This window comes from Stenotrophomonas sp. RG-453 (assembly GCF_033843685.1).
GTDB classification, from domain to species: domain Bacteria; phylum Pseudomonadota; class Gammaproteobacteria; order Xanthomonadales; family Xanthomonadaceae; genus Stenotrophomonas; species Stenotrophomonas bentonitica_A.
In genome coordinates this window covers 1-385,121 of record NZ_JAMYED010000005.1, presented here as the reverse complement: position 1 = coordinate 385,121, position 385,121 = coordinate 1, and the positions used below count along the sequence as shown (strand labels likewise).

Genomic DNA, 385,121 nt, shown 5'->3' with positions numbered 1-385,121 from the left:
CTCCCTGGTGAAATTAGCGCTGTGGAACCACCCGATCCCATCCCGAACTCGGAAGTGAAACGCAGCTGCGCCGATGGTAGTGTGGCCTAAGCCATGCGAGAGTAGGTCATCGCCAGGGTTTTTACCCCGAAAACCCCGCTGCTCACGCAGCGGGGTTTTCTTTTATTGCAGGCACCTGGTTTTTGCAGGTATCTGTTTCTCGGAAGAGACCTCTGCTGAGCTGGCGCATCGCGCTGCTCCAACCGTCTCCCTGGTGAAATCAGCGCTGTGGCACCACCCGATCCCATCCCGAACTCGGAAGTGAAACGCAGCTGCGCCGATGGTAGTGTGGCCTAAGCCATGCGAGAGTAGGTCATCGCCAGGGTTTACACCCAAAACCCCGCTGCTCACGCAGCGGGGTTTTTTTGTCCTTCTCCCAACGGATGGGAGCGTCTCATTTCACGTGCCACAGCAGATGAGCACGGTCATGCAGTAGTGCGGCGGGTCTCGCTAAGCAGTAGTGCGGCGGGTCTCGCTGGGCAGTTCTGCGGTTTGGGAATGGTGGCGTCTCCGCTTGCATCTTCCGCGAGCGTAAGGCCCGCGTAGCGACCGGCAGGCCCCTCGGCAAATGTCCCCCGGCCGCCGCCTGACGGCGACGCCCCCCTCCTTGATTTTGCCCAGGCGCCTACCGGCCGCTACGGCGCTCCGCGTGCTGTGTGAGGACTGACAAATCAATCCACACTCGCTGATCGCGCTGCTGCTGTGCGGCGCCAGTGGTCTCCATACGTGGGTCGCGATGCCCTTGTGGGCGAACTCAAGGAGGAGGGGGCGGCCACAGGCCGATCCCGGGGGACATTCGCCGGCAAGGGTATCGCGTCCCAACGCCCGACCAACCCAGCCGCCGCCGCGCTCGGAAAGCTGCCGCACTTCATGCTCGCCCGGCGGAGAGGCAAAGACCCAAAAAAACGGCGCCCCGAAAGGCGCCGTTTTCATGAAACAGAGATCACATCAGCTAGAACGACCGCTCAGCGCGCAGACTCCGCGGCCGGCGCCTCAGCGCCCTTGCCCTTCATCATCGCATCGCGTGCCGCCTTGAACGGATTGCCTTCGTACCAGTTCGGCCAACGATCGCCGCCGGCCAGTTCCTTGCCAACCCCGTACAGCAGCTGCAGGTCCTCGACCGTGCCATCCAGCTTCCAGGTGGCCGGATCGAACTCATCCTTCGGGCCGTGGTAGCGGTTGCTGCCGTAGTCTTCAGCGGCCTTGCGGCCCGCCTCCACACCGCCCTCGCGCAGATCCTCACCACCGTCGGCATACAGCGCCGGCACACCGGCCTTGGCGAAGTTGAAGTGATCCGAACGGAAGTAGAAGCCGCTCTGCACCGCGGTCTCGCCGTGCAGGGTGCGCCCCTGATTGGCCGCCAGCGGCTTGAGAATGTCCTCCAGCTCGGAACTGCCGAAACCGGTCACGGTCATGTCCTTGGCACGGCCGGCCACCGACATCGCATCGATGTTGATCACACCGGCGATCTTGTCCAGCGGGAAGGTCGGGTGGCTGACGTAGTACTTCGAGCCCAGCAGGCCGGACTCTTCCAGCGTCACCGCCAGGAACACCACCGAACGCTCCGGTGCCGGCTGCTGGTGGACCATCGCGTCAGCGACTTCCAGGATGCCGGCCACGCCGGTCGCGTTGTCGACGGCACCGTTGTAGATGTTGTCGCCCTGCTCACCCTCGTGCTTGCCCAGGTGATCCCAGTGCGCCATGTACAGCACGGCCTCGTCGGCGCGCTTGCTGCCGGGCAGGACGCCGACCACGTTGCGCGACTTCTTCTCGGCGATGGTGCTCTTCAGGTCGAAGGAGACCTTGGCCTTCAGCGGGACCGGCTTGAAGCCGCGCTTGCTGGCATCCTTGTAGGCCTTGTCCAGGTCCAGGCCGGCCTCGGCGAACAGCTGACGCGCGGCCTCGGCGCTCAACCAGCCCTGTGCGGGCAGGCGCGCTTCCGGATCATCCTTGGCCGGCAGGTCGTACTGCGGGCCGGCCCACGAGTTCTTGACCACATCCCAGCCGTACGACGCACCGGCGGTGTCGTGCACGATCAGTGCGGCGGCGGCACCCTTGCGCGCGGCCTCTTCGAATTTGTACGTCCAGCGCCCGTAGTAGGTCATGCGCTTGCCGTCGAACAGCTTCTCGTCGTTGACGTGGAAGCCGGGGTCGTTGACGAACATCACGACGGTCTTGCCCTTCCAGTCCTGGCCGGCGTAGTCGTTCCACTTCTGCTCCGGTGCGTCCACGCCGTAGCCGACGAACACCAGATCGCTGTCCTGGACCTTCACCTCCGGCTGGCCGCTGCGGGTGCCGATCACCATGTCGGTGCCGAACGTCAGCTCGCGGGTCTTGCCGGCCTGGTCCAGCTTGAGCACGGTCGACTCATCGGCGGTGGTCTCGGTCATCGCCACGTCCTGGAACCAGCTGTCGCCGTTGCCCGGCTGCAGGCCGATGCGCTGCATCTGGTCGCGGATGTAATTGACGGTCAACTCTTCGCCCTTGCTGCCCGGCGAACGGCCTTCAAACTCATCCGAGGCCAGGGTCTTGACCAGCTCGGCGAAGTCGCCGGCATTGATCTCGGGCGAAAACGCATGGCCCGGCGCGGTCGGTGCCGCGTCGGTGGCGGGGGCCGCGGTGGGCGCGGCGGATTCGCCCTTGCACGCGGTCAACGCAGCGGCAGCGGCAAGGCACAACAGAAGTTTGCGGGGCATCATCGGTTCCTGGAACGGGAAAGGCGGGTGCGCGCGGCACCAGCAGCCACAATATCAATCCTGCGGTGCGGTGTCGGTATCGAAGGGAACAGCCACCGCGCCACTGACCGGTCCGACGCGGGCCGTGCGGTGCACGTACAGGGTGACCTCGCGCTCGAACTGCAGCGGTCCGTTGACCGACGCGTTCGGGCCGATGATCACGCGCGGCTTGCGGCCGGGCGTCAGCGACAGGTTGAAGTTCGGTTTCTTGACCTCGATCCCGCCCTCCACCTGCGAGCCCACGCCAACGGTGATGTCTCCGTTGACGGTCTCGATGCCGCGCGCCACGCGCGTTTCGACCAGGCCGATGCTGCCGTTGACGGTTTCAAGGCTGCCGTCGATCTGGGTACCACGGTCCAGGAAGATGCCGCCGTTGACGGTGTCCACGCCGCCGCTGGCAATCACTTCGCGTCCGACCCGCACGCTGCCATTAACCGTGGATATACCCCCGGTGCGCGCGCGATCAGCCACGCGGATGCCGCCGTTGACGGTTTCGATACGACCCGTCACAGCGCCTTCGGCGACCTTGATGCCGCCGTTGACGGTCTCCAGATTGCCGTAGGTCTGACCGGCTTCGGCGGAGATGCTGCCGTTGACCTTGCTGATGTTGTCGCTTGCCAAGGCCGGCGCACAGGGCAGCGTCAGGGCCAGCAGCAGCGGGAGCAGGGAGCGTTTCATGGGAACCTCGATGGTGGAGCGCGGCTGGCAGGCCGCCTGCAGGAATGTCACCATGCATCGTTGCAATCCGCATCTGCCTGAAGTCACTGGAAAGCCCTTGCGCCACAACGCCTTTTCCTCACGCCGGGATAACAATCCGACCGATGGACGCGGTCGCACGCAGTGGCTGAGCCCGGCGTTGCGTGCCCTCGTGCTGGCAGTGGCCGTGCTCGGCGCCAGCCCGCTGGCCGCGCAATCGTCCAAGGAGGCCGAGCGCAAGCTGCAGAAGCTGCGCAGCGAGCTCAAGGGCGTGGCCCAGGAACGGCGGACGCTGGAAGGCCAGCGTGGGCAGGCATCGCGCCAGCTGCGCGAAGCCGATGAGAAGGTAGCCCGCACCGGGCGCGTACTGGCCCAGACCGAAACCGCGCTGCAGCGCGAAACCCGCGCCATGAACGAACTGCAGGCCAAGCGCGATGCGCTGCAGGCCGGCTTGGAACAGCAGCGCACGGAGCTGGCCTCGCTGCTGCGCGCGGCCTATCGCATCGGCAACAACGCACCGCTGAAGCTGCTGCTGTCGCAGGACCGTGTTGCCGATGCGAACCGCAGCCTGGCCTACCACCGCTACCTGCAGCGCGAGCGCGCGCAGCGGATCCAGTCGCTGACGGCCGACCTCACCGAACTGCAGCGCGTGGAGACGGAGATCGTCGAACGGCGCAAGGCGCTGGAAGGTACCCGCCAACAGCAGAAACAGCAGGTGGCCACGTTGGCCGATGACCGCCGCGAGCGGGCGGCCACGGTTGCCACGCTGGATGAGCGCTACAAGGACCGCAGCGAGCGAGAGAAGGCGCTGGGCCAGGACGCCAAGGCACTGGAAACGCTGCTCGCGAATCTGCGTGCCGCCGCTGCACGTGCCGAGGCGGAACGTCGCGCTGCCGCGCGCCGGGCCGCCGCGGAAAAAGCCGCTGCCGAGAAGGCTGATCGCGCTGCTGCCGCCAGTGGCACGCGCCCGCCGCCGCGGGCGACCAAGACACCCCCTGCGGTCGCTTCCGCACCGGCCCCGAAGGTGGGCGGCCTGGGCTGGCCGTTGTCCGGCAATCTGCTCGCCCGCTATGGCGGCAAGCTGCCCGATGGCCGCACCAGCAGCGGCGTGCTGATCGGCGCGCCAGCGGGCAGCACGATCACCGCCGTCGCCGATGGCACCGTGGTGTTCTCCGACTGGATGACCGGCTACGGCATGATCCTGATCGTCGACCACGGCAACGGCTACATGAGCCTGTACGCCCACAACGACACCCTGCTGCGTGATGCGGGCGCCACGGTGAAGAAGGGCGAGGCCGTGGCCAAGGTCGGCAACTCGGGTGGGCAGGGCGTGACCGCGCTGTACTTCGAGCTGCGCCGCAATGGCCAGCCGGTCGACCCGGGCAGCTGGCTGCAGCGGCGATAAACCGCGCACAACAGCAACGCACCGCCAAGGGCGGGGTTCAACGGGAATTTATCGTCGCTTCGCGCATAATCGGGCGACGCACCACGGTGCGTGGCTCAACCGTCCCCCGCTCATCCTGGAGTGCTTCATGCGCGTAGCCCGTTCCGCCACCTTGCTGCTGGCTCTGTTGCCCGCGGTGTCCTGGGCGCAGCAGACCGCCGAAGCGCCGGCACGCGGGGCCGATGCGGCCACCACGGAAGAAGCGGTGACCTCACGGGTTCCGTTGGAAGAGATCCGCCGCTATGTGGCCGTGTACAACGCGGTGCGCGCCGCCTACGTCGACCCGGTCGATGACAAGAAGCTCATGCAGTCCGCCATCCGTGGCCTGCTGCTGGATCTGGATCCGCACAGCACCTATTTCGACAAGGAAGACGCCGAAGCCTTCGATGAGCAGGCTAACGGCGCCTACGACGGCATCGGCGTGGAGCTGCAGCAGCAGCCCGACAACAGCAGCCTGAAAGTGATCTCGCCGATCGACGACACCCCGGCCGCACGCGCGGGCATCCTTGCTGGCGACCTGATCATCGCCATCGACGGCAAGCCGATCAGTGCGATCGAGGCCACCGAGCCGCTGCGCGGCGTGGCCGGCACCAAGGTCGTGCTGACCCTGGTGCGCGAAGGCAAGCCCAAGCCGTTCGATGTCAGCGTCACCCGCGAGACCATCCGCGTGACCAGCGTGCGCAGCCGGATGCTTGAACCCGGTTACGGCTACATCCGCCTGAGCACCTTCCAGGCCGACACCGGTGCCGATTTCCAGAAGCACGTTGCCCAGTTGCAGCAGCAGGCCGGTGGCAAGCTCAAGGGGCTGGTGCTGGACCTGCGCAGCAACCCGGGGGGCCTGCTGACCGCCGCCGTGCAGGTGGCAGACGACCTGCTCGAGAAGGGCAACATCGTCAGTACCCGTGGCCGCATCTCGATCAGCGATGCCCGTTTCGATGCAACGCCGGGCGATCTGCTCAAGGGCGCGCCGGTCGTGGTGCTGGCCGACGCCGGCTCGGCCAGTGCCTCCGAGGTGCTGGCCGGCGCCCTGCGCGACAACGGCCGCGCGCGCGTGGTCGGCAGCCGCACCTTCGGCAAGGGCTCGGTGCAGACCGTACTGCCGCTGGACAACGGGGACTCGGTGAAACTCACCACCGCGCGGTATTTCACGCCGAGCGGCAAGTCGATCCAGGCCACCGGCATCATTCCCGATGTGCTGCTGCAGCCGGAAAAGCGTGCTGGCGATGACGACCTGCCGGCCAGCCTGACCGACTACAGCGAAGCCACGCTGCCCGGGCACCTGCGCGGTGACGAAGAAGGCACCGAAGGCTACAAGGCCGGTGACGTGTTGCCGGGCGATGGTCCGATCAACGATGCCCTGGCCGAGTTGAAGCAGCCCGGTTCGGTACTGGCCAGGCAGAAGGCGGAGGCGGCGAAGAAGCCGGCGGCAAAGTCGGCAGGGGCAGCGGTGGCAAAGCCTGCTGATGCAACGGTCAAGCCGGCAGAAACGAAACCTGCAGAGACCAAGCCGGCAGAGACAAAGCCGGCCGAACAGCCTGCGGCTGCACCGGCTACGCCCGCACCGGCCAAGCCGGAAGCCCCGGCCTCGACGGCACCGATCAAGCCCTGATCGGTAGTGCCGGCCGCTGGCCGGCTCTGCATGAAGCCCACCAGGTAGTGCCGGCCGCTGGCCGGCTCTGCTCGAATCCAACCCTGCGTGGAGCCGGCCAGCGGCCGGCACTACCCGTTGGCCGATCTGTCGGCCGACCCGCTTCCGGTCATGCCCTCAAAACCCGTGCCGCTTGCGCAGCCGCCGCGCGATCGCCGCACGCACATACACGCCATAGCCGAGCCCGAACACGAAGCCGGCGATGTGGGCCCACCAGGCGACCATGCCGAACGTCGGGCCGATGTAGGCGAAGACCACCTGCAGCGCCGCCCAGACACCGATCAGCAGATAGGCCGGCGCACGCACGAATTCCAGGAACAGGCCCAGCGGAATCACCACGCCCAGCCGCGCGCCCGGGAACAGCGCCAGATAGGCGCCGATCAGGGCCGACACCGCGCCGCTGGCCCCGATGATGATCTGGTCCGGGCTGCCCATGGTGTAGATCGCGGTCAGATTCGAGATCGCCCCGCCGACCAGGAACAGCAGCATCAGCCGCCATGGGCCCAGCACGCGCTCGGCCGGCAGCCCGAAGATCAGCAGGAACACCAGGTTGCCCAGCAGGTGCGACCAGTCCGCATGCAGAAACAGCGCGGTGAACAGCCGCAGCACGCTGCCGTCCTGCAGGGTCGCCCACCAGTCCAGCGGGTGGGTCAGGCCGGTGGAAAGCGCGCCCCAGTCCATCCACAGGCTGCGCCGGGCGTCGTCCGGCCGGGAGATCGACCACAGGAACGCGACCCACAGCGCCGCGAACAGCAGGGGGGTGGCCCAGCGGTAGGCGGCTTTCTTGCGGGAGGGGGTCGACACGAACATGCGGGCACTAGCCTAGCGCGGAGGCTGACCTGACGGGGATATGTCGTGTTCAGCATGAATAGCCACAAGGGCGACGCACGTTATTGTTTCATTAACCGCTCTCGGTATACTCGCATACGGCGTCGTATGTCGGGAGGGGAATCCGGCGCGTTGTCCTGACCCATCAAGGGGAGGGGCGGCGCAGGCGCGCGTTGCCAACATCACCGCTTTCCGGAGAGAACCAACAATGCATACCGCTTCCACTCTTGCCCGCGTCACCGCCCTGGCCGTCGGCATTGCCGGTGTCCTGGCCGTGGGCCACGTCCACGCTGCCGCCTTCCAGCTGAAGGAAAACAGCGCCAAGGGCCTCGGCCGCGCCTTCGCCGGCTCCGGCAGCGCCGCCGGCGACGCCTCGATCATGGCCGTCAACCCGGCCGGCATGCGCCAGCTCGAGGGCATGCAGGTTCAGGGCGACCTGAGCGCCATCAGCTTCTCGGCCAAGTTCAAGGGCACCGGCCGCAAGCCGACCGGCCAGCCGCAGACCGGCGGTGACGGCGGCGACGCCGGCATGATCGCCCCGGTTCCGGCCGCCTACTTCCATATGCCGATCGGCGAAAAGGCCCACTTCGGCGTCTCGCTGACCGCCCCGTTCGGCTTCAAGACCGATTACGACAATGGCTGGGTCGGCCGTTACAGCGGCCTGAAGACCGACATGAAGGCCATCGACCTGGGCTTCGCGGCTTCGTATGACGTCAACCCGTACGTGTCCTTCGGTGCGTCCGTGTTCGTCGAGCACCTGACCATCGAGCTGAGCAACCAGATCGACTTCGGCACCGCGCTGGCGCAGTCGCGCGTGCCGGGCTTCGCCCCGGGCAGCGCCGACGGCAAGTTGACCGTGGAAGGTGACAACAATGCCGTGGGCTGGACCGTCGGTGGCTTGTTCAGCCCCGATGAGAACACCCACATCGGCATCAGCTACCGTTCCAAGGTCGAGCACAAGATCACCGGCGGTGATGCCACCTTCGATGTGCCGCAGAACGCTGCTGCCGTGCTGGCCGTCGCCCAGCCGGGCCGCTTCGTGAGCACCTCGGGCAAGGCCACGCTGACCCTGCCGGCCTCGGCCACCCTGAGCGTCACCCACAACGTCAACGACCGCTGGACCGTGATGGGTGATGTCACCCGCACTGCCTGGTCGACCGCGTTCGACCAGGTCACCATCGACTTCGCGTCGGCGCAGCCTGATTCGGTGCTGGAGTTCGGCTACCGCGATACGACCTTCGTCTCGCTGGGTACCGATTACAAGCTGAGCGACACGGTGACCCTGCGTGGCGGTATCGCGCTGGACCAGACCCCGACCACCAACGCTCACCGCGACGTGCGCGTGCCCGATACCAGCCGCAAGTGGCTGTCGCTGGGCGTGGGCTGGACCCCGTCGGCGAACACCGAATACAACTTCGGTTACACCCACCTGTTCACCAAGGATCCGGACGTGATCATCGGTGGCACCACCAACAACCAGGGCAACTCGCTCAACGGCAAGTACAAGGTCCGTGGCGACGTGCTGGCCGCGTCGTTCAACTACAAGTTCTGATCGACGCAGCACTGAACGGTTGAACGCAGCAGCAGAAAACCCCGCGAAAGCGGGGTTTTTTGTTGGTCGCGTTGAGGCGCTTGCGGATCGACTGCCGCAGCACGGTGGGATCCGCGATCACGACGTACAATCCCCGCCCGGACTGCGCCCCTGCCGTCCCGTGTCTACTGACAAGGATCTGTATATGTCGTCTCTGCTGCTGCGCTCCACGCTTGCTCTTGGCCTGGCTGGTCTCTCGCTGCCCGCTATCGCCGCGCCGGAGTTCGCCGCCTGTTTTACCTTGACCCCGGGACTGTCGTGGTCCAGCAGCGATGAAACGCTGACCATCGAGAAGGCCACGTTCGCCGGGCAGGAGGCGATCAAGGTGAGCAGCGCCGGTGGTGGGGTTGGCACGGCCAGCTATTACGACGCCAGCGGGCGCCAGCTTCTCGGCCAGGAGCGCCTGGGCATTTCCGCCTGGGGTGGCGACGCGTCCAGGCCGGTGATGACCGACATCTTCAAGCCTGCGCCGACGTTCCCGCAGAGCGCCAAGCCAGGCGATCGGTTCGAGGTCAACGGCAAGGGCGAGCGCACAAACCATGTCGACGAGACGGTCGAGCCGATCGACTACGACGGCTTCTCCGATTACACCTTCGTCGGCTTCGAAGATCTGGAGACGGAAGTCGGCGACCAGCCGCGGACCTTCAAGGATACCTGCCATGTCACGGCGACCTTCGAAGACAACCGTATCGAGGCGTGGTACGCCGCCGGCTTCGGCCGCATCAAGTTCGAGCGCTACATGGGCAGCGAACTGCTGATGCGCGATGAGATCGAGTCCATCGAGCAGTAGTGCCGGCCGCTGGCCGGCAATCTATGCCAGCTTCCAGGCCACAAAAAACCCCGCTTTCGCGGGGTTTTTCGTTCCACACGGGACGCCGGGAATCAGTCGCCCAGGGTCAGCAGCGAGGCATTGCCGCCGGCTGCCGTGGTGTTCACGGTGACGGTCTTCTCGGTGGCGAAGCGCAGCAGGTAGTGCGGGCCGCCGGCCTTCGGGCCGGTGCCCGACAGGCCTTGGCCGCCGAACGGCTGCACGCCGACCACCGCGCCGATCTGGTTGCGGTTGACGTACACGTTGCCCACGTTGATGCGCGAGGAAATGCGGTCCACGGTTTCATCGATGCGCGAATGCACGCCCAGGGTGAGGCCGTAGCCGGTGGCGTTGATCTGGTCGATCACCGCATCGAGCTGGTCGCCCTTCCAGCGGATCACGTGCAGCACCGGTCCGAAGATCTCCTTGTGCAGCTGGTCCAGGTTCTTCAGCTCGTAAGCACGCGGTGCGAAGAAGGTGCCGTGTGCCGCTTCGTCGCTCAGCGAGGCGGCGGCGATCAGGCGCGCTTCCTTCTCCATGCGCACGGCATGGTCCTTGAGGATCTGCAGGGCATCGGCATCGATCACCGGGCCGACGTCCGTGGAGAGCAGGCCCGGGTCACCGACCTTCAGCTCGGCCATCGCGCCGGACAGCATGGTCATCACCTTGTCGGCGATGTCGTCCTGCACGAACAGCACGCGCGCGGCCGAGCAGCGCTGGCCGGCCGAGGTGAAGGCCGACCCGATCGCGTCCTTGACCAGCTGCTCCGGCAGCGCCGAGGAGTCGGCGATGAAGGCGTTCTGGCCGCCGGTTTCGGCGATCAGCACACCGATCGCGGCGTCGCGTGCGGCCATCGCACGGTTGATCGCACGGGCGGTGTCGGTCGAGCCGGTGAAGGCCACGCCGGCCACGCGTGGGTCGGCGGTCAGCGCGGCGCCGACGGTCGCACCGTCGCCCGGCAGGAACTGCACAACGCCTTCAGGCACGCCGGCGTCGAGCAGCAGCTTCACCGCGTAATAGCCGATCAGGTTGGTCTGCTCTGCCGGCTTGGCGATCACGCTGTTGCCGGCGGCGAGCGCGGCGCTGACCTGGCCCAGGAAGATCGCCAGCGGGAAGTTCCACGGGCTGATGCAGACGAACACGCCGCGGCCGTGCAGCTGCAGTTCGTTGGATTCACCGGTCGGGCTCGGCAGCTTTTCGGCATGACCGAACTGCTCGCGCGCCTGCTTGGCGTAGTAACGCAGGAAGTCGACGGCTTCGCGCACTTCGGCGATACCGTCGGGCAGGCTCTTGCCCGCTTCCTTGACGCACAGCGCCATGAATTCGGGCAGGCGTGCTTCCAGCTGATCGGCAGCGTGCTCCAGGATCGCGGCGCGGCTGGCGGCCGGGGTGCGGTTCCAGGCCGGCTGCGCGGCCACGGCGTTGGCCAGGGCCTTCTCCACGGTGGCACTGTCGGCCGGCTGCCACTGGCCGACGACCTGGCGGGTGTCGGCCGGGTTGGTCACGTTCAACAGCGCAGCGGTCGGGTTGGCACCGGGCACCAGCGGCGCGGCGTGCCACCCGCTCTTACCCGGCGCGGGCACGGCCGCGTTGAGCTGCTCGGCCAGAGCGCGCAGATCGTTGTCGTTGGCGAGATTGACGCCCATGGAGTTTTTCCTGTCATGGTTCTGGCTGCGCAGCAGATCGACCGGCAGCGGGATTTTCGGATGCGGGATGGACGCGAACGAAGAGACCACGTCCACCGGATCGCGGATCAGGTCGTCGATGGCCACGTTCTCGTCGGTGATGCGGTTGACGAAGCTGGAATTAGCGCCGTTTTCGAGCAGGCGGCGCACCAGGTACGGCAGCAGGTCTTCATGCGAACCGACCGGCGCGTACACGCGGCACGGCACGTTCAGACGGTCGGCCGGCACCACTTCGGCATACAGGTCATCGCCCATGCCGTGCAGCTTCTGGTGCTCGTACTGGCCGCCCTTGGCGATCGCCTGCACGGCCGCGATGGTGTGCGCGTTGTGGGTGGCGAACATCGGGTAGATCGCATCGCTGTGCGTGAACAGACGCTTGGCACAGGCCAGGTAGGATACGTCGGTGTTCTGCTTGCGGGTGAACACCGGGTACGCCGGCAGGCCCTCGATCTGCGCACGCTTGATTTCCGCATCCCAGTACGCGCCCTTGACCAGGCGTACCTGCAGGCGACGACCGATGCGGCGGGCCAGATCGGCCAGGTAGTCGATCGTGTACGGAGTGCGCTTCTGGTACGACTGCACGACCACGCCGAAGCCTTCCCAACCGGCGAGCGAGGCATCGCTGACCACCGTCTCAATGATGTCCAGCGACAGCTCCAGGCGGTCGGTTTCTTCGGCATCGACGGTGCAGCCGATCCCATAAGACTTGGCCAGCTGCGCCAGTTCCAGTACGCCCGGCACCAGGTCGGCCATCACGCGTGCGCGCTTGGCATGCTCGTAGCGCGGGTACAGCGCGGAGAGCTTGATCGAGATGCCCGGTGCCGAATTGACATCGCCGTCCGGGCGGCCGCCGCGTGCCTTGTGGTCACCGCCGATCGAGTGGATCGCGCGACGGTAATCCTCCAGGTAACGCTTGGCGTCCTTCATGGTCAGCGCGCCTTCGCCGAGCATGTCGAACGAATAGCGGTAGTTGGCGTTGTCGCCCTTGTGCGAGCGCGACAGCGCTTCGTCGATGGTGCGGCCCATGACGAACTGGTGGCCCATGATCTTCATCGCCTGGCGCACGGCCAGGCGGATCACCGGCTCACCCACGCGACCGATCAGGCGCTTGAACGCGCCCGGCACATCGGCGCGTGTGGCATCGTTGATCTGGACCAGGCGGCCGGTCAGCATCAGGCCCCAGGTGGAGGCGTTGACCAGCACCGAGTCGCTGCCGCCCATGTGCTTCTTCCAGTCCGCGTCGCCGAGCTTGTCGCGGATCAGCTTGTCGGCCGTCTCCTGGTCCGGAATGCGCAGCAACGCTTCGGCCACGCACATCAGCAGCACGCCTTCCTCGCTGCCCAGATCGTACTGGCGCATGAAGGCTTCGATCGCGCCCTGGTCCTGGGCACGCACGCGCACCCGCTTGACCAGGTCGGCGGCGGTGGCCTGCACCCTGGCCTGTTCGGCGGCAGGCAGGCGCGCCTGCTCCAGCAGCTCGCGCACATGGGTGGCCTCGTCCTTCAACCAGGCATCGGTGATCGCCTGGCGGAACGCGTTGGGAACGGCTGGCAGCTCAGGAGAGAGCAGCGGCGGGCGGGCGGCGCCGGACGATGCCGGGGCAGGGGGAAGGACAGAGGATGCAGTCATGCCGGTCGGCTCGTGGAGAACTTGACCATTTTAATCGTTTTTTGGGGGAGTCAAGTGCTTTCCGTGGCTGCGCCCATGCGGCGCATAGCCTTTCATACAGGGGGATTCGGCGGATTCGACCCGGCTGGTATTTATTGTGCCGATTTCGTCAAAACGGCCGCCGCAGCCGATGCTGTGTTGCAACATTCCTGAAACTGTGAATGGACCCTTGCTACTCGCTGGAGAGCGGGGCTACCATCGAGACGTTTCCCGCGGCAGGAAAAACGCGGTTGCGACATGATCGAGGTGCTCATCGCTCCGGACGGATCAGGGACGCAACTGCGGCTGCGTCCCCCACGGGCGCTCGATGCCCGGCAGTTCGTCCTGTTGTTTGCAGTGTTGGCGGGGGTGATGTGGCTGGCGGCCGGCCTGGGCTGGTTCACCGGCAACGTATTCGCCCCCGTGTTTGCTCTGCTGTACAGCGTGTTGCTGGCAGTGGCGCTGCGCACGGTGTGGCGCAGTGGAGAACGGCAGGAAGAGATCCGGGTAGTGCCGGCGTGCGTGGAAGTGATTCCCGCACCCGGGCATTCGCCGGTGTTCAGCGCCCACCCGCACTGGGTGAGGCTGATCGCCGACGAACGCAGAGTCCGGCTGGCATCCAGCGGTAGGCAGGTGGACGTGGGGAGCTTCCTCGCACCGGCCGAACGCCAGGTACTGGCTCAGAAACTAGAAGGCTTGCTCGCGGCCACTGACGGCCGCAACCGACGACGCTAAGGGTCTAGGCAATGAAGCAATGCAGAAAGTGGGGCAGGACGTTCGGGAAGTCAGTGTTGAGCGGGGCCGCGCTGCTGGCGCCGGCCATGGCGTGGGCCCAGGCGGCCGACCCCAAACCGTGGCAATTGAACATGGGCAAGGGGGTGACCCAGAGCTCGCGGTTGGCGTGGGAGTCCAACCTGTTTTCGCTGTGGGTCTGTACCGTGATCGGGGTGCTGGTATTCGGCGCGCTGTTCTACGCGATCTTCAAGTTCCGCAAATCCAAGGGCGCGGTCGCCGCCACCTTCAGCCACAACACCAAGGCCGAGGTCATCTGGACCGTGATCCCGGTGATCATCCTGGTGGTGATGGCCTGGCCGGCCACGGCCAATCTGATCAAGTTCTACGACACCCGCGATTCGGAAATGACCGTCAAGGTCACCGGATATCAGTGGATGTGGAAGTACGAATACCTCGGCGAGAACGTCAGCTTCACCAGCCGCCTGGACCGTGAGTCCGACCGTGTCCGCCAGAGTGGCGTGGTGCCGACCCGCGACAGCCATCCGCATTACCTGCTGGATGTCGACAACCGCCTGGTACTGCCGGTCGATACCAAGGTGCGCTTCGTAATCACCTCCGACGACGTCATCCATGCATGGTGGGTGCCGGCGCTGGGCTGGAAGCAGGATGCGATTCCCGGCTTCATCAACGAGGCCTGGACCAACATCGAGCAGCCCGGCGTGTACCGCGGTCAGTGCGCCGAACTGTGTGGCAAGGATCACGGCTTCATGCCGATCGTGGTCGAGGCGGTCTCCAAGGAGGATTACCAGAAATGGCTCGCCTCCAAGAAGCCTGCGCCGGCCCCTGCACCGGAGGCTGCCCCGGCACCGGCACCGGCGCCGGCCGTCCCGGCCGAGACCACTCCGTCACCGGCCAGCGAGCCGGCCGCGGCAGCAACAGACAGCAACGCCTGAAATCGAGCCGCGTCCGCCAGCCGGCGGATGCGGGTACCACCGGATACAGTGAGGTGTAGTTGCGATGGCGCATTCCGCAGTTGACCACGACGGGCATCACGGGCATCAGCAGGGGTTCTTCGAGCGTTGGTTCTTCTCGACCAACCACAAGGACATCGGCACGCTCTACCTGCTTTTCAGCTTCATCATGTTCATCATCGGTGCGGCGATGAGCGTGATCATCCGCGCTGAGCTGGCGCAACCGGGCCTGCAGTTCGTCAAGCCCGAGTTCTTCAACCAGATGACCACCGTGCATGCGCTGGTGATGATCTTCGGTGGCGTGATGCCGGCCTTCGTCGGCCTGGCCAACTGGATGATCCCGCTGCAGATCGGCGCGCCGGACATGGCGCTGCCGCGCATGAACAACTGGTCGTTCTGGCTGCTGCCGGTGGCCTTCAGCCTGCTGCTGCTGACCCTGTTCCTGCCCGGCGGCGCACCGGCCGGTGGCTGGACGTTGTATCCGCCGCTGTCGCTGCAGGGCGGCTACAACGTCGCCTTCAGCGTGTTCGCCATCCACGTGGCCGGCATCAGCTCGATCATGGGCGCGATCAACATCATCGCCACCGTGCTCAACATGCGCGCCCCCGGCATCGATCTGCTGAAGATGCCGATCTTCTGCTGGGCCTGGCTGATCACCGCGTTCCTGCTGATCGCGGTGATGCCGGTGCTCGCCGGCGCGGTGACGATGCTGCTCACCGACAAGTTCTTCGGCACCAGCTTCTTCAACGCCGCCGGTGGCGGTGACCCGGTGATGTACCAGCACATCTTCTGGTTCTTCGGGCACCCGGAGGTCTACATCATGATCCTGCCGGCGTTCGGCGTGGTCAGCGAGATCATCCCCACCTTCAGCCGCAAGCCGCTGTTCGGTTACCAGGCGATGGTCTACGCGATCGCCGCGATCGCCTTCCTGTCCTTCATCGTCTGGGCCCACCACATGTTCACCGTGGGCATGCCGCTGGGCGGCGAAATCTACTTCATGTTCGCCACGATGCTCATCTCCATCCCGACCGGGGTGAAGGTGTTCAACTGGGTCAGCACGATGTGGCGTGGCTCGCTCACGTTCGAAGCGCCAATGCTGTGGGCGGTGGCCTTCGTCATCCTGTTCACCATCGGTGGCTTCTCCGGCCTGATGCTGGCGATCGTGGTGGCCGACTTCCAGTACCACGACACTTACTTCGTCGTCGCGCACTTCCACTATGTACTGGTCACCGGCGCGGTGTTCGGGTTGATCGCTGCGGTGTACTACTGGTGGCCCAAGTGGACCGGGCGCATGTACAGCGAAACCTGGGCCAAGGTGCACTTCTGGTGGTCGATCGTGTTCGTGAACCTGCTGTTCTTCCCGCAGCATTTCCTCGGCCTGGCCGGCATGCCGCGGCGTATTCCGGATTACAGCGTGGCCTTCGCCGACTGGAACCTGATCAGTTCGATCGGTGCGTTCGGCATGTTCGTCACGCCCTTCATGATGGCCGCGATCCTGTGGCATTCGCTGCGCCACGGCGCTAAGGCCGCCGACCGTTGCTGGGAAGGAGCGCGTGGCCTGGAGTGGACGATCCCGTCGCCCGCGCCGGCCCATACGTTCACCACGCCGCCGACCATCCGTCCGGGTGATCTGGCCCATGACGACATCACCCATTGAGGCCGCTCATGACCACCACCACCCGCACGCCGGATGAGCAGGCCCTGCAACGTCGCCGCGCGCACCGCACCGCGTGGGCCGTCGGGATCGTCGCGGTGATGGTCTATGCCGGCTTCATCCTCAGCGGGGTGATCGGGCGATGAGCGATCCGCGCCCGGCACCGCCCGCACGTCATGCGGGCCTGCCCCGCCTGATCGGGGTGGCCCTGGCGGTGTTCGTGCTGACCTTCTCGCTGGTGCCGCTGTACCGCATCGCCTGCGAGAAGGTATTCGGCGTGCGCCTGGAACGGGGCCCGGGCGCGGCGGCGGGTACGGCGGCCGCCACCGGCAAGCGCACGGTGCGGGTGGAGTTCGATGGCGGTGTGAATTCCAAGCTGCCGTGGGCGTTCCATCCCGAACAGCTGACGATGGACGTGGTGCCCGGCGAGCTCAACGAAGCGCTGTATTACGCGCGCAATGACAGCGACCGCGCGCTGGTCGGCAGTGCGGTGCCGTCGGTGGCCCCGGCCAAGGCCTCGGGCTACTTCAGCAAGACCGAGTGTTTCTGCTTCACCGCGCAGACGCTGCAGGCCGGCGAGAAGCGCGACATGCCGGTGCGCTTCATCGTCGATCCCGACCTGCCGGCCAACATCACCACGATCACCCTGTCCTACACCTTCTACAAGAACGACGCTTTGTCCGCGCAGTTGGCCCCGGCCAGCCTGCCGACCGGCGCGCGTGCAGCTCCCTGATCCGGACCGGACCCAAGACCATGGCCCAGCAAAGCCCCGATGCGAACGTGTACTTCGTGCCCACGCACAGCAAATGGCCGTTCATCGGTTCCATCGCGATGATGGTGACGATGGTCGGCGTGGCCAGCTGGCTCAATGATTCCAGCTGGGGCAAGTGGACCTTCTACGCGGGCATCGCGATGCTGGTGCTGACCCTGTTCTGGTGGTTCAGCGACGTGGTGCGCGAATCGCAGGCCGGCAGCTACAACCGCCAGGTCGACGGCTCGTTCCGGATGGGGATGGTGTGGTTCATCTTCTCGGAAGTGATGTTCTTCGGCGCATTTTTCGGCGCACTGTTCTATACCCGCAACCTGGGCCTGCCGTGGCTGGGCGGTGCGGGCGACGGCGTGATGACCAACGAGCTGCTGTGGGATGGCTACTCGGCGGCGTGGCCCACCAACGGCCCCGGGGCCATCGGCGGGCATTTCCAGACCATTCCGGCCTGGGGCCTGCCGCTGATCAACACGCTGATCCTGCTGACCTCCGGTGTCACCCTGACCATCGCGCACCACGCGCTCAAGGCCGGGCATCGGCGCCAGCTGCTGGTCTGGCTGGGCATCACCGTGCTGCTCGGCCTGGGCTTCCTCACCCTGCAGGCGGAGGAGTACATCCACGCCTACAAGGAACTCAACCTCACGTTGGGCTCGGGCATCTACGGCTCGACGTTCTTCATGCTCACCGGCTTCCACGGCGTGCACGTGCTGCTCGGCACGATCATGTTGGCGGTGATGTGGCTGCGTTCCTCGAAGGGGCATTTCACCCGCGACAACCATTTCGGTTTCGAAGCCGCCGCGTGGTACTGGCACTTTGTCGACGTGGTGTGGCTGATGCTGTTCATGTTCGTCTACGTGCTGTAGCGTCGGTGCGACGTCCTGCCGCATCGACGCCGGTGCGGCTTCAGCCGCCGATGCCGTGGGGCTTGATCCAACCGCTGTAGATGCCGATGACCACCAGCACGATCAGCGCCACCGACACCGCGATGCGGCGGGTGAGGGCATTGACGGTGCGCTTGGTCTGGCCGCGATCGACCAGCAGGTAATACAGCCCGGCGCCCAGATTCCAGACGATGACGATCAGAAACGCGATTACCAGCAGGGTCTTCAACGAATCATTCATGCGCGGCTCGATGGCGTGGCGGGTGCGCCTATATCACCGCGTTTTGCCGGCGTTGTCATGATGCGCAAGCACACACGCCTGATCGGCTGGATCGCCGCGGTACTCGTCATCCTCGCGTTTTGCCAGCTCGGCCGCTGGCAACTGCAGCGCATGCATGAAAAAGAAGCGCTGCTGGCCCAGCAGGTGCCAGCGCGTGCGCAGTCACTCACGCTGCGCCAGGCGCTGGCGGCACCGCCGGTGCTGCGCTGGGTGGAGGACCGCGGCCGCTTCCTGCCGGGTACGCTGCTGCTCGACAACCAGACCCGCGATGGCCGGGCCGGGATCAAGGTCTACCAACCGTTCCAGAGTGATGACGGCGCACGGGTGCTGATCGACCTGGGTTGGCTGCCGATGCCGCCGGATCGTGTGATCCCGCCGATCACCCCGCATAGCGGCCCCACGGCCCTCAGCGGCCTGCTGGCGCCGCCGCCGGCTACCGGCCTGGCGCTGGGCCCGGTGCTGTCGCCCGCACCACAGCCGGGCGTATGGCTGGCCAGCCGGATGCCACCGGAAGAGATGGCGCGCGCGCTGTCGTTGCCGCCGGGCAGCCTGCAGGTGCGCGTGCTGCGGCTGGACCCTGCGCTGCCAGGCGGATATGCGCGGGATCTGGAGCTGCTGCCCAACACACTGCCGCCCAGTCGCCATCTGGGCTATGCCGTGCAATGGTTCGGGCTGGCGTTGACCGTGCTGGTGGTCGCGCTGGTCCTGGAATTCCGACGCCATCGCCGCCGGCGTGGCACTTCCCGGCGCTGACCGGCTCAACATGAGAAAATGCCGCCCATGAATGCCACTTCCCCGGCACGGCTGCCGTCCCGTTCGCGCGGCCGCTGGACCCTGATCGCCCTGTTCGGCGTGTTCTTCGGCGCCATGGCGTTGGCGGGCGTGCTGCGCTTCTCCGGCTGGCAGCCCACCGCGCACCGCAATACCGGGCAACTGCTGCAGCCGCCGGCGGACCTGCGCGCGCTGCCGCCGACCCTGGCCGACGGCCAGCCGTACCCGTGGAATCCCAACGAACGGACCTGGCGGATCCTGGTGGCCCCGTCTGCCAGCTGTACCAGCGAGTGCGTCACTTTGTCGCAGGGATTGGGCAAGGTGTGGCAGCTGTTCGGCCATAACGCCGATAATGTCGAGATCCTGTGGCTGGGCACGCCGCCGGCCGAGGTCCAGGGCATGCCCGCCCTTCGCGCGCTGCGCGCCCAACCGGACCTGCGTGCCGCTTTGCCCGCCGTGGATGACGCCGCCGGCACGCCTGTGTATGTGATCGATCCCAACGGTTTCGTGATCATGCGGTACGCGCCGGGATTCGATATGGCCGGTCTGCGCAAAGACCTGGCCACGCTGCTGAAACTGAAGTGAGTTCTGTTCGATGAGCCTCTCCGCACGCCCGGTGCTGCACCGCAATTTCCACCGTCTGGCGTGGTTTGCACTGATCATGACGGCCAGCACGATCATGTTCGGCTCGTTCGTGCGCTTGTCCGATGCGGGCCTGAGCTGCCCGGACTGGCCGACCTGCTATGGCCGTGTCACCTGGCCGCAGCACGCCGAGGAAGTGATCGGCCACGAGGCCGCCAAGATCCGCCCGCTGGAAACGCACAAGGCGTGGCGCGAGCAGGTGCACCGCTTCCTGGCCGGCGCACTCGGTATCGAGATCCTCACCCTGGCGCTGCTGGCTACGCGCCGCCGTCGCTGGGGCAGCACTGCGGTCATCACCGCCTGTGTGCTGGTGGCGACCGGGATACCGCTGTACATGATGGGCATGCACGTCCCAGCGAGCATCATCGCCCTGATCGGCGAGGCGATCCTGCTGATCGCCGCGTTGCGGTGGACCAATATCGACCTGGCCCGCGCCGCGTTGCTGACGTTGGCCGTGGTCATCTTCCAGGCGCTGCTCGGCATGTGGACGGTCACCTGGCTGCTCAAGCCGATCGTGGTGATGGGCCATCTGCTTGGCGGCATGCTGATGTTCGGCCTGCTGGTGTGGATGGCGTGGCGCGCCACGCACATGCCGATCACCCTGGCCGAAGCGCCCAAGCTGAAATGGCTGATCCGTGCCGGCGTGGCCGTGCTGGTCGCGCAGATCGCCCTCGGCGGCTGGGTCAGTGCCAACTACGCCGCACTCGCCTGCGGTGGCGGCAGCGCCTCGCTGGACAACTTCCCGCGCTGCGTCAGCCAGTGGTGGCCGCCGCATGACTTCAAGGAAGGCTTCACCCTGTGGCGCGGCATCGGCGTGGATTATGAAGGGGGCGTGCTGGATGGCGCCTCGCGCATCGCGATCCAGATGGCACACCGGATGATGGCGATCGTGGTGGCCGTGTACCTGCTGTGGCTCTCGGTGCGCCTGTTCCGCCTGCCGAGCATGCGCGGCTGGGCGAGCGCACTGGGCCTGCTGGTGGTGCTGCAGATCACCCTGGGCATCCTCAACGTGAAGCTGGCGGTGCCGCTGGAAGTGGCCGTCGCGCATAGCGGTGGCGCGGTGGCGCTGCTGTTCGTGCTGGTGACGCTGCTGGCGCGCCTGCGCGCGCCGGATGCCGAGGGCGGCAAGGCCGGCGCTGCCTCCCCTGCCGTGCAGGCGGGCTGACGGCATGGCCAGTTACCGTCAGTACTGGGATCTGACCAAGCCCAAGGTCGTCGCCCTGATCGTGTTCACCGCGCTGGTGGGCATGTTCCTGGCCATCCCCGGGCTGCCGACCGCGCAGCAGGCGCTGGACGGCGCGCTCGGCTTCCTAGGCATCTGGCTGGCCGCCTCGGCCGCCGCGGCGATCAACCAGCTGCTGGACGCGCGCATCGATGCACAGATGGCGCGCACCTCGTGGCGCCCACTGGTGGTGGGCAAGGTCAAGCCGTGGCAGGTGCTGGTGTTCGCCGGCCTGCTGATCGCGCTGTCGATGACGATCCTGGTGGTCTGGGTCAACGTCATCACCGCGGTGCTGACCTTTGCCTCGCTGATCGGGTACGCGGTGATCTACACCGTGTACCTCAAGCGCGCGACCTCGCAGAACATCGTCATCGGTGGCCTTGCCGGCGCTACCCCGCCGATGCTCGGCTGGGCCGCGATCACCGGCATGCAGGGCCCGTGGGACTGGGCCTACGCATCGCTGCTGGTGCTGATCATCTTCATCTGGACCCCACCGCACTTCTGGGCCCTGGCGATCTTCCGTCGCGAGGATTACGCCAAGGCGGAGATCCCGATGCTGCCGGTGACCCATGGCGTGGCGTACACACGCAAGTCGATCATGGTCTATTCGATCGCCCTGGCCATCGTCAGCATCCTGCCGGTCGTGTTCGGCATGAGTGGCATGTTCTACCTGGGCGGTGCGATCGTGCTCAATGCGGTCTTCCTCTGGTACGCCTGGCGCATGCTGAATCCGCCGGATGAGATCTTCTCGATGAAGATGTTCGGCTACTCCATCGTTTACCTGATGGCGCTGTTCGCCTTCCTGATGGTGGACCACTGGATGCTGCCCTGGTTGCAGTAACCGCCTTGAATCGGTGATTCGCCGTCGCCATTGCTTCTCTACCGAACAGGGAGTGACGGTATGAAGCGATGGCGTTGGATGGCAGGGTGGGTGATCGGGTTGGCGTTGGGTGCGGCCAATGCGGCACCGGCACCGGTAGCACCAGTGGAGGACACGGCTGCGCAGATCATCCAGCATGCAGGCGATGCGCGCCTGATCGTCCTCGGCGAGTACCACGGCACCGCTGAAACGCCGCGGCTCGTGGCCGATCTGGTGGAGCGCTACAGCCGCGACAACGCCGCGGTTCAGCTGGGACTGGAGATGCCGATGAGCGAGAACGTCGCGCTCGCGCGCTACCTGCGCTCCAACGGTGATCCTGATGCGCGTGAAGCACTGCGGACCACCCCGTTCTGGTCCGTCAAGGATAACCAGCATGACGGACGGCGAAGCCGGGACATGCTCGACCTGATCGAATCCATTCGATCGCTGCGCGCGCAGGGACGCAATGTCGGCGTCGCCGGCTATGACGTGGAGAGCGGAGCGTCCAACGGCAACGAGGCGCGCGACGCCGCCATGGCCACGCATCTGCACCAGCAGTTCAACGCGCTGCCGCCCGGCGCCCGGATGCTGATGCTGACCGGCAACGTGCATGCGATGCGCAGCCCGCCCGCAGATGCGCCACCGGAGATGCAGCAGCGCACGATGGCCTCCCACCTGCTGGATCTGCCGCTGTACAGCGTGCGCCTGGAGGCCTTGCGCGGTCATTTCTGGGCCTGCGTGCAGCCCTGCCGCGCGCTGCCGCTGATCGAGCGCGCACCACGTGATCCCGAACTCAGTACTGCGCAGGATCGGCAGTACGATCTGGTGGTGTTCCTGCCCGGACTCAGCGTCGGCACGCTGACGGCGCCCTAGGGCTGGCTCCGCGGCCTGCGTGACGAGGCCGCGCAGGCTGCAGTATTGCCGTCTCAGTCCTGCCGGGTGACGGGCGTCGGTTCCACTGGATCACGCGCATACCGCTGCGCGATCATCGCGCAGACGATCAGCTGGATCTGGTGATAGATCATGATCGGCAGCACGATCGCACCGAGGCTGCCCCCGGCGAACAGCACCTTGGCGATGGGCACGCCGGTGGCCAGGCTCTTCTTGGAGCCGCAGAACAGGATGGTGATCTCGTCTTCGCGGTTGAAGCCCAACCGGCGCGCGATGAAGCGGATCAGCGGCATCGCGATGCCGAGCAGTACTGCTGCCACCACGGCCACACTGAGCAGCGACAACAGCGGCGTCTTGCTCCACAGCCCTTCGCTCACCGCTTCGCCGAAGGCGGAATAGACCACCAGCAGGATCGTGCCCTGGTCGGTGTAGCGCAGCAGGGCGCGCTGCTTTTCGACCCAGCGGGCGATCCAGGGCCGCAGCAGGTGGCCGGCCACGAACGGCACCAGCAGCTGCAGCATGATGCTGACGATGGCCTGGCCGGGGTTGTGCATGCCGCCTTCGGTGCCGGCCAGCAGGGCCAGCAGCAGCGGGGTCAGGAACACGCCGAGGATGCTCGACAGCGAGGCGCTGCACACGGCCGCCGGGACGTTGCCACGGGCGATCGAGGTGAACGCGATCGAGGACTGCACGGTGGACGGCAGCGCGCACAGGAACAGCACGCCGATGTACAGCTCGGGGGTGAGCAGCCAGCCATCCAGCGGTTTGAACATCAGCCCCAGCAACGGGAACATCACGAAGGTGCAGGCCAGGATGGTCAGGTGCAGGCGCCAGTGCAGCAGGCCGGCGACGATCGACTCACGCGGCAGGCGTGCGCCGTGCAGGAAGAACAGTGCGGCGATGGCGACGTCGGTGACATCGTTCAGGACCATCGCGGCGGCGCCGTCCATCGGCAGGAAGGACGCCAGCAGCACGGTGCAGAGCAGGGCGAGGGTGAAGTTGTCCGGTCGCAGGCGCGACCACCAGCGGGTCATGGTGGGCAGGCTCCTGTAGAGCAGGGAAGTGGGCGGGAGAAGAAGAGCGGGGTCAACGCGCGGCGTCCTGCTCCAGCAGGACACGGGTCGGCGCTTCCAGCGAGGTCATGCCGGCCTCGCGGCCGAACTGCAGCGCCTGGTCCACCGAGGCACCGTCACGCGCCTCCAGCACGGCCAGCAATGCACCGGCGCGGTTGCCGGAGGCGCAGTGCAGCAGCACCGGGCCCTGGCTCTGCGCCAAGGCGGTACGCAGCGCCTGCGCGTTGGCGTCGGTCAGGCCGGCGGCACCCGCAACGGGAATGCGCACATAACGCAGGCCCAGGCGCTCGGCCGCGGCGGTTTCATCGAAGCCACGCGCCTCGTCGGGCTGGCGCAGGTCGATCACGGTGGTGATCCCGGCCGCGGCCGCCTGCTGCAGCTCGGCAGCGCTGGGTTGCCCGGCGGTGTACAGCTGCGGCCGTGGCTGTGCGAATGGCAGTTCCGCCGCCCAGGTGGGCAGGCACGGTGCGAACAGCGCGGCCATGACGCCAGCGCGGAGCCAGCGGACGATCGGTGCGGTGGAACGTGCGATGTGGGATGCCACGGCGGCTCCGTCGTCAGAAGCGGAGGGTGCTGCGCGCCTTGAGCAGTTCGCGCAGCTCGTACTTGTCAGTATCGTCCAGACCCTGCTGGCTCTGCTTTGCCTGAAGCTCATCCAGACGTTGCATCAGCAGCTGTTTCTCCAGCTGGGCCACGGCGTCATGCAGTTCCTGGGTCCACATTGCCTCGTCGCCGGGCAGGGTCTGTGCGGCCAGCTTGTGCAGCGCGTCCTGTTCCTCGCGCCCGTCGAAGTGCTCCAGCAGCGCGCCGGTGCTGATGTCCGGGCGCTGCTCGACCAGGGTCAGCAGTTCGGTCAGCAGTTCGATGCCGGGCAGGCGCAGGCCGGTGAAGTGGTGGCCTTCCAGGGTCATCGCCAGCGAGGGCTGCTGCAGCAGGATCGCGATGGCCGCACGCACCAGGCTGCGGCGCTGTGCCGGTGCGACCGCGCGCTGTGGCGGCCGCGAAGGAGCCGCGGATGCGCTGGGCTTGGCGCCCAGGCCGGTCAGCGTGGTCAGCTGCTGCTTCATCAGGTCGCCGAAGGCGCCATCGGGAATCTGCGCCAGCATCGGCTTGGCCCGTTCGGCCAGGCGTGCCTTGCCGTCGAGCGTGCCCATGTTGACCTCACGGGTGAGCTCGTCGAAGAAGAACTGCGACAGCGGCGTGGCCTGCTGCAGGCGGGCATCGAAGCCCTCGCGGCCTTCCTTGCGCACGATGGTGTCCGGGTCTTCGCCGTCGGGCAGGAACAGGAAGAAGGCCTGGCGACCGTCCTTCATGCGCGGCAGCACCGACTCCAGCGCACGCCAGCCGGCGCGACGGCCGGCGGCATCGCCGTCGAAGCAAAAGAACACGTCCGGCGCATTGCGGAACAGCAGCTCGGCATGGTCCGGCGTGGTCGCCGTGCCCAGCGTCGCCACCGCCTGGGTAACGCCGAACTGGAACAGCGAAACCACGTCCATGTAGCCCTCGACCACAATCAGCCGCTCGATCTTCTGGTTGGCCTGGCGCACCTGCCACAGGCCGTACAGCTCGCGGCCCTTGTGGAACAGCGCGGTCTCTGGCGAGTTGAGGTACTTCGGGCCGTCGTCCTTCTCCATGACCCGGCCGCCGTAGGCGATCACGCGGCCACGGCGGTCGAAGATCGGGAACATGACCCGGTCGCGGAACTTGTCGTAGACGTGGCCGCGATCGTTCTTGGAGAACAGGCCGGCGCGGTCGAGCAGCTTCATCCGCCGCTCGTCCTTGCCCAGCGCATCCTTCAGCGCGCTGTAGCCGTCCGGTGCGTAACCGATGGCGAAGCGCTCGCGGTTTTCTTCATCGACACCGCGCTGATCCAGGTAGGCGCGCGCCTTGTCGCTGCCCTTCAATGCGGTCTGGAAGAAGCGCGTGGCCGCGTCCAGTGCCGAGTACAGATCGCGGCTGTCGTCCTGCTGCTGGGCGGTGCGCGGCTGGGTATCGCGCGGCACCTCCATGCCCACGCGCTTGGCCAGCTCATCGACCGCGTCGAGAAACTCGAGGCGGTCGTAATTCATCAGGAAACTGATCGCCGTGCCATGCGCGCCGCAGCCGAAGCAGTGATAGAACTGCTTGGTTGGCGAGACCGTGAACGAGGCCGAGCGCTCGTCATGGAATGGGCAGCGCGCCGCGTATTCCTTGCCCTGGCGCTTCAACGGCACACGGCTGCCCACCACCTCGACAATGTCGGAGCGGGCCAGCAGGTCGTCGATGAATGCGTCGGGGATACGGGCCATGGGCAGCAGGCGGGGGCATGGCCGGTCACGGCCACGCGCGGAAGCGGGGGTACCGCTAGTCTACTAGCTGCTGGCCGGTTCGCCCGGTTTCGGTGGCTCCACGCCAGCCTCGGCAAGCACCGCATGGGCGCGCAGGCGCTCGTCGATCACCGAGGTCATCAGCGCGCCGACGAAGAACACCACGGTGGCGTAGTAGATCCACACCAGCGAGATCACCAGGGCGCCCATCGAGCCATACGCGCTGCCCGGTGCGACGGTGGCGATGTACAGGCCGATGCCATAACGGCCCAGCGCGAACAACGCCGAGGTGATCGCACCGCCGATGAAGGCCTGGCGCCACGCCACGCGGCGGTCGGGCAGGTAGTGGTAGAGGAAGGCGAAGCCCACCGTGTACAGCGCCAGGCTGGTGAGATAGCCGATCGCCGGCAGGACCGAGGGCAGGTGCGCGAAGACCACCTGCAGCATGGTGGTGGCGGTCATCGACAGGATCAGCAGGAAGCCCAGCGCCAGGACCACGCCGAAGGAGAACACGCGCTTGCGCAGCCACGCCACGATCCCATCCAGGCGCTCGCCGCTGGTGTTGAAGATCAGGTTCAGGGCGTTCTGCAGCTGGGCGAACACCGCCGTGGCGCCGATGAACAGCAACAAGGTGCTCCAGACCCCCGCCAGCGTGCCGATGTCCGGCTGGTTGTTGGCGTTGCTGAGCACGGTTTCGGCCACCGAGGCGGCACTGGTGCCGGCCACATCGTTGATCTGGCCCAGCAGCGCCTGCTGCGCCGGGGGATACAGCGAGGCCGTCAGCCACAGCAGCAGGACCAGCAGCGGCGCCATCGAGAGCAGGGCATAGAAGGCCAGCGCGGCGGCCTGGGTCATCACGTCCGCATCGATGAAACGGCGCACCAGTACGGCGGGAAAGCTCTTCTCCAGCCGCGCCATGTGCTTGCGGACCTTGGACAGGGAGGGGCTCGGTTGGTGCATGGACGGCGTCGGGTCGGGAGCGAGGCCCCTGTTCTAGCAAATGGCCGGGGTGCGCCGGGTGAAGCGGTCCGGTCACGGCGTGACCTTGACGGATATCGCGCTATCCTTTTTCCCGGTTTTCCACCTTCACAGCAGAAAGGACGCTTCATGAAAGGAATGGTCTACACGACGATGGCGCTGTTGGCGGCCGCAGGTCCGGCGATGGCCGCCGGGGCCTGCGACAAGGCCTTCAAGATGGTAGGGGACGCGCGCAACGGTGCGCTTTACATGGCCGATGTCACCGTACCGGGCCTGAAGGTGCAGAGCGCGCTGGACCAGTTGCGCAAGATTGGCGGCGATGACGAATTCGAAGTCGCTGGTCAGCTGGTGCAGGGCGATACCGGCGACCAGTACCTGATCCAGCGCAAAGGGCTGCGCACCCCGCTGGTACTGGTGGGCACCGCCGACCGTACCGGTCGGGTCACCCTGGCGACCAAGCTGGCCCGGGGCCAGTCGGTCGAGCCGGCGGCGGCCAAGCAGTCGATGTGCGGGATGCTGGACAAGCTCAAGGCGGGCAGCCAGGGCGACGCGGTTGCTGCAGCGGGACGCACCCAGTACCCCATGCCGGCCATGGAGGCCGTGGCGGCCCCGGATCTGTCCAAGATGATGGGCAAGGAAGTCAAAGACACGATGGCCCTGTACCGCAGTGCCGGTGCCTTCAAGGACCTGATGCTGGGTACCACCACCAACAAGGAAGACAAGGGCGACCGTTCGGCCACGTTCCTGCCGCTATACGCCAAGTATGTGGGGCGGCGCTACCAGATCGACGGCCAGATCTATACCGTCAATCCCAACACGTACTCGACCAAGCCTGGTGACATCGGCTCGATCAACTATCTGGTCACGCCAACCCGCGGCCTGCTGCGCGTCCGCCAGAGCGACAGCTACAACAACAACAACTACACCATCCGCTGCGAATTCGCGTCCGACCAGGCCGCCAACTTCACCATGCTGCGCGAGCGCGACTGGGCCAAGCTGGAAGGCGAGATCAGTTCGATCGAGGAAAGCTCGATGACACTGCGCAATTGCCGCCAGGCCTCCTGACAGCGGACCTGCTGAAACTGAAAAGGCCCGCGAAATGCGGGCCTTTTCATAGGCGGCGTGGCGGCGGGATCAGCCGGCCAGCTGCTGCTTGACCAGCTTGGACACCAGGCCCATGTCGGCCTGGCCGGCCAGACGCGGCTTGAGCGCGCCCATCAGCTTGCCGATGTCGGCGGGGGTGGTCGCGCCGGTTTCGGCGATGGCGGCCTGGATGGCGGCCACGATCTCGGCTTCGCCCAGCTTGGCCGGCAGGTACTGGTCGATGACCGCGATTTCCTCGCGCTCGATCACGGCCAGGTCTTCGCGACCGGCGGCCTCGAACTGGGTGACCGAGTCCTTGCGCTGCTTGACCATCTTTTCCAGCACGGCGAGCACGGCGGCGTCGTCCAGCTCGATGCGCTCATCGACTTCGCGCTGCTTGATCGCGGCGTTCATCAGGCGGATCACGCCCAGGCGGTGCTTCTCGCCGGCCTTCATGGCGGCCTTCATGTCATCGGTGAGCTGCTGCTTCAGGCTCATGGGAACACCTCGTGTCGGTGGAAATGGGAAGCGGGGCGCCGAAGCGCTGGAACGCAAAAAGCCGGTAACGCTCGCGCGTTCCGGCTTCGGCTCCGTCACGACAGGCCAGGGCCCGCCGTATCGAAGTTGCGTCCGATCAGTACAGGCGCTGACGCTTGGTAACGTCGCGCGACGAACGGCGCAGCTGACGCTTCACAGCAGCGGCAGCCTTACGCTTACGCTCCTGGGTCGGCTTTTCATAGAACTCGCGCTTGCGGGTTTCGGCCAGCACGCCGGCCTTTTCGCAAGTGCGCTTGAAGCGACGGAGCGCAAACTCGAAGGGCTCGTTCTCGCGGACTTTAACGCTGGGCATGGAATCTCCGGGACACAGTAGAACCGGGTCACGCCCGGTGAGAGCCGCACATTATAGCGGCGAGAAAAGAAGTTGCAACCCACCCCGGCGAACTTCTTGGCCACGGGTGATGCTGAGACAGGCCAGCGTACGTCTGCCGGGGCCTGAAGAGGTCCATAATACCCGTTATGCGAGTCCTTGGTATCGAATCTTCCTGCGATGAGACCGGCGTGGCGGTGTATGACACCTCCCTGTCCGGGATCGACGCCCTGCGCGCCCACGCGGTCTACAGCCAGATCGCCCTTCACGCCGAGTACGGCGGGGTGGTGCCCGAGCTGGCCAGCCGCGACCACGTGCGCAAGCTGCTGCCGCTGATCCGCCAGACCCTGGCCGACGCCGGCATGACCGTGGCCGACATCGACGGGGTGGCCTACACGGCCGGGCCCGGCCTGGTCGGCGCGCTGCTGGTCGGGGCGGGCGTGGCCCGTTCGTTGGCCTGGGCGCTGGAGGTGCCGGCGGTCGGGGTCCACCATATGGAAGGGCATCTGCTGGCCCCGCTGATGGAAGACGACCCGCCGCAGGCGCCGTTCGTGGCCCTGTTGGTGTCCGGCGGGCATACCCAGCTGGTGGCGGTGGACCGGGTCGGCCAGTACCGCCTGCTCGGCGAAACCCTGGACGACGCCGCCGGCGAGGCCTTCGACAAGACCGCCAAGCTGATGGGCCTGCCGTACCCCGGTGGCCCGCAGTTGGCGGCCCTGGCCGAGCGCGGCACGCCGGGCCGGTTCAAGTTCACCCGGCCGATGACCGACCGCCCCGGGCTGGATTTCAGCTTCTCCGGGTTGAAGACCCAGGTCCTGCTGGCCTGGCGCGACAGCGACCAGAGCGAGCAGACCCGCGCCGATATCGCGCGCGGTTTTGAAGATGCGGTGGTCGACACCCTGGCGATCAAGTGCGAACGCGCGCTGGATGCGGCGGGCACCGATGTGATCGTGGTGGCTGGCGGCGTCGGGGCCAACAAGCGCCTGCGCGCCAAGCTGCAGCAGATGGCCGCCCGCCGCGGTGGCCGCGCCTGCTTCCCGCGCCCGGCGCTGTGCACCGACAACGGCGCGATGATCGCCTTCGCCGGCGCCCTGCGTCTGGAAGCGGGCCAGCACACCCCGCCGCAGGTGCAGGTCACCCCACGTTGGGACATGGCGACGCTGCCGGCGGTGTGAGGTCAGCAGCGGCGCTGCTTCATCACACCGGCCGATCCAGCAGCAGCGGAGTCACCGCTTCATGGCCAGGCATCCACTCCGCCGTGGGTACGCACCGCCGTTCGACGACCCGCCGGATGGCGTCAACGTCGTCTGCAAGGGCGCGGGCGAAGATCGGCTCGTGATGGGCGATGCGATTGCGCAATCGCCGGATCTCCTCCAGATCGTCATGGATCTGCGCACGGGTGACATGCCACGGCGTTGACGCGTCCGCGCCGGGCAGGACGGCTGCCATGCAATGCGACCATAGCCGAGCATCAAAGCGCTGCGTGAATATCTTCTGCCAGAACACAAAGCCGAGTGCCGGAATGACGTCTGCCGCATCCCTGTTCAAGCGCAGGGTCACGCGCTGCAGCTCGTCTCATTTGGCGTAACCAATCATTGACTCCACTCGGCCCCGGACGTAGTTTTACCCCGCGCGCCACCGGGACTCGCGGATGGAACTCCCATCTCCGCCCGGGGACAAGCAGTAAGCAGAGGGCCCCGCAAGGGGCCCTTTGTCCTTCTCGGCGGACGCCCAACGCCCGATTCCCGGCACATTCCGGACAGCCCCGTTACCATGGTCGCCATCTTCCACGTGGCATGGCTATGGACAAGGTATTCATCGAGGGGCTCGAGATCGATGCCCTGATCGGGATCTACGACTGGGAACGGCGGATCCGCCAGACCCTGCGTTTCGATCTGGAAATGGGCTTCGACAACCGCCGTCCGGCGGCCAGCGACGACATCGCCGATACCCTCAATTACAAAGCCGTGAGCAAGCGCATCGAGCAGTTCGTGCGTGACTCGGACTATGGCCTGGTCGAAACCCTGGCCGAGCGCATCGCCGAGATCGTGCTGCGTGAATTCAAGGTGCAATGGCTGCGCCTGAAGCTCAGCAAGCCCGGCGCGGTGCGCGGTGCGCGCGCGGTGGGCGTGATCATCGAGCGCAGCGCGCAGGACCTGGCAACGCCCTGATACCCCGATTAGGAGATCGATACACGATGTTGGATGCGGTAGTGGCAACCCGATGGCTGGACAGTGTCCAGCAGACCCTCGAACCCTGGCCCTGGGCCTACACCCTGCTGGTGCTGGCAGCGCTGGCCCTGGCGGCCTGGCTGGCCAACTTCGTCACCAAGAAGATCCTGCTGCGCGGCCTGCGCAAGCTGGTCAGCCGCCTGCCTGGCCATAGCGCCGGCAATGAAGGCGGCAACAACCTGCGGGTGATTTCGCGGTTGTCCAACGTGGTGCCGAGCATGGTCATCGCCGCCGGCATCCGGATCGTGCCGGACCTGCCGCCGGAGCTGGTGGCGTTCGTGATCGGCGCCTGCCGGGCGTGGGCGGTGCTGACCGTGGCGCTGGCCGTCTCGCATGCGCTGGATGCCGCCAACGATCTGTACGAGCGGCGCCCGGATGCGCGCAACAAGCCGATCAAGGGCTACCTGCAGGTCGTGAAGATCATCGTCTTCGTGATCGCCGGCTTGTCGATCGTGGCGACCCTGCTGGGCGTGAAGCTCGGCCCGCTGGTGACCGGCCTGGGCGCGGCCACCGCGGTGCTGATGCTGATCTTCCAGGACACCATCCTCTCGTTGGTGGCCAGCGTGCAGATCAGCGGCGATGGCCGGGTGCGGCTGGGCGACTGGATCGAAATGCCGAGCCAGAACGCCGATGGTGATGTGATCGATATCGCGCTGCACACCATCACCGTGCAGAACTTCGACAAGACCATCACCACCATCCCGACCAAGAAGCTGGTGACCGAGTCGTTCAAGAACTGGCGTGGCATGCAGGAAGCGGGTGGGCGCCGGATCAAGCGCTCGCTGTACCTGGACCAGCACAGTGTCGGCTTCGTCGATGCGCCGATGCTGGCCGAGCTGGAGCAGTTCGCGGTGCTGGGCGATTACCTTCGCGGCAAGCAGGCCGAACTGCAGCAGTACAACGCCGACCTGCAGGCCAAGGGCGTCGCCGCCGTCAACGCGCGCCGGGTGACCAACCTGGGCACCTTCCGCGCCTATGTCGAGCGCTACCTGCAGCACCATCCGGGCATCCATACCGAAATGACCCTGCTGGTACGGCAGCTGCAGCCCACCACCCAGGGCCTGCCGCTGGAGATCTACTGCTTCACCCGCAGCACGGCGTGGGGCGAGTACGAGGGCGTGCAGTCGGACGTGTTCGATCACCTGCTGGCGATCCTCCCGGCCTTCGGGCTGCGGGTTTTCCAGGAATCCAGCGACGCCATGTTGATGGCGGGGCAGCAGCGCCTGGCCGCTGCGGAGTAAGCTCCTGTGCCCCTGTCGCTGCCCGTGCGGTGGCGGGGGTCTTCCCTCCGGGGAAGAAAAATGAACGCAAAAGTCATTCACAACGGCCTCGGGAACGCTAGAATCCCGGGCTTGTAAACGTTTTCATAAGGACAGCCGGTGGCCGCCGATCGTATCGAAACCCTCATTGCCCAGATGACCGTCGAAGAAAAAGTCGGCCAGCTGGGTGTGTTCGCCGACATGGTCCGCCCGTTCGCGCCGGATGTGAATCCGGAAGCCAACGTCAGCAATGCCGACCAGGTGCTGCAGCAGGTGCGCGAGGGCAAGGTGGGCTCGCTGTTCAATGGCGTGGGCGTGGAAGCCGGCCGCCGCATCCAGCAGGTCGCGCTGGAAGAAAGCCGCCTGAAGATTCCGGTGATCCTGGCCGCGGACGTGATCCACGGCATGCGCACCGTATTCCCGATCCCGCTGGGCGAGGCCGCCAGCTTCGAGCCGGACCTGGCCGAGCGCACCGCCCGCGCCACCGCGGTGGAAGCGACGGCAGCCGGCCTGCATTGGACCTATGCGCCGGCCGTGGATATCGCCCGCGACCAGCGCTGGGGCCGTGGCGCCGAGGGCGCCGGTGAAGACGTGGTGCTGGGCTGTGCGTTCGCCGCCGCCCGCGTGCGCGGTTTCCAGGGCCCGGACCTGCGCGCCGCCGATGCACTGCTGGCCACCCCGAAGCATTTCGCCGCCTACGGCGCGGTGATGGCCGGCATGGAATACAACATGGTCGACATCTCGCCGCAGACCCTGCGCGACGTGCACCTGCCGCCGTTCAAGGCCGCTTTCGAAGCCGGTGCCCTGACCGTGATGTCCTCCTTCAACGACATCAACGGCGTGCCGGCCAGCGCCAATGCCGAGCTGTTGACCGACATCCTGCGCGGGGAGTGGAAGTTCCCGGGCGTGGTGATCTCCGACTACACCGCCGACATGGAACTGGTCGCGCACGGCTACGCCGCCGATGACCGCGACGCCACCGCCAAGGCCTTCACCGCCGGCCTGGACCTGAGCATGCAGAGCGGCTTCTATGCCGAACACCTGCCGGGCCTGATCGAGAGCGGCGAAGTCCCGATGGCCACGCTGGACGAGTCGGTGCGCCGCATCCTGCGCCTGAAGGAAGCGATCGGCCTGTTCGACGACCCGTACCGTTCGCTGGATCTGGCGCGCGAAGCGGACACCTCGCATATCGCCGCGCATGACGAACTCTCGCGCGATGCCGCGCGCCGTTCGATCGTGCTGCTCAAGAACGCCGAGTCGGTGCTGCCGCTGAAGAAGGCCGGGCAGAAGATCGCGCTGATCGGGCCGTTCGTGCAGGATCGCGACAACATCGAAGGCTGCTGGACGCTGTTCGGCGACAAGTCGCGCTACGTCACCCTGGAAGCCGGCGTCCGCGCGGCGATCAGCGATGAAGCACTGCTGGAAATCGTGCCGGGCTGTGATCTGGAAGCGGCCGTGCAGGACGGTATCGAACAGGCCGTGGCCGCCGCGCTGCGTGCCGACGTGGTGGTGCTGGCCCTGGGCGAACCGCAGCGCTACAGCGGTGAGGCGCAGTCGCGCGTTGAGATCACCTTGCCGCCGGCGCAGCAGGCGCTGGCCGAAGCGGTGGCGATGACCGGCAAGCCGCTGGTCGTGCTGCTGCGCAATGGCCGCGCGCTGGCCCTGCAGGGCGCGGTGCGCAATGCCCATGCCGTGGCGATCACCTGGTACCTGGGCACCCAGACCGGGCACGCCGTGGCCGATGTGCTGTTCGGCGATTACAACCCGTCCGGCCGCCTGCCGGTGAGCTTCCCGCAGGTGTCGGGCCAGCAGCCGTATTTCTACAACCACCCGCGCACCGGTCGCCCGGAACTGCCGACCATGTCGGAGTTCAAGGCGCGCTGGCGCGAAATTCCGAACGAGCCGGCATACGCGTTCGGCCACGGCATGGGCTACACCACCTTCGCCTATGGCGTGCCGCAGCTGAGCAACGCGCAGCTGGGCTGGGACGACACCCTGACCATCACCACCACGCTGACCAATACCGGTGCGGTGGCAGGTGAGGAAGTGGTGCAGCTGTACATCCACGATCGCGTGGCCAGCCGCGTGCGGCCGGTGCGCGAGCTGAAGGGCTTCGACAAGATCGCGCTGCAGCCGGGACAGAGCACCGAGGTGACCTTCACCCTGGATCGCCATGCACTGGGCTTCACCGGCCGCGATGGCGTGTTCCGCGCCGAGCCGGGCCAGTTCGAGCTGTGGGTGTGCGCCTCGTCGGTCAGCGGCGAGCCGGTGATCTTCGAGCTGCTGGCCGCCTGAGCCGGCCTCGCTTCACCCGGTAGTGCCGGCCAGCGGCCGGCACTACCGTATCCATCATCGGCGGCTGACGTTCCGGCGGGTACGCTGGCTCCCCCGTGAACCCGATGGAGCCACCCATGCGCCTGTCCCGTACTCCTTTGTTGCTGGCCTTGGCCAGCCCGCTGTGGCTGGCCGCCTGCAGCCCGTCGTCGCCGCCGCCGGCTGACACCGCCGCTGCGGATCCCGCCCAAGGCCCGGCCACCGCCATTCCCGAAGGCCGCCCGACGCCGGGTGACACCGTGCCGTCCTCGGGCCTGTCGCCGGATGCGGTCACGGCCGGCAGCCCCGCGCCGGATGCCGACGCGCCTTCCGCTGGCGGTGCAACGACACCTGCTGCGGACGCCGCCGCCACACCTGCCGCGCCGACCAGCGCTGGCACCGGCGATGTCCGCCAGCGCATCGATCAGGTGCTTGGCGACGCGGCCCAGTACGAAGCTGTGTTCAATGCCTTCCAGAAGGCGGTCAACGGCGGCGATCGCGCGGCCGTGGTCGAGGAAGTGCGTTTCCCGTTGAACATCGCCAATGGCGCCAGGATCACCGGCCCCGGCGAGTTCCAGCGCAACTACGAGCGCATCCTGACCCCGGCCGTGCGCAAGGCCATCGCCGCGCAGAAGTTCGACGACGTCATGGTCAACCAGCAGGGCGTGATGATCGGCGACGGCCAGGTCTGGCTCAACGGCGCGTGCCTGGATCAGGCGTGCAACCGCACCGAAGTCAAGGTCGTGACCATCCAGTAAGCACGTGCAGCGCTTGAACGCACGTGAGGTGGGCAGGCTGCCGGCGATGCGCCGGCAGCCTGTCTGGCTCAGGCTTTCGGCGTGAGCTTGAGCAGCTTGCCGTTGCTGCCGTCTTCGAGCAGCCAGATCGCGCCATCCGGACCCTGTTCGATCTCGCGGATGCGCTCGCCCATGTCGAAGCGCTCGGCCTCGCGGGCGTTGTCGCCGTCGAAGGCCACGCGCACCAGCGCCTTGGAGGACAGGCCGCCAATGAAGCCACTGCCGTCCCACTTGGGGAACTGTTTGCCGTTGTAGATGATGAAACCGGCCGGCGAGATTACCGGGGTCCAGGTCACCTTGGGCGCGGCGAATTCCGGGCGGGTGGAATGGTCGGGAATGTCGCGGCCGTCGTAGTGATTGCCGTTGGAGACGATCGGATAGCCGTAGTTGGCCCCGCGCTCGATCAGATTCAGCTCATCGCCGCCGGCCGGGCCCATCTCATGCACCCACAGCTTGCCGCGCGCATCGAAGGCGATGCCCAGCGCATTGCGGTGGCCGAGCGACCACACCTGCGCGGCCACGCCGCCCTGCGAGGCGAACGGGTTGTCGGCGGGCACGCTGCCGTCGTCATTGAGGCGGACCAGCTTGCCGAGGTTGCCGCCCATGTCCTGGGCCGGATCGAACTTCTGGCGCTCGCTGGACGTGATCCACAGCTTGCCGTCCGGACCGAACGCGAGGCGATGGCCGTAATGCCCCTTGCCGCTCACTTTCGGGGTCTGGCGCCAGATCACCTTCAGGTCTTCCAGCGTGCCGCTGCCATCGGCCGCCAGCGCCAGCCGCGCACGTGCAACCGCAGCGCCACGGGTATCACCGTCGCCTTCTTCGGCGTAGCTGAGATAGATCCACTGGTTCTTCGCGAAGTCCGGGTGCGGCAGCACATCGCCGAAGCCGCCCTGGCCGCCGTAGGCGACGTCAGGGACGCCGGTGATGGTGGCGGTTTTGCGGGTCTGCACGTTGAAGTGCTTCAGCGCGCCTTTCTTCTCGGTGACCAGCAGGCTGCCGTCGGGCAGGAAACTCATCGCCCAGGGCTCGTTGAAGCGGGCGAATTCGGTGGCGGCGAACGGCCACTGCGCTTTTTCCACCGCCGGGGCGGCGGCCTTGTCGGCAGCAACACAGGCGGTGGTGAACAGGGCGGGGGTGAGGCTGATGGCGAGGGTAAGCAAGAGCTTGCGGGTCATGGAAGTCTCCGTCGGGGAGGCGATGGCCAACCCCTGTTGTACACCATGCCCATCAACGCCGCGTGGACCAGAGGTCCTGCCCACACGATAACGGCGACCCGAGGGCCGCCGCTGGAGGTGAATCGGGGAGTGCGCGTCAGGCGCCGCGCGGGACGCCCTTGTCCAAGTGCGCCTGGCGCAGCGCAGTGGACTCATCCCAGCCGCGGCGCACCGCATTGCGGGCCTGTTCCCAGCTCAGCTTGCTCTGGCCATGTTCCTGCGCCCAGCGGGCCTGCAGCTCGGCTTCCACTTCTTCATACGCGCGGATCATGTCGTCAGCGCGGGTGCGATGGCCGAGCTGGTACGCCGGCTCGTAGTCATCGAAGAACTGGTTGTTGTCATAGTACGGTTCGCTTGGAAAGCGCTCACGCCAGTAATCCGATACGGCCTGGCGCGGGACACCGTCTTCCGGCACCCGGCCGGGAATCTGATAGTCAGTGCTCATGTGTTGGCTCCGGTTGGGTGAGGCTTCACCGTACCCAAAGCCGGGTTAACGCCATGGACCGGCGAGGTGAATGACACATCAAGTGCCATTCACCTGCACACCTGCTCAGGCTTGGTGATCGCGGCGCGGGAATTTATAGATGACCGCGCCTACCGCGAAGGCGATGCCTGCCGCCGCGATGTTCTGCCAGCTCGCGCTGGCGAACAAGGCCAGGCACAACAGCAGTGCGAGGATCGGGATCAGCGGTCCGCCGGGCAGCTTCAACGCGCCAGGGCGATCACGGAACCGGCGCGCCAGCACCAGCACCGCCGCGGCCGTGCCGATGTAGGCGAACAGGCGCGTGGTCATCGACAGCAGCGCCAGCTGCACGAACGAACCGGACAAGGCCAGCGCCAGGGCGATCAGGCCCTGCGCGATGATCGCCGCCGCCGGGGTGCGGAAGCTCGGATGCACCTGCGCCAGGATCTTCGGTCCGTAGCCATCGCGCGCCAACGCAAACAGGAAGCGCGGACCCATCATCATCGTGTTGCTGTTGGTGCCGAGGATGGAGATCGTTGCGCCCACGGTGAGGATCAGGGCGAGGGTGAGCCCGCCGAAGCTGGCGGCGGCATCGGCCAGCGGCGTCGGCGAACTGGCCAGCCCGGCCAGCGTGCCCTGTGCGATGAACTGCACCGCGCCGTAAATCACGGTGACAGTGATGATCATGGTGATCAGGGCGAAGGGAATATCGCGGCGCGGGTTCTTGTACTCACCGGCAGCGGCCGGGATGTTTTCGAAACCGGCATAGGCATACAGCAGCAGGAGCGCTGCTTCGCCCATGCGCTGCAGATCGTGCGGGTCCGGGCGTACGCCGGAGAAGGCCAGGTCGGTATCCACGTAGAACGCGCCGATCGCCACGAACAGCACCAGCGGCAGCAGCTTGCCGATCACCAGGATCACACCGGTACGCGCGGCCGAGCGCACCCCGGCCACGTTCACCGCGGTGAGGAAGCCCAGCGATACCACGATGACCGCGATACGGCCGATGTCATGCCCGGCCCAGGGCCAGAAGCGCGCCACCGCATCGGCCAGTGCGTTGCTGAGCGCTGCCGCCGAGCTGATGCGGGTGAGCCAGATCATCCAGCCGATCTCGAACCCGGCAAACCGGCCGAATGCCTCGCGCGCATACAGATAGCTGCCGCCGGGCTCGTCGAAATAGCTGGCCGCCTGCGCATAGCAGAGCACCAGCAGGGCGACCACGATGCCGGCCGCGACCACCCCCCACAGGCTGAAAGGACCGAGCAGGGCAACGGTGGCGGCCGGCAGCAGGTAGATGCCACTGCCGATCACATCGTTGATCGAGAGCCCCACGATCTGCCAGCGGCTGACCGCGCGTTCGAGCTGCGGATCCGGCGGTGCGGTACTCACGGTACGCTCCCCGCCAGCACGGGCAGCTGCCACTCGGCCTGCAGGCGCTGGTACTCCGCGCGCGGCAACAGCACGAAGCGCGGCCGCGCGCTGGCGTCCAGCCACGCCAGCAGCGTGGTCATGCGCGCCGGGTCCATCGCGGTGCAGCCGGCGGTCGCCTCACCGGGTGTGCGCCACAGGTGGGCGAAGATGCAGCTGCCACGGCCGGGCGTCGCTTTCGGGTTGTGCTCGATGACGAAGCCTTCGCGGTAGCGCACGTCGCCCTTGTTGTGCAGGTCCAGCCGCATCGGTTCGGTCGAGCCTTCCACCGCATCGGCACCGACCACCTCGGCATCGACGATGCGGTTGTAGTACGGCGAGTCCGGCACATCCATGCAGTAACTGGTGTCGCGCATCGGCTGGTAGGGCAGGCCGCTGGTGACGCCGCGCGCATAGCCGAAGGCCGGGCCGATCGCGAAGATGCCGGCCGGGCTGCGGCCATCGCCTTCCTGCTTCCGTGGCGTCCCGGACTGGGCCGGGTGCAGCCCTTCGCCCCACGCGCTGCCGCTGCGGCCCACGGCGACATCGAAGGCGGCGCCCTGCGGCTGCCAGCCCTTCGCGGTGCGCTCGAAGGCCTGCAGCTTGCCCTGGGTGGCATCCCAGCCCTCGGTGGTGACCACGACCAGTTGTGTGCTGCCCTCCAGCGCGGCGGCGAACACGGGGGCGGCGATGACCAGCATCACGGCGGCGGTGACGGAGCGGAACAGCGGCATCATCGTGGCGGACTCCAGGATCAGCTGTCGATCAAATGTTCGATCCGTTCCAGGTTCACCCCGAGCTGGCGGTGGCGGTCCGGGTTGGCGTGGCACAGCAGGACGAAGACAACATCCAGCAGGGACTGCAATGAGGAACGGTACAGCAGTTGTGCCACGTGCGGCGCCGGGTCGTGGGCGCACAGCACCAGGCTGGCATCGGCGTGCGCGCGCAGCGGATTGGCGCTGTGGCGGGTGATCGAGACCACCTTGCCGCCCATGTCCTGGAACTGGCGCGACAGCTGGAACAACTGCGGCAGCTTGCCGAATTCGGAGAACACCAGCATCGCATCTCCGGGCCGCGCGGCCGAGAGGTTGGCCATCATCAGGATCGGGTCGGCGTGGTGCACGGTGAGCATGCCGAGCAGCGACAGCCGCATGGCGAACTCGCGCGCGTACAGGCCGTCATCGCCCAACCCGTAGACGAATACCTTGGGCGCCCCATCGATCAGCTGCACGATGGCTTCGATGTCGGCCTGGGGATTGGCCAGCCAGGTCTCTTCTTCGGCCGCGGCTTTGCTTGCGCGCAGGCGCTCGGCGATCTGGGTGAAACCGTCGGCCGCCTCGGGCGCCGGTGGCCGGCTGTGCGGGTCGTTGCCGGCGCGCGCGACGGCCTCGCCGATGGAGTACTTGAGATCGGGGTAGCCCTTGAAGCCCAGCTTCTGGCTGAACTTGACCACGCTGGACTGGCTGATCCCCAATGCACTGGCCAACTGCTGGGAGGAGTAATCGCGCAGGAGATGGGCGTTGTCGAGGATGAAGTCGGCGATGCGACGTTCGATCGCCGACATGTGGTCACGCTCGGAGCGGATTTTCACCAGGGGCGGCATGGGGAGGGCGTCAGATCCGGTAGAGCCACGCCGTGGGTGGCTGCGGCAGGTGGGATTGCGCGAACGGCAGCCACGCATGGCGTGGCTCTACCGTAGGCGACCGGCGAGGCGGACACAACGGTCACCACCGCCGCGGCGTGATCATCTCCAGCCCACGCACCTCGGTGATGCCCAACCCGGGCGCATCGCTGATGGTGATTTCCGATTCGTTGAAGTTGACCCCACCGGTGACCGGGTTGAACTGGCCCAGCGACGGCCCATCCAGATCCACCTTGGTGATGATCTCGCTCTTGGCGACGGCCAGGTGCACGGCGGCGGCCACGGAGATGCTCGATTCGATCATGCAGCCGATCATGCATGGCACGCCGTAGATCGCGGCGATATCGGCGATGCGGATTGCATTGGAGAGGCCACCGGTCTTCATCAGCTTGATGTTGATGATGTCGGCCGCGCGCTGCTGGATCAGGTCGAACACCTGGCCGGGATTGAACACGCTTTCATCGGCCATCACCGGGGTGTTGACCCGGTCGGTGACGTACTTCAGGCCGCTGATGTCGGCGGCCTTCACCGGCTGCTCCAGCAGTTCCAGCACCACGCCGGCCTCTTCCAGCGCCCGCATCGCGTGCACGGCCTGCTTGGCGGTCCAGCCCTGGTTGGCATCCAGGCGAAGCAGGGCGCGGCCCTGCACCGCAGCGTGGATCGCCTTGACCCGCTCGATATCCAGGCCGATGTCCTTGCCGACCTTGATCTTCAGCGACTCGAAGCCGCGCTCGATCGCCGAGAGCGAGTCGGCCACCATCTTGTCGATGTAGTCCACGCTGATGGTGATGTCGGTGGTGATCACCGGGTCGCCGCCACCCAGCATCCGGTACAGCGGCGCGTTGTGCAGCTGCGCCCACAGATCGTAGACCGCGATCTCCACCGCGGCCTTGGCGCTGGTGTTGCGCTCCATCGAGGTCTGGATCAGGCCGCAGAGCCGATTGAGGTTGGCCACGTCCTCGCCGATCAGGCGCGGTTTGATGAAGCCGTCGATGGCCTCGATGATCGAGCCGTGCGTGTCGCCGGTGATCACTGCCGTGGCCGGCGCTTCACCGTAGCCGGTATGGCCGCTGTCGGTGCGGATCAGCACGACCACGTCTTCGACAGTGTCCACGGTGCGCAGCGCGGTCTTGAACGGGGTCTTCAACGGCACGCGCAGCATGCCGAGTTCGATGTCGGTGATCTTCATTCAGGGGGTCTGTGGCCGAAGGCGCTGGATGTTGGTGATGCGGTCGATGTAGCTCACGGTATCGCTGGCCATCATCGGCTCCAGCGGAGTGACCGACACGCCGTTGAGGTGGGCCTGCACGCGCTTGCCATCCGCGCCGATCCAGCCACCGCCGGCGGTATCGTGGATCAGCCAGGTGCGGCCGTCGATGTGGCCGATCGCCATCATCACGTGGCCGGGGATGTAGACCAGGTCGCCGACCTGCAGCTGCTTGACGGCCGTGTCGCGCGTGGCTTTCCCGTCCTTCGCGCTGAAGGCGATGCGGTCCAGCGCCGGGCTGATCGCCTGTGCGCTGGTATTGCGCGGCATCAACACGCCGACGCTGCGGTAGATCTCAGATACGAAGCCACTGCAGTCCCGGGTGTCGTAGTCGTGGCCCCAGCCGTAGCGCTCGCCGAGGAACTTGAAGGCCTGGGTCAGCAGCGTCCGCGGGGTCAACGGCAGATAGTCGTCGGCGGTGTCCTGCGAGCGCGGCAGCAGTGCCGGCACCAGTGACAGGCGGCCATCAGCCTCGCGCACCGGCAACTGCACCACATGCGCGGCGTGGGCCTGCTGGCCGTTGACGGTCTTCTCCAGCGGCCAGTCGGCGATCACCGGCAGGCGCACGCCCATGTCCAGCTGCAGCCGCGACACGCGCGGCTCCTCCGGCGTGTAGGCAGTGAACGCGGTGGCCCCGGTGACCACACGATACGGGCCATGCTGGCCGTAGCCGAGCACGGTGTCGGCGTCGCCGATGCCGACGAAGCGCTTCTCGATCCACGCCGAGTAGCGTTCGCTGGTGATGAACAGCCAGCGCCCGTCAGCGCTTTCATGCAGCACCGCCACCGCGTCGCCGGGGAACAGCGCCGACTCCTGGAAGCGGTCGATGTCGGTGTCGCCCTGGCTGCTGAACACCCGCAGCGCGGTCGGGAACGCGCGCAGCGCGGCGCGATGGGTGACCAGGCCATACTGCAGCGGGCGCTGCGCCGGAACCGCGGCGAGTGCCAGGTTGGCCAGGGTCTCGCTGCGCTGCCGGTCGCTGATGGTCTTGCCATCCTGGCCGTACAAGGTGCGCTCGGGCCACTTGGAGAGCGATTGGATGCTGCCCAGCACCTGCTCGCGCGGCAGCTGCGCCGGCAACGCGCGCAGATCGTGGATCGAGGCGTCCTCGGCACGCATGCGGGCGTTCTGTGCGGCGATACCGGCGCGATCGAGGATCACGCGGTCCGGATTGGGCAGGCGGTCAGCCCAGAAGCCGGGCGCGAGATAGGCCTCGCGCAGGGCGATCACCCCGCCGAAGTCGGCGCCGGGTGCGGCACGCGGCGCCTCGGCCCAGGCAGGTGCCAGCGTGGCCGCAAGGACCGCCGCCAGCACGGCGCGCGACAACCAGCGGGACCGCACGGGGCGGTGGGGGGAAGCCTGGATTATCACGCGGTCACCCTCCTCGGAAGCGTCAGGAATATTTATTCCTTTTTTCGGCGAAAGCAAGAATAAATTATTGACCGGCTATCAGGCCCGTGTTACACAGCGATTACCCCACCCGCACCTGGGAAGTGTCGCCGTGGATCCTGTGATGCGCAAACCGCGATTGCCTCTGCCTGCTGTCTGGTGCCTGTGCGCTGGTCTGCTGGCGATGCCGTGGGGGCTGGCCGCCGCGCCGGTCGCGCTGCCGACCGTGATCGCCGGCATCGACCGCGGTGCGTTCGCGCAGGCCGAGGCCGACATCGCTACGGCGTTGCAGGATCCGAGCCTGTCGGATGCCGAGCGTCAGGCCTATGCCTTCGAACGCGAACGGATGCGCCGCATGCGACTGGACTTCACCCTGGACGCGGCGGCGGCCAAGGCGCAGCTGCGCAAGCAGATTCCCGACCTTCGCGATGACGAATTCGCGCGCTGGGATTCTGCCGGCCTGATCGAACACCTGGATATCGATGGCCAGCGCCGCTATTTCAAGCGCGCGCCGTCCAACCTGTTCCGGATCAGCGCCGAGGCGCGCGCCCGGCGGGCACCCGGGGCCCCGCTGCCGAAGGAGGGCCCCTATGAGCATCTGCACCCGCACCATGAGGAGATCGTCGCGGCCGCCCGCGCTACGGGCGCGACCAGCCTGGTGCCGCGCCGCATCGAGGTGACCCAGTCGCTGGTGGTCAAGCCCGATGCCGTGCCGGCCGGGGAAACCATCCGCGCATGGATTCCCTACCCGCGTGCCATCGCCGGCCAGCAGGAAGACATCACCTGGGTCGCGAGTACGCCTGCCGGCGCGCAGGTGGCGCCTGACAGTGCGCTGCAACGCACCGCCTACCTGGAACGCAAGGCGGTGGCCGGCACCCCGACCGAGTTCCAGATCCGCTACGCGGTCACCGTGTACGCGCGGCACATCACGATCGATCCTGCCAAGGTCCAGCCCACGCCGGACGATCCCGCGCTGAAGCCGTACCTCGCCGAGCAGGCGCCGCACGTGGTGTTCACCCCGGCGTTGCGCGCGTTCTCGCAGCAGGTGGTCGGCACCGAAACCGATCCCTACCAGATCGTCCAGAAGCTGTTCGACGCCGTGGACCGGATTCCATGGGCCGGCGCCCGCGAGTACGCCACGATCTCCAACATCAGCGACTACGCGCTGCACGCCGGTCACGCCGACTGCGGGCAGCAGACGCTGCTGCTGATTGCGCTGTTGCGCCTGAACGGCATCCCCGCGCGCTGGCAGTCGGGCATGGTCTATTCCGACGATGCGGTCGGCTACAACAACCTGCATGACTGGGGCGCGGTGTACCTGGCGCCCTACGGCTGGGTGCCGATGGATGTCACCACCGGGCGCCTGGACAGCCCGCAGCCCGCGCTGCGCGATTTCTATCTGGGTGGGCTGGATGCCTATCGCATCGCCTTCAACGACGACTACGCCCAGCCACTGGTGCCGGCCAAGCAGCACTTCCGTTCGGACACGGTGGATTCCCAGCGCGGCGAGGCCGAGTGGTCCGGCGGCAACCTGTATTTCGATCAATGGAACTACGACGTCCAGTCGCACGTGGTGCCACTGGAGGCCAAGCGGTAAACGGCGGTATCCACGATTCCACATCTGCAGGAGAGAGCAGGGAATGAACGTAAATCGATTCAAGCGGGCAGCGCTGTGCGTTGCGCTCGGGGCGTGTCTGGGCAGCCTGGTACCGATGAGTGCTTCGGCACAGAATGTCAGCGGTGCCGTCGCGGGGCGTGCCACTGCGGGTGACCAGGTCACCGTCGTCAGCAACGCGACCGGCCTGACCCGGACAGTGACGGCCAGCGCCGACGGCAGCTATCGCCTGGGCCAGCTGCCGGTGGGCGACTACCAGCTGCAGGTGAGCCGCGATGGCCAGAAGCTCGGCGAGCCGTTCGCGGTCAGTGTCGCGGTCGGCGGTACGACCACCGTCAACCTGGCCAGCAGTGGCGGCGTGGTCAACCTCGATGCGCTGCAGGTGGTCGGCACCCGCGTCGTCAATCGCGTGGACGTGTATTCCACGGAAACCTCGTTCAACGTGAACCGCCAGGAGCTCTCGCGCCTGCCGGTCGCGCAGGATCTGTCGGCGGTGGCGCTGCTGGCGCCGGGCGTGGTGGGCGGCAATTCTTCGTTCGGCGGCCTGTCCTTCGCCGGCTCCTCGGTGGCCGAGAACGCGGTCTTCATCAACGGCCTGAACGTCACCGACATGTATACCCGCCGCGGCTTCTCCAGCGCGCCATTCGGCTTCTTCAACGAATTCCAGGTCAAGACCGGCGGTTATTCGGTCGAATTCGGCCGCTCCACCGGCGGTGTGATCAATGCCGTCACCCGCTCGGGCACCAACGAGTTCCAGGGCGGTGTGGAGGTGACGGCCGAGCCCAGCGCATGGCGGTCCAGCCCGCGTGATCACTTCCACCGCGATGGCACCCCGCACTCCTACGCAAGCCGCGACAACAACTCGTTCCTGAAGACCAACGTGTGGGGGTCCGGTCCGATCATCAAGGACAAGCTGTTCCTGTTCGCGATGTATGAGGACCGCAACGACACCGGCCACAACACCTCCTCCGATGCGCTGAGCTGGTTCAAGAACAAGAGCGACAACGGCTTCTGGGGCGCCAAGCTGGACTGGAACATCAACGACAACCACAGCCTGGCACTGCTGGCCTTCTCCGACGAAGGCGAGATCACCAACGGCGCGTACAACTACGACTGGGATGACGACCAGATCGGCGCGTGGGGTGGTGATTCGGTCACCGAGACCGGCGGCAAGAACTGGTCGGCGACGTACACCGGTCACTTCGGCGAAAACTTCACCGCGCGCGCCATGGTGGGCGAGAACAACCAGCGGGCCTTCACCAACTCCTCGCTCGATGAGGCGTGCAGCCCGGTGTTCACCGATGCCAGCTATGCCTCCCGCCTGGGCAAGCTCAACGGCCTGCGCGCGGGCTGCCATCCTACCGGTGCCGCGGTTGCCGAGCGCGACGACACGCGCGAGGTGGCCCGCCTGGACTTCGAATGGCAGCTGGGCACGCATCTGCTGCGCTTCGGCGTGGACCGTGAGTTGATGACCACCGAGCAGTCCACCCGCTACCCGGGCCCGACCCAGCTCAGCTATACCGCCTACGTGGCCCGCCCGGGTGATGAGGTATGGGACGGCGCCAATGCCTATGTTCCCGCGGGCGTGACCGAGATGCTGCGCGCGCGCAACCGCGTCTCCGGTGGCACCTTCGAGACCGAGGCCAACGCCTTCTACCTGGAAGACATCTGGAACATCACCCCGAACCTGATGTTGAACCTCGGCGTGCGCTGGGACCGCTTCGAGAACCGCACCGCCGATGGCGACGCCTTCATCAAGATGGATGACCTGATCGCACCGCGCTTCGGCTTCTCCTGGGACATGAAGGGCGATGGCAGCACCAAGCTGTTCGGCAACGCCGGCCGTTACTACCTGCCGGTGACCAACAACATCAACGTCAACTTCGCCGGTGGCCTCACCGACGAGTACTCCTACTACGTGCTCAACGGCTGGCAGCAGCAGGCCAACCCGGTCACCGGCGCACCGTACATGGCCCCGGTCATCGGCCAGCAGATCGGCCCGGTCGATACCCGCATGAACACCGGCGCGGCCGACCTGCGGCAGAGCGTGGACAAGGACCTGAAGGCGGTCTACCAGGATGAGTACATCCTCGGCTTCCAGACCATGATCAACCAGGCGTGGTCGTGGGGCGTCAACGCGACCTACCGCAAGATGGACCGCGCGCTGGATGACATGCGCATCAACCACACCCCGTGCGGGCCGACCGGCACCACCCTGTGGCCGATCGCCAACCCGGGCGAGAGCCTGACGATCTGGGGCGACTCCAGCATCGGCTGCGCCACCGAGGGCTGGATCACCATCGATACCTCCAAGGATGGCTACCGCAAGGGCGGCAGCCTGGAGGTGGTCGGCTACTCCAAGCCCAAGCGCACCTACAAGGCCCTGGAGTTCCAGATCGATCGCGCGTGGGACGAGAAGTGGCTGTTCAACGCGTCCTACCTGTGGTCGCGCAGCGACGGCAACTTCGAAGGCCCGGTCAACTCGGACACCAACTACGGCGACACCGGCATGGTCCAGCATTGGGATCATCCGTCCAACAACCAGCGCTACGGGCCGTTGTTCAACGACTTCCGCCATCAGTTCAAGTTCCGCGCCGCCTATGCGCTGAACGAGCAGTGGTCGTTCGGCACCACGATGCAGGTGTTGTCCGGTGGCCCGATCACGGCGTTCGGCGTGATGTGGCCCAACGATACGGTCGCCGGTGGCAGCACTTCCAGCGAAGGCAGCGGCGGCGGTACGGGCTGGCTGTGCGTGGCGAACTGTTCGGGGCCGTATGACCAGCGCCAGTTCGAGTACAGCCCCCGTGGTGCCTTCGGTCGCCTGCCGTGGACGTGGACCATGGGCGCCAACGTCACCTGGCGCCTGCCGGTGGAGGGCATCGACCTGAGCGCACGCCTGTCGGTATACAACCTGTTCAACAACCAGACCGTCATCAACGTGCACCAGCGCTACGAGGCCCAGCCGGGCCAGGTGCGCGAGAACACCTTCAACACCGGCACCCGCTGGCAGGCACCGCGCTACACGCAGCTGATGGTGACCTGGAACTTCTGATCCGGCGCGTACGTGGCAGGTGCCGACAGTGGGTCGGCACCTGCCTTCCACGGGCGGCTTCGGTTGCACGCGCTCCGGTCATGACGAGGGACTCCATGCAGTCACGCACCTCACCGTGTATCCCATCCCGCCTCCTCACGCTTGGCCTGTCCTGCACCCTGGCCATCGCGCCCAGCGCATGGGCAGCCGATCCGGCCGACACCTTCAATCGGCTGCTCGATCAGGCTGTCACCCATGAACACCTGCCCGGCATCGCCATGGCCGTGGTCGAAGACGGGGAAGTTGTCTTCACCGGCACCCGTGGTGATCGCCAGGCCGGGCAGGGCGAGGCCATCAACCCGGACACCCTGTTCAAGATCGCCTCCAACAGCAAGGCGATGACCGCCGCGCTGCTGGCCCGGCTGGTCGACCGCGGTCTCCTGCGCTGGGACGACCCGGTCATCAAGTACCTGCCGCAGTTCCGCATGCATGACCCGTGGGTGACGCAGCAGATGCAGGTGCGCGACCTGCTGATCCACAACAGCGGCCTGGGCCTGGGGGCGGGCGATCTGATGCTGTGGCCCGAGCCGAACCGCTTTACCCGGCAGGACATCATCGCCGGGCTGGCCCACCTCAAGCCGGTCACCAGCTTCCGCAGCGGCTATGCCTACGACAACCTGATGTATGTGGTGGCGGGTGAAGTCGCTGCTGCCGCCGGCGGCAAGCCCTACGATCAACTGCTGCGCGAGGAGGTCTTCGTGCCGTTGGGGATGGATCGCTGCCAGGTCGGCGCGTGGTCGGTCACGGCGGTCGGCAATGTTGCCCAGCCGCATACACGGAAGGACGGTCGCAGCGTGGTGCGCGGTGCCGATGGCGACCTCAGCCCCGATCTGACTTCGATGGCCGCCGGCGGCATCCATTGCGGCCTGCGCGACATGACCCGCTGGATGCAGGTGCTGCTCGATCCCGCGCGCGTGCCCGGGTGGCTGGGCGCGGTGCAGCGCCGCGCGCTGTGGACCGCGCACATGCCGATGCCACTGGGCGAGCGGCAGCGCCGCTGGGACGACGCGCACGTCTCCGCCTATGGCTATGGCTGGCGCCTGTCGGACATGGACGGGCAGTGGAAGGTGGCCCATACCGGCACGCTGTCGGGCATGTACTCCTCGCTCGCGCTGCTGCCGGACCGCAAGGTGGGCGTGGTGATCCTGATCAACAGCGACGCCGAAGATGCACGCACCGCGCTGATGCAGGCGGCGTTGAAGCACTACACCGCGCCGGATGACGGTGCAGATGTGGAGCACTATCTGTCCCTGCTCGCGCAGGAGCGCGCCGGGCGCCGCGAGGCCGGGCAGGTGCGCCCGGATACCCGTGCGCGTCGTCCGGCCCCGCTTCGCACCACGGCGGCCGCGCAGGGCCGCTATCGCGATCCATGGCTGGGCGAGGCCCTGCTCTGCCCGCAGCAGGGCACGCTGCGCTTCAGCGTGGCCAAGTCGCCGAGGCTGCGTGGCCAGGTCATGCAGCTCGGCGCGCGCTGGCTGGTGCAGTGGGATACGCTCGGGGCCGATGCTGAGCCCTGGTTGCAGCTGCAGCCAGGTACGCCACCCACCCTGACCTTGGCCGCGATCGATCCGGAGATCGACTTCAGTTATGACTACCAGGACCTGCACTTCTCCCGCGTCGGCGATTGCCCGTAGCACGCTGCTGTTGGCGCTGCTGGCAGGCAGTGCCCACGCGGCGGCGGCGGCGGTCACCGTCTCGCCGGCCCGCGACGTGGCCGAGGCCGGGCTGGTCGATATCCGCACACTGGCACCGGCAATCGAGCAGGACATCCGCTACGCCGGCGTGGACAACTTCACCGGCCGGCGCGTGCCCGGCTATGACGCGCCCAAGTGCTATTTGGTCGCCCCGGCGGCCACCGCGCTGGCCCAGGTGGAGGCCGACCTGCGCGCCGAGGGCTTCGCGCTGCGCCTCTTTGATTGCTATCGCCCGGCCCACGCGGTGAAGGCCTTTGTCGCCTGGGCGCACGACCCGCACGAGCAGTCGCGCAAGGCCCTGCAGTATCCGGACATCGACAAGCCGGCCCTGCTGGGCGGTTACATCGCCGAGACTTCCGGCCACAGCCGCGCCGCCACCGTGGACCTGACCCTGCTCGATTGCCGCACGGGTCCCTGCGCCCCCATGGACATGGGCACCGACTTCGATTTCTTCGGCCCGCGTGCGCATACCGATGCGCCGGAGATCAGTGAGGTGCAGCGCCGCCACCGCCAGCAGCTGCGCCAGGCGATGGCCCGGCGCGGCTTCGCCAACTACCCGATGGAGTGGTGGCACTTCACCCTGCAGCCCGAGCCGGCGCCGACCACCGCCTACGACGTGCCGGTCCGCTGAGGCGCACCGCTACACTGTGCGCTGACCGCCTGATCGGACCACGATGAACCTGCCGCTGCATTTTGGATTGCTGGGAACGCTGGAAGCGGGCCTGATCGCGCTGCTGGTCGGGCTGCTGGTGTATGCGCTGTGGCATCGACTGTGCCGCTGGGCCGGGTGGACCGATGGGCACGCGATCGGCTGGGCCTGCGTGATCGCGGTCGTGGCCTCGGCCGGCATCGATGCGTGGAACCTGTTCTACATGGGCATGATGCGGCTGGAGTCGCCGCTGTACGCCCGGTTGTTCCTGGCCAGCATCCACGATCCGAACGAGCTGGGCTCACGCGTGGTGCTCGAAGTGGCCGGCGCGATCGGCGGTGTCGCACTGGGGTGGCTTTTGTTCAGTTCCCGCTCAGCCGGAAAAAACAGCAACGCCGCGTGAGATTGCGTTCGCATCCGGTTAAATCCGCCGCCGTTGAATGCCTGTGTTACCAACTGCTCACCTGCGGCTAACCACTGCGGTAATGCACGCGTTCGGGGAGGTGGTTAAGGCGGCGTGCGCAGTGCGATCAAGGGGCAATATCGATTCACAAACGGGGTGGCAGTGTGGGGCCGTGCGGAAACAACAGGCCGCGCAACACATAACCAAGGAGACCACCCCAATGACTACTCGCATCCGCAAGCCCCTGATCGCCCTGATCGTCGCCGCAGGCAGTGTGCTGGCCATTCCGGCGATGGCCCAGTCGGCGCAGCACAGTGCCGCGCAGGCCCAGAATCAGGCCGCCCAGGCACAGCAGGCGGCGGCGCAGGCCGGCGACGCAGCAGATACCGCTGCCAACGCCGCAGCGCAGGCCAACGGAGGCGGTGGCCAGACCTGGGCCAGCGTTGATACCGACGGCAACGGCACCATCAGCAAGGCCGAGGCACAGGTGAACGCGGGTCTTGCCCAGGTGTTCGACCAGGCCGACACCAACAAGGACGGCGAGCTCTCGCCGGATGAATACAAGGCGTACGTGGCTGCCCAGCAGGGCAAGGCCGCCGATACGGGCGCCCAGCAGAGCAGGTAAGGACCGGGTACACCGGTAGCGCAGTGAGGGGGAAAGGGCGGCTTCGGCCGCCCTTTCTTTATGCGCCGCCGGGGTGGGGCCGCTGCGCCGCTGTTGGTATCCTTGGCCGATGATGACTTCCCTGCCCACGCCGCAAGGCGCTATCGGCCTGGTTGGTTTTGACGGTGATGACACGCTGTGGAAGAGCGAGGATTACTACCGCAAGGCCGAGCAGGACTACCTCGACATCCTGTCGCGCTATATCGACGTGCACGACACCCAGACCGCGCGCCACCTGCTGGAAGTGCAGCAGCGCAATCTCGGCGTGTTCGGCTATGGGGTGAAGGGCATGACCCTGTCGATGGTCGAAGCGGCCATCGAGATCACCAACCAGACCATCAGCGCGCGCGACCTGCAGCAGATGCTCGATATCGGCCATGACACCCTGCGCCATCCGGTGGAGCTGATCGATGGCGTGCGTGAGTCGGTCACCGAGATCGCCCGCGAGTACCCGGTCGTGCTGATCACCAAGGGCGACCTGTTCCACCAGGAGGCCAAGATCAAGCTGGCCAACCTGCGCGACCTGTTCCCGCGCATCGAGATCGTCTCCGAGAAAGACCCGGAAACCTACGCCCGCGTGCTGGAGGAGTTCGATCTGCCGATCGAGCGCTTCGTGATGGTCGGCAATTCGCTGCGCTCGGACATCGAGCCGGTGATCACCCTGGGCGGCTGGGGCATCCACACCCCGTACGCGGTGACCTGGGCGCACGAAACCCAGCATGGCGTCGCCGACGATGAGCCGCGCATGGTCGATGCACCGACCGCCTTCGAGTGGCCGCAGGCGCTGCGCACCATCGAAGCCAAGGCGGCGCAGGCCGGATGATGCGCGCCGGGCTGCTCGCGCTGCTGTTGATGCTGCCCTGGGCGGCGGCGGCCGAGCAGACCCCGGAGAAGTCCGCCGCCTACGTGGTGGACACCGGGGATGCCTGGGTGGATACCCAACTGCAGGACATCAACCACTACGCCGAGCGCTACCCGGATAGCTTCCTGGATGAAGTCTCGCGCTACGCCGGGGTCTCGCGCGGCTACATCGCCGCGCTGATGCACACCCACGGCTGGCAGGCGGGCGACATCTACTTCGCCTGTTTCTGGGCCCACGTGATCGAACGTTCCTGCCGCGAGAGCGTGCTGCAATGGTCGCGCGCGGTGCCGGAGGAGGGCGAGGCCAAGCGCTGGGAAGCCGTGGTCGCCGAGCTTCCGGTCACGCCGACCAACCTGCACTGGCGCGCGCTGCGCCATGCCATCGTCGCCAGCCACGATCACTGGGATCGCCCGGTAACCCTTGATGCCACGCTGCAGCGCCAGCTCGGCAACCGCGAGCAGCGCCAGCGTGCGGCGGCCAATCCGGAACCGGCCGCAGCGACGCGCTGACGCAATGATGCACCGCGCAGCCACGCATGGCGTGGCGCTACCCTGTCGCTCACCTTTGCTGCTGTGCAGATCGCCGCGCGCCACCGCCTCGGCGACAATGGCCGACTGCTGTCCCTCCCCGTGATCCGTTGCCGAGTACGTCATGAGCGCCGACCGTTTCGTTTCACCCGACGATATCCGCAGCCTGTTCGCCCAGGCGATGTCCACCATGTACCGCACCGAAGTGCCGCTGTACGGCACGCTGGTCGACCTGGTGGCCGAGATCAACGACGCCGTGCTGACCGCCAACCCGGCGCTGGCCGAACAGCTGGACCGCACCGACGAACGCGCCCGCCTCGACCAGGAGCGCCATGGCGCGATCCGGGTCGGCACTGCCGGGGAACTGGCGACGCTGGGACGCCTGTTCGCGCTGATGGGCATGTACCCGGTGGGGTATTACGACCTCTCGGTGGCCGGCGTGCCGGTGCATTCCACCGCCTTCCGCCCACGCACCGCGCAGGCGCTGGCGCGCAACCCGTTCCGCGTGTTCACCTCGCTGCTGCGCCTGGAGCTGATCGAGAATGTCGCGCTGCGTGAGCAGTCCGCTGCCATCCTTGCCCAGCGCCGGATCTTCACCGATGCCGCGCTGGCCCTGATCGAACAGGCAGAACGCGAGGGTGGCCTGGATGAAGCCGATGCGCGCCGCTTCGTCATCGAAGCGCTGGAGACCTTCCGCTGGCATGGCGATGCGACGGTTTCGCTCGCCACCTACCACGCGCTGCACGACGCGCACCGGCTGATCGCCGATGTGGTCAGCTTCCGCGGCCCGCACATCAACCACCTGACCCCGCGCACGCTGGACATCGACGCTGCGCAGGCCGGCATGCTTGCACGCGGCATCGATGCCAAGGCCGTGATCGAAGGCCCGCCACCGCGCCGCTGCCCGATCCTGCTGCGCCAGACCAGCTTCAAGGCGCTGCAAGAAACCGTGCAGTTCCCCTCTGGCGATGCAGGCGACGCCGGCACGCATACCGCGCGTTTCGGTGAGATCGAACAGCGCGGCCTCGCGCTGACACCCAAGGGCCGCGCGCTGTATGACCAGCTGCTTGCACAGGCGCGCGACAGCGGCGGCGCCGGCAGTACCGGCCAGGACTATCCGACGCGTCTGGCCGAGGCCTTCACTGCTTTCCCGGACGACCACGACACCCTGCGTCGCGAGGGCCTGGGTTATTACCGCTACGCGCTGACCGACGCCGGTCGCGGCAACCCGGCCGCCGTCGGCGACCTACCGGCAGAAGCGCTGATCGCTGCCGGCCTGGCCAGCGCCGACCCGATCGTCTACGAGGATTTCCTGCCGGTCAGCGCCGCCGGCATCTTCCACTCCAACCTCGGCGGCGACGAACAGCGCGCTTACGCCGCACATGCCAACCGCGATGCCTTTGAGCAGGCGTTGGGCATCAAGGTGGAAGACGAGTTCGCGATCTACGAGCGGTTGCAGGCCGATTCGCTGGCGAGCCTGCGTACTGCCTGACGGAAGGTGCCGGCCAGCGGCCGGCACTACCCTTGGACGATTACGCCTTCATCGTCCCGGTATCCAGCCAGCGCTGGTGCCACGACAAGGCTTCCGGCAGCAGGTGCGGGGTGTGCTTGCCATAGCTCTCGCGGCTGGCGCGGTCGAAGTAGTCGTTCAACTGATCGCGGAAATCCGGATGCGCGCAGTTGTCGATCACCACCCGCGCCCGCTTGCGCGGGGTCAGCCCGCGCAGATCGGCCAGGCCCTGTTCGGTGACGATCACCGACACATCGTGCTCGGTGTGATCCACATGGCTGACCATCGGCACGATCGCCGAGATGCTGCCGTTCTTCGCCGTCGAAGGACTCAGGAACGCGGACAGGAAACCGTTGCGCGCGAAGTCGCCCGAGCCGCCGATACCGTTCATGATCCGGCTGCCCATCACGTGGGTCGAGTTGACGTTGCCGTACAGGTCGGCCTCGATCATCCCGTTCATGCCGATGCAGCCCAGGCGACGCACTAGCTCCGGATGGTTCGAGATTTCCTGTGTGCGCATGATGATGCGCTCGCGGTAGAAATCGATGTGTTCCTTGAAGGTCTCGTTCGCCTGCGGGCTCAGCGCGAAGCCGGTGCACGAGGCGTAGCTCAGCACGCCATCGCGCAGCAGATCGAGCATGCCGTCCTGGATCACCTCGGTGAACGCGCTCAGATCGCGGAAGCCGCTCTTGGCCAGCCCGGCCAGTACGGCGTTCGGAATGTTGCCCACGCCGCTCTGCAGCGGCAGCAGGTTGGCCGGCAGGCGGCCCTTGGCCACTTCGTGCTTGAGGAACTCGATCAGGTACTGCGCGATCTGCTCGCTGGTGGTGTCGATCGGGCTGAAGGGGCTGTTGCGGTCCGGGCCGTTGGTGCGCACCACGGCCACGATCTTGTCCGGGTCGCAGCGCAGCGCGGTCTCGCCGATGCGGTCGTTGGCGTGCACCAGCGGGATCGGCTTGCGGTGCGGCGGCAGTGCGGTGCCGTAGTAAATGTCATGCATGCCGTCCACGCCGGCCGGCTGCCATTCGTTGACCTCGACGATCACCTTCTTGGCCAGGTCCAGCCAGGTCTTGTTGTTGCCGACCGAGGTGGAGGGCACCAGCGAGCCGTCCTCGCGGATCGCCGAGACCTCGATCACCGCTGTGTCGATATCGCCGTAGAAGCCGAACCACACGTGCTGGGCGACATGGCTGAGGTGGATGTCGATGTAATCCAGCTTGCCCTCGTTGATGCGGTTGCGCGCATCCGGGTCGCTCTGGAAGGGCATGCGCATCGCGATGCCATCGGCCTTGGCCAGCGCACCATCCAGCTCCGGCGCGGTCGAGGCACCGGTCATCAGGCTGATCTGGAAGGGCAGGCCCTGGGCGTGCACCGCCTCGATGCGCTGCGCCAGCGCGACCGGCACCGCCTTGGGGTAGCCTGAACCGGTAAAGCCGCTCATGGCGACGGTTTCACCCGGCTGGATCAGGGCGGCGGCAGCTTCGGCGGAGACAACGCGGTCACGCAGATGCGCGTTTGCAATGCGATCGACAGACATGACGACAACGTTTTTGGGGGGATCTCCATTATCGGCGATCCGCGCAGTGGCAGGGGTTCTACCTTGGTGGGATGGCGTTTTCACGCCACTGCCTCCCTGTTCAGGTATTCCACCTTCTTCTGTACCCGCAAGTATTGTTTTGCAGTGCAGCGTGCAAGTTCGTCGCCGACCCTAGAAGATCGACCTGCATCCCGACGTGGGGGAGGGAGCAGAGCCCGCTGGCAGTTCGCTGCAAGCGGGCTTTTTTATGTCTCGCCTCCGGAGTACCGGGGTGCCGATGGGGTCTCCCGTGTCGACACGCGACCGGCATAATCCCCCCATGCCGATTTCCGACCTTGCCGCGCCCGCGCGCGTCCCCGACGCCCTTGTTCCCCTGGTTGATCGCGCCCTGGCCCGCCTGGCCCTGTCGCTGACCGATGGCGGCCACTGGCCGCCCCCGGCGCCGGTACTCGACACCGTGCGCGCGCTGGCCGTCACCAGCGATTTCGCCATCGACACCCTGTGCCGCCAGCCGGCCCTGTTGTCGCATCTCACCCAGGACGGCTGCCCCCCGCTGCCGCTGCCGGAACTGGATCCACTGCAGCCCAGCGAATGGCAGCAGCGCCTGCGCCGCTATCGCACCGCCGCCTCCACCCGCCTGATCTGGCGCGACCTGACCGGGCTGGATGACGTTCCGGCCACGCTCGCCGGTGCCACCCGCCTGGCGGAGGAATGCCTGCAGCTCGCGCTTTCCGCGCTGGAGCAGGAATTCACCGGCCGCCATGGCGTGGTCCGCGCGGCCGACGGCAGCGCGCAGCAACTCGTGGTGTTCGGGCTGGGCAAGCTCGGTGGCGGCGAACTCAATTTCAGTTCGGATGTCGATCTGGTCTACGCCTACCCGCAGGGCGGTGAATCCGATGGCGCGCGCCCGCTCGCGGCCGAGGAGTATTTCGCACGCCTTGGCCAGCGTCTGGCGCGGTTGCTGGATGACACCACCGTGGATGGCTTCAGCCACCGCGTCGATCTGCGCCTGCGCCCGTTCGGCAATGCCGGGCGGGTCGCGCTGTCGTTCGCCGGCATGGACCAGTACTTCCAGCGCGAAGGCCGTGACTGGGAGCGCTATGCCTGGCTGAAGGCGCGCGCCGTCGCCGGTGATATCGCGGCGGGCGAAGCGTGGCTGCAGACGTTGCGCCCATTCGTGTACCGCCGCTATCTGGATTTCACCGCGCTTGATGGTCTGCGCGAGATGAAGGCCGCGATCACCGCCGAGGTCTCGCGCCGCGAGATGCACGATGACATCAAGCGCGGCCCCGGTGGCATCCGAGAGATCGAATTCCTCGCGCAGGCCCTGCAGCTGATCCGCGGCGGCCGCGAAGCGCCGCTGCGCGAGCGTCGCCTGCTGCACGCGCTGCCGGCGCTGGTTGCCTCCGGCCAGATGGCCGAGCAGGACGGCGCCGACCTGCTGCATGCCTACGGTTTCCTGCGTCGCCTGGAAAACCGCCTGCAGATGCTGCGCGACGCACAGACCCACGCGCTGCCTACCGACGCCACCGACCGCCTGCGCATTGCCAGTGGACTCGGTTACGACGACTGGGACGCGCTGGTCGCCGCGCTGGATGTGCAGCGCGAGCGGGTCAGCACCGAGTTCGCCGCGCTGCTCGCACCGCGCCGTGGTCAGGCAGCGCCGGATGCGCTGGCCAGCTACTGGCGTGGGCTGCCCGACAACGGCAGTGCCGAGGTGCTGGCCGAGGCCGGCTTCTTCGACGCCGGCAGCGCCGATCAATCGCTGCGTGATTTCGCGCAGAGCTCCGGGGTGAAGTCGCTGTCCGACGCCGCGCGTGCGCGCCTGGACCGCGTGCTGCCGGCGCTGCTGCACGCAGCCACGCGCTCACCGCAGCCGGATGCCGCGCTCAAGCGCGTACTCGGTCTGCTGCAGGCGATCCTGCGCCGCACCAGCTATCTCGCCCTGCTCGATGAACAACCCAGTGCATTGGCGCGCCTGGTCGACGTGCTTGCACGCAGTGCACTGCTGGCCGAGCGTCTGGCAGCCTATCCGCTGCTGCTTGATGAACTGCTGGACGTACGTGTCTCCGGCCCGATGCCGGATGCGGCGGGCATGCAGGCCGAGTGCGCTGTCGCGCTGACCATCGACGATCCCGAAGCCGCGCTGCGCCTGCTCAACGAGACGCGGCTGGCGCTGAGCTTCCGCATGGCGATGGCCACGCTGGATGGCCGCCAGCGCGCTGTCGATACGACCCGGCAACTGGCCGAACTCGCCCAAGCTGTCGTCGTCACCGTGCTCGCGCTGGTGCAGGCCGACATGCAGCGCCAGCACGGCGGCATTCCCGGCGGACGTTTCGCCATCATCGGTTACGGCAGCCTGGGCGGACTGGAGCTGGGCTTCGGCTCGGACCTGGATTTGGTCTTCCTGCACGATCACCCGGCCGATCAGGACAGCAGCGACGGCCCACGCCCGCTGGATTCCGGCCGTTGGTACGCGCGCCTGGCGCAGAAGGTGATGGCGATGCTCGGCGCGGTCACCGCCGCCGGCCGCCTGTACGACATCGACGTGCGGCTGCGCCCCGATGGCGGCAAAGGCGCGCTGGTGTCCTCACTGGCCAGCTACACCGAATACCAGCGCGAACGCGCCTGGACCTGGGAGCATCAGGCACTGGTGCGTGCCCGCGCCATTGCCGGCGATGACTCGCTGTTGGCCGACTTCGAACGTGTGCGCGCGCAGACGCTGGCGCGCCCGCGCGACAACGCGGTGCTCTACACCGACGTGCTCAAGATGCGGGCGCGCATGCGTGCCGAACTGGACCGCAGCGATGCCGCACGGCTCGATCTCAAGCAGGGCGCCGGTGGCATTGTCGATCTCGAATTCCTGCTGCAGACCGGCGTGCTCGACAGCGCCGTTACGCATCCGCAGGTGGTGCAACCGCGCGATACCCCCAGCCTGATCGACGCGCTGGCCGACATCGCCTGGCTGCCCGGCGGCACCCGCGACGGCCTGCACGAGGCGCATGCGGCGCTGCTGGATGTGGGCCTGGCCTGCACGCTGGACCGCCGCCCGCGCCTGGCGCCACCGACACCGGCATTGGAAGCGGCGCGCGCGATGATCACCGCGGCGAGCGATGCGGCGGGGTTGCCGTTCCAGGTGCGGATCGACGTTGTGAGCTGACGGCGGTTTGTCCGGGCATGGCCTCGCGGTGCTCTGGCACCGGTAGTGGGCGATCGGCGCCCAATGTCACACCGGGCGCGGTGCCATCTTCCATAGCAGCGCGCGGAACGGCGCCAGCAGGAACACGCCGATCATCAACTTCACCGCCAGATCGCCCAGCGCCCAGCTCACCCACGGCAGGCTGGAACCGGCGAAGGCGATGCTCCAGAAAATCGTCGTATCCAGCGTTGCGCTGCAGGTGGTCGCCACCATCGGCGCGCGCCACCAGTGCCCACGGCGCAGCCGGTCGAACACGGTGATGTCCAGCAGCTGCGCGGCGATGAAGGCGACGCACGAGGCCACCGCGATCCGCGGCGTGGCGATCCAGATCGACAGCAGTACCGCCAGCGCAAAGCCCGCCCAGGCCACCTTGCGCGCGGCCTGCGGCCCGAAGCGGCGATTGATCAGGTTGCTCACCAGGAACGCCACCGGATAGCTGAAAGCGCCCCAGGTCAGCCAATCGTTGATCGGGTACTGCACCAGCACGTTCGAGCCCAGCACCACCGCGCCCATGGCCAGCACCGCCAGCAGCAGCGAGCGCGGGGTCAACGGGGCAAAGGCAATGGCAGGACGCGCGGACATGGCGAGCCGGAGGAATAGGGGGAAGCGGCGGATTATCCGGGCTTGGCCACCCCAGGGCCAGCCCGGGCCGGTTTGCCTACCAGCGTTCGCTCAGGTTGCTGGCGGCAGCGTCGGTGGTCGGCAGGAAGGCCAAGGCCGCGCCGTCGACCGCAGTCACGGTCCAGCCGGCACCGGCCGGCGTCGGCTCGAAGGCCAGCACATCGCCGACTGCCACCGCGGGCGCGGACGTGTCGCTGCGGGCCGGCCACTGCAGTAGTGCCAGGTCGTCTGGTGCGTCGGGGTTTTTCAGCGCCACCTGGAAGCCGCCATCGGCCTGGGGCTCGATCCGCTCCACGGTCAGCGGCGGCAGCGGGCCGGCCTTTTCCGCGCGGGCGACGCGCGCCCGGCTGCGTTGGACCGATCCGTCGTGCAGCTTGCCGATCCCGGCCGAGGTCAGCCAGATCGGCGCGGTGACGACAACCAGACTCACCACCGAAGTCACGGCCAAGCTGCTGGCGACCGGGTGGCGGTAGACGGAATACTGCGCCTGGGCCGGCAGGCTGGCGGCGAACAGTGCCACGACCAGTGCCGGGGCGATGACGCGCGGTGAGAGCTGTTTCATCTGATCACTCCGTTCACAGAAAGGGGAGAAGGCTACGGGCGCTTACCAGCGCTCGCTGGAGTGCCCGGCGGCCGCGTCCGGCGTCGGCAGGAAGGCCAGCGCCGCACCGTCAGCGGCCGTGACGGTCCAACCCGCACCGACCTCGGTCGGCTCGAAATGCAGCACGTCGCCCACCTTGAGCGTCGCGGCCGGATTGTCCGCGCGTGCCGGCCAGTCGATCAGCGCGGTCGCATCGGGGGCGTCAGGCCGCTGCAGCGCAACGTGGAAACCCCCGTCGGGCTGGCGATCAATCTGCTGCACGGCCATCGGTGGCAGCGGCACGGCCTTGCCGGTATCAGGCTTGGTGCGCTTGGAACCTTCGCGGACGCTCTGCGACCCCTTGGCCACCAGCAACACCGGCGAGGCTGCAATGAACGAGACGGTGTAGACGCTGATCACCGCGCTCACGCCCGAGGCCTGATTGCCGTTGAGATTGCCGGCCGATGCAGGGAGCACGGTAAGCGCAGACACAGCGAGCAGGCCCGCACAGAGAAGGGATTTCGTCATGACGCAGGTCCTGGAGAGGGAAGGGGATGATGCGCTCATGGTTTCGGCGCCGCGGCGCCGTCCACCGGTACGTGGGCCACGGTGAGCTCCTGCTGCAGCGCGTGACGCTGTGCAAGGAAATCAAACACGGACTCGACGGTCACCACCGAGTAATTGCCCGAGATACGTTCGCTGGCTGGATGATCGGTCACCGCAGCATTTGGCACGAAGAAGCGCGCGCCCAGCCGCTTGGCCACACCGATATGCAACGTGCTGGGGCGATAGTCGCGCTCCTTCAGCCAGGCCTGCGCCTGAGCACGCTTGATCAGCAATGTCCCGTCGTCCTCATGCGCCAGTGCAGCGGCCAGCACCTCAAGCACCCACTGATTGGAATTCTGGTACTCGTCGCGGAACGGGTAGGCAACCACGCTGTAGCGTGGCTCATGCAGCGCACGCGCCTGGATGGCAGGCGGGGTGAGCATCGCGATCAACGCCTTGCGAACCGCCGGCGTCGGCACCCCGATGCGCAGATCGGTATGGCTGCCACTTTCGCCGATGAAGGTACTCAGTCCTTCCCGGAACAGCTCGGACTGCGGTGATTTGCAGTGGTTGAGCAGGTGCACCGCGCGCCAGTTGCCATCGGCCTCACGCAACAGGAAGGCCAGGTGGCTATGGCGCAGACCGTACTTGCTGAGGTCCTGGCCACCGCGGGCGATGATCACCACGTCCACGCTGTCCAGCGCGTCGAGTGTTTCCCCGGCGGTCAATGCCACATCGAACATCGCCGCCAACGATTGCGGGGTGGGATGACGCTCCTCGCACTGCGGTTCGGCCTGCGCGGTCAGCGCAGCGCCAAGCAGGGCGCCACACAGCAAAAGCGGGCGCAGGCGTTTGATCTGGGCAGCGAAAGGTACATCCATGTCACACAGTCTCCGGCGGCACCGGCCGCGGCCGCATCATAGCGCTGTGCGACAGCGTCAGGCCTGAATCCCCAACCGCGCACGTACTTCATCGGCAACGCGCGTTGTCTCGCGCAGCGGCTCGATGCGGCCCTGCGTCTGCCAATCCAGCCAACGCGGCTGCAACCGGCCCCGTTCGCGCAGCGCGTGCTGGAAGTGCGCCAGCCGCCCCTGCGCCTGGTCGGCCAGGGCTACGGCGACCGGCATGCGCGTCGCGCACGCTTCAGAGAGCAGGTTCACCGAATCCGGCGAGACCACCACACGGTTGGCCCAGCCGAGCAGCCCGGCATAGGGATTCACGCCGTCGCCGCCATCGCCCCAGATCACATTCGGCACATCGGCGAACGCACTGCGCAACGCTCCGACCAAGGCTGGTGGCGTGCGTCGCGAGGTGGTGGCCAACAGGCTGCCTCCCTCTGCGCGTAGTTGTGAGGCGAGCTGCTGGAACACCTGCACCATGTCCGGTTCGTGCCACGGTGCGTGCGGGGTCGGCCCACCGACCAGCAACGCGGTGCGCGGGCCGGGCAGGGCGCTGAACGCTGCAAAGGCCGCACGGCCACAAGCCAGCCAGTCATCGTTGACCGGATTGAGACTGCCGAGCAGGGTGAGCACGTTGCTGCCGCGCAGGCGATCATGCTCGGGCACCACCAGCAGGTCCCAGTGGCGTGGGCTGAGGCGAGGGTCGAGGATCTGGACCACCTTGGTGCCACGGCGGCGCAGTTCGCGCAGCGCACCGGCCGCCTGGCGGCCACAGCCAATGGCCAGCTCGGGTACCTCGGCGGCAAGCGTGGCGAAGGCCTCGCCGTAGCCGTTGGCCGCACCCGGTAACCACCGCGGTGCCAGCCAGCGCCAGGGCGCGCGCGGGGTGAGCACCAGCGGGCGATGCGCCCCCAGCCTCACTGCCGTGGCCAGGGCCACCGCCTGCCGCACATTGCCGGCACGGCCGTCAGTGATCGTCCAGGGCGGACTCCATCGTTTCACGTATGGCATTAATTCGTTTCAGTCAGGCTGGGTGTTGCAACTGTCGCGACACTCTACACTGCCAGCCTTCGCCGTTCGCGCGGTCGCCCTGCAACGGTAGCCGATGCGCGAACGATTCCCCTTATTTCCGGAGGCTTCATGTCCCACGTCCTTGACGATGCTGCGCTCGATCAGTTGTTCCGTACCGCCCGCACCCAGAACGCCTTCCTTGATAAGCCGGTGGAAGACAGCCAGCTGCAGGCGCTGTACGAGCTGCTGAAGTGGGGGCCGACCGCCGCCAACGGCAGCCCGGCGCGCTTCGTATTCGTGAAATCCCCGGAAGCCAAGGCCAAGCTCGCTCCGGCCCTGTCCGAAGGCAACCACGACAAGACCCTGGCCGCCCCCGTCACGGTGATCGTCGCCTTCGACGAAGACTTCCACGAGAAGCTGCCGTTCCTGTTCCCGCACACCGACGCCAAGGCGTGGTTCGACGGCCCGCGTGAAGGCCGTACCGAAGGCGCGTTCCGCAATGGCAGCCTGCAGGGCGCCTACCTGATCCTGGCCGCCCGCGCGCTGGGTCTGGATGCCGGCCCGATGTCCGGCTTCGACAACGCCAAGGTCGACGAAGCCTTCTTCAAGGGCACCGCGATCAAGTCGAATTTCCTCGTCAACCTGGGGTACGGTGACGCCTCGGGCCTGTTCCCGCGGCTGCCTCGCCTGTCCTTCGACGAAGCCGCCCGCATCGCATAAGTGTTACCGCCGGATCGTGGCCCGTCCGTGCGGATGGGCTGCGTGAGCTTTGCTTCTTTTCCCTTCGATTCGAGAGAGACCTGACATGACCGTGACCCGCAAACTGCTGCTGCCGCTCGCCCTGACCCTGGCCATCGCCGCCTGCTCCAAGCCGGCCGACGAAGCCGCTGCTCCGGCCGCTGACGCGCCGGCCGCCACCGAAACCGCCGCCCCGGCTGCGGACGCTGCCGCTGCCGCCCCGGCCGCCGAGGCGATCCAGATCGCTTCGGGCACCTACAAGCTCGACCCGACCCACACCGACGTGCTGGTCCAGTGGAGCCACTTCGGCTTCTCCCACCCGACCGCCCATTTCGGCAGCGCCGAAGGCACCCTGGTGTATGACGCCGCTGACGTGACCAAGTCCACCGTGGAAGTGAAGCTGCCGCTGACCGGCCTGAACAGCTTCACCGCCAAGTTCGACGAGCACCTGAAGAGCGCCGATTTCTTCGACGCCGCCAAGTTCCCGGCCGCCACCTTCAAGAGCACCAAGGTGGAAGCCAACGGCACCAACAAGCTGACCGTCACTGGCGACCTGACCATCAAGGACATCACCAAGCCGGTGACCCTGGATGTCACCATCAACGGCGGCGGCGAGCACCCGATGGCCAAGGTGCCGGCAGCGGGCTTCGATGCCACCACCACCATCAAGCGCAGCGATTTCGGCGTCGGCGCGTACGCCCCGAACGTCAGCGATGAAGTGAACATCCGCATCACCACCGAGGCGACTGGCGAAAAGCCGGCGGCCTGAGTTTCTCCTCACTCGTCGTGAGAAGGCAGAAAGCCCGCCAATTGGCGGGCTTTCTTTTAGGGCGAGCCGGCCAGCGGCCGGCACTACCGTTTCGGGTCAACCCGCCGCCACTTGCGCGATTACCTTGCCCAGCCACAGCGTGGTGAAATCGGTCGGCGTGCGCCGTGCCGGGGCGGTCAAGCCGCTCTCACGCAGGAAGGCATGGGTGGCCTGCGCATAGGCCTGGCGGGCCAGCAACGCGGCCTGCTTCACCGAGGCCTGCTGCTTGCGCAGCTGCACGATCTGCAGGCTCGGCTTACCGGGCATCGCGTACTTCTGATAACGGCGCAGCTCATCGGCGACCAGGTCGATATCGATGTTCGCCTGCACCAGCGCCGCCTGCGCACGGGCCAATGGCACCAGGGCGGTGCGCAGCGGGGCGATGTTCTCGCCCACGGAAGGCGCCAGCGCCGCCAGGGCGGCATCCAGCGCGGGATCGGCGCGTTCGGCGCGGTCGATCATATCGGTCAGTGCCGAAAGAGGAGAGGCTTGCATGAAAGGCACCGGCACAAAACGCGATTGTCGCATTCGCGGCCGGTGCCCGTCGCGGGCTCAGTCGTCGTGGTGCTCGCTGCCGTGCGCCTTCCAGTAGCCGGTGGAGCGGATCCAGTCCTTGGGCACGCCCAGGTGGCCCTCGATGTACTTGCGCATCATCCGGGCCCGGCGCGATTCGGCCGCGATCCAGTAGAAGGTGTCGCCGTCCGGTTCCTCGAAATCGGTCAGCACGTCTTCCAGCAGGGTGCTGGTGGCGGCGTCGAAGCCGTTGCGCTCCAGCCACGAGATGCGGATGCGGTCGTTCTCCGGCAACTCCTGGCGATCACCGGATTCCGGGATCTCGATGTAGACATCGGCATTGGCGCCGTCCGGCAGCGTCTCCAGCCAGCGGCCGATGGCCGGCAGCGCGGTCTCATCGCCGATCAGCACATAGGTGTCGAAGTCATCGGCGGTCATGTGCGAGCCACGCGGGCCGCCGACGGCGATCGCATCGCCCGGCTGCGCGTTGGCGGCCCAGGTCGAGGCCAGGCCGTCGCCATGCATGACGAAATCCAGCGCCAGCTCGTTGCTCTCCAGATCCCACCAGCGGGGGGTGTAATCGCGCGAGGGGGAGGGCGTCTGCCCTTCCGGGTAGCGCGGGCCTTCCGGGGTCATCGTCGGGACCACGAACTGGCCCTCGGCATTGGGGAAGAACAGCTTGACGTGGTCGTCCGGCGAGGGCGAATCGAAGCCGTCCAGCGCCTGGCCACCGACGATCACCCGGCGCATGCACGGGCTGATCTCTTCGGTGCGCAGCACCTGCAGCGGGCGGAACTTCACGGTATGACGGAGCAGTCGGTTTTCATGCAGAGCCATGGGAATACCTGGATCAGTGCCGCAGCGCGGCGTTGAGAGAGAAGGACCTGGCGGGCGGTGGCTGGCTGGGTCTGAAACGAAGAAGGGAGGTCAGCGGCCCTGCGCACGGATCCGCGCGGCGGCCTCGCGCAGCGCCTCGGCCACGGCAGCGGCGTTGTCGTCCTGCCAGCGGCCGTGGCACAGGCCCAGCGCGTGCTTGAGCTCGCGCAGTGCATCGCGCACGGACGGCGGCAGGTTGGCCTTGGTGATCGTGCGCGCGCTGTCGCGTACCCGGTGTACCGCTGCATCGACCTCATCGCGCTGTGCTTCCAGCTCGGCCTGGCCCAGCGCGCTGAGTGCGTAGCGCTTGCGCCCCCCGTCCTCGACCGCGCCGACCCAGCCGGCGGCCTCGAACTGCGCCAGCACCGGGTAGATCGAGCCGGCGCTGGGCGTGTAGACCCGCACGAACATGTCACTGATCAGCTGGATCAGCTCATAGCCGTGGCGCGGCTGGTCGGCAAGCAGGGACAGCACCAGCAGGCGCAGGTCGCCGCGGCTGAGGGGCCGGGCGGTCAGCGGGCGGGCAGGGCGGTCGAGGTCGCGCGGAGAGGTCATTTCGATATATCGAATGCAGTGGCGGAACGATATATCGAAAACTCCGGTTCGGCCAGCCGTGGCGCACGCATGGCAGGGATGCGTTCAGGTGAATCCAGCGTGCGACGGTGCGTGCTTGTGATGGAACACTGCACTCGGTTGCCGCCTCCCAACGGTACCGATGATCCACGCCGATGCGCGTTCAAACGCCCCGGCGTCGCGCACGATCCACGCCAATCGCCTGCGCCGCAGCGCCTGCGCTGTCCATCGGTGTCCTGCTGACGCGCCGGTGTCATCGCCGCCGGGCAGGCTGAAATGCAGCGTGGAACCTTCCGGCGCGGCCCTCGCGCTGTCGCCTGCTGTCCTTCCGGACACGCCTGGATGGTTCCATACGCAACCGTAGCGAAGTAAGCAAACCCCTTGGTGCGCTACACTTTGCGGCTAGAAATCTAAAACAGTCGCGCGCGTGCGTGCGGTCATGGGAGCGCAAATGAACTGGTTGAACGAGGTGCTGAACAACGACCCGAATCCTGTGGAAACCCAGGAATGGATCGAGTCGCTGAAGGCCGTTATTGATGTCGAGGGCCCCGAGCGCGCGCATCAGCTGTTGGAAGGCATGGTTGAACTCACCCGTCGTTCGGGCGCGTACCTGCCGTTCTCTCCCACCACCGAATACGTGAACACCATCGCGCCGACCCTGGAGGCCAAGAGCCCGGGCAACGCCGAACTGGAATGGCGCATTCGTTCCATCATCCGCTGGAACGCGATGGCCACCGTGGTGCGCGCCAACCGCAAGCCCGGCGACCTGGGCGGCCACATCGCCTCCTTCGCCTCCGGCGCCACGCTGTATGACGTGGGCTTCAACCACTTCTGGCGCGCCCCCAGCGACAACCACCCCGGCGACCTGCTCTTCATCCAGGGCCACAGCGCCCCGGGCATCTATGCGCGTTCCTTCCTGGAAGGCCGCATCGACGAAGCCCAGCTGGACAAGTTCCGCATGGAAGTGGACGGCGGTGGCCTCTCCAGCTACCCGCACCCGTGGCTGATGCCCGATTACTGGCAGACCCCCACCGTGTCGATGGGCCTGGGCCCGCTGGCCGCCATCTACCAGGCGCAGTTCCTGCGTTACCTGGAAAACCGTGGCTTGATCGAGAAGTCCGACCGCAAGGTGTGGTGCTTCATCGGCGACGGCGAGAGCGACGAGCCGGAAACCCTCGGCGCCATCGCCCTGGCCGGCCGCGAAGGCCTGGACAACCTGATCTTCGTGGTCAACTGCAACCTGCAGCGCCTCGACGGCCCGGTGCGTGGCAACGGCAAGATCATCCAGGAACTGGAAGGCGTCTTCCGTGGCGGCGGCTGGAACGTGATCAAGCTGCTGTGGGGCGGTTACTGGGATGCCCTGCTGGCCAAGGACACCAACGGCGTCCTGCGCAAGCTGATGATGGAAACCGTCGACGGCGAATACCAGAACTGCAAGGCCTTCGGTGGCGCGTATACCCGCGAGCATTTCTTCGGCAAGTACCCGGAGACCGCCGCGATGGTCGCCGGCTTGAGCGACGATGACATCTGGCGCCTCAACCGTGGCGGCCACGACCCGCACAAGGTGTATGCCGCGTACCACGAAGCGGTGAACACCAAGGGCATGCCCACCGTGATCCTGGCCAAGACGGTCAAGGGCTACGGCATGGGCAGCGCGGGTGAAGCACTGAACCCGACCCACCAGACCAAGAAGCTGGACGACGACGCCGTTCGCCACTTCCGCGACCGCTTCAACATCCCGGTGACCGACGCCCAGCTGGCCGACGGCCAGGTGCCGTTCTACCACCCGGGCCCGGATTCGCCGGAAGTGAAGTACCTGCAGGAACGCCGCGCCGCCCTGGGTGGTTACCTGCCGCAGCGCCGTCGCAAGGCCGAAAAGAGCTTCGTGGCGCCCAAGCTGGAAAGCTACGAGCGCCTGCTCAAGAGCAGCGGCGAGCGCAGCTACTCCACCACCATGGCCTTCGTGCAGAGCCTGAACATCACCCTGCGCGACAAGGAACTTGGCCCGCACATCGTGCCGATCGTGGCCGACGAAGCCCGTACCTTCGGCATGGAAGGCCTGTTCCGCCAGATCGGCATCTACGCCCCGTTCGGCCAGAAGTACAAGCCGGTTGATGCCGACCAGCTCATGTTCTACCGCGAAGACCAGAGCGGCCAGGTGCTGCAGCAGGGCATCAGCGAGCCGGGCGCCATCGCCTCGTGGATGGCCGCCGGTACCAGCTACTCGGTCAGCAACGTGCCGATGCTGCCGTTCTACATCTACTACAGCATGTTCGGCTTCCAGCGCGTGGGCGACCTTGCCTGGCAGGCCGCCGACATGCGTACCCGTGGCTTCCTGCTGGGCGGCACCGCCGGCCGCACCACGCTGAACGGTGAAGGCCTGCAGCACGAAGATGGCTTCAGCCATATCGTGGCCGGTGGCATTCCGAACGTGCGCAGCTATGACCCGACCTTCGGCTTCGAAGTGACGGTGATCCTGCAGCACGGCACCAAGGCCATGATGGAAGATCAGATTGATGAGTACTACTACATCACCCTGATGAACGAAAACTACACCCACCCGGAAATGCCGGAAGGCGCGGCCGACGGCATCGTCAAGGGCATGTACCTGCTCACCGACGCCGGCAAGCCGAAGAAGGGCGAGCTGCGCGTGCAGCTGCTGGGGTCGGGCACCATCCTGCGCGAAGCCATTGCTGCGGCCGAGCTGCTGGACAAGGACTTCGGCGTGACCGCCGACATCTGGAGCTGCCCGAGCTTCAACGAACTGCGCCGCGACGGCTTCGACGTGGAGCGCTACAACCGCTTCCACCCGGAAGGTGAGCAGCGCAAGGCGTTCGTGACCGAACTGCTGGAAGGCCGCCAGGGCCCGGCCATTGCCGCCACCGACTACGTGCGTGCGTACGCGGACCAGATCCGCTCGTTCGTGCCGATGTCGTACACGGTGCTGGGTACCGATGGTTTCGGCCGTTCGGACACGCGTGCCAACCTGCGTCGCTTCTTCGAGGTTGACCGGTACTACATCGCGCATGCCGCGATTGCGGCGCTGGCCAAGGAAGGGAAGATGACGGCTAAGGATGTGGCAAGGGCGATCAAGCAGTACAAGATTGATCCTGAGAAGGCTAATCCTGTCGGGGTTTAACGGTTAACTGTGTTGTTCCAAAGGGGTGGCCGTAAGGTCACCCTTTTTTTTGTGTAACAGCCCAAGAGCAAGCCATGGACGCAATTGCCACGAACTACTACGCACTCTGGAACGCAGGGTGGAAGCCCGTCGCGCACATCACAATCGTCGCCGGAGAGAATGGATCTGGGAAAAGCTCGCTCTTAAGAACAATCGCGCAAAACACGCTTAAGGCAAGGCGATCGGTATTGGCGTTGTCTGGAACCAGTCACGACAAGTTTCGGGGGCTGCGTCTTGGAAGCGCGCTTCTATCTCCAATGCAGAAGAGCTCGCAACCAGAGCAGGTGATGAAGCGCACCATTTCGCACTTTGTTGAAAAAGATAGCGTTCAGCTCCGTGTTGTCTCGAGAGTGCTGCGCCACTGCGGATACGCCCCAACGGTCGGGATCGAAGTGTTAATGCCGAGCGAAAGGAAAGCTATACCGTCGAGCATACTTTCTGACTTTGAAGCAAAAATGGCGGGTGAGGGCGAAAACATCTTGGCCCTTATTCTCATGCTACAAAGCAAGCGATGGGACCAGATCCAGTGGATGGACTTCGACGACTACCGCTTCGATCATTCAGTGAACAGTAACTTGGTTGGGATCGTTCGCTGGGAGCACATCCTAAAAAAACTGGGGGTCATCACTGGGATACGCCTGCATCTTCAAGGAAAGCGGGGAATCCTTCGCTTAGACAAGGCAAGCTCGGGGGAGCTCACGCTGATAACAATGCTTTCCTTTGTTGCAGCCATGTCAAAAGAAAAAGACATTATTCTGATAGACGAACCAGAAAATAGCCTGCATCCGAGATGGCAACGGGAGTATCTGGAGCTCCTGATGGGATCTGTAGGGTACTCTGAGGCAAAGATCGTGATCGCCAGTCATTCGCCCATTCTGGTGATGGCTGCAAGTGAGCTAAATATCAACGTCCAGACGCTGGTACTCTCCGATGTTTTCAATAGCCAAATTGAACTGAACGCTGCAGGTCTAGAAGAGGTCATGGCAGAGGTCTTTCATACTTACACGCCTCGGAACCACTACCTGAGCAAAACCTTAGTTCGTTTGATGGACCGAGTTGAGAAAGGGGATCTCACCGCAGCTCAGGCTACAAGTCAGATTGCGGAAATAGAGAGATCCGGAGTCGATTCGCGCCAATCGGGAGCATTGGCTGCTGTCTCGGCGATAGTTGAGAAGATGGAAGAGATCAAGTGAGCTATCTCGATCTTCAGTTCTCAGTCGATGAGGCTCGACTAATAGAACTAGCTTGGAATAATGGCGTGCTTAACTGGAGCAGTCCTGATCTGCTGCCTGTTCGAATGAAAGTTCGAAATCATCATCGCCTGATTCAGCATGACAAGTGCTGTTACTGTAGAAAATCATTCCTACAGGGTCATCCGCTGGAAGTGGATGTAGAGCACATTCTTCCCCGGGTGAAGTATCAAGCACTAGCAGTTGCTCTCGTAAATCTAACTATCGCCTGCAAGAGATGTAACATGCAGGTAAAGAAAGAGCGGAATGACTTTATCGTTGGGCCGCTCGAGTTTTATGACGATTGTGACGTTTCAGACAGTTCAAGATACAAAATAATTCATCCAAATTTGGACGTTTATTCAGAGCATATAAATGCCATATTTGTAGATGTGGATAATATCGTTCTTCGACGCTATATGATCCTTGGCGGTTCAAGTAAAGGTCAGGCTACAGTTCAGTACTTCCTCCTGCGCCACCTTGAGGAGGATACTTTGGACGAAATTCAGGGCTTGGGCGAATCCACGGGAGTTGAGCGCGCGGGTGGAATTCGTGCTCTGCTGGGACTGTGATGCTGCTAGTTTTTTGCTTGCTGAACTAGTTTGGCCTTTGATTCGGGGGTAACAGGGGGGGTAATAAGGCAAGGCGGCTAGACCTGGTCGCCGTCTTTAATTGCCGCTAGCTGTAGCGACCTCTTGAAAAGTCTATCGCTGCTTGGCCTGAGGTGTATTGCTTGGCCTGAGGTGTATTCTGCAATAATGCAAACCACGAGTTACCGTCTCATGCTTTCAGCGAGGCACTCTATGACCTTCTTTCCATCATTATATGCGCGCGCCGCTTCAGCGAACGTTGACTTAGCGCGGATGCGGCCCTCATGTGCGAAATCATTGCGCCAAGTAATAAGGTTATCATATGAGGACGTGATCTCTCTTTGATTGGTTTGGAGATAGAGTGTTCCTGTTCTTTTAAGGTTATTGTTGAATTTTTTAAGATACTTTTCGCCAAATTTCCTAACATAATCGTTTCTAATTGTTTCAATCTTTATTCTCCCATTTATTCTGTTGAAGTGAGATTCTGTAAAGGCGCCTAGCACTTTGTGTTTTGACTGGGCGAAAGAAATAAAGATGCTCTTTACTGCCAGTTCGTATGTTGTCACGGCGGCAACTGTAAGAAATCCAGTATATCTGGCCTCAAGTAATGGATTCTTCGCGCCGGTAACTAACGGCGTAAGATGTTCAATGATGTCATCTGCATGCTGAAAGTGCCGGGCGTAATCCATTATTTTTCCAGGAGGGTCTTCTGGACAAGAGATAGCCTGTCATGAACAGTTTTGACATCAGTAGTATTGATTTTTGTCAAGGTCATGAAGTCGTGATTTTTTACCAGCTTCTTGTACGCGGTGCTTAGGTCGATTTTATTTAGCTTTGAGGAGTTATCGACAAGTGCGCACATTATTGATTCTAGCGCCGCGACATTGATGGGGCCTCTAAGGCGGAACGGTTTCTCGCCAAGCTCAGAGGCCGCCTTCTTTGTTGCTGCAGGAAAGCTCTTCAAGAAATTCTTTACCTTCTGGCTAGTCCCATTTCTATGTTCCTTCATGGAGACGTTCATGAACTCTCTGAGTGGCTTTTCGTAGTTCTCAACGCCTCCTTTCGAGAGCGAGAATATTCTAAGAATCAGCTCGACGTCCTTCTGGTGCCTGTCAACATGATTCTTTCCTAGCAGTTTTCTCCAATTCCCATCTCGATTCAGCTCTCGGAGCTGTTTGGAGAACTCGCCGATGAATACAGAATTTCGTATTTCCTGAGGCTTTAATGGAGTTCCTCCCGTATTGAGTCGCTCAAATATATGATAGGCGCTCGTGCTCTCGCCTTTTGGGTTGAGCTGTTTTATGTTTATCGCGCGTAGTATTGACTGCTTTAGCTTTCGTTGATCTGCCTCGGTTAGGTCGACAAATTTTTTGTTGAAGTATGGGCTGTTCTTGGCGAGTCCAGACAATCTGAACACTTGCCGGTTCCCCAAGTGATTCTCTTTGCCGAAGTATCCATCTATGTAGAAGACGATTGTCAATATTCTCTGCTGGCCATCTATGACGATGCTTCGGTTGTTCTCGTCGACATACAGGAAGACATTGGGGACCGGCAGTCCGCATAGGAAAGAGTCAATGAGGAGAGACGACTGCTTGATCGTCCACACAAATTCTCTTTGGTAGTCTGGAATTTTGATGTCGCCATCTTTCCATAGCTGTGAAATTCCAGACAACGTGAGGTCGGACGGGTAAGAAGCTATGTCATAAGACATAGAGACAGAGTCATCGTCGATTTCCTCATCGATCTCAATATCATCTTCAATCATACTGGTTGCTCCTCGATCAGTTCCTATGGGGCACCGATGCATACTCTGCATAAGAGACTTGTAGGCTAGTTCTATTATCTAAATCAACTAACTTGAGATGCTCTAATCTCTGTAATCGAGCTCTGAATTGGGCTTAGTGCTAGCTTCCGCAGCGAAATCCAGCAATCCTCCTTCTTTGCCCACTCGCTGATCATCTTGCCCTTGGCTGAAGAGTGGAGGGCCAAGTTTACCTCTTTAGCCCATACCCGGATCTGATCCTTGAAGCCATCAGAGAGACCCTGTTGCTCCCACACTCGCATCAGATCGATGTTTGATCCGTGCTGATGGGACAACAATGCGACCAGGTAGATGGCAACATTGCCTTGGAATGCAGGAAATAGAGGACGTACGAGCGACTGAACTTGCTTAAATATGATGACTTTGGCAATCATCTGCTTGAACCCGGTTGCATCCGGGACCACAGATTCTCCACGTTCTTCCCGTTCTTTCACGTCGTCCATGAATCGGGCGAAGTTCTTCTGACCGCCGAGACTGGCTTGGTCTGGTCGCCCCTCCCAACAGTTCAGGAACTTGGCGAGGTCTGTCTTGACCAAGCGCCGGGCCGGAGGAATAACTGTGGTCTTGAGGGCTCGGTACTTGGCGGGCGTACTGCCTTCGCGTGCGAGCTTAGTGTTGTAACTGCCTGAGGCACGTTCATAGAACCAGCGGCCGACACCATCTGGGAGGTAGACGGTATCAGACAATTTCTCTAGTTCAACGTGGAACGGTGAGTTTGCAGACAGATCCGACTGTTTGACGGTGTTCTGACTGTTCGCGAACCGCGAGATGTCGCTGATAAGCGCTTCTTCCGCAGCAGAGTTTTCCGTCTTGAGGATTACTACCTTCGCCGGAACCTGTACCTTGGACAGGTCGGTGTCTGCAAACTTCTTCTTGGTGAAGTAGATGGATGCGGTCGTCTGACCACCGTTGACGATTTGCATTCCCTTGAGCCATGCAATGCCTGGTCCACCATCGCTGGTCTTCCCAAGGCTGACCTCGTCGGCGACCACCACGATGCCATTGTTGTAGGCGACAAATTTCTCTGGCTCTGAGCGCAGCGTGGCCTGGATGCCTTTGTTGACCTTTCCGGTTGCACTCAGGAATGACCGCACATTTGCCTCAAGAAGTCGGGCGCCGTACTTGTCATACAGATGGCGAAGGACGTCGGCCGGGAATACGGTCATCGCGTAGTCATAGCTGTCCTCCTCGCCCCGGATGTAGACGCACGGGAGCGGGGTGCCTGCCACTTCCGTAAAATTGACTACCAGTTCGTCCCTCGGCTTTCCCTCTGACAGGTGGCGGTTGAGCCTCTCGATGTCCATCACCTCAAGTCGTACGGTCCGGCCTCCAACCTCCTGCGACTTGAAGTTCTTGGTCTTCACCTGGCCATCGGTCAGCACGTAGATCCGGATCTCCTCGAAGTCCCGATAGCCACGTTCAATATGCACCGCGAGTTCGTAAGCATCGTTCGATGGATCGAGCGTCTTCGTCATCTTTCCCTGGGCAGATTGCGAAAGAAATCGGAAGCAGTACTCCGCGGCTTGCTTTGCTTCAGAGTCCGGAACGGCCTGGACCTTGTCCGAATCCTTGTAGGACGTCACGAACAGGTCAAGGCGTTCCCCGTCCTCAGAGATGGAGTATCCGCTTAGCCTGATGTTTCCGACATGGACGCGCGTATCAACGTGGCAGACCTGTGGCTCATACGTCATGCCCACTTCTTCCATGTGGCGCATCGTAATCTCGGCGAAAACCAGCTCCGGATAGGGATACGCGGCCCCCGAAACGGACATGCGATCCTCTATTTCATCCTGTACTTCCGCGCGAATCTGCGAAAGGAAATCGGTCAATTCCATTGATTCTTCACTCCAAGACTAGTCGAAATATCAGCGTAAGTAGACGCCGCAATCGGAAATGCATCCAGATCGAGCGAGTAACGTGCCTCATGGATTGCTGCGGGCACGCTGGAACGAGTGAGGCGAGGCGAGTCAGCGCATACGATTCGATATGTGAGCTCACTGGACCGGAAGCGCCTTGTGTACTCGGCTCGAGTCATGTCCATGTAGCCAGCCGAGACGAGCCGACTGTTCAGCAAGGCAGATGCGCCAGGATCGTGGATTCGTCCAGCCACTTGGTCAATTAGGTCGGGAAGGGTTGATCCCTCACTCAGTTGAACCAGACGAACCGCCGCAACAAAGAGGGGCTGGTGCAGGCTGTCATCCAACTGATCAAGGTTGGAAATCCTTGCGATAAATCCTGCTGGTGCCAGGGTTGTCTTCACTTCGATTGCACCATCACCAAGCAGGAAGTCGTGTAGCCCGTCGTCAGGCCCGGCCCAGCTGTCGAGAGCGTCGAATTCTGAAACTCCATCGTCCAGAAGGTTTTGAAGAACCAAGAGTTCTCCAAAGAGCCCAATCTCTTCCTCCGTGGAAAGTACGCCATCACTGTCGCGCTTCATGAAGGCTTGCCAGGCACGGATCCTGGAAATCATTGCACTATGAATCCGTAAGCCGTCCTGAGCGGACGTGCTCTCCATCAGGTTCACCAGATCTACCGCCACTTTGGTAAAGAGCTCAAGCGATCCCGACTCCTGTCGAACCAGGGCAAACCACGAATGGCCTGCAGGGTGGCCCTGAAGCTCTGTGCTTATGAGGCTGAACCCCTGGCCGCGTGGCAGCTGAAATGGTTGGGATGGCACGTTTCCCTTGACGCCGACCAAGACGCTCTCTTCATTCCGCGCACCACGACGGCCTGCCATGACGCAGCAGTTGCCGATGCTGAAAAGCTCGATAACCTTCCAGCCATCCCCTGTGGCAAGGCCGCTCAAGGCGCGCCACGCGGCGACCAGCTCTGTGTCACTGCTGGAGCTGAGCATTCATATCCTCCCAGCCGATGCTGTTGATGACGTACTCGGGGATGTCGGAATACTCGCTCTCCCAACCGACGTTGTTCACCTTGTAGGGAACCTTGATATCCGAGCTGCTTCCAGGGAAGCTCACGGCAAATGCCAAGACGGGTGGGGCGCCTGCAAGGTTCTTCGGGCGCTCCCAATCTGCCCCTATCTTGGCGCCCGCACGAGCTGGATCAAGAACATACAGAATCAGCAGGCCCTTCTCTGGCTCCGCCGTCACGGTCGAAGTTCCCTTGCCTCGAACTCGGCGCAGCGCCACGCCACTGGGGGTGTCCGGAGCCGAAGCACTTTTCTTCTCCTCCTTCTTCTCCCAAGTGGACACGGTGAGCGCGAGCGCGGCGTCCCATTGATCCTGGCTCACGTCAATTGACTCGTCGGTCGGATCAAGGAGGACGCCAATCGAGTACCGGCTCCCCTCCATCGAATCCGCCTTTCTGCGCGCCATGCCAACACTAATCCCTGGAGCAAGCTCATAGGGCTCACCCGATTGAGTCCCCAGAACAGCCACTGTCCACTCCGTGAGCTCGTTTGTTTCCGCCATCTTGCGGATGAACTGAGCAAGCACGTTGCTGTTCACCCGGTGGGCGGCTGACAGTGTGCTGTAGCTGTCAAGGAAGTCGACTACGGTTGTGAAGTCGACACCTCGCCAGAGATGCCCCTGCCATTCCTTGGAGCCCCCTTGGAATGCCGCCTTTATGGGGTTGCTCTCCTCAGGCTTTCCCATTTGCACGGCAAGCCGATTACCTGCATCCAGGTTTCGATTCAGAGTCGGTTGATCAGTCGGGAAGCTGACTGTCTGAACAAGCTCTCCACTGTACGAAAGGTGCAGTGTCTTCGCGCTCCGCATCTTGATCTGCGACGTAACCATCATCTCGGGATGCGACTGGACCTTCAGCCCAAACTCCCTCGGCGTGGCCCCAGAATTGGCCATGAGATCGAACTCTTCTCTCAGCTCTGCTGATGCATCAGAGATATGCTTGAACCAGCGGATGAGGTCCGGGGATGTATAGAGACGGCAGAGATCAAGGTAGCCCGGACGGTATCCGAACCACCGACCCATCTGCATCAGCGTGTCGTACATCTTTGATGCGCGCAGGAAGTAGCTGGTGCAGAGGCCTTCCAGCGTAAGGCCGCGTGCAAGCTTGTCGCCACCGATAGCGATGACTTTGAGGCCTCGATCCTTGTTCTGCTCGTAATCCAAGGCATCCTTGGCAGTTCCGTTGATCATTCGCACTTCGATGTCATCGAGTACTCCCGGCAGCGCAGACGCGATGTCTTGCCAAGTAGCATCTGCACTGGGAAGGTCACCCAACCCAAGCTCACGAACCGCGGCAGAAGCAGGAAGGAAGTCACGATTCCACAGCTCCTGCAGACTGGATAGAACGTCGGCGTGGTCGATCCCGCGCCCAATCGCCTGTCGGGCATGCTTGACGTAATCGTCAATGTCAGCCTTTACCACCTTCTGGACGTTGTTGAATCGTGTGACGTGAACGAGCATCGAGCTATGCTTCTTTCCTTGGCCACGGAGCTTCCTGACAGTGCATGCCAGGATAAAGGAGTCGACTGCCTCTCTTAGACTTGGTGGCAGCGCGTGCTCATTGCTCCACACCGGAACATGATCGATCTTGTGGCCCGTCGGCATCCATCCCGTTGTCTTGTCGTCTGACTGGTAGTCGCCCACCGGTTGGGTCAGAGGAAGCTGTCCCTTGCGACCCTCCGGGGACGCGCGCCCAAACATCGTCGTAGGGCCAACGTAATTGTCCGGTGCCGCCAGGTTCTGGATGAAGGCGGATGGGAAGAGATCAGGACCTTCGTTGCGTGTCTCACCGCGTTCATGAATGAAGATGTTTGCGAAAGGCGTGGCGGTGTAGCCCACGTACGCTGAGCGCGAGAATGAATTCAGTATGCGCCGGATCAGTTTGTTGATCGCTGTTGGATCATGTTCCTCATCGGGCTTTCCTTCTTCGTCGACTACCTCTTCACCAGTGTCAACTGAGGCATTGTCAGCTTCGTCATCAATGATGAGCAATGGGAACTTGGTCGCCCTTCTGGCCACGATGGGGAGCTCTTTCGTGTTCGAGGAGGCGGGCTCCGCGCCTGGAACAGGAGCGTCCGCGACGTGCGTCTGAATCCACCTGAGAAGCCTGGCAAGTACCGATTTGTTCTTCTTGACGACAAACAGCCAAGGCCGCTGTTCGGGGCTGATCGAAAACTGCTTTCCAGCTGACTCACCAAAATCACCGTTGTCAGCTCGTGTTGTAGTGCAATTGGGCTTGATGGACAGGTCACTGTCGATCAAGCCGACGCCCACGCGCTTGAGCACATCATGCGTAGAGTTGGTCTCATACCCGAGGAAGCCTTCCTCTAGGCGTATCTGGGTCTGGGATCGCAGGTTTTTATGTAGGCCGGCGAGGACGATGATTATCTTGTACTGCGCATCCGCCGCCTTGCATACAAGGCCGGTGTAGCTCGCTGTCTTGCCTGACTGCACGTGCCCGACAACAAGCCCCCGGCGACTCCACTGGCCTTCACGCAGAGGATCCTCAAGCATCCCTAGAATCTTGTCAGTTGATTTGTCCAGGTTGTCAGCGATATCCCAGGACAAGTCCTTCTCGATCATCTCCCGATACCGCTGCCAGTAGCGCCAGTCCTCTTTCCTGGAGGAGTCGAGCCAGGGTTCATGGCCACGATCGTCGGAGAGACTGATGTCATCACCGATCCATACACTGAATCGTCGGATGAGCTCGTCCGTAACAGCGTCACGATCAAGATCGGCTGCCCACTTTCGATTCATCATCAGCACCAGGCTGATCTTCTCGTCAATCAACGTGGGAGTGATAGGTCCTGAATCCTTCTCGCCAGCCAGAAGCTCCTGGACAATCTTGATAACGCTGCTTTCGCTTGAGTCACTCATGGTTCTCTCTTCAGTCCTTGGAGATGTTGTCCGGCAAATTTTTGACCAGCTCTGAGTGGAGATCGAAGGGTTCGGTTCTTAGAAGCTGCCGCTTTGCCATGCTCGGCGACATGCCCTTCTTCTCCACCAGGCTCCGGTAGATCACATTGAGAACCTCTCGAACTGAGTCGTCGGGCTCCCCTGTGAATCCCCCCTTTGCATGCTCTCCGCCTTCCGCAGCTTCAAGCCAGATTCTCTGCACGGGGATAGTTTCTTCGAGGACACGCAGCATCGCTTCAACCTTGGTGCCGTACGCTGCGTCATCCAGCAGTTCTTTCACCGCTGCATGCGTACGGTCGACACGGTAGCGTCGCCCTGTCACCGTCTCTCTCGACTGCCACACGGGTACAACCTCGTCGCGGCGGCCCAGCGATGAATTCGAATGCGCCCGATGCAGGAATACCTTGCGCGCCCTGTCGCGCGCGTCTTCGGCCAAGCGGTAGAGCTGATCCCGCAGTGCAGCGGGAGGATGAGCGGATGACTTGCGGATGTCGATCTTCCATTGCGCATCAAGATCGTTGGGCAGGTCCAGCCGGATGCGTGCGAGCCTGTGAGCCTCGTCCTTGGACCAGGAGCGTCCACGTCCCAGGCCGAGCCAGCTGCCTGCAACCAAAAGTCTCCGTCCACGATAGATGTAGAAGCCTTGCTGACTCGACCATCCCTCGATTCCGCCCGCTTCAGCGTAGGCCTTGTCGTTGAGGCGGTCCTTGTGGGGCAGCACGAAGGCCTGGCTGGTGATTCTCAGACCACCTTCGCCAACGCTCGACTCGGGGGACCTCCAGGTTGCCGGATTTGACGACAGGAATGGGTCCCATGGTCTAACTGCCTTCCCGTTGAGCCGCAGCTCAATGCCGGGGCCGCTGCCGTCAAGATAGCGGTGGAAGATCATTGCGAGGTGGCGCTCCACGTCGTCAATGAGGTCAAGGAAATGCCTGCTTGTGAAGCCTTCAGTGACAATCCGATCGAGTTGTTCCCACAGGACTACTGTCCCTGATGACTGGGCAGTGTGCGTTACCAGGCGTGGCTCTGAGGATGACTCGGGTCCATCAAGAAGGTGCCACTCGCCATCAGGATCTGAAGCAAGGACATCCAGATCCCAGCGCAGGCAGCTCGATTGACCATCCTTGATGCTCAGAACGGTCAGCCTTCTGGCTTGTGAAAAGGATGCTGTCTTCAATCCCAGGCCAAAGCGACCCAAGTCCGATGCCCCCCGTGCGTCCAATGGGTTGCGGTCGCCGAGGCGCATCGCGCTGAAGAGCTCAGCATCGTTCATGCCTCTACCGTCATCGGCAATGGATATCCAGCTGTCTACTCCATACCAATTGAACCCGATCTCCACTTGGCTGGCGCCAGCAGAGATGCTGTTGTCCACCAAGTCTGCTAGTGCCGTGGCCGTCGTGTAGCCCAGGCCTCGCAGGGCCTCAACCATGGCGTCAGCCCTGGGGGGAGCATTTCGGCCTTGCGGCCTACCTTTACTGTTCTGCTGCATCGTCAGCCTCCGGCTTTCCATTGACCAACTCCCTGAGGCGTCGCGATGGGTGGCGCATCAGTCTTAGCGCCTTGGACTCAATCTGACGTATCCGCTCTCGAGTCACGCCAAAGATCTGGCCGACTTCCTCCAATGTCTTGTCGTTGCCGTCGATCAATCCAAACCGATGTCGGATGACTTCAGCTTCTCTTGAACCAAGCGCACCTAGGCAGTCATCGATCGCTCGCCTACGCAGATATCCATCAGTGACTTCCTCAGGCGGCTGAAAGGTATCTGGAGTGGCGAGGACCAAATCTGCTGTCTCATCCTGCTGGTCCCAAGAGACCGCGTCGTGCGCCACATTCAGCAACTTTGCTACATCTCCAACTGATAGATCGCAGACCTTGGCGATGTCATCGGCGCGCACGTCATCGAATGAGTCTTCACGAAGGACTCTGACTGCCTTCGAAACCTTGTTGACCTTTTCCATGACGTGTATGGGCAACCTTATGACACGCGCTGTGTCTCCGATGGCCCGTCCAACGGACTGTTTCAACCACCACATTGCATACGTAGAAAATTTGTTGCCCCTTGCGTAATCGAATCTGTCGATAGCCTTGAGCAGGCCTATCAGGCACTCCTGAATGCGATCCATGCGTGGCAGCGTGCTCCACGCGTGGCTGTCTGCCACGTGCACTGCGAGTCGAACGTTTGCATGGAACATCTCGAGCTCGAGGCGCGACAGACGCTGCACCGCTCTACGCAGTAGTACGCTTGTGCACCCAGCTGCCCTGAACTCCTTGTCAAACCGTTTAACGGTCGATGAGGTCAGCTCCAGCGCAGATACTGCGGTCAATGCATCCCTAGCAAGACCTTGGTTGTCTGGATTTTCCTGGAAGGCGAAACATCCGCAGCGTGCGCTTTCCAGCATGTCGCTCAGGTTGAGTCCACTGACGGGCCGGGCCGGGGCTGGATCATCATCGGCGTCATCCGAGGCGTCGAGAAGATCGCTGGCGCGCTCATCGTCTTCGCTGCTGATGTGGCTGATTTGGCCGACTGAGACGCGACCCCGCTCAAAGTCTGTGGCTAGGCCTGCTATCGACGCGACAGCATGGGGGCTCTCTGCGATGGCGCGATACGCATCCTTGAGGGACAAGTCCAGCAGAAGCCCCATTCGTTCTTCGCCCGTACGGTCAAGCAGGACAGACGACTGGGCAATCTTTGCGAAGTGGAAGTAGGGATCGTTCGTCATGGACGCGAGATCCTGCATGAACTGCTCCGATTCACCGATATCGCTGTCTGATGTTGGTTCGCTCTCCTGTTCTAGATGCAGAGGAGGTAGCCACTCATCATCGACTTCCGGTACGGCGTCAATCTGGCCCATAAGGACAGTGAGCTGGCGAAGTACATCGCCCCTCTCATCGCCTTCAATCTCACGGGAGATGACCTCAAGGTCAAGAGGATTGAAGTTGCCCTCCATCTGGGCGCGATGAACTAGCGCTTCGAAGAGTCCATGTGTCGAGCTGTGATTGAGCTCCCGCACCAGTGAAATTTCGGCGTGACTTGGGAGTAGCTTCGCGAGGTCATTCCAGTCCTCATCGTTATCGACAATTACGTGCTTGGAAATGACCTCCTGCACGACCTGTATTGTCGATCGAAGCGAGGGATCCTCCAGCGGCGCTTCGGTCGCGACTTCTTCCTCCCAAGTGGCAAAGAACTCGGATTCGAATTCAGCACCGTCGGGAGAGGAGTTCTGTCTGGAGTCAGTGGCTCGCGTTTGAGCAGATTCCTCGGCCTCACCATCACCTTCATTGCTCCAGAGGCCGTCCAGCGTGGCTGGTGAATCGTCAGCCTTCTGGACTGCAAGCCGCTGAACTTCGAGAGCATGCTCCGAAATCAGGCGGCAGAGATCCAGATGCCCTTTGGATGCGGCAAGCATATGTAGTGTCCGCCCCTGCTGGTCGCGTGCTTCTACGTCACCCCCGAGTTGAAGGTAGCGCAGAACATGCTCCGCATCGCCGCGAAGCGCGGCGAGTCGAAGGAGCGGCTTCAGCGATGATTGCCGCTTGTCCCCGGCGCTGGCTTCACTGCCAGCCCGGGTACCTGTAGAGCCCAGGGACTCCATTTCCCCTTGATTCATTGGTTCCCCCTGTTGAACCCTTCGCCTAGCTGAGTATCGACCACACGACTCGGGCGATCTGTCTGGCAATCAAAGGCGGAACTGCATTTCCGACCTGTACAAATTGTTGAGTCCTATTGCCGAGGAAAACATAGTCGTCCGGGAACGACTGTAGCCGGGCAGCCTCTCTGACCGTGAGACTTCGGCACTGGCGAGGATCCCAATGGATGAACGCGTGACCATCTCTCGAAAGGTGGCTGGTCACCGTATTTGAAGGCTTGCCCTTGAGCTGAACGCGGAAGCGATCCGAGAACGAACCACTTTCCCAGTTCAAGTGATCAGGCGCGAGCTTCTTTGGGAAGTCACGGCTGGTCGGTGATCTGTCGTGCTCGCGCGCGAATGCCGCGCAGAAGAGGTAGCGCCCGAGGTCGGATTTCATGTGCCCCCGAGTCTCATGGTTGAGCACGGAGTGCTGCGAGTCGCTCTTGAGCTGCTTGACGTAAGGGTTGCTGTCCTGGGTGTACTTGATCGAGCCGCGCGGAAGCCCGCCGGATGGAACAATCGAGCTGAGCTTCTCGATCAGCTCTGGATGGGATTTGCCCAGAATCCGGACCAAGCGATCCCTCTCCGATTCCATGGCCTTCCGCCATTCTTCGGGATCGTCCTGTTTGCGGCTCAGTCCGCTTCTCAGCCTGGGAAGCCCCTCGAGGGCTTTCTTTACACTGACCGGCTCTGCGGCATTGAGGCCGGGCAAGTCCTCGATTCCATCGGGAAGAAGATCTTCCCGGACACCCATGATAATGACCCGGTGTCTCGCCTGTGGAATTCCGTGGTTCTCACACTTGATGATGAATGCAGACGGATCCTCCGCGACAAGTTCGCTGGTCCGCTTCTGATTCTCCTCAACGTGGATAGGAAGAAGCACATAGCGATACCCGTTCTTTCCCCCCTTCTTTTCCCTTTTCAGGGCTGTAGCAGGGTCGGAGAGATCGCGCATGATTGCAGCGAACATCTCCTTGTTGCCAACCTTGGAAGTCAGGATTCCCTTGACGTTCTCCATGATGAAGACAGCGGGTGAGAACTCGTCAAGAAGACCCAGGTATTGCTTGTAGAGGAAATGCTTCTTGTCGCCCTTTGAGGAGAACCCCTCCACATGCCGCTGGCGAGCCCGGCCTACGACGGAGTAAGCCTGGCACGGGGGGCCTCCGATGAGGATCATCTTCTCGTACTGATCCTTGACCTCGTTGATCCGTGAATAGAGGGCCTGATTGTCCCGCTCTTCTCCCAGGGTGAGGTTGAGCGCTTCTCGCTCGGCTTCAGCCCACAGGTCGCTCCATCGACCGTGTCCGAAGTGTGTTGCCGGAGGAAGGGCGTCGCCCTTCGCAGTTTCATCCAGATAGTCGTAGTACTCTTGCGGGACCTGGCCTTCCTGCCGGATGAGAAGGCGATAGAAGGCCCTGAGACGGAGAGTCGAATGCGCAGACTTCTCCATTTCAGCGGATACCGCGAGTTCGAAGGGGTACTTGGCACCTTCTTCGGGCTTGAAGCTGCTGAACCCTTCGCCCAGGCCACCGGGGCCGGCAAAGATATCAATTACACCGATGGGCTTACGTACTGCGGTCAAGACGGAGTCTCTGCTAGATGGTTGATGTGATGAGCCCGGCTGTTCGGTCAGCACTGATGTCGAGAATCAGGGCTAGGAACACTAAGCCGGAGGTCACTGTCCGAAGGCAACTTTGGGCGCGTGGGTTCCGCTTTCGACTTCATGCGAAGGGCCTCGCAGGAAAGCCTGACCTTGTGCTTCCAAAATGGAAGGCCGCGGTGTTCGTACACGGATGCTTCTGGCATCGCCATGAGGGTTGCCCTCTCTTCAGACTGCCGAAGACACGAGCAGACTTCTGGGATGCAAAACTCTCCGCCAATCGACAGCGCGACCTGGCGGTAGTCAGGTCGCTTCTGGACATGAGCTGGCGCGTGGCAGTTGTATGGGAGTGCGCTATCCGACTCGACTCCAGTGCCGCGAGTGATTGCCTTTCTGAATGGATATCCAGTAGCCGAAAGGGAATAGAGATCCGGGCCAGCGACGGCACAGTAATCTGTGGAGACTTGGATGGTGGTCAATCGTGAAAAATCCATCTGTCTACGATCATTCCCTTGTTCATTTTCGCGTTCAAAAAGGGCGCCGCTCCTGATCCAGGATGTCGGCCCCAATCTGTCTGCGGCAGGGTTCAGTGCTCCACTCTGAATGCCTGAGCCGCGCCCCCCGACGCATGCCGGGATCATACCAGGGTAGAAGCCCCTGTCGCTGATTCTTTAGTCGCGCCGGGTGCCCATAGGAGCAATTGCCTAATGCCTGAGCCGCTGGAGTCAGCCGCTGAGCCGCTTGGCGTCGACACACTCATGCCGCCGAACTTGCTGCGCCACAGATAGTACGAAGCCTCGCTGAAGCCTTGCTGGCGGCACAGGACTTTGATGGCCATGCGCGCCTCAACTTCGCGCAGGAAGCCGATGATCTGTTCCTCGGAAAGGCGTTCTTCACGTCCGATCTCCCTGTCATTGAGGATTGGACTCCAAATTGTTGCGCTACTCAAACTCGGGCGCGTCGGCCCTTGCAATCATCGTGGCCGGTAGCACTAGCAGCGGCAGCAGTGCTTACCGGTTCCCTCTTCACTGGCATCAGCGTAATAGCAGTAGTCAGCGTCGGCGATCCTGCCTTCTTCCCGAAGCACAAGCGCTCTTCAGCTGACACCAGCTTCATGCTGCATGGCAGCCGCGGCCCCGTCCTGGCGACTACATGGCCTGTGGCTGCACCCACCCTCCCGCCCTGCTACCATTCCCCCGCAAACCCAGCCAGCCCACCCAGCGCAGACAGATGCGGGGCCGGCCGTCACACGTACGGCCCAGCGAGCCAGGACACCCTCCCGTGCCTCTTCAAGGAAGCTCGCATGCTCTGCAATTCCGTAATCCGCTCGGCCGCCCTGGCCTTCGCCATCTCCCTGAGCCTTGGCGCCCCGTCCGCGTTCGCCGCCGAACAGACCACCGCATCCGCCAGCACCGCCGCTGTCCAGCGCAAAGCGGTCGCTCAAGGCCTCTATGAGCTGGCCTTCAGCCCCAAGCAGAACGCCGTGTTCGTTGCCTCCTCGGGCGGCTTCGGCGACGCCGCCGGTCCGTCCCAGGTGCTGCGCCTGAATCCGGAAACCCTGGCCGTCGAAACCGCCATCCCGCTGGAGCGCAAGGCGTTCGGTGTGGTGCTGGACGATGCCAACGACCGCCTGTACGTCGGCAACACCGTCGATACCTCGGTCACCGTGGTCGACACTGCCACCAATAAATCGGTCGGCATCGTGCAGTTGATGGAGAAGAAGGTCGGCAAGGACGGCAAGGCCGCCTACACCCACGATCTGCGCGAGCTGGTCGTTGATGGCGCCAACAACCGGCTGTACGTCACCGGTCACTCGGGTGAGGGCAGCGTGCTGTTCGTAGTGGACACGCAGTCGCTGAAGGTCATCAACACCATTCCGGGTCTGGGCAACGCCAAGGCACCGGGTCTGGCGCTGGATGCCAAGGCCAAGCGCGTCTACACCTCCAACCTGCTGGCCGAGCTCGTCACCGTCGGCACCGATAGCGGCAAGGTCGAGCAGCGCTTCAAGGTCAGTGCCGAGCAGCCGATGAACATCGCGCTGGATCCGGCCGGCAAGCGCCTGTTCGTGACCGACCAGGGCTCGGAAATGATCCGCAAGTACCAGGCCAGCAGCTCGGGCTTCGAATCGAAGCATCCGGGCCAGCGTGTGCTGGTGCTGGACCGCACCACCGGCAAGGAACTGGCCAGCATTCCGACCGATGCCGGCCCGCTGGGCATCCTGCTGGATGCACCACGCAAGCGCCTGTACGTGACCAACCGCGATGGCGGCACCGTCACCGCATACAACAGCGACACCTACAAGCAGGTGGCGACGTACGCGGTGCCGACGCACCCGAACAGCTTGGCGCTGGATGCAAACAAGAACGTGCTGTACGTGACCGTCAAGAACGGCGACAGCGAGCCGAAGGGCAGCGAAGAGTCTGTTGCCCGCATTGCGCTGTAACGCACTGCAGCTGGAACAGGGACCGGCCGCCTGGGGCGGCCGGTTTCTTATGCGTTGCATTGGATGGACTGTTCCCGCGTAGGCCATGATGCGAGACTGGCGCGACGCCCGCGGTATTCGTACGCATGAACAGATCAAGGATGGCAGTTAGACGTATCTCGACGCACGAGATAGACGTGGTCAGGCGCGCTGTGCAGTCCGCGCCGGTGAAAGGCATACAGCTCCCTTCATTGGAAAATTTGGAATCCCTCAACGTAGTCAGCCGTTGTGGCTGCGGTTGCGCATCCGTGGACTTCAGGCTCCTAGGAGCGGGAGAGATCGCCGAGGTGGTTGCCGACGCAATCGGCGAGACATCCAGCGGCGAAGAGGTGGGCGTGCTTGTCTTTGGCCTCAACGGCCGTATTACCGGCCTGGAGATCGTGGGGTACTCGGATTCTCCGGCGGACCTGCCCATTGCGTCGACGGTGCGTCGTCAGATTGGATTTGACGACCAACGTCAATGAATCGTGGCATGAGCACTTTCTGAGACGCCTAGCTGTGCGACGCCTTGTCTACGGAACCGCACGGCCACGAAGCAACACATAGCTGGCGCAGCTCGCACAACGCTCGGTCAACGGGGTCTGCCGCAGTGCAGCGCTCAGCGCCGCGCGGGATGCAGGGTGCCCACCCAGGCCATGCAGCAGCAGGGTGATGGCCAGCCCGCAGCAAGCGCCCTCGGCAGGGCCGGGCAGCCCGGCTGGCGTGCCGGTATCAGCCTCAGGCGTGATCTCATGACAATCCATGTACCGGCTCCCACCCTCGACGATGCCCCATCGCAACTATCGTCCTGAGATGTCGCAGATCCTGAGATCGTGGCCTCTGATTCCTCCCTCTCACCTGTGAACACCCCGGCCGGCATCAGTCAGCCCTGTGCACGTCACGTCAGCGACATCGCGCTTTCTTTCACGGCTCACCCAACCCCCTCTCCCTAGGATCGAACTTTCCTTCCTCATCGCTCCAAGGAGTTCCCATGGCTGCTTCCCGCGTTCGCCTGCACGTTGAAGATTCCGGTGGTACCGGTCGCCCGGTGGTCCTGATCCATGGCTGGCCGCTGTCGGCCGAATCGTGGAAGGCCCAGGTCCCCGCACTGCGTGATGCGGGCTACCGCGTGGTGGCCTACGACCGCCGTGGCTTCGGGCGTTCGGACAAGCCGGCCGACGGCTACGAGTACGACACGCTCGCCGATGATCTGGCCGGTGTGCTCGAGGATCTGGATCTGAAGGACGCCACCCTGGTCGGCTTCTCCATGGGCGGTGGTGAAGTGGCGCGCTATGTCGCCAAGCACGGCGAGTCGCGCCTGCACAGCGTGGTGTTCGCCTCGGCGGTGCCGCCCTACATGCTCAAGACCAGCGACAACCCCGAGGGCCCGCTGACCCAGGAAAAGGCCGATGAAATGCGCGAAGGCCTGGAGAAGGACCGTGACACCTTCTTCGATGGCTTCACCAAGGATTTCTTCAGCGCCAACGGCGAGCTCAAGGTCAGCGAGGAAGAGCGCCAGGCCGCCATCAAGCTCTGCCTGCAGTCCGACCAGACCGCCGCGCTGGGCTGCATGAAGGCCTTCGGCACGACCGATTTCCGCGGCGACCTCAAGAAGGTCACGGTGCCGACCCTGGTGCTGCACGGCGACAGCGATGGCACGGTCCCGTTCGAGGGCTCGGGCAAGCGCACCCATGCGGCCATCGCGGGCAGTGAGGTGGTGGTGCTGAAGGACGCGCCGCACGGCTGCAATGCCAGCCATGCCGATGCGTTCAACAAGGCATTGTTGGACTTCCTGAAGAAGTAAGTCGCAGCTCGTTCGCAGATCGCGCCCGGCACGTTGCGATGACGTGTCGGGCGTTCTTGTACGCTGTATCGGCCAAGCGAAAGTGCAGCGATACGCCACACGAGACCACCCATGCGCCAGTCCCAGACACCGCCCTGGAAGAAGCCCAGTCCCAACGGGAAGAAGAAATCGCAGCCGCTCTCCGAGGCGCAGAAGGATGCGGCACGTCAGCGTGCCGAGGAAAACGGGCGACGTTATCCCAATCTGGTCGACAACATGTGGGCGGCCAAACTGCCACGCGGCAGTTGACCAGCCCCTTGCTCAGCGCTTGACCGCGAGCACCCCATCCATTGCCAGCTCGGCCTTGAAGCCTGCCTTTTCGAGCCGCTTGGCGACCTCGCGCGGCACATCGCGGCCGCTGGTCAGTTTGTTCGGCGCACCGGTGTAGTGGAACATCCGGCCGCCCTTGCGGATGACGCGTGCGAGCTGGTCGTAGAACACCTGTGAGTACAGCTCGCCAGCGATGCCGAAGCGCGGCGGATCGTGCAGAATCGCGTCGACCGAGGCGGTCTCCAGCCCTTCGATTTCCTGCGACACGTCACCCTGGCTCAGCGCCAGCCGACCGCCGCTGCTGTCCGCGTCCGGATCGGGCGACCACGGATTGAGCGTGCGCAGCCACAGCACATCCGGATTCTTCTCGAACGAGCGGATGCGGGTGACCCCACCTTCCAGGCAGCACGCCGCGAAGTAGCCCAGGCCGCCGCAGGTATCCAGCACCGTCTTGCCAGCCGGCGCGATCAGCGCGACCTTGCGGCGGGCATCCTCGAACGGGGAGACCTGTGCGCTGGGCAGCATCTTGATGCCGTCGATCTCGAAGGTCGGCGCGTCCCAGTCGGTCGGCACCAGCTTGATCAGCGCCGAGCCGAAGCGCGAGATCGCCAGGAATTCTTCGCCGTCCCAGTAATACAGGGTGCGGTCCTTGGTCTTGCCGGGATAGGCGTAGGTCTCACCCTTCCACTGCCAGTGGTCGGCCGCCAGCGTGGCGGTGCCGGTGGAGCGGCCGAGGTCGAGCGAGCCGGTCCATTCCCCGGTGCCGGCATCGCGGGCGCGGGTCAGGCTCTCGGCGAGCGGGCGGGTCAGCAGGGGGCCGGTGTAATGGGGCACGGGATCCAGGGCCGCGGCGCAGGCGCCAGGCGGTATGTCAGTCAGGGGTGGGCATCGTACCTGAGAAGGTGGAGACGCCGCCTGACTGGACGTCCGCCTTGCATTCCGTTGCCACATCAACCTTCAGTGGGCCGCCAACCAGGTCGGGTCAAGAGGCGACTTGGACGCCCAGTCGGGGTAGCTATCGATAGCGCTTGTTGCCCCCTGACGTTATGCAGTATCGACCTCCCCTCGGCCCAAAGCAGTTGTTGGAAGAGGAACAGGGGCAACCGCTCCCGGAAGAGAATGATGTCCTTGAGGCACTGGGCGCCGGACCTGCATCCCTTGCGCTGCGAGAGGCGCGCGCGGGCGTCTTGCTAGCGCAACCGGGAGCAGCGCACAGGCGTTCAGACGAGACCCACTTCATCGGCTTCCCGTCGGCTGATATGCGTACCCACGAAGCATCTTGACCATGCACCGTGACGCTGTCCGAGCGTCTGAGTTTTCCCACCACTTTCCCGTTTGGTGACGAACGAACGTTGAGAGCGTCGGCATCAACATATCGCTCTTCCAGGTCGGGTTCGGCAGCGACTGGCAATTGAGAAACTGCAATTGACTGCTGCGGTTCCGAAAGCTGTCGCGGTCCGTCTTCACTCTTGCGGCTGCAAAGCCCGACCAGCACCGCGAAGAACGCAACGACTACGAATCCTGGCCCGTTTCCAGATCGCTTCCTTGTCATTTGACTTCCTCTTCCTTGCCTCGTGGCGTCAAAGTGCCAGCTGCCACCGATGCCACCGTGGACCCGTTCACATGCGGGCCTGTCCAGAACCCTCGTCCTGGGACGAGACCTGCAGTGTGTGCCAGCAACCCGGCGGCTAAAGACGGAACTTGGACGACTGTGTTGTGGACACAATTCTGACCCACTTTCCCGTATGTGGAGGACCATAGCCTGTACAGTGGGCTGATCGCCACCCGTGGTGAGGCCACCCACACTGGAGCCATGTCCTACGACCACCTCCTCTGGCCTACCGGCACCGCCTACTTCTTCAGCGCGCACCTGCGCGATCGCAGCAGCAGCTTGCTGGTGGAACAGGCGCAGACCCTGCGGCTGGCGTTCCGGGTGGCGCAGCAGGCGCGGCCGTTCCGGATCAACGCGATCGTGGTGCTGCCGGACCATCTGCATGGGGTGTGGACATTGCCGGAGGGCGATGAGGAGGGTCATCGCCGTTGGGCGCAGGTCCAGGCGATCTTCGACCGGCAGTTGCCGATGGTTGATCCGCGGCTGCAGCTGCGGCGGGACCGCAGCCTGCGGCCCCTATGGCACAACGGCTTCCGCGAGCACCGGATCGTTGACGCCGAGGACCTGCAACGGCACGTGGCCTATGTGCACCACAACCCGGTCAAGCACGGGCACGTGAGGGATGCGACGCAATGGCCGTACAGCTCGATCCACCGCGGTCGCCGCGAGCCGGAGGAGCCAGGCTGAGGGTTGGAGATGGGGATGGGGTTCCCGCCTGTGTACGACCGCGGGCGGGGATGTTGGGGATGGGTGTCGCGGACCGGGCCACCGGTGCGGGCGGGCGGTTGCCGCCCGTATCAGTGGCCCGGTGGGCGGGATCCGGAAACCTTGCCCATCATGGGCACTTCACCGGAAACACCGGGCCGGCGCCGATCAGCACCAGCGCCATGTAGTCGCTGTCCTTGGCCTTGCCCTTGAGCGTGGCGCCTGGGTTGAACTTGAAGATGCCGAAGCCGCCACCGGGGCGGACCAGCGCTTTGTTGATCTGGTCGGCATCGTCGCGGAAGAACTGGGCGATCTCGGCGCGGCTGGATTCCTGTAGCGGCGTGGCATCGCGCTGCCATTGCTCATCGCGGTTGAAGGACACGTAGTACTGGCCGCTCTGCTGCTCGATGCGGAATTCGGCCGGCTTGCGCGCGTGGGTGGCATAGCAGCCGAGCATCGGATCGGAGGAGAACACGCCGGCGCTGTTGTCCTTGCCGCAGCCGGTCAACAGCAGCGGCGACAGGAAGAGCAGGCTGGGCAGTACACGCATGGCAGATCCTTGGCGGCGGGTGTGGGAGCATTGTCCAACACGGCGTGAAAAGATGCCGTCTGCGTGCCCCGTGCCCCGTGCCCCGTCGTCGGCAGGCAATGGTGTACGGTGACGCGATTCTCAGGAGACCCCTCGTGCCGCCAGATTCTCCGCAAGCGCCGCGCCCATCGTCTGTCGCACCCATGTCGGCTCAACGGCTACCGCTGCTTGGCCTGGTCAGCTTCCTCGGCCTTCCCGTCGGGGCGGCCGCCGCGCATATCGCCACGGCCGCCAACCACGGGGTCACCGCCGGCGCCAGCACCACCGGCGTCTCGATCGGCGTACTTGCTTCAGCAGCCGTGGGCCTGATCGCCACGGTCGGCTCGCGCGTCCGTCAGGAGCGCTGGCCGTGGCTGGGCATCGTCGGTGCGGTGCTCAGTGCGGCGCCGCTGGTGCTGTTCCTGGTCGGGATGATGTTCAAGCACTGAGCCGGGCCGTCCGCTCAATGCCGGTGCCGCCGCCAGGCATTCCACACATGCGTGCTGGCCAGCAGCAGGCTGCCGACCACGGTCATCGGGGTCTCGGCGTCGTGGCTCGGCCATCCCATGGCGCCGGCCAGCAGCAACAGGAGTCCGATCGCCGCGCCGGCCATCGCCAGCACGGGCAGGCGATGCTGGCGGTGGGCGCGCCACAACGCGAAGCCGGTCACCGGCGCGGCGATGGCCACGAACAGGGCATGCACCCACTCGGCCTGGGCCCACACGCCCATCAGCGGGAGCATCGCCGCGAGCAGCGGCAGGGCCAGGCAGTGCAGCAGGCATAGGCCGGAAAGCGCAATGGCGCCGGCATCCAACAGGGCAGAGGATCGCTTCATGGGGCGTCGGGCCTTGGTCAGTGAATGTTATATAGTAACATTTCATTCCCCTTCCTGACCTGCTCTGCCATGACTGCCTCTGCCTCCTTTGATTCGCGTCTGCCGGTCACCGTGCTGTCCGGCTTCCTGGGCGCCGGCAAGACCACCCTGCTCAATCAGCTGCTGCGCAACCGCGAGGGCCGCCGGGTCGCGGTGATCGTCAACGACATGAGCGAGATCAACGTCGATGCGCAGTTGGTGCGCGAGGGTGGCGCTGCGTTGAGCCGCACCGAGGAGACGCTGGTGGAGTTCAGCAACGGCTGCATCTGCTGCACGCTGCGCGATGACCTGCTGCAGGAGGTGCGCCGGCTCGCGGCGGAGGGGCGCTACGACTACCTGCTGATCGAGTCGACCGGGATCGCCGAGCCGATGCCGGTCGCGGCAACCTTCTCGGTGCGCGATGAGGATGGCTTCAGCCTCAGCGACATCGCGCGGCTGGATACGCTGGTGACGGTGGTCGATGGCGCGCGGTTCCTGCACGACTTCGGCTCAAGTGACCGGCTGACCGACCGCGGCCAGCAGGCCGGTGAGGACGACGACCGCGGTGTCGTGAATCTGCTCGCCGAGCAGATCGAGTTCGCCAACGTGATCGTGGTGAGCAAGTGCGATCTGATCGACGATGACACGCTGCAGTCCACGCTCGCCGTGCTGCGTGCCATGAACCGCGATGCGCGGCTGGTGCTGTCCGAGCAGGGCAATGTGCCGCTGCACGAGGTGCTTGATACCGGCCGCTACGATTTCGTCAAAGCGCAGTTGGCGCCGGGCTGGATGCAGGCGCTGCGTGGCCAGCACACGCCCGAGACCGAGGAGTACGGCATCACCAGCTTCGTCTACCGCTCGCGCCGGCCGTTCCACCCGCAGCGTTTCGCACGGCTGCTGGAGACCGGGCTGGGCAGTGTGATCCGCAGTAAGGGTTTCTTCTGGCTGGCCAACCGCATGGACTGGGTGGGCGAGCTCTCCAGTGTCGGTGCGGCCACGCAGACCTCGGTCGCGGGGGTCTGGTACGCCTCGCGCGAGCGCATGGAGGCGGGCTTGGAGAACACCGTGCCCGAGCTGTCACCCACGCGCGTGCCCTACACGGATATCGGCTGGGCCCGCCAACAGACGGCGTGCTGGACCGCGCCGCTGCCCAGCGTGGAGCAGGTCGGCGATGCCGGTGAGTACCAGGCGATGCGCAGGCTGTGGCATCCGTGGTGGGGCGACCGCCGCCAGGAACTGGCGGTGATCGGCGTGGCGATGGACGAGCACGCGGTGCGTGCCGAGCTGGATGCCTGCCTGCTCAACGATGAAGAACTGCGCGCCGGCCCGCTGTTGTGGCAGTTGTTGCCGGACGCTTTCCCGGCGTGGGCGCGCGCGTAGCCGCCGGCGCTACACCGGCGTCAGCTGCCAGCCCTGATCAGATGCGCGCAGGGTATGGCTCAAGCCGACCGCCTCCAGCAGCGCGGCATCGTGCGAGACGATCATCAACGTGCCGGTGTACTGACCGAGCATCTGCTCCAGCGCGCCCAGCGAGGGCAGGTCGAGGTGATTGCCGGGTTCGTCGAGCAGCAGCAGCTGCGGCGGCGTCCGGGCGTACAGCACCGATGCCAGCGCCGCTTTCAACCGCTCGCCGCCGCTGAGCGTGGCCACGGGCCGCAGGCTGCGCTCGGCATCCAGGCCGAGCAGGGCCAGCTGCGTGCGCAGCGTGCCTTCGTCGGCCAACGGATGCGCGCGCTGCAGTAGTGACAAGGCCGAGGCGTCGTCCGGCAGCAGCGTGAGTGACTGGTCGAGCAGGGCGACGCTGGCCGCTACCTCGACCTGCCCCGAGAGCGGTGCCAGTGTGCCGGCGAGCAGCCGCAGCAGCGTGGATTTGCCGCTGCCGTTGCGGCCCTGCACGCCGATTCGCTGGCCGCGCTGCACGGTGAGATCCAGCGTGTTCCAGGGTGCTTGCACCCATGGCAGTTCGGCGGCGATGAGCTCGGCCACGCGCTGCGGCCCGGGCTGTTGGATCACCGGGGCGAGCAGGGCGATCTCGATGTCCTGCTCCACCTCGCCGGCAGCCTCGCGCACCCGCGCATCCAGTTCGGTACGGCGCTCGTTCTGCTGTGCCTGCCAGCGGCCGGCAGTGTGCTCGCTGCGGTTCTTCATGCCACCGAGCAGGATCGGTGCCTGGTTGGCGGTGCGTGCATCGCGTGTAGCGCGCGCCTGCCGATGCGCCATCTTCTCGCGCTGATCGCGCAGCTCGGTCTGCTGATGGCGGCGCTCGCGCTTGCGCAGGGCCAGCTCGGCCTGGGCACTGCGCCGCTCGCCGTGTTTCTGTTCGGCGTAGAGATCGTAGTTGCCGCCGTACTGGCGCAGCCCGCTTGGCGACAGTTCGACGATGCGCGTCATGTGCCGCAGCAGCGTACGGTCGTGGCTGATCACGATCAGGCCGCCGTGCCAGCGCTGCAGCGCGTCGATCAGGCGCTCGCGATGGTCGGCATCAAGATGGTTGCTGGGTTCATCCAGGATCAGCCCCTCGGCACCGGACAGGAACGCACCGGCCAGTGCGACCTGCATCGCTTGGCCACCGCTGAGCGTCGCTGCCGGCTGCAGGGGATCGAGCGCAGGCAGCCCGAGCAGGTGCCACTGTGCCTGCAGCTGCTCGCGTAGATCCCAGCGCTCACCCACGCAGCTGAAATCGTCGGGATCGACGCTGCCGGCTTCGATGCGGAGCAGGGCATCGAGCACCGCACCGACCCCGGCCAGGTCGGCGATGCGGCCCTCGGGTACGCCGCTGTGCTGGGTGAGCAGGTGCACCGGCCCACTGCGCGGGATGCGGCCGGAGGTGGGCGCGAGATCGCCGCTGAGCAAGCGTGCGAGCACGCTTTTGCCCACGCCGTTGCGCCCGACCAGACCGGTCGGGGTGCCGTCGAACGCGGCGGACAGTTCGGAAAACAGGACCCGGCCGTCGGGCAGGGTATGCGTCACGCGGTCGAGCGTGAGAGCGAATGCGGTCATGCGACCTCCATTGGATGCCAAGGACTCCCCTCCTGCGGAACAGGTGGGTGGAGACGGGCCGTCAGACGACGGCGGCATCAATGGCGCATGTAGGCTTACCTCGGCAACAAAGGCGGCTGGCTGCCGCGCGGCCAGTATAGAACCGCGCGGCGGCGGGCCGATGAACGCGGCCTGCTCAGCAGCTGCTCAGCAGCTCACGCCGGTCAGCCGCGCGCTGATGAAATCGATGAAGACCCGCAGCTTGGGCAGCACATGGCGGCCGGAGGGCCACAGCAGGTAGAAGGTGCCGCAGGCATGGATGCGGTCGGCCATCACCCGCTGCAGCCGACCGTCGGCCAGTGCCTCGCGCACCGAGTGCTCGGGGATGTAGGCGATGCCGCGCCCGGCCAGCGCGAAGGCCAGCCGCGCTTCGATGGTGTTGCTGACCATCGAGACCGGCAGTGCCAGTGGCGCAGCGCCTGGCGTCTGCGGCAGCGGCCACGGTTCGAGCTTGCCGCTGCTGGGGAAGCGGTAGTGCAGGCAGTCGTGGTGCAGCAGGTCCTCGGGCACGCGAGGCGCACCGCGGCGGGCCAGGTAGTCCGGCGAGGCCACCAGGTAGCGCGGAAACACGCCGAGCTGCCGGGCGCTGAGGCGCGAGTCGGTCGGCGCGCTGACCCGCAGCACGGCGTCGAAGCCTTCCTCGATCACATCGACCAGCCGGTCATCGAAATCCAGCTCCAGGCGGATGCCGGGATAAGCCGCCATGAACTCGGTGAGCAGCGGCAGCGAGATGTCGCCGACCAGCGGCAGGCTGACCCGCAGCACCCCCGTGGGTGCCTCGGTCTGCTGGACCAGCTCGTCACGGGCGGCGTCACGCTCATCCAGGATGCGCCGGCATCGGACCAGGAAGCGCTCTCCCTCGGCGGTGAGGGTGACGCTGCGGGTGCTGCGATGGAACAACCGCACGCCGAGTGTCTGCTCCAGACGCGACACGGTCTTGCCGGCGGCCGAGGCGGAGATGCCGAGCATGCGGCCGGTCTCGACGAAGCTGCGGGTGTCGGCGACCTGCACGAAGGTCTGCAGGTTGCCGAGGTTGTCCAGGGCTGACATGGGTGGGGGCATGGGGAGGAAAGCGGGCACTGTAACCGTCGGCAGGGCCTGCGGGGCGGGAGGTGCAGCCATCGGCCCGCAACACTGCGGTGCGCCAGGGGCTGGTTGGGGTGAAAGACCTTGCGGGGAGGGCGCTTCACCGATTGCGGCCCTGCAGGTCCGGAATGTGCGGAACGCCAACCGGCTGTTTCGGCAGGCGCTCGCGGCCTACGGTGGCGCTCCCTCACCTCCCGGCGCCGCCATGTCCTCCTTCCCTGACCTCCGCGACCCCACGCGCCCGCTGGATGCGGCCCCTACCCGGGGGCACCCATGAGCGGTCACGCGGTCGATACCAGCGCCGTGCCGCTGCCCAACGCGGCCACCCGATTGCCTTTCGGCGGTCTGCTGGCGCTGGCCTGCGCGGGCTTCATCACCATCCTCACCGAGGCATTGCCGGCGGGCCTGCTGTCACCGATGAGCGCCGATCTGGGCGTCAGCCGCGCGCTGGTCGGGCAGCTGGTCACCATCTACGCCCTGGGCTCGCTGGTTGCCGCACTGCCGATGACCGCATTGACGCGGCGCTGGCCACGCCGCCCGCTGCTGCTCACCGCGATCGCCGGTTTCGTGGTGGTCAATACCATCACCGCGATGACACACCACTACGGCCTGATGCTGGTCGCACGCTTCTGCGCCGGCATCAGCGCGGGCCTGCTGTGGTCGCTGGTGGCGGGGTACGCCAGCCGCATGGTGGTGCCGCAGCTGCAGGGCCGGGCGATCGCGGTGGCGATGGTCGGCACGCCGCTGGCGCTGTCGCTGGGCATCCCGGCCGGTACGCTGCTCGGCCAGACCATCGGCTGGCGCTGGGCGTTCGGGTTGATGTCGCTGCTCAGCGTGGGCCTGCTGGTGTGGGCGCGGCTGGCGCTGCCGTCGTTGCCGGCCCCGGGCGCGGCGGCCCAGCAGTCGTTGGGCAACGTGCTGCGCCTGCGCGGCATGCGCACCGCGCTGATGACGATGTTCCTCTACGTGTTGGCGCACAACGTGCTCTACACCTACATCGAGCCCTTCGCGGCGCTGTCCGGCGCGGCGGCATGGCTGGATCGCCTGTTGCTGGTGTTCGGGGTGGCCGCGCTGGTCGGCATCTGGATCACCGGACTGCTGGTGGATCGCTGGCTGCGCGCGCTGGTGATCGCAAGCACCGTGGCCTTCGCACTCTCGGCAGTGGCGTTCGGCCTGTGGCCCGGCTCGCCGTGGGTGCTGGTGATCGGGACGGTAGTGTGGGGCATTTCCTTCGGTGGCGTTCCCACGCTGTTCCAGACCGCGGTGGCGCGCCGTGCGGACGAGGCCGGGGACATCGCGCAGTCCTTCGTGGTGACCGGCTGGAACCTGGCGATCGCACTGGCGGGCATCCTCGGCGGCGTGATGCTGGAAACCGTCGGCGAACGCTGGCTGCCAGCGGTGCTGCTGGTGCTGCTGCTGGCCACGTTGATGGTGGTGTTGCGCCAGCCGCGCGCCTGGGCACCGATCACGCACTGAGCCCAGCCGCCGCACCCGGCAAGATGGACCGTGATGCCCGGCGCTATGCTGGGGCCGGGTATCGCGATGGGAGCAGCGGGTGCGCAAGGGAGTTCTTCGAAGTGCTGTGCTGGCACTACTGTGCCTGGCCGGCATCGCCCACGCGGCGGCGCCGGAGCGGCGCATCGCACTGACCATCGATGATCTGCCCTGGCAGCGCCTGGACGAACGCGCCGAGCCCGAGCTTGCCGCCTGGCACGCGCGGCTGATCGCGGCCCTGAAGCGGGCCGACGTGCCGGTGGTGGGCTTCGTCAACGAGGTCAAACTGGAGGTGGACGGGCAGGTGCAACCCGCACGGGTGCAGATGCTGCGTGACTGGCGGGATGCCGGGTTCGAACTGGGCAACCACACCTTCGGCCATGTCGATCTGCATGCGATCGGGCTGGCCGCCTACGAGCAGGACATCCTGCGCGGTGAAACCACGCTGCGTCCGTTGCTGGCCGAGACCGGGCAGGCGCCGCGCTGGTTCCGGCATCCTTACCTGCGTGCCGGGCAGTCGCCGCACGAACGCGCGGCGCTCGGGGAGTTCCTGCAGCAGCACGGGTATCGGGTCGCACCGGTCACGGTCGACAACAGCGAGTGGATCTGGGCGTTCGCCTACGATCATGTGCGCGATACCGACACCGATCCTGTCTCGCGCGAGGCGCGCCTGCGCCAGCTGCGCCGTGGCTACGTGCCGTACATGCTCAAGAAACTGGACTACTACGAGCAGCAGGGCCAGCAGCTGCTGGGCCGGCTGCCGGCGCAGGTGTGGCTGATCCATGCCAACGCGCTCAGTGCCGACTGCGTGGAGGAGCTGGTCGCGGCCACGCGCCGGCGTGGCTATCGCTTCATCTCGCTGGAGGCCGCCTTGCAGGATCCGGCCTATCAGCATCCCGATGGCTACAACGGCGCCGGTGGCATCAGCTGGATCCAGCGCTGGGCGATGGCGGAAAACAAACCGAAGGCCTTCTACGCAGGCGAGCCGCCGGTGCCGGCATGGGTGATGACGCTGGCCGGGCTCGAGGGGGAATGATGCGCCGGCTCAGGCCACGGTGTCGCTGTTGGGGTTCTGCATGTTTTCGCGTGCCTGGCCGTACTGCTGCTTGCGCTGCTGGTGGAAGGCCATGAACTCGGCCGGGGCCAGCGCCTTGGAGAACAGCCAGCCCTGCCCGAACTCCACCTGGCGCGCCTGCAGATAGGCCAGCTGCGCCGGGGTTTCCACGCCTTCGGCCACGGTGAACAGGCCCAGGGTCTTGGCCATGTCGATGATGTGCGAGGTGACCGGGCTGGTCGCGCTGTCGGTGCCGATCGCATCGATGAAGGATTTGTCGATCTTCAATGCATCCAGCGGCAGCTGCTGCAGGTACTGCAGGCTGGAGTAACCGACACCGAAATCATCGATCGCCACGCAGTGCCCCAGCCGCCGCGCATTGGCCAGGCTGGTGCGGGCGCGGCGGACGTCGATGAAGCCACGCTCGGTGGCCTCCAGCCAGATCTGCTGCGGGTGGATGCCGGTGCCGTGCAGCTTGCTGGAGAGCACCTTCAGCGCCCGGCCGCTGCTGACATCCTCGGCGGCCAGGTTGATCGCGATGTGGGCGGTGCGGTCCTGCACCAGCAGCTCGCGCATGTCGGTGATCACATGGTCGATGACCTGGTCGGTCAGCGCTTCGATCAGGCCGGCCTCTTCGGCCAGCGGAATGAACAGGTCCGGCCGCACCAGCGTGCCGTCGGCACGGCGCCAGCGCACCAGCGATTCGGCGCCCACGCAGATGCCGGTGTCCAGTTCGATGATGGGCTGGTAGTGCATGAAGAACTCACGCCGGCGCACCGCCGTGGCCAGCTCGCCCCGCAGTGACAGCCGCCGCCGCGACAGCCACACCACGCCGACGATCATCGCCAGCGCGCCGAGCACGCCCAACGGGATGAACTGCCCGATCTGGTGGCGGAACGCGGCGACCAGATCGGTCCGCGGCGCCATGGCGATCGCCAGCCACTCCTGGTCCTGCGCGCTGGCATACAGCGTCTGGCCTTCCAAGCCGCTGGCCGGTTCACGCAGCAGGCGCTGCAGCAAGGCCTCGTCGGGGATGTCCTGCTGGGCGATCAGGCGCCCATCGGGGCTGGCCACCGCCAGGCGCACGTTCGGGTCGACGATCACGTCGACCAGCCGGGCCGGGTCCATGAGGATGTCGTAGCGTCCCAGTTGCAGGGCCAGCAGCGGTTGCTGGGGAGTGCCTGCCAGCGGCCGCACGTCCAGCGTGATGCCCGCGCCTTCGGCGGTGACATAGGCCGGTGGGCGCTGGATGATCTGCGCGTCCATCGGGCCCCAGGACGTGCAGGCCAGCCGGCCGTTCTCGAAATAGCCCACCTGTTCGGCCGAGTGGGTGCGTATCACCAGGCTGCGCATCAGCTGCAGGTGCTCGGGTGAGCACGGTGCCAACGTGCTCTGGTTGAGCTCGCGCAGGGTGGCCAGCGCCGTCTCGTAGGCGCGGTGCGCGCGCTGCAGGGTGCGCTCGGCGGTGGTCTGCAGCCGCACCTGCTCGGATTCGCTGGCGCGGCTCCAGGTGAAATAGAACACGGTGGCGATCGGCACCAGGGCGCCGAGCAGGGCAAGCACTACGGTGGCGGCAATGATCCTGGCGCGGTTCAAGCAGACCTCGATGCCCTGGCGGAGCCCTATATGACCATCAGCGGGCAGGGATTGGAACCATCCGGCCGGGGCGCAATCGTCCTGCCGGCATCACGCGCGGTGGAGCGAGGTGAATCCGTCACATCATCGCCCCGGGCAGTGCCCGGCCACGGCCCCCGCGAACGGCCCGATGGCGACTGGCGCAACGCCTCGCGGAGGTCTATGTTCGGACGCTTCGCCCCTGCCGACGCTGCCCCATGACCGATCCTGCCGTCCCGCCGGAATACCTCCGGCGCAGCCTCTCCAACCGCCACCTGCAGCTGATCGCCATCGGCGGTGCCATCGGCACCGGTCTGTTCATGGGCTCGGGCAAGACCATCAGCCTGGCCGGCCCGTCCATCGTGCTGGTGTACCTGATCATCGGCGCGATGCTGTTCTTCGTCATGCGCGCGATGGGCGAGCTGCTGCTTTCCAACCTGCAGTACAAATCCTTCATCGACTTCTCCACCGACCTGCTCGGGCCGTGGGCCGGGTTCTTCTGCGGGTGGACGTACTGGTTCTGCTGGATCATCACCGCCATCGCCGATGTGATCGCCATCGCCGCGTATGCGCAGTTCTGGTTCCCCGAGCTGGCACCGTGGATACCGGCGCTGCTATGCGTGATCCTGCTGCTCAGCCTCAACCTGGTCACGGTGAAGCTGTTCGGTGAAATGGAATTCTGGTTCGCGCTGATCAAGATCATCGCCATCTGCGCGCTGATCATCACCGGCTTCGGGCTGGTCGCCTGGGGGTTCACCGCCCCCTCCGGGCACGTGGCGTCGTTCTCCAACCTGTGGAACGACGGTGGCGTGTTCCCGATGGGCATGGCCGGTTTCTTCGCCGGCTTCCAGATCGCGGTGTTCGCCTTCGTCGGCATCGAACTGGTCGGTACCACCGCGGCCGAAACCGCTGATCCGGAGCGCAACCTGCCCAAGGCGATCAACTCGATCCCGGTGCGCATCCTGGTGTTCTACGTGCTGGCGCTGATCGCGATCATGGCCGTCACCCCATGGCGTGAGGTGGTGCCCGGCAAGAGCCCCTTCGTGGAACTGTTCGTGCTGGCCGGCATTCCCGCCGCGGCCAGCCTGATCAACTTCGTGGTGCTGACCTCGGCCACGTCGTCGGCCAACAGCGGCATCTTCTCAACCAGCCGGATGATGTATGGCCTGGCCGAAGAGGGGCACGCACCGAGCGCGTTCCGGCGCCTGTCGCGCGCGGCGGTGCCGGCGTTGGGGCTGGTGTTTTCCTGCGTGTGCCTGTTGCTGGGCGCCATGCTGATCTATCTGATCCCGAACCTGGTGACCGCGTTCACCCTGGTCACCACGCTGGCCGCGGTGTTGTTCATGTTCGTGTGGTCGTTGATCCTGTGCTCGTACATCGTCTACCGCCGCAAGCGCCCGCACCTGCACGCCGCTTCGGCGTTCAAGATGCCCGGTGGCGTGCTGATGTGCGGGGTGTGCCTGGCCTTCTTCGCCTTCGTGCTGGTGCTGCTGACCCTGCAGCCGGACACGCTGTACGCGCTGGCGATCAGCCCGCTGTGGTTCGCCCTGCTCGGCCTGGGCTACGCCGGCAAGCGGCTGCTGGCCCGCCGCCACTGAGTCAGCGCCCGGCCTGCCAGCGCGGCAGGCCCGGTATTCACCTTCGGTTCGCGCCCCCGGCCGGATGATCGCGCCGCACCCTTCCGTGCCCCGATCCGAGCCCGATGAATCCGACCCTGCCTGCCGCGTTGGCCCTGTTGTCGTTGCTGCTGCCTGGCCTGGCATCGGCGCGCACGGTCTATCGCTGCGTGCAGAGCAACACGGTCAGTCTGGCCACGGCACCCGAGCCCGGCTCCAGGTGCACCCCGCAGCAGATCGACGACAACGCCGTGCAGACCCCCAACCTGTGGGGCAACATGGGCGTCTTCAGCGGCACCCTGTACGAACGTGAGCAGGACGGTGCACTGGTCTACTCGACCCGCAACCTGCCGGGCTCGCGCGTGTTCCTGAAGTTCACCGTGGCCACCCCACCGGGCGAACCGGCGCACGAAGGGCTGGGCAAGGTCGGCACGCCGCAGTTGAACCGACATGCCAAGCAGTTCAAGGCGGCGGCCAAGGCCACCGGCGTGGACGATGCCTGGCTGCGTGCGATCGCCCATGCCGAAAGCGGTTTCGATGCCGGCGCGATCTCACCCAAGGGCGCGCAGGGCGTGATGCAGCTGATGCCCGATACCGCCACCGAATACGGCGTGGCCGATCCGCTCTCGGCCGAGCAGTCGATCAGCGGGGGCGCGCGCTACATGAAGGCGTTGTTGCGCCGGTACAACGGCGACCGCGTGCTGGCGGCCGCCGCGTACAACGCCGGGATCGGTGCGGTGACCCGCTACAAGGGCGTGCCGCCGTATGCGGAAACGCTGGCCTACGTGGAGAAGGTCAGCGCGCTGTATGTGCGCTATCGCGAAGCGATGGGGTTCAAGGTGGAGACGCCGGCGAAGTAGGCGCTGCTCCGGGGCGAAACGTCACGCGCTGTACCGCGCATGGGTCGCCACGCGGCCCAGCGTGTTCACCGCCGCCTTGACCTCGGCACGCTGCGTGGGCGGCTGCCAGCGCGCGTGGACCATCAGCGCTCCCGGCGTGCAGGGTTTGCAGGCACGCCACGAGCGGCTAAGGTCGTGTCCCGAACAGCAGCAAGGACAGCGATGACGCGCGGACGATGGACGATGGTGGTGCTGATCGCCGCTCTGATGGCGGCAGCGCTGGTTTGGACCTTCCTGCGTGAACCGGCCGCGCCGGCGCCGCCACCGGGCCCGGTGGCGACGGCCCTGGGCTGGACGCCGACAATCAGCGTGCTGGCCGGCGACGGCGTGGGCGGCAGTACGGAAGGCCCCGCAGCCCAGGCGCGCTTCGCCGATCCGTACGGCCTGGCCGTGGACACACATGGCGTGGTCTACATCGCCGATGCCGGCGACAACAACCGCATCCGCCGCGTTCATCCCGACGGTCGCGTGGACACGCTGGCCGGGCAGGGCGAGGGTTGGCGCGATGGCGCCGCCCTGCGGGCGCAGTTCAACACGCCCTCCGGGATCGCACTGGATGCGGGCGGCAATGTCTATGTTGCCGATACCGGCAACCACGTGATCCGCCGCATTGCGGTGGATGGCACGGTAAGCACGCTGGCCGGTGATGGTCAGCGGGGGTTCGTCGATGGCCCGGCCGCCCAGGCGCGCTTCGATGGGCCGATGGGCGTGGCGGTGGATGCGGGCGGCCGCGTCTTCGTGGCCGATACCTACAACGACCGCATCCGCGTCATCGAACCCGATGGACGGGTGCACACCGTCGCCGGTGGCGAGCGTCCGGGCCTGGTCGATGGCATCGGGGCGGCCACCCGCCTGGATACGCCGGTGGCGCTGGCACTGGATCCGCACGGCAACCTGCTGATCGCCGATCTGTTCAACAACGCGATCCGCCAACTCGCCCCGGATGGCACGCTGGGCACCCGGGTCGCCGATGGCGGCCTGCTCAGCGGACCGATGGCGCTGGCGGTGACCCATGACGGGGTGATCTACGCCAGCGACATCAACGGCAAGGTGGTGCAGATCTCGGCCCAGGGCCATCAGCTGGCACTGGCCGGGGTACCGCCGCAGCCCCGCTTTGCGCGGCCCACCGCACTCGCGCTGGATGCCGAGGGCGGCCTCTATCTGGCCGATGCCGCCTCCTACCGTGTGCACCGGCTGCGTGCCCTCGGGCCTGGGCAGACGGCGCCGCCGGCGTTGATCGGCCCGGCACCGGACGCTCCTTTGCCCGACACCGCCGGCCGGTGGCCACTGGCCCCGCAGGACGGGTGGCACGAAGTGGTGGGCACGTTGGGTGAGGTGCGCGGGGACTTCAAAGGCGAGAGTCGGCACCATCTGCATGGCGGGTTCGATATCCGCGGCGATGTCGGCCAGCCGGTGTTGGCGATCGCCGATGGCAAGGTCGATACGCCGTTCGCGGCGTGGTCGGTCGGCGGCCAGGCCGAAGGCCTTTCGCTGGGCCGGCTCAAATACATCCATATGAAGGTTGGCCGCGATCCGCGCGATCGGCCGTTCGATGCGCGCTGGCAGCAGGTGTCCGGTGAGGACGGCAAGCTCGAACGCATCCGCGTGCGTCGCGGCACCCGGTTCGCCGCCGGCGAAGCCCTGGGTAGCATCAACCGGATGGCGCATGTCCACCTGAGCGTGGGCGCCAGTGGTTTCGAGCGCAATGCGGTGGCACTGGGCTTCACCGGTTACGCCGATACGTTCGCGCCGCGCATCACCGAGGTCGCCGTGCTGGACGACCTGGACCAGCCGGTCAAGGCGGGTGCCGACGGGCGCGTCGCGATCCCGCGCCAGGGGCCGGGCGTGCAGATCGTGGTGGAGGCGTGGGACCAGGTGGACCGCAATCTGCCACGGCGCCGGTTGGGCCTGTACCAGGTCGGCTACCAGGTCCTGGATGCGCAGGGCCAGCCGCTGGCCGGGTACGAGCAGCCGCGCTTCAACATCGTGTTCAACCGGATGCCGCGCGAAGACAGCGCCACCCGCGTGGCCTACGCGCCGGACAGCGGCATCACCGTGCATGGCAGCGCGGTCACCCGGTTCCGCTACCTGGTCACCAACACGGTGCGCGATGGGCTGGTCGAGACCGGACGCTGGCAACCGGATGCATTGCCGGCCGGCGAGTACATCCTGCGGGCCAGTGCGCGCGACTACAGCGGCAATGAGGCCATCGGCCCGCGCGATCTGAAGATCACGCTGTTGCCTTGAGCGGTGTCAGGCGCCGACGCGCACGCGTTCGGCGTCCATGTCGGCCAGCGGGCGTACCTCGATGCTGCCGAAGCGCGACCACGGGAACTGCTGCGCAATGCGCATCGCCTCGGCGTGGTCGGGCGCGTTGATCAGGTTGAAGCCGGCCAGCAGTTCGTGGGTTTCGGCGAACGGGCCATCGGTGATGCGGGTCTGGCCCTGGCGCACGCGCAACGTGCGCGCGCTGTCCACCGGTTCCAGCTTCTGGGCGAGCACCAGGGTACCCTCGGCCTGCAGGCGGTCGGCGTGGTGCAGGCAGTCATGCATCAGGCGGTCGTATTCGTCGCCGGGCAGGGCCTGCAACAGGCCCTCGTCGATATAGATCAGCAGAAGAAATTGCATGGCCGGACCAGGGTGGGCGGGGAAACCGCATGATGCCCCAGCCCGCGGTCATGGCGTGTTGCAGCGCCGCAGCGCGGCCCCGTTCAGCGACGAAAAAATAGTTCGTCGTGCGTGTCGATTTCCATCCCCTTGGCACGTTGTATCCAGTGAACGGCCCGGGTTCCGGGCTGGCACACAGGAGCACCCCGTGAAAGTCATGGTACTGGTCAAGGCAACCGCCGCCACCGAGGCCGGTCAATTGCCGACCGAGCAGGAAATCCGCGCGATGGGCGCGTACAACGAGCAGTTGGTCCAGGCCGGGATCATGCTGGCCGGCGAGGGCCTGCACCCGACCTCGCGCGCCCGCCGCGTGGCCTTTGGCAGCGAGCCGCCGCGGGTGATCGATGGGCCGTTCGCCGAAACCCGCGAGCTGGTCTGCGGGTTCTGGCTGTGGCAGGTGCGCTCGCTGGACGAGGCCTCCGAATGGCTCAAGCGCGCACCGTTCGCTGCCGGGGATGTGGTCGAGCTGCGGCCGATCCTCAGTGCCGAGGATTTCGGCGCGGCCTTCACTCCCGAATTGCAGGCGCAGGAACAGCGTCTGCGCGACCAGATCGGCACCGCCGATTGATTCCCCCCCGCACCCCTGGAGCACTCCCATGAAACTGATTCCGTTCCTCGGCTTCAACGGCAAGACCCATGACGCCATGGCCTTCTACGCGCAGGTACTCGGCGGCAAGGTCACCTCTGAAATGAAGTACCGCGACATGCCACCCATGGAAAGCCAGGAGGGCTGTGGCGAGATGCCGCCGGAGACACTGGACCACGTCGCGCACAGCCAGCTGGAGGTGGGGTCGGCGATCCTGATGGCCGCCGATGGCCCGTCTTCCGACGGGCAGGGCAGTACCACGATCAACATCGATGTGGATTCGATCGAGGAGGCCGAGCGCGTGTTCAACGCGCTGGCCGACGGTGGCGAGATCAAGATGCCGATCACCGAAACCTTCTGGGCCCACCGCTGGGGTTTTCTGATCGACCGTTACGGCAAGCCGTGGATGGTCAACTGCATGAAGCAGCCCTGAATCTTTCGTTCAACAGGAACCATCCACATGACCAACGCTACGCAGCAGATGATCTTCGTGAACCTCCCGGTGCGCGACCTGGAGGCGTCCAAGACGTTCTTCGCCGCCCTGGGATACACCTTCAACCCGACCTTCACCGATGAGAACGCAGCCTGCATGATCATCAGCGACAGCATCTTCGTGATGTTGCTGGTGGAGACGTTCTTCGCGCAGTTCACGACCCAGCCGATCAGTGATGCGCGCCGCCAGACCGAGGTGATCACCTGCCTGTCGGCGCAGAGCCGCCAGGCGGTCGACGGGCTGGTGGACAAGGCGCTGAAGGCCGGTGCCCGCGAGCCGCAGCCGGCGCGCGATTACGGTTTCATGTACCAGCGGGGCTTCCAGGACCTGGATGGGCACCTGTGGGAGATCGCGCACATGGACGGCGAACCGGGGTGATGGCACGCCGCGGTGCGGCTTGTGCGCCGGCCGCACCGGTGCTCTGATCAGCCGCATGGACACGGCACTGACGCAACGACTGGAGACGATCTGGCGCATGGAGTCGCCAGTGGTGACCGCCCGCCTGACCCGCCTGCTCGGCGGCGATGTCGGCCGTGCCGAAGAGCTGGTCCAGGACACCTGGCTGGCCGCGCTGGAGCGCTGGCCCAGCCAGGGTGTGCCGGACAATCCCGGAGCGTGGCTGATGACCACTGCGCGCAACCGCGCCATCGATGTGCTGCGCCAGCACCAGCGCGTCGCCGGCCAGCACGCGCAGTTCACTAGTGCGCTGGCGCCGCTGCCGTTGCCGGCGCCGGACGACAGCGATGCGCTGGAAGACGACATCGGCGATGACCTGCTGCGGCTGATGTTCGTTGCCTGTCATCCGGTGCTGGCCGCCGACGCGCGTGTCGCGCTGACGCTACGACTGCTCGGCGGCCTGACCACCGATGAGATCGCACGCGCGTTCCTCGCGCCGGAGCCCACCATTGCCCAGCGCATCGTGCGCGCCAAGCGCACGCTGGCGCACAAGCAGGTGCCATTCGAAGTGCCGCGCCAGGCGGCGTTGCCGGAGCGCCTGGCCTCGGTGCTGGAGGTGGTCTACCTGATCTTCAACGAAGGCTATGCGGCCAGTGCCGGCGATGACTGGATGCGCCCGGCCCTGTGCGACGAAGCGCTGCGGCTGGGCCGCGTGCTCGCCAGTCGGTTGCCGACCTGGCCGCAGGTGCAGGGGCTGCTCGCCCTGATGGAACTGCAGGCCTCGCGCACCGCCGCCCGCACCGATGCCACCGGTACGCCGATCCTGTTGCCTGACCAGGACCGCACGCGCTGGGACTGGTTGCAGATCGCCCGTGGCCAGGCCGCCCTGCAGCAGGCGGTGGCGCTCGGTGGCGGTGACGATCCCTATGCATTGCAGGCGGCCATCGCCGAGTGCCACGCACGCGCGCGCCGTGCCGACGACACCGACTGGGCGCGGATGACCGCGCTGTACGCACGGCTGGCACAGCGCCAGCCCTCGCCGGTGGTGGCGTTGAACCATGCGGTGGCGCTGTCGCGGGCCAAGGGCGCGGCGGCCGCGTGGCCGCTGGTCGATGCGCTCGGTGACGATGCGCGGCTGCGCGACTATGCGCCGCTGGCTGCGGTGCAGGGCGACCTGCTGGCCCAGCTGGGGCGGCACGCCGAAGCACGGGCGGCATTCCAGCATGCGGCCGCGCTGACCGCCAATGCGCGTGAGAAGGCGATGCTGCTGGCCCGTGCGGCAGCCGTGTAGACCGGCACTGCACTGCGCGGCGGCTCTGGCCTACACTCGGGCGATTGTCGGTCAGTCATGAGGTGCAGCGTGAAGCGTGTGGTAATCAGCCTGTTGGCGTTGTCGGTGTCGTCGGCCTTGATGGCCGCCACCCCCAAATTCGATGGCGCGCGGATCTCCGCCGACGTCAAGGAACTGGCGTCGGACGCCTACGAAGGCCGCTCGCCGGCCACTGCCGGTGAAGAGAAGACCATCGCCTTCCTGAGCAAGCAGTTCGCAGCGGCGGGCCTGCAGCCGGGCGGCGACCTCAAGGACGGCAAGCGCCTGTGGACCCAGGCCGTGCCGCTGCTCAAGGGCGATATCGTCGGCACCCCGAGCCTGTCGTTGAGCAGCAAGGACAAGCCCCAGACGCTGAGCCAGGGCAAGGAAATCGCTGTACGCGCCGCGATGAACGGGGCCAGCGCGGTGGACATCAAGAACGCGCCGCTGGTCTTCCTCGGCTACGGCGTCAAGGCCGCCGAGCGCAACTGGGACGATTTCAAGGGCGTGGACCTGAAGGGCAAGATCGCCGTCGTGCTGATCAACGACCCGGACTTCGAAACCGGCCAGGGCGACTTCGACGGCAAGGGCATGACCTACTACGGTCGCTGGACCTACAAGTACGAGGAAGGCGCGCGCCAGGGCGCCCTCGGCGTGCTGATCGTGCACGAGACCGCGCCGGCCTCGTACGGCTGGGCCACCGTGGCCGGCTCCAACACCAACACCATGTTCGACGTGGTCCGCGACAACCCGGCCGAGGCGCATCCGCTGCTGGAAGGCTGGATCCAGCGCGATCTGGCGGTGGAGCTGTTCAAGCGTTCGGGCCTGGATTTCGAGGCGCTCAAGAAGCAGGCGCAGACCCGTGATTTCAAGCCGGTGGAGCTGAAGGGCGAGACCTTCTCGGCCAAGTACGCGGTCAAGACCGAGGTGATCACCTCGCACAACGTGGCCGCGCGCCTGGAAGGCAGCAAGCATCCCGACGAGACGGTGATCTACAGCGCCCACTGGGACCACATCGGCGTGGGCAAGCCGGACGCGAACGGTGACACCATCTTCAACGGCGCGCTGGACAACGCCAGCGGCACCGCCTCGCTGATCGAACTGGCCCGTGGCTTCGCCAAGGGCAAGCGCCCGGAGCGGTCGGTGCTGTTCCTGGCCGTGACCGCCGAGGAAAAGGGCCTGCTCGGCTCGGAGTACTACGCCACCCACCCGCTGTACCCGCTGGGCAAGACCGTTGCGCTGATCAACATGGACGGCATGGCGCCTTTCAGCCCCTCGCGTGACTTCGGCATCTACGGCTCGGCCAAGCTGGAACTGCTGGACCAGCTCAAGGACGTCGCCAAGGGCTGGGACATCCGCTACACGCCGGACCCGAAGCCGGAAGCCGGCCTGTTCTTCCGCTCCGATCACTTCCCGTTCGCCAAGCGTGGCGTGCCGGCAGTGTCGTACTCGGCGGGCCAGGATTGGGTGGAGGGGGGCGTGGCGGCCGGCAAGGCCGCTTCGGATGACTACACCGCCAAGCGCTATCACCAGCAGGGCGACGAGTGGCAGCCGGACTGGACCTTCGCCGGTGCCTCGCGCGATCTGGAAGTGCTGTACACGCTGGGCAACCAGCTGGCCAACTCGCGCGCCTGGCCGAACTGGAGCGAAGACTCCCAGTTCCGCGCCCCGCGTGACGCCAGCGCCGCCGAGCGGAAATAAGGCGCGTCCGGCCGGCACGCCGGCCGGACCCCCGCCGTAGAGCCACGCCATGCGTGGCTTCGCGGTCTCGAACCCAGACGTAGAGCCACGCCATGCGTGGCTCGCGGTCTCGAACCCAGACGTAGAGCCACGCCATGCGTGGCTTCGCGGTTCCGGAAGAAAGCCAGCCACCCATGGGGTGGCTCTACACCGCTTCGTCCCACCATTCCCTGCCTTCGTCGCATGCCGCTTGTTACCGCTGGCGGCGGGGCTATGCTCGCCTCACTCCCTATGTGATGACGCCGCCGTGTTCGCCAGCCTCTCCCTGATCTTCCGCATCCTGTTGGCCTGGGCCGCCGCCATCGTGGTGGCGGGGTTCGTCTGGAGTGGCTTCTTCCATGGCATGGACGAAGGCCCCGGCTGGGTGTTCGGCCTGCTGGCCCTGTTCGTGATGGTGACCGCCCTGGGCAGCTGCATCGCCCATATCCGGCGCGTGCAGCACGTCGCCGGACGCCTGGACGCGGCCACCCTGTCCAGCCGCCAGCGCCGCCAGATCGAGGTGCCGATGGACGCCGGCCCGGCCTTCGCCTTGGTCGAGGCCGCCATCGCCGAGCTGCCACGCGTGGAAGACATCGAAAGTGCGCCCGGCAGCCTGCAGGTCCGTGCCTATGTGCGCCGCGTGGATCCCTACAACGGCCGCCCGCCGTCCCGCTGGAACCTGCCTGCGCGGCTGGCGATCAAGCGCAACAGCGTGCTCGCCACGGTCACGCCGGGGCAGGGCACCAGCAGCGTGACCCTGCTGTTCGAGCCCGATGCCGGGGTCTGGGCCGATCTGCTGGCGGTCGACGAAGGCAGCAACCACGAGAACGCCGAAGCGGTCGGCCGTGCGATCACTCGCCGGGTGGCCGAGCAGCGCCGCGACGAGCAGGCCGCCGCCGAGCAGACCGCGACCGAGAAGGAACTGTCGGTGGCCAAGCTCAACCTGCTGCACGCCCAGGTCGAGCCGCACTTCCTCTACAACACGCTGGCCAACGCGCAGGTGCTGACCCGCACCGATCCGCCGCGCGCCGACCAGATGCTCGGGCACCTGATCCAGTACCTGCGCAGCTCGCTGCCCAGCGTGGAGGAATCGATGTCGACCCTGGGCGTGGAGCTGGAGCGCACCCAGGCCTACCTGGAAATCCTCAAGATCCGCATGGGCGCCCGCTTGGCCCTGCAGGTGGACGTGCCCCCGGCCCTGCTCAGCCTGCCGCTGCCCTCGATGGCGCTGCAGACCCTGGTCGAGAACGCGATCAAACACGGCCTGGAACCCAAACCCGGCGGCGGCACGGTGTGGATCATCGCGCGCGCCTTCGAGGACCATGTCACCCTCACCGTGGCCGACGACGGCCTCGGGTTCGGGCAGGGCACCAGTGGTACCGGGATCGGCCTGAAGAACCTGCGCGAACGCCTGCGCCTGACCTGCGGTGAGCACGCTGGCGTGGCGATCGTGTCCAATTTCCCCACCGGCGTGGCAGCGACGATCACCCTGCCGCGCGATGCCCGCGAGGCGATCCATGCAGCTTGACGCCCTCATTGCCGAAGACGAAGACCTGCTGCGCCAGTCGCTAGTGGCACAGCTGCAGCGGTTGTGGCCGGAACTGCGGCTGGTGGCCGAATGCGAGGATGGTGCCAGTGCGCTGGAGCGCCTGGCCGAGCTGAAGCCGGACCTGGCCCTGCTCGACATCCGCATGCCCGGCATCACCGGTATCGAGGTGGCCCGCGCGCTGCCCGAGATCAGCCCGCGCACCCAGGTGGTGTTCGTCACCGCCTACGACCAGTATGCGATCGACGCCTTCGAACAGGGCGCGATCGACTACCTGCTCAAGCCGGTCAGCGATGAGCGCCTGCTGGCCACGCGCGAGCGGATCCTGGCCCGCATGCAGCTCGGCCGCCCGGACAGCGGCATGCTCGAGCAGCTGCTGCAGCGCCTCGGCAATCAGCCCGCCGCCGCCTCAAGCGCGCCGCCTTTGGCCTGGATCACCGCCAGCAACGGCCGCGACACGCAGCTGATCATGCTCGAAGATGTGATCTACTTCCGTGCGGACAGCAAATACACCACGGTGGTGACCGAGCAGGGCGAAAGCCTGCTGCGCACCTCGCTGCGTGAGCTACTGGATGCGCTCGATCCGCAACGGTTCCGCCAGATCCACCGCTCCACCATCGTGAACATGAAGGCGGTCGCCGCGGTCACCCGCGATGACACCGGCCGCGGCCAGCTGCGCTTGAAGCACCGCACCGAAGTGCTCAACGTCAGCCAGCCCTTCATGAGCCTGTTCCGCGGGATGTAACGCGCCTTTCCTTTCGTCTGGAGCCTGCCATGCGTACCGCCGTTGTCGCCAGTCTCTGCGTGTTGATGCTGGCGGCCTGCCAGCAATCGAACAACACCTCCGTCACCCGCATCCGCGCCAACGGCGTGGATACGCTGTACAGCAAAACCACGGTCGACAACGGCGTGGCCAGCTTCGACTGCATCGCCAGCAGCAGCGGCCGCTGCCATTACCTGGTGCTGGATGCGCGCTGCACGAAGGACACCGACTGCCCCTATTTGCCGCTGCACCGGTTGGCGGTGGCGGTGGGCAAGACGGAGCAGATGGCCGGGCTCCCGGCCGGCTTCCAGCACTGCGTCAGCGCCGTCCAGAAAGAACAATGCCACCGTGAGTGATCACGGTGGCATCGTGGCTCCCCCCGCTTTTCAGTAGGGTCAGAACGCGGGCTGCAGATGCAGGTTGGTGCCGTTGGGCTGCTCGCCGACATGATTGAGCTGGCCCACCAGTTCGGTGTGCTGCTTCATCCGGCCGATCTCGCGCATGATGCGGATGTCCTCGTGGCGCAGCTCGCGCTTGGCGCTCACCGCCTGCTTGTAATCCAGGACTTCCGGATAGTGCTGGGCCATGTCCAGCGCCTCGGCCACGCATTCGACCGTATCGGCATCGGAGGTGATCCGGGCGCGGCTGTTGAAGGCCTTCATCCAGCGCTCGAAGCCGGCGGTGTGATCGAACATGTTGGCCATGAACCAGATCACGAACAGGATCGACACCCACGAACCGAACACGATCACCACGCGGGTGAAGGTGATATGGAAGTCATCCTTCCACAGGTAGTTGCTGATCAGGCCGAGGATGAGCAGGGAGGACGCCTGCCAGCCCACGATCGAGGCCATCAGCCATTGGCCCTTGGCTTTGGCGAGCACCGCGACTTCTTCGCGGATCTGCTGTTCACTCTTGTTACGCCAATGCGCGACCTGTTTTTCGAACGGGCTGCTGTACAGCTCGTTGTCCTGCAACAGCAGACCCAAACCTTTGAACAAAGCGATCATGACGAGCTCCTTCTGGAACGTGCGGCAGCGCATTGGACGACGTTGTGGCGTATCCAGTTCTAGCACTTTCACGGCGCTTGGCAATGGGCAAAGCGCAAAGATCCGGCGCCATTTCTGCCTGAATGGGCAAACCCGCAGCGGATTTGCGCACTGCGGCACGTAAATCACCGGGTAAATACGGCTTGGACGGCGGCTCCCATGCTGCATCTGCACAATGCGCAGGCCCTGGCAGGCACCCGCCTCGCCAGCCCCACCGGTATCACGCAGAATTGACGCATCCGCGCGAAATGCCGGTCCGCTCGCCCTCGGTACTGCTGATGTCCTCCCTGCTGCGTTCGCTTGCCCGCCCTGCCACCGCCCCGATCCGACGCTGGGTACTGGGCGCCTTCCCCCGCGGCCAGAGCGGGATCGACTACGACCACCCGCTGGGCGACCCGGGCTGGTTCGGCCCCGACAGCATCACCTGGCGGGTGCATGCCGAGTTTCCCGGCATGCTCGCCGGCGGGCTGTGCGCCCTGATGCTGCAGACCCTGCATCCGCTGGCCCTGGCCGGCGTGTACGACCACTCCAACTTCCGCGATGACCTGGTCGGCCGCCTGCGCCGCACCACCGCGTTCGTCGCGGGAACGACCTACGCACCCACCGCGGAAGTGGAGGCGCTGATCGCCAAGGTGACCCGCATCCATGCACAGGTACGCGGACACACCGCCGATGGCCGCGCGTATTCCGCCGACGATCCCGCGCTGCTCACCTGGGTGCACGTCACTGAAGCGTACGGCTTCCTGCAGGGCTGCCGACGCTATTGCCGCGACGTGCCTACGGCGGTCGCCGACCAGTACTACCGTGAGTACAAGCGCGTGGCCGAGGCGCTTGGCGCTGTAGACGTTCCCGCGTCGGAAGCGGAGGTCGACGGGTACTTCGCGCGCCAGCAATCGCAGCTGGTGTTCGATGCGCGCTCGCGCGAGGTGCTGGCAGTACTGTCAGGCATCCGCCTGCCGGTGCCGATGGCAGGTCTCTCGCGCGAGCTGTTCCTCGGTGCAGGTGCAGCGCTGCTGCCGGACTGGGCGACCGCGATGATCCAGCGCACGCCGATGCAGCGTGCGCAGTGGCGGGCATCGGCGGTGATGCTCAAAGGCATGGCGCCATTGTTCCGGCGCGCGCTGCAGGATGGGCTGGCGACGCGGGCGTGCACGCGGATGGGTGTGTCGGCTGGGGTGCTTGCTGATTGGCCTTGAAGCGGCAAGTGCCCTGTGTCCGCTGGTTGGGTCGGGCACGCACAGGCTTCCGGGACCCGCTGCTCTACAGCGAAAAAAAAACGGGCGCCGAAGCGCCCGTTCTCTCATTTCAGCAACGTGCGATGACGCACCTCACCACACCTTGACCCGCTTCTCCGGCGCCAGGTACAGCTTCTGGCCTTCCTTCACCTCGAAGGCCGGATACCACGCATCCAGATTGCGCACCGTCAACGCACGGAACTGGCCCGGCGCATGCACATTGGTCAACAGCGAATTGCGCAGCGCCTGCTCACGCGCCTTGCTCCGCCATGCCTGCGCAAACCCCAGGAAGAACCGCTGATCCGGCGTGAAGCCTTCCAGCGTCTGGCCCGGCTTGCCCTGCAGCGACAACTGATACGCATCGTAGGCCGTCGAAAGACCTGCCACGTCCGCAATGTTCTCGCCCAGCGTCAGACGACCATTCACCGATACCCCCGGGAACGGTGTGTAGCTGCTGAACTGCGCCGCCAGTGCATCGCCGGCCGCGTTGAACTTCTTCAGATCTTCGGGCGTCCACCAGTTCTGCAGCTTGCCCGTCTCATCGAACAGCGCACCGGCATTGTCGAAACCGTGGCTGATCTCATGGCCGATCACCGCACCGATCGCGCCGTAGTTCACCGCATCATCGGCCGCGCCGTCGAAGAACGGCGGCTGCAGGATCGCGGCCGGGAACACCAGGCGGTTTTCCAGTGGCACGTTCATCGCATTGATGGTCTGCGGCAGCATCGCCCACTCGCTGTGATCCACCGGCTTGCCCAGCTTGGCGATGTTGCGGCGGTACTCGAACAGCTCCGCACGCTCGGCATTGCCCAACGCGTCATCGCGCTTGATCTCAAGACCGGCGTAGTCGCGCCACTTGTCCGGGTAGCCCATGCCCACGGTCAGGCCATCCACCTTGGCCTTGGCACGCGCCTTGGTCTGCGGCGACATCCACTCCAGCGCATCGATGCGCTTGGCGAACGCGGCGATGATGTTCTTGGCCATCGCGTCCGCGCGCGCCTTGGTGGCCGGATCGAAATGACGTTCGACGTACAGCTTGCCGATCGCTTCGCCGACGGCATGGTTGCTGTCATCCACCGCACGCTTCCAGCGCTCGCTCTGCTGCGGGGTGCCGTTGAGCGTGGTGCCGTGGAAGGCGAAGCGCGCATCGGCAAACGACTTGGGCAGGTACGGCGCGGCGCGGTCCAGCGCATGGAAGGCCAGGTAGTCCTTCCAGACCTCCAGCGGCTCGGTGGCGACCAGGCGCGAGATGCCCGCGACGGCCTTGGGCTGCCACACGATGAAGTCCTGCTGGGCGTCCAGCCCGGCCGAGGCCAGGAACGCGTTCCAGTCCATGCCCGGTGCCTTGGCGCTCAGGTCGGTCTGCTTCCAGGCGTTGGCGCCCTTGGCGACGTCGTTGGTGTCTTCCTGGGTGGCGTGGACCTGGGCGATCCTGGTCTCCAGCGCGAGGATGCGCTGCGCCTTGGCGGCCGGATCGGCGACGCCGGCCAGCTGCAGGACCTGGGCGATGTAGGCCTGGTACTGCTTGCGGATCTCGGCCATGCGGCCACCCTGCAGGTAGAAATCACGGTCCGGCAGGCCCAGACCGCCCTGCACCAGGTACGGCGCGGTGCGGTCCGGCTGCAGCAGATCCACCGAGACCCACACGCCGAACAGGCGGTCGGTGTAGAAGTTGGTGGCGTTGAGCAGGTCCACGTCGGCGCGCAGCGTGCCGCCGAGCGCGGTGGCCAGCGCGGCCTTGTCGTTGATGCCGGCGATGGCGTCCAGTTCCGGTTTGACCGGGGCGACGCCACGCGACTCGATGCCGCTCTCGTCCATGAAGGCGGCGTAGTAATCGCCGATCAGCTTGGCCTCGCCCTCGGCCTTTGTGTCGGCCGCAGCGCCTTCGAGGATCGCGCGTGTGTCGGCCAGGGTTTTTTCGGAGATGACATTGAAGCTGCCGTAGCTGGAGCGGTCGGCCGGGATCTCGGTGTTCTTGACCCAGGTGCCGTTGGCGAAGCCGAAGAAGTCATCGCCGGCGGCGACGCTGCGGTCCATGCCGGCGGCGTCGAAGCCGAAGCTGCCCAGCTGCGGCTTGGGCGCGGCCGGTTCGGCCGGGGTGGTCTCGGGGGCGGACGCGGCCGGTGCAGTGGCCTCGCGGTCGCAGGCGGCCAGGCTCAGCGACAGGCTGGCGGCAATGGCGAGCATCAGGGTGGGGCGGCGCAGCTTGGACATTGAGCTTCTCAGCAACGGAAACACCCAAGTCTAATCCCGTACCGGGCGCGCGGTTATGCCGGCTTCGGCGGCATCGGGTACCGGGTGTGCCGGTCTTCCGGGTTCACGGATGTGAACCCTGGCCGCGGTGCTTCCCGTGCCGTACGCGCTGGTGCATGCTGGGGCCTGCACGGATTCCGCGGGCGCCGGCTGGCGCCGGTGTGACGAGCAAGGCGTCAAGAATCCCGGGCAGCGGCCGCTCAGGTTTGGGGAAACCAGGAAGCGTTTACAGATGAAGTCAGCCTGTCGTTCGGGAAAAGGGTTGCGATGCCCGCGTTGAACCGTGCCCTGGCACGGCCACTGCGGACGTTCGTGTGGCTCGGGGTATCCCTGGGCGTGCTGCTGGGCGCCGGGCTGGTGGCGACGCTGCTCAATGACTGCCAGCGCCGACAGGAAGCCGCGCAGCGCCAGAGCTCGGCGCTGGCCACCGGCGCCCAGCGCCTGCTGCGGCTGGAACTGCGCAACCTGGAGCGGGTGATGCAGGGCATCTCCCGCGATGGCGCGCTGCTCTTCCAGCGGGTGCCGGCGCAGGCACCGGACCTGCTCGATGCCAGCATCGCCGGGGCGCTGCAGCGGCATGCCGAACTGCACAGCATCGTGGTGGTCGACCAGTACGGGCGGGCCCTGACCAGTGGCAGTGGCGACCTGCAGTTGCCGCTCTGGGCGGTGGATGACAACCGCGGCCTGGGCAGCCAGGTTTTCCTCGGGCCGCCGCAGGCGCTGGATGCCGCGCACTGGATCCTGCCGCTGGCGCTGCCGATGGGCGGTGACCGCTGGCTGTTGGCACGGCTGCGCACGGCGGAACTGCAGGCCATCATCGGCGGCATGGATACCGGCGATGCCGGGGTGATCTCGATCACCGACCCGCGGGGCTACGTGCTGGCGCGCAGCCCCGATCCGGTCGGCGTGGTGGGGCGCCGCTTCGGCCTGGCCAGGCGCGAGCTGCTGCGCCGCGATGCCCTGACCCCATTGGGGACCGAGACCAGTGCAGTCGATGGCGTCGAGCGCATCTCCAGCCTCAGCACGCTGGCCCAGTACCCGCTGGCGGTGTACGCCGGGTTGGGCCGGCGCGACGTGCTGGCGGCCTGGTGGCCGTATGTGCAGGCCTCGGTCGGGGTCTACCTGCTGTACTGGGCGCTGTTTGCCGCGGTCTATGTCAGCCTGCGCTGCGCCACCCGCGACCAGGACAGCCTGAGCGAGGAGCTGCGTACCGGCCACGCCGAACTGCGCATGGCCCACCAGGTCGGCAAGGTGTGTACCTGGTACGTGGACGAGGATGCTTGCCTGCTGCGCTGGTCGCCGCTGGCCCGAGAGATTTTCGGCATCGACATCGAAAGCCTGCCCGTCGCGGATTTCTTCGCGCGCGTGCACCACGACGATACCGCGCGCATGCAGCAGGCCTTCGATGCCGCCTTTGCCGGCAGCGGCGTGCTCGATGAGATGTTCCGCCTGGTGCTGCCGGGTGGCGCGACCCGCTGGGTCGCCGCGCGCGGCCAGCGCGTGGCGGTGGTGGACCGCCAGCGCCGCATGATCGGTGCGTTGACCGATGTCAGCGAGCGGGTCGATGCGCTGGCCCGGGTGCAGCAGGCCGAGCGCCAGTTCCGGCTGCTGTTCGACCGCAATCCGGCCCCGTTCTGGGTGTTCGATCCGGACACGCTGCGCTTTCTGGAGGTCAACGAAGCGGCGGTGCGCCAGTACGGCTACAGCCGCGATGAGTTCCTGGCGATGAGCATCCTGGACATCCGCCCGCGCGAGGGTTGGGAGGAGATCCGCGGGGCGATCGCGCAGGCGCGCATCGGCGACGTGCAGGATGCGCAGGTCCGCCTGCACCAGCGCAAGGACGGCAGCGTCTTTGAAGTGCGTGCGCATCTGGCGCGGCTGGATTTCGACGGCCGCCAGGCCTGCCTGGTACTGGCCGAGGACGTCAGCGAGCGTTTGGCTTACGAGCGCGATCTGGCGTACCACGCCACCCACAACCCGGCGACCGGTCTGCTCAATACGCGCGCGCTGGCCGCGCAGCTGGATGAAGAGGGGGGCGCCTACACGATCGCCTACGTGCAGTTCCGCGGCCTGCAGCTGGTGTCGGACACGCTCGGCCGCGAGGTCGGCGACGTGGTGCTGCAGGCGATGGCCAAGCGCCTGGGCGGGCTCGGCGTGCGCTACGGGCTGCTGGCGTTCCAGCCCGCCGAGGATTTCATCTTCGCGATCCGCGACGACCATCAGCGCCAGACCGCGCTGGACACCCTGGTGCAGACCGTGTCCGAACCGGTGCGTGGGCAGGACTGGCTCCACCAGTTCGAGCCGCGCATCGGTGTCGCCGTGAAGGCCGGCGACGATGCCAGCACCGCCGAACAGGTGATCGGCATGGCCGCGCAGGCCGCCCACGCGGCGCGCGACGAAGGCAATGTCATCGCCTGGTACGACGCGACCGTCAGTTCGCGCCTGGCCGAGCGGCTGCGCCTGGCCGGGCGCATCCACAGTGCGATCGACACCGAGTTCGAGCTGTATTACCAGCCGATCTGCCACGCCGGCGACAGCAGCCCGGCCGCGCTGGAAGCCCTGCTGCGCTGGCCGCAGGCGGATGGCAGCTTCATTCCCCCGGGCGAGTTCATCCAGCTGTGCGAAGACACCGGGCTGATCCTCGCGCTTGGCCGCTGGGTGATCCGCGCCGCGGCGCAGGCGCAGCGGCAGCTGGTCGACGCGGGCTGGGACCTGCCGATCGCGGTGAATGTCTCGGCGGTGCAGTTCTTCAACAGCGACCTGGTGGCCGAGTTCACCCGCGCCAGCCACGAATTCGGGCTGGCCCGCGGTGCGCTGCAGGTCGAGCTGACCGAAAGCAGCCTGATGCGCAAGCCGGGCCAGGCCAAACAGACCATGCAGCGCCTGCACGAGCAGGGCATCTGCATTTCGCTGGATGATTTCGGCACCGGCTATTCCAACATGTCCTACCTGCAGCACCTGCCACTGGACATCCTCAAGATCGACCGCAGCTTCGTGGCCGACGTGGAAACCAACCCGCGCAACGCCTCGATCTGCCGCGCGCTGTTGTCACTGGGGCACAGCATGGGCCTGACCATCATCGCCGAGGGCGTGGAAACGCCCGGTCAGCTGCAGTGGCTGGCCGCGCATGGCTGCGACCAGGTGCAGGGCTATCTGCTCGGCCGGCCGATGCCGCTGGCACGGCTCATCGGGCAGCTGGAATCGGTGGAGGCATAGCGGCGCGCGCCATCACGCCAGGGCCTGGGCCAGGTAGTCGATGAAACTGCGCACCTTCGGGGCCAGGTGGCTGCGGCTGGTGTACACCGCATGGATGCCCACGCCCGGCACCTGCCACTCGGGCAGCACGCGCTCCAGCCGCCCATCGGCCAGCGCCTCGGCGACCAGGAAATCCGGCTGCACGATGATGCCCATGCCGGCGATCGCGGCCTCGCGCAGCACATCGCCGTTGTTGGCGCGGACACCGCCATGCACCGGCACCGAGACCTCCCCACGTGGTCCCTGCAGTTGCCATGCATCGCCACCGGCCCAGTAGCTGTAGCTCAGGCACTCGTGCGCGGACAGGTCTTCCGGCTGCTGCGGGCGCCCGTGCGCGTCCAGGTACGACGGCGCTGCGCACAGGCTGATCTGCGCTTCGCCCAGCTTGCGCGCGATCAAGGCCGGGCTGGGCTGGCGGGTGATGCGGATGGCCACGTCATAGCCTTCTTCGACCATGTCCACCAGACGGTCGGACAGCGACAGGTCCAGTTCCACCTGCGGGTAGCGCGCGCGGTAACCAGCCAGCAGCGGGCCCAGGCGGGCAATGCCATAGCTGACCGGCGCGTTGATCCGCAGCCGCCCAGACGGCTCCAGCGCCTGCGCGCTGATGCCGGCTTCCAGCGCGTCGAACTCGGCCAGCAGCCGCACGCACTCGGCGTAATAGGCCGCGCCCGTGCTCGTGGGGCTCACGCGGCGGGTCGTACGGTTGAGCAGCCGGGTCGAGAGGCGCTTTTCCAGCGCCGCGATCTGCCGGGTCACCCCGGCGGTGGACAGGTCCAGGGCCTGCGCGGCGGCACTGAAGCCATTGCGCTCGACCACGGCGACAAACACACGCATGGCGTCCAGAGTGTCCATTGTTTCTTTTTCCGAAATAAACAGCGTCGATGCATCGTATTTATTGGCCGATCTGTCCGCAATACGCTGATCTGCAGATCGACCCGTTGGGTCCTGCCATTGGAGTCCGTGATGCCCCGCTTGCCGTCCCTTTATATCTCCCATGGCTCGCCGATGACCGCACTCCATCCCGGTCTGGTGGGCGAGCGCCTGGCCGCGCTGGCGGCGCGCCTGCCGCGCCCGCGCGCGATCGTGATGGCCTCGGCGCACTGGCTGACCCATCAGCCGGCGGTGGGTGGACATGCCGAGCCGCCCACCCTTCACGATTTCGGCGGTTTCCCGCAGGCACTGTTCGACCTGCAGTATCCGGCCCCGGGCGAGCCCGCGCTGGCGCAGGAGGTCGCGCAGCGGCTGGGCGCTGCCGGTCTGCCGACCGCGATCGATCCACAGCGCGGTCTCGATCACGGTGCATGGGTGCCGCTGCGGTTCCTGTATCCGCAGGCGGACATCCCGGTCGTGCCGCTGGCGATCCAGCCACTGCTCGGGCCGGCCCACCAGTTCGCGCTGGGGCGCGCGCTGGCGCCGCTGCGCGAGCAGGGTGTGCTGTTGATCGGCTCGGGCAGCATCACCCACAACCTGCACGATTGGCGCAGCTACGCGGATGGCAAGGAGGCCCCTTATGTGCGGCCCTTCATCGAATGGGTCGAGCAGCGCCTGGCCGCCGATGACAGCGCCGCGTTGATCGATTACCGCCGCCAGGCCCCGCACGCGGTGCAGGCGCACCCCAGCGACGAGCACCTGCAGCCGCTGCACTTTGCGATGGGCGCCGCCGGTGGCGAAGCGCTCGGTGCGCAGCGCATCGATGCCGGGATCGATGCCGGCTTCCTGGCGATGGACATCTATCGCTTCGATGGCGCCGACGCGCAGCAGCGCGCCGCATGAGGGGCCGGCTGTCCGCCGACTGAGCCTGCCGCGCCCCGCGCATTCGCGTGGCGGCGCACGTGTGGTACGTTTTTTCCTGTTTCCGGCGCCGGCTGTCCGCAGCCTCCCCCGCGCTGCTTACTGGAAAATGCATGCATACCATTGAAGTCGTTCTGGCGATGCTGGTGGCGGTGGTCGCCAGCGGCTACCTGGTCCGCGTATTGCCGTTGTCGCTGCCGTTGCCGCTGGTGCAGATCGGGCTGGGCGCGGTCATTGCCGGGGTGTTCAACCGCGGCCACGCGCTCGAGCCGGAGATGTTCTTCCTGCTGTTCCTGCCGCCGCTGCTGTTCCTGGATGGCTGGCGCATCCCCAAGCAGGGCCTGTTCCGCGACAAGGGCGTAATCCTGGAACTGGCCTTCGGGCTGGTCGTGTTCACCGTGATCGGTGCCGGTTTCCTGATCCACTGGATGATCCCGGTGATGCCGCTGGCGGTGGCCTTCGCGCTGGCGGCGATCATCTCCCCGACCGACCCGGTGGCGGTCAGCTCGATCGCCTCGCGCGCGCCGATTCCCAAGCGGCTGATGCACATCCTGGAAGGCGAGTCGCTGCTCAACGATGCGTCCGGCCTGGTCTGTTTCCGCTTCGCAGTGGCGGCGGTGATGACCGGGACCTTCTCGCTGGCGAACGCCTCGCTGACCTTCCTGTGGGTGGCGGTGGCCGGACTGGCGATCGGCGTGGCGGTGACGCTGGGCGTGTCCACCTTCCAGCGCTGGCTGTGGCGGCGCTTCGGCGAGGAGCCGGGTGCGGCGCTGCTGGTCAACCTGCTGATTCCGTTCGCGGCCTACCTGCTGGCCGAAGAACTCAATGCGTCGGGCATCCTCTCGGCGGTCGCCGCGGGGGTCACGATGAGCTACGTGGAGCTTACCGGCCGCGTCTCGGGCAGCATGCGCGTGCAGCGCACGGCGGTCTGGAACATGCTGCAGTTCAGCTTCAACGGGATCATGTTCGTGCTGCTGGGCGAGCAGTTGCCGGGCATCGTGGAACGCGCGATCAAGACCGTCAGCGAGAGCGGGCACCACAGTGCGTGGTGGCTGCTGGTCTATGTGGTGGTGATCAACCTGGCGCTGGTGCTGCTGCGCCTGGCCTGGGTGTGGCTGTCGCTGCGCTGGAGCCTGCTGCGTGCGCGCCATCGGGGCGAGGCCCGGCAGGGCACCTCCTGGCGGATCGTGGTGGCGACCTCGGTGGCGGGCGTGCGCGGTGCGATCACCCTGGCCGGCGTGCTGACCCTGCCGTTGTTCCTGCCCGACGGCAGTGCCTTCCCGGCACGCGACCTGGTGATTTTCCTGGCCGCGGCGGTGATCCTGATCTCGCTGGTCGGTGCCAGCATCGCGCTGCCGCGCCTGCTCAAAGGCCTGGAACTGCCGGCCGATTCGGGCGAGCGCAAGGAAGAGGACCTGGCCCGCAAGCTGGCCGCCAAGGCGGCGCTGGCCGGCGTGGAGCGCACGCGCCAGCAGCTGGTGCAGAACCAGACCACCGAGAACGTGCAGCTCTACAACGACGCCGCCTCGCGGGTCAGCCTGCTGTACCAGCGCAACCTGGAGAAGGAAGCCGGGCCGGATGCGGATCCGGAGAAGGTCAAGCGCATGGAGCAGGGCTATCGCCAGCTGCGCACCGCGGGGCTGACCGCCGAGCGTGAAGAGCTGTTCCGCCTGACCCGGCGGGGCAAGATCTCCGATGAGATCTCGCGCAGGCTGATCCGCAATCTGGATCTGCTGGAGACGCGGCAACGCGATTGAGGCCGCACCGTGCCACGGGTAGAGCCACCCCATGGGTGGCTGCGCTTCGTCCCTGACGCGAGGGTTCCAATGGGTCCGCGCAGCCACCCGTGGGGTGGCTCTACCCCGCCACACGTGGATCAGACGTCTCCGGCAGACGTCGGATCAGGCGTCCGGCTTCTGATCCAGGAAGTAGGCCACCACGGTGCCCTTGACCTTGATCGTCATCGGGTTGCCGCGGCGGTCGCGGGCCTTGCCGGCCTGCACGCGGATCCAGCCTTCGCTGACCGAATATTCTTCAACGTTGTCGCGCTCGACGTCGTTGAAGCGGATGCCCACGCCGCGCTCCAGCGCAGCGGCATCGTGGAAGGGGCTGGCCGGGTTGATCGCCAGGTGATCGGGAGGGGTATCGCTCATGGTCACAGGATGCTGACGACCACCAAGGCCGTCTTCTGCCGCACAGGATAAACCGCGGCGGGCCCCGCGCCGAATTTCGCTTCCTGCCAACGCCCTTGCACGGCAGAATGCGCCCCTGTCTCCAGGATTACCGGCCATGCCCGACAACAGCGATTATTTCGACTTCGAAGAAGAAGAGCGCGATTTCGACGAGGACGATTTCGAGGCGCGGATCTGGAATCTGTTCGTGCTGATCAACCCGGGCGATGAAGAACTGGCGCTGCAGCAGTTCAACCGCTGGCGCGAAGCGCTGCTGGAAAGCGGCGAGGGCATCGATGAGGACGCCGACTGGCTGCCGCCGATGATGGCTGCGATTGCCTGGCAGTCCGGGTTCGAGGTGGAGCGGGGCGATGCCGATGCGCTGATGTCGGCGGTGAACGAGCTGTCCGCGCGCTGGAACCTGCAGATCGACTGGGGCGGCGACCTGGACGATGAGGACTTCGCGGCGGAGGTGGATGCGCCGATGTTGATGACCACCGCCCACGACCGCCTGCGCGAGCACAACTACGCGCTGTGGAGCGTGGATACCGGCAATGACACGCTGGCCGGCTGGATGGCGCTCAACCGCGATGACGATGCGATGCTGGCGCTGTGCTCGCTGCTGGGCGTGGAAGTACGGCCGGGCAGCGATCCGTTCTGAGGGCGCGATTGCGGCCTGCGCATGCCGACCCACGGTCGGCAGCTACGCCTGATACTGGCTTCTTGCGTTGGCGATCACGGCTTTGACCCGTTCGCGGTCCGTATGTCGTGAGATGGCCTGTGCGCCCAGCGCGATGGCCTGCAGGCGCAGCGGGGCGGGCACGTCGTAGTGCGCGCCGCTGCGGCGGTTCTGGAACGCCCGCCGTGGAATCCCGAGCTGCGCCGCCATGGCGTGCAGCTCGGGCAGGGTGTCGGCCATCAGATGCGCCCAGCGCTCGCCGCGCCAGGGATGTACCGCATCGTCGATATAGACCGTCACCGGATCGCCGTGGCTCAGGCCTGCGGCTTGTCGTCGCTGGCGGCCGGGGCGGCGACGGCGGCGGCATCGGTGCCGGCCTCGTCTGCCACCTTGGCGTCGTCGCCGGCGTCGGCAGCGGTTTCGGCGTCTTCGCCTTCCTCGCCTTCCTCGCCTTCCACACCTTCAAACTCGGAGACCAGCTGGGCCAGGTACTCGTCGGCGGTCTTGCCTTCGTCGGCGGCCAGGTCGTCGATCAGCTGCTGCAGCTGGGTCGAGTACTCCAGGTTGACCTTGCGGCCTTCCTTTTCCTGGACGTTGGACAGGTGCTTGAGCATGGCCAGCATCGGCACCGGGTTGTCGGCGTTGCCCATGGTCTGGCCGCCGATGGCCAGCAGCCACTCGGTGCCCTGCAGGCCGATCGCGGCGACGACCTGGCCTTCTTCGTTGGTCAGCACGGCATGGTTCTGCACCGGCTGCTGGGCGTTGAGGCGGTTGATCGGGCGCTTGGGCTGCTGCTTCTTGCGCTTGTCGCGCTTGGCCTTGGACTGCTTGGACATGGGTGCGGTCTATCTACAAAAGGAAAGACCCATTGTAGTGCCGGCCGCTGGCCGGCTCCACGGATTCCTTACAGGCGTTCGTCAGCACCGGCCGCTGGCCGGCTCCACGGATTCCCTGAATTCCCTCTGCTGCCGCCTTCGTCGCGTCCCTTACGGCGCGACAGCCGGCGCGAGCGTTGCCTGGATATCGGCGTCGGCAGCGGTGGGCGACAGCGCCACTTCCTGCCCGGCGCCGGCCAACGCCGCCGCTTCGGCCGCCTTGGTCATCACCACGATACTGATCCGGCGGTTGATGGGGTTGTCCGGCTGCGTGCGGTCGAACAGCACCGAGGAGGACAGCCCGACCACCCGGGTTACCTTGTCCTCGGTCATGCCGCCATCAAGCAGCGCCCGCCGGGCGGCATTGGCGCGGTCGGCGCTGAGCTCCCAGTTGCTGTAGCCGTGGGCCGCGTTGTAGGCGGTGGTGTCGGTATGGCCGGTGATGCTGATCCGGTTCGGCACGTGGTTGATGAACTGCGACAGCTCGCGAAGGATCGCGCGCGTGTAGGGCTTGAGCGAGGCGCTGCCCATGTCGAACATCGGCCGGTTCTGCTTGTCCACGATCTGGATGCGCAGGCCTTCCGGGGTGAGGTCGAGCAGCAGCTGATCCTTGAACGGTTCCAGCGCCTGGCTCTTGCTGATCGCTTCTTCCAGCTCCTGCTTGAGCGCTTCAAGCTGGCGTTTCTCGCGCTCGCGCTCGTCCTGCTGCGGCACGGGCCGGGAGGCCTGCTGGTTCTGGAAGGGATCGTTGCTGTTGCCGCGCGAGATGTCGGTGGCGCCGCCCAGCTTGATCATCGAGGTGCTGGCGCCGCCCGGTCCGGCCATGCCCGGGGCCGGGGTGGAGCTGCTGCCGGCCAGCGGGCTGGGGTTGCGGAAGTATTCGGAGATCGCCGCGCGCTCGGGCTTGCTGGTGGCGGCCATCAGCCACAGCACCAGGAAGAAGGCCATCATCGCGGTCACGAAGTCGGCGTAGGCCACTTTCCAGGCACCGCCATGGTGCGCGGCATGACCGGCCTTCTTGACCCGGCGGACGATGACGGTGGGTTTGGTCTCGGCCATGGCGCTGCCTTACTTGACCGTCTTGAGGTGCTGTTCGAACTCGCTGAAGCCCGGGCGCACGTTGGACGGCAGGGTCTTGCGGGCGAATTCCAGGGCGATCTTCGGGTTGTAGCCGCGCAGGCAGGCCAGCAGGGCGGTCTTGACCGATTCGTAGATGCGTGCGTCCTGTTCGGCGCGCGCTTCCACGGCCGAGGCCAGCGGGCCGACGAAGCCATAGGCCAGCAGGATGCCCAGGAAGGTGCCGACCAGCGCGCCGGCGACGTGTGCGCCGACTTCCGTGATTTCCCCGCCGATCGAGCCCATGGTGATCACGATGCCCAGCACCGCGGCGACGATGCCGAAGCCGGGCAGGCCGTCGGCGACCTTGTTGAGCACCGCGGCCGGCTGCATCGCCTCGCCATGGTGCTTCTCCAGTTCCAGCTCCAGCAGCGGCTCCAGCTCGTGCGGCTCGATGTTGCTGCCGATCATCAGGCGCAGGCAGTCGGTGATGAAGTCGACCAGGTGGTGGTCGGCCTGCACCTTGGGGTAGTTGGCGAAGATGCTGCTTTCGGCCGGGCGCTCGACGTGGTCTTCCAGCGCCATGAATCCTTCGCGGCGGGCCTTGTTGAGCAGCTCATAGAGCAGGCTGAGGACGTCGATGTAGTCCTGCTGCTTGTAGCGTGGCCCCTTGAACACGCCCACGGTGGCCGCCAGGGTCTGCTTCACGGTTTTGACCGGCGTGCCAACCAGGAACGCACCCAGCGCCGCACCGCCGATGATCACCAGTTCATAGGGCTGCCACAGCGCGCCGAGTTTGCCGTGCGCCCCGACGTAACCGCCGAGCACGCTGAGGATGACGACAAGAAGTCCAACGATGATGAGCATGGGGCCGACGCGGGAAGGGGATACCTCCATGTCGGCCCCTTCACACCCTTTCTGAAGGGGGGCGTTCGCTCGACGTCACACTTTCCCGGATTCAGCCTGCCGGGCCAGCCTCGGCACCACCGCGTTGCAGCGGGTCCGGATAGGCCTGCCCATTGGGGGTGAACGACAACGAGACCGAGTTCAGGCAGTGGCGTTCATGGGTCGGCGGCGGGCCATCGGGGAAGACATGGCCGAGATGGCTGTCACACCGCGCACAGACGATTTCGGTGCGGACCATGCCATGGCTGGCATCGCGGATCTCGCGGACATGGGCCGGATCGAAGGGGGCAAAGAAGCTCGGCCAGCCGGTGCCGGAGTCGAATTTGGTGCTGGAGCGGAACAGCGGAAGGCCGCACAACCGGCAGCCGTAGACCCCGTCCTGCTTGTTGTCCAGGAACACCCCGCAGAACGGCGCCTCGGTGCCGTGGTGCAGGAGGACACGCTGCTCATCGGCGCTGAGGCCGGCCACCAGGGCTTGGCGCTGGGCGTCGGTAGGTGGGGACAGGTCAAAAGCCGTCATAAAGGTTCCCTATTGGTATGGCAGTTAGATTGGGCTTTTGCCTCTCAAGGTACAAGCCGGCGTTCATGGTGCTGATACCCGTGCAGGTGCATGGTGAAGACCTGAACCGCCGCCGGGAGATCACCATGTACCGCCCACGCCGCCTTGCCGCTGCCCTGCTGGCGTTGCTCCCATTGGGCGCGGCCGCGCAGATCGGGCCGCCACCCAGCCCCACCGCGACCCGCCCGGTCGTGGCCCCGCCGCCGACCCCCGCGCCCCTGCCGATCCCCGCGCAGCCGGCCCCGGCCGACAGCCTGTCCGGGCAGATGGCGCCGGTGAAATCGTCCTCGCAGACCCAACAGCAGCTGCGCACGCACCCGATCCAGAGCAAAGGCCCGTCGCAGCCGGCGCCGATGCGGGGGCCGGCCGTGCAGAGCAAGGTCTACGACCGAAACGGCCGGATCATTCCGGGGGTCAAGCAGGTGGGCCCCAACCGCGTGCTCGATACCCGCACGGGGCGTTACTACGACGCGGTGCCCAGTGGCGATGGCCAGCAGATAAAACCGTGAGGGCTGCGGCGCTGGGACGCGGAGCATGAATGGTTTACATCGGGCTGCCCGCAGTCATCGCCGTCAACGCACCACCTCACTGTTTTTTCGCCTGTGATTAACCGGATCGGCGGGACCCTGTACCCGCGCCGCAACCCAGCGCATCCCCCGAGGTTTTTCGAGAAGAGTGCAATCATGGCTAACCAGCAGAACCGCAGTCCCGGCAAATCGCCGCAGGAGCAGCAGGGCAGTCAGCAGCAGAACCAGAAGCCCGGCCAGCAGAACCAGCAGCAGTGGGACCAGCAGAATCAGAAGGGCGGCAAGCAGCAGGACCAGAAGCACCAGGACCAGAAGCAGCAGCGCTGATGCGCTTGACGCAATGAACGAAGGCGGTGCGCACACGCGCGCCGCCTTTCTGCGTTATCGGGCCGACATCAATCCGGGATCGGCAGGGTCAGGGTTTCCTTGACCTCTTCCATCACGATGTAGCTCTTGGATTCACGCACGTGCGGCAAGGTCAGCAACGTGCTGCCGAGCAGCTTGCGGTAAGAGGCCATCTCACTGATGCGTGCCTTGAGCAGATAGTCGAAATCGCCCGACACCAAGTGGCACTCCAGCACGTTGGGCAGCTTCAGCGCCGCGCGCCTGAACTCCTCGAAGATATCGCCGGATTTGTAGGCCAGGCTGATCTCTACGAATACCAGCAGGCTGGCCTTGAGGTAATGCGGATCCAGCTTGGCGTAATAGCCGGTGATCGCGCCGTCGCGCTCCAGCCGCCGCACGCGCTCGGTGCAGGGCGTCGTCGACAGCCCGACCCGCTCGCCCAGTTCGGTGAAGGAAATGCGACCCTCGTCCTGCAGGATGCGCAGGATCTTGCGGTCGATCTTGTCCAGTTCACGGGCACGCGTGGCCATCGGCGTCAGCCTCTCGAGGATGTTGGCGGGACAATATCCTGCCTGATGCAGGAAAAACAGGCGAATTGATTGGTTGCGGCTGACTATACTTCCTCAATTATGGTCCCAGCGTGCTCCTGCGCAGGGAATGATCGGGTTGGAGAGGTGTCATGCGCGTTCTAGTCCTTGGCAGCGGTGTGATCGGCACGACCAGTGCCTGGTACCTGCGGCAGGCCGGGTTTGAAGTCACGGTCGTCGACCGCCAGCCTGGTCCGGCGCTGGAAACCAGTTTTGCCAACGCAGGGCAGCTGTCGTTCGGCTATACCTCGCCGTGGGCCGCCCCCGGCGTGCCGCTCAAAGCGGTCAAATGGCTGTTCTCCGAGCATGCGCCGCTGGCGATCCGCCCGGGCCTGGACTGGCACCAGTACCGCTGGCTGGCGCAGATGCTGCGCAACTGCACGCACGAGCGCTACGCGATCAACAAGGCGCGCATGGTGCGCATGTCCGAGTACAGCCGCGACTGCCTCAACGAGCTGCGCCGCGAGACCGGCATCGAGTTCGAGGGCCGCGACCTGGGCACCACCCAGTTGTTCCGCACCCAGCAGCAGCTGGATGCCTCCGCGCAGGACATCGAAGTGCTGGCCCAGTACGGCGTGCCGTACCAGGTGCTCGACCGCGCGGGCATCATCGCCCATGAGCCGGCGCTGGCCGGCGTGGCCGACAAGCTGGTCGGCGCGTTGCGCCTGCCGCGCGACCAGACCGGTGATTGCCAGCTGTTCACCCGTCGCCTGGCGCAGATGTGCGTCGATGCCGGGGTGGAGTTCCGCTTCGACCAGGACATCGCCGGCCTGCAGAGCGAGGGCGACCGCATCACCGGTGTACGCATCGATGGCAAGCTGGAAACCGCCGATCACTACGTGGTCGCGCTGGGCAGTTACTCGCCGTCGCTGGTCGCACCGCTGGGCATGCAGCTGCCGGTGTACCCGCTCAAGGGCTACTCGCTGACGCTGCCCATCACCGATCCGGCAATGGCGCCGACCTCGACCATCCTGGATGAAAGCTACAAGGTGGCCGTGACCCGCTTTGACGACCGCATCCGCGTGGGTGGCATGGCCGAAGTGGGCGGGTTCGACCTGTCGCTCTCGCCGCGCCGCCGCGCCACGCTGGAGAAGGTGGTGCGCGATCTGTACCCGGAGGGCGGCGACCTGTCGCGCGCCGAGTTCTGGACCGGCCTGCGCCCGGCCACGCCGGATGGCACCCCGGTGGTCGGCGCTACGCCGTACCGCAACCTGTTCCTCAATACCGGCCACGGCACCCTGGGCTGGACCATGGCCTGCGGCTCCGGCCGCTACCTGGCCGACCTGATGGATGCCCGCCAGCCGCAGATCAGCACCGAAGGCCTGGATATCTTCCGTTACACCCACCATGCCGCCTCTGTCCGTTACCGTGAGCCGAGTTCATGCGCCCAGCCCGTGCGTTGATTGATCTGGACGCGCTGCGCAGCAATTACCGGCTGGCGCGCGAACTGGGGGGCGGCAAGGCCGTTGCGGTGATCAAGGCCGATGCCTACGGGCACGGCGCGGTGCGCTGCGCCCGCGCGCTGCAGGCCGAGGCCGATGCCTTTGGCGTGGCCTGCATCGAGGAAGCGCTGGAGCTGCGCGCGGCCGGCATCACCGGCCCGATCCTGCTGCTGGAAGGCTTTTTCGACGCCAGTGAGCTGCCGCTGATCGTGCAGCACGACCTGTGGTTCGCGGTCGGCGCGCCGTGGCAGGTCGAGGCGGTGGCCGCGTTCCAGACCACCGCCACGCTCACCGTGTGGTTGAAGCTGGACAGCGGCATGCATCGCCTGGGCCTGTGGCCGGACGAGTTCCGTGCCGCGCACGCCACGTTGAGCGCGTTGGCGCATGTCGGGCCGATGGTGCTGATGACCCACATGGCGCGGGCCGACGAACTGGACAGCCCGCGCACCCGCGAACAGGCCGACGTCTTCGCGGCCACCATCGACGGCTTGGCCGGGCAGACCAGCCTGTGCAACTCGCCAGCGCTGCTGGGGTGGCCGGACGTACGCAGCGACTGGGTGCGCCCGGGCCTGATGCTGTACGGGATCAACCCGATGCCGGCGCATACCGCGCTGACCGGGCGCCTGCGGCCGGTGATGAGCATGCGTTCGAAGATCTTCGCCGTCCGTGACATCGCGGTGGGCGAGCCGGTCGGTTACGGCGCGCGCTTCGTCGCGCAGCGCCCGACCCGGGTTGGCGTGGTCGCGCTCGGTTACGCCGACGGTTACCCGCAGTTCGCGCCGAACGGCACCCCGGTGCGGATCGACGATCAGCCGGGCATCGTGATCGGCCGGGTCTCGATGGACATGCTCACCGTGGACCTGACCCACCTGCCGCAGGCCGGCATCGGCAGCACGGTGACGCTGTGGGGCGATGCCCCCCGCATCGAGGCGCTGGCACCGCTGTGCGGGGTCAGTGCTTACCAGCTGCCGTGTGGGGTGAAGCGGGTCGTGCGCGAGTACGTCGACGGCTGAACCGCCACCGGCGATACCGCGTGCATGAAAAAAGGCGGCGCTGATGCGCCGCCTTTCTCATGTGGGCCCAAGGGCTCAGGTGCTGGCCGTGGCCTCGTTGCGCAGGTCGCGCCGGATCCAGTCATCCAGCAGGCGCTTCTCATAGCGCAGCGGGTCGGTGTCGCTCTGTCGCCCGATGTTGTGCAGGTAGCCGGTGTCCTGCAGCTTGCGTTCCCCTTCGCTGATCACCTGGCCCTGCGCATCCTTCAGGGTGTAGGTCAGGGTCACGCGCGGGGGGTAGATATCGCGCATCACCCGGATGTCGTTGGCGCGAGGGCCATGCCAAGGCTCGTAATCGCCGGCGCGCTTGATATCGGTAAAGGTGACCTGCAGCGTCTGGCCGGGCTGCAGCGCCTTGCTGGCCGTGGTCTGCACATACTTGGCCAGTTGCTGCACCCAGTCGCCGCGTTCGGCCTCGAAGCGGTTGTTGCTCAGCCGGATCTCGGTGAACTGTGCCGGGTCGGTCCAGGTCACCTGGACAGGGCCTTCGGTCTTGAGCGCGCGCGGGGCCTGCGGGTCGGTCACGGTACGCGGGGCGGCCGCGGCGCTGCCGATGAGCAGCAGCCCGGCCAGGGCCCCGGCGATCAGGGAGGTGCGGTTCATGACAATGCCTGGGTCGCGATCACAAGTGGGATCAGGTACCAGTGTGATCCCGATCCGGGTGGCGGACAATCCACGCGTGTATGCTCCGCGTCTGCGGTTGGCGCCAATTCACCCAGGCCCGCCCCAGACCCCCGGCGCTTGACGCTGCGAATACGCGCGTTGGCCGATCCTGTCCTCCTCTGTTTCGCCAGTTGCCTCATTGACGCCCTTGCCCAGCCTGCCCACTTCGACGTTGGAACGCGCCTCTTTCCTGGCTTCATCGCCGGATCCGGCCCTGTATCGCACGGTCCTTGAGCGCCTGAATGCGGGGTTCTGCATCATCGAGGTGATCTTCGACGATGCCGGGGTGGGCGTGGATTACCGGTTCGTGGAGGTCAACGAGGCGTTTTCGCGCAATACCGGCTTGAGCAATGTCTGCGGGCAGCGGATGACCAGCCTGCAGCCCGGCCATGAGACGGACTGGTACCGCACCTATGGCGAGGTGGCACTGAGCGGCCAGGCCCGGCAGTTCGAGATGGAAGCACGCGCGCTGAACCGGTGGTATTCGGTCGAGGCGGTCAGCGTTGGCGAACCGGACGAGCATCTGGTGGCCGTAGTGTTCTTCGACATCACCAACCGCAAGCACATCGAGGTGGAGCTGGCCGAAAGCGAGGCGCGCTTCAGTGCGCTGGCCGATGGCCTGCCGATGCCGGTGTGGGTCCTGGATGAGCGCGGGCATTCGCGCTTCGTCAACAGTGCCTTCAGCGAGTTCTTCGGCGGCGACGAGCAGCGCGTACCGGACGATGTGTGGCGTGGCCTGGTGCATCCCGACGATGCTTCGGTGTTCGATTACGAACTGCAGGAGGCACTGAAGTCGCAGCGCTCCATGCATGCACTGGTGCGCGGCCGTCGCGCCGACGGGCAATGGCGCTGGCTGGAAATGAACGCGCGGCCCCGCTTTTCCAGGATGGGCCGTTTCATCGGCCTGGCCGGCAGCAGCCCGGATGTGACCGAGCGTCGCGAAATCGAAATGGCGCGCGAAGAACTGCTGCAGTCCGAGCGTGCCGCGCGCAGCGCCGCCGAGAACATGGCGCGGCTGAAGGATGAGTTCCTGGCCACGCTTTCGCACGAGCTGCGCACCCCGCTCACCACCATCCTGGGCTGGAGCGAACTGCTGCTGCAGCGTATCGACAACACCAGCCCGATGTACAAGGGGCTGGGCGTGATCGCCAACAGTGCGATGGCGCAGAAGCGGCTGATCTCGGACATGCTGGACCTGAGCAGCATGCTGCTGGGCAAGGTCCAGCTGGAAGTGGAAATGCTGGATCTGCGTGCGCAGCTGGAAGAGGCCATGCGTGCACAGGAGCTGGTCGCCGAAGGCAAAGCGCTCTCGATGGAACTGGTGATGCCCGACGAGCCGTGCCTGGTGCTCGGCGATGCCACGCGCCTGCAGCAGGTGCTGTGGAACCTGCTGTCCAACGCCATCAAATTCACCCCGGCCGAAGGGCGCGTGGTGCTCACCCTGGCCGCCGATGGCGGGCACTGGTCGATCACCGTGACCGACTCCGGCGACGGCATCGCGCCGGAGTTCCTGCGCCATCTGTTCAGCCGCTTCCGCCAGGCCGACGGCACCACCACGCGTCGCCATGGCGGCCTGGGGCTGGGGCTGGCGATCGTCCAGCAGCTGGTGGAACTGCATGGTGGCGTGGTTGCGGCCAGCAGCGAAGGCCACGGCCAGGGTGCCAGCTTCAACGTGCGCCTGCCGCGCTATCAGCCGCAGGCCGATGGCCGCCCGCTGCGCGAAGTGTTCAGTGGGCCGATCACCGAACAGATCATCGAGCCGTATCCGCTCAAGGGCCTGCACCTGCTGGCCGTGGAAGACCAGCCCGAGGTGCTGGAGTACCTGCGGCGGCTGTTGGAAGAGCAGGGCGCTTCGGTCACCACGGCGTCCTCCGCCGGCGAAGCGCTGGCACTGCTCAACGAAAACGGCCACAGCGGTATCGATGCCCTGCTGACCGACATCGGCATGCCCGGCATGGATGGGTACGGCCTGGTACGCACATTGCGCGACAACATGGGCGTCGAGCCAGAGGCGCTGCCGGCGGTGGCGGTGACGGCGCTGGCGCGTGCGGACGACCGCAAGCGCGCATTGGCGTCAGGCTTCCAGGAGCACGTGGCCAAGCCGTATTCGGTCGCCCAGCTGGTGGCCGCGGTGCGGGGCGTACTCGCCAGCCGCTGAGCCGGCGCCGCTGCCGGCAGCCGTTGGCAATGTGTTGACGCCGCGGCGGGCACACTGAGGGCGTACGCCACAGGAGTTGCCATGTCACGTTACGCCCCCCGCATCCACACCGATCCGGCCGCCATCGCGGCCCTGGAAGCGCTGCTGCCGCAGCTGCACGGCCAGACCCAGGTCGAGCTCACGCTTGATGACGGCAGCCGCCTGCTGGGCACCGTGGCAGTGCAGCCGACGCTGCAGCAGTACCGCGATGCCGACGAACATGAAGGCAGCAACGGCCAGCTGCGATTGGACGATCTGGATACGCCGGTCCAGCAGCACCTCATCTGGCTCGATCAGATCAGGGCCATCCGGCAGCTGCCCTACCGCGAGTGATCGCGGCGGGCAGCGCCTCGGCGTCGGCTCAGTGGGTGAATTCGCTGGGCTCGGCTTCGAAGCGACGCGCGTAGGCTCGCTCATCGGCGATCCGCGCCACCTCTTCATCGGCCATGTCCGGCGCCCCATAGACCGCATAGGCCACGTTGCCATCGGAGGTCTTGCCGATCTGGTGCAGGCGGTAGCGCGAATGGCCGCCGCCGGTGTCTTCGGGGTAGTGCACCGGTGGTTGGCTGCCCTCCATGTCCATTTCGCTGTTGTCGACTACGCCACCGACGAACAATGCACGCATGAGCCATCTCCACGGGAAGTGAGGCTCCACCCTGCCGGTTTGGATGTTGTCAGGGCATCAACAGGACGTTGAATAAACGCAAATCCGGGTCCGGCGGGGCGAACCGGTAGAATGGCGGCCTCTTTTCAAGATGTGCCCCCGCATGGCTGCCCAGCACGACGCTCCCCTGGAAACCCTGTTCCTGCCCTTCGCCAGTGGCGCACTGTCCTGGCCGGCCGGCCCCGTGCTGTTCCTGCGCGCCCGCGACGGCGCGCCGCTGCGCGAGCACGCCCAGCCGGCCCAGCTGGTCTGCGAGCAGAGCTTCCGCCCGTTCGCCGATGCGCTGGAAGCCAGTGGCTGGACCGTACGCGACGAGCAGCAGCTGGCCAGCGACGCCACCCGCTACGCCGTGGTGCTGGTCCTGCCGCCGCGCCAGCGCGAGGAGGCCAAGGCCCTGTTCGCCCGTGCGCTGGCGCTGGCCGCGCCCGGCGGCATCGTGGTGGCCTGCCAGCACAACAACGAAGGTGCCCGCTCCGGCGAAGGCGACCTGCAGCAGTTGGCCGGCCTGGGCGGCAAGCTGACCAAGAACCACTGCCGCGCCTACTGGACCGCGCCGCTCAATGGCCAGCACGACGCCGCGCTGGCGCAGCGCTGGGCGTCGCTGGACGCGCCGCGCGGGATCCTGGGCGGCCGCTTCCAGAGCCGCCCCGGCATCTTCGCCTGGGACCGCATCGACCCGGCCTCGGCGCTGCTGGTGGAGCAGCTGCCGGCCGACCTGGCCGGCCGTGGCGCTGACCTGGGGGCCGGCTTCGGCTACCTGTCCGCTGAAGTGCTGGCCCGCTGCCCGAACGTGAGCGCGCTGGACCTGTACGAGGCCGAAGGCCGCGCCCTGGCCCTGGCCCGCGAGAACCTTGCCGCGCTGGGCAAGCCGGCGGCGCTGGGCTTCCACTGGCAGGACGTCACCGCCGGGATCGAGGGCGAGTACGACTTCATCGTGACCAACCCGCCGTTCCACACGCCCTCGCGCGCCGACCGTCCCGACATCGGCCAGCGCTTCATCGCCGTGGCCGCGCAGGCGCTGCGCCCGGGCGGGCGGATGTGGCTGGTGGCCAACCGCCATCTGCCGTACGAGCAGATCCTCAACGAAAGCTTCGGCCAGGTCCGCGTGGCCGCCGAGCGCGATGGCTTCAAGCTGATCGAAGCGACCAAGGCGAGCAAGAGCGCCACCCCGGCCCGTGCCCCGCGCAGCACCGAGCCGAAGTGGGGCCGCGGAGGCCGCGCATGAAGCTGGTCAAGCTGTTGGCCAACCTGGGCTATGGCAGCCGCAAGCAGGTGCAGGGGATGTTCCGCGCTGGCCTGATCACCGATGCCGACGGCGAGGTGCTGTACGCCGACGACGCGGTCGCACATGAGGCGATCCGGGTCGAGGGCGAGCCGCTGGACCCGCCGCAGGGGCTGACCCTGATGCTGCACAAGCCGCGCGGTTATACCTGTTCGACCAAGGACAAAGGCCGGCTGATCTACGACCTGCTGCCGCCGCGTTACCGCGAGCGTGCGCCGGTGCTGTCCTCGGTGGGCCGCCTGGACCGCGACACCAGCGGCCTGCTGCTGATGACCGATGACGGCGCGCTGCTGCACCGGATCGTGTCGCCGAAGTCGCGCCTGGACAAGGCCTACGAGGTCACCCTGGCCGAGGACCTGCGCGGCGATGAAACCGCGCGTTTCGCCAGCGGCGGGCTGATGCTGGAATCGGACGACAAGCCGTTGCTGCCGGCCGAGCTGCACGTGAACGGCCCGCGCCAGGCGCAGCTGGTCCTGCACGAGGGCCGCTACCACCAGGCGCGCCGGATGTTCGCGGCGGTCGGCAACCACGTCGAGGCGCTGCACCGCAGCCGCATCGGCGGGCTCTCGCTGGGCGATCTGCCGGAAGGCGAGTGGCGCACGCTGGACGCGGCCGATCTCGAGACACTGTTCAACGTCCCATGAGTGCTTTCGCCGCGCTGCCGTTCCTGCCCGACGCCGTCATCTTCGACATGGACGGCCTGATGATCGACAGCGAGCGGGTCTCGATCGCGTGCTGGTCGCAGGCGGCGCAGGAACTGGCGCTGCCGTTCCCTGAGGGGTTCTGGCTGCGCATGGTGGGCCTGGGTGACCGCGACTGCGAGCGCCTGCTGCTGCAGACGGTGAATGCCGAGCAGGTCGCTGCGCTGTTCGCGCGCTGCCATGACCTGTATGAAGCGCGCACGCAGCAGGGCCTGCCGCTGCGCCCGGGCATCCTGGAGATCCTGCAGCTGCTGCACGATCACGGTGTGCCGCGCGCGGTCGCAACCTCCACGCGCCAGCCGCGCGCCTCGCGCAAGTTGGCCGCCGCCGGCCTGCTGCCGTTCTTCGAGGTGGTGGTGACCAGCAGTGACGTGTCGCGTCCCAAGCCGGCGCCGGACATCTACCTGCTCGCGGCGCAGAAGCTGGGCAAGGACCCGGCGCGCTGCCTGGCGCTGGAAGATTCCCCGGCCGGCATCCGCGCGGCGGTGGGTGCGGGCATGACCGCGATCCAGGTGCCGGACCTGGTGCACCCGGATGAGGAACTGCGTGCGCTGGGGCATCGCATCGTGGGTTCGCTGCTGGATGCGCGGGCGTTGTTGATGCCGTTGCTGCCTCCTCCTTGAGTTTGCCCAACGGCCTGCCAGCGGCAGCGGGGCTCGGCTCGCCGATATACCGGCATAAAAAAGCCCGGCACATGGCCGGGCTTTTTCGTGTACGTCGCCGCTGCAATCAGATGCGGCTGAACACCAGCGCTGCGTTCGTGCCACCAAAGCCGAAGCTGTTGGACATCACGGTGTTCAGCTGTGCCGGCTGCGTCTCGCGCACGATCGGGAAGCCTTCCACCAGCGGGTCCAGCTCGCCGATGTTGGCCGAGCCGGCGATGAAGCCGTCACGCATCATCAGCAGGCAGTAGATCGCTTCGTGCACGCTTGCCGCGCCCAGCGAGTGGCCGGACAGCGCCTTGGTCGAGGACAGCGGCGGGATGGTCTCGCCGAACACTTCACGGACCGCCTTCAGCTCGGTGACATCGCCCAGCGGGGTCGAGGTGCCGTGCGTGTTGAGGTAGTCGATCGGGCCGGTGAGGTGCTCCATCGCCATGTTCATGCAGCGCACCGCCCCTTCACCGGAGGGGGCGACCATGTCGGCACCGTCGGAGGTGACGCCGTAGCCGACCAGCTCGGCGTAGATGCGCGCACCACGGGCCACGGCGTGGTCGTAATCCTCCAGCACCAGCATGCCGCCGCCACCGGCGATGACGAAGCCGTCGCGGTCCTTGTCGTACGGGCGCGACGCCGAGGCCGGGGTCTCGTTGAAACGGGTCGACAGCGCGCCCATCGCATCGAACATCACGCTCATCGACCAGTGCAGGTCTTCACCGCCACCGGCGAACATCACATCCTGCGCGCCATGACGGATCAGGTCCGCGGCGGCGCCGATGCAGTGGGCGGAGGTGGCGCAAGCGGCCGACAGCGAGTAGCTCAGGCCCTTGATCTGGAACGCGGTGGCCAGGCAGGCCGACACAGTGGAGCACATCGTGCGCGGCACCATGTACGGGCCGACCTTGCGCACGCCACGGGCGCGCAGGATGTCGGCAGATTCCACCTGCCACTGGCTGGAGCCGCCGCCGGAGCCGGCGATCAGGCCGGTACGCGGGTTGGCGACCTGCGCCTCGTCCAGACCGGCATCGGCGATGGCGTCGCGCATGGCGATGTAGGCGTAGGCCGAGGCGTCGCTCATGAAGCGCTTCACCTTGCGGTCGATCTGCGCGTCCAGGTCCAGCTCGATGTTGCCGCCAACGTGGCTGCGCAGGCCGGCTTCGGCGTGATCAGGCAGGTGGCGGATGCCGGCGCGGCCTTCACGCAGTGCCGAGGACACGGTGTCCAGATCGTTGCCCAGGCACGAGGTGATGCCCATTCCGGTAATGACGACGCGACGCATCAGAAGTTCTCAGTGGAAGTGAACAGACCTACACGCAGGTCTTTGGCAGCGTAGATTTCGCGGCCATCGACGAGCATGCGGGCGTCGGACTGGGCCATCACCAGCTTGCGGTTGATGACGCGCGAGATATCGATTTCGTAAGTGACCCGCTTGGCGTTCGGCAGCACCTGCCCGGTGAACTTCACTTCACCGCAACCCAGGGCGCGGCCACGGCCGGGCGCACCGATCCAGGTCAGGAAGAAGCCGGTCAGCTGCCACATGGCATCCAGGCCGAGGCAGCCGGGCATGACCGGGTCGCCGAGGAAATGGCAGTCGAAGAACCACAGGTCAGGGCGGATATCCAGTTCGGCGCGTACCATGCCTTTGCCGTGCGGGCCGCCGTCCTCGCGGATATCGGTGATGCGATCGAACATCAGCATCGGATCATTGGGCAGGCGACCGCTGCCCGGGCCGAACAGTTCACCGCGGGCGCTGGCCAGCAGCTGGTCGCGCGAGAACGCGTTGAGACGAGTCATGGAAAACGCAATCCTGAAGAAGTTGTCGTCGGGGTGAGCCGACCACAGGTCGACTGCTCTTGCATGAAGCAAGTGCTCAAGAGTGCATGAGAAAAAGTGATTCAATCAAACGTTTTAACCGTACGCCGCCGTAGTGTTTTCAGGTTCAAAAACGCATGTTGTTGTTATCCAACAACCATACTGCGGCGTGTGGCTGTAATCTTGTTCATCTGAATCCGAGTGCCCACGCCCGTGTCCCGCCCCCGCAAGATCATTCACGTCGACATGGATGCGTTTTACGCGTCCGTGGAGCAGCGCGACGATCCCTCGTTGCGGGGCAAACCGGTGGTGGTGGCGTGGCGCGGCATGCGCTCGGTGGTGTGCGCGGCCTCCTACGAAGCGCGCGTGTTCGGCGTGCGCTCGGCGATGCCCGCGGTACGCGCGGAGCGGCTGTGTCCGGATGCGGTGTTCGTGCCCCCGGATTTCGTCCGTTACAAGGCGGTGTCCCGCCAGGTGCGCGAGATTTTCCTGCGGCATACGGAGCTGGTGGAGCCGTTGTCGCTGGATGAGGCGTATCTCGATGTGACCGAGCACAAGGGCGGCATGACGGTGGCGACGGAGATTGCACAGATCATCCGCGCGCAGATCCGCGAGGAGACGCAGCTGACGGCGTCGGCGGGGATCGCGCCGAACAAGTTCCTGGCCAAGATCGCCTCGGATTGGCGCAAGCCGGATGGGCAGTTCGTGGTGCCGCCGCATCGCATCGAGCAGTTCCTGACGCCGTTGCCGGTGAACCGCGTGCCAGGCGTGGGCAAGGTGATGGCGGCCAAGCTGGCCGAGCTGGGCATCGCGACGGTGGGCGATCTGCGTTCGCTGCCGCTGGAGGAACTGGAGGCGCGCTTCGGAACGTTCGGCGGGCGCTTGTTCAATCGTGCGCGCGGCATCGATGAGCGACCGGTGGAGCCGGATCAGCCGGTGCAGTCGATTTCGTCGGAAGACACGTTCGCGGAGGATCTGCTGCTGGAGGATCTGGCGCCGGCGATCGTGCAGTTGGCGGAGAAGACGTGGCAGGCGACGCGCAAGACCGATCGGGTGGGGCATACGGTGGTGTTGAAGTTGAAGACCTCGCAGTTCCGGATCATTACGCGCAGTTTCACGCCGGAGTCGCCGCCGGATTCGATGGAGGAACTGCGGGATATTGCGCTGGGGTTGCGGGCGCGGGTGGAGCTGCCGCTGGAGACGCGGTATCGGTTGGTGGGGGTGGGGTTGGGGGGATTCCGGGAGCGGGAGGTGGTGCGCCAGCCGGGGTTGTTTGATCACCTGGGTGATGGCTGACGGTTTTTCTGTTTGCGGTGACGGCAACGGCAACGGCAACGGCTGAGGCGCTGGGGTCCGGGTGATGAGGGTTTGGGACGACGCGGGTGGGGTAGCGGGACCCGCTGCAAGTACGTCCCTGTAAGCTCGTGTGTTGCCATCCATGGCAACACACGGTCCCGATACCCCACCCGCGCCGTCCCTCCGACACTGGGTCGGTGCGCAGAGAGGAAACGCGTCGCGCGTTTCGAGATTCGCGAATGACGTCTGGTTTCTACGGATGCGTCATTACGGCCACTGCATTTCACCCTTGGCTACTTTTGCGCTCAGTTCCAGCGAGCTCTCGCCCGCCAGGGTCGGATAGCGTTTTTTCATCGCGGCAATCAGTGCGTTGGCGTCGTTGCTCCGTGCCGTTTCTTCGTCGAAGGCGCGGATGTAGTCGGCGGTGAAATCCACGGCGCTGATGTCCAGGGCGGCACCCGTTGCGTAGTGGCCCGGTATGACGCGCGTCGGCTTCAGGGCCTTGATGGTGGCCAGGGTCTGCAGCCAGTGCGCGTGCGATTGGGCGCTTTGGGTGTCGGCCATCCAGACGTGTTCGCCGGCGACGATGGGGATGCCGCCGAGGACGGTGCGCAGGGCGGGGATCCACAGGACGGTGCGGTCCGGGGTGGGGCCGGTGAGGCCGATGATCTTGATCGGTTGGCCTTCAAGGGTGAGGGTGTCGCCGTCCAGGGGGGGCGGGATGACGATGCGGCTGGGCTTGGCTGCGCCCATCTGCGGGCCCCAGTACGCGAGTTTGGCGGCCTGGGTGGCGTTGATGTGGGCAACGGTTGCGGGGGTGGCGAGGACTTGGGCGTCGGGGAAGGCGTCCTGCAGGGTGGCCAGGCCGAAGTAGTAGTCGGGGTCGCCGTGGCTGATGTAGATCGTGGTCAGCCGTTTGCCCGAGGCGCGGATGCGCTGCACCAGCTGGGCGGCGTCGGATGCGGCGAACTGGGCGTCGACCAGGATGGCGTCGTGGCGGCCGGTGATCAGGGTGGACGCGACCGAAAACAGCGCCTCGTCGCCGGGGTGGTAGGGCTGCACCTGCAGCACGTGGGCTTCGGCGGTGGCCGCAGCGGCGTGGCTGATGGCCGGTGGGCTGACGGCGAGCGCGGTACCGAGCGCCAACGCCAAGGCCAGGGTCGTGCGGGAAACGTTCTGCATTTCAAGAAGTCCTGTGCAGCGCGGCCCCGGCATCACACCGGGGCGGGACGGCCCCGACATGGCACCGGGGGGAACGGCCCCCGACATGACACCGGGGGGGGGGACGGCCCCGACATGACACCGGGGGGAACGGCCCCGACATGACACCGGGGCCGGTAGAGCCGACCGTTGGTCGGCTGCTTCACATCGGCGGCCTGGTCAGTACGCAACCGTGGCGATCTGCCGCACGTACTGCGGGGTTTCGATCTCGCTGACGAAGGCGTCGGCGTAGTCGGCGTAGCTGATCCGGCTGTGTCCGTCGGCACCGACCAGGAAATTCTTCGCCTGGCTGCGGAAGCCGCCGCGCTGCGGGCCGGGGCCGATCTCGGCGGCGGGCGAGTAGAAGGTCCAGTCCAGGTCATCGACGGCCTGCAGCTGCTTCAGCGTCTCGCGCGCGGCCAGGGCGACCGGCTTGTAGGCATCCGGGAAGCCCTCGGTGTCCACCAGTTGCACGCCCGGGGCGACTTCCAGGCTGCCCGCACCGCCGACCATGATGAAGCGCGGTACGCCGGCCTGGCGGGCTGCCTTGACCAGCGCGGCGCTGGTGGTGGTCACGGTGCTCGGCGCATCACCCGGGCGCGGGCCGAAGGCGCTGGCCAGCACGTCGTGGCCGGCGATCACGGCGGCCAGGGCATCGGTATCGTCCAGCGCGGCGACGGCCAGCTGGGCGCCCTCCAGTTCGGCCGGCAGGTCGGTCTCGCGGCGCACGATGGCGGTGACCTGATGGCCGCGGGCGAGGGCCTGGCGGGTGATTTCACGGCCGATATTGCCGGTGGCACCAACAAGCGCGATTTTCATGGGGCAGGTCCGTTGAGGAAGGAAGGCCAGCGTATGCCTCTGGAATCGAACGAAAAACCGCGTATAACGGCCTAATTTGTTGCACGGATCGATCAAATGGACCGGATGACCGCCATGAACGTGTTCGTCGAGGTCGCCGAGCGCGGCAGCCTGACCGCAGCGGCCGAGGCACTGGAAATGTCGCGGGCGATGGTGACCCGTTATCTGGCCGAGGTGGAGCGCTGGCTGGGCGCGCGGCTGCTGCACCGGACCACGCGCCGGATCAGCCTGACCGGGCCGGGCGAAGCCGCGCTGCTGCGGTTCCGGCAGATGCTGGCGATCGGTGATGAGCTGCGTGGTGAGCTGGCCACGGACAACCCCGAGCCGCACGGGCTGCTGCGGGTCACCGCGAGTGTCTCCTTCGGGCAGATCCACCTGGCGGCGGCGGTGGCGGCGTTCGTCAAACGGCATCCGCTCACGCGCGTGGAACTGCTGCTGGTGGATCGGGTGGTGAATCTGGTCGAAGAGCGCGTGGACATCGCGGTGCGCATTTCGCGCGCGATCGATCCGAGTCTGATCGCGCGGCCGTTGGCGCCGTGCCGTTCGGTGCTGTGCGCGTCGCCGTCGTACCTGACCGAGCACGGCACGCCGACCACCGCCGATGCACTGGCCGCGCACAACTGCCTGACGCACCACTATGTCGGCAAGAGCGTGTGGCACCTGCAACGCGACGGACGGAAGATCGCGGTGGCGGTAGGCGGCAACATCAGTGCCAATGAAGCGTCGCTGCTGCTCGAAGCGGTGCGTGCCGGCGCCGGCATCGCGATGTTGCCGACGTACCAGATCGCCCCGTTGCTCCGCAGTGGCGAGCTGATCGAGGTGCTGCCTGATTACGAAGTGGAAGGCTTGGGTATCCACGCGGTATATGCGTCACGCCGGCAGCTGCCGACAATCATGCGCAGCTTCCTGGATTTCCTGGTGGAACGTTTTGCCAGCCCGGCATTCCTGGCGCAGCTGTAAACGCGGCGCTACCCGGGCGTGCATCGGCATCACACACGCACCTCCGTACAATGGCCCTTCCCTGCTGTGGAAGTGAGCATTGCCTTGTCGTACCCGTATCCGTTGGTGGTGTTCGATCTGGATGGCACGCTGGTGGACAGCGCCGCCGATATCGCCGAGGCGTTGAACCGCACGCTGGAGGACTGGCAGTTGCCGCGCGTGCCCGAGGCCACCGTGCTGACCTGGATCGGCGATGGTGTGCGCCGATTGGTGGAGCAGGCATTCGATGCGGCTGGCAGCGCCGTCGAACTGGACAAGGTGATGCCCGGTTTCATGCGGCACTACGAGGCGTGCCTGTTGCGCAGCCCACGTCTGTTTGATGGTGTGACCGACACGTTGGCCGCATTGCGCGAACGCGCGGTGACGCTGGCGATCTGCACCAACAAGCCGTCGGCGCTGGTGGCGCCGTTGCTGCAGCATTTCGGGTTGCAGGATCAGTTCGCGCTGGTGCTGGGCGGAGATTCGCTGCCGGAACGCAAGCCCAGTGGTGCGCCGTTGCGGCATATCGCGGCGCACTTCGAGGTGGCCGTCGAGGCGGCCCTGATGGTGGGTGATTCGATCACCGATTACCGCGCCGCGGTGGATGCGGGCATGCCGGTGGCGCTGGTGCGCTATGGGTATCCGCGCGGGCTCGATCTAAACAACGTCGCGGCGGTGGCGGTGATGGACGATCTGCGGGAACTGCTGGCGCTCTAATGCGCGTGTGCCGACCAACGGTCGGCACCTACCAGGGTCAACGATTGTGCCGACCAATGGTCGGCAGCTGCCGAGGGTGGGACGGCAGCGGTGCCGCCGTCCCGCACGCTTATTTCGGCTGGTAACGCACGCTCAGGCGGTACTCGCGGCCCGGCTGGTTGTACCAGGCAACGGTTTCGTAATCGCGGTCGAAGACATTGCTGACGCGGCCCAGCACCGACCAGTCGCGGCTCAGTGCGTATTCCAGGCGCAGGTCCACGGTGCCATAGCCACCCAGGCGCACGGTGTTGGCCGCATCGTCGTAACGCTTGCCGGCGCCGTTGGCGGTGAGGCCGGTGCGGAAGTCACCGAAGCGGCGATCGACGTCCAGGCGCGCGGTGTTCTGGGCGCGGCGGGCCAGCCAGTTGTCGAACTGCGCGCTGCCGTCGGTGCGGTTGCGCGGGTCGGTGTGGCTGAGCTGTGCATTGAGGTCGAACCCGGCCACGGTGATCGCACCGGTCAGTTCGGCGCCGCGGATGCGGGCCTTCTCGACCTGCGACATCATGAAGGTCGTCGCGTCGTAGGTGATCAGGTCATCGATGCGCGTTTCGTACACATCCAGACCCCAGCGCCAGCCCTCACCCTGCTGGGCAATGCCGACGTTCGCGCTCTTGGATTTTTCCGGGTCCAGGGTCGGCACGCCGCTCCACGGGTCGTACAGATCGCTGAAGGTCGGGGCCTTGAACGCGGTGCCGTAGCTGGCGTTGAGGCGGAAGCCGCTGCCCAGCTCCAGCCCCCAGCCGAGGCTGCCGGTGGTGTGGTTGCCGAACTGCTCGTTGTCGTCGTTGCGCACGCTGGCCTGCAGGTGGTGCGCGCCGAAGCGGCCCTGGTACTGCACGAACACGCCGGTGTTGTCGCGGCTGTCGACCAGATAGCCGGCGCTGCTGCCGTCCAGGTTGTCCTGGCTCCAGTCCACGCCGGCGCTCAGCAGCTGGCCATCGGCGATGCCGATATCGGCCTGCACCGAGGCGCTGTCACGGTGGGTCTGCGCGTTGCCCAGCCAGGCATCACCGTTGTAGTTGTCCGATTCGTTGTCGGCCCGGCCGACATTGACGGTCAGGTTGAAGCGCGCGCTGGGCGTGTAGCGCAGCTTGCCACCGAGCACCTGCTGCAGGGTCTCGGAGTAGTTGTAGTAGCCGTCGTAGTGGTTCTCGCCTTCGGCGCGCAGCGCGGTGCCTTCCAGGCTCAGCGTATCGGTCAGCGCATAGCCGCCGCGCAGGCTCATCGACAGGTTGCGGTAGCCATCGCGGTCGGGCTCATTGGCGCCACAGCCGGCGAACGGCGAGACGGAGCCGCGGCAGGCGTTGATGCCGTCGGTGTGCTGGTAGGCGATGTCGGTGCCGAACCAGCCACGCTCGCCACTGCCACCGAAGCCACCGCTGGCCTCGCGCAGGCCGTTGCTGCCGCCGCCGAGCTGCAGGTGTGGCGCGAACTGGCCGGCATTGCGGCGGGTGAAGATCTGGATCACGCCACCGATCGCGTCGGCGCCGTACAGGCTGGACTGCGGGCCACGCACGATCTCGATGCGCTCGATCTGCGCCAGCGGCAGGTCCTGGATCATGGCCAGGCCGAGGTCACCGGTGTTGATGCGCACGCCGTCGATCAGCACCAGGGTGTGGGCCGAGTTGGTGCCGCGCAGGAACAGCGAGCTCTGCTTGCCCAGGCCACCGCTGTTGTTGAGGTTGATGCCGGCCCGGCCGCGCAGCAGCTCCTGCAGCGACGGTGCCTGGCTGCGCTCGATCTCGGCGCGGTCGATCACCTGCGCTGGCGAGATGCTGTCCTGCAGGGCGATCGGGGTGCGGGTGGCGGTGACCAGTACCTGGTCCAGCGCGGTCGCCTCGTCCTGGGCCGACGCCAGCAGGGGCAGGGCCGACAACACGGCCAGGGAAAGGACTTGGATCTGCAGCTTCATCGATGACTCCATGCACCGCGCACGCCCGCGCGGCAAGGGGTGGGGATGATCGCGCTGCAGGGATGGATCGACGGTTGGCGGACGCGCACGGCGCCGCTTGCCGCCGCCATGCCCGCCGCATCGCAACCAGTCGTCTTCCAGGCCGGTCTCCGGGCTTGCGGGTCGATGGCGGTGCCATCGTGCCAGGCGCCTTCCCATGCCGGAGCACAGTGGCGTGTTGCCTGGTGTTTCCTCGCTTACCGTTGCGGGGGCAGCGCCGGAGTGGCGGCGGGGCACGAGGCCTGACGCGTCACCGGCTTCCCGTTTCAACCTGGCGGCATTGCAGCCCCGGGTCACCTGAAAGTGGGCGCAGTCTAAGCCATCGGCCGGGCCGGTGGAGCGCACCGGTTAGAATGCGCCTCGCTTTTTCGATGTGATCTCCATGACCCCGACGTGGTTGCAGCACCCCGGTACCGACGCCCGTGACCCTCACCGGCCGGCCGCAGCGGGCAGCAGAGGGGGCCCGGCATGATCCTCGACCTGATCCGCCACGCCAGCACCGGCCGCGACGACCATCTCGATGGCCGTACCGATCCACCGCTGCATGAGGGCGCCACCGACGCGCTGTGCGCGCGCTACGCGGCGCTGTCCTGGGAGCGCGTGCTGTGCTCGCCGCGGCAGCGCGCCGTGCGCACCGCCGAAGCGCTGGCGGCCCCGCTCGGGCGGGGGGTGGACACTGACGAGGAATGGGAAGAGCTGGATTTCGGCGACTGGGATGGTGCCGCGCTGGAGGCGCTGCCGATGGACGCGCTGTCGGCGTTCCATCTGGACCCGCACGCCAACCCGCCGCCGCACGGCGAAAGCTGGGGCCACTTCGAGCGCCGCATCGCGCGTGGGCTGCACCGGCTGCTGGATGATCCGGACCCGGTGCCGACCCTGATCGTCAGTCATGGCGGGCCGCTGCGCATGGTGCTGTCGCAGGTCTGCGGGTTGCCGATGGCGATGTGCTGGGCGCTGCGCATCGACCACGGCACGCGGCTGCGGCTGCGCGTGGAGCGCGAAGACGATCAACTCTGGGGCGAGCTGCTGGAACTGCAGCAGGTATGAAGCGCGCAGGACCGACGATGCGTCGGTCCGTGCGGATCAGCGAGGCTCGTCGTCGCTCTCGAACGGCGATGCCTCATCGCCCTCATCATCGCGATGCTCGACCGTGCGGTCGTAGACCGGGCCGGACGCGGGCGGCGCCTTCTTCAGCGGCTGCTCGGCGATGATGGCCTCGTACTCGGCCACCAGCACGGTACGGCGTGCTTCCGGCAGTTCCTGCCAGTGGCAGTCCTGCAGCGCGCCTTCCAGCGAATAGAGCAGGTTCAGGCTCGGTTTGAAGCCGGCACGGCGCACCTTGACGAAGGCACCCACGGCGCCGACCGCCACCAGGTCTTCCGGCGTACGCAGACCGACCTGGCGCAGCCATGCTGCGCTCTTCGGGCCGATGTTGCGCAGCTTGGCGCCACTCATCCCAGGGCCTCGACGAACACCGCGGCGATCGCTTCAAGGCCGGCCTGGTCCTCGGCGTCGAAGCGCGCCAGCGACGGGCTGTCCAGATCGAATACACCGACCAGGTTGCCGTTGTGGACCAGCGGCACCACCAGCTCCGAGCGCGAGGCCGAGTCGCAGGCGATGTGGCCCGGGAAGGCGTCCACGTCTTCGATGCGCTGGGTAACCCGCTGCGAGGCGGCGGCGCCACACACGCCCTTGTCGAGCGGAATGCGCACGCAGGCGGGCAGGCCCTGGAACGGGCCGACGACCAGCTCGTTGCCGTCGAAGAAGTAGAAGCCGACCCAGTTCAGGTGCGGCAGGGCGTGGTAGACGAGCGCCGACAGGTTGGCCGCATTGGCGATGCGGTCGCGCTCGCCATGCACCAGGGCACGGGCCTGGGCCAGCAGCTGGCCGTACTGTTCCGGCTTGCTGCCGGTAAGCGTGGAGGTATCGAACATGGCCGCAGTCTACCAAGCCGCACGCCCGCCTGCGCCGGGGCCGGCGGAACGCAGCAGACCGCAGCGCGGCGTTGCCGGGACGGCGGATAATGACGCGTTTCCAGCCCTGGTCGTCTTTCATGTCCCTGCCTGCGCCGTTGCCCGCCGCTTTGTTCGTCACCGGTACCGATACCGGCATCGGCAAGACCTTCAGCAGCTGCGTGCTGCTGCATGCCCTGCGCCGGCATGGCGGCACGGCCGTGGGCATGAAGCCGGTCGCCAGCGGCTGTGAGCGCACCCCGCAGGGCCTGCGCAACGAGGACGCCACCGCCCTGCTGGCTGCCAGCGTGCCGACGCCCGGGTACGACGACCTGAACCCCTTCGCGCTGGAGCAGCCGCTCGCGCCGGAGATCGCGGCGGCAGAAGCGGGCGTGCAACTGTCGCTGGCGCCGATCGAAGCTGCCTTCGCGCGCCTGCGTGCCAGCGCGGACACGGTGGTGGTGGAGGGCGTCGGCGGCTGGCTGGCGCCGCTGTCGGCCACGCTGGACCAGAGTGATCTGGTGCAGGCGCTGAAGCTGCCGGTGGTGATGGTGGTCGGGCTGCGGCTGGGTTGCCTCAACCACGCACGGCTGACCGCCGAGGCGATCGCGGCCCGCGGCGCGCACTGCATCGGTTGGATCGCCAACGAGGTGGACCCGGCGATGGCGCGCCGCGATGAGAATGTCGCGTTGCTCAAGGCGCGGTTGCCGATGCCGTGCTGGGGTCGCCTGCCGTATGCGCCGGGTGCGGATCCGGCGAGCCTGGCAGACCGCCTGGTGTTCTGAGCGTCAGCCGCCTGCGCGCACCTGCAGCGCGCTGGCGAGCCGGCCGACCGTGGCAATCGCGCTGGCGAAGCGCTCGTCCAGTTCCTGGCAGCACGACAGGCGCAGGCAATGCCGGTAGCGGGCACCGCGCGAGTACACCTGGCCGGGCATGAACACCACGCCCTCGGCCAAGGCCTGCTCGAACAGCTCCCCGGCATCGATCGCCGGGGGCAGCTCCACCCACAGAAGGAACCCACCGGTCGGCTGGGTGGCCGAGGTGCCGGGCGGAAAATGCTGGGCGATCAGCCCACGCACGTGGCTCACCTGGTCGCTGTAGAGCCGGCGCAGCCCACGCAGGTGGTGTTCGTAGTTTCCGGCCTCCAGGAATGCCGCCACCGCATCGCCGAGCAGGCGTGATTCGGCGCCGGAGGAATGGAATTTCAGCAGCTGGATATCGGCAGCGAAGCGACCCCCATCGAGCCAGCCGATCCGGTAATCCGGCGCCAGCGTCTTGGAGAAACCACTGCAGACCATGATCCAGCCATCGCGATCGAAGCTCTTGGCCAGCGGTTCCAGCGGCTCCTTGAACTGCAGCTCGGCGTAGACCGCATCTTCGATCAACGGCACCTGGTAATGGTTCACCAGCTCGGCCAGGCGCTGCTTGTTCGGCACGGGCATGCTGCCGCCGAGTGGATTGTGCACGGTCGGCATGACCATGATCGCGGCGATGCCGCCGGCGGCGAGCAGCGCTTCCAGTGCTTCCAGATCGAGGCCGTCCCTCGGATGGGTGGGCAGCTCGATCGCGCGCAGGCCCAGGCTGCGCAGCAGCGGGTAGATGTTGAAATACGAGGGCGCTTCGATCGCGACCGCATCGCCGGGTTGGGTCACCACGCGCAGCGCCAGCTGCAGGGCTTCCATCGCGCCATGGGTGAGCACCAGCCGGTCGGTGGTGGTGTGCAGCCCCAGCCGTGGCCCTCGCTGCACGATCTGCGTCAACAGCCGTGCCGCACCGTTGGGACGTGCGTAGGTCTCCACCGTGGTGGCAGCCCGGCGCAGTACCTGCGCGGTGATGCGGGCCAGCTGCGCACCGGGATAGAAGCGCTTGCCGCGCGGCCCGGCGAAGGCCAGGTCGACGATGCCCGGTTGCTGCTGTGCGGCCAGCACGCGCGCCATCATCGCCTGCTGTGCCGGTGCGGTGGGCGGAGACGGCGCCTGCCGCAGCGACTGCGTCGGTTCGGGCAGACGCGGGCTGACCACGAAGCCGGCCTTGGGCCGCGGCAGCACCAGCCCGGCATCCTCCAGCTGCCGATACGCGGCGATCACCGTGTTGAGGCTGAGGCTGCGCTGTGTCGCCAGGCCGCGCAGCGACGGCAGCCGGGTGCCGACCGGCAAGCGCCCACTGCGGATCGCGTCGGCCATTTCATCGGCCAGGGACTGGTAGAGGTTGGTCGCCATCGGCATCTGCATCCACGGGTATCTGTAACCGTGCGGATGCCAGTCATCTGCATCTGTATCCGCGTTGGGACGCAGCCTACCATGGGCGTGACGACTTCTCTCGCGCACGGCAGAGCGGTGTGTGCCGTGCGTCTTTTCTTCTGGTTCGCCGCGTGATCAGCGCGCCGAAATGGAGGTACTCACCAGGCGCGGCTGCTCGCGGTACAGCGCCGGATACTGCTGCTTCAGCGCGGCCACCTTGGGCAGGTCGTTGATCCGGATATACAGCGATTCCGGATGCAGCGTGAGGTAGTTCTGGTGATAGCCCTCGGCGGCGAAGAACGGCTTGCCACCCTCGACCTGGGTCACCACCGGCGCGGCGTAGGTCCTGGCCTGCTGCAGCTGGGCGATGTAGGCGCGGGTGGCATCGCGCTGCGCGGCGTCGTCGGCATAGACCGCCGAGCGGTACTGGGTGCCGCGGTCCGGGCCCTGCCGGTTGAGCTGGGTCGGATCATGCGCCACCGAGAAGAACACCTGCATCAGCTGGCCATAGCTGACCTGGGCCGGATCGTAGGTGACCTGTACCGCCTCGGCATGGCCGGTACCACCGCCGCCGACGCGCGGGTAGGTGGCGTTCGCCGCACTGCCGCCGATGTAGCCGGAGAGCGCATTGTCCACGCCCTTGATGTGCTGGAACACGCCCTGCACGCCCCAGAAGCAGCCACCGGCGAACACCACCTGCGCGCGCTTCACGCCGGGTTGGCGCAGGTCCGCCTTGCCGGCAGGGGGAGGCAAGGCCACGGTCGTGGCGGCCGCGGCAGCGTGTGCCGGCCGATCAAGACCGACCACCACCACGCTGGCGGTGAGTGCCGCGATGGCGACAGCGATGCCGCCTGCAACGAGTTTGTCGAACGCGATCTTCATGCGATAGCTCCTCAACCAAACGTAAAGGCGTAGGCGTGCACGCCCGGATCGAGGAACTCGATCTCGAAGGTGCGCTCCTGCACGGTGCCGGACTGGCGGATCAGCTGATACAGACGGTTTTCATCCACGCGGCCGTCGCCATCGGCGGTGATGTCACCGCCGGCCGCTGCGCCCGGCGCCTGCCCGTCGATGCGCACGCGGAAGCGGACCGGCTTGCCGTCCTCGCCCGGGGCCAGCACCAGGTGCAGGTCGCGCGCATGGAAGCGGAAGGCGATACGGCCGCCATCCGTCTCCAGCCGGGCGTCTTCGTTGCCCACCGTCCAGCGTCCTGCCAATGCCCACTGGTTGTGTTGAAGGGTGGCAGGGACGGTGTAGTCGGCAGGCTGGTCCTGGCGCTGGCCACCGGGCGAGGCGAAGTTCTCGGCGCGAGCGTGACCCAGGTAGGTCTCCGGCGATTTGAGGTTGTCCATGTCGGCCTGGCGCGCCACGCCATCCAGCGCCATCGCCACCGGTGCGTCATCACCGGGGAGGGTGTTGCCGGCCTCGCGCAGCAGCTGGCGGATGATCTGCTCGGACTGCGCATAGTTGCCTTCACCGAAGTGATGCGCACGGATCTGGCCCTGCGCATCGATGAAGTAGTGCGCCGGCCAGTACTTGTTGTTGAAGCCGCGCCAGATGGCGAAGTCGTTGTCGATCGCCACCGGGTAGGTCACCTTCAGGTCCTTCACCGCGCGCTGCACGTTGGCCAGGTTGCGCTCGAAGGCGAACTCCGGTGCGTGCACGCCGATCACCACCAGCCCGTGGTCGCGATAGCGCTCGGCCCACTCGCGCACGTACGGCATCGCGCGCAGGCAGTTGATGCAGGAGTAGGTCCAGAAATCGACCAGCACCACCTTGCCGCGCAGCGGCGGTGCATCCAAGGGCGGGCTGTTGAGCCACCCGGTGGCACCGGCCAGCGAGGGCAGGGTGCCTTCCACCGGCAGTGGCTGCCCGGGCGTGCTCGCAGCGGCGCGCATCATCGCCGCGCCGGCGGCCGGTTCCTGTGCTGGCAGCACGTCGAGCAGGCCCTGTTCCAGCTTGGCGGTGCTGACCATGGAGAGCCGGGTCAGTACGCCGGTATCCCAGCCCATCGCGATGGCGACCACCGCCAACAATGCGGCGATGCCCAGCCCACGGCGCACCCACTCGCCCACGCCGAGGCGACGCTTGAGCGCGGCGAACACGCGCCCGCCGATCCAGATCGCCAGCGCCAGCGAGGTCGCCGCGCCCAGTGCATAGGCGAGCAACAGCCCGCTGGTGCCGACACTGGCGCCCTGCAACGCCGCGCCGGTGAGGATCAGGCCGAGGATCGGCCCCGCGCACGGTGCCCACAGCAGGCCGGTGGCGATGCCGATCAGCAGCGAGGTACCCACGCCCCCCCGGCCCGCGTCACTGGCCGCATCGGCCGAGGCGCTCAGCCGCGCCCCCAGCCGCTGGAACGGCGACAGCAGGCGGTCGGCCAGCGCCGGCCACAGCAGCGCCAGCGCGAACACCGCCATCACCACCAGTGCGATCCAGCGCCCGATCTGGTTGGCCTGCGCCACCCATTGGCTGCTCACCGCCGCCAGGCTGGCGACCACGGCGAACATCAACGCCATGCCGATCAGCAGCGGCAGCCCACTGCGCAGGAAAGGGCGGTCGGACCGTGCGAACACGAACGGCAGCACCGGCAGGATGCAGGGGCTGAGGATGGTGAGCACGCCACCGAGGTAGGCCAGCACGAGCAGAAGCATGGAGAGGTCCTTCTATGACGCAGGGAGTGCGGCGCTCAGGCCGCGACGAAATTCATGGCCACGCCGTTCATGCAATAGCGCAGTCCGGTCGGGCGCGGGCCATCGTCGAACACGTGGCCGAGGTGGCCACCGCAACGCCGGCAGTGCGCCTCGACCCGGACCATGCCCAGCGTGGTGTCGCGGTCTTCGCCGACGGCATCGTGCAGCGGCGCCCAGAAGCTGGGCCAGCCGGTACCGCTGTCGAACTTGGTGGAGGAGGAGAACAGCGGCAGCGCGCACCCCGCACAGGTGAAGGTGCCGCGCCGGTGTTCCTTGTTGAGCGGGCTGCTGAACGGCCGCTCGGTGCCCTGCCGGCGCAGCACGCTGTACTGGGCCGGGGTGAGCTGCTCGCGCCACTGCGCATCGCTGCGCATGACCTCGAACTGGCGCGCAGGCGCGGCGGGAGCTGCCGGGGCGGGCCCGCTGCAGGCGGTCAGTCCGAACAGGCCGGCCGCGGCAGCCATGCCACCCATTCCAAGCACATTGCGACGTGTGTAACGCATGGCCGATCTCCGGGCACGGGGACGATGCGGCCATGCTGCGCCCGGCCCGGTCAACGAATCCTCACGCAGGGTTAAATTTTCCGTGACACATTCAGGTCGCGATCCGTCGACAATGCCGCCATGCCCTCCTGCCGCCCCCTGAGCCGATGAGCAGTGCCAAGCGCGTCCTGATCGTCGAAGACGATGTCCACATCGCCAACCTGCTGCGCATGCACCTGCGCGATGAAGGTTATGAGGTCACCCATGCCGCCACCGGCGACGAGGGCCTGGCCCTGCTGGAGGCGCAGCCGTGGAGCGCGCTGGTGCTGGACCTGATGCTGCCCGGTGTGGACGGCCTGGAGATCTGCAAGCGCGCCCGTGCGATGACGCGCTACACGCCGATCATCATCACCAGTGCGCGCGCCAGTGAAGTGCACCGCATTCTCGGCCTGGAGCTGGGCGCAGACGATTACCTGGCCAAGCCCTTCTCGATGCTGGAACTGGTGGCACGCGTGAAAGCGCTGCTGCGCCGGGTGGAAGCGATGGCCCAGAACGCACGCATCGATGCCGGTGAGATCGAGGTGGCCGGGCTGCGCATCGACCCGGTCGCCCGCACGGCGCTGGTGGAGGGACGACCGCTGGAGTTGACTCCGCGCGAGTTCGACCTGCTGTACTTCTTCGCCCGTCATCCCGGCCAGGTGTATTCGCGCATGGACCTGCTCAACCAGGTGTGGGGCTACCAGCACGACGGCTACGAGCACACCGTCAACACCCACATCAACCGGCTGCGCAACAAGATCGAGCGCGATGCGGCCAATCCGCAGCGCATCCAGACGGTCTGGGGACGGGGCTACAAACTGGTCGATGGCAACGAAGGGGGCGGCGCATGATCCGGCTCACGTTGTCGCAGCGCCTGTCCGCGGTGTTCTTCGCGCTGCTGCTGTTGTGCTGTGGCGCGCTGGTGTGGATCCAGATGCGCAGCACCACGGTGCATGAGCAGGAAACCGTACAGCGCCTCTCGCGCGGGCTGGCCGAACACATCGCGCGCAGTGGCGAGTTGATGGATGGCCGCGGCATGCGCAACGGCGAAGTGCGCGCGCTGTTCGGCAAGCTGATGGCGGTCAACCCGAGCGTGGAGGTATACCTGCTCGACGACCAGGGCCGCATCCTCGGCCACGATGCTCCGGACGGTCATCTCAAGCGCAGCCGGGTCGATCTGGCACCGGTAAAGGCGCTGCTGCGCGACGAGCCGCTGCCGATCCTCGGCGATGACCCGCGCAGCGCCACCGGCCGCAAGGTGTTCAACGCGGCGCCGCTGTGGGTGCAGGGGCATCAGGCCGGCTACATCTACGTGGTGCTGGTCGGTGAACAGCGAGAAGCACTGGCGGCCAACATCGCCGCAAACAGTACGCTGCGCACCACGCTGTGGTCGTTGGCGATCGTCGCGGTGGTGGGCCTGCTGGCCGGCCTGGTCGCGTTCCGTTGGGTCACCCGCCCGCTGCGCCAGCTGACCCGGCGCATCCAGTCCTTCGATGTCGATGCCGCCACTCCCGATGCCGCCCCGCCGCCGGCGCCGCTGCGCAGCGGCGAGCGCGATGAACTGGCCATCCTGCAGCACAGCTTTGGTCACATGGCCCAGCGCCTGGGCGAGCAATGGCAACAGTTGCGCCAACAGGACCTGCAGCGGCGCGAGCTGGTGGCCAATATCTCCCACGACCTGCGCACGCCGCTGTCCTCGCTGCACGGGTATCTGGAAACGCTGGCCCTCAAAGACGCCACGCTGGGCGCCGACGAGCGCCAGCGCTATCTCTCGATCGCGCTGTCGCAGAGCCACAAGGTCGGGCGCCTGGCCCAGGCGTTGTTCGAGCTGGCCCGGCTCGAACACGGCGGTGTCGTACTGGACCGCCAGGCGTTCTCGCTGCCGGATCTGATCCAGGATGTGTTCCAGAAATTCGAGCTGGCGGCCGAGTCCCGCCGGCAGACACTCAGCGCCGACATTCCGCCGGGTATCCCGCCGGTGATCGCGGACCTGGCATTGATCGAGCGGGTGCTAACCAACCTGCTCGACAACGCGATCCGCCATACGCCGGAAGGCGGGCGCATCACGGTCACCCTGCGCGCGGCCGATGGCCAGGTGCAGGTCAGCGTGGCCGATACCGGCCCGGGCATTGCCGCCGAACGCCGCGCCACCCTGTTTACCGCGATGCCGGCGTTGAGCAGCCAGCGGCCGGACAGCGGTGGGCTGGGCCTGCTGATCGTGCATCGCATCGTGCAGCTGCACGGGCGTGAGATCCGCCTGCTGGAGAGCCGGGAAGGGGCGTTGTTCGTGTTCTCGTTGCCGGCAGCGCGGTAACAGCGCCCAAAAAAAAGACCCGACAGAGGGAGGGTTCTGTCGGGTCTGGGATTGCGTGGGGGGAGGGACCCACGCAAATTCGATGTTGTCCGGCTCAGCCGCGGGTCTTGCCTGCGCTGGGCGTGGCGGCCGCGAACGGCTGCCGGGCGAGTTCGCTGAAGGCTTCGGAGGCCTTCAACCCCATGCCGGCCACTTCCTGGCTGGCGCTGGACCAACGGGCGAGGTTGTCACGCGCCAGTTGCGCGCCTTTGGGCAGCAGCAACTGCAGCGTGCCAGCATCCTGTGACTGCACGATTTCACCGAAGAACCCGCTGGTGGCGGTGATGTTCTTCTCCAGCGTCTTCAACTGCACCCCGAACATGCTTTCGGCATTTTCCAGCGCGAGCCGGTTGGCACGCGTGGCCGTGGCGGCCAGCTGGCGGGTGTAGTCGCTGAAGGAATCGGTGAACGCGGACGCCATGGTCAGGACGGCTCGAGAACGTTGATGCAATGCAGCATACGCCGAAAATATTGCATTGCAACATTCCATCGCCAGTGGTGGCCCGGTTTTAGTTGAACCGGTTTCCAATCAATGGGTTGCGAAGGCTTGCGTGCGATGATGATGGGGTGGGAGCCGACCAACGGTCGGCTCTACCGCGCGCTGCCGGGTCAGCCGCGGTAGCGGCAGCCGGAGGTGCAGGTTTCGTGCACGGTGACTTCGCTCAGCTCGGGCAGGGCCGGCTTGAGTTCGTCCCAGATCCACATCGCCAGGCGCTCGCTGGTCGGGTTCTCCAAGCCGGGGATGTCGTTGAGGTAGTGGTGGTCCAGACGGTCGTAGATCGGCTGGAAAGCGGCTTTGACGTCGCCGAAATCCATGATCCAGCCGGTCTGCTCGCCGGGCTCGCCTTCCACTTTGAGTTCCACCCGGAAGGAGTGGCCGTGCAGGCGCGCGCACTTGTGGCCCGGCGGCACGTTGGGGAGGTGGTGAGCGGCCTCGAGGGTAAAGACTTTGAAGATTTCCATGGCCGCATTGTAGCGGTGGGCTGGGGCTCCAGCAGGGGTCGGGCGTTAATTGTTGCTAACGAAAACATTTCCATCCGGATGAAGAGATGTTAGTTTCTCTTATATCCGTATGAAGAGATGTTATTGGCCGCGGTTCAGCCAGGCATGGACTACTGCGGAACTTGTCGTCCACCACCCCACTGAAGTTCATGCCCAAGCACACTCTTCTTGTAGCGGCGCTGTCCGTCGCTCTGGCAACGCCTTTGACCGCGTTTGCCGACGCCGCCCCCGATGCCGCCGCCGCCGGCGACAGCAAGACCCTTGCCGCCGTGCGGGTCACCGGGTCCAACATCAAGCGCACCGATACCGAGTCGGCCAACCCGGTGCAGGTGATCGAGCGCCAGCAGCTGGAGGAGACCGGCAAGGCCACCGTCGCCGACCTGCTGCGCTCGATCTCGGCCAACACCGGCAACGCCAACAACGAGACCACCAACAACGGCTGGGCCTCCGGTTCGGCCGGCATCGGCCTGCGCGGCCTGTCGCAGAAGAACACGCTGGTGCTGCTCAACGGCCGTCGCCTGGCCAACTACGGCTTCCCGGCCGGCGGCCTGTCGGACACCTTCGTCAACCTCAACGCGCTGCCGCTGGTGGCCGTGGAACGCATCGAAGTGCTCAAGGACGGCGCCTCGGCGGTGTACGGCTCGGACGCGGTGGCCGGCGTGGTCAACATCATCACCCGGCAGAATTTCCAGGGCGCCGAACTCGGTGGCAGCCTCGGCACCGCCGACCAGGGCGGGTTGGACGAGCAGAACCTGAAGTTCATCGGCGGCATCGGTGATCTGGACACGGATGGCTACAACATCCTGGTCAGCCTGGAAGGCTACAACCGTGAGCGCCTGGACCAGGACCAGCGCGACCTGACCAAGTCGGGCATCTACACCGACAAGCCCGGCGGCCGCTGGAACGGCTGGTCGGCCAAGGGCGCGCGGTATCTGGTCAACGGCACCTCGGTGCCGATGCTCGATGCCAACGGCAACTGCCCGGAGGGCACCACCCTGGTCGCCAGCGCGCCGATCGATGGCCTGGCCGGCAACACCTGCGGCTTCAACCAGGCGCCGTACACCACGCTGATCCCCTCGACCAAGCGTTACCAGGCCTACGTCAACGGCACCTTCCGGGTGAATGACAACGTCGAAGCCTTCGGTGAAGTGCTCTACAGCGACATCAAGGGCGTCTCCTGGTTCGGCAGCAGCCCGTTCTTCACCCTGGAAAGCGGCCGCTTCGCGCTCAACGCCGATACCGGGCTGGCCGAGCCGGTCTCCTCCAATCTGCCGGCGAGCAGCCCGTACAACCCCTACGGCCGCGCCGTGCCGATCGAGTACACCTTCTTCAACCTCGGTGCGACCATCAAGACCAACCGCTCGCAGGCCTACCGCGGCCTGGTCGGGCTGCGCGGCAGCCTGCAGAACTGGGACTGGGAAGTGGGTGCATTCGGTGCGCGCAGCAGTGAGAGCGAGACCGTCTCCGGCGGCTTTGCCAACCGCTATGCGCTGGCCGATGCGCTGGCCACCGGCAGCTACAACCTGCTCAATCCCGCGGCCACCCCGCAGGACGTGCTCAACGCGATCAACATCAGCACGCTGCGCCCGGCCGAGTCGGTGCTGCAGGGCGTGGATGCCAAGATCTCCGGTGCGCTGGGCCACACCTGGGCCGGCGAGATCGGCTTTGCCGCCGGTGCCGAGTGGCGCCGCGAGAAACTCGATTCCAACAATCCCTGGCAGATCGATGCGGGCCTGCAGATCCGCCCGGCGATCGCCGAGGTGCACGGTGAGCGCAAGGTGACCGCGGCCTATGCCGAAGTGAACGTGCCGCTGGCCGAGCGCCTGGAGCTGCAGGCCGCTGCGCGCGCCGATCATTACAGCGATTTTGGCGATGCCTTCTCGCCCAAGCTGAGCCTGCGCTGGCAGCCGTGGGACATCCTGCTGGTGCGCGCGGCCGCCTCCAAGGGCTTCCGTGCGCCGTCGCTGTCGGAGAATTCCAACAGCACCAGCATCGCCTACGGCAGCGTGATCGATCCGCGCGATCCGGATGTGCCGGGCTCGCGGCAGAACCCGACCTTCTTCACCGTGGGCAACAACGACCTCAAGCCGGAGCGTACCAAGAGCTTCAATGCCGGCATCGTGCTTTCGCCGTGGTCCAACACCAGCCTGAGCGTGGACTACTACCGCATCGAGCTGGAAAACCTGGTAGGCACCAACAACACCCAGACTCTGGTCACCGATGACGTGCCCGGCGCGGTGCTGCGCGATGAGCGTGGCAAGCTGCTGGCGGTCTACAACCGCTATCAGAACCTGAGCGAGCTGAAGACCTCCGGCTTCGATGTCGAACTGCGCCAGCGCTTCCCCACCGAGCGTGCCGGCGACTTCGGCCTGAGCACCGCCTTCACCCACGTGCGCGACTACAGCCGCCCCACCGTGGTCGGTGGTCCGCTGGTGGATTACGCCGGCAGCAACCTCGGCGCCACCCTGCCCAAGAACAAGGCGACCACCACCTTCGATTGGAGCTATGGCGATTTCCGCACCGCGCTGACCTGGTACTACACCAGCGGCTACGACCAGAAGGCCAGCGCCGCGGCCACCGCCGTGCAGGACCGCGTGGATGCCTACAACCAGTTCGACCTGTACCTGGGCTACACCGGCATCGACAAGCTGACCCTGTACGCGAAGATCCAGAACCTGGCCGATGAGGAACCGCCGTACGACGCCTCGTTCCCGGGTATCCGCGCGCCGTACGACTTCAGTCAGTACGATCTGCGCGGCCGCTACTTCACGGTCGGCTTCGACTACCGCTTCTGAACCTGCGGGCCGGTTGCCTTTGCGCCGGCCCGGCACCTGGCTGCACCGGAGCGTGCGCATCCAACGGGGCCGGCGGAGATGCCGGCCCGCTTCATGGGGAACTGCTGTGTCTTTGCATCGTGTCGTGTCACGTCCCATCACCTGGCTGATGGGCGCGTTGTGGTTGCTGGCCGCGCCAGCGTTCGCGCAGAGCGCGTACTTCTTCCCGCAGGGCGGCGAGTTCGATCCGTCCATTCCCACCCCGCAGCAGTTCCTCGGCTATGAGATCGGCAGCCGCTACACGCGGCACGACCAGCTGGTGGCCTACTTCAACGAACTGGCCAAACACTCGGACGAGATCAAGGTCGAAGAGATCGGCCGCAGTTACGAGGGCCGCCCGCTGCTGATCGCCACGGTGACCTCGGCACAGAACCTGCAGAACCTGGAGGCGCTGCGGCGCCAGCACGTCACCCTGGCCGATCCGGCGCAGCCGCTCTCGGCCGCCGGCAGCAGCCCGGTGGTGGTGTGGCTGGGCTACAGCGTGCACGGCAATGAAACCTCCAGCGGTGAAGCCGCGATGCTGACCGCCTACTACCTGGTCGCCAACCGCAGTGCGGAAACCGCGCAGTGGCTGCAGCAGGCGGTGGTGCTGTTCGATCCGGCGCAGAACCCGGACGGGCGCGACCGCGCGGCGAGCTGGCACAACGCGTATGCGTCCTCGCCGGCCTCGGCCGATCCGGCCGACAAGGAACATGTCGAACCGTTCCCGCAGGGCCGCACCAATCACTACTTCACCGACCTCAACCGCGACTGGCTGGCGCTGACCCAGCAGGACACGCGGCCGAAGATCGCCTACTTCCACCAGTGGTATCCCAACGTCCAGATCGATTTCCACGAGATGGGCAAGGACAGCACCTACTACTTCGAACCGTCGCCGGCCAGCATGCACAGCCCGCTCATCCCGGCCTCGTCGTATGCGTTCAACAAGACCCTGGCCAAGTACCACGCACAGTCGCTGGATGCACTGGGCTCGCTGTACTACACCGGGGAGAACTTCGATAATTTCTCGCCGGTCTATGGCTCGACCTACCCGGACTTCCACGGTGCGGTGGGGGTGACCGTGGAGCAGGCCAGCTCGCGCGGCCGCGTGCAGGAATCGGTCAACGGCCTGCTGACCTTCGGCTTCACCATCCGCAACCAGGTGGCCACCGGCCTGGGCACCGTGCGCGGCGCGGTCACCGAGCGCGACGGGCTGCTGAAGCTGCAGAAGGATTTCTTCCAGTCGGCCCTGAAGCAGGCCAACCAGCAGCCGGTGAAGTCGTTCGTGTTCGGCGACGCGGCCGATCCGGGCCTGACCCGGCGCCTGCTGGATCTGCTGCTGCAGCACCAGATCGCCGTGCAGGCATTGAGCGCCCCGGTGACGGTGGACGGCCAACGCTTCGAGCCGGGCAGCGCCTACGTGGTCCAGGCCGCGCAGCCGCAGTTCCGCCTCGTCCATTCGATCTTCGCCGACACCCCGCCGATCAAGGGCGATGTGTTCTACGGCAGCACCTCCTATGCGATCGCACCAGCCTACGGCGTCGCATTCGCCGCCAGCCGCAGTCGGATTGCCGGTGGCGAGCGCGTGGCCAGCGTGCCGGACGCGAACGGCGGCGTGGTCGGTGGCCAGGCGGGCTATGCCTACGTGTTTGACTGGCGCGATTACAACGCCAGCCGCGCGCTGTACGCGCTGCAGGCCAAGGGCCTGCTGACCCGCGCGGCCTTCCAGCCGTTCACGGCAGCCACCGCGCAGGGCGAGCCGTCGTTCGGCTACGGCAGCGTGGTGGTGCCGGTGGCGGGCCAGCCGCTGGCCGGTGCCGAACTGCTTGCGGCGGTCGACACGGCCGCACGCAGCAGTGGCGTGCATATCCAGGCGCTGTCCAGTGGGCAGAGCCGTGGGGGTATCGATCTGGGCAGCGACAGTCTCAAGGCACTGCGCAAGCCGGCGGTCGCGCTGGTGATGGGCGAGGGCGTGAGTGCCACCGAGATCGGCTCGGCCTGGTTCCTGCTTGATCAGCACCTGCAACTGCCGGCCAGCAAGATCGATCCGGCCCAGCTCGGCAAGGTCGCTCTGGATCGCTACACCACGATTGTCCTGGCCGGGGGCACCTACGGTGGCGTCGATGCCACCGCCGTGGCCGCGCTCAAGCGCTGGATCAATGCTGGCGGCACGTTGATCACCTATGGCACCGCCGCGCGCTGGGCGATCGAGCAGAAGCTCAGCGACGAAGTGCTGGGGCCGGAGGAGAAGGAACCGGAGGCGGCACGACGCGCCTTTGGCGATCAGCGCGACATCGCCGCGATCGAACGCGTGAGCGGCAACATCCTCAGCGCCGACGTTGACACCACGCATCCGCTGGGCTTCGGCGTGCCGCGCCGGCAGCTGGCGGTGAACAAGGAAAACGGCCTGAGCTTCCAGCCCAGCCGCAACCCGTTCTCCACGGTGGTACGCATCGACGAAGCGCCCAAGGTCAACGGGTATCTGTCCGAGCGCAACCGCAGCCGCGTCGCTGGTGCGGCCTGGCTGCTGGTCTCGCCGCAGGGGCAGGGCAACGTGGTGCTGTTCGCCGATGACCCGGCGCATCGCAAGTACTGGCACGGCACCGAGCGCCTGCTGTTGAACGCGATCTTCTTCGGCAACCAGCTCAACCCGACCAAGCCGCGCGGCTGACGCCTTCGGCAGCGGTAGTGCCGGCCGCTGGCCGGCTCCCGACCACACCCGGGGTGACACGCCGGCCTCCCCCCCTATGTGTCCGACACAGCCGACCAACGTCGGCTGTTTTCGGTTGCTGGACACCATCACACCCCATGTGAAAATTCCGTATTGCGAATCATTCGCAATAAGAATAGGATGGCGCCCGCCGGGATCGCCCGGCTGTTTCCGCGAGAAGCCGCCCACCTGATCGCTGCGCGTCCACGTTGTCGAACCGTAACCGTCCTTTCTCCAGGGGAACCACCATGAAGATCGTCCCGCTCACCGCGGCCCTGCTGGCACTGGTGCTGGCGCCGGCCGCCCATGCACAACCGGCCACCAAGGCCCCCCCTGTGTCCCCGACCGCGGCCGCCTTCCTGGCGCAGTTCGCCACCGAAGGGACCGACAGCGTCAGCTGGGCCCAGTTCGAGGCCTTCCGCAAGCAGCGTTACACCGACACCGACCGCAACCAGGACGGCCACGTTGACGAACAGGAATACGTCGATGAGTACCTGCAGCGCTTCGATGTGCGCCTGGCCGACGCGCGCGCTGGCCACCTGCGCCAGACCGACACCCGTTTCAAGGCACTGGATCGCGACGGAAACGGGGCGATCAGCCGCGCCGAGTACGATGCCGCCGGCGAACGCACCTGGGCCGGCTACGAGACGTCGCAGAACGCCTCGCAGGAGACCGCCGGAGCGTCTTCGCGCGATCCGCTGAAGATGCCGACCTCGCACACCGCCAACGGCATGCTGGAGCTGTACGACCGCAACCAGGATGGCGCGGTGGGTCGCGAAGAGTTCGACGCAGTGCGTGCCGCGGGCTTCGCCGCCACCGATGCCGACGGCAACGGTACGCTGTCGCTGGCCGAATACACCGCCGAGTTCAGCGGCCGCCTGGAGCAGCAGCGCCAGCGTGTCCGTGCCGATGCCGCGCGCCAGGCCCGCGTGCGCTTCGCCTCGCTGGACAACGACACCGATGGCCGCATGACCTTTGCCGAGTACCAGCTCTCGGGCAAGCGCATGTTCGACCGCGCCGACAGCAATGGCGACGGCGTCGTCGATGCACGCGATCCCGAGCCGGTCGCCGGCGCGCATTCGGCCAACGGCAACCGCTAGCGGCCGGGACGTGCCCTGCACGTCGCACGCCTGCACCCACGGATGAACCCGGCGCGCGCCCCCTGCGCGCCCTTGCCCCCCAGCCCCGCTCGATCCACCGATCGCCGCAGCCAGGAACGGCCCGCCGCCACCGCGGCCTCACGCCATTTCCTTCCCCTCCTGCGGAGCTTGATCATGAAGTCGTCCCTCACCCTGCTGGCGCTGGCGGTTGGCGCCAGCCTTTCCGTCACCGTGCATGCTGAAACCGCTGCCGATGCCAGCACGCTCGATACCGTGCGCGTGCAGGCCGAGCGCGCCAAGAAAACCCGTTCGACCAACCAGAACGTCACCGTCCTTACCGCGGCCGATCTCGACAACGAGATGGCCAACACGATGGAAGAAGCGATCCGCTACATCCCCGGTGTCAGCATCGTGGACATGGGCCGCTTCGGCGACAACGGCTTCAATATCCGCGGCCTGGAAAGCGACCGCGTCGCGATCACCGTCGATGGTCTGAGCCTGGGCGAATCGGTGGAAACCGCGCGTTCCTACGAGTTCTTCCGCGGTGGCCGCGGCGATGTGGACATCGATACCCTCAAAAGCCTGGCCGTGATCAAGGGCGCCGACTCGATCAGCGCCGGCAGCGGTGCGCTGGGGGGTGCGGTGGTGTTCACCACCAAGGACCCGGCCGACTACCTCACGCGCACCGGCAACGACACCCACCTGGGCTTCAAGGCGGGTTACTCGGGTGCCAATGACGAAACCATGGGCACGCTGACCTTTGCCAACCGTACCGGCATCGTCGAATCGATGCTGGTCTACACCCGCCGCGAAGGCCATGAATCCGAGTCGTGGTATGACACCACCAACGACCGCATCGGGGTCGGTCGCCGCACACCGGATCCGGTGGACAGCACCCGCGACAACCTGCTGGGCAAGCTCGACCTGCAGCTTGACGAGGCCAACACGCTGGGCTTCCTCTACGAGCGTGGCCGCGCCACCAACGACGTGGACAACCTCTCGCGCGTCTACGCGCCGGGTTACCTGTCGCGCAAAGGCCATGACACCAACGACCGTGACCGCTACGGGGTGAACTACCAGTGGCGCGCTGACAACGCGCTGTTCGATACGCTGGATGCACAGCTGGACCGCCAGGTCACCGACAGCCGTGGCATCACCACCATCGTGGCCGGCAGCGGTTGCCCCGGCGGCACGACGCCATGCCTGCGCAGCGAGAACCGCTCGACCAAGCAGACCCTGGACCGCGCCGCGGCCGACTTCAGCAAGGTCTTCGCCACTGCCGGCGCGCGCCATGACGTGGTCTACGGCCTGGCCTGGCAGCAGCGCGACATCGATTTCACTGCGGTTGATACGCGCTGGAATGCGGCCGGCGCGGTCGCCTCGGTGGAGATCGACCCGCGGCAGGTGCCCAAGACCGACGTGACTGCCTGGAACCTGTACCTGCGCGACAGCGTGCAGCTGCTGGACGAACGGCTGACGCTCAGCGCCGGTGCGCGCTACGACCGTTACGATTACTCACCGCAGGTGGATGCCACTTTCGTGGACCGCACCGGCACCGTGCGCGATGTGAGCTTCGCTTCGCCGAGCTGGCAGCTGGGCGCCGAGTACCGCTTCCTGCCCGATCACGCGCTGTGGGCCCAGGTGGGTCGTGGCTTCCGCGCACCGACCGTGGCGGACATGTATTCGCCGACCAGCGCCACCCAGGTCATCAACGCGCAGAACGGCCAGCCGCTGCTGCTCAACGACACCGTGTCCAACCCGGACCTGGAGGCGGAGAAGAGCCTGAATCTGGAGTTCGGTTACCGCTGGAGCACCGATCACGCGCAGCTGGGCCTGTCGGTGTTCCGCGACCGCTACGAGAACTTCATCGAGTACACCAACCTGGTCCAGTCGGTACCCGGCGGCTTCCGCACCACCGCCACCGGCCCGGTGCTGTATTCGCGCAACTACACGATGCCGACCAACGCGGGCGAAGTGACGGTGAAGGGCGTAGAGCTGGAAGGGCGCTGGCAGATCAGCGACGCCTGGTCCTCGCGCCTGGCGGCCTCCTACAGCGAAGGCGAGAAGCGCAACGGCGACCCGCTGGAGAGCATCGTGCCGGCCAGTGCGGTACTGGGCGTGCGCTACGCGCCGTCGCCGGTGTGGAACCTCACCGCCAGCGTGACCCACGCCGTGGCCAAGAAAGCGAAGGACGCCTACACCACCGACGCCACCGGCAAGGTCATCACGCCCGCCTTCGTCGACAAGGCCGATGGCTACACCGTGCTGGATCTGTACGGCACCTGGAACGTCACCCCGCAGTGGAAGCTCAGCGCCGGTATCTACAACCTGACCAATGAGGAGTACTACCTCTGGCAGCGCGTGCGCAACATCAACAAGGGCACCAACACGCTGTACGGCTACGTCAACGATGAGGGCATCGGCCGCTACAGCGAGCCCGGCCGCAATGCGCGGATCACGGTGGCCTACAGCTTCTGAGTCGGGGCGCCGAGCCACTGCCGGACAGGCGCCAACGACCGGGCCGGTAGTGCCGGCCGCTGGCCGGCTCCCGAGACACACAAAAAAAGGGCGACGCAGATGCGTCGCCCTTTTTGCGTTTCAGCGATGCCCGTAGGAATCAGCTGGCGCGACCGCCGCCGCCACCCTGGCTGCGACCGGCACCGCCACGGCGCTGGCCCTGCGGCTGGCCACCGCGCGGTGCACCGCGACCGGCGCCATCACGCTGGCCGCCACCGGCCTTCTTCGGGCCGGCATGGGCGTGGCGCGGGGCCTCGCTGTGCGGACGACGCGCATGCTTGCGCGGCGAACGATCGCCACCCGGCACTTCGGCCTTGCCCGGCGCACTGTTGCCCCAGCGGATCGGGGTCTGCGGCTCGAAGCCCGGCACGTCGCGGATGTCCATGTCCTTGTCGAGCAGGCGCACGATCTGGCGCAGCAGCTTGGCTTCGTCCTGGGCCACCAGCGAAATCGCCTGGCCGGTCGAACCGTTACGGCCGGTACGGCCGATGCGGTGCACGTAATCCTCGGCCACCATCGGCAGGTCGTAGTTGATGACCTTCGGCAGTTCGTTGATGTCGATACCGCGTGCGGCGATGTCGGTGGCCACCAGCACGGTCACGCGGCCGGCCTTGAAGTCACCCAGGGCACGCAGGCGCTGGCCCTGGCTCTTGTTGCCGTGGATCGCCGCGGTCTTGATGCCGGACTTGTCCAGGAACATCGCCAGCTTGTCGCAGCCATGCTTGGTACGGCCGAACACCAGGGTCTGCTCACGGCTGTCCTGCGCCAGCAGGTGCAGCAGCAGTTCGCGCTTGCGCGCGCCATCGACCGGATGCACGCGGTGGGTGATGGTCTCGGCGACGGTGTTCTTCGGGGTCACCTGGATCTGCGCCGGATCGCGCATGAATTCCAGGGCCAGCTGCTTGATGCTCTCTTCGAAGGTGGCCGAGAACAGCAGGGTCTGGCGGTTCTGGCGCGGCAGCTTGGCGAGGATCTTCTTGATCGACGGCAGGAAGCCCATGTCGAGCATGCGGTCGGCTTCGTCCAGGACCAGGATCTCGATGCCGGACAGGTCGACGCTGCGACGCTCGATGTGATCGATCAGGCGGCCCGGGCAGGCGACCAGCAGGTCCACGCCACGGCGCAGCACGTCGAACTGGTTGCCCATGCCGACGCCGCCGTAGATGCAGGCGCTCGGGATGCGCAGGTACTTGCTGTAGCCCCGCAGGCTGTCATGTACCTGGGTGGCCAGTTCGCGGGTGGGGGCGAGCACCAGTGCACGCGGCTTGCGCGGGCCATTGACGGCCTGCGGGTTGGTACCCAGGTGCTGCAGCAGCGGCAGGCCGAAGGCGGCGGTCTTGCCGGTACCGGTCTGTGCGCCGGCCAGCAGGTCGCGACCTTCCAGGGCGAGCGGGATGGCCTGCTCCTGGATCGGCGTGGGGGTATCGTAGCCCTGCTCGGTCAACGCGCGCAGCAGGAACGGGGCAAGGCCCAAGGATTCAAAAGACATCGGGTGGAAGCTCCAAAGACAAAGTAACGCCAGGCCGAATGGCCGGACGCGAGGCAGATCAATGTGATCGGCTGACTCGGAGCGTTCCCGTGAACCGCGCTGCGAGAATTGGGTGCAGTCGACGCGGTGCGAAGACTGGAATGCATGACGAATGGCGTCGGAGTGGGGGCGGGCGACGGATCGTTGATCCATATCGCCGGCGATCCCGAAGGGAAACGGACGGCCGCTGCAGACCCGGATAGTCTAACGGATGTTTGAGACCCATACCAAACCCCCCTGTTCAGTTTGGGAGGAGGAGGGCGGAACGGTAGAGCCACGCCATGCGGGGCTGCTCCTGCGCGTAGGCAATGCATTACGGTAAGGCGATGCGGCGGTGCAGCTGGTCGGTCCGCCAAGCATTTGATTACACTTGAAACCTATTTTCGCGATCCCGGATATCCACCCATGAAGCTTGGTTCTTTGAAGGAAGGCGGCCGCGACGGCACCCTGATCGTGGTCTCGCGCGATCTGCGCCAGGGCGTGCGCGCCACCGGCATCGCCGCGACCCTGCAGCAGGCCCTGGAAGACTGGAGCCACCTGGCCCCGCGCCTGAATGCCCTGTACGAATCGCTGAACGACGGTGACGCCGACGGCGTGTTCGATATCGACCTGCAGGCGCTGGCTGCGCCGCTGCCGCGTGCCTATGAATTCGTCGATGGCAGCGCCTACCTGCCGCACGTGGCCCGCGTGCGCCGCGCCCGTGGCGCCGAAGTGCCGGAGAGCTTCTATACCGACCCGCTGATGTACCAGGCCACCAGTGCCGGTTTTTACGGCCCGCGCGACGCGGTCAAGGTGATCAGCGAGGTGTACGGCATCGATCTGGAAGCCGAGCTGGTGGTGATCACCGACGACGTGCCGATGGCGGTGACGCCGGAGCAGGCTGCCGGCCATATCCAGCTGATCGGCCTGGTCAACGATGTCTCGCTGCGCAACCTGATCCCGGGCGAGCTGGCCAAGGGCTTCGGTTTCCTGCAGTCCAAGCCGCGCTCGGCGCTGTCACCGGTGTTCGTCACCCCCGATGAGCTGGGTGACGCCTGGCAGGACAGCAAGGTCCACCTGCCGCTGCTCACCCATATCAATGGGGAATGGTTCGGCGCGCCGGAAGCCGGCGTGGACATGCAGTTCAACTTCGCCCAGCTGGTCGCGCACGCCGCCAAGACCCGCCCGCTGGGCGCCGGTGCGATCGTCGGTTCGGGCACCATCGCCAACGAAGACACCAGCAAGGGCGCCTCCTGCTTCGCCGAGCAGCGCACGGTGGAAACCCTGCGCGACGGCAAGCCGAGCACGCCGTTCATGTCCTTCGGCGATGTGGTGCGGATCGAGATGTTCGACGCGGCCGGCGAGAGCATCTTCGGTGCGATCGAACAGCGCATCGAGCAGGCGGCCAAGCCCTGAGCAACGGCCGGGAGACCGCCATGGAACCGATCGAGCTGTTCAGTTACTGGCGCTCCAGCGCAGCCTACCGCGTGCGCATCGGGCTGAATCTCAAGGGCCTGCCGCACCGGATCACCCCGGTGCACCTGGTCCGCGAGGGGGGCGAGCAGCACGGCGCGGCCTATGCCGCGCTCAACCCGCAGGAGCTGGTGCCGACCCTGCGCCATGGCGAGCGCGTGCTGCAGCAGTCGATGGCGATCCTGGAGTATCTGGACGAGGTGTTTCCGGCCCCGCCGTTGCTGCCCGCCGATGCGGAGGGCAGGGCACGGGTGCGTGCGCTGGCGCAGCTGGTGGCCTGCGACATCCACCCGCTCAACAACCTGCGGGTGATGCAGTATCTGGAGCGCACGCTGCAGGCCAGCGCCGAGGCGCGCACCCAGTGGACGCTGCACTGGATGGCGGAGGGGTTCGCGGCGATGGAAACGCTGTTGGCCGGCGATGCCAGGACGGGCACGTTCTGCCAGGGCGACCAGCCCGGCCTGGCCGATGCCTGCCTGGTGCCGCAGCTGTACAACGCGCACCGGTTCGGGCTGGATCTGGCGCCGTACCCGACGCTGCAGCGGATCGAAGCCGCGTGCCTGGCCCTGCCGGCATTCGATGCAGCCAGGCCGGAGCATCAGATCGACGCAGGATGACGGTGGGCATCGACAGATCGACGCGGGGAGACGGGTAGGCATCGACCGTTGGTCGATGCGCCGTGTCAGATGCCCCCACCAACGGTGGGGAACCGCTAGAACCCGTGCGTGATCGCCGGTGCGGAGGCAGCCGAGTAATCCGCGTACGGATCGTGTTCGCTGCCGCCTTCGGACAGCCGGAATTTCAACGCCAGGCCATCGCGCGAGTCGGCCGCGCGCAGCGCCTCCTCCTGCTCGATGATGCCGTTCTTGGCCATCCGGAACAGGCACTGGTCGAAGCTCTCCATGCCTTCTTCCAGCGAGGCCTCCATCGCCGCCTTGATCTCGTGCACCTGGCCGCGGCGCAGCAGGTCGCGGATCATCGGCGTGTTGATCAGCACTTCGGTGGCCGGCAGGCGGCGCCCGTCCTTGCCCTTGACCAGGCGCTGGGAGACGACCGCACGCAGGTTCAGCGAGAGGTTCATCAGCACGTTGCGGTGCGCGCTCTCGGGGAAGAAGTTGAGGATGCGCTCGATGGTCTGGTCGGCGTTGTTGGAGTGCAGGGTGGCCAGGCACAGGTGCCCGGTTTCAGCGAACGCGATGGCCGCCTCCATGGTTTCCGCATCCAGGATCTCGCCGATCAGGATCACGTCGGGCGCTTCACGCATCGCGTTCTTCAACGCGTCGTGGAAGGTGTGCGTGTCCAGCCCGACCTCGCGCTGGTTCACGATCGACATCTTGTGTTTGTGCAGGTACTCGATCGGGTCCTCGATGGTGAGGATGTGCCCGGTCGTGGTGCTGTTGCGGTGGTCGATCATCGAGGCCAGCGAGGTCGACTTGCCCGAGCCGGTCGAGCCGACCACCAGCACCAGCCCGCGCGGGGTCATGATGACGTCCTTCAGGACCTGGGGCAGGTTGAGTTCTTCGATGCTGGGGATCTTGCTGCGGATCGCGCGGATCACCATGCCGACCTCGCCGCGCTGCTTGAACACGTTGACGCGGAAGCGCCCGGCGTCGGGCAGGGCAATGGCCATGTTGAGCTCGAGCTCGCGCTCGAACTGCGGGGCCTGGCCCTCATCCATCAACGAGTAGGCGATCTTCTTGACCATCCCGGGCGGCAGCCCGGTATTGCCCAGCGGATAGAGTTTCCCCTCGATCTTGATGTATACCGGTGCTCCGGTCGTCAAGAACATGTCCGACGCGTTCTTTTCGGTCATCAGCTTCAGGAAATAGCCGATATCCATGCGAAATGTTTCCCCAACAATCAGCGGCTTGCCATTGCAAGCGCACCGCAGGCTTCCGACAATGGCCGCGCACACAACTCTGGCGACGGCACCCCCAATGAAACCTAGCTTCGCACAAATACGACGGGCCCTGTATGTGACGGTGTGCGCATTCGCGCTCTCTGGTGCCGCACAAGCGCAGGATGGCGCCCTGGAGCTGATGCAGGCCCAGCAGGCGGTCGACAAGGCCACCCAGGCCGATGCCGACCAGTACGCCCCGGACCTGATCGCCGTGGCCCGCCAGGGCCTGGAGCAGGCCCAGCGTGCCGCTGGCGACCGCCGCGAGCGCAAGAACGCGCCGATACTGGCCGTTCGCGCCACGGTCGATGCCGACCTGGCCCGCGCCCGCAGCGAAGAAGCCACCGCCACCGCGCAGCTGCAGCTGCGCCGCAATGAAGTCAGCCAGCTGCAGCGCCAGTTGGCCACCGGGGAAGATCGCTGATGATGTCCACCAAGATGCGCATGCCCTGCCTGCTGCTGGCCGCCAGCCTCAGCCTGCCGCTGATGGTCCAGGCCGCCGATGACCCGGCCGTGGCCCAGCTGACCCAGCGTCTGATGGCGATCCAGTCCAACCCGGATGCGGCCCAGCTGGCCGCCTTCGAGCGCTTGCAGGCCCAGCAGGCCGTGGCCGATCTGGCCAAGGCCAAGCGCCGCGACCAGGACCAGGCCCGTTACCTGGCCGAGCGCCGGGTCGAGATCGCCGAGACCAGTGTCCGTGCCGCGCTGGCCCAGCGTGAGGTGGATCAGCTTGAACGCACCCGCAGCGAGCTGCTGATCGAAGCCAGCCGCCGCGATGCCCAGCGTGCCCGCCAGGAAGCCGAGCGCCTGCGCGTGCAGGCCCAGATCCAGGCCGAGGAAAGCGAGCGCCTGCGCCAGGCGGCCGAGCAGGAAGCGCTGGCCCGCCAGGATGCCGAAACCGCGCTGACCAGCGTGGCTGGCAAGCAGACCGCGCGACTGAGCGCCGCCCAGCAGAACGCGGCCAAGCTGGCCCGTGAGGAAGCCGAGCTGGTGGCGGGCAGCAAGCTGCCGGGCTCCAAGTTCGACAGCCGCGGCGAAGTGTTCACCTTCAACGGCGATGCTTTCGCGGCCGGCAAGGGCAGCCTGTCCGGCGGTGCCAAGGGCCAGGCCAAGGCCTTGGCCGAGTACCTGAACATCGGCAAGAAGGGCCGGGTCCGGATCGAGGCGTACGACGCCGCGGCCGGTGTCGGCCAGCAGCGCGCCGAGGCCCTGCGCGATGCGCTCGTGGCGGCTGGTGTCAGTGCCAGCCGGTTGCAGGTCAGCGGCAAGAAGGCCGCCGCGACCAAGGCCCGCTCGGCCGAGGTCATCATCGCGCCCTGATGCCGGACCGGTGCTGCGTCGCGCAGGGGTCATGACGCAACTGGTTGTTTTTGTTTAATTTTCGTTGTTCTGCGCGTTCAGCCTGAACCCCGCTTAGGCGGGGTCGACGATATCGTTTGAAAGGGTTGAACCGGCCCCGAAGCAAGCGTAGGGTCAGTTGTCCGGGTCGCCTTCCGCGTCCCGGACGATAGGAGGGCCGGCAATGCACCAGCGCCACGAATCACAGCAGTCCGAGGTCCAGTCTCTACTGGCCGCCGCTGCGGGTTCGCAGGTCAGGGTTGTCCGGCACTCCGCCCCAAGCAGCGCCCCGTGCCGTCAGGCCGGGGCGTTCTTGTTTCTACAGAAGCGATAGGAGGTTCATCATGTTTGAAGGTCAGCCCCAGAGCGATATCGACGCACGGCGCAAGCAGGATCCTGAATTCAAGGCGCTCTACGAACGGCACCAGAAGTTGAACAAGAAGTGCATGGATGCCGAGCTGGGTGTGCTTCCGATAGACAGCCTCACCCTGGGACAGATGAAGCGTGAAAAGCTGCTGGCCAAGCAGAAACTGGAACGGATGTACGCCTCCCCCGTGCACTGACCCCCCTTGCTGCCCTACGTCGCGGGCGGTTCCGGTCTCCTCGTCGACCGGTGCCGTCCGCGCCGCTTGATGAACGCGGCAACCTGACTTTCGCCGCCAACCGTCGGATAATCACCGGTCCGGCCGCATTGCGGCGCGAATCGATGTGAACCGATGGCAATCCACTCCTCCGTACTCGAACTCATTGGCCAGACCCCGATCGTCAAGGCCCAGCGCCTGGATACCGGTGTCTGCGAGCTTTACCTGAAGCTCGAGAGTGCCAATCCCGGAGGATCGATCAAGGACCGCATCGGCCTGTCGATGATCGAAGCCGCCGAGCAGCGTGGCGACCTCAAGCCGGGCGCGACCCTGGTCGAGGGCACCGCCGGCAACACCGGCCTGGGCCTGGCGCTGGTCGCCCAGCAGAAGGGCTACAAGCTGATCCTGGTCGTGCCGGACAAGATGAGCCGCGAGAAGATCTTCAACCTCAAGGCGATGGGCGCCGAAGTGCGCCTGACCCGTTCGGATGTGGCCAAGGGGCACCCCGAGTACTACCAGGACATGGCCAAGCGCGTGGCCGAGGAAACCCCCGGCGCGTACTTCATCAACCAGTTCGGCAACCCGGACAACCCGGCCGCGCATGAGTTCGGCACCGGCCCGGAAATCCTGGCGCAGATGGACGGCGACCTGGACGCGATCGTGTTCGGCTGTGGCAGCTCCGGCACCATGACCGGCCTGTCGCGCGCCTTCTCCACCCTCTCGCCGAAGACCGAACTGGTCCTGGCCGACCCGGTCGGCTCGATCCTCGCCGAGTACATCAATGACGGCGTGCTCAACGACAAGTCGGGCAGCTGGCTGGTGGAAGGCATCGGCGAGGACTTCCTGCCCTCGATCGCCGATTTCAGCCGCGTCACCAAGGCCTACGCGATCAGCGATGCCGAGAGCTTCCATACCGCGCGCGAGCTGCTGGGCAAGGAAGGCATCCTCGGCGGCTCGTCCACCGGTACCCTGCTGGCCGCGGCGCTGAAGTACTGCAAAGAGCAGACCACCCCGAAGAAGGTGCTGGTGCTGGTCTGCGACACCGGCAACAAGTACCTGTCCAAGATGTACAACGACTACTGGATGCTGGACAACGGCTTCCTGGAGCGTCCGCAGTCCGGCGACCTGCGCGACCTGATCCTGCGCCCGTACGGCCAGCGCGATACCGTGGTGATCGGCCCGAACGATCTGCTGACCACCGCCTACCAGCGCATGAAGCTGTACGACGTGTCGCAGCTGCCGGTGATGGACGGCGACCAGTTGGTCGGCATCGTGGATGAAAGCGACGTCCTGCTGCATGTCTACGGCGACGAAGCCCGCTTCCGCGACCCGGTCGCCACCGCGATGGTCAGCAAGCTGGACCGCCTGGACGTGAAATCCCCGATCGAGGCCCTGCTGCCGGTGTTCGACCGTGGCCAGGTCGCCATCGTCATGGATGGCGCCAACTTCCTCGGCCTGATCACCCGCATCGACCTGCTGAACTACCTGCGCCGGCGCGTACAGTAAGCGTCTGTGTCGCAATGAACCCATGTTTATCCGCGTCAACGGCCGATTAAGCCACCGCTGATAGACTTCCGCTCCTTTTGCGGGGCCCCCCATGGGGGCTCCTCTTGCTGGGAAACAACATGTCCGATCACGCTTCTTCCGGGCACGGCGACCGCTCGCTCGCCCTGGCTACCCTGGCCATCCACGGCGGCCAATCGCCGGATCCGAGCACCGGCGCGGTGATGCCGCCGATCTATGCGACCTCCACCTACGCCCAGTCCAGCCCCGGCGAGCACCAGGGCTTCGAGTACTCGCGTACCCACAATCCCACCCGCTTCGCCTACGAACGTTGCGTGGCCTCCCTGGAAGGCGGTAGCCGCGGTTACGCGTTCGCCTCGGGCATGGCCGCCAGCTCCACGGTGATGGAGCTGCTGGATGCCGGCAGCCACGTGGTGGCGATGGACGATATCTATGGCGGCACCTTCCGCCTGTTCGAGCGCGTGCGTAAGCGCACTGCCGGCCTGCAGTTCAGCTTCGTCGACCTGACCGACCTGGCCGCGTTCGAGGCCTCGATCACCCCGCAGACGAAGATGGTCTGGATCGAGACCCCGACCAACCCGATGCTGAAGATCGTGGACATCGCCGCAGTCGCTGCGATCGCCAAGCGCCACAACCTGCTGGTGGTGGTCGACAACACCTTCGCCTCGCCGATGCTGCAGCGCCCGCTGGAGCAGGGCGCGGATCTGGTCCTGCACTCGGCCACCAAGTACCTCAACGGGCACTCGGACATGGTCGGCGGCATGGTGGTGGTCGGTGACAACGCCGAACTGGCCGAGCAGATGGCCTTCCTGCAGAACTCCATCGGCGCCGTGCAGGGGCCGTTCGACAGCTTCCTGGCCCTGCGTGGCCTGAAGACCCTGCCGCTGCGCATGAAGGCGCACTGCGCCAACGCCCTGGCCCTGGCCCAGTGGCTGGAAAAGCACCCGGCCGTGGAGAAGGTCATCTATCCCGGCCTGACTTCGCACCCGCAACACGAGCTGGCGACCCGCCAGATGAACGGCTACGGCGGCATTGTTTCGATCGTGATCAAGGGCGGTTTCGAGGCGGCCAAGCGTTTCTGCGAGAAGACCGAACTGTTCACCCTGGCCGAGTCGCTGGGGGGCGTGGAAAGCCTGGTCAACCATCCTGCGGTGATGACGCATGCTTCGATTCCGGTGGAACGCCGGGAAAAGCTGGGCATCAGTGATGCGCTGGTGCGGCTGAGCGTGGGCGTGGAAGACCTGGGTGATCTCCAGGTGGATCTGGAAGGGGCGTTGGCGTGAGCAGTGGTCTGGACAAGAACGCGCCGGGACTCGTTCCCTACGCCGCGTCGCGTCGTCGGCCGCTGGCCGGTTTCCTGCGCTCGCCGATCGAGCACCGTCAGCTCATCTTTCGCCTCATCCAGCGTGAGATTGTGGGTCGCTACCGGGGCTCGTTCGCCGGTCTCGCATGGTCGTTCATCACGCCGCTGATCATGCTGGTGCTCTACACCTTCGTTTTCTCAATCGTTTTCAAGGCCAAGTGGAAGGATTTCGACACCAGCGGCGGTTTTGCTCTGATTCTGTTCTCAGGCCTGATCGTGCATGGCGTTGTCGCTGAATGCATCAACCGATCGCCGGTGCTGATCACTGGCAACCCGAACTATGTGAAAAAAGTGGTGTTCCCCCTCGAAGTGTATGCATGGGTGACCCTCGGTTCCGCCGTGTTCCATGCGTTCATCAGCTGGATGGTGCTGACCATCGCGCAGCTTTGCATGGGCGTACCCCTGCCTTGGACGGCGATCCTGTTCCCGCTGGTGATGCTTCCGCTGCTGCTGGGCTGTTTAGGGATTTCATGGTTTCTGGCCGCGATCGGCGTCTATTTCCGCGATGTCGCGCAGATCACCGGCACGCTGGCAACGCTGTTGCTCTTCCTGTCGCCGGTTTTCTATGCGCTTGATTCGATTCCCGCGCATTATCGTCCGCTGATCCAGGCCAATCCACTGACCTGGGTGTTGGAGGCTGCCCGCAAAGTGCTGATGTTTGGAGACATTCCGTCTCCTGCCTATTTTGGTGTAGGCATTTTGATCGGCTTGGTCATGGCCGTAGCCGGCTATGCCTTCTTCCAGAAATCGAGGGATGGATTCGCTGATGTCATCTGATCCAGTCGTACTCAAGGTCGCCGGTGTCTCCAAGCACTATCAGGTCTACGGCTCGCCGCAGGATCGCTTGAAGGAGGCGCTGTTCTCGCGTGCAGCGCGTGCCGTTGGGCGTGACGGAAGGTCCTACAGTCGCCGCTTCAGCGCGCTCCAGGACGTTTCCTTCGAAATCCGCAAGGGTGAAACGGTCGGCATCATCGGCCGGAATGGGTCGGGTAAGTCCACCTTGCTGCAGCTGCTCAGCGGAACACTTTCTCCGTCGGAAGGACAGATTCTGGTGGATGGCCGGGTGGCCCCACTACTTGAGCTTGGTGCCGGTTTCAATCCGGATTTCACCGGGCGCGAGAATGTCTTCTTCAATGGCGCCCTTCTCGGGTTGTCAGACGAGCAGTTGCGCAGCAAGTACGATTCCATCGTGGAATTCGCCGACATCGGGGATTTCATCGATCAGCCGGTCAAGACCTACTCCAGCGGCATGTTCGTCCGCCTCGCTTTTGCGGTCATTGCCCACGTCGACGCGGACATTCTGGTGATTGATGAGGCATTGAGCGTCGGCGATGCCTTCTTCGTCCAGAAATGCATGCGCTTCCTGCGCACGTTCATGCAGAACGGCACTGTCGTGTTTGTATCGCATGACACTGCCGCAGTAATCAACCTGTGCGACCGCGTGGTCTGGCTTTCCCATGGAAAGGTGGTGGCCGACGGCCCACCCAAGGAAGTCACTGCCAAGTATCTTGAAGATCTCTATGCGGTCGAGATGATCAATGCGGGTCCTGCACCGGAGTCGGTTGCTGCAGTTGAGTCGGTCATGGCCGATCCCCTGTCGATGGGTGCTGCGAGCGTTGTCAGTGCTGTCGATGCGAACCATGACGGCATGGCACCCCGGGATTTCCGCCAGGATCTGATCAACGCCAGCGAGCATCGCCACGAGATCCGTGTTTTCGAGTTCAACTCGGACAAGGGATTCGGGCAGGGCGGGGCACAGGTCCAGTCGGCCGCGTTCGTGGATAGCGACGGCAATCCGCTCTCGTGGGTGGTGGGCGGTGAGCCGGTGCGGCTGCAGATTCGTTGTCGTGTCAATCAACCGTTGGTTTCGCCGATCATCGGGTTCGAAGTTTATGACCGGCTTGGGCAGACGTTATTTGCGGACAATACCTTTGTCGCCTCACTGGACGTTCCGCCCGCTGCCGACGCGGGGCAGTTGCTGACGGCGTCATTCGACTTCCGTATGCCGGTCCTTCGCGAGGGGGACTACACAATGAGTGCGGCCATCGCCGATGGCAATCAGGAGCACCATGTCCAGCACCACTGGCTGCATGATGCGCTCGCCTTCCATGTTCATGCGCGTGGCATCTGCCTGGGCCTGTTCGGCGCGCCCATGCAGCGCGTTCGTTTGGTAGTCGAGCAGGAAGATTTCGTTTCCGGGTGATCCGGGCTTAACCGCATTCACGTATCGAGGTGTCCCATGGCAACCCAGGTTGAAGAGCACACAGAGGATCTGGCATTTACCGGCGAACGGTTCATGCCCGAGGTTGCGGGCCAGATCGCATTTGAGCATCTGCACCGGTATCACTTTGCTGCCAGGTTCTGCGCAGGCAAGCAGGTGTTGGACGTGGCCTGCGGTGAGGGCTACGGCAGTCAGATCCTGTCCACGGTGGCGACATCTGTTATCGGCATCGATATTTCTGCCGAAGCCGTCGAGCACGCGTCACTAAGGTACGGTTCGGACCATCTGCGCTTTGTCGAGGCATCGGCCGCATTGTTGCCGCTCGCCGACGACTCGTTGGACGTGGTGGTCAGCTTCGAAACAATCGAGCACCACGATCAGCATGAGGAGATGCTCTCTGAAATCCGGCGGGTGCTGCGGCCCGGTGGATTGATGATCATGTCCAGCCCGAACAAGCAGTATTACTCAATCGAGACGGGCTATTCAAACCCGTACCATGTCAAAGAGCTTTTCCGCCACGAGTTGGTGGAATTGGTCGGGCGCTATTTTCCGCAGCAGGAGGTCTATTCGCAGCGTGTGGTCCATGGGTCGTTGTTGGTGGCAGATGGCGCCGCTGCGTTTGATTCCATCCAAGTCACCGGGCCCGAAACCAGCGAATGGTCTCATGGCCTGAGCCGTCCTCTTTATGACCTGGTCATTGCCAGTGACGGTGCACTGCCGCAGCAGCTGTCCACATTTTTCGAGCTGAAGGTTCACGAGCTCGACGCCGCCACTTTCTACGGGGTGCACCTGCCCGAGCGAGTGCAGCAGGGCGACGTGGAGCTGCTACGTCTGCGTGCGGAGATCACCGCGCTGAAGGGTGAGCTGGAGCAGCACGAGGACCACAAGGCCGCCGTTCTGACGGAGGCCGAGGATGAGCTGCGCCGGACCCGCGAGGCGCACATGGCAGAGATCGAGAGTCTGCGCGACAGCCGCAACGAAGTGCTGTCGTCGTTGTCCGTCCTGGGCTCGCTGGTGGATGATGTGCGCCGCGAGGGTAGCCATGATCGGCTCGTCCAGGAACGTCGGTTTGAGAGCCTGCAAAGCGCCTTCGACCAGAACCGCGCGTTGCTTGCCGAAGCCACCAGCAGCCAATCATCGGACATCGGGCAGTTCCGGTCGCAGTTGGCCGAGGTGCGTCAGCAGCTTTCAGAGGCGATCGCCACCGAGGAGCGCGTCCGCTCGCTTGAGCGCATGTTGGCCGAGTCGCAGGAAATGGTTCTGGGCCACATCACCGCCGCCGGGGCATTGCGCGGTGAATCCGAGACCCTGCGCAATGAGATTTCATCGCTGCGCTCTGACCTGGCAGCTGCAAACGCCCAGCGCGATCTGGCCCAGCGCGACGTTCAGCAGCTGCAGTTGGCGGTCACCGAACAACGCATCATCAGTGAACATCGCGAAAGGGACGTGGAACTGCTCAAGGCATCCCGGAGTTGGCGTTACACTGGGTGGCTGAGGAAATTGTCTGGAAGTGCCAGGAGGCACCTGTAAAACGATGCAAAAGGATCAGAAAGCGGGAAAACTGGGGGCAGCTGCGCGCCGTATTTATATGGCGGTGCCGGGTTGGAATACACGGCTCGCACTGAAGGATTTCCTGTTTCGGAATTTCGGTGTCGTTTTTTCCGGTACCAACGCATACCGTCGTTGGAAGACCTTCGGCGCCGGGCAGGAGTTCGCGGTGGCCACCGGTGGCGCGCAGTCGCCGCCTGCGGCCACGGCCGCGATCGTCGCCGAAACGGTGAAGGTGTCCGCCGTCTCGCGTATCTATGCGGATGGTTTTGATACGGCCTCTGGCGTGCGCGGGCCTGAATACGTTGAATTGCCGACTTCGCTGCAACCGCCGGCCAGCCTCCGATTCAAAACGATCGCCTTCTATCTGCCGCAGTTCCATCCATTCGATGAGAACGATGCGTGGTGGGGTCGTGGTTTTACGGAGTGGACCAACGTCAGCAAGGCCGTACCCCAATTCCAGGGTCATCGCCAGCCGCACCTGCCTGGAGAGCTGGGCTTCTATGACCTGCGCCTGATGGATGTCATGCAGCGTCAGGCTGAGCTGGCCAAGCTCTACGGTGTACACGGCTTTTGTTTCCATCATTACTGGTTCTCCGGCCATCGCCTGATGGAACGTCCGGTTGACCAGTTGCTTGCGCACCCGGAAATCGACCTGCCGTTCTGCATCTGCTGGGCCAATGAGAACTGGACCCGCCGCTGGGATGGGCACGAGAACGACGTGCTCATCGGTCAGAACTACACCGCCGACAATGATATTGCGTTCATCCGGGACGCGATGCCGTACCTGTCCGATGCGCGCTACATCCGCATTGACGGCCGGCCATTGCTGATCATCTACCGTCCATCACTGCTTCCGGATGCGCGCAAGTCGCTGGAGGTGTGGAGGACGTACGCACGCGAGCAGGGTCTGGGCGAGCTGTTCATCGCGATGGTCCAGTTTGACGTGGACGATCCGCGCACCTATGGCTTTGACGCGGCGCTGGAATTTCCGCCGCATAAAGTCGCGCGTGGTCTGTCGAGCATCAACCATACGTTGGAGATCGCCAATCCGCGATATGAAGGTTATGTCGTCGATTATCGCGAGATGGCCGAGCGCTCCAGGACCTGGCCTGATGAAGACTACCCGCTGTTCAAGGGCGTCACTCCTCGATGGGACAACGAGGCCCGCAAGCCGGGTCGTGGCTACACGTTCGCGCATTCCTCGCCCAGCGAGTACCAGCGCTGGCTGGAGTCTGCCGGTGAGTTCGCGCTGGCCAAGCCTGTGCGCGGCGAAAGCGTTGTCTTCATCAACGCCTGGAACGAATGGGCGGAGGGCGCGCACCTTGAGCCGGACCGCCATTATGGCTATGCGTTCCTCCAGGCAACACGCAACGTCACGGCGGGAACGGACCGACCGCGCATCGCGCTGATCTCGCATGACGCGCACCCCCATGGCGCGCAATATCTGGCGCTGAACATGGCCAGGAAGCTGGCGTCCGGTCTTGGTCTGGATGTCCATGTCATCCTGCTCGAGGACGGGCGCCTGCGCGATCAGTTCGCCGAATGCGCAACCGTGCACCTGCTCGGTGACGGTGACCCGCGCATGTTGGCCCAGGAACTGCGCCAGTTGGGTGTGCGCTCGGTACTGGCCAATACCGCGGTCAGTGGGCGGGTCGTCAAGGCGCTCAGTGATGCCGGTCTTCCAGTCGTTTCGTTGATCCATGAGCTTCCCGGGGTCATCAAGAGCTACGGTCTGGAACCGGCATTGGCCGATATCTCGAGCGTGGCCCGCCGCATCGTGGTGGCCTCCGACGCGGTAAGGGACGGATTGCAGCCGTTCCTTGACGAAGCGGGCAATTCGAAGGTCGTCAAACTGCCGCAGGGCTTGTTTGCTGCCAACCGGCATCGCGGCCGCCGCGATCGGAGCGCGGCCAGGTTGGCGATACGCCAGCGGCTGGGGCTCAAGCCTGCCGACCGTCTGGTGCTCTCGGTGGGCTACGCCGACGCACGCAAGGGTGTGGATCTGCTTGCAGAGGCCGTTGCCAGCGCATTTTCGCAGCGCCCCGATGTTCATGTTGTCTGGGTGGGACATCGCGAAGAAGCGGCGTGCGAGGCAGCCGAGAAGGTGCTGCGTCGTCATGGCATGCTGGAGCGGTTCCACTTCGCGGGCCTGGATTTCGACACGGACGACTATTACGCGGGCGCCGATGTCTATGCACTGGCATCAAGGGAAGATCCGTTCCCCTCCGTCGTGCTGGAAGCGTTGTCTGTCGAGTTGCCGGTGGTGGCGTTCGCTGGAACCGGCGGTGGCGCCGACCTCGTTGCGCAGCACCAGGCGGGACTCGTGGTGCCTCCCCTGGATGCAACTGCCTATGGTGCCGCGCTCGCGCGTCTGATGGACGATCCGGGCCTGCGCTCCACCACAGGCGCGGCCGGTCGTCGCCTTGTCAATGCCGAGTTCTCTTTCCGCAGTTACCTGCTCGACCTGCTCGATCTGGCTGGGCACCGGATTCCCCGCGTTTCGGTCATCGTCCCCAACTACAACTATGCCCATTACCTCGAAGAGCGTCTGGCCTCGGTGTATGGGCAGGACTTCCCGCTGTATGAGGTGATCATCCTCGACGATGCTTCCTCCGATGGCAGCATGGAAGAGCTCGAGCGTCTGTGGCCCCAGCTTGATCCCGAGCCGCGGCTTGAGGCGTCGACTGATAACAGCGGCTCGGTGTTCCGGCAGTGGATGAAGGGCGTGAGCCTGGCCCGGGGCGAGTACGTCTGGATCGCAGAGGCCGATGACCTCTCCAAACCCGGTTTCCTGCGTTCGCTGGTTGACCTGCTGGAATCCAATCCGCGCTCGGTACTCGCCTACTCCCAGTCCGAGCAGATCGATGAATTTGCGGAAGTCATGGCGGGCGACTACCTGGAGTACACCAACGATCTTTCCCGGGACCGCTGGCGGGCCAGCTACTCCGCGATGGGCGCCGAAGAGGTCGAGGCTGGCCTGGCGGTGAAGAACACGCTGCCCAACGTCAGTGCTGTTCTGTTCCGTCGGGAGCCGCTGTTGCAGGTCATGCAGTCGCATATCGAGGAAATCACCCAGTATCGGATTGCCGGTGACTGGCTGGTCTACCTGTTGCTGCTGCGTGAGGGGGGCCTGAGCTTCAATGCCGAGTCGCTCAACCAGCACCGCCGGCATGGCAATAGCGTGACCTTGGGCTCCAAGGCGCAAGGGCATCTGGACGAGATTCGCAGCCTGCATGCCCACGCACAGCGTTTGTTCCCCCTCAGTGCCGCCACCCGTGCAGCGGCGGCGAGCTACGAAGACAAGCTGCGCACCCATTTCGGGCTGCGCAACGCCCCGGTGGATGCGGAGTAATGCCATGAGCGTGCTGGTTATCGGCGGTAATGGTTTCATCGGTTCGCGACTGGTGAGCGCGCTGCGTTCACGTGGGGATGAGGTGGTCGTGCTGGATCGATATCCGGCGCGGCCCGACATGGACTGGAGCGGGGTTACCTATCACGTCGGCAATTTCCATGATGCAGCGGCACTCGATCAGGTGCTGTCCGGTGTCGACGCCGTCTACCACCTGGCCAGCTGCACGGTTCCCAGTACGGCCGATGCCGATCCACTGGCGGACATCCAGGGCAACTTGGCCGGTACGCATCATCTGCTTGCCGCGATGCGGAGCCGCGGGATCCGTCGGTTCTGCTATTTCTCATCGGGGGGCACGGTGTATGGGAATCCGGACGTCGTGCCGGTGCCGGAAACCCATCCGCTGCGTCCCATTTCGTCGTATGGGATCGTCAAGGTTGCAATCGAGCACTACCTGGCGGTGTTTGAACGCCAGGGCTGGCTGGATCCTGTGGTCATCCGCCCTTCCAACCCGTATGGCCCTGGTCAGGCCACTGGCGGCATCCAGGGGGCAGTGGCTGTGTTCCTGGGAAAGGCACTCGCCGGCGAAGGGGTCCAGATCTGGGGGGGTGGGGAGACCATTCGTGACTACATCTTCATTGATGACCTGATCGACCTCACGCTGCGCGCGTGTGATTCAGGACGCAATGCGGTGTTCAATGCCGGGTCGGGCAAGGGCATCAGTCTCAACGAGCTGTGCGCCTGTATCCGGCAGGTGACTGGTAGTGAACTGCCGGCAGCGTACCAAGATGGACGCGCCTTCGACGTGCGTGAGGTTGTCCTCGACGTCACTCTGGCCTGCAGAGAGCTCGGGTGGACACCTCATACTGACATCCATGCCGGCATTCAACGGACTTGGCGGGCGATGAAGGCTCATGAGGCTCACCAAGCCGGAATGGATGGATGAGCCCCTCTCAGGGAGATCGCCATGTATCCGCAATCGACGTGGTTCGACACCGTTGACGCACTGACGGATGCCGTTGCAGATTCACTTGGAACGATGCGGGTAATCGACGCCGGAATCGCCGCAGGCGCTGCCATTGACGGCTACTGTGTGCATTGCGAGCGCGTTTGCCTGCTCCAGGTGAACGGCGGCGCGTTGTTCGGGGAAGATGTCAATCTTCGAGAGGGATTGGTGTGCCAGTCCTGCGGGCTGAACTCCCGGTCGCGCCAGCTGTACCTTGCGGCCCGCAGAGCGTTCCCGCACGGTAGCCGCCTTGCGCTGTTGGAGGCCTTTTCACCGCTTGCGCGCTACGCCGAGGCGGCGTGGCCGGGAATCCAGCTGTCCGAGTTCCATGATTCCTCTGCACGCAGTGGACAGACTTACGAATTCCCCGACAACGAGGGCGGCCATCGCCGGGCCTTCCATCAGGACATGCAGCGTATGTCCTTCGCCGACCAGTCGCTTGATGGCATCCTGCACAACGACGTGCTGGAGCACGTGCCCGATGCGCTGGCAGGCCTCCAGGAATGCCATCGGGTGCTGGTCGACGGGGGCACTGCCCTGTTCACCATGCCATGGTTCCCTTGGCTCCCTTCGACGCTTGTCAGGGGGCGTCTGGATGAGCAGGGCGCCTTGCTGGAACTGCTCCCCACGGAACTCCATGGTGACGGGCTACGGCCCGAAGGCATCTACACGTTCTACAACTTTGGTGCCGATTTCGCCGATCTTCTGGGCCGGGCCGGATTCTCCAAGATCGCGTTCGGGTGTTGTTATGACCCCTTCGCAGGATTCGTAACAAACAACTACCGTTATGGGGACGACTTCCTTATGCTACCCACGGTCATCCGCGCAACAAAGGCTGCCTGAGCCTGTTTCGGGGGTGCGGTCAGGCCGGGAGCTGATGGTTGCGATATCACGCCCAACTGAAGCGCAAGGTTTATGTCGCACCCGTGGATCAATGTGGCCGGAGTGAGCTTCACGGTGCAGTGAGTAAGTATTTGTATCGGACGGGTTTTGTATGAAGCTGATCTTTCCATGTTCCTCAAGTCGGCTTCAGCGAAGCGTGCGTCCAAGCCAGAACCCTGATTTATCAAACATCTCGAGAATAATTCGATGAAAAGAAAAATTTCTTACCCGGGCATCGTCACAAGTGTGCTGTGTCTCTCTCTCTCTTTGGTCGGCTGTAGCAATGAGACGCAAGTCGAGAACGCACCACAATCGGTAGCCGACGCGTCGCCTGCGCCCGCAGCGAAGCCTTCCATCGGCCAAGCGCCCGTAGAGTTCAATGAAGCCCAGCGACAAGTTACTCGCGCTTCATTCAATAATTGTAATTTGGAGGCGCTGGATAGCACTGCATTTGCAAGTGAGCCTGATTACACTCCCGCTGATAAGAACAGCGTGGTTCTCGGTGGGTGGCTCGGGAGAAATGGCGGGGCCGGTGTGCCAGCCGAGCCAAATCTACTGTTGATGCTCAACGAGCGTGTATGGAGTCTTCCGATTTCCTACAACGTTGACCGACCTGATGTCGCCGCGCACACTGGTGATGCTGAATTGCTGCATTCTGGTTTCAGCATTAGCGTTGACGTATCTTCGCTGCCGAACGGCGTATATCGCGTGCTCCTGGCGGACGGTGCCAATTCTTACTGCGATAACGGGCGTCGTCTCAAAATCTGACGCTTTCTATTCAGCCACCCATTGCAGCTGCAATGGGCGGTAATTTCAGGCAGGACCTTTGAATGAAGATTGCAAACACCCGCGGCGCGCCATTCGGTGGAACTTTGGAGGCGGCTGTTTCAGTCATTGCGTTGGATTGTCGGATGAAGGCACTACCTGCGTTGCATGATGAATTCGGATGCGACCCGTTTTCGACGGTCCAGTCAATTCATGGCTTGGAAGAGCAGTGAACACGACCGCTCGAGCCATAGATGTTTCCCTGCCGATCGTTGCGCTCTTTGTCGCCGTTGTTGGTGTGGTGGTATACATCGCCACTGCAATGGTCGCGCCTCTGAATGGTGAGGACTTTGCGCTGACCCGAGAGATGCTCGGGGCGAGTGCTTACGATAGGCTGCACTGGATGGGTGAGCGCTCATTTGTCCAAATAACACAGTGGAATGCCCGTTTGGGTGAGCAGCTTGCGATTTTTTGGCTGAGTGTTCCAAGGATTTACTATGTATTTGCGTCAATCCTGTCATTTGTAATCTACGCTGGACTTGTCGGAATTTGGTCTCGTGATGAAGGACAGTCGAGTTCGTTCAGTCGATCTGTGATCTACGCACTTGCGCTGATATGGTTGTTTTGGCCTAGCTATGAGGTGTTTTTCTGGATAACAGCGCAGAGCGCCTACTTCCAGCCGATGATTCTTGTGGTAATTCTGCTTCTTATGTACAGGACGCCGAATGCGATAGATGGTCTGAAACAGTCAGGACTTAAATTCGTATCGGCGCTGTGCCTTGCCGCGCTGGTTGGCGTTTCATTTGAGAATGTACCGCCTGCCCTCGGTGCTTCACTTGGGCTCGTGTTGCTCTTGCGTGGTCGTCAATATTGGACATTCAGGACGATGCTCCCGATTGTAGCGCTCGCCATCACTTGGGCTTCACTGATGCTCGCGCCATCTACTGGAATTCGACGCGCAGCATACGCCCTTATGTATCCTGGCGATCCCAGTGTCATGCATTACGCAATGCGCGCGAAAAATGTAGCCGCCCAGTTGTTTGGGACAAGTGGATACTTGATATTGGCCGCGTTGGCTTCAAGTGTGTATCTGTGGCGCGTCCATCAGTGGAGGCAGCAAGTTGTGCTGGGCTGGTCAGTCTCAGTTCTGACCGTCGCAACAGTCGTGGCCGCGCCATATACAGAGCCCCGTGCTTTCATTGTGCCGTGGGCACTGTGGTTCATGTTTGTAATCGCTGCCGCTGTAAGGCTCGACATTCGTCCTGCAGCGCGCACAGTGTTGGCGCTGCTATCTATCTCGAGCCTGTGGTTTCCGTTTCAGGCGCATATGGCGTATGTGGATTTCGCCCGCAGTCTCGACGAGCGGGATGCATACATACGCATTATCGGGCGAACTGATCGCTGCAACAGTGGAATAGTCGTTGGTCACACTGATCGTCAGTACCCATACAAGTATCTAAATAATCGAGAGCAATGGTATGTCGCCAATCCGGCGTACGTAAGCGGGTACTATCGTTGCAGAGTAACGGTGCAATGACTTGCAGGTCGATTAAAGAGTTGATGCGGTATGCCGTGACCGGCGGATTGAACACGCTTATTCATTGGAGTGTGTTCGGGTTGATGCTGCTGGTCGGAAGCTCTCAGGCGCTGGCGAATCTCGTTGCATTCGTTGTTGCAGTCACGTTTTCATTCTTTATCAATGCTAGGTGGACGTTCCGCGTTAAACCCAGTCTAAGCAGATACTTAACGATGGTTGTTTCCATGGGTGCTCTCAGTTATGTGGTGGGTAGGCTGGCGGATCATATTGGCTTGCACCCTGTCTTGACATTGATCTCATTTTCTGTATTTAGTTTGGCGGCAGGGTTTCTGGTCGCCAGGTTCGTGGTGTTTAGGGAGGTCCGTTGAAAATTAGCCTTGTCGTGCCCGTCTTCAATGAGGAGGAGGCCGCCCCCATATTTCATAGAGAGTTGCAGGCGATTCCGGGTTTGGAGGCGCATAGTTTAGAGATCATCTTCGTCAATGATGGCAGTCGAGATCAGACCGAAGCTGTGATCGCTGATCTTGCAATCCGTGACCCGCGGATTATTTTGATAAACTTCTCAAGAAACTTTGGAAAGGAGCCTGCACTCCTTGCTGGTATAGAGGCTGCGACTGGCGACGTTGTGATTCCAATGGATGTGGATTTGCAAGATCCATTGGAGCTGCTGCCTGCAATGATCGAGAAGTATGAGAGTGGAGCCCAAGTTGTTTTGGCGCGCCGGGTTGATCGCGGAAATGACGGGTTCTTGAAACGAAATAGCGCCAGTTACTTCTATCGCATCATTAACGCAATCTCTGACAGCCCGGTGGAAGCTAATGTCGGCGATTTCCGTCTTATGTCGCGGCCTGTTGTGGATGCGATCAAGCGCCTCCCCGAGAACCGGCTTTTCATGAAGGGATTGCTTAGTTGGGTGGGCTTCCGAACAGAAATAGTGGACTATTCACGCCCTGCAAGATCGGTTGGCGTGTCGAAGTTCAATGGCTGGAAACTCTGGAACTTCGCGCTTGAAGGAATCACGTCTTTCAGTAGTGCGCCGTTACGCGTCTGGACTTATATTGGCAGCACCATTGGTGCGTTTTCCATTATTTACGCGGTTTGGATCGTCATGGTCAAGGTGATCTACGGAAACCCCGTTCCAGGCTACTCATCTCTGTTCGCCGCTATTCTCTTCCTGGGAGCGGTTCAGCTGATAGGTATCGGAGTGCTAGGAGAGTACATAGGGCGCATCTACTCAGAGGTTAAGCGTCGTCCGCGCTACATCGTACGCAGTCGCTTCACGAGCAACTCGGAGAACTTAGGTGAGTAATCGATTGCGATTTTCGTTGATGGCAATGGTGGTGAGTTGCGCCGCCGCAGTTTCCGCATGCGCCGAGCGCGTTCCCGAAGCCACTGTTCCTGCCGCGCTGGTGGGGGCCGGTGGAATGACTGACCCCTCTCCCTCAGCCGCGTTGTTAGAGGATTGCAACGTAGAGAGGGTGGATGGGCGTCCAGCGTCGGTCGGTGAAAGAAGTTCGTCGCGTCGAATTCTGATTGAAGGCTGGGTTGCGGGCAGCTTAAATGTCTCTGGCGAGCTCGTAGGGAAGCCTTCAGTCAGGCTCGTGCGCATTCAAGGCAGTGAGCCTGTTGAAGAGATCGAGTTCCCTGCGCAGGCTGTGGCTGGGCGGGATGATGTAGCTCAAGCACTTGGAAAACCAGGTCTAGCAAGGGCCGGCTTTCAAGTGAATGCGGATATCTCCAATTTGGCACCTGGCCGTTACACTGTTGCGCCAAAGCGCGGTGCATTCACCTGCGCCAATGTATTCGAGCTGCAAAAATCCTGATGCCCGCACGCGCAAGTAACTGCAAAGGTTGCATTGAATAGTCACGCAACTGCGTCAGGTGCAATCTTTTCCCGGCGAAGTCGTTTATAGAGATTTTGTCCTGGCACTTCTATGTACCGGTATGTAAGCCCGGCTACCAGTATCACGCAAGCCAGGGTGAGCAAGACGCCAGCAATGAACGCTAGGTCGTTACGCCCAATTGATCTGTAAATGGCTTCGTAGATTCCGGATCTTTGCAGTACTCGATGATCGGAAACTGAACAAGACAGGTGCTGTAGCTTATGAGTCCAAGCCATCGTGTAAAGCGATTGTCCAGCCAAGATGGGAAGCCGGCAATCGAGAGCGCCACCATCAAGGGGGCGGCGATGGAAAGCAGGATCTCTTCGGGAAGCAGGTTGGGGTGCCGAAGTGCGTAGAGTGTTGTTGCGAGAGTTGCTGTAAATGCGAGGCCACAGAGTTGACGTTGCTGATTGCTCTTGGCAAGGGGCAGTCCTGCATTGGTTAGATGCAGAATAAGGAAGCCGAGCACGAAGTAGTGGGCGTGCGAAAGAAGGTATAGTGCGCCGAACTCACCAAGCTGGCTATCGAAGCTCTGTTGATAGTAGGTTTTGCCCAGAATGGCGATCGGACATAGAATGATCCATGCAATAACGGCACTTGGGATGTTGCGGATAAGTGCAAGCATCATCGGGAACAGAAAGTAGAAAAGCCACTCGATGCCGATTGACCATCCGCCGCCGACCAATCCACTTTGTTTCCCCGGTACTAAGGTGAACAGAAACGTTCCGGAAAGCATGAAGTCAAATAGTGCCGGCATTGGTTGCGCCATTGCCAAGCGAAAAATGACACCTATCAGCGCCATAAAGTAGAACAGGGGCGCGATTCGGAAGAAACGCTTCAAGTAGAATGCGCGCACTGAATCGGCATTCCCCATTCGATTGTAGTAGGCGTTTGCAATTGCGAACGCGCTCAATACAAAGAACACGCGAACGAAAAAGTCCATCCGTCCAGTCAGCGCTGCGGCGCCCTCGTGGACGGGAATGCCGGAAAGATAGAGAACGTGAAACAGTACTACGCCCAGCGCCGCGAGCCCGCGGACCACGTCCGGACCGTGAATACGACCCTGCGTTTGATCACTCATATCAAATAGCACCAGTGCTAATGTGGAGCGGGCCGGTACGAATACACGGCCCGCCTCTCCCTTCTTCAGGTGCTGAAAGGCCTACAACGCCTTCTCTAGTTCCGGCAGCAGTGTGAACAAGTCCCCTATCAGACCAATATCGGCGATCTCAAAGATCGGCGAATCCGGATCCTTATTAATGGCGACGATCGTACCAGCATCCTTGATCCCGGTCAGGTGCTGGATCGCGCCGCTGATGCCCACGGCCACATACAGCTCCGGCGAGATGATCTTGCCGGTCTGGCCAACCTGCAGGTCGCTGGGCACGTAGCCGGCATCGACCGCCGCACGCGAGGCGCCGACGGCGGCGCCGAGCTTGTCGGCCAGCTGGAAGATGATCTTGAAGTTCTCTTCCGAGCCGACGCCACGGCCGCCGGAGACCACGCGCTTGGCGCTCTGCAGATCCGGGCGGTCGGTCGCGCCAGCGGCCAGGCCGACGAAGCGGGTGTGGGTCGGCAGGGCCGCATCCACGCTGACCGCTTCCACAGCAGCGCTGCCGCCCTTGGCCGCTTCCGGCCAGGAGGCCGCACGCACGGTCGCGACCACGATCTGGTCGGCCGGCACCTCCACGGTGATGATGGCGTTGCCGGCGTAGATCGGGCGCTTGAAGCTGTGGCTGCCTTCGACGGTCATCAGGTCGGAGACCTGGTTGACGCCCAGCAGGGCGGCCACGCACGGCATCAGGTCCTTGCCGAAGGTGGTCGAGGGGCCGAATACGTGGGTGTAGCCGGTGGCCAGCTGCGCGATCTGCGGGGCCAGCACCTGGGCCAGCGCCTGGGCATTGGCGGCGTTGGTCACGGTCAGCACCTTGGCGACGCCGGCCAGCTGGGCGGCCTCGGCAGCCACGGCGGCCGGATCGGCGGCCAGCACCAGCACATCAATGCTGGCGCCGCTGATCGCGGCGGCCGCACTGACGGTCTTGGCGGTGGCGGCATTGAGCTTGCCATCGTGGTGTTCAGCGACAACGAGGATCTTGGTCATTACAGCAACCCCTTCTGCTTGAGTGCGGCGACCAGTTCGGCCGCGTCCTTGACCATCACGCCCTTGCTGCGCTTGACCGGCGCGGCGTACTGGGTGGTCTTGAAGGTATCAGCGGCATCCACGCCGAGGTCGGCCAGCTGCAGGGTCTCCAGCGGCTTGGCCTTGGCCTTCATGATGTCCGGCAGCTTGATGAAGCGCGGCTCGTTCAGGCGCAGATCGGTGGTGACCACGGCCGGCAGGTCGACTTCCAGCGTTTCCAGGCCGGCATCGACTTCACGGGTGACCGTGGCCTTGCCGTCGGCGATGTGCAGCTTGCTGGCGAAGGTCGCCTGCGGGCGGCCCCACAGCGTGGCCAGCATCTGGCCGGTCTGGTTGGCATCGTCATCGATGGCCTGCTTGCCCAGGATCACCAGGTCCGGCTGTTCCTTCTCGACCAGCTTGAGCAGGGCGCGCGCAGCGGTCAGCGGCTGGATGGCCTGGTCGGTCACGACATGGATGGCGCGGTTGGCGCCCATGGCCAGGCCGTTGCGCAGGTGCGCCTGGGCATCGGCCGGTGCGATCGTGGCAACCACGACCTCGGTGGCGATGCCCTTGTCGCGCAGGCGCAGCGCTTCTTCCAGGGCGATTTCATCGAACGGGTTGGGGGACAGCTTGACGCCGTCGGTGACCACGCCGGAACCGTCCGGCTTGACCTGAATGCGGACGTTGTAGTCCACCACGCGCTTGTACGCGACGAGGATTTTCATCTGGAGCTGGATCCTTCAATAACGGGGAAACGTCCGGTTCTTCGTCCCAGCAACCGGTTCGGGGGTGGGATCGCGATTCTAACTGGCCCGGGCCTACCATGCGAATGCGTATGGTGGCGCGAGCCCATGTTGCGCTGCGGCATCCGCAAGGGTCCGTTCAACTCGAAACGGGTCGAAATCGACGTCCCGTTGTATCCTGTGCAGCTAATCAGGTGGCCGTAATGCGCGCCTCAGCATGGATACGGAACAGGAGAACGGGTAGTGCCCACATGGCTTGTCACCGGCGGAGCCGGATTCATTGGCGGTAACTTTGTCCTCGAGGCAGTCGCTAAAGGGGTGCGCGTCATCAACCTTGATGCGCTGACCTACGCGGGAAATCTGAAGACGCTTTCGTCGCTTGATGGAAACCCGGATCACGTCTTCGTCGAGGGTGATATCGGCGATGGTGCACTGGTCTCGCGTCTGCTGGCCGAACATCAGCCGGATGCCGTGCTGAACTTCGCTGCGGAGAGCCACGTGGACCGCTCCATCGATGGCCCCGGCGCGTTCATCCAGACCAACGTGGTCGGCACCCTGGCCTTGCTTGAAGCCGTGCGCGATTACTGGAAGGCGCTGCCGGCCGACAAGGGCCAGGCGTTCCGCTTCCTGCACGTGTCCACGGATGAGGTGTACGGCACCCTCGGCGAGACCGGCAAGTTCAGCGAAACCACCCCGTATGCCCCCAACTCGCCGTACTCGGCGTCCAAGGCGGCCTCGGACCATCTGGTGCGCGCGTTCCACCACACCTACGGGTTGCCGGTGCTGACCACCAACTGCTCCAACAACTACGGCCCGTATCACTTCCCCGAGAAGCTGATCCCGCTGGTGATCGCCAAGGCGCTGGCCGGGGAGCCACTGCCGGTGTATGGCGACGGCAAGCAGGTGCGCGACTGGCTGTTCGTGTCCGACCACTGCGAAGCAATCCGCACCGTGCTGGCCAAGGGCCAGGTGGGCGAGACCTACAACGTCGGCGGCAACTCCGAAAAAGAGAATATCGAAGTGGTGCACGCCATCTGCGCGCTGCTCGATGCGCGACGCCCGCGCGAGGATGGCCAGCCGCGCAGCAGCCAGATCACCTACGTCGCCGATCGTCCGGGGCATGACCGCCGCTACGCGATCGACGCCTCCAAGTTGAAGGACCAACTGGGCTGGGAGCCGAAGTACACCTTCGAGCAGGGCATCGGCTTCACGGTGGACTGGTATCTGGACAATCAGGACTGGGTCAACGGCGTGCTCGACGGCAGTTACCGTTTGCAGCGCATCGGCACCGTAGTCTGAATCAAGGAAGACATCCAATGACTCAACGCAAAGGCATCATCCTGGCCGGTGGCTCCGGCACGCGGCTGTATCCGATCACCAAGGGCGTCAGCAAGCAGCTGTTGCCGGTGTACGACAAGCCGATGATCTATTACCCGCTCAGCGTGCTGATGCTGGCGGGGATCCGTGAAGTGCTGATCATCAATACGCCGCACGAGCAGGCCTTGTTCCAGCAGCTGCTGGGCGATGGGTCGCAGTGGGGCATGGACATCCAGTACGCCGCCCAGCCGAGTCCCGACGGGCTGGCGCAGGCCTATCTGATTGGCCGCGAGTTCCTTGACGGAAAGCCGAGCTGCCTCGTTCTGGGCGACAACGTGTTTTATGGCCATGGCCTGACCGACGTGCTCAAGCGTGCCGATGCCCGCGAGAGCGGCGCCACGGTGTTCGGCTACTGGGTCAACGACCCCGAGCGCTATGGCGTGGCCGAGTTCGACAAGGATGGCAAGGTTGTCGGTCTGGTCGAGAAGCCTGCCGAGCCCCGTTCCAACTACGCGGTGACCGGCCTGTACTTCTACGATGGCAAGGCCAGCGACTACGCGGCTGAACTCAAGCCGTCGCCACGCGGTGAGCTGGAAATCACGGATCTCAACCAGCGCTACCTGGATGAAGGCGCGCTGCAGCTGGAGCCGCTCGGCCGTGGTTACGCCTGGCTGGATACCGGCACGCACCAGTCGCTGCTGGAGGCCTCCAACTTCATCGAGACGATCCAGACCCGTCAGGGCCTGCAGGTCTGCTGCCCGGAAGAAATCGCCTTTGGTCAGGGCTGGATCACCGCCGAGCAGCTGGAAGCGCTGGCAGCGCCGCTGATCAAGAATGGGTACGGCCAGTATCTTCATAAACTGGCTGTGCGAGGAGTCGTGCCGTGAAGATCATTGAAACCAAGCTGCCGGGCTGTGTTGTGATCGAGCCGGCGGTGTTCGGCGACGAGCGCGGCTTCTTCTTCGAGACGTGGAACGCGGCCCGCTTCGGTGAACATGGACTGCCGACGAAGTTCGTGCAAAGCAACGTGTCAAGTTCGGCAAAGGGTGTGCTGCGCGGCTTGCATTACCAGTGGCCGCGGCCGCAGGGCAAACTGGTCAGCGTGCTGGAAGGCGAGGTCTACGACGTTGCGGTGGATATCCGTCGCGGCTCGCCGACCTTCGGCCAGTGGGCCGCGGTGGTGCTGAGTGCGGAGAACAAGAAGCAGTTCTGGATTCCGGAAGGCTTCGCGCATGGTTTTGCCGTGCTCTCCGAGCGGGCGATTTTCAGCTACCTGTGCACCGAGGTGTACCTGAAGGACTTCGACGCCGGCGTGCGCTGGAACGACGCCGACATCGCGGTTGACTGGCCGATCAGTGCACCGACGCTCTCGGGCAAGGATGAGGTCGCGCCGTTCCTGAAGGACATCGCCGAGGACCGCCTGCCGGTCTACCAGCCGTGACGATCCTGCTGCTGGGGGCCAATGGCCAGCTCGGCCAGGAACTGCAACGCGCGCTGGCCCCGCTGGGTACGATCGTAGCGACCACGCGCAGCGGCGCGCTGCCCGATGGCAGCGCGTGCGAAGTGGCCGACTTCGATCAGCCCGCCTCGCTGGCCGCACTGCTGGACCGCGTCCAGCCGACGGTGGTGGTCAATGCCGCCGCTTACACGGCGGTCGACCGCGCCGAGGGCGACCGCGATGCCGCGTTCCGCGCCAATGCTGAAGCGCCGGGCGTGCTGGCGCAGTGGTGCGCGCGGGCCGGCGTCCCATTGGTGCATTACTCCACCGATTACGTGTTCGACGGGCAGGGCACGCGCCCGTACCGGGAAGACGATGCGACCGCCCCGCTGGGCGTGTATGGCGCCAGCAAGCTGGCCGGTGAGCAGGCCATCCGTGCGGCCGGTGGACGCCACCTGATCTTCCGCACGGCCTGGGTATACGCCTCGCACAGCGCCAACTTCCTGCGCACGATGCTGCGGGTGGGGGCCGAGCGCGACGTCCTGCGTGTGGTGGCTGATCAGGTCGGTACGCCGACGCCGGCAGCGTTGATTGCCGATGTGACCGCGCAGGCGCTGCAGCACGACGGCGCACTGTCGGGCACGTGGCATCTGACCGCCAAGGGCGAGACCAGCTGGCACGGCTTTGCCGAAGCGATCTTTGCGGAGGCGGTGGCAACAGGCGTGCTGCCGCGGGCGCCGAAAGTCGAGGCGATCACTACGGCCGAGTACCCGACGCCGGCCAAGCGCCCCGCCTATTCGCACCTGGATGTGGCGAAGCTGGAGCAGGACTTCGGCGTCGTGCTGCCGAGCTGGCAGGACGGCCTGACGCGGGTCATCGCGGACGGTTGACCCAGGCGTAGAGCCACGCCATGCGTGGCTGACGCGGTGTCAGGATCCCAGGCAGGGCAGCCACGCATGGCGTGGCTCTGCCCGCAATAAAAAAACCCGGCCTTGGCCGGGTTTTCTGTTTATCTGCCTACCGTCGATCAGGTACGGCCGTAGGTATCTTCAAACCGCACGATGTCGTCCTCGCCCAGATAGCTGCCGGACTGCACTTCAATCAGTTCCAGCGGCAGCTTGCCCGGGTTCTTCAGGCGATGGGTCACGCCCAGCGGAATGTACGTGCTCTGGTTCTCGGTGAGCAGCAGCACTTCCTCGCCGCGGGTCACTTCGGCCGTCCCGCTGACCACGATCCAGTGCTCGGCACGGTGGTGGTGCATCTGCAGGCTCAGCGTTGCACCCGGCTTGACGGTGATGCGCTTGACCTGGAAGCGGGCACCGTTGTCGATCGAGTCGTACGCGCCCCAGGGGCGGTACACCTTGCGGTGCCAGGTTGCTTCGGGGCGCCCATCGGCCTTGATCTGGGCGACCACCTGCTTGATCTCCTGCATGCGGTCGCTCTTGCCGACCATCACCGCATCATCGGTTTCCACCACGATCACATCGTCCAGGCCGACCAGGGCGATCAGCCGCTCGCCGTAGGCGAAGGTGTTGCGGCAGTCGATCGCGATCACATCGCCGTGGTGCGCGTTGCCATCCCCATCCTGTTCGGATACATCACGCAGCGCGGTCCACGAGCCCACGTCGTTCCAGCCGGCATCCAGCGGCACGACCACGGCATCAGCGGTCTTTTCCATCACTGCATAGTCGATGGAATCCGAGGGCACGGCGGCGAAGGCGTCCTTGTCCAGGCGGGTGAAATCGCTGTCACGACGTGCCTGCTGCCAGGCGGTGCGGCTGCCGGCGAGCATGGCGGGGTGGAACGTCTCCAGCTCGGCCAGGAATCGGGACGCCTTGAACAGGAACATGCCGCTGTTCCAGAAGTACTCGCCCGACTGCACGTAAGCGGTCGCGGTCTGTGCATCCGGCTTCTCGACAAACCGGTCCACGGCGCGGACATCGCCGCCGGAGGCCGCCTTGATGTAGCCATAGCCGGTTTCCGGGCCGGTCGGCACGATGCCGAAGGTCACCAGCTTGCCGGACTCCGCGGCCGACACCGCACGCAGCACCGCAGCGCGGAACGCATTCTCGTCGGCAATCACGTGGTCTGAAGGAAGCACCAGCAGCAGCGCATCATCACCGTCACGGGTCGCTTCCAGTGCCGCCACCGCGATGGCAGGTGCGGTATTGCGGCCGATCGGCTCCAGCAGGATCGCTTGCGGCTGCACGCCCAGCTGCTGCAACTGCTCGGCGGCCACGAAGCGGTGTTCCTCGTTGGCGACGATCAGCGGCGCGCGCCCAGCGATCGCTGCTACGCGCTGCCAGGTCGCCTGCAGCATGGTCTGTTCGCCGGCCAGGGCCAGGAACTGCTTGGGGTAGGACTCGCGCGACAGCGGCCACAGGCGGGTGCCGGAACCACCGGAAAGGATGACGGGAAGAAGGTTCTGCATGGTGGGGTATTCGCCTCAGGCGTCCTTGAGCAACTGGGAAATTTCGTCGGTGCGTGCGCGCAGCAGCGCTGCGTCGCCGCGGGTTTCAACATTCAGGCGCAGCAGCGGCTCGGTATTGGAGCTGCGCAGGTTGAAGCGCCAGTCGCCGAAATCGGCGCTGATGCCATCGGTGTGGTCCAGCGACGGCGCCTGCGCGGCGTAGTGCTCCATCACGCGGGCGACGGAACGCTTGGCGTCGGCCACCTTGAAGTTGATCTCGCCGCTGCACGGGAACTTCTGCATGCGCGCCTCGACCAGGTCGGCCAGCGAGCGGCCGGACTCGGAGACCAGCGCGGCGATCAGCAGCCACGGGATCATCCCGGAATCGGCGTAGGCGAACTCGCGGAAATAGTGATGCGCGCTCATCTCGCCGCCATAGACGGCATTTTCCGAGCGCATCTTCTCCTTGATGAAGGCATGGCCGCTCTTGCACTGCACCGGCTGGCCACCGGCTTCCTCGACCATTTCCACCGTGTTCCAGGTCAGGCGCGGGTCGTGCACGATCTTGCCGCCGGGCTGGCGCGCCAGGATCGCCTGGGCGAGCAGGCCGACCAGGTAATAGCCTTCGATGAAGCGGCCATTGTGGTCGAAGAAGAAGCAGCGGTCGAAATCGCCATCCCAGGCGATGCCGAAGTCCGCGCCATGCTCGCGCACGGCCTGCGCGGTGAGCTCGCGGTTCTCCGGCAGCAGCGGGTTGGGGATGCCGTTGGGGAAGCTGCCGTCGGGTTCATGGCAGATGCGGATGAACTCCAGCGGCAGGTGCGGGGCGAGCAGATCCACGATCGTGCCGGCGCCGCCGTTGCCGGCATTGACCACCAGCTTCAGCGGCTTGAGCGCCTTGGGCTCGATGTAGCTCAGCAGGTGGGCGATGTAGGCGCTCTTGTCCGGATGCGACTGCAGGCCGGCGCTCGGCTCGGCTGCGGGGGCCTGGTCGGCCTCGACCGCGTCGGAGATCGCGAACAGGCCGGTATCGGAGCTGATCGGACGGGCCTGCTCCTTGACCAGCTTCATGCCGTTGTAATCCATCGGATTATGGCTGGCGGTGACCATCACCCCGCCGGCCGCCTTCAGGTGGTCGACCTGGAAATAGACTTCTTCGGTCCCGCACAGCCCGATGTCGAGCACCTCGCGGCCGGCGCCGCGCAGGCCGGCTGCCAGGGCATCCTGCAGGGCCCCGCTGGTGAGGCGGACATCGTGGCCCACCACCACCGTGCCGGGCGACAGCTGGGCGGCCAGGGCCACGCCGATGCGGCGGGCCAGATCTTCGTTCAGTTCATCCGGAACCCGGCCGCGGATGTCGTACGCCTTGAATGCGGGGAGCGTCATCTATTCAGTCCTTCTGACAGTCAGCGCACTAGTTTAGCCGCTGCCGTGTATGGGAATCGTTTTCACCGGCGCGGGCCGGGTCGACGCCGGACCCATGGGGCAGGGAAAGCCCCGGGCAATGGCTACAATGGCCGCTTACATCAACGAGGTGAGGGCGTAGATGAGCAAGTCCCCAGACAACGCCGGGCGACGTGGCAAGCAGTACGCCAGTGCGGCTGAAGCGCTGCAAGGCGCCATCGCCGATGGCCAGACCCTGGCGGTCGGCGGGTTCGGCCTGTGCGGTATTCCCGAGGCCCTGATCGCCGCGCTGCGCGATACCGGTGCCAAGGACCTGACCGTGATCTCCAACAATGCGGGTGTGGATGGCTTCGGCCTCGGCCAGCTGCTGGCGACCCGCCAGATCCGCAAGATGATCTCCTCCTACGTGGGCGAGAACAAGGAGTTCGAGCGTCAGTACCTGGCCGGCGAGCTGGAGCTGGAGTTCAACCCGCAGGGCACCCTGGCCGAGCGGCTGCGCGCCGGCGGTGCGGGCATTCCGGCCTTCTTCACCGCGACCGGCTACGGCACGGTGGTGGCCGAAGGCAAGGAAACCCGCGAGTTCGACGGCAAGCACTACGTGATGGAGACCGCGCTGCGCGCCGACATCGCGCTGGTCAAGGCGTGGAAGGCCGACGAGCCCGGCAACCTGGTGTTCCGAAAGACCGCGCGCAACTTCAACCCGGCCTGCGCGATGGCCGGCAAGCTGTGCATCGTGGAAGTGGAAGAGGTGGTGCCGGTGGGCAGCATCGACCCGGACCAGGTGCATCTGCCGGGCATCTACGTGCACCGCATCGTGCACAACCCGCACCCCGAGAAGCGTATCGAACAGCGTACCGTGCGCCAGGAGGCGAACTGAGATGGCCTGGACCCGTGATGAAATGGCACAGCGCGCCGCGCGCGAGCTGACCGACGGTGCGTACGTGAACCTGGGCATCGGTCTGCCGACCCTGGTGGCCAACCATATTCCCGACGGCGTCGACGTGTGGTTGCAGTCCGAGAATGGGCTGCTGGGCATCGGCCCGTTCCCGACCGAAGCCGAAGTGGATGCCGACCTGATCAACGCCGGCAAGCAGACGGTGACCGCACGCGCGGGCGCCAGCTACTTTGGCAGCCACGACAGCTTCGCGATGATCCGTGGCGGTCATATCAACCTGGCCATCCTCGGCGCGATGCAGGTCACCGACAAGGGCGATCTGGCCAACTGGATGGTGCCCGGCAAGATGGTCAAGGGCATGGGCGGGGCGATGGATCTGGTCGCCGGCGTGCAGCGCGTGGTGGTGCTGATGGAGCACACCGCCAAGAACGGCGAGCACAAGATTCTGTCCGAGTGCAATCTGCCGCTGACCGGGGTTGGCGTGGTCGATCGCATCATCACCGACCTGGCCGTGTTCGATGTCACCGACAAGGGCCTGGTGCTGATCGAGTCCGCGCCGGGCGTGGGTATCGATGAGCTGAAGGAAAAGACCGGCGTGGCCTTCGGCCAGGCCTGATCGCTGTCGCCGCCGTGGTGCCCGTGCGACGGGCACCACGATAGTCGTTGAGGATTCCATGGATCTGCATCTGCGCGAGGCCGAGGTGAGTTGGCACCGCCACTGGCTGCCCCGCGACGCCGCCGACACCCTCCAGCGCACGCTGCGCGAGGATGTCCCGTGGGAGGTGCACAGGATCCGCATGTTCGGCCGCCAGGTCGATTCCCCGCGGCTGAGCTGCTGGATGGGCGACCCGGCCGCCCGCTACCGCTATTCCGGTACCGAGTTCGTGCCGCAGCCGTGGCATCCGGCGCTGCTGCCGCTTCGGGATCAGCTGGCCGCATTCTGTGGCCACGCGTTCAACAGCGTGCTGCTCAACCGTTACCGCGATGGTGATGACGGGATGGGCTGGCACAGTGACAACGAGCCCGAGCTCGGGCCGGCGCCGGTGATCGCGTCACTGAGCCTGGGCGCGGGGCGGCGGTTCCTGCTGCGGCGCCGGGACGACCATGCGAAAAAGGCCGAGGTCCTGCTGGACCATGGCGATCTGCTGGTGATGGGGGGGCAGACCCAGCGCCATTACCAGCATTCCCTGCCCAAAAGCGCGCGACCGCTGGCCGAGCGCCTCAATCTCACGTTCCGCTGGATCAACGCACCCGGGCAGGGGTAACCGCGCTGCGGGCGTGATCCTGCTCGCCGGTCACCAGCGTCCAGCCCACCACGTTCGTGGTCAGTGTCTGCAGCCCCTGTTCCAGCGCGGCGGTGACCTGGGCGACGTCGGTGCTGCCGACCGGGTTTTCCTGGCGGAAGGTGCGGTCGGCGACCACGCGCTGGTCGATCACGTGGATCAGTTTGGCGTTCACTTCGATCAGCGCGGTCGGCGTGGCCTGGCCGCGGTAATCGGCTTCGAAACGGCGCACGTCCATGGCCAGTTTGTAGTCGGCGCGGATGCCGGTGGTGACCCGGGCCACGCCGTTGATGCGGCCGGAATCCTCGAAGCCGCGCACCAGCGCGTCGTCGAGCATGTCGGTGGCCGGCTGGGCCCAGCTCACGCCCTTGTAGACCTCCAGCTCGGAGGGGGTCGGACGGACGTTGATGCGCGGGCTGTCGACCACGCGGGCGGCGCTGGGCTTGACCAGCACCAGCTGCCAATCGACGGTCGGCCAGCTCGGGTCGGCCTGGATGCGCACCACGGGCGAATAGATCGTCACCGCGCTGCGTTCGTTGCTGCCCAGCAGCGAGCAGCCGCCAAGCGCGGCGATCAGGGCGATCGGCAGCAGGGGCCGGAAGAAGGTCGCGTGGCTCATTTGGGTTCGAACTCCTTGGGTGCGTCACGGCCGAGCAGATAGCGTGCCGGGTTGTTGTCCAGGCGGTCGCTGACCCGGCGCAGGTCGCGGATCAGGCCGCGCAGCTCGGTCAGGGTCGGGCCGAGCTGGGCCAGGCCATCATTGGCGAAGCTGTTGATCGCGGCACGGTTCTCGCCAAGGATCGAATCGGCATTGCCGGCCGCCGAGTCCAGCTTGCTCAGCGTGGTTTCCAGCTTGTCCAGGATCGGCGGCAGCTGCTGCACCAGATTCTTGTCCAGCCGCTGGATGGTGCCGTTGGTGCTCTTGAGGGTCACATCCAGGCTGCGGGCGGCATCACGCGCGCTCAGCAGCAGCGCCTGGGTACCCTGGTCGCGGTCGGCCAGGCCGCCGCTGATGGTTTCCAGGTTGGCCAGGGTGGCGTTGATGCTGGCCACGTTGCGGTCGCTGAGCACCTGGTCCATGCGCTCGACGATGCGGTTGGCCACGTCGGTGATGTTCTGCAGCGCCGAGGGGGTGGTCGGGATGATCGGGGCCGGATCCTTGTTGACCGCGGTCAGCGCGGGCGACTGCGGCGTGCCGCCACTGAGCTGGATGATCGACGGGCCGGTCAGGCTGGTGATCGCCAGCTTGGCGCGGGTGTCGGTCTTGACCGGCGTATTGGAGTTCAGGCGGATCCGTGCGACCACCTGGCGCGGATCGTCCGGTACCAGGTTCAGTTCGGTGATCGAGCCGACCGCGATGCCGTTGTACTGCACCGGGCTGCCGACCGACAGGCCGGTGACGGCCTCGCGGAACACCACGCGGTACTCGGTCCAGGTGCGGTCGGAGGAGTACTTGGCGGCCCACAGGCCGAAGGCCAGCAGCGCCAGGCCCACTATCAGGGTGAAGGCGCCGATCAGGACGTAATTGGCTTTGGTTTCCATGGCTTACTCGCTCTCGTGCTTTGCATCGCGCGCAGCACGCGCGCGCGGTCCGTGGAAGTACTCCTGGATCCACGGGTGGTCCAGTTGTTCGATCTCGTGGAGCGGGGCATTGGCGATGACTTTCTTGTCGGCCAGCACCGCCACCCGGTCACAGATCGCATACAGCGTGTCCAGATCATGTGTGATCAGGAAGACCGTCAGGCCCAGCGCTTCCTGCAGGGTCTTGATCAGGCGGTCGAAGGCGGCCGCGCCGATCGGATCCAGCCCGGCGGTAGGCTCGTCCAGGAACAGCAGCGGCGGGTCCAGCGCCAGCGCCCGGGCCAGGCCGGCGCGCTTGCGCATGCCGCCGGACAGCTGCGAGGGCAGCTTGTTGATCGCATCGGCCGGCAGGCCGGCCAGCTTCACCTTGAGCAGGGCCAGCTCGTAATGCCAGCGCTCGGGCAACTCGCCGTGGTGTTCCTTCAGCGGCACCTGTACGTTCTCGCCCACGGTGAGCGAGGAGAACAGGGCGCCATCCTGGAACAACACGCCGGTATTGCGTTCGATATGCAGGCGGTTGGCCGGGTCGCTGGAACGGGCGTCGACGCCGAGTACCTCGATCTGGCCGTCATCGGGCGTGCGCAGGCCGAGGATGCTGCGCATCAACACCGACTTGCCGGTACCCGAGCCGCCGACCACGCCGAGAATCTCGCCGCGGCGCACGTCCAGGTCCAGCCCGTCGTGCACGACCTGCGCGCCGAAACGGTTGGTCAGCCCGCGCACGCGGATCAGCAGTTCACCATCACCGGTGGCGGCGTCGTCGCGGTCCATGGCCGGAGCGGTATCGGTGCTCATCGGTTACCAGCCCATCTTCATGAACCACAGCGCGGCGAACGCGTCGAGGATGATCACCAGCGAAATGGCCTGCACCACGCTCGAGGTGGTGCGCTCGCCGACCGACTGCGCGGTGCCTTCAACCTTGAGGCCTTCCAGGCAGCCGATCAGGCCGATCACCAGCGCGAACACCGGGGCCTTCGACAGGCCGACCAGCATGTTGCGCACTTCCATGGTGTCGTGCATCCGCGCGATGTACATCTGCGGCGGGATGTCCAGATCGAACGCGCCGACGGTGATGCCACCGGCCAGGCCGGCGACCATCGCGATGAAGGTCAGCAGCGGCAGGGTGATCAGCAGGGCGATCAGGCGCGGCAGCACCAGCAGGTCGACCGGGTCCAGGCCGAGCGTCTTCATCGCGTCGATTTCTTCGCGGGCCTTCATCGCGCCGATCTGCGCGGTGAACGCACTGGCGGTGCGGCCGGCCAGCACGATGGCGGTCAACAGCACCGCGAACTCGCGCAGGAAGGCGATGCTGACCAGTTCGACTACATAGATCTCCGCGCCAAAGTCGCGCAGGATCGTGGAGCCGAGGAAGGCGATCACCGCGCCGACCAGATACGACAGCAGGGCCACCAGCGGCACCGCGTCCAGGCCGACCTGCTCCATCTGCGCGACGGTAGCAGTGAGACGGAAGCGGCGCGGTTCCTTGATCAGGCGCGCGCCCTTGACCAGGTTCTCGCCCAGGAAACTGGCCAGCGCCACGATGTTGTGGCCCATGCCGTGCACGCTGACACCGAGCCGCTCCAGCGCGGCCAGCACGCCGAAGTCGCGTTTGGCCTTGGGCCGGTCGTCGGCGACTTCCTCGATGGTGGAGACCAGCGCGCGATGCTCCTCGCGGAACGTCACCGCGTCCTCGCCCAGGTCGGCGCGGTGCGCGACACGCAGCAGCTGCAGCACACCGGCTGAATCGAGCAGGGTAATGCCGCTGGCGTCCAGGCCGGTCACTTTCTCCGGAAGGCCGCGCAGCACTTCGGCCGCGTCCAGCGCGGTGCGTAATGTCCAATGGCCAGACAACCGGATCAGGCCGGGGTCCTGGGCATCCTGCTCGAGATGGGGGGCTTGGTCTGAGGTCATGTAGGCGTCCTGCGCGCAGCATACCCTGTCCGGGTGCATGGCTCGCGTATGCGCCGGACCGGTCCGTACACGCCGCTCGGCACTGCCGGGCATGCGCGCGCCAGCATCATGACACCGGGATTCTTCAGGCCGGGGCGTGTTCGGGTAATACTACGGCGCATGTCTGCCGACGCCCCCACCATCGTTGCACCACCGGCCACCTACGCTCAGCGCGTGGCCTTCGTTTCGGAAATGGCCGGGCGCCTGCACAGCTATGGCACCACCGCGCAGCGGCTGGAGGCGGCGGTGGTCGCCCTGGCGCAGCGGCTGGACCTGGATTGCGAGCCGTGGTCGAACCCGACCGGCCTGATCCTGAGTTTCAGCGACCCCACCAAGGCTATCGGTTCGTCGGACATCACCCGCGTGATCCGCCTGGCCCCCGGCGAAAACGATCTGCATAAACTCAGCATCGCCGACCAGATCACCGATGCGGTGGCCAACGGCACCATGAGCATCGCGCAGGGGCATACCGCGCTGCGGCAGCTGGACAAGGACCCCGGGCGCTGGGGCAAGGTCCGCACGATTCTCTCCTACAGCCTCGGCGCGGCCGGCGTGGCCGGGCTGTGGAAACTGCCGTGGCTGGATATCGCCACCGCCGGCGTGATCGGCCTGCTGATCGGCGTCATGGGCATGTACACCGACCGCCGCCCGGCCACGCGCGAGGCCAACGAAGCCCTGGCGGCGCTGCTTGCCGGTTCGGTGGCAACGCTGGTGGCCTCGTTCATCGGCGCGCTCAACCTCAATACGGTGATCATCGCCTCGCTGGTGGTGCTGCTGCCCGGGATGTCGCTGACCAATGCGGTCAACGAACTGGCCAGCCAGCACTGGGTCTCGGGGACGGCACGCTTCGCCGGTGCGGTGACCACGATTCTGAAACTGACGGTGGGCGCGGTGATCGCGGTGACCCTGTCCGGCATCGTCGGGCTGGAACCACTGGTGCGCGCGTCGCGTCCACAGGCCGATTGGGTCGAGTGGGGTGCGTTGCTGCTGGCCGCCTTCGCGTTCGCGATGCTGTTCAAAGCCAACCGGCGCGATTTTCCGTGGGTGATGGCCGCGGCGGTGGCCGGCTATGCGATTTCAAAATTCGCGGGCCAGGCGTGGGGCATACCGGCCGGCATTTTCATGTCGGCGATGCTGCTCACGGCCGCAGGCAACCTGTTTGGTCGCCTGGCGCAGCGCCCGGGCGCGATCATCCGCTTGCCCGGCATCATCATGCTGGTGCCCGGCAGTACCAGCCTGCGTGGCGTGCTGACCCTGGTCCAGCAGCAGGACATGAGCGCCGGCCAGACCGTGCTGATGACCGTGCTCAACGTGGTGATGGCACTGGTGGCCGGGCTGCTGTTCGGCAATCTGCTGATCCCGGCACGCAAGAATCTTTGACCGCCGCGGCCATCGCGCAGGTGTGCACCAGGAACGAAAACGCCGGCGCGAGGCCGGCGTGTCCATGTGCGTCAGTAACTGACCGGCTTACTTCTTGATCAGGAACTCTTCGACCTTCTTGCCCTTGGCGGTATGCGCGGCCAGCCAGCGCGGCTGCTTGCCACGGCCGGTCCAGGTTTCCTTCGGGTTGGCCGGATTGCGGTACTTCGGGGCCACCTTGCCAAGCTTGCGCACGGCCTTGGCCGGGGCCTTGGTCGCTTTGCCCGCGGCACGACCGCGTGCGGCCGGGGCGGCGCCGCCGAACAGTTCTTCCACCGAATAGCCCTGGGCCTTGGCCAGCTTGGTCAGCTGCGCGCGGACCTTGCTGATCGCCGGACGCTTGGCCACGATGGTCTGCTGCTTCTTGGCGTTCTTGATCAGCGCGCCCAGCTCTTTGGCGGACAGGCCGCTCAGGTCAATGCTCATCTACTACTCCGCAATATATTAAGGACAGGGTGAGCCGGTCCTTGGCATCGGAAACAGCATACATTCTCTTTTGCGAAATACACAAACAAACCGGAGATATTGAAACCGGGTCCGCCATTGAAAAGGCCGGGTTATTCACCCGGCCTTTGTCATTACTGCGTCAACTTCGCCAGCAGTGCGTCCTTGTCCAGGACTTCCGCTTCGGCCGCGCTGCGCGCGCGGTACTCGAACGTGCCGGCGGCGACACCGCGTTCGGACACCACGATCCGGTGCGGCACGCCGATCAGTTCCATGTCGGCAAACATCGCGCCCGGGCGCAGGCCGCGGTCGTCCAGGGCCACGTCCAGGCCGGCGGCCTGCAGCTGTGCAAGCAGCTCGGCGGCAGTGGCCGACACGGTCTCGTCCTGCTTCGGGTTGATCATGCAGACCACTACCTGCCACGGCGCCATCGCGTCGGGCCAGATAATGCCGGCGTCGTCATGATTCTGTTCAATCGCCGCAGCCACGATGCGCGAAATGCCGATGCCGTAGCAGCCCATCGCCAATACCGCAGCCTTGCCGTTCTCGTCGAGCACGGTCGCATTCAACGCCTGCGCATACTGGCGGCCGAGCTGGAACACGTGGCCGACCTCGATGCCGCGCGCGATTTTCAGCTCACCCCCATCGGCGGCGCGATCACCGGCCTTGGCGTTGCGGATGTCCGCCACTTCCGGTTCGGGCAGGTCACGGCCCCAGTTGACGCCGGCGATGTGGAAACCGGCTTCGTTGGCGCCGACGACGAAATCGGCCAGCGCGGCGACGTCGCGGTCGGCGACGATGCGGATCGGCTGGGCCGGATTGAGCGGGCCGAGGAAACCGGGCTGGCTGCCCAGGTGCGTGGCGATCTCCGCCTCGCTGGCCATGCGGTAGCCCTGCAGGCCCTCGACTTTACCGAGTTTGATTTCATTGACGTCGTGATCGCCACGCACCAGCGCCAGCACGAAGCCGCCCTCGCTCATGATCGCGATCGACTTGACCGTGCGCTCCAGGCCCAGGCCGAGCAGGGCGGCCACCGCTTCACAGGTTTTCTGCGTGGGCGTGTCGACCTTGCGCAGTGCTTCGCTGGCGGCCGGGCGCTCGCCCGGGGCCGCGGCGATGGCCGCTTCCATGTTCGCGGCGTAATCCGAGCCGGTGGAAAACACCAGCGCGTCTTCGCCGGACTCGGCGATCACGTGGAATTCCTGCGAGGCGTCGCCACCGATCGCGCCGGAGTCGGCCTGCACCATGCGGAAATCCAGGCCGAGGCGGGTGAAGATGCGGGCATAGGCCGACTTCATGTTTTCGTACTCGCGCACCAGGCACTCATCGTGCAGGTGGAAGGAGTACGCATCCTTCATCAGGAACTCGCGCGCGCGCATCACGCCGAAACGCGGGCGGATCTCGTCGCGGAACTTGGTCTGGATCTGGAAGAAATTGACCGGCAGCTGCTTGTAGCTGGACAGCTCCTGGCGCGCGAAATCGGCAGCGGCCTCTTCGGCAGTCGGGCTGTAGCAGAAGACCTGCTCCTTGCGGTCCTTGATCTTCAGCAGCTGCGGGCCGAACTTTTCCCAGCGGCCGGTGGCTTCCCACAGTTCCTTGGGCTGGAGGGTCGGAATCTGGAATTCCACCGCGCCGGCACGCTCCATTTCCTCACGCACGATGCGCTCGACCTTGCGCAGCACGCGCAGGCCCAGCGGCGACCAGGTGTACAGCCCCGAGGCCAGCTTGCGGATCATGCCCGCGCGCAGCATCAAGCGGTGGCTGGTCAGCTCCGCGTCGCTGGGGGTTTCCTTGGTGGTGTGCAGGTGGAACTGGGAGAGGCGCATCGTCGGCTTCGCTGAACGGCAGAAGCCGATATTCTGCCAGTCCGGCCGCCGCGATGGGTGCTGGCGGTGGTTTTTGGCCCTTGCGGGGACCGGCGGCTCAGGCCTTGGGCGTGCAGTACGCCTGGATGGCGGCCTCGGCCAGGGTCCTCTGGGCGCTGCGCTGCGCGTCGGTCAGGGCGGTATCGGCCTTGCCGTCGCCATCGGTGTCCTGCATGACCTTGCCTGGCCCATCGAGCAGGACGATATTGCCGCGGGCGGTGGTGCAGTCGCTGTTCTCGGCCGGGGCGGCCGCCGCCTCGCGCGGGGCCGGGTCGCGGTGTTGGACCTGGCGGGCCTCGTATTTCTGCCCGGTGGGCGGCTTCTCCGAATACTGGGTCACGCCATGGGCGTCTTTCCACTTATAGACGTTGCCGGCACTGGCCGTCGCACTGGCGAGCAGCAGCAGGGCGCTCAGACGGGACAGGGCACGCATGGCGACTCCGGAGACGGGGCAGAAGCGCGATTGCAGCACCCCGGGCCGGCGCTGGCAAGCCGATCACGGCAGCAATGGCAGGGCGCGGCGCGCTGGCACTGCCCCAAAGGGCACCGCAGCCACTAAACTGGCCGCATGGATCAACTGAAACCCCCGCCGCGCTCGCGCAGCATCTACCTGCTGCCCAACCTGTTCACCACCGCAGGCCTGTTCGCCGGCTTCTACGCGATCATCGCCGCGGCCAACGGCGACTTCGTCAATGCCGCCATCGCCGTGTTCGTCGCGGCGGTCATGGACGGCCTGGACGGCCGCGTGGCCCGGCTGACCGGGACCAGCAGCGAATTCGGCGTGCAGTACGACTCGCTGGCCGACCTGGTCAGCTTCGGCATGGCCCCGGCCCTGGTGATGTACCACTGGTCGCTGTCCTGGCTGAAGTTCGACGACCCGGTACTCGGCCGCGTCGGCTGGGCGGTCGCCTTCCTGTATGCCGCCTGCGCCGCGTTGCGCCTGGCCCGCTTCAATACCCAGGTCACGGTGGTCGACAAGCGCTGGTTCATCGGGCTGGCCAGCCCGGCTGCCGCCGGCCTGATGATGTCCTTCGTCTGGGCCTTCGCCGATGGCAACCTGGGCTGGGACGGCAACCAGCTGCGCTACGTCGCCCTCGGCGTGACCCTGGTCTCGGCCCTGCTGATGGTCAGCCGGATCCGCTTCTGGAGCTTCAAGGGCAGTGGCGAGAAAGGGCCGCGCGCGGACCGCGTGCCGTTCCTGGCGCTGGCCCTGGTGCCGATCGCCATCGCGATCATGGTCATCGATCTGCCGCGCGTGCTGTTCGCGGTGGGCCTGGTGTATGCCCTGTCCGGCCCGTGCTACTGGGTGTGGCAACGCACCCGCAGGCCGGTCGAGCCGAACGCGTGAGCGGGCAGGCGCTGCCGCCATTGTGGTCGCCGGCGCAGCAGTCCTGGCTGCAGGCCATGGGCTACACGGTGTTCGTCGACGGCAGTGTCGCGCCCGAGGCGGTGGTGATGCCGGAGATCGAGCTGCGCGCGGCCCCGGTGGCCGAGCCGCCGGTGCCCGTACGCCCCGCACGGCCGGCGCCATCGGCGGACGCGCCCGCACCGGTACGGCGCAGTGCCCCGCGCACGGTGGAAGCAGGCGCGCCCAGCAGCCCGCCGGCCGCGACACCCGTGCGCGCGAGCGGTGGCCGCCGCGCCGCGGTGCGGATGCCTGATCGCCTGCAGATCGCGCTGCTGCGTGCCTCCGGCTGCAACCCTGCCGAACCGGATACCCAGGCCTTGATGGCCAGCTGGAACCTGGATGAACTGCGCGGCAGTGCGGCCGCCAAGCGTGCGTTGTGGCCGCAGTTGCGTGCCCTGCGCAGGAAGAACCGCCCGTGAGCGCGGTGAGCTCGCCACGGCCGTTGTCGCTGCGCGCGCTGCGCGAAAGCGACCTCAATGCGGTGATGGCGATCGAGGTGCGCGGGTATCCGTACCCGTGGACCCGCGGCATCTTCCAGGATTGCCTGCGTGCCGGTTATCCCGGCCTGGCGATGGAAGAGGACGGCCTGCTGATGGGCTACGGCCTGCTCAGCATCGCCGCCGATGAAGCCCATATCCTCAATATCTGCGTGGACCCGCTGTGCCAGTCGCGCGGCCACGGCCGGCATCTGCTGCGCGCGCTGGTGAAGCTGGCCCGCGACCACGGCGCGCACCGCGTGTTCCTGGAAGTGCGCCCGTCCAATGCCCCGGCGGTGGCGCTGTACCACAGCGAGGGCTTCAACGAGATCGGCCGCCGGCCGCGCTATTACCCCGCCCGCGAGGGGCGCGAGGACGCGCTGGTGATGGCCATCGAACTGGTCGACGACGATATCCAGGTGATGCCGCCGCTCTGACGTCCCGATGTAGAGCCACCCCATGGGTGGCTGCTGTTCGATCCGGCCCGTACGGGGTGTGGCTGTCGGAGACAGGCGCAGCCACCCATGGGGTGGCTCTACGTGATCCGCAGCACCACTGCCCCGAGCACGATCAGGCCGGCGGCGATCCAGCGTTGGCGGGTGACCCGTTCGTGCAGGATCCAGGCCGAGATCAGGATGCCGAACAGGATCGAGGTTTCGCGCAGCGCGGAGATCATCGCGATCGGCGCGACCGTCATGGCCCACAGCGCCAGTCCGTAGGAGACCAGCGTGCCGATGCCACCGATGATGCCGTAGCCCCAGTTGCGGCGGGCATAGTCGCGCAGCGCGCTGGCCCGGGTGCACAGCGCCCACAGTGGCAAGGGCAGGCCGGAGAGCAGGAACAGCCACAGCGTGTAGCTCACCGCAGCGCCGGAGTGGCGTGCACCCCAGCCGTCAACCAGCGTGTAGGTGGCGATGACACCGGCATTGAGCAGCGGCAACCACAGATGTTGGCGCGAGGTGCCGCGTGTCATGCACAGGATGCCCAGGCAGATCAGCCCGATGCCGGCCCAGGCGACCCACTCAAGGCGCTCACCGAGGAACAGTGTGCTGACCAGCGCGACGAGGATGGGCGCGCAGCCCCGCATCAGCGGGTAGGACGCGCTCATCTCGGTCAGCTGGTAGGTGCGGGCGACCAGCAGGTAATACCCGACCTGGAGCAGTGTGGAGGTCGCCAGCCACGGCCAGCTCTGCGGCGCGGGTACGGGCAGGAACGGCAGGCCGATCGCGGCGATCACCGCCGCCGAGCCGGTGACCAGCAGCGTGGTCATCAGCTTGTCCGTGCCGCGTTTGACGATCGCGTTCCAGCTGGCATGCAGCAGGGCGGCGAACAGCACGATGCAGAAGATGGACAGCGACATCATCGGCCCAAGGTGGAGCCACCCATGGGTGGCTGCGCGTCATCCCGCCCCGGAAGGCAGCCACGCATGGCGTGGCACTACCTCCCCCCAGCGCTTACAGCTTCGCGCGCTGCGAGCGCAGGCCATCCAGCTGGGCGGTCCATTCGACCAGGCGCACGCGCTCCTGCTCGACCACGGCCGCCGGCACCTTGTCGGTGAACTTGGCCAGCTTGGTCTCGCTCTTTTCCTTCTCCGATTCCACCCGGGCGATTTCCTTGTCCAGGCGCGCGCGTTCGGCGCCCAGATCGACCAGGCCCTCCAGCGGCACCAGCAGGGTGAGATCGCCCACGATCGCAGCGGCGGCCGGCGGCGTGTCGCTGCCGTTGGCCAGCCATTCGATGCGCTCCAGCTTGAGCAGGAACGACAGCGACGAGGTGAAACGGGTCATGCGCGCGCGGTCGTCGTCGTTGCCACCCTGCAGCAGCAGCGGCACCAGCTTGGACGGCGGCACGTTCAACTCGCTGCGCACGCGGCGCAGCGCGTTGACCATCGACTTCAGCCATTCCACGTCGGCTTCGGCACGGGCGAAATCACCCGCGAACTCCTCGGCGGTCGGGTACGGACGCAGCGAGATGGTGTCGCCGGTGATGCCCAGGCGCGGGGCGACCTGGCGCCACAACTGCTCGGTGACGAACGGGGTCAGCGGGTGCAGCAGGCGCAGCAGCGCTTCGAGCACGTACAGCAGGGTGTGGCGGGTGCTGTTGGCGTCATCGGCGTCGGCACCGTTGAGGGCCGGCTTGGTCAGTTCCAGGAACCAATCGCAGAACTCGTTCCAGGCGAATTCGTACAGGCACTGCGCCAGCAGATCGAAGCGGTAGTTGGCGTAATGCGTCTGGGCTTCGGCCGAGACCGCGGCCAGGCGCGCCAGAATCCAGCGCTCGGCATCGGTACGCGGCTGCGGCACGCCGGTGAAGCTGCTGCCCTCGGTGTTCATCAGGGTGAAGCGGCTGGCGTTCCACAGCTTGTTGCAGAAGTTCTTGTAGCCCTCGGCGCGGTTCATGTCGAACTTGATATCGCGGCCGTGGGTGGCCAGCGCGGCGATGGTGAAGCGCAGCGCATCGGCACCGTGGGCGATGATGCCCTCGGGGAATTCGCGGCGGGTCGCCTTCTCGATCTTCGGCGCGTCCTTGGGCTTCATCAGGCCGGTGGTGCGCTTGGCGACCAGGTCCTCGATGGAGATGCCATCGATGATGTCCAGCGGGTCGAGCACGTTGCCCTTGGACTTGGACATCTTCTGGCCCTGCGCATCGCGGATCAGGCCGGTGATGTAGACGTCCTTGAACGGAATCTTCCCGGTGAAGCTGTCGGTGGCCATGATCATGCGGGCCACCCAGAAGAAGATGATGTCGAACCCGGTGATCAGCACCGACGACGGCAGGTAGCGCTCGAAACCGCGCGCGTCCATCGCCTGCTCGTTCGGCCAGCCCAGCGTGGAGAACGGCCACAGCTGCGAGGAGAACCAGGTCTCCAGCACGTCGCTGTCCTGGTGCAGGGCGACATCGGCGGCAAGATTGTTCTTCGCGCGGGCCTCGGCTTCATCACGGCCGACATAGCAGTTGCCCGCGTCGTCGAACCACGCCGGAATGCGGTGGCCCCACCACAGCTGGCGGCTGATGCACCAATCCTGGATGTTCTCCATCCAGTGGCGGTAGGTGTTGATCCAGTTGGCCGGGACGAACTGGATGCCGCCGTTCTCGACCAGCTCCAGGCCGCGCTTGGCCAGCACGTCCATCTTCACGAACCACTGGTCGGTCAGGTACGGCTCGATCACCTGCTGGGTGCGATCGCCACGCGGCACCTGCAGCTTGTGTGCACGGGTCTCGACCAGGATGCCCAGGTCTTCCAGCTCGGCCAGGATCACCTTGCGCGCCTCGTAACGGTCCAGCCCGCGGTACTTCTCCGGGGCGTTGTCGTTGATCGCCGCGTCCGGGGTGAACAGGTTGATCATCGGCAGGTTGTGGCGCAGGCCGACCTGGTAATCGTTGAAATCGTGGGCGGGGGTCACCTTGACCACGCCGGTACCGAACTCGCGGTCGACGTAATCATCGGCGATCACCGGAATCTCGCGATCGGTCAGCGGCAGCTTCACCTTCTTGCCGATCAGGTGCGCGTAGCGCTCATCGTCCGGGTGCACCATCACCGCGGTGTCGCCCAGCATGGTTTCCGGGCGGGTGGTGGCCACGGTCAGGGTGCCGCTGCCATCGGCCAGCGGGTAGCTGATCGACCACAGGAAGCCGTCTTCCTCCACGCTCTCCACTTCCAGATCGGAAATGGCGGTCTTCAGCACCGGATCCCAGTTGACCAGGCGCTGGCCACGGTAGATCAGGCCCTGCTCGTGCCAGCGCACGAAGGCCTCGATCACCGCTTCGGACGGCTGCGGGTCCATGGTGAAGGTGCTGCGCGACCAGTCGCTGGAGGTGCCCAGGCGGCGCATCTGGCGTTCGATGGTGTCACCGGACTGCGCCTTCCACTCCCACACCTTTTCGATGAAGCCGTCGCGGCCCAGCGAATCGCGGGTTTCGCCCTGGCCGGCCAGCGCCAGGTTGCGCGACACCACCATTTCGGTGGCGATGCCGGCGTGGTCGGTACCCACCTGCCACAAGGTGTCGTAGCCGCGCATGCGGTGGTAGCGCACCAGCGCATCCATCAGGGTCTGCTGGAAGGCATGGCCCATGTGCAGCGTACCGGTCACGTTCGGCGGCGGCAGCAGGATGGTGTACGGCTCGCCCTTGCCGGACGGCTTGAAATGGCCGGCCTTCTCCCACGCGTCGTACAACGCGGTTTCAAAGGTTTTCGGGTCGTAGCTGGAGGCGAGTTGGGTCATGCGGGAACCAGGATCGAATACGGAAGGTGGGGGTGCCGGAAGCTCAGCGCCCTAAGGCGCGACGGATCTTCTGGCCGGTATGGAACGGTGAGACCGCGCAGGCGGCCCAGATCGCGGCGGGCCGCCAGCCAGACAGGGACAGCCGACTGACAGTCGGCGCTACCTTCGAGACGTTGAGGATGCCTGCGATCGGGCGGCCGATGGTGAAGAAGGCGGACCAGGGAAAGATCAGGGCGATCAACAGGCGCATCAAGGGTCTCCGGGGGCGGCGGCGACCGGACGGACGCCACGCGGGTTACATGTCGTACTTGTTCAGCTCAAAGCCCAGCGCCTTGTACTGGCGCCAGCGCTCGCGCAGCGGTTCGCGCGCTTCCGGGTCGGCCGGGACCACCTCCAGCACGCGGTCGCAGGCGGCCAGGTAAGGATCGTCACGCAGGTTGATGACCAGCGGCCGGGCCGGGGCCTCGGTACCGGGAACGGCGATCAGCACCAGCGCCTCTTCCTCGTCCATGTCTTCGCCGGCGATCTGGTGCGGGATGTAGGCATCGTTGTCGAACGCCCACAGCAGTTCGTCCAGTTCTTCGGCCTGGGCCTGGTCGCGTGCCAGCACCAGGGTGAACAGCCCGGCGTCGTTGGCCTTGCGGGCCAGCTCACAGACCAGCCGCAAGGGCTCGGTCAGGAAGCGGGGCTTGGCGATCAGGTAAAAATCAGCACGGGACATGGCAGGGCCTGGAGCGAAGGGAGAACCCGGCGCCAGGCCGGGCGGGATCGCGGCTACCGATGGGCGGCCGCGATCGGGCAGGGCATCAGGCGCGGGCGACCTGGTCCAGCAGCCACTGGCTCAGCAGGCCGACCGGGCGACCCGTGGCCATGCCGCGCTTGCCTTCATCGCTGGCCACGCCGGCGATGTCCAGATGGGCCCAGCGCTGGCCTTCGGTGAAGCGCGACAGGAAGCAGCCGGCGGTGATCGCACCGGCCCAGCGGCCGCCGATGTTGTAGATGTCGGCGAAGCTGGAATCCAGCATCGGCTGGTACTCGTCCCACAGCGGCAGGCGCCAGGCGCGGTCGAACACGTGCTCGCCGGCGGCCAGCAGCTCGTTGGCCAGATCGTCGTGCTTGCTCATCAGGCCGGCGGTCTGGTGGCCCAGGGCGACCAGGCAGGCACCGGTCAGGGTGGCCACGTCGATCAGCGCGGCCGGCTCGAAGCGCTGCGCGTAGGTCAGCGCGTCGCACAGGATCAGGCGGCCTTCGGCGTCGGTGTTGCCGACTTCGATGGTCTTGCCCGACATCGAGGTGATCACGTCCGACGGGCGGTAGGCATTGCCGTCGATGGCGTTTTCCACCGCCGGCACCACCACCACCAGGTTCAACGGCAGCTTGGCCGTGACGGCCGCGACGAAGGTGCCGATGACGTTGGCGCCACCGCACATGTCGTACTTCATCTCTTCGATGCCGCCCTGGGTCTTCAGGTTGACGCCACCGGTATCGAAGGTGATGCCCTTGCCGACCAGCACGTAGGGCTTGGCGTCGCCGCCGTTGCTCCACTTCAGCACCACCAGGCGCGGGCGGTTGGCCGAGCCACGGGCCACGGCCAGCAGCGAGCCCATGCCCAGCGCTTCCATCTGCTGCTCGTCCAGGATCTCCGCTTCGGCGCCGTCATGGGCCTGGGCGAAGGCGACCGAGGACTCGGCCAGGTAGGCCGGGGTGCAGACGTTCGGCGGCAGGTTGCCCAGTTCGCGGGCGTACTGCACGCCGGCGGCGATCGCCTGGCCCTGGGCCAGCGCCTGGGTGTCGGTGCCGGCGATGGCCAGCGTGGTCAGGCCGGGTTCGTCGGCCTTCTTCTTGCCCAGCGTGGCGCTGTAGCGGTAGGCGGCGTGGTCGGCGGTGATGATGGCCTGGCGGATGTTCCAGGCGGCATCGCGGCCCTTGACCTCGATCTCGGTCAGGGTGAACAGCGCGTGGTGGTTGACCCCGCTCTTCAGGGCGCGGCTGGCATCGCCCACGGCCTTGAGGTACTGCGGCACGCCGAACTTGGCCGGCTCACCGAGCCCGACCACCAGCACGCGTGCGGCGGTGACGCCGGGCAGATCGTGCAGCAGGGTCGTGTTACCGGTCTTGCCGCCCACGTCGCCGCGGGCGATCAGGGCCGACAGGCGGCCACCGGACGCTGTGTCCAGGGCCTGTGCCGCCGGGCTCAGGGTCTGGTCGGCATAGGCGCCGACGATGACGCAATCGCACTCGGCCGAGGCCGGTGCTGCGTGGTTCAGGGTGAATTCCAGGGCCATTGATCAGATTCCGTTGGCAAATCCGTACAATCGCGAGCTGTTTACGTCCCGTCAGTAGACTGGGCAGCACCGCGAACGAATCCGAGAGTTTAAACCACCGCCCCATGTCGAAGCTCGATCGCTATCTCCTGCGTGATTTCGTCCAGAGTTTCCTGGCCACCCTGATCGTGTTGCTGGTGGTGAGCGTCGGTGGTGTCCTGGTGGACATCCTCGGCAACATCGCCGACGGCCGCCTGCCTGCCCGCCTGCTGTTCTCCCAGCTGGGCCTGCAGTTCATCGTCTATATGCCGCTGATCCTGCCGCTGGCGCTGATGCTGGGCCTGCTGCTGGCCACGGCCCGGCTGTACCGGGACTCGGAAATGGCGGTCATCACCGCCATCGGGGTCGGCCCCAAGCGCCTGCTGCGCCCGGTGCTGATGCTGGTGGTGCCGGTGGTCGGGCTGATCGCCCTGTGCTCGCTGTGGCTGGGCCCCTGGGCCGACCGCACCGGCGAGACGATGATCGACGAGGCCAACCGCAGCGTGGTCATGGCCGGCCTGGAGGCGGGCAAGTTCACCCCGCTGCCCAATGGCGGCGTGGTCTACCTCTCCTCGGTCTCCCCGGACGGCACCCAGCTGGGCAAGGTCTTCCTGCAGCGCCAGAAGGAGGACCGCCTCGAGGTGATCTCCGCCGATCACGGCCGGATGTACTTCGAAGGCGCCAAGCAGCGCTATCTGGAACTGGACGATGGCCACCAGGTGGAAGGCCCGGCCAATGGTGCGCTGGACTACAAGCTGATGACCTTCGCGCGCAACGACGTGGCCATGCCCGACGGTGCCGAGACCCGCAAGGACGATGACCCCGAGCTGCTGCGCACCACCCAGCTGTTCGGCGATGAACGCCCCGAGGCCCAGGCCCAGCTGCACTCGCGTATCGCCCCGCCGCTGATCGCGCTGGCCTTCGCCCTGATGACCCTGCCGCTGGCCCGCAGCTCGCCGCGCCAGCAGCGCTACGGCCGGATGATGCTGGCCTTCCTGGCCTACATGGTCGGCATGAACCTGATGTTCATCGGCACCCGCTGGATCGCCGATGGCAAGATCCCCGCCGTGGCGGGCCTGTGGTGGCTGACCCTGCCGCTGCTGTTCCTGGCCCTGTGGATGTATTTCCGCGACGGCAAACTGTCGCGCCCCCGGAGGACCGCATGAACGTGTTGCGCCCCATGCGGTTTGATCTGTACCTGGGCCGTGCCGTTTTCGGCACCGTCCTGCTGACCTGGGCGGTGCTGGTCGGCCTGGACGTGGTGATGGCCTTCTCCGGCGAGTTCAAGGATGTCGGCAAGGGCAGCTATACCCTTGGCCACGCCGCCGCCTGGGTGCTGTACACCGTGCCCCGCCGTGCCTACACCTTCTTCCCGACCGCCGCCGTGATCGGCGCGCTGATGGGGCTGGGCCAGCTGGCCGCCACCTCCGAACTGACCGCGCTGCGTGCGCTGGGCCTGTCGCGCAAGCGGCTGAGCGTTTCGGTGGCGATCGCGCTGTCGCTGATGACCGCGGTGATGGTGTTCAGCGGCGAAACGCTGGGCCCTTGGGGCCAGAGCAAGGCCGACGACATCAAGATCAGCGCCAAGTGGGGCAGCAGCCTCAGCGCAGCCCGCTATTCGGGCGTATGGGCGCGCGAAGGCGACACCTTCCTCAATGCCCAGAGCGGCGATGAGCAGTTGCAGGCCGGCGGTGGCACGCGCCTGATCCTGCACGACGTGCGCCTGTACAAGATCGCCGACGACGGCCGCCTGGCCTCGCTCACCTATGCGACTACCGCCGAGCACGGCGCCGACGGCTGGGTGTTGAACAAAGTCCGCCGCGACACGTTCGGTGAGCGTTCGGCCACCCGCGAGACGGCCGAGTCCGAGCCGTGGGATTCACGCCTGGATGCGGCGGCGCTGGCCAGCGGCATTTCCAAGCCGCGCAACCTGACGGCGATGGATCTGCGCACCAGCATCGAGTACCGCAAGCGCAATGGGCTGGACGCGCGCGATTACGAGGATGTGTACTGGAGCCGCTGGTTCTATCCGATCAATGTGCTGGCGCTGTGCCTGGCGGCGGTGCCGTTCGCGTTCGGTTCGCTGCGCAGCGGTGGCATGGGCAAGCGCTTGTTCCTGGGCATTCTGTTCGCGCTGGGCTTCTGGTTGCTGCAGTTGTTCTTCGGGCGCATGGCAGGTGCGTTGAAGTTCGATTACCGGATTGCGTATGCGCTGCCCCCGATCGTGATGATGGTGGTATCCGGGTTGTTGTTCCGACGAAAGTCGGGCTGATTTTTCTGCTCGAGCGGAAGATGTCAAACGCTGCAAGAGCCAAAGACCAAAGCCAAAGACCAAAGCCAAAGCGGCCACCATGATCTCTCAGGCAGGCGCGACGGGCTCACCATTCCGGGACCCGCCGCAAGTCCCGCTCCGCGGCCGGCCCAGCTGCTGGCGGCTGTGCGTTCGACCGGATGCGAGGCAGTGCCTCGCGAGCCATCCGCTCTCACCCATGTAGGCTCGTGTGCTGCCATCCATGGCAGCACACGGTCCCGGCCTGGTAATCCCGCCGCGCCTCCGACAGTGTGCTGGTGGGGGAGGGAGAGCAGCCGGGCATGGCCCGGCTCTACCGTCCTGATGGGTTGGCGCAGTGCTTCGGTAACCGAACAACCCGCGTCCCGCTGGCCCGGTCATGCCAGGTCAACCGCTGCCGATCCACCAGCGCCCACCAGAACCCCAGGCCGGCCGTCAGCACCGACAGGGACCCCACCGCATACCGCAGCCACAACTGCCTGCGCGTCGGCCCTGTGTCGTCCAGCGACACCACCCGCAACCGCCACGGCCGCATCCCCAGCGTCTGCCCGCCGCGGCGCCAACTCATCGTCGCGTACAGGCCTGTCACGACCCAGCAGCATGCCCACAACGCCCACTGCCACGCGCTGAACGGGGCGATGTTCTCCCGCGCTGCGTGACCGCTGATCGTGTAGACCGCCACGAACACCGCCCCCAGCAGCATCCACAGCGCCAGGGCGGGGAAGAAGTCGTACAACAGTGACAACAGACGCCACAGCAGCAACGATGCAGGGCGATCAGCAGCGGGGGACGACAGCGCGGTATCGGTCATGACCCGGAGCATACCCGGCCCGCTGCCCGCGTTCGATGGCCCACGCACGGCCTGCTCCGTATGCTGTGCGCATGTCCGATGCCACCACCCCCGCACTGCGCCGCCAGCTCATCCAGCACCTGCCCGAGCTGCGCGACGACGACAACGTCCGCATCCAGCGCTTCCTCGACACGGCCTGGGCCGAACACGGCCTCGCGCGTGCCAGTCTGGACAGCTACCGGCGCGATCTGGAAGGTCTCGCGCGCTGGCGCGATGGCGCGGCCGGGGGGCTGGCCGGTCTCGATCGCGCCGGGCTGTTCGACTACCTGGCCTGGCGCTCCCGCCATGGCTGGTCGCCGCGCAGCAATGCCCGCCTGCTTTCCGCGCTGCGGGCCTTCTTCGCCGATGCGGTCCGCCGCGGCGAGCGCAGCGATGACCCCAGTGCGTTGCTCGATCCGCCGAAGCTGCCGCGGCTGCTGCCCAAGGCGCTGGCCGAAAGCCAGATCGATGCGCTGTTGGCCAGTCCCGACATCGACACGCCGCTTGGGCTGCGCGACCGCGCCATGCTGGAGTTGATGTATGCCGCGGGCCTGCGCGTCAGCGAACTGGTCAACCTGCCGGCCAATGCCGTGAATCTGCGCCAAGGTGTGCTGCGCGTGACCGGCAAGGGCAGCAAGGAACGGCTGGTTCCGCTGGGGGAAGAATCCCAGCACTGGCTCGAACGTTATCTGGCCGAATCGCGCCCGCAGCTCACCGGCAAGCGCAACGTGCCGACGCCACAGGACGGCGCTGTGCCGATGTTTTTGGAGCCCTCCCTGCATCCCTTGAGCCGCCAGCAGTTCTGGGGGCTGGTGAAGAAGTACGCGGTGCTGGCCCGGATCGACCCCGCCCGGATCAGTCCCCATGGCCTGCGCCACAGCTTCGCCACCCACCTGCTCAACCGGGGCGCCGATCTGCGCGCCCTGCAGATGCTGCTCGGCCACAGTTCGCTGTCCACCACCCAGATTTACACGCTGGTGGCCCGCGAGCACCTGCAGAAGCTGCACGCCAAGCACCACCCGCGCGGCTGAGGCGGGGCCAAACGCGGCCGCGCCTCACCGTTCCACTGCGGTCCAGCTGCGTGAGCAGGCAGCTGTGCGAGAATCCAGCCTGACCTCTTACACCGGAATGCTCGATGCTCCGTGTTGCCATTGCGGCGCTCTTCGGCGCGCTCAGCCTGTCTGCCTGCGCGCAGCAACCGTCCGCTCCGGCGGCCAAGACCACTGCCGCCACCCCGGCCACTGCCGGTGATGCCGACCAGCGCGTGCGCACCGCGCTGCAGCAGCTGGACCCCACCTTCCAGCCTGATTTCATCGGGGCCGCGCCGTTTGCCGGTTTCCGCGAGGTGCTGGTCGGTGGCCAGGTGCTGTACGTCTCTGATGACGGCCGCTACCTGATGCAGTCCCAGCCGTACGACATCCAGAACAAGGCGCCGGTCAGCAGCCAGGGCCTGCTCAGCTACCGCCGCAAGCTGCTCGATGGCGTGCCGCACAACGAGCGCATCGTGTTTGCCGCGCCGAATGCCAAGTACACCGTCAGCGTCTTCACCGACATCGAGTGCGGCTACTGCCGCAAGCTGCACCAGGACATCGCCGAGCTCAACCGCAACGGCATCACCGTGGAATACCTGGCCTTCCCGCGCATGGGCCTGGGCAGCCAGGACTACACCGACATGATCTCGGTCTGGTGCGCTGCCGACCGCAAGCAGGCCCTGACCGCCGCCAAGACCGGCAAGGCCGTCACCCCGAAGAACTGCACCAATCCGGTGGCCATGCAGTACAAGCTCGGCCAGCAGATGGGCGTCAACGGCACCCCGGCGATCTTCGCCGCCGATGGAACCCAGCTCGGTGGCTACCTGCCGCCGGCGCAGCTCAAGGCCGCGCTGGAACGTGTCTCGGCAGGCGGCAGCCGCTGAAGACAGAACGCCCCGGCCAGGCCGGGGCGTTTTCGTTGTTGCGATCAACGCGGCGCGTCCCTGCGGGATCCGCGAGGCAGCGCCCCGTGTCAGGCGGGCTTACTTCAAGCCGTCACTGATCGCCTTGGTCAGGGTGCCCTGCGCATCATCGCCGCTGAACTCCCAGAAGAATGCACCGCCCAGGCCCTGTGCTTTCACATAGCCCATCTTCTCGGTGACCATCGCGGGCGTATCCAGACTCCAGAACGTGGTGCCGTTGGAGATCCACGTGGCCTTGGCGACGTTGTCGGTGTACACCGGCCAGTTGAGGGTCTTCAGCACCTTCCAATCTTCGATACCGGCTTCGTACGTGCCCGGTGCCGCGCCGCTGGCGCTCTTGTAGAGCCCATTGTTGCCGCTGGCCACGCCGGTCCAGCCACGCCCGTAGTAGCCGATGCCCAGGTTCAACTTGCTGGCCGGTACCCCGCGGCTGAGGAAGGCTTCCATCGCATCGTTGCTGTTGTAGAGCTTCTGGTCGCCGGTGGAGGGATCAGCCGGTGAATCGAACAGGGCCGAGTGATGGTTGGTCTGCGGATCCCATGCGCCGTGGAAGTCGTAGGTCATCACGTTGATGAAATCCAGGTACGGGTGGTAGCTGGCCGGATCGGTCACCCGGATCTTGTCCACGCCTGCGCCCACGGCCACCGTCAGCAGCAGCCCGGGCCGCACTGCGTCGAGCTGGCGGCGGAATTCGGCCAGCAGGGCGGTGAAGTTGGCATTGTCGGCCGGTGTGCCGCAGCTCAACCCGCAGGCCACCGGGTACTCCCAGTCGATGTCGATGCCATCGAACACGCCGAGTGCCGCACCCGCGCCGCCGGCACCATCGGCGACCGGCAGGTTGCCCTTGATGTAGGCATCGATGCACGAGGCCACGAACGCCTGCCGGTTGGCCGGCTGCGCTGCGCTGGAGAACCCGCGCGACCAGGTCCAGCCGCCGAGCGAGATCAGCACCTTGATGTTCGGGTGTTTGGCCTTGAGCTGCTTGAGCTGGTTCCAGTTGCCACGCAGCGGCTGGTCCCAGGTATCGCCGACGCCACTCACGCTGGCCCCGGCAGCGAAGGATTTGCCGTAATCAGCGTACGCATCGCCGCCCACGCCGGTGTTCGGGTCGGAGGCCTGGGTCACGCCCACTTCGCAGCGGTTGTTGCGCACGTTGCCGAAGGCGTAGTTGATGTGGGTCAGCTTCGCTGCCGAGCCGCTGGTATCGATGTTCTTGACCTGGTAGTTGCGGCCGTAGATGCCCCATTGGGTGAAGTAGCCGATCACCCGCTTGTTGCCGCCGCCCCCGCCATCGGCGGCCGTGGTCACGCTGATCGAACTGCTCTGCGCCGACGCATTCCCGGCGTTGTCACGCGCGCGCGCCGTGTAGGTGTAGGCCGTGCTCGCGGTGAGGCCGCCGTCGGTGTACTGGGTGGCACTCGGCGAGCCGACCAGGCTGCCGTTGCGGTACACGTCGTAGCCGGCCACGCCGCTGCCGCCGCTGTTGTCGGTGGCGGCATTCCAGGCCAGGTTCACCGTGGTGGCGGTCCTGGAAGGTGAAGCCAGCCCACCCGGCACGCTGGGCGGCGTGGTGTCGTTGCTGGCTGCGGTGACGGTCACGCTGACCGTGGCCGAGGAGGTCACCGCATTGTTGTTGTCGGTGGCCACCGCCTTGAAGGTGTGGCTGCCCGCCGAGGCATTGCTCCAGACCACGCTGTACGGCGCGCTGGTGTCGATGCCCAGCGAGGTGCCGCCGCGGAAGAATTCCACCTTGCTGACGCTGCCGTCGGTATCGCTGGCGTTGGCGCTCACGGTGATGTTGCTGCCGGCGGTGAAGCTGGCCCCGGCGGTGGGCGAGGTCAGGCTGACGGTGGGCGGTTGGTTGCTGCCGCTGCCATCGCAGGCGCCCAGGTTGGTGTAGTAGGGCGCGCCGGCCGGGTGGTCCGGCGGTGCGTTCCAGATGTCCTGGTTGGCGCGGTACAGCACGCCTCCCTTCTGCAGGGTCTGGCCGGCCAGATAAATGGCCGCGCCGTTCCATTCGGGCGCCCCGGTACAGTTCGCGGCCTGCACCAGGGTGGGCGTGCCGGCCGCAGCGGCCAAGGCCAGGGCCAGCAGCCAGCGCCGCGGACGCAGGGTGGGGGCTGGGGAGGTAGACGATGTCACTGCACGGCGCGCAATCGGGTCTGGCATGGTCGGTCTCCGATCAGGTGGTGTGCGCATGCCGCCGGGATGGCGGCATGCGTGCAGCAGTTCCGGACGCCGGTGAGAGAGGCCGGCAACGACATGGGGGACGGACGGCACCTGGCCGTGGGCCAGGTGGTGATAACGTTGTCATGTAATCGGCGGCCAATCCGTGAACCAGTGCATGGTTCGGGTGTGAACTGGGCTGGGCACCGCCTGGGCCTGCCGATCCCCGGGGCCGGGCCGCGGCGGCCGAGTTGGGTACAATAGTGGGCCCCGTTCCCAACCACGGTTCCCCGGACATGATGGTCCTCGAGGGCGCATCCGCCCTTTCGCCGTTCCGCCGCGAACGCCTTGAATCCCGCCTGCAGTCCCTGGCCGCCGATCTGCGCATCACCGGTGCCTGGCATGTCTACTTCATCCAGACCGAGGGCGATGCGGCCCCGGACCCGGCGATCCTGAGCCGGATCCTGGAAGCCCAGCCCGCGCTGGCCGGGCGTGAGGACGGGGCGGTATCGCGCTTCGTGGTGCCGCGGTTGGGCACGCTGTCGCCGTGGTCGAGCAAGGCCACCGAGCTGGTCCGCGGTGCCGGGCAGCCGATCCGCCGGGTCGAACGTGGCCTGCGTATCGATCTGGCCGGATGGCCGGCCGACGCGGCCGCGCAGGAAGCGGTGATCCGCGCGCTGCACGACCCGATGACCCAGTCCGTGCTGGCCGAGACCGCGCAGGCGCAGGCGCTGTTCAGCGCCCCGGCCCGCGGTGAGCTGGAACGGATCGCGCTGGATGACCTGGAAGCGGCCAACACCCGCCTCGGCCTGGCGATGGCCCAGGACGAGATCGACTACCTGCGCCAGCGCTTCGGCGAACTGGGCCGCAAGCCGTCGGACGTGGAACTGATGATGTTCGCGCAGGCCAACTCCGAGCACTGCCGCCACAAGATCTTCAATGCCAGCTGGACCATCGACGGTGCCGAGCAGTCGCACTCGTTGTTCCGGATGATCAAGAACACCCACCAGCAGACCCCGCAGCACACGCTGAGCGCCTACAGCGACAACGCCGCGGTGGTCGCCCGCGCTATCGCCCGGACCCGGCCAGCGGCCAGTACCGCAGCGAGGCCGTGGTCGATTCGGCGTTCTGCATCAAGGTGGAAACGCACAACCACCCGACCGCGATCGCCCCGTTCCCGGGTGCGGCCACCGGTGCGGGCGGCGAAATCCGCGATGAAGGTGCGACCGGCCGCGGCGGCAAGCCCAAGGCCGGCCTGACCGGCTTCTCGGTCTCGCATCTGCGCATCCCGACCCTGCCGCAGCCGTGGGAAGCGCCGCGCGCGCTGAACCCGCGCATGGCACCGGCGCTGGACATCATGCTGGACGGCCCGCTCGGCGGCGCCGCCTTCAACAACGAGTTCGGCCGCCCGAACCTGCTCGGTTACTTCCGCAGCTTCGAACTGCCCGAAGGGCAGGGCCTGACCCGCGCTTATGACAAGCCGATCATGCTGGCTGGTGGCCTGGGCGCGATCGACCAGAACCAGGTCGAGAAGCTGCGCCTGCAGCCCGGCGACGCGGTGATCGTGCTCGGCGGCCCGGCGATGCTGATCGGCCTGGGCGGTGGTGCCGCCAGCTCGGTGGCCTCCGGTGAGAGCGCCGAAGACCTCGATTTCGCCAGCGTGCAGCGCGACAACCCGGAAATGGAACGTCGCTGCCAGGAAGTGATCGACCGCTGCGTCGCGCTCGGCCTGGACAATCCGATCCGCTGGTTCCATGACGTCGGCGCCGGTGGCCTGTCCAACGCGATTCCCGAACTGCTGCACGACTCCGGCGTGGGTGGCGTGATCGATCTGGGCAAGGTGCCCGCCGATGACCCGTCGCTGTCGCCGATGCAGTTGTGGTGCAACGAATCGCAGGAACGTTATGTACTCGGCGTGCCGCAGGCGCGTCTGGCCGAGTTCGCCGCGCTGTGTGCGCGCGAACGTTGCCCGTTCGCCGCCGTTGGCGTCGCCACGGCTGAAGAGCGGCTCGTCGTGGCGTACGGCGCTACCGTGGGCAATACCCCGGTGGATGCCCCGATCGATCTGCCGATGGACGTGCTGTTCGGCAAGGCGCCGAAGATGCACCGCGACACCGTGCACCCGTCGGCGCCGCGCTGGCCGGCGCTGAAGACCGCGGGGCTGGACCTGCACGAAGCGGGTCTGCGCGTGCTGGCCCATCCCTCGGTGGCCTCGAAGAACTTCTTGGTCACCATCGGTGACCGCAGCGTCGGTGGCCTGACCGCACGCGAACAGATGATCGGCCCGTGGCAGCTGCCGCTGGCCAACGTCGCCATCACCTTGGCCGGTTTCGACACCGTGGCCGGCGAAGCGATGTCGATCGGCGAGCGCACCCCGCTGGCGCTGCTGGATGCGGCCGCGTCGGCGCGCATGGCGGTCGGTGAAGCGATCACCAACCTGTGTGCGGCGCCGGTGGATGCACTGGAAACGGTGAAGCTGTCGGCCAACTGGATGGCCGCGGCGGGCCATCACGGCGAAGACGCGCTGCTGTATGACGCGGTGCGTGCGGTCGGCATGGAGCTGTGCCCGCAGCTGGACCTGAGCATTCCGGTCGGCAAGGACTCGCTTTCCATGCAGGCGCAGTGGCAGGACAACGGGCAGGCGCACAAGTCGGTGTCGCCGGTGTCGCTGGTGATCTCGGCGTTCGCGCCGGTTGCCGATGCGACCGGCCAGCTGACCCCGCTGCTGGACCGTGACGCCGACAGCGAGCTGTGGCTGATCGGCCTGGGCGCTGGCAAGCAGCGTCTGGGCGGCTCGATCCTGGCCCAGGTGCACGCCGACCATTCCGCGCTGCCGGCCTTCGCCGGTGCCGTGCCGGATCTGGACGATGCACAGCGCCTGCGCGCGTTCTTCGAACTGATCCGCGATGCGCGCCAGGCCGGCCTGCTGTTGGCATACCACGACCGCAGCGATGGCGGTGCGTTTGCCGCGCTGTGCGAGATGGCCTTCGCCTCGCGCCTGGGCCTGGACATCACCCTGGATGCCTGGGGCGATGATCCGTTCCGCAGCCTGTTCAATGAAGAGCTGGGTGCGGTGGTGCAGATCGCCAAGGAAGACCGCGCCGCGTTTGCTGATCTGGTCGAACGCCATGCACTGACCGAATGCGCGCAGCGCATCGCGCGTCCGACCACCGCCCCGGTGGTGCGTGTCTCGCTGCAGGGCGAAAGCCTGGTCGAGTGGCGCTGGGAAGCGCTGTTCGATGCCTGGTGGTCGGTCACCCACGCCATGCAGAAGCTGCGCGACAACCCGGACAACGCCGACCAGGAGCGTGCGATCGCGCGCAACTTCAACGCGCCGGGCCTGAAGCCCAAGCTGACCTTCGATATCAACGAAGATGTGGCGTCGCCTTTCATCAACACCGGCGCACGTCCGCGCGTGGCGGTGCTGCGCGAGCAGGGTGTCAACGGCCAGATCGAAATGGCGAACGTCTTCGAACGTGCCGGCTTCAGTTCGTTCGATGTGCATATGAGCGACCTGATCGAAGGCCGTGTCGCGCTGTCCGATTTCACCGGCCTGGTGGCCTGTGGCGGCTTCAGCTACGGCGACGTGCTCGGTGCCGGCCGCGGCTGGGCCACCTCGGTGCTGGAGCGCAGCGCGCTGCGCGATGCCTTCGCGGCGTTCTTCGCCCGCGAAGACAGCTTCGCGCTGGGTGTGTGCAACGGCTGCCAGATGATGAGCCAGCTCAAGGACATCATCCCCGGTGCCGAGCACTGGCCGCAGTTCCGCCGCAACCGCAGCGAGCAGTTCGAAGCGCGCACCGCGCTGCTGGAAGTGGTGGAATCGCCGTCGATCCTGCTGCGTGGCATGGCCGGTTCACGCCTGCCGGTCGCGGTGGCACATGGCGAAGGCCAGGCGGTGTTCGCCAATGCGGTCGATCAGGCGGCGGCGCGCGTGTCGCTGCGTTACATCGATGGCGACGGCAACGTAGCCACCCAGTACCCGCTGAATCCGAACGGCTCGCCCGACGGCATCACCGGCCTGACCACCACCGATGGCCGCACTACGATCATGATGCCGCACCCGGAACGCACCCCGCGTGCGATCAACCACAGCTGGCATCCGCAGGACTGGAACGGCGATTCGCCGTGGCTGCGGATGTTCCGCAACGCAAGAGTATGGTGCGGCTGATACTGCGCATCGCCTCCCATTCGAGGCAGTGAAAACCGCGTGAAGAAACCGCCGGCTTGCCCGGCGGTTTTCTTTTGTACGCCCCACAACATGATCGGCAGCAATGAGTTACATCGCGTTACAACGTGAAATGACGTTATCGCCGTTACTCACATGTATCTAACAAAATCCTTCAATAACGCGTGGTTTTTGTGACGCACTTCGCGGTCATATGAATTTCAATGTCAAAGTCTTGACGTTGTTCAAACTGTACGTTAACACTGCATCCTCATTTCGACAGCGTTCAGTTCCACAGTAACCGCATGGATGGCGTGCACGCTGTAGGTATCTGCCAGCCATTGCGCACAACGCAGTAAATCAAGCGAAAAAACGCCCCCAGGGGACGTTGGACCACGCGGTCCGGCGTTGGCGTCGCTTTGCCTAAAACCAGCCTAATCAGGAGCCGCATCGATGAATCGGATTTATCGCAAGGTCTGGAACAAAGCACTGGGGCAGATGGTCGTCGCCTCGGAATTGGCCAGCAGCCAGTCCTCGGGTGTCGTCATCGATCAGCGCCGAACCTCTGGCGGACGCAACACCGCACTGCTCTGCGCCGCCATCGCGTTGACGCTGGGAGTGGGCATGGCAGGCGGCGCGCAGACAGCGCGTGCGCAGTCGGTGGAGGTGGGTGGGAACGCGAACTGCGTGGTTCTGAACAGCACGGTCATCGACAGCTGTGTCGTTGATGGCAATGCCACCGCCTCGGGCACCAATGCGGTGGCGATCGGCAGCAACAGCACGGCCTCCGGGGCGAACAGCGTGGCGCTGGGCGCCGGCTCGAAGACCAACCGCGCCAACACGGTATCGGTGGGTGATGCGGGCAAGGAACGGCAGGTTACCAACGTGGCCGCCGGCACCGCCGCCACGGATGCGGTGAACAAGGCACAGCTGGACAAGGTTGCAGTGGCAGCCGAAGGCGCGACCCGCTATTTCAAGGCCGACGGTGACGGCAACGATGCCGACGCGGCGAAGATCGATGGCGAAGGTGCACTGGCCGCAGGGGCGAGCGCCAACGCGGACGGTGACGGCGCAACGGCGCTGGGCCACAGCAGCCAGGCCATCGGCAATGCGACCACCGCAGTGGGCAGCGAAGCACTCGCGGTCGGCCTCGGGGCAAGTTCGTTCGGCCAGGGCAGCCTGGCCTTCGGTGATGCGAGCATCGCGCTCGGCCAGAGCGCTGCGGCGTTCGGTCTGGGCGATGTCGCGCTCGGTGCATCGGCAGTGGCGGCCAGTGAAAACGGCGCGGCCACCGCGATTGGCGGTCTTGCCGAAGCCAGCGCCGATGGCGCGACCGCGATTGGTGGCGGCGCACTCGCCATCGGCCCGGGCAGCACCTCGCTGGGCCGCGGCGCGGCCAGTGCCGGCGAAGCGTCGGTGGCGGTCGGTGCGTTCAGCGTCGCGGTCGCCGATTTCAGTGCGACGCTCGGTGCGAATTCCGCTGCGGTTGCGGTAGGCAGCGTGGCGCTCGGCGCCGGCTCGTACGCCGATCGCGTCGACACGGTGTCGGTCGGCAATGCGCAGAACGGCCTGCGCCGCCAGATCACCAATCTCGCCGACGGCACCGATGACAGCGATGCGGTGAACAAGGCGCAGCTCGATGCCGTCGGCGGCGTCGCCGCCAACACGGACAAGTACTTCCAGGCCACCGGCAGCAGCGACAGCGATGCCGGTGCCTTCGCGGCAGGCGACAACGCTACGGCGATCGGTGAAGCATCCAACGCGCTGGCCGACGGTGCGACCGCGCTCGGCAGCGGCGCCACGGTGACCGCGCAGAACGCAACGGCGGTCGGTTACAACGCCAGCGCCACCGGCCAGAACAGCGCGGCCTTCGGCACCAATGCGCAGGCCAATGGCCCGGGCAGCGTGGCGGTCGGCGGTGCTGCGGTGGATGCCGATGGCAATCCGCTGATCACCAATGGCGGCGTACCGGTCGATACCGGCGCGACCAGCGCCGGCGTGGGCGGCACGGCGGTCGGTGCAAGTGCGGAAGCCTCCGGGTTCGCTGCGTCGTCCTACGGCGTCGGCGCGTACGCGGCCGGTGCACAGGCGTCGGCCTTCGGCGCGGTGGCCAACGCCACCGGCGACTATTCCACTGCGGTCGGGACGCAGAGCGTGGCGACCGGCAACAGCAGCACGGCCATCGGTGGCCCGGCGGATCTGCTGCCGGGGCTGGGCTTCTTCGTGCAGACCCAGGCCAGCGGCGAAGCCGCCACGGCCGTCGGCGCAGGTGCGATCGCCAGCGGTGATTACGCCGTGGCCAACGGCACCCTGAGCGAAGCCTCGGGCACTGAAGCCACCGCCGTGGGCTACTTCGCCTATGCCCCGGGTGAGGGCGCCACTGCACTCGGCGCGGAGACCTGGGCCAGCGGGGAACTGAGCACGGCGGTCGGTTTCTACAGCACCGCGCGCGGCGCCAACAGCGTTGCCCTCGGCGCCAACTCCACCGCCACCCGTGACAACACGGTCTCGGTCGGTGACGTCGGCAACGAGCGCCAGATCACCAGCGTCGCAGCCGGTACCGAAGCCACGGACGCGGTCAACAAGGCACAGCTTGATGCCGTCGCGACGTCGGCCTCGGCGACCTCGGCGCAGTTCAAGGCGAACGGTGCGGCCGGCGGTGTGGTCGGTGCCTTCGCCGAGGGTGAGGATGCGCTGGCGGCCGGTGAGGCCAGCAATGCGCTGGGTGCCGGTGCCACGGCGGTCGGCGGCGGCGCGACCGCGGTCGGCGATGACACTGTCGCGCTGGGCCGCAACAGCAGCGCCACCGGCAATGGCAGTGTCGCCATCGGTGGGCTGGGCCAGGCCTATGACGAATACAACCAGCCGCTGGTCGATGACCAGGGCAATGCGATCCTGATCGGTGCGACCGCGGCGCCGGACAGCGTGGCGGTCGGTGCCGGTGCTCAAGCTACCGGCACCACCAGCAACGCCTTCGGCAGCGGCGCGCAGGCCACCGGCAGCAACAGCCTGGCCAGCGGCTACAAGGCCCGCGCGACCGGCGATTACAGCGTGGCGCAGGGCGACAATGCCTTCGCCAGTGGCGAAGAAACCACGGCCACCGGTGCCTATGCATGGGCCACTGCCGATGGCGCCACCGCCTTCGGTTCCAGTGCATGGGCGACCGAAGCCAACGCGACCGCAGTCGGCCAGTCGGCCTGGGCCAGCGGCACTGGATCGACCTCGATCGGCTACAACAGCTGGGCGCGCGGCAGCAGTTCCACCGCGCTCGGCCGTGGTGCCTTCGGCTACGGCGACAACAGCGTAGCCGTAGGATTCCAGGCCCTGGGCAACAGCATCAACACCATCGCCATCGGCACCAATGTGGTGGCCGGCGGTGAAAGCGCGATCGGTATCGGCGCCGGCAGCAATGCCAGTGCGTCCAACAGCGTGGCGCTCGGCGCGGGTGCGGTCGCTGATCGTGCCTACACCGTCTCGGTCGGCAACGATGGCCGGCAGCGCCAGATCACCCAGGTCGCCGCCGGTACCGAAGGCAGTGATGCGGTCAATCTCGATCAGCTGAGCGCAGCCACCGATCAGTTCCAGGCCAGCGGTGATGGTGTTGCCGTCGCCGGTGGCGAGGAGAGTGTGGCCGCCGGCGCGAACGCGGCGACTGATGGCAACTACGCCACTGCCGTGGGCTCGAGCAGCTTCGCGGCCGGTACCGGCGCATCGGCTGTCGGCAGTGGTGCCTTTGCCTTGGCCGACAACGCCAGTGCCCTCGGCTTCAACGCCGTTGCCAGCGGTGCCAACGCAAGCGCAACCGGTGCCAACGCACAGGCGAGCGCCGAATACGCAACGGCCAGCGGCGCCGAAAGCCTGGCCTCGGGTGAGCAGAGCACCGCGACCGGTGCGGCCAGCGTCGCCTCTGGTGCCGGCAGTCTGGCCGGTGGCGCGCTGTCCGACGCGGCGGGTGAAGAGTCGGTGGCCCTGGGCTACTTCAGCAGCGCCAGCGGTGAGGGTGCGACGGCCGTCGGCGCGGAAAGCGTGGTCAGCGGCACCCTCTCGGCGGGTTACGGGTTCGCCTCCGAAGCGACCGCCAACTACACCACCGCGATCGGCGGGTATGCCGTGGCCTCGGCTTTCAACGCCACCGCGCTGGGCAGCTTCGCGCAGGCGACCGGCTCCAACAGCGTGGCCCTCGGTGGTGATGCTGAAGCCTCCGGAGCCTACAGCACCGCCACCGGCCAGGGCAGCCTGGCCAGTGGCATCAACAGCGTGGCCGTCGGTGGTGCGCTGTTCGGCCTGCTGCCTACCGAAGCGTCGGGCAATTACTCCACGGCTGTCGGTGGTGGAGCATGGTCGCCCGGCGTGAACAGCACCGCGCTCGGCAACGCAGCAACCTCCACCGGGGCCAACAGCGTTGCGCTGGGCGCGGACTCGATCGCCGACCGCGATGACAGCGTCTCGGTCGGCAGCGCCGATGCGCAGCGCCAGATCACCCACGTCGCCGCCGGTACCGACGGCACCGATGCGGTGAACGTGAACCAGTTGAATGCGGTGGCCGATGCGGCCGCCACCACTAGCAAGTTCTTCCAGGCCAGTGGCAGTGCCGACAGCGATGCCGGTGCCTACGTGGAAGGCGACAACGCGCTGGCTGCCGGTGAGGCCGCCAATGCCATCGGCAACGGCGCCACCGCGCTGGGCAGTGGCAGCACCGTGATCGCCAATGAATCCACCGCCCTGGGCTTCAATGCCACGGTCACCGGGGACAACGCCGTGGCGATCGGCAGCAACGCCAGCAGCAGTGCTGCCGGGGCAGTCGCCATCGGCGATCTGAGCGCGGCGTCCGGTGCGGCGTCCGTCGCCATCGGCGGTGGTTCGCTGTCGCAGGGCTTCGGTGCGGTCGCGATCGGCGCTGGCTCGGAGGCGGCAGGCCTGGCCGCGACGGCGGTCGGGTACGGTGCGTGGGCGCTGGGCCGCGAGTCCACCGCGATCGGCAACTTCGCCACCGCCGACGGCTGGCAGGCCAGCGCGTTCGGCGCCAATGCCAGTGCCGCCTTCTTCGGCACCGCGCTGGGCAGCAATGCGCAGGCGGGCGAGGTCGCCACGGCGGTCGGCCAGGGCACGCGTGCGGACATCGCCGGCGCCGCCTTCGGCGTGCAGGCCAACGCCGGCCAGTATGGTGTGGCGGTCGGCAACAACGCCGCCACCGCCGAGGACGGCGTGGCCGTAGGCTTCAACGCGTTGGCCGGTGCGGATGCGGGCAGCGTCACCCAGGGCATCCAGACCACGGCCATCGGCAGCGAAGCCTGGGCAACCGAAGACGGTGCCACCGTGGTGGGCTACAACAGCTACGCGCAGGCGCTGAACTCCACCGTGGTCGGCAGCAACACGTGGACCACCAAGGACGCCGACAACAGCGTCGCGCTCGGTGCCGGTTCGCTGGCCGACCGTGCCAACGCCGTGTCGGTCGGCGCCGCAGAAGCCTGGACAGACGCCGCGGGCGTGGTGCATGCGGCCATCGACCGGCAGATCACCAATGTCGGTGCCGGTACCGAAGACACCGATGCGGTCAACCTTGCGCAGTTGAAGGAGGTGGCGGCCACCGCCGAAGCCACCAGCAAGTACTTCCAGGCCAGCGGCAGCGACGACAGCGACGCCGGTGCCTACGTGGAAGGCGACAATGCGCTGGCTGCCGGTGAGGCCGCCAACGCCATCGGCAACGGCGCCAGCGCACTCGGCAGCGGCGCCACCGCCATCGCGGACAACGCCACGGCCGTCGGTTTCAATGCCCTGGCCAGCGCTGACGGCGCCGCGGCCCTGGGCAGTGACGCGCAGGCGACCGGCGAAGACAGCGTGGCGATCGGCAACGGCGCCAGTGCCAGCGAGATCGGTGCGAGCGCCACCGGCGCCGGTGCACAGGCCGGTGGTGCATACGCCACAGCGACCGGCAGCCAGTCCACGGCGGCCGGCCAGCAGGCCACCGCCAATGGCTTCCGCGCCAATGCCTCCGAAGCCGGTGCATCGGCCTTCGGCAGTTACAGCGAAGCGACCGGCCAGCTCTCGTCCGCGCTGGGCTACGGGGCGGTCGCCTCCAACGCCTACGCCGTGGCGGTGGGTGCGGCCTCGACGGCCTCCGGCGCTGGTGCGGTGGCGATGGGTGAGTACTCCGAAGCCACCGGCGATGAGAGCGTGGCGATCGGTGGCACGACCTTCTTCGGTCTGCTGCCGTCGCGCGCATCGGGTACCGGTGCCTCGGCCTTCGGTGCGGGCGCGTGGGCAACCGATGATTACGCCACGGCGATCGGCTGGAACTCGTGGGCCGATGCGGGCAATGCCACGGCACTGGGTGCCAGTGCCAGCGCGGAAGGCGTGAACAGTGTTGCGCTCGGCGCCGGTTCCACCGCGGATCGCGACAACTCGGTCTCGGTCGGCACCGCCACCGCGCAGCGGCAGATCACCAACGTCGCCGCTGGTACGGAAGGCACCGACGCGGTGAACGTCGATCAGCTCAGTGCGGTCGCCGATGTGGCCGAAACCACCAGCCGGTTCTTCCAGGCCTCGGGCAGCGGCAACGGCGATGACGTCGGCAGCTTCGTCGACGGGGCGTATGCCACTGCGGCGGGTGAGGCGGCCAATGCGTTCGGTACCGGGGCCTCGGCCTACGGCAGCGGCGCGCTGGCGTCGGGGCGCAATGCCTCTGCGTCGGGCTTCAACGCCTCGGCCACGGCCGACTCGGCGACCGCCATCGGTGGTGCGTTGTATTACGAAGATGAGAACGGCAACGTGTTGCTCGACAAGGCCACCAGCGCCAGCGCCGTCGGTGCCACCGCGCTCGGTGCGGGGGCGCAGGCCGACGGAAGCTTCAGCACCGCGACCGGTGCCGGTGCCACGGCGGCCGGGCTGCAGTCCTCTGCTTTCGGCTACAGCGCCGAAGCCGGCAGCGACTACAGCACCGCCGTCGGTACGTTCAGCGCGGCCAGCGGCGTGCGCACCACGGCGTTGGGCTACGGGGCCGAAGCCAGTGGCGATTACGCCTCCGCACTGGGCTGGGGCAGCGCCGCCTCGGGCAGCTACGCCAATGCGATCGGCTACGCATCACAGGCCAGCGGCGACAACAGTGTGGCTGCCGGTTCCAACGCCTGGGCAACCGCGGCACGCACCACGGCGGTCGGGCAGCTGGCCTGGGCGACCTCGCAGGGGTCCACCGCCATCGGCCAGGACAGCTATGCCTACAGCGGCATCAATGCCACCGCACTGGGCACCAGTTCGTCGGCCAGTGGTGCCGGCAGCGTCGCGCTCGGCGCCGGTGCCCGCACCAGTGAAGCCAACGTGGTCTCGGTCGGTGGCGGTAACGGCACCACCGGCCCGGCGACGCGGCGCATCACCAATGTCGGGGATGCGGTCAATGCCAGTGACGCGGTGACCAAGTCGCAGCTGGATTCGGTCGCTGCCACGGCCGATGCGGTCGGCAAGCACTTCCAGGCCAGCGGCAGCGGCGTGGCCACGGCCAGCGGCAGTGATGCACTCGCCGCCGGTTCCGGCGCCACCGCCAGCGCAACCCGCAGCAGTGCACTGGGTACCGCGGCGGTCGCCTCGGCCACCGGTGCCACGGCCGTCGGTGCCGATGCCTCGGCACGCGGTGCCAACAGCACCGTGATTGGTCGCCAGGCCTCGACCAATGCGACCAACGGCGTGGCGATCGGCAACGGTGCGTTCGCCAGCAACGGGGCCAACAGCATCGCGATCGGGTCGGCGGCAGGCGTCTCCGGTGCCAACGCGGTGGCATTGGGCGCCGGCTCGCGCGCGGTCGAAGCCAATGTGGTCTCGGTCGGTGGCGGCAACGGCACCGATGGCCCGGCGACACGCCGCATCGTCAATGTGGGTGCCGGTCGCATCGCGGCGGGCAGCACCGATGCGGTGACCGGCGGCCAGCTCAACACCACCAACCAGCGCGTGGGTGCGGTGGAAACCCAGGTCGGTGATATCGACACCCGGATCGGCTCGGTCGAGAACGTCACCGCCAATGCGCTGACCTACGACGACAGCAGCCGCGACACGCTCACCCTCTCGGGTCTGCAGGGCACCACGCTGGACAACGTCGGCAGCGGTTCGATCGCATCCGGCAGCCGCCAGGCGATCAACGGCGGGCAGTTGTTCCAGTCGCTCACCGATGTCGCCACCTTCCTCGGCGGCGGGGCCAGTGTCGGCATGCAGGGCGTGTTCGTTGCGCCGAACTATGTGATCCAGGGCGCGACGTACAGCAACGTAGGTGATGCACTGGGTGCGCTGGACCGCAAGGTCAGCGACCTCGATCAGCGTGTCGCCGGTGGCAGCAGTGGCAGTGCACGTGCACGGACTGCCTCGCTGGCGACTGCCAGCGTCGCAGCGGACACCAGCGCTGTGCAGGAGGCCAGCGTCATCAGCGCTGCCAGCGAAACCGTCGTCGCCAACGTGCAAGGCGCGCCGACCGCTGCAAGTGTCGGCAGCAGTCAGCCAATCAACGCGCCGGCGGCCGCACCTGCCGCCGTCAACGCGGTGGCGATGGGTGACGGTGCCGTCGCAAGCGGGGCCTCGGCCACGGCCATCGGCCAGGGCGCGACCGCCTCGGCGGCCAACTCGGTGGCGCTGGGCCAGGGCTCGGTCGCCGATCGTGCCGACACCGTCTCGGTCGGCAGCGTCGGCAACGAGCGACAGGTCGCCAACGTCGCGGCCGGTACGCAGGCCACTGATGCTGTCAACAAAGGCCAGCTGGATGGCGGCATCGCGACCGCCAACAGCTACACCGACCAGCGCTTCACCTCGATGGCCGACAGCTTCGACATCTACAAGGGCGAGATCGACCAGCGCCTGCGTCACCAGGACCGCCGCATCGATCGCCAGGGCGCGATGAGCGCGGCCATGCTCAACATGGCCACCAGCGCCGCCGGCGTGCGCACCCAGAACCGCGTCGGTGTCGGCGTCGGTTTCCAGGGCGGCGAATCGGCCCTGTCGCTGGGCTACCAGCGTGCGCTCAGCGAGCGCGCCACGGTGACCCTGGGCGGTGCCTTCAGCAGTGATGACAGCTCGGTCGGCGTGGGTGCCGGCTTTGGCTGGTAAGCCGTTTCAACGCGGGGCCGTGCGCGGCCCCGCCGCAACGCAATGCAAGGCCTGAGGGGGCGGGTCACGGGAACCCTGGCCAGGGCCGGCCAGGGAGCTCGCATGGAGTGTTGGCCTGAACAGTCGTTTGATCCATGACCTTGAAGAGGACGTCAACGTGACCAGTAAGCAGAACCTTCGCATCAATGTGCTGGCAGCCGCCGTGCTGTCGTTGTCCGCAGGCGCCAGCGCCTATGCCGCGGGCCTGCCGGCCAAGGAGCCGGTGCGCCAGCCGGCTGCCGCCCAGGGCGCAGAGCGCATCATCGTCAAGTACCGCCCCGGCAGTGCCGCGGCCACGGATCGTTCGGCCAAGCTGACGGCCGTGCAGTCGGCGGTCGCCCGCGCCAGTGTCGGTGGCTCCGCCGCCGGGCGTGCCAGCGCGGTGAACCCGCAGATCGTGCGCAAGCTCGGTGTCGGTGCCGATCTGATCCGCCTGCAGGGCCGCTTGAGCCCGGCCGAACTGCAGAAGGTGCTGGCCGAGATCAAGGCCGATCCTTCCGTGCAGTACGCCGAAGTGGACGTGAAGCTGCAGCGCACCGATGTGCGCCCGCGCGACGCGACCCCGCAGCTGGTGCCGAACGATCCGTACTACGCGCAGTACCAGTGGCATCTGAACAGCGCTACCGGCGGCATCAATGCGCCGGCCGCGTGGGACATCGCCCAGGGCGAAGGCGTAGTGGTGGCGGTGCTCGATACCGGCATCCTGCCGCAGCATCCGGACTTCTCCGGCAATCTGCTGGAAGGCTACGACTTCATCAGCGACGCGGAGACCTCCCGCCGCGCCACCGATGACCGCGTGCCCGGCGCGCTGGATTACGGTGACTGGGTGGAGAACGACAACGAGTGCTATGCCGGCTCGCTGGCCGATGACAGTTCCTGGCACGGCACCCACGTGGCCGGCACCATCGCCGAATCCACCAACAATGGCGTCGGCATGGCAGGCGTCGCGTACAAGGCCCGCGTGCTGCCGGTGCGCGTGCTCGGCAAGTGCGGCGGCTACCTCTCCGACATCGCCGATGCGATCACCTGGGCCTCCGGCGGCACCGTTGCCGGGGTTCCGGCCAATGCCAACCCGGCCGAGGTCATCAACATGAGCCTGGGCGGTGGCGGCGCATGCGATGCGCTCTACCAGGACGCCATCAACGGTGCGGTATCGCGGGGCACCACCGTGGTGGTCGCCGCCGGCAACTCGGCCTCCAACGCGGCCAACTTCCGGCCGGCCAGCTGCGCCAACGTGGTGGCGGTCGGTGCCACCCGCATCACCGGCGGCATCGCCTACTACTCCAACTTCGGCCCGGTGGTGGATCTGTCCGGCCCGGGCGGCGGCGGCAGCGTAGACGGCAACCCGGGCGGTTACGTGTGGCAGTCCGGCTACAACGGCCTGACCACGCCGACCTCCGGTGCCTACAGCTACATGGGCATGGCGGGTACGTCGATGGCCTCTCCGCACGTTGCGGCGGTGGCGGCGCTGGTGCAGGGCGCGGTCGCCGCGGCCGGCAAGGATCCGCTCACCCCGGCCGCGCTGGAAGCACTGCTCAAGCAGACCGCGCGGGCGTTCCCGGTGACCATCCCGACCGCCACCCCGATCGGCACCGGCATCGTCGATGCCAAGGCGGCCCTGGACAAGGCGCTGGAAGAAGAGTGCACCGAGAACTGCGGCCCGGTGGCGACCCCGCTGACCAACAAGGTCGCCGTGGGTGGCCTGAGCGGCGCCGGTGGCAGCGAAGTGCTTTACAGCTTCGAGGCGCAGGCCGGCAAGGTACTGAGCCTGCTCACCTATGGCGGCAGCGGCAACGTCTCGGTGTATGTGAGCCAGGGCAAGGAGCCGACCGCGACCGCGTTCGATGCCAAGTCCACGCGGCCGGGCAACAGTGAAACCGTGCGCTTCACCGCACCGGTGGCCGGAACGTATTACATCAAGGTGGTGGGCGAGTCCGCGTTCAGCGGCGTGAGCATTCTCGCCAACCAGTAATACGGGTCAAACGCCACGGGAGTCCGTCATGTGACGGGCTCCCGTTTTTACATCTGGACGGTGTGGAATCCCGCGTACGATCGCGGTGAACTGCTAAAGTCGCAGCGGTTGCCAGGAGAAGCTTCTTGAACGCGGTTGCCCAGGACCCCACTGCAGAATCCACCGCTGAATCCCGCATCGTCGGGGTATTGCTGGAGAAAGGCCGGCTCAAGGACAGCGATCTGGCCCGCGCGCGTCCGCTGCACCGTGAATCCGGTGGCAGCCTGCTCGGCCTGCTGGTCCGCCTGGGGCTGGTATCAGAGCGCGACCATGCACAGACCTGCGCCGAGGTTCTCGGCCTGCCGCTGCTCGACGCCAAGGCCGTGCCGGAATCGCCGCCCGAAGCGCTGCTGGACGGGCTGCCGCTGACGGTGCGATTCCTCAAGCAGTTCCATGTCTGCCCCCTCGCATTGCAGGACGACGCGCTGGATCTGTGGCTGTCCGATCCACAGGACCCGTATGCGGCCGATGCCGTGCAGCTGGCGATGGCGCTGCCGGTCCGCCTGCATGTCGGCCTGCGCTCGGAAATCGATGATCTGATCGAGCGCTGGTTCGGCCAGGGCCGCAGCGCGATGGGCGCGATCATCGAAACCGCGGACGGTGAAGGTGCGGCGGTCGACGACATCGAACACCTGCGCGACCTGGCGTCCGAAGCGCCGGTGATCCGGCTGGTCAACCTCGTGATCCAGCGGGCGGTGGAACTGCGCGCCTCCGATATTCATATCGAACCGTTCGAGAATCGCCTGAAGGTGCGCTACCGCGTAGACGGCGTGCTGATCGAAGGGGAAAGCCCGCCGGTGAATCTCACCGCTGCGGTGATCAGCCGCATCAAGATCATGGCGCGGCTCAACATCGCCGAACGTCGCCTGCCGCAGGACGGCCGCATCATGCTGCGCGTGCAGGGCAAGGAACTGGACCTGCGCGTGAGCAGCGTACCGACCGCGCACGGCGAAAGCGTGGTCATGCGTCTGCTCGACCGCGACACCGTTGTGTTCGATTTCCATCGATTGGGGTTCACCGAGGCGTTCCTGCCGCAGTTCCGCAAGGTGCTGGAACAGCCACACGGCATCCTGCTGGTCACCGGCCCGACCGGTTCGGGCAAGACCACCACGCTGTACACCGCGCTGAGCCAGCTCAATACCGCCGACGTCAAGATCATCACCGTCGAAGATCCGGTGGAGTACCAGATCGAAGGCATCAACCAGATCCAGGCCAAGCCGCAGATCGGGCTGGATTTCGCCAATGCGCTGCGCAGCATCGTGCGCCAGGACCCGGACATCATCATGATCGGTGAAATGCGCGACCTGGAAACCGCGCGCATCGCGATCCAGTCCGCGCTCACCGGCCACCTGGTGCTGTCCACGCTGCACACCAACAACGCCGCAGGCGGCATCACCCGCCTGCTCGACATGGGCGTGGAAGATTATCTGCTCACCTCCACCATCAATGGCATCCTGGCCCAGCGCCTGGTGCGCAGGCTGGAGCCCCAGCACGCCCAGCGCTATCGCGCATCGCCCGAAGAGATCGATAAATTCGGCCTGCGCCGGCTGCAGCCGGAGGGTGAGATTTTCCTGTATCGCGCGCAGCCCTCGGCGATCGCACCGACCGGGTACCTGGGCCGGACCACCATCGTGGAATTCCTGGTGATGAACGATGCGCTGCGCAGTGCGGTGATGCGTCGGGCCGGGATGGGCGAGATCGAGCAGATCGCGCGTGCCGCGGGCATGCGCACCATGTACGAAGACGGGCTGTCCAAAGCCCTGCAGGGCCACACCACGCTGGAAGAAGTGCTGCGCGTGACGGAGGATGCCTGATGCGTGCCTGCGGCCAATACCGGGTGGGTGGCTGAGCATGCCCCAGTACCGCTACAAGGCGCTCAATGCCCACGGCGAACTGTTCGATGGCCAGATGGAGGCAGCCAGCGAAGCGGAGGTCGCCGCGCGGCTGCAGGACCAGGGCCACATGCCGATGGAGGCACGTCTGGCCAGCGAGGGTGTCGCTGGGGCGTCGTCGTGGCTGGCGCTGCTGCGCCGCAAGCCGTTCGATGGCGGCGCGCTGGTGCAGTTCACCCAGCAGCTGGCCACGCTGCTCGGTGCCGGCCAGCCGCTGGACCGCGCGCTGAGCATCCTGCTGGAACTGCCCGAAGACGAGCGTACCCGCCGCGTCATCACCGACATCCGCGACATCGTGCGCGGTGGCGCACCACTCTCGACCGCGCTGGAACGCCAGCACGGATTGTTCTCCCGGCTGTACATCAACATGGTGCGCGCCGGTGAGGCCGGCGGCAGCCTGCACGACACCCTGCAGCGACTCTCGGATTACCTCGAGCGCAGCGCCGAGCTGAAAGGGCGCGTGATCAACGCGCTGATCTACCCGGCGATCCTGTTGGTGGTGGTCGGCGGTGCGCTGCTGTTCCTGCTGGGTTACGTCGTGCCGCAGTTCGCGCTGATGTACGAGAGCCTGGATGTCGCGCTGCCCTGGTTCACCCAGTGGGTGCTCACCGCCGGGCTGGTGGTGCGCGAAGGCTGGGTCATCATGATCGTGGTGCCGGCCGTGATCGCGCTGGTAGTGGAACGGCGGCTGCGGCAACCGGCCGCGCGCCTGGCCGTGGATGGCTGGCTGCTGCAGCGCAAAGGCATCGGCCCGCTGCTGGGCAAGCTGGAGACCGCACGCCTGGCCCGCACGCTGGGCACGCTGCTGCGCAACGGCGTGCCACTGCTGTCCGGCCTGGGCATCGCGCGCAATGTGTTGAGCAACCGCGCGCTGGCTGCCGACGTGGATGCCGCCAGCGACGAGGTCAAGAATGGCAACGGGCTGTCGGCCTCGCTGTCGCGGGGCAAGCGGTTTCCGCGGCTGGCACTGCAGATGATCCAGGTCGGCGAGGAATCCGGTGCGCTGGATACGATGCTGCTCAAGACCGCCGATACGTTCGAGCAGGAAAGCGCGCGCGCGATCGACCGTCTGCTGTCGGCACTGGTGCCGGTGATCACCCTGGTGCTGGCCTCGGTGGTCGGCCTGGTGATCGTGGCCGTGCTGGTGCCGCTGTACGACCTGACCAATGCCATCGGCTGACCGGCCGCTGGTCAACACCTCTACGATTCGATGCAAGGAGCCTGCCACATGCAACGCCGCCGCCTGACCCGCTTCTCTTCCGCGCGCCACCAGTCCGGCATGAGCCTGCTGGAAATCATCATCGTCATCGTGCTGATCGGCGCGGTGCTGACCCTGGTCGGCAGCCGAGTGCTCGGCGGCGCCGACCGCGGCAAGGCCAACATCGCCAAGGCGCAGGTGCAGACCATGGCCGGCAAGATCGACAACTACCAGCTGGACACCGGCAAGCTGCCGGCCAAGCTGGAGGATCTGGTCACCCAGCCCAGCGGCAGTGCCGGCTGGCTCGGTCCGTACGCCAAGCCGGCCGATCTCAACGACCCGTGGGGCCACGCGCTGGAGTACCGCGTCCCGGGCGAAGGCCAGCCGTACGACCTGATCAGCCTGGGCAAGGATGGCAAGGTGGGCGGCAGCAGTTACGACGCGGACATCCGGTACGAGTAATCGGCATTGCGAGCACTGTGGTCCATGCCGAGCAGACCGCCGCGCCGCGTGCCCACGGGCATGCATGCGCGTGGCCTGTCGTTGCTGGAAATGCTGCTGGTGGTCGCGCTGATCGCCATCATCGGCGTGGTCACCGCCACCGCGATGAACGGCGGCATCGACGGCATGCGCCTGCGCAATGCCGGCAAGGAAATCGCCACCCAGCTGCGTTACACGCGTACCCAGGCGATCGCTACCGGGCAGACCCAGCGCTTCGTGATCGACCCGCGTGCGCGGACGTGGCAGGCGGCCAACGGCCGCCACGGGCAGATTCCGGCGGCGTTGGATGTACGGTTCCGTGGCGCCGGCCAGCTCGGTGCCGCACCCGGGCAGGGCGCGATCGCCTTCTTCGCCGACGGCGCCGCCAGTGGCGGCACCATCGAAGTGAGCACGCGGGGCGCAGCCTGGGACATCCACGTGGGCTGGATCACCGGCGAAGTGCGTGCCGGCCCGCGCCGGGAGGGCCGATGAGGCGCCAGCGTGGGTATTCGCTGCTGGAGGTGATCATCGCCTTCGCGCTGCTGGCGCTTGCGCTGACCCTGCTGCTGGGCAGCCTGTCCGGCGCGGCGCGCCAGGTCGGGCAGGCCGACGTGCGCAGCCGCGCGACACTGTATGCGCAATCATTGCTGGCCAGCACGGGGGTGGAAAGCCCCTTGCAGGAAGGCAGCACGCAGGGAGAGTGGGAGCAGGGCAGGTACCGCTGGCAACTGCAGGTGGCGCCCTACCAGGAGCCCCGCAGCGCTACCGGTCCGGTCACGGTGGACGTTGGCGGCCCGACCCTGGCACAGATCACCCTGCAGGTACGCTGGGGCGAGGGCAATGGCGAGCAGCTGCAATGGCGCAGCCTGCGCCTGTTGCCGCCGGTGCCGGGCGCACCACGATGACAGCACGCGCACGCCGGGCCGCCGGCTTCACCCTGATCGAAATCCTGCTGGCGACCGCCTTGCTCGTCGGCGGCCTGGCGTTGGCCTTCGCCACCGTGCGCTCGGCCATGGCGATCAGCCAACGCGGCGAGCGCATGGCCGCGCAGAACGAGCGCATGCGCGCGGTGGAAGGTTTCCTGCGGCGGCGCCTGTCCACCGCACTGGTGATCGCGACCACCCCGCCGGACCCGACCCGCGATCCGGTGTATTTCATGGGCGAGCCGCAGCGCATGCTGTTCGTCTCGGATCTGCCGGGCTATCTGGGTCGCGGCGGGCCGTATGCACACGAGCTGCAGGTCCGCCACGCCGCGGGCGCCGAGCAGCTGGAGGTCGCGCTGACCCTGCTGCAGAACGGCGAGGCGATCGAGGAAGATCCGCCACGCCCGCCGGAAATGCTGGCCGATCAGCTGCGCGAGGTGCGCTTCCGTTATCGCGGCACCGACCCGCGCACTGGTCAGTTGACGCCGTGGCTGGACCGCTGGGATGACACCCGCCGCCTGCCGTTGCTGGTCTCGATCGAGATCGTGCCGCTGCAGGGGCCGGCCTGGCCGCCGATGATCGCCGCGCTGCCACCGTCACGTGGGGATCGCCCATGAGGCCGGTACGTGGCGCCGCGCTCGTCCTGGTGTTGTGGCTGATCGCCCTGCTGACCGCGGTGGTCGGCGCGTTCGCCCTGAGCGCGCGCGTGGAGCACATGCAGCAGCGCGTGATCGGTGACGATGCCATCGGGCAGGAGTACGCGCGCGCAGGGCTGGAGTACGCGCTGCACCGCCTGCAGCCGCGCGCCGCCCAGCCGGCCTGGGTTGCCGATGGCCGCCGCTACCGGTGGACGTTCGATACGCGCCGGATCGATCTGACGATCCTCGATGAGAACGGCAAGATCAATCTGAACCTGGCCGACGTGAGCCTGCTCAACGCGTTCCTGCGTGCGATGGGGGAGGAGCCCGGGCGCGCCCAGCAGTTGGCCGGCGCCATCGTCGACTGGCGTGACGCGGACAGCCTCAAACAGCCCGGTGGCGGCGCGGAGACGCCCGATTACCTCGCCGCCGGGCTGCCCTACGGCGCACGCAACGCGCGCTATGAGACGGTCGGCGAGCTGCAGCGCGTGCTCGGCATGGAGGCGGACCTGTATGCGCGGATCGAGCCGATGCTGACCCTGTACAGCCGCCAGGCACGGCCTGACCCGCGCGTTGCCGCGGGCCCGGTGCTGACCGCACTGGGGCTGGATGCAGAGCGCCTGCTGGCCGAACGCGAACGCGCGGCCGCCGCTGATGAAGCTGGATTGCCGGTCGCGCCGCTTGCAGGTGGCAGTGGCACCTATAGTATCGAGAGTCGCGCCACGGACGAACGCGGCCGGGTATCGGTACTGCGCGCCGTGGTGCGGATGGGGTCGGCAGGCACGCCGGGAACGGCTTACACAGTACTTCGCTGGGAACAGGGAATGGCAGCAAGATGACGGCATGGCGTGACAGTCTGGTGCGGGCCCGCGGGCGCGTGTCGCCCGGCGTGGGCAGCAGCCTGCGCTGGTGGCGGCAGTCGTTGCTGGCCTGGCTGCCGGTTCGGTGGCAATGGGCGATGGGCTGGTCGCGTTCGCGCCTGCTGCTGCTGCGCGAGGGCGAGGTACTGCGCCTGCAGCGACAGACCGGCGAGCAGATCGAGGCCATCGCGGAGCTGCCGTGGCCCGTCCCGCCCGCCGCGCTCGATGGCGTGCTCGATGCGCGCCTGCGCAGCCTGCCCCGGCACTGGTTGCTGCCGGTCGGGAGCGTGCTGCGCCGTCCGCTGCGCTTGCCGGCGGCCGCCGCCGAGCGGCTGCGCGATGTGGTCGGATTCGAAATCGATCGGCAGACCCCGTTCGATGCCAGCCAGGTCAGCTATGACGTGCGCGAGCTCGGGGCCTTGCCGGATGGCCAGCTGCAGGTCGAGCTGGTGGTGATCCCGCGCGCGCAGCTGGACCAGTGGGCGCAGCAGGCCGGGCCATGGGCACAGGCGGTGGCCGGCGTCGATGCAGTGGATGCCGCTGACCGGCCGCTCGACGTCAACCTGCTGCCGCTGGCGCAGCGGCAGCCCTGTCGCGACCCGATGGCCCGCTGGAACTGGCTCCTGGCCGCGAGCACGATCGTGCTGCTCGCGCTGGCCGGCCACCAGCTGCTGGACAACCGCCAGGCCGCGGCGGACCAGCTGCGCGCACAGGTGGATGACGCCGCGCGTGATGCGCGCCGGGTCGCGGCCGAGCGCCAGCAGTTGCAGAGCCTGGTCGAAGGCGCCGCGTTCCTGGAAGGCCGGCGCGGCGAGCACGCTAGTACCGTGGAACTGTGGAACGAGCTGACCCGCCTGCTGCCCGATGGCACCTATCTGGAAAAACTCTCGATCGAAGGCAACACACTGCAGTTGATCGGGCTCAGCCGCGAAGCCTCGCAGTTGGTGCCGCTGCTGCAGGACTCGCCGCTGTGGCGCAAGGTCAACCTGACCGGCGTGCTGCAGGCCGATGGGGCAACCAGCGGCCGCGACCGTTTCACGCTGACGGCCGAGCTGCAGCCGCTGCCCGGTGCGGCCCCGCCCGCGAAGGAGGTTGCCGATGGCAGCACAACCGACGCGCCGTGATCGCTGGCTCGCGCTTGGCCTGCTGCTGGCGGTGATCGCCGTGGCGTACCTGCTGCTCGTGCACCCGTGGTTGACCCGCCCCCTGCTGGCGATCAATGCCGACATCGCCGCCGTGCAGGAGCGCCAACAGCGCGTGGATGCGCAGCTGGCGCAGCGCGGGCAGATCGCCACCCAACTGCGCGAGGTGCAGGCCGCCCTCGAGGGCCGCCCTGGCTTCCTGCGCGAGGCCACTGCCGAATCGGCCGCCGCGGCGCTCTCCAGCCGCCTGCAGGATGCGGTGGCGTCGGCCAGCCCGGGCAACCGCAGCTGCACGATCAGCAATCGCACCCCGCTGCCCGATGCCAACCGCGAGGCTGCCTTCCCGCGTGTGGCCCTGCAGGTGCGCCTGCGCTGCGGCGTGCCGGAAATGGCGGCCGTGCTGCACACGCTGGAGACCGGCAGCCCGCGCCTGTTCGTGGAGAACCTCAACCTGCTCGCGCAGCGCTTCCAGCAGTCGCCCAGCGAAACCGGCACCGGCCTGGATGTGTCCTTCGAACTGGTCGGTCATCTGCGCCCCGGCGCAGCGCTGGCGCCTGACGCGCCCGCGCCGGCCCCACTGCCACCGCCGTCCGGGCAGGATGCCGGGCAGGACGGCGGCCCGGATGCGGCCCCGCCCAGCGATGCAGCCGAGCCCGCGCCCGCACCGGACGCTGCCGGGGAGGCCCAGCATGAAGCTTGAAGCAGCTGGCCTGCGGACCTGGTGGCTGGGCGGCATCGCCCTGTGGGCGCTGGCGATCTGGATCGCCACGCTGTTCGGCCTGGGCCAGCGCATCGCGCCGGCCACGGACGGCGATATGGGCCCTGCGCCGCTGCCCCACCTGGCTCCCGCCGCGCCCGAGCGGATGAGCTCGGCCAGCACCTATGCCCAGATCGGCGCCCGCCCGCTGTTCGCCGAAGATCGCCAACCGCGCCCGTACCTGCTCGGTGGCACCGAACAGGGCACCGCCAGCAGCGTGTCACTGACCGGCGTGCTGCTTACACCGGGTTTCGGGATGGCGATCCTGACCACCGACCAGCGCCAGTCGCTGCGACTGCGGCTGAATGGTGAAGCGGTGAACGGCTGGCAGCTGCTGGCGCTGGAACCGCGTCGCGCCACCGTCAGTGGCCCCGGTGGCACGCAGGTCCTGGAATTGCCGGTGTTCAATGGGCAAGGCGGTGAACCACCGACGGTGCTGGGCGCTACGCCGCTCACCGCGGTGCCTCCGGCCGGTGCCGGCGCGCGCCCGATCAATGGCGCCGCAGCGATGCCCGCACCGGCGCCGGGCGCATCACCTGCGCCGCAGGCAGCGACGCCATCGAATGCGGGGGCCCCCGCGCAGAACGCGCAGGGTCCCAGCGAAGCCGACATGAAGGCGATCCGCGAGCGCATCCAGGCGCGTCGCCAGCAATTGCAGCAGCAACAGCAGCAGTCGCAGCAACCGCCCGCGGGCGGCTCCGGCCACAACCCTTAGAGTGACAGCATGACCCTGCGCCTTTTTCCCGTGTCTTTCCTTGTCGCCCTGCTGGTGGGCTGCACCACCGTGCCCGCGCCCGAGGTACGCCGCGATGCGGTGCTCGACATCCACCAGGTGGTCGCCGGTGACGGATCCCGTGAAGGCGTCGAGGCCGAGCCGCTGGGCAGCGCCGGCACCCCGCAGGCGGTGATCCGCCGTGGCACCGGCACCATGATCAACCGCAGTGCCGCGGCCGCGCCGCAACCGTCGCTGGGCAATGCCTCCACCGGCAACGCCACCTTCAACTTCGAAGGCGAATCGGTGCACGCGGTGGTCAAGGCGATCCTCGGTGACTTCCTGGGCCAGAACTACGTGATCGCGCCGGGCGTGCAGGGCACCGTGACCCTGGCCACGCCCAAGCCGGTCTCCTCGGCGCAGGCATTGAACCTGCTGGAAATGGTGCTGGGCTGGAACAACGCGCGCATGGTCTACAGCGCCGGCCGCTACAACATCGTGCCCGCCGACCAGGCACTGGCCGGTACGGTCTCGCCGAGCACGGCGTCGCCGGCCAATGCGCGCGGCTTCGAAGTGCGCGTGGTGCCGCTGCAGTACATCTCGGCCACCGAAATGAAGAAGGTGCTGGAGCCCTACGCGCGCCCGAATGCCATCGTCAACGTCGACAACGGCCGCAATGTGATCACCCTCGGCGGCACCCGTAGCGAGCTGGAGAACTACCTGCGCACGGTGGAGATCTTCGACGTGGACTGGCTCTCGGGCATGTCCGTGGGCGTGTTCCCGATCCAGTCCGGCAAGGCCGAACAGGTTGCCGCCGATCTGGAGAAAGTGTTCGGCGAGGAGAGCAAGACGCCCAGCGCCGGCATGTTCCGCTTCCTGCCGCTGGAGAATGCCAATGCGGTGCTGGTGATCACCCCGCAGGCGCGCTACCTGGACCAGATCCAGCAGTGGCTGGACCGCATCGATACCGCCGGCGGCAATGCGCGGCTGTTCTCCTATGAACTGCGTTACGTCAAGGCCAAGGACCTGGCCGAACGCCTGGCCGAAGCCTTCGCCAACGAGAATGGCCGCAGTGGCCGTGGCAGCAGTTCGCTGGCGCCGGGCGCCTCGCCGATGGATATCGGCAGCCGCGATGGCAACAACAACACCAACGGCAATTTTTCCAACACCGGCAGCAGCACGGGGAGCAGCCGCGGCGGGCTGGGCGATGGCACGATGAACCTGCCGCAGCGCCAGTCCGGCAACGCCAGCTTCAGCCTGGAAGTGCAGGGCGATACGGTCGGCGTCTCGGCCGTGGAGGAAACCAACACCCTGCTGGTGCGCTCCACCCCGCAGGCCTGGCGTTCGATCCGCGAAGTGATCGAGAAGCTCGACGTGATGCCGATGCAGGTGCACATCGAAGCGCAGGTTGCCGAGGTCGCGCTGACCGGCGACCTCAGCTACGGCGTGAACTGGTTCTTCGAACAGGCCGTGACCACCGGCAAGACCGAGAGTGGCATCGACCTGCCCAGTGCTCTGGGTCGCTCGATCTGGGGCAGCATCTCCGGCACCGTCGGCGATGGCGGGGTGGGCTGGACCTTCCTCGGCAAGAATGCCGCCGCCGTGGTCAGCGCACTGGACAAGGTCAGCAACCTGCGGCTGCTGCAGACGCCGTCGCTGTTCGTGCGCAACAACGCCGAAGCCACCCTCAACGTCGGCACCCAGATCCCGATCAACTCGGTCTCGGTCAATACCGGCATCGGCGGCGACAACACCTACAGCCAGGTCCAGTACCTGGACACCGGCGTGATCCTCAAGGTGCGCCCGCGCATCACCCGCGATGGCGTGGTGTTTCTGGATATCGTGCAGGAGGTGAGTTCGGCCGGCGCGATCCCGAGCGGCTGCGACCCGACCCGCACCACCTGCAACCCGCCGATCAATACCCGCAAGATCTCCACCGAAGCGGCCGTGCAGAGTGGCGACACCATCATGCTTGCCGGGCTGATCACCAACTCCGACGATGATGGCGCCAATGGTGTGCCTGGCCTGAGCAGGATCCCGGTCATCGGGGCGCTGTTCGGCAGCAAGACGAAGAAGTCCGGGCGTTCCGAAGTGATCGTGCTGCTGACCCCGACCATCGTGCGCAACGCGCAGGAGTCGCGCAACCTGACCGACGAGTACAGCAGCCGCTTCCGCGCGATGGAGCCGTTCCCCGAGCACAAGGGCAAGCGCTGAGTGCTGCCCGGCCCCGGCTGTCACCGCAGGGGCCGATCTTGCTACGCTGGCCCCGCCCAGGGGAGCCCGCGATGACACAGCGACACGGCGAAGACGGCAGTACGCAGAGGTCCGCATGAGCACGGTCGTCCTGCTGCCGATCGGGGTCGACGATGCCGCGCTGGACCGTTGCCTGGCTGCCCTGGACGCCGGTACCGCGCCGGGGACCGCCATCTGGCTGGCCGATGATGGCCAGGCCGGGCCGCGGGCCCAGGCCGTGATCGAGCACTGGCTCACGCACACCCCGCTGCAGGCCGAGTACACCCGCCGTGCCCGCGCCATCGGCGAAGTGGCCCATCTGGATGAAATGCTGGCTGCCTGCGCCGGGGCCGATGTGGTGGTGCTGGCGCCGGACGCGATTCCGGCACCGGGCTGGCTGCAGCAGCTGCAGGCCTGCCTGGCCCGCGATGCCTCGATCGGCTCGGCCACGCCGTGGTGCAACGCCGGCGAGACGGCGGCCTGGCCGCGCCTGGGGGAAATCAACCCATTACCGGGTGACCTGGATCTGGCCCCGTTGGCGCAGGCCTGCGCGGCGATGCCGCCGCTGCATCCGGAGTTGCCGTGTGCCGTGACCCATGCAGTGCTGTTGCGCGGCAATGCGCGGCGCAGGGCCGGCGGGCTGGACATGCACAGCTATGCCTCGTGGAATGCCGCGCTGATCGACCTGAGCCTGCGCATGGCCGGGCTTGGCTGGCGCAACGCGCTGTGCGAGACCGCCTTCGTCGCCCGCGTGGCCGAAGGCGTGACCGGCGAGGGCGACATGGACGCGCTCGCCACGCGCTGGCCCGGTTGGCCGCCGCGGTTGGCGGGCTTCCTGATGGCCGACCCACTGCAGCAGGCACGCCACGATCTGCAGCAGCATCACCGGCAGGCGATAATGCCCAAGGCGCAGGGCGATCTGTTCGCGCCGCCTGTCACTGCCGCCCCGGAGCCGCCCGTTTGAGTCCTGCCATCGCCGCCATCATCGTCAGCTACCAGAGCGCCAGCACGCTGGATGCCTGCCTGCTGCGCCTGCGCGAGGCGCGCGACATCGCCGAGATCCGCGTGGTCGACAACGATTCCACCGATGGCACCCTGGAGATCGTGCAGCGCCACGCCAGCGCCGATCCGCGGGTGCGCTTCATTGCCAACCCGGACAACCCCGGATTCGCCGCCGCCAACAACCAGGGCGTGGCCGACAGCCAGGCACCGTGGTTGGCCTTCATCAATCCGGACCTGATGGTCGGTCCCGATACCCTGGCCCTGTTGCGCGAACGCGGGATGCCGCTGGGCGACTGCCTGCTGGGCGTGGAACAGGTCGACGAAGACGGCCGCCCCGACGATGCGGTGCGCCGCCGTGACCCGGATTTCGCCGCGATGCTGCGCAACCCCGGGCAGGGCGGAAAGCTGGCGATCCCGGTTGACCGCAGCCAGCCGCTGCAGGTCGTGCTGGCCCTGTCCGGCGCCCTGCTGTTGATGCCGCGCGCGCTGTTCGACCGGATCGGCGGCTGGGATGCGGGCTATCGCCTGCACGCCGAGGATCTGGACCTGTGCCGGCGCGCACGCGAGGCCGGCGCGGTGATCGCGATCGCCAACGACCTGCAGGTCACCCATGTACGCGGTGTCTCCAGCCGCTCACGGCCGTTCTTCGTGGAATGGCACAAGCACCGGGGGCTGTGGCGCTACTTCCGGAAATTCGAGGCGCCGCAACGCGCCTGGCCGGTGCGCTGTGCCGTGTGGGGCGCGATCTGGGCGCATGCGCTGGCGCAGGTGCCGCGTCTGCTCCGCCGCCGGTAGAGGCCCGCGCACTCGCTTCGGCACCGGGGCGATACCTGCCGTGAACGCATTCCACGCTGCGGGCACCGGCCGTTGGTCGTACCCGGTGGCGGGCGCATAATCCCCAGCATGATCATCCAGTCCCTGCTCGACACCGACCTGTACAAATTCACCATGATGCAGGCGGTGCTGCATCAGTACCCCGGCGCGCAGGTGCAGTACCGGTTCAAGTGCCGGACCCCGGGCATCGACCTGGCGCAGTTCATCGACCAGATCAACGCCGAGATCGACCACCTGTGCAGCCTGCGATTCAGTGCCGAAGAGCTGGACTACGTGCGCGGCCTGCGTTTCGTCAAACCGGACTTCGCCGATTTCCTCGGCCTGTTCCACCTGGACCGCAAGTACATCGCGCTGCGCCCCTCGGCCACCGTCCCGGGTGAGATCGAGCTGGACATCACCGGCCCCTGGCTGCACACCATCCTGTTCGAGGTGCCGCTGCTGGCGATCATCAACGAGGTCTGGTTCCGCAATACCACCGATTCGGACTTCAGCGAGGGCGAGCGCCGCCTGCAGGCCAAGACCGCGCTGCTGCGCGATACGCCCGGTTTCGAGCTGTGCCGGATCGCCGATTACGGCAGCCGCCGGCGCTACTCGCGCGAGTGGCACGGGCGCATGCTGCCGATGCTGCGCGATGCGCTGGGCGCGCAGTTCGTGGGCACCAGCAACGTGCACTTCGCCCGCCTGTACGGCATGACCCCGCACGGCACCATGGCCCACGAGTACCTGCAGGCCTTCCAGGCGCTTGGCCCGCGGCTGCGCGATTCGCAGGTGGCGGCGCTGGAATCGTGGGCACGCGAGTACCGCGGTGACCTGGGCATCGCGCTGTCCGATGTGGTCGGCCTGGAGGCGTTCCTGCGCGACTTCGACATGTATTTCTGCAAGCTGTTCGATGGCGTCCGGCATGATTCCGGCGACCCCTTCACCTGGGGCGACCGCATGCTGGCGCACTTCCACAGCCGCCGCGTGGACCCGCGCAGCAAGGTGCTGGTCTTCAGCGACGGGCTGAATATCGAAAAGGTCATGCAGCTGTTCGACTACTTCCGCGGCCGCTGCCAGGTGGCCTTCGGGGTGGGCACCCACCTGACCAACGACCTGGGCCCGACCCCGCTCAACATCGTGATCAAGATGGTCCGCTGCAACGGCCAGCCGGTCGCCAAGCTGAGCGATTCGCCCGGCAAGAGCATGTGCGATGACCCGGGGTATCTGGCCTACCTGCGGCAGGTGTTCGAGCTGCCGGCCGAGGCCTGACCCCGGCAACGGGTGGCACGCTTGGCCGCCGTCCGGCTCCGGCGCCGGGGCGGCCCGGTACGCACATCCGTTCAGCGAAGCGGTGGCGGGTGACGCGGCGGGTCAGGAAGCGACGCAGGGCGCTCGCTATGCAGGAAAGCCAGATGTGCCACAATATTGTGAGGCGTAGTTCACACTTTTGACCGACATCGATGCCGGTAATTGCCCGTATACCGCCTCTGCATCGTGGTTCGTCTAGGCTTTCCACATGAAGTCATCAGCATTGCTCGATTACTACCGGACCCACGCGTGCTCACGCCAGTGGCGCGGCTTCCTGCTGGCGCTCTGCGAAGAGTTCGACAGTGCGTTGCCCGATGCCGAACTGTCGCGGTTGATGGCGCGTATCGGTGAGCGCTTCGGCCGTGACCATGCGCTGCCGGCGGTCGCCACACTGGATGAACTGCAGCAGGCGGCCAATGCGGTGTGGTCCTCGACGGAATGGGGGCAGGTCGTGTTCGAGGAAGCCCCCGAACAGGTCCGCATCCACCACGCCGCCTCGCCGCTGTCAGCCGTCCTCGGCGCCCGGGCCGGGTGGGACACTGGGTTTCTGGAAGGTGTGTACCGCCAGTGGTTCCGGGCCGCCGGGATGATGTCGGTGCTGGATGTGCGCTATCTGCAGAGTGATCATCCCGATGTAGCTACCTACACGCTGTCGCGTGTGTTCTGACCCTCTCCCCCTTTCGATGGTGCCATGAGCAAGTTTCAGCAACCTGCCGATGCCGAGAGCCACGACGACGTGGCTGGTCTCTTCAACCGCCTGGGGGCTCGCGATGACACGCGTGCTTACCGGGATTTTTCCCACAGCCAGTCCCGCGTGAGCACGGTGGCCAAGCCGCGCGATGAGGTGCCGCCGCCGGTTCCGGCCGCGACGAACCTGCCGCCCGCGGTCACTCTCGCGCCGGTGACCACGCCGGTCCAGGCGACCACCGTGGAGACGCCGGCCACGGCCGCACCGGGGCGCAAGACACCGCTGGAGCAGTTGTTCCAGCGCCTGGCGGAGGCACGTAGCGCCACGCCGGGGCACAGCCCACTGAGCCGTCTGCGCCAGGGTTGAAACGTAGTCGGTGATCGTCCGTCGCGCCCAGCCGGGTGCGGCAACGGGATCGGCTGATGCAAGGGGATGCCGCGATCTGCGGCCGTGTTGGGGGAACATCATGAGCAAGTCATCCACCCCGAGAGGGGATGCCATTCTGGCCCGCCTGGCGCTGCTCGCGCTGGCGGTCGGCGGCGCCGTGCTGCTGGCCTTTGTGGTTACCGTCCCGATGGAGATCGGCCAGCAGTTCCTGTTCTCGGCCGTGGTGTTCCTGATCGCCCTGTGCCTGCGCAACCGCGAGAACCGGTTGATCCCGCTGGTGCTGATGGGGCTGTCGCTGGTGATGTCCACGCGCTACATGTACTGGCGCCTGACCGACACCATGGGCATGAGCAGCTTCGTCGACCTTACCCTGGGCCTGGGCCTGGTGGCCGCCGAGGTGTACTCCTTCATCGTGCTGGTGCTGGGCTACTTCCAGGTGGCATGGCCACTGCACCGCAAGCCGATGCCGCTGCCCGAAGACCAGTCGCTGTGGCCGAGCGTGGACGTATTGATCCCCACCTATAACGAGCCGCTTTCGGTGGTGCGTACCACCGTGCTCGCCGCGACCGTGCTGGACTGGCCGGCCGACAAGCTCAACATCTACCTGCTCGATGACGGCCGCCGCGATGAGTTCCGCGCGTTCTGCGAAGAAGTCGGGGTGCAGTACATCACCCGTACCAACAACAACCACGCCAAGGCCGGCAACATCAATGCGGCGTTGAAGAAGACCAGTGGCGAGTACGTGGCGATCTTCGACTGCGACCACATGCCGACCCGCTCGTTCCTGCAGATGTCGATGGGCTGGTTCCTGCACGACGAGAAGATGGCGGTGGTGCAGACCCCGCACTACTTCTTCTCGGCCGATCCGTTCGAACGCAACCTGGGCAACTTCGGCCGCGTGCCCAACGAAGGCGAGCTGTTCTACGGCCTGCTGCAGGACGGCAACGACCAGTGGAATGCGACCTTCTTCTGCGGCTCCTGCGCCGTGATCAAGCGTGCTCCGCTGGAGGAAGTGGGCGGTGTGGCGATCGAGACGGTGACCGAGGATGCGCATACCGCCATCCGCCTGCACCGTGCCGGCTACCGCAGCGCCTACATCCCGGTGCCGCAGGCGGCCGGCCTGGCCACCGAGAGCCTGTCGGCGCACGTCGGCCAGCGCATCCGCTGGGCGCGCGGCATGGCGCAGATCCTGCGGGTGGACAACCCGATGTTCGGCAAGGGCCTGAGCTTCGTGCAGCGGCTGTGCTACACCAACGCGATGCTGCACTTCTTCTATGGCCTGCCACGGATCATCTTCCTGACCGCGCCGCTGGCCTTCCTGTTCTTCGGCGCCCATGTCATCCACGCCTCGGCGCTGATGATCCTCGCCTACGCGCTGCCGCACATCGTGATGGCCAACCTGACCAACCTGCGTGTGCAGGGCAAGCATCGCCATCTGCTGTGGAACGAGGTGTACGAGACCACGCTGGCCTGGTACATCCTGCGCCCGACCCTGATGGCGGTGATCAACCCCAAGCTGGGCAAGTTCAACGTCACCGCCAAGGGCGGCCTGGTCCAGCGCAGCTACTTCGATGCGCAGATCGCCCGCCCGTACCTGTTGCTGCTGCTGTTGAACCTGGCCGGCGTGATCGCCGGCATCGTGCGGATGGTGATGGCCGAGACCAGCGGCGAGGTCAATACGATCTGGTTGAACCTGGGCTGGACCGTCTACAACATGATCATGCTTGGCGCGGTCATCGCCACCTCCAGCGAACAGCGCCAGATCCGCCGCGCGCACCGCGTGCCGCTGAACATGCGCGCCGTGCTGCATCTGCCTGATGGCCAGGCGCTGCCATGCCGCACGCTGAACTTCTCCACCGGTGGCATGGCGATCCGCCTGGACCAGGTGCAGCCGGTACAGCCGGGCACCCGCGTGGAGGTCGAGCTGGCTCATCGCCAGCGCAGCCAGCGGCTGCCGGCCGAAGTGCGGCATGACCGCGACGACCAGGGCATCAGCATCCAGTTCGGTGAGCTGAGCCTGGAGCAGGAGCGCTGGCTGGTCACGTCCACCTTCGCCCGTGCCGACATCTGGGTGAAGCTGTGGGGCCGCCACGACCGCGACACCTTCCTGCGTTCCACCACTGACGTCCTCAAGGCCAGCATGCGCGGCTTCCACCGCCTGGGCCAGTTCGTTTTCGCGGGCGGCCGCAAGGATGCCCCCACGCCGCCGCGCACCGGAGATTCCGCATGACCCGTCGTCACCGTTCCCTGTTCCGCCCGGTGCGCCTGCCGCGCCCGTCCGCCGCAGCGGTGGCGTTCACCCTGACCCTGCTGTGCGGGGCGGTCTATGCGCAGAGCCCGCCCGTGCCCGCGACAGCGCCCGCTGCCTTGCCAGCGACCACCCCGGCAGACGCCGCGCCGGCGGCGGTGATGCCCGCCACGCCGGCTGCAGGGACCCGGCAGAGCCGCTCCACGCTCAAGCAGCTCGGCATCGACTATGAGATCACCCTGCGCGGCATCCAGGGCACGGCCGGCGTGCCGTTCTCGATCCGCAACGACCAGGTGGTGGACCGCGCATCGCTGCATCTGAAATACAGCTATTCGCCAGCGCTGCTGCCAGACCTGTCGCACCTGAAGGTGACCGTCAATGACGTCACCGTGGCGACCCTGCCGACGCCGGTGGACCAGGCCGGCCGGATGATCGAGCGCGATATCGATATCGACCCGCGCATGATCATCGACTACAACCGCATCAACCTGCAGTTGATCGGCCACTACACACGCGAGTGCGAAGATCCCGATCACACCAGCCTGTGGGCCAACATCGACAGCGCCAGCTACCTGGAGCTGGGCTGGGCGCCGCTGCAGCTGACCAATGATCTGTCGCTGCTGCCGGTGCCGTTCTTCGACGCACGCGACACCAACCGGCTGGAACTCCCGTTCGTGTTCACCGGCCAGCCGGGGCAGGGCCTGCTGCAGTCGGCCGGCATCGTGTCGTCGTGGTTCGGCGCACTGGCCGGTTACCGTGGCGCGCTGTTCCCGGCCTCGATCGATACGGTGCCGATGGAAGGCAATGCGGTGGTCGTGGCCACCCCGCGCAATCCGCCGGCCGGCCTGGTGCTGCCCGACATCAGCGGGCCGACCCTGGCCGTGATCGCCAACCCCAACGATGCCAACGGCAAGCTGCTGCTGGTGCTGGGTCGCGATGATGCCGAACTGCGCATCGCCGCCACCGCGTTGACCTTGGGCGCGCCGCTGTCCGGCCCGACCGCAAGCATCGGGGACTTCAAGGAGATCGCGCCGCGCAAGCCGTACGACGCGCCGAACTGGATTCCCAGCGACCGGCCCGTGCGCGTGTCCGAACTGGTGCGGCAGACCAGCGAGTTGAACGTCGTCGGCTACCACCCGGACCTGATCCGCATCGGCCTGCAGCTGCCGCCGGATCTGTTCGTGTGGCGCCGCGACGGCATTCCACTGGACCTGCGTTACCGCTATACGCTGCCCGAAGGGGCGGACAAGTCAGCGCTGAACATCAGCATCAACGACGCCTTCGTTACCACCCTTCCGTTGAACGGTCGGCCGGCACCGCGCTCGGTCTCGGACATGGTGTGGAACAAGCTCAAGGCACCCGGCGCGATGCCGATCCAGCAGAAGGTGATGCTGCCGACCGGCCCGTTCTCGTCCAACAGCCAGCTGCGCTTCCACTTCTTCTTCGACCGCCCGCAGGCAGCCGAGTGCAAGAACACCTTCCCGGATGTCTCCGCGGCGATCGATGGCGACACCAGCATCGACCTGAGCGGTTTCGACCATTACATGGCGATGCCCAACCTGGCCGCCTTTGGCAACGCCGGTTACCCGTTCACGCGCCTGGCCGATCTGTCCGAGACCGTGCTGGTACTGCCGGACAACCCCAACGCCGATGACGTCGGCAATGTGCTGACCCTGCTCGGCCGCATGGGTGCCTCGACCGGCTACCCGGCGCTGCGCAACCGCATCATCGCCGCGCGCCAGGTCGGCGAGCACGCCGACCAGGACCTGGTGGTGCTGGGCTCGCGCCGCAGCCAGCCGCTGTTCGGCGAATGGGCGGCGCACCTGCCGATCGGCGAGGCGGGGCAGTCGCGCCGCGTGCAGCTCTCGGACTGGGTGTTTGAACGCATGCCCTCGTTCCTGTCGCCGGATGCGCGCCGCACCGATCTGCCCACCACGGCCGAAGTCTCCGTGCGTCCCGATGCCGGCGACGTCGTGTTGATGGGCTTCGAGTCGCCCCTGCGCAAGGGCCGCAGTGTGATCGCGGTGATGGCCGACGACCCGGCCCAGGTCAACCGGCTGTTCGAAGCATGGTTTGATCCGGACCGCCTGCGCGATTTCCAGGGCAGCGTGGTGCTGCTGCAGAAGGACAAGGTGCGCAGCCTGGCCGGCAACCAGAGTTACTACGTCGGCCACCTGCCGCCGCTGACCTGGCTGCGCTGGTACTTCTCGCAGAGCCCGCTGCTGCTCGGCGCCCTCGTCGGCCTGGCCTGCCTGTTGTTGGCGCTGATCGCGCGCTGGCTGCTCAAGCGCAACGCCAGGGCACGCATCGGGATGTCCGGCTGAGCATGCGCGACCCGTCCGTCCCCGCGCCGGCGCCTGCGCGCCGTCGCTTCCTGCAGGCGATGGCGGCCGCTGGTGCTGCCGCCGTGCTGCCGCTCGACGTTCTGGCACAGGCCTGCGGTACGCCGTGGCGTGAGTGGCGTGCGTTTGTCGATCGGCATATCGAGCCGGATGGCCGCGTGGTCGATCATCTCAATACCGACCTGCGCAGCACCTCCGAATCGCAGTCCTACGGATTGTTCTTCGCACTGGTGGACAACGATCCAGTGCTGTTCGACCGTATCCTGGCCTGGACCCGCCGCCACCTGTGCCGCGGCCGTGCCGACCTCAATCTGCCTGCGTGGTTGTGGGGGCGTGCCGCCGATGGCCAGTTCCGCGTGCTCGACCCCAACACCGCCGCTGACGGCGAGCTGTGGATCGCCTACGCGCTGCTTGAAGCGGGCCGCTTGTGGAAACGGCCGGGGCTGGTCGAAGCCGGCCGGCAGACGCTGGCGCTGATGCGCACGGCTGAAGTCGTCGAGCTGCCCGGCTTCGGCCCGATGCTGCTGCCCGGCAACCGCGGGTTCGTGCAGGCCGACCGCTGGACGCTCAACCCGAGTTACCTGCCGTTGTTCGTGCTGCGTCGTTTTGCCGCCGTCGATGCACGTGGCCCGTGGGCGCGGCTGGCCGAACGCAGCGTGGCGATGACGCGTGCCAGTGCGCCGGTCGGATTCGCGCCGGACTGGATCGCCTGGAACGGCAAGGCCTTCGTAGCCGACCCGGGCAAGGGCGCGATCGGCAGCTACGACGCGATCCGCTGCTATCTGTGGGCAGGCATGACCGATCCGGCCGATCCGTTGCGGCGCACCTTGCTTGATGGCCTGTCTGGGCCGGCATCGATGTTGCGCGCGCAGAGCGGCTTTGCCGAAAAGATCGACACACGGCTTGGGGTGGGCACCGGTACGCCGTCAACGGGCTTTGCCGCCGCCCTGCTGCCGTATCTCAGTGCACTTGGCCAGCCCGCATTGGCCAAAGCGCAGCTGGCGCGGATTCCCGCCGCCGGCACCCTCAACTATTACGATCGTGCCCTGGTGCTGTTCGGCAAGGGCTGGATGGATCGCCGCTACCGTTTTTCTGCCGATGGGCGACTGCTGCCCGCGTGGAGTTCGCCATGTTCCGCAAGACCCTGACACCTCTTTGCCTGGTTGGCCTGTGCGTGCTGACCGTGCCGGCCTTCGCGCAGAACGCGTCGTCGACGCAGCAACTGGTCAGCCAAGGCAACTACTGGCAGGACCAGGGCCGCGAGGATCTGGCCGCCGATGCCTGGCGCAAGCTGCTGGCCACCGATCCCAACCAGGCCGATGCACTGCTCGGCCTGGGCCTGATCGACCTCAACCAGGGCCGCCGTGCCGAGGCGCAGAAGCGACTGCAGCAGCTGCAGGCGCGTCATCCGTCCTCGGCGCAGACCACGCGCCTGCGCATGGCGCTCGGCGGTGGCGGTGGGGGGAACCAGCTGCAGACCGCGCGTCGCGCGGCGGCGGCCGGTCGCTATGTCGAAGCGGTACGTGCCTATGACGAGGCCTTCGGCGCAGGCGGTCCGCCCAATGATCTGGCGCTGGAGTACTACCAGGTGCTGGCCGGTACGCCGGAAGGCTGGACGCGCGCGCGCGATGGCCTGCGCCGCATCGCCACCGGCAACAACAACCCGGCCAAGTTGGCGCTGGCCCAGGTGCTGACCTACCGCGAGCCCACCCGCCGCGAGGGCATCGCCCAGCTGCGTACGCTCAGCCAGGCCACCGATACCGCCGGCCCCGCGCGTGCGGCCTGGCGCCAGGCGCTGCTGTGGCTCAACGCCACCACCGCCGATGCACCGCTGTACCAGGCCTTCCTGGACGTGGTGCCGAATGATCGCGAGGTGGCGGCCAAGCAGGCGCAGCTGCGTGAACAGGCCATCGCCAACCGCCCGGTGCCGCAGGACCCGAACCAGCGGCTGCTGGGCGAGGGCTTCCGTGCCCTGGACAGCAACAACCTGGCCCAGGCCGAAGCCCGTTTCGCCCAGGTGCTGCGCGCGCGTCCGCGCGATGCCGAGGCACTCGGTGGCCTGGGCTCTGTGCGTCTGCGCCAGGAGCGCTTCGGCGAAGCCAATGAACTGCTGCGCCCGGCGGCTGCGATCAACGGCAAATGGCGCAGCGCGGCCGATGCCGCGCGCTACTGGCTGACCCTGCAGGAGGTGCGTCGCCAGCCCAGCGGCGATGCCATCGCCCGGGTGCAGCAGGTCATCGCGCTGCAGCCGAAGGAGCCTGCGGGTTACGTCGCGCTGGCCGACCTGCAGAGCGGGAGCGATCCGGCCGCGGCCGAACGCAGCTACCGCAAGGCACTGGAACTGGATGCCGGCAATGCCGGTGCGCTGCAGGGCCTGGTCGGCCTGCTTGGTCGTCTTGGCCGCGCCGATGAAGCGGCCGCCCTGTTCGACCGGCTGACCCCGGCCCAGCAGGAAAGTGCCGGTGGCCAGTCGGTGCTGCGTGCCAACCTGGCGCGTGCCCGCGCGCAGCAGGCGCTGGCCGAGGGCAGCATCGAAATGGCGCAGATCGAGCTGGAAGATGCATTGCTGGTGCAGCCGCGTGACCCATGGCTGCGGTTGGAACTGGCGCGCCTGTACACGCGCGCGGGTCGTCCGGACCAGGCCAACGGTGTCATCGAAGGGCTGCGCGCGCTGGACGACAGCTCGGCGACCTCGCTGTATGCGCAGGCCCTGTTCGCTCAGGAGAACAGCGACTGGCCGCGCGCGTATGCGTTGCTGGAACGCATTCCCACCGCGTCGCGTGATTCGGAAATGACCGCGTTGCACGACACCGCGTGGGTGCAGGTGCAGGCCGCCCAGGCGCGCTCGCTCATGCAGCGCCAGCGCAGCGGCGAAGCGCAGCTGTTGCTGGCCCGCGCCGAAGCCGCACTCGGCGACCGGGTCAAGAACCCGGCCATCGTGGCCGCGTTGGCCGGTGCCTACGCCGACATCGGCAGCCAGCAGCGCGCCCTCGTGCTCGCGCAGCGCCTGATCGAAGGCGGTTCGCCCAGCGTCGACAACCGCCTGGAATATGCCTCGGTGCTGCTGCGCGCCGGTCGCGATGGCGAGGTCGCCGCGATCCTGCGCCAGCTCGCCGACGTGCCGCTCTCGGCCAGCCAGCAGACCCGCTTGAACGATCTGCGCAGCGGTTACGTGCTGCGCCAGGTCGATGCCCTGCGGGAGCTTGGCAATCTTGAAGGCGCATACGCGGTGTTGGCCCCGGCATTGGCCGAGCGCCCGCAGGACCCGCGCAACATCGCCGCGCTGGCACGGCTGTATGCCGCCGCGGGCGACAACGGCCAGGCCCTGGCGCTGTACCAGCAGCAGCTGCAGTTGGCACCGGGCGATCTGGATGCAATGGTTGCCGCCGCGGGCAGTGCCGCGGCGATGCGTGACATGGATCTGGCCGAACAGTATCTGGAGCGCGCGCTGAAGCAGGCCCCGGAATCGCCGGATGTGTTGGCGGCGGCAGGGCGCGTGTATCGCGCGGCCGGCAAGAACCGCCGCGCCGAAAGCTACTTCCGCGCGTCGCTGGCCGCCGCCGCGAAGGGCAGCGGCCAACTCGACAATGGCTACCCGCAGGCCAGCACCGCGATGCTGGCCAGCGGTGGCAGCTTCAATCCGTTCGCCGGTCTCAACCGTGGCGGTGGCACCCGTAACGCAGCGCTGCGCGATGGTGGTCTGCCACTGCCGGCCGCGACTGCCCGCCTGGCTGCCCAACCCCTGCCGATGGACGCCGGCCCGGCGATGGGCATGAGCCTGGGCCCGGCAAGCGTCACCCCGGTAATCGATGCCGATGGCCTGCCGGAACCGGTCATGGCCACGGCTGCGGCCAGCGGCGGTGTCGCCCTGCCGTTGCCGGTGCCCGGCTCGCGCCAGGTGCCCAGCCAGGCGAGTGCGCCGCGCGCCTCGCGCAATACCGCGCTTGGTCCGCTGCCGCCAGCCACCACCGGCAACGGCGTGCTCGACGAACTGCGCGCGCTCAAGGCCGAGAACAGCAGCAGCCTGGCGGTCGGCGCGGCGTATCGCACCCGCGCTGGCGAAGCCGGCATGGGCCAGCTCGATGACCTGCAGGTGCCGCTGGAAGGGCAGTTCGCGGTCGGCGATGGCAAGCTCAAGGTGGCAATCACCCCGACCGTGCTCGATGCCGGGCGCCCCGATCCGGAATACACCAGTGCCAGCCGCTTCGGCGGTGGCCCGCAGGCCGCTTTGGCCGGTGCACTGGCCGCTGACCGCACACCGGTCGATGACTTGGTCGGCTCGTCGCTGTACCAGACGCTGCTGACCCGTGGCGAGAGCAACGCGACCCGCAATCTGATCTACGACCGCGCGCTGGACAACGGTCGTTACCAGGAACTGTTCAACCAGACCGACGGTTCGCTCACCCAGGCCGAACGGGCCGCTGCCGCACGTGCGCTGCTGTTCGCCGATCCGCTGCCGAGTTACATCCTCAGCCGTGATCTGGCCAATACCTCGATCAGCGACATCGCCACCCAGGTGCTGGGCAATGCCGGCCTGGTGCGCGGGCTGAGCGCGGCCGAGCAGGCCCAGCTCAAGACGCTGGCCCAGGGCGGCGGTGGCTCACAGACACCGCAGGCGTTCCAGGACACTTTGTACGCGATGGTGGCCAATGCCGCCGGCGCGCGCCGCATGAGTTCCCAGGATGCCAGCGGCGCCGGTGTCTCGGTGGGCTATGAGCGGGGTGGCTTCCGCGCCGATGTCGGCAGCACGCCGCTCGGCTTCGATGACACGCAGATCGTCGGCGGCATCGGCTACCGCGGTCAGATCGGCGATGCGCTGACCTGGTCCGGCGAAGCCTCGCGCCGCGCGGTGACCGACAGCCTGCTGTCCTTCGCCGGCGTGGAAGACGGGCGCAACGGGCTGCGCTGGGGCGGGGTGACCGCGAGCGGCGCCAAGCTCACCGCGACCGTCGACAACGGTCAGTTGGGCGGCTACGCCAGCGCGTCCTGGCATCGCCTGGAAGGCGAGAACGTGGCCGACAACGATCGCCAGGAAGTCGGCGTGGGCGTCTACGTGCACGCCCTGGAGACCGACAACCAGTCGCTGACCGCCGGCCTCAACCTGACCGCGATGCAGTACGACCGCAACCTCAGCGGCTTCACCTACGGACATGGCGGTTACTTCAGTCCGCAGCGCTATCTGGATGTCGGCTTCCCGGTGCACTGGAACGGGCGTACTTCCAGCGGCCGCGTGGCGTGGCAGCTGGATACCAGCGTCGGCGTACAGCACTTCAAGGAAGACGCCGCGCCGTACTTCCCGACCGATCCGGCGATGCAGCAGGCTGCCTACGAGGCCGCCTCGATGGCCGCGTTGCTGGGACTGACCACCGAGTACGTGGACCCGGTCTATACCGGCCAGACCAAGACCGGCGTGTCCTACAACCTCAGCGCCGCCGCCGAATGGCAGCTGTCTTCGCAGCTGTTCCTGGGCGGGCGCATGGAGTTCAACAACGCGCGTGACTACCGGCAGTTCGGCACCAGCCTGTACCTGCGCTTCCTGCTCGACCGCCTCGGCGCCGGGCTGGGCAAGCAGCCGCAGCCGCTGCGCTCGCCGTACGCGTCGGGTGAATGATTACCGTCATGCGTTGATGACCGGCCCGCTGCCAGGCTTTACCTGGCCGCGGGCGTCCCGCAGGCTTGCCAGGTTCCTGCTGCGAAGAGGCTGATGTCCGTGACTGAGTCCCCATCGTTCCATCGGATGCGCCGCCGTCTGCTGCAGGCGCTGGCCGTTACTCCGCTGCTGGCCTGCTCGGCCAACGGCCCGGCGCGCGGGCCTGGCCCGTGGACGGCCTGGCAGGTGATGCGTGCCTCCAGCGTGACCCCGGACGGGCGCATGGTCGACCACAACAACGCCGACCAGCGTTCGACCTCCGAAGGCCAGTCCTACGCGCTGTTTTTCGCGCTGGTGGACAACGACCAGCCGCTGTTCGATCGCCTGCTGCGCTGGACGGAGGACAACCTCGCCGGCGGCAGCATGGCCCAGCGCCTGCCGGCCTGGCTATGGGGGCGCGACACCACGGCCAATGCATGGAAGGTGCTCGACGACAATCCCGCCAGCGACTCGGATGTCTGGCTGGCCTATACCCTGCACGAGGCAGCGCGGTTGTGGAAACGGCCGGCGCTGCGGCAGACCGCCGAGGCGATGCTGGCGGCGATCCAGGTGCAGGAGCTGGTCGATGTGCCGGGCCTGGGCACGATGTTGATGCCTGGGCCCAAAGGATTTGCGACGGAAGACACGTGGCGGTTCAACCCCAGCTACCTGCCGTTGCCGCTGCTGCGCCGCTTCGCCGCGCTTGATCCGAGCGGGCCGTGGACCACCGTGATCGGCAACGGCGTTCGCCTGCTGCGCGATACCGCACCCCACGGCTTTGCGCCGGACTGGACCGCGTGGCGCGACGGCGGCTTCATCGCTGATCCGGACAAGGGTCCGCTCGGCAGTTACGACGCCATCCGCTGTTATCTGTGGGCAGGCATGACCGCCGTGAACGATCCCAGTTTCCGCTCGGTTCTGGATGCACTGCACGGCCCGCTGAGCACCCTGCGCGAGGGCCAGCCGATGCCGGAGAAGGTCAACACGCTCACCGGCATACGCGAAGGCACCGGCAACTACGGTTTCCAGGCGGCCCTGGTGCCGTACCTGCAGGCGCAGGGCGAGGCCGAACGCACCAAGGCAATGGTCGCTGCGCTGCCGACACCGGAGCAGCAGCGCGCCGCGCCGCCGCGCTATTACGAGCAGGTGCTCAGTCTGTTTGCCCTGGGCTGGTACGAAGGCCGCTATCGCTTTGCCGCCGACGGCCAACTGCGCCCAGCCTGGGCCTGACCAGCACCAGCACCGGCACACGGCCGGTGCCCGTCGATCACTCCAGCGCGTAGCGCAGCACGAACAACCCGGCCACCAGCCACACCGCCGGATGCACGTCGCGCCAGCGCCCGGTGCCGGCCTTGAGCACCGCATAGGCGATGAAGCCGAAGGCCAGGCCGTTGGCAATGGAGTAGGTGAACGGCATCGCCAGCGCGCACAGCGCGGCCGGCACCGATTCGGTCAGGTCGCCCCAGTCCACATCGACCAGCTCGCGCAGCATCAACCCGGCCACGAACAGCAGGGCAGGGGCGGTGGCATAGCCGGGCACCATCGCCGCCAGGGGCGAGAACAGCAGCGCCGCCAGGAACAATGCCGCCACCACCAGCGCGGTCAGACCAGTACGGCCACCGGCCTGCACGCCCGAGGCGCTTTCAGCGAAGGCGGTGGTGCTGCTGGTCCCGAGCAGCGAACCGGCCACGATCGCGGTGCTGTCGGCCAACAAGGCACGGCCGAACCGCTTCTGCGCGCCGGGCAGTTTCAACAGGCCCGCACGCCCGACCACGCCGTACAGCGTGCCGGTGGCATCGAACACTTCCACCAGCACGAACACCAGCACCACCTGCAGCAGCACCGCGATCGGCGCGCCACCGTCGTGGTGCAGCAGGCCCGGCAGGTCCAGCTGCAGGAACGTCGGCGCCAGGCTCGGCGGCAGCGAGATCAGGCCATGGAACTGCACCTCTCCGAGCAGCCAGGCCGCCCCGGTCACCGCCAGGATGCCGATCAGGATCGCGCCGCGCACCTTGCGTGCCTCCAGGATCGCGATCAGCAGGAAGCCGGCCAGGGCCAGCAGCGGCGGGGCGGTGTTGAGCGGCCCGAGTGCGACCAGGGTGTCGGTGTTGGCGATGATCACGCCGGATTTCTGCAGCGCGATGATCGCCAGGAACAGGCCGATGCCGGCCACGATCGCCGCGCGCAGCGAAGCGGGGATACCCGCCACCAGCCAGGCGCGTACGCCGGTCAGTGACAGCACCAGAAAGACCAGGCCGGAGATGAACACCGCCGCCAGCGCCTGCTGCCACGGCAGGCCGGCCGCGCCCACCACGGTGAAGGCGAAGAACGCATTCAAGCCCATGCCCGGGGCCATGCCGACCGGGAAGTTGGCCGCGAACGCCATCACCAGCGAGCCCAGCGCGGCGGCCAGGCAGGTGGCGACGAACACCGCGCCCGGGTCCATGCCGGTGGTGGCCAGGATGTCCGGGTTGACGAAGACGATGTAGGACATCGTCAGGAACGTGGTCAGGCCGGCCAGCAGTTCGGTACGCACGGAGGTGCCGTGCTGCTGCAGCTGGAACAGGCGTTCGGGGAGGGACATCGCGAAATCTCAAACCGTTGGTGGTGGGTACCGACCGTTGGTCGGTACGCTTCAAAGCATCACCACCAACGGTGGTGACCTACCGAAATGAGAAAGGCCGCGCGAGCGCGGCCTTTCCGGTTGCCTTATTTCAGCGCCTTGAAGCGCAGGCGCTTCGGCGCAGCGTCGTCGCCCATGCGGCGGCGCTTGTCTTCTTCGTACTCGCGGTAGTTGCCCTGGAAGAACTCCACGTGCGAATCGCCTTCGAACGCCAGGATGTGGGTCGCGATGCGATCCAGGAACCAGCGGTCATGCGAAATCACGAAGGTGTTGCCCGGGAACTCCAGCAGCGCATCTTCCAGCGCACGCAGGGTTTCGATGTCCAGATCGTTGGACGGTTCATCGAGCAGCAGCACGTTGCCACCCTGCAGCAGGGTCTTGGCCATGTGCAGGCGGCCACGCTCACCACCGGACAGCGAACCAACCAGCTTCTGCTGATCCTGGCCCTTGAAGTTGAAGCGGCCGATATAGGCGCGCGACTGGATCTCGATGCCGTTGATGTTGAGGATGTCCAGGCCGCCGGCGATTTCCTGGAAGACGTTGTGGTTGCCTTCCAGCGCGTCGCGGCTCTGGTCCACGTAGGACAGCTTGACGGTCGGGCCGACGGTGATTTCGCCAGAATCCGGCTTTTCCTGGCCGGTGATCATCTTGAACAGGGTCGACTTACCGGCACCGTTGGGGCCGATGATGCCCACGATCGCACCGGCCGGCACCAGGAAGCTCAGTTCGTCGAACAGCAGGCGGTCGCCGAACTTCTTGGAGACGTTCTTGAACTCCATCACCGAGTTGCCCAGGCGCTCGCCCGGCGGGATGAAGATTTCATTGGTCTCGTTGCGCTTCTGGTAATCCACCGACTGCAGTTCTTCCAGGCGGGCCAGACGGGCCTTGCCCTTGGTGCGGCCGCCCTTGGCGTTCTGGCGCGACCACTCCAGTTCCTTCTGGATCGCCTTCTGGCGGGATTTTTCCTGGTTGTCTTCCTGCTTCAGGCGCTCGTCCTTCTGCATCAGCCAATCGGTGTAGTTGCCCTTCCACGGAATGCCGCGGCCGCGATCCAGTTCCAGGATCCACTCGGCGGCGTTGTCCAGGAAGTAGCGATCATGGGTGACCGCCACGACGGTGCCGGTGTAGCGCGCCAGGAACTGTTCCAGCCACTCGACGGACTCGGCGTCCAGATGGTTGGTCGGTTCGTCGAGCAGCAGCATGTCCGGCTTCTGCAGCAGCAGGCGGCACAGTGCCACGCGGCGCTTTTCACCACCGGAGAGCTTGCCGATCACCGCATCCCACGGCGGCAGGCGCAGCGCATCGGCGGCCACGTCCAGCTGGTTTTCCAGGGTGTGCGCATCGCCGGCGGCGAGGATCGCCTCCAGGCGCTCCTGTTCCTTGGCCAGCTTGTCGAAGTCGGCGCCTTCCTCGGCATAGGCCAGGTAGACCGCGTCCAGCTGGGCCTGGGCCTGCAGCACTTCGCCGACGCCTTCCTCGACCGCTTCACGCACGGTCTTGGTCGGGTCCAGCTCCGGTTCCTGGGCCAGGTAGCCGACCTTGATGCCGGGCTGCGGGCGGGCTTCGCCCTCGAAATCGGTGTCCACGCCGGCCATGATCTTGAGCACCGTGGACTTGCCGGCACCGTTCAGGCCCAGCAGGCCGATCTTGGCACCCGGGAAGAACGACAGCGAGATGTCCTTGATGATCTGCCGCTTGGGCGGGACCACCTTGCTGACGCGGTTCATGGTGTAGATGTATTGCGAGGACATGAGCTCTCCGAAGGCGCAACCCTGCGCCCGTTCCGGACGGAACAGGAACAGAGGAAGAAAAGGATGCCCCGATTATAGCCGGAAGCGATCAATGCCGCCGGGAGCCAAGGGCGCCGGGGCTTGCCGCCGCCTGAATGCGGGGTCAAAGCCCTTGAATTGGAAACCGTTTCCAGCCGGAGACCGTTCAGATGGGGTGCGCATGATGGAGCCATCAACCCAACAAGCGAGGCCAATCATGCGCATGAATCGATTTGTGGTCGGGGCCGTTGCCTCGCTGCTGGCCTTGGGCACCGTGGCCCCGGCCTTTGCCGATGACCACCGTGGCGCGGTCACGACCGCCGCGAGTGGCGTGATGACCGCCGTGACAACCGCCACGATCGCCATGACCGGCACGATCGTCATGACCGTCGCGAAGTCCGCCACGACCGCCGTTACGACCGCCGCTATGACAACCGCGGCTACTACCGCCCGGGCCCGCCGCCGCCGCGGGTGGTCTATCGCCCGGCGCCGGGCTATGGCTCCTACGGCTGGGCCCGCGGCCACCGCTACCGTGAGTACTACGGTGGCCCGGTCTATGTGGTCAACGATTACAGCCGCTACTCGGTGCGCCGCCCGCCGCGCGACCATCACTGGATCCGGGACGACCGCGGCAACCTGCTGCTGGTCGCCATCGCCACCGGGATCATTGCCGACTACGTGATCAACAACCGGTAAGACCGGGTCCAATCGCGGCGGTACCTCACACGGACGGCGTCCTTCGGGGCGCCGTTCTGGTTTCCACGGCGGGCCGCTGCGGCTGGCGCCCTGGGCAGCATGCGGTGGTGCCGGCGATCGGCGGCACAATTGGTCAGCCCCGCGCCCGGGGACTACAATCCAAGGCTCGCGCTGTACCCCCTCTGCCTGCCTGGAGTAACCGATGTTCCCGCGTGACGTCCGCATCGAAACCTACGATCCCGAACTGGCCAAGGCCATCGCCGCCGAAACCCAGCGCCAGGAAGACCATGTCGAGCTGATCGCCAGCGAGAACTACACCAGCCCGGCCGTGATGGAGGCCCAGGGCAGCCAGCTGACCAACAAGTACGCCGAAGGCTATCCGGGCAAGCGCTACTACGGTGGCTGCGAATACGTGGACATCGCCGAACAGCTGGCGATCGACCGCCTCAAGCAGCTGTTCGACGCCGACTACGCCAACGTGCAGCCGCACAGCGGTTCGCAGGCCAACCAGGCGGTGTACTTCGCGCTGCTGCAGCCGGGTGACACCATCCTGGGCATGAGCCTGGCCCACGGCGGTCACCTGACCCACGGTGCCAAGGTCAATGCCTCGGGCAAGCTGTTCAACGCCATCCAGTACGGGGTCGACGAAGCCGGCCTGATCGACTATGACGAGGTCGAGCGCCTGGCCCTGGAGCACAAGCCGAAGATGGTCGTGGCCGGCTTCTCGGCCTACTCGCAGGTGGTGGACTGGGCACGCTTCCGCGCCATTGCCGACAAGGTCGGTGCCTACCTGTTCGTGGACATGGCGCACGTGGCCGGCCTGGTCGCCGCCGGCGTCTACCCGAGCCCGCTGCCGCACGCCCACGTGGTCACCTCGACCACCCACAAGACCCTGCGCGGCCCGCGTGGCGGCATCATCATCGCCAAGGGCGCCAGCGAAGAACTGCAGAAGAAACTGCAGTCCATCGTGTTCCCGGGCATCCAGGGCGGTCCGCTGATGCACGTCATCGCCGGCAAGGCCGTGGCCTTCAAGGAAGCGCTGGAGCCGGGCTTCAAGGCCTACCAGCAGCAGGTGGTCAAGAACGCCCAGGCGATGGCCAACACGCTGATCGCGCGTGGCTACAAGATCGTGTCCGGCGGCACCCAGAACCACCTGATGCTGGTCGACATGATCGGCAAGGATGTCTCGGGCAAGGATGCCGAAGCCGCGCTCGGCCTGGCCCACATCACCGTCAACAAGAACTCGGTGCCCAACGACCCGCGTTCGCCGTTCGTGACCTCGGGCCTGCGCCTGGGCACCCCGGCGGTCACCACGCGCGGTTACGTGGAACAGGACTGCGTGGACCTGGCCAACTGGATCGCCGACGTGCTCGATGCCCCGGCTGACGAGGCCGTGATCGCCCGCGTGCGCGATGCGGTCAGCGCGCAGTGCCGCAAGTACCCGGTCTACGGTTGACATGGACGAGGGCCGGCAACGGCGTATCTACGCCGTGCTGGCCCTGGTCTGCGGCATCGTGGGGATGGCTGGCGGTGGCACCTTCGCCGCCATTGGGGTCTGGGTCGCGTTCGTCGAGCCGGCCTATCTGGACCGGGCCTCGCGCCTGGTGATCGGCGGCTGGGGGGTGGCCGGCCTGATCGGGATCGTGGGCTGGCTGTGGTTGAGTGGCCGCTATCTCCGAAAGGGACGCACCGGCCTGCGCGATGCCGGGCCTTGGCCGTGGGCTGCATTGGGCCTTGGCGTCCTTGCCGCCCTGGCGGTGGTCGGCATGGCATTCTGGCAGGCCGCCGCGAGTCCGATGGCACTGGTTCTGCTGCTGGCCGGGCCGCCGATGCTCTCCTGCGCGGCGCACCTGCTGTGGCTGCGCTGGCAGCCGGCCTAGGCTGGGCTGGCCTCTGCCCCCTGCCATTTGCTGTTGCCTGTCTCTCTCAGGTACCGTTGCGACGCTGCCGTGACCGCGGCATGACGTTTTCCCGATGCAAGGCGTTCCATGTACTGTCCGTTCTGCCAGCATGCCGATACCCGTGTGATCGATTCGCGCGTCTCTGAAGACGGCGCGACGATCCGGCGTCGCCGCGAGTGCGAGGCCTGCAACGAGCGCTTCAGCACCCTGGAAACCATCGAACTGAAACTGCCGGCGATCGTCAAAAGCGACGGCAGCCGCGAGGCCTTCGATGCGCGCAAGGTCCGCAGCGGCTTTGATCGCGCGCTGCAGAAGCGTCCGGTGCCTGAAGACAAGATCGAGCTGGCGGTGCGCGCGGTGATGCAGCAGGCGCGCATCTGTGGCGAACGCGAAATCCCCTCGATCAAGGTCGGCGAGTTCGTGATGAACGAACTGCGCAAGCTGGACCATGTGGGTTACGTGCGCTTTGCCTCGGTGTACCGCAGCTTCGAAGACGTGGCCGATTTCCGCGAGGAGATCGAGAAGCTCGAACGCGAGCTGCCCTCCAGCACCGAGCAGTTGCAGTTGCTCGGCGATGTGATCGCGCTGACCAAGAAGAAAAAGGGCTGAGCCCCGGCCGCATCGCGGCCACCCCGGCTGGGCTACCATCGCGGCTGCACGCCGCCAGATGATCCCCGCCATGACCGATTTCTCCGCTCTCGACCATCAGCACATGGCGCACGCGCTGCGCCTGGCCGAACGTGCCGCGTACACCGCGCGGCCCAATCCCATGGTGGGGTGCGTGATTGCCCGCGATGGGGTCGTGGTGGGCGAGGGCTGGCACCAGCGCACTGGCGGCCCGCACGCCGAAGTGTTCGCGCTGCGCCAGGCCGGTGAGCAGGCCCGCGGTGCCACCGCCTACGTGACCCTGGAGCCATGCGCGCACCACGGTCGCACGCCGCCGTGTGCACTGGCCTTGATCGAGGCAGGGGTGACACGCGTGGTGGCGGCGATGCGCGATCCTTTCCCGAAGGTCGATGGGGGGGGCTTCGTGCTGCTCCGCGACGCCGGCATCGAGGTCGCCGAAGGGTTGATGGCTGCGCAGGCGCGCGAGCTCAACCACGGGTTCCTGTCACGCATCGAGCGCGGCCGCCCGTGGGTGCGGGTGAAGCTCGCGGCCAGTCTGGACGGGCGTACGGCGATGGCCGATGGCCGCTCCAAATGGATCACCGGTGCGGCCGCCCGCGACGATGTGCAGTACTGGCGTGCGCGTGCCGGTGCGATTCTCACCGGCGCGGCCACCGTGTTGGCCGATGACCCGGTGTTGACCGTGCGGCTGGCCGATACCGAGGTATTGCCGCCCTTGCGGGTGGTACTCGATGCACGCCTGCGCTCGCTGGAGTGCGCGCGGGTGCGCGAGGGCGGGGCGCCGACCTTGTACGTGCATGACGCCGCGGTCAGCCCGCCGGACGCCGCCGATGCGGAGTTCGCCAGCGTGCCCAGCCATGACGGTCGTCTGGATCTGGGCGCGGTGTTGGCGCTGCTCGCCGAGCGCGGCATCAATGACGTGCATACCGAGGCCGGCGCCACCTTGGCCGGCGCGTTGCTGGCCGGCGGCTGGGTCGACGAACTGTTGCTGTATCAGGCGCCCACGTTGCTCGGTGAGCATGGGCTGCCGCTGCTGTCCGGCCTGGGTATCCACGCGATGGAACAGCAGCGCCGGCTGCGCGTGGTGGACAGGCGCCAGGTGGGTGAGGACCTCCGCCTGTTGCTGCGCCCATAAAAAACGGGCCCCTTGCGGGACCCGTTCGATCATGGCGCGGCGCGGACGCCGCAGCCCGATCAGTAACCGACGTGTGTGCCCTCCTATCCACGGGGCGCAGCACTCAGCGGAATAGCTTAACACTTATTTAACTTAAAGCCCCCAGTCAGGGTGCCCTGTTACACTAGCGGCGCCGGTTCGCCGGTACACAAACGTCTTCAGGGCGGGGTGCGATTCCCCACCGGCGGTAGGTGCGCAAGCACGAGCCCGCGAGCGCTTCCCGGTCCTCGGGAAGGTCAGCAGATCCGGTCCGATGCCGGAGCCGACGGTATAGTCCGGATGAAAGAAGACGGTGCGGCCGGGCCTTGGTGCTCGGCGTGCACCTATATGCCTTGCGGCGTTTTTCGCTCACTTTCCGCGGAGAACGTTCCTTGTTTACTGGAATCATCGAAGGCGTCGGCCGTCTGGCCGCACGCGACACCCTTGGCGGCGATGTCCGCTTTACCTTTGACGTGGGCACCCTGCCGTTCGAGAACGTGCAGATGGGCGAGAGCATCGCCATCAACGGGGTCTGCCTCACTGTCATCGCTTATGACGCCACCCGCTTCCAGGCCGACGCCTCGACCGAGACGTTGGGCCTGACCACGCTGGGGCAGCTGGCCGACGGCGCCGTCATCAATCTCGAACGCGCGATGCGCCCGACCGATCGCCTGGGGGGTCATCTGGTCAGCGGCCATGTCGATGGCCTGGGCCAGGTGTTGTCGGTGCATGACGATGCGCGTGCCCAGCGCTGGCGCTTCGCCGCGCCGGCCGCGTTGCTGCGCTACATCGCCAAGAAAGGCTCGATCTGCGTGGACGGAGTCAGCCTGACCGTCAACGAGGTGGACGAGCAGGGCTTCGAGGTCGCCCTCATCCCGCACACCGTGGCCAACACCGCCTTCGCCGCAACGGCCGTGGGCAGTGCGGTCAATCTTGAAATCGATCTGGTCGCCCGTTACGTCGAACGTTTGTTGGGTGCAGGAGCACGCGCATGAATTTCGCCCCCATTCCCGAGATTCTCGAGGACATCCGCCTTGGCCGCATGGTCGTCATCGTCGATGACGAAGACCGCGAGAACGAAGGCGACCTGATCATGGCCGCCGAGCTGGTCAAGCCGTCGGACATCAACTTCATGGTCACCCATGGCCGTGGCCTGGTGTGCCTGCCGCTGACCCGTGAGCGCGCTGCCGATCTCGGCCTGGCGCCGATGGTCCAGGCCAACACCGCGCAGTTCCAGACCAACTTCACCGTCAGCATCGAAGCGGCCGAGGGTGTCACCACCGGCATCTCGGCCTATGACCGCGCCCACACCATCCGCACGGCGGTGAAGCCGGACGCCAAGCCGGCCGACCTGCACCAGCCGGGCCACATCTTCCCGCTGATCGCCCAGCCGGGCGGCGTGCTGACCCGCGCCGGGCATACCGAAGCGGGCGTGGATCTGGCCATGCTGGCAGGCCTGGAGCCGGCTGGCGTGCTGGTGGAGATCCTCAACCCCGACGGCAGCATGGCGCGCCGCCCGGAGCTGGAGGTGTTCGCCCGCGAGCACGGCCTGAAGATGGGCTCGATCGCCGACCTGATCGCCTACCGCCTGGCCACCGAGAAGACGGTCGAGCGCGTGGACGAGCGCGAGATCGACACCGAGTTCGGTCCCTTCAAGCTGGTCACCTACCGCGACCGCATCGCCCACGACCTGCATTTCGCCCTGGTCCGCGGCACCCCGGATGCCGAGCCCACGCTGGTCCGCGTGCAGGTGGAAAACCCGCTGGCCGACCTGCTGCACTGGCGCCGCGACGATTTCGGCGTGGCCTCCACCGACGCCCTGCGCGCCATTGCCGCCGCCGAGCGCGGGGTGATGGTGGTGCTGTCGGCGCCACGCGACACCAACACCCTGCTGGCCCGCCTGCGCCAGCAGCCGGCCCCGGTGACCCCGGGCAAGGACAAGGATGTGAGCCAGTGGCGCCGCAACGGCGCCGGTGCGCAGATCCTGTCCGACCTCGGCCTGGGCAAGCTGCGCGTGCTGGGCACCCCCCGCCGCCAGATCGGCCTGGCCGGCTACGGCCTGGAAGTAGTGGAAACGGTCACCCCCTGACCGCCCGCCCGACCGCCCACCCTCCCGTAGAGCCGGGCAGAGCCCGGCGCTACGTGGCCATGGCCGCCGGCCCGTGTCCGGCGTAACCGGCCCGCCCGCGTTAAACTAGTCAACCTTTTGGACCCCACGCCGAACATGAGCCACTACGAAGGCGACCTCCGTACTCCGGAAAAGGCCCGTTTCGCCATCCTCGCCAGCCGCTGGAATGCCCGCATCACCGACGTACTGGTCGCTGGCGCGCGGCAGAGCCTGGCCGGCAACGGCATCGACGAAGCCGCCATCGACGTGATCCGTGTGCCCGGCGCATGGGAACTGCCGCTGGTGGCCGCCCGCCTGGCCGCCGCGCATGAACATGCCGCGATCATCGCCCTGGGCTGTGTGATCCGCGGCGACACCCGCCACTACGAACACGTGGCCGATGGCTGCGCCGAAGGCCTGATGCGCGTGCAGCTGGATTTCGGCGTGCCGGTGCTCAATGGCGTGCTCGCCGTGGAACGCGCCGAGGATGCCGAGGCCCGTGCCGGTGGCAGCCATGGCAACAAGGGTGAGGAAGCCGCACTGACGGCGTTGGAAATGGTCAATCTTCTGGAGCAGTTGCCGTGAACAAGTCGAACCCGGGCAAGCCCTCCGGTAAACCCGTCCGCCGTGATGGCATCGACCCCGTGCTGCGCTCGCGCGCGCGCCGTCGTGCCCTGCAGGCGATCTATGCGTGGCAGATTTCCGGTGGCAACGCGCAGACCGTGATTGCCCAGTTTGCCCACGAGCAGGCGCGTGAAATCGCCGATCTGGCCTATTTTGAAGCGCTGATCCACGGCGTGCTGGACAACCGCAAGGACCTGGACGAGGCACTGACCCCGTACCTGGATCGCAGCATCGACGAAGTGGACGCCATCGAACGCGCCGCGCTGCGCGTGGCCGCCTTCGAAATGCGCTACCGCCTGGACGTGCCGTACCGCGTGGTGATCAACGAAGCGATCGAATCGGCCAAGCGCTTCGGCTCCGAGCATGGTCACACCTACGTCAACGGCGTGCTGGACCGCGCGGCCGTGGAATGGCGCAAGGTCGAATCGGGTCACTGACCCGCCGGTGGCAATGAGCCGCCGGCGGTAATGACCCGTCTGGTAGTGCCGGCCGCTGGCCGGCAACCACCGGGCGTCTGAGGTTGCCGGCCAGCGGCCGGCACTACCGACAACCGCACGCCGCGCGGCACGTACAACCGCCCCACCGCGCACTGCGCGGCACGCACAACCGCGGGAGCGCCCCATGTCCCTTGCCGAATTCGCCCTGATCGACCGCATCCGTGCCCGCACCGCCGAGCGCGACGACGTGGTGCTCGGCATCGGCGATGACGCCGCGCTGCTGCAGCCGCGCCCGAACGAACAGCTGGTGGTCACCGCCGACACGCTCAACAGCGGCGTGCATTTCCCGGCCGAGACCATGCCCTTCGACATCGGCTGGAAGACCCTGGCGGTCAACCTGTCCGACCTGGCTGCCATGGGCGCACGCCCGGCCTGGTGCACGCTGGCGTTGTCGCTGCCCGACGCGCACCCGGACTGGATCGAATCCTTCGCCGACGGCTTCTTCGCGCTGGCCGACGAACACGCCATCGCGTTGATCGGCGGCGACACCACGCGTGGCCCGCTGTCGCTGTCGGTCACGGCGATGGGGCAGGTGGCACGCGGCCAGGCGCTGCGCCGCGACCGCGCCCAGGTGGGCGATGACATCTGGGTGAGCGGCACACTCGGCGACGCCGCCGGTGCCCTGCAGCTGTGGCAGCGCGGTGAGTTGAACATCGCCACCGCCACCGTGCTGGGTGATTACGAAACACTGCGCCTGCGCCTGCTGCGGCCGACCCCACGGGTGACGCTGGGCCTGCGCCTGCGTGCCTTCGCGCATGCTGCCGTGGATATCTCTGACGGCCTGCTGGCCGACCTGGGCCACATCACCACGCGCAGTGGCGTGCGTGCCGAAGTGGATGCCGACGCCGTGCCGCTGTCACCGGCCCTGCGTGCGGTGCTTGGCCGCGACGCCGCGCGTGCGTGTGCCCTGCGCGGCGGCGACGATTACGAACTGTGTTTCACCGCCGCCGCCGACCAGCGCGAGGCGCTGCATGCCGTGGCCGAATCGCTGCGCCTGCCGCTCACCCGCATCGGCCGCATCGTGGAAGGGCAGGGCGTGCAGTGCGAAGGCGAAACCGGGCCCGGCGGCTACCAGCACTTCGCGGAGTGAGCAGCCGGCAGAGCCCGGCGCCACGGTCGCGAGGCGGGTGTTACGGGATGCTCACGGTCGCCTGCTGGTCCCGCGGCGTGCCGTAGTCGTCCAGCCACTGGAACGTCACCTTCGCCGGCATCGGGGCACCCGCCGGCAGCGCGTAGCGCACCTGCTGGCCCGGGGCGATCATGTCCACCTCCACCTTGCGGCCGTCCGCCAGCGTCAGCGTGCTCAGGGTGACGTGGTAGGCGGTAGGGTTGGTGACCTGCAAGGCATTGCCCGCACCGGTCCATACCAGCGCAGCCGCGGCATCGCGGGCGTTGCCGGGCAACCCTGCGGGACGGTGAAACAGCTTCACACGCGTGCGCACGGCGAATTGCAGCAGATTCTTGCCTGCGGCATCGGTCGGCTTGGGCGGAATGTCCAGCAGGTTGAAATAGAACACCGATTCGCGGTCGGTTGGCAGCGGTGCCTCCGACGGGCGCGGTGCATAGGTGATGCGATAGGCCTGGCCCTGATGCGCCTGCAGCAGGCGCGGGTCGGCCGGGGTAAGCCGGAACGGCGTGCGCACGTTCTCCGGCCGGGCATGACTATCGCCCGCGTCCACCCACACCTGCACCATGGCCGGCTGGTCGCCACCGTTGCTTGCCTTCACTGTGACGTCGCGACCCTTGCCTGCGTCGTGCACGATGCGGGTGCCTTGCAGCGTAACCGCGGCCAGCGAGGCATGGCTCGCCAGCAGCAGCGTCACCAGGGCGAACGCCCGGGATGTAATGCGCATGTTCATTGCTCACCTGCTCCAGAAGAAAGTGCCGTACCTGCCGCACGTGCGGCAGGTACGGCGAAAGGGCGTTGAGTTACTTGTAGAGCACCACGAAATCACCGGATGCATCGGCCTTGCCGGCCGTTGCGTCCTGGCCCGGCGAGGCGTACCACGCGCTGTAGTCCAGCTGGCCTTTGCCGTCGGCAGGAATGACCACCCACTGCGTGGGATCTTCACCGATCTTCTGGTGCGCACCGGCGGCGTCGTACAGCGCAACGCCCACGTTCTGCGCGCCGCCCGGAGCGACACCCAGGTTGCCGGTGCTGCCATGCGGCGTGCCGCCAAAGCGCACACCCACCTCCTGGGAACTGCCCGAACCGGAGCAGTCCAGGCCGATGCTGAAGTTCTTCTGGCCGGCACGGGTGTTGGCGTTGACCGACTTCAGGTCGACCTGGCCCATGGCCACTGTGATGGTGCCGCCGGTGGAGTCCACCGCGCAGGTGGAGGTCATCAGCTCGCCGGTGATCTCCAGCTTCTCGGCCATGGCCGACGGTGCGGCCGTGGCAGCCAGCAGGGAAATGATCGCTACATTCAATTTGTTCAACATGATCTGCACTCGGGTTGGAAAATACGAGGAGCGCAGTGTCGTTCCAGACATATCTCGGAACCATGCAATAAGTTGCAAACGATAGGCGGTGTCTTAAATGGCCGCCGTTTGTACAGGTGGCGTTCAATGCACGGCGCACCGTGCCCGCGCGTGACACCTATAGGGAATCCGCCGCATTTCAAAAACTGCAGATCGGGTGACGCTGAAAATGAATGCGCTTGAAACTTAGATAGGCAAAATCTCTCTAGTTCTAAGGGTTGCATTGAGCATTGCAACTAATTGCATGGGATGACGCGCGGTAGACCCCTACGCTGCGACCCCTCATCCACAGGGAGATGTCGGTTTCAGCCGACGTCGAATGATCGTCGCCATGAATGCATGCTCGCCAGTCTTCGCTCCGCCTCGTCGTCGCACGCGCCACTGCTTGGCAACGGCTATCGCCGTCTCGCTGGCATTGGGTATGGTCGCGCCAAGCCGGGCCGATCCGCTCGACGGCCTGCAGTTCAGCGAGGGGTTCCTGATCGGCGGCGAGGCCATCGACCTGCAGCGCTACGCGCAGGGCAATCCGATGGCGCCAGGCGTGTACCCGCTGGACCTGGTGGTCAACGGGGCGTTCCGCGAAAGCCGCGACATCACCTTCGTGCCGGGCGAACAGGGCGCCGTGCCGTGCCTGCCGGTGGCACTGGTGCGCGAACTGGGTCTGAAGGATGCCTACCTGACGCCACTGGGTGATGATGCGTCGGCCTGTGTCGACCTGGTGGCCATCGTGCCGGGCGCCACGGTCAGCTTCGACAGCGGCGCGTTGCAGCTGCTGGTGACGGTTCCGCAGGCCGCACAGGTCAGCACCGCGCGTGGCTACGTGGCACCGGCGCAGCGCGACTATGGCGTCACGGCAGGATTCTTCGACTACAACGTCAACCACAATCGCAGCCAAGGGCAGGACAACACCTACGCCAGCGTCAATGCGGGCATCAATCTGGGTGCCTGGCGGTTGCGCCATCGCGCGTCGTTCAGCCAGGGCACGCACGGTTCGCGACACGATGTGATCAGCAGCCACCTGCAGCGCGACCTGCCGTGGCTCAACAGCCAGTTGCTGATCGGCCAGAGCAGCACCGGCGGCGAGTTGTTTGAAAGCGTGGCCTTCAGCGGTGCACGCGTGGCCACCGACGAGCGCATGCTGCCCGATTCGCTGCGCGGCTTTGCCCCGGTGGTGCAGGGCATTGCCGAGGGCAACGCGGTGGTCACCATCCGCCAGAACAGCCATGTCATCCATGAGGTGACCGTCGCGCCGGGGCCGTTCTCCATCGAGGATCTGTACCCCACCAACTTCGGCGGCGACCTGGACGTGACTGTCACCGAAGCCGACGGCCGGACCCAGCGCTTCAAGGTCAGCTTCTCGGCGGTGCCGCAGGCGCTGCGCCCCGGCGCCAGCCGCTTCAGCGCCACCGCTGGTGAACTGCGCGCCTCCCGTCGCGGCGGTGAAGACCTGCGCTTTGCCGAAGGCACCTACGCACGCGGCATCAGCAACCGCTTCACCGCATTGGGCGGCGTACAGGCCAGTGAAGGTTTCCAGGCGGCATTGGTCGGCGGTGCGGTGAACACGCCGATCGGCGCGTTCGGTGCCGACATCACCCATTCGCGCGCACGCCTGAGCAACGGCGAGCAGGTGACCGGCAACAGTGTGCGGCTCAACTTCCAGCGCTATGTTGCCGCCACCGGCACCAACTTCGGCCTGGCCGCGCACCGCTACAGCACGCAGGGCTATCTCACCCTGACCGACTTCGCCGACGCACGCAGCGACGACTGGGGCTATGGCCGCCGTGCGCGCCAGCGCTACCAGGTGAACTTCTCGCAGCGAGTGGGCGAGCGCAGCACGCTGTCGCTGAGCGGGGGCCATGTGAGCTACTGGGACAGCGCCGACCGCCAGAACGATTTCCAGCTGCGCTTCCAGAGCACCTGGGGCCGCGCCAACTACGGCATCTCCGCGATGCGCTACCAGTTGGGCAACGGCCGCCAGGACACCCGCTATGCATTCAACGTGAGCGTGCCGCTGGGCCGCAGCCCGAGTGCGCCGCGCCTGAGCAGCCAGGTCGGGCAGTCCGCTGCCGGTCACCAGGCGCAGCTGGGCATCAACGGCACGCTGGGTGAGGACCGCGCACTGAGTTACAGCCTGTCGGCCAGCGATGCCAGCAACGGCCAGCGCAGTACCAGTGCCTACACCACCTACCAGGGCGGACGTGGCACCTTCAGCGCGGGGTATACCCGTTCCGGCGACTACAGCGCGGTGTCGGCCAGCGCGGCCGGCAGCGTGGTGCTGCATGGCGGCGGCGTCAACCTCGGCGCCCCGGTGGGCGACGGCTTTGCGTTGATCCAGGCCGAGGGTGCGCATGGGGCAAAGGTCGGGTACGGAAGCGATACCCGGGTGGCGCGCAATGGCTATGCGTTGCTGCCGCACGTCAGCCCCTACCGCTGGAACCAGATCGACCTGGACCCGTCCGGCCTGCCGCTGGATGTGGAACTGCTGCAGACCTCGCAGCGTGTCGCCCCCACCGCCGGCAGCATCGTGCGGGTGGCCTTCAACGCCAAGCGCGAGCGCACGCTGTTCATCGATGCCACCGACGCGCTGGGCCAGCCCCTGCCGTTCGCCGCCCGCGTTGAAGACGAGGCCGGCCGCGCATTCGGTGCGGTCGGGCAGGGCGGGGTGATCCAGTTGCGCGGCGCGCCCGAACACGGCCAGTTGATCGTCGATCCCGATGGTCCACAGCGCTGTCGCCTGCACTACACCACGCCCGATGCCCCGGATGCCTACGGGCTGTCCTGGAGCCAGGCGGTCTGCACACCGCTGCCCGCGCCCAGCCCGGGTCTGCAGGCCGCTCTGGATGTGTCCAGCGCAGCGTCGTTCTGAGTCTTTCTTTCCTTTCCCTATCTGGAGTTCTGCATGAATCTGTTCAACCGCTTGACCCTGTGCACCGCTCTGTTGGCCGTGGCGCCGCTGGCCATGGCCGACAGCGCCACCCTCACCATCAGCGGCCGGGTGCTGCCCGGCACCTGCACGCTTACGGATGCGCGGATCGATCTGGACCCGGTCAAAACCAGCGACCTCACCCCCGGCACGGACAGCCAGATCAAGGCCGGCGCGCTGGAGTTCAACGGCTGCGTGGGCGTGAGCAAGGCGGTGCTGTCCTTCGCCGGCACCGCTGCCGACGGCGATGCGACGCGCTGGAAGAACACCGAAGCTACCGACCCGGCCGGTGGCGTGTCGATTTCGCTGCTGTCGGGTACCACCGGCAGCACCTATCTCAAGGACGGCGACACCGGCATCGATGTGCCGGTGACCGGCACCAGCGCGCGTTACGACCTGAGAGCGGCGTACTACCTGCCTCCCGCAGGCGTGCCCGAAGCCGGTGGGGTTTCCACGGAGATCGTGGTGACGGCGGACTACGAATGAGAACGAATGTACCCACGCCGACCAGAAGCATGATCAGCGCCGCGCGCCAAATCAGGCGGGCAAGGCACTCCGGACTGCGCATGGCGATCGGCTTGCTGTGTTCACTTGGCTTCTGCGCGACTGCAGTTGCGTGTACGACAAGCCGGGGTTACCCGATGAACTTCGACAAGACCTACAGCTCCTCGCCGCCCTCCGAGGGACGGTTCATGGATTACGGCGGTGCCGTTGCCAACTTCAGCGCATGCAGTGTCCCCGGCCTCTATGATATGGCGCTCACGCTGGATATGCCTGGACTCAGGCCGGCAGGTACCATCAGCTATGACGGAATGACGCTGCCCGTTTACGACTTTGCGGATGATTCGCCGTTGATCGGCTTTGCGTTCATGCAGGTCATAGGATGGTCTGCTCAACCCGTCACTCCGGGTAGTACCACACCGTATGTCATGGATATAGCGGCAACGGAGAGCCCCAAAGCCGATTTCAATTTTCGCGCCTACGCTTTCTCACGGGGAACTCCCATGCGCACCTATGAGATGTCAGGCAGCCTCAAGATCGATGCGCCTGATTTTCCTTCGCTGGGACTCACGATTCCGCTCAGGATCAACCTGAAATTCCCACACGTCACGTGCCCGCTGCTGGACGCGGCGGAGGACCTGCGGGATGTCGATTTCGCCGAGTTGTCCGCACCAGGCAGCACGGCAGGAGAGAAAGTGGTGGCCATTCGGATGGATTGCGGCGCGGATACGCCCCGGGCCAGGATCTCGTTGCATGATGCTGCAGACCCTGGCAATACCGGAAGCCAGCTGACACCCAGTGCGGGTTCGGATGCCGGCGGTGTCCGTGTGCAGCTGATGCGTGCAGGCAGCGAGGTCCAGTTCGGCCAGCAGTGGGATTTCGACCCGGGGGTGGGCGGCATGCATAACCACGAGTTCACGGCGCGCTACATCCGCACCACGGAGACACTCACGCCCGGCATCATCAAGGGGGAGGCGGTGTTGAACGTCGATTACTGGTAGCGGCGATGTCGGGAGTTTCGCCAGCGTCGCAGGCGGATCTGACCGGCTACACCGCTACCGGCCGCGTGCGTGGTACTGCCGCTGGGTGTTTATGGCACCTGGTTGCAGGATGGCGAGGGCACTCACGGCGCCTATATGGATACGAACGTGCAGTACGGCGGTTTCGACAACCGCGTGAGGGGTATCGGCCTGGAGCCGGAGCAATACGATTCGCGGATGGCCAGGGCGTCGCTGGAGGCCGGTTACACGTTCAACGTCTGGCAGGGTGCGTCGAGCCAGCTGTATCTGCAGCCGCAGCTGTCGTATGTCGACTTCGACGCTGATCGCCATGGAACACAACTGCACGGCGATCGATCGTGCCGATGCCGGTGGCCTGAACGGGCGCCCGGGCTGTGCGCGTGTTCGGTCATGGCGCTGCAGCTGGCACGTACCTGGGGGGGAACTGGCTGCGCGGCAGCGGCACCAGCGCCTTGCAGTTCAACGGTGACACGCTGGGTGCGGATGTGCCGCGCAACCGCTATGAAATGCAGGCCGGTGCCGAGTTGAAGCTGGGCCAGCGCTGGGGCGCATGGGGTGGCCTGACCGTGCAGCGGGGTGACCACGGTTACCGCAATGTGGGTGGCCAGGTGGGCCTGCGCATGGCCTGGTAAGCGACAGTGCCGGGGTCGGAGCCCATTGCTTGGCAATGGGATCCGACCCCGGGTAACCGGTAGCGCCGGGCCATGCCCGGCGGGTGTCACCCCGGCGGCAGCACCTTGCCTGGGTTGAGGATGCCATCCGGATCCAGCGCGGCCTTGATCGCGCGCATCGTTGCCAGCGTGGCCGCGCTGAACGCCTTGGCCATGAAGTCGCGCTTGGCCAGGCCGATGCCATGCTCGCCCGACAACGTGCCGCCCAACGCCAGCGTCAGTTCGAAGATCTTCGGCAGCGCCGCATGCGCGCGTGCGTTTTCGTCGGCGTCGTCGGGGTGGTAGAGGATGTTGACGTGCAGGTTGCCGTTGCCGGCATGGCCGAAGGTGACGATGGTGAGCGCGTATTCGCGCGCCAGCGCCTGCACGCCGGCCACCAGGTCGGGGATGCGCGACACCGGCACCACCACGTCTTCGTTGATCTTGCCCGGGGCGATGCTGCGCAGCGCGGGCGACAGCGCCTTGCGCGCGGCCCACAGTTTTTCGCGCGCGGCCCCTTCCATCGCCACGTCCAACGCGATCATGCCGTCGCCCTCGGCGGCGGTGGCCAGTGCCTGCAGCAGGTAGGGCAGGGTGTCGTGGTCGCCGTCGGCTTCCACCAGCAACATCGCGCCGGCCTCGGGCACGTCGGCGCCATTGCGACGCAGCAGCTCCAGGCTGCGCGCGTCCATGAATTCCAGCCGCGTGGGCACCACCGGTTGCGCCATCAGCCGCGACACGGCCGCCGCGGCCGCATCGGCATCGCGATACAACACGCGCAGCCCGGCCTGGGCGACCGGAAGCGGGGTGAGCTTCAGCGTGGCTTCCACGATCAGCGCCAGGGTGCCTTCGCTGCCCACCAGCAGGTGGGTAAGGTCGTAGCCGGTGGCGTCCTTGGTGTAGGCGCCGCCGCAGTGGATGAGGTCGCCTGCGCCGGTCACCGCCACCAGCCCGAGCACGTTGTCGCGGCTGGTGCCGTACTTCACCGCGCGCGGGCCACCGGCATTGCACGCCAGGTTGCCGCCGATGCTGCAGATGTCGGCGCTGGACGGGTCCGGTGCCCAGAACAGGCCGTGCGGCATCAGCGCCTGCTGCAGGTCGCCGTTGAGCACACCCGGTTCGACCACCGCGCAGCGGTTGCCAGGCTGGATGTCGAGGATGCGCGCCATGCGCGCGAACGACAGCACGATGCTGCCGTTGACCGGTACCGCCGCGCCGGTGGTGCCGGTGCCCGCGCCGCGCGCCACCACGGCCACATGGTGCGTGCGGCAGGCGCGGACCAGCGCCACCACCTGCTCGCGGTCACGCGGAAACGCCACGCCGAGCGGCAACTGGCTGCGCCAGGAGTTGTCCTGCGCGTGGGCGGCCAGCACGGCGTCATCGGTGCGCCAGCCGTCGTCGCCCAGCAGGGCATGCACGGTGGACAAGAAGGCGGCGGGCAGGGCGGGGGTGGTCGACATCAGGCGTTCCGGGAATTCACAGGGGCGCGTTGGATCAGCCTCCAGCCGATCACGGCGGCGGCCAGCGGCAACCACACCCAACGCAGTTCAGATACAACAGTGGCCAGCCCGCGCGCGCTGAAGAACTGCCCGGCGAACGGCGACACACGGATCGGGCGCCACGGTGCGAACAACCGCTCGCCACTCCATGGCCACCACAGGGCAACACCCAGCCCGCCGGAGGTGAGCGCGTCCAGCAGCGGGTGCGACAGCGCACTGATGCCAACGAACGCGGCGGCCTGCACTGCACTGGCGCGCAGGCGCGTATGCAGTACCGCAGCGAGCACGGCCAGCACCGCAGCGAACACGATCGAATGACTGGCCCCACGGTGGCCGAAGCTGTCGGCATAGGGAATGTGCAGCGCGAAGGCCAGCACATCGGCGTCGGGCAGCATCGCCGCGACCACGCCCGCGGCCAGCAACGGCGCGGCGATGCGACCGCGATCCGCGGCGCACCACAGCGCCAGCGGAATGGCGGCGTGGGTGAAGATGGAGGGCATCAGCAGTCGTCCAGCCGGAACGCGTCGCGCAGCCAGTTCAGCTGCGGCGGCTCGCCACTGGCTTCAACCACGTCGAAGCGGCAGGGCTGCTCGGCCAGCCAGGGATGCGATTGCAGGAACAACTGCGCGGCGATCACCAGCTTGCGTCGCTTGCGCAGGTCCACCGAGGCCGCGCCGCCGCCAAAGCGGGCACTGGCGCGGTAGCGCACTTCCACGAACACGACGACATCGCCGTCGCGCATGATCAGGTCGATCTCACCGCGGCGATAACGCGCGTTGGTGGTGACCGGGCGCAGCCCGGCCTCACGGAGATGGTGCTGCGCGGCGGCTTCCACCGCCGCGCCACGTAGCGCGCGCCCTGTCGGCACGCCGATCAGTTGCTGCTGGCGATCGGCATCGGCCGGCCGCCGCTGAAGGTCGACCACGCCGGTACCCGCAACACGTTGCCGTTGCTGTCCAGGAACAGGGTGCCGGTGGCGCCGGCCAGGCCGCCTTCGGTGGCGACCTTGTCCAGGTAGGCGCTGATCTTCCAGGCGTCGAAACCAAACGCGAACAGCCGACCGGAGGCGCCACGTGCCGAGGGCAGGATCTGCCCGGCGGTGGACGCGGCTGGCAGGCCGGGCACGCCGCGCACGTTCCAGGCTTCGTTCGGGTAGACGATGCCGTCCAGCGCCATGTCTTCTTCGGGCTTGCCGGCGCCGACGGTGAGCTGGGAGGTGCCGACGCGGGTGGCGCCGCCGGCACCGGCCAGTGCGAGTTGCGGCGTCAGCGCACGCGCCTGTGGTGCCTTGACCGCCAGCAGCACGCCGTCGATGGCACCGGCGGCACGCACCTGCGCGCCGATATCACCGACGGTGTCGCTGACGCCGATCGTCGCCACCACCTGGCCACCACGCTGCGCGAAGCGCTCGCGGAAGGCGGCAGCGGCACGGCGGCCGTTGTCATCGTTGCTGTGGATCACCAGCACCTTGCTGCGTTCGCGGCCGCGAAGATACTCGGCGGCGATGATGCCGTCGTCTTCCGGGGCCAGCGAGAAACCGGCGCTACCGGCCGGCGGGGTGTCCTTGCCGCGGTTCAGCGCCAGCACCGGCACCGGAAGCTCGCGGCGGCCGAACACGGCATCCACTTCGTCGCGGCCGAGCGGGCCGACGATGAAATCGGCGCCGGCGGTCACGGCCTTGTCGTAGGCCGCCACGGCCCCGGCCGCGGTGCCGGCGGTATCGATGAACTGGATGTCCGGGCGGCGGCGGGTTTCACCGTAGTAACCGCTGAGCAGGCCATCGCGGACCGGCTGCGCGGCGGTGGCCAGGCGGCCACTGAGCGGCAGCAGCACGGCCATCTTCACGGGCGGACGATAGCCATCGCTCATCGCCGGCGGGCGCTTGCTGGTATCGAACTGCGAGGCGCCTTCGCGATCGAACGGACGCGGCAGCGGCAGGCCCCGGGCGATCAGCGCACGGCCGGCGAAGTTGTACAGCGGCTCGTTGGCCGGCAGTGCCGCCGCGCGGGCGCGCAGGGTGGCATCGTCCAGCGTGCCGAGCAGGCCGGCGATGGCCTGCTGGTTGTCGGTACGCGCTTTGCCGGTCAGCGCGGCGTGCGCACGGGCGCGCTCGAGCGCGGCACCGAGGTTGTCGCCGGTGGCCTGCAGTGCGTTGGCGCGCGCCAACTGCCAGCGGGTACGCAGCGATGGGGTGACCGCCTCGGCCGATTCTTTCAGTGCGGCCAGCGCCTGCGCCGGCTGCTTGTCGGCCAGGGCCAGCTCGGCGGTGGTCAGCTGATACCGCTGCAGGCTGGCGCCGCTGAGCTGGCGCGCAGTGACCTGGGCCAGCAGCGTGCGGGCGCGGGTGGCATCGCCGGCTTCGTGCCAGGCGAAGGCGGCATCGGCCAGCGCGGCGCTGCGGGCACTGCCGCGCAGGGTGTTGGCCAGGGCTTCCAGCTGGACCGCCGCATCGCGCGGCTTGCCCTGCTCGATCAGCGCCAAGGCCTGGCTCTGGGCCGGCGAATCCGGCGCACTGGTGAAGCTGGTCGTGGCGCAGCCGGCAAGCAGCATCAGCGACAACGAAAGGGCGGAGATCCGTACGACGGGCTTGTTCATGATCAGGTCCATTCGATGGGGGCAGCGGCCGTGGCCGGGGAACGGTACGATTCTACCCTTGACCACGGAAGAGCCGCTGATGAGTGCTGTCCCCACGCTGTATGTCGTTGCCACCCCGATCGGCAACCTCGCCGATCTGACCCCGCGGGCACAGGACGTGCTGCGTTCGGTGGCCGCGATCTGCGCCGAGGACACCCGCCGCAGCGGCCAGCTGCTGGCCCACTTCGGCATCCAGCAGCCACTGGTGGCGCTGCACGATCACAATGAGGAAGCGCTGTCGCAGCGGATCGTGGCGCGCCTGCTGGCCGGTGAGTCGCTGGCGCTGGTCAGCGACGCCGGCACCCCGCTGGTGAGCGACCCGGGCTATCGCCTGGTCCGCGCCGCGCGCGAAGCCGGGATCAGGGTCAGCCCGGTGCCCGGCGCCTGCGCCGCGATTGCCGCACTGAGCGTGGCCGGCCTGCCCAGCGACCGCTTCACCTTCGAAGGCTTTCTGCCGGCCAAGGCCTCCGGCCGTCGTGAGCGCCTCAACGCACTGGCCGGTGAAACCCGCACGCTGGTGTTCTATGAATCCTCGCACCGGATCACCGAATCGCTGGCGGACATGATGGCTGCGTTCGGGCCCGAGCGGCCGGCGGTGCTGGCGCGCGAACTGACCAAGCTGTTCGAGACCGTGCTGGACGGCGACCTGGCCTCGCTGCTGCAGCAGGTCGAGGCGGACGACAACCAGCGCAAGGGCGAGTTCGTGGTGATGGTGCAGGGCGCGGCCGACGATGAGGAGGCTCAGTTGGCCGCCGGCCGCCGCATGTACGCCAAGCTCAGCGAACACCTCCCGCCGTCCACCGCAGCCAAGCTCGCCGCCGAACTCACCGGTGCCCCCAGAAAAGCCCTGTACGGCGGTTGATCGGCCGGTCGCGCCACCCCACGGGTGGCTGCACGCGGTGCCAAAGAAGGTAGCCACCCCATGGGTGGCTGCACGCGGTGCCAGAACGTGAGGCAGCCACCCATGGGGTGGTTCTACCGCGCGTGCAGATTGAATGCCGGCCCACGCCAACCGTCTGGATGCACAGCCCCCTTTGGTAAAGGGGGGCGCGGCGACAGCCGCGGGGAACTGGGCGCTGGTGGCCCGGGGCCCCAGGTTTGCGCTGCAAACCCTGGGGCTTTTTCGTCATGACGAAAAAAGCGGCGGAGCCGGCCGATAAGCCGGGTTTTGTCGTGGACAGTCATTCTTCTAGGCGCTGCGTCACCGCAGCGCTCAAGCAACCTACCCGGACCCGACGCGGGCCACGCCATTAGGTCCCTATTTGGTCTTGCTCCAGGTGGGGTTTGCCGTGCCGGTCTGTTGCCAGACTCGCGGTGCGCTCTTACCGCACCATTTCACCCTTACCGGCTTCCCGAAGGAAACGTAGGCGGTATCTTTCTGTTGCACTTTCCGTCGGCTCGCGCCGCCCAGGCGTTACCTGGCACCTTGCCCTGTGGAGCCCGGACTTTCCTCGGCATCCGCAAGGGATGACGCGACTGTCTGGCCGACTCCGCCGTGCGCATTGTCCCACATTCACGTCACCTCGGCGCAGACAGCTGCGTGGTCGTCAGCCGGGTCTCGCCGATGCAGACACCCTCCGCATCGAACCGGCGCTCGGCGATGAAGCCGTGGCCATTGGCGTCCAGCGCGATGATCGTGCTGGCGCGGGTGCCGTACTCGGGGCTGCGGATGAAGGCGGAGGACAGCCAGCGCTCGCGCGCCAGGCCGATGCCGGTGTCGGGCAGGGCGCGGTCGTCGGCGCGGGTCTCATCGCGCAGGGCGTCCCACAGCGGGGTCAGGTCCTCGCTGCCGGCGTCCACCCACGCGCGCAGCGCTGCGTTCAATGTCACGGTTTTCGGCCACGGCGCGTCCAGCGGCCCGTTGGACACGCCATGGATGCCCGGGGCCAGCGGTTGGCGGTGCAGGGGGTGGTTGCCCAGGAACTGGCAGCTGCCGCGGTCGGCCAGCACCAGGTTGAAGGGGGCGAACTCGACCGCGCGTGCGGCGAGCTGGTCGGCGAAGACGGCCGCCGGCGCATCGTCGCGCAGGTAGCCGGCCACCAGGGCGCCGCGCGAGGGGCCGGTCTGCCGGGCCAGCGGGTCGCGGACATTGGTCACCACCGCCATCCGACCCTGCGCGCCGATCCCGGCCCAGGTCCCGCCCGAGCGCAGGTCGCGGCCGGCGGCCACGGCCTCATCCGGCGGAGGCCAGCGCGCCAGCGCGGCGGTGGGCCGCGCGTGGAACTCATCGCGGTTGCCGGCCATCACCAGCTGCCAGAGGGGGTGTGTTTTCCATGCGAGGGCGAGCAGACACATGCCTCACATTGTGCAGGTTCTGCGCAGCGGCGAGACGATGCCGACCGCGTCAGGACTGAATACGCGGCGATGTTTCACGCGGTCTCCACAGGCCTGAACTTCGGCGAAATCTCAAAAAATGAGACGAAACAGCAACTTGTGGATAAGCCTTGAACAAGTCTCTAAACATTGCTGCAAGCCCTTGATGTTCAAAGTGATTTCCCCTTCGCAAAGTTGTTGACAACCCAATCGGCACTGCTAAGGTGGGCATGAGAGGGGAAACCGGGTTTTTTGTGGTTTTTCGTGGTTCAATGTTTCACCAGGCGAAGGAAAGGTGAAAACGTCGTGTTTCAAGGCGAGACGGCCATCACTGTTGACGACAAAGGGCGCATGGCGGTTCCGACCGCGCATCGCGACCTTGTCGCGCGTGTGAGCAACAACCGTCTGGTCCTGACCTACAACCCGTTCGAGTCCGGCTGCCTCTGGCTGTACGCCGAACAGGAATGGGAACGCGTCCGTGATGACGTCATGTCCAAGCCCAACACACAGCGCGTCGTGCGCCTCCTGCAACAGAAGCTGGTCGGTTCGGCCGCGCATCTGGAGCTGGACGGCAATGGCCGCATCAGTATTCCCGCCAGCCACCGTGGTGCCGTTGGCATTGAAAAGAAGGCGGTGCTGCTCGGTATGGGCGACAAATTCGAATTGTGGAGCGAGCAGGCTCATCGCGCGTTGATCCAGCAGACGTTGTCTGACGAGGATCTCGGCGATGGGTTGCTCGACCTGAAGTTGTGAGCCGGGGTGCCCGGATGCGCGGAGCAGCGCAGACCGGTCACCTTCCGGTGTCGCAGTCGCCGGCAGGCCACCTGCCGGTCCTGTACACGCAGGTCCTGGATGGCCTGAAGGTGATCGAAAACGGAGTGTATCTCGATGGCACGTTCGGTCGTGGCGGTCACGCCCGCGGCGTGCTCGAGCAACTCGGTCCCGGAGGCCGGCTGCTGGTCATGGACAAGGATCCGGAGGCGATTGCGGTAGCCGAGCGTGATTTCGCGCCGGACCCGCGCGTCTCGATCTTCCGTGGCAGCTTCGCCGATCTGCTGCACTGGGAGGCCACGGCGCAGGGCCTGGATGGCGTGCTGTTCGACCTGGGCGTGTCCTCGCCCCAGCTGGATGTCGCCGAGCGTGGCTTCAGCTTCGGCAAGGACGGCCCGCTGGACATGCGCATGGACCCGGACAGCGGCGAAAGCGCGGCGCAGTGGCTCAACCGCGTTGAAGAGCGCGAGTTGATGGACGTGCTGTGGACCTACGGCGAAGAACGCCAGGGCCGCCGCATCGCCAAGGCCATCGTCGCCCGCCGCCACAAGCAACCCTTCACCCGCACCGCCGAGCTGGCGGAGGTGATCGCCTCGGTGATGCCGCGTGGCAAGGACAAGATCAACCCGGCCACGCGCAGCTTCCAGGCGATCCGCATCCACATCAACCGCGAACTGGCCGACCTCGAGGCCGGCCTGGATGCCGCCCTGGCGCGCCTCAAGCCCGGTGGCCGCCTGGCCGTGATCAGCTTCCATTCGCTGGAAGACCGCATCGTCAAGCAGTTCATGAACCGCCATGCCAAGGCCCCGCCGAGCAACCGCCGGGTGCCCGAGGCGCAGCCGTTCGTGCCGACCCTGCTGCTGCACGGCGGCGCCATCAAGGCCGACGATGACGAGCTGGCGGTCAATCCGCGCTCGCGCAGCGCCGTGCTGCGCGTCGCCGAGAAGTGCGAGGTGGCCGGATGAGCCGCCTGCTGTTGATCGTGCTGCTGGCCTGCACCGTCGCCTCGGCGATCGGCGTGGTGTTCATGCGCCATCGCCACCGCCAGACCTTCGTGGAGCTGTCCCGGGTCGAGCGGGCGCGCGATGAGATCAACATCGAGTTCGGTCGCCTGCAGCTCGAGCAGGCCACCCTGGCCGAGGCCACCCGGGTCGACCGCGTCGCCCGCGAGCGCCTGGGCATGAAGTTCCCCGAAGCGGCCGATGTCGTGGTGATCCGGCCATGAACAAGTCCGGGCGCAACCGTGCGCGCAACAGCTTCAACCTCCGCCAGCGCCTGAAGTGGGTGGGGCTGGCGCTCGGCTTGTGCTCGGTCTCGCTGGTCGGTCGCGCTGCCTACGTGCAGATCATCAACAGCGAGTTCTACCAGCGCCAGGGCGAAGCCCGTTACCTGCGCGAGCTGCCGATCAATACCTCGCGCGGCATGATCACCGACCGCAACGGCGAGCCGGTGGCGGTCTCCACGCCGGTCGCCTCGATCTGGGTCAACCCGCAGGAACTGCTGCGCGCCCCGGACCGCATCCCGGAGCTGGCCACCGCGCTGGGCATGCCGCTGGACGAGCTGACCTCCAAGCTCTCGCAGAAGGCGGACAAGGAATTCATGTACCTGCGCCGCCGGATCAATCCGGACGACGCGGAGAAGGTGGTCGCGCTGAAGATCCCGGGCGTGGCCTCGCAGCGCGAGTTCCGCCGCTTCTACCCGCAGGGTGAGGCGATGGCGCACGTGCTGGGCTTCACCAACATCGACGACCGCGGCCAGGAAGGGCTGGAACTGGCCTTCGACGAATGGCTGCGCGGCAAGGCCGGTGCCAAGCGCGTGATCCGCAACCGCAAGGGCGACACCGTCGAGAGCGATCTGCTGCGCGCCGCCGAGCCGGGCAAGGACCTTACCCTCAGCATCGACCGCCGCATCCAGTTCCTGGCCTTCAAGGAGCTGCGCAACGCGCTGATCGCCAACAAGGCGGCCGGCGGCTCGATGGTGATCATGGACGTGGCCACCGGTGAAGTGCTGGCCATGGTCAACCTGCCGACCTACAACCCCAACGCCGTCGGCGGCGCGGCACCGGACACCCGTCGCAACCGCGCGGTGACCGATCTGGTCGAGCCGGGTTCGACCATGAAGCCGCTGACCATCGCCTCGGCGCTGCAGTCCGGCGTGGTCACCAAGGACACCACGGTGGATACCAACCCGGGCTACATGGCCGTCGGGCGTTTCACCATCAAGGACGTGCCGCGCAACAACGGCGTGCTCAACGTCACCGGCGTGATCACCCGCAGCTCCAACATCGGCGCGGCCAAGATCGCGGCCAAGATGCCGGACCAGGTCTTCTACGACCACGTGCACAGCTTCGGCTACGGCGTGTCGCCGCACAGCGGCTTCCCCGGCGAATCGGCCGGCGTGCTGCCGCGCCCGGCACGCTGGAGCGGCTCGTCCAAGACCACCATGTCCTACGGCTACGGCCTGAATGTCACCCCGCTGCAGATCGCCACGGCGTACTCGGCGCTGGGCAACGGCGGCAAGTTGATCGCGCCGACCTTCGTCAAGGGCCAGCGCAACGAAGGCAAGCAGATCATCGATGAGAGCATCGCCAAGGAAGTGGTGGCGATGATGGAAACCGTGGTCACCCAGGGCGGCGCCAAGCAGGCCGCGGTGCTGGGCTACCACGTGGCCGGCAAGACCGGTACGGCCCGAAAGGCCGGCCCGGGCGGGTACGAGCGCGGGCATTACAACGCGCTGTTCGCCGGTGTGGTGCCGGCCACCAACCCGCGCTTTGCCACGGTGATCGTCATCAACGACCCGCAGGCCGGCAAGTACTACGGCGGCCTGGTGTCCGCACCGGTGTTCCACAACGTGATGGAAGGCGCCCTGCGCCTGATGGACGTGCCGCCGGACGACATCGAGTCGTGGCTGGCCGCCCAGCAGTCCGGAAAGATGGGCCACTCGGCCTCGGTGCTGCCGATGCCGCCGCCGGAAACGGTGATCGCCCCCGACGCCGCCGCAGAATTCGATGCCGCGCTGCCCAGCGCGCACGCCACGGTGCCGCCCGCGCAGGGAGGCACCCAATGAGCCAGACGATGTTGCTTTCGCAGTTGCTTCCCGATGTGGCGCTGAGCCACGATCCGACCCTCACCGGCCTGGTGCTGGACAGCCGCGCGGTGCGCCCGGGCAACGCCTTCGTGGCGATCGCCGGTTTCGGCGCGCACGGGCTGGGCTTTGTCGACCAGGCGCGCGCCAATGGCGCTGCAGCGATCCTGTTCGACCCGCCGGCCCCGGCCGAACTGCCGGCGCCGGCCGATGCGATCGCCGTGCCGGGCCTGCGCAACCGCATGGGTGCGATGGCCGACCAGTTCCACGGCCATCCCTCGCGCGCGATGACGATGGTCGGCGTGACCGGCACCAACGGCAAGACCTCCACCGTGCAGCTGCTGGCCCAGGCCTGGCACCTGCTCGGCACCGCCAGTGGCAGCATCGGCACGCTGGGCGTGGGTCTGTACGGCGACGTCGTGCCGACCGGGTTCACCACGCCGCTGGTGCTGCAGATGCATGAGGTGCTGGCGCAGCTGCGCGATGCCGGCGCCCAGGCCGTGGCGATGGAAGTCAGCTCGCACGCGCTCGACCAGGGCCGCGTGGACGCCGTGCATTACGACGTGGCGGTGTTCACCAATCTCACCCGCGACCATCTCGACTATCACGGCGACATGGCGCAGTACGGTGCGGCCAAGGCCAGGCTGTTCCACCGCGATGGCCTGAAGGCTGCCGTGGTCAACCTCGATGACAGCTTCGGCAGCGAGCTGCTGCGCACCATCGGCGAGAGCGTCCGCCCGATCGGCGTCAGCTCGCGCGGTGCCGCACAGGCCACCCTGCGTGCCGATTCGCTCACCCTGGATGGGCGCGGCATCGCCTTCGACCTGGTGGTCGACGGCCAGCGCCATCCGGTGCAGTCGCCGCTGCTCGGCCGTTTCAACGTGGACAACCTGCTGGCCGTGGCCGGTGCGCTGTATGCGCTGGACCACACCCCGGCCGCGATCGCCGCGCTGCTCTCGCAGCTGCAGCCGATTGCCGGCCGCATGAACCGCCTGGGCGGCGAGGGTGGGCTGCCCACCGTGGTGGTCGATTACGCCCACACCCCGGATGCACTGGAACAGGCCTTGACCAGCGTGCAGGGCCATCTGGCCGGCCGCCTGGTCTGCGTGTTCGGCTGCGGCGGCGAGCGCGATACCGGCAAGCGCCCGCAGATGGCCGCCATCGCCGAACAGCATGCCGACGTGGTGATCGTCACCGACGACAATCCGCGCGGCGAAGACGGCGACGTGATCGTGGCCGACATCCTCAAGGGATTTGACGCACCCGCGGCGGTCACCGTGCAGCGCGACCGTGCCGCCGCGATTGCTGCTGCGATCGGCCAGGCCGGCACGGGCGACATCGTGCTGATCGCCGGCAAGGGACATGAGCCCTACCAGGAGATCCACGGGGTCAAGCACGCCTTCGACGACACCGAGGTTGCCGGCCGAGTGCTGGCCGCGCGTGTGGACAACGTGGGCACGCTGCGCAGGGAGGCCCCATGAAGCGCACACCGCTGTCGCTGATCGCCCATTGGGCCGGTGGCGAGATCCATGGCGAAGACACCGCCATCGATGCGATCAGCAATGACACCCGCACGCTTGCCCCGGGCAGCCTGTACGTGGCGCTGCGCGGCGAGCGTTTCGATGGTCATGATTTCGCAGCCGACGCCCTGGCGCGCGGTGCTTCGGCGATGCTGGTCGAGCGCCTGCTGGATGTGGCCCTGCCGCAGATCGTGGTTGCCGACAGTGAGCACGCCCTGGGCCGCATCGCCGCCGGCATGCAGCGCGACCGCGGCACCGAGGTGTTCGCGATCACCGGCAGCAACGGCAAGACCAGCGTCAAGAGCCTGCTGCTGGCGATTCTGGAGCAGGTGGCACGGGACGACCGCAAGGTGGTCTACGCCAACCCGGGCAACCGCAACAACGAGATCGGCCTGCCGCTGGCGGTGCTCGATGCGCCGGAAGATGCCGACTACGCCGTCTACGAGATGGGCGCCGGCAAGCCGGGCGATATCGCCTACCTCACCGAGATCGTGCGCCCGCACTACGCGCTGGTGAACAACATCGCGCCGGCGCATCTGGAGCGCATGGGCAGCCTGCAGGGCGTGGCCACCACCAAGGGTGCGATCTACGCGGCGCTGCCCTCCGATGGCGTGGCTGTGATCAATGCCGATGACGCCTTCGGGATCTGGTTCGAACAGCACATCGTCGGCCAGCCGTCGCGCTGCCGCGTGCTGCGCTACGGCCTGGACCACAGCGCCGATGTCACCGCACGTGCGATCCGTCCGGCCGCGCAGGGCAGCCAGTTCGTGCTGTCCACGCCGCAGGGCGATGCAGAGATCACGCTGGGCCTGCCGGGCCGGCACAACATCAGCAATGCCCTGGCCGCTGCCTCGCTGGCGTTGGCCGCAGGCCTTCCGGTGGCGCAGATCGCCGCCGGCCTGGCCCGCGCCGAGCCGGTCCCCGGCCGCCAGATCGCGCACCAGCTGCCCAATGGCGCGGTGCTGATCGATGACAGTTACAACGCCAACCCCGGCTCGTTGGCCGCGGCCATCGATGCCCTGGCAGGCACGAAGGAAGAAGGCTGGCTGGTGCTTGGCGACATGCGCGAACTCGGCCCGGACGGCGAGGCGCTGCATGCGCAGGCCGGCCGCCGTGCGCGCGAGGCTGGCCTGGCGCGGCTGTACACGCTCGGTCCGCTGAGCGCCGCCGCCTCGACCGCCTTCGGTGAAGGCGGCCAGCATTTCCAGAGCCACCAGGCCCTGGCCGCCGCGCTCGCCACCGAACTGCATGCCGGCGTGCGCTGCCTGGTCAAGGGCTCGCGTGGCAGCGCCATGGACACGATCGTCAAAGCGCTGCTCGCGCAAGGAGAGGAAACCCCCAATGTTGCTTGAACTGGCCCGATGGCTGCAGCAGTTGGAGAGCCTGTTCGGGCTGTTCGGCTACCTGACCCTGCGCGGCATCCTCGCGGCGCTGACCGCCCTGTTCCTGTCGCTGTGGCTCGGCCCGGCGATGATCCGCAAGCTTGCCCAGTTCAAGGGCGGCCAGCCGATCCGCAAGGACGGGCCGCAGACCCATTTCTCCAAGGCCGGCACGCCGACCATGGGCGGTTCGCTGATCCTGCTGACGATCACGCTGTCGGTGCTGCTGTGGGCCGACCTGCGCAATCGCTACGTCTGGCTGGTGCTGGCGGTGATGCTGTGCTTCGGTGCGATCGGCTGGTACGACGACTGGATCAAGATCGTCCGTCGTGATCCCAACGGCCTGAAGTCGCGCTGGAAGTACCTGCTGCAGTCGATCTTCGGCCTCGCGGCCGGTCTGTTCCTGTTCTACACCGCCGATGTCCCGGCGGCGATGACGTTCTACATCCCGATGTTCAAGTCGATCGCGCTGCCGCTGGCCGGCATCAGCTTCGTGGCCATCGCCTACTTCTGGATCGTCGGCTTCTCCAACGCGGTCAACCTGACCGACGGCCTGGACGGGCTGGCGATCATGCCGACGGTGCTGGTCGCCTGCGCGCTGGGCGTGTTCGCCTACGCCTCGGGCAACGTGGTGTTCTCCAGCTACCTGCAGATCCCGCAGATCCCGGGCGCCGGTGAGCTGGTCATCATCTGCGCGGCGATCGCCGGCGCAGGGCTGGGCTTCCTCTGGTTCAACACCTATCCGGCCATGGTCTTCATGGGCGACATCGGCGCGCTGGCGCTGGGCGCGGTGCTGGGCACGATCGCGGTGATCACCCGCCAGGAACTGGTGCTGGTGGTGATGGGTGGCGTGTTCGTGATCGAGACGCTGTCGGTGATGATCCAGGTCGCCTCGTTCAAGCTGACCGGCAAGCGCGTGTTCCGCATGGCGCCGATCCACCACCACTTCGAACTGAAGGGCTGGCCGGAGCCGCGCGTGATCGTGCGCTTCTGGATCATCTCGGTCGTGCTGGTCCTGATCGGCCTGGCCACGTTGAAGGTCCGCTGATGAACGACCTCTCGCGCCAAGCCACCCGCCTGGAAGCCATCGGAGGCCACTTCGACAAGTGGCTGCTGGGCGCGATCATCGCGCTCACCGGGCTGGGCGTGGTGATGGTCGCGTCGAGCTCGATCGCGTTGATGAGCAGCCCGTTCTACTACCTCAACCGCCACCTGATCTTCCTGGCGGTGGGTATCGGCCTGGCGATCATCGCCATGCGCACCGAGCTCAAGAGCATCGAGCAGTACAACCAGATCCTGCTGCTGGGCTGCTTCGCGCTGCTGGTGGTGGTGTTCATCCCGGGCCTGGGCAGCAGCGTCAACGGTGCCCGCCGCTGGATCAACCTGGGCATCTCCAAGTTCCAGACCGTCGAAGCGGTGAAGGTGCTCTACATCGTGTGGCTGTCCAGCTACCTGGTCCGCTTCCGCGATGAGGTCAATGCCACCTGGCCGGCGATGCTCAAGCCGCTCGGCGTGGCCGGCGCGCTGGTGGTGCTGTTGCTGCTGCAGCCGGACTTCGGCTCGTCCACGCTGCTGCTGGCGATCACCGCCGGCATGCTGGTGCTGGGCGGGGTCAACATGCCGCGCATGTCCATGCCGGTGATCATCGGCATGGTCGGCATGAGCGCGCTGGCGATCATCGAACCGTACCGCATGCGCCGCATCACCTCCTTCCTGGACCCGTGGGCCGACCAGCAGGGCGACGGCTACCAGCTGTCCAACGCGCTGATGGCCGTGGGCCGCGGCGAGTGGACCGGCGTGGGCCTGGGCAACTCGGTGCAGAAGCTCTATTACCTGCCCGAAGCGCATACCGACTTCATCTTCTCGGTCACCGCCGAAGAGCTGGGCTTCCTCGGCACCTGCCTGATCATCGCGCTGTACGCACTGCTGGTTGGCCGCACCTTCTGGCTGGGCATGCGCTGCGTGGAAATGAAGCGTCACTTCTCCGGCTACATCGCCTTCGGCATCGGCCTGTGGATCAGCATGCAGAGCTTCGTCTCGATCGGGGTCAACCTGGGCATCCTGCCGACCAAGGGGCTGACCCTGCCGCTGATTTCCTCGGGCGGCTCGAGCGTGCTGATGACCTGCGTGGCGATGGGCCTGCTGCTGCGCGTCTCCTACGAACTGGATCGCGCCGAGCGCCGCCAGGCCGTGCGCATGGGTGCCGACCAGGAGGGGCCGCTGCCGGGGGATACGCCCAGGGCCGAGAGCGCCAGTGCGGTCGCCGCAGCGATGCAGGACAGCGGCAACCGCGATGCGGCACCGCGCGACAGTTCCACCCGTGGCACCAGCCGCATGCAGCAGCGCATCGAGCCGACGCTGGGGAGGATGGGATGAGCACGCCTCGTCTCGATCCGTCCCGTCGCCCGGTCATGATCATGGCCGGTGGTACCGGGGGGCACATCTTCCCGGGCCTGGCCGTGGCCAAGGTGCTGCGCGAGCGCGGCGTGCCGGTGACCTGGCTGGGGGCCGATGGCGCGATGGAAACGCGCCTGGTGCCGCAGCACGACATCCCCATCGACACGCTGGCCATCGGCGGCCTGCGCGGCAAGGGCAAACTGGCCCTGCTCGGCGCGCCGCTGCGGCTGCTGCGTGCGATCCGCGCGGCCGGCTTCCTGATCCGCGATCGCCAGCCGCGTGCGGTGATCGCCTTCGGTGGCTTCGCCTCCGGCCCCGGCGGCATCGCCGCGCGCTTGCATGGCCTGCCGCTGCTGGTGCACGAACAGAACCGCGCCCCGGGCATGACCAACCGCGTGCTGTCGCGCGTCGCGCGCCGCGTGCTGGCCGGCTTCCCGGGCAGCTTCGCGAAGCGGGAGGAGGCGGTCGGCAATCCGGTGCGTGCCGAGATCGCCGCGATCACGCCGCCGGATCTGCGCCTGGCCAATCGCCATGGCCCGTTGCACCTGCTGGTGCTCGGTGGCAGCCAGGGCGCACGCGTGCTCAACAACGCGGTGCCCAAGGCGTTGGCCGCACTGGGCGCCGGCATGCCGGTGCAGGTGCGTCACCAGAGCGGCGAGAAGCTGCATGCCGAAGCGCTGCAGGCCTATGCCGATGCCGGCGTGCAGGCAAGCGTGGAACCCTTCATCGCCGATATGGCCGAGGCGTTCGCCTGGGCCGATCTGGTCGTGTGCCGTTCCGGTGCCTCCACCCTGGCCGAGCTCTGCGCGGTCGGTGTGGGCAGTGTGCTGGTGCCGTTCGCGGCGGCCGTCGACGATCACCAGACCCGCAATGCGGAGTATCTGGTCGAGCGCGGCGCGGCCGTGTTGCTGAAGCAGGATGAAACGCTGGCGACGCAGCTGGAAGGCGTGCTGCGCGATCTGTCCGAAAATTCCGCCCGACGCATGCAGATGGCCAACGCCGCGCGTGCCCTGGCCAAGGTCGATGCCGCTGAGCGCATCGCCGACATCATTCTCGAGGAATCCAAATGAACACCGCTACGCGCGCCAGCCTGGCGCGAGGCCGCGCATGATCCGCCGCCTCCACGACACCAACGACCTGGTACGTGCGTTCCCGCGCGTGCACTTCGTCGGCATCGGCGGCACCGGCATGAGCGGCATCGCCGAAGTGATGCTGACGCTGGGCTATGAAGTGTCCGGTTCGGACAACGCCGACAACGCCGCGACCCGTCGCCTGGCCGGCCTGGGTGCGCGCGTGATGCGTGGCCATTCGGCTGCCAACGTGCTCGGCACCGACTGCGTGGTGGTCTCCAGCGCGATCCGCGATGACAACCCCGAGCTGATGGAAGCGCGCAGCCAGCGCATTCCGATCATGCCGCGCGCGGCGATGCTGGCCGAACTGATGCGCTTCCGCCGCGGCATCGCGGTGGCCGGCACGCACGGCAAGACCACCACCACCAGCCTGACGGCCGCGGTGCTGAGCGAAGGCGGGCTGGACCCGACCTTCGTGATCGGCGGCCAGCTGCTCGCTGCCGGTGCCAACGCCAAGCTCGGCAGTGGCCAGTGGCTGGTGGCCGAAGCCGATGAAAGCGATGGCAGCTTCCTGCGCCTGAACCCGCTGGTCTCGGTGATCACCAACATCGATTCGGACCACCTGGAAAACTACGGCAACGATTTCGCCCGGGTCCAGGCTGCGTTCGCCGAGTTCCTGCAGCGCCTGCCGTTCTACGGCCTGGCGGTGCTGTGCATCGATGATCCGGAAGTGGCCGCGCTGGCCGCGCAGACGCCGCGCCATGTCATGAGCTATGGCATGAGCAGCAACGCCGACGTGCGCGCCGAGGATGTGGTCCAGGATGGCCCGCGCATGCGCTTCACCCTGCGCCTGCCCGAAGGCAGCAGCCACCCGGTGACGCTGGCCCTGCCGGGCGCACACAACGTACTCAACGCCCTGGCCGCCGCGGCCGTGGGCTGGCAGCTGGGCGTGGCGCCGGAGGCAATCGCACGCGCGCTGGAAAGCTTTGCCGGCATCGGCCGCCGCTTCAACGCTCTGGGCATCGTCACCACGCACACCGGTGCCAAGGTGCGCGTGATCGATGATTACGGCCACCACCCGCGCGAACTGGCCGCCGTGTTCGCCGCCGCCCGCGGCGGCTGGCCGAGCCAGCGCCTGGTCGTGGCGTTCCAGCCACACCGTTACAGCCGTACCCGCGATCAGTTCGACGCCTTCGCGGCGGTCCTCTCCGAAGTGGACGCACTGGTGCTGAGCGAGGTCTATCCGGCCGGCGAGGCGCCGATCCCGGGGGCCGATTCGCGTTCGCTGGCGCGCGCCATCCGCGCGCGTGGCCGCAGCGAGCCGGTCGTGGTCGGCAACGCCGCCGAACTGGCGCACGTGCTGCCCGACGTCCTGCAGGACGGTGACCTGCTGCTGATGATGGGCGCAGGCGACATCGGCTACATCGCCCAGCAGATCGCCGGCGAAGGCTTCCAGGAGGCCCCGGCGGCATGAACGCGCTGACCTTCCCGCCACTGCGCCTCACCGACCCGGCCATGTTCGGCCGCGTCGCCGTGCTGCTCGGTGGCACCTCCAGCGAGCGCAACGTCTCGCTGGATTCGGGCCGCAACGTGATCGAAGCGCTGCGCGCGCGCGGCGTCGATGCGATCGCCGTCGATGGCATCCCGGCCCTGGCGCTGGCGCTGGTCGAGAAGCGTTTCGACCGCGTCTTCAACATCCTCCACGGCCACAACGGCGGTGGTGAGGACGGCATCGTGCAGGGCCTGATGGAGGCCTTCGGCGTGCCGTACACCGGCTCGGACGTGCTCGGCTCGGCGCTGAGCATGGACAAGATCCGCACCAAGCAGGTGTGGATCTCGCACGGCCTGCCGACCCCGCGCTTCATCGCGCTGGACCAGGCCTCCGATGTCCATGCCGCCGCGGCCGAGCTCGGCCTGCCGGTGGTGGTCAAGCCGGCCAACGAAGGCTCCAGCGTCGGCATCAGCCGCGTGGTGGAAGAGGCCGGCCTGGATGAGGCGGTCGCACTGGCGGTGCGCTATGACGGCCAGCTGCTGATGGAGCAGATGGTGGTCGGCGACGAGTTGACCGTGGCGATCCTGGGCGACCAGGCACTGCCGTCGATCCGCATCGTGCCCAAGGGCCAGTGGTACGACTACAACGCCAAGTACATCGCCGAGGACACCCAGTACCTGTGCCCGGGGCTGGAAGGCGAGGACGAGATCGAGATCCGCCGCCTTGCACTGGCCGCGTTCCGCGCTGCCGGTTGCCGCGGCTGGGGCCGGGTGGACGTGATGCGCGACCGCGGCACGGGCCGCTTCTACCTGCTGGAAGTGAACACCGCGCCGGGCATGACCAGCCATTCGCTGGTGCCCAAGTCGGCCAGCCAGGCCGGGATCGGCTTTGAAGAGCTGGTCTGGCGCGTACTGGAACAGACCCTGCCGGGTCACGCAGCGCAGGAGAACCGCCACGCATGAACGCGGTGCTGCGCATCTTCGTCTGGTTGCTGGCCCTGTCGGTCGTGGCACTGCCCGTGGTGGCGGTGCTCAACGGTTGGGTCGGTGCCGAGCGGTGGCCGTTGGCCAAGCTGCGTGTGCACGGTGAGTTCAAGCGGGTGCCGGCCGAGCAGCTGCAGCAGGTGGTGCTGCCGTATGCGAAGTCCGGCTTCTTCGCGGTCAAGCTGCAGGATGCGCAGGACGCCATCGAAACGCTGCCGTGGGTGGAAAGCGCGCAGGTCCGCAAGCAGTGGCCCGACGTGCTGGAAATCACCCTGGTCGAGCACAAGCCGTTCGCGCGCTGGGGCCATGACCGCCTGCTCTCCGAGCAGGGCAAGCTGTTCGCCACGCCCAAGAAACTGCAGGACCTGGAACTGCCCGACCTGGATGGTCCGGACAGCCAGACCGAAGAAGTGGTGGCGCTCTACAACGATGCGCGCGCGCTGTTCGCGCCGGCCGGGGTGGACGTCAAGCGGGTCACCATGGACGCACGCGGCAGCTGGTCGCTGGTGCTGAGCAACGGCACCGAAGTGGTCGTGGGCCGCGACGATGCCCGCTCGCGCCTGCAGCGCTTCGTGCGCGTGCTGCCGCAGCTGGCCAACCAGGCGGCGCCGATCGAGCGCGCCGACCTCCGATATACCAATGGTTTCACACTGAGCTGGGGTACCCCGGCTCCGGCGACGCCGGCCGCACCGGCCGCGCCGGCCAATGTGGCGCACAGGACGCAGGACAGGACATGAATCGCAAGGGTGACAAATCACTGATCGTCGGTCTGGACATCGGCACCTCCAAGGTGGTGGCGCTGGTCGGCGAGTATTCGCCGGGCAATCCGATCGAGGTCATCGGCATCGGCTCGCACGAATCGCGCGGTCTCAAGCGCGGCGTGGTGGTGGATATCGAATCGACCGTGCAGTCCATCCAGCGTGCGGTCGAAGAGGCCGAGCTGATGGCCGGCTGCGAGATCCGCTCGGTGTACGCCTCGATCTCCGGCAACCACGTGCAGTGCAAGAACTCGCCCGGCATCGTGCCGATCCGCGACGGCGAAGTGACCTGGGGCGACCTGGATCGCGTGCTGGACGCGGCCAAGGCGGTGGCGATCCCGGCGGACCAGAAGATCCTGCATGCGATCCCGCGCGAGTACGTGCTGGACGATTCGCAGGAAGGCATCCGCAATCCGGTCGGCATGACCGGCGTGCGCCTGGAAGTGCACGCCCACCTGGTGGTGTGCGCACAGTCGGCCGCCGCCAACATCTCCAAGTGCGTGCAGCGCTGCGGCCTGCAGGTCGATGACCTGGTGCTGTCCTCGCTGGCCTCCAGCGTGGCCGTGCTGACCGCCGACGAGCGCGAGCTGGGCGTGGTGCTGGTCGACATGGGCGCGGGTACCACCGACCTGGCCGTGTTCGTGCAGGGCGCGATCTGCCACACCGCCTCGCTGCCGATCGCCGGCGACCACGTCACCAACGACATCGCGCACATGCTGCGCACGCCGACCCCGGAAGCCGAGCAGATCAAGGTGCGCTACGCCTGCGCCCTGGCCCAGCTGGCCACCGCCGAGGAAAGCATCCAGGTGCCCAGCGTCGGCGATCGTCCGCCGCGCCGGATGCCGCGCCATGCACTCGCCCAGGCGGTGCAGGGCCGCTACGAAGAGATCTTCGAGATGGTGCAGGCCGAACTGCGCCGCTCCGGTTTCGAGGAACTGGTGCGCGCCGGCATGGTGCTCACCGGCGGCGCTTCGAAGATGGAAGGCGTGGTCGAACTGGCCGAGGAAATGCTGCAGATGCCGGTACGCGTGGGCATCCCGCAGCACGTCACCGGCCTGGGCGAAGTGGTGGGCAACCCGGTGCATGCCACCGGCGTGGGCCTGCTGCTGATGGGCAGCCAGATCGAACACCCGCGTCGCCCGTCGCTGCCGACCGGCCGCGCCGGCAGCATGTTCAAGAAGCTCAAAACCTGGTTCCGCGGCGAGTTCTGACGCGGCCCGCGGTAGAGCCGACCGTTGGTCGGCTGCATCACCTGCACCCCCGCACCACTGCAACGCAACGCACCACTGCAACGCAACGCACCACTGCAACGCAACGCACCACCGCAACACGGCAGCACCGGCAACACACAACCCACACAGCCGCAACGGCAACATGACGCGCGAAAGGCAGGAGGCCTGACCGCCCATGCCACCGAAAGCGGATACAACGAGGACACGGACATGGCGCATTTCGAACTGATTGAAAAGATGGCACCCAATGCGGTGATCAAGGTGATCGGCGTGGGCGGCGGCGGCGGTAACGCCGTGGCGCACATGGTCAGCACCAGTGTGGACGGCGTGGAATTCATCACCGCCAACACCGATTCGCAGGCCATCAAGAATTGCGGTGCCAAGCTGCAGCTGCAGCTGGGTACCAACGTCACCAAGGGCCTGGGCGCAGGCGCGAACCCGGAAGTCGGCCGCCAGGCCGCGCTGGAAGACCGTGAGCGCATCATGGATGCCCTTCAGGGTGCGGACATGGTGTTCATCACCGCCGGCATGGGCGGCGGCACCGGCACCGGTGCAGCCCCGGTCGTGGCGCAGCTGGCCAAGGAGATGGGCATCCTGACCGTCGCCGTGGTCACCAAGCCGTTCCCGTTCGAAGGCCGTCGCCGCATGCAGGTCGCGCTGAAGGGCATCGAAGAGCTGAGCCAGCATTGCGATTCGCTGATCACGATCCCGAACGAAAAGCTGATCACCGTGCTGGGCCGCAACGCCACCATGATCCAGGCCTTCCGTGCCGCCAACGACGTGCTGCAGGGCGCCGTGCAGGGCATCGCCGATCTGATCGTGCGTCCGGGCCTGATCAACGTCGACTTCGCCGACGTGCGCACCGTCATGTCCGAAATGGGCTTGGCGATGATGGGCACCGGCACCGCGCGTGGCGATGACCGCGCCCAGGCCGCGGCCGAAGCCGCCATCCAGAACCCGCTGCTGGACGATGTGAACCTGGCCGGTGCCAACGGCATCCTGGTCAACATCACCGCCGGCGCCGACTTCACGATGGCCGAGTTCGACGAGATCGGCCGCACCATCGATGGCTTCGCCTCCGAAGATGCCACCGTGGTCGTGGGTACCGTGCTGGACCCGGACATGCAGGACGAAGTCCGCGTGACCGTGGTCGCCACCGGCCTGAACCGTGCCGTCACCGCCAAGACCCAGCGTCCGGGCGAGCGCGCACCGATCAAGCTGGTCCGCAACGCCACCACCGGCCAGCCGGAGTTCGGCGAATTCGACAACGGCGGCGATGCGGTCTCCAAGGCCGTCGGCGGGATGGGCATGGGCATGGGCCTGCGTCGTCCCAGCGCCGACACCGTGGCACCGTCGGCTCCGAGCGCTTCGGGTCCGGCCGCCGCTGAGCTGCCCAACGATTACCTGGACATCCCGGCGTTCCTGCGCCGCCAGGCGGACTGAGTAACGCTGGCCGGGGCCTTGTCCTCCCCGGTAAGCACCTCCATGTCCCATGCTGCCGGGCCAGGATCGGCCCGGCAGTCTGACCGCCGTCGTGCATCGCGCACGTCCGGGCAGTGCTGTCGACGCACCACGGTTCACGGAAGGGACAGCGGTAGTGCGTGTTATTCTTGTTTGTCACAGCCGCGCTGACCGCGCGCTTTCTGGTCCTGCCCCCCGATGATCCCGCAACGCACCCTCAAGAACACGATCCGCGCCACCGGCGTCGGCCTTCACAGCGGTGACAAGGTCTACATGACCCTGCGCCCGGCCCCGGTCAACCATGGCATCGTGTTCCGCCGCGTCGATATGGACCCGGTGGTGGAAGTGCCCGCGCGTGCGGACCTGGTCACCGAAGTCACGCTGTGCACCGGCCTGACCTACCACGAGGCCAAGATCCAGACCGTCGAACACCTGATGTCGGCCCTGGCCGGCCTGGGTGTGGACAACATCATCGTGGAGCTGTCCTCGGCCGAGCTGCCGATCATGGACGGTTCCTCCGGCCCGTTCGTGTTCCTGCTGCAGTCGGCGGGCATCGCCGAACAGGACGCGCCGAAACGCTTCATCCGCATTCTCAAGACGGTGGAAGTCACCGATGGCGACAAGGTCGCCCGCTTCGAGCCGTACGAAGGCTACAAGCTCGGCTTCACCATCCAGTTCAACCACCCGATGATCCCGGCCAAGCAGTCGCGCGCGGAAATCGAGTTCTCGACCCTGGCCTACACCAAGGAAATCTCCCGCGCCCGGACCTTCGGCTTCATGCGGGATCTGGAATACATGCGCGAGCGCAACCTGGGCCTGGGCGGTTCGATGGACAACGCCATCGTGCTCGACGAGTTCCGCGTGCTCAACGACGACGGCCTGCGCTACGCCGACGAGTTCGTGCGCCACAAGATCCTCGACGCGATCGGCGATCTGTACCTGGCCGGTGGCCAGGTGCTCGGCGCTTACGAGGGCTTCAAGTCCGGCCATGCGCTCAACAACAAGCTGGTACGCGCCCTGCTGGCCGATGCCAGCGCGTGGGAGTGGGTCAGCTACGAGTCGCCTACGGTCGAGGCCCCCGTCGTCTATGGTCTGCCGGCCTACGCCTGAGCCAGGTTCTGGCCAACCCATTGATCTGAAAGAAAATAGAACGGCGCCCACGGCGCCGTTTCTGTTTCAGGGGGTCAGGACGGGCTCAACGCCGCGTGATCTTGACGTCAATGAACCGTAGGGGTGCACAGCGCACAGATTTGTGAACCTCATCAAGGTTTGTGCCGAATTTAACGTTAATTTAATAAAACACTAACGACTGGCGGCACCGACGCCGCTACAGTGCAGACCGGCTCCCAGCCAAAGTTCACGTGATCGTGACGCGGCCGGGAAGGGGCGGGATGCCCCGATGGCTTCACGACTTGGAGGAATCCACGTCGCGCAGACAAGCCAACGCGTCGCGTAGCCCTTTGTGCGTGGCGGCTGAAACAGCGTGGGGGCCATTCCTGTTGTCGATCGCTGGGGAGCGTGGGGGAGGGGCGGACGCTGTTTTGACGGTCACCTTGGTGACCTTCAGCCCGATGGACCGGGCCGCGTCGATCAACTGTGCTTCGGCAAGCCGGACCTTGGCGTGCCACACGGGAGATTCGACGAGAAAAACGAGGTGCTCGCCGTTTACATTCGCCAGCCGGCAACGGGTGGCCAGTGCAGGCGGCAAATGGGGGCGCAATTGACGGTCCAGCGCGTCGAGCCACAAGGCACGACGCAGCGGGTTACCGGCTTTGTCCGCCATGACCGCATCCAGCGCCGGCTTCGGCGTGGATGGGGAACGGGCACTGGATTTCGGCTCAGACATGAAAACTCACTGATGGCATTCAAAAAGATCGTAATCAAAACGCGTGAAGGACAGGCCAAGACGCCGCTGGCGCGTTTGCGTTTCTACTTCGAAGATTCCCCCCGTGCCCTGCTGGGCAGTGTGCTGGGGGTGGGCTGCCTGATCGGCTTCGGTGCCGGTATCGGTGGCAGCATGTTCAACGATTCCCGGCTCCACGCCAAGGTCGCACAGCAGGAACGCGAACTGGCGCAGGCCCAGAAGGACGCTCAGACCCAGGTCAACGCGCTGGCAGCGCGGATGGGCGAGCTGCAGGCGCAGGCCACCCGTCTCAACGCCCTGGGCGAACGACTCACCCAGATGGGCAAGCTGGAAGACGGCGAATTCGACTTCAACGAGACCCCCGGCCTCGGTGAAGGCGAGCCCGGCCCGACCCAGGACATCCCGGTCAGCGCGGTCAACGCCGACTTACAGGTGCTGGAGCAGCGCTTTGCTGCTTCAGGCCGCCAGCTGTCGGTGATGGAATCGCTGATGTTCGACCACCAGCTCGAACAGAATGCCGTGCCCTCGCGCATGCCGATCCGCAACACCTACATCACCTCCAACTTCGGTACCCGCAGCGATCCGTTCGGTCGCGGTGCGGCCACCCACAAGGGCATGGATTTCCACGCCAAGGTCGGTGACCCGGTGATGTCGGTGGCCGATGGCGTGGTCAGCTTCGCCGGTGTGAAGGGCGGTTACGGCAACGTGGTCGATGTGGACCATGGCAACGGCTATGTGACCCGCTATGCGCACAATTCGCGCCTGGTGGTGAAGCCGGGCGATCTGGTCCGGGCCGGCCAGGAAGTGGCCAAGGCCGGTTCCACGGGCCGTTCCACCGGTGCCCACGTGCACTTCGAGGTCTGGGAACGCGGCCAGGTGGTCAATCCGCGCAAGTTCCTCGGTGATGGCGGCAACACCCCGGTCGGCCGCGTTTCGCGGGGCTGATCACGGTAACGAACTTGAACGGGGGTGCTTGAAACGCCGGACCCCCGTCCCAAGCTACAATGGGTGTTGCCATAGACAGGGCGCGGTGCGCCCTGTTTCGTTTGCGGCGTGCGCATCCCCCGGGGAGAGCGCCGCCGTTGGGGCGTCTCATTCCAACCGGTTCCTTCAATGATCAACAGCCTGCTTACCCGCGTCTTCGGCAGTCGTAATGAACGACAGCTGCGCCAGCTCAACCGCATCGTCGCCAAGGTCAATGCGTTGGAGCCGGAAATCGAAAAGCTCTCCGACGAGCAGCTCAAGGCCAAGACCCCGGAGTTCAAGCAGCGCATCGCTGACGGTGAAGCCCTGGACAAGGTGCTGCCCGAAGCGTTCGCGGTCTGCCGTGAAGCCAGCCGCCGCGTGCTCGGCATGCGCCATTACGACGTCCAGCTGATCGGCGGCATGGTCCTGCACCTGGGCAAGATCGCCGAAATGCGCACCGGTGAAGGCAAGACCCTGGTCGCCACGCTGCCGGTCTACCTCAACGCGTTGGAAGGCAAGGGCGTCCACGTGGTCACCGTGAACGACTACCTGGCCCGCCGTGACTCGGCGCAGATGGGCAAGCTCTACAACTGGCTGGGCCTGAGCGTGGGCGTGGTCTACCCGGGCATGCCGCACGGCGACAAGCGCGAGGCGTACGCCAGCGACATCACCTACGGCACCAACAACGAGTTCGGCTTTGACTACCTGCGCGACAACATGGCGCTTTCCCGTGCGGACCGCTACCAGCGCGGCCTGCACTACGCCATCGTCGACGAAGTCGACTCCATCCTGATCGACGAAGCCCGTACCCCGCTGATCATCTCCGGCCCGGCCGATGACTCCCCGGAGCTGTACATCCGCGTCAATCGCGTCGTCCCGCACCTGATCAAGCAGGATGCCGAGGAAGGCGAGGGCGATTTCTGGGTGGACGAGAAGGGCAAGCAGGTCCATCTGTCCGAAGCGGGCATGGAGCATGCCGAGGCGCTGCTGGTCGAAGCCGGCATCCTCAATGCCGAAACCGAGGGCCTGTACGCCGCGCAGAACCTGACCGTGGTGCATCACCTCAATGCCGCCCTGCGCGCGCATGCCATCTACCAGCGCGACGTGGATTACATCGTGCGCGATGGCGAAGTGGTGATCGTCGATGAATTCACCGGCCGTACCCTGGCCGGCCGCCGCTGGTCCGATGGCCTGCACCAGGCGGTGGAAGCGAAGGAAGGCGTGCCGGTCCAGCGCGAGAACCAGACCCTGGCGAGCATCACCTTCCAGAACCTGTTCCGCATGTACAAGAAGCTGTCCGGCATGACCGGTACGGCCGATACGGAAGCCTACGAATTCCAGAGCATCTACAACCTGGAAGTGGTGGTGATCCCGACCAACCGGCCGACCATCCGCAAGGACGGTTCGGACCAGGTGTTCCTCAACCGCAACGGCAAGTTCAACGCCGTGCTGGCCGATATCCAGGCCTGCAACGAGCGCGGCCAGCCGGTGCTGGTGGGTACCACCTCGATCGAAACCTCGGAGATGCTGTCCGAGCACCTGACCAAGGCCGGTGTGCACCACGAAGTCCTCAACGCCAAGCAGCACGACCGCGAAGCGACCATCATCGCCAACGCCGGCATGCCGGGCGCGGTGACCATCGCCACCAACATGGCCGGCCGTGGTACCGATATCGTGCTCGGTGGTTCGCTGGAAGCGCAGCTGCATGAGCTGGGCGAAGACGCCACCGACGAGCAGCGCGCCCAGGTCAAGGCCGAGTGGCAGAAGCGCCACGACGCGGTCAAGGCGGCCGGTGGCCTGCACATCGTCGGTACCGAGCGCCACGAATCGCGCCGTATCGACAACCAGCTGCGTGGCCGTTCGGGCCGCCAGGGCGATCCGGGTTCGTCCCGTTTCTACCTGTCGCTGGAAGACAACCTGATGCGCATCTTCGCCTCGGACTGGGTCCAGAAGGCGATGCGCATGATGGGCATGAAGGAAGACGACGTCATCGAGGATCGTCTGGTCAGCCGCCAGATCGAGAAGGCGCAGCGCAAGGTCGAAGCGCACAACTTCGACATCCGCAAGAACCTGCTGGACTTCGACGACGTCAACAACGATCAGCGCAAGGTGATCTACAGCCAGCGCGACGAACTGCTGGATGCGGAGTCGGTGAAGGAGAACGTCGACGGCATCCGCGGCGACGTGATCTTCGATGTGGTGGCGCGCTTCGTGCCGCCGAACTCGATCGATGAGCAGTGGGACCTGCAGGGTCTGGAAGCGACGCTGGCCTCGGACTTCGGCATCGACATGTCGCTGACCGAGCTGGTCAAGGCACACGAGGAGCTGGACGCCGAAGGCATCGCCGAGAAGGTGCAGGCCAAGGTCGACGAGCACTTCGCCGCGAAGGAAGCCGGCGTGGGCGACGAGACCATGCGCGCGCTGGAAAAGCACGTGATGCTGACCGTGCTGGACCAGAGCTGGAAGGAGCACCTGGCGCGCATGGATTACCTGCGCCAGGGCATCTACCTGCGCGGTTATGCGCAGAAGCAGCCGAAGCAGGAGTACAAGAAGGAAGCCTTCGAGCTGTTCTCGGAAATGCTGGAGAACGTGAAGCGCGAAGTGGTGACGTTGCTGGCGCGCGTGCGCATCCGCAGCGAAGAGGAAGTGGCGGCACTGGAGCAGGCCGAGCGTCAGCAGGCCGAAGCACGCCTGCTGCAGTCGCAGTTCCAGCACCAGGACGCCGGCGGCTACGGTGCAGACGAAGAGGCCGCGCAGGTGGAGGCCGCCCAGAACGGCGTGCCGCAGGTCACCCGTGATGAGCCGAAGGTCGGCCGCAACGATCCGTGCCCGTGCGGCAGCGGCAAGAAGTACAAGCACTGCCATGGTCAGCTGAGTTGATCGGCTGATTGGACGTGCCGAAGAAGCCCTGCCTTGTGCGGGGCTTTTTTTTGGTTCTTCTTCCATCCGCGTGGCAGGTATGTGGTGCGCGTTGACCCTTCCAGGCACGGCGGTCGATGGGTCGGGCGCTGGGGCGCGATGCCCTTGTCGGCGAATGTCCCCCGGTGCCGGCCTGCGGCCGTCCCCTCCTCCTTGATTTCGCCCACAAGGGCATCGCGCCCCACGTATCGAGACTACTGGCGCCCAACAGCAAGGTCCGCTTTTCCGCACTCCTACCGCGCGCGAGCCCCGTAGCGGCCGGCAGGCTCCTGGGCAAAATCAAGGAGGAGGCCGTCGCCGCCAGGCGGCGGCCGGGGGACATTTGCCGAGGGGCCTGCCGGTCGCTGCGGGGCCCTTACGCTCGCGGCAGCTTCGAGCGGAGACGCCACCACGAGCCACAACGAGCCCCTACAACTACCCGCAGGGGCATTGCGTCACGGGCCCCGGTTTGGGCATCCTCGGGGTATGTCATCTCCCCTTCGTTCGATCCATGTCGTGGCCGGCGTCATCACCGATGCCCGCGGCCGCATCCTGCTCAACCGTCGTACCGAGAACCGCGATATGGCCGGCCTGTGGGAGTTCCCGGGCGGCAAGCGGGAGCCCGGCGAGACCTCCGAGCAGGCCCTGGTGCGGGAACTGCGCGAGGAGCTGGGGATCGAGGCGGAGGTCGGTGAGTGGATCATGGACGTGCCGCAGATCTACCCGGACAAGCGGCTCCGCCTGGAGGTGCGCCGGATCCAGGGCTGGAAGGGCTCGCCGCGTGGGCGGGAAGGGCAGGCGATCACCTGGGTGGCCCCGGACAAACTGCACCGGTACTCGATGCCGCCGGCAGACCTGCCGGTGGTGGCGGCGTTGCGCCAGCCGGATCGGTATCTGATTACCCCGGAGCTGGAGGGCGAGGAGGACAGTGTCCACCAGGCTTGGCTGGGGCGCCTGGCGCAGGCGCTGGAGAGTGGCGTGCGCCGGGTGCAGCTGCGCACGCCATCCAGTCCGGCGCGGGTGGCGCTGGCCGAGCGCGTGATCCAGCAGCATGGGCCGCGCACGCAGTGGCTGGTGAACCGGGATATCGACCTGGCCGGGCGGCTGGGCGTCGGGGTGCATCTGGGCAGTGAGCAGCTGCTGGCGCTGGGCGAGCGGCCGCTGCCGGCCGGTCAGCTGGTGGCGGCCTCCTGCCACGATCTGGCGCAGCTGCAGGCGGCGCAGCGGCTGGGCTGTGATTTTGCGGTGCTGGGACCGGTGCACACGACGGACAGCCATCCCGGCATCGCGCCGCTGGGCTGGGACGCGTTCGAAGCGCTGCGCGAGCAGGTCTCGCTGCCGCTGTACGCGCTGGGCGGGATGACCCCCGGCGATATCGAGCAGGCGCGCCGCCACGGCGCGCAGGGCATCGCGGCGATCCGCTCGCTGTGGCCAGCTACAGCGTGATCCAGAAGCAGCCGTACTGACGCCGCAGGCCGAACACGGTCCGGGCCGGGGTGGCGGTGCTGCCCAGGGTCTGTTCGATGCGCAGTCCGATGGGGCGGGGGCGCGAAGGCGCCGATTCAGGACCTGCAGCGGCAAGCGCCGGGTCCACCATCACCGGCGCGCTTTCGGGGTAGACCGGGGCGATGTCGACCAGGGGGCGCTGCACCACCGATTCCAGCCGCCCGATGATGTGGTTCGCGGTGGCGTTGGAGACGTTGCTCCACAGGTAGATCGAGGACAACCGGTTCACGTCCTGCGCGCTGACCGCGTCGCGGATCTGGCCGGTCAGCTCGCTGAGCCGGCGCGCGCAGCCGGCGCGATAGATGCCGGTGTTGCCCACGCTCGCGGTGCGCGGGGGCAAGCGCGACGTAGCACCCACTGCATCGCAGCGGCGGTCGGTGAAGACGGTTTCGCCCTGCGCGTTGGTACAGCGGTTCACGCGCTGCGGCGCCTGCGCCAGGACGGGCAGCGAGGGCAGGCACAGCGCACACAGCAGGAGCCACACGAGCGGTTTCATCGCAGCAGCGTAGCGGCGCCGGCGTTATCTGCAAGCGATGCGCAACCGCCTCAGCTGCGCAGCAGTTTCAGCACCTGGGTGGTCGGCTTGGCCAGGTTGAGCGTATAGAAGTGCAGGCCCGGGGCGCCGCCGGCGACCAGGCGTTCGCACAGGCTGGCCACCACCTCGGCACCGAACGCGCGGACCGATTCGGCATCGTCGCCATAGGCCTGCATGCGTTTGCCGATCCAGCGCGGGATTTCCGCACCGCACTGCTCGGAGAAGCGGCGCAGCTGGCTGAAATTGGAGATCGGCATGATGCCCGGCACGATCGGCACGGTTACACCCAGCGCGCGCACGGCATCGACGAAGTGGAAGTAGGCGTCGGCGTTGAAGAAGTACTGGGTGATCGCCGCATCGGCGCCCGCGTCGATCTTGGTCTTGAAGTGCTTCAGGTCGAGCAGGGCGTCGCTGGCCTGCGGATGGGTCTCCGGATACGCGCCCACTTCAATGCGGAACGCATCGCCATGCTCGGCACGGATGAAACTGATCAGTTCGGAGGCATAGCGCAGGTCGCCGGGATGGCCCATGCCGGAGGGCAGGTCACCGCGCAGGGCGACGATCCGCCGGCAGCCGATAGCGCGGTACAGCTTGAGCAGCTCGCGGATCTCCTCGCGGCTGCCACCGACGCAGGACAGGTGCGGGGCGGCTTCGAAACCATGGTGCTGCTTGAGGTGGCGGACCGTCTCGGAGGTGTAGCTGAGCGTGGAACCGCCGGCACCGAACGTACACGACACGTACTCCGGCGCGAACACCTTCAGCTTGGCCGCGGTCCGGTCCAGCTGGGCGCGCTGCTCGTCGGTCTTGGGCGGGTAGAACTCGAAGCTGATGGCGGTCATGGGCGGGATGCGTCGGCGGGTGTGGTCCAATCATATCTCTTCATCGCGATGAATGTGAAGTGCATGGTATGTCGCGTGCACATCGCGGCGCGTACAGTGGCCCAGACCTCAACGGAGCAACCGTCATGCAGATTCTCGTCACCGGCGGCACCGGCTTCATCGGGCGTCGCCTGTGCACGCGCCTGCTGGCCGAGGGCCACGACCCCATCGTCCTGACCCGCCGGCCCGGCCGGAACCCGCAGCCGGGGATCCGCAGCGTTGCCACGCTGGACGAGGTCGGCCCGGTCCAGGCGGTGGTCAACCTGGCCGGCGAGCCGCTGATGGACGGCCGTTGGAGCGATGCGCGCAAGCAGGCGCTGCGCGACTCCCGGATCGGCACCACCCAGGCGCTGCTCGCCTGGATCGCTGCGCTGCCCGAACGGCCCCGGGTGCTGGTGTCCGGTTCGGCGATCGGCTGGTACGGCCCGCGTGACAGCACACCCCTGGATGAAACCGCCTCGCCCGGGCATGACTTCGCGGCGATGCTGTGCCGGCAATGGGAAGCGGAGGCCCTGAAGGCGGAAGACCTCGGCGTGCGTACCTGCGTGCTGCGAACCGGTATCGTGCTCGACCGGGACGGCGGGGCCCTGCTGAAGATGCTGCCCCCGTTCCGGATGGGCGTGGGCGGCCCGATGGGCGACGGCCGGCAGTGGATGAGCTGGATCCACCGCGAGGACCTGGTCGGCATGATCCTGTGGCTGCTGGGCAACGGGCAGGCGCGCGGTGCCTACAATGGGACCGCGCCGGGTACCGTCACCAACCGCGTGTTCGCCACCACGCTGGGCGAAGCGCTGCATCGTCCTGCGCGGCTGACCACCCCGGCCTTCGCGCTCAAGGTGGCGTTCGGCGAGATGGCCGGGCTGCTGTTGACCGGGCAGAACGTGCAGCCGGTACACGCGCTGGCCGAAGGCTTCACGTTCCAGTACCCCTCGCTGCCGGGCGCCCTGCAGGCCATCGTGGGCGCGCCGGAGCACTGAGGTCGCATTTCCATCCCCGCCTGGCGACCGCTCATGGCCCGCTGCGGCCGCTGCTCATGTCATCGCCCCGGCCGTGCCTGCATGCGGCAGTCTGCAGGCTCACCCCAGCCGGAGCCTGCCATGTCGACCCGCCGCAACCGCCGCATCCACTCCCTTGCGCCATTGGCCGCACTCGCGCTCACCGCCTGGGCCACCTTGGTCAGCCCCGCCCACGCAGCGACCGAAGCGTTCCAGGTTCTGCAGGTCGAGGTGATCGGCACCGGCCGGCCGGTGCTTATGATCCCCGGCCTCAACAGCGGCGCGCAGGTCTGGCGCGAGACCTGCGCCGCGCTGCAGCCGCAGGTGCAATGCCACCTGATCCAGCTGCCCGGCTTCGCCGGTGCGCCCGCCGTGGCCAGCGATGATTTCCTCAGCGCCATGCGGGACCGCCTGCTGGCCTACAGCGCCGACCGCAAGCTCGATCATCCGGCGGTGATCGGCCACAGCCTCGGCGGCGTCCTGGCCCTGCAGATGGCGATCGCGGCGCCGCAGAAGATCGGCCCACTGGTGATCGTCGATGCCTTGCCCTACTTCGGCGCGGTGCAGAACCCGGCGGCGACACCGGCTACGCTCAAGCCGATGGCCGAGCAGATGCGGGCCGGCATGCTCGCCGCCGACGCCACCCGGTACGCGGCGCAGACCGATGCCGCGGTGGCCGGGATGGCGCATGCACCAGAACGTGTTGCAACGTTGAAGCAATGGGGACGCGACAGTGACCGCGCCACTACCGCCAACGCGATGTATTCGATGACCATGACCGACCTGCGCCAGCCGATCGCCGGCATCACCGCCCCGGTGATGGTGCTCGGTGCCTGGGCGGCTTACCAGCCGTTCGGTGCGACCGAAGCCAGCACGCGCCAAGTGTTCGCGACGCAGTACGCCGCGCTGCCCGGGGTGCGGATCGAGATGAGCCGCGCCGGCTACCACTTCCTGATGTGGGATGATCCGCGCTGGCTGCAGACGCAGATTCGGGACGTCCTCGATCTGCCTGCGGCGCCCTGATCGATAGCGGCATGGAGATGATGAGCACGACGCAGGCAGCACGCAGTTCCGGCTTCTGGTGGGCCAACGCGGGGCTATGGTCCGGCTACCTTGGCTTGAGCCTGGGAATGGGCATCGCCTACCGGGGCAACTGGTCGGGCGGGACGCTGATCTATGTGACGGTCGCGCTAGGCCTGTTCGTCGGCAGTGCATCGATACGCAGCTGGGCACTCCGTCATGCATGGCTGCAGCGTGATCTGCTCGGGTTGACGTGGCGGATGGCGCAGGCTGTGATGATCGTCGCGGCCGCCATCCAGCTCTTCACCGCCGCAGTGCTGCTTCCCGCGCTTGCGTGGGATTGGGTGGCGCTGCCGGGCCAGCGCGCCTATTACAGGCCGATCGACACGTTCAACTATTGGCTCAGCACCGCCATCGTCCTGAGCGTGTGGTGCGCACTGTGGACCGGCCGCCGCGCGCTGCAGCGGGCCCGGCACAGTGAAATGGCACAGCTGCGCGCCGAAGCACAGCGGGCGACGCTGGAGCACCAGGCACTGCGTGCGCGGCTCAATCCCCACTTCGTGTTCAACGCGCTCAACAACCTGCGTGCACTGATCAATGAAGACCCGGCGCGCGCACGCGACATGGTCACCCATCTGTCCAGCACGCTGCGCCACGCCCTGGTGCATACCGATGGCGATTGGGTCACCGTGGCCGAGGAGTGGCGCGTGGTGCAGGACTACCTCGCGGTGGAGGCGATCCACTACGAAGACCGCCTGCGGGTGCGCACCGATATCGACCCCGCCGCGCTGTCCGCACGGCTGCCGCCGATGGCCCTGCAGCTGCTGGTGGAGAACGCGATCAAACACGGCATCGCGGTCCACCCGGGCGGTGGCGAGCTGACGATCCGCGTGCACCTCGATGGCGGCTGGCTGCGGGTGGAGGTGGACAATCCCGCCCCGCACGACGCCAGCAGCGCAGGCCACGGTATCGGGTTGACGTATCTGCGCGCCCAGCTCGGCCTGGACGAGTCGCGTTCCGCATCCGGCCGCGGCACGTTCCTGCTGGAGCGTCAGGGTGAGCACATGATGGCCCGATTGCAGGTGCGGCAATGAGCCCCTCCCTGCGCGTGCTGATCGTGGACGATGCGCGGCTGGCGCGCAGTGAACTGCGCACGCTGCTGGCGGCGATCCCGTGGGTGGACTGTGTCGGTGAGGCGGACGATGTACCCGCCGCGCGCGATGCGATCCTGCGTGAGCAGCCCGACCTGGTGCTGCTGGATGTACAGATGCCCTCGGGTGAGGGGTTCGATGTGCTGGATGGACTGGAGACCGTGCCGATGGTGGTGTTCGTGACCGCCTACGACCAGTACGCCGTGCGCGCCTTCGACACCAATGCGCTCGATTATCTGGTCAAGCCGGTGGAGGCCGACCGCCTTCGGGCGGCGCTGGAACGCGGCCGGGCGCGCCTCCCGGTGCCGGCCGCGCCTGTAGCGCCGCACGCCACGCGTGACCTGCTGGGCGCCGACGATCAGGTGTTCCTGCGCGATGGCGAGCGCTGCTGGTTCGTGGCACTGGGCGAGATCCGCAAGATCGTGGTCGACGGCAACCATGCCCGGCTCTGGTTCCGTGACCAGAACGCGGTGCTGGCACGAAGCCTCAGTACCCTGGAAGCACGACTGTCGCCGGCGATGTTCTTCCGCGCCAACCGCAACACCCTGGTCAACCTGCGCCGCGTGCGGGCGATCGAACCATCGCTCGGCGATGGCTACGACCTGACCCTCGACGACGGCAGCCAGGTCGAGGTCTCGCGGCGCCAGGCGCGCGAGCTGCGTGAGCGGTTGGCGCTGTAGGGCACGCGTCGCACACGCTACCCTGTATGGGATCTCCACCGCCTGACTGTGCCCATGTCCATCGTCCTCACTGCATTCGCCCGTCCCCGCCTGTTCCCCCGCGTGCCGCGCGGCAACACCATCCAGGACTGCAGCGCCGAGCAGTTCGAACAGCACCTCAACACGCACGCGCCGTTCAAGGTGCTCGATGGCTACGCGCCGTTCTGCAAGCTGCACGTGTATGAGAACTGGACCTCCACGCGCTGCCTGACCGTGCCGATCACCGAGGCCAACCGTCACCAGCTGCGCAGTGGTTATGAAGCGCGCAACCGCGAGGAGCTGCCGGTGCTGGTGCGCTGGTTCGAAGGCGTGGAATCCCCGCGCGCGAACTACCTGGTGGTGATCCTGTACAGCGCCGAGCAGTTGGCCAAAGAGGGCTCCCCCATCGATGCGGACTGGGGCATCGTGGGCTGCATTTACACCGCCGAGCCGGAGGAAGTGCCGATGGCCCCGATCACCATGATGCGCAATGCGCTGGGCGTGGAAGAAGGCGGCTCGGGTGTGCCGCTGGATCGCGACGCTTATGCGCGCGCGGTGGCGTTCTGGGAGAGCAACGCCAACTGGCGTCCCTGAGGCGCCCAGACTCGCTGCACGCCTCCCCTGTAGAGCCACCCCATGGGTGGCTGCACGCGGACCGGGGCGAACGCAGCCACGCATGGCGTGGCTCTACAGGTCCATGAAGCGTCCGGCTGGATGCCCATGCGCCGAAGCGTCGCGCCAGTACGATGTGCAGCGGCGATGCAATCACGCATGCGTTGGGGTTCCCTCCACGGTGGGACGCGTTGGTTTCCACTCCCACCACGGGTAGTGATACTCGCGGTCGGTGGCCAGCCAGTGCGTTGCGCAGTCCACGCAGGTGACGGCATGCGCCTCGCCCCAGCCGTCCTCGGCTTCCCCCACGGCATCGATGACCACATGCCCGCGCGTGGCTTCCCGACGCGGATCGAAGAACGGGTAGTGCGGGTAAAGCGCACACAGGCAGCCGGTCCGGTCCCGCCAGAAGCGCAGCCGGCGCAGGGCGAACTGCAGGTGATGGTTGTTGGCGAACAGGGCGCCACCCAGCGCGATGTGCGCGGTGGCGCGCTCGATCCGTTCGACCCACGGCGAAAGCGCGTCCAGTTCGGCCGGATCACGGAGCTGGGCGATGGCGCAGGCTGCGCTGTAGATGCGGTCAGGCTCGGATGACAGCAGCGCCTGCAGGTGCTGCGCGCCAGGTCCCTCGGTGGGGGCGACTGAGTCCCGGTTGAAAGGCCAGCGCATCACCGGGCCTTGCCGATGGCGGCATAGCATCCGCCGGTGAGCCGCAGCAGATCGGCCGGTGCCAGCGCCACCTCCAGCCCACGCCTACCCGCACTGACATGCACGGTCGGCAAGGCCTGCGCGCTGGCATCAAGAAAGGTGCGGTGCTTTTTCTTCTGCCCCAGTGGGCTGATCCCGCCGACCAGGTAACCGGTCGCGCGCTGCGCCGCTTCGGCGTTGGCCATCCCGCACTTCCGGCAGCCGGCCGCGGCGGCGAGTGCCTTGAGGTCCAGGGTGCCGCTCACCGGCACGATCGCCACCAGCAGCTCATGTGTCTCGGTGTTTGCCAGCAAGGTCTTGAACACCTGGGCCGGATCCAGTCCGAGCTGCTGCACGGCCTCGCCACCGTAGGATTCGGCGGCGGCGTCATGGTGATAGGACAGCACGGTGTGGGCGATGCCTGATTGCTTCAGCAGGTTGATGGCGGGCGTCATGGCGGCATCGTAGCGGGGTGCGTACCGGCTGACTTGACCGAGGCTACTGCGGTCGCTGCGATAATGGCGGCGTTCCCGTCTGGAAAGATCCCATGCGCCTCTCTGGCCAATTCAACGCGCTCACCTTCGACAGTGATGTGGCGCGCGGACCGTATCCCCCTCAGGGGTTTGTATCGATCGCGGAAGGCGCGCTCGGCAACGGCGATTGTTTCGGGCTGTACTGGCCGTTGGGGCGTGAGGGAGATGCGCCCTTCGTCTGCGAGATGTTCCATGACGAGTGGCGTATGGAACTGCGCCATTCCTCGGTGCAGGTGTTTTCGCAGTGGCTGGAACTGAACGAAGGCGAGTATGGCGAGCTTGAGGTCGAAGATCCCGGTTCGCCAACCGGGCAGTTGGAGCAGGCGCGCGCGCAGGTGCTGGCGGGGCAGGTCGAGCAGGCGATTGAACTGCTGCGCGCAGCATGCACCGCCTTCCCGGAGCTTCAGCAGGGCTGGGCGCTGCTGGCAAGCCAGTACATGCGGCAGGGGCAGCGCGATGCGGCGATCGATGCAGCACGTTCGGCCGTGATTGCCAACTGGGCGTTTGGCGTTCCCGAGGCCGGCGTGCTGCGCATTCTGCGCGCTGCCCCGGCCAGCGCTGACCCGGTGATCGCGTTGGTACAGCGGATGGGCTTCGCCTTTGGCGGCGCCAAGACCAATCCGGATTACGCGCTGATGCAGGCCTGCATCGATGACTGCTGGGCCGCCGGTGACGCGCTGACCGCGCTGCGACTGTCGCAGAACCGCTGCTACGTGCTTGCGGGCGAAACGGTGTCGTTCCAGGAACGGGAAGGGTTCGCGCTGTCGCGCTGGCAAGCGGACTTCGCCGCGCAGTGTCAGGCCGTCCTGAACGACGACCGCAGGTGTTTCGGCCAGGACTGAAGGGTTTTCCGCCACGAAAACGGGCGCCTTTCGGCGCCCGTCTGTTTTCAACGCAACTGGACCGGCAGGCCGATCAGTAGCGGTAATGCTCCGGCTTGAACGGACCATCCACCGGCACGCCGATGTAATCGGCCTGTTCCTGGCTCAGGGTGGTCAGCTTCACGCCGATCTTTTCCAGGTGCAGACGCGCCACTTCCTCGTCCAGCTTCTTCGGCAGCAGGTACACCTTCTTCTCGTAGCTGTCCTTGTTCGCCCACAGGTCGATCTGTGCGAGCGTCTGGTTGGCGAACGAGTTGGACATCACGAAGCTCGGGTGGCCGGTGGCGCAGCCCAGGTTCACCAGGCGGCCTTCGGCCAGCAGGAAGATCGCGTTGCCGTTCGGGAAGACGTACTTGTCCACCTGCGGCTTGATGTTGATGTGCTGCACGCCCGGGAAGCCGACCAGCGCATCGACCTGGATCTCGTTGTCGAAGTGGCCGATGTTGCAGACGATGGCCTGGTCCTTCATCGCGCTCAGGTGCTCGATGCGGATGATGTCCTTGTTGCCGGTGGTGGTGACGTACAGGTCGGCACGGCCCAGGGTGGATTCGATGGTGTTGACCTCGAAGCCTTCCATCGCGGCCTGCAGGGCGCAGATCGGGTCGATCTCGGTGACCACCACGCGCGCGCCGTAGGCACGCAGCGAAGCGGCGCAGCCCTTGCCCACGTCACCGTAGCCGCAGACCACGGCGACCTTGCCGGCCAGCATCACGTCCATCGCGCGCTTGAGGCCATCGGCCAGCGACTCGCGGCAGCCGTACAGGTTGTCGAACTTGCTCTTGGTGACCGAGTCGTTGACGTTGATCGCCGGGATCAGCAGGGTGCCGGCCTGGGCCAGCTGGTACAGGCGATGCACGCCGGTGGTGGTCTCTTCGGAGACGCCCTTCCAGTCCTTGACCACGCGGCCCCAGTAACCCGGGCGCTCGGTGGCCACGCGCTTGAGCAGGTTCTTGATGACCTGCTCTTCGTGCGAGGCGGCTTTTTCATTGACCCAGTTGCTGCCGTTCTCGAGCTCGTAGCCCTTGTGGATCAGCAGGGTCACGTCGCCGCCATCGTCCACCACCAGCTCCGGGCCGGTCAGGGTGCCGTCGGGCAGGGTGAAGGTCAGTGCATCCAGGGTGCAGTCCCAGTATTCCTCCAGCGACTCACCCTTCCAGGCGAACACCGGGGTGCCGGACTTGGCGATCGCGGCGGCAGCGTGGTCCTGGGTCGAGAAGATGTTGCACGAGGCCCAGCGCACGTCGGCGCCGATGTCCTTCAGGGTCTCGATCAGCACCGCGGTCTGGATGGTCATGTGCAGCGAGCCGGTCACGCGCACGCCCTTCAGCGGCAGGGTGGCGGCGTGCTTGCGGCGGATCGACATCAGGCCCGGCATTTCATGCTCGGCGATGTCCAGCTCCTTGCGGCCCCAATCGGCCAGGGAGATGTCGGCAATCTTGTAATCGCCTTCGGTGGAGAAGGTCTTGGCAACAGCGTTCATTCAAAGCTCCGGTGTAATGACGAGTCGGTACTCGTGTTCGCCGGGCGCCGTTGGAACCAATCCTGGCCACCGAGCCTGGCCGCCCCCGGAAAGGTCCGGAACGGTCGCAGCGCCCCTCGGTGGAGGGTCGCCCATTATATCGCGGCCCGCTGCGTTGGCATGAATCGGTCCCCGCCCCCAACCATCGGCAGGGGGGCGATCGGCGCCCGGCTGTTAAGGTCGGGGGTTTGTATCAGCATAGGGACGGAACATGACACGCAACCATGGTCGACGCGCACCGCAATGGCGCCATACCTTGATCCTCGGCCTGGCCCTGCTGGCGGTGCCGCCGTTGGCGCTGGCCGCCGCGCCGGCCGCGAAGACCTCTGCGCAGGCCGTGGCCGCCGCCAAGGGCGACCCGAGCGGCTATGAGCTGCCCTCGCCGGCGCTGCAGGCGGTGGTCGACGCGCCGCGTGCCCCGACCCTGAGCCTGTCCCCGCGCCGTGACCTGGCCGCGCTGCTGCAGACCCCGCCGCTGCCGTCGATCAACGACGTCGCCCAGCCCGAACTGAAGCTGGCCGGCCTGCGCATCAACCCGGCCACGCATTCGGCCAGCCGCTTCAGCTTCGCCGACAAGCTGTGGCTGATGAGCGTCGCCGATGGCAAGGAGCGCCAGATCAGCGGGTTGCCGCAGCCGTTGTCGATCGCCACCTTTGCCTGGTCGCCGGACCAGAAGTACATCGCCTTCAACCAGGTGCACGCGGCCACCCGCACCAATGAGCTGTGGATCGTTGATGTGGACGCCGGTTCGGCACGGCGCCTGGTCGGCGATCTGAACACGGTGATGGGCGATGGCTACAGCTGGCAGCCCGACAGCCGGGGCCTGCTGGTGATGCAGCAGCTCAAGGGCCAGGGGCCGGCACCGTCCGCCGGCGGCATTCCGACCGGCCCGGCGATCCAGCAGACCGAGGCCGACGCCGGTGTGCGCACCATCCGCACCTACCAGGACATGCTCAAGAACGAGGCCGATGCCCGCCTCTTTGACTACTACGCCAGCGCGCAGCCGGCCAAGGTCGCGCTCGACGGCGTGACCACGCCGCTGACCACCGGTGGGGTGTACTGGGATGTCACCCTCTCCCCGGATGGCCGTTACCTGCTGAGCGAGCGGGTGGTGCGTCCGTATTCCTATCTGGTGCCGGCCGGCGCGTTCGCGCGTCGCATCGAAGTGCTGTCCGCCGTGGACGGCAAGCTGGAGCACACCGTAGCCAACCTGCCGTTGAAGGAAGGCCTGCCGACCGGCAACGATGCGGTGGCCACCGGCGTGCGCCGGATCGACTGGCGCGCCGATGCCCCGGCGACCTTGGTCTGGGCCGAGGCGCAGGATGGTGGCGACCCGAACCGCGAGGCCAAGGTGCGCGATGCGGTGCTGATGCAGGCCGCCCCCTTCGACAAGCCGCCGGTGACCCTGGCGCAGCTGGGCAGCCGCTATGCCGGCATCCAATGGGGCCGTGGTGATCTGGCGCTGCTCAATGAATCGTGGTGGAAGAACCGCGAGGTCAAGCAGTGGCGGATCGCGCCCGACCAGCCGGAGAAGGCAGCTGAACTGCTGTCCGCACGTTCCTCGCAGGACCGCTACAACGATCCCGGTCGCCCGGGCCTGGTGCGCGACGTCAACGGGCGCGCGCGCCTGCAGGTGAGTGCCGATGGCCGCAGCATCTTCCTGTACGGGCTGGGCGCCTCGCCGGAAGGCGATCGTCCGTTCGTGGACCGCTTCGATCTGGACAGCAAGCAGACCACGCGCCTGTTCCACTCGCAGGCCCCGTCCTATGCCGCGCCGGTGGCGCTGCTCGACCAGGAAGGCACCTCGCTGCTGTTGACCCGTGAATCGCCCGATGAGCCGGCCAACTTCTACGTGCAGTCGCTGGGTGATGCCACGGCTGCACCGAAGGCGCTGACCCACTTCCAGCACCCGCTGCCGCAGCTGCGTGGGGTGAGCAAGGAGCAGATCCGCTACAAGCGCAACGACGGCGTCGACCTGACCGCCACGCTGATGCTGCCGCCGGGTTACAACGCGAAGAAGGACGGTCCGTTGCCGCTGCTGATGTGGGCCTACCCGGGGGAGTTCAAGACCGCCGAAGCCGCCAGCCAGGTCACCGATTCGCCGTACCGCTTCAACGCGATCAGCTACTGGGGTCCGCAGGCGTTCCTGGCCAAGGGCTACGCGGTGCTGGTCAGCCCGTCGATGCCGATCATCGGTGAGGGCGACAAGGAACCGAACGACACCTACCTGCCGCAGCTGATCGCCAATGCCGAGGCCGCCGTGAATGAAGTGGTGCGGCGTGGCGTGACCGACCGCGAGCACATCGCGATCGGTGGTCACTCCTACGGTGCGTTCATGACCGCCAACCTGCTCGCGCATACCCGCCTGTTCAAGGCTGGCATCGCGCGCAGCGGCGCCTACAACCGCACGCTGACCCCGTTCGGCTTCCAGGCCGAAGAGCGCAACTACTGGCAGGCGCAGGACGTCTACCAGAAGATGTCGCCGTTCAACTATGCCGACAAGATCAAGGACCCGATCCTCTTCATCCACGGCGTGGACGACAACAATTCCGGCACGTTCCCGATCCAGAGCGAGCGCATGTTCGCCGCGGTGAAGGGGCTGGGCGGTACCTCGCGCCTGGTGATGCTGCCCAACGAATCGCATGCTTACCGCGCGCGCGAATCGATCATGACCATGCTGGCCGAAAGCGAGCGGTGGCTGGAGCAGACCGTAGGCGAGGGCAAGCCGGTCAAGAAGAAGCGCTGATCGGCCCTGGCCGGCACCCATCGTGATGGGGCCGGCCACGATCCGATGCGGATCCTGGTCGTTGATGCCGGCGGTTGGCCGGCACGGAAAATGACAGGTAGGTACCGGCCGTTGCCGGTACGAAAAATGACGGGTAGGTACCGGCCGTTGGCCGGTACGAAAAATGATCGGCAAGCGCCGGCCAGCGGCCGGCACTACCAGATGTAACTATTTGCGCGACGCAGCAACGACGCGATTGTGGGTTAGGCTTGAGCGGATTCCGTTCCCGAGGCCAGTGCGTCGCAGATGAACGAGTACCGTAGCAGCATCGTTTTTGCCACTCCCGATATTCCCCTGCGCGACGATGTACGCCGACTCGGCGCACTGGTCGGCGACCTGCTCGCCGAGCAGGTCTCCACGCAGTTTTTCGATGATGTGGAACAGGTGCGTACGCGCGCCATCGCCCGCCGCGAAAGCGACGCCCCCCTGTCCGATCTCAATGATGCGCTGACCGGCCTGCCACCGGCACGCGCCGAAGCGATGGTGCGTGCGTTCAGTACCTATTTCCAGGTGGTGAACATCGCCGAGCGGGTGCACCGCATCCGCCGCCGCCGCGACTACCAGCGCGCCGGTACCGCCACGCCGCAGCCCGATGGCCTGCAGGACGCACTGGTCAACCTCAAGGCACAGGGCGTCACCCTGGACGAACTGGCCGAGTGGCTGCCGCGCATCGACATCGAGCCGGTGTTCACCGCGCACCCGACCGAAGCGGTCCGCCGCGCGCTGCTGGAGAAAGAGCAGTTGATGGTGGCCAGCCTGGTCGACAACCTCGACGGCCAGCGCACGCCGGGTGAAGCGGCCGCCGACGCCGCGCGTTTCCGCATGGCGCTGACCGCCTCGTGGCAGACCACCGATTCCTCGCCCGTGCGCCCGACCGTGGAAGACGAGCGCGAGCATGTCGGCTTCTATCTGGTGCAGGTGCTGTACCGGGTGATTCCGGTGCTGTACGAATCGCTGCAGCAGGCACTGCTGGATACCTATGGCCAGGAACTGCCGCTGCCGCGCCTGCTGCGTTTCGGCACGTGGGTAGGCGGCGACATGGATGGCAATCCGAACGTGGATGCCGGCACCATCCGCAACACCCTGGATGCGCAGCGCCAGGCCGTGCTCGGCCGCTACCAGAAAGACCTGCTGCAGTTGGCCAGCCTGCTCAGCCAGTCCACCGAGCGCGTGGCGGTCAGTGATGAACTGCAGGCCCGCGTGGACCATTACAAGGCGTTGCTGCCCAAGGTCACCTCGCGCCCGCGTCATGCCGACATGCCGTACCGTCTGCTCAATGACCGCATGCGCGCACGCGTGCAGGCGACGATGGACGATGCGGAAGGCGCATACGTGTCGCCGCAGGAACTCACCGACGACATCGAGCTGATCCTGCGCAGCCTGCACGAGAACAAGGGCGACCATGCCGGCGGCTTCGCGGTGCGTCGCCTGCTGTGGCGGGTGCGCACCTTCGGCTTCCATCTGGCGCGGTTGGATGTGCGCCAGGAGTCCAGCGTGCACGGCCGGGCGCTGGCCAGCGTGCTGGATGGGCAGGAGGCCTGGGACGCCGCTGATGCGGTCACCCGCGCGGCGCGCCTGGCCCCGTTCGCCAGTGGCGAGCGGGCGCTGCCGGCGAGCGATGAGGAGGGCGGTGAGCGGCTGGATGCAGTGTTCGCGGCACTGGCCGATGCACGCCGGCGACACGGTGCCGATGCGCTGGGCAGCTACATCATCTCGATGGCGCACGACCGCAGCGATGTGCTCGCCGTACTCGCGCTGGCGCGCCGCGGCGGCCTGGTGGATGACGCCGGCGCGGTGCCGCTGGACATCGCGCCGTTGTTCGAAACCGTGGATGACCTCAAGCGCGGTACCGACACCCTGCGCGATCTGCTGGCCGACCCGGTCTACCGCACGCACCTGGCCTCGCGCGGTGATGTGCAGATGGTGATGCTCGGCTATTCGGACAGTGGCAAGGACGGTGGTATCGCGGCCTCGCGCTGGGGGCTGCAGCGCGCCCAGGTGGAACTGCTGGACGTCGCCGCCGAGAACGACATCCGGCTGACCTTCTTCCACGGCCGTGGCGGCTCGATCAGCCGCGGGGGTGGCAAGACCACGCACGCCGTGGATGCCTCGCCGCGCGGCAGCATCGACGGCCGTCTGCGCGTGACCGAGCAGGGCGAAGTGATCCATCGCAAGTACGGCATCCGTGCACTGGCGCTGCGCTCGCTGGAGCAGTCCACCGGTGCGGTGCTGCGCTCCAGCCTGCGCCCGCGCGCAGCGGAACCGCGCGAGGAACAGTGGCGCCCGGTGATGGACCTGATCGCGCAGAAGAGTGCGGAGGCGTACCGCGCCTTCGTCGGCCAGAAAGACTTCATGCAGTACTTCCGCCTGGCCACGCCGATCGACGTGATCGAGCGGATGACCTTGGGCTCACGCCCTTCGCGCCGGCTGGGCGAGGATGCCGCACTGACCAACCTGCGCGCGATTCCATGGGTGTTTGCGTGGAGCCAGGCGCGTGCCGTGATCCCGGGCTGGTATGGCGTCGGCAGTGGCCTGCAGGCGGCGATCGATGCCGGTCACGAAGGCCTCCTGAAAGAGATGGCGCGCGACTGGCCGTTCTTCAGCACCTTCCTGGACGACATCGCGATGGTGATGTCCAAGGGCGACCTGACCATCGCCGAGCAGTTCTCGCAGCTGTCCGGTGCATTGCATGGGCGCTTCTTCCCGCAGATCCAGGGGGAGCTCGACCTCACCTCACAGTGGATCCTGGCACTGACCGGGCAGGACACGCTGCTGCAGCACGATCAGCGCTTGGCGCTGTCGATCCGCCTGCGCAATCCCTACATCGATCCGATCAGCGTGCTGCAGGTGGACCTGCTGCGCCGCTGGCGGGAGAGCGGTGGCGAAGACGATGACGTGCTGCGCGCGCTGGTGGCGTGCGTGAACGGTGTTTCGCAGGGCGTACAGAACACCGGGTAGGCCATGAAGGGGGAGTGCCGGCCGCTGGCCGGCAGCGCTTCTCAGACCCGCTCGACCAGATCACCTGGTGCAGGCGGATTGGATGCCAGCAGCTCCAGGTGGCGCTGCTCCATCTCCTCGCGCAGCTGGCGGCGGATCAACGCGGCGGCATGCCGGCGGCGTTCGTCGGCAGTTTCCAGCACCAACGGCGGCACCGGGGTCGGCTTGCCGTCGTCATCCACCGCGACCATGGTGAAGAAGCAGCTGTTGGCGTGGCGCACGCTGCGCTTGAGGATGTCCTCGGCCACCACCTTGACCCCGATTTCCATCGAGGAGGTGCCGGTGTAGTTCACCGAGGCCAGGAAGGTGACCAGCTCGCCGACCGCGATCGGCTGGCGGAACATCACCTGGTCCACCGACAGGGTGACCACGTAGCTGCCGGCATAGCGGCTGGCGCAGGCGTAGGCGACCTGGTCGAGCAGGCGCAGCACCGCACCGCCGTGCACCTTGCCGGAGAAGTTGGCCATGTCCGGCGACATCAGCACCGTCATGGAGAGCTGGTTGGATTTGAATTCGGGCATGGCTGGAGTGTAGCGCCGCTTGACCCATTGGTAGAGCTGACCGTTGGTCGGCTGGTCGCGCGCGGCGCGACGATGGGTCAAGGCGCCAAAACGACGACGGGCCGCTTTCGCGGCCCGCCGTTTGTTTCGCCGATCATTGCCGCGCTGCGCGCGGCCAGCCGACCAACGGTCGGCTCTACCCGCCGCCAGCCGACCAACGGTCGGCTCCACCCGTAAGAAAAGGGCCGCTTTCGCGGCCCGTTTCTTACTTCAACTTTGCATCCGCGCGCAGGGCGGCGGCGCGATCGGTCTTCTCCCAGGAGAAGGCGGTCGCATTGACCTGTTCGCCAGCACCGTTGGTGTAGCTGAACTCCTTGGCCTTGCGGCCGAAGTGGCCGTAGGCCGCGGTCTGCTGGTACATCGGGTGGATCAGGTCCAGCATCTGGATGATGCCGTACGGGCGCAGGTCGAAATGCTTGCGGATCAACTTTTCGATCTTGTCATCGCTGATCTTGCCGGTGCCGAAGGTGGTGACCGAGATCGAGGTCGGCTCGGCCACGCCGATGGCGTAGGAGACCTGCACTTCGCAACGGTCGGCCAGGCCGGCGGCCACGACGTTCTTGGCGACGTAACGGGCAGCATAGGCAGCCGAACGGTCCACCTTGGACGGATCCTTGCCCGAGAACGCACCACCACCGTGACGGGCCCAGCCGCCGTAGGTGTCGACGATGATCTTGCGGCCGGTCAGGCCACAGTCGCCCACCGGGCCGCCGATCTCGAACTTGCCGGTCGGGTTGATGTGGAACTTGGTGCCCTTGTGCAGCCACTTGGCCGGCAGCACCGGCTTGATGATCTCTTCGCGGACGGCCTCGATGAGGTCCTTCTGCTTCACGCCCGGGGCGTGCTGGGTCGACAGCACCACCGCGTCGATGGCCGAGACGGCGCCGTTTTCATAGCGCAGGGTGACCTGGCTCTTGGCATCCGGGCGCAGCCAGGACAGCGGCGAGTTCTTCTTCTTGCGGATCTTGGCCTGCTGCTCGACCAGGCGGTGCGACAGGTGGATCGCGGCCGGCATGTAGCTGTCGGTCTCGTTGGTGGCATAGCCGAACATCAGGCCCTGGTCGCCAGCGCCCATTTCTTCGGGCTTCTTGCGGTCCACGCCCTGGGCGATGTGCGGCGACTGCTTGCCGATCAGGTTCAGCACGCCGCAGGTCGCGCCGTCGAAGCCGACGTCGGAGCTGTCGTAGCCGATGTCCAGGATCACCTTGCGGGTCAAGGCTTCCAGGTCGATCCAGGCGCTGGTGGTGATTTCACCGGCGACGATTGCCACGCCAGTCTTGACCATGGTTTCGCAGGCCACGCGCGCACGCTTGTCCTGGGTCAGGATCGCGTCCAGCACCGCATCGGAGATCTGGTCGGCAATCTTGTCCGGATGGCCTTCGGAGACCGATTCGGAGGTGAACAGGTAGCTGGACATCAGGCGTAATATCCTTTGATTCGGATGGAAAGATGGGCGCGAATGATACACGGCAAGTCGCGCGCTTGCATTGTGCGCCAGCGAGGGTTGCCCGTGGTTAAGCCTGCGTGCCCGTCGCAGGGCCCGGTGTGACGGGATTGAGGCCCAGCGTCACCGCCCAGTGTTCCACCAGCGTGACAAACGGCCGCCCGCAGCGGCACCTGCCCCGACCGGCACGCCAGCCGCACGCGCCCTCACGATGGGCGCGACGGGCGTCCGAACCCCGCGAGCGTCATCGGCCCGTCGTCAAACCGCCATCGGGCTGTCGTCGACGCAGGGCAGGCTTCGGCGCATCCGGCCGCCGGACCTGAGGAGCACGCCATGCACGACGTCGAGCAGCGCGACGCGCGGGGGGCCGCCAAACGGCCCGTGACGACCCTGGCGCCCCATCGGCGGGCCGTCTTCCTTTCCGACGTCCACCTTGGCTCACGCCACTGCCATGCCGCCGAACTGGCCAGGTTCCTGGCCGGGCTGCGCTGCGAGCGCCTGTATCTGGTGGGCGACATCATCGACCTGTGGTGTATGGCGCACCGCCGGGCCAGTTGGCGGCCGGCGCACAGCGAGGTGATCCAGGCCCTGCACGCGCTGCAGCGGGCCGGCACCCGGATCATCTACATCCCGGGCAACCACGATGCTTCGCTGCGCAAGGTCTGCGGGCTGATGCTGCCGGCCATGCAGGTACGCCGGCGGGCGATCCACGTGACCGCCGACGGACGGCGGCTGCTGGTCGTGCATGGTGACGACTACGACGGCATCACCCATTTCGGTGGCCTGCAGGAGCGCTTCGGCGACTGGCTGTACTACCGCATCCTGACCGGCAACCACCTGCTCAACGCGGTCCGGCGGCGGCTGGGTCAGCGCTACTGGTCTCTCTCTGAATTCCTCAAGAAGCGCAGCGGCGCGGCCGAACGCTACATCGAACGCTTCGTCCAGGCCGGGCTCGAGGATGTGCGTCGGCGTGGGCTGGACGGGATCGTCTGCGGGCATATCCACCGTGCCGCGCTGGTCGAGCGCGACGGGCTGATCTATGCCAACGACGGTGACTGGGTGGAAAGCCTGACCGTGCTGGCCGAAGACCCGGATGGGAGCCTGCGGCTGCTGGATCACACCGGGCAGACCCTGGTGGCGCTGCCCGGCAGCGCCGAATTGGCCAGAGCGGCCTGAGCAGAACGGCAGAGGCGCATGGCCAGTCCCGGCTGCTAGCATCGGCCGATGGACTCCTTTACCCAGATCGTTCTCGGCGGCGCGGTCGCCGCCGCCATCGCCCCGGCCGGCCATCGCCGCGCGGCCCTGTTGGCCGGTGCCGCACTCGGCACCCTGCCGGACCTGGATGCGCTGGTACTGGCCTTCACTGCTGCCGATCCCGTGGCGCTGATGGTCGAGCACCGCAGCTACAGTCACTCGCTGCTGGTGCTGCCGTGGGTGGCTGCGCTGATCTGGTGGCTGTTCAAACGGTTCGGTCACGGCCGCGTGGCGCAGGCGCCGGGGCGCTGGTTCTGGGCGATCCTGCTGGCGCTGATCACCCATCCGCTGCTGGATGCCTTCACCGTCTACGGTACCCAGCTGTGGTGGCCGTTCACCCCGCACCCGACGATGTGGGCCAGCGTCTTCATCATCGACCCGCTCTACACCGTTTGGCTGCTGCTCGCCTGTGCAGTGGCATGGTTCGCGCGGGCGCGTCCGCTGGCGCAGAAAGCGCTGGTGGCCGGGCTGGTGCTAAGCAGTGGTTACCTGGGCTGGTCGTTGCTGGCCAAGCACACCGTCGATCGCGACGCCGATCGCGCGCTGGCGGCGATGGGGCTGGGCGATGCGCCGCGCTTCTCGGTGGCGATGCCGTTCAACACGCTGCTCTGGCAGGTGGTGGCGATGACGCCCAACGGCTACGTGATCGGCGAACGCTCGCTGATCGCCGACCGCGGCCCGATGACCTTCGAGGGCCATCCCTCCAACGTGCAGGCCCTGCGCCAGGCAGCCGAGCTGCCGGCCGTGCAGCGGCTGAACTGGTTCAACCGCGGCTTCATGCGTGCCCAGGTGGTCGATGGCGAACTGCGGCTCAGCGATCTGCGCATGGGCCTGGAGCCGGACTACACCTTCACCTTCGCGGTTGCGCGGGCGGAAGGCGATGGCTGGGCCGGGATCACACCGCGACAGCTGCGCCCGGCGTATGAAGGGGAGCAGGGCAGGACGATGCTGAAGCGCCGGTTCGCGGCCCTGTGGCAGCGCATCTGGCATGCGCCGCCGAGCACCGACGTGATCGCACCGAAGGCAGGTTGGACGGAGGCACCGTGACCGAACGGTTTGAAATGGAGATCAATGGCACGCGCTACACGCGGCTGGCCGATGTACCGCCGGAATACCGCGCGCTGTTGCTGGATGTGACCCCGGGCCGCTCGGCCGAGCAGCCGGCGGTGCCGTTGCGCGAGATCCTGCACAAGGCCAAGGCGCAGCCGGACCGCGCGCGCCAGCAGCAGGTGCTGCTGGACGAGCTGCGCAAGGTCGATCCCGAGCGCGCGCGACGCATGCAGAACAAGCTCACCGAGCGCAGCCAGCGGCCGGCCACCGGTACCCTGGAAGTGGGCAGCACGCCCACCGCACGCCCGCGCGAAGGGGCCCGCAACACCGCCGGTGGCAGCACGGTGGCCCCGGGGGACCGGGGCGGACTGGGCATCTGGTTGCTGCTGGCCGCCGCGGTCGTGGTGACCGTGATCGCCTGGGCGACGCGCTAGCGCCGCCCCCCGGTCAGTACACCGTCGCGCGCGCCTGCACGAAGGAGAAGAAGAACACCGCGTTGGGGTCGTTCTGGACCAGGCTGAACTCGCGGCGCATCCCGTCCACCGTCTCCTGGTCGACCAGGCCGGCTTCCAGCAGCGGATCGGCCGCCGACAACAGCAGCTGCTCCCAGAACGCGATCATCGTCTTGCGACGCGCCGGCTCGCGGTTGTCCAGGTGGATGGTCTTGATCTCGGTGTGCACGTCGCGGAAGCCGCCGGCCAGCAGCAGGTTGCCGAGCTTGGCACCGACGAACGGATCGCCGCCGTGGTCGTACTGGAAATCGTTGAACGCCATCCAGTAGCGCCAGATGTGCGGCGAGTAAGGATCGAGCAGGAACGAGGCGTTCATCACTTCGGTGACATACACCGGCGAACCCGGGACCAGCACGCGGCGCGCTTCGTTGAGCACCCGCGCCGGCGAAGGCACATGCTCCAGCACCCAGCACAGGAAGGCCGAATCGAACTCGCGCGCACCGAACGGCAGATTGCCGGCGTCGGCCTGCAGCAGGGTGTAGCGCTCGCGGCACCATGGGGTCTTGGCCAGGTTGGTGGCGGCAGTGGCCAGCTGCGCTTCGCTCAGGTCCACGCCGGTGACGTGCAGGTCCGGGAACCGCCGCAGCAGGATGTCCGTCTGTGCGCCCACGCCGCTGCCGACTTCCAGCAGGCGCGTTGCGCCGCCGTAGTCGATGCCGCTGAAGATGCTCGATTCGAACAGGCGCGACTGGGTGACCAGGCGATGCTGCTCGGTATCGGAAAAGCCGTGGAGATAGGTCGGTGCGGTGATCGGCGGGTTCATGACAGAAGGCTCAGGCAGCGGACGACAACGGCTCGCCGGCGGCGAGGGCGTCGAAATAGTCGGTGGTCAGGGCGACCTGGCTGGCGGCATCCTCGGCGCGGTTGACCACCGCACGGAAGGCGGCGTTCTCCGGCCGGTCCTTGGCGTACCAGCCCAGGTGTTTGCGCGCGATGCGCACCCCCTGCTGCTCGCCATAGAAATCGTGCAGCGCGTGCAGGTGGCCCAGCAGCAGATCGCGGACCTCGGTGACCGAGGGCGGCGCCAGCAGCTCGCCGGTGGCCAGATAGTGCGCCACCTCGCGGAAGATCCAGGGCCGGCCCTGGGCGGCGCGGCCGATCATCACCGCGTCCACGCCCGTCTGCTTCAAGACCTGCGCCGCTTTCTGCGGTGAATCGATGTCGCCGTTGGCGACCACCGGAATGCGCAGCGCCGCCTTGATCGCGGCGATGGTGTCGTATTCGGCGGTGCCGGTGTAATGCTGGTCGCGGGTACGGCCATGCACGGCCAGCGCGGCGATGCCGCTGTCCTCGGCGATGCGCGCGATCAGCGGGCCATTGCGGTGGTCGCAGTCCCACCCGGTGCGGATCTTGAGCGTGACCGGCACGTCCACCGCATTGACCACCGCGCCCAGGATGCGCGCGACCAGGTCTTCATCGCGCATCAGCGCCGAGCCGGCCCAGGCGTTGCAGACCTTCTTGGCCGGGCAGCCCATGTTGATGTCGATGATCTGCGCACCGTTGTCCACGTTGTAGCGTGCTGCCTCGGCCAGCTGCTGCGGCTCGGTCCCGGCGATCTGCACGCTGATCGGGTCCGGCTCGCCGGCATGGTCCATGCGGTGGAGCGACTTGCGGGTGTTCCAGAAGCGCGGGTCGGAGATGGTCATCTCCGAGGCGGCCAGGCCCGCGCCCAGCTGTTTGCACAGCAGGCGGAAGGGCTTGTCGGTGACACCGGCCATCGGTGCCAGCACCACGTTGGGCTGGATGTTGTAGGGGCCAATCTGCATGTGCGCATTGTAGTGCCGGCCGCTGGCCGCCAACCACGCAGGTACCGCTACCTGTTCAGGCCTATCCGGAAGGGCCTGATGCGCTCCGGTCATGAGCATATGCTTGACGATTGGTTCCGCCGCCCCCAGCAGCGGCGGATGCTGGGTGGTTACCGGTCGTGCCGGCCGCTGGTCTGGAATCGCATGATCAGGTGCGGCCTGCCGCGATTCCGGCGATCGTTCAGGGCACCGGGCCGCACGCATAGGCCAACACCGCCAGATGCCGCTGCGGGTCGAGCCCGAGCAGGGCCAGGAGGGCGGCGTCGTCGAACGAGCCGATCGCGCAGCCGGCGGCGTTCATCGACGCCACCTGCTGCCCCAGCGCTCCCAGCCAGACTCCAGCCTCGATCAACACGAAGCGGCCGCCGCGCTCGCCGTATTTGGCCAGCGTCCCACCTGGCTCGGCGATCAGGAACAGCACGGCCGCCGGCCGCTCCGGCCAGTCCACGCCCAGCAGCCCGGACAGCGCCGGCCATGCGGGGCAGGGCCCCACCGGTACCAGCGCGTGCTCGAGCGGGTCGTACCAATGGATGCCCGGCGCTGATGCGATCGCATCGTCGATGCCGTACAGCGCGGCATAGGCCTGGATCGGGTACTTGGCCCCACCGGACGGCAGACGCCGCGTGTCACTGTCGCCGGGCCGGGCCCGCAGCGGGGCCAGCACGCGCCCCAGTTCCTTCACGCCCCACTGTACATCACCGAAACGGCGGCCACTGCGGCGCTGCGCGAGGGCATCGCCGGGGCGTACCGGGTCCGGCAAGGCGACGCCGGCTGCTGCATGCAACGGCCGTGGCGGCGACCAGGCGCGTGCGGCATCTTCGGCGATGCGCGCGCGCATCACGTCTGCGCGCGCGGGATTGAGCTCGCCGTTGTGCCAGAACAGATGGAACAGCGGGGCATCGTCCCAGGGGGAAGGCGGTGACGGCATGCGGTCCTCGGGGATCAGCCCAATGGATGCGGGAAGGGGTTGGGAAAAGCGCCGCCGTGCGGCACGCCGGGATAGCGCCATGCCACGTCCCGGCAGCGGCCACCAAGGAACGGCGCACGTTCGTCGGCATGCAGACCGCTGAGCTGTGGCGACAACACCCGCATCACCCGCAGGCCAGCCGCGGCCACATCGGCGGTGGTCAACTCGCGGTAGTACAGCGCGATGCCGGCACGGCCCAGCCGGCGCCGCAGCTGATCCAGCTCGCCCATCGCGCGCGGCGCGGCCGGGCGATCCGCTGCGCCGGGTGGGGGCAACTGCAACGTGCTGCGGCCCGCCTCCCGCAGCAGCGGCAGCTGCGACCACAGCTCCGGGCGCAGGGTGTAGAAGGCGGCATGCTCGTCGAAGCTGCGCAGCGCTGCGGGTTCACGAGGCAGCCGGGCGCTTTCGCGGCCACACAGATGCGCGGCAAAGGTCAGTGCCTGCTGCCATTCCAGCAGCGCCTTGTGCAGTGCCTCGCCCGGATCGGCGCGGCAGGCGATGCCGAGGACGTAGCGGGGGCGGCCTTCGAAGGGAATGCCACCGGCGACCGCGATGACCGGGTGCGGATTCCAGTGCTGGGTCAGGTCGAACGCCTGCAGTTCACCACCGCGCGCGTCCACATGGGCGTGCCATTGCGCCGGCAGGGCGATTCGCCGGCCGGCCACGCCATTGAGCCAGGTGACCGCCAGTGCATCGCGCTCCAGCAGTTCCTGCGCCGCGCGCAACAGCGCCAGCCAGGCGCCATCGCGCCCATCCCGCCAGGCCGCCAGACCACTGGACGTCGATGGCAATCGCGCCTGGCCGCTGCGCGGCCCCAGTCCAACCAGCTCTTGCGGCACCCAGGCGACCCGGTTGTCGTCCAGCGCATGCACCGCTGCGAACAGGTCCTCGTCGCGTTCGGGCATCGGCCACGGGAAGTCCGGCATGGCGCGTTGGCTCGCCGAGAACAGCGCGAACGCCGATTCGTCCAGACGTTGTGTGGGCGTCAGCGCATCGCGACGACGCACGTCCAGGCTCGCCTGCGCCGCCGCCAGCCGCTCCAGCGCCTCGGCGACCGCGCCGTCGGCGGCCGCAGCGGCCTCCAGCGCAACCGCGCCCGAGACGCCCTGCCAGGGATTGGCCGGGTCGGCCGGCGTGGCGGCATTGTGTACGCGCCGTCCCTCGAACAAGGGGCCGGTTGCATCGCACGGGTTGGCCTCGATCGGTTGGGCCGGGCGCACCAGGCCACAGCGCGGACGCGCTGCGCCGTGCAGCAGGTGCGACGACAGCGTGGGCATATCCGGCTCTGCCGCCTGCACGGCGGCGCGGCTCATTTCATCACGCTCAGCCAGAGCATCATCTCGAGCGCGCCCACGGCGAACAGGCCCAGCAGCAGCCCGATGGCGATGCCGATGCCGCGCCCGAGCGAACGCCCCGCGCGCTCATAGACCAAGGCATAAATGCCGAGATACAGCCCGACGGCGACGAACAGCCCGAATATCGGGTTGGAGGTGCTGATGAAAATGCCGCCGCCGATCGCGGCCAGCGGCAAGGCGAACAGCCCCAGCAGTATCCGGCTGGTGCGGCTCAGGCCGGTTGCCGGCATCACCGGTGCCGGTGCCGCCGGGTGATCGGGAGTGACGGCACTGGGCGGTTCCTGCGGCAACGCAGGTGGCTGGCCGTGGCGCTCGGTGGGGGTATCGACGGTGACGGGGGGGATGTCTGCGGCGCTGCTGATGGCGGCGGGCGCGACGGGTTCCAGCTTGCCCAGCACCACTGCCGACAGTACCGAGGTGCCGAGCAGGGTGACGACGCAGGAACTGCAGGTAGTCGATGTCGAGCCGCCACCTGCCGCGGCAAGGTCCTGGCGCGAGGCACTGGCATCGAACTGGGTCGGCAGGCGATACATGGGGTCACTCCGTTGACCGAGGCGGAAACGCCCGGCGCACGCCCCACATTATCACGGGCGCCCGGTGTCCCAAGGCAGCGGCAGCGGTGCAGGCATCGACATCTCACCGCCCTGGCAGGCGGGGCACCACGGCAGCCGCAGCACCCGGTCGCGTTCCCCATGCAGGCGATGCAGGTCGAGCCAGACGCTGCGTTCGAGATAGCCCAGCAACAGGTGCGGCTGATCCAGCAACGGCGCGACCAGCGCCGCGATCCGTGCCGGTTGCGCTGCGACTTCCGGCAGTGCCGGCACCACCGCTTCGCCCCAGCGGCGCAGTACGCGGTTGCCCAGGCAATACACACAGGCAGTCTGGCCGGGCGCCACATAGGGTCCAAGCGCGAGGGTATGGTGATAGCTGAGGTCCAGCAGCAGATGCGGCTGTACCGGCATATGTGACACGTAGCGGGCCAAGGCCTGTTCCCAGCCGAGCCCGTGGCGGACCAGCACGAGGAGATCGGCATCGGCGGCGGCATCGACGCGCTGCAGGTCCGCACCAGCATGCTGGTCGAAGGCCTCGGCCAGCCCAGGCAGCGGTTCCCCGAGCCAATCCAGTGCATAGCGGCGCACAGGGCGCGCCGCCTGCGACGGCACCAGTACGCCGAGGCGCATCAACTGGCGGACCGCCGGGCCACAGTCGGCATCGTCCTGCAGAAGCGTCAGTGTGTCGTCCTGCCAATGGCCGAGGATGCGTTCGATGACCGTCGGGGTATCGGCCTCGTCGACCACATACAATTCGTCGGCGCCACCGGACACCAGCAGCAGCGGGCGCTGCGCATGGGTCTGCGAAAACAGGGCCCAGGCCGGATTGCGCGTCCAGCGCGGTGTGTCCGCGTGCGTACGTGCGTGTTGCTGACTGCCTGCTGCTGCCACTGCGTACAGTCCCGGTATCCGCGAAAGCGCAAGGATAGCGGCAAACACGCTTGCCACGTTCTGCTACGGTGCGCGCGTGCCCACCCCGCCTCATGCCCGCGCTCCGCTCCCGCATCCGCCCTGGCGCGAGGCCATGCTGTGGATGCTGCTGCTCGGCGCGATGTTCATCCATGGCTACAGCTGGACCAATCAATGGGCCGCCAGCCAGGCCCATACCTACAGCCTGCACGGTCGCTGGGACGAGGCGATCCCGTTCTGGCCATGGACGATCTGGCCGTACCTGGCGCTGAACCTGCTGTACCCGCTGACGTTCTTCCTCTGTCCGACCCGATCCGCCCTGCGCCGCCATGCGATGGCCATCGCGCTGGTGCAGGCCGCCTGCATGCTCGCCTTCGTGTGTTGGCCGACCGGCAACGTGCGTGTTTTGCCGCAGCCGGATGGCGCGAGCGGACTGGTGTTCGCCCAGCTGCGCGCGTTCGAGGCGCCGTTCAACATGGCGCCGTCGCTGCATGCCGCGGTACTGGTGGTGGTCTGGCAGGCATGGCGGCGCTGGCTGCTGGCCGATACGGCGGCGTTGCGCTGGCTGTGGCACGGCGCCTGTGGGCTGATCCTGGTCTCGACACTCACCACCTGGCAGCACGATCTGCTGGACGTGCTTGCCGGCCTCCTGGTGGGCGCGCTGGCGCTGTGGATCACCGCGCTGTTTGGCGACGTCGCTGGGGCCTGACGGCTGATCCATCCTCGAAGGCGAGTGCAGGCGCGGCGGTCAGTGGGTCGGGCGCTGTGGCGCGATGCCCTTGCCGGCGAATGTCCTCCGGCGTCGGCCTGCGGCCGCCGCCTCCCCCTTGATTTCGCCCACAAGGGCATCGCGCCCCACGTGTCCAGGCCACCGGCGTTGCATGGAGAGCACCGGTTTTCCTTTTGCATACCGCGAGCCGGAGCTCCGTAGCGACCGGTAGGCCCCTGGGCAAAATCAAGGAGGAGGCCGTCGCCGCAAGGCGGCGGCCGGGGGACATTTGCCGAGGGGCCTACCGGTCGCTACGGGGCCCTCACGGTCGCGAACAAAAAAAGGCCAGCGCGAACGCTGGCCTTCCGATATCCACACCGGTGACGCTTACTTGTTCTCGGCATCACCCGGGGTGAAGTGCGGCATCGCCGCAGCGGCGCCTTCCTTCTCGGTCGAACGACCGGCGAACTGGTTGGCGAACCGCACGTGACGGGCGAAGGCCGCCTCCGGGTCCTGCGCGATCGAGGCGACCAGGGCGCCGTTGAACGCATCGCCGGCACCGGTGGTGTCCAGCACCTGCACCTGCTCGGCGCCCACGCGGTAATACGGCTGGGTATCGCCACGCAGGTTCTCTTCGGCGTGCGAGACGAACACACCCACCGAACCCAGCGTCACCACCACGGTGCCGTTGCCGACCAGCTTGCGGCACAGCGCATGCAGGCTGGCGCCATCCAGCGCGGCGACATCGTTGGCATCCACGCGCTCGCCGACATGACGGCCGAGCAGGGCGGCGAACTCGGTCTCGTTCGGGGTCAGCACATCGGCCAGCTTGAGCAGGCCGATGCTGGAGGGCGCATCGGCAGGCGCGACGTTGAGCACGGTGGTGGCACCGGCCTCGCGTGCGATGGCCAGGGCCGCCTCGATCGTTTCCACCGGCGATTCCAGCTGCGCCAGCACCACCTTGGCACCGGCCAGCAGCGCACGCTGCTGGTCAACGAAACCCAGGCTCAACGCGGCGTTGGCGCCCGGGCCGATCACGATGGTGTTGCGGCCGCGGCTGTCGACATAGATGCCGCCGGTGCCGGTCGGCTCGCTGCTGGCCTCGGCGGTCAGCGCGAAACCGTCCTGCTCGGCCAGCCCGCGGGCCATCGCACCGCCGGCGTCATCGCCCAGCGCGCACAGGAACGTGGTCGGCGCGCCGGCACGGCGGGCGGCCACGGCCTGGTTGAAGCCCTTGCCGCCGGGACCGGTGCTGTAGCGGCCGGCAATGGTCGCACCCGGGGCCGGGAGCGACTCACAACGCCAGACATGATCCACATTGAAGGAACCGATTACGACGACACTGCTACTCATAAAGACTGTTTCTCAGGGAACGGATATCAGCTGAAATGCGTCAGCACGCCGGCGATGGTCGCCGTCATGAAGGTGGCAATGGTACCGCCCAGCACCGCACGCAGGCCGAACTTGGCCAGATCGTGGCGGCGCTCCGGTGCCAGACCACCAATACCACCGATCTGGATCGCGATGGAGCTGAAGTTGGCAAAACCGCACAGCGCGTAGGTGGCGATCAGGCGGCCCTCGTCGGAGAGCACCATGCCCGGCACCTGGCCGTTGACGATCTTGGACAGCTCCGAGTACGCCACGAACTCGTTGATCACGACCTTCTGGCCGATCAGCGAGCCGACCGTGGTGGCATCGGCCCACGGGGTGCCGATCACCCAGGCGATCGGGGCCAGCAGGTAGCCGAACAGGGTGGACAGGTCGGTCGGGCGGCCGATGATCGCGGCCAGGCCGGTCACGTCACCCAGCCAGGTCAGCGGGGCGTTCAGCAGCGCGATCAGCGCGATGAAGGCCAGCAGCATCGCACCGATGTTCAGCGCCAGCTTCAGGCCGTCGCCGGCACCGGCCGCGGCGGCGTCGATGATGTTGCTGGAGGTCTTCTCCACTTCCATCTTGACCGTGCCGCGGGTCAGCGGGGTGCCGGTTTCGGGCACCAGCAGCTTGGCCACCACCAGGGTCGCCGGGGCGGCCATGATGCTCGCCGCCAGCAGATGCTTGGCGTAGAAGGCCTGCTGGGCCGGATCGCTGCCGCCGAGCATGCCCACGTAGGCGGCCAGCACGCCGCCGGCGATGTGCGCCATGCCGCCGATCATCATCGTGATCAGCTCGGACTGGGTCATCTTGGCGATGTACGGGCGCACCGTCAGCGGTGCTTCGGTCTGGCCGATGAAGACGCTGGCGCAGACGCTGGTGGTTTCCGCACCGGACACGCGCATGATCTTGGTGATCGCCCAGGCCATCGCACGCACGATCGTCTGCATCACGTTGAGGTGGTACATGACCCCCATCAGCGCCGAGAAGAAGATGATGGTCGGCAACACCTGGAAGGCGAAGATGAAACCGAACTGCTCGGTGTTCATCAGACTGCCGAAGATGAAGCCCGAGCCCTCGTTGACGAAGCTCAGGATCTTGACGAAGCCCTTGCCCAGCGCATCGAACACATCACGGCCACCCGGCACCAGCAGCACCACCGCCGCGAAGGCGATCTGCAGTGCGATACCGGTGACCACCAGGCGCCAGTCGACGGCCCGCTTGTTGTTCGAGAACAACCAGGCAATGCCGATCAGCACTGCCAACCCGAACAGGCCGAAGCCAATCCTGCCCAAACCTTCGACCATGAGACTTCCCTTGGGGCGCCGCGAAAAACGGGAAGCCTAGAGCAGCGGCAAGGGCGGGGCAAGGAAAAGCAGCGTCTGCGAGCCGATCGGTCGTGATCGGGCCTGTATCGACAAGGCATGGCTGGCTTGGCGCGTGGTGTGTCACGGGCCGTGAGATCGCGGCGGCCGGCCTGCGCGCGCTGCGCGCCACCCTCTACACTTACCGGCATCGATCCGGCCCGGTTGCGGGCCCGCAGCAGGAGAATCACATGCTCTATCGCCGTCTTGGCTCCACCGGCCTGAAGCTTTCGGCCCTGTCCTTCGGGGCCTGGGTGACCTTCGGCGACCAGATCGGCCGCGATGAGGCCCGCAAGCTGATCGCCACCGCCTGGGATGCCGGGGTCAACTTCTTCGACAACGCCGAGGGCTATGCCCGCGGCCGCGCCGAGCAGGTGATGGGAGATGTGATCGCCGACCTGCGCCTGCCCCGTGATGGCTTCTGTGTCTCCAGCAAGGTGTTCTTCGGGGCGGTCGACGACCCGCGCCCGACCCAGCAGGGCCTGTCGCGCAAACACGTCACCGACGCCTGCCACGCCGCGCTCAAGCGCCTGCGGGTGGACTATCTGGACCTGTACTACTGCCATCGTCCGGATCCGGACACCCCGATCGCCGAGACCGTACAGGCCATGGATACCCTGATCCGCCAGGGCAAGGTGCTGTATTGGGGCACGTCGGAATGGTCGGCCGCGCAGATCCAGGAAGCGGTCGATATCGCCCGTGCACGCCATCTGCATGCCCCGTCGATGGAGCAGCCGCAGTACAACCTGCTGCACCGCGAGCGGGTCGAGCGCGAGTACGCGCCGCTGTATGCCGAGGCGGGGCTGGGCACCACGATCTGGTCGCCGCTGGCCTCGGGCCTGCTCACTGGCAAGTACAACGCCGGCGTCGACCCGCAGTCGCGGCTGGGCCAGGAACAGCTGGGCTGGTTGAAGGCGCAGGTGCTCGAGGATGGCAGCGACCGCCTGGAGCGGGTCCGCCGCTATACCGCGCTGGCCGCGCAGCTGGGGGTCTCCCCGGCGCAACTGGCGATCGCCTGGTGCCTGCGCAATCCCAACGTGTCCAGCGTGATCCTCGGCGCGAGCCGGGTCAGCCAGCTGGAAGAGAACCTGGGCGCACTGGCGCTGTTCGAGCAGCTCGATGAAAGCGTCTGGCAGCAGGTGGACGCGGTCTTTGGTTGATCGATCGGTTGGGAAGCAGGGGCGCCGGCCAGCGGCCGGCACTATCGATCCCTGTTCGACAGGGACTTAGAGCTACCCGACCGGTGGAAGCTCGTGCCGGCCGCTGGCCGGCTCCGCAATCCCGTTGAGCGGCACACTTCTCCGCTGTGCCATTGACAAAATCTATTGATAGATGAATTGCGATCATTAATGCCATCTATCAAATTGAGAATGGTTGTTGATTGTTAACTGAGAATCATTATCATTTGACTCGCCCCTCGCAACGAGTCCAGACGATGAACACTCAAGCTGCTGTACTGCTGCGCCCCGAAACGCTGACCCTCCGCGACCGTCCGGTCCGCGTGGTCCCGCCCGAAGAAGTGATCGACAGCGAAGCCCTGCTCAAGGGCCGCCGTGAAATCCTGATCCAGCACGGCGACCGCTTCTATCGCTTGCGCCATACCAGCAACGACAAGTTGATCCTGACCAAGTAACGGCGCTGCCTCCCCCGCGGGGAGGCACCAATGACCGCGTGGCTACGCGATCCGTGCCTTCCCTGGGCAGGCCGTTATCCCAGCTCTCTCCCCCTCGACACTCCGCCGTCGGCTCCGGCCCGCGGCGTGGGTCGAGGGTCTCCCCCGCAACCGCCGATTGCAGGTAGATCCCATGAGCCGCGCCCTTTCCGTCGGCCGCCCACCGGGCCGCCATCCCATCGCCGGCCTGCCATCGGCCGCACAGCTGGCCTCACTGGGCACCGTGCTGTGCCTGTACCGCCCGGACAGCAGTGAACTCGGCGGTTGGAAGCACGCCGTGTCTGCCCACGCCTGCCAGGGCATGGACAGCGAAGGCATCCGCGAAAGCCTGTGCTTCGTCGATGCCCGCGGCCGCTGCTGCTGGCGACTGTACCTGCTGCCGGACAGCGATTTCCTCGCCTGGGACCGCCTGGTTTCCGCCTTCCCCGCACGCCCCGAGCCGGTCAACGACGCCGGCGTCGCCGAGCGCCTGTGGCGGCGACTGGCCGTGCGCCTGGGCAACGACGCCTGGCGCATGTGCGCACTGCGCCTGCAGGTCGGCGAAGGCCGCGAACTCGCCGCCAGCCTGGCCTCGTTGTCGGCCCTGGGGGCGACCACCGCGCGCCGGATCGGCCACGTCGAAGGGGCCGAAGGCGAGCTATGGGTCGACGACTGCTGCTGCGCCACCGCCGCTCGCCGCGGCGGAGCGTGGGCAGCCGACGGCATGCCGGTGATCCAGCTGTAATCTGAAACAACGGGCCGGCCCGGCGACGATGCCGCGCCATCGCAGCTGTCACCGACGCGCAGCCGGTGGCGGCCCGAATGCGGGCGTCGCCCTCATTCCTTGAACATCAGGAATGCCGCTACCAGGATCAGCCCGAACGCGGCCCAGTGGTTCCACTTCAGCGGCTGATCCAGGTAGAACGCCGAGAAGGCCGCGAACACCACCAGGGTGATCACCTCCTGCATGCCCTTCAACTGCGGCGCCGAATACACCGCACTGCCCAGGCGGTTGCCCGGTACCTGCAGGCAGTACTCGAAAAACGCGATGCCCCAGCTGACCAGGATCACCGTCATCAACGGCGCACTCTTGTACTTCAGATGCCCGTACCAGGCGAAGGTCATGAAAATGTTGCTGCCCAGCAGCAGCAGTACGGGATACAGATAGGCAGTGAACGGGGTGCCGGGCATCCGGGCGATCTCAGGGGGGCAGGGGCGTGCAGCATACCGAGGCACGCCCCGTGCCCGTGTCATCGCCGCGTGCTCATGCCTCCCGCAGGGCCAGCGCCGGCGGGGTATGCAGGATCCGCCGCGTGCCCCACCAGCCGGCCAGCATGCTCAACAGCACGCCCAACCCACCGCCAAGCAGCAACGGCCCCCAGGGCGGACTCAGCGTCAACTCGAACACCTGCCGCGCCACCACGCTGCCCAGCAGCGCCGCCGTGCCCACCGCGAGCAACGCCGACAACAGGCCCAGCGCCCCGAACTCGACCAGCACCGCGCCCCGCAGCTGGCGGCGCGTGGCCCCCAGCGTGCGCAGCACCGCACTGTCATAGCGGCGCTCGCCGGCCGTGGCCTGCAATGCCGCCAGCAGCACCAGTAGGCCGGCCAGCAGACTGAAGCCCATGACCAGCTGCACCGCCTGCGTCACCCGGTTGATCACCTCGCGCACGCGCTCGAGGATACTGTCGATGTCCAGCAGCGAAATATTGGGGTACGCCCGGGTCAGCCCGGCCAGCGCCGGTGCCTGCGCGCGCGGCAGGTGGAAAGCGGTGATCAGGTTGTAGGGGGCATCGGCCACCGCGCCTTCGTTGAGCAGCAGGAAGAAATTGACCCGGAACGAATCCCAGTCCGCCTTGCGGATGCTGGTGACCGTGAAGCTGCGCTCCTGATCGCCCATCTGCAGCGTGACCATGTCGCCCAGCTTCATCCCGTAACGCTCGGCCCAGCCCTGTTCGATCGAGGCTTCCGCCGCGGTACTGCCGGCCTTCCAGAAGGTTCCGCCGAGCAGCGTGTTGGCCGGCGGGAAATCATGCCGCCACGAGAAGTTGACCGGGCGGTTGGCATCGTCGTCCTCGTTGCTGTTGTCCTCGCGCGCCTGCCGCTGCGGCGGACGCGCGTTGACCGCCAGCAGGCGACCGGTACTGAACGGCTCGATGCCCGGCGAGACGACGCCCAGCCCGGCCAGGGTCGAGAGCACCGCATCGCGCTGCTCCGGCTGGATGTTCATCAGGAAGTAGTTCGGCGTATCGGTCGGCAGGCGGTCGCGCCACTGCGCCAACAACCCCGGGCCGATCACCGACAGCAGCAGCAGCGAACACAGCGACAGCGACAGGCCGACCAGCTGCATCACCGCCAGCCCGCGCCGCCGCGTCAGCGAGGCCAGGCCCAGTTTCCAGCGCCCGCGCAGGCGCGGTTGCACGCCACGCAGCAGCCACAGCAGCAGCGCACCGAGCGCACCGGCCAGTGCCGCCAGCGCGGCCAGCCCGCCCAGCACCCACGCAGCCAGCTTGACGTCGCCGGTGGCCTGCACCGTGAGCGCGACGGTGGCCGCCAGCGCGGCCGCATAGACGAGCATGGAACTCGGCGGCAACGCCGCGAAGCTGCGGTTGAGCACGCGCATCGGCGGCACGCTGCGCAGGCGCAGCAACGGCGGCAGGCCAAAGCCGAGCAGCAGCACCAGGCCGATGCCCGCACCACTCAGTGCCGGTGTGGCCTGCGGCAGCGGCAGGCGGTTCGGAATCAATCCCCCCAGCGCCTGCACCAGCCCGGCCTGCGCCGCCATGCCCAAGCCGATGCCGACCAGACAGGCCGGCACCGCCAGCATCACCAGCTGCAGCGCCATTGCCGTGAGGATGTCGCGCTGGCGCGCGCCCAGGCAGCGCAGGATGGCCACCTGATCGATGCGGCGCATCGCGAAGCGGTTGGCGGCCAGCGCGGTGGCGACACCGGCCAACAACACCGCCAACAGCGCAGCCAGCGACAGGAAACGGCCGGCCAGATCGAATGCGCCGCGCACCCCGCGCTGGGTATCGTCGATGCCGACGATCCGATAGCCCTTGGCCTGCGGCGTCAGCCATTCGCGGAAGGCTTCGATCTTCGCCGGCTCACCGGCGAACATCATCCGGTACGACGCGCGGCTGCCCGGCCCCAGCAGGCCAGCACGGTCCACATCGACGCGGTTGACCAGCAATGGCGGCGACAGCTGCATCAGCTCACCGGAGGTGTCCGGCTCGGCCTGCAGCACGCGCGTCACCGTCAACGTGCCTGCGCCAAATTCCAGTGCATCGCCCACCTGCAGGCCAAGCGCCTGCATCAGCCGCGGATGGGCATACGCCTCGCCTGGCGGCGGCGTTCCTGCGGTGTCGCTGGCGTTGTCATGCAGGCTGCGGCTGACCCGCAGTTCGCCACGCAGCGGATAGCCATCGGCGACCGCCTTGATGTTGGCCATCTGGCTGTCATCGCCATGGAACAGCACGCTGGGGAAGCTGACCATGCGCGTGTTGGCCAGGCCGCGCTCGCGCGCTGCATCGGCGAAGGTCTGCGGGATGTCTTCCCGGCCGCTCAGGCCAAGGTCGCCGCCAAGCATCTCCGCCGCGCTGCTGGTCAGTGCCAGGGTCACGCGGTTGACCAATGTCCCGACGGCGGTCATCACCGCCACGCCCAATACCAGCGCGGCGAATACGGTCAGCAGATCGCCGGCCAGGAACTCGCGTCGCAGCGCACGCGCCGCGTGGCGCACGACGTTCATGCGCCGACGCCGGCAACGGTGTCGGCCAGGCGTCCACCGTCAAGCTGGTAGATGCGCTCGCAGCGCTGGGCCAGGCGCAGGTCGTGGGTGACCAGCACCAGAGTGGTGTCGCTGGTGGCGTTGAGCGCGAACAGCAGGTCGCTGATCTGCTGCCCGGTCGCCTGGTCCAGGCTGCCGGTCGGCTCATCGGCGAACAGGATGCGCGGCCGCGCCACGAACGCACGCGCCAGCGCCACCCGTTGCTGCTCGCCACCGGAGAGCTGGCGCGGGTAATGACGCGCACGGTGGCCGAGACCGACCTGTTCCAGTACCTCGCGCACCCGCGCGGCATCTTCGCGGCCGGCCAGTTCCAGCGGCAGCGCGATGTTTTCTTCGGCGGTCAACGCCGGCAACAGGTGGAAACTCTGGAAGACGAAACCCACTTCGCGCGCGCGCAGCTGCGCGCGGGCTTCCTCATCGAGCGTGTTGAGATTGGCACCGGCCAGCGCGATGCTGCCGTGGCTCGGCAGGTCCAGCCCGGCGAGCAGGCCGAGCAGGGTGGTCTTGCCCGAACCTGAAGCGCCGACGATGGCCACGCTCTCGCCTTCATGGACGGTCATGTCAATGTTGTCCAGTATGTGGACTTCACCCTCCGGGCCACGTGCGGACTTGCCCACGTTGTGGGCGGCGATGGCGACGGGCGCGCTGCGGGGGGACAGGCTGTCGATGAGGATTCTCCAATGAACCAAGCAAGTGGAAAGGGCCGTGCGGCCCCGATGGGCTGGCTGCTGGCATGGTTGCTGCTGATGCCGATGCTGGCCTGTGCCAAAGGTCCGGACACCCGTGCAGCGGTGCTGGTGGTCGGCGACAGCCTCAGTGCCGCCCACAATATCCCGGCCGCGTCGGGCTGGGTAAACCTGCTTCAGCAGCGGGTCAAACAACAGATCAAGCCGCCGCCGGCGATCATCAATGCCAGCATCAGTGGCGAAACCACCGCCGGCGCGCTGACCCGCCTGCCGGGCCTGCTGGAGAAGCACCGCCCTTCGGTGGTGGTGATCGAGCTGGGTGGAAACGATGCGCTGCGCGGGCTCACTCCGGCCCAGCTGCGCGGCAACCTGGAAAAGATGATCGTGGCCAGCCAGAAGGCCGGCGCCAAGGTGCTGCTGCTGGGCATCGACGTGCCGCCCAACTACGGCCCGGCCTACCGCCAGCGCCTGCGCAAGACCTATGCGGAGCTGGCCCGGCAGTACGACGTACCGCTGCTGCCGTTCCTGCTGGAAGGCGTGGCGCTGAAGCCCAACCTGATGCAGGCCGACGGGCTGCACCCCACCGCAGCTGCGCAGCCGCAGGTGCTGGACAACGTCTGGCCGCTGCTCAAACCCCTGCTTTGATCGGTGTGTGAGGAACTTCACGCCGCGTCCACTGGCGATGCGGCATGTTTCACAAAGCTGAAGAAAGAGGGAATCCCATGCGTCAGACAAAGGAGACCTCCGGCCTGGTGCTGGTGGTCGAAGACAACCGTAATATTTCCGAGATGATCGGCGAGTACCTGGAAGGGCGCGGCTTTGAAGTCGACTACGCCCAGGATGGGCTGGACGGTTATCGTCTGGCGGCCGAGAACAGCTACGACGTGGTCGTGCTGGACCTGATGCTGCCGCGTCTGGACGGCATCGAGGTCTGTCGCCGCCTGCGCAACGACGCCCGCAAGTCGACGCCGGTGCTGATGTTGACCGCGCGCGACACGCTGGACGACAAGCTCACCGGCCTGGGGTTCGGCGCCGATGACTACCTGACCAAGCCGTTCGCGATCCAGGAACTGGAAGCCCGCCTGCGCGCGCTGATCCGCCGCGAGCGTCGCCAGGTCGGCTCGGAAGTGCTCAAGGTCGCCGACCTCGTGCTCGATCCGGTCAGCATGCGCGCCACCCGTGCCGGGACCGAACTGCAGCTCTCGCCGATCGGCCTGCGCCTGCTGACGATCCTCATGCGCGAATCGCCGCGTGTGGTGACCCGCCAGGAAATCGAACGCGAGATCTGGGGCAATGGCCTGCCCGACTCGGACACCCTGCGCAGCCATCTGTACAACCTGCGCAAGATCATCGACAAGCCGTTCGACCGCCCGCTGCTGCACACGGTGCAGAGTGCCGGTTACCGCATTGCCGATATCGCCCAGCCGATGAGCTGACAGGGGATCCATCGCCGCTCGGCCACCTGCCGGTGAGCTGGGCGGCGACCCTCCGGCACCCTCTGGAGCATGACGGCCCGGCGCTTGCCGGGCCGTTGTCATGGTTTGCACGATGGAATCACGGCAAGCTTTCCTATAATCGCCGCGAACCGCCCTGGACCCCGTAATGCCGCACGGTCTGCCGCGCAAGATCCGCATCGTCTTCATCCTCCAAGCCGTGCTCGCCAGCCTGGGCATCCTGCTGGGCGCATGGCTGGTGTCGTTGGTGATCAAGCACAGCCTGGTCAGCAGCGCGCTGCAGGAAGAGGCCAGCTATTACTGGCAATTGCACGAGGCCTCGCCGGTGCAGCCGCCGCCCAACACCCAGAACATCCGCGGGTATCTGCTCGAGACCGGGCAGTCGCCGCTGAGCCTGCCAGCCAACCTTCGCACGCTCCCTCCCGGCTTCCACGAGCTCAAGGACGACGACCAACTGGTGCTGGTCGATGCGCGTCCGGAAGGCCGCCTGTACCTGGTGTTCCTGCGCTCGCGCGCGGAGATGCTGGCGTTCTGGTTCGGCGTGGTGCCGGTGCTGCTGACCCTGCTGGCCGTCTATGGCGCCTCCTGGATCACCTACCGCGCCTCCAAACGCCTGGTCTCGCCGGTCAACTGGCTGGCCAGGCGCGTGTCGCGCTGGGATCCCGGGCACCCGGAGGCGGCCGATCTGGCGCCGGCCAAACTGCCGGCCGACATGCAGGGCGAGACCCGCCAGCTGGCCGCCGCGCTGCACTCGTTGGCGACCAAGGTCACCGCGCACGTCGCGCGCGAACGCAACTTCACCCGCGATGCCAGCCACGAGCTGCGCACCCCGCTCACCGTGATCCGCGTGGCCAGCGACATGGCACTGGGCGACCAGGACATGACGCCACGCCTGCGCCGTGGCCTGCAGCGCATCCAGCGCGCCGGGCGTGACATGGAAGCGGTGATCGATGCCTTCCTGATCCTGGCCCGCGAGGCCGATGTCGAGCCGCAGGTCGAGCTGTTCGACGTCAATGAGATCGTCCGCTACGAGGTCGACAACGCCCGCGAGCTGATCGCCGGGCGACCGGTCGAGATCCACCTGCACAGCCACGGCCCGGTGATGCTGCACGCCCCGCCGCGGGTACTGCAGGTGGTGGTCAGCAACCTGCTGCGCAACGCCTGCAGTTACACCGACGAAGGCCGGATCGATGTCGATGTCGAAGACGACCGGGTGGTCGTGCGCGATACCGGCATCGGCATGTCGCCCGAAGCGCTCAGCCGCGCGTTCGAGCCGTTCTACCGTGCCGAACCCAGCCGCCCGCAGGGCACCGGGCTGGGGCTGTCGATCGTGCGCCGGCTGTGCGACCGCTTCGGCTGGAAGATCGGCCTGAGCAGTGCGCCCGGGCAGGGCACCCAGGCCACGATCCACTACCGTTGAATCGGGGAGGCGCGGCGCCTCCCCGCCTGGTTCAGTCGCACTGCACCTTGGGCGCCAGCGCCTTGCGCCAGATCGCATAGCCTTCCGGGGTCATGTGCAGCATGTCCTCGCGGAACAGCGCGGCGCGTGGCTGGCCATCGGCACCGAGCATCGGCGTGTAGACATCGGTGTAGCCGGTGTTGGGCAGCGAGGCCAGGGCCTTCTGGATCAAGCCGTTGGCTTCCACCACCGCGGGTAGCAGGTTCGCGCGCGACGGGCTGGGCTTGATCGAGATGATCTCCACCGTCGTCTTGGGCAGGTCGCGGTGCACGCGCTGCACGAAGGCCACCACGTCGTCGCGGACCTGGGCCGGGCTGCGGCCGCTGTTGAGGTCGTTGTCGCCGGCGTAGAAGAACACCTTGCACGGCGCATACGGGATCACGATGCGGTCGGCATACCAGGTGCTGTCGCGCACTTCCGAGCCGCCGAAGCCGCGGTTGAACACCGGCTGGCCCGGGAAATCGGTGGCCAGGCTCTCCCACATGCGTACCGAGGAGCTGCCGATGAACTCGATGCCGCCGCGCGGCGGCGGGTTGGCCGCGTCCTGGGCCGCGAACTGCGCCATGTCGCCGGCCCAGGCCACGTTGGAGACCTGGGTCGGCACCTGCGGTGCGGCAGGGGCGGGGGAGCGCGCCAGCGCGGGCAGGGCGGCCCCCAGGGCAAGAGCGAGCAGAAGGGGGCGGGCACGACGGTGCAGCATGGACGACTCCTGTGGTGGGGCGCCTGGGGCGCCCGGACGGGTAGACGTTCATCATAGAAGTTGCGGCCCGGGCGCGCTTTACCACGAACGGGCGTTGGCCGCCTTCGACAATGCCCCGACCCGCTTATGGCAAAATGAGGGATTGCCTGCCCCATTCAGCGATGCCCATGACTGTCTGCCGTGTGCTGTTCCTGCCGTTCCGGCGTGCGTTGCCGACCGGGGTGCCTGCCCATGGCCGATGAAATCGGCCACCTGCCGCGCGGCCCCAAGCGCATCTTCAAGGCCGCGGTGTGGTCCTGGCAGGGGTTGCGTGCAGCCTGGCTGCACGAGTCCTCGTTCCGGCTGGAGGTCTACCTGCTGATCGTGCTCGCGCCGCTGGCACTCTGGCTCGGCCAGACCCCGGTGGAACGCGCGCTGATGATCGGCTCGGTGCTGCTGGTGCTGGCCATGGAACTGGCCAATTCGGCGATCGAGGCGGTGATCGAGCGCTACGGCGCGGAGTTCCACGAGCTCGCCGGTCGCGCCAAGGACATGGGCTCGGCCGCGGTCTTCGTGCTGATGATGAACGTACTGGTGTGCTGGGTCCTGATCCTGCTGCCGCAGATCCTCTGACGTAACACCTCTGACGCGTTACGCGCGTCATCCCCCCTGTAAGGATGGAAGTCCATGTTCCTTGAGTTGTTGTCCGACCCCAATGTCTGGTTGACCCTGTTCACGCTGAGCGCGCTGGAAATCGTGCTGGGCATCGACAACCTGGTCTTCATCTCGATCGCGGTGAGCAAGCTGCCCGAAGCGCGCCGCCCGTTCGCGCGCAAACTCGGCATCGCGGTGGCCTGCATCACCCGCATCCTGCTGCTGGTCTCGCTGGCCTACCTGGCCCACATGGAAGCCAACCTGTTCACCATCGCCGGCATGGGCATCTCCATCCGCGATCTGGTGCTGATCCTCGGTGGCCTGTTCCTGATCATCAAGGGCACCATGGAGATCCGCGAGCTGATCACCGGCGGCGAAGACGAAGACCCGACCACCACCAAGGCCTCGGCCGTGTTCGGCATGGTGATCGCGCAGATCGCCGTGATCGACATCGTGTTCTCGCTGGACTCGGTGATCACCGCCGTCGGCATCGCCGACCACATCCCGGTGATGGTCGCCGCGATCCTGCTGTCGGTGGCCGTCATGCTGCTGGCCGCCAACCCGCTGGGCCGCTTCATCGACGCCAACCCGACCGTGAAGATGCTGGCCCTGGCCTTCATCCTGCTGATCGGCGTGGTGCTGATCCTGGACGGCCTGGGCGTGCACGTGCCCAAGCCCTACATCTATGCCGCGATGGGCTTCTCGGTGCTGGTGGAATGGTTGAACCTGCTGATGCGCCGCCGCGCCGTGGCCCACCACGTGCCGGGTGCCGGCAACTGGTAAGAAGGAGGGGGAAGCGGCAGCCCCCTGACTCAGGGGGCGTGGCTGGTTACGCCGGCTTTACTGCAGACGTGGCATGCTCCGGATCCCGTTCATCGAGATCCGGAGCCGGCCATGCGATCGTTCTCCCGTTTGTTGTGCCTGGCCGTGCTGGCCTCCCTGTTGTCCGGTTGCGGCTACAACGCCATCCAGCAGAAGGATGAGCAGGTCAAGGCGGGCTGGGCCGAGGTGCTCAACCAGTACAAGCGCCGCGCCGATCTGATCCCCAACCTGGTGCAGACCGTGGAAGGCTATGCCAACCAGGAACGCCAGGTCCTGACCGACGTCACCAACGCCCGTGCACGCGTGGGGCAGGTCAACGTCAACGCCGACGATGCCGACTCCCTCAAGCAGTTCCAGCAGGCCCAGGGTGAGTTGAGCGGTGCGCTGTCACGCCTGCTGGTGGTCACCGAGAATTACCCGAACCTGAAGTCCGACCAGGGTTTCCGCGATCTGCAGGCGCAGCTGGAAGGCACCGAGAACCGGATCACCGTGGCGCGTGGCCGCTATATCCAGATGGTGCAGGACTACAACACCTACATCCGCCAGTTCCCGCAGGTGATCACTGCCAAGCTGTTCGGCTATGCGACCAAGCCGAACTTCACGGTGGAGAACGAAGCGCAGATCTCGCAGCCGCCGGCGGTCAAGTTCGGTTCGCAGCAACCGGCCCCCGCGCCGCAGCCGCAGCCGCAGGCCCCGCAGCAGCAGCCACAGCCGGCGAACTGAGCCCGTGAGCACGCGCCTGCTGCGTTTCCTGCTGCTGCTCTGCCTGGCGCTGGCGCTGCCTGCCTGGGCGCAGACCCAGGCGGCCATCCCGCCGATGTCCTCGCCGGTGGTGGATACCACCGGCACATTGGACGCAGCGCAGATCCAGGCGCTGGAGGCGCAGGCGCTGGCGCTGCAGCAGCGCAAGGGCAGCCAGCTGCAGATCCTGATGGTGACGAGCACCGCGCCGGAAACCATCGAGCAGTACACCCAGCGTGTGTTCGAGCAGTGGTCCATCGGCCGCAAGGGCGTGGACGACGGCGTCCTGCTGGTGGTGGCCAAGGACGACCGCCGGGTCCGCATCGAGCCGGGCTACGGCTTGGAAGGCGCGATTCCGGATGCGATCGCCAACCGGGTGATCCAGGAATACCTGGCCCCGCGGTTCCGCAGCAACGACTACGCCGGCGGCCTCACCGATGCCAGCGCTGCACTGGTCAAACTGATCGACGGCGAGGCCTTGCCCGCGCCGGTCAGCACGCATCGCGCCCAGGACGCCCCGGCGGGGGGCAACTGGACGATGGCGCTGGGCATCGGCCTGTTTGCCGGCCTGTTCCTGCGCGGCATGCTGGGCTGGCTGCCGCGACCGCTGCGCGCGCTGGCCAGCGGTGCCGGGGCCGGGGTGGCCGCGTTCCTGTTCACCTCGCTGGTGGTCGCCAGTGGCGCGGCCGCCGTGGTGGGCCTGCTGGTCGGCCTGACATCGGCCGGTCGCGGCGGCGTGTTCGCGCGCAGTGGCGGCTGGGGTGGCGGTGGCTGGGGCGGTGGCGGTGGCGGCGGGTTCGGTGGTGGCGGTGGCTTCGGCGGCGGTGGTGGCTGGGGCGGTGGTGGTGGGCGTTCGGGAGGCGGTGGCGCCTCGGGAGGCTGGTGATGCGCTGGCTCCGGCACGTGTTTTCTCCGTCGGTGCGGCGCGCCTTCCCAGCGGCACATCTGCAGGCGATCACCGATGCGATCAGCGCCGGCGAGCGACGCCACGGTGGCCAGGTGATGTTCGCGGTGGAAGCGGATCTGCCGCTGGCCGCGTTGTGGCAGGGCGTCACGCCCCAACAGCGCGCCGAACATGCCTTCGCCCAACTGCGCACCTGGGATACCGAACACAACAACGGTGTACTGATCTACCTGCTGCTGGCCGACCATGCCATCGAGCTGGTCGCTGACCGCGGCCTGCGCGGGCGCATCGGCGAGGCGCAGTGGCAGGCGATCTGCGCGCACATGCAGCAGCGGCTGCGTGAGGGGGCCCTGCAGGCGGGCGTACTGCTGGCGATCGAAGAGGTGTCGGACCTGCTGGCCGGGCACTATCCGCCCCTTCCGGGGTCACAGGAGGACGGCCTGCCGGACACGCCGCAGATCCTGGGCTGAAGCCTGGCAATGGCGCGGTCGGGGCCGCCGCGAGGCCGCTCCCGGGCGGCGCTAGAATATCGGCATCTCTGCAAGGCGCCCTTCATGATCTATTTCCACGACATCGACCCCATCGCCATCTCGCTCGGGCCGATCAAGGTGCATTGGTACGGCATCATGTACCTGCTCGGCTTCACCGCTGCCTGGTGGCTGGGGCGCAAGCGGATCGCCGCCGGTCGCCTGCCCGGGGTCGATGCCAACGGCTTCTCCGATCTGCTGTTCTACGCGATGCTCGGCGTGGTTGTCGGTGGCCGCGTGGGCTACATGCTGTTCTACACGACCGCCGAATTCCTGCACAACCCGCTGCTGTTGTTCAAAGTGTGGGACGGCGGCATGAGCTTCCATGGCGGCCTGCTCGGCGTGCTGTTCGCCTCGTGGTGGTGGTCGCGCAAGCACCGCCTGCACCTGTTCGACACCCTCGATTTCATGTCCCCGCTGGTGCCGCTGGGCCTGGGCTTCGGCCGCATCGGCAACTTCATCGGCGCCGAGCTGTGGGGCAAGTACACCGACGGCACCTGGGGCGTGGTGTTCCCGAGCGGCCTGCCGGCGCCGTTGAACGGTCTGGACCTGGCCACGCTCAAGGCCGAGTTCGCCACCGGCGCGCTCAACCAGTACGCGCGCCATCCTTCGCAGCTGTATGAAGCGCTGCTGGAAGGCCTGGTGATGTTCGTGGTGCTGTGGGCGGTCTCCGCCAAGCCGCGCCACCGCTATGTGATCGCCGGCCTGTTCGCGCTGATGTACGGCATCTTCCGCTTCGCAGTGGAGTTCGTGCGCATGCCCGACAACGGCGTCTACCTCGCCTTCGACTGGTTCACCCGTGGCCAGCTGCTCAGCCTGCCGCTGGTGGCGTTCGGCCTGGTCCTGCTGGCGCTGTCGCGTCGCGCGCCGGTGCTGCAGCCGGTGCTGCCGGTCGCCCCGGCAGGAGCCAAGGCATGAAGGCCTACCTGGCGCTGCTCGAGCACGTGCTGGAGCACGGCACGGAAAAATCCGACCGCACCGGCACCGGCACGCGCAGCGTGTTCGGCTGGCAGATGCGCTTCAACCTCAATGACGGCTTTCCGCTGGTCACCACCAAGAAACTGCACCTGCGCTCGATCATCCATGAGCTGCTGTGGTTCCTGAAGGGCGATACCAACATCGGGTACCTGAAGGACCACCAGGTGCGGATCTGGGACGAGTGGGCCGATGCCAACGGCGACCTCGGCCCGATCTACGGCAAGCAATGGCGCAGCTGGGCCACTGCCGATGGCGGCGCGATCGACCAGATGCAGTGGCTGGTGGACGAGATCAAGCGCAACCCCGATTCGCGCCGGCTGGTGGTCAGTGCCTGGAACGTGGGCGAGCTGTCGCAGATGGCGTTGATGCCGTGCCACAACCTGTTCCAGTTCTACGTGGTGGACGGCAAGCTCAGCTGCCAGCTCTACCAGCGCAGCGGCGACATCTTCCTGGGCGTGCCGTTCAACATCGCCAGCTACGCGCTGCTGACCCACATGGTGGCGCAGGCCACCGGGCTGGGCGTTGGCGATTTCGTGCACACGCTGGGTGACGCGCACCTGTATTCGAACCACTTCGAACAGGCCCGCGAGCAGCTGTCGCGTGAACCGCGCGCGCTGCCGACGCTGTGGTTGAACCCCGAGGTGAGCGATCTGTTCGGGTTCCAGTTCGAGGACATCCGCATCGACGGTTACGACCCGCACCCGGCGATCAAGGCTCCGGTGGCCGTGTGAGTGGCCCGCGCATGAAGCTCTCGTTGATCGCTGCGCTCGACACCGAGCACGGTATCGGTCGTGACAACGACCTGCCGTGGAAGCTGCCGGATGATCTCAAGCGCTTCAAGGCGCTGACCGTCGGCAAGCCGATCCTGATGGGGCGCAGGACCGCACAGTCGCTCGGTCGCGCCCTGCCGGGCCGCCTGAACCTGGTGCTGACCCGCAGTGGCCAGGTGCCGTTCGAGGGCATGCAGGCGGTGGCTTCGATCGAGCAGGCGCTGCAGGCTGCAGGCGATGCGGGCGCACAAGAGCTGTGCGTCATTGGTGGCGGCGAAATCTATCGCCTGGCCATGGACCAGGCCACCGATCTGCACCTGACCTGGGTGCACACCACCGTCCCGGCCGATACCCACTTCCCGCCGGTCGATCCGGCGCTATGGGTGGAAGTGGCGCGGGAACACCACGCGGCCGACGAGCGGCACGCGTTCGCGTTCGATTTCGTGGATTACCGCCGCGCCTGAGCCGGCGGTGCAGGCAGGCCGGTCGTGTTGACCGGCCTGCGGCTCAGTCCGCGTCGCTGGTGACGTCGCTGTGCTGCGGATGCGGCTGTGTGCTTTGTGCGGGCCTGGTGCCGCCGCCTTGGCGGCCTTGGCCGCCAAGGCCACGGTCGCGCCCCTGGCCCTGGCCCTGGCGCGGCGGGCGCCCGTTCGGCGGCGTGCCTTCGGCGGCCGGCCGGCGTGCCGGCGGACGCGGCGCGGAGACCGGCTTGGGCACATCGCGGCCCGGCACCTGCACCACGCGCAGCTCGTCGGTATCCAGCTGAAGGGCGGTGAGCTTGCCCCCCCAGACCGCGCCGGTATCGATGGCGTGCACGCCCTGGGTGATGGTCAGGCCCAGGGCGGACCAGTGCCCGCAGACGATCTTCAGATCGCGCTCGGCGCGGCCCGGCACTTCGAACCAGGGATACAGCCCCTGCTCCTGCGTACCCGGCGTGCCTTTGTCCTCGATCCCGATCCGGCCACGCGGCGTGCAGTAGCGCATGCGGGTGAACAGATTGATGATCGCGCGGGAGCGGTCGTAGCCGGCCAGGCCGGGCGACCAGCTCGGCTTGTCGCCGTACATGTTGCGGAACAGCTTGCGGTAGCCGCTGCCATGCAGCTGCTGCTCGACCTCGCGGGCGTGCTTCTCGGCCAGCTGGGTGGTCCATTTCGGGGCCAGGCCGGCGTGGATCATCATCCAGCCCAGCTCACGGTCCACATGGGCCAGCTTCTGCATGCGCAGCCATTCCAACAGCTCGTCGCGGTCCTCGGCCTGCACGATGCGCAGCAGGTCCGGGTTGACCTTGCGCTGCTCTTCCTCGGTGCGTGCACCGACCGCGAGCAGCGACAGGTCATGGTTGCCCAGCACGATCACGCTGCTCTCGCGCAGCGAATGGACCAGGCGCAGGGTTTCCAGCGACTGCCCACCGCGGTTGACCAGGTCACCGCAGAACCACAGTTTGTCGACCGCGGGGTCGAAGTTGATCCTTTCCAGCAACCGCTGGGTGACGTCGTAGCAGCCCTGCAGGTCGCCGATGGCCCAGACACTCATGCGTGCGCCTCCATCAGTGCAGTGTGCGCGGAACGGTCAGGACGAACGGCGCGATGGGGGCGGCGAACTCGGTGCCGTCATCGGCCACCATGTCGTAGTGCCCCTGCATCGTGCCGTGCTCGGTCTCCAGCATGACACCGGAGGTGTAACGGAAGTCTTCACCGGGGCGCAGCCGCGGCTGCTCGCCGATCACCCCGTCGCCGTCGACCCGCTCGGTGCGGCCATTGGCATCGGTGATCCGCCAGTGGCGGGCCACCAGGCGTGCGGCGACGCGCCCCTGGTTGAGGATGCGGATCGTGTAGGCGAACGCGTAGCGCCCGTCCTCCGGCGTGGACTGGTCATCGAGGAAGCGGGGGGCGACCTCGACGGAGATCGCGTAATTTGCAGCGTCGTTCATGCAGGCAGTGTAGTAAAAGTTGTGCACGATGAGATGAGTGCTGCCCGGCTGGCAGCGCCCCGTCATGAAGGTCAGGCGGTTCCACGTGCGCGCGGCGCCCGGGGGCCGCGGGCGAGGCGCTCATCCCTGCGCGGCGTCGTCACCGTCGGTGTACGGCACGTTCGCCAGCGCGATGAACTGCGCCACGTCCAGCTGCTCGGCACGGGCATCGCTGCGCACCCCGGCTGCTTCGAACTGCTCGGGCGTGCATACGTTCTGCAGTGCATTGCGCAGCGTCTTGCGGCGCTGCCCGAAGGCGGCCTTGACCACGTGGGCAAATCGCTTGCGGTCCAGGATGCCGACCGTGGCCGGATCGCGCGGGACCAGCCGCACCACGGCCGAATCGACCTTCGGCGGCGGCCGGAACGCACCCGGCGGCACCACGAACAGCGAGGTCACCTTGCAGAACGCCTGCAGCATCACGCTCAGCCGGCCGTAGACCTTGCTGCCCGGATCGGCGGCCATGCGGTCGACCACTTCCTTCTGCAGCATGAAGTGCATGTCGGTGATCACCGCCGCGTGGTCCAGCGCATGGAACAGGATCGGCGAGGAGATGTTGTAGGGCAGGTTGCCGACCAGGCGGATCGGACTACCGGCGGCCAGCTCGGTGAAATCCACCTGCAGCACGTCGCGGTGGATGATGGTCATCTCGCCCAGCGGTTCGGCGGCGGCGGCCAGCGGCCCGACCAGGTCACGATCGAACTCGATCACGGTCAGTTTCGGGTGGCGGCGCAGCAGCGGCAGGGTGATGGCGCCCTGGCCCGGGCCGATTTCGACCAGGCGGTCGCCGTCTTTCGGGTTGACCGCCAGGACGATCTTGTCGATATAGCTGCGGTCGGCGAGGAAGTGCTGGCCGAGCTGCTTCTTGGCGGGGCCGGAGAAACCGGGCGCGCCGGAGGAGGAATACGAAGAAGTCATGGCACCAGTGTACGTTGGCGCGCCAGCCGGGCACACAGCGCGGTGGCAGCGAGGAGGCTGGAGGGGTCGGCGATGCCGCGGCCGGCCAGATCCAGGGCGGTGCCGTGGTCGACCGCGACGCGCGGGTAGGGCAGGCCCAGGGTGATGTTGACGGCCTGTTCGAAGCCGCTGTACTTGAGGACCGGCAGGCCCTGGTCGTGGTACATGGCCAGCACGGTGTCGAACCCGGCCAGCTTGGCCGGCAGGAAGGCGGTATCGGCCGGCAGCGGCCCGACCAGGTCCATGCCGCGGGCGCGCAGGCGCTCCAGCAGCGGAATGATCAGGTCCAGCTCCTCGCGGCCCAGGTGGCCGTCTTCGCCGGCGTGCGGGTTGAGCCCGAGCACGGCGATACGGGGCGAGGCCAGGCCGAAATCGCGCTGCAGGGCGTCGTGGACGATCTGCAGGGTCAAGGCCAGGCCATCGGCGGTGATCGCATCGGCCACCGACCGCAGCGGCAGGTGGGTGGTCGCCAGGGCGACCCGCACGATCTCGTTGGCCAGCATCATCACCACCGGGGTGCGGGCCTGGTCGGCCAGCAGTTCGGTGGTGCCGCTGTAGGCGATGCCGCCTTCATTGATGACCGCCTTGTGCACCGGGCCGGTGACCACGCCGGCCAGTTCACCGGTCAGGCAGGCCTGGCCGGCCTGGCGCAGGGCGCCGATCACCGCGCCGGCATTGGCCGGGTCGGGGGTGCCGAAACGGGATGGCACCGCATTGGGCACCACCCGCAACGGCAGATCGCCCGGCTGGCGGGCGATCGCGTCTTCAGGCAGGAGCTGCAGCGGCAGCGACAGCGCCGCGGCGGCGGCGTGCAGGGTATCCGGGTCGGCGAAGGCCAGCAGCCGGCAATCGGCGCGCGGCTGCTGGATCAGGCGGAGGCAGAGCTCCGGGCCGATCCCCGCCGGCTCGCCCGGTACCAGCGCGAGCTGCGGGAACATGGATCAGGACTGCGGCGGCGTGGTCGCCGCGGCACCCGGCGCATAGCCGCGCATGTCCACGTAGGCTTCGCCACGCAGTTCCTGCAGGAAGCGGTTGTACTCTTCCTCCAGCTTACGGCGGCCGATCGTTTCACGGATCTGGGCACGCTGGTTGTCGGTGGTGGCATCGGTCTGGCGCGTGGCAACGCGCTGGACGATATGCCAGCCGGCATCGGTGCGGAACGGCTGGCTCACGCCGCCGTCGGCCACGCCTTCGACCTGCTTGCCGAAGTCCGGGCCGAATGCATCGACCGGGAACCAGCCCAGATCGCCGCCCTGACCCTTGCTGTTGTTGTCTTCCGAGGATTCCTTGGCGACCGCGTCGAACTCGGCGCCACCGGCGATGCGGGCGCGCAGCGTGTCGATCTTGGCCTTGGCCGCGGCGTTGTCCTGCTGGTCGGTGATGCGGACCAGGATGTGACGGGCGTGGTACTCGGTGATGGTGTGACCGCCGGCGGCAGCCGCGCTGGCATCACGCACCTCCACCAGCTTCAGCAGCTGGAAGCCGCTGGGGCCACGCAGCGGACCGACCACGTCGCCGGTCTTCATTTCCTTCATCATCTGCGCGAAGGCATTGGGGATCTCATCCAGCGAACGCCAGCCCAGGTCGCCGCCTTCCAGCGCGTTCGGGCTGTCCGAATAACGGACAGCCGCGGCGTTGAAGTCGATCTCACCCTTGTCCAGCAGTGCCTTGACGCCATCGGCCTTCTTCTGGCCGGTGGTGATCTGCTCGGCGGTGGCACCTTCGGGCAGGCCGATCAGGATGTGGGCCAGGTGGTACTGGGTGCCCACGGTGGCCTGCTGCTTGAGCGCGCCGTCCACTTCGCCCTCGCTGACGGTGATGCGGCTCTGCGCGAAGCTCTGGCGCAGGCGCTGGACGGTGATCTCGTCACGCACCGAATTGCGGAAATCGTTGAAATCCAGACCGTCGCTGGCCAGACGCTGGCGCAGGGCATCCAGGGTGGAGCCGTTCTGCTGGGCGATGGCGTTGATGGCCTGGTTCAGTTCCTGGTCGCTGACCTTGATGCCGCTGCTCTCGGCACGCGCCACCTGCAGCTTGACCAGGACCAGACGCTCCAGCACCTGGCGGCTGAGCACATCATCGGGCGGCAGCTGGTTTTCGCGACCAGCGTACTGCGCCTTGATGTTCTGGACGGCACGGTCCAGTTCGCTCTGCAGCACGACGTCCTCATCGACGATCGCCGCGATGCGGTCCAGCGGCTGACTCTGCTGGGCCAGCACCTGCAACGGGGCCGTCGCGGAGGAGACCGCCAGCAGGGAGGCGAGGAGTACGGGAAGGGTCTTGGTCATGGGATCTGATTCGGATCGTAGTCGTCGCGGGCTGCACCGGTGTTGCTGGGCGGCACCAGATAGAGGTCGTCTCGGTAGTACCCGAGAATAGCACGGCGCAAGGTGCGGTCCGTGTTCTGGCCGATGGAGCTCAGGCCCTTGAGCACGAACTCGATCTGGAAGGAGTTGTTGAGTTCACCCTCGCGGTTGCGCACGTAGCGGCGGGCAATGGCGCGAACGGCGAGGCAGCAGCTGTCCCACTGCACACCGCCGATGATTTCCAGCGGAGCGCGGTCCTGGATGGAGTAGTAATAGCGGCCGACCAGGCTCCAGCGCTCATTGAGCGGGTACAGGAAGGACAGGTCGGCCTGCTCCAGCAGGGTCCGGTCACGGCGGGTCGCCGTGGTCGAGGCCTGCGGATTCAGACGGCTGCGGTAGGTCAGATTGACGATGCCGTCGTTGGACATCAGGTAGCGCGCGCGCACGCTGGCCAGGTCCTCACGCTTGTACTTGGGGTCCCACTGGTAGGTGGCGCCCAGCGTCCAGCGGTCGTTGATCATGTAGTTCGTATCGGCGATCCAGGCCGACTTGCCCTGCTCGACCGGGGTTTCACTGCTGTTGAGCGTGACCCGCGAATCATCGAAGTACAGGATCTGGCCGATGCTGCCCGAGAAGCGCTCCTTACCGGTGTCCTGGTCGATGAAACGGGTGCTCACCGCCATGGTCAGCTGGTTGGCATCGTTCTGCCGATCGGCGCCGGAATAGCGCGAATCGCGGAACAGCTGGCCCCAGCTGAAGGTGAAGTCACGCGTATCGAACACCGGCAGATCGCTCTGGTCGCGGTACGGCGTGCGCAGGTAGAACAGGCGCGGTTCCAGGGTATGCAGGAAGCGGGTATCGCCGATTTTGGTCTCGCGATCGAAGAACAGGCCAGCGTCGATGGTGCCGATCGGCAGGCTGCGGCTTGGCGAAGTATTGCCGCGCAGCTGGTCGGGGGTCGCGGTGGCCGGATCGATACCGGCGGCGATCAGGTTCTGCCGGCGGATGTCGTCGGCCAGGCCGCGCTCCAGGTCGTACCCGGTGTAGCGGTAGGCCAGGGTCGGGGTGACGTACCAGGCCGCGCCACTGAAGGGCATGGAGACATATGGCTTCACGTCCAGGCGCGAACCGCCGTCCATGCTGCGTGACACGCCGGTGCGCTCGTACTCCTGGTCGGCGCCGAACTTCTCATGCACATCCAGGTGCGTGAAGTTGACGGCTTCGGCGTACACGCCGGTTTCCAGCCAGGGCAGCAGCGGCTTGTCCCAGTTGACGAACAGGCGCGGCTGGCGGGCGTAGGGCAGGGACGCTTCGGTCAGGGTGTAATCGGTGAGCTGCCAGTAATCGGCCATCAGGCCGCCGGTCCAGTTCTCGCCGGTGCCGTAGATGCCGATCTGGCTCTGCAGGTTGGAGGTGGTCACGCCGAGCAGCCGGTTGGAGAAATCCTCCAGATAGCGCTCATCGCTGACCCAGGCCAGGCTGGCACGGGCCTGCCAGTTGGCGTTGATGTTGTGGTACCCGCTGAACTCCACGCGGCCGCGATCCTTGTCGCGCAGCTTGTCGTTGGGCAGGTAGGCGGTCAGCAGTTCGCCGCGGCCACCGTCGTAGAGGTAGCGGAATTCGTTGTCGAGCATGAAGCCGCGCTTGCTCATGTAGCGCGGCATCAGGGTGTCGTCGAAGTTCGGCGCCAGGTTCAGATAGATCGGCTGGGTGTAATCGAAGCCGTTGCGCCCGGACAGGCCCACCTGCGGATAGAGGAGGCCGGTCTGGCGGCGATCATCGATCGGGAACTTGAAGTAGGGCGCCCACAGGATCGGCACCTTGCCGATCCGCAGCACCGCGTTGCGTGCGGTGCCGAAACCGGCGTCGTTATCGACCTCGATCTGCGGTGCCGACAGCTTCCATACCGGCTGCGAGGGATCGCAGGTGGTGTAGGTGGAGCGGTGCATCTGGCCGACCGCACCCTGCAGGTCGATCGACTCGGCGCCACCATTGCCGCGGCGGGACACCAGCTGATACTGGATATCGCTGATCTTGTGGGTGTCGCTTTCCTGGTTGCCCTCGGCGCGACGGGCCTTCATCCGGATCGAGGAGTCCTGGTAACGGACATTGCCCTCGGCGATGTAGTTGCCGCTTTCGGTATCGAAGCTCAGGTTGTCGGTGCCCAGGAACTGGTCGCCGCGCTTGAGCGCGACATTGCCCTGGTAGTTAGGCACCACGGAGGTACCGGTCAGTTGGTCGCCTTCGATGTCCGTCGGCTGCTGGTCACGCGTCGCGGCCGCGGCTTTGTCGGCCTTGGGCGCGTCGTCGAACACGGGCAGCACGTCGGTCACCGGGCACAGGCCCCAGTTCACCGGCTTGTCGTCGGCCAGGGCCGGCAGGCAGATGGCGATACTGAGGGGGAGGGGCAGCAGGCGGAGGGCTCGGCGCACGCGGTATCGGATTCGGACGAAAACGGATCGTAGCTTGCCCCATCCCTTGCATAGGGGCAATGAAGGTCCGGCCCAGGCAGGGGGCCGGGTTCATTCGCCGGGCGGCCCCGCGCGGCTCAGCGCAGCTGGCCGACGTGGGCCACGCTGCACTCGGCCAGGGCCTGCAGGTCGTAACCGCCCTCGAGCATGGAGACGATCCGGCCGGCCCCGTGGCGCCGGGCCAGGCCGCGCAGCTCGGTGGTGATCCAGGCGAAATCCTCGGTTTCCAGCATCAGGTCGGCCTGCGGATCGCGCATGTGCGCATCGAAGCCGGCCGAGATCAGCAGCAGTTGCGGGCGGAAATCATCGATGGCCGGCAGCATCTCATCGGCCCAGGTGTTGCGGAACCGGAAGCCGCCGCTGCCCGGCGGCAGCAGGATGTTCATCAGGTTGCCGGCCCCGCGGTCGCGGCGCAGGCCGGAGTTGGGGAACAGCCCGGCCTGGTGGGTGCTGTAGTAGGCCACGCCGGGATCGGCGATGAAGATGTCCTGGGTGCCGTTGCCGTGGTGCACATCGAAATCGACGATGGCGATCCGCTCCAGCCCGTAGCGGTCACGCGCGTAGGCCGCGGCGATGGCGATGTTGTTGAACAGACAGAAGCCCATGGCGGTGCTGGCGCTGGCGTGGTGGCCGGGCGGGCGCACCGCGCAGAAGGCGACCGGGTCGTCGCCGAGCATCACCGCATCCACCGCGGCGACGCCGGCACCGGCTGCATGCAGGGCCGCGCTGGCCGAGCCGGGCGAGGTCATGGTGTCCATGTCGATCAGGCGCAACGGCTCGGTCTGCGGCTTGAGCACCAGATCGATCAGTTCGCTGTCGTGGACCCGGGCCAGCTCGCCGAGCTTGGCGGGCGGTGCTTCGCGCCAGTCCAGCTGGTCCGGATAGGCCGCCTTCAGCGCATCAAGTACCCCCTGCAGGCGCGCCGGGCATTCGGGATGGCCGCGGCCGGGATCGTGTTGCAGACAGGCGGGGTGGGTGAAAACCAGCATGCGGGCAGGATATCCGGTGGGGCGGCGGGGCCGCTCAGGCGTGGCGGCGCTCGTGGCGCCAGAGCACCTCGCCGTGGCCGTCGGCACGGGCCAGTACGCGCGCAAGCACGAACAGCAGGTCCGACAGGCGGTTGAGGTAATGCAGCGCTTCCGGGCGGACCGTCTCCCGGCGCGCCAGGGTGACGGTCTCGCGCTCGGCGCGGCGCACGATGGTGCGGGCCAGGTGGCAGCGCGCGGCGGCTTCGCCACCGGCGGGCAGGATGAACTCCTTGAGCACCGGCAGATCGGCGTTGTAGTGATCCAGCTGCTGCTCCAGGGCCTGGATGTCGGCCGCGTGGATGGCGGCATGGCCGGGGATGCACAGCTCGCCGCCCAGATCGAACAGCTGGTGCTGGATCACCGTCAGCAGGGTGCGCACATCGGGCGGCAGCGGCACCGCAAGCAGCACGCCCAGCGCCGAGTTGGCTTCATCGACGGTGCCGTAGGCGGCCACCCGGGCGTCGTCCTTGGCCACGCGACTGCCATCGCCCAGGCCGGTGCTGCCATCGTCACCGGTGCGCGTATAGATGCGGGACAAGCGGTTGCCCACGGTCGCCTCCGGCCGCGGTCAGCGCAGCACGTCGCGGCGCGCCTGCAGCAGCTTGCCGACCTGTTCGGTCGCCAGCTGCAGGGCGGCGGCCAGACCGACGTAGACCGCGGCGGTACGCAGGTAGGGCAGGAACCAGTCGCCGTAGTTCTTCGCCCAGCCGCTGAAGGTGGGCGTGGCGACGTTGTCGCTGGTCCAGTAGAAACCGCCCTGGGCGAACAGGTGGCAGACCGCCACCGCCGCGACCAGCAGCAGCGCGCCCTTGCCCAGTGCGGCCCAGCTGGCGCCGTGATAGCCGGCGCGCAGGAGCATGCCGCCGCTCCACATGGCGAAATAGGCCGGCAGCAGCATCCAGTAGCCCGGTGACACGCAGTAGTGCTGCCAGAAGTCCAGGCCGCTGCGGCGGATGACGATCCAGTCGACCAGCACCGCCACCGCCATCAGCAGCGGAAACGCCGCGCGGGTCCACGCGCGCAGGTAGAAGCCGCCGATGAAGAACACCGCCCAGGACGCATCCGGAATCGCCGCGAAATGGTTGACCCGCGTGGCCGCAATCAGCAGCACGAGCACGGACAGGACGAAGGCGCGGTGGGCAGTGGAGGTCATGGCGGTGACGGGTGGGGGCAGGCATTCATTCTAGCGCCTGCTGCGGCACCCCGCCGCACGCCGCCCGAACGGGCGAACCCTTATCATGGCGGGCATGAGTGAACGACATGATGTAGTGATCGTAGGCGGCGGGCTGGTCGGTGCCAGCCTGGCCATCGCCCTGGACCGTGCCGGCCGTGATGTCGGCCTGGTCGAGGCTTCGCCGCTGGGCACGCTGCCGGCAGTGTTCGACCAGCGCAACCTCAGCTTCGCGGCCGCCACCGTCAACGCACTGACCGCGCTGGGCGTAATGCAGAAGCTGGCTACTGCGCCCGGCCCGATCACCCGCATCCATGTCAGCCGCGCAGGCGATTTCGGCCGGGTGCAGATGGCGGCCGCGCAGTACCAGCGCCCGTGGTTCGGCCAGGTCGTGGTCGCCCGCGATTTCGGCCAGGCGCTGGAGGCGCGGCTGGACACGCTGGCCCACCTGACCCGCTATCGCCCGGCCCGGTTCGTGCGCCTGGGCGCCACGGTAGACGGGTATCGCCAGGTCTTCATCGCCGATGACAGCGGTGAGCGCTGCCTGCTGGCGCGCCTGGTGGTCGGTGCCGACGGCACCCGCAGCGGCGTGCGCGAGGCGCTGGGGATCGAGGTGGACGAGCATGATTTCGAGCAGACCCTGTTCGTCTCGCGGGTGCGCGCCGCACGTGCGCCGGACGGCACCGCGTACGAGCGCTTCACCGACACCGGCCCGACCGCGCTGTTGCCGCGTGGCGACCGCCACTTCGGTGCGGTGCACGGCGTTGCCCGCGAGCAGGCCGATGCGGTGATGGCGCTGGACGATGCGGCCTGGGTGAGCCGGCTGCAGGGGGCCATCGGCTGGCGTGCCGGCCGCCTGCTGGAGAGTGGGCCACGCAGCGCGTACCCCTTGATCCAGGTGTTGTCGCGCGCGCTGGTCGGTGAGCGCACGGTCCTGCTGGGCAATGCCGCGCAGACCATCCATCCGCTGGGCGCCCAGGGCTTCAACCTGGGCCTGCGCGATGCGCTGACCCTGGCCGAACTCGTGGCCGACGCCGACGATGCAGGCAGCGATGCGCTGCTGCGCGAACACGTGGCACGGCGTCTGGAGGACCGCGAGCAGACCATCGCCTTCTCCGGTGGGCTGGCGCGCCTGACCAGCAACCCGGCGCCGCTGATGCGGCCGCTGCGGTCGCTCGGCCTGCTGGCGGCACAGGCGACGCCGATGCAGTCGATGCTGGTGGGTGGCGCGATGGGCTTCCGCGGTCAGGTGCCGGCGCTGTGCCGCGGAGCCGGCCTGTGAGCCGGCGCCCGCAGGACGTGGTGGTGGTCGGCGGCGGCGTGGTCGGTGCGGCCTGCGCCCTGGCCTTGGCCGATGCCGGATTGACGGTGACGCTGGTCGAAGGCCGCGAGCCCGCCGCGTGGCAGCCGCAGCAGCCGGACCTGCGCGTGTATGCGTTCGCGCCGGACAATGCGCAGCTGCTGGCCGCGCTCGGCGTGTGGCCGGCGGTGAGCACGGCGCGGGCGTGTGCCTACCGCCGGATGCGGGTCTGGGATGCGGCCGGCGGCGATGAACTGCGCTTCGATGCGGACACGCTCGGCCGCGAACAATTGGGCTGGATCGTGGAAAACGATCTGCTGGTGGACCGCCTGTGGGCGGCGCTGCCGGCGGCCGGCGTGCAGCTGTGCTGCCCGGCGCGGGTGGAAGCCCTGGAGCAGGACGCCAACGGGGTGCGCCTGCGCCTGGATGACGGCCGCAGGCTCGAGGCGTCGCTGGCGATTGCCGCGGACGGGGCCGAATCCACCCTGCGCCGGCTGGCCGGGCTGGAGGTCACGCGCCAGGAGTACGGCCAGCGTGGCGTGGTCGCCTACGTGGATACCGAAAAAGCCAACGAAGCCACGGCCTGGCAGCGCTTCCTGGTGACCGGCCCGCTGGCGGTGCTGCCGATCGGCACGCACCGCAGCTCGATCGTGTGGACCCTGCCCGACGCCGAGGCCGAGCGCGTGCTGGCGCTGGATGATGCGGCGTTCGGTCGCGAGCTGACCAACGCCTTTGCCGGCCGCCTGGGCGCGATGACGCTGGCCTCCAGGCGCGCGGCCTTCCCGCTGCGCCGACAGCTGGCGACCGGTTACGTGGCCGGCCGCGTGCTCGCGCTGGGGGATGCGGCCCACGTGGTGCATCCGCTGGCCGGGCAGGGCGTCAATCTCGGCCTGCGTGATGTGGCTGCGTTGCGGGCAATGGTGCTGGCCGCACAGCAGCGCCGCCAGGACTGGATGTCACCGCACCGCCTGCAGCGCTGGGCGCGCGAGCGCCGCAGCGAGAACACCGTCGCTGCGTACAGCTTCGATGCGATCAATACGGTGTTCTCCAACGATGAAATGCACCTGACCCTGGCGCGCGGGCGCGCGCTGGGCTGCGCCGGCAAGCTGCCGCCGCTGGTGTCGATGTTCTGGAAGCGCGCCGCGGGGCTGTGACCCGCGCGCTCAGTCGATCAGCCAGCCGGCCAGGTCGGCGCGGTCCAGCTTGCCGCGCCGCTTCACGTCCAGCGCGTTGAACTCATCGGCCAGGGTCGGGTTGGCCTGCGCTTCGGCGCGGCTGATGAAGCCGTCGCCATCGACATCCAGCGCCGCGAACGCGATCCGGTACTGACCGACCACGCTCACCGGTTGCACCGAACGCACCGTTACCGCTGCTTCGCCGGCCGGCGCCGCCAGGGTGACCTGATGGGTCACCTCGCCCTGCGCGAGCGGCTGCGCGCGCACGCTCGCGGGGACCTCGCGCAGCGGTTCGCTGACCGCCGGTGACGGCGGGCGGACCTGGGCCAGGGCAAGCGTGGGCAGCAGCGTCAGCAGCAGGATGAGGTTTGATCGGCGTCGCATGGAATCTCCGTTCTTGACGTAGGGGCGCCGGGCGACCGGCGCGTGCTTCGATCATTGCCGCGCGGTGCGCGGCCAGCCGGGCATGGCCCGGCTCCACCGGCGGTGCGCGTGGGTCAGCGCAGCGGCGAGGCCAGCACCGTGATTTCTTCGCGGTCGTGGTACAGCTGCTTGGCGCGTAGATGCAGCGGCCTGCCGGCCTGTTCCTGGAACAGCTCCAGGCACATGCGGGTTTCATCCCAGCGCTTTTTCATCGGCAGCTTGAGGTTGAAGATCGCATGCTTGCACCAGCCCTCGCGGAACCAGGTGGCCATGCGTTCGGCCACGCGGCGGGGCTGTTCGACCATGTCGCAGACCATCCAGTCCAGCGGGGTCTCCGGCTGCCAATGGAAGCCATCGGCGCGCAGATGCTCAACCAGCCCGGTCTCCAGCACGTGCTCGCGCAGCGGGCCGTTGTCCACGCTGATCACCTTCAGGTGCTGGCGGGTCAATACCCAGGTCCAGCCGCCCGGCGCAGCGCCCAGGTCGGCCGCGCGCATGCCCGGCTTGACCAACAGTTCGCGCTCTTCGGGCGTCATCAGGGTGAGCAGGGCTTCATCGAGCTTCAGCGCCGAGCGCGAGGGCGCGTCGGGCAGCAGCTTCAGGCGTGGAATGCCCAGCGGCCAGGGCGCGCTGTCGCGGGTGTCGGCCACGCACACGAAGGCATGACGGCCATCCACGAACACGATGTGCAGGCGCGGCAGGCTGGTGTTCGGCTTGTCGGTCAGCAGGCCGGCCTTGCGCAGCGCCGGGCGCAGCGCATTGCCGAACGCGCGGGCCAGGCCGGCCAGCGGCTTGCCTTCGTCCGAGTCCGGATGTTCGACCCACATGTCGCCGAAGCGTTGCTGCCCCTGCAGGGCGGCGAGGATCGGGGTGATGCGGTCGGCAGCATCCAGCTGCGGCAGTTCGGCCAGCACCTGCAGCTTCTGCCGGGCGAAGATCAGCGAGCGCCAGGACAGGGCCTTGGACAGCGCCGCACCTTCGTCGGTGACGAACACCACGTAACCGTCATTGCGCTGGGTGCGCGCATAGCCGGCTACGTTGGCATAGGCCGCACGCTCGGACAGCTCGGCGGCCAGTTCCGGTTCAAACCCCTGGCGGCACAGACACAGCAGGCCGCTCATCGCATCGCGCCCGAAGCGCGGATATCAGTAATGGGCACCGTTGATCTCTCCGTACTGGCGCAGCACCGCGCGCGCGGCGTCGCGCTCGATGTCGCGCACGACCTCGATGCCACGCTTGTTGAGTTCGCCGATCCAGTCCGCCGGCAGCGGGCCTTCATCGAAGGGGGTCAGTTCTTCCACGTCCTGTGCGCTGGCACCGATCAGCAGCCGATCGATGCCGGCCCAGATGGTGGCGCCGTAGCACTGGCAGCACGGCTGCGAGGAGGTGGCCAGGGTGATCGGTGACAGCACATCGTTCAGGCGCGGGGTCTGCAGGCGCTGCTGGGCCAGCATGTAGGCCATGTTTTCGGCATGCGCCAGCGAGGTCGTATGCGGCACCACGCGGTTCACGCCGGCGGCGATCACGCGATGATCCGGCCCAAACACCACGGCGCCGAACGGGCCGCCGCTCTGTGCCTCGACATTCAGGCGCGACAGTTCAATCGCCAGCGCGACCTTGTCGGCGTCCTCGGGATAGACACGGCCCAGATCGATCTGGTCGTGGATCCAGGCGGGCAGGGTGAGATGGACTTGCGCGTACAGCATCGGGACATGAACCTCTTCAAAGATGGAGCAGCGGCAGTGTATCGGGCCGCGCCCGGGGATGCCGTGCCCGCGCTGAACGCGGCCACGCGCACGCCGGCGCAGGGCTGCGCCGGTCGCAGGGAATCTGGAGCGCAGGCCCTGCCGATGCAGGGCCGCGCCGGGGTCACGCGGTGGCCGGTGCCTGGCACCGGCCGGGTGCAGCTTACGCCGACCAGGTATCGCGCAGGGTCACGCTGCGGTTGAACACCGGCTTGGCGGCGGTGTGGTCGCGGCGGTCGGCCACGAAGTAGCCGGTCCGCTCGAACTGGAACGACTGTTCCGGCGCGGCGCTGGCTGCGGCCGGCTCGACATAGCCGGTGACGGTGCGGCGCGAGTCCGGATTGAGGTAATCGCGGTAGGTCCTGCCGTCGGTTTCGTCGTCCGGGTTCGGCACCGAGAACAGACGGTCGTACAGGCGGATCTCGGCCGGCACCGCATGCACGGCGCTGACCCAATGGATGGTGCCCTTGACCTTGCGGTTGGCGCCTTCCATGCCCGGGCGCGATTCCGGATCCAGCCAGCCGCGCAGTTCGGTGATGGTGCCGTCGGCGTCCTTGATCACCTCATCGCAGCGGATGATGCCGGCACCGCGCAGGCGCACTTCGCCACCCGGCACCAGGCGCTTCCATCCCTTGGGCGGAACCTCGGCGAAATCCTCGCGCTCGATCCACAGCTCGCGGGCGAACGGCACCTCGCGGGTACCGAAGGCCTCATCCTTGGGGTGATTGGAGAAGGTCAGGGTTTCTTCGTGGCCATCGGGCAGGTTGGTCAGCACCAGCTTGACCGGATCGACCACCGCCATGCGGCGCGCGGCGGCGCTGTCGAGGTCTTCGCGCAGCGCGCCTTCGAGCACGCTGAAATCGATCAGCGAATTCTGCTTGCTGATGCCCACGCGCTCGGCGAACAGGCGCATCGCCGCCGGGGTGTAGCCACGGCGACGCAGGCCCTGCAGGGTCGGCATGCGCGGGTCTTCCCAGCCATCCACCAGCTGCTCGGTGACCAGCGCCATCAGCTTGCGCTTGCTCATCACCGTGTAGTTGATGTTCAACCGCGAGAACTCGATCTGGCGCGGCTTGGCCGCCTCACGCGGCAGGCCGCGATCGACCAGCGGCTGGGTCAGCGCGTCGTTGTGGGCGAAATCGACGTTGTCCACGCACCAGTCGTACAGCGGGCGGTGGTCTTCGAACTCCAGCGTGCACAGCGAGTGGGTGATGCCCTCGATGGAATCGCCCAGTGCATGCGCGAAGTCGTACATCGGGTAGATCGGCCATGCATTGCCAGTGTTCTGGTGTTCAACGTGCTTGATCCGGTACAGGGCCGGGTCGCGCAGGTTGATGTTGCCGCTGGCCATGTCGATCTTGGCCCGTACGGTGCGCGCACCATCCGGGAACTCCCCCGCGCGCATGCGGCGGAACAGGTCCAGGTTTTCCTCGACGCTGCGGTCGCGGAACGGCGACGGGCGACCCGGCTCGGTCAGGGTGCCGCGGTAGGCACGCACTTCCTCGGCCGAGAGGTCGCACACATACGCCTTGCCATCGGTGATCAGCTTTTCGGCGGCCAGGTAGTACGCATCGAAATAATCCGAGGCATGGCGCAGCTCGTTCCACTCAAAGCCCAGCCAGCGCACATCGTCCTGGATCGCGGCCACGTACTCCGGGTCTTCCTTGGCCGGGTTGGTATCGTCGAAGCGCAGGTTGCACACGCCGTTGAACTCGCCGGCGATGCCGAAGTTCAGGCAGATCGACTTGGCGTGGCCGATGTGCAGGTAGCCGTTGGGCTCGGGCGGGAAGCGCGTCTTGATCGCGGCATGCTTGCCGCCGGCCAGGTCCTCGCGGACGATCTGACGGATGAAATCCCGTTTTTCCTGGGTTTCCGGAAGGGCGTCGGTGGGGGCGGCGGTAGACTCGGACATGATGCGCGGTCGCAGTTAAAAGGTAGAAAGACCAACAGTTTAGCCTGTCGCAAGGCGACAGGCTAAACGGGCAGGTGCCGGCCGTTGGTCGGCACACCTTCAGCCCCCGGGCGTATGCTGGCCCCATGCCCTCCGGAGCCCGCCCATGCACGTGATCTACCAGGCCGACAACCTGTTCGACGCCCATCTGGTCAAACACGCCCTGGAGGATGCGGGAATCCCCGCGTTCGTCTTCGGCGAATCCCTGCTGGGCGGCATGGGCGAACTCCCGTTGTTCGGCGTCCTGCGCGTGTGCGTCCCCGACCTGGCCCGTCCCGAAGCCGAAGACATCGTCGCCCAGCTGGACTTGGGCGCGGCCCCGGACGCCCCCATGTTCGATGGAGACGAAAGCGCCGGCCTGTTGCCGGCCTAGGAGAACGCCATGTTGGGTATTGGAAACGGTCTGTTGGGCATCGGCGCCTTCAAGCAGCGCCTGCCGCGCCCGGAAGAGGCGTTGCCGGGCCGGGAGCACCCGCTGCCACTGCTGCACAACCAGCATTACGTCAACAGCCACCCGCTGAAAGACAGCTTCACCGGCCTGGAGCGCATCCGCTTCGCCATGGGCTGCTTCTGGGGCGCTGAACGCAAATTCTGGACCATCCCCGGCGTCTACTCGACCTCGGTCGGTTACGCCGGCGGCGTCACCCCGAACCCCACCTACGAAGAAGTCTGCTCCGGCCTCACCGGGCACACCGAAATCGTCGAGGTCGTCTACGACCCCGCCATCGTCCCGCTTGAGCGCCTCCTCCAGGTCTTCTGGGAAAGTCACGACCCCACCCAGGGCATGCGCCAGGGCAACGATACCGGCACCCAGTACCGCTCCGCGCTCCATGCCACCACCCAGGCCCAGCTCGACGCCGCCCTGGCCAGCCGTGATGCCTACCAGCAGCGCCTGAACGACAGCGGCTACGGCGCGATCACCACCGATATCGTCTTCCCGGCGCCCGAGTACTACTACGCCGAGGATGACCACCAGCAGTACCTCGCCAAGAACCCCAACGGCTACTGCGGCATCGGCGGCACCGGCGTCAGCTGCCCCATCGGCGTGGACGCCTGATAGCGGAGGAAGCCGACCAACGGTCGGCTCTACCAGATTCGTCACCTGCGTTTCGCACCATTGCTCGACGCTCCTTGCCCGTGCTCTTCCCAACGCACCCACACCGCGCCAACCCCAACGAAAGTGAGCCGTTGCCGTTGCCGTTGCCGTTGGCGCCAAAAACAAAAGGCCCCGCATGAGCGGGGCCTTTTGTCGTACAGCCAGCCAACCGCCAGCGCTTACAGGCGCTCGCGGATCGTCTGGCGCAACGCCTCCAGATCCTTGGCGAACGCATCGATACCGCTTGCCAGCTTCTCCGTCGCCATCGGGTCGGCGGCGAGATCCGCCGCGAAGCGCGCCGCATCGATCGGTGTCACCTGCACCGGCTCGGCCGCACCGGCCACCAGCTTGCGCGGCAACTCGCCATGATCGGCGTCCAGCTTCTCCAGCAGGTCCGGCGAAATCGTCAGGCGATCGCAGCCGGCCAGCGCCTCGATCTGCGCCGTCGAACGGAACGAGGCACCCATCACCACCGTCGGCGAACCACGGCGCTTGAACTCGGCATACACGCCGCGCACGAACACCACGCCCGGGTCTTCATCGATGCTTGCCGGCGCCTGCCCGTTGGCCACATACCAATCCAGGATGCGGCCCACGAACGGCGAAATCAGGAATGCACCGGCCTCACTGCAGGCCAGCGCCTGGGTGGGATTGAAGATCAACGTCAGGTTGCAGTCGATCCCTTCGGCCTGCAGCTGACGTGCCGCTTCCACGCCTGCCCAGGTTGCTGCGATCTTGATCAGCACCTTGCTGCGCGGCACGCCGGCTGCCTCGTACATGGCGATGAACTGGCGCGCCTTGGCGACCGTCGCTGCGGTGTCGTGCGCCTGGTCGGCATCGACCTCGGTCGAGACCCGGCCCGGCACCAGGGTGCTGAGCAGGGTGCCCACGCCCACGGTCAGGCGATCGGCCACCGCGTGGACAACCGCCTCGCGCTCGCCACCCTGCTCGCGGCCCCAGGCCAGCGCGCTCTCGATGAGATCGGCGTACACCGGCAGGTCCAGCGCTTTCTTCACCAGGGTGGGATTGGTCGTGCAGTCGACCGGCTTCAAGCGCTTGATCGCCTCGTAATCGCCGGTATCGGCAACCACCACGGACAGATCACGCAGCTGGGAGAGTTTGGACAGCGAAACGGTGCTCATTGCAACTCCTGGGACGAAACGGTGGAACCTGCGCGACGACGCAGCAGGCGGGGGTCAGGCGTGGGGCTGGTGGTGGACGGCGGTCACCCGCAGGCGCAGCTTGCGGCCGCCCGGTGCCACCCAGTCCATGGTCTGGCCGATCGACAGGCCCAGCAGGGCGGTGCCCACCGGTGCGAGGATCGATACCTTGCCCTGTTCAACATCGGCCTCGCGCGGATAGACCAGCGTCAGAACGTGTTTTTCGTTCTGCAGCTCATCTTCGCACTCCACGCGCGAATGCATCATGACGGTGCCCTCGGGAACCTGGTCCGGCGCCACAACGGTCGCCCGGTTGAGTTCTTCGGCCAGGGCGATCCCGGCGGGGGTCTGGCTGACAGCGGGAGACTCGAGCATGGCGTCCAGGCGGTCCATGTCGTGGCTTGAAACAATGATGGAAGGGGGCAGTCCGCTGGAAGTGGACATGGTGTAGCTCCTTGCGTTTGTGGAAGACCCATGCAAAAAGGCGGCGCCTGCTGGCACCGCCTCGTCCTATTGTGCTGACAATCGTAGACGGATGCGACCCGTCCGGCGTATCGGCCCCGCCGGCCGGTTCAGCCAGGCTCAGCCAGCGCGTTGCAGCGGCGTGGCCGTGGCACCCGGAACGTCGGTGGACTCCAGCGCGAGCAGGCCCTGCGGCAGCCGTTTGAACTGCTGGGCCAGCTGTTCCAGGAACCCGGTCATCGCCGAACTGCGGCGCCAGGCCATCGCGATGCGGCGGCTGGGGCGGTCATCGCCGCTGAAGTCCAGCAGGCGGATGTTGTCCGAGCGCGGCACCGGGGGCTTGACCGAGAGCGTCGGCAGCAGGGTGATGCCCACATCGGCAGCCACCATCTGCCGCAGCGTCTCCAGGCTGGTGGCGCGGAACTCCGATTTCTCGTTGGCGCCAAACAACCGGCAGACGGCCAGCGCCTGGTCGCGCAGGCAGTGTCCATCCTCGAGCAGCAGCAGCTTCTGCGACGAGAGCTCCTGCACGTCCAGATGCTGGCGGCGGGCCAGCGGGTGCTGCTGGGAAACCGCCAGCAGGAAGGGCTCTTCGAACAGGAACTCGGCGTGCAGCTGGTCATCGTCCAGCGGCAGTGCCAGCAGGGCGGCATCGAGCTTGCCCTCGCGCAGCCGGGTCAGCAGCTCATCGCTCTTTTCCTCGACCAGCAGCAGTTCCAGCTGCGGGAAACGCTCGCGGATGTTGGGGATCACATGCGGCAGCAGATACGGGCCCAGCGTCGGGAAGATGCCGAGCCGGACGGTGCCGGCTTCGGGATCGCGGCTGCGCCGCGCGGCTTCCTTCATCTGCTCCACCTCGGCCACGATGGTGCGCGCGCGCGCGGCCGCTTCCACCCCGGCGGGGGTGAGCATGACCTTGCGCGGGGCACGTTCCACCAACGGCAACCCCAGCTCATCCTCGAGCTTGCGGATCTGGGTGGACAGGGTGGGCTGGCTGACGAAGCAGGCGGCGGCCGCCTTGCCGAAATGGCGGTGGTCGGCCAGCGCCACCAGATACTTCAAATCACGTAGGTTCATTTCCTTGGACCTCTTGCGGCAATGGACCGGGTGATGGCGTGGCTACCCAGCAGACAGACAAGGTTCCCGGCGAACCGGGAACCGAAACGTTTCAGGCAGCTTCGGCGACAGCGCCGCTGCTCTTGGGAACGGAGGTGCGGATCAGGTGATCAAAGGCGCTCAGTGCCGCAGTGGAACCGGCGCCCATCGCGATGACGATCTGCTTGTACGGAACGGTCGTGCAATCGCCTGCGGCGAAGACACCCGGCACGCTGGTCTGGCCGCGGTCGTCGATCAGGATCTCGCCACGCGGTGACAGCGCCACCGTGTCCTTCAACCATTCGGTATTGGGCAGAAGACCGATCTGCACGAAGATGCCTTCCAGTTCCACCCGGTGCGAATCGCCACCGACGCGGTCCTGGTAGACCAGGCCCGTCACCTTCTGGCCATCGCCCAGCACTTCCTGGGTGAGGGCGCTGGTGATGATGGTGACGTTGCCCAGGCTGCGAAGCTTCTTCTGCAGTACTTCATCGGCGCGCAGTTTGTCATCAAATTCCAGAAGGGTCACATGCGTCACAAGGCCCGCCAGATCGATCGCTGCTTCCACGCCGGAGTTGCCGCCACCGATCACCGCCACGCGCTTGCCCTTGAACAACGGACCGTCGCAATGCGGGCAGTACGCCACGCCCTTGTTGCGGTACTGATCTTCGCCGGGCACGTTCATCTGGCGCCACCGTGCACCGGTGGAAAGGATCACCGAACGCGATTTCAGCGATGCACCGTTTTCCAGTTTGATTTCGACCAGGCCATCATCGCCGGCGGGCACCAGGGCGGTGGCGCGCTGCAGGTTCATGATGTCCACCTCGTACTCGCGCACGTGCTGTTCCAGCGCGGCGGCCAGCTTTGGACCTTCAGTTTCCTTGACCGAGATGAAGTTCTCGATCGCCATGGTGTCCAGCACCTGGCCACCGAAGCGTTCGGCGGCCACGCCGGTGCGGATGCCCTTGCGTGCGGCGTAGATCGCTGCCGCTGCGCCGGCCGGACCACCCCCCACCACCAGCACGTCGAACGGTGCCTTGGTGCTGAGCTTTTCGGCATCGCGCTTGGCCGCGCCGGTATCGAGCTTGGCCACGATCTGTTCCAGCGTCATGCGGCCCTGGTCGAACACTTCGCCGTTGAGGTACACGGTCGGTACGGACATGATCTGGCGCGCTTCCACCTCGGCCGGGAACAGGCCGCCATCGATCGCCACGTGCTGGATGCGCGGATTCAGCACCGCCGCCAGGTTCAATGCCTGCACCACGTCCGGGCAGTTCTGGCAGGACAGCGAGAAGTAGGTTTCGAAGCGGTACTCGCCTTCCAGGTTGCGCACCTGCTCGATCAGCTCGGCCGTGGCCTTGGACGGGTGGCCGCCAACCTGCAGCAGGGCCAGCACCAGCGAGGTGAACTCATGGCCCATCGGCAGGCCCGCGAACACCAGATGGATGTCCTGGCCGGGCGTGGTCAGCGCGAAAGAGGGCGTGCGCTCGCTGCTGTCGCGACGCACGTCCAGGCTGATCTGCGCCGACAGCGTGGTCAGCGTGTTGAGCAGCTCGAGCATCTCCTGCGACTTGGCGCCGTCATCCACGTGCGCCGTGATCTGGATCGGACGGGTGACACGTTCCAGATAGGTCTTCAGCTGGGACTGGAGGTTGGCATCCAACATCGAAAAACTCCTTGATTCAGGCAAGGGAACAGCGTCGACGAACCCCGCGGGTGCATCTGCGCGACATGGGGGTGAACCGAAACCGGCGCGTGGGGCACCGGCTTGGGTTCACCCCCATCCCCGGCGGGCGGGGATGGGGATGGGATACGGCTTAGATCTTGCCGACCAGGTCCAGCGACGGGGTCAGGGTCTTCTCGCCTTCCTTCCACTTGGCCGGGCAGACCTGATTCGGGTTGGCGGCGGTGAACTGGGCAGCCTTCAGCTTGCGCAGGGTCTCGGAGACGTCACGGGCGATCTCGTTGGAGTGGATCTCCAGGGTCTTGATCACGCCTTCCGGGTTGATGATGAAGGTGCCGCGCAGGGCCAGGCCTTCTTCTTCGATGTGCACGCCGAAGGCGCGGGTCAGCTGGTGGGTCGGATCGCCGACCAGCGGGAACTGGGCCTTGCCGACGGCCGGCGAGGTTTCGTGCCACACCTTGTGCGAGAAGTGCGTGTCGGTGGTGACGATGTAGACCTCGGCGCCAGCCTTCTGGAACTCGGCGTAATGGTCGGCGGCGTCTTCAATCTCGGTCGGGCAGTTGAAGGTGAACGCGGCCGGCATGAAGATCAGCACGGACCAGTGACCCTTCAGGGTGCTGTCGGAGACCTTGATGAACTCGCCGTTCTGGTAGGCGTTGGCTTCGAACGGCTGGATCTGGGTGTTGATGAGCGACATCGTTGTTCCTCTTGGTGAAGGGGGTGGGTGAAGCGACCAACACAGGTTAGCGGCTTCGTTCCCATAAGGACAATCCATTGATTGCATCTATGCGATAGTCATAGGCTATCAAAAGGGTCTGATCCTGCGATGAATGGTGATGGCCATGGCCGTCAAAAACGTTGCAGCGCAATGACCAGCGGGCGGTGGCGGGTGATCGCTTCAATAGCTTCTGCATATGCGCCGCGGTGGGAACCTGAACGGCGCGGGGCGCCTCAGTGCCGGAACGCCCGGTTTTCCCACGGAATTTGATAGCGGCTACGAATCTATATATGTAGTGGCGATGCGTAGTTTCAATCGCGTTGCTGCCGCCGAAGGCCCCTGGCGCACGCCTGGCCGACCGCTGCCGGTGCACTACACTGCGCGCCCCGACGTTGCTCCGATCCGCCATGACTGCCGCCCCGCCAGACGTCCGCCAGCTGCTCGCCGATGCCGCCACCCGCCTGCCCGGTGTGGAGGGCAGGCACGACGCCGAACTGCTGCTGCTGCAGGTGCTGGAGCGTGAGCGCAGCTGGTTGTTCGCCCACGCCACCGATCCGGTCGCCCCCGCGCAGGTGGCCGCGTTCGAGGCCCTGCTCGCCAAGCGCCTCGCCGGCGAACCGGTGGCCTACCTGCTGGGCCGCCGCGGCTTCTGGACCCTGGACCTGGAGGTCAGCCCGGCCACCCTGATCCCGCGCCCGGAGACCGAACTGCTGGTCGAGCTGGCGCTGGCGCGGTTGCCCGCGGATACCCCGCTGCGGGTCGCGGATCTGGGCACCGGCAGCGGCGCGATCGCGCTGGCCCTGGCCAGCGAGCGGCCGTTGGCGCAGGTGATCGCGACCGACCTCAGTGAGGCGGCCCTGGCCGTGGCAGCGCGCAACGCGCAGCGCCACGCACTGGACAATGTCAGCTTCCGGCAGGGGGCGTGGTACGCGCCCCTGGCGGGCGAGCGCGTCGAGCTGATCGCCACCAACCCGCCGTACATCGCCAGCGACGACCCGCACCTGGCGCAGGGCGACCTGCGTTTCGAACCGGCCACCGCGCTGGCCTCCGGCCCCGATGGGCTGGACGACATCCGCCTGATCATCGACGGTGCGGCAGCGCACCTGCTTCCCGGCGGCTGGCTGCTGATCGAACACGGCTGGGACCAAGGTGACGCGATCCGCGCGCTGTTGCGGCAGGCCGGTTTCCAGTCGGTCGCCACCGAGCGCGACCTGGAGCAGCGCGACCGGGTGAGCCTGGGCTGTCTGGCGGCCTGACCGTGCCGGCCCCGCGCCCACCCCGGGGCTAGAATGACCTGTCCACCGGGCCGCCGCGCAGCGTGATGCGGCGACTGTCATTCCACATGGAGTTCCTGTCATGCGTACGCTGTATCCCGCCATCACCCCTTACGACGTCGGCACCCTGAAGGTCGATGACCGCCACACGCTGTATTTCGAGCAGTGCGGCAATCCCGATGGCAAGCCGGTGGTGATGCTGCACGGTGGCCCGGGCGGCGGCTGCAGCGACAAGATGCGCCAGTTCCACGACCCGGCCAAGTACCGGATCATCCTGTTCGACCAGCGCGGTGCCGGCCGTTCCACGCCGCATGCGGACCTGGTCGACAACACCACCTGGGATCTGGTGGCCGACATCGAGACGCTGCGCGAGCACCTCAAGGTGGATCGCTGGCAGGTGTTCGGCGGCAGTTGGGGCTCGACCCTGGCACTGGCCTACGCGCAGACCCACCCGCAGCGCGTGACCGAGCTGGTCCTGCGCGGCATCTTCATGCTGCGCCGCTGGGAGCTGGAATGGTTCTACCAGGAAGGCGCCAACCGCCTGTTCCCGGATGCGTGGGAGCACTACCTCAAGCCGATCCCGGCGGTGGAGCGCCACGACCTGATCTCGGCCTTCCATCGCCGCCTGACCAGCGATGACGAGGCCACCCGCCTGGCGGCGGCCAAGGCGTGGAGCGTATGGGAAGGGGCAACCAGCTTCCTGCACGTGGACGACGACTTCGTGAACAGCCACCAGGACCCGCAGTTCGCGCTGGCCTTCGCCCGCATCGAGAACCACTACTTCGTCAACGGCGGTTTCTTCGAGGTGGAAGACCAGCTGCTGCGCGACGCGCACCGCATCGCCGACATTCCGGGCGTGATCGTGCACGGCCGCTACGATGTGGTCTGCCCACTGCAAAGCGCGTGGGAACTGCACAAGGCGTGGCCGAAATCGACGCTGGAGATCAGCCCCGCCTCGGGTCATTCCGCGTTTGAAGCGGAGAATGTCGACGCGCTGGTGCGTGCGACCGATCGCTTCGCGGGTTGATGGAGACGTGCCGACCAACGGTCGGCACCTACCGGGTCACCCCCAGACGTCGCGCGGTGGATCACGACCGTTGGTCGTGATCGCCATCGCCCCGTGCACCATGCGGCAGATCACGACCGTTGGTCGTGATGCGGCGGGTTACCAATCACCGCCCAACAACGCTTCGGCCAACACCTGCAGCTTCGGTGAGGCCTGCCGCGAGGGCGGGTAGACCAGCGACAGCACCCGGCTGCGGCCTTCGAAGGGCTGCAGCACCCGCTGCAGCCGGCCGTCGGCCAACGCATCGGCCACCGCGAAATCCATCACCTGCACGATGCCGATCCCGGCCAGGGCGCCCTCGACCAGCGGGTCGCCGCTGTCGAACACCATCCGCGCCGGCGGGGTGAACTCGCGCAGCTGGCCATCGGCCTCGCGGAACTGCCAATCCACCAGCCGCCCGCTGCGCAGATTGCGCACCGCCAGGCAGGCGTGATCGTGCAGCGCATCCACGGTGGCCGGTTCCCCGTGCTGCGCGAGGTAGGCGGGGGAGGCGACGGTGACCCAGTTCAACGGCCGCAGGGGGCGCGCCACCATGCGCACATCGCTGATCGGCCCGGTGCGCAATGCGGCGTCGAAGCCTTCCTCGACCAGATCGACCAGCCGGTCGTTGAGCACCAGCTCGAACTGCAGTTGCGGGTGTGCCGCCATCAACTGCCCGGCCAGCGGCACCAGCACCTTGCGCCCGAACATCGACGGTGCCGTCAGTTTCAGCACGCCCGACGGCGTGGAGGGGCGATCACCCAGCCGACGCTCGGCATCCTCCAGCCCGCTCAGCAGCGGCGCGCAGTGCTCGACGAACTGGCGGCCATCCGGGGTCAGGCTGACGTTGCGGGTGTTGCGGTGAAGCAGGCGCACGCCAAGCGCGCTCTCCAGCCGCCCGATCGCGCGCGACAACCCGGATTGACTGATCCCCAGCTGACAGGCGGCGAGGGTGAAACTGCGCGCCTCTGCCACTTGCACCAGCATGCGCACGGCGTTGAGATCCATGACGTCCTCCGATTCATGCGGATATGCATGACAGATATCGAAGTATCCGGGTTTATTTATGAAGCGTCATCAATGAGACTGCCCACCTTCTTACGCAGTACCGAGTCGGCATGACCTCCCCCCTGTCTCCCGCTGGCGCGCCGGCGCCCGCATTTCCACGCCTCGCCCTGGCTCTTATCTCTTGCCGATCTGGCACTTTAGGTGCCGAGAGCCCGGCGTGGGCGACCGTGTGGCTCTAGGTCTTGCGACCGCTCGGTAGCTTGGGTCCCCACGCCGGTTTCTCCCTGATCCGCCC

General features: G+C 66.6%; 338 protein-coding genes, 2 rRNA genes, 1 other RNA gene, 5 pseudogenes and 3 riboswitches. Of the genes and pseudogenes, 207 read left to right on the top strand and 139 right to left on the bottom strand.

All coding sequences use genetic code 11. The annotated features are described in order from the left end of the window. The first annotated feature begins 3 nt into the window (after positions 1 to 3). Both rrf (NJD74_RS12420) and rrf (NJD74_RS12415) read left to right on the top strand, forming a co-directional pair. A 5S ribosomal RNA gene (gene rrf / locus NJD74_RS12420) occupies positions 4 to 118 on the top strand. Positions 119 to 249: 131 nt separating this feature from the next. After that, positions 250 to 364: ribosomal RNA gene (gene rrf, locus NJD74_RS12415) — 5S ribosomal RNA — on the top strand. 640 nt (positions 365 to 1,004) lie between these two features. Here the strand turns inward: rrf (NJD74_RS12415) and NJD74_RS12410 are convergent. After that, positions 1,005 to 2,735, bottom strand: coding sequence for a M28 family metallopeptidase (locus NJD74_RS12410; RefSeq protein ID WP_319624272.1), 1,731 nt, complete (start codon positions 2,733 to 2,735; stop codon positions 1,005 to 1,007). Between the two features lie 54 nt (positions 2,736 to 2,789). Further along, positions 2,790 to 3,452 carry a hypothetical protein gene (locus NJD74_RS12405; RefSeq protein WP_046272917.1) on the bottom strand — a complete coding sequence of 221 codons (663 nt, stop codon included), beginning with the start codon at positions 3,450 to 3,452 and terminating at the stop codon, positions 2,790 to 2,792. 52 nt (positions 3,453 to 3,504) lie between these two features. Here NJD74_RS12405 and NJD74_RS12400 point away from each other — a divergent pair, with 52 nt between their 5' ends. Both NJD74_RS12400 and NJD74_RS12395 read left to right on the top strand, forming a co-directional pair. Then, the gene (locus NJD74_RS12400; RefSeq protein ID WP_319624275.1) at positions 3,505 to 4,875 is read left to right on the top strand and encodes a peptidoglycan DD-metalloendopeptidase family protein; all 1,371 of its coding nucleotides are present in this window, start codon (positions 3,505 to 3,507) and stop codon (positions 4,873 to 4,875) included. A gap of 127 nt (positions 4,876 to 5,002) precedes the next feature. Then, the gene (locus NJD74_RS12395) at positions 5,003 to 6,523 is read left to right on the top strand and encodes a S41 family peptidase (protein WP_319624271.1); all 1,521 of its coding nucleotides are present in this window, start codon (positions 5,003 to 5,005) and stop codon (positions 6,521 to 6,523) included. A 156-nt stretch (positions 6,524 to 6,679) separates the two neighbouring features. Here NJD74_RS12395 and NJD74_RS12390 read toward each other — a convergent pair whose 3' ends face one another. Beyond that, positions 6,680 to 7,372 carry a rhomboid family intramembrane serine protease gene (locus NJD74_RS12390; RefSeq protein ID WP_019186003.1) on the bottom strand — a complete coding sequence of 231 codons (693 nt, stop codon included), beginning with the start codon at positions 7,370 to 7,372 and terminating at the stop codon, positions 6,680 to 6,682. Between the two features lie 226 nt (positions 7,373 to 7,598). Here NJD74_RS12390 and NJD74_RS12385 point away from each other — a divergent pair, with 226 nt between their 5' ends. Then, positions 7,599 to 8,942, top strand: a complete 1,344-nt coding sequence (locus NJD74_RS12385) for an outer membrane protein transport protein (RefSeq protein WP_070426471.1) — start codon at positions 7,599 to 7,601, stop codon at positions 8,940 to 8,942. 184 nt (positions 8,943 to 9,126) lie between these two features. Beyond that, a complete protein-coding gene (locus tag NJD74_RS12380) occupies positions 9,127 to 9,771 on the top strand; it encodes a hypothetical protein (RefSeq protein ID WP_019186001.1) in 645 nt (214 codons plus the stop codon). Positions 9,772 to 9,863: 92 nt separating this feature from the next. Here the strand turns inward: NJD74_RS12380 and putA are convergent, their stop codons facing one another. Next, the gene (gene putA, locus NJD74_RS12375) at positions 9,864 to 13,103 is read right to left on the bottom strand and encodes a bifunctional proline dehydrogenase/L-glutamate gamma-semialdehyde dehydrogenase PutA (RefSeq protein ID WP_319624270.1); all 3,240 of its coding nucleotides are present in this window, start codon (positions 13,101 to 13,103) and stop codon (positions 9,864 to 9,866) included. A gap of 276 nt (positions 13,104 to 13,379) precedes the next feature. Between putA and NJD74_RS12370 the strand changes: the two genes are divergently transcribed. The 6 genes from NJD74_RS12370 (at position 13,380) to NJD74_RS12345 (ending at position 18,110) form a co-directional block, all read left to right on the top strand. Beyond that, positions 13,380 to 13,856 (top strand): DUF2244 domain-containing protein, encoded by a 477-nt coding sequence (locus NJD74_RS12370; protein WP_019185999.1) that lies wholly within the window; start codon positions 13,380 to 13,382, stop codon positions 13,854 to 13,856. An 11-nt stretch (positions 13,857 to 13,867) separates the two neighbouring features. Next, complete coding sequence (coxB, locus tag NJD74_RS12365) at positions 13,868 to 14,809, top strand: cytochrome c oxidase subunit II (RefSeq protein ID WP_102788905.1); 942 nt, start codon at positions 13,868 to 13,870, stop codon at positions 14,807 to 14,809. Positions 14,810 to 14,873: 64 nt separating this feature from the next. Beyond that, positions 14,874 to 16,484: a cytochrome c oxidase subunit I gene (gene ctaD, locus NJD74_RS12360; protein ID WP_019185997.1), complete on the top strand. Its 1,611-nt coding sequence runs from the start codon at positions 14,874 to 14,876 to the stop codon at positions 16,482 to 16,484. Positions 16,485 to 16,492: 8 nt separating this feature from the next. Then, on the top strand, positions 16,493 to 16,627 hold the full coding sequence (locus NJD74_RS12355) for a hypothetical protein (RefSeq protein ID WP_257785228.1): 135 nt from the start codon (positions 16,493 to 16,495) through the stop codon (positions 16,625 to 16,627). Next, a complete protein-coding gene (locus NJD74_RS12350; protein ID WP_019185995.1) occupies positions 16,624 to 17,214 on the top strand; it encodes a cytochrome c oxidase assembly protein in 591 nt (196 codons plus the stop codon). Before NJD74_RS12355 ends, NJD74_RS12350 begins: the two co-directional genes overlap by 4 nt. Positions 17,215 to 17,234: 20 nt before the next feature. Then, the gene (locus tag NJD74_RS12345; protein ID WP_319624269.1) at positions 17,235 to 18,110 is read left to right on the top strand and encodes a cytochrome c oxidase subunit 3; all 876 of its coding nucleotides are present in this window, start codon (positions 17,235 to 17,237) and stop codon (positions 18,108 to 18,110) included. A gap of 40 nt (positions 18,111 to 18,150) precedes the next feature. Here NJD74_RS12345 and NJD74_RS12340 read toward each other — a convergent pair whose 3' ends face one another. Further along, positions 18,151 to 18,369 (bottom strand): twin transmembrane helix small protein, encoded by a 219-nt coding sequence (locus tag NJD74_RS12340; protein ID WP_019185993.1) that lies wholly within the window; start codon positions 18,367 to 18,369, stop codon positions 18,151 to 18,153. 57 nt (positions 18,370 to 18,426) lie between these two features. Between NJD74_RS12340 and NJD74_RS12335 the strand changes: the two genes are divergently transcribed. The 5 genes from NJD74_RS12335 to NJD74_RS12315 are packed head-to-tail and all read left to right on the top strand — an operon-like array spanning position 18,427 to position 22,775. After that, positions 18,427 to 19,161 carry an SURF1 family protein gene (locus NJD74_RS12335; RefSeq protein ID WP_319624268.1) on the top strand — a complete coding sequence of 245 codons (735 nt, stop codon included), beginning with the start codon at positions 18,427 to 18,429 and terminating at the stop codon, positions 19,159 to 19,161. 27 nt (positions 19,162 to 19,188) lie between these two features. Then, positions 19,189 to 19,764 carry a hypothetical protein gene (locus NJD74_RS12330; RefSeq protein ID WP_026070219.1) on the top strand — a complete coding sequence of 192 codons (576 nt, stop codon included), beginning with the start codon at positions 19,189 to 19,191 and terminating at the stop codon, positions 19,762 to 19,764. A gap of 10 nt (positions 19,765 to 19,774) precedes the next feature. Continuing rightward, positions 19,775 to 20,986, top strand: a complete 1,212-nt coding sequence (locus NJD74_RS12325; protein ID WP_070471541.1) for a COX15/CtaA family protein — start codon at positions 19,775 to 19,777, stop codon at positions 20,984 to 20,986. Positions 20,987 to 20,990: 4 nt separating this feature from the next. After that, positions 20,991 to 21,884: a heme o synthase gene (gene cyoE / locus NJD74_RS12320; protein ID WP_046272851.1), complete on the top strand. Its 894-nt coding sequence runs from the start codon at positions 20,991 to 20,993 to the stop codon at positions 21,882 to 21,884. A 60-nt stretch (positions 21,885 to 21,944) separates the two neighbouring features. Then, on the top strand, positions 21,945 to 22,775 hold the full coding sequence (locus NJD74_RS12315; RefSeq protein WP_319624267.1) for a calcium-binding protein: 831 nt from the start codon (positions 21,945 to 21,947) through the stop codon (positions 22,773 to 22,775). 53 nt (positions 22,776 to 22,828) lie between these two features. On the opposite strand, the gene NJD74_RS12310 is transcribed toward NJD74_RS12315, so the two are convergent. From NJD74_RS12310 to NJD74_RS12295, 4 genes are all read right to left on the bottom strand, one after another. Next, positions 22,829 to 23,827, bottom strand: coding sequence for a bile acid:sodium symporter family protein (locus NJD74_RS12310; RefSeq protein ID WP_319624266.1), 999 nt, complete (start codon positions 23,825 to 23,827; stop codon positions 22,829 to 22,831). 52 nt (positions 23,828 to 23,879) lie between these two features. Next, positions 23,880 to 24,350 (bottom strand): sulfur transferase domain-containing protein, encoded by a 471-nt coding sequence (locus tag NJD74_RS12305; protein ID WP_026070218.1) that lies wholly within the window; start codon positions 24,348 to 24,350, stop codon positions 23,880 to 23,882. Positions 24,351 to 24,423: 73 nt separating this feature from the next. Further along, positions 24,424 to 26,154 carry a DNA primase gene (dnaG, locus tag NJD74_RS12300; protein WP_019185985.1) on the bottom strand — a complete coding sequence of 577 codons (1,731 nt, stop codon included), beginning with the start codon at positions 26,152 to 26,154 and terminating at the stop codon, positions 24,424 to 24,426. A 63-nt stretch (positions 26,155 to 26,217) separates the two neighbouring features. Next, positions 26,218 to 27,132 (bottom strand): YihY/virulence factor BrkB family protein, encoded by a 915-nt coding sequence (locus tag NJD74_RS12295; RefSeq protein WP_319624265.1) that lies wholly within the window; start codon positions 27,130 to 27,132, stop codon positions 26,218 to 26,220. Between the two features lie 147 nt (positions 27,133 to 27,279). On the opposite strand from NJD74_RS12295, the gene NJD74_RS12290 reads away from it, so the two are divergent. Then, positions 27,280 to 28,215 carry a hypothetical protein gene (locus NJD74_RS12290; RefSeq protein WP_319624264.1) on the top strand — a complete coding sequence of 312 codons (936 nt, stop codon included), beginning with the start codon at positions 27,280 to 27,282 and terminating at the stop codon, positions 28,213 to 28,215. A 69-nt stretch (positions 28,216 to 28,284) separates the two neighbouring features. On the opposite strand, the gene NJD74_RS12285 is transcribed toward NJD74_RS12290, so the two are convergent. Together NJD74_RS12285 and rpsU are read right to left on the bottom strand one after the other, a co-directional pair. Next, the gene (locus tag NJD74_RS12285; RefSeq protein WP_319624263.1) at positions 28,285 to 28,731 is read right to left on the bottom strand and encodes a GatB/YqeY domain-containing protein; all 447 of its coding nucleotides are present in this window, start codon (positions 28,729 to 28,731) and stop codon (positions 28,285 to 28,287) included. Between the two features lie 136 nt (positions 28,732 to 28,867). Then, entirely contained in the window at positions 28,868 to 29,083 is a 216-nt protein-coding gene (gene rpsU / locus NJD74_RS12280; RefSeq protein ID WP_002808376.1) for a 30S ribosomal protein S21, read from the bottom strand. Positions 29,084 to 29,250: 167 nt separating this feature from the next. Between rpsU and tsaD the strand changes: the two genes are divergently transcribed. After that, complete coding sequence (gene tsaD, locus NJD74_RS12275; RefSeq protein ID WP_319624255.1) at positions 29,251 to 30,276, top strand: tRNA (adenosine(37)-N6)-threonylcarbamoyltransferase complex transferase subunit TsaD; 1,026 nt, start codon at positions 29,251 to 29,253, stop codon at positions 30,274 to 30,276. Positions 30,277 to 30,298: 22 nt separating this feature from the next. Here tsaD and NJD74_RS12270 read toward each other — a convergent pair whose 3' ends face one another. Next, a complete protein-coding gene (locus NJD74_RS12270; protein ID WP_319624254.1) occupies positions 30,299 to 30,661 on the bottom strand; it encodes a hypothetical protein in 363 nt (120 codons plus the stop codon). A gap of 242 nt (positions 30,662 to 30,903) precedes the next feature. Here NJD74_RS12270 and folB point away from each other — a divergent pair, with 242 nt between their 5' ends. The 4 genes from folB (at position 30,904) to NJD74_RS12250 (ending at position 35,662) form a co-directional block, all read left to right on the top strand. Continuing rightward, positions 30,904 to 31,272 carry a dihydroneopterin aldolase gene (folB, locus tag NJD74_RS12265; RefSeq protein ID WP_019185979.1) on the top strand — a complete coding sequence of 123 codons (369 nt, stop codon included), beginning with the start codon at positions 30,904 to 30,906 and terminating at the stop codon, positions 31,270 to 31,272. A 26-nt stretch (positions 31,273 to 31,298) separates the two neighbouring features. After that, a complete protein-coding gene (locus NJD74_RS12260; RefSeq protein ID WP_019185978.1) occupies positions 31,299 to 32,573 on the top strand; it encodes a mechanosensitive ion channel domain-containing protein in 1,275 nt (424 codons plus the stop codon). A gap of 138 nt (positions 32,574 to 32,711) precedes the next feature. Continuing rightward, positions 32,712 to 34,886 carry a glycoside hydrolase family 3 N-terminal domain-containing protein gene (locus NJD74_RS12255; protein ID WP_102788913.1) on the top strand — a complete coding sequence of 725 codons (2,175 nt, stop codon included), beginning with the start codon at positions 32,712 to 32,714 and terminating at the stop codon, positions 34,884 to 34,886. A 140-nt stretch (positions 34,887 to 35,026) separates the two neighbouring features. Further along, positions 35,027 to 35,662 carry a hypothetical protein gene (locus tag NJD74_RS12250; protein ID WP_319624274.1) on the top strand — a complete coding sequence of 212 codons (636 nt, stop codon included), beginning with the start codon at positions 35,027 to 35,029 and terminating at the stop codon, positions 35,660 to 35,662. 68 nt (positions 35,663 to 35,730) lie between these two features. Here NJD74_RS12250 and NJD74_RS12245 read toward each other — a convergent pair whose 3' ends face one another. From NJD74_RS12245 to NJD74_RS12215, 7 genes are all read right to left on the bottom strand, one after another. Beyond that, positions 35,731 to 36,879, bottom strand: a complete 1,149-nt coding sequence (locus tag NJD74_RS12245) for a PQQ-dependent sugar dehydrogenase (RefSeq protein WP_266085489.1) — start codon at positions 36,877 to 36,879, stop codon at positions 35,731 to 35,733. A gap of 136 nt (positions 36,880 to 37,015) precedes the next feature. Beyond that, positions 37,016 to 37,363, bottom strand: coding sequence for a hypothetical protein (locus NJD74_RS12240; RefSeq protein WP_102788914.1), 348 nt, complete (start codon positions 37,361 to 37,363; stop codon positions 37,016 to 37,018). A 105-nt stretch (positions 37,364 to 37,468) separates the two neighbouring features. Beyond that, positions 37,469 to 38,770: an amino acid permease gene (locus tag NJD74_RS12235; RefSeq protein ID WP_319624253.1), complete on the bottom strand. Its 1,302-nt coding sequence runs from the start codon at positions 38,768 to 38,770 to the stop codon at positions 37,469 to 37,471. Next, on the bottom strand, positions 38,767 to 39,525 hold the full coding sequence (locus NJD74_RS12230; RefSeq protein ID WP_319624252.1) for a L,D-transpeptidase family protein: 759 nt from the start codon (positions 39,523 to 39,525) through the stop codon (positions 38,767 to 38,769). Before NJD74_RS12230 ends, NJD74_RS12235 begins: the two co-directional genes overlap by 4 nt. Positions 39,526 to 39,542: 17 nt before the next feature. Then, on the bottom strand, positions 39,543 to 40,391 hold the full coding sequence (locus tag NJD74_RS12225; RefSeq protein ID WP_121042293.1) for a MurR/RpiR family transcriptional regulator: 849 nt from the start codon (positions 40,389 to 40,391) through the stop codon (positions 39,543 to 39,545). A 121-nt stretch (positions 40,392 to 40,512) separates the two neighbouring features. Continuing rightward, complete coding sequence (locus tag NJD74_RS12220) at positions 40,513 to 41,619, bottom strand: dipeptide epimerase (protein ID WP_319624251.1); 1,107 nt, start codon at positions 41,617 to 41,619, stop codon at positions 40,513 to 40,515. Continuing rightward, a complete protein-coding gene (locus tag NJD74_RS12215; protein WP_319624250.1) occupies positions 41,620 to 43,038 on the bottom strand; it encodes an SH3 domain-containing protein in 1,419 nt (472 codons plus the stop codon). Between the two features lie 160 nt (positions 43,039 to 43,198). Here NJD74_RS12215 and NJD74_RS12210 point away from each other — a divergent pair, with 160 nt between their 5' ends. The 9 genes from NJD74_RS12210 to NJD74_RS12170 all read left to right on the top strand — a co-directional run bounded on the left by NJD74_RS12210 (position 43,199) and on the right by NJD74_RS12170 (position 54,083). Then, entirely contained in the window at positions 43,199 to 44,683 is a 1,485-nt protein-coding gene (locus NJD74_RS12210) for a transglutaminase domain-containing protein (RefSeq protein WP_319624249.1), read from the top strand. Positions 44,684 to 44,726: 43 nt separating this feature from the next. Next, the gene (locus NJD74_RS12205) at positions 44,727 to 47,753 is read left to right on the top strand and encodes a TonB-dependent receptor (protein WP_319624248.1); all 3,027 of its coding nucleotides are present in this window, start codon (positions 44,727 to 44,729) and stop codon (positions 47,751 to 47,753) included. 95 nt (positions 47,754 to 47,848) lie between these two features. Then, positions 47,849 to 49,426 carry a serine hydrolase domain-containing protein gene (locus NJD74_RS12200; RefSeq protein ID WP_319624247.1) on the top strand — a complete coding sequence of 526 codons (1,578 nt, stop codon included), beginning with the start codon at positions 47,849 to 47,851 and terminating at the stop codon, positions 49,424 to 49,426. Continuing rightward, a complete protein-coding gene (locus NJD74_RS12195; RefSeq protein ID WP_319624246.1) occupies positions 49,380 to 50,117 on the top strand; it encodes a M15 family metallopeptidase in 738 nt (245 codons plus the stop codon). The genes NJD74_RS12200 and NJD74_RS12195 overlap by 47 nt, the downstream gene beginning before the upstream one ends. A gap of 43 nt (positions 50,118 to 50,160) precedes the next feature. Then, a complete protein-coding gene (locus NJD74_RS12190) occupies positions 50,161 to 50,538 on the top strand; it encodes a hypothetical protein (protein ID WP_019185964.1) in 378 nt (125 codons plus the stop codon). Positions 50,539 to 50,758: 220 nt separating this feature from the next. Continuing rightward, entirely contained in the window at positions 50,759 to 51,163 is a 405-nt protein-coding gene (locus NJD74_RS12185; RefSeq protein WP_319624245.1) for an EF-hand domain-containing protein, read from the top strand. Between the two features lie 109 nt (positions 51,164 to 51,272). Beyond that, positions 51,273 to 52,025, top strand: a complete 753-nt coding sequence (locus NJD74_RS12180) for an HAD family hydrolase (RefSeq protein ID WP_319624244.1) — start codon at positions 51,273 to 51,275, stop codon at positions 52,023 to 52,025. Beyond that, complete coding sequence (locus tag NJD74_RS12175; protein WP_319624243.1) at positions 52,022 to 52,573, top strand: hypothetical protein; 552 nt, start codon at positions 52,022 to 52,024, stop codon at positions 52,571 to 52,573. The genes NJD74_RS12180 and NJD74_RS12175 overlap by 4 nt, the downstream gene beginning before the upstream one ends. A gap of 142 nt (positions 52,574 to 52,715) precedes the next feature. Further along, the gene (locus tag NJD74_RS12170; RefSeq protein WP_319624242.1) at positions 52,716 to 54,083 is read left to right on the top strand and encodes a VOC family protein; all 1,368 of its coding nucleotides are present in this window, start codon (positions 52,716 to 52,718) and stop codon (positions 54,081 to 54,083) included. A gap of 40 nt (positions 54,084 to 54,123) precedes the next feature. Here the strand turns inward: NJD74_RS12170 and NJD74_RS12165 are convergent, their stop codons facing one another. Further along, entirely contained in the window at positions 54,124 to 55,638 is a 1,515-nt protein-coding gene (locus NJD74_RS12165) for an acetyl-CoA hydrolase/transferase family protein (RefSeq protein WP_102788924.1), read from the bottom strand. A 319-nt stretch (positions 55,639 to 55,957) separates the two neighbouring features. Here NJD74_RS12165 and glnE point away from each other — a divergent pair, with 319 nt between their 5' ends. Next, the gene (gene glnE / locus NJD74_RS12160; RefSeq protein WP_319624241.1) at positions 55,958 to 58,798 is read left to right on the top strand and encodes a bifunctional [glutamate--ammonia ligase]-adenylyl-L-tyrosine phosphorylase/[glutamate--ammonia-ligase] adenylyltransferase; all 2,841 of its coding nucleotides are present in this window, start codon (positions 55,958 to 55,960) and stop codon (positions 58,796 to 58,798) included. Positions 58,799 to 58,864: 66 nt separating this feature from the next. Here the strand turns inward: glnE and NJD74_RS12155 are convergent, their stop codons facing one another. The 5 genes from NJD74_RS12155 to NJD74_RS12135 form a co-directional block, all read right to left on the bottom strand. Further along, the gene (locus NJD74_RS12155) at positions 58,865 to 59,419 is read right to left on the bottom strand and encodes a queuosine precursor transporter (RefSeq protein ID WP_102788926.1); all 555 of its coding nucleotides are present in this window, start codon (positions 59,417 to 59,419) and stop codon (positions 58,865 to 58,867) included. A 76-nt stretch (positions 59,420 to 59,495) separates the two neighbouring features. Then, on the bottom strand, positions 59,496 to 60,020 hold the full coding sequence (locus tag NJD74_RS12150) for a hypothetical protein (RefSeq protein ID WP_319624240.1): 525 nt from the start codon (positions 60,018 to 60,020) through the stop codon (positions 59,496 to 59,498). Positions 60,021 to 60,062: 42 nt separating this feature from the next. Continuing rightward, positions 60,063 to 60,566 carry a hypothetical protein gene (locus tag NJD74_RS12145; RefSeq protein ID WP_146027599.1) on the bottom strand — a complete coding sequence of 168 codons (504 nt, stop codon included), beginning with the start codon at positions 60,564 to 60,566 and terminating at the stop codon, positions 60,063 to 60,065. Positions 60,567 to 60,601: 35 nt separating this feature from the next. Continuing rightward, positions 60,602 to 61,465 (bottom strand): DUF2145 domain-containing protein, encoded by an 864-nt coding sequence (locus NJD74_RS12140; protein ID WP_102788928.1) that lies wholly within the window; start codon positions 61,463 to 61,465, stop codon positions 60,602 to 60,604. A 57-nt stretch (positions 61,466 to 61,522) separates the two neighbouring features. Further along, positions 61,523 to 62,494, bottom strand: a complete 972-nt coding sequence (locus NJD74_RS12135) for a mitochondrial fission ELM1 family protein (protein WP_319624239.1) — start codon at positions 62,492 to 62,494, stop codon at positions 61,523 to 61,525. A 129-nt stretch (positions 62,495 to 62,623) separates the two neighbouring features. On the opposite strand from NJD74_RS12135, the gene NJD74_RS12130 reads away from it, so the two are divergent. Beyond that, on the top strand, positions 62,624 to 63,214 hold the full coding sequence (locus NJD74_RS12130) for a malonic semialdehyde reductase (RefSeq protein WP_319624238.1): 591 nt from the start codon (positions 62,624 to 62,626) through the stop codon (positions 63,212 to 63,214). Positions 63,215 to 63,299: 85 nt separating this feature from the next. After that, positions 63,300 to 64,001: a YceI family protein gene (locus NJD74_RS12125; protein WP_121042323.1), complete on the top strand. Its 702-nt coding sequence runs from the start codon at positions 63,300 to 63,302 to the stop codon at positions 63,999 to 64,001. Between the two features lie 96 nt (positions 64,002 to 64,097). Here NJD74_RS12125 and NJD74_RS12120 read toward each other — a convergent pair whose 3' ends face one another. The 3 genes from NJD74_RS12120 to NJD74_RS12110 all read right to left on the bottom strand — a co-directional run bounded on the left by NJD74_RS12120 (position 64,098) and on the right by NJD74_RS12110 (position 65,984). After that, a complete protein-coding gene (locus tag NJD74_RS12120) occupies positions 64,098 to 64,535 on the bottom strand; it encodes a hypothetical protein (RefSeq protein ID WP_146027600.1) in 438 nt (145 codons plus the stop codon). Positions 64,536 to 64,592: 57 nt separating this feature from the next. Further along, positions 64,593 to 65,390, bottom strand: a complete 798-nt coding sequence (locus NJD74_RS12115) for a siderophore-interacting protein (RefSeq protein ID WP_319624237.1) — start codon at positions 65,388 to 65,390, stop codon at positions 64,593 to 64,595. 90 nt (positions 65,391 to 65,480) lie between these two features. Continuing rightward, positions 65,481 to 65,984 (bottom strand): PadR family transcriptional regulator, encoded by a 504-nt coding sequence (locus tag NJD74_RS12110; protein ID WP_266085530.1) that lies wholly within the window; start codon positions 65,982 to 65,984, stop codon positions 65,481 to 65,483. A gap of 469 nt (positions 65,985 to 66,453) precedes the next feature. Between NJD74_RS12110 and aceE the strand changes: the two genes are divergently transcribed. The 3 genes from aceE to NJD74_RS12095 all read left to right on the top strand — a co-directional run bounded on the left by aceE (position 66,454) and on the right by NJD74_RS12095 (position 70,981). Then, the gene (gene aceE / locus NJD74_RS12105; protein WP_159495571.1) at positions 66,454 to 69,141 is read left to right on the top strand and encodes a pyruvate dehydrogenase (acetyl-transferring), homodimeric type; all 2,688 of its coding nucleotides are present in this window, start codon (positions 66,454 to 66,456) and stop codon (positions 69,139 to 69,141) included. A gap of 74 nt (positions 69,142 to 69,215) precedes the next feature. Next, complete coding sequence (locus NJD74_RS12100; RefSeq protein WP_319624236.1) at positions 69,216 to 70,373, top strand: ATP-binding protein; 1,158 nt, start codon at positions 69,216 to 69,218, stop codon at positions 70,371 to 70,373. Further along, positions 70,370 to 70,981, top strand: a complete 612-nt coding sequence (locus NJD74_RS12095; RefSeq protein ID WP_319624235.1) for an HNH endonuclease — start codon at positions 70,370 to 70,372, stop codon at positions 70,979 to 70,981. The genes NJD74_RS12100 and NJD74_RS12095 overlap by 4 nt, the downstream gene beginning before the upstream one ends. A gap of 200 nt (positions 70,982 to 71,181) precedes the next feature. Here the strand turns inward: NJD74_RS12095 and NJD74_RS12090 are convergent, their stop codons facing one another. The 8 genes from NJD74_RS12090 to dcm all read right to left on the bottom strand — a co-directional run bounded on the left by NJD74_RS12090 (position 71,182) and on the right by dcm (position 83,875). Then, positions 71,182 to 71,688, bottom strand: coding sequence for a HEPN domain-containing protein (locus NJD74_RS12090; RefSeq protein ID WP_319624234.1), 507 nt, complete (start codon positions 71,686 to 71,688; stop codon positions 71,182 to 71,184). Then, on the bottom strand, positions 71,688 to 72,764 hold the full coding sequence (locus NJD74_RS12085; RefSeq protein WP_319624233.1) for a DUF262 domain-containing protein: 1,077 nt from the start codon (positions 72,762 to 72,764) through the stop codon (positions 71,688 to 71,690). Before NJD74_RS12085 ends, NJD74_RS12090 begins: the two co-directional genes overlap by 1 nt. 83 nt (positions 72,765 to 72,847) lie before the next feature. Continuing rightward, entirely contained in the window at positions 72,848 to 74,656 is a 1,809-nt protein-coding gene (locus NJD74_RS12080) for an AIPR family protein (RefSeq protein WP_319624232.1), read from the bottom strand. Continuing rightward, complete coding sequence (locus NJD74_RS12075; protein WP_319624231.1) at positions 74,647 to 75,675, bottom strand: PD-(D/E)XK motif protein; 1,029 nt, start codon at positions 75,673 to 75,675, stop codon at positions 74,647 to 74,649. The genes NJD74_RS12080 and NJD74_RS12075 overlap by 10 nt, the downstream gene beginning before the upstream one ends. Next, positions 75,656 to 78,625 (bottom strand): Z1 domain-containing protein, encoded by a 2,970-nt coding sequence (locus tag NJD74_RS12070; protein WP_319624230.1) that lies wholly within the window; start codon positions 78,623 to 78,625, stop codon positions 75,656 to 75,658. The genes NJD74_RS12075 and NJD74_RS12070 overlap by 20 nt, the downstream gene beginning before the upstream one ends. Positions 78,626 to 78,635: 10 nt before the next feature. Continuing rightward, positions 78,636 to 80,093 (bottom strand): ATP-binding protein, encoded by a 1,458-nt coding sequence (locus NJD74_RS12065; protein WP_319624229.1) that lies wholly within the window; start codon positions 80,091 to 80,093, stop codon positions 78,636 to 78,638. Between the two features lie 43 nt (positions 80,094 to 80,136). Continuing rightward, on the bottom strand, positions 80,137 to 82,257 hold the full coding sequence (locus NJD74_RS12060; protein WP_167390363.1) for a sigma-70 family RNA polymerase sigma factor: 2,121 nt from the start codon (positions 82,255 to 82,257) through the stop codon (positions 80,137 to 80,139). Between the two features lie 40 nt (positions 82,258 to 82,297). Next, on the bottom strand, positions 82,298 to 83,875 hold the full coding sequence (gene dcm / locus NJD74_RS12055; protein ID WP_102788942.1) for a DNA (cytosine-5-)-methyltransferase: 1,578 nt from the start codon (positions 83,873 to 83,875) through the stop codon (positions 82,298 to 82,300). A 17-nt stretch (positions 83,876 to 83,892) separates the two neighbouring features. Here dcm and NJD74_RS12050 point away from each other — a divergent pair, with 17 nt between their 5' ends. Then, the gene (locus NJD74_RS12050; protein WP_319624228.1) at positions 83,893 to 84,378 is read left to right on the top strand and encodes a very short patch repair endonuclease; all 486 of its coding nucleotides are present in this window, start codon (positions 83,893 to 83,895) and stop codon (positions 84,376 to 84,378) included. Positions 84,379 to 84,644: 266 nt separating this feature from the next. On the opposite strand, the pseudogene NJD74_RS12045 reads toward NJD74_RS12050, so the two are convergent. After that, positions 84,645 to 84,797, bottom strand: a pseudogene (locus tag NJD74_RS12045) (transposase); the annotation flags it as partial. 399 nt (positions 84,798 to 85,196) lie between these two features. Here NJD74_RS12045 and NJD74_RS12040 point away from each other — a divergent pair. From NJD74_RS12040 to NJD74_RS12025, 4 genes are all read left to right on the top strand, one after another. Beyond that, complete coding sequence (locus NJD74_RS12040) at positions 85,197 to 86,336, top strand: YncE family protein (RefSeq protein WP_319624227.1); 1,140 nt, start codon at positions 85,197 to 85,199, stop codon at positions 86,334 to 86,336. Positions 86,337 to 86,623: 287 nt separating this feature from the next. Then, positions 86,624 to 86,839 carry a hypothetical protein gene (locus NJD74_RS12035; RefSeq protein ID WP_319624226.1) on the top strand — a complete coding sequence of 72 codons (216 nt, stop codon included), beginning with the start codon at positions 86,624 to 86,626 and terminating at the stop codon, positions 86,837 to 86,839. A 506-nt stretch (positions 86,840 to 87,345) separates the two neighbouring features. Further along, complete coding sequence (locus NJD74_RS12030) at positions 87,346 to 88,158, top strand: alpha/beta hydrolase (RefSeq protein ID WP_319624225.1); 813 nt, start codon at positions 87,346 to 87,348, stop codon at positions 88,156 to 88,158. A gap of 111 nt (positions 88,159 to 88,269) precedes the next feature. After that, positions 88,270 to 88,446, top strand: a complete 177-nt coding sequence (locus tag NJD74_RS12025) for a hypothetical protein (RefSeq protein WP_019185714.1) — start codon at positions 88,270 to 88,272, stop codon at positions 88,444 to 88,446. A gap of 12 nt (positions 88,447 to 88,458) precedes the next feature. Here NJD74_RS12025 and NJD74_RS12020 read toward each other — a convergent pair whose 3' ends face one another. Continuing rightward, positions 88,459 to 89,301: an MnmC family methyltransferase gene (locus tag NJD74_RS12020; protein WP_070471620.1), complete on the bottom strand. Its 843-nt coding sequence runs from the start codon at positions 89,299 to 89,301 to the stop codon at positions 88,459 to 88,461. A gap of 979 nt (positions 89,302 to 90,280) precedes the next feature. On the opposite strand from NJD74_RS12020, the gene NJD74_RS12015 reads away from it, so the two are divergent. Beyond that, a complete protein-coding gene (locus NJD74_RS12015) occupies positions 90,281 to 90,766 on the top strand; it encodes a transposase (protein WP_019185716.1) in 486 nt (161 codons plus the stop codon). A gap of 148 nt (positions 90,767 to 90,914) precedes the next feature. Here the strand turns inward: NJD74_RS12015 and NJD74_RS12010 are convergent, their stop codons facing one another. Next, positions 90,915 to 91,334 (bottom strand): hypothetical protein, encoded by a 420-nt coding sequence (locus NJD74_RS12010; protein ID WP_019185717.1) that lies wholly within the window; start codon positions 91,332 to 91,334, stop codon positions 90,915 to 90,917. A gap of 182 nt (positions 91,335 to 91,516) precedes the next feature. Here NJD74_RS12010 and NJD74_RS12005 point away from each other — a divergent pair, with 182 nt between their 5' ends. Next, entirely contained in the window at positions 91,517 to 91,801 is a 285-nt protein-coding gene (locus NJD74_RS12005) for a hypothetical protein (protein WP_070426514.1), read from the top strand. A gap of 14 nt (positions 91,802 to 91,815) precedes the next feature. On the opposite strand, the gene NJD74_RS12000 is transcribed toward NJD74_RS12005, so the two are convergent. Beyond that, positions 91,816 to 92,187, bottom strand: a complete 372-nt coding sequence (locus NJD74_RS12000; RefSeq protein ID WP_046272885.1) for a MerC domain-containing protein — start codon at positions 92,185 to 92,187, stop codon at positions 91,816 to 91,818. Between the two features lie 69 nt (positions 92,188 to 92,256). Between NJD74_RS12000 and NJD74_RS11995 the strand changes: the two genes are divergently transcribed. Continuing rightward, the gene (locus tag NJD74_RS11995; protein WP_070471623.1) at positions 92,257 to 93,585 is read left to right on the top strand and encodes a GTP-binding protein; all 1,329 of its coding nucleotides are present in this window, start codon (positions 92,257 to 92,259) and stop codon (positions 93,583 to 93,585) included. A 9-nt stretch (positions 93,586 to 93,594) separates the two neighbouring features. Here the strand turns inward: NJD74_RS11995 and NJD74_RS11990 are convergent, their stop codons facing one another. After that, positions 93,595 to 95,205, bottom strand: a complete 1,611-nt coding sequence (locus NJD74_RS11990) for an ABC-F family ATP-binding cassette domain-containing protein (protein ID WP_319624224.1) — start codon at positions 95,203 to 95,205, stop codon at positions 93,595 to 93,597. Between the two features lie 186 nt (positions 95,206 to 95,391). Further along, positions 95,392 to 96,294 (bottom strand): LysR family transcriptional regulator, encoded by a 903-nt coding sequence (locus NJD74_RS11985; protein WP_319624223.1) that lies wholly within the window; start codon positions 96,292 to 96,294, stop codon positions 95,392 to 95,394. A gap of 309 nt (positions 96,295 to 96,603) precedes the next feature. Between NJD74_RS11985 and NJD74_RS11980 the strand changes: the two genes are divergently transcribed. Further along, the gene (locus NJD74_RS11980) at positions 96,604 to 97,806 is read left to right on the top strand and encodes an MFS transporter (RefSeq protein WP_319624222.1); all 1,203 of its coding nucleotides are present in this window, start codon (positions 96,604 to 96,606) and stop codon (positions 97,804 to 97,806) included. Between the two features lie 106 nt (positions 97,807 to 97,912). Then, positions 97,913 to 98,860 carry a polysaccharide deacetylase family protein gene (locus NJD74_RS11975; protein WP_319624221.1) on the top strand — a complete coding sequence of 316 codons (948 nt, stop codon included), beginning with the start codon at positions 97,913 to 97,915 and terminating at the stop codon, positions 98,858 to 98,860. Between the two features lie 9 nt (positions 98,861 to 98,869). On the opposite strand, the gene NJD74_RS11970 is transcribed toward NJD74_RS11975, so the two are convergent. Continuing rightward, positions 98,870 to 100,474 carry an EAL domain-containing protein gene (locus NJD74_RS11970; RefSeq protein WP_319624220.1) on the bottom strand — a complete coding sequence of 535 codons (1,605 nt, stop codon included), beginning with the start codon at positions 100,472 to 100,474 and terminating at the stop codon, positions 98,870 to 98,872. A 236-nt stretch (positions 100,475 to 100,710) separates the two neighbouring features. On the opposite strand from NJD74_RS11970, the gene cycA reads away from it, so the two are divergent. The 3 genes from cycA (at position 100,711) to NJD74_RS11955 (ending at position 105,254) form a co-directional block, all read left to right on the top strand. After that, positions 100,711 to 102,090, top strand: a complete 1,380-nt coding sequence (gene cycA / locus NJD74_RS11965) for a D-serine/D-alanine/glycine transporter (RefSeq protein WP_319624219.1) — start codon at positions 100,711 to 100,713, stop codon at positions 102,088 to 102,090. Between the two features lie 104 nt (positions 102,091 to 102,194). Next, on the top strand, positions 102,195 to 102,968 hold the full coding sequence (locus tag NJD74_RS11960) for a lytic transglycosylase domain-containing protein (RefSeq protein WP_319624218.1): 774 nt from the start codon (positions 102,195 to 102,197) through the stop codon (positions 102,966 to 102,968). Positions 102,969 to 103,214: 246 nt separating this feature from the next. Next, complete coding sequence (locus NJD74_RS11955; protein ID WP_254665261.1) at positions 103,215 to 105,254, top strand: SMP-30/gluconolactonase/LRE family protein; 2,040 nt, start codon at positions 103,215 to 103,217, stop codon at positions 105,252 to 105,254. A 6-nt stretch (positions 105,255 to 105,260) separates the two neighbouring features. Here the strand turns inward: NJD74_RS11955 and NJD74_RS11950 are convergent, their stop codons facing one another. Continuing rightward, positions 105,261 to 105,635: a YciI family protein gene (locus NJD74_RS11950; protein ID WP_019185729.1), complete on the bottom strand. Its 375-nt coding sequence runs from the start codon at positions 105,633 to 105,635 to the stop codon at positions 105,261 to 105,263. A 187-nt stretch (positions 105,636 to 105,822) separates the two neighbouring features. On the opposite strand from NJD74_RS11950, the gene NJD74_RS11945 reads away from it, so the two are divergent. The 8 genes from NJD74_RS11945 to NJD74_RS11910 all read left to right on the top strand — a co-directional run bounded on the left by NJD74_RS11945 (position 105,823) and on the right by NJD74_RS11910 (position 112,842). Beyond that, positions 105,823 to 106,242 carry a YciI family protein gene (locus NJD74_RS11945; RefSeq protein ID WP_319624217.1) on the top strand — a complete coding sequence of 140 codons (420 nt, stop codon included), beginning with the start codon at positions 105,823 to 105,825 and terminating at the stop codon, positions 106,240 to 106,242. 28 nt (positions 106,243 to 106,270) lie between these two features. Then, entirely contained in the window at positions 106,271 to 106,693 is a 423-nt protein-coding gene (locus NJD74_RS11940; protein WP_046272897.1) for a VOC family protein, read from the top strand. Positions 106,694 to 106,720: 27 nt separating this feature from the next. After that, positions 106,721 to 107,131, top strand: coding sequence for a VOC family protein (locus tag NJD74_RS11935; protein ID WP_070426526.1), 411 nt, complete (start codon positions 106,721 to 106,723; stop codon positions 107,129 to 107,131). A gap of 55 nt (positions 107,132 to 107,186) precedes the next feature. Further along, the gene (locus NJD74_RS11930; RefSeq protein WP_319624216.1) at positions 107,187 to 108,440 is read left to right on the top strand and encodes a sigma-70 family RNA polymerase sigma factor; all 1,254 of its coding nucleotides are present in this window, start codon (positions 107,187 to 107,189) and stop codon (positions 108,438 to 108,440) included. Positions 108,441 to 108,509: 69 nt separating this feature from the next. Continuing rightward, positions 108,510 to 110,159 carry a M28 family metallopeptidase gene (locus tag NJD74_RS11925; RefSeq protein WP_319624215.1) on the top strand — a complete coding sequence of 550 codons (1,650 nt, stop codon included), beginning with the start codon at positions 108,510 to 108,512 and terminating at the stop codon, positions 110,157 to 110,159. A gap of 286 nt (positions 110,160 to 110,445) precedes the next feature. Then, positions 110,446 to 111,705 carry a histidine kinase gene (locus NJD74_RS11920; RefSeq protein ID WP_046272900.1) on the top strand — a complete coding sequence of 420 codons (1,260 nt, stop codon included), beginning with the start codon at positions 110,446 to 110,448 and terminating at the stop codon, positions 111,703 to 111,705. Next, complete coding sequence (locus NJD74_RS11915) at positions 111,695 to 112,468, top strand: LytTR family DNA-binding domain-containing protein (RefSeq protein WP_019185736.1); 774 nt, start codon at positions 111,695 to 111,697, stop codon at positions 112,466 to 112,468. The genes NJD74_RS11920 and NJD74_RS11915 overlap by 11 nt, the downstream gene beginning before the upstream one ends. 29 nt (positions 112,469 to 112,497) lie before the next feature. Beyond that, on the top strand, positions 112,498 to 112,842 hold the full coding sequence (locus NJD74_RS11910; protein ID WP_319624214.1) for a hypothetical protein: 345 nt from the start codon (positions 112,498 to 112,500) through the stop codon (positions 112,840 to 112,842). 39 nt (positions 112,843 to 112,881) lie between these two features. On the opposite strand, the gene NJD74_RS11905 is transcribed toward NJD74_RS11910, so the two are convergent. After that, on the bottom strand, positions 112,882 to 113,496 hold the full coding sequence (locus NJD74_RS11905; protein ID WP_026070179.1) for a hypothetical protein: 615 nt from the start codon (positions 113,494 to 113,496) through the stop codon (positions 112,882 to 112,884). A gap of 317 nt (positions 113,497 to 113,813) precedes the next feature. On the opposite strand from NJD74_RS11905, the gene NJD74_RS11900 reads away from it, so the two are divergent. Then, positions 113,814 to 114,731 (top strand): oxygenase MpaB family protein, encoded by a 918-nt coding sequence (locus tag NJD74_RS11900; protein WP_319624213.1) that lies wholly within the window; start codon positions 113,814 to 113,816, stop codon positions 114,729 to 114,731. Positions 114,732 to 114,863: 132 nt separating this feature from the next. Here NJD74_RS11900 and NJD74_RS11895 read toward each other — a convergent pair whose 3' ends face one another. Further along, positions 114,864 to 116,984, bottom strand: coding sequence for a M13 family metallopeptidase (locus NJD74_RS11895; RefSeq protein ID WP_070471630.1), 2,121 nt, complete (start codon positions 116,982 to 116,984; stop codon positions 114,864 to 114,866). Between the two features lie 306 nt (positions 116,985 to 117,290). Between NJD74_RS11895 and NJD74_RS11890 the strand changes: the two genes are divergently transcribed. Further along, a complete protein-coding gene (locus tag NJD74_RS11890; protein WP_319624212.1) occupies positions 117,291 to 120,239 on the top strand; it encodes an EAL domain-containing protein in 2,949 nt (982 codons plus the stop codon). 12 nt (positions 120,240 to 120,251) lie between these two features. Here NJD74_RS11890 and NJD74_RS11885 read toward each other — a convergent pair whose 3' ends face one another. Beyond that, complete coding sequence (locus NJD74_RS11885) at positions 120,252 to 121,133, bottom strand: LysR family transcriptional regulator (RefSeq protein ID WP_319624211.1); 882 nt, start codon at positions 121,131 to 121,133, stop codon at positions 120,252 to 120,254. A gap of 111 nt (positions 121,134 to 121,244) precedes the next feature. On the opposite strand from NJD74_RS11885, the gene NJD74_RS11880 reads away from it, so the two are divergent. Both NJD74_RS11880 and NJD74_RS11875 read left to right on the top strand, forming a co-directional pair. Further along, positions 121,245 to 122,054: a class III extradiol ring-cleavage dioxygenase gene (locus NJD74_RS11880; RefSeq protein WP_319624210.1), complete on the top strand. Its 810-nt coding sequence runs from the start codon at positions 121,245 to 121,247 to the stop codon at positions 122,052 to 122,054. A gap of 131 nt (positions 122,055 to 122,185) precedes the next feature. Next, positions 122,186 to 123,829, top strand: coding sequence for a Na+/H+ antiporter (locus NJD74_RS11875; RefSeq protein ID WP_070426533.1), 1,644 nt, complete (start codon positions 122,186 to 122,188; stop codon positions 123,827 to 123,829). Positions 123,830 to 123,973: 144 nt separating this feature from the next. On the opposite strand, the gene NJD74_RS11870 is transcribed toward NJD74_RS11875, so the two are convergent. Continuing rightward, on the bottom strand, positions 123,974 to 124,225 hold the full coding sequence (locus NJD74_RS11870; RefSeq protein WP_019185745.1) for a DUF3297 family protein: 252 nt from the start codon (positions 124,223 to 124,225) through the stop codon (positions 123,974 to 123,976). Positions 124,226 to 124,361: 136 nt separating this feature from the next. Here NJD74_RS11870 and NJD74_RS11865 point away from each other — a divergent pair, with 136 nt between their 5' ends. After that, on the top strand, positions 124,362 to 124,904 hold the full coding sequence (locus NJD74_RS11865; RefSeq protein WP_019185746.1) for a hypothetical protein: 543 nt from the start codon (positions 124,362 to 124,364) through the stop codon (positions 124,902 to 124,904). A gap of 42 nt (positions 124,905 to 124,946) precedes the next feature. On the opposite strand, the gene NJD74_RS11860 is transcribed toward NJD74_RS11865, so the two are convergent. From NJD74_RS11860 to msrB (NJD74_RS11840), 5 genes are all read right to left on the bottom strand, one after another. Then, the gene (locus NJD74_RS11860) at positions 124,947 to 125,222 is read right to left on the bottom strand and encodes a DUF4031 domain-containing protein (RefSeq protein ID WP_019185747.1); all 276 of its coding nucleotides are present in this window, start codon (positions 125,220 to 125,222) and stop codon (positions 124,947 to 124,949) included. Between the two features lie 14 nt (positions 125,223 to 125,236). Further along, complete coding sequence (locus NJD74_RS11855) at positions 125,237 to 125,758, bottom strand: hypothetical protein (protein WP_319624209.1); 522 nt, start codon at positions 125,756 to 125,758, stop codon at positions 125,237 to 125,239. 150 nt (positions 125,759 to 125,908) lie between these two features. Next, the gene (gene motB, locus NJD74_RS11850) at positions 125,909 to 126,856 is read right to left on the bottom strand and encodes a flagellar motor protein MotB (protein ID WP_046272907.1); all 948 of its coding nucleotides are present in this window, start codon (positions 126,854 to 126,856) and stop codon (positions 125,909 to 125,911) included. Between the two features lie 9 nt (positions 126,857 to 126,865). Then, on the bottom strand, positions 126,866 to 127,720 hold the full coding sequence (gene motA, locus NJD74_RS11845) for a flagellar motor stator protein MotA (RefSeq protein ID WP_019185750.1): 855 nt from the start codon (positions 127,718 to 127,720) through the stop codon (positions 126,866 to 126,868). Between the two features lie 91 nt (positions 127,721 to 127,811). Continuing rightward, complete coding sequence (gene msrB, locus NJD74_RS11840; protein WP_019185751.1) at positions 127,812 to 128,279, bottom strand: peptide-methionine (R)-S-oxide reductase MsrB; 468 nt, start codon at positions 128,277 to 128,279, stop codon at positions 127,812 to 127,814. Positions 128,280 to 128,404: 125 nt separating this feature from the next. Here msrB (NJD74_RS11840) and NJD74_RS11835 point away from each other — a divergent pair, with 125 nt between their 5' ends. Further along, positions 128,405 to 128,827 (top strand): hypothetical protein, encoded by a 423-nt coding sequence (locus NJD74_RS11835; RefSeq protein WP_026070182.1) that lies wholly within the window; start codon positions 128,405 to 128,407, stop codon positions 128,825 to 128,827. A gap of 174 nt (positions 128,828 to 129,001) precedes the next feature. Then, positions 129,002 to 129,172 carry a hypothetical protein gene (locus NJD74_RS11830; RefSeq protein WP_019185753.1) on the top strand — a complete coding sequence of 57 codons (171 nt, stop codon included), beginning with the start codon at positions 129,002 to 129,004 and terminating at the stop codon, positions 129,170 to 129,172. 68 nt (positions 129,173 to 129,240) lie between these two features. Here NJD74_RS11830 and NJD74_RS11825 read toward each other — a convergent pair whose 3' ends face one another. Then, positions 129,241 to 129,720 carry an Lrp/AsnC ligand binding domain-containing protein gene (locus NJD74_RS11825; protein ID WP_319624208.1) on the bottom strand — a complete coding sequence of 160 codons (480 nt, stop codon included), beginning with the start codon at positions 129,718 to 129,720 and terminating at the stop codon, positions 129,241 to 129,243. Positions 129,721 to 129,869: 149 nt separating this feature from the next. Between NJD74_RS11825 and NJD74_RS11820 the strand changes: the two genes are divergently transcribed. Both NJD74_RS11820 and alr read left to right on the top strand, forming a co-directional pair. Further along, positions 129,870 to 131,180 (top strand): D-amino acid dehydrogenase, encoded by a 1,311-nt coding sequence (locus NJD74_RS11820; protein WP_102788960.1) that lies wholly within the window; start codon positions 129,870 to 129,872, stop codon positions 131,178 to 131,180. Continuing rightward, the gene (alr, locus tag NJD74_RS11815; RefSeq protein ID WP_319624207.1) at positions 131,159 to 132,232 is read left to right on the top strand and encodes an alanine racemase; all 1,074 of its coding nucleotides are present in this window, start codon (positions 131,159 to 131,161) and stop codon (positions 132,230 to 132,232) included. The genes NJD74_RS11820 and alr overlap by 22 nt, the downstream gene beginning before the upstream one ends. A gap of 75 nt (positions 132,233 to 132,307) precedes the next feature. Here alr and NJD74_RS11810 read toward each other — a convergent pair whose 3' ends face one another. Continuing rightward, entirely contained in the window at positions 132,308 to 132,874 is a 567-nt protein-coding gene (locus NJD74_RS11810; protein WP_070471638.1) for a DUF3016 domain-containing protein, read from the bottom strand. Between the two features lie 232 nt (positions 132,875 to 133,106). On the opposite strand from NJD74_RS11810, the gene NJD74_RS11805 reads away from it, so the two are divergent. Then, positions 133,107 to 135,092: a PAS domain-containing sensor histidine kinase gene (locus NJD74_RS11805; protein WP_019185758.1), complete on the top strand. Its 1,986-nt coding sequence runs from the start codon at positions 133,107 to 133,109 to the stop codon at positions 135,090 to 135,092. A gap of 81 nt (positions 135,093 to 135,173) precedes the next feature. Then, positions 135,174 to 135,464 carry a DUF3247 family protein gene (locus NJD74_RS11800; RefSeq protein ID WP_046272912.1) on the top strand — a complete coding sequence of 97 codons (291 nt, stop codon included), beginning with the start codon at positions 135,174 to 135,176 and terminating at the stop codon, positions 135,462 to 135,464. 28 nt (positions 135,465 to 135,492) lie between these two features. Here NJD74_RS11800 and NJD74_RS11795 read toward each other — a convergent pair whose 3' ends face one another. After that, positions 135,493 to 135,756 carry a hypothetical protein gene (locus NJD74_RS11795; protein ID WP_019185760.1) on the bottom strand — a complete coding sequence of 88 codons (264 nt, stop codon included), beginning with the start codon at positions 135,754 to 135,756 and terminating at the stop codon, positions 135,493 to 135,495. 142 nt (positions 135,757 to 135,898) lie between these two features. Here NJD74_RS11795 and NJD74_RS11790 point away from each other — a divergent pair, with 142 nt between their 5' ends. From NJD74_RS11790 to NJD74_RS11780, 3 genes are read left to right on the top strand one after another with little or no spacing between them, the layout of a single operon-like run. Beyond that, positions 135,899 to 137,020: a class I SAM-dependent methyltransferase gene (locus NJD74_RS11790; protein ID WP_102788962.1), complete on the top strand. Its 1,122-nt coding sequence runs from the start codon at positions 135,899 to 135,901 to the stop codon at positions 137,018 to 137,020. Beyond that, positions 137,017 to 137,721 (top strand): pseudouridine synthase, encoded by a 705-nt coding sequence (locus NJD74_RS11785; RefSeq protein WP_102788963.1) that lies wholly within the window; start codon positions 137,017 to 137,019, stop codon positions 137,719 to 137,721. The genes NJD74_RS11790 and NJD74_RS11785 overlap by 4 nt, the downstream gene beginning before the upstream one ends. After that, entirely contained in the window at positions 137,718 to 138,401 is a 684-nt protein-coding gene (locus tag NJD74_RS11780; protein ID WP_046272916.1) for an HAD family phosphatase, read from the top strand. Before NJD74_RS11785 ends, NJD74_RS11780 begins: the two co-directional genes overlap by 4 nt. Before the next feature lie 106 nt (positions 138,402 to 138,507). On the opposite strand, the gene fabB is transcribed toward NJD74_RS11780, so the two are convergent. Continuing rightward, a complete protein-coding gene (gene fabB / locus NJD74_RS11775; RefSeq protein ID WP_019185764.1) occupies positions 138,508 to 139,716 on the bottom strand; it encodes a beta-ketoacyl-ACP synthase I in 1,209 nt (402 codons plus the stop codon). After that, entirely contained in the window at positions 139,716 to 140,231 is a 516-nt protein-coding gene (gene fabA / locus NJD74_RS11770; RefSeq protein ID WP_102788964.1) for a 3-hydroxyacyl-[acyl-carrier-protein] dehydratase FabA, read from the bottom strand. Before fabA ends, fabB begins: the two co-directional genes overlap by 1 nt. A gap of 231 nt (positions 140,232 to 140,462) precedes the next feature. On the opposite strand from fabA, the gene dinB reads away from it, so the two are divergent. After that, the gene (gene dinB, locus NJD74_RS11765; RefSeq protein WP_070471642.1) at positions 140,463 to 141,545 is read left to right on the top strand and encodes a DNA polymerase IV; all 1,083 of its coding nucleotides are present in this window, start codon (positions 140,463 to 140,465) and stop codon (positions 141,543 to 141,545) included. A 267-nt stretch (positions 141,546 to 141,812) separates the two neighbouring features. On the opposite strand, the gene NJD74_RS11760 is transcribed toward dinB, so the two are convergent. Further along, a complete protein-coding gene (locus NJD74_RS11760) occupies positions 141,813 to 142,727 on the bottom strand; it encodes an MBL fold metallo-hydrolase (RefSeq protein WP_102788965.1) in 915 nt (304 codons plus the stop codon). 198 nt (positions 142,728 to 142,925) lie between these two features. Beyond that, on the bottom strand, positions 142,926 to 143,564 hold the full coding sequence (locus tag NJD74_RS11755; RefSeq protein WP_019185768.1) for an NAD(P)H-binding protein: 639 nt from the start codon (positions 143,562 to 143,564) through the stop codon (positions 142,926 to 142,928). Positions 143,565 to 143,660: 96 nt separating this feature from the next. Between NJD74_RS11755 and NJD74_RS11750 the strand changes: the two genes are divergently transcribed. Together NJD74_RS11750 and gph are read left to right on the top strand one after the other, a co-directional pair. Continuing rightward, positions 143,661 to 144,563, top strand: coding sequence for a LysR family transcriptional regulator (locus NJD74_RS11750; RefSeq protein ID WP_102788966.1), 903 nt, complete (start codon positions 143,661 to 143,663; stop codon positions 144,561 to 144,563). Positions 144,564 to 144,647: 84 nt separating this feature from the next. Continuing rightward, entirely contained in the window at positions 144,648 to 145,298 is a 651-nt protein-coding gene (gene gph / locus NJD74_RS11745) for a phosphoglycolate phosphatase (RefSeq protein ID WP_026070183.1), read from the top strand. A 109-nt stretch (positions 145,299 to 145,407) separates the two neighbouring features. Here the strand turns inward: gph and btuB are convergent, their stop codons facing one another. Then, entirely contained in the window at positions 145,408 to 147,249 is a 1,842-nt protein-coding gene (gene btuB / locus NJD74_RS11740) for a TonB-dependent vitamin B12 receptor (protein ID WP_102788967.1), read from the bottom strand. A 122-nt stretch (positions 147,250 to 147,371) separates the two neighbouring features. Further along, a riboswitch (cobalamin riboswitch) is annotated at positions 147,372 to 147,604 on the bottom strand. Positions 147,605 to 147,756: 152 nt separating this feature from the next. Here btuB and NJD74_RS11735 point away from each other — a divergent pair. Further along, positions 147,757 to 148,335 (top strand): histidine phosphatase family protein, encoded by a 579-nt coding sequence (locus NJD74_RS11735; RefSeq protein WP_046273810.1) that lies wholly within the window; start codon positions 147,757 to 147,759, stop codon positions 148,333 to 148,335. Positions 148,336 to 148,371: 36 nt separating this feature from the next. Here NJD74_RS11735 and NJD74_RS11730 read toward each other — a convergent pair whose 3' ends face one another. Next, positions 148,372 to 148,743 (bottom strand): TfoX/Sxy family protein, encoded by a 372-nt coding sequence (locus NJD74_RS11730; RefSeq protein WP_070471647.1) that lies wholly within the window; start codon positions 148,741 to 148,743, stop codon positions 148,372 to 148,374. Next, complete coding sequence (locus NJD74_RS11725) at positions 148,740 to 149,222, bottom strand: GAF domain-containing protein (RefSeq protein ID WP_102788968.1); 483 nt, start codon at positions 149,220 to 149,222, stop codon at positions 148,740 to 148,742. The genes NJD74_RS11730 and NJD74_RS11725 overlap by 4 nt, the downstream gene beginning before the upstream one ends. 119 nt (positions 149,223 to 149,341) lie before the next feature. On the opposite strand from NJD74_RS11725, the gene bioD reads away from it, so the two are divergent. Then, positions 149,342 to 150,025, top strand: a complete 684-nt coding sequence (bioD, locus tag NJD74_RS11720; RefSeq protein WP_046273813.1) for a dethiobiotin synthase — start codon at positions 149,342 to 149,344, stop codon at positions 150,023 to 150,025. Between the two features lie 3 nt (positions 150,026 to 150,028). On the opposite strand, the gene NJD74_RS11715 is transcribed toward bioD, so the two are convergent. From NJD74_RS11715 to msrB (NJD74_RS11700), 4 genes are all read right to left on the bottom strand, one after another. Next, on the bottom strand, positions 150,029 to 151,459 hold the full coding sequence (locus tag NJD74_RS11715; protein ID WP_254427826.1) for a PLP-dependent aminotransferase family protein: 1,431 nt from the start codon (positions 151,457 to 151,459) through the stop codon (positions 150,029 to 150,031). A 156-nt stretch (positions 151,460 to 151,615) separates the two neighbouring features. Beyond that, complete coding sequence (msrA, locus tag NJD74_RS11710) at positions 151,616 to 152,362, bottom strand: peptide-methionine (S)-S-oxide reductase MsrA (protein WP_102788970.1); 747 nt, start codon at positions 152,360 to 152,362, stop codon at positions 151,616 to 151,618. Positions 152,363 to 152,373: 11 nt separating this feature from the next. Further along, a complete protein-coding gene (locus tag NJD74_RS11705) occupies positions 152,374 to 154,134 on the bottom strand; it encodes a cytochrome c biogenesis protein DipZ (RefSeq protein ID WP_319624206.1) in 1,761 nt (586 codons plus the stop codon). A gap of 35 nt (positions 154,135 to 154,169) precedes the next feature. After that, the gene (gene msrB / locus NJD74_RS11700; protein ID WP_070471651.1) at positions 154,170 to 154,676 is read right to left on the bottom strand and encodes a peptide-methionine (R)-S-oxide reductase MsrB; all 507 of its coding nucleotides are present in this window, start codon (positions 154,674 to 154,676) and stop codon (positions 154,170 to 154,172) included. Positions 154,677 to 154,822: 146 nt separating this feature from the next. Between msrB (NJD74_RS11700) and NJD74_RS11695 the strand changes: the two genes are divergently transcribed. Beyond that, on the top strand, positions 154,823 to 155,545 hold the full coding sequence (locus NJD74_RS11695) for a response regulator transcription factor (protein ID WP_070471652.1): 723 nt from the start codon (positions 154,823 to 154,825) through the stop codon (positions 155,543 to 155,545). Beyond that, positions 155,542 to 157,008, top strand: coding sequence for a HAMP domain-containing sensor histidine kinase (locus tag NJD74_RS11690; RefSeq protein WP_046273818.1), 1,467 nt, complete (start codon positions 155,542 to 155,544; stop codon positions 157,006 to 157,008). The genes NJD74_RS11695 and NJD74_RS11690 overlap by 4 nt, the downstream gene beginning before the upstream one ends. 94 nt (positions 157,009 to 157,102) lie before the next feature. Here NJD74_RS11690 and NJD74_RS11685 read toward each other — a convergent pair whose 3' ends face one another. Further along, positions 157,103 to 157,468 carry a phasin family protein gene (locus tag NJD74_RS11685; protein ID WP_102788972.1) on the bottom strand — a complete coding sequence of 122 codons (366 nt, stop codon included), beginning with the start codon at positions 157,466 to 157,468 and terminating at the stop codon, positions 157,103 to 157,105. Positions 157,469 to 157,656: 188 nt separating this feature from the next. After that, complete coding sequence (gene queD / locus NJD74_RS11680; protein WP_019182605.1) at positions 157,657 to 158,010, bottom strand: 6-carboxytetrahydropterin synthase QueD; 354 nt, start codon at positions 158,008 to 158,010, stop codon at positions 157,657 to 157,659. A 188-nt stretch (positions 158,011 to 158,198) separates the two neighbouring features. Between queD and NJD74_RS11675 the strand changes: the two genes are divergently transcribed. The 4 genes from NJD74_RS11675 (at position 158,199) to NJD74_RS11660 (ending at position 167,150) form a co-directional block, all read left to right on the top strand. Further along, positions 158,199 to 160,844, top strand: coding sequence for a TonB-dependent receptor (locus NJD74_RS11675; protein WP_102789032.1), 2,646 nt, complete (start codon positions 158,199 to 158,201; stop codon positions 160,842 to 160,844). Between the two features lie 148 nt (positions 160,845 to 160,992). Continuing rightward, positions 160,993 to 163,533, top strand: a complete 2,541-nt coding sequence (locus tag NJD74_RS11670) for a M14 family zinc carboxypeptidase (protein ID WP_102788973.1) — start codon at positions 160,993 to 160,995, stop codon at positions 163,531 to 163,533. 287 nt (positions 163,534 to 163,820) lie between these two features. Beyond that, a complete protein-coding gene (locus NJD74_RS11665) occupies positions 163,821 to 164,672 on the top strand; it encodes a hypothetical protein (RefSeq protein WP_102788974.1) in 852 nt (283 codons plus the stop codon). Between the two features lie 174 nt (positions 164,673 to 164,846). Then, positions 164,847 to 167,150, top strand: coding sequence for a TonB-dependent hemoglobin/transferrin/lactoferrin family receptor (locus NJD74_RS11660; RefSeq protein WP_019182601.1), 2,304 nt, complete (start codon positions 164,847 to 164,849; stop codon positions 167,148 to 167,150). A gap of 139 nt (positions 167,151 to 167,289) precedes the next feature. On the opposite strand, the gene NJD74_RS11655 is transcribed toward NJD74_RS11660, so the two are convergent. Further along, positions 167,290 to 168,678: a DEAD/DEAH box helicase gene (locus tag NJD74_RS11655; protein ID WP_070426556.1), complete on the bottom strand. Its 1,389-nt coding sequence runs from the start codon at positions 168,676 to 168,678 to the stop codon at positions 167,290 to 167,292. A 444-nt stretch (positions 168,679 to 169,122) separates the two neighbouring features. Here NJD74_RS11655 and NJD74_RS11650 point away from each other — a divergent pair, with 444 nt between their 5' ends. Together NJD74_RS11650 and maiA are read left to right on the top strand one after the other, a co-directional pair. Next, complete coding sequence (locus NJD74_RS11650; protein ID WP_102788975.1) at positions 169,123 to 170,112, top strand: fumarylacetoacetate hydrolase family protein; 990 nt, start codon at positions 169,123 to 169,125, stop codon at positions 170,110 to 170,112. 20 nt (positions 170,113 to 170,132) lie between these two features. Next, positions 170,133 to 170,786, top strand: a complete 654-nt coding sequence (gene maiA / locus NJD74_RS11645) for a maleylacetoacetate isomerase (protein WP_019182598.1) — start codon at positions 170,133 to 170,135, stop codon at positions 170,784 to 170,786. A 95-nt stretch (positions 170,787 to 170,881) separates the two neighbouring features. Here maiA and NJD74_RS11640 read toward each other — a convergent pair whose 3' ends face one another. After that, a complete protein-coding gene (locus NJD74_RS11640) occupies positions 170,882 to 172,009 on the bottom strand; it encodes a PilT/PilU family type 4a pilus ATPase (RefSeq protein WP_046273783.1) in 1,128 nt (375 codons plus the stop codon). Between the two features lie 97 nt (positions 172,010 to 172,106). Between NJD74_RS11640 and NJD74_RS11635 the strand changes: the two genes are divergently transcribed. From NJD74_RS11635 to NJD74_RS11555, 17 genes are all read left to right on the top strand, one after another. Next, positions 172,107 to 172,490, top strand: a complete 384-nt coding sequence (locus tag NJD74_RS11635) for a DUF4398 domain-containing protein (RefSeq protein ID WP_167390367.1) — start codon at positions 172,107 to 172,109, stop codon at positions 172,488 to 172,490. Positions 172,491 to 172,504: 14 nt separating this feature from the next. Next, the gene (locus NJD74_RS11630) at positions 172,505 to 173,386 is read left to right on the top strand and encodes a hypothetical protein (RefSeq protein ID WP_167390370.1); all 882 of its coding nucleotides are present in this window, start codon (positions 172,505 to 172,507) and stop codon (positions 173,384 to 173,386) included. Between the two features lie 362 nt (positions 173,387 to 173,748). Further along, on the top strand, positions 173,749 to 173,967 hold the full coding sequence (locus tag NJD74_RS11625) for a YdcH family protein (RefSeq protein ID WP_019182593.1): 219 nt from the start codon (positions 173,749 to 173,751) through the stop codon (positions 173,965 to 173,967). A gap of 153 nt (positions 173,968 to 174,120) precedes the next feature. Further along, positions 174,121 to 175,491 (top strand): pyridoxal-phosphate dependent enzyme, encoded by a 1,371-nt coding sequence (locus tag NJD74_RS11620; protein ID WP_102788976.1) that lies wholly within the window; start codon positions 174,121 to 174,123, stop codon positions 175,489 to 175,491. A gap of 119 nt (positions 175,492 to 175,610) precedes the next feature. Beyond that, positions 175,611 to 176,792: a cystathionine gamma-synthase gene (locus tag NJD74_RS11615; RefSeq protein ID WP_102788977.1), complete on the top strand. Its 1,182-nt coding sequence runs from the start codon at positions 175,611 to 175,613 to the stop codon at positions 176,790 to 176,792. After that, positions 176,789 to 177,649, top strand: coding sequence for an ABC transporter permease (locus NJD74_RS11610; protein ID WP_019182590.1), 861 nt, complete (start codon positions 176,789 to 176,791; stop codon positions 177,647 to 177,649). The genes NJD74_RS11615 and NJD74_RS11610 overlap by 4 nt, the downstream gene beginning before the upstream one ends. Further along, positions 177,627 to 179,075 (top strand): ABC transporter ATP-binding protein, encoded by a 1,449-nt coding sequence (locus tag NJD74_RS11605; protein WP_237740274.1) that lies wholly within the window; start codon positions 177,627 to 177,629, stop codon positions 179,073 to 179,075. Before NJD74_RS11610 ends, NJD74_RS11605 begins: the two co-directional genes overlap by 23 nt. Positions 179,076 to 179,111: 36 nt before the next feature. Next, positions 179,112 to 180,623 carry a class I SAM-dependent methyltransferase gene (locus NJD74_RS11600; protein ID WP_102788978.1) on the top strand — a complete coding sequence of 504 codons (1,512 nt, stop codon included), beginning with the start codon at positions 179,112 to 179,114 and terminating at the stop codon, positions 180,621 to 180,623. 4 nt (positions 180,624 to 180,627) lie between these two features. Next, positions 180,628 to 183,996 carry a glycoside hydrolase family 99-like domain-containing protein gene (locus NJD74_RS11595; protein WP_254427827.1) on the top strand — a complete coding sequence of 1,123 codons (3,369 nt, stop codon included), beginning with the start codon at positions 180,628 to 180,630 and terminating at the stop codon, positions 183,994 to 183,996. Positions 183,997 to 184,000: 4 nt separating this feature from the next. Beyond that, complete coding sequence (locus tag NJD74_RS11590; RefSeq protein WP_102788980.1) at positions 184,001 to 184,939, top strand: NAD-dependent epimerase/dehydratase family protein; 939 nt, start codon at positions 184,001 to 184,003, stop codon at positions 184,937 to 184,939. A 21-nt stretch (positions 184,940 to 184,960) separates the two neighbouring features. After that, entirely contained in the window at positions 184,961 to 185,842 is an 882-nt protein-coding gene (locus tag NJD74_RS11585; protein ID WP_102788981.1) for a methyltransferase domain-containing protein, read from the top strand. Between the two features lie 246 nt (positions 185,843 to 186,088). Beyond that, positions 186,089 to 186,649: a hypothetical protein gene (locus NJD74_RS11580; RefSeq protein WP_146027605.1), complete on the top strand. Its 561-nt coding sequence runs from the start codon at positions 186,089 to 186,091 to the stop codon at positions 186,647 to 186,649. Positions 186,650 to 186,711: 62 nt separating this feature from the next. Further along, positions 186,712 to 186,879: a hypothetical protein gene (locus NJD74_RS11575; protein ID WP_157266834.1), complete on the top strand. Its 168-nt coding sequence runs from the start codon at positions 186,712 to 186,714 to the stop codon at positions 186,877 to 186,879. Continuing rightward, entirely contained in the window at positions 186,876 to 188,183 is a 1,308-nt protein-coding gene (locus NJD74_RS11570; protein ID WP_146027606.1) for a DUF6056 family protein, read from the top strand. The genes NJD74_RS11575 and NJD74_RS11570 overlap by 4 nt, the downstream gene beginning before the upstream one ends. A 23-nt stretch (positions 188,184 to 188,206) precedes the next feature. Continuing rightward, on the top strand, positions 188,207 to 188,551 hold the full coding sequence (locus NJD74_RS11565; RefSeq protein WP_019182584.1) for a GtrA family protein: 345 nt from the start codon (positions 188,207 to 188,209) through the stop codon (positions 188,549 to 188,551). Continuing rightward, positions 188,548 to 189,492: a glycosyltransferase family 2 protein gene (locus tag NJD74_RS11560; RefSeq protein ID WP_019182583.1), complete on the top strand. Its 945-nt coding sequence runs from the start codon at positions 188,548 to 188,550 to the stop codon at positions 189,490 to 189,492. The genes NJD74_RS11565 and NJD74_RS11560 overlap by 4 nt, the downstream gene beginning before the upstream one ends. After that, positions 189,485 to 190,006, top strand: coding sequence for a hypothetical protein (locus NJD74_RS11555; protein ID WP_146027607.1), 522 nt, complete (start codon positions 189,485 to 189,487; stop codon positions 190,004 to 190,006). Before NJD74_RS11560 ends, NJD74_RS11555 begins: the two co-directional genes overlap by 8 nt. A 181-nt stretch (positions 190,007 to 190,187) precedes the next feature. On the opposite strand, the gene NJD74_RS11550 is transcribed toward NJD74_RS11555, so the two are convergent. The 3 genes from NJD74_RS11550 to NJD74_RS11540 form a co-directional block, all read right to left on the bottom strand. Further along, a complete protein-coding gene (locus NJD74_RS11550; protein ID WP_254427828.1) occupies positions 190,188 to 191,147 on the bottom strand; it encodes an acyltransferase in 960 nt (319 codons plus the stop codon). A gap of 81 nt (positions 191,148 to 191,228) precedes the next feature. Continuing rightward, a complete protein-coding gene (locus NJD74_RS11545; protein ID WP_019182581.1) occupies positions 191,229 to 192,167 on the bottom strand; it encodes an electron transfer flavoprotein subunit alpha/FixB family protein in 939 nt (312 codons plus the stop codon). Beyond that, on the bottom strand, positions 192,167 to 192,913 hold the full coding sequence (locus NJD74_RS11540; protein ID WP_102788982.1) for an electron transfer flavoprotein subunit beta/FixA family protein: 747 nt from the start codon (positions 192,911 to 192,913) through the stop codon (positions 192,167 to 192,169). Before NJD74_RS11540 ends, NJD74_RS11545 begins: the two co-directional genes overlap by 1 nt. A 261-nt stretch (positions 192,914 to 193,174) precedes the next feature. Between NJD74_RS11540 and rfbB the strand changes: the two genes are divergently transcribed. The 4 genes from rfbB to rfbD are packed head-to-tail and all read left to right on the top strand — an operon-like array spanning position 193,175 to position 196,576. Continuing rightward, positions 193,175 to 194,230 carry a dTDP-glucose 4,6-dehydratase gene (gene rfbB, locus NJD74_RS11535; protein ID WP_019182579.1) on the top strand — a complete coding sequence of 352 codons (1,056 nt, stop codon included), beginning with the start codon at positions 193,175 to 193,177 and terminating at the stop codon, positions 194,228 to 194,230. A 17-nt stretch (positions 194,231 to 194,247) separates the two neighbouring features. Next, positions 194,248 to 195,135, top strand: coding sequence for a glucose-1-phosphate thymidylyltransferase RfbA (gene rfbA, locus NJD74_RS11530; RefSeq protein WP_102788983.1), 888 nt, complete (start codon positions 194,248 to 194,250; stop codon positions 195,133 to 195,135). After that, the gene (gene rfbC, locus NJD74_RS11525) at positions 195,132 to 195,689 is read left to right on the top strand and encodes a dTDP-4-dehydrorhamnose 3,5-epimerase (RefSeq protein ID WP_102788984.1); all 558 of its coding nucleotides are present in this window, start codon (positions 195,132 to 195,134) and stop codon (positions 195,687 to 195,689) included. Before rfbA ends, rfbC begins: the two co-directional genes overlap by 4 nt. Next, positions 195,686 to 196,576 carry a dTDP-4-dehydrorhamnose reductase gene (rfbD, locus tag NJD74_RS11520; protein ID WP_102788985.1) on the top strand — a complete coding sequence of 297 codons (891 nt, stop codon included), beginning with the start codon at positions 195,686 to 195,688 and terminating at the stop codon, positions 196,574 to 196,576. Before rfbC ends, rfbD begins: the two co-directional genes overlap by 4 nt. A gap of 137 nt (positions 196,577 to 196,713) precedes the next feature. Here rfbD and NJD74_RS11515 read toward each other — a convergent pair whose 3' ends face one another. Together NJD74_RS11515 and NJD74_RS11510 are read right to left on the bottom strand one after the other, a co-directional pair. Beyond that, positions 196,714 to 198,117 (bottom strand): mannose-1-phosphate guanylyltransferase/mannose-6-phosphate isomerase, encoded by a 1,404-nt coding sequence (locus NJD74_RS11515; protein ID WP_102788986.1) that lies wholly within the window; start codon positions 198,115 to 198,117, stop codon positions 196,714 to 196,716. Positions 198,118 to 198,132: 15 nt separating this feature from the next. Then, positions 198,133 to 199,482, bottom strand: coding sequence for a phosphomannomutase (locus NJD74_RS11510; protein WP_102788987.1), 1,350 nt, complete (start codon positions 199,480 to 199,482; stop codon positions 198,133 to 198,135). A gap of 160 nt (positions 199,483 to 199,642) precedes the next feature. Here NJD74_RS11510 and NJD74_RS11505 point away from each other — a divergent pair, with 160 nt between their 5' ends. Genes NJD74_RS11505 through NJD74_RS11495 form a run of 3 tightly spaced genes read left to right on the top strand, consistent with a single transcriptional unit; the run spans position 199,643 to position 201,660 of the window. Next, positions 199,643 to 200,377 carry a CoA transferase subunit A gene (locus NJD74_RS11505; RefSeq protein WP_102788988.1) on the top strand — a complete coding sequence of 245 codons (735 nt, stop codon included), beginning with the start codon at positions 199,643 to 199,645 and terminating at the stop codon, positions 200,375 to 200,377. Between the two features lies 1 nt (position 200,378). Beyond that, positions 200,379 to 201,011: a CoA transferase subunit B gene (locus NJD74_RS11500; RefSeq protein ID WP_019182572.1), complete on the top strand. Its 633-nt coding sequence runs from the start codon at positions 200,379 to 200,381 to the stop codon at positions 201,009 to 201,011. A gap of 58 nt (positions 201,012 to 201,069) precedes the next feature. Beyond that, positions 201,070 to 201,660 carry an alpha-ketoglutarate-dependent dioxygenase AlkB gene (locus NJD74_RS11495; RefSeq protein WP_102788989.1) on the top strand — a complete coding sequence of 197 codons (591 nt, stop codon included), beginning with the start codon at positions 201,070 to 201,072 and terminating at the stop codon, positions 201,658 to 201,660. Here NJD74_RS11495 and NJD74_RS11490 read toward each other — a convergent pair. The 4 genes from NJD74_RS11490 to NJD74_RS11475 are packed head-to-tail and all read right to left on the bottom strand — an operon-like array spanning position 201,638 to position 205,170. Continuing rightward, a complete protein-coding gene (locus tag NJD74_RS11490) occupies positions 201,638 to 202,297 on the bottom strand; it encodes an ABC-type transport auxiliary lipoprotein family protein (RefSeq protein WP_019182570.1) in 660 nt (219 codons plus the stop codon). The two genes, NJD74_RS11495 and NJD74_RS11490, sit on opposite strands and share 23 nt — an antisense overlap. After that, positions 202,294 to 203,220, bottom strand: a complete 927-nt coding sequence (locus NJD74_RS11485; protein ID WP_019182569.1) for an MlaD family protein — start codon at positions 203,218 to 203,220, stop codon at positions 202,294 to 202,296. The genes NJD74_RS11490 and NJD74_RS11485 overlap by 4 nt, the downstream gene beginning before the upstream one ends. A gap of 3 nt (positions 203,221 to 203,223) precedes the next feature. Further along, positions 203,224 to 204,054 (bottom strand): ABC transporter ATP-binding protein, encoded by an 831-nt coding sequence (locus tag NJD74_RS11480; RefSeq protein WP_102788990.1) that lies wholly within the window; start codon positions 204,052 to 204,054, stop codon positions 203,224 to 203,226. A 3-nt stretch (positions 204,055 to 204,057) separates the two neighbouring features. Then, positions 204,058 to 205,170 carry an ABC transporter permease gene (locus NJD74_RS11475; RefSeq protein WP_070426576.1) on the bottom strand — a complete coding sequence of 371 codons (1,113 nt, stop codon included), beginning with the start codon at positions 205,168 to 205,170 and terminating at the stop codon, positions 204,058 to 204,060. A gap of 159 nt (positions 205,171 to 205,329) precedes the next feature. Between NJD74_RS11475 and NJD74_RS11470 the strand changes: the two genes are divergently transcribed. Then, positions 205,330 to 206,589, top strand: a complete 1,260-nt coding sequence (locus tag NJD74_RS11470; RefSeq protein WP_019182566.1) for a threonine/serine exporter family protein — start codon at positions 205,330 to 205,332, stop codon at positions 206,587 to 206,589. A 90-nt stretch (positions 206,590 to 206,679) separates the two neighbouring features. Here the strand turns inward: NJD74_RS11470 and NJD74_RS11465 are convergent. The 3 genes and pseudogenes from NJD74_RS11465 to NJD74_RS11455 all read right to left on the bottom strand — a co-directional run. Beyond that, positions 206,680 to 207,054 (bottom strand): annotated as a pseudogene (locus NJD74_RS11465) (H-NS histone family protein); the annotation flags it as partial. A gap of 152 nt (positions 207,055 to 207,206) precedes the next feature. Continuing rightward, complete coding sequence (locus NJD74_RS11460) at positions 207,207 to 208,898, bottom strand: proline--tRNA ligase (protein ID WP_070471681.1); 1,692 nt, start codon at positions 208,896 to 208,898, stop codon at positions 207,207 to 207,209. Between the two features lie 97 nt (positions 208,899 to 208,995). Beyond that, a complete protein-coding gene (locus tag NJD74_RS11455; protein WP_019182563.1) occupies positions 208,996 to 209,370 on the bottom strand; it encodes a DUF4124 domain-containing protein in 375 nt (124 codons plus the stop codon). A gap of 135 nt (positions 209,371 to 209,505) precedes the next feature. On the opposite strand from NJD74_RS11455, the gene pssA reads away from it, so the two are divergent. The 3 genes from pssA to rimI are packed head-to-tail and all read left to right on the top strand — an operon-like array spanning position 209,506 to position 211,258. After that, positions 209,506 to 210,285: a CDP-diacylglycerol--serine O-phosphatidyltransferase gene (pssA, locus tag NJD74_RS11450; protein WP_019182562.1), complete on the top strand. Its 780-nt coding sequence runs from the start codon at positions 209,506 to 209,508 to the stop codon at positions 210,283 to 210,285. Next, positions 210,282 to 210,764 (top strand): hypothetical protein, encoded by a 483-nt coding sequence (locus tag NJD74_RS11445; protein WP_102788991.1) that lies wholly within the window; start codon positions 210,282 to 210,284, stop codon positions 210,762 to 210,764. The genes pssA and NJD74_RS11445 overlap by 4 nt, the downstream gene beginning before the upstream one ends. Further along, complete coding sequence (rimI, locus tag NJD74_RS11440; protein ID WP_019182560.1) at positions 210,761 to 211,258, top strand: ribosomal protein S18-alanine N-acetyltransferase; 498 nt, start codon at positions 210,761 to 210,763, stop codon at positions 211,256 to 211,258. The genes NJD74_RS11445 and rimI overlap by 4 nt, the downstream gene beginning before the upstream one ends. A gap of 98 nt (positions 211,259 to 211,356) precedes the next feature. Here the strand turns inward: rimI and NJD74_RS11435 are convergent, their stop codons facing one another. The 5 genes from NJD74_RS11435 to NJD74_RS11415 form a co-directional block, all read right to left on the bottom strand. Beyond that, entirely contained in the window at positions 211,357 to 212,181 is an 825-nt protein-coding gene (locus NJD74_RS11435; RefSeq protein WP_102789035.1) for a DMT family transporter, read from the bottom strand. Positions 212,182 to 212,275: 94 nt separating this feature from the next. Then, entirely contained in the window at positions 212,276 to 215,044 is a 2,769-nt protein-coding gene (locus tag NJD74_RS11430) for a valine--tRNA ligase (protein WP_102788992.1), read from the bottom strand. A gap of 43 nt (positions 215,045 to 215,087) precedes the next feature. Next, positions 215,088 to 215,294 carry a proteolipid membrane potential modulator gene (locus NJD74_RS11425; protein ID WP_070471683.1) on the bottom strand — a complete coding sequence of 69 codons (207 nt, stop codon included), beginning with the start codon at positions 215,292 to 215,294 and terminating at the stop codon, positions 215,088 to 215,090. Between the two features lie 45 nt (positions 215,295 to 215,339). Beyond that, positions 215,340 to 215,765 (bottom strand): DNA polymerase III subunit chi, encoded by a 426-nt coding sequence (locus tag NJD74_RS11420; protein ID WP_046273804.1) that lies wholly within the window; start codon positions 215,763 to 215,765, stop codon positions 215,340 to 215,342. A gap of 85 nt (positions 215,766 to 215,850) precedes the next feature. Beyond that, positions 215,851 to 217,329: a leucyl aminopeptidase gene (locus tag NJD74_RS11415; protein ID WP_102788993.1), complete on the bottom strand. Its 1,479-nt coding sequence runs from the start codon at positions 217,327 to 217,329 to the stop codon at positions 215,851 to 215,853. A gap of 104 nt (positions 217,330 to 217,433) precedes the next feature. On the opposite strand from NJD74_RS11415, the gene lptF reads away from it, so the two are divergent. Both lptF and lptG read left to right on the top strand, forming a co-directional pair. Continuing rightward, complete coding sequence (gene lptF, locus NJD74_RS11410) at positions 217,434 to 218,513, top strand: LPS export ABC transporter permease LptF (RefSeq protein WP_102788994.1); 1,080 nt, start codon at positions 217,434 to 217,436, stop codon at positions 218,511 to 218,513. A 14-nt stretch (positions 218,514 to 218,527) separates the two neighbouring features. Further along, the gene (gene lptG, locus NJD74_RS11405) at positions 218,528 to 219,619 is read left to right on the top strand and encodes an LPS export ABC transporter permease LptG (RefSeq protein WP_026069680.1); all 1,092 of its coding nucleotides are present in this window, start codon (positions 218,528 to 218,530) and stop codon (positions 219,617 to 219,619) included. 331 nt (positions 219,620 to 219,950) lie between these two features. On the opposite strand, the gene NJD74_RS11400 is transcribed toward lptG, so the two are convergent. Beyond that, a complete protein-coding gene (locus tag NJD74_RS11400) occupies positions 219,951 to 220,448 on the bottom strand; it encodes an RDD family protein (protein WP_254427829.1) in 498 nt (165 codons plus the stop codon). Positions 220,449 to 220,519: 71 nt separating this feature from the next. Between NJD74_RS11400 and xerD the strand changes: the two genes are divergently transcribed. Both xerD and NJD74_RS11390 read left to right on the top strand, forming a co-directional pair. Beyond that, positions 220,520 to 221,497, top strand: coding sequence for a site-specific tyrosine recombinase XerD (gene xerD, locus NJD74_RS11395; RefSeq protein WP_102788996.1), 978 nt, complete (start codon positions 220,520 to 220,522; stop codon positions 221,495 to 221,497). A gap of 104 nt (positions 221,498 to 221,601) precedes the next feature. Continuing rightward, positions 221,602 to 222,381 carry a thioredoxin fold domain-containing protein gene (locus NJD74_RS11390; RefSeq protein ID WP_070471687.1) on the top strand — a complete coding sequence of 260 codons (780 nt, stop codon included), beginning with the start codon at positions 221,602 to 221,604 and terminating at the stop codon, positions 222,379 to 222,381. Positions 222,382 to 222,480: 99 nt separating this feature from the next. On the opposite strand, the gene NJD74_RS11385 is transcribed toward NJD74_RS11390, so the two are convergent. Then, positions 222,481 to 224,589, bottom strand: coding sequence for a glycosyl hydrolase family 18 protein (locus NJD74_RS11385; protein ID WP_319624205.1), 2,109 nt, complete (start codon positions 224,587 to 224,589; stop codon positions 222,481 to 222,483). A gap of 293 nt (positions 224,590 to 224,882) precedes the next feature. On the opposite strand from NJD74_RS11385, the pseudogene purL reads away from it, so the two are divergent. The 24 genes and pseudogenes from purL to bcsZ (NJD74_RS11265) all read left to right on the top strand — a co-directional run bounded on the left by purL (position 224,883) and on the right by bcsZ (NJD74_RS11265) (position 266,363). Further along, positions 224,883 to 228,754, top strand: a pseudogene (gene purL / locus NJD74_RS11380) (phosphoribosylformylglycinamidine synthase). A 450-nt stretch (positions 228,755 to 229,204) separates the two neighbouring features. Then, on the top strand, positions 229,205 to 237,832 hold the full coding sequence (locus NJD74_RS11375; RefSeq protein ID WP_102788999.1) for an ESPR-type extended signal peptide-containing protein: 8,628 nt from the start codon (positions 229,205 to 229,207) through the stop codon (positions 237,830 to 237,832). A 157-nt stretch (positions 237,833 to 237,989) separates the two neighbouring features. Next, positions 237,990 to 239,843 (top strand): S8 family peptidase, encoded by a 1,854-nt coding sequence (locus NJD74_RS11370; protein WP_026069677.1) that lies wholly within the window; start codon positions 237,990 to 237,992, stop codon positions 239,841 to 239,843. A 125-nt stretch (positions 239,844 to 239,968) separates the two neighbouring features. Continuing rightward, positions 239,969 to 241,696, top strand: a complete 1,728-nt coding sequence (gspE, locus tag NJD74_RS11365) for a type II secretion system ATPase GspE (RefSeq protein WP_070471691.1) — start codon at positions 239,969 to 239,971, stop codon at positions 241,694 to 241,696. 37 nt (positions 241,697 to 241,733) lie between these two features. Further along, positions 241,734 to 242,954 (top strand): type II secretion system F family protein, encoded by a 1,221-nt coding sequence (locus NJD74_RS11360; RefSeq protein ID WP_070471692.1) that lies wholly within the window; start codon positions 241,734 to 241,736, stop codon positions 242,952 to 242,954. Between the two features lie 48 nt (positions 242,955 to 243,002). Beyond that, positions 243,003 to 243,434 carry a type II secretion system major pseudopilin GspG gene (gspG, locus tag NJD74_RS11355; protein ID WP_019182542.1) on the top strand — a complete coding sequence of 144 codons (432 nt, stop codon included), beginning with the start codon at positions 243,003 to 243,005 and terminating at the stop codon, positions 243,432 to 243,434. A gap of 24 nt (positions 243,435 to 243,458) precedes the next feature. Next, positions 243,459 to 243,944, top strand: coding sequence for a GspH/FimT family pseudopilin (locus NJD74_RS11350; RefSeq protein WP_102789000.1), 486 nt, complete (start codon positions 243,459 to 243,461; stop codon positions 243,942 to 243,944). Continuing rightward, a complete protein-coding gene (locus NJD74_RS11345) occupies positions 243,941 to 244,357 on the top strand; it encodes a prepilin-type N-terminal cleavage/methylation domain-containing protein (protein ID WP_070426591.1) in 417 nt (138 codons plus the stop codon). Before NJD74_RS11350 ends, NJD74_RS11345 begins: the two co-directional genes overlap by 4 nt. Further along, positions 244,354 to 244,992, top strand: a complete 639-nt coding sequence (locus NJD74_RS11340; protein WP_026069676.1) for a type II secretion system protein J — start codon at positions 244,354 to 244,356, stop codon at positions 244,990 to 244,992. Before NJD74_RS11345 ends, NJD74_RS11340 begins: the two co-directional genes overlap by 4 nt. Then, a complete protein-coding gene (locus NJD74_RS11335) occupies positions 244,989 to 245,852 on the top strand; it encodes a type II secretion system protein GspK (protein WP_046272732.1) in 864 nt (287 codons plus the stop codon). Before NJD74_RS11340 ends, NJD74_RS11335 begins: the two co-directional genes overlap by 4 nt. Further along, on the top strand, positions 245,849 to 246,997 hold the full coding sequence (locus NJD74_RS11330) for a PilN domain-containing protein (RefSeq protein ID WP_102789001.1): 1,149 nt from the start codon (positions 245,849 to 245,851) through the stop codon (positions 246,995 to 246,997). Before NJD74_RS11335 ends, NJD74_RS11330 begins: the two co-directional genes overlap by 4 nt. Then, entirely contained in the window at positions 246,972 to 247,715 is a 744-nt protein-coding gene (gspM, locus tag NJD74_RS11325) for a type II secretion system protein GspM (RefSeq protein WP_254427830.1), read from the top strand. Before NJD74_RS11330 ends, gspM begins: the two co-directional genes overlap by 26 nt. After that, entirely contained in the window at positions 247,705 to 248,487 is a 783-nt protein-coding gene (locus NJD74_RS11320; protein ID WP_102789003.1) for a general secretion pathway protein GspN, read from the top strand. The genes gspM and NJD74_RS11320 overlap by 11 nt, the downstream gene beginning before the upstream one ends. A gap of 9 nt (positions 248,488 to 248,496) precedes the next feature. After that, positions 248,497 to 250,698: a type II secretion system secretin GspD gene (gene gspD, locus NJD74_RS11315; protein ID WP_102789004.1), complete on the top strand. Its 2,202-nt coding sequence runs from the start codon at positions 248,497 to 248,499 to the stop codon at positions 250,696 to 250,698. A 115-nt stretch (positions 250,699 to 250,813) separates the two neighbouring features. Beyond that, entirely contained in the window at positions 250,814 to 251,680 is an 867-nt protein-coding gene (locus NJD74_RS11310) for a glycosyltransferase (protein ID WP_102789005.1), read from the top strand. Next, entirely contained in the window at positions 251,677 to 252,513 is an 837-nt protein-coding gene (locus NJD74_RS11305; RefSeq protein ID WP_102789006.1) for a glycosyltransferase family 2 protein, read from the top strand. Before NJD74_RS11310 ends, NJD74_RS11305 begins: the two co-directional genes overlap by 4 nt. Positions 252,514 to 252,621: 108 nt before the next feature. Continuing rightward, positions 252,622 to 253,800: a nicotinate phosphoribosyltransferase gene (gene pncB, locus NJD74_RS11300; RefSeq protein WP_070471700.1), complete on the top strand. Its 1,179-nt coding sequence runs from the start codon at positions 252,622 to 252,624 to the stop codon at positions 253,798 to 253,800. 247 nt (positions 253,801 to 254,047) lie between these two features. Then, complete coding sequence (gene bcsD, locus NJD74_RS11295) at positions 254,048 to 254,506, top strand: cellulose biosynthesis protein BcsD (RefSeq protein WP_026069674.1); 459 nt, start codon at positions 254,048 to 254,050, stop codon at positions 254,504 to 254,506. Positions 254,507 to 254,530: 24 nt separating this feature from the next. Beyond that, positions 254,531 to 254,893 carry a hypothetical protein gene (locus tag NJD74_RS11290; RefSeq protein ID WP_102789007.1) on the top strand — a complete coding sequence of 121 codons (363 nt, stop codon included), beginning with the start codon at positions 254,531 to 254,533 and terminating at the stop codon, positions 254,891 to 254,893. Between the two features lie 100 nt (positions 254,894 to 254,993). After that, complete coding sequence (bcsA, locus tag NJD74_RS11285) at positions 254,994 to 257,144, top strand: UDP-forming cellulose synthase catalytic subunit (protein ID WP_102789008.1); 2,151 nt, start codon at positions 254,994 to 254,996, stop codon at positions 257,142 to 257,144. Beyond that, positions 257,141 to 259,486 (top strand): cellulose biosynthesis cyclic di-GMP-binding regulatory protein BcsB, encoded by a 2,346-nt coding sequence (gene bcsB / locus NJD74_RS11280; protein ID WP_174704354.1) that lies wholly within the window; start codon positions 257,141 to 257,143, stop codon positions 259,484 to 259,486. Before bcsA ends, bcsB begins: the two co-directional genes overlap by 4 nt. 2 nt (positions 259,487 to 259,488) lie before the next feature. Next, positions 259,489 to 260,652 (top strand): cellulose synthase complex periplasmic endoglucanase BcsZ, encoded by a 1,164-nt coding sequence (gene bcsZ, locus NJD74_RS11275; protein ID WP_070471702.1) that lies wholly within the window; start codon positions 259,489 to 259,491, stop codon positions 260,650 to 260,652. Then, the gene (locus tag NJD74_RS11270) at positions 260,634 to 265,115 is read left to right on the top strand and encodes a cellulose synthase subunit BcsC-related outer membrane protein (RefSeq protein ID WP_319624204.1); all 4,482 of its coding nucleotides are present in this window, start codon (positions 260,634 to 260,636) and stop codon (positions 265,113 to 265,115) included. The genes bcsZ (NJD74_RS11275) and NJD74_RS11270 overlap by 19 nt, the downstream gene beginning before the upstream one ends. A 99-nt stretch (positions 265,116 to 265,214) precedes the next feature. Beyond that, complete coding sequence (bcsZ, locus tag NJD74_RS11265; RefSeq protein ID WP_254427831.1) at positions 265,215 to 266,363, top strand: cellulose synthase complex periplasmic endoglucanase BcsZ; 1,149 nt, start codon at positions 265,215 to 265,217, stop codon at positions 266,361 to 266,363. Positions 266,364 to 266,400: 37 nt separating this feature from the next. On the opposite strand, the gene NJD74_RS11260 is transcribed toward bcsZ (NJD74_RS11265), so the two are convergent. Together NJD74_RS11260 and ettA are read right to left on the bottom strand one after the other, a co-directional pair. After that, complete coding sequence (locus NJD74_RS11260; protein WP_102789010.1) at positions 266,401 to 267,717, bottom strand: NCS2 family permease; 1,317 nt, start codon at positions 267,715 to 267,717, stop codon at positions 266,401 to 266,403. 125 nt (positions 267,718 to 267,842) lie between these two features. Next, positions 267,843 to 269,507, bottom strand: coding sequence for an energy-dependent translational throttle protein EttA (gene ettA / locus NJD74_RS11255; protein WP_019182522.1), 1,665 nt, complete (start codon positions 269,505 to 269,507; stop codon positions 267,843 to 267,845). A gap of 235 nt (positions 269,508 to 269,742) precedes the next feature. Between ettA and NJD74_RS11250 the strand changes: the two are divergent. The 10 genes and pseudogenes from NJD74_RS11250 to thiL all read left to right on the top strand — a co-directional run bounded on the left by NJD74_RS11250 (position 269,743) and on the right by thiL (position 278,220). Further along, a pseudogene (locus NJD74_RS11250) lies at positions 269,743 to 270,221 on the top strand (RcnB family protein). Positions 270,222 to 270,423: 202 nt separating this feature from the next. Beyond that, a complete protein-coding gene (glyA, locus tag NJD74_RS11245) occupies positions 270,424 to 271,677 on the top strand; it encodes a serine hydroxymethyltransferase (RefSeq protein WP_102789012.1) in 1,254 nt (417 codons plus the stop codon). 1 nt (position 271,678) lies between these two features. Beyond that, positions 271,679 to 272,101 carry a hypothetical protein gene (locus NJD74_RS11240; protein ID WP_102789013.1) on the top strand — a complete coding sequence of 141 codons (423 nt, stop codon included), beginning with the start codon at positions 271,679 to 271,681 and terminating at the stop codon, positions 272,099 to 272,101. Positions 272,102 to 272,209: 108 nt separating this feature from the next. After that, on the top strand, positions 272,210 to 272,731 hold the full coding sequence (gene nrdR, locus NJD74_RS11235) for a transcriptional regulator NrdR (protein ID WP_019182518.1): 522 nt from the start codon (positions 272,210 to 272,212) through the stop codon (positions 272,729 to 272,731). Between the two features lie 70 nt (positions 272,732 to 272,801). Further along, positions 272,802 to 273,884: a bifunctional diaminohydroxyphosphoribosylaminopyrimidine deaminase/5-amino-6-(5-phosphoribosylamino)uracil reductase RibD gene (ribD, locus tag NJD74_RS11230; protein WP_319624203.1), complete on the top strand. Its 1,083-nt coding sequence runs from the start codon at positions 272,802 to 272,804 to the stop codon at positions 273,882 to 273,884. Between the two features lie 189 nt (positions 273,885 to 274,073). Beyond that, a riboswitch (FMN riboswitch) is annotated at positions 274,074 to 274,218 on the top strand. Between the two features lie 76 nt (positions 274,219 to 274,294). After that, the gene (locus tag NJD74_RS11225; protein ID WP_070426607.1) at positions 274,295 to 274,897 is read left to right on the top strand and encodes a riboflavin synthase; all 603 of its coding nucleotides are present in this window, start codon (positions 274,295 to 274,297) and stop codon (positions 274,895 to 274,897) included. After that, positions 274,894 to 275,991, top strand: a complete 1,098-nt coding sequence (gene ribB, locus NJD74_RS11220) for a 3,4-dihydroxy-2-butanone-4-phosphate synthase (RefSeq protein WP_070471709.1) — start codon at positions 274,894 to 274,896, stop codon at positions 275,989 to 275,991. The genes NJD74_RS11225 and ribB overlap by 4 nt, the downstream gene beginning before the upstream one ends. A 135-nt stretch (positions 275,992 to 276,126) precedes the next feature. Beyond that, entirely contained in the window at positions 276,127 to 276,594 is a 468-nt protein-coding gene (gene ribH, locus NJD74_RS11215; protein WP_038690522.1) for a 6,7-dimethyl-8-ribityllumazine synthase, read from the top strand. Further along, complete coding sequence (gene nusB, locus NJD74_RS11210; protein ID WP_038690521.1) at positions 276,591 to 277,070, top strand: transcription antitermination factor NusB; 480 nt, start codon at positions 276,591 to 276,593, stop codon at positions 277,068 to 277,070. Before ribH ends, nusB begins: the two co-directional genes overlap by 4 nt. A gap of 184 nt (positions 277,071 to 277,254) precedes the next feature. Then, positions 277,255 to 278,220 carry a thiamine-phosphate kinase gene (gene thiL, locus NJD74_RS11205; RefSeq protein ID WP_070471710.1) on the top strand — a complete coding sequence of 322 codons (966 nt, stop codon included), beginning with the start codon at positions 277,255 to 277,257 and terminating at the stop codon, positions 278,218 to 278,220. 40 nt (positions 278,221 to 278,260) lie between these two features. Here thiL and NJD74_RS11200 read toward each other — a convergent pair whose 3' ends face one another. Both NJD74_RS11200 and NJD74_RS11195 read right to left on the bottom strand, forming a co-directional pair. Then, the gene (locus NJD74_RS11200; protein WP_102789037.1) at positions 278,261 to 278,983 is read right to left on the bottom strand and encodes a molecular chaperone; all 723 of its coding nucleotides are present in this window, start codon (positions 278,981 to 278,983) and stop codon (positions 278,261 to 278,263) included. 76 nt (positions 278,984 to 279,059) lie between these two features. Continuing rightward, positions 279,060 to 279,572: a fimbrial protein gene (locus NJD74_RS11195; protein ID WP_070471763.1), complete on the bottom strand. Its 513-nt coding sequence runs from the start codon at positions 279,570 to 279,572 to the stop codon at positions 279,060 to 279,062. Positions 279,573 to 280,032: 460 nt separating this feature from the next. On the opposite strand from NJD74_RS11195, the gene NJD74_RS11190 reads away from it, so the two are divergent. From NJD74_RS11190 to NJD74_RS11175, 4 genes and pseudogenes are all read left to right on the top strand, one after another. Then, positions 280,033 to 282,477 carry a fimbria/pilus outer membrane usher protein gene (locus NJD74_RS11190; RefSeq protein WP_254427833.1) on the top strand — a complete coding sequence of 815 codons (2,445 nt, stop codon included), beginning with the start codon at positions 280,033 to 280,035 and terminating at the stop codon, positions 282,475 to 282,477. A gap of 33 nt (positions 282,478 to 282,510) precedes the next feature. Then, entirely contained in the window at positions 282,511 to 283,020 is a 510-nt protein-coding gene (locus NJD74_RS11185; protein WP_070471713.1) for a fimbrial protein, read from the top strand. Positions 283,021 to 283,175: 155 nt separating this feature from the next. Further along, the gene (locus tag NJD74_RS11180) at positions 283,176 to 284,036 is read left to right on the top strand and encodes a type 1 fimbrial protein (RefSeq protein WP_254427834.1); all 861 of its coding nucleotides are present in this window, start codon (positions 283,176 to 283,178) and stop codon (positions 284,034 to 284,036) included. 32 nt (positions 284,037 to 284,068) lie between these two features. Beyond that, a pseudogene (locus tag NJD74_RS11175) lies at positions 284,069 to 284,686 on the top strand (autotransporter outer membrane beta-barrel domain-containing protein); the annotation flags it as partial. Between the two features lie 86 nt (positions 284,687 to 284,772). Here NJD74_RS11175 and NJD74_RS11170 read toward each other — a convergent pair. The 4 genes from NJD74_RS11170 to NJD74_RS11155 are packed head-to-tail and all read right to left on the bottom strand — an operon-like array spanning position 284,773 to position 288,798. After that, positions 284,773 to 286,164, bottom strand: a complete 1,392-nt coding sequence (locus NJD74_RS11170) for an FAD-linked oxidase C-terminal domain-containing protein (RefSeq protein ID WP_102789015.1) — start codon at positions 286,162 to 286,164, stop codon at positions 284,773 to 284,775. Then, on the bottom strand, positions 286,164 to 286,703 hold the full coding sequence (locus tag NJD74_RS11165) for a metal-dependent hydrolase (protein WP_070471716.1): 540 nt from the start codon (positions 286,701 to 286,703) through the stop codon (positions 286,164 to 286,166). The genes NJD74_RS11170 and NJD74_RS11165 overlap by 1 nt, the downstream gene beginning before the upstream one ends. Then, positions 286,703 to 287,071, bottom strand: a complete 369-nt coding sequence (locus tag NJD74_RS11160) for a YraN family protein (RefSeq protein ID WP_070471766.1) — start codon at positions 287,069 to 287,071, stop codon at positions 286,703 to 286,705. Before NJD74_RS11160 ends, NJD74_RS11165 begins: the two co-directional genes overlap by 1 nt. A 5-nt stretch (positions 287,072 to 287,076) precedes the next feature. Further along, the gene (locus tag NJD74_RS11155) at positions 287,077 to 288,798 is read right to left on the bottom strand and encodes a penicillin-binding protein activator (protein ID WP_070471765.1); all 1,722 of its coding nucleotides are present in this window, start codon (positions 288,796 to 288,798) and stop codon (positions 287,077 to 287,079) included. A 79-nt stretch (positions 288,799 to 288,877) separates the two neighbouring features. Here NJD74_RS11155 and rsmI point away from each other — a divergent pair, with 79 nt between their 5' ends. Then, a complete protein-coding gene (rsmI, locus tag NJD74_RS11150; RefSeq protein ID WP_319624202.1) occupies positions 288,878 to 289,699 on the top strand; it encodes a 16S rRNA (cytidine(1402)-2'-O)-methyltransferase in 822 nt (273 codons plus the stop codon). Between the two features lie 279 nt (positions 289,700 to 289,978). Here rsmI and rnpB read toward each other — a convergent pair. Then, positions 289,979 to 290,329, bottom strand: an RNA gene (gene rnpB / locus NJD74_RS11145) — RNase P RNA component class A. A gap of 26 nt (positions 290,330 to 290,355) precedes the next feature. Continuing rightward, complete coding sequence (locus NJD74_RS11140; protein WP_319624201.1) at positions 290,356 to 291,132, bottom strand: NRDE family protein; 777 nt, start codon at positions 291,130 to 291,132, stop codon at positions 290,356 to 290,358. A gap of 324 nt (positions 291,133 to 291,456) precedes the next feature. On the opposite strand from NJD74_RS11140, the gene mraZ reads away from it, so the two are divergent. The 15 genes from mraZ to lpxC all read left to right on the top strand — a co-directional run bounded on the left by mraZ (position 291,457) and on the right by lpxC (position 308,407). Further along, positions 291,457 to 291,903: a division/cell wall cluster transcriptional repressor MraZ gene (mraZ, locus tag NJD74_RS11135; RefSeq protein WP_019182494.1), complete on the top strand. Its 447-nt coding sequence runs from the start codon at positions 291,457 to 291,459 to the stop codon at positions 291,901 to 291,903. Positions 291,904 to 291,917: 14 nt separating this feature from the next. Then, entirely contained in the window at positions 291,918 to 292,886 is a 969-nt protein-coding gene (rsmH, locus tag NJD74_RS11130) for a 16S rRNA (cytosine(1402)-N(4))-methyltransferase RsmH (protein ID WP_319624200.1), read from the top strand. Then, positions 292,883 to 293,146, top strand: coding sequence for a cell division protein FtsL (gene ftsL / locus NJD74_RS11125; RefSeq protein ID WP_019182492.1), 264 nt, complete (start codon positions 292,883 to 292,885; stop codon positions 293,144 to 293,146). The genes rsmH and ftsL overlap by 4 nt, the downstream gene beginning before the upstream one ends. Further along, the gene (locus NJD74_RS11120; RefSeq protein ID WP_070471720.1) at positions 293,143 to 294,987 is read left to right on the top strand and encodes a penicillin-binding transpeptidase domain-containing protein; all 1,845 of its coding nucleotides are present in this window, start codon (positions 293,143 to 293,145) and stop codon (positions 294,985 to 294,987) included. Before ftsL ends, NJD74_RS11120 begins: the two co-directional genes overlap by 4 nt. Beyond that, positions 294,984 to 296,486, top strand: a complete 1,503-nt coding sequence (locus NJD74_RS11115) for a UDP-N-acetylmuramoyl-L-alanyl-D-glutamate--2,6-diaminopimelate ligase (protein ID WP_070471721.1) — start codon at positions 294,984 to 294,986, stop codon at positions 296,484 to 296,486. Before NJD74_RS11120 ends, NJD74_RS11115 begins: the two co-directional genes overlap by 4 nt. Then, positions 296,483 to 297,877 carry a UDP-N-acetylmuramoyl-tripeptide--D-alanyl-D-alanine ligase gene (gene murF, locus NJD74_RS11110; RefSeq protein WP_102789018.1) on the top strand — a complete coding sequence of 465 codons (1,395 nt, stop codon included), beginning with the start codon at positions 296,483 to 296,485 and terminating at the stop codon, positions 297,875 to 297,877. The genes NJD74_RS11115 and murF overlap by 4 nt, the downstream gene beginning before the upstream one ends. Beyond that, positions 297,867 to 298,952, top strand: coding sequence for a phospho-N-acetylmuramoyl-pentapeptide-transferase (gene mraY / locus NJD74_RS11105; RefSeq protein ID WP_019182488.1), 1,086 nt, complete (start codon positions 297,867 to 297,869; stop codon positions 298,950 to 298,952). The genes murF and mraY overlap by 11 nt, the downstream gene beginning before the upstream one ends. Then, positions 298,952 to 300,280: a putative lipid II flippase FtsW gene (gene ftsW, locus NJD74_RS11100; RefSeq protein WP_019182487.1), complete on the top strand. Its 1,329-nt coding sequence runs from the start codon at positions 298,952 to 298,954 to the stop codon at positions 300,278 to 300,280. The genes mraY and ftsW overlap by 1 nt, the downstream gene beginning before the upstream one ends. Continuing rightward, entirely contained in the window at positions 300,277 to 301,371 is a 1,095-nt protein-coding gene (murG, locus tag NJD74_RS11095; RefSeq protein ID WP_319624199.1) for an undecaprenyldiphospho-muramoylpentapeptide beta-N-acetylglucosaminyltransferase, read from the top strand. The genes ftsW and murG overlap by 4 nt, the downstream gene beginning before the upstream one ends. A gap of 37 nt (positions 301,372 to 301,408) precedes the next feature. Continuing rightward, positions 301,409 to 302,845: a UDP-N-acetylmuramate--L-alanine ligase gene (gene murC / locus NJD74_RS11090; protein ID WP_319624198.1), complete on the top strand. Its 1,437-nt coding sequence runs from the start codon at positions 301,409 to 301,411 to the stop codon at positions 302,843 to 302,845. Further along, positions 302,842 to 303,825 (top strand): D-alanine--D-alanine ligase, encoded by a 984-nt coding sequence (locus NJD74_RS11085; protein ID WP_319624197.1) that lies wholly within the window; start codon positions 302,842 to 302,844, stop codon positions 303,823 to 303,825. Before murC ends, NJD74_RS11085 begins: the two co-directional genes overlap by 4 nt. Beyond that, on the top strand, positions 303,822 to 304,583 hold the full coding sequence (locus tag NJD74_RS11080) for a cell division protein FtsQ/DivIB (RefSeq protein ID WP_019182483.1): 762 nt from the start codon (positions 303,822 to 303,824) through the stop codon (positions 304,581 to 304,583). Before NJD74_RS11085 ends, NJD74_RS11080 begins: the two co-directional genes overlap by 4 nt. Next, positions 304,580 to 305,815: a cell division protein FtsA gene (ftsA, locus tag NJD74_RS11075; protein ID WP_017355446.1), complete on the top strand. Its 1,236-nt coding sequence runs from the start codon at positions 304,580 to 304,582 to the stop codon at positions 305,813 to 305,815. Before NJD74_RS11080 ends, ftsA begins: the two co-directional genes overlap by 4 nt. Positions 305,816 to 306,046: 231 nt before the next feature. Continuing rightward, on the top strand, positions 306,047 to 307,279 hold the full coding sequence (gene ftsZ, locus NJD74_RS11070) for a cell division protein FtsZ (protein ID WP_019182482.1): 1,233 nt from the start codon (positions 306,047 to 306,049) through the stop codon (positions 307,277 to 307,279). 216 nt (positions 307,280 to 307,495) lie between these two features. Beyond that, positions 307,496 to 308,407, top strand: a complete 912-nt coding sequence (lpxC, locus tag NJD74_RS11065) for a UDP-3-O-acyl-N-acetylglucosamine deacetylase (protein WP_070471727.1) — start codon at positions 307,496 to 307,498, stop codon at positions 308,405 to 308,407. Between the two features lie 295 nt (positions 308,408 to 308,702). Here the strand turns inward: lpxC and NJD74_RS11060 are convergent, their stop codons facing one another. Further along, positions 308,703 to 309,143, bottom strand: coding sequence for a DUF721 domain-containing protein (locus tag NJD74_RS11060; protein WP_026069663.1), 441 nt, complete (start codon positions 309,141 to 309,143; stop codon positions 308,703 to 308,705). A gap of 12 nt (positions 309,144 to 309,155) precedes the next feature. Between NJD74_RS11060 and NJD74_RS11055 the strand changes: the two genes are divergently transcribed. From NJD74_RS11055 to NJD74_RS11045, 3 genes are all read left to right on the top strand, one after another. After that, positions 309,156 to 310,106, top strand: a complete 951-nt coding sequence (locus NJD74_RS11055; protein ID WP_019182479.1) for a M23 family metallopeptidase — start codon at positions 309,156 to 309,158, stop codon at positions 310,104 to 310,106. 168 nt (positions 310,107 to 310,274) lie between these two features. After that, positions 310,275 to 313,007, top strand: coding sequence for a preprotein translocase subunit SecA (gene secA, locus NJD74_RS11050; protein ID WP_019182478.1), 2,733 nt, complete (start codon positions 310,275 to 310,277; stop codon positions 313,005 to 313,007). Positions 313,008 to 313,511: 504 nt separating this feature from the next. Further along, complete coding sequence (locus NJD74_RS11045) at positions 313,512 to 314,471, top strand: Nudix family hydrolase (RefSeq protein ID WP_070471728.1); 960 nt, start codon at positions 313,512 to 313,514, stop codon at positions 314,469 to 314,471. On the opposite strand, the gene NJD74_RS11040 is transcribed toward NJD74_RS11045, so the two are convergent. Next, complete coding sequence (locus NJD74_RS11040) at positions 314,461 to 315,027, bottom strand: hypothetical protein (protein WP_070471729.1); 567 nt, start codon at positions 315,025 to 315,027, stop codon at positions 314,461 to 314,463. The genes NJD74_RS11045 and NJD74_RS11040 overlap by 11 nt on opposite strands. Positions 315,028 to 315,077: 50 nt before the next feature. Next, positions 315,078 to 315,905: a methylenetetrahydrofolate reductase [NAD(P)H] gene (metF, locus tag NJD74_RS11035; protein ID WP_070471730.1), complete on the bottom strand. Its 828-nt coding sequence runs from the start codon at positions 315,903 to 315,905 to the stop codon at positions 315,078 to 315,080. A 125-nt stretch (positions 315,906 to 316,030) separates the two neighbouring features. Here metF and NJD74_RS11030 point away from each other — a divergent pair, with 125 nt between their 5' ends. From NJD74_RS11030 to NJD74_RS11010, 5 genes are all read left to right on the top strand, one after another. Then, positions 316,031 to 316,921 carry a TIGR01777 family oxidoreductase gene (locus tag NJD74_RS11030; RefSeq protein WP_070471731.1) on the top strand — a complete coding sequence of 297 codons (891 nt, stop codon included), beginning with the start codon at positions 316,031 to 316,033 and terminating at the stop codon, positions 316,919 to 316,921. 120 nt (positions 316,922 to 317,041) lie between these two features. Then, positions 317,042 to 317,962 carry an alpha/beta hydrolase gene (locus tag NJD74_RS11025; RefSeq protein WP_319624196.1) on the top strand — a complete coding sequence of 307 codons (921 nt, stop codon included), beginning with the start codon at positions 317,042 to 317,044 and terminating at the stop codon, positions 317,960 to 317,962. Positions 317,963 to 317,982: 20 nt separating this feature from the next. Beyond that, complete coding sequence (locus NJD74_RS11020; RefSeq protein ID WP_254427835.1) at positions 317,983 to 319,053, top strand: histidine kinase; 1,071 nt, start codon at positions 317,983 to 317,985, stop codon at positions 319,051 to 319,053. After that, positions 319,050 to 319,790 carry a response regulator gene (locus NJD74_RS11015; RefSeq protein ID WP_019182471.1) on the top strand — a complete coding sequence of 247 codons (741 nt, stop codon included), beginning with the start codon at positions 319,050 to 319,052 and terminating at the stop codon, positions 319,788 to 319,790. Before NJD74_RS11020 ends, NJD74_RS11015 begins: the two co-directional genes overlap by 4 nt. 54 nt (positions 319,791 to 319,844) lie before the next feature. Next, on the top strand, positions 319,845 to 320,402 hold the full coding sequence (locus tag NJD74_RS11010; protein WP_070471733.1) for a DUF3228 family protein: 558 nt from the start codon (positions 319,845 to 319,847) through the stop codon (positions 320,400 to 320,402). Between the two features lie 171 nt (positions 320,403 to 320,573). On the opposite strand, the gene NJD74_RS11005 is transcribed toward NJD74_RS11010, so the two are convergent. Together NJD74_RS11005 and ybaK are read right to left on the bottom strand one after the other, a co-directional pair. Continuing rightward, positions 320,574 to 321,089 carry a hypothetical protein gene (locus NJD74_RS11005; RefSeq protein WP_319624195.1) on the bottom strand — a complete coding sequence of 172 codons (516 nt, stop codon included), beginning with the start codon at positions 321,087 to 321,089 and terminating at the stop codon, positions 320,574 to 320,576. Then, positions 321,089 to 321,562: a Cys-tRNA(Pro) deacylase gene (ybaK, locus tag NJD74_RS11000; RefSeq protein WP_319624194.1), complete on the bottom strand. Its 474-nt coding sequence runs from the start codon at positions 321,560 to 321,562 to the stop codon at positions 321,089 to 321,091. The genes NJD74_RS11005 and ybaK overlap by 1 nt, the downstream gene beginning before the upstream one ends. 92 nt (positions 321,563 to 321,654) lie before the next feature. On the opposite strand from ybaK, the gene NJD74_RS10995 reads away from it, so the two are divergent. Beyond that, positions 321,655 to 322,482 carry a hypothetical protein gene (locus NJD74_RS10995; protein ID WP_319624193.1) on the top strand — a complete coding sequence of 276 codons (828 nt, stop codon included), beginning with the start codon at positions 321,655 to 321,657 and terminating at the stop codon, positions 322,480 to 322,482. Between the two features lie 73 nt (positions 322,483 to 322,555). Here the strand turns inward: NJD74_RS10995 and ahcY are convergent, their stop codons facing one another. Beyond that, entirely contained in the window at positions 322,556 to 324,001 is a 1,446-nt protein-coding gene (ahcY, locus tag NJD74_RS10990) for an adenosylhomocysteinase (protein WP_046273657.1), read from the bottom strand. A 35-nt stretch (positions 324,002 to 324,036) separates the two neighbouring features. Next, a riboswitch (S-adenosyl-L-homocysteine riboswitch) is annotated at positions 324,037 to 324,125 on the bottom strand. 126 nt (positions 324,126 to 324,251) lie between these two features. On the opposite strand from ahcY, the gene NJD74_RS10985 reads away from it, so the two are divergent. Both NJD74_RS10985 and ppc read left to right on the top strand, forming a co-directional pair. Beyond that, a complete protein-coding gene (locus tag NJD74_RS10985; protein WP_319624192.1) occupies positions 324,252 to 326,786 on the top strand; it encodes a prolyl oligopeptidase family serine peptidase in 2,535 nt (844 codons plus the stop codon). Between the two features lie 285 nt (positions 326,787 to 327,071). Further along, the gene (ppc, locus tag NJD74_RS10980; RefSeq protein WP_319624191.1) at positions 327,072 to 329,783 is read left to right on the top strand and encodes a phosphoenolpyruvate carboxylase; all 2,712 of its coding nucleotides are present in this window, start codon (positions 327,072 to 327,074) and stop codon (positions 329,781 to 329,783) included. Positions 329,784 to 329,824: 41 nt separating this feature from the next. On the opposite strand, the gene NJD74_RS10975 is transcribed toward ppc, so the two are convergent. Together NJD74_RS10975 and metK are read right to left on the bottom strand one after the other, a co-directional pair. Continuing rightward, the gene (locus tag NJD74_RS10975) at positions 329,825 to 330,343 is read right to left on the bottom strand and encodes an acyl-CoA thioesterase (protein ID WP_070471768.1); all 519 of its coding nucleotides are present in this window, start codon (positions 330,341 to 330,343) and stop codon (positions 329,825 to 329,827) included. A gap of 244 nt (positions 330,344 to 330,587) precedes the next feature. After that, on the bottom strand, positions 330,588 to 331,799 hold the full coding sequence (gene metK, locus NJD74_RS10970) for a methionine adenosyltransferase (protein ID WP_019182462.1): 1,212 nt from the start codon (positions 331,797 to 331,799) through the stop codon (positions 330,588 to 330,590). Between the two features lie 360 nt (positions 331,800 to 332,159). Between metK and NJD74_RS10965 the strand changes: the two genes are divergently transcribed. The 3 genes from NJD74_RS10965 to NJD74_RS10955 are packed head-to-tail and all read left to right on the top strand — an operon-like array spanning position 332,160 to position 334,564. Then, entirely contained in the window at positions 332,160 to 333,002 is an 843-nt protein-coding gene (locus NJD74_RS10965) for a UDP-2,3-diacylglucosamine diphosphatase (protein WP_319624190.1), read from the top strand. 48 nt (positions 333,003 to 333,050) lie between these two features. Further along, on the top strand, positions 333,051 to 334,127 hold the full coding sequence (locus tag NJD74_RS10960; RefSeq protein WP_313210181.1) for a metal-dependent hydrolase: 1,077 nt from the start codon (positions 333,051 to 333,053) through the stop codon (positions 334,125 to 334,127). Then, a complete protein-coding gene (locus tag NJD74_RS10955) occupies positions 334,124 to 334,564 on the top strand; it encodes a hypothetical protein (RefSeq protein ID WP_313210179.1) in 441 nt (146 codons plus the stop codon). The genes NJD74_RS10960 and NJD74_RS10955 overlap by 4 nt, the downstream gene beginning before the upstream one ends. Positions 334,565 to 334,577: 13 nt before the next feature. On the opposite strand, the gene NJD74_RS10950 is transcribed toward NJD74_RS10955, so the two are convergent. The 6 genes from NJD74_RS10950 to NJD74_RS10925 form a co-directional block, all read right to left on the bottom strand. After that, entirely contained in the window at positions 334,578 to 335,405 is an 828-nt protein-coding gene (locus NJD74_RS10950) for a methyltransferase domain-containing protein (protein WP_319624189.1), read from the bottom strand. A gap of 10 nt (positions 335,406 to 335,415) precedes the next feature. Further along, complete coding sequence (gene dusB / locus NJD74_RS10945) at positions 335,416 to 336,408, bottom strand: tRNA dihydrouridine synthase DusB (protein WP_046273672.1); 993 nt, start codon at positions 336,406 to 336,408, stop codon at positions 335,416 to 335,418. Between the two features lie 220 nt (positions 336,409 to 336,628). Further along, the gene (locus NJD74_RS10940; RefSeq protein WP_319624188.1) at positions 336,629 to 337,375 is read right to left on the bottom strand and encodes a SagB/ThcOx family dehydrogenase; all 747 of its coding nucleotides are present in this window, start codon (positions 337,373 to 337,375) and stop codon (positions 336,629 to 336,631) included. 14 nt (positions 337,376 to 337,389) lie between these two features. Then, positions 337,390 to 338,727, bottom strand: a complete 1,338-nt coding sequence (locus NJD74_RS10935) for a YcaO-like family protein (RefSeq protein WP_070471742.1) — start codon at positions 338,725 to 338,727, stop codon at positions 337,390 to 337,392. Further along, a complete protein-coding gene (locus NJD74_RS10930; RefSeq protein WP_046273664.1) occupies positions 338,724 to 339,302 on the bottom strand; it encodes a hypothetical protein in 579 nt (192 codons plus the stop codon). Before NJD74_RS10930 ends, NJD74_RS10935 begins: the two co-directional genes overlap by 4 nt. A gap of 51 nt (positions 339,303 to 339,353) precedes the next feature. Next, a complete protein-coding gene (locus NJD74_RS10925) occupies positions 339,354 to 340,211 on the bottom strand; it encodes a hypothetical protein (protein WP_070471743.1) in 858 nt (285 codons plus the stop codon). Positions 340,212 to 340,344: 133 nt separating this feature from the next. Here NJD74_RS10925 and NJD74_RS10920 point away from each other — a divergent pair, with 133 nt between their 5' ends. Continuing rightward, positions 340,345 to 340,938, top strand: a complete 594-nt coding sequence (locus NJD74_RS10920) for a phosphatase PAP2 family protein (RefSeq protein WP_070471744.1) — start codon at positions 340,345 to 340,347, stop codon at positions 340,936 to 340,938. Positions 340,939 to 341,325: 387 nt separating this feature from the next. Here NJD74_RS10920 and NJD74_RS10915 read toward each other — a convergent pair whose 3' ends face one another. After that, positions 341,326 to 342,291 (bottom strand): ribokinase, encoded by a 966-nt coding sequence (locus tag NJD74_RS10915; RefSeq protein ID WP_019182451.1) that lies wholly within the window; start codon positions 342,289 to 342,291, stop codon positions 341,326 to 341,328. 26 nt (positions 342,292 to 342,317) lie between these two features. Next, on the bottom strand, positions 342,318 to 343,616 hold the full coding sequence (locus NJD74_RS10910) for a nucleoside transporter C-terminal domain-containing protein (protein WP_019182450.1): 1,299 nt from the start codon (positions 343,614 to 343,616) through the stop codon (positions 342,318 to 342,320). Between the two features lie 248 nt (positions 343,617 to 343,864). On the opposite strand from NJD74_RS10910, the gene NJD74_RS10905 reads away from it, so the two are divergent. The 3 genes from NJD74_RS10905 (at position 343,865) to NJD74_RS10895 (ending at position 346,069) form a co-directional block, all read left to right on the top strand. Beyond that, positions 343,865 to 344,833 carry an aldo/keto reductase gene (locus NJD74_RS10905; protein WP_019182449.1) on the top strand — a complete coding sequence of 323 codons (969 nt, stop codon included), beginning with the start codon at positions 343,865 to 343,867 and terminating at the stop codon, positions 344,831 to 344,833. Positions 344,834 to 345,108: 275 nt separating this feature from the next. After that, positions 345,109 to 345,306, top strand: coding sequence for a hemin uptake protein HemP (locus NJD74_RS10900; RefSeq protein WP_019182448.1), 198 nt, complete (start codon positions 345,109 to 345,111; stop codon positions 345,304 to 345,306). 172 nt (positions 345,307 to 345,478) lie between these two features. After that, on the top strand, positions 345,479 to 346,069 hold the full coding sequence (locus NJD74_RS10895; RefSeq protein ID WP_019182447.1) for a hypothetical protein: 591 nt from the start codon (positions 345,479 to 345,481) through the stop codon (positions 346,067 to 346,069). Positions 346,070 to 346,161: 92 nt separating this feature from the next. Here NJD74_RS10895 and NJD74_RS10890 read toward each other — a convergent pair whose 3' ends face one another. The 3 genes from NJD74_RS10890 to NJD74_RS10880 all read right to left on the bottom strand — a co-directional run bounded on the left by NJD74_RS10890 (position 346,162) and on the right by NJD74_RS10880 (position 349,674). Next, a complete protein-coding gene (locus NJD74_RS10890; RefSeq protein WP_019182446.1) occupies positions 346,162 to 346,515 on the bottom strand; it encodes a DMT family protein in 354 nt (117 codons plus the stop codon). Positions 346,516 to 346,588: 73 nt separating this feature from the next. Beyond that, on the bottom strand, positions 346,589 to 349,075 hold the full coding sequence (locus tag NJD74_RS10885; RefSeq protein WP_319624187.1) for an FtsX-like permease family protein: 2,487 nt from the start codon (positions 349,073 to 349,075) through the stop codon (positions 346,589 to 346,591). Then, positions 349,072 to 349,674, bottom strand: a complete 603-nt coding sequence (locus NJD74_RS10880; protein WP_319624186.1) for an ATP-binding cassette domain-containing protein — start codon at positions 349,672 to 349,674, stop codon at positions 349,072 to 349,074. Before NJD74_RS10880 ends, NJD74_RS10885 begins: the two co-directional genes overlap by 4 nt. Positions 349,675 to 349,794: 120 nt before the next feature. On the opposite strand from NJD74_RS10880, the gene NJD74_RS10875 reads away from it, so the two are divergent. From NJD74_RS10875 to NJD74_RS10865, 3 genes are all read left to right on the top strand, one after another. Continuing rightward, on the top strand, positions 349,795 to 350,445 hold the full coding sequence (locus NJD74_RS10875) for an arylesterase (RefSeq protein WP_102789550.1): 651 nt from the start codon (positions 349,795 to 349,797) through the stop codon (positions 350,443 to 350,445). A gap of 77 nt (positions 350,446 to 350,522) precedes the next feature. Further along, positions 350,523 to 351,236, top strand: coding sequence for a response regulator transcription factor (locus NJD74_RS10870; RefSeq protein WP_019182442.1), 714 nt, complete (start codon positions 350,523 to 350,525; stop codon positions 351,234 to 351,236). Between the two features lie 166 nt (positions 351,237 to 351,402). Next, positions 351,403 to 352,674: a HAMP domain-containing sensor histidine kinase gene (locus NJD74_RS10865; RefSeq protein WP_019182441.1), complete on the top strand. Its 1,272-nt coding sequence runs from the start codon at positions 351,403 to 351,405 to the stop codon at positions 352,672 to 352,674. A 31-nt stretch (positions 352,675 to 352,705) separates the two neighbouring features. Here the strand turns inward: NJD74_RS10865 and NJD74_RS10860 are convergent, their stop codons facing one another. Further along, positions 352,706 to 353,413, bottom strand: a complete 708-nt coding sequence (locus NJD74_RS10860; RefSeq protein ID WP_319624185.1) for an SGNH/GDSL hydrolase family protein — start codon at positions 353,411 to 353,413, stop codon at positions 352,706 to 352,708. Positions 353,414 to 353,644: 231 nt separating this feature from the next. Here NJD74_RS10860 and NJD74_RS10855 point away from each other — a divergent pair, with 231 nt between their 5' ends. The 8 genes from NJD74_RS10855 to NJD74_RS10820 all read left to right on the top strand — a co-directional run bounded on the left by NJD74_RS10855 (position 353,645) and on the right by NJD74_RS10820 (position 359,252). Then, positions 353,645 to 354,025, top strand: coding sequence for a diacylglycerol kinase (locus NJD74_RS10855; protein WP_070471748.1), 381 nt, complete (start codon positions 353,645 to 353,647; stop codon positions 354,023 to 354,025). Between the two features lie 54 nt (positions 354,026 to 354,079). After that, complete coding sequence (locus tag NJD74_RS10850) at positions 354,080 to 354,829, top strand: TerC family protein (RefSeq protein WP_319624184.1); 750 nt, start codon at positions 354,080 to 354,082, stop codon at positions 354,827 to 354,829. 111 nt (positions 354,830 to 354,940) lie between these two features. Continuing rightward, positions 354,941 to 355,591: a LemA family protein gene (locus NJD74_RS10845; protein ID WP_319624183.1), complete on the top strand. Its 651-nt coding sequence runs from the start codon at positions 354,941 to 354,943 to the stop codon at positions 355,589 to 355,591. 4 nt (positions 355,592 to 355,595) lie between these two features. Then, on the top strand, positions 355,596 to 356,495 hold the full coding sequence (locus tag NJD74_RS10840; RefSeq protein WP_319624182.1) for a TPM domain-containing protein: 900 nt from the start codon (positions 355,596 to 355,598) through the stop codon (positions 356,493 to 356,495). After that, positions 356,495 to 356,983, top strand: coding sequence for a TPM domain-containing protein (locus NJD74_RS10835; protein ID WP_319624181.1), 489 nt, complete (start codon positions 356,495 to 356,497; stop codon positions 356,981 to 356,983). The genes NJD74_RS10840 and NJD74_RS10835 overlap by 1 nt, the downstream gene beginning before the upstream one ends. A gap of 84 nt (positions 356,984 to 357,067) precedes the next feature. Beyond that, positions 357,068 to 357,958, top strand: a complete 891-nt coding sequence (lgt, locus tag NJD74_RS10830) for a prolipoprotein diacylglyceryl transferase (protein WP_319624180.1) — start codon at positions 357,068 to 357,070, stop codon at positions 357,956 to 357,958. Then, complete coding sequence (locus NJD74_RS10825) at positions 357,955 to 358,749, top strand: thymidylate synthase (RefSeq protein ID WP_319624179.1); 795 nt, start codon at positions 357,955 to 357,957, stop codon at positions 358,747 to 358,749. Before lgt ends, NJD74_RS10825 begins: the two co-directional genes overlap by 4 nt. An 11-nt stretch (positions 358,750 to 358,760) precedes the next feature. Continuing rightward, positions 358,761 to 359,252: a dihydrofolate reductase gene (locus NJD74_RS10820; protein WP_319624178.1), complete on the top strand. Its 492-nt coding sequence runs from the start codon at positions 358,761 to 358,763 to the stop codon at positions 359,250 to 359,252. A gap of 43 nt (positions 359,253 to 359,295) precedes the next feature. Here NJD74_RS10820 and NJD74_RS10815 read toward each other — a convergent pair whose 3' ends face one another. From NJD74_RS10815 to NJD74_RS10775, 9 genes are all read right to left on the bottom strand, one after another. After that, positions 359,296 to 360,321: a symmetrical bis(5'-nucleosyl)-tetraphosphatase gene (locus tag NJD74_RS10815; protein WP_319624177.1), complete on the bottom strand. Its 1,026-nt coding sequence runs from the start codon at positions 360,319 to 360,321 to the stop codon at positions 359,296 to 359,298. Positions 360,322 to 360,334: 13 nt separating this feature from the next. Continuing rightward, positions 360,335 to 360,718, bottom strand: a complete 384-nt coding sequence (apaG, locus tag NJD74_RS10810) for a Co2+/Mg2+ efflux protein ApaG (protein ID WP_046272001.1) — start codon at positions 360,716 to 360,718, stop codon at positions 360,335 to 360,337. Positions 360,719 to 360,838: 120 nt separating this feature from the next. Then, the gene (gene rsmA, locus NJD74_RS10805; RefSeq protein WP_019182429.1) at positions 360,839 to 361,675 is read right to left on the bottom strand and encodes a 16S rRNA (adenine(1518)-N(6)/adenine(1519)-N(6))-dimethyltransferase RsmA; all 837 of its coding nucleotides are present in this window, start codon (positions 361,673 to 361,675) and stop codon (positions 360,839 to 360,841) included. Continuing rightward, positions 361,672 to 362,652 carry a 4-hydroxythreonine-4-phosphate dehydrogenase PdxA gene (gene pdxA / locus NJD74_RS10800; protein ID WP_319624176.1) on the bottom strand — a complete coding sequence of 327 codons (981 nt, stop codon included), beginning with the start codon at positions 362,650 to 362,652 and terminating at the stop codon, positions 361,672 to 361,674. Before pdxA ends, rsmA begins: the two co-directional genes overlap by 4 nt. 3 nt (positions 362,653 to 362,655) lie before the next feature. Beyond that, complete coding sequence (locus NJD74_RS10795; RefSeq protein WP_019182427.1) at positions 362,656 to 364,002, bottom strand: peptidylprolyl isomerase; 1,347 nt, start codon at positions 364,000 to 364,002, stop codon at positions 362,656 to 362,658. Further along, positions 363,999 to 366,452, bottom strand: a complete 2,454-nt coding sequence (gene lptD / locus NJD74_RS10790; protein ID WP_019182426.1) for an LPS-assembly protein LptD — start codon at positions 366,450 to 366,452, stop codon at positions 363,999 to 364,001. Before lptD ends, NJD74_RS10795 begins: the two co-directional genes overlap by 4 nt. A gap of 116 nt (positions 366,453 to 366,568) precedes the next feature. Beyond that, on the bottom strand, positions 366,569 to 367,480 hold the full coding sequence (locus NJD74_RS10785; RefSeq protein ID WP_019182425.1) for a histone deacetylase family protein: 912 nt from the start codon (positions 367,478 to 367,480) through the stop codon (positions 366,569 to 366,571). Between the two features lie 34 nt (positions 367,481 to 367,514). Beyond that, complete coding sequence (locus tag NJD74_RS10780; RefSeq protein WP_046271996.1) at positions 367,515 to 368,069, bottom strand: cob(I)yrinic acid a,c-diamide adenosyltransferase; 555 nt, start codon at positions 368,067 to 368,069, stop codon at positions 367,515 to 367,517. A gap of 18 nt (positions 368,070 to 368,087) precedes the next feature. Beyond that, complete coding sequence (locus NJD74_RS10775) at positions 368,088 to 368,672, bottom strand: hypothetical protein (protein WP_319624175.1); 585 nt, start codon at positions 368,670 to 368,672, stop codon at positions 368,088 to 368,090. Positions 368,673 to 368,766: 94 nt separating this feature from the next. Here NJD74_RS10775 and ubiH point away from each other — a divergent pair, with 94 nt between their 5' ends. After that, complete coding sequence (gene ubiH / locus NJD74_RS10770) at positions 368,767 to 369,972, top strand: 2-octaprenyl-6-methoxyphenyl hydroxylase (RefSeq protein ID WP_070471479.1); 1,206 nt, start codon at positions 368,767 to 368,769, stop codon at positions 369,970 to 369,972. Continuing rightward, positions 369,969 to 371,144 carry a UbiH/UbiF family hydroxylase gene (locus tag NJD74_RS10765; protein ID WP_319624174.1) on the top strand — a complete coding sequence of 392 codons (1,176 nt, stop codon included), beginning with the start codon at positions 369,969 to 369,971 and terminating at the stop codon, positions 371,142 to 371,144. Before ubiH ends, NJD74_RS10765 begins: the two co-directional genes overlap by 4 nt. A gap of 9 nt (positions 371,145 to 371,153) precedes the next feature. On the opposite strand, the gene NJD74_RS10760 is transcribed toward NJD74_RS10765, so the two are convergent. From NJD74_RS10760 to NJD74_RS10745, 4 genes are all read right to left on the bottom strand, one after another. Continuing rightward, positions 371,154 to 371,549 carry a hypothetical protein gene (locus tag NJD74_RS10760; RefSeq protein ID WP_046271995.1) on the bottom strand — a complete coding sequence of 132 codons (396 nt, stop codon included), beginning with the start codon at positions 371,547 to 371,549 and terminating at the stop codon, positions 371,154 to 371,156. Between the two features lie 113 nt (positions 371,550 to 371,662). Continuing rightward, entirely contained in the window at positions 371,663 to 372,709 is a 1,047-nt protein-coding gene (gene rlmM / locus NJD74_RS10755; RefSeq protein WP_046271994.1) for a 23S rRNA (cytidine(2498)-2'-O)-methyltransferase RlmM, read from the bottom strand. 24 nt (positions 372,710 to 372,733) lie between these two features. Then, on the bottom strand, positions 372,734 to 373,294 hold the full coding sequence (locus NJD74_RS10750; protein ID WP_019182418.1) for a nucleoside deaminase: 561 nt from the start codon (positions 373,292 to 373,294) through the stop codon (positions 372,734 to 372,736). A 202-nt stretch (positions 373,295 to 373,496) separates the two neighbouring features. Next, entirely contained in the window at positions 373,497 to 375,245 is a 1,749-nt protein-coding gene (locus NJD74_RS10745; RefSeq protein ID WP_102789559.1) for a glutamine--tRNA ligase/YqeY domain fusion protein, read from the bottom strand. A gap of 145 nt (positions 375,246 to 375,390) precedes the next feature. Between NJD74_RS10745 and NJD74_RS10740 the strand changes: the two genes are divergently transcribed. Both NJD74_RS10740 and msrA (NJD74_RS10735) read left to right on the top strand, forming a co-directional pair. Next, positions 375,391 to 375,657, top strand: a complete 267-nt coding sequence (locus tag NJD74_RS10740) for a DUF2007 domain-containing protein (protein ID WP_019182416.1) — start codon at positions 375,391 to 375,393, stop codon at positions 375,655 to 375,657. 30 nt (positions 375,658 to 375,687) lie between these two features. Further along, positions 375,688 to 376,341: a peptide-methionine (S)-S-oxide reductase MsrA gene (gene msrA, locus NJD74_RS10735; RefSeq protein ID WP_319624273.1), complete on the top strand. Its 654-nt coding sequence runs from the start codon at positions 375,688 to 375,690 to the stop codon at positions 376,339 to 376,341. 218 nt (positions 376,342 to 376,559) lie between these two features. Here the strand turns inward: msrA (NJD74_RS10735) and NJD74_RS10730 are convergent, their stop codons facing one another. The 5 genes from NJD74_RS10730 to ahpC form a co-directional block, all read right to left on the bottom strand. Beyond that, the gene (locus NJD74_RS10730; protein ID WP_046271992.1) at positions 376,560 to 377,522 is read right to left on the bottom strand and encodes a transaldolase; all 963 of its coding nucleotides are present in this window, start codon (positions 377,520 to 377,522) and stop codon (positions 376,560 to 376,562) included. A 54-nt stretch (positions 377,523 to 377,576) separates the two neighbouring features. After that, positions 377,577 to 377,984, bottom strand: a complete 408-nt coding sequence (gene rnk, locus NJD74_RS10725; protein ID WP_019182413.1) for a nucleoside diphosphate kinase regulator — start codon at positions 377,982 to 377,984, stop codon at positions 377,577 to 377,579. Positions 377,985 to 378,122: 138 nt separating this feature from the next. After that, positions 378,123 to 379,079 carry a DNA-binding transcriptional regulator OxyR gene (gene oxyR / locus NJD74_RS10720; RefSeq protein ID WP_019182412.1) on the bottom strand — a complete coding sequence of 319 codons (957 nt, stop codon included), beginning with the start codon at positions 379,077 to 379,079 and terminating at the stop codon, positions 378,123 to 378,125. Positions 379,080 to 379,170: 91 nt separating this feature from the next. Then, positions 379,171 to 380,763 (bottom strand): alkyl hydroperoxide reductase subunit F, encoded by a 1,593-nt coding sequence (ahpF, locus tag NJD74_RS10715; protein WP_070471484.1) that lies wholly within the window; start codon positions 380,761 to 380,763, stop codon positions 379,171 to 379,173. Between the two features lie 151 nt (positions 380,764 to 380,914). Continuing rightward, positions 380,915 to 381,478, bottom strand: a complete 564-nt coding sequence (gene ahpC / locus NJD74_RS10710) for an alkyl hydroperoxide reductase subunit C (RefSeq protein ID WP_019182410.1) — start codon at positions 381,476 to 381,478, stop codon at positions 380,915 to 380,917. A gap of 428 nt (positions 381,479 to 381,906) precedes the next feature. Here ahpC and prmC point away from each other — a divergent pair, with 428 nt between their 5' ends. Both prmC and pip read left to right on the top strand, forming a co-directional pair. Continuing rightward, entirely contained in the window at positions 381,907 to 382,755 is an 849-nt protein-coding gene (gene prmC / locus NJD74_RS10705; RefSeq protein ID WP_319624173.1) for a peptide chain release factor N(5)-glutamine methyltransferase, read from the top strand. A gap of 100 nt (positions 382,756 to 382,855) precedes the next feature. Next, positions 382,856 to 383,800: a prolyl aminopeptidase gene (gene pip / locus NJD74_RS10700; RefSeq protein ID WP_019182408.1), complete on the top strand. Its 945-nt coding sequence runs from the start codon at positions 382,856 to 382,858 to the stop codon at positions 383,798 to 383,800. 138 nt (positions 383,801 to 383,938) lie between these two features. On the opposite strand, the gene NJD74_RS10695 is transcribed toward pip, so the two are convergent. Beyond that, positions 383,939 to 384,826 (bottom strand): LysR family transcriptional regulator, encoded by an 888-nt coding sequence (locus tag NJD74_RS10695; protein ID WP_070471486.1) that lies wholly within the window; start codon positions 384,824 to 384,826, stop codon positions 383,939 to 383,941. Positions 384,827 to 385,121 lie beyond the last annotated feature (295 nt).

Excerpts from the sequence above, each read along its gene's own strand:
- NJD74_RS12410 (WP_319624272.1), bottom strand. The coding sequence starts at position 2,735 with ATGCCCCGCAAACTTCTGTTGTGCCTTGCCGCTGCCGCTGCGTTGACC.
- NJD74_RS12405 (WP_046272917.1), bottom strand. The coding sequence starts at position 3,452 with ATGAAACGCTCCCTGCTCCCGCTGCTGCTGGCCCTGACGCTGCCCTGT.
- NJD74_RS12400 (WP_319624275.1), top strand. The coding sequence starts at position 3,505 with ATGCATCGTTGCAATCCGCATCTGCCTGAAGTCACTGGAAAGCCCTTG.
- NJD74_RS12395 (WP_319624271.1), top strand. The coding sequence starts at position 5,003 with ATGCGCGTAGCCCGTTCCGCCACCTTGCTGCTGGCTCTGTTGCCCGCG.
- NJD74_RS12390 (WP_019186003.1), bottom strand. The coding sequence starts at position 7,372 with ATGTTCGTGTCGACCCCCTCCCGCAAGAAAGCCGCCTACCGCTGGGCC.
- NJD74_RS12385 (WP_070426471.1), top strand. The coding sequence starts at position 7,599 with ATGCATACCGCTTCCACTCTTGCCCGCGTCACCGCCCTGGCCGTCGGC.
- NJD74_RS12380 (WP_019186001.1), top strand. The coding sequence starts at position 9,127 with ATGTCGTCTCTGCTGCTGCGCTCCACGCTTGCTCTTGGCCTGGCTGGT.
- putA (WP_319624270.1), bottom strand. The coding sequence starts at position 13,103 with ATGACTGCATCCTCTGTCCTTCCCCCTGCCCCGGCATCGTCCGGCGCC.
- NJD74_RS12370 (WP_019185999.1), top strand. The coding sequence starts at position 13,380 with ATGATCGAGGTGCTCATCGCTCCGGACGGATCAGGGACGCAACTGCGG.
- coxB (WP_102788905.1), top strand. The coding sequence starts at position 13,868 with ATGAAGCAATGCAGAAAGTGGGGCAGGACGTTCGGGAAGTCAGTGTTG.
- ctaD (WP_019185997.1), top strand. The coding sequence starts at position 14,874 with ATGGCGCATTCCGCAGTTGACCACGACGGGCATCACGGGCATCAGCAG.
- NJD74_RS12355 (WP_257785228.1), top strand. The coding sequence starts at position 16,493 with ATGACCACCACCACCCGCACGCCGGATGAGCAGGCCCTGCAACGTCGC.
- NJD74_RS12350 (WP_019185995.1), top strand. The coding sequence starts at position 16,624 with ATGAGCGATCCGCGCCCGGCACCGCCCGCACGTCATGCGGGCCTGCCC.
- NJD74_RS12345 (WP_319624269.1), top strand. The coding sequence starts at position 17,235 with ATGGCCCAGCAAAGCCCCGATGCGAACGTGTACTTCGTGCCCACGCAC.
- NJD74_RS12340 (WP_019185993.1), bottom strand. The coding sequence starts at position 18,369 with ATGAATGATTCGTTGAAGACCCTGCTGGTAATCGCGTTTCTGATCGTC.
- NJD74_RS12335 (WP_319624268.1), top strand. The coding sequence starts at position 18,427 with ATGATGCGCAAGCACACACGCCTGATCGGCTGGATCGCCGCGGTACTC.
- NJD74_RS12330 (WP_026070219.1), top strand. The coding sequence starts at position 19,189 with ATGAATGCCACTTCCCCGGCACGGCTGCCGTCCCGTTCGCGCGGCCGC.
- NJD74_RS12325 (WP_070471541.1), top strand. The coding sequence starts at position 19,775 with ATGAGCCTCTCCGCACGCCCGGTGCTGCACCGCAATTTCCACCGTCTG.
- cyoE (WP_046272851.1), top strand. The coding sequence starts at position 20,991 with ATGGCCAGTTACCGTCAGTACTGGGATCTGACCAAGCCCAAGGTCGTC.
- NJD74_RS12315 (WP_319624267.1), top strand. The coding sequence starts at position 21,945 with ATGAAGCGATGGCGTTGGATGGCAGGGTGGGTGATCGGGTTGGCGTTG.
- NJD74_RS12310 (WP_319624266.1), bottom strand. The coding sequence starts at position 23,827 with ATGACCCGCTGGTGGTCGCGCCTGCGACCGGACAACTTCACCCTCGCC.
- NJD74_RS12305 (WP_026070218.1), bottom strand. The coding sequence starts at position 24,350 with ATGGCCGCGCTGTTCGCACCGTGCCTGCCCACCTGGGCGGCGGAACTG.
- dnaG (WP_019185985.1), bottom strand. The coding sequence starts at position 26,154 with ATGGCCCGTATCCCCGACGCATTCATCGACGACCTGCTGGCCCGCTCC.
- NJD74_RS12295 (WP_319624265.1), bottom strand. The coding sequence starts at position 27,132 with ATGCACCAACCGAGCCCCTCCCTGTCCAAGGTCCGCAAGCACATGGCG.
- NJD74_RS12290 (WP_319624264.1), top strand. The coding sequence starts at position 27,280 with ATGAAAGGAATGGTCTACACGACGATGGCGCTGTTGGCGGCCGCAGGT.
- NJD74_RS12285 (WP_319624263.1), bottom strand. The coding sequence starts at position 28,731 with ATGAGCCTGAAGCAGCAGCTCACCGATGACATGAAGGCCGCCATGAAG.
- rpsU (WP_002808376.1), bottom strand. The coding sequence starts at position 29,083 with ATGCCCAGCGTTAAAGTCCGCGAGAACGAGCCCTTCGAGTTTGCGCTC.
- tsaD (WP_319624255.1), top strand. The coding sequence starts at position 29,251 with ATGCGAGTCCTTGGTATCGAATCTTCCTGCGATGAGACCGGCGTGGCG.
- folB (WP_019185979.1), top strand. The coding sequence starts at position 30,904 with ATGGACAAGGTATTCATCGAGGGGCTCGAGATCGATGCCCTGATCGGG.
- NJD74_RS12260 (WP_019185978.1), top strand. The coding sequence starts at position 31,299 with ATGTTGGATGCGGTAGTGGCAACCCGATGGCTGGACAGTGTCCAGCAG.
- NJD74_RS12245 (WP_266085489.1), bottom strand. The coding sequence starts at position 36,879 with ATGACCCGCAAGCTCTTGCTTACCCTCGCCATCAGCCTCACCCCCGCC.
- NJD74_RS12240 (WP_102788914.1), bottom strand. The coding sequence starts at position 37,363 with ATGAGCACTGACTATCAGATTCCCGGCCGGGTGCCGGAAGACGGTGTC.
- NJD74_RS12230 (WP_319624252.1), bottom strand. The coding sequence starts at position 39,525 with ATGATGCCGCTGTTCCGCTCCGTCACCGCCGCCGTGATGCTGGTCATC.
- NJD74_RS12225 (WP_121042293.1), bottom strand. The coding sequence starts at position 40,391 with ATGCCGCCCCTGGTGAAAATCCGCTCCGAGCGTGACCACATGTCGGCG.
- NJD74_RS12220 (WP_319624251.1), bottom strand. The coding sequence starts at position 41,619 with ATGAAGATCACCGACATCGAACTCGGCATGCTGCGCGTGCCGTTGAAG.
- NJD74_RS12205 (WP_319624248.1), top strand. The coding sequence starts at position 44,727 with ATGAACGTAAATCGATTCAAGCGGGCAGCGCTGTGCGTTGCGCTCGGG.
- NJD74_RS12200 (WP_319624247.1), top strand. The coding sequence starts at position 47,849 with ATGCAGTCACGCACCTCACCGTGTATCCCATCCCGCCTCCTCACGCTT.
- NJD74_RS12195 (WP_319624246.1), top strand. The coding sequence starts at position 49,380 with ATGACTACCAGGACCTGCACTTCTCCCGCGTCGGCGATTGCCCGTAGC.
- NJD74_RS12190 (WP_019185964.1), top strand. The coding sequence starts at position 50,161 with ATGAACCTGCCGCTGCATTTTGGATTGCTGGGAACGCTGGAAGCGGGC.
- NJD74_RS12185 (WP_319624245.1), top strand. The coding sequence starts at position 50,759 with ATGACTACTCGCATCCGCAAGCCCCTGATCGCCCTGATCGTCGCCGCA.
- NJD74_RS12180 (WP_319624244.1), top strand. The coding sequence starts at position 51,273 with ATGATGACTTCCCTGCCCACGCCGCAAGGCGCTATCGGCCTGGTTGGT.
- NJD74_RS12175 (WP_319624243.1), top strand. The coding sequence starts at position 52,022 with ATGATGCGCGCCGGGCTGCTCGCGCTGCTGTTGATGCTGCCCTGGGCG.
- NJD74_RS12170 (WP_319624242.1), top strand. The coding sequence starts at position 52,716 with ATGAGCGCCGACCGTTTCGTTTCACCCGACGATATCCGCAGCCTGTTC.
- NJD74_RS12165 (WP_102788924.1), bottom strand. The coding sequence starts at position 55,638 with ATGTCTGTCGATCGCATTGCAAACGCGCATCTGCGTGACCGCGTTGTC.
- glnE (WP_319624241.1), top strand. The coding sequence starts at position 55,958 with ATGCCGATTTCCGACCTTGCCGCGCCCGCGCGCGTCCCCGACGCCCTT.
- NJD74_RS12155 (WP_102788926.1), bottom strand. The coding sequence starts at position 59,419 with ATGTCCGCGCGTCCTGCCATTGCCTTTGCCCCGTTGACCCCGCGCTCG.
- NJD74_RS12150 (WP_319624240.1), bottom strand. The coding sequence starts at position 60,020 with ATGAAACAGCTCTCACCGCGCGTCATCGCCCCGGCACTGGTCGTGGCA.
- NJD74_RS12145 (WP_146027599.1), bottom strand. The coding sequence starts at position 60,566 with ATGACGAAATCCCTTCTCTGTGCGGGCCTGCTCGCTGTGTCTGCGCTT.
- NJD74_RS12140 (WP_102788928.1), bottom strand. The coding sequence starts at position 61,465 with ATGGATGTACCTTTCGCTGCCCAGATCAAACGCCTGCGCCCGCTTTTG.
- NJD74_RS12135 (WP_319624239.1), bottom strand. The coding sequence starts at position 62,494 with ATGCCATACGTGAAACGATGGAGTCCGCCCTGGACGATCACTGACGGC.
- NJD74_RS12130 (WP_319624238.1), top strand. The coding sequence starts at position 62,624 with ATGTCCCACGTCCTTGACGATGCTGCGCTCGATCAGTTGTTCCGTACC.
- NJD74_RS12125 (WP_121042323.1), top strand. The coding sequence starts at position 63,300 with ATGACCGTGACCCGCAAACTGCTGCTGCCGCTCGCCCTGACCCTGGCC.
- NJD74_RS12120 (WP_146027600.1), bottom strand. The coding sequence starts at position 64,535 with ATGCAAGCCTCTCCTCTTTCGGCACTGACCGATATGATCGACCGCGCC.
- NJD74_RS12115 (WP_319624237.1), bottom strand. The coding sequence starts at position 65,390 with ATGGCTCTGCATGAAAACCGACTGCTCCGTCATACCGTGAAGTTCCGC.
- NJD74_RS12110 (WP_266085530.1), bottom strand. The coding sequence starts at position 65,984 with ATGACCTCTCCGCGCGACCTCGACCGCCCTGCCCGCCCGCTGACCGCC.
- aceE (WP_159495571.1), top strand. The coding sequence starts at position 66,454 with ATGAACTGGTTGAACGAGGTGCTGAACAACGACCCGAATCCTGTGGAA.
- NJD74_RS12100 (WP_319624236.1), top strand. The coding sequence starts at position 69,216 with ATGGACGCAATTGCCACGAACTACTACGCACTCTGGAACGCAGGGTGG.
- NJD74_RS12090 (WP_319624234.1), bottom strand. The coding sequence starts at position 71,688 with ATGGATTACGCCCGGCACTTTCAGCATGCAGATGACATCATTGAACAT.
- NJD74_RS12085 (WP_319624233.1), bottom strand. The coding sequence starts at position 72,764 with ATGATTGAAGATGATATTGAGATCGATGAGGAAATCGACGATGACTCT.
- NJD74_RS12080 (WP_319624232.1), bottom strand. The coding sequence starts at position 74,656 with ATGGAATTGACCGATTTCCTTTCGCAGATTCGCGCGGAAGTACAGGAT.
- NJD74_RS12075 (WP_319624231.1), bottom strand. The coding sequence starts at position 75,675 with ATGCTCAGCTCCAGCAGTGACACAGAGCTGGTCGCCGCGTGGCGCGCC.
- NJD74_RS12070 (WP_319624230.1), bottom strand. The coding sequence starts at position 78,625 with ATGAGTGACTCAAGCGAAAGCAGCGTTATCAAGATTGTCCAGGAGCTT.
- NJD74_RS12065 (WP_319624229.1), bottom strand. The coding sequence starts at position 80,093 with ATGGTTGAGGCCCTGCGAGGCCTGGGCTACACGACGGCCACGGCACTA.
- NJD74_RS12060 (WP_167390363.1), bottom strand. The coding sequence starts at position 82,257 with ATGGAGTCCCTGGGCTCTACAGGTACCCGGGCTGGCAGTGAAGCCAGC.
- NJD74_RS12050 (WP_319624228.1), top strand. The coding sequence starts at position 83,893 with ATGGTTGATGTGATGAGCCCGGCTGTTCGGTCAGCACTGATGTCGAGA.
- NJD74_RS12040 (WP_319624227.1), top strand. The coding sequence starts at position 85,197 with ATGCTCTGCAATTCCGTAATCCGCTCGGCCGCCCTGGCCTTCGCCATC.
- NJD74_RS12030 (WP_319624225.1), top strand. The coding sequence starts at position 87,346 with ATGGCTGCTTCCCGCGTTCGCCTGCACGTTGAAGATTCCGGTGGTACC.
- NJD74_RS12025 (WP_019185714.1), top strand. The coding sequence starts at position 88,270 with ATGCGCCAGTCCCAGACACCGCCCTGGAAGAAGCCCAGTCCCAACGGG.
- NJD74_RS12015 (WP_019185716.1), top strand. The coding sequence starts at position 90,281 with ATGTCCTACGACCACCTCCTCTGGCCTACCGGCACCGCCTACTTCTTC.
- NJD74_RS12010 (WP_019185717.1), bottom strand. The coding sequence starts at position 91,334 with ATGCGTGTACTGCCCAGCCTGCTCTTCCTGTCGCCGCTGCTGTTGACC.
- NJD74_RS12005 (WP_070426514.1), top strand. The coding sequence starts at position 91,517 with ATGTCGGCTCAACGGCTACCGCTGCTTGGCCTGGTCAGCTTCCTCGGC.
- NJD74_RS12000 (WP_046272885.1), bottom strand. The coding sequence starts at position 92,187 with ATGAAGCGATCCTCTGCCCTGTTGGATGCCGGCGCCATTGCGCTTTCC.
- NJD74_RS11995 (WP_070471623.1), top strand. The coding sequence starts at position 92,257 with ATGACTGCCTCTGCCTCCTTTGATTCGCGTCTGCCGGTCACCGTGCTG.
- NJD74_RS11990 (WP_319624224.1), bottom strand. The coding sequence starts at position 95,205 with ATGACCGCATTCGCTCTCACGCTCGACCGCGTGACGCATACCCTGCCC.
- NJD74_RS11985 (WP_319624223.1), bottom strand. The coding sequence starts at position 96,294 with ATGTCAGCCCTGGACAACCTCGGCAACCTGCAGACCTTCGTGCAGGTC.
- NJD74_RS11980 (WP_319624222.1), top strand. The coding sequence starts at position 96,604 with ATGAGCGGTCACGCGGTCGATACCAGCGCCGTGCCGCTGCCCAACGCG.
- cycA (WP_319624219.1), top strand. The coding sequence starts at position 100,711 with ATGACCGATCCTGCCGTCCCGCCGGAATACCTCCGGCGCAGCCTCTCC.
- NJD74_RS11960 (WP_319624218.1), top strand. The coding sequence starts at position 102,195 with ATGAATCCGACCCTGCCTGCCGCGTTGGCCCTGTTGTCGTTGCTGCTG.
- NJD74_RS11955 (WP_254665261.1), top strand. The coding sequence starts at position 103,215 with ATGGCGGCAGCGCTGGTTTGGACCTTCCTGCGTGAACCGGCCGCGCCG.
- NJD74_RS11950 (WP_019185729.1), bottom strand. The coding sequence starts at position 105,635 with ATGCAATTTCTTCTGCTGATCTATATCGACGAGGGCCTGTTGCAGGCC.
- NJD74_RS11940 (WP_046272897.1), top strand. The coding sequence starts at position 106,271 with ATGAAACTGATTCCGTTCCTCGGCTTCAACGGCAAGACCCATGACGCC.
- NJD74_RS11935 (WP_070426526.1), top strand. The coding sequence starts at position 106,721 with ATGACCAACGCTACGCAGCAGATGATCTTCGTGAACCTCCCGGTGCGC.
- NJD74_RS11930 (WP_319624216.1), top strand. The coding sequence starts at position 107,187 with ATGGACACGGCACTGACGCAACGACTGGAGACGATCTGGCGCATGGAG.
- NJD74_RS11915 (WP_019185736.1), top strand. The coding sequence starts at position 111,695 with ATGCAGCTTGACGCCCTCATTGCCGAAGACGAAGACCTGCTGCGCCAG.
- NJD74_RS11910 (WP_319624214.1), top strand. The coding sequence starts at position 112,498 with ATGCGTACCGCCGTTGTCGCCAGTCTCTGCGTGTTGATGCTGGCGGCC.
- NJD74_RS11905 (WP_026070179.1), bottom strand. The coding sequence starts at position 113,496 with ATGATCGCTTTGTTCAAAGGTTTGGGTCTGCTGTTGCAGGACAACGAG.
- NJD74_RS11900 (WP_319624213.1), top strand. The coding sequence starts at position 113,814 with ATGTCCTCCCTGCTGCGTTCGCTTGCCCGCCCTGCCACCGCCCCGATC.
- NJD74_RS11895 (WP_070471630.1), bottom strand. The coding sequence starts at position 116,984 with ATGTCCAAGCTGCGCCGCCCCACCCTGATGCTCGCCATTGCCGCCAGC.
- NJD74_RS11890 (WP_319624212.1), top strand. The coding sequence starts at position 117,291 with ATGCCCGCGTTGAACCGTGCCCTGGCACGGCCACTGCGGACGTTCGTG.
- NJD74_RS11885 (WP_319624211.1), bottom strand. The coding sequence starts at position 121,133 with ATGGACACTCTGGACGCCATGCGTGTGTTTGTCGCCGTGGTCGAGCGC.
- NJD74_RS11880 (WP_319624210.1), top strand. The coding sequence starts at position 121,245 with ATGCCCCGCTTGCCGTCCCTTTATATCTCCCATGGCTCGCCGATGACC.
- NJD74_RS11875 (WP_070426533.1), top strand. The coding sequence starts at position 122,186 with ATGCATACCATTGAAGTCGTTCTGGCGATGCTGGTGGCGGTGGTCGCC.
- NJD74_RS11870 (WP_019185745.1), bottom strand. The coding sequence starts at position 124,225 with ATGAGCGATACCCCTCCCGATCACCTGGCGATCAACCCGGCCAGCCCC.
- NJD74_RS11865 (WP_019185746.1), top strand. The coding sequence starts at position 124,362 with ATGCCCGACAACAGCGATTATTTCGACTTCGAAGAAGAAGAGCGCGAT.
- NJD74_RS11855 (WP_319624209.1), bottom strand. The coding sequence starts at position 125,758 with ATGTCCAAGCAGTCCAAGGCCAAGCGCGACAAGCGCAAGAAGCAGCAG.
- motB (WP_046272907.1), bottom strand. The coding sequence starts at position 126,856 with ATGGCCGAGACCAAACCCACCGTCATCGTCCGCCGGGTCAAGAAGGCC.
- motA (WP_019185750.1), bottom strand. The coding sequence starts at position 127,720 with ATGCTCATCATCGTTGGACTTCTTGTCGTCATCCTCAGCGTGCTCGGC.
- msrB (WP_019185751.1), bottom strand. The coding sequence starts at position 128,279 with ATGACGGCTTTTGACCTGTCCCCACCTACCGACGCCCAGCGCCAAGCC.
- NJD74_RS11835 (WP_026070182.1), top strand. The coding sequence starts at position 128,405 with ATGTACCGCCCACGCCGCCTTGCCGCTGCCCTGCTGGCGTTGCTCCCA.
- NJD74_RS11830 (WP_019185753.1), top strand. The coding sequence starts at position 129,002 with ATGGCTAACCAGCAGAACCGCAGTCCCGGCAAATCGCCGCAGGAGCAG.
- NJD74_RS11825 (WP_319624208.1), bottom strand. The coding sequence starts at position 129,720 with ATGGCCACGCGTGCCCGTGAACTGGACAAGATCGACCGCAAGATCCTG.
- NJD74_RS11820 (WP_102788960.1), top strand. The coding sequence starts at position 129,870 with ATGCGCGTTCTAGTCCTTGGCAGCGGTGTGATCGGCACGACCAGTGCC.
- alr (WP_319624207.1), top strand. The coding sequence starts at position 131,159 with ATGCGCCCAGCCCGTGCGTTGATTGATCTGGACGCGCTGCGCAGCAAT.
- NJD74_RS11810 (WP_070471638.1), bottom strand. The coding sequence starts at position 132,874 with ATGAACCGCACCTCCCTGATCGCCGGGGCCCTGGCCGGGCTGCTGCTC.
- NJD74_RS11800 (WP_046272912.1), top strand. The coding sequence starts at position 135,174 with ATGTCACGTTACGCCCCCCGCATCCACACCGATCCGGCCGCCATCGCG.
- NJD74_RS11795 (WP_019185760.1), bottom strand. The coding sequence starts at position 135,756 with ATGCGTGCATTGTTCGTCGGTGGCGTAGTCGACAACAGCGAAATGGAC.
- NJD74_RS11790 (WP_102788962.1), top strand. The coding sequence starts at position 135,899 with ATGGCTGCCCAGCACGACGCTCCCCTGGAAACCCTGTTCCTGCCCTTC.
- NJD74_RS11785 (WP_102788963.1), top strand. The coding sequence starts at position 137,017 with ATGAAGCTGGTCAAGCTGTTGGCCAACCTGGGCTATGGCAGCCGCAAG.
- NJD74_RS11780 (WP_046272916.1), top strand. The coding sequence starts at position 137,718 with ATGAGTGCTTTCGCCGCGCTGCCGTTCCTGCCCGACGCCGTCATCTTC.
- fabB (WP_019185764.1), bottom strand. The coding sequence starts at position 139,716 with ATGCGTCGCGTCGTCATTACCGGAATGGGCATCACCTCGTGCCTGGGC.
- fabA (WP_102788964.1), bottom strand. The coding sequence starts at position 140,231 with ATGACTCGTCTCAACGCGTTCTCGCGCGACCAGCTGCTGGCCAGCGCC.
- NJD74_RS11760 (WP_102788965.1), bottom strand. The coding sequence starts at position 142,727 with ATGCAGAACGTTTCCCGCACGACCCTGGCCTTGGCGTTGGCGCTCGGT.
- NJD74_RS11755 (WP_019185768.1), bottom strand. The coding sequence starts at position 143,564 with ATGAAAATCGCGCTTGTTGGTGCCACCGGCAATATCGGCCGTGAAATC.
- NJD74_RS11750 (WP_102788966.1), top strand. The coding sequence starts at position 143,661 with ATGGACCGGATGACCGCCATGAACGTGTTCGTCGAGGTCGCCGAGCGC.
- btuB (WP_102788967.1), bottom strand. The coding sequence starts at position 147,249 with ATGAAGCTGCAGATCCAAGTCCTTTCCCTGGCCGTGTTGTCGGCCCTG.
- NJD74_RS11735 (WP_046273810.1), top strand. The coding sequence starts at position 147,757 with ATGATCCTCGACCTGATCCGCCACGCCAGCACCGGCCGCGACGACCAT.
- NJD74_RS11730 (WP_070471647.1), bottom strand. The coding sequence starts at position 148,743 with ATGAGTGGCGCCAAGCTGCGCAACATCGGCCCGAAGAGCGCAGCATGG.
- NJD74_RS11725 (WP_102788968.1), bottom strand. The coding sequence starts at position 149,222 with ATGTTCGATACCTCCACGCTTACCGGCAGCAAGCCGGAACAGTACGGC.
- bioD (WP_046273813.1), top strand. The coding sequence starts at position 149,342 with ATGTCCCTGCCTGCGCCGTTGCCCGCCGCTTTGTTCGTCACCGGTACC.
- NJD74_RS11715 (WP_254427826.1), bottom strand. The coding sequence starts at position 151,459 with ATGGCGACCAACCTCTACCAGTCCCTGGCCGATGAAATGGCCGACGCG.
- msrA (WP_102788970.1), bottom strand. The coding sequence starts at position 152,362 with ATGAAGATCGCGTTCGACAAACTCGTTGCAGGCGGCATCGCTGTCGCC.
- NJD74_RS11705 (WP_319624206.1), bottom strand. The coding sequence starts at position 154,134 with ATGCTTCTGCTCGTGCTGGCCTACCTCGGTGGCGTGCTCACCATCCTC.
- msrB (WP_070471651.1), bottom strand. The coding sequence starts at position 154,676 with ATGCGTTACACACGTCGCAATGTGCTTGGAATGGGTGGCATGGCTGCC.
- NJD74_RS11695 (WP_070471652.1), top strand. The coding sequence starts at position 154,823 with ATGAGCAGTGCCAAGCGCGTCCTGATCGTCGAAGACGATGTCCACATC.
- NJD74_RS11690 (WP_046273818.1), top strand. The coding sequence starts at position 155,542 with ATGATCCGGCTCACGTTGTCGCAGCGCCTGTCCGCGGTGTTCTTCGCG.
- NJD74_RS11685 (WP_102788972.1), bottom strand. The coding sequence starts at position 157,468 with ATGGCGTCCGCGTTCACCGATTCCTTCAGCGACTACACCCGCCAGCTG.
- queD (WP_019182605.1), bottom strand. The coding sequence starts at position 158,010 with ATGGAAATCTTCAAAGTCTTTACCCTCGAGGCCGCTCACCACCTCCCC.
- NJD74_RS11675 (WP_102789032.1), top strand. The coding sequence starts at position 158,199 with ATGCCCAAGCACACTCTTCTTGTAGCGGCGCTGTCCGTCGCTCTGGCA.
- NJD74_RS11670 (WP_102788973.1), top strand. The coding sequence starts at position 160,993 with ATGGGCGCGTTGTGGTTGCTGGCCGCGCCAGCGTTCGCGCAGAGCGCG.
- NJD74_RS11665 (WP_102788974.1), top strand. The coding sequence starts at position 163,821 with ATGAAGATCGTCCCGCTCACCGCGGCCCTGCTGGCACTGGTGCTGGCG.
- NJD74_RS11660 (WP_019182601.1), top strand. The coding sequence starts at position 164,847 with ATGAAGTCGTCCCTCACCCTGCTGGCGCTGGCGGTTGGCGCCAGCCTT.
- NJD74_RS11655 (WP_070426556.1), bottom strand. The coding sequence starts at position 168,678 with ATGTCTTTTGAATCCTTGGGCCTTGCCCCGTTCCTGCTGCGCGCGTTG.
- NJD74_RS11650 (WP_102788975.1), top strand. The coding sequence starts at position 169,123 with ATGAAGCTTGGTTCTTTGAAGGAAGGCGGCCGCGACGGCACCCTGATC.
- maiA (WP_019182598.1), top strand. The coding sequence starts at position 170,133 with ATGGAACCGATCGAGCTGTTCAGTTACTGGCGCTCCAGCGCAGCCTAC.
- NJD74_RS11640 (WP_046273783.1), bottom strand. The coding sequence starts at position 172,009 with ATGGATATCGGCTATTTCCTGAAGCTGATGACCGAAAAGAACGCGTCG.
- NJD74_RS11635 (WP_167390367.1), top strand. The coding sequence starts at position 172,107 with ATGAAACCTAGCTTCGCACAAATACGACGGGCCCTGTATGTGACGGTG.
- NJD74_RS11630 (WP_167390370.1), top strand. The coding sequence starts at position 172,505 with ATGCGCATGCCCTGCCTGCTGCTGGCCGCCAGCCTCAGCCTGCCGCTG.
- NJD74_RS11625 (WP_019182593.1), top strand. The coding sequence starts at position 173,749 with ATGTTTGAAGGTCAGCCCCAGAGCGATATCGACGCACGGCGCAAGCAG.
- NJD74_RS11620 (WP_102788976.1), top strand. The coding sequence starts at position 174,121 with ATGGCAATCCACTCCTCCGTACTCGAACTCATTGGCCAGACCCCGATC.
- NJD74_RS11615 (WP_102788977.1), top strand. The coding sequence starts at position 175,611 with ATGTCCGATCACGCTTCTTCCGGGCACGGCGACCGCTCGCTCGCCCTG.
- NJD74_RS11605 (WP_237740274.1), top strand. The coding sequence starts at position 177,627 with ATGGATTCGCTGATGTCATCTGATCCAGTCGTACTCAAGGTCGCCGGT.
- NJD74_RS11600 (WP_102788978.1), top strand. The coding sequence starts at position 179,112 with ATGGCAACCCAGGTTGAAGAGCACACAGAGGATCTGGCATTTACCGGC.
- NJD74_RS11595 (WP_254427827.1), top strand. The coding sequence starts at position 180,628 with ATGCAAAAGGATCAGAAAGCGGGAAAACTGGGGGCAGCTGCGCGCCGT.
- NJD74_RS11590 (WP_102788980.1), top strand. The coding sequence starts at position 184,001 with ATGAGCGTGCTGGTTATCGGCGGTAATGGTTTCATCGGTTCGCGACTG.
- NJD74_RS11585 (WP_102788981.1), top strand. The coding sequence starts at position 184,961 with ATGTATCCGCAATCGACGTGGTTCGACACCGTTGACGCACTGACGGAT.
- NJD74_RS11580 (WP_146027605.1), top strand. The coding sequence starts at position 186,089 with ATGAAAAGAAAAATTTCTTACCCGGGCATCGTCACAAGTGTGCTGTGT.
- NJD74_RS11575 (WP_157266834.1), top strand. The coding sequence starts at position 186,712 with ATGAAGATTGCAAACACCCGCGGCGCGCCATTCGGTGGAACTTTGGAG.
- NJD74_RS11565 (WP_019182584.1), top strand. The coding sequence starts at position 188,207 with ATGCGGTATGCCGTGACCGGCGGATTGAACACGCTTATTCATTGGAGT.
- NJD74_RS11550 (WP_254427828.1), bottom strand. The coding sequence starts at position 191,147 with ATGAGTGATCAAACGCAGGGTCGTATTCACGGTCCGGACGTGGTCCGC.
- NJD74_RS11545 (WP_019182581.1), bottom strand. The coding sequence starts at position 192,167 with ATGACCAAGATCCTCGTTGTCGCTGAACACCACGATGGCAAGCTCAAT.
- NJD74_RS11540 (WP_102788982.1), bottom strand. The coding sequence starts at position 192,913 with ATGAAAATCCTCGTCGCGTACAAGCGCGTGGTGGACTACAACGTCCGC.
- rfbA (WP_102788983.1), top strand. The coding sequence starts at position 194,248 with ATGACTCAACGCAAAGGCATCATCCTGGCCGGTGGCTCCGGCACGCGG.
- NJD74_RS11515 (WP_102788986.1), bottom strand. The coding sequence starts at position 198,117 with ATGCAGAACCTTCTTCCCGTCATCCTTTCCGGTGGTTCCGGCACCCGC.
- NJD74_RS11510 (WP_102788987.1), bottom strand. The coding sequence starts at position 199,482 with ATGACGCTCCCCGCATTCAAGGCGTACGACATCCGCGGCCGGGTTCCG.
- NJD74_RS11505 (WP_102788988.1), top strand. The coding sequence starts at position 199,643 with ATGAGCAAGTCCCCAGACAACGCCGGGCGACGTGGCAAGCAGTACGCC.
- NJD74_RS11500 (WP_019182572.1), top strand. The coding sequence starts at position 200,379 with ATGGCCTGGACCCGTGATGAAATGGCACAGCGCGCCGCGCGCGAGCTG.
- NJD74_RS11495 (WP_102788989.1), top strand. The coding sequence starts at position 201,070 with ATGGATCTGCATCTGCGCGAGGCCGAGGTGAGTTGGCACCGCCACTGG.
- NJD74_RS11490 (WP_019182570.1), bottom strand. The coding sequence starts at position 202,297 with ATGAGCCACGCGACCTTCTTCCGGCCCCTGCTGCCGATCGCCCTGATC.
- NJD74_RS11485 (WP_019182569.1), bottom strand. The coding sequence starts at position 203,220 with ATGGAAACCAAAGCCAATTACGTCCTGATCGGCGCCTTCACCCTGATA.
- NJD74_RS11480 (WP_102788990.1), bottom strand. The coding sequence starts at position 204,054 with ATGAGCACCGATACCGCTCCGGCCATGGACCGCGACGACGCCGCCACC.
- NJD74_RS11475 (WP_070426576.1), bottom strand. The coding sequence starts at position 205,170 with ATGACCTCAGACCAAGCCCCCCATCTCGAGCAGGATGCCCAGGACCCC.
- NJD74_RS11470 (WP_019182566.1), top strand. The coding sequence starts at position 205,330 with ATGTCTGCCGACGCCCCCACCATCGTTGCACCACCGGCCACCTACGCT.
- NJD74_RS11460 (WP_070471681.1), bottom strand. The coding sequence starts at position 208,898 with ATGCGCCTCTCCCAGTTCCACCTGCACACCACCAAGGAAACCCCCAGC.
- NJD74_RS11455 (WP_019182563.1), bottom strand. The coding sequence starts at position 209,370 with ATGCGTGCCCTGTCCCGTCTGAGCGCCCTGCTGCTGCTCGCCAGTGCG.
- pssA (WP_019182562.1), top strand. The coding sequence starts at position 209,506 with ATGGATCAACTGAAACCCCCGCCGCGCTCGCGCAGCATCTACCTGCTG.
- NJD74_RS11435 (WP_102789035.1), bottom strand. The coding sequence starts at position 212,181 with ATGTCGCTGTCCATCTTCTGCATCGTGCTGTTCGCCGCCCTGCTGCAT.
- NJD74_RS11430 (WP_102788992.1), bottom strand. The coding sequence starts at position 215,044 with ATGACCCAACTCGCCTCCAGCTACGACCCGAAAACCTTTGAAACCGCG.
- NJD74_RS11425 (WP_070471683.1), bottom strand. The coding sequence starts at position 215,294 with ATGCGCCTGTTGATCGCCCTGATCTTTCCCTGGTCCGCCTTCTTCACC.
- NJD74_RS11420 (WP_046273804.1), bottom strand. The coding sequence starts at position 215,765 with ATGTCCCGTGCTGATTTTTACCTGATCGCCAAGCCCCGCTTCCTGACC.
- NJD74_RS11415 (WP_102788993.1), bottom strand. The coding sequence starts at position 217,329 with ATGGCCCTGGAATTCACCCTGAACCACGCAGCACCGGCCTCGGCCGAG.
- lptF (WP_102788994.1), top strand. The coding sequence starts at position 217,434 with ATGTCGAAGCTCGATCGCTATCTCCTGCGTGATTTCGTCCAGAGTTTC.
- lptG (WP_026069680.1), top strand. The coding sequence starts at position 218,528 with ATGCGGTTTGATCTGTACCTGGGCCGTGCCGTTTTCGGCACCGTCCTG.
- NJD74_RS11400 (WP_254427829.1), bottom strand. The coding sequence starts at position 220,448 with ATGACCGATACCGCGCTGTCGTCCCCCGCTGCTGATCGCCCTGCATCG.
- xerD (WP_102788996.1), top strand. The coding sequence starts at position 220,520 with ATGTCCGATGCCACCACCCCCGCACTGCGCCGCCAGCTCATCCAGCAC.
- NJD74_RS11390 (WP_070471687.1), top strand. The coding sequence starts at position 221,602 with ATGCTCCGTGTTGCCATTGCGGCGCTCTTCGGCGCGCTCAGCCTGTCT.
- NJD74_RS11385 (WP_319624205.1), bottom strand. The coding sequence starts at position 224,589 with ATGCCAGACCCGATTGCGCGCCGTGCAGTGACATCGTCTACCTCCCCA.
- NJD74_RS11375 (WP_102788999.1), top strand. The coding sequence starts at position 229,205 with ATGAATCGGATTTATCGCAAGGTCTGGAACAAAGCACTGGGGCAGATG.
- NJD74_RS11360 (WP_070471692.1), top strand. The coding sequence starts at position 241,734 with ATGCCCCAGTACCGCTACAAGGCGCTCAATGCCCACGGCGAACTGTTC.
- gspG (WP_019182542.1), top strand. The coding sequence starts at position 243,003 with ATGCAACGCCGCCGCCTGACCCGCTTCTCTTCCGCGCGCCACCAGTCC.
- NJD74_RS11350 (WP_102789000.1), top strand. The coding sequence starts at position 243,459 with ATGCCGAGCAGACCGCCGCGCCGCGTGCCCACGGGCATGCATGCGCGT.
- NJD74_RS11345 (WP_070426591.1), top strand. The coding sequence starts at position 243,941 with ATGAGGCGCCAGCGTGGGTATTCGCTGCTGGAGGTGATCATCGCCTTC.
- NJD74_RS11340 (WP_026069676.1), top strand. The coding sequence starts at position 244,354 with ATGACAGCACGCGCACGCCGGGCCGCCGGCTTCACCCTGATCGAAATC.
- NJD74_RS11335 (WP_046272732.1), top strand. The coding sequence starts at position 244,989 with ATGAGGCCGGTACGTGGCGCCGCGCTCGTCCTGGTGTTGTGGCTGATC.
- NJD74_RS11330 (WP_102789001.1), top strand. The coding sequence starts at position 245,849 with ATGACGGCATGGCGTGACAGTCTGGTGCGGGCCCGCGGGCGCGTGTCG.
- gspM (WP_254427830.1), top strand. The coding sequence starts at position 246,972 with ATGGCAGCACAACCGACGCGCCGTGATCGCTGGCTCGCGCTTGGCCTG.
- NJD74_RS11320 (WP_102789003.1), top strand. The coding sequence starts at position 247,705 with ATGAAGCTTGAAGCAGCTGGCCTGCGGACCTGGTGGCTGGGCGGCATC.
- gspD (WP_102789004.1), top strand. The coding sequence starts at position 248,497 with ATGACCCTGCGCCTTTTTCCCGTGTCTTTCCTTGTCGCCCTGCTGGTG.
- NJD74_RS11310 (WP_102789005.1), top strand. The coding sequence starts at position 250,814 with ATGAGCACGGTCGTCCTGCTGCCGATCGGGGTCGACGATGCCGCGCTG.
- pncB (WP_070471700.1), top strand. The coding sequence starts at position 252,622 with ATGATCATCCAGTCCCTGCTCGACACCGACCTGTACAAATTCACCATG.
- bcsD (WP_026069674.1), top strand. The coding sequence starts at position 254,048 with ATGAAGTCATCAGCATTGCTCGATTACTACCGGACCCACGCGTGCTCA.
- NJD74_RS11290 (WP_102789007.1), top strand. The coding sequence starts at position 254,531 with ATGAGCAAGTTTCAGCAACCTGCCGATGCCGAGAGCCACGACGACGTG.
- bcsA (WP_102789008.1), top strand. The coding sequence starts at position 254,994 with ATGAGCAAGTCATCCACCCCGAGAGGGGATGCCATTCTGGCCCGCCTG.
- bcsB (WP_174704354.1), top strand. The coding sequence starts at position 257,141 with ATGACCCGTCGTCACCGTTCCCTGTTCCGCCCGGTGCGCCTGCCGCGC.
- bcsZ (WP_070471702.1), top strand. The coding sequence starts at position 259,489 with ATGCGCGACCCGTCCGTCCCCGCGCCGGCGCCTGCGCGCCGTCGCTTC.
- NJD74_RS11270 (WP_319624204.1), top strand. The coding sequence starts at position 260,634 with ATGTTCCGCAAGACCCTGACACCTCTTTGCCTGGTTGGCCTGTGCGTG.
- NJD74_RS11260 (WP_102789010.1), bottom strand. The coding sequence starts at position 267,717 with ATGTCCCTCCCCGAACGCCTGTTCCAGCTGCAGCAGCACGGCACCTCC.
- ettA (WP_019182522.1), bottom strand. The coding sequence starts at position 269,507 with ATGTCCTCGCAATACATCTACACCATGAACCGCGTCAGCAAGGTGGTC.
- glyA (WP_102789012.1), top strand. The coding sequence starts at position 270,424 with ATGTTCCCGCGTGACGTCCGCATCGAAACCTACGATCCCGAACTGGCC.
- NJD74_RS11240 (WP_102789013.1), top strand. The coding sequence starts at position 271,679 with ATGGACGAGGGCCGGCAACGGCGTATCTACGCCGTGCTGGCCCTGGTC.
- nrdR (WP_019182518.1), top strand. The coding sequence starts at position 272,210 with ATGTACTGTCCGTTCTGCCAGCATGCCGATACCCGTGTGATCGATTCG.
- ribD (WP_319624203.1), top strand. The coding sequence starts at position 272,802 with ATGACCGATTTCTCCGCTCTCGACCATCAGCACATGGCGCACGCGCTG.
- ribB (WP_070471709.1), top strand. The coding sequence starts at position 274,894 with ATGAATTTCGCCCCCATTCCCGAGATTCTCGAGGACATCCGCCTTGGC.
- ribH (WP_038690522.1), top strand. The coding sequence starts at position 276,127 with ATGAGCCACTACGAAGGCGACCTCCGTACTCCGGAAAAGGCCCGTTTC.
- thiL (WP_070471710.1), top strand. The coding sequence starts at position 277,255 with ATGTCCCTTGCCGAATTCGCCCTGATCGACCGCATCCGTGCCCGCACC.
- NJD74_RS11200 (WP_102789037.1), bottom strand. The coding sequence starts at position 278,983 with ATGCGCATTACATCCCGGGCGTTCGCCCTGGTGACGCTGCTGCTGGCG.
- NJD74_RS11195 (WP_070471763.1), bottom strand. The coding sequence starts at position 279,572 with ATGTTGAACAAATTGAATGTAGCGATCATTTCCCTGCTGGCTGCCACG.
- NJD74_RS11190 (WP_254427833.1), top strand. The coding sequence starts at position 280,033 with ATGGTCGCGCCAAGCCGGGCCGATCCGCTCGACGGCCTGCAGTTCAGC.
- NJD74_RS11185 (WP_070471713.1), top strand. The coding sequence starts at position 282,511 with ATGAATCTGTTCAACCGCTTGACCCTGTGCACCGCTCTGTTGGCCGTG.
- NJD74_RS11180 (WP_254427834.1), top strand. The coding sequence starts at position 283,176 with ATGAACTTCGACAAGACCTACAGCTCCTCGCCGCCCTCCGAGGGACGG.
- NJD74_RS11170 (WP_102789015.1), bottom strand. The coding sequence starts at position 286,164 with ATGTCGACCACCCCCGCCCTGCCCGCCGCCTTCTTGTCCACCGTGCAT.
- NJD74_RS11165 (WP_070471716.1), bottom strand. The coding sequence starts at position 286,703 with ATGCCCTCCATCTTCACCCACGCCGCCATTCCGCTGGCGCTGTGGTGC.
- NJD74_RS11155 (WP_070471765.1), bottom strand. The coding sequence starts at position 288,798 with ATGAACAAGCCCGTCGTACGGATCTCCGCCCTTTCGTTGTCGCTGATG.
- rsmI (WP_319624202.1), top strand. The coding sequence starts at position 288,878 with ATGAGTGCTGTCCCCACGCTGTATGTCGTTGCCACCCCGATCGGCAAC.
- NJD74_RS11140 (WP_319624201.1), bottom strand. The coding sequence starts at position 291,132 with ATGTGTCTGCTCGCCCTCGCATGGAAAACACACCCCCTCTGGCAGCTG.
- rsmH (WP_319624200.1), top strand. The coding sequence starts at position 291,918 with ATGCGCGGAGCAGCGCAGACCGGTCACCTTCCGGTGTCGCAGTCGCCG.
- ftsL (WP_019182492.1), top strand. The coding sequence starts at position 292,883 with ATGAGCCGCCTGCTGTTGATCGTGCTGCTGGCCTGCACCGTCGCCTCG.
- NJD74_RS11120 (WP_070471720.1), top strand. The coding sequence starts at position 293,143 with ATGAACAAGTCCGGGCGCAACCGTGCGCGCAACAGCTTCAACCTCCGC.
- NJD74_RS11115 (WP_070471721.1), top strand. The coding sequence starts at position 294,984 with ATGAGCCAGACGATGTTGCTTTCGCAGTTGCTTCCCGATGTGGCGCTG.
- murF (WP_102789018.1), top strand. The coding sequence starts at position 296,483 with ATGAAGCGCACACCGCTGTCGCTGATCGCCCATTGGGCCGGTGGCGAG.
- mraY (WP_019182488.1), top strand. The coding sequence starts at position 297,867 with ATGTTGCTTGAACTGGCCCGATGGCTGCAGCAGTTGGAGAGCCTGTTC.
- ftsW (WP_019182487.1), top strand. The coding sequence starts at position 298,952 with ATGAACGACCTCTCGCGCCAAGCCACCCGCCTGGAAGCCATCGGAGGC.
- murG (WP_319624199.1), top strand. The coding sequence starts at position 300,277 with ATGAGCACGCCTCGTCTCGATCCGTCCCGTCGCCCGGTCATGATCATG.
- murC (WP_319624198.1), top strand. The coding sequence starts at position 301,409 with ATGATCCGCCGCCTCCACGACACCAACGACCTGGTACGTGCGTTCCCG.
- NJD74_RS11085 (WP_319624197.1), top strand. The coding sequence starts at position 302,842 with ATGAACGCGCTGACCTTCCCGCCACTGCGCCTCACCGACCCGGCCATG.
- NJD74_RS11080 (WP_019182483.1), top strand. The coding sequence starts at position 303,822 with ATGAACGCGGTGCTGCGCATCTTCGTCTGGTTGCTGGCCCTGTCGGTC.
- ftsA (WP_017355446.1), top strand. The coding sequence starts at position 304,580 with ATGAATCGCAAGGGTGACAAATCACTGATCGTCGGTCTGGACATCGGC.
- ftsZ (WP_019182482.1), top strand. The coding sequence starts at position 306,047 with ATGGCGCATTTCGAACTGATTGAAAAGATGGCACCCAATGCGGTGATC.
- lpxC (WP_070471727.1), top strand. The coding sequence starts at position 307,496 with ATGATCCCGCAACGCACCCTCAAGAACACGATCCGCGCCACCGGCGTC.
- NJD74_RS11060 (WP_026069663.1), bottom strand. The coding sequence starts at position 309,143 with ATGTCTGAGCCGAAATCCAGTGCCCGTTCCCCATCCACGCCGAAGCCG.
- NJD74_RS11055 (WP_019182479.1), top strand. The coding sequence starts at position 309,156 with ATGGCATTCAAAAAGATCGTAATCAAAACGCGTGAAGGACAGGCCAAG.
- secA (WP_019182478.1), top strand. The coding sequence starts at position 310,275 with ATGATCAACAGCCTGCTTACCCGCGTCTTCGGCAGTCGTAATGAACGA.
- NJD74_RS11045 (WP_070471728.1), top strand. The coding sequence starts at position 313,512 with ATGTCATCTCCCCTTCGTTCGATCCATGTCGTGGCCGGCGTCATCACC.
- NJD74_RS11040 (WP_070471729.1), bottom strand. The coding sequence starts at position 315,027 with ATGAAACCGCTCGTGTGGCTCCTGCTGTGTGCGCTGTGCCTGCCCTCG.
- metF (WP_070471730.1), bottom strand. The coding sequence starts at position 315,905 with ATGACCGCCATCAGCTTCGAGTTCTACCCGCCCAAGACCGACGAGCAG.
- NJD74_RS11030 (WP_070471731.1), top strand. The coding sequence starts at position 316,031 with ATGCAGATTCTCGTCACCGGCGGCACCGGCTTCATCGGGCGTCGCCTG.
- NJD74_RS11025 (WP_319624196.1), top strand. The coding sequence starts at position 317,042 with ATGTCGACCCGCCGCAACCGCCGCATCCACTCCCTTGCGCCATTGGCC.
- NJD74_RS11020 (WP_254427835.1), top strand. The coding sequence starts at position 317,983 with ATGAGCACGACGCAGGCAGCACGCAGTTCCGGCTTCTGGTGGGCCAAC.
- NJD74_RS11015 (WP_019182471.1), top strand. The coding sequence starts at position 319,050 with ATGAGCCCCTCCCTGCGCGTGCTGATCGTGGACGATGCGCGGCTGGCG.
- NJD74_RS11010 (WP_070471733.1), top strand. The coding sequence starts at position 319,845 with ATGTCCATCGTCCTCACTGCATTCGCCCGTCCCCGCCTGTTCCCCCGC.
- NJD74_RS11005 (WP_319624195.1), bottom strand. The coding sequence starts at position 321,089 with ATGCGCTGGCCTTTCAACCGGGACTCAGTCGCCCCCACCGAGGGACCT.
- ybaK (WP_319624194.1), bottom strand. The coding sequence starts at position 321,562 with ATGACGCCCGCCATCAACCTGCTGAAGCAATCAGGCATCGCCCACACC.
- NJD74_RS10995 (WP_319624193.1), top strand. The coding sequence starts at position 321,655 with ATGCGCCTCTCTGGCCAATTCAACGCGCTCACCTTCGACAGTGATGTG.
- ahcY (WP_046273657.1), bottom strand. The coding sequence starts at position 324,001 with ATGAACGCTGTTGCCAAGACCTTCTCCACCGAAGGCGATTACAAGATT.
- NJD74_RS10985 (WP_319624192.1), top strand. The coding sequence starts at position 324,252 with ATGACACGCAACCATGGTCGACGCGCACCGCAATGGCGCCATACCTTG.
- ppc (WP_319624191.1), top strand. The coding sequence starts at position 327,072 with ATGAACGAGTACCGTAGCAGCATCGTTTTTGCCACTCCCGATATTCCC.
- NJD74_RS10975 (WP_070471768.1), bottom strand. The coding sequence starts at position 330,343 with ATGCCCGAATTCAAATCCAACCAGCTCTCCATGACGGTGCTGATGTCG.
- metK (WP_019182462.1), bottom strand. The coding sequence starts at position 331,799 with ATGTCCAGCTACCTGTTCACCTCCGAATCGGTCTCCGAAGGCCATCCG.
- NJD74_RS10965 (WP_319624190.1), top strand. The coding sequence starts at position 332,160 with ATGCACGACGTCGAGCAGCGCGACGCGCGGGGGGCCGCCAAACGGCCC.
- NJD74_RS10960 (WP_313210181.1), top strand. The coding sequence starts at position 333,051 with ATGGACTCCTTTACCCAGATCGTTCTCGGCGGCGCGGTCGCCGCCGCC.
- NJD74_RS10950 (WP_319624189.1), bottom strand. The coding sequence starts at position 335,405 with ATGAACCCGCCGATCACCGCACCGACCTATCTCCACGGCTTTTCCGAT.
- dusB (WP_046273672.1), bottom strand. The coding sequence starts at position 336,408 with ATGCAGATTGGCCCCTACAACATCCAGCCCAACGTGGTGCTGGCACCG.
- NJD74_RS10940 (WP_319624188.1), bottom strand. The coding sequence starts at position 337,375 with ATGCCGTCACCGCCTTCCCCCTGGGACGATGCCCCGCTGTTCCATCTG.
- NJD74_RS10935 (WP_070471742.1), bottom strand. The coding sequence starts at position 338,727 with ATGAGCCGCGCCGCCGTGCAGGCGGCAGAGCCGGATATGCCCACGCTG.
- NJD74_RS10930 (WP_046273664.1), bottom strand. The coding sequence starts at position 339,302 with ATGTATCGCCTGCCGACCCAGTTCGATGCCAGTGCCTCGCGCCAGGAC.
- NJD74_RS10920 (WP_070471744.1), top strand. The coding sequence starts at position 340,345 with ATGCTGTGGATGCTGCTGCTCGGCGCGATGTTCATCCATGGCTACAGC.
- NJD74_RS10915 (WP_019182451.1), bottom strand. The coding sequence starts at position 342,291 with ATGAGTAGCAGTGTCGTCGTAATCGGTTCCTTCAATGTGGATCATGTC.
- NJD74_RS10910 (WP_019182450.1), bottom strand. The coding sequence starts at position 343,616 with ATGGTCGAAGGTTTGGGCAGGATTGGCTTCGGCCTGTTCGGGTTGGCA.
- NJD74_RS10905 (WP_019182449.1), top strand. The coding sequence starts at position 343,865 with ATGCTCTATCGCCGTCTTGGCTCCACCGGCCTGAAGCTTTCGGCCCTG.
- NJD74_RS10900 (WP_019182448.1), top strand. The coding sequence starts at position 345,109 with ATGAACACTCAAGCTGCTGTACTGCTGCGCCCCGAAACGCTGACCCTC.
- NJD74_RS10895 (WP_019182447.1), top strand. The coding sequence starts at position 345,479 with ATGAGCCGCGCCCTTTCCGTCGGCCGCCCACCGGGCCGCCATCCCATC.
- NJD74_RS10890 (WP_019182446.1), bottom strand. The coding sequence starts at position 346,515 with ATGCCCGGCACCCCGTTCACTGCCTATCTGTATCCCGTACTGCTGCTG.
- NJD74_RS10885 (WP_319624187.1), bottom strand. The coding sequence starts at position 349,075 with ATGAACGTCGTGCGCCACGCGGCGCGTGCGCTGCGACGCGAGTTCCTG.
- NJD74_RS10880 (WP_319624186.1), bottom strand. The coding sequence starts at position 349,674 with ATGACCGTCCATGAAGGCGAGAGCGTGGCCATCGTCGGCGCTTCAGGT.
- NJD74_RS10875 (WP_102789550.1), top strand. The coding sequence starts at position 349,795 with ATGAACCAAGCAAGTGGAAAGGGCCGTGCGGCCCCGATGGGCTGGCTG.
- NJD74_RS10870 (WP_019182442.1), top strand. The coding sequence starts at position 350,523 with ATGCGTCAGACAAAGGAGACCTCCGGCCTGGTGCTGGTGGTCGAAGAC.
- NJD74_RS10865 (WP_019182441.1), top strand. The coding sequence starts at position 351,403 with ATGCCGCACGGTCTGCCGCGCAAGATCCGCATCGTCTTCATCCTCCAA.
- NJD74_RS10860 (WP_319624185.1), bottom strand. The coding sequence starts at position 353,413 with ATGCTGCACCGTCGTGCCCGCCCCCTTCTGCTCGCTCTTGCCCTGGGG.
- NJD74_RS10855 (WP_070471748.1), top strand. The coding sequence starts at position 353,645 with ATGGCCGATGAAATCGGCCACCTGCCGCGCGGCCCCAAGCGCATCTTC.
- NJD74_RS10850 (WP_319624184.1), top strand. The coding sequence starts at position 354,080 with ATGTTCCTTGAGTTGTTGTCCGACCCCAATGTCTGGTTGACCCTGTTC.
- NJD74_RS10845 (WP_319624183.1), top strand. The coding sequence starts at position 354,941 with ATGCGATCGTTCTCCCGTTTGTTGTGCCTGGCCGTGCTGGCCTCCCTG.
- NJD74_RS10835 (WP_319624181.1), top strand. The coding sequence starts at position 356,495 with ATGCGCTGGCTCCGGCACGTGTTTTCTCCGTCGGTGCGGCGCGCCTTC.
- lgt (WP_319624180.1), top strand. The coding sequence starts at position 357,068 with ATGATCTATTTCCACGACATCGACCCCATCGCCATCTCGCTCGGGCCG.
- NJD74_RS10825 (WP_319624179.1), top strand. The coding sequence starts at position 357,955 with ATGAAGGCCTACCTGGCGCTGCTCGAGCACGTGCTGGAGCACGGCACG.
- NJD74_RS10820 (WP_319624178.1), top strand. The coding sequence starts at position 358,761 with ATGAAGCTCTCGTTGATCGCTGCGCTCGACACCGAGCACGGTATCGGT.
- NJD74_RS10815 (WP_319624177.1), bottom strand. The coding sequence starts at position 360,321 with ATGAGTGTCTGGGCCATCGGCGACCTGCAGGGCTGCTACGACGTCACC.
- apaG (WP_046272001.1), bottom strand. The coding sequence starts at position 360,718 with ATGAACGACGCTGCAAATTACGCGATCTCCGTCGAGGTCGCCCCCCGC.
- rsmA (WP_019182429.1), bottom strand. The coding sequence starts at position 361,675 with ATGACTTCTTCGTATTCCTCCTCCGGCGCGCCCGGTTTCTCCGGCCCC.
- pdxA (WP_319624176.1), bottom strand. The coding sequence starts at position 362,652 with ATGTTCCCGCAGCTCGCGCTGGTACCGGGCGAGCCGGCGGGGATCGGC.
- NJD74_RS10795 (WP_019182427.1), bottom strand. The coding sequence starts at position 364,002 with ATGACCAAGACCCTTCCCGTACTCCTCGCCTCCCTGCTGGCGGTCTCC.
- NJD74_RS10785 (WP_019182425.1), bottom strand. The coding sequence starts at position 367,480 with ATGCTGGTTTTCACCCACCCCGCCTGTCTGCAACACGATCCCGGCCGC.
- NJD74_RS10775 (WP_319624175.1), bottom strand. The coding sequence starts at position 368,672 with ATGACCTCCACTGCCCACCGCGCCTTCGTCCTGTCCGTGCTCGTGCTG.
- ubiH (WP_070471479.1), top strand. The coding sequence starts at position 368,767 with ATGAGTGAACGACATGATGTAGTGATCGTAGGCGGCGGGCTGGTCGGT.
- NJD74_RS10760 (WP_046271995.1), bottom strand. The coding sequence starts at position 371,549 with ATGCGACGCCGATCAAACCTCATCCTGCTGCTGACGCTGCTGCCCACG.
- rlmM (WP_046271994.1), bottom strand. The coding sequence starts at position 372,709 with ATGAGCGGCCTGCTGTGTCTGTGCCGCCAGGGGTTTGAACCGGAACTG.
- NJD74_RS10750 (WP_019182418.1), bottom strand. The coding sequence starts at position 373,294 with ATGCTGTACGCGCAAGTCCATCTCACCCTGCCCGCCTGGATCCACGAC.
- NJD74_RS10745 (WP_102789559.1), bottom strand. The coding sequence starts at position 375,245 with ATGTCCGAGTCTACCGCCGCCCCCACCGACGCCCTTCCGGAAACCCAG.
- NJD74_RS10740 (WP_019182416.1), top strand. The coding sequence starts at position 375,391 with ATGCACGTGATCTACCAGGCCGACAACCTGTTCGACGCCCATCTGGTC.
- NJD74_RS10730 (WP_046271992.1), bottom strand. The coding sequence starts at position 377,522 with ATGAGCACCGTTTCGCTGTCCAAACTCTCCCAGCTGCGTGATCTGTCC.
- rnk (WP_019182413.1), bottom strand. The coding sequence starts at position 377,984 with ATGTCCACTTCCAGCGGACTGCCCCCTTCCATCATTGTTTCAAGCCAC.
- oxyR (WP_019182412.1), bottom strand. The coding sequence starts at position 379,079 with ATGAACCTACGTGATTTGAAGTATCTGGTGGCGCTGGCCGACCACCGC.
- ahpF (WP_070471484.1), bottom strand. The coding sequence starts at position 380,763 with ATGTTGGATGCCAACCTCCAGTCCCAGCTGAAGACCTATCTGGAACGT.
- ahpC (WP_019182410.1), bottom strand. The coding sequence starts at position 381,478 with ATGTCGCTCATCAACACCCAGATCCAGCCGTTCGAAGCCAACGCCTAC.
- prmC (WP_319624173.1), top strand. The coding sequence starts at position 381,907 with ATGACTGCCGCCCCGCCAGACGTCCGCCAGCTGCTCGCCGATGCCGCC.
- pip (WP_019182408.1), top strand. The coding sequence starts at position 382,856 with ATGCGTACGCTGTATCCCGCCATCACCCCTTACGACGTCGGCACCCTG.
- NJD74_RS10695 (WP_070471486.1), bottom strand. The coding sequence starts at position 384,826 with ATGGATCTCAACGCCGTGCGCATGCTGGTGCAAGTGGCAGAGGCGCGC.